Genomic DNA, 351,765 nt, shown 5'->3' with positions numbered 1-351,765 from the left:
CCATGGGCCAGAGGCCCATGGCCTTCCGTAGGCACAAGCAGTCCGCAGGGACTGCTTGTGTCCGACTCCAGTTCACCTAGCCGGCCCGCGCTGGCGATGTGCTTGCGGCTCGATGCCGCAAGCATCGCCTGCCACACGCGAGACGCGTGTGGCGTTCGAGCCGTCCAAGCTCGCGCAGGCGAGCTTGGAGCCGCGGCGCTCACTCCCCTCGGGGGCTGAGGCCGGATACATCGCGCCCAGTGGGCGGGATGTCCCTGCCGAAGAGCTGCGGCTCAAGCCACAGCGCGGTCTGCAAGACCGACCAGGCTGCCGGCGTTCAGCCGGAGCAGACTGGGCGAGGGGCTAACCAAGTTTCGCGATGACGCTTTCGGTCGTGACCGCCGAGGCGTCCGGCGGCAGCCAGGTCTTGGTCCAGAGGATGAACTGCTCCTGCGGCATGGGCTTGCAGATGTAGTAGCCCTGGCCCTCGTCGCAACCCAGGCGGGCCAGCATGGCCCAGGCCTTGATGGTCTCCAGGCCCTCGGCGACGACGGTCAGGCCGAGGTTGTGGGCCAGCTCGATGGTCGAGCGCACGATGCGCGCATCGTCGAGGTCGCGCTCCATGGCCATGACGAAGCTCTTGTCGATCTTCAGCTCGTCCACCGGCAGGCGCTTCAGATAGGCCAGCGAGGAGTAGCCGGTGCCGAAGTCGTCGATGGACAGCTTGAAACCCATGGCATGCAGATGCTCCAGCGTGGACAGGGCCCGTTCGGGGTCGTCCATGATGGTGCTCTCGGTGATCTCCAGGCACAGCGAATCGGCCGACACCTGCAGCGGTGCCAGCATGGCTTCGATCTTGGCTGGCAGGTCCTGGTCCATCAGGTCACGCGTGGACAGGTTGACGGAAATCCTCAGCGTCAGCCCGGCATCCTTGGCCTGGCGCGCGAACTTGGCTGCGCCTGAAAGCACCCAGGCGCTGAGCATGCGGATGAAGCCCGTCTGCTCGGCGAAGGGAATGAATTGCATCGGCGGCACCAGGCCGCGCGTCGGGTGCTGCCAGCGCACCAGGGCCTCGGCCCCCAGCACCTTGCCGCTCTGCAGATCGACCTTGGGCTGCAGATACAGGCGCAGTTCCTCGTTCTCGATGGCGCGGCGCAGTTCGGACAGCAGCGACAGCGACTCCTGGCTGCCAGCGTCGAGCTGGGCGTGATAGATCAGGCTGCCGCATTGCCGCGACTTGGCGGCATACATGGCCAGCTCCGCGCGACCGAGCAGCAGGTTGACCTCGTGGCCATGCTCGGGGAAGAGGGCGATGCCGATGCCGGCGCCGAGGTCGATGGTCTCGTTGTCGATCTGCAGCGGGCGCTCGAAGTCCTTCAGGATGGCCAGCGCCGCCTCGCTGGCGGCATGGGCGTCGGTATGGGCCAGCAGGATGGCGAACTCGTCGCCCGACAGTCGCGCCAGCAGCGAGTGCGCCGGCGCGCACAAGGCCTGCAACCGCTCGGCGACGCTCTGCAGCAGGCGGTCGCCGACCTCGTGGCCGAGCACGTCGTTGACGTGCTTGAAGCGGTCCAGATCCAGCATCAGCACGGCGCCCGGCGTGTCGCTGCTGACGAGATGGTGCTGCAGGAACTCGGCGAAGCGGGCGCGGTTGGGCAGCAGGGTCAGCTGGTCGACGTAGGCCAGGTTGTTGACCAGGGCGTCGCGGCGGCGGATGCCCTCGCGCATGCTCTCCAGCGCCACCGCCAGCTTGTGCACCTCGTCCAGCTTGGCGGTCGAGGGCACGGGCGTGTCGTAGTCACCGCGCTCCAGGCGCCGTGCCGAGGTCGACAGGGCCGTGATGGGATTGCTGATGCCGCGAGCCAGCAACACGCTGACCATCGCGAACACGGCCACGCCGAGCACGGTCAGCCCGAGCAGGATGAGCTGCAACTGCTGGTAGGGCGCCAGCGCCGCGTCCAGGGAGCGCAGCAGCAGCACGCCCAGCGGCCGCTCGCCGGCGATCAGCGGCACGAAGCGGGCGCGCATGCGCTCACCGGACAGCTCGACGATGCCGTCCGCCGGCGCCGCCCGACCCAGGCCCGCACGCAAGGCGGTGGATGCGTTGCCGTCCAGGTTGTCGACGATGTCCAGCCATTGCCTGGCCGGGGCCTGCAGCAGCACGACGCTCTGCAGTTCGGACAGGGCCTTGAGGTCGTCCAGCACCTCGCGGTCCAGCGCGAAGGCCATCAGCACCCAGCCGACCGGCGCCGGCGTGCGCACCTGGACGGCAACGACCTGATAGACCTGCTCGCCCTGAACGACCAGGGCCGCTCCGTCCTTGTTATGTACCAACTGGCCCAGGGCCACGCCGAAGGCGGCGGCGCCGTCGCGCGTGGCCGATACCAGCTTCTGCTGGTCGTCGAAGTAGGCGACGACCGAGGCGCCGACGCGCTCGCCCTGGTTGACGAGGGCGTCCTTGATGGTCTCGACCGTGCCCGCCTCGGCCAGCGACAGGCCGACGGTGCTGCGAAAGCCGTAGTCCTTGGCCAGCAGTTCGGCGGCGTCGCGCAGCTTGCCGGCGCGCTGGTCGAGCAGGCGGCGCATCACGCGTTCGCCGGTCTGCAGCTCGGAGGCCAGCGAGTCCTCGGCGTTGTGCGTGATGCTGGCGTGGATGGCGCTGAAGCTGATGAGCTGCACGACCAGCAGCAGCGCCAGGAAGAGGGCGACGATGCGGCCCTCGAGGCGGCGCAGATTCAGCCAGGCTGGCCAGCGCATCTTGCTGTCGTCACTCGCCCAGCGTCAGCACGCTCGTGCCGCCGGCCGCGGGCACCTCGAGCCTGACGCTTTGCAGGGTCGGCGACTTCTGGCCGGCGTGCCAGGCCTTGACCATGTGTTCGCCGGGCGGCAGGTCGAAGGCCACCTGGCCCTTGTCGTCGGTGCGCCCGAAGGTCGGGGTGTCGACAACGACGATGTGGGCGCTCATGCGGTCGTGGATGTTGCAGCCCAGCGTGGCGACCCCGGGCTTGTCGAAGACGACGGGCTCGGCCGGCGTGCCCGAGTAGAGCTTGATGTCGATGACCTTGATCGGCGAGAACGAATAGACGTGGTGCCGCACGGTGTCGAAGTTCGGGAAGTTCACGGCCGTGCCGGTCTGCACGACGAGGAGCTGGGGCGTGAACTGGCGGTCGCGCTGGCCCATCTCGGCCTTGGCCGCCGTCGTCTTGCCGATGCGGCCCTTGACCTCGACGGCGACCGCCGCGTTGGCGACCGGCTGGCCCGTGGGGCCGCGCAGTTGCACGGTGACCGGGACGGCCTGGGCCGCGAACGGGCCCAGCAGGAGAGCGAGCGGAAGGAGGTGGCGATGAGACGTCATGACGGCAGCGGCTGGCGCCCCGACGATAGCCCGAATCGCGCTCGACGCGCAGCCAGAACTGCCCCAGTTTTAACGCTTGCCCGAGAAGAAACGCTGCGGCGCGAAGGCTTCGGGCGGCTGGGCCCGGGTGGTCGCCCAGGCCGTCGCCAGCCGGGCCGTCGCGGCCGCCTGCGTCAGCCCCAGATGGCCGTGGCCGAAGGCGTAGAACAGCCTGTCGTCCGCCGGCGAGGGGCCGATGACGGGCAGGGAGTCCGGCAGCGACGGCCGGCAGCCCATCCACCGCGTGCCGCCTTCGGTGCGCAATCCCGGCAGGAAGCGCCGCGCCTTGGCCAGCATGGCGTCGGCGCGGGCGTAGTTGGGCGGCGCCTCCAGGCCGGCGAACTCCACCGCGCCACCCACGCGCACGCCGCCGCCAATCGGCGTGACGACGAAGCCATGGCCCGGGAAGGTCAATTGCCGTTGCAGCGCGAAAGCGCCGGATGGCAGCGTGGTGTTGTAGCCGCGTTCGGTCTCGAGCGGGAAGCGCTCGCCCAGGGTGGCAGCCAAGCGGTGCGACCACGGACCGGCACACACCAGCACGCGCTGGGCCAGCAGCAGCGAGCCATCTCCCAGCTGCAGCATCAGGCCGCGGGATTCGCGCAACAGCGCTTTGCCTTCGGCGCGCACCATGCATCCGCCGCGTGCGAGGAAGGCCTGGGCCAGGCTGCGGCACAGGTGCAGCGGGTCGTCGACGGTCTGCCAGTGCGGCACGAAGACGCCATGTTTCAGCGCCGGATTCAGGCCCGGCTGCAGGGCGGCCAGAGCCCCGATGCCCTCGAGATTCTGGAAGGCGATGCCATGGGCGGCCCGTTGCGCCCAGCCGGACTGGGAAGCCCGCCACTCGGCTTCGCTGTCGTAGAGGTGGAGGTTGCCGCCTTCCTTGACCTGGTCCTCGGCCCCCGCCAGGCGCAGCAGGGCAGGCCACTCGGCGGCCGACATCGCCAGCAGCGCGGCCTGGGCCTGGGTACTGGCGGCTACGCGCGCGGGCTGGCTGGCGCGCCAGAACTTCCACAGCCAGGGCAGCATGGTCGGCGCGTAGCGGGCGCGCAGGCTCAAGGGCCCGAGCGGGTCGAGCAGCCAGCGCGGTGCCTGGCGCAGGATGCCGGGCGAGGCCAGCGGCAGCACGTCGGTGAAGGCGAGGGCGCCGGCATTGCCGCGGCTGGCGCCGGCGGCCAGGTGGTCGCGCTCGATCAGCAGCACCTGCTGGCCGGCCGCCTGCAGCCGCAGCGCGCAGGCCAAGCCGACGATGCCGCCGCCGATGACCAGCGTCTGCACCGCGCTCGTGCCGCCCGCCGCCAGCGGCGGCAGGTGCTCCCATTCCTGCTTGCTCAAAGGTGCACCCCTCGCGTGTCCGCGGGCCGCCGCCGGCCGGCGATCAGGCTGCGCAACCGCATCAAAGCGCGGGCAGTTGCGGGCGTGTCGCCAGAGCCTTGTGCACGATGGCCTCGACCTGGGCGCGGCGTTCGCCGGCCAGCGGCTGGCGCGGTGCGCGCACGCGCTCGTTGGAATGGATGGCCAGGGCTTCGGCGAGCTTGATGTTCTGCACAAGATAGGTCGACACATCCAGGTCCAGCAGCGGGCGGAACCAGCGGTAGATGGCCAGGGCCTCGGCCAGGCGGCCGGCCTTGACGAGGCGGTAGACGGCGACAGTCTCGGCCGGGAAGGCCACCACCAGACCGGCCACCCAGCCCTGCACACCGGCGCACAGGGCCTCGTAGGCCAGGTTGTCGACGCCGGTGAAGACGGCGTAGCGGTCGCCCAGGCGGGTCAGGATCTCGGTGGCGCGGCGGATGTCGTCGCTGCTCTCCTTGACGGCGACGAAGCGGCGGTCGTCGGCCAGCTCCTCCAGCAGGTCGTTGGTGACGTCGACGCGGTAGGCGATGCGGTTGGAATAGATCATCACCGGCAGGTCGGCCGCGGCGGCGATGGCGCGCAGGTTGATGGCGGTCTCGCGGGCATCGGTGTGATAGATGGTGCTGGGCACCACCATCAGACCGTCGGCGCCGGCGCGGGCACCGGCCTCGGCGAGGCGGCAGGCCTCACGCGTGCCGGCCTCGGCCACGGTCAGCAGTGCGGGCCTGGAGCCGGTCACTTCCTTGGCCAGGCGGAAGACTTCGAGCCGCTCCTCGTGGCTGAGCATGGGGCCTTCGCCGAGCGAGCCGCAGGCGATCAAGCCGTCGCAGCCGGCCGCCATCTGCAGTGCGAAGCAGCGCTGCATCTCGGCGGCGTCGAGGCTGCCGTCTTCCTTGAACTTGGTGGTGACTGCGGGGATGACGCCTTTCCACATGGTCTTGCTGCTCCGGTTCGGTGGGGATGGATTGGCGTGCAGCATATTGCATATTGGATCCAATTCGCAAATTTGGATCCAATCGGCCGGGCGTCGCGGAGGTCGAGCCACAATGGTGGCCATGCCCTCAAAGCCCCTCACGCTTGCCCGCACCACGCCCGGCCCTTCGGCGTCCGATCAGGTCTACGAGGCCCTGCACCGCGCCATCATCACGGGCCAGTTCAAGGATGGCGAGCCGCTGCGCCAGGAGGAGCTGGCGCGCCAGCTGCACACCAGCCGCATTCCGGTGCGCGAGGCACTGAACCGCCTGGAGCAGCACGGCCTGGTGCAGATCAAGCGGTATCACGGCTACACGGTGGCGGGGCACAGTCGGGCGGAGGTCGAAGAGCTGTGCGCTTTTCGCGCGCTGCTGGAAGGCGAGCTGATCCTGAACGCGGTGCCGCGCCTGAGCGGCGAGGCGCTGGCCGATGCCAAGAAGCGCTGCCAGGCTTTCTCCAAGGAGAGCGACCCGGTGCGCTGGGGCGAGCTGAACCGCGACTTCCACTGCGCCCTCTATGCCGAGGCCGACATGCCGCATCACCTGCATGCCGCGGTCGCGGCGTTGGACCGCACCGAGCGCTATCTCGTCGATCAGCTGCAGCTGACCGATGGCCGCGCCCAGGCCCGAGCCGAGCACCTGGCCATCCTCGAAGCCTGCGTGGCGGGCGACGCCAAGGCCGCGGCGCGCCTCACGCGCCAGCACATCCTCGGCGCCTGCGAACGCTTCTCGGCCTATATGCAGGCGCAGGAAGCGCAGGCCGCGGCGCCGAAGCGACGCGCGCGCAAGGCTTGAGGGGGTTCAGAAACCCCAGCGCATGGGGTCGGTCGGGTCGAACACCACTCGCGCGTCCAGCGTGACGTGAGCGCGGCCGCGGATGAAGGGGTGGATGGCGCCGCCTTCGCTGGCTTCGTAGCGGGCCTCGAAGACCGAGCCGATGACCGACTCCTGGCGCCACACGGCGCCGGGTGCCAGCTCGCCATCGGCGGCCAGGCAGGCCAGCTTGGCGCTGGTGCCGGTGCCGCAGGGCGAGCGGTCATAGGCCGAGCCAGGGCAGAGCACGAAGTTGCGGCCGTGGTTGGCAGCATCGGCGGGCGGGCCCAGCAGCTCGATATGGTCAATCTTGGCACCGTCCGCGCCGGTGATGCCGGTCTGCTGTAACGCGGTGCGTACCTTCAGCGCATAGGCGGTCAGCGGCTGGGTGCGATCGGCTGCGAGAGTCTGGCCGTGGTCGCTGCAGAGAAAGAACCAGTTGCCGCCCCAGGCGATGTCGCCATGGACGGTCTGGCCGTCGTCCAGCTTGACCGCCACCTGCCGCGCCAGGCGATACGACGGCACATTGGCCACCGTCACCGCGCCGTCCTCGTGCAGCGTGGCCTGCACGGGGCCGACCGGCGTGGCAAGGCGCATCAGCCCCGGCTGGATGAGGCCGAGATGGCGCAGCGTCGCGACGACGCCGATGGTGCCGTGGCCGCACATGCCGAGATAGCCGACGTTGTTGAAGAAGATCACACCCCAGTCCTCGCCAGGCTCGCACGGCGTGCACAACCAGGCGCCCACCAGCACCTCGGAGCCGCGCGGCTCCAGGATCAGTGCGCGGCGCCAGGCGTCGTGCTCGTCGCGCAGCCTGGCCAGCCGTTGCGCCATGGAGCCGGAACCGAGGTCGGGCCCGCCGCTGACCAGAACCCGCGTGGGCTCGCCGCCGGTGTGGGAATCGATGATGCGCGCGCTGTCCGTGTTCATCCCAAGCTCGATTGGATCCAATAATTGGATCCAATATACAGGCATTGACTTGCGCGTTCCCCCAGGCCGATTCCCAGGTGAGGAAAGTGAAGCTTGCGTGGGTGCCGGGCGGCCGCCCGGTGTCGCGGTCAGCGTGAGCTGAGGACGGTGCCGCTCTTGCCGCTGGCTGTTTCGGCCAGCATCAGCGCCAGGCGGCGCAGCGCGGCCCAGGGATCGCTGGGCCAGTCGGGGTGGCGCAGGCCCTTGACGAGGCCATCGCAGATCTGCGCGGCCTGCACCAGGGCACCGGCCTGGGCGGTGTCCAGGCGCGGCGCGATGCGCTCGATGAGGCGCTCCTTGGCGCCCCAGACGCGGGCCTCGCGCATGGCCATGGGCAGCGGGCGGCCGGCGTCGAGCGCGGCGCGCACGCGGGCCAGGGCGCGGGCATCCTCGGCCAGGTTCCAGTGCACGAGGACGGCGGCCTCGCCCTCGGCCTCCAGGCCGTCGAGCATGCGCAGGATGCGCGGTACGGCGCCGGACAGCACGGCCTCGCTGAGCTTGAAGACGTCGAAGCGCGCCACGTCCAGCACGGCGGCCTCGATGTCGGCCAGGGTCAGTTCGCCCTTGGGATGCAGCAGGGCGAGCTTTTGCAGTTCCTGGTGGGCGGCCAGCAGATTGCCTTCGACGCGGTCGGCGAAGAAGGACAGGGCCTTCTGGCCGTCCTCGCCCTCGGGCACGGACTGGCCCTGGGCCTTGAGGCGCTGGGCCAACCAGGCCGGCAGCAGGCGGCGCTCGACGGGCTCGACCCGCAGCGACACGCCGTTGCCGTCCAGGGCCGTGAACCAGGCGCTTGAAAGCTGTGTTTTGTCCAGGCGCGGCAGGGTGACCAGGGTCAGCACATCGTCGGGTGCGGCCTCGGCATAACGTTGCAGCGCCTCGGAGCCATCCTTGCCGGGCTTGCCGCCGGGGATGCGGATCTCGATGAACTGGCGCTCTGAGAACAGGCTCATGGCCTGGGCCGCCGCCATCACCGGGGCCCAGTCGAAATAGGCGCCGGCGACGGTGAAGATCTGGCGTTCGCCAAAGCCCTGGGCCTTGGCCGCGGCGCGGATCTGGTCGGCCGCTTCCTGGGCGAGCAGGGGCTCGTCGCCATGGACGGTGTAGATGCGGGCCAGGCCCTTGCTCAGGTGGGCGTTGAGGCCTTCGGCGCGCAGTTGCATCAGTTCTGGAGCTTGACGGCGGCGAGGCGGCGCATGACCTGGGCGATGGCGTCGGAATGCATGGCGCCGTAGAGGTTGGCGGCTTCCTGCTCCTTGGCCAGGGCCGTGGTCTCGGTGTAGTTCATGTCACGGCTCAGGCGCAGCTCGACCTTGGGCACCAGCAGTTCGCCGGCCGCCGTGCGGATCAGGTAGTCGAACTGCAGGCGCAGCGACCATTCACGCACCTGGCCGACGCTGGTGGAGGCGACGACAGTGCGATCCCGGTATTCGCGCAGCGCCTCCAGCACGACTTGTGCGCGAGCCGGGTCCTCGACGAGCTGCACCGGCGTGCGCTTGACCTGGCGCTTCAGGCCGGCGGCCAGCGGCGACTCGGGCGGGAAGCCGGTTAGCGCCAGGGTCTGGAAGGACAGCACAGGTTCGTGGCGCAGCTCGAAGCCGCAGCCGGTGAGGGCTGCGGAGCCGAGCAGCAGCAGGTGACGGCGTTGCATCAGACGACGATGTTGACGAGGCGGCCGGGGACGATGACGACCTTCTTGGGCGCCTTGCCTTCGCTGAACTTGGCGAACTCGGGGTTGGCCAGCGCGGCGGCCTCGATGGCCGCCTTGTCGGCAGCCGCCGGCACCTTGACCGCGCCGCGCAGCTTGCCGTTGACCTGCAGCATCAGCGCGATCTCGTCCTGCACCAATGCAGCCTCGTCGACCGTCGGCCAGGGCGCATCGAGCAGGTCGCCGAGTTCGGCGGCAAAGCCGAGGTCCTGCCAGAGCTGGTGGGCGATATGCGGCGTGGCCGGGTAGAGCACGCGCAGCAGCACCGAGAAGCCGTCGCGCACGGCGGCGGCCTGGCCCTCAGCCTTGAAGCCTTCCAACGCATTCAACAGCTTCATCGCCCCGGAGACGACGGTGTTGTACTGCATGCGCTCGTAGTCATAGCTGACCTGCTTGAGCACGTTGTGCACTTCGCGGCGCAGGGCCTTGCCGTCGCCGCTCAATGCGGCGTAGTCGGTGCCGCCGGTCTTGATGGCATCGGCATGGCGCGCGCCGAAGTTCCACACGCGCTTCAGGAAGCGGTGGGCGCCTTCAACGGCCGCGTCGTTCCACTCCAGCGTCTGCTCCGGCGGCGACGCGAACATGACGAACAGGCGGGCCGTGTCGGCGCCGTACTGGTCGATGAGGGCTTGCGGGTCCACGCCGTTGTTCTTGGACTTGGACATGGTCGTCATCTCGTACTCGAGCGGCGTGCCGTCCTTCTTCAGCTTGGCGCCGGTGATGCCGCCCTTGTCGTCGTGGATGACGTCGATCTCGTGGTCCCAGTAGTAGTCCTTGCCACCGCCCTCGGGCTTGTGGAAGAAGGCGCCCTTGAGCACCATGCCCTGGGTCAGCAGCTTCTCGAAGGGCTCGCTGATCGTCACCAGGCCGAGGTCGCGCATCGCCTTGGTCCAGAAGCGCGCGTACAGCAGGTGCAGGATGGCGTGCTCGATGCCGCCGATGTACTGGTTCATGCCAACCCGACTGGGGTTGGCCTTATCAGCCCCCATCCAGTACTCGGTGCCGTCCGCGACCATGGCCTGGTCGTTGGTCGGGTCGCAATAGCGCATGAAGTACCAGGACGAATCGACGAAGGTGTCCATCGTGTCCGTCTCACGCTTGGCCGGCTTGCCGCATTTCGGGCAGCCCACGTTCAGGAAGGCGGCGTGCTTGTTCAGCGGGTTGCCGCTGCCGTCGGGGATCAGGTCGTCCGGCAGCACGACGGGCAGGTCCTTCTCGGGCACCGGCACGACGCCGCAATCGTCGCAATGGATGATGGGAATCGGCGTGCCCCAGTAGCGCTGGCGGCTGACGCCCCAGTCGCGCAGGCGCCAGGTGGTCTTCTTCTCGCCCAGGCCCTTCTCGGCCAGCAGCTCGGCGACCTTGTTGACGGCGTCGACATGGCCGAGGCCATCCAGCACGCCGGAGTTGATGCAGCGTGCCTTGGCCTTGTCGCCGTACCACTCGGCCCACTTCTTGTCGTCGTAGGCCTGGCCTTCGACGTCGATGACCTGCTTGATGGGCAGGCCGTACTTCAGCGCGAAGGCGAAGTCGCGCTCGTCATGCGCCGGCACACCCATGACGGCACCGTCGCCATAGCTCATCAGCACATAGTTGCCGACCCAGACTTCGACCTGGGCGCCGGTGATGGGGTGGGTGACGAACAGGCCCGTGGGCACGCCCTTCTTGTCCTGCGTGGCCAGCTCGGCTTCGGTCGTGCCGCCGGCCTTGCATTCCTCGATGAAGGTGGCCACCTCGGGCTTGGTCTTGGCCGCGATGGTGGCGAGCGGGTGCTCGGGGGCCACGGCGCAGAAGGTCACGCCCATGATGGTGTCGGCGCGGGTCGTGAACACCCACAGGCGGCCGCCGCCGCCTTCGATGGAATGCGGGAAGGCGAAGCGCACGCCCTGGCTCTTGCCGATCCAGTTCTCCTGCATCAGGCGCACGCGCTCGGGCCAGCCGCTCAGGTAGTTGGGGTCTTCAGGGTTGGCGACCGCCGACAGCAGCTCCTCGGCGTACTGCGTGATCTTCAGGTAGTAGCCGGGGATCTCGCGCTTCTCGACCAGGGCGCCCGAGCGCCAGCCGCGGCCGTCGATGACCTGCTCGTTGGCCAGCACGGTCTGGTCCACCGGGTCCCAGTTGACGACCTGGGTGCGGCGCTCGGCGATGCCCTTCTCCAGCATCTTCAGGAACAGCCACTGGTTCCACTTGTAGTAGCTCGGCTGGCAGGTTGCGACCTCGCGGCTCCAATCGATGGCCAGGCCCATGGCCTGCATCTGGCCCTTCATGTGGGCGATGTTGGAGTAGGTCCACTGCGCCGGCGGCACCTTGCCCTTCATGGCGGCGTTCTCGGCCGGCAGGCCGAAGGCGTCCCAGCCCATGGGCATGAGGACGTTGTACCCCTTCATGCGCAGCTGGCGGGCCAGCATGTCGTTGATCGTGTAGTTGCGCACATGGCCCATGTGCAGCTTGCCGCTGGGGTAGGGCAGCATGGAGCAGGCATAGAAGTGCGGCTTGCCCGGTACTTCAGTGACGCGGTAGGCGTCGCGCTCCGTCCAGTAGGCACGGGCGGCGGCTTCGATCTCGTTGGGGTTGTAGCTGGGCGCTTCGGTCTTGGCGTTCATACGCCAAATTGTATTGGCCGCCTCTCGGGCGACCCTTCGGTCACGGCGCGGACGCGGCGGCCTGGGCGACGAAGGCGATGCGGTTCAGGCCGGCGGCCTGCACCCAGCCGATCAGCTCGGCCACCTGGCCATAGGGCACGGCGCGGTCGGCGCGCAGCTGGACTTCCATCTGCGCATTGGCGCGGCCCAGCTCCGAGATGCGCTTCTGGAAGGCATCCGACGCCAGTTCCTCTTCGCCCAGATGCAGCTTGCCGTCGGGTGTGATGGCCACGGCGATGAAGGCGGGCGCGTCGCTGGGCGTGGCGGCCTCGCTCTTGGGCAGGTCCAGGCGCAGCGAGGCCGTCATCAGCGGCGCGGTGATCATGAAGATGACCAGCAGCACCAGCATGACGTCGATCAGCGGCGTCATGTTGATGTCGCTCATGGGCCGCGAGCCCTCGGGCTTTTCGAGGCGGCCGAACGCCATCAGTCGTGATCCAGCAACTCGCGCAGATCGTGCGCGAAACCTTCCAGGTCGGCCTCGCAGGCCGCCACCATCTTGCCGAAGACGTTGTAGGCCAGCACGGCGGGGATGGCGACCGCGAGGCCCGCGGCCGTCATGATGAGAGCCTCGCCGACCGGGCCGGAGATCTTCTCGATGGTGATGTTGCCGGCCGCCGAGATGCTGACCAGGGCGTGATAGATGCCCCAGACGGTGCCGAACAGGCCCACGAAGGGGGCGGTGGCGCCGATGGAGGCCAGCAGCACCTGGCCGAACTGCAGCCTGGCCAGCACGGCGTGCAGGGCGTCGCGCAGGCGGCGGGTCAGGCGGGATTCACGCTTGCCGGCGGCATCCAGCGTGGCGCTGCGGGTTTCGGCTGTGGCGGCGTCCAGCAGGGGCAGCAGCAGGCCTTCGGCGTCGAAGCTCTGCAGCGCATTGCGACCGTCAGGTACGCCGGCTGCGGACCAAAAGGCGGGCACGGCGCGCACCAGGCCACGGCGGGCGCGGCGCAGCAGCCAGGTCTTCCACAGGATCAGCGCCCAGGCGCTGACCGACATGGCCAGCAGCAGCAGCGCGACCGCGCGGCCGACCAGGTCGCTTTGGGCCCAGAAGTCCGCGAAGCCACCCATGTTCAGGCGAAACCCAGCACGTCGTTCATGCCGAACAGGCCGGTCTTCTTGGCCGCAACGAAGCGCGCCGAGCGCAGGCTGCCCTGGGCGTAGATGCTGCGGTTGCTGGCCTTGTGGCTGATCTCGATGCGCTCGCCGATGCCGGCGAACATGACGGTGTGGTCGCCGATGATGTCGCCGCCGCGCACGGTGGCGAAACCGATGGTCGACGGGTCGCGCGCGCCGGTGACGCCTTCGCGGCCGTAGACGGCGCATTCCTTCAGGTCGCGGCCGACGGCCTTGGCGACCACCTGGCCCATCTGCAGGGCGGTGCCGCTGGGGGCGTCGACCTTGTGGCGGTGGTGGGCCTCGACGATCTCGATGTCGAAGCCTTCGTTCATCGCGCGGGCGGCGAGGTCGAGCAGCTTGAGCACGACGTTGACGCCGACGCTCATGTTGGGCGCGAAGACGATGGCCGTGCGCTCGGCGTACTTGGCGATCTCGGCCTTCTGGGCCTCTTCGAAACCGGTGGTGCCGACGACGGCCTTGACGCCCAGGTCGGCGCAGATGGCCAGATGGGCCAGCGTCGCCTCGGGGCGGGTGAAGTCGATCATCACGTCGGCACCGGCCAGGCCGGCGCGGACGTCGTCACCCTTGTCCAGCGTGACGTGCAGGGCACAGTCGTCGGCGGCCTCGACGGCCTCGATCAGCATCTTGCCCATGCGCCCGGAGGCGCCCATGACGGCGACCTTGATCACGAACCGGACCCCGTCTTGGCGTCCAGCGGCGGGTAGGTCCGGCCCGGTGCCGGGCCTTCGGCGGCGGCCGTCGGGGCGGCGTCGGCGCTCTTCTTGGGCGGCGGCAGGGCGCCGCGCTCGGCGTCGCTCAGCTCCAGCTTGGGCTGCTTGCTGCCGGGCTTGAAGGTGTTGATGGCGGCGACGAAGTCGTTCTCGGCCGGCAGGTCGTCCGGCACCGTCAGCTCCTTGAGCTTGTCGCCGTCGAAGGTCGCGACGACCAGGCGCTGCTGGTAGGCGGTGCCCTGGCGGCGGATGGTGAAGACGTAGTCCCAGCGCGACTCGTGGAAGACGTCGGTCAGCAGCGGCGAGCCGAGCAGGTCGCGCACCTGGGCCTTGGGCATGCCGGGCTTGACGCGGGCGACCATCTCCTTGGTCAGCACATTGCCCTGCACGACTTCGACGCGATACGGCGTGACGAAGCCCAGCACCTTTTCACCGGTGACGGTGGGCAGGGAATCCCAGGTGGGGAGATAGGAGCAGCCGCCGAGCAGCGCAAGCAGCGGGAGAGAGGCAAGCAGGGGACGCATCGGGCGGCTGGCTGGAGGGCGGCAAGGGGACGGGAAGCACCGGCCGAAAGCTCGGCTGGCTATGATCGGGCGGATTCTAGCGGGGCCCTTACCGGCCTCCTTCGCCTGCCCGCCATGCCCAGCTCCTCCCCCAAGAACCAGACCAGCGACATCAAGAACAGCGGCCTCAAGGCGACGCTGCCGCGCATCAAGATCCTGGAGATCTTCCAGCGCGCCGCGCAGCGACACATGACCGCTGAAGATGTTTACAAGGCTTTGCTTGGCGAAGGCGCCGACATCGGCCTGGCGACGGTCTACCGGGTGCTGCAGCAGTTCGAGCAGGCCGGCCTCTTGAGCCGCAACCATTTCGAGACCGGCAAGGCCGTCTACGAGCTCAACGAGGGGCATCACCATGATCACCTCGTCTGCCTGAACTGCGGCAAGGTCGAGGAGTTCTTCGACGCCGGCATCGAAGAGCGCCAGCACGCCATCGCGAGCCAGCGAGGCTTCCAGCTGCAGGAGCATTCGCTGGCGCTTTACGCGACCTGTACCAAGGTCGACTGCCCGAACAAGGGCTGATCAGTCCAAAGATCCGTTGTCGATGGCGCGTTGGTGGCGCTCGACGAATTCCTTGTAGGTGTCGATACCGCGCAGCTGCAGGATGGTGTTGCGCACCGCGGCTTCCACCAGCACGGCGAGGTTGCGGCCGGCGTCCACCGCGATGACGACCTTGCGCACCGGCATGCCCAGCACGTCCTCGTACAGGGGCTCGTAAGGCAGGCGCTCGAAGTCGCGCTCCATCGTCTCCTTGCGCACCAGGTGGACGATGAGCTTCAAGCGCATCTTGCGGCGCACCGCCGTCTCGCCAAAGATGGCCTTGATGTCCAGCAGGCCGATGCCGCGCACTTCCAACAGGTTGAGCAGCAACTCGGGGCAGCGGCCCTCGATGGCGGTCTGGGCAATGCGGAAGAAGTCGACCGCGTCGTCGGCCACCAGGCCGTGGCCGCGTGAAATGAGTTCCAGGCCGAGTTCGCTCTTGCCCAGGCCCGATTCGCCGGTCAGCAGCACGCCCAGGCCCAGGATGTCCATGAAGACGCCGTGGCGGGTGGTGCGGTTGGCGAACAACTGCGACAGATAGCCGCGCACCAGGTCGATGACATGGCCGGCCGACTCGTTGGTGCGGAACAGCGGGATCTCGGCGCGGTCGCACATGGCCACCAGGCGCGGCGGCGGCACGGAGTCGTCGGCAATGATGATGACCGGCGGCTCCAGCGTGACGATGCGCGAGATGCGGCGGTCCTGGATCTCGGTGCTTTCCTGGCTCAGATAGGCCACCTCGCGGCGGCCGACGATCTGCACCCGGTAGGGATGGATGTAGTTCAGGTAGCCGACCAGGTCGGCGGCACTCTGCGCGTCGCGCACGGCGGCTTCATCGAAGCGGCGCTCGGGGTGGGCGTGGCCGGCGATCCACTCCCAGCGCAGGGCCTCGCGGTGCTCTTCAAAGAGCCTTTCCGCGCTGATCGAGGTGGGTTTCAACGGGCGAGCAAGGGTTTACGCGAAGCGTCGATGGGCTGCGTCAGGCGACGGACTTCAGCGGCTCCCAGGCCGCGATGAGCTTGTGCAGGGTGGCGGCGTCGGGTTCGGCCTTGAGCTGCTCGCGCAGTTCGCGGTCGGACAGCATCTCGGCGATCTCGGACAGGATCTCGAGATGACGCTGGGTGGCCGCCTCGGGCACCAGCAGGAAGATCAGCAGGCCGACGGGTTCGTCGTCCGGCGCATCGAAGCCGATCGGCTGGGCCAGGCGCAGCACGGCGGCCAGCGGGTTCTTCAGGCCCTTGACGCGGCCATGCGGGATGGCGACGCCATGGCCCAGGCCGGTCGAGCCCAGGCGCTCGCGGGCGAAGAGGTTGTCGGTGACCAGCGCGCGGCCCATCTGGTGATGGTTCTCGAACAGCAGACCTGCGTGTTCAAAGGCGCGTTTCTTGCTAGACGCATCCACATTCACCAACACGTTGTCGGCGGGCAGGATGGCGGCGAGACGGTTCATGGGTTGAGGCCAAGCGTCGGGGGCGCTGCATGAGCGCGGCCGCTACCGGGCGTATGGGTCAATCAGAGCTCCAGATTATGGAACCCCGCGCCGTTTTGGGGTGGGCGCTAGACCCTAGACCCGTGGAAAACGCCCCTGCATACCCATGAATGCGGGTTTTTGCGGCACTGCAGCAACAACCGTTTGCCCCGGAGCACCCTGCATTGCGCATCACAAAAACAAAAGCGGCCCGAAGGCCGCCGTGAGATGAGCCGACAGGGTCAGCGGGCGGGCACCTCGAGGCGCTTGGCCGAGGCGTGGTGATGGTCCTGCACCTTGTCCTTGTGGCGGCAGACCTGGCGGTCCAGCTTGTCCATCAGCTGGTCGATGGCGGCATACAGATCCTCGTGGGACTGTTCGACAAAGATGTCTCGGCCCTTCACGTGCAGCGTGACTTCAGCGCGCTGCCGGCGTTCCTTCTCCTTTTGCTTCTCTACGGTCAACAGGACGTTGATATCAACAACCTGGTCGAAGTGGCGAGTCACACGGTCCAGCTTGGTTAGCACGTACTCGCGCAGTGCCGGGGTGACTTCGAGATGATGGCCACTGATCGTCAGATTCATAAAGCCTCCTTTCAGAGGGATGGGACGGAAAAACGGAACCAAAAACTGAGGAAAGGGGAGGAGGGGAGGAGGGGTCTTTCGGGTAGCGGAGGTGGGTGGGAGTGGGGAAATCGACAAGCCCAGTTTGCGCGCGAAGCCGCTGCGTGACAAGGGGATGACGGTGAGCTTTTGTCGCAGGTCAGGTCTCGTTTTCGAGGCTTCTTTCACGTCTTGCACGGGTGCAATAATCCATGGATTCCCCCTACGGAGAGCTTCTTGGACTGCGATCACCCTCGGTGACCGTCCACTCCCGCCGCCGGCCTTGTTGAGGCCCGCCCGCCCGGAGTGAGACGGTTGACTGAATCCCGCCACCCCGGACGGCGACAGCCGTCGTCCCTTTTGCCAGTCTGGCCAGCGCTGCCTGGAGACGATGCATGCTGAATGTGTTCACGCTGGACAACGGGCGCCTGAAGGGTGGCCTGTTCCAGGAAGAAATCGAAACCGCCGAGGACCTGGCCCAGTCGCGTCCGGTCTGGGTTGACCTCGAGAGCCCGAGCGCCGAGGAAAAGGGCTGGATCCGCGACCGCTTCGGTCTGAACATCCCTGAAGACATCGTCGACGAAGACCTGGAAGAGTCGGCTCGCTTCTACGAGGAAGACAACGGCGAGCTGCACATCCGCTCCGACTTCCTCATCGAGGGGGACGAGGGCCCCGACGGCAAGCCGGCGCGCAACGTGCGCGTGGCCTTCATCCTCTTCAACAACGTGCTGTTCTCGGTCCACAACGAGGACCTGCCGGTATTCCGCCTGCTGCGCCTGCGCGCGCGCCGCATCCCGGCCCTGATCGAGGACGCCAAGGATGTGCTGCTCAAGCTCTACGACGCCGACGCCGAGTATTCAGCCGACGTGCTCGAGGGCATCTACGACAAGCTCGAGGCCGTCAGCGCCCGTGTGTTGAAGAGCAACGTGACCGACGCCGAGGCCGGCGACGTGCTGGGCGCCATCGCCCGCGAGGAAGACTTGAACGGCCGCATCCGCCGCAATGTGATGGACACCCGTCGCGCCGTCAGCTTCATGATGCGCAGCCGCATGCTCAACGCCGAGCAGTTCGAGGAGTCGCGCCAGATCCTGCGCGACATCGACTCGCTGGACTCGCACACGGCGTTTCTTTTCGACAAGATCAACTTCCTGATGGACGCGACGGTCGGCTTCATCAACATCAACCAGAACAAGATCATCAAGATCTTCTCGGTGGCCAGCGTGGCCCTGCTGCCGCCGACGCTGATCGCGTCCATCTACGGCATGAACTTCAAGAACATGCCGGAGCTCGAGTCCAGTTGGGGCTATCCCTTCGCGCTGGTGCTGATGCTGCTGTCCGTGGCCGCGCCCTTCATCTACTTCCGCCGCAAGGGATGGCTCAAATAGGCCACCCCTACGTGCCGACGCGCGCCCCTCAAGGGGCTGAGCCCGGACTCAAACAGTCCTGAGGGCTGTTTGTGCCTGTCGCTCGGCAAGGCACTCCGACGCCTGCGTGTGATCAAAGAAAAGGGCCTGTGTTGTGCACAGGCCCTTGGTCATAAAAGCGGTCGCTGCAACGCCTCGCAGCCAACGAGGGAGGGAGGGAGGAGGAGGAGAACGGCTTGCGAGATTGCTGCTCTGAATCTCAGAGAGGTTGAGCGACCTAAATTCCTGATTGAACGGACAGTGCGACACCGAGCGAGGATCGGGTTTTCACCGTGTGTAGCTTGAGAAGTGGGTGCCGGGCGCGGAATTCCAAGGGGCTGTACCGATTTCCTGTGACGATTGTTGTCGCCTTCAATCCTTGTACTCCGCTTCGTTCCGCCGGGCAGCCAGGATTGCAAACAGTTGCGAAAGCCTAGGCAGTGGCTGGCAGAATTTCCAGGCGTGTCAACGTTTTGTCTTGTGCAGATGCGGAGTTTCGCCATTTCCCGCTGCGGTGCTGGCGCCTTGCCCCAGCCCTGTCCAGGCCTGGCCGCCACCCCGCCATGAATGAGTTGATGGAACCCGCCAGCGGCATCGGCATCGCGGCCGTGGAGCGCGACACCGGCATCAGCAAGGAGACGCTGCGCGTCTGGGAGCGCCGCTACGGCTTTCCGGCGCCGGCGCGCGATGCGTCCGGCGAGCGCCTCTACCCGCCGGAGCAGGTGCAGCGGCTGCGCCTTGTGAAGCGGCTGCTGGACGCCGGTCACCGGCCCGGCCGCGTCGTCCCGGCCTCGCCCCAGGAGCTCTCGGCGCTGCTGCAGTCGCCCGCCGCGATGGCCATCGCCAGCGCTCCGCTGGAGGCGCCCGAGATCGCGGCCTGTGTCGCCCTGCTGCAGGGCCACGACGTCGACGGCCTGCGCCGCGCCCTGTCCCAGGTCATGCTGCGCCGCGGACTGGCGGGCGGCATCAACGACGTCTTCGCGCCCTTGACGACTCGCGTCGGCGAGCTGTGGATGAACGGGGCGCTGCAGGTCTTCGAGGAGCATCTCTACAGCGAGGCCGTCCAACTGGTGCTGCGCCAGGCCATCCAGGCATTGCCGCCGGCCCAGGGCCGCTGCCCCAAGGTGCTGCTGACCACCCTGCCGGGCGAAGGCCATGCCCTGGGCCTGCTGATGGCCGAGGCCCTGCTGAGCCTGGAAGGCGCCGTCTGCCTGTCGCTGGGGGCGCAGACGCCGCTGGCCCAGTTGCCGGCCGCCGCCGTGGCCTATCAGGCCGATGTCGTCGCGCTCAGCTTCAGTGGCCAACTGCCCCAGCGCGCCGTGCTGGACGGGCTGGCCGCCCTGCGCGAGCAGTTGCCGGAGCGGGTCGAGATCTGGGCCGGCGGCAGCAGCCGGGCGCTGCGTTTGCCGGGCGGCGCGCAAGGGGTCCGATGCCTCGACGGACTGGCCGCAATCGCCCCGGAAATGACACGCTGGCGCGAACTTTTAGAATCCCGCCTCTAGACGAGGATTTCCCATGCTTTACCCCGAACTGTTCAAGCAACTCGAAGCCGTGCGCTGGAACATGGACCGCGACATTCCCTGGGACAAGTTCGACGCTTCCATGCTGAGCGACGAACAGGCCCAGACCATCAAGATGAACGCCATCACGGAGTGGTCGGCCCTGCCCGCCACCGAGATGTTCCTGCGCGACAACCGCGAGGACAGCGATTTCTCGGCCTTCATGTCGGTCTGGTTCTTCGAGGAGCAGAAGCACAGCCTGGTGCTGATCGAATACCTCAAGCGCTTCCGCCCCGACCTCGTGCCCACTGAAGCCGAACTGCACGAGGTGCGCTTCGACTTTGACCCGGCGCCGGCGCTCGAGACCCTGATGCTGCACTTCTGCGGCGAGATTCGCCTCAACCACTGGTATCGGCGTGCCGCCGAGTGGCATACCGAGCCCGTCATCCAGGCCATCTACGAGACCCTGTCGCGCGACGAGGCCCGCCATGGCGGCGCCTATCTGCGCTACATGAAGCGCGCCATGGCCAAGTTCGGCGACGAAGCCCGTGCCGCCTTCGCCAAGGTCGGTGTGCTGATGGCCAGCGCCCGCCGCACCGCCCAGGCCCTGCACCCGACCAATCTGCACGTCAACGCCAAGCTCTTCCCGCGCGACACCATCCAGAGCCGCCTGCCCGACCCCGAGTGGCTGGAGCGCTGGCTGGACACGCAGATCCAGTTCGACTCGGTGTGGGAGAACAAGGTCGTCGAGCGCATCCTGCACAACATGAGCCTGCTGATGGACCGCAGCTTCGCCACCGTGCAGGAGCTCAACCGCTTCCGCAAGGAAATGGCGGCGCGCATCGTCAACCCGTCCTCGGGCGAAGGCCTGGCGCCCGCCTGACAACGCAGGGCGCAGCCAATGAAAACGGGGCCTCGCGGCCCCGTTTTGCTTTTGGGTGGCCAAGCGCTCAGGCGCCGCGTGCCCGCTTCATCACCACCAGCGCGAAGCCGACGGCGGCCACGGCAGCCCAGCCCAGGAACTGCAGCGAGGCCAGTTCGGCCAGCGTCTGGCCCAGGTCATGGGCCATCCAGGCCCACAGGCTGTCACCGGACGACATCAGCGCCGACTTCAGCACATGCTCGTCGCTCACCAGGGTGTGGTTGAGTCGCGCGTTCCACTCGCCCAGCACCTGCAGCGGCCAGTCGATGCTGTAGACCTTGTGCAGCACCAGGGTGACGACGAAGCCGCCGACGAAGACCAGGGGCACGCCCAGGCGCTTGAGCCAGGCCGAGGCGGCCATCAGCACGAAGATCATCGGCGCCAGCCACAGCAGCAGCGGCACGGTGCCCAGCAGGCCGCGCACCAGCAGCGGCAGGGCGGCGGAGATGACCTCGCCCCAGTTCACCGCCATGGCCTCGGCAAAGCCTTCCTTGCTGCCCAGCACCGACATCGCAATCGGCAGGCCGAACAGGGCGCCCACGAGGGCGCCGCCCAGCGGCGCCAGCCAGGCGTGGGCCAGCACCGTCGCCGCCACGCTCTCGCTCGGGCGGCCCGGCAGGGACAGCCAGAACTCGATGGAACGGTCCTGGGCATCGCGGCGTGCCAGGCCCGGCAACTGGAACAGCGCCACCAGCAGGCAGACGGCAAAGACGGCGCAGGCGCTCAGCAGCAGCATGGCCAGGGCCAGCAGTTCGCGGTGCTCGGTCGGCAGGCCCTGCACATGGCCGAAGGGCAGCATGGCCAGGAAGAGGATGGGCGGCGCGAAGGCCGCGATCAGCCAGCCGCGCTTGTGCTGCATCCATTCGCGCAGCAGCAGGGTGGGGATGTGGTTGTTCATCATGTGTCCTTCAGGCTTGCTTGCCGTTCAGCGCCGGGTTGCGGGTCAGCGCCATGAAGAGGTCGACGAGGCTGGGGCGCACGCGCTGGCCCAGGCTGGTGACGTGCTCGGGCGGTGCGCCGTCGAACAACGAGGTCGTGCGGCCCTGCTCGCGGTAGCGCAGCAGCGGGTGGGCGGCGGCCATAGCCTCGGCGGCGGCCGGGTCGTGGTTCAGGGCCACGAAGCGGCGGTCGATGTCCTCCAGGCTGATCGACAGCGCCACGCGCCCCTCGTCCAGCATGATGACGTCGCTCAGCAAGGCCTCCACCTCCTCGACCTGGTGGGTCGAGATCAGCACGCTGCGCTCGCCGTCGCACCACTCGTCGATGAGCATCTCGTAGAAGCTCTTGCGCGACACCACGTCCAGGCCCAGCGTCGGCTCGTCCAGGATCATCAGCTTGGCGTCGATGGCGGCGATCAGTGCCAGGTGGGTCTGGGCCACCATGCCCTTGGACAGGCTCTTGATCTTGTCGTTCTCCCCGACGCTGGTGCGCTTGAGCAGGGCGCGGGCGCGCTCGGCCGAGAACTTGGGTTGCAGCCGAGCCATCAGCGTGATCAGCTCGTGGACCTTGGCCCAGCGCGGCAGCACCGCCACGTCGGGGATGTAGCTCAGCTCGGTCAGCAGCTGCTGGCGGTGGTGCGTCGGCTCCAGGCCCAGCACCTTGAGTTCGCCCTGCACCGGCAGCAGGCCAACCAGGGCCTTCATCAGCGAGGTCTTGCCGGCGCCGTTGTGGCCCAGCAGGCCGACGACGCGGCCCTTGGGCACGGCGACGGACACGTCATTCAGCGCCGTCTTCTTGCCGTAGCGCAGCGTGATGTTGTTGGCTTCGATGAGGTTCATCATGTCGACTCCCAGTTCAGATCCTTGGCGCTCAGGCCCAGCCGCTTGAGCTTGGCGCGCAGGGCCGGCCAGTCCTTCTGCAGGAACTGCTCGCGCTCCTGGCGCAGCAGGCGCTCGCGGGCGCCGGTCATCACATACATGCCCAGGCCCCGGCGCGACTCGATCAACCCGTGGTCGCTGAGCGCCTGCAGGGCCCGCGTGACGGTCAGCGGGTTGATGACGTACTGGCTGGCGAGCTGGCGCACCGAGGGCAGTGCCTCGCCTTCCGAGGGGCTGCCGTCGAGCAGCTGCACCGCCAGGCGGTCGGCCAGCTGCTGGTAGATCGGCGCCTGGTCTGTCCAGGTGGGAGTCATGGGAGCTCCGGGGTGTGTTGCTGATGTAGCACACCATATCTCCACCCCCGGTTGCGACCTAGCGGGGGGCGACAGACTGCAGATTTGGGGGGATGAGCCGTATCAGTGTCTGCGCTTGACTTGGTCAGACTGGCGGCGCTCACATCTCGCCAAGAGGAATGCGAGCTGCGCCTTCGTCGGCATCCAGAAGCAGAATGAGCTCGCCAAGGTCTTTGCGCAGTCGACGAAGACTCGCCTTGTCCAGCGCCTTCAACGCTTCCGGCAAGACGCCTGAGAACGGAGCCGGTGCACGACGCAGCGCCTTGACCCCATCCGGCAGGATATGGAGCTGCACGGCCCTGCGGTCGATGCCCTCCTTGCGACCTTCCACCATGCCGCGCTCGGTCAGCAGCTTGACCAGATTGCTGGCGGTCGACGGGTTGACGTCCATCGCGCGCGCCAGCTCACCAACGCCGATGCCCGGATGTTGCTCGACCAGTGACAGCGCCCAGATCTGCGCGCCGCCCAGCCCCGACTTCTTCTCGACCTGCTGGAAGTGCGTCTTGACGGCATTCAGCACCTGCCGGAATTGCCGCAATACCTGTGCGGCATCGTCCTGTTGCTCGTCGCTCGAGACGGCGTTGAGTGTGCTGGCTGTACGTCGGATGACCATCACGGAATCATAGGGAAGGGTCTGCCGGCGACGACCCCCGAAAGCGCGCGAGTGCCGCATCCACCATGCCTTCGGGGCTGCCGCGCGCCTGGAACTGCTGGCGTAGGTGGCTGGCGTCGCTGCCCTCGTGAGTGGCGCGGTACAGGTGCTCCAGCGCTTCGCGGCTGCCCAACCGGTCGGCGTAGGGTTCCAGATGCCTCAGCGTGGCCAACATGTCTTCGCGCAGCGACAGCGTCTCGTAGCTCTTGGGGTGCACCAGCGTGCCGTCCAGGCCGAAGCGGCAGGCCTGGAAGCGGTTGTAGTTGTAGACCAGGTAGTCGTTTTCCTCGGGCGCGGGCTGGTTGCGCTCCAGCAGGAAGGCGCTCAGCGCCTGCAGGTAGCAGGCCAGCGCGGCGGCGCGCTCCACGGTGAGCGGCGTGTCACACACCCGCAGTTCGATGGTTCCGAACTCGGGCTTGGGGCGGATGTCCCAATAGAAGTCCTTCATGCTCTTGACGATGCCGGTGCGCTCCATGTGGGCGAAGTAGCCTTGGGCGAAACCGTTCCAGTCCAGCACGAAGGGCGCGCGGCCGCTCAGCGGGAAGGCGAAGACCGAGTTCAGGCGGGCCGAATTGAAGAGTGTGTCCTTGCCTTGCACGAATGGCGAGGAGGCCGACAACGCGATGAAGTGCGGCACGTAGCGGTTCAGCGCGTGCAGCAAGAACATGGCGTCGTCGCCAGAGGCGCAGCCGACGTGGACGTGCTGACCAAAGATCGTGAACTGCTTGGCCAGGTAGCCGTACAGCGCCGACACCTCCTTGAAGCGCGGCTTGGCGAAGATCTTGCGCTGGCTCCATTGCTGGAAGGGGTGGGTGCCGCCACCGCAGACGCCGACATTGAGCGTGTCGCCGGCACGCACGAGCGAATCACGCACCTGCCGCAGCTGGGCCAGCAGGCTGGTGTGATCGCGGTGCACGTCGGTGGAAATCTCGATCATGCTTTCGGTGATTTCGGGCACGACGTTGCCGGGGAAGCGCGACCTGGAAAGCAGCTCCAGCATGTCGGGGCTGGCGTCTATGAGGTCGAAGTCGCTGAGCGAGACGAGTTGCAGTTCCAGCTCGACGCCCAGCGTCAGCGCGTCGGACTTGGAGAAGTCTTCGAGTGCCATCAGTGCTCCCCGGGTTCATGGGTCTCGTGCGCCCAGATCAGGGCCCGCTGCGTCACGATGGGGCCGGCGAGTTCCAGCAGCAGCGTGGTTGCGGCGAGGGCGGCCAACTGGTCGACCAGGTCGACGCCGAGGTAGCGGGCCTGTTCCAGCAGCAGGATGACGAAGACGGAGATGGGCGTCATCGCCAGTCCGGTCAGCATGCCCTTGCGCCAGGACACGCCGCTGAGCCGCGCGAACAAGGTCACGCCAACGATCTTGGCCCCCCCGCGCACGGCGATCAAACCCAGCGCGAGGCCCAGGCCGTTGAGCACGCGGCTCCATTCCAGTGTGCTGGCGACGAACATGAAGAGCACCACGGTCAGCACGTCGCCCAGCGCGCCAAAGTTGCGCTGCGTGGCGCTGAATGCCACGCGCCGATGACGCGCAACCAGGCCGAATGTCAGCGTGGCCAGCACCGGAGACAGCTTGAGGGCATGGGTGACGGCCACCAGCAGCACGACGGCGATGGCGAATGCCACGGTCGCATCGCGGCTGAGAGTTCCCAAGCCGCGCATGACGGCCGGCACCGCGATTCCGCAAAGCGCGCCCAGCAGCGACGATGCACCGAGCACGACGACGCTGTTCAGCGCCGCCTGCAACAGGCTGCCCGAACTCTGGAAGGTCCACACGCCGACCACGACCTTGAAGGTGAACACGGCGAGCACGCAGTTGAGGCCGGTCAGATGGATCAGCCGCTCCGTCACCTGCCCGGAGCTGCGCCGCTCGTTGACGACGCGCATGACCGCGGCAGGCGAAGTGGACATGGCCAGCGAGGCCAGCAGCAGGCCCGTGACTGTCGGAAGGTCCGTGAGCATGGCCAGCGCCAGCACGCAGAAAAAGGTCAGCACCGACTCCAGCAACCCGCTGGCCGCCAGCCAGGGGTTGATGCGCAGCCAGTGGATGTTGATGCGGTAGCCGAACTCGAACAGGATGAGACCGAAGGCGATGTTGGCCAGCAGCATCATGGAACCCGTACCGGCCGCGGGCAGAAGCCCGCTCTGCGCCTGGCCCAACGCGAAGCCCACCAGGCCGTACAGGCTGATGCGTGGCAGCCCCGTCCAACGGTGACCAAACTCTCCCACGACCCACGCCAGGACGATGCCCAATGGCCATCCCAGCTCGTTGAGCATGGTGCCCATGTCGAACATGACGCCTCCTCAAGAAGTGGGCACCTTCAAGGTGCCCGAAGCTGGCTTCCCGGCCAGCGGTCCGGCAGAGTCGGCGGCCGGCTCGAGAGCCGTCGCGCCCCGCTACCTGGAGGTTCTGCGGTAGATGATGTCGGCGCGCCGGTTGTGGGCGCGCGACTCTTCATCCATGCCAGCACGGCGGGGTTTCTCCTCGCCATAGCTGACGGTCTCGATCTGCTCGTCCCTGGCACCGAGCAACTGCAGGGCCGCCTTGAGCGCCTGCGCCCGCCGCTCGCCCAGCGCGAGGTTGTATTCCCGGCCACCGCGGTCGTCCGTGTTGCCCTCCACCCGCACGCGCAGTTCGGGGTAGCGCCAGAGGTAGATGCCGTGCGACTCCACAACTGGTTGGTCCTCGGGACGCACCGTCCACTCGTCAAAGGCGAAAAAGACGCTGCGGTGCCCGTACAGCTCGCTGTCCGGGTCAAGATGGGGGGGCAACACCTTGATGCGTTGGGCGGCCACCGTTTCGGGTTGTGGCCTTGGCAATGGCGCGGACGCGGCCACGGGCAAAGGCGAGACGAGCACAGTGTTCACAGGCCCGAACACGGTGCTCGTCGCGCAGCCCGCTAGCGTAACGGCAAGCGCAGCAAGCATTGCAGTGGTACGAATGGCACGCACGCGGCAGAGAACCTTGGGTCCGGGGTTGTGACAAGCAAAGCCTAGCATATACATTTGTACAAACATTTCTTTCCACTCGCGTTGCCTCCCCCGCCCCCGCCACACAAGCACATTGAGCAGCCCGACGTCGTCGCGTCAATTCGTGGCGACCTGACGGATTGGCGGACATGGGTCGGCCGCTTCGTCGTGCTGTCGTTCGCCGTCCTCGCAGGGCTTTCTGTCGTCGGCTTTACCTGGCTCTGCGAACGTGCGCTGGCCGGCTTTGGTTGGCTGTCTGCGCAGGCCGCATGGCTGCCCTTCCTCTGGACGCCGGCCTGGCTGGCCACGTTGGTCTGGTTGACGCGGCGCCATGCACCGGGAGCGGCGGGCTCGGGGATTCCTCAGGTCATGGCGGCGCTTGAACCGGCCGTGGGCGAACACGACCGCAGCCTGTTCGTCTCCCTGCGCCTGAGCATCGCCAAGGCGCTGCTCACGGCCGGCGGCCTGCTGGGCGGGCTCGCCATGGGACGCGAAGGACCCTCGGTGCAGATCGCGGCCGGCGTCATGCACCATGCGCGTCGATACATGCCGCAGGGGGCTCCGGTCTCGACCCACGGTCTGCTCGTGGCCGGTGGTGCGGCAGGCATCGCCGCGGCGTTCAATGCGCCGCTGGCGGGCATCATGTTCGCCATCGAGGAGCTGAGCCGCCGTTTCGAGCAGCGCAGCAGCGGCCTCATCATCGCGGCCATCGTGCTGGCGGGGCTGATGGCGGTCTCGGCGTTCGGCAACGCCACCTACTTCGGCGTGATCCGCGTGCCCGCGCTGGCACCTGGCTTTGTCTTTCCCGCGCTGCTGGTGACCGTGGCCAGCGGCGCCCTGGGCGGCGTCTTCTCCCGGCTGCTGCATGCCTCGATGACCGACGTCAGGGGCCGTCTGGGGCAATGGCGGCAAGCCCGTCCGGTGCTGTTCGCTGCAGTTTGCGGGGTCGCCATTGCGCTGATCGGCTGGGTCAGCGGGGGCTCGAGCTTCGGCAGTGGCTATGAGTACACGCGGCATCTGCTGGATGGCCATATCGACCTGCCATTGCTTTACGTCACCCTGCGTTTCGTGGCCACCTGGCTCGCGGTCTGGTCGGGCGTGCCCGGCGGTGTCTTCGCACCATCGCTGGCCATCGGAGCTGGCCTGGGGGCGGACGTGGCGGTCTTCACGGGCTTCGAGGGCAGCTCCTCCGCGCTGATTGCGCTGGGCATGGCGGGCTTCCTGGCAGCCGTCACGCAGGCGCCGCTGACGGCCTTCATCATCGTCATGGAGATGGTGGACGGTCATGCCATGGTGCTGACCCTAATGGCCGCCGCGCTGGGCGCCAGCCTGGTGTCGCGCTGGATCAGCCGACCGCTCTACAGCTCGCTGATGCTCTCGCAACTGGGGCGCCTGCCCCCGCCTTCGGCATGAGCGAGGAAGCCATCCCGGACGAGGTCAGGCGCTTCATCCTGACCGCCATTCCCTCGGTGCCCTATCTCGAGGCTGTATTGCAGTTCCAGCGCCAGCCCGAAGTGCCGAGGTCTGCAGAAGACATCGGTCGCGCGCTCTATGTCTCGGTCGGAACGGCCACCGAGCTGCTGCAGGCCATGAGCGATGCCGGCGTCGTGCAGGCGCAGGGTGAACAATTCCGCTATGCGCCCGACGAAGCGCTGGGCCAGGCGCTGACGCAACTGGCCGAGGTCTACGCCCGCAATCTCATCGGGGTGTCCGGCCTGATTCACGACGCGACCCAACGAAGCGCCCAGCGGTTTGCAGAGGCTTTCCGGCTGAGAAGGAGGACGTGAGATGGCGATCCTGATATTTGGCCTTTGCCTGATGACGGCGGCTCTGTGCGCCGCGCTGCTGCTGCGCAGCTATGCCAGGACGAGGTTCGCGCTGCTGCTGTGGAGCGGGCTGTGCTTCGTCGGGCTCACGGCCAACAACGTGCTGCTGCTGCTGGACAAGACTGTCTTCGCGGACGTCGACCTGTCGCCGTGGCGTGCCGTCGTGGGGCTGGTCTCCATGCTGCTGCTCGTCGTGGGCCTGGTGACGGAGAGGGAACGATGACCGTCGCGGCCCTGACCCCGGTGCTGCATGGCGCCACCGCCGCCCTGGCGTGCGTGGCGGGGCTGTTCTTCTGGTGCTTCTGGCGCAGGACGCGAGACCGGTTCTTCATCTTCTTCGCGCTGTCGTTCTGGATCGAGTCGGCGAATCGCATGCACCTGGGCCTCAGTGCGCAGGTGGGTGAGGATGCGCCCCTGAACTATGCGGTGCGGCTCATCGCCTACGCGCTGATCCTGGTGGCCATCTGGGACAAGAACCGGCCCAGGAGCTGAACCAGCCTCAGAGCAGCAGGAAGGCCGCCGCTGCGACGATGGTCGGCCCGAGGGCGCCGAGGAACAGCGCCCCCGCCCCCACCGATTCATCGGCAAAGCCGCGCCTCAACAGGGTCAGGCCTGCCGGATTGGGAGCGTTGGCGATGACCGTCAGCCCCCCGCCGGCAACGGCGCCGGCGACGAGCATGTACTTGGCGGCGCTGGAGATGCCCTCGATCTGTGAACCCAGGTAGGTCAGTGCCGCGTTGTCGGTGATCGCCGTCAGGCCGAGGGCGCCGAAGAACAACTGCACCGGCCCCAGCGCCGACACGATGGGCTGAAGCCACCATCGCTGCAGCCCGCCCAGCACGACGAGGCCGGCCAGGAAGAAAGCCACCAGCAGGGCTTCCTTGATGAGCAGCGGGTCCTGGTGCCTGTCGTAGGCCTGAGCAAAACCGAGGAACAGCAGGAATAGTCCCAGGAAGGCGACCGGGTGGTGGGCCAGCATCACGACGCCTGCCAACAGCGCCAGATGGACCGCGATGATGCCCGGGGGGACGCCCGGCGCGTCCGCGCTGCCGCGTCTGCTGGCTGGTGCGTGCTCGATCAGTTTCCGGCGCAGGATGGCCGCAGCCACGGTGGCATTGGCGAAGACGGCGAGGGCAGCCTTCCAGCCCAGGTTCGACAGCATGAAGCCGCTGTCCCAGTTCCATGTCTGCGCCACCATCAGCACAGGCGGCGCCGCATAGGAGGTCAGCGTGCCACCAATGGAGACATTGACGAAGAGCACGCCCAGGGCCAGGTACTTGGGCGGCTCGGGCATTTCGGGGCGGAACACGACTGGCGCCAGCATCAGGGCCGCTATGGTCATTGCCGCCGGCTCGGTGACGAGGGAGCCAAGCAGCGGAACGACGGCCAGCCCCAGCCAGGCCGCGGCGACCTGTGGCGCGAGGGGCAGCAGGCGTGCGCAGGCGCCGATGAGGGTCCGCACGGCGTGCAGGATCGGCCGTGAACCCGCGATGACCATCACGACGAACACGAACAGGGGTTCGGTGTAGTTGCGCGATTCGGCGTAGTCCAGCGCCTGTCCGGCACCATTCAGCAGCGCCATGGCAAGCACGAGGACGATGGCCCAGAAGCCGAAGACCACCTCCACTTCGCCAAGCAGATGCAGTAGTCCGGCGTGGCGCGGAACTCGGTGCGCCAGTCGCTCGAACAGCTTGGCAGAGAAGGTATGAACCAGCGCGGCCGCGAAGATGAAGGCGGCGACCAGCTCGATGGGTTGGAAGGTCATGTCGGAGAAGCCCAGGCTCAAGCCCGTGAGGCGGCCCGACCTTCACGCAAACCTGTTGCGCAGACCTGCCCAACACCCATAGCCAGTGTACGAAAGGTCCCCGCGGCGTCCAGGCGCGGACAGCGGCTTCCCCCGCTAGTTCGAACTTGGTTCCCGCGTTGACGCCAAATAGGCCTCGATCAAAGGACGCATCGCCGTGCGGCGCGCGAGGCTCTCCTTGGGCCAGAACACCTCACGGTCGTAGTACTCGGCCACCGCCGGCACGCCGCTTGGCAGCAGCACCCATGGCTGCTTGGAGGCGGTGAAGATGTGGATGTCCGGCGGCAGCAGGTCCGGGTTGTCCAAGGTGCCGACACGAACGAACTTCACCACTGGTCCCGCGCCAGCGTAGTGGCTCCAGACCGCGACCTTGCACATGGGGCAGCGGGCGATCAACTGGCCGCTGCCGCTGCTGGAAGGCGTCTTGACCAGCTCGGGCTCGTGGCCCAACTGGGTTACCCGGTCGCCTTCAATCATGGCATTGAGGGCGAAGGAGGCGCCCGACTCCCGCTGGCACCAGCGGCAGTGGCAGCAGTGGACGAAGCGAGGTGCGCTTTCAAGGCGATACCTGACGGCGCGGCAATCACAACCGCCTTCCGCGGGGAACGAGGTGGACGTGTCCATCGGAATCCCTCCTGGGCCTGATTGATACTCGCGCCGCATGACGACGCCAAGGTGATGCTAGTGGGTGAAGGCCAAAGCCAGCCTTGTCGTCTTCCTCGTGCCCGTTACAGGAGAGTCTTTGAGCACGACTTCGGCAAGTGACGATCTGGTGGCCCGCGTTCGCAGCTTGCTTGCCGATGTACCCGGCATCCGAGAGAAGCGGATGTTTGGCAGCATCGGCTTCATGCTGCGGGACAACCTGTGCGTGACGGCCCGCCCCGAGCGGCTGATGTGCCGGATCGACCCCGCCCTGCACGAAGAGACGCTCAAGCGCGAGGGCGTCGAGACGGTGGTGATGCAGGGGAGACCTTACCCGGGCTATGTGTTCGTGGCGGCGGCGTCCGTGACGACGCCATCAGCGCTGCAGCATTGAATCGACCTGTGCCTCGCGCACAACGCGACGCTGCCGGCGGCCAAGGTGAGGAAGCCCGCTGCGCGAGGCAACGTCAAGGGATGACGACTGCAGGCGCCGCAAGCTTCAGGCCGCGCGCTTGCGTTTGCCGCTCGGTAGGACGGTGTCGAGCCAGGCCATGGCCTCGTCCACCTGACGATGAACCACGTCCGGATCGCGCCGCGCCTGGGCAACCACGGCGGCTCCTTGCAGGCGGGCCAGCAGATGCTCGGCGGATCGCTCGGCCTGCTTCCTGTGCATGGACCGGGCGAAGGCCTCGCACAGATACGCCTCCAGCTGCAGCAAAAGTGCCGCAGCGTTCCCATGCAGGGCCTCGTCTGTCTTGCCCAGCTCGGTAGCCAGACCGCCCACCGGGCAGCCGTGCTGGGCCAGCTCCGCTGCCGAGGACCGGACGTGTTCGAGCAGCCGGCCTATCGTCGTGCGGGCATCCTCGCCGTCCTGGGCCGGCGCCACCAGCTCGCCCCAGAGTGCTTTCGCTCGTGCATCGAGCACGGCGTCGAGCAGGCCTTGCTTTGTCTTGAAGTAGTAGGCCAGGTTGCCCTTCAGAAGGCCTGACGCTTCGGCGACGTCAGCAATCGACGTGGCGGCGAAGCCGCGCGTGGCAAAGAGATGCGACGCCGCGGCGACGACGCGGTCACGGGTGGCGGAAGGCTCGCTCATGGCCGGATTCTATCTGGACGCTCGTCCAAATTTCCGTTGAACATTGGACGATCGTCCTGATAGCATTGGACGGTCGTCCAATTGGGGAATATTCATGCCGCTTCAACAGGGGTCGACAGCGCCCGACTTTCAGGCCTCCGACATGTTCGGCCGCGCAGTCCAGCTCTCGGAGCTGAGGGGGCGGCCGGTGCTGCTCTCATTCATGCGCTACGCCTCCTGCCCGATGTGCAATCTCAGAGTCCGGGAGATGGTGCTGGCGCATGAGCGATTGGCGCGCGACGGTCTTGTCGTGCTGGCGGTCTTCCAGTCCACCGCCGAAAGCATGAGGGAGTATGTCGGCCGTCAGGACGCACCATTCGCCCTGATCCCCGATCCCGGGATGGAGCTCTACCGCCTCTTCCAGGTGGAAAGGAGCTGGGCCGGCCTGCTGGCGCCGAGCAACGCCGTGCACGCCGTCCGCGCTTTCTCCAAACGTTTCGCACCCGGTCGCGTCGAAGGGCCCTTCGACCGTTTGCCGGCCGACTTCCTCATCGGCCCCGAGGGTCGCATCGACCTCGCCTTCTACGCCAGGGTTGCGGGAGGCCATGTGCCGCTGGACGAGGTCTATTCATGGCTGCAGCGCAACCCGCCGACTGCGCCCGTCGGAGTGACGGCGTGATGGGGCTGGAAGTCGTCCGGATTTCCATCCTGCCGATGGGCCTCGTCAACGCCCATCTTGTCGTGGGCGCCAGCGGTGCCGTGCTGGTGGATGCCGGCTTGCCCGACACCGAGGATGCCGTGGCGAAGGCCTTGAATGCCCGGGGCCTGGATTGGCGCGACATCAAGCTGATCGTCATCACTCACGCGCACATCGATCACGCAGGCAATGCGGTCCGGTTGCGTGGGCTGACTGGCGCGCCGGTGTGCGCGCACCGCGGCGATCTGGATCACTACACCCAACGCCAACGCATGACGTTCTGCGCGACGGGCGTCTTCGGACGCGTCTTCTTCCGCACTGGCCTGATCCAGCGGGCCTACCAGCCCTTCGAGCCGGACATCCTGCTGGAGGGCGACCAGGCATTCGATCTGGCGCCATACGGCATCGCTGGCAAGGTGGTAGCCACGCCTGGCCACACTTGCGGCTCGTTGAGCATTGCGCTCGACAACGGTCAGGCGCTGGTTGGCGATCTGATTGCCTCCGGGGTGCTGCTTGGCGGCATTGTGCTGACGGGACGCGCCAAGCGTCCGCCGTTTGAAGACGACCCTCAGCGCGTCGCCCAGGCGCTCGAACGCCTCGCCGCAGATGGAGCGACGAAATTCTTCATGGGACACGGTGGGCCATTGCCCCAGGCCGAAGTCCTTCGTCATGCACGGCGACTTCGGGGCGGCACGAAATAAGGCAGGGGCGTGGCACCGGCCCGGCACCCAGCCAGTGCCATCCCGCCCAGGCCAGCGCCAGGGCTGTCGCGCCTGCCGCCCAACTCAAGGGCCTGCTCATGCGAGCAGGCGCGCGCAACGGCACTGCGGGTGTCGAAGGCATTGAAAGACGGGCGGCTCGACGCGGGCTTGCATGGAAGACGGTGATCGCTCGGGGGCGCCGCAATATCACGCGACGGCAGGCCCCTGCGGAAGCGGGCCGGCATGAGCCCCGTTGGAAGCTACTACGTCACGTACCGCCACGATCCCTGCATTCACCCCGCAGAAGGCCACATTTAGACTCGCGCCATTCGGAGATGCCGCCATCCGCCGGTGGCAACGAGAAAAGGGGAGCGGATCGTGCTCGAACAAAAGATCAACGAAGTCTTCGGCGACGGTGGGCCGAGTCATTTCGGCAGCGGCTGGTGGAGCGGCATCCTGTCGGCCTTCTGCGGGCTGCTGGCGCTGGGCGCCGTGGTCTGCCTGCATTTCCCGCAGCTCCTGACCTCGCCCGAACTGCGGCCGCACTACCCGATGGCCATCATGCGCGGCGTGATCCAGGGGGTCATCGTGGGCGCGCTGGTCTTCGGCGTGCTCAACGCCATCCTGCGACGCAAGAAGATCCTGGGCCTGACCGGCATCACGCTGGCCCTGCTGGCCACGCTGTGGGGCGGCGCCAGCGTGCCCATCAACGGCGAACTGCACGACGGTCCGGCCATCGGCCTGGACTGGTTCCTGCTGGACATGCTGCTGATGACCCTCATCTTCTCGCCGATCGAGGTGCTGTGGCCGGCCTATCCGAAGCAGAGCGTGTTTCGCCCCGAATGGCTGCTGGACATCAAGTACTTCCTGTCCACGCACCTGCCGATCCAGATCACGTCCTTCCTGATCCTGCTGCCCGCGACGCAGCTCACGACCTATCTGGGTGTGCCCGCCATCCTGAATGCCATGGCGGCCCTGCCGTGGATCGTGCAGTTCTTCCTGGCGATCCTGGTGGCGGACTTGTGCGAGTACGCCGTCCATCTCGCCTTCCACAAGATCCCGTTCCTCTGGCGCTTCCACGCGATCCACCATTCGTCAAAGGGCCTGGACTGGATTGCCGGCTCGCGCTCGCACCTTGTCGACGACGTCATCGTGCGTGCCTTCATGCTGGTGCCGATGATGTTCATCTTCCCGCACGACATGATCGTGGCCTACCTGTTCTTCGTGACCATCCACGCGACCTGGGCGCACTGCAACTTCGGCCCGACGGTGAAATGGCTCGAGCCCTTCCTGATCCAGCCGCGCTTCCACCATTGGCACCACACGTCGCAGAAGGAAGCGCTGGACAAGAACTTCGCCATCCACTTCCCGTGGATCGACCGGCTGTTCGGCACGCACTACCTGCCCGCGGACGGCAGCTGGCCGCATACCTACGGCCTGTACAAGGAAGAGCTGCCGGCCGGCTTCTGGGCCCAGGCGCTGTATCCGTTCCGCGCCCGGCCCAAGAAGGCGCTGAAGGCGAAGTCGCCGGCCTGACGATCTCAGCCCGCGCGGCGGGCGCGACGCCTGCCGCTTGTCCGCCTCAGAAACCCACGGCCGGCAGTGTCACGTCCTTCGGGATCTCCATGCCGGTCCGCGTGGCCTTCACCAGCCCCAGCGCCTTCATCGCTTTCGCCGCGATGAAGCCGAAGTCGTATTCGCCCTCGACGTGGCTCAGGCGCAGAAAGCCCGGCGCGTGGTGGTGGTTGTTCTGCAGGCAGGCGCTGAAGGTGATCGTGACCGGCAGCCATTCGCCGATGTTCATCGCGTTGTCGCGCTCATCGTCGTGATGCCGGTAGCCGAAGCGGCGGTCGTGCGTCCAGAAGTTCTGGACCATGTTGATCCACAGCGCGAACACCCGGAACATCGTCCACATCACCACCGCGAAGGCCCAAGAGTGGGTGAGCTGGGCAATCAGCCACAACTGGCCGGCGGTCGCCACGATGATGAACGGCCAGTTCGACACCAGGCGGAACGGCCAGGTCTTCAAGATTGCATCGTTGGCGACGTTGTCCGTGGTCGGATACGGGAACATGCACAGCCACAACGTGCGCCACAGACCGTCGGAGGCCAGCTTGTTGGGGTCACCCGGATGGTCGGAAAAGCGGTGGTGCAGCCGGTGCCGGTTGACCCAGGCCACCGGGTCGATGTAGACGAAGAACGCGTTGTTGACGACGGTGATCGCCTTCACGAACCAGGGCTTGTAGTCCAGCGCACGATGCGCGATGCCCATGTGGATCACGCAGGAGAGGTAGACGCCGCCGATGAACCACGTCACGAGGAAGTAGACCGCCGCGACTGCCAGTCCACCCCAGGGACCGAGGGCGGGCGGCGCGACCGCGACGCAGGCCAGCCCGTAGACGACGATCAGCAGATAGCCGATAACGTTATAAGACTTCATCCTCGCTCCCCAAGCGCCTATCTTGGCGGACGATTCTAGGAGCGAGGTTCTCGTGCGGCGGGTTCAGAAATTCCCGCGTATGGGGCCCGCGCCGGGCGTCGGCGGCGCCGGCGCGGCAGAGGACGAAATCCTCTTTCCTTGCAGCCAGGTTTCCAGACTCAAACTCGGGTTGACCCTGATCACGGGCCTGAAGAAAATCGTGGTCCCTTCACTGACGGCATTGCCATGACCCCAGCACCTAGTTGCTGGCCTTCGCCGTCCAGTCTGTAGCCATCGCCTTGCGGCGCGGCTGCAACCCGGGCGGTGGAGGCTCTGACGACCTTCCATTTCCCGGGACAGCAGGCTTGCTGCGTTCGGCTTTCTGCCGACCAGCCTTCTCCCCGGACACCTTCGTGCCCCTGCGGCTCCCAGAAAGCGCCGCATTCTTCCGCCGTGCGCGTGGCACGGCGGCGGGGAGATACCCGTGCAACAACTCATCCTCCGCAACGCTTTCCTGTTGTCCCGGGCCTTTGCGAACGCCCGCGACCGGCTGCCCGACACCAAGGCCTTGGCCAGGCGCCTGGGTCCCGGCCTCATCACCGGTGCCGCCGACGATGACCCGAGCGGCATCGCCACCTATTCGCAGGCCGGGTCGCAGTTCCGCTTCGGCCTGGTCTGGACCCTGCTGCTGACCACGCCGCTGATGATCGGCATCCAGATGCTGTCGGCCCGCATCGGTTGGGTCACCGGCCAGGGGCTGGCCGCCAACATCGCCAAGGTCTGCCCGCGCTGGCTGACCCTGGGCCTGGTCGCGCTGCTGGTCGTCGCCAACACCATCAACATCGCGGCCGACATCGGCGCCATGGCCGAAGCCGCCCGCATGCTGGTGGGCGGTTCGCGGGTCTTGTTCATCGTCGGGTTCGGCGCGCTTTGCGTGCTGGGCCAGGTGTGTTTCTCCTACGAGCGTTCGGTGCGCATCCTGAAGTGGCTGACGCTGGCGCTGTTCTCCTACTTCGCCGTCGTCCTGGTGGTGCAGGTGCCGTGGCGACAGGCCACGGTGGAGTCCTTGCAGCCCTGGGCCTTCTTCCCTGTGGATGCCAAGTTCAGCGACTACGCCGGCATGGTGGTGGCCGTGCTGGGGACGACCATCAGCCCCTACCTCTTCTTCTGGCAGGCGTCGCAGGAGGTCGAGGAGATCCAGACCCGGCCGCATGCGGCCGAAATGCGGCTGGTGCCGGCCTATGCACAGGAGCACCTCTTCCGCATCAAGCAGGACACCTACATCGGCATGTCCTTCTCCAACGTGATCGCGCTCTGCATCGTGCTGGCCACGGCGGTGACGCTCAACCTGCACGGCATCACCAACATCCAGACTTCAGGCCAGGCGGCCGAGGCCCTGCGACCGGTGGCGGGCGAGTTCGCGTTCGCGGTGTTTGCGCTGGGCATCGTCGGCACGGGCCTGCTGGCCGTGCCGGTGCTGGCGGGCTCGGCGGCCTATGCGGTCAGCGAGGTCTTCGGCTGGAAGGCCAGCCTGTCGCATGGCTTCCATGAGGCGCGCGGCTTCTACGCCATCATCATCGCCGCGACAGTCATTGGCGCGCTGATGAGCCTGTTCGAACTGGATCCCATCAAGGCGCTGGTCTGGAGCGCCGTCGTCAACGGCGTCATCTCGGTGCCCATCATGGTGGTGATGATGTGGATAGGCCAGTCGCCCCGCGTGATGGGCGAGCTGACGATGTCCAGCCGGCACCGTGTGTTCGGCTGGGCGGCCACCGGTGTCATGGCCGTCGCCGTCGCGGTGATGTTCATCACCGCCTGAGGCTTCTGGCGCTCTACTTCTTCGGTGCCGAGGCAGCGTCGCCGGCAGCAGGGGCATCCTTGACCCAGGTGCCCTTGGCCGCAAGGCAGGCCTTCTTGGTCTTGGCCGTGTCCATGCTGCCGTCGGCCATCTTGCAGTGGTGGTTCTGGCGGCTGCCGGCGGCGAGGGCCAGAGAGCTGCCCGTGACGAGGGCGGCGGAGACCAGCGCGATGCGCAGCAATGTCGTGGATGTCATCTTGGATCCTTGGATGTGTTGGCCAGGGGGCGAGCCACTACCGGCTCGAGAAAACTCTACTGCGGCGCATGCCGCCGATGTGTGTCGCAGTGTTGCGCAGCGAGGCTTGATCCTTGCGCCAAGCCGTCCACGCTCCAGAAGGCCCGCGCGCCTCAAGGACTGTCGATGGCGGCGTCGATGGCCTGCAGCAGGTCGCCCTGATCAAAAGGCTTGGCAACGCGGCTGAACCACGCCGCGGAATCGTCTGCGCCGGCCTGGGCTTGAGCGCTGGCGCTGATGGCAATGACGGGAATCCTCGCCGTTCGCGGGTCCTGCGAGAGCAGCTCCAGCGCCTGCCGGCCGCTGAGTTCCGGCATGCTGTTGTCCATCAGGATGACGGCCGGCTGATGCGCGATCGCCAGGGCGACGCCTTCGCGCCCGTTGGTCGCCGTGACGAGCCTGAGATCGGGCCGCCGGGCCAGCTGCGCCTGCACCAGCTCATGGCTGGGCCCATCGTCATCCACGAGCAGGACCGTGCTGTGGCCCCGCTGAACTCGCGCACGGTCTGGCGCCGACGCAACAGCATCCGCAGGCTCGAGCTCGGGCGTGCTCTCATCGAACACCAGGTCCACCCAGAAGCTGCTGCCGACCCCGGGCGAGCTGCTCACGCCCATCCGCCCTCCCATCAGGTCGACCAGCTGCCTGGCAACCACCAGGCCCAGGCCCGTGCCCTCGACGGCATGGGGGCCTTCCCGGTTCAGGCCCAGGCGGTTGAAGGGCTCGAACAGGTGGTTGATCTGGTCTTCACTGAGACCGTGCCCTGTGTCGCGTATCTGGATGCGGACATGCTCCTGATCGACCTTGCCGACCTCCACGCTCAGCTCACCATACGGCTTGTTGTACTTGACCGCGTTCGACAGCAGGTTCAGCAGCACCTGCTTCAACCTGCGCTGGTCGGCCACGACGACCAGGTTCTCGTTGAGCGTCGGAAATGCGGTCTTGAGACCCCGGGCCGCGGCTTGCGGCGCCACCATCGCCGCACACTCGGCAAGCAGGGGCTGCAGTCGCCAACGCTGCAGATCGAGCTCGACCTTGCCCGCCTCGATCCGAGCCAGGTCCAGCAGTTCGCCGATCAGGGACAGCAGGTGTTCGCCGGCCTTGTGAATATGCGTGTTGAAGACCGCCTGACGCTCCGCAGGGAGGCCGTGTGCCGGCGTCGAGAGCAGCTGCGAGAACCCGATGATGGCGTTCAGCGGCGTGCGCAGCTCATGGCTCATGCGGCTGAGGAACTCGCTCTTGGCCCGATTGGCAGCTTCGGCGGCGAGCGTGGCAAGCATCAGTTCGCGGTTGGTGGCCTGCAGCTGCTCGGTGCGCTGCGCCACCCGAAGCTCCAGCTCTTCGTTGACGCTGCGGACCATGAACTCCGCCGCCTTCTGGGCCGTCACGTCCTGCAGGGTGCTGAACCAGCGCGCGCCCCCCACGCCGGCCGCACTGCCGATGGGCTCGATGACCTGGGCCACCTGCAGGGCCTCGCCGCCGGGCCGCACGAGGCGGTATTCAGTCTCCACCTTGGTGCCGCTGCGGTAGGCCTGCGCGAGGGCGTCGCTGAACTTGCGGCGGTCCTCTTCGTGCACCAGCCTGTCCCTCCAGTCCTGGTTGCTGAGCGGCATGCTGTCGGCATCGCAGCCCGCGAGGGCCGGCAGGGTCTCCGACCAGTTCTCGAACGAGCCGTCGGCGCGCGTCACGACGTGCGCCAGCCGGGCCAGGACCTGCGCCCGGCGCAGCCCGGCCTCGCGCTCGCGCAGCGCCGCCTCGGCCAGCACCCGCTGGGTGACATCCAGCGGCGCAACGAAACGTGCGGGCCGGCCTTGGTGCAGCAATTCGTGGGAGGTGATCTCGACGTAGATCAGGCTCCCATCCCTGAGCAGATGGCGCCACACGCCGCTGTTGAAGCTTTGGGTCGGGGTGAGCTTGACGGATTGCTCCACGGCCTCGACGTCCTCCGCAGGTCGGATATCCCGGAGGGTCATCGACAGGAATTCGTCGCGCGTGTAGCCGTACTTCTGGCACGCCACCTCGTTGACATCCAGGAAGGCCAGCGTCTGGAGGTCGTAGATCCACATCGGGACGGGATTGGCCTCGAACAATTGCCGATACCAGGCGGCGTCCGAAGCATTCGTCGCCGCAGCGTCGCCCTCCGGCGCATTGGCCCCGGGCGAAGTGAACGTCGTTTTCGATCCCCCTGAGGACATGCGCGCCCTGAGCTCCTCTTGCCGCTAAAGCTGCGTCTGAGCGCAGCGCTCTGACTCTAGCCATTCCCGGCGCCGGCAGTGTGCCGGCAAGCGTAAAAGTCCGTGGCATGCGAGGCTGGATGAAGCCGCATCGGTGGGCGGATTCTCGCGAGTCATTTGGCCGCCGGCGTGCGGGCTCATCTGGTGAGCCTGCGTCCCGACACGATGGCGCCATGACAGCAGCCCTCGACCACCGCGCCCCGCCAGTACCCGCCAATGCCGACAACGGCATCCTGAGCCGGGTTCCCGGTCAATACATCGCCCTGGCCAGCAAGTCCCTGCCAGACCCGGCCTGTGCGGTCGACGATGAAATGTGCGTCGAAATAGACGCCGCCTGGGCGGGGCGCGTGCGCCTCACGTTCAGGAAGCAGCGCTACAGCAGGCCCAAGGGCAAGATTTCCTACGTCTCCTGGCTGTGCCGCCATGCCGAACATGTCGAGCCGCCCTGAAGTCGGCTGGATGCACGCACCCGGCCTGTTTTCAGTCGACGATGAACTCTTCGCTGCCCATGCGGTGGCTGCCGTGGAAGACCTGATGGCCCGGGCCACGCCGCTGGGCTTCGGTCTGGGCCTCGGCGGCATGCGCATGGAAGCTGACGAAGTCGCCCGGGATCTGCTGCTTCACGCGCAGCACCATCCAGCCCTTGACCCAGCCCGGATGCAGGGGGTCTGTCTGTCCTGTTTCCATGTCATCTCCTGGCCTGCTCCTGATGACGCCAGTTTTCGCCGACTGGAAGGCTTTGTCTGTAGGACGACGCGAGAGCGTTCAGGCCTGGCGCAGGCGCAGGCGACTGCCCTCGGTGCCGCGGGCCACCACGCTGCCGATCTCGGCAGCGGCGCCAAAGCCGTGGCGGTGGAAGACCTCCAGCACCTCGTCCACGGCGCCGGCATCGCAGGAGACCAGCAGCCCACCGCTGGTCTGGGGGTCGGTCAGCAGGGCACGGTTGACGGCGGAAAAGCCGTCGGGCAGCAGCACCTCGGCGCCGTAGCCCGCCCAGTTGCGCCCGGAGGCGCCAGTCACCATGCCGGCCTCGGCGAGTTCGCGCACGCCAGGCAGCAGGGGCACGCGGTCCCAGGCGATCTCCACGCTGGCCTGGGCGCCGCGCGCCAGCTCCAGCCCGTGGCCCGCCAGACCGAAGCCGGTGACATCGGTCATCGCATGCACGCCGGCCAGCGCGGCCAGGTCGGGCCCGGGCGTGTTGAGCTGGGTCGTCGTGGCGAGCATCTGCGCATAGCCCTCGGCCGACAGCGCCTCCTTCTTCAGCGCCGCCGACAGGATGCCCACGCCCAGCGGCTTGCCCAGCACCAGCCGGTCGCCGACGCGCGCGTCGGCATTGCGCTTGACGCGCTTGGGATGCACCACGCCCAGGGCGACCAGGCCGTAGATGGCTTCGACCGAATCGATGGTGTGGCCGCCGGCAATCGGGATGCCCGCGGCGCTGCAGACCGATTCGCCACCCTGCAGGATCTTGCCGATGACGTCGACCGGCAGCACATTGATGGGCATGCCCACCAGGGCCAGGGCCATGATGGGCGTGCCGCCCATGGCGTAGACGTCGCTGATGGCATTCGTCGCGGCGATGCGGCCGAAGTCGAAGGGGTCGTCGACGATGGGCATGAAGAAGTCCGTCGTCGCGATCAGCGCGATGTCGTCGGTCAACTGATAGACCGCGGCGTCGTCAGCGGTCTCGATGCCCACCAGCAGCTGCGGCGGCGCCGGGAAGTTGCGGGTGTTCTTCAGGATCTCGCTCAGCACGCCGGGAGCGATCTTGCAGCCGCAGCCGCCGCCGTGGGACAGCGAGGTCAGGCGGGGCACGGGCGGTGTTGTGGAGGTCATGATGCGGTCTAGGGCAGAGAAGCGATGCGGCGGGCCAGGGCCTGGATGCCGTCATCCGACAGATCCTCGCATTGCAGGCGCTGGGCGTCCGGCAGGCCGGCCAGATGCCGGCCCTGCGAGCGGGCATAGAGGGGGTCGTAGTGCTGGGCCATCAGGGCCTCGAACAGCGGGGGCAGGGCGCCTTCCAGCGCCCATGCCTGCCATTGCGCCAGCACTTCCTTGGGCAGCAGCTCGCGCAGCGTGCCCAGCTTGTCGGCCAGGCCTTGCGGGTCGTCGCCCAGCCAGGCGTAGTCGTGCAGCAGATAGGCCAGGCGCGCGGCGGGCGTGGCGGCGATCTCGACGACCGGGCTTTCGCGCAGGCGTTGCAGCAGCGGCTCCGGCACCGTGATGCGGCCGATGCGCCGGCTCTCGGCCTCGACCCAGACGCGCTGTCCCAGGTCCAGGCCGGACAGGGCCTGCATCAGCTGGGTCTCGAAGCCCTTCTGTGACGGCTGCGGCCGGCCGGGCACGGCACCCAGCACCGAGCCGCGATGCGCGGCCAGGTCTTCCAGGTCGAGGATCTGCTCGCCCTGCTCGCCCAGGGCCTGCAGCACCCGCGTCTTGGCGCTGCCGGTGGGGCCGCACAGCACGCGCAGCTGCAGCTGTGGTGCCCGCAGCGCGATCTGCTCGATGACATGGGCCCGCCAGGCCTTGTAGCCGCCCTTGAGCTGCTGGGCGTCCCAGCCCACCAGCCTCAGCCAGTTGACGAAGCTGCCGCTGCGCATGCCGCCGCGCCAGCAGTAGACGAGAGGGCGCCAGTCCCTGGACTTGTCGTGGAAGAGGCCGTCCAGGTGGCGGGCGATATTGCGCGCCACCATGGCGCCGCCGATCTTGCGCGCCTCGAAGGCCGAGGTCTGGACATAGGTGGTGCCGACGATGCGGCGCTCCTCGTCGTCCAGCACCGGGCAGTTGATGGCGCCGGGGATGTGGTCGAGGGCGTACTCGGCCGGCGAGCGCGCGTCGATGAGGACGGTGAACTCGCCCAGCTCGTTGACAGTGGTGGGCTTGTGACTCATTGCCGCTAGGTTAAGGCAACCCCACGGGGCCCCGGGATTTCGGGCGCGGCCAGAATCCCTGCAGGGCACTACAGAGGAAGTTGAATGGCCTGGATCATTCTCGTTATTGCCGGCCTGTTCGAGGTCGGCTGGGCCATCGGCCTGAAATACACCGAAGGCTTCACCAAGCCCTGGCCCAGCGCGGCGACGGCCGCCTGCATGATCGTCAGTCTGTGGCTGCTGGGCATCGCGATGAAGTCGCTGCCGGTGGGCACGGCCTATGGCGTCTGGGTCGGCGTGGGTGCGGTGGGCACGGTCATCCTGGGCATCGTGCTGCTCGGCGAGCCGGCCAATCTGGCGCGCCTGCTCAGCATCGGCCTCATCGTCGCCGGCATCGTCGGGCTGAAGCTGTCCTCGGCCGACTGACGCACCATGAAGCTCGCGGTGCACCCCCTGACACCCGAGCGCTGGCCCGACCTCGAGGCCTTGTTCGAGGCCCGCGGCTGCTCGGTGGCGCGCGGCTGCTGGTGCATGTACTACCGCGTCACCGGCAAGGGCACCTACACGCGGCCGAGCGAGTCGCAGCGCCGGCTCGCGCACGACGCGCTGAAGGCCCTCGCCTGCGAAGACCCGCCACCGGGTCTCATCGGCTACGACGGCCACGACGGAGATCGGCCGGTGGGCTGGGTGTCGCTCGGCCCGCGCGAGGACTTCGCCAAGCTGCGCCGCTCGCCGGCCATGAAGGCGGTGGACGATGAACCGGTCTGGTCCATCGTCTGCCTCGTCGTGCCGTCGCAGTACCGCAAGCAGGGTGTGGCGCGGGGCATGCTCAAGGGCGCGGTGGCCTTTGCGCGCCAACGTGGCGTTCGCCTCGTCGAGGCCTATCCGGTCGACAAGGGCGACGCGGGGGCGCCGGACGCGCCCTGGTTCGGGACGCTGGCCATGTTCGACGAGCTGGGCTTCGAGGAGGTCGCGCGGCACAAGCCGGCGCGGCCCATCGTCAGGCTGCGGGTCTGTTAACGCGACCTGGTGCCATCGCGTCAACAGACCCTAGCGCGCCAGGTTCTCGACGGCGGCCAGGTGGCCGAGTTCGTCGCGTGCCTTGTCGCGCGCCTCGGCCAGGCGGGCCGTCAGCCAGCCCACCGCGAACCAGGCGGCCGGATGGCTGGCGACGAGGGCCTGATAGCGGTCGCGGGCCACGACGAGGTCGTTGATCTCGCCCAGGGCCTGCTGGGCCGCGGCCAGGACCTGCAGATGGCGGGCCGCATGCTTTTGCGGCAGCAATGGCGCGAAGAACTCGATCGCATAGCGCTGGCGCTTGGCGTGCTTGCGCAGCGTGTGCAGGGCCGTGGGCTCGAGTTCGTCGAAGCGGAGGCAGTCCCGCGCCAGTGCCTTGTGCCAGCGGCGCAGCCGCTTGCGGGCCAGGTGCTTCAGCGGTTGCTGCGGTTCGGCGAGCGGCTGCAGGCTGGCGCGCCAGGTGATCCACGCGAGCAGCAGCCGCTGGACGGTGTCACCGCGGATCAGGGCGGCGAGGTCGGCCGCATCGCCTTCGGTGGGGAGGTCCAGCGGCGGTGCGCCGGCCTGCCGGAGTTCCTCGGCCACACCGCTGCCCAGCACATCGCTGTCGCGCGTCTTGCCCAGTTCTGCGAACAGCGCGCGCAGGCCGTCCACCAGCTCGGTCGGCGCCTCGGCCACCCAGCCGCGGAAGGCCCGCAGCGCGCTGCGCAGCCGCCGGATGCCGATGCGGGCCTGGTGCACATGCTCGGCGCGCAGCTCGGGGGCGCCCGCGGCCAGGCCGATGGCATTGCGGCTGATATGGGCCAGGCATTCGTCGAGCACCGCGCCGAAGGCCTCGAGGGCGCTGGCGTCCTTGGCATAGCGCGGCAACCTGGCCTTGCGCAGCGGCGGATGGGGCGTTCCGGCCGCGAGATGGTGGCCGCGCTCGGCCTTGTTGAGTGGGTCGTAGACGAGGCCGAAGCGGCGCCGCCAGCGCTCGACCAGGCCGAGCATGGCGACCGGCGCGCCGGAGACCAACTCGAACTCGAGCTCGCACAGCTTCTGCATCGCCGTGCCGGCGGTCACCCGGCCCTCGTCCAAGGAGATGTCGACGACGGCACCGGTCGTGCGCACGCGGCGCAGCAGGCGGCGCTGCTGGATCTGGAAGCGCAGGCCGACGTCCTGGCCTTCCGTCTTGGCGTTCTCCAGCAGTTCGATCAACTGCCGGCCACGATCCGTCTCGGCGTGCGCCTGCGGGTCGGGGTGGGCGTCCGGACGAATGACCTCGTGCTCGAAGCGCTGCAGCGCAGCGCTGCCCGCGGCCTTCAGTCCCTGCATCCAGCGCCGGCCTTCGCGGCGCATGCGCCAGGCCAGGCCGGCACGGGCGAGGCGCCGGTCGGGCGTGTCGAAATAGGCGTCGATCAGCGAAACACGCCGCGCCGTGCCTCGTCCTCCCAGCTCGGCGGCCAGGGCCGCGCGGGAGGCCGCCGGCACGAGGAACTTCAGTTCGATTTCGACGGGCGCGGTGGTCAAGGCGGTGTGGGTTCAGGCTCGGTTGGCCGCCAGCGACTTGTCCTGATCGGCCTTGCGATCGGCGACCACCTTGAGGGCATGGGGGCGTTCGCCGATCAGCTTGGCATAGGACTTCCAGTCCACGCCGGCGGCGGCCAGGAAGTCTTCGCCGTAGATGGCCTTGGTGGCCATCGCCACCAGGGGCAAGCTGACCCAGCCGGCGCAGTCGGCCAGCGTGAAGGTGTCGCCGGCCAGATAGGGGCCGAACTTGGCCAGGCGCTTGAAGGCCTGGATGTTCTCGGGCAGCACGCGGGCGACGCGTTTCTTGGTGCCGTCGCTGACCTGGCCGCCGAAGAAGGCCTCGGCATAGAGCTCGCGCACGACGAGTTCGAGATGCAGCTCCACATAGGTGATCAGCTCGCGCACCTTGGCGGCCTGGTAGGGGTCGGCGGGGATGAGCCTGGGGGTGTCCGGGTAGGCCGCTTCGAGGTATTCGACGATGGCCTGGCTCTCGCACAGCGGGCCCTGGGGCGTCTTGATGAAGGGCACCTTGCCCAGCGGCGAGCAGCTCAGCACCTCCTCGGCGTGGGAATGCGTTTTCACGTATTCCTCGGTGAAGGGAATGCCCTTTTCCAGCAGGACCAGCTTGGCCTTGTTGTAGTAGTTCGAGAGCGGGATGCCGCAGAGGGTGATCATGGGGGTCTCCTGGGTGGAAGCACGCAGTCTATGCAGGGCGGGGCGGGGCTTCTAGCGCGAGCGCGACACGGCGCAGGACCTCATTTTTGTGGATGCCGGCCGGGGTGGCGACCCTTAACGTCGCGGCCATATCAACAGTCGAGGGAGGCGGTCATGCGCCAGGGTATCCATCTCCGTCCGGTACGCTTGCCCCGGCTGCTCGTGGTGGCGGCTGCCGCGGCCAGCGTGGGGGGCTGCGCCTTCTTTGATCCCTATGTGAGCATGAAGCCGCTCAAGACCGAGGCCGCGGAACGCGACAAGGTCCCGTTTGCCGGTGGGGCGAACCAGGCCATTGAGCAGGTCGAGGCCGTGCGGCAGGACTATTTCAGCGGCATGCGGCAGATCGGCGTCACGCGGGCGACGTTCGCGACGGGGGCGACGCTCATCACAGGTTACGCGCTTTACAACGCGCTCAAGCCCAACCCTCCCGGATTGACTGACCCCACCTTCGAGACCAAGCGGACTACCGTTGCTCTCGGCGCCGTCCTGGCCACGTCGCTGGGCCTGAGCGAGTACGCACTGAACAAGGGCCAGGAGTCGGCCTACAACGTCGGATACCAGGCGCTGACATGTCTGCTGCGCCAATCGGCACCGCTGCTGATGCCGCAGTCTGCGCCAGCGGGCACCAAGCAAGCCGACAACCTCCAGGATTTGGAGCAGGCGATTGCGACGCTTTCCACGCAGATCGACAAACTGTCGCGGGACGTTGCATCGGCACGCATCGGTGTGGCCGAGGGCCAGGCCCTTGCGGCGCTGGCGCAAGCCCAGGCGGTGGCTCGACTCATTGCGGCCAACGACGCATTGCCGGACAAGCCCGGATCCGCCGTCAAGTCCGACAAGGCGAAGAAGGCCGGTCCGGCACAGGAGGGGCGCAAGAAGTTGAGCCCCGAGGAGTTGTCTGAAGAGATCGGAAGACTCAAGGTGGCGTTGCCCGAAGGCGTCCAGAACCGTCCCTATCTGCCTCGCACCATCCGCGATGTCGACAAGGCGCTCCACTATGCGCGCCGTACGCTGGAAGACGGCAAGAGTCTGCGGCAGGCGGTGGTGGGTTCCGGAGAGTCGATTCGTGATCGCGCTCACACCATCATCACGACGGTCAACGATCTGATCCGTGTGGCGCAACCCGATCTGAAGAAGGCCGATGTGTCTCTGTCCGAGGCCCAAGACGTCGTGTCTGGCTTCAAGAAGATTGGCAACGATACCGCCGAGGATCAGCCCGACGCGAATGGCGGCAGCACCACCAGCAGCTTGCCTCACGCCCTTGGTGAATCGAAGTTCGCCATGGTCGCGCCCCACGTGTCGGAGCGTTGGGCCATGCCTGGGGGTCCCGGCGTGCTGATGATGGGCAGTTCGCTTGCGGCCGTCGTGGCGGCCAACGCCGTTGCAGCCCAGCCAGCGGCGTCCGCAGCCTCGGCGCCCACCGATGCAGCGTCCGCCCCGAAACGCGCACCTGCCCCCGCCCCCAAATCGGCGCCGGTCAAGCCTCCTGCGCCGGCGTCCGCCAAGCTGACGACGGAGGAGCTTGAGAAACTGCAGGACCTGATCGAGACTACCTTGAAGCAAGCCAAGCAGCGCCAGGCCGAAGAAGCCCGGCAGAAGCTTGTCGACGGCTACAAGAGCAAGATCGAAGACTTGGCGAAACCTCGAGAGGTCTGCAGAGGTGACGCTGCGGCGCCGCGTTGCGACACCGAGTCCTTGGCCCGCCGCATCGAGGATCTTTATGCCGCGCGCCGCGCAGTGGCTGCCATGGTCTTGCATTTCAGAGCGCAAACCAAGGCAGTTCGCCGAATTGCTGGCTGTCCCAGCGATTCAGGCATCCGCGTCACGCCCAACGAGAGCTTCGCCGCCAACGCCGGAGAGACCTACAGCTTTGTCGTGACTCAACCCAATCCGGGATCTCCGGTCGCCATGCTGCAAGGGGAACTGGGCGATGACGTGGCGTCATTGACCACGACCTCCTTGGGCACCGCAGGCATGCAGGCCAAGGTGCAATTCGGCAAGAAGGCCAAGGGGCGCTACATCCTGCAGGCAACCGACTCCACCGGCGACTTCAGCGAAAGCGTGCAGATCTTCGTCAAGGCAGCCCCCAAGGCCAAGGACGATCCTGCTGACAAGCCCAAGCCAGCGGCGTCCGCCGCGGGGGATTCCTGAAACCGGGCGCCACCATCAGCGATTCACCAGCACGATGCCTACCGCCAGCGCGGCCAGCGCCGCGACCAGGCGGGCGCTGATGCCCTCGCCCAGCAGCAGGGCGCCGGCCACGAGGCCGAACAGCGGCGTGCTGAGCGTGAAGACGGCGAGCTTGGTCGCGGCGTAGTGCCTGATCAGCCAGAACCAGACCAGATAGCTGGCGAAGGTGACGACGACGGCCTGGAAGCCGAACAGACCCAGCAGGCGCGGTGACCAGTGCAACGGCAGGGGTTCACCGGCGAACAGGGCGGCAGCGCACAGCGCGAGGGCCGAGACGCCGAGCTGGTAGAGCAGGGTCTTCTCGGCCGGCGCCGAACTCAGCCGGGTGGCGCGGATGGCCAGCGTCGTGCCGCCCCACAGCACGGCGGCGGCCACACCCAGGGTGTCGCCCCACCACTGCATCGGTGTGCCCGGCGCCGAGAAGCCCTCCGCGAAGGCAAAGGCCATGGCACCGAAGGCCAGCACCAGACCGACCCATTGCCGCGCCGACAGCGCTTCGCCGCGCGCGATCCACGGCATGCCCAGAGCGACGACGAAGGGCGCCAGATAGATGAAGACCACCATGCGCGAGGCGCTGGTGTATTGCAGGCCGACGAAGATGCAGCCGAACTCGGCCGCGAACAGCAGGCCCGCGATCAGGCCGCCCCGGAGGCTGCCGTCGCGCTCGAAGAGCTTGATGCCGCGCGACATCGCCCACAGCCACACCAGCACGCCCGCGACGACGGAGCGCAGCCCTGCCTGCCACAGCGGCGTGATCTCGGTCAGCGCGGCCTTGGCGGCGACCTGGTTGATGCCCCAGAGCAGGCAGCACAGCAGCAGCAGGGCGATGGCACGGGGATCGAGGTGGGTCTGTCGGCTCATGGCCTCTATGCTGCCAGCATGTTCGAAGTGACCGTGATCGGTGGTGGCGTGATGGGCGCGGCCACCGCTTGCTTCCTGGCCCGCGACCACGCTGCCCGCGTGACCGTCGTCGAGCGCGATCCGTCCTATGCGCGGGCATCGAGCTCGTTGTCGCTGAGCTCCATCCGCCAGCAGTTCTCGCAGCCGGTCAATATGGCCCTGTCGAGATGGAGCATCGAATTCCTGCGCCGCGTGGCGGACGAATTGGCGACCAGTGACGACCGACCCGCCATCGGCCTGGTCGAGCCGGGCTATCTCTATCTGGCGACCCGGGCGGGCGAGGCGACGCTGCGCGAGGTGAATGAAGTGCAGCGCGCCGAGGGGGTCGACGTGGCGCTGTTGTCGCCTGCTGAACTCGCGGCCCGTTTTCCCTGGCTGGCCGTCGACGATCTCGCCTTGGGCTCACTCGGCCTCAGCGGCGAAGGCTGGTTCGACGGCCCGGCCCTGCATCGCGCCTTCCGGCGCAAGGCCAAGGCTTGTGGGGTTCGCTTCGTCGACGGTGAGGCGGTGGATTTCGAGACCCGGGGCGACCGCGTGACGGCGCTGCGCTGCGCGGATGGCAGGCGCATCGGCGGCGACAGCTTCCTGCTCGCCGCCGGTGCCTGGAGCGCGGCGCTGGGCGCGGCCCTCGGCTTCACGCTGCCCGTCAGCGCCAAGAAGCGCGACGTCTTCGTGCTGGAGACGCCGGCCGCGCTGCCCGGCTGTCCCCTGGTCATCGACCCCAGCGGTTTCTGGTTCCGCCCCGAGGGTTCGCTGATCCTGGCCGGCGGCCCGCCGCGTGGCGCAGACATTGATGACGCGCCGCTGCACGACATCGACCATGGCCTGTTTGAAGAGCTGCTGTGGCCGACGCTGGCGGCCCGCGTGCCGGCGTTCGAGGCTCTGCGCGTGCGATCAAGCTGGGCCGGCTACTACGAGATGAATGCCTTCGACCAGAACGGCCTGGCCGGCCGCCTGCCCGGCTATGCGAACGCCTTCACGGCCTGTGGCTTCTCGGGCCACGGCATGCAGCAGTCACCCGCGGTCGGGCACTCGATGGCGCGGCTGATCGCGGGGCTGGACGCGCCGTTGATCGAAGCGCTGTTGCCGCAACGGCTGCTGGATGGCAGGCCGCTGCTGGAAGCGAATGTGATCTAGGAGGCCGCTGGCATAAAAAAACCGGCTCCAAGGAGCCGGTTTTCTGCCGCGGCGGCGAGCTCAGTAGCGACCGCCACCGAAGCCGCCGCTGCCATAGCCGACGTCCGCACGATGGGAGGCGCGGTAGCCCGCGGCACCGCCTCGGTCGGACGAACCACTGCCGGCTTCGCGCGGGCGCGCCAGGCTCACGACGATGGAGCGGCCGTCGACCGACACGCCGTGCAGGGCCGTGATGGCGGCTTGAGCGACTTCGGCCGATGCCATTTCCACGAAGCCGAAGCCCTTGGAAGTGCCGGTGTCGCGGTCCATCATGACCCGGGCGGAGGTGACGTCGCCGAACTCGGCGAAGTTGCTTTTCAGGCTGGCATGGGTCACGGAAAAGGGCAGGTTGCCCACGTAGATCTTGGTGCTCATCGGGAGCCTTTCTTTGAAGCCGCGCACCGTCACGAGGCGGGTGACGGGCGCTTGTGTCGCAGGCGGGGGCCACCTGCGTGAGCACCGGGATGCTCGGATGGCCGCAGCTCAGCAGGCCATCAGGCGACATGAGTCGCAAAACACGGACCGGTGGCGGTCCGCCGCCCCTGAGAAGGCGTTGCCCAACGCGGGCGCGAGGCCGCTTTATACCTTATCCAGAATTTAACCTGCGGTTGATATTGGATTGGGTTCTAAAGTCGACCCTGCTGCGCCCTAGCGGTTGCGCACGCGCTTCTTGGCCGGCGGCTCGCTGCGCACATAGCGCGTCGCCGTCAGCGCGTCGGACACGGCGCTGGTCTTGTTGTCCACATAGCCCCAGCCGCGCATGGCGGTGCGCACCTCGGCGTCCGACGGGCTGGCACCTGGGCCCTTGGGGTGCACGACCCAGACCGTCTTGCAGATCATGTCGGCATGGAACTCGGCCATGCGCTCGATTTCGGACGGCTTGCTCAGCACGGCCACCAGCATGCGGGCCTCGCGCAGATTGGTGGTGATGCCGCCGGCCAGGGCCTCGGCCAGCGCCGGGTCCAGCGAACCGATGGTGGGGCCGATCAGCAGGGCTGGGTTCTCGGCGCTGACGCCGAGCTTGGCGGCCAGCGTGGGCGGCGGCGTCTGCAGCTTGGTCAGCCATTTGCCGGCTTCCTTCTCGCCCAGGGCCAAGGCAACCACCTCGTCGCCGATCTCGAAGCGCAGCTCCTCGCCTTCGACGCGCAGCTTCTGCAGCGCAGCGATCTCCCATTTGCGCTTGATGGGGCCGCGCAGCACGACGGTGGTCGATTCGAGCAGGGCGGTGACCTCTTCGGTCTCGGTGCCCACGCGGGCGGTGCAACTGGCTTCACGTCCCATGGGGCGTCCTCGGCGATCTGGATGTTGCCCGCATTGTCAGGCCCCAGGCGAGGGCGCCGGCAATGGTGCCCGTGAGATGGGCAAAGGGTGCGACAGGGAAGTCGAAGCCGGGCGTGTCGCGCAGCACCGGGCCCAGGGGGTGTTCTAGAGCCAGCTTGGCGATGAGTCCGACGACGAGGGTCGCGCCGATGTAGTGCTCGCGGCTGCGGCGCGTGAACAGCGTCAGCGCGGCGATGGCGGCGAGCGCATGCAGCTCGCCGGACAGGCCGGCGTAGTGCCGCAGCTCGGGGCGCAGCAGCAGGCCGATCTGGGTCAGCGGCAGGGCGATCAGCGCCGCGTGGGTTTCACCACGCCCGAGACCGGCGCGCCAGCCGAGCAGGGCCAGCACCGCGCAGCCGGCGAGGTTGGCGACCAGGTGAAGCGGTGTCCAGTGCACGAAGGCGGCCGTGATGGCGCGCCAGGGCTCGGACGCGACGAGGGCCGGTTGCCAGCTCAGCGCCTCACGCGGCAGCGGCCAGGCCAGCAGGGACAGCGTGGCCAGGACCGCGCAAAGGGTCAGCCAAAGACGGCTTGCCACAGCGCCAGGACAGCATCACGGTGAGGCTGCAGCGGCGCGGCAGCCTCGGCATCGAGGGCGGTCGACTGCTCGTTCAACCGGGCCTTGTGCTGCACGCGGCGCAGCTCGCGGTAGGCATTGGCGGCGTTCACGCCCACCTCGGCCGGCAGCAGCCCGGCGGACTCAGCCATGCGCAGCAGCGCGATATTGCCGAGGTCGTCCTGCAGCTGGGGGTGGGTGGCCGAATGCGCCAGCACCAGGAATTGCACGGCGAACTCGGCATCCATCATGCCGCCCTCGCTGTGCTTCACGTCGAAGAGGTCGTCCTTCACGGGACGAGCGGCACGCACCTTCTCGCGCATGGCCTGCACTTCGCGCTTGAGGGCCTCGGCGTCGCGTGGCGCCGTCAGCACCTGGCGGCGCACGCTCTCGCAGCGCTCGGCCAGGTCGGCGTTGCCGGCGCAGAAGCGCGCCCGCGTGATGGCCTGGTGTTCCCAGGTCCAGGCGGTATTGCTGCCGCGGCCTGTTTGATAGGCCTCGAAATGGGCCAGCGAGGTGACCAGCAGGCCCGAGTTGCCGTTGGGCCGCAGGGCCGTGTCGATGTCGAACAGCTCGCCGGCGGCGGTGCGCAGCGTCAGCCAGGTGATGAGGCGGCGCACGAAGGAGCCGTAGAGCTCGGCCGCGTTCTCGTCGTCGTCGTCGAAGACGAAGACCACGTCCAGGTCGCCGCCATAGCCCAGCTCCTTGCCGCCGAGCTTGCCGTAGGCGATGACGGCCAGGCGCGGCTCCGGCCTATGCGCCTTGCCGAAGCGCGCCCAGGCCCAGGTGATGGCGATCTGCAGCACCGCGTCGGCCAGCAGCGACAGGTCGTCGGCCACCTGCTCCACGGTGATGCGGCCCTCGACGTCGCGCACCAGGGTGCGGAAGACCTCGGCGTGGTGGGCGCGGCGCAGCGTGTCCAGCAGGGCCTCTTCGTCGGCCTCGCCGCTGCGCTGCCAGCCTTGCTCGCGCTCGAGCAGGTCGGCAATGAAGGCCTCGCGGTCGAAGCGGGCGGTCAGCAGCAGCGGATCGGCGAGCTCGTCGATGACGCCGGGGTGCTGCATCAGATAGCGCATCGGCCAGCGCGCCAGGCCCAGCAGTCGCAGCAGGCGCTGCTGCACGGCGGGGCGTTCGACCAGCAGGGCCAGATAGCTCTCGCGGCGCAGCAGGGGGCCGACCCAGTCGACAAAGCGCAGGGCCGCGTCCAGCGAGCATTCCTCGGCCGCCACGGCCTGCGCCGCGCGGTGGAAGAGCTTGGCCAGGCGTTGGCGCGATTCCTCGCGCAGACCCTGCACGCGCGGCGTGTCGGCCAGGGCGCGCACGGCGGTGGCCAGCTCGGGCGGCAGGCCGTTGAGGAAGTCTTCACCGTCGACGGCCGGCTTCGGGCCACCGCACTGGCCGCCCTTGCAGCCGCCCTGGGGCTTGCCGCCTTCATGCAGCAGCGAATCGAACTCGGTCGCGACCAGCTCGCGCACCTCGCCGAGCTGCTCGAACAGCTCGCAGGCTTCGCGGCTGCACTTCAGGCCGAGCGATGCGGCAATCCAGGCCAGGTCGGCGTCCCCCTGCGGCAGGCAATGGGTCTGCTGGTCGTCCAGGAACTGGATGCGGTGCTCGACGCGGCGCAGGAAGACATAGGCCTCGCTGAGCTTGGCCGCCGTCTCCGCTTTCATCAGCCCTCCGGCCGCCAGCTGGGCCAGGGCCTTGACGGTGGAGCGGGTGCGGATCTCGGGGAACTGTCCGCCGCGCACCACCTGCAGCAGCTGCACGATGAACTCGATCTCGCGGATGCCGCCGCGCGACAGCTTGACGTCGTTGGCCCGCTCGGGCCGGCCGGCCGCGCGGGCCTTGGCCTCGCTGCGGATCTTGCCGTGCAGCTGGCGCAGGCCCTCGAAGACGCCGTAGTCCAGATAGCGGCGATAGACGAAGGGCGTGACGAGGTTGCGCAGCTGCAGGGTGCGCGCATCGCTTGGGGCTCCCATGCCCGACAGCGGCGCGACGACGCGGCTCTTCAGCCAGGCAAAGCGTTCCCACTCGCGGCCCTGCACGAAGAAATATTCCTCCAGCATGCCCAGGCTGACCACCGGCGGGCCGCTCTTGCCATTGGGCCGCAGGGCCAGGTCGACGCGAAAGACCTGGCCGTCGTCGGTGACGTCGCCGATCAGTGCATAGAGCCGCTTGGCGACGCTGGAGAAATATTCATGCGCAGTGACAGGCCGTGAACCTTGCGTCTGGCCGTCATCTTCGTAAACGTAGATGAGGTCGATGTCCGACGAGACATTCAGCTCGCGCGCGCCGAGCTTGCCCATGCCCAGCACCCAGAAGGCGATGTCGCGGCCGTCGGCCGTGCGCGGTTCACCGTGGATTTCGTCCAGCTCGGCTCGCGCGGCGGCCAGGGCCTTGTCAAGCGTGACTTCGGCCAGATGCGTCATGGCCAGCGTGACATCTTCCACGCTGGCGCCTTGTTCGATGTCCAGCACCGCCAGCCGCTCCAGCACCAGGTGGCGGGCCACGCGCAGGGCGCTGGCCAGCGACCGGTCCGCGGCCAAGGTGTCGATCAACGCCGCGATGACGGCCCGGTCGGGCAGACCCGGTTGCAACTGCGTCAGCTCGCCCGCATAACGGCGGCGAACCCGTTGCACATAGCGGCTGTGCTCGGCAGATGCGGGAAACGTTTGGCTCATGACCCTGTGCTAGATTGACCGCCGGCCGACATTTCGCGTGCCCAAGACACCGTGTCTGACTTCTTCTCGGCCGCCCTCCACCGCTGCAATCGCGCCTCGCGCTGGCCTCTGCGCCTGTGCTGGCACAGCCTGCGCTGGGCGCTGCTGATCCTCGCCCTGCTGTGGGCTTTGGGGGTGACGGCTTGGGGCTTGTTGCACTGGGCCATTCTCCCGCACGCCAATGACTGGCGCCCCTGGCTGGAAAAGGAAGCCTCAAAGGCTTTGGGGGTAGAACTGCGCATCGGCCGCATCACGGTCCAATCCGGTGGCTGGATGCCGCGCATGGAGCTGGGCGACGTGCAGGTGCTGGACGCCGCCGGCCGCCCGGCCCTGCACCTGCCGCGCGTGGCGGCGGTGCTGTCGGCCCAGTCCCTGCTGGCGCTGGAGCCGCGTTTCTCGCAGCTGCTGGTCGACACCCCCGAACTCACCATCCGCCGCGACGCCCAGGGCCGCATCTTCATCGCCGGTCTGGGCCTGGACGAGGCCGAGAAGACCGACGCCGGCACCACCGAGGCCGGCATGGACTGGCTGTTCAGCCAGCCCGAACTCGCCATCGTCAACGGCCGCGTGCGCTGGATCGACGAGAAGCGCGCCGACGCCAAGCCGCTGGAGCTGTCCGAGCTGAACTTCGTCATGCGCAACGGTCTGCGCCGCCACGCGCTGCGCCTGGACGCGACGCCGCCCGCCGACTGGGGCCGGCGCTTCACGCTGCGCGGCCAGTTCACGCAAAGCCTGCTGAAGCGCCCCGGCGAGTTCCAGCACTGGAGCGGCCAGGCCTACGCCGAGCTGCCGCGCGCCGACCTGAGCCAGCTGAAGCGCCATGTCGACCTGCCCTTCCAGCTCAGCGAGGGTGACGGCGCCGTGCGCGCCTGGGCCGACATCAAGGACGGCAGCCCCATGGCTGCCACGCTGGACCTGGCCCTGCGCTCGGTGCGCCTCAAGCTGTTCGAGTCCGCCCCCGAGCTGGACCTGGACCACATCGAAGGCCGGCTGGACCTGGCCCGCGCCAAGGACCGCTTGAGCCTGCAGGCCAGGCAACTGGGCTTTGTCAGCCGGGACAGCGACGGCAGCGTCGTGGCCTGGCCGCGCTCGGACTGGGGCGTCAGCCTGCAGCTCGGCAAGGCCGATGAAGTGCTGGGCGGCGAGGTCAATGCCCAGCGCCTGGACTTCGCGCTGATGGCCCAGATCGCTCAGCGCCTGCCCCTGGGCGAGCGCGCCCACAAGCTGCTGACCGAGCTGGAGCCGCGCGGCGTGCTGACGGCCCTCAGCGGCCATTGGCAGGGTGCCCTGGACGCGCCGCGCAGCTACCGCGTCAAGGCCCAGATCGACGGCTTAGGCCTTGCCGCCAAGCCTTCCGAGCAGGAGGGTCATATCGGCCGGCCCGGCCTGCGCGGCGCCAGCCTGGAGCTGGATGCCAGCGAGCGCGGCGGCTCGGCCCGGCTGGCGGTGCACGACGGCGAGGTCGAGCTGCCGGGCCTGTTCGAGGATTCCCGCCTGCCCATCACGCGCCTGTCCACGCAGATGCTGTGGCAGCTGCCTCAGCCAGGCGGCAAGACGCCTGGCGATGTCGAGCTCAAGCTGCGCGAGCTGCAACTGCAGACGCCCGATCTGAACGGCGAGTTCGACGTGACCTGGCGGCGCCCGGCCGGCGCCACCACGCCGGGCTACCTGGACCTGAGCGGTCGCGCCCCGCGCGTGGAGGCAACGCGTGTGGCCCGCTACATCCCGGAGCGCCTGCCCGCCACGCGCAGCTATGTGTCGCGCGCCATCCTCGGCGGCGAGGCCCGCAACGTCAGCGTTCGCATCAAGGGCGAACTGGCCGATTTCCCCTTCGACGCGCCCAGGTCCCCCGGCATCTTCCGCGTCGCCACGCAGGCCCAGGGCGTGACGCTGGCCTATGTGCCGCCCAGCGACAACGGCACCAACTGGCCGGCCTTCGAGAGTGTCGATGCCGAGCTCGTCTTCGAGCGCGCCGGCATGTTCATCAAGGACGGCCGCGCCAAGGTGCTGGGCTATGAGCTCAGCGACGTCAACGGTGGCATCAAGGACCTGCATCACGGCCGCCTGCTGCAGCTTGACGGCACGGGCAAGGGCGCCGGTGCCGACCTGCTGCGCTTCGTGCGGGCCTCGCCGCTGGATGAATGGCTGGGCCATGCGCTGACCACCACGACGGCCCAGGGCCCTGTCGGCCTCAAGCTCGGCATCGCCATCCCGCTCGACGACGTGGCCCAGACCACGCTCAGGGGCCAGCTCCAGCCAACGGGTGTCGACATCAAGCTGCGGCCCGAGCTGCCGCCGCTGGGCGGCGTGCGCGGCCGCATCGACTTCGATCGCAAGGGCCTGCAGCTGGTCGGCGTGACGGCCCGGCTGCTCGGCGGCGACACCGGCATCGAAGGCGGCACCCAGCGCGACGGCGGCATGCGTTTCGCCGTGCAGGGCCAGGCCACTGCCGAAGGCCTGCGCCGCGCCACCGAGCTGGGCGCCGTCACCCGCCTGGCCCAGGCGGCCAGCGGCCAGGCGGCCTACCGTTTCCAGCTCGCCATTCCCAAGGACGGCCAGAGCGAACTCAGCGTGTCCAGCAATCTGCAGGGCCTGGCCCTGGACCTGCCGGCGCCGGGGCACAAGGAGGCCGACGCGGTGCTGCCGCTGCGTCTGCTGATGTCGCCCACCGCGGCCGGTCGCGACGAACTGCGCCTGGAAGTGGGCGCCCCCGCCGCACCGCTGCTGCAGGCCCAGCTGCAACGCGACATCTCCGGCGTCAGCTCCCAGGTGCTGCGCGGTGCGCTGGCCGTGCAGGACAAGCTGCCCGCCCTGCCCGCCAGCGGCGTGCTGCTGCAGGTCAATGTCGCGGCTCTCGACCTGGACGCCTGGCAGCAGCGCCTGGGCGGCCTGGCGGGTGGTGGCAACGGCAACGGTGCCGGCGATGCCGACGATGCCGGCCTGCTGCCCAGCCAGATCGCGCTGCGCAGCCAGGCGCTCAAGGTCGGTGGCCGCCAGCTCGGGCGCGCGTCGGCCCTGGTCGCCCGCGACGGCAGCAATTGGCGCATCAATGTCGATGCCGAGCAGATCGCCGGCCGCATCGAGTTGAAGGGCGTCAAGGGCGGCCAGATCGACGCCGTGCAGGCGCGGCTGGCGCGGCTGTCGCTGCCCCGCCAGGAAGCCGATTCGGTCAGCGAACTAATCGACCCGGGCAAGGCCGACGCGAACAGCAGCCCGCTGCCGTCGCTGGACATCGAAGTCGACGACTTCGAGCTGCGCGGCAAGCGCCTCGGCCGCCTCGAAGTGATGGCGCACGCCCCGGCCGTTGCGCGCGACTGGAAGCTGGAGAAGCTGCAGATCCAGTCGCCCGAGGCGACGCTGCACGCCAGCGGCCTGTGGGCGGCAATCAAGGGCGGCGAGCCCGGCGCCAAGCGCCGCACCCAGCTCGACTGGAAGCTCGACATCGCCGACGCCGGCAAGCTGCTGGAGCGTCTCGGCCAGGGCCAGAAGGACTCGCCCGTGTTGCGCGGTGGCAAGGGCGTGCTGGCCGGCCAGGTCGGCTGGGACGGCTCGCCGCTGGCGCCGCATTACGCCAGCATGGCCGGCGCCCTGAATGTGCAGCTCGACACCGGCACCTTCCTGAAGGCCGAGCCCGGCGTCGGGCGCTTGCTGGGCGTGCTCAGCCTGCAGTCCCTGCCGCGCCGCTTCCTGCTCGACTTCCGCGACGTCTTCGCCGAGGGCTTCACCTTCGACGGCGTGACCGGCGACGTGAAGATCGCCGCCGGCGTGGCCCGCAGCGACAACATCCGCATCCGTGGCCTGCAGGCCTCGGTGCTGGTGGACGGCAGCACCGACCTGGCGGCCGAGACGCAGAAGCTGCGCGTCGTCGTCGTGCCCGAGGTGTCGGCCGGCGGCGCGTCGCTGGCCTATGCCGCCATCAACCCGGCCATTGCGCTGGGCGCCTTCCTGGCCCAGCTCATCCTGAGCCGCCCGGTGGCCGCGGCCAATACGCGCGAGTTCCACATCACGGGCACCTGGGACGATCCCAAGGTCGAGAAGGTCGAGGCCTTGCCTGGCAAGCCGGCGGCCAGCGCAGCGAGCGCGCCTTAGTCCTTGTGCGCAGGGGCAGGGGGCTCGCCTTCCAGCGGGCGCAGCTGCAGCCTCAGCCCCGTGTAGCCGCGGAACTGGCCCAGCGCGGTCTTCAGTCCGGGCTCGGCCACGAAGAGGGCGTCGAAGCTGCCGTCGGCGGCGGCCAGCGTCAGGCCGCGCAGCAGTCTTTCGGCCAGCTGGGGCTTGTCCGGCGCGACGAAGAAATACAGCGGCTGCTTGTACTGCAGGGCCAGGCCCGGCAGCTCGGCGAAGCCCTGGCCGGCATAGCGTTGCAGCTCGTCGTCGATCTCCTCGCGGGTGCGCGGGATGAAGTCGAAGCGGCCGGCCTTCAGCATGCGGAACAGCAGGTCGGACTTGGTGGCCGTCTCGACGGCGAAGCCATTGGCCTTCAGGATCTGGGCATCGCTCCAGTAGGTGCCCGCGCCGGCCTTCAGCTTGCGCACCTGCTCCAGCGTGCGCAGCGGGCGCAGCGCAGGCAGGTCGGCGGCCCGCACGAGCAGGAAGCGCAGCTCGTTGATGCCCTTGAGCAGGTTGAAGCGCACCGCCAGCGCCTGGGCCTCGCGCTCGGGCGTGGTGGTGCTCCACATCAGGTCGAGGTGGCCGTCCTGCAGCATCTGGCGCATGCGCGGGCGCGGCAGGTCCGGCGCCGCATGGACCAGGGCGGGCAGGGGCTCGCCGTCGGCCGTCTTGCTCAGGGCCAGCTTCAGCGCCTCGATGAAGAAATTGCCATGCGCGCTGTAGGCGTTGGGATCGGGCAGGCGCAGCGTCTGCAGCGTGCCGGCGCCGCGGGCCGACGGCAGTGCGGCGGCAAGGGGCAGGGCGAGCAACTGGCGTCGCCGCAGGCGGGAGGAAATGGCCATGGCGATGCGATTCTGATGCCGCTGCCCGCCCGGCGTCTGACGCAGCTTCAGGGGCCGTGACTTATCGCCGCGCCGTCCGGAAGGTGAGGGACCAGCGCAGCGCATCCACCGGCGCCACGCTGTGCTGCCAGCCCCAGCGTGCTTCGCCCTGCAGGGCATAGATGGAGCGCGGCTCGACGTTCAGCTTGACGATGTCCGCGCGCTTCGGGCTTTCGGGCGGATAGCGCCTGAAGCGCAGCAAGGCCTCGCTGCCGAGCGACACGCCGAACACGTCCTCGAAGTCCGGCACGTCGCGATGCCAGCCCAGCGGCGTGCCGGGCGAGTAGTCGGCGACGAGGACGTGGACCAGGGCCTGGGCGTCGATGCCGGCCCAGCGCGCGACGCGTTCGCGCAGCGGGTGCAATGCATCGATCAGTGGCGCGGAAGGTCGCAGCTCATTGCTGTCGTAGTCGAACTGGCCGCCATAGCTGACGACGCGGCGGCGTGCGGTGTAGCCCTTGTACTTCGCCTCGTGCAGCGGGAGTTGCTTGACGAGGGCGATCAGCGCGGCCTCCTCGTCGGGCGACAGCCAGCCCGCTTCGTAGCGCAGGCCAGCCGGCAGGGCGGGTGGCAGGTCGTCGAACAGGCCGGACTGCATCGAACTCAGCTCAGGCCGGCTCCCAGGCTTTCAAGTCGGCATCCGTCTGTGCAGCCTCTTCGCGCAACCAGGCCGCGAAGCGCTTCACGACGGGCAGGGCGGCGGCGTCCTCGCGAATGACGAGGAGGTTGGCGCGTGGCGAGGGCAGCAGCAGCGGATGGGCCTGCACCAGCGTGCCGGCGTGCAGCCGCGGCAGTGCGAGGGACAGGCGGGTGACGGCCACGCCCAGGCCTTCCTCGGCGGCATCCAGCGTCACGCTGGCGTCGTTGAAGGCCGGCCCCTCGGGCGCCGTCGTCGTGCCGGCCGCGGCCAGCCACAGCGGCGCGTCGCCGGTCACATGGCTGAGCAGTCGGGCAGCCGGCCAGCGGGTGGCGTCGCGGCCCAGCTTCCTGGCCAGGCTTGGTGCGGCGACGGTCAGCAGGCGGTCGCCGAACAGGATCTCGCCGCCGTCCTCGGGCCGACCATGGCGCAGCGCCACCAGGGCCACGCGCGGCGGCGGGCGCACCAGGGCGTAGTCGGTCTGCACGATGAGGCGGACGGTGGGGGCTGCGGCGATGAAGCGCTCCAGCCGCGGCAGCAGCCAGGCGCGGGCCAGCGATCCGAGGGTGGCGATCTGCAGCGTCGGGTGCGCGTCTTCCGCCTCGGGGTAGACAGCTTCGTGCAGGGCCGCCAGCGGGCCACCGAGCCGGGCCAGCAGGTCGCGGCCCTCGGCCGTCAGCCGCATCTGGTTGCCGACGCGCTCGAACAGGGTCTGGCCGCACCAGTCCTCCAGCTGGCGCACCTGGCGGCTGATGGCGCCCGGCGTCAGGTGCAGCTCGGCGGCGGCACGGCTGAAGTTGCCCAGGCGGGCGGCGGCCTCGAAGGCTTGCAGGGAGAACAGGGGTGGCAGGCGCTCGCGCATGGTGTTGAGAAATCGGCACAGCCGGTGTGCAAAGACCTCGCTGGCGCGGCGCGCACCGGAGGCGGACATTGGCGCGACGTTAACGCCGGAGGTCCAAGCCATGTCCACGCAAGCCATCGTCGTCCACCAGTTCGGCGGCCCCGAGGTGCTGGAGCTGCAATCCCTGCCCACGCCGCAGGCCGCGCCCGGCCAGGCGGTGGTGCGCATCGCCCATGCCGGCATCAATTTCGTCGACCTCTACCAGCGCGAGGGCCGCTATCCCGGCATCGCGCTGCCCTGGCGGCTGGGCCTGGAGGGCGCGGGCGAGATCGTCGAAGTCGCGTCCGGTTCGGAGTTGCAGGTCGGCGACCGCGTTGCCTTCACGACGGGCGTGCAGGGCGGCTACGCCAGCCATCTGGCCGTGCCGCTGGAACACCTGGTACGCGTGCCCGACGCGCTACCCCTGCGCGACGCCGCCGCCGCGCTGGAGCATGGCATGACGGCGGCCATGCTGCTGGACGATGTCGCGCGCCTGCCGGCCGGCGCGCCGGCGCTGGTGCATGCGGCGGCGGGTGGTGTCGGCGGCTGGCTGGTGCAGTGGCTGATCGCCCGCGGCCATCCGGTCTTCGGCACCGTGTCCAGTGCGGAGAAGGCCGACTGGCTGCACAGCCTGGGCGCGACGCCGCTGCTGGCGGACAGTGACTGGGCGTCGGCCGCGCGCGGCGCCGCCGTCGTCTTCGACTCGGTGGGCCGTACGACCTTTGCCGGCAGCCTGGACACGCTGCGCATGGGCGGCCATCTCATCCTCTTCGGCGCGGCCAGCGGCCAGCCCGATCCTGTCGACGTGCTGGCCCTGATGAAGAAGAGCCTGACGCTGACACGGCCCGTGTTGCCCCACTTCCTGCCCGACGCGGCCAAGCGTCGCGCGCGGGCGGCAACGGTGTTCGATGCCGTGCTGAGCGGTGCCGTTCAGTTGCGCATCCATGCCGAATTCCCCCTGGCCGAAGCCGGCCGGGCCCATCAACTGCTCGCGTCGCGTGCGACCCAGGGCAAGCTGCTTCTCAAGCCATGAACCTCCAACAACGACTGGCCGAACTGGGCCACACCCTGCCCGAACTGGCCGCGCCGGCGGCCAACTATCTGCATTGCCGCGAAGGGCGCGGCCTGCTCGTCATCGCGGGTCAGATCGGCACGCCGGGCTTGGGCGCCCTCGATGCGCAAGCCGGGCGTGCCGAAGCCGAGATCGCGGCGCTGAAAGTGCTGGCGGTGCTGGACGCGGCCGTCGGCGGCGATCTGAGCCGCGTGCGGCAGGTGCTGCGCCTGGGCATCTTTGTCGCAGCGGCGCCCGGCTTCACCCAGCACAGCGCGGTGGCCGACGGCGCGTCCGACCTCGTCGTCGCTGCCTTGGGTGAGCAGGGTCGGCATGCCCGCGCGGCCGTCGGCGTGGCCAGCCTGCCGGCGGGCGCGGCGGTGGAGGTCGAAGCCCTGGTGGAGCTGGTGTCGTGACGGAGCGCCTGCTGCTCAACCACGCAGGCGCGTCGACCCTGTCAGCAGCGGCGCTGGCGGCCTTGCAGCAGCATCTGGCGCTGGAGGTGAGCCGCGGGCCGATGGAGGCGGGTGAGATGGTGGCGCCACGGCTGCAGCGCCTGCGCGAGGACGCCGCGCGGCTGCTCAACGCCGGCACCGACGAAGTGGCCTTTCACGGCAGCGGTTCGGCGGCCTTCGGTGCGGCGTGGTCGGCCTTCATTCACGCGAGGCCACTCCGCACCGGCGACCGCATCCTCGTCGGCCGCCAGGAATGGGGCGGCAATCTCGCCACCTACCAGCGCAGCGGTGCGACGGTGGAGGTGCTGCCTTGTCGCGCCGATGGCAGCATCGACGCCGAAGCCGCCGCGGCCATGCTCGACGAACGCGTGCGCTGGGTCTCGCTGACCTGGCTGCCCGCCAACGGGGGCCTCATCAACGACGCGGCGGCCCTGGGTCGTGTGGCGCGCGCCGCCGGCGTGCCCTATTTCATCGATGCCGGCCAGGCCGTGGGTCAGTTGCCGGTGGATGTGCAGGCCTTGGGTTGCGATGTGCTGAAGAGCGCCGGCCGCAAGCATCTGCGCGGGCCGCGCGGCACGGCCCTGCTCTATGTGCGCAAGAGCTTCCAGGACAGCCTGGAGCCGCCCTGGGTGGACGTCTCGGGCGCCCGTTTCGAGACGGCCGAGCAGCCGGTGGCGCTGCGGCTGGCCCTGCAGGTGGCCATCGCCGAGGCGCTGGAGATCGGCATCGACACCATCGCGACTCATGTGCAGGGCCTGGCCGTGCTGCTGCGCAACCGCCTGGCCGAGCTGCCCCATGTGCGCCTGCACGACCTCGGCAGCGGTACCCGCTCCGGCCTGGTCAGCTTCACTGTCGAAGGCGAAGCCGCGCCGGCGACCCGTGCCCGGTTGGCCGGCCAAGGCATCCATGTCGGCGCCAACGGCCTGCCCTACACACCGCTGGACATGCAGGCCCGAGGGCTGGACGGCATCGTCCGCGCCTCGTTTTCCTGGCTTAACAACCCAGCGGACGTCGAACGGCTAGCATCGGCCGTATGAAAGCCCCCACGCTCATTTCATTCGCTGCCCCCCGAGGGGGCGCGTCAGCGCCTACGGGCGGCCGGGCGGCGCTGCCATGAAGATCGCAGCTGTCCAGATGGTCTCCGGCCCCGACGTGGCCGCCAACCTCGCGGCCGCGCGCCGCCTGCTGGAGGACGCCGCCCGGCGCGGCGCCCAGCTGGCGGCCCTGCCCGAGTATTTCTGCCTGATGGGCATGCACGACAGCGACAAGCTGTCGCTCGCCGAGACCGAAGGCGAGGGCCCCATCCAGGCCATGCTGGCGAGTGCCGCGCGCGACCTGGGCCTGTGGATCATCGGCGGCACCCTGCCCATCAAATCGACGACGGCCGAGCGCGTGCGCAACTCGACGCTGGTGTTCTCGCCCGATGGCGAGCGCGTGGCCCGCTACGACAAGATCCACCTTTTCGCCTTCGACAACGGCCGCGAGAGCTATGACGAGGGCCGCGTGCTGGAACCCGGCAGCCAGCCGACCCGCTTCGAGGCTGGCGACATCAACGTCGGCCTGTCGGTCTGCTACGACCTGCGCTTCCCCGAGCTCTACCGCGGCTATGCCGGTGTCGACCTGCTGGCCGTGCCGGCCGCCTTCACCTACACGACCGGCCAGGCCCATTGGGAGCTGCTGTTGCGCGCGCGTGCGGTCGAGAACCAATGCTATGTCGTGGCCCCGGCCCAGGGCGGGCAGCACGAGAACGGCCGCCGCACCTGGGGTCACAGCATGATCATCGACCCCTGGGGCCAGGTGCTCAGCGTGCTGGCCGAAGGCGAGGGCGTCGTCACGGCCGACGTCGACCCCGCGCGCCTGACCCAGGTGCGCCAGCAACTGCCGGCCCTGGCGCATCGCAAGCTGTGAACGCGGACTTTCCCAAAGGGGTGGTGCCATGACTTTGACGGGCCCTAGGCAATCCTGAGGATGCCGCCCCGGGGATGACGCCCAAGAATCGCCTGCCGAGCGATTGGAGGGCGATATGAAATCCACATCAGACCATCGTGGCCAGGTCCTGACGAGCACCGTTGCGCTGTCGATGCTGCTGGCCGGTTGCGCCGGGAACCCCACTGTCAGCTGGCAGGCGCGGAGTGAATCGAGCGGTCAGCTCGACAGCATGGCGACGGCACGTGCCGATGCGGAGTCCTTGAAGCGGGCGTTGGATGACAAAGCCACGACGTTCGTCGGCACCAAGGTCGCGTTGAACGACGCCCTCTTGGGCCTGGGCGTGTTGAGCATCGGCCTTGGCGTGGGCAAGGCGCATCGCGACGCCTATGTCGGGGCAGCGGGCCTGGCCGGCACGGCCTATCTCTTCGGCACCCAGGACCTGCAGGACCCGACCCTGCAGGCTTACCAGAGTGGCATCGGGGCGGTCAACTGCGCAGTGGCTGCGGTGCGGCCCTTGCAGGTCACTGACAAGCAGATCGCGGAGGTCAAAGAGAAGGCACAGGCGTTGCAGGAGGTCTTGCCCGACCTGGCCAGGAAGCAGGCTGCGGCCGAAGCCAGCGTGGCGGCCGCGCTGCTGCCCACCGCAGCCGCGACGGTGGCGCAGCAGCAGCTCGCCGACGCGCGCGCCACTTATGCCAAGGCCGTCGGGGCCAATGCCGACGCCGCCACGCTGGAGCCGACGGTGACGCGTGCGGCAGGCGGCCTCAAGGGCTTGCTTGCCGAGATCCATGCCAGCGTCAACAAGCTGGTTAGCAAATCCGTCGTCGATCCGGCCTCTATCCCGGCCTCCCTGAGCTCGCTCGCCAAGGTGGTGTCCGGTTTTGCGCCGGGCCTCGGCGTGGATACCTTCATCTCGCAGCGGCTGGCGGCGGCCAATCTGGCACCCAAGCCTTCTGATGGCGGCTCGCAAAGCGGTCAAGGCGGCATGAAGATCAGCAGTGCCCCATCGGGCCAGGCTGAGGCTTTCGCGACTCTGGCGGCCTTGGCCGAGTCCCGTCAACAGGTAGCCAACCTGGCCGACCCGTTGGCCGCGCAGTTGGCCCTGTACAAGAACCAGGATGAGACTGCCGCATTGAAGAGCTGCGGCGTGTCCGATGCCGCATCCGTGCTGAGCGTCGATCGCCCGGACCTGGCTTTTGCGGCTGGCAGCGACGTCGATCAGTCCAAAGCCATTGCCGTGTCCGGCGGTACCAAGCCCTATTCGGCGCGCTTCCGCGACTCGCCGACGCGCGGCGTCGAGGCCGTCAATCCGCTGCCCGGTGACCGCAGCATCGACGTGCGCGTTCCCAAGGGCACGCCCGCCGGCCTTGAGTTGGGGCTGATGGTGACCGATGCATCCAGCCCTCCGCAAATCAAGCTGGTGCTGGTGCGCACCGTGGCCGCGACGGTCGTCGCGCCCCCGCCATCCGCCGACGCGGTCGGTGACGAGCTGCAGAAGGCCCAGACGGCCAAGGACGCCATGCCGATGAAGGCCGGCGACACCAAGGCCAATCGCTATGTCATCGACAAGGTCGTGGCCGACCAGGGCAACTACCTGCTGAGCCTGAGGTGCACCCAGGGCAGCGCCAAGGCCACGGACACGGCGGACGCCGTGGCGGCGCGAGTGGTGGACTGGCTGGGCAACGAGCGCAAGCTCGTCCCCAAGCCGGGCCCCGAGCTGAAGGCCAAGCTCAAGCTCGACGGCGGCGCACCATGCCTGAAGGGCTGAGCCGCGCCTCGCGGCGGCTGGAGCGCCACGCTGCCACGCCCGACGAGGCCGTCTGGAGCGCGGCGCGGCAGCGATGGCAAGCGCTGAGCTTCGGCCGCCAGCTGCAGCTGGCTCAGGTTCTGGCTGCATCACGTCGCGACGAGTTCGTGCCGCGGTATCGGCAGCTGGTGCAGATCGGTGCTGGCCTGAGGCGGCGGCGCGATGCGAAGGCGCAGGAGTTTCTTCATCGCGAGGTGTGCCTGATCTTCATCGTCCGTCGCAAGCTGGGCTCGGTGAGGCTGAGCGCGTCGCAGCGGCTGCCGCGGGAGCTTTTGACGCCGGCCTGGGTAGAAGGCCGAGATCAGCTCGTGGCCGTCCCCTGCGATGTGCAGCCGCAGGAGCGCGTGCTGGGCGGCCGGGCACAACTGGCCAGCGCGGTGGCCACCGACGATGGCGCAGGCAACAGGGACAACGGCAGCCTCGCTTGCGCGGTACGTGCGGGCGGGCGCACTTATGCCCTGTCGGCCATCCACGTGCTCAGCCCCCAACCGCTGGACGGCGGCCCTTTGCGGGCGCCGGTGGAGGTGCGGCGCTTTACGGCAGACGGCTCGGCTGTCGAGCCCAATAGCTGCGCCAGCAGCAAGGCCTTTGGCGGGCGTCTGGCGCGCTTCCCGGTGCGCAGTTTCGACGCGCAGCTGGCCGAGGTCGTTGATGGCGCTCGGTTGAAGGCTGCCTTGGCTGGCCTGATGCTGTCGGCCCAACATCCCTGGGTGACCAGCCTTGCCGACCTGGGCGACCGACTTGCAGACGGGCGTCTGCTGGAGCTGCTGGTGCCGGCCAACCACCCGGCCCGTGGCGCCAGTGGTGCCCTGTCGCTGTCGGCTTCGCTGGACATGAGCGATGAAGACCATTTGCTCGACTACGGCTTCGCCGACGGCGACGGTCAGGTACTGCAGCAGGCGCTGAAGCTTCAGCTGCGTTTCGGCGAGCAGACGCTGCCTGGCGACAGCGGCTGCCCTGTCATCGTGCGCAACGATGACGGCGAGGCGCCCAGTTTCGTGGGCATGCACATCGCCGGCAACGACGCCCAGCGGCTGTCCTTCGTGATCCCGGCCTGGCGGCTGTTCGACGTCGACAGCTACCTCGGCGTCAACGGCAATCTGCCGGATGGCAAGTTGAGGCTGCTGAACCAGGTCTGACCATCGACGCAGCCGCGCCAGCAACTGCCGGCCCTGGCGCATCGCAAGCTGGGGTAATCCTGGGGCGGTGACTTTCCTCTGGGCGAAGCGAGGCTTCTAGACTCGCTCGCCTCAGCCTCATCACCCTCCTGCCATGCGTTGTTTCAAACTCGCGGGCGCCGCCCTGGCGCTGTCGACCGCTCTGTCCGCCTTTGCCGCGCCGAGCGCGCCCCTCGGCCCCGTGACCAACCCGCTGTGGTTGCGCCAGTCCAGCATCTCGCCGGACGGCAGGCAGATCGCCTTCACCTTCCAGGGCAATCTTTACGTGGTGGCCGCGGCCGGCGGCACGGCACGCCTGCTGGTGGCCAATGGCAACCATGTGATGGCGCCGGTCTGGTCGCCGGACGGCAAGCTGCTGGCCTATGGCTCGGACGTCTACGGCAACAACGATGTCTTCCTCGTCGCGGCCGAGGGCGGCCCGTCGCGCCGCCTGACCACGCATTCGGCCTGGGAGACGCCCATCGCCTTCACGCCCGACGGCCAGGCTGTGCTGTTCTCGGCCCAGCGCCAGGATGTGCGAACCAGCATGGCCTTCCCGTCGCCGGCCCAGGGCGAGCTCTACCAGGTCGGCATCGAGGGCGGCCGCCGCCCCGAGCAGGTCTTCAGCGAACCGGCCCTGGCCGGCCGCTACAACAAGGCCGGCAGCCAGCTCGTCTACGAGGACTGGAAGGGCTATGAGAACGGCATGCGCAAGCACCATGTCTCGCCCGTGGCGCGCGACATCTGGCTGTGGGACGCCAAGACCGGCCAGCACCGCAAGCTGACCAGCACCGGCGGCGAAAACCGCAACCCGGTCTGGTCGGCCGACGAGAAGTCGGTCTACTACCTCAGCGAGAAGAGCGGTTCCTTCAACGTCTGGAAGATGCCGCTGGACAACCCCGCGGCGACCCAGCAGATCACCCGCTTCACCCAGAATCCGGTGCGCTTCCTCAGCGTCACGGCCGACGGCACGCTGAGCTTCGGCTTCGATGGCGAGCTCTACACCATGGCGGGTGACACGGCCACGCCGCAGAAGGTCGGCGTGGGCATCGCGGCCGACGCCATGCAGCCGCGCGTCGAGAACCTCAAGCTGTCCGACGGCGCCACCGACATGGCCGTCAGTCCCGACGGCAGCGAAGTGGCCGTCATCGTGCGCGGCCAGGTCTTCGTCTCGTCGGCCGAGTTCGGCAACACCCGCCGCATCACCGACGGTCCCGGCCAGAAACGCTCGGTCAGCTTCAGCCCTGATGGCCGCAAGCTGCTCTACGCCTGCGAGGTCAACGGCCAGTGGAGCCTGTGCGAGGCGGCGATTGCCGGTGACAAGAAGGCCGTGCCCAGCTTCTTCAACGCGCCGCGCGTGACGACCAAGGTGCTGCTGCAGGACGCCCACCAGAACTTCCAGCCGCGCTATTCGCCGGACGGCAAGCAGGTGGCCTATCTGCAGGACCGCGCCGCCCTGCATGTGCTGGACATCGCCAGTGGCAAGACCCACCAGGTGCTCTCCAGCGACTTCAACTACTCCTATGAAGACGGCGACCAGTGGTTCGACTGGGCGCCCGACGGCAAGAGCCTGGCGGTGCAGTTCGTCGACCGCAACCGCTGGGGCCAGGAGGTCGGCGTGGTGCCGGCCGACGGCAGCGGCAAGCTCGTCAACCTGAGCAACAGCGGCTACGAGGACGTGCGCCCGATGTTCGCGCGCCAGGGCCAGATGCTGATCTGGGCCGCCGACCGCCACGGCCTGCACGGCAATGGCGGCGGTGCGCGCACCGATGCCGACGTCTACGCGATGTTCCTGACCCGCGCCGCCTACGACCGCTACCAGCTCGACAAGGCCGAGTTCGCCCAGCTGAAGAAGCATGAGGAGGACGAGAAGAACGACGCCAAGAAGGAGGATGACAAGAAGGCGGCCGACAAGAAGGACGCCGAGAAGAAAGACGACAAGAAGGACGGCGACAAGAAGGACGCCGCCAAGAAGGAAGACAAGAAGCCCGAGCCGCCCAAGCCCGTCGTCATCGAGCACGAGGGCATCGAGAACCGCGTGGTGCGCATCACCACGACCTCGGGCGACATCAAGGACTATGCGATGACGCCGGACGGCGAGCAGCTGTTCTATGTCGTCAAGAGCGACGATGGCTTCGAGCTGTGGCAGGTACGCCTGCGCGAGAAGGAGGGCAAGCGCGTCGCCTCGCTGCCCGGCGGCAAGATCGACGCCGTCAGCCTGGTGCTGGACGCCAAGGGCGCCAACGGTTTCGTCATGACCGGCGGCAAGGTGCAGAAGTTCAAGGTGCCCGGCGACGACGGCAAGGGCGATGTGAAGACTGAAGGGCTCAGGTTCTCGGCCGAGCTGCGCATCGACCACGCCGCCGAGCGCGCGCAGATGTTCGACCACGTCTGGCGCCAGACCTACGAGAAGCTCTATGTCAGCGACATGGGCGGCGTGGACTGGGCCGGCTACCGCAAGGTCTACGAGCGCCAGCTGCCCTTCGTGGCCGATGGTGCCGACTTCGCCGAGCTGCTGAGCGAAATGTTGGGCGAGCTGAATGTCTCGCACACCGGCAGCAGCTACCGCCCCGCCTCGCGCGGCGACTCGACAGCCTCCCTGGGCCTGTTCTACGACCTGAGTCACAGGGGTGCCGGCGTCAAGGTGGGCGAGGTCATCGAGGGCGGCCCGCTGGACCTGGCCGCCAGCCGCGTCAAGCCCGGCATGGTCATCCAGTCCATCGACGGCGAAACCATCGCGGCCGGTGCCGAGTTCGACTCGGTGCTCAACCTCAAGGCCGGCAAGCAGGTCGTGCTGGAGGTGCTGGACCCGGCCACGGGCAAGCACTTCGAGCAGACGCTCAAGGCCATCAGCCTGGGCGCCGAGCGCGAGCTGCTCTACAAGCGCTGGGTGCGCAAGGAGCGTGCCCTGGTGGACAAGCTCTCGGGCGGCCGCCTGGGCTATGTGCATGTGCGCGGCATGGACGACGGCAGCTACCGCCAGACCTATTCCGAGGCTCTGGGCCGCGCCAGCGGCAAGGAAGCCCTCATCGTCGACACCCGCTTCAACGGCGGCGGCAATCTGCACGACGAGCTGGCCACGCTGCTGTCCGGCAAGAAGTACCTGGAGTTCATGCCGCGCGGCCAGAGCCTGGGCTGGGAGCCGGGCGGCAAATGGACCAAACCCTCGGCCGTGCTGATCAGCGAGAGCAACTACTCCGACGCTCACCTCTTCCCGTGGACCTACAAGCACCTCGGCATCGGCAAGCTCATCGGCATGCCGGTGGCGGGCACGGGCACGGCGGTGTGGTGGGAGACCATGCAGGACGGCGCCACCGTCTTCGGCATCCCGCAGGTGGGCTTCCGGGCCCAGAACGGCGACTTCATGGAGCGCGCCCTGGTCACGCCTGACGTCGTCGTGCCGCATGACAAGGCCAGGCTGGACGCGGGTGAAGACCTGCAACTGGAGGCGGCCGTCAAGTCGCTTCTGAGCAAGTGAGCGCCGCTGCCATGATGCCCGTGGCCCAGCCGGGCCGCACCGTGGCCTGGGTCGTGGCCGTGCTGGTGGCGATCTCGCTGTTCGGCAACTTCTACGTCTACGACTCCATCGGCCCGGTGGCCGACCTGCTGCAGCAGCAGCGCGGCTTCTCGGACTCGCAGATCGCGCTGCTGAACGCCATCTACAGCCTGCCCAACGTCGTCCTCATCCTGGTGGGCGGCGTGCTGGTGGACCGCTTCGGCGCGGCGCGCATGACGCTGGTGACGGCTGGCATCTGTGCGCTGGGCGCTGCGCTGACGGCCTTCAGCCCCGGCTTCGCCGGCATGGCCGCGGGCCGGCTGCTGTTCGGCATCGGCGCCGAGACCTTCAATATCGCGACCCTGGCCGCCGTGGCCGACTACTTCGGCGGCCGCAGCCTGGCCCTGGCCATGGGCGCCGAGCTGGCCGTCGGCCGCATGGGCTCCTATGGCGCCGACATGTCGCCGACCTGGTTCGCGGGGTCCTATGCCCAGGGCTGGCAGCCGCCCCTGGTCATCGCCGCGGCCATCGCCTTCTCAGCCTTCGTGGCGGCCCTGGCCTACTGGTGGGTGGACCGCGGCCCGCGCCGCGCCGGCCTGCTGCCCACGGGCAAGTCATCGGCCGAGAAGTTCGTCTGGCGCGACCTGCTGCACTTCGGCAATGCCTATTGGTATCTGCTGCTGCTGTGCGTGCTCTGGTACTCGGTCATCCTGGCCTTCCGCAGCACCTTCTCCATCAAGTATTTCCAGCATGTGCACGGCCTGGACCTGGCCGCGGCCGGCGAGATGAACAGCTATGTCTTCCTGGCGGCCATCTTCGCGACGCCGGCCTTCGGCTGGATGTGCGACCGGCTGAACCGCTATGCGCCCTTCCTGGCCTTCGGTGCCTTGCTGCTGCCGGTGGCCCTGGCCGTGCTGGCGCTGACGCACTGGAGCCTGTGGGTGCCAACGGCCCTGATCGGCGTCAGCTACTCCCTGGTGCCGGCCGTCATGTGGCCGCTGACCAGCCGCCTGGTCGCGCCGAATCGCTTCGGCACGGCCATCGGCCTGATGTGGGTGGTGCAGAACGCCGGCATCAGCGGCGCCAATCTGGTGGCCGGCTGGCTCAACGACCGGGCTGGCGCCAGCGCCGCCAACCCGGCGGGTTATGGCGACATGATGTGGTTCTTCGGGCTGACCAGCGTGGCCGGTTGCGTGTTCGCGCTGCTGTTGTGGGCGACAGCGGGGCGGGCGCGGCATGAGCGGGTGGCTGAGGGCCAATGACCGCGCGGCATGTTGAAAGAGAGCTGACGGCATCGGACGGGAAGCACAAGCTTCAGATCTTCCGTCGGGACAGTGGCACTTTCGGCTTCACCGTTTTGCGTTGGAGCGATGACCCGCTCGAGAGGTGCTGGTTGCCGTTCGGGCGCTTCTCAGAGTGTTTTGCCCCAGATGCAGAGGCGGCCATCGCAGAGGCAAAAAGTCGCGTCGAGTGGTGGCGGTGATGCCTGCTGCGTCGAGTCCGCAAGCAATTGGCTACGGCCTGAGCGTCACCAGATCCCGCAATAGCAAATCAATATTCGCCCGCAGCGCGCGCTCGTTGGCGATGCGCAGCCTCTCGTTGGGTGAGAGGATGGCCTCGCTGAAACTGGCCTCGTCGGTGTTGGCGATGCGGCGCTGGTAGACCGTCTTGCCGCTGGCCTTGTCGACCAGGGTGTAGCGCACGGCCGTACCCACGGTCACGCCCAGCGCGGGCACCAGGGGCTGGTCGAGCGCCTCCAGTTCGGCCTGCAGCTCGAAGCGGGGCGCCGGTTCGGGGGACAGCGGCTTCATGCCGACGGAAAACAGCGACTCGTCGAGGGCCTGCTGCAGCGCCATCGCACTGACCTTGGAACCCCACCAGCGTCCCGTCTCCTGGCCGCCCTTGACGGTGGCGACGGCGATCTGCCCCTTCAGCGCCTCCGGCACCCAGCCGCGGATCTGCAGCGCATCGGCCGCCGTGACGGCCATGGGCAAGGGCTGGCTGGGCGTGCCGCAGCCGGCCAGCAATGTGGCCAGCAGGGCGGCGGAGGTCAGGGTGAGGCGCAGCATGGGTGCCCCATGCTAGAGCGAAGGGCCAGGGCCGATAGACCTAAAAGCGGCGGCCGGACCGGCCTGTTCAGTGCTCGGGCAGCGGTTCGGGCGCACCGAGCGCGGAGATGACCTCCAGCATGCCGCGCACCTTGAAGGGCTTGAGCAGCAGGCGGCAGACGTCGAGCTGCTTGAGCTTGAGCGCCAGTTCGACGTCGCAGCTCGAGGCCGTCGCGGCCACCGGCACGCCGGCGGGGTGGGAGGACTCGCCGGCGCGCAGGCGGCGCAGCAGCTCCAGCGCCTCGCCTTCGTCGTCGATGGCGATCAGCAGCGCGTCGTAGCGGCGCTCGAACAGCAGGCGCTCGGCCACCGCGGTGCTGGTGGCCTCCTGCACATCGGCCAGGCCCATCTCACGCGCCATGGTGGACACGGTGCGGCGCAACACGAATTGCGGCTCCACGAGGAGCAGGCGGCCGCTGCGCGCGATGGCGGTCACGACTGGCTTTCCTTCTCACCCTGGCCCACCAGCTCGGCGACGACGAGGTCGCGCAGGGTGCCGAGGATGGCGCGATCCAGCATGTCGAAATGGCGCGGCTTGGTGTCGATGAGGCAGAGGGTGCCCACCGTGGCGCCGGAGGGCAGGGCCAGCGGCGCGCCGATGTAGAAGCGGATGAAGGGCGCGCCGACGACCAGGGGGTTGTCGGCGAAGCGCGGGTCCAGGGCCGCGTCCAGCACCTCGAAGAGATCGCTCTGCACGATGGCATGGCCGCAGAAGGAGATCTCGCGCGAGGTCTCGCAGGCATCCAGGCCGACGCGGGCCTTGAACCACTGGCGCTGCTCGTCGACCAGGCTGACCAGGGCGATGGGCATGTCGAACTCTTCGGCGGCGAAGCCGACGATGCGGTCGAAGCGCTCCTCGGGTGGCGTGTCGAGGATGAGCAGCTCGCGCAGCACGCGCAGACGCTCGGCGTCGTTGGCGGGGATGGGTGCGGGCGTCATGTCATGACCATGCAGTTGGCCGGAGTCTAGGCCACCAGCACCATGGTTTGGGCTTGCATCTGGCCGTCGCTGATGAGCAACTCACCCGCCGCGATGGGCAGGCGAAAGCGCCGCGGGCCGGCGCTGCCTGGGTTGACGAACAGCACGCCATCGCGATCCTCGATATGCGGCTGGTGCGAATGGCCAGTGATGATGGCAGCCAGGCCGGTCGCGTGCGGGTCGACGGCCAGCTCGGCCAGGTCGTGCAGCACATGCAGCTTCAGGCCGCCCACCAGCAACTCGGCGCTTTCCGGCAAGGCCCGGCCCCAGGGCGCGTTGTCGTTGTTGCCGCGCACCGCCGTGACGGGTGCGATGGCGGCGAGCTGTTCGAGGATGGCCGGATCGCCGATGTCGCCGGCGTGCACGATGAAGTCGCTGCCCTGCAGCCAGGCCAGGGCTTCGGGCCGCAACAGGCCGTGGGTGTCGGAGATCAGGCCAACCCGGATCACTTCACATCGAGGGTGTAGGTCACGGCCTGCGACAGGCTGGGCAGGATGCCGCCGAAGTTCAGCGTGTAGCGGCCGGCCTTCAGCGGCCCCAAGGCCACGTAATAGCCGTTGGCGGCGGCCGGTGCGTCGTCGTCGGGCGCGACCAGGAAGCAGCCCCGGGTGGCCTGGCGATGCGCCTCCAGGCCGGAGAAGCGCTTGCCGTTGAGCTCCAGCACCAGGGCGGCGGGGGCCTCGGTCTGGGTCTCGGCGCGCAGCATCAGCGACGCACAGGCCTCGCGCTCGTCGTCGGGCGGGAAGGTGATGGCGTTGACGAGGGGGAAGAACAGCGTCTTGCCGGCCGGGATGCGGCAGCTGCGCACGGTGCGGGCCGTGCCGTAGGTGCCGGCCAGGAACCAGACCGGCCCCGATTGGCCGCTGGCGCAAAGGCTGCCATCGGGGTCGGCGACGGGGCTGTCGTCTTCCTCGAAGGACATGGCCCAGTGCCACCAGCGCTTGGACCATTCCTCCTGCGTGACGCCGGCTATTGATCGGGCCGGCGGGATGAGCTGGGCCTGGGCCGGCAGCGTCGCGGCCAGCAGCAGGGTCAGGGAGAGGGTGGTTCGCATCAAGGCTCGATTCAGGATTTGCGCTTGCGTTCCATGGCCACGTCGGAGACCTGGAAGCCCAGCTTTTCATAAAAGGCCGACACGCCGTTGCGACCGGCGCGCAGCACCCAGGTCATCTCGTCGTTGCCGGCGATGGCGGCCTGGACCAGGGCGCTGCCGATGCCGCGACCGCGGTGGCTGGCGGCGACGACGACCATGGAGATATAGCCGTTGAACAGGCCGTCGGTGATGGCGCGCAGGAAGCCGACGACCTGGCCGTTGTCGACGGCCACCAGGGCGATTTGAGAACGCGAGAGTAGTTCGGCAAAGACGCCGGCATCGGCGACGCGCTTGCCCCAGTCGTTGGCGGCCAGCAGTTGGCGGGCGGTTTCGATCTCGTCGGTTTGGATGGAACGAATCTCCACCTCAGCCTCCGAACATCATGCGATGGGCGAGGGCCTTTTTGAGCGGTGTCGCCAATTCAAGTCCAGCCAAGGCCAGTCCGCGCAAGGCCGGCAGTCCGGGCAGTCGCCACGCGAAGCTGCGCGCCAAAAAATCGGTCGCGGCGATCATGGGCCAGCGGTCGGGCGCGCGCTGCCAGTCGACGCGGGCCAGCACGGTGTCCAGGTTCTGGCCGGTCTCGGCCGCCTCGCGCAGGGCGTCCACCAGGGCCTGGGCATCGCGCAGGCCGAGGTTGAGCCCCTGGCCGGCGACCGGGTGCAGGGTCTGGGCCGCGTTGCCGATGCGCAGGGCGCGGCCCTGCAGCAGCCGCGTCTCGGCGTTCAGGCCCAGCGGAAAGCATTTCAGCGCCGAGATGCCGGTCAGCGTGCCCGCCACCGCGGGCAGCTGCTGCTGGATGACGACGAGGCGCTGGGCATCGTTCAGTGAGGCGATGTCGTCCTCGGCCTGGGGCAGGCACCAGACCAGGGCCGCACGCGGCCCCTGGGCGTCGTCGGGCAAGGGCAGCAGGGCCAGCGGACCGTTGCGCGTGAAGCGCTCGATGGCCAGGCCCTGCAGGCCGGGCGCGGCCAGGCGCACCTGGCCGACCCAGGCGTTCTGGTGGTAGTCACTCTGGATGGCCTTGCGCTCCTGCTCGGCGAACACACCCCCCTCGGCGACGACGGCGAGGTCGAAGCGGTCGACGACCGGCCCTTCGCCGCAGTCCAGCTCGACGCCACTGGCGTCCGAGCGGATGGCATGCACCGGCGTGGCAAAGCGCGTGAACAGCCGCTCGCGCTGCTGTCCGGCCAGATCCAGCCAGCGCTGCTGCAGCGGCGCCACCAGGGCGCCATAGGGCAGCACGGCGCCGAGCTGGGGCAGGCCCTGCTCGGCCGCGCTGATGCGCACTTCGCCCGTGATAGGGGCGGGCGGGGCCTGGCTGACGTGCACCGTGCGGATGGCCTGGGCGCCCTCCGGCCGCCAGGCCGAGAGGCGCTCCAGCAGGCGGATGCTGCCCAGATTCAGCGCCAGCGTGCGTGCGTCGCCGCTGATGTCGCGGTCCAGGGCGCGGGTGTCGAAGAGATGGATTTCGGTGCCCGGGAGACGCTCGGCGGCGAGCAGGGCGAGGGCGAGGCCGGCAGGGCCGGCGCCGATGACAGCTAACTTCATGCCCTCAACGATAGATCATCGGTATTTGTCTGCGATGCGCGCCAGGCTGCCGTCGGCCTGCATGGCCATCAGGGCGGCATCGAGATCGGCCAGCGCGACCAGCGCATGCGGCGACAGGGCGCAGGCCGTACGCCAGTGCGCGACGACCAGCGGCGGGTGCAGGGCCAGCGGCACCTCGCCGCGGCGCAGCAGGTATTCGAAGCTGGCGCGGCCGACCAGGGCGTGGTCGACGCGCCCGAGGGCGAGCTTGCGCAGCAGGCTCTCCAGATTGGGGCCGTCGTCGCGCAGGAAGGCCGCGCCCAGCGCAGCGGCAACTTCGTTGTACTCGAAGCCGGCGATGGTGCCGATGCGCTGGCCGGCCAGCTCCGCCAGCCGCATCGGCGCCGGGTGGCGCTTGGCCGTGACGAGGAGCTCGCCGTCGTCCAGGAAAGGCCGGCTCCACTGCAGCGGCCCGGGCAGCCAGGCGGGCAGATAGGTGCAGATCAGGTCGGCGTCTTCGCCGGCCAGCATCAGCGGGCCGACGCGCCGTCGCGGAACGACGCGAAAGCGCACGGGGCGGCCCAGGCGCTGGCCCAGCTCGATGGCGATGTCGTGTTGCAGGCCGTCGACGACCTGGCCGTCGCGGATCAGGGCCTGCGGCATCTGCACGCTGCTGTCGACGAGGACGACCAGCGGCGCCGCGGCCGCGGCCGTGGTGGCCGGCGCGCCCAGGGCCAGCAGCAGGTGGCGCCGCGTCAATCTCATGCGGCGGCCCTCAGCGGAAGCGCTCGACGATGTGCGTCAGGCTGCCGTCCGCCTGCATGGCGGCGAGGGCCGCATCGAGCTGGGCCAGCGGCAGACTGCTGCGCGGCGACAGCGCGCAGGCCGTGCGCAGCCTGGCGATGACCAGGGGAGGGTGCAGTCCCAGTGGAATCTCGCTGCGGCGCTGCAGATAGTCGAAGGTGACGCGGCCGACGATGGCGTGGTCCATGCGGCCCGAGGCCAGCTTGCGCAGATTGGTGATCACATTGGGCGCGTCGTCGCGCACGAAGCCCGAGCCCAGGGCCGCCTCGGTCTCGGGATAGAGAAAGCCGGAGACCGTGCCGATGCGCTGGCCGCTGACGTCCTGCAGCTGCGTGGGGGCCGGGTGACGCGCCGCGGTGATCAGCATGTCGGCATCGTCCAGATAGGGGCGGCTCCATTGCAGCGGCCCGGGCAGCCAGCCGGGGATGTAGTTGCAGACGAGATCGGCCTCCTGGCCCTGGTCCAGCAGCTGGGCGATGCGCCGGCGTGGCACCAGGCGGAAACGCACCATGCGGCCCAGGCGCTGGCCCAGCTCCATGGCCAGCAGGTATTGCAGGCCGTCGACGGGTCGGCCGTCCTTGAACTGGACCTGCGGCATCTCCAGGCTGCCGTCGACGAGGACGTGCAGAGGCGGCTCTTCGGCGCGCGCGGCGCAGACGCCGGCCAGGCCCGCCAGCAGCAGGCCGCGCCTTGACAAGCGTCGCGGCAGCGTCATCGTTCTCCCGTCCTGCGCGCCGCCCGCAGCGCGCCTGGGGCCATTGTGGCCACGTGCCGGCAGGGCCGGACGGCGCGGCTTAAGCTGTCGCTTTTCCGCACCTCAGCCCCCAGGATCTCTCCATGCAATACCGCCGCCTCGGCCGTGCCGGCCTCCAGGTTTCCGAACTCTCCCTCGGCTCGTGGGTCACGTATCACAACCAGGTCGACACCAAGGCCGCCACCGAGATGCTGGCCGCCGCCTTCGATGCCGGCATCAACTTCTTCGACAACGCCGAGGTCTATGCCCAGGGCGAGAGCGAGGTCGTCATGGGCCGGGCCTTCAAGGCCCTGGGCTGGAACCGCCTGGACTACATCGTCTCCAGCAAGTTCTTCTGGGGTCTGTCGCGTGACGGCGTGACGACGACCAACCGCAAGGACACGCTGAACCGCAAATACCTGATGCAGGCGGTCGACGGCTCGCTCAAGCGCCTGCAGCTCGAGCACCTGGACCTGATCTACTGCCACCGCCCCGACCCGAACACGCCCATCGAGGAAACCGTCTGGGCCATGAGCGACATCATCCGCCAGGGCAAGGCGCTGTACTGGGGCACCAGCGAATGGAGTGCCAGCGACATCCGCGCCGCCTGGGAGATCGCCGAGCGCCACCATCTGCACAAGCCGGTCGTCGAGCAGCCCCAGTACCACCTCTTCCATCGCCGCAAGGTCGAGCAGGAGTACGCCCGCCTGTACGAGGACATCGGCCTGGGCCTGACGACGTGGAGCCCGCTGGCCTCGGGCCTGCTGACCGGCAAATACCGCGGCGGCATTCCGGCCGGCAGCCGTGGCGCGCTGGAGAACATGAGCTGGATGCGCGAGCAGCTGCAGGACAAGGCCAAGAACGACGCCGTGGGCAAGCTCGGCGAGATCGCCGCCGAACTGGGCTGCAACACCGCCCAGCTGGCCATCGCCTGGATCAACCGCAACCCGCGCGTGTCCACCGTCATCCTGGGCGCCAGCCGCATCGAGCAGCTGCATGACAACCTCGGCGCCCTGGCCGTCACGCCCAAGCTGACGCCCGACGTTGTCGAGCGCATCGACGCCATCGCCAAGCCCTTGGCGCAGTAATCATTCACATGATCTGAGGGCAAGACCCGGCCGGCAGGGTCTTTTCGGTGCCCGAGAATGCCGTTATGAGGGTCTTGATAACAAAAGGGTGTGCAGCCCTTCTGCTCGCCGTTGGGTTGGCTGGCGCGGCGCAGGCCGTGGTGCCGCGCTTCGAGCCCATCGGTGAGCCGGGCGCGGTCAGGGACAACGTCGTGTCGGCGTTGGCGCTGGACGCCCGCGGCCTGCTGTGGGCCGGATCGCCCGAGGGCCTGCTGCGCTTCGACGGCTACGCCTTCCGCCGCTACCCGCTGAGCGGCCCCGATGGCCAGCTGCTGCCCGAGCAGTTCGTGCGCGCCATGCTGCCCGACCCGCGCGGCTGGATGTGGGTGGCCGCCGGCAACAGCGGCCTGGTGCGCCTGGACGTGGCCACCGGCCGCTGGGACCGCTGGGCCCGCGACGGCAAGTCGGCCGACGAGACCGCCCCCGCCGCCAACACCGTGCGCACCTTTGCGCTCGAGAAGGACGGCACGCTGTGGATTGGCGGCAGCGGCGGCCTGGACCGCTTCGACGTCAAGACCCAGCGCTTCACCCACCAGCGCGGCAAGGAAGACGGCCTGCCCGACCCGCGCGTGCAGACCCTGCTCGTCGACCGCCAGGGCACGCTGTGGATAGGCACCTGGCGCGGCCTGGCCCGCAAGGCGGTCGACGGCCCCATCGAGACGCTGGATGTCGGCGTCGGCGACCAGCTCGTCACCATGATCAGCGAGTCGCTGGACGGCCGCATCATCATCGGCACGGCCCAGGGTCGGCTGCGCGCGCTGTCGCCGCAGGGCCAGCCGCTGCCCTTCAGCCCCGGCGCCCAGCCCGGCGCCACGTCCGGCGCCTGGCCCGTCATGGCCATGGCCCAGCCCGATGCCGACGAGCTCTGGTTCGGCGACGCCTCGGGCGTGTCGCGCCGGCGCGCGACCGATGGCGCCCTGATCGAACGCCTGCCCGCCACCGGCGCCGGCACCGCGCCGCGCAGCGATGTGCGCGCGCTGATGCGCGACCCCTCCGGCACCGTCTGGGCCGGCAGCTATGGCGGTGGCCTGATGCGCCATGTGCCCTCGCTGCCCGGCCTGTCCATGGTGCGCGAGGCCATCGGTTCGGTCTCCGGCGGCCTGGACGTGCGCAGCATCCTGCAGCTGGACAACGGCGAGATCTGGCTGGGCACGCTGGCCGGCGGCATCGAGCGCCGCGACCGCGACCTGATGCCGCTCGGCCTGGTGGCCCAGGGCGGCGGCGGCCTGCCGCCGGGCCGCGTCAATGCGCTCGGCCAGAGCAAGGACGGCTCGGTCTGGGTTGCCATCGACACCCAGCTGCTGCGCTTCGACACCCAGGGCCGCTGGAAGGAAACCCTGCGCAGCGGCAACGCCGTGCCGCGCCGCTTCCAGGCGACCGACGACGGCGCGCTGTGGATCGCCACGCTGGACGGCCTGATGCGCTGGACGCCCCAGCACCCGCAGATGCGCGCCATCCCGACGGCCGGCCTGGTGGGCGGCACCGGCGAGGTCAACGCCTTCGCCCTGTTGCCCGACGGCAGCCTGTGGGCGGGCGGCGCGGCCGGCCTGTTCCGCGTCGCCAAGCCGGGCGCCGACGAGCCGGTCGCCGAATGGGTCGAGCCCACGGGCCTGACGGGCCAGACCGTGCTCGGCATGGCGGTCGACCTGGCCGGCCGCCTGTGGGTGGACACCGGCACCGGCCTGCACCGCCTCATCGACAGTGACGGCAAGAAGGCGCGCTTCGAGGTCGTCGGCGCCTCCGACATCGGCGGTGCCTTCGGCGCCAACCTGCTGTTCGACAAGCAGGGCCGCGTCTGGTCGCAGCGCAATATGTACGACCCGAACAAGGGCGAACGCCGCGAGCTCGGCGCTGCCGACGGTGCCGACCTCGGCACCGGCTGGTTCCGCGCCTACGCCAAGCTGGACGATGGTCGCATGCTGTTCGGCGGCGCCCGCGGCCTGCTGGTCATCGACCCCGACCGCTTCTCGCCCTGGACCTACAAGCCGCCGCTGGTCGTTTCGGAACTGCGCGTGGACGGCGAGGAAAGGCCGCTGCCCGCCGGCGGCGCCGACATCGTGCTGGCGCCCGGCGAGCGCGGCCTGAGCCTGGCCTTCGCCTCGCTGGACTACAGCCAGCCCAGCCGCAACCGCTACCGGTATCGCCTGCAGGGCCTGGATGCCACCTGGATCGACGCCGGCCTGCTGGGCCGCACGGCGGCCTACACCAATCTCGCGCCGGGCTACTACCAGCTGCAGGTGCAGGGCAGCAACCGCGACGGTGCCTGGAGCGTCAACGAGCTCAAGATCGGCGTCAAGGTGCGCGCCGCCTGGTGGCAGACCCGCTGGGCCATGGCCGGGGCCGTCGTCGGCGCCGTGCTGCTGGTGGCCCTCATCGTGCGCATGCGCACCCGCCTGCTGCTGCGGCACCGCCGCGTGCTCGAGGCGCGCGTGCAGGAGCGCACCGTGGAGCTGGAAGCCGCCAAGGCGGCGCTGACGGCCAAGTCCTTCGAACTGGAGGAGGCCAGCCTCACCGACCCGCTGACCGGCCTGCGCAACCGCCGCTTCCTGGACCGCCAGATGCCGGCGGACGCGGCGCTGACGCTGCGCCACTTCGAGCCGCCGGGCGACCTGCCGGCGGTCCGCAACGACGGCGACAACGAGCAGGACCTGCTGTTCTTCCTGATCGACATCGACCACTTCAAGCGCATCAACGATGCCCATGGCCACATGGCGGGCGATGCCGTGCTGATGCAGATGCGCGGCCGGCTGGAGCAGGTCTTCCGCGCCACCGACTACCTGGTGCGCTGGGGCGGCGAGGAGTTCCTCATCGTCGCCCGCGGCACGCCGCGCCGTCGCGCCGCCGAGCTGGCCGAACGGGCCCGCCAGGCCGTCTCGGCCCAGCCCTTCGAGCTGACCGGCGGCCTGAGCCTGGCCATGACCTGCTCGGTCGGGTTCTCGGCCTTCCCGCTGTGCGCCAGCCTGCCGCGCGCGCTGGACTGGCATGCCGCCATCGACCTGGCCGATGCGGCCCTCTACGACGCCAAGGACACCGGCCGCAACGCCTGGGTCGGCCTGCTGGACGCCCGTGCCGGCAGCGAGGACGAACTGCGTCAGGACATCCGCCGGCCGCTGGAAAGCTGGGCGGCGAGCGGGCGGCTGACGCTGCTGCGCTCGAGTCGCGGCTGAGGTGGATCAGCCGCCGGCCTGATCCAGCGCCGGCCCCCACCCCAACGGCGCCGGCAGCGCCGCCAGGATGCGCTGGCGCAGCGGTGCGTAGGCCTCATCCACCGGCTGGCCGGCGCGTTGCGCCAGCGGGTCCTGGTGGCTGCCGAAGGCCTCGTCCAGCTCGGCCCAGTCGTCGGCGCTGAAGATGCGGGCCGCCAGCGGCAGGATCTCGGTTTCCTCGCGCTTCATGTGGCGCAGATAGCGCGCCGCGTAGACCTTGAGCTGCTGCTCGAACTTCTCGCGTCGGGGCTCGCCCATCTGCTCCCAGGCCAGCAGGCTGTGCTGCAGCTCGCGGATGGCGCGCTCACCCTGGGCATGGTCGGCATCGAGGTCGTCCAGCACGTCGCGCAGCTGCGGGGACAGCGCGCGCAGCTTGGGGAACAGCAGCTCGCTTTCCTTGGTGTGATGCAGGCGTTCCGGAAATTCGTCGACGTAGAACAGCATGGCGCGCAGCGCCGTGAAGTCGGGTGGCACGCCGGCGCGGCGCTGGGCATCGAGCAGCAGGGGCAGGGTGCGCAGCATGGCGGCCAGCGCGTCGTGCTCGGCGCGGATGACGCGCACGGCCAGGGGCATGGTCGACGAAGGCATGGTGCGAGCGTCGCGCGTTGTCGGACGGCCGACCTTGCGCTGGATCAAGCCGCCGGAGGGCCCGGCCCGGCTACCCCCGTAAAATCCCTGGTTTTTGCCCTCCCGCCCAAGAAAGCCCCGGCCATGACAGCATCGACCGCCTCCCCCACCCTCATGGCCAACGCGATCCGCGCCCTCGCGATGGATGCGGTGCAGGCGGCCAACTCCGGCCACCCGGGCGCCCCCATGGGCATGGCCGACATCGCCGTGGCGCTGTGGGCGCGTCACCTCAAGCACAACCCGGCCAACCCGCACTGGGCCGACCGCGACCGCTTCGTGCTGTCCAACGGCCACGGTTCCATGCTGATCTACGCCCTGCTGCATCTGACGGGCTATGAGCTGCCCATCGAGGAGCTGAAGGCCTTCCGCCAGCTGCACAGCAAGACCCCGGGCCACCCCGAAGTGGGCATCACCGTCGGCGTCGAGACCACGACGGGCCCGCTGGGCCAGGGCGTCACCAACGCCGTCGGCCTGGCCCTGGCCGAAAAGCTGATGGCGCGCGACTTCAACCGCGAAGGCCATGAGGTCGTCGACCACCACACCTATGTCTTCCTGGGCGACGGCTGCCTGATGGAAGGCATCTCGCACGAAGCGGCCGCCCTGGCGGCCTCGTGGAAGCTGAACAAGCTGATCGCCATCTACGACGACAACGGCATCTCCATCGACGGCCAGGTCGCGCCCTGGTTCGGCGACGACACCGCCAGGCGCTTCCAGGCCTATGGCTGGAACGTCGTCGGCCCGGTGGACGGCCATGACGTCGACGCCGTCGACGACGCCATCGGCAAGGCCAAGAAGAGCGCCGACAAGCCGACGCTGATCATCGCCAAGACCCACATCGGCAAGGGCTCGCCCAACCGCGCCAACACGGCCAAGGCCCACGGCGAGCCGCTGGGCGCCGAAGAAATCAAGCTGACCCGCGAAGCGCTGGGCTGGACGCACGAACCCTTCATCGTGCCGCCCGAGGTCTACAACGCCTGGGACCACAAGTCGGCCGGTGACCGCGTCGAGAGCGAGTGGGACCTGCGCTTCGACGCCTATGCCGAAGCCCACCCCGAACTGGCCGCCGAGTTCCAGCGCCGCATGGCCGGCGTGCTGCCCGCCGACTTCGCGCAGATCGCCGTCGACGCCGTCGTCAAGGCCCATGCCGAAGCCCAGACCGTGGCCAGCCGCAAGGCCAGCCAGCTGGCCCTGGAAGCCTTCACGCTGAAGCTGCCCGAGATGCTGGGCGGCAGCGCCGACCTGACCGGCTCCAACCTGACCAACACGTCCAGCACGCCGGCCCTGCGCATTGACGCCGACGGCACGCCCAACAACGGCCGCCACATCAACTACGGCGTGCGCGAGTTCGGCATGGCCGCCATCATGAACGGCATCGCCCTGCATGGCGGCTTCATCCCCTATGGCGGCACCTTCCTGACCTTCAGCGATTACAGCCGCAACGCCATCCGCATGGCCGCGCTGATGAAGACCCGCGTCATCCACGTGATGACCCACGACTCCATCGGTCTGGGCGAGGACGGCCCGACCCACCAGTCCATCGAGCATGTCGCCAGCCTGCGCCTGATCCCGGGCCTGGACGTCTGGCGCCCGGCCGACACGACCGAGACCGTCGTCGCCTGGACCATGGCCCTGGGCAATGCCCAGCGCCCCAGCCTGCTGGCCCTGAGCCGCCAGAACCTGGCCTACTCGCCCAAGACCAATGTCGACGAGATCGCCAAGGGCGCCTATGTGCTGGCCGAGCCTGCCAAGGGCAAGGCCCAGGCCGTCATCATCGCCACCGGCTCCGAAGTGCAGCTGGCCATGGCCGCCAAGGCCCTGCTGGCCGAACAGGGCGTCAAGGTGCGCGTCGTCTCCATGCCGTCGACCAATGTCTTCGACCGCCAGGACAAGGACTACAAGAAGAGCGTGCTGCCCAAGGGCCTGCCGCGCGTCGCCGTCGAGATGGGCGTCAGCGACTTCTGGTGGAAGTACGGCGTGGACGCCGTCGTCGGCATCGACAGCTTCGGCGAATCGGCCCCGGCCGGCGTGCTGTTCAAGCATTTCGGCTTCACGCCGGAGAACGTCGCCGCCACCGTCAAGGCGGTGCTGAAGAAGAAGTGATGCGGTTGGATGGCTGCCAGCCATCCGACAGAAGGCACCAGGCCGCATCTGCGGCCTTTTTTTCGCCGGTTCGAGGCGCGTCAGCGCCTGGCGCGGTACAAGCCGGGCCACATTCAAACAACGACAGGGAGTTTCTGATGCGCCATCTCGCCACGACCCTTGCGATGGGCCTGTTTTCCTGCATCGCGCAGGCGCAGATGCTCGAGATCGAGCAGGTTGATCAGAAGGTGTTGGCCTGCTTGGTGAACTCGACTCCGGTGCCGGGCTATCCGGCGGCAGACGAAGCGACCCAGCGTTCTGGGCTGGTGCGGCTCAGTCTGAAGTTCACGGCATCGGATCAGGCGCCGAAAGTCGAGATGTTGTTCAGCGATGGTTCTGATGCCATGTTGAGCGCCGTGGATGCCTACGCGCGAAACTATCGTCTGCCCTGTATGGCAGCAGGCGCGCCCCCCGTTCTGGCGGTCCAGGAATTCGGCTTCAAGCCTGGTTCGCCCCTTCCCGGCCTTGCGACCGCACCGCGGGCCGTTGACGCATCGGATGGGCTTGTTCCCTCGGCCAAGGAGTGCATTCGCCAACCCGAGGACAAGCTGCCCTTCCACCAGGACACCTTCAAGAAGGGCGATGTCTCCAATGCCATCTTCGAAGCGAACTTCACGGCGGTGGGGGTCGAACCGGAGGTGAAGGTGCTCTACGCGAGCGTCGGCAGGGCGCAGTTGAATGCGCTGACCTATTACATGCGCCAACATCGGTTGTCCTGCATGCCGGGCGGTGGCAAGCATGCAAGCTTGCAGCGCAGCTTCAGGTACGAGGCCGTCGAAGCGGGTAAGACAACAACCAAATTCAACTTCAAGGAAGCGGTGCCGTTGGCAGCCTTCCTGCGGGGGATCAGAAACATCCAGACCATGCGTGCCGACTTCGATTTCGGCAGCATGTCTTGCCCTTTCCAGGTGGCCTGGACCATGGGCAAGCCGGCGCTGGACAACAGGGTTGCACAAGTTGGCAAGCGCGACCTGAATCGCACCGGGTTTCTGGACTGGCTGGCGGGGCTGGAGATGAATGCGTCGAACAGCCTTTTTGAGCAACTCGTGGGCCAGACCCTCGTCATCAATGTGCCCTGTGGCCGGCTGGCCTTGGCGCCCCAGGGCGGATGACGGCAGTGAAGGCTTCGCGGCGAGCCAGCCTTCCCTCGCCGCATCGCTGACTCGCGGGACAGGGAGGGCGCTGTTTGCCGGGACAATCGAGACGCGTAATAGAGCGCAAGCGGGCGGGTGCGGCAGGCTGGTGGGTTCAAGTACGCGACGCCCCTCATACGGGTCGCCGGCGGTCCGGCGGGACTCAGCGGCTTGGACATCAAGCGTTGAAATCGCGCTGAAACCACCCGGCCGCGCGAATCGCCGAGAATCGCGCCCGCACAGAATTTTTATCCTCCTGGAGACTGTTCCATGACCATCAAGATCGGCATCAACGGCTTCGGCCGCATCGGGCGCATGGTGTTCCGTGCCGCCGTGGCGAATTTCAAGGACATCGAGGTCGTCGCGATCAACGACCTGCTCGAGCCCGACTACCTGGCCTACATGCTGAAGTACGACTCGGTGCACGGCCGTTTCGACGGCGAGGTTTCGGTGGACGGCAACACCCTCATCGTCAACGGCAAGCGCATCCGCCTGACCGCCGTCAAGGATCCGTCCGAGCTGAAGTGGGCCGAGGCCGGCGCCGACGTGGTCATCGAAGCCACCGGCATCTTCCTGGACAAGGCCGGCGGCGAGAAGCACCTGGCCGCAGGCGCCAAGAAGGTCATCTTCTCGGCCCCGTCCAAGGACGAGACGCCGATGTTCGTCTTCGGTGTCAACCACACCAAGTACGCCGGCGAAGCCATCATCTCCAACGCGTCCTGCACGACCAACTGCCTGGCCCCGCTGGCCAAGGTGCTGAACGACAAGTGGGGCATCAAGCGCGGCCTGATGACCACCGTGCACGCTGCCACCGCCACGCAGAAGACCGTGGACGGCCCGAGCAACAAGGACTGGCGCGGCGGCCGCGGCATCCTCGAGAACATCATCCCCAGCAGCACCGGCGCCGCCAAGGCCGTCGGCAAGGTCATCCCCGAGCTGAACAAGAAGCTGACGGGCATGAGCTTCCGCGTGCCGACGAGCGACGTGTCGGTCGTCGACCTGACCGTCGAGCTGCTGAAGGACGCCAGCTACGAAGAGATCTGCGCCGAGTTCAAGGCCCAGAGCGAAGGCGCGCTGAAGGGCGTGCTGGGCTACACCGAGGACAAGGTCGTCGCGACCGACTTCCGCGGCGACGCCCGCACCTCCATCTTCGACGCCGACGCCGGCATCGCCCTGGACGGCACCTTCATCAAGGTCGTGTCCTGGTACGACAACGAGTGGGGCTACTCCAACAAGGTCCTCGAGATGGTCCGTGTCGTGAACGGCTGAGCCGTCTGACCCCGGCATGAAAGCCCCACTTCGGTGGGGCTTTGGCGAACCCTGCAAAACGTCCCGTTTTGCAGGGTTTCTGCTTTCTTGCGCCCCACATTTGTTTGCGATTGCTTCCCTGACGGACCCCTAAACTGGTTGCCCGTCCCGTACGAGCTCGCCGTCATGAAGTCCCTGCGTCCGCTGTTGATCGCTCTCCTGGCCGCGCTGGCCCTCCCGGTCCTGGCCCAGGCGGCGGAACCCGAAGCCCGCGTCATCGTGCGCTTCAAGCCCCAGGCCGACAGCGTGCGCGCCAAGGCCCTCGGCGCGCGGGCGACGCGGGGCGAGGCCCGCGAGGTTGCGCAGACGCGTGCGACGGCCCTGGGCCTGCGCACCGGCCACCGCCTGGCCGCCGGCATCAGCCTGGACGAACGCACCCATGTGGTCGTCGCCAGTGGCATGACGAGTGCCCAGCTGGCCCGGAGGCTGGCGGCGGACGGCGAGGTCGAGATGGCCGTCGTGGACCAGCGCCGCAAGATCGTCAGGTTGCCCAACGACCCCCTCTTCGGTGGCGCCGACGTGAATGCCGAGTCGACGGTGGGCGGCGTGCAGGCCCGCACCATCGACCAGTGGTATCTGAAGAAGCCCAGCAGCACGCCGGGCCAGGTCGTGTCCAGCATCAACGCGCCGGCCGCCTGGGACACGACGACCGGCACGGCCACCACCATCGTGGCCGTGATCGATACCGGCGTGCGCATGGACCACCCCGACCTGGCGGGCCAGTTCGTCACCGGCTACGACATGATCGGCTTCGGCAATCCGGGCGCGGCGTCGACGGTCATCGCCAACGACGGCGGTGGTGCCGATGCCGACCCCTCCGATCCCGGCGACTGGGTCAGCCAGGCCGACATCAACGCCGGCACGATCAACGGCTGCACCAGCGACGACATCGGCAACAGCTCCTGGCATGGCACCCGCGTGTCCGGCTTGATCGCGGCGCTCGGCAACAACGGCCTGGGCATGGCCGGCGTCGGCTGGGGCCTGAAGATCATGCCGGTGCGCGTGCTGGGCAAATGCGGCGGCTTCGACAGCGACATCATGGCCGGCATGAAATGGGCCGCCGGCATCGCCGTGCCGGGCCTGCCTGCCAATGCCAACAAGGCCAAGGTGCTGAACATGAGCCTGGGCGGCGACGGCACCTGCGGCACGACGGGCACGGGCGGTCTCTACCGTGACGTCATCAACCAGGTCAATGCCGCCGGCGCCACCATCGTCATCGCGGCCGGCAACTCTGCCGGCCAGGCCGTGGGCCTGCCGGGCAACTGCCCCGGCGTCGTCACCGTGGCCGCGCTGCGCCATGTCGGCACCAAGGTCGGCTTCTCCAGCATCGGCACGGCGGTCACCATCGCGGCGCCGGGCGGCAACTGCGTCAACGACCCGGGCCTGCCCTGCCTCTACCCCATGATCAGCGCAACCAATGCCGGCACCACCTCGCCCGTCGCCTACACCGGCGATGGTGTCTACACCGGCAACGCGGCCTCGGTGGGCACCAGCTTCTCGGCCCCCATCGTCAGCGGCATCGTCGGCCTGATGGCGTCGGTGCGGCCCGGCCTGACCGCGGCCGAGGCGACCCAGATCCTCAAGAGCACGGCGCGCCCCTTCCCCACCACCGGTGGGGGCAGTGCTGCCGACGGCAACCCGCCGCAATGCGTGGCACCCACGACCACCGACCAGTACGAGTGCTATTGCACGACCTCGACCTGCGGCGCCGGCATGGTGGATGCGGCCGCCGCGGTGGCCGCCACGGTGGCGCTGAACGGTACGACGGTGACCATCACCCAGAACCCGGCCAGCGGCCTGACCGCCGGCCAGACGCTGACGCTGAGCGTGGCTGCGACCGGCCTGCCCAATGGCCGCACCATCGCGTCGACCGCCTGGGTGCTGGTGGACGGTGGCGGCGCCGTGACCGGCTTCGCCTCGGGCGCCAACACCGCCACGGCGACCCTCACGCCGACGGCGGCCGGCAGCTTCACGGTGCGTGCCGACCTGACCGACAGCGCGGGTGCCGTCTACAGCCAGTCGGCCACCATCAGCGTCGCGGCCGCGCCGGTCGTCAATCCGCCGGCCAGCAATGGCGGCGGTGGCGGCGGCGGGGCGGCGAGTGCGGCCTGGCTGGCCGGTCTGCTGCTGGCCGCCCTGGCGCTGCGGCGTTCAGCTGCTCGCGGCTGAGGCCGCTGGCGACGCGCTGCAGGCCCTGAAGCCGGCAGCCAGGGCCGCGTCCCTGGAGGCCTTGAGCCTGGCCGCCAGCAAGCCGTCGGCCTGGGCGATGACCAGGGTATGCCGGCTGGTGGGCGCCTTCAGCGCCAGCACGCGCAGGCCCTTGAGACCGCGCTTGTCGAAGCTCTCGGCCTGGGCGTTGGCCTCGGCCTGGGTGGCGTGCTTGCTCAGCACGAAGGCCGGCTGCTCGGCGGGCAGGCCTTCCAGCGGTTCGAAGTTGATGTGCAGGCCCTTGTAGGTGGCTTCCTTGCGGGCGCGGAACTCGGGGTCGGCCAGCTTGATGGTGGACACCACCCACACGCCGGCCTGCTCGCTGCTGTGCACCTGGGCCTCGGCGCCGGCCGTCTTCAGCGCGGCCTGGGCCGCCGCCAGGGCGGCATCGCCCTCCAGCGGGCCCAGCTCCAGGCAGCTGCGTTGGGCCGCCGCGACCGCGGCGCTGGCGGCCAGGGGCTGGATGCGTTCGGGATGCTGCTGGGCCGCCACGCGCTGCGGCTCGCGGCCGCCCTGGGCGGGCAGGCCGGTCACGGTGTCCAGCCAGCCGCGTGACCAGATGAAGAAGAGGGCGTTCACCGCCAGCAGCACGACCACGACGATGCGCATCACAGGCGAGTCTCCAGTCTCAGGCTCAGTTCGCCGCCGCTGATGGGCAGCAGGCCGGCAGCAGTTTCCAGCAGCAGCTCGCCGCGCTCGCTGACGCCGCGGGCGATGCCCGGCTGCTCGCCCACGCGCACGCGCTGGCCGGCTGTCAGGTCACGCCGCGCGAACGCGGGTTGCCAGGGCGCAAAGCCCAGGGAAGCAAAGTCGGCCAGCAGGGCTTGCAGGGCAGGGGCCAGCCGGTCCAGCACGATCGCGGCGCTGGCCTGCGGGTCCAGGCTCTGCAGGGCCGCATGGCCGCTGGCGAAGGCGGTCCGGTCGGCGTCGGCGGGCAGGGGCAGCAGGTTCAGGCCGATGCCGATGACGACGCCACGGCGTTCGCCTTGCAGTGGCACGGTCTCGATGAGGATGCCGCCGAGCTTGGCGCCGTCCAGGAAGAGGTCGTTGGGCCACTTCAGCCGGATGCGCTCGCCGCCGGGGTCCAGCACATCGGCCACCGTGCAGCCGACAGCCAGGGACAGGCCGGACAGGTCGAGGTTGGCCGGAAAGCTGCGGGCGATGGAGAAGGTCAGCGCGGCGTCATCGGACTGCCAGGCGCGGCCCAGGCGGCCGCGGCCGGCGGTCTGGCGGTCGGCCGAAATGATCAGCGGCCCGCCGCCGTCGCGCAGATGGGCCAGCGCCTCGGTGTTGGTCGAGCCGCATTCGGCGAGATGGCGCCGCTCCATCGGCTCAGCGCCTTTTCGGAGCGAGCATGGTGCCGCGGCAGGTGGCGGCGCCGCACCAGCAGGCGAACTGCTTCTTCAGCTTGGCCGTGTGGCGGTCTTCCAGCACCAGGCCGTAGTCGTAGAACAACTCCTCGCCGGGCTCCAGGTCGCGCAGGGCCTTGATGAAGACGCGGCCATCGACTTCGTCGGCTTCGCAGTTGGGCTCGCAGGCGTGGTTGATCCAGCGCGCGTTGTTGCCGCCGTAGAGCGCGTCGATGACGAGGCCGCCGTCGATGTGGAAATAGAAGGTGTGGTTGGGCTGGCTGGGGTCGTGAGGATGACGCTCGACGGCCTGTTCCCAGGTGATGCGCTCGCCGGTGTATTCGATGATCCGGCTGCCCGCCTCGATGGGCGCCACCGCGTAGACCCCGCGGCCGTGCACGCCGGAATCACGGACTTCGATCTTGCGGCGTGGGGTTTTGGCGGTCATCGGCGCTGTGGTACGGTGAATTCATGGGTGCGCGCGTGCGTAGGTGCGCGCGAGGGCCGGATTGTAGGCAGGGGATTTCGAGTCCCCCGCCGTTGAAAAGAGTAGGGAAGACCTAGACCGATGACCAAGACCTTGATCATTGCCGAGAAGCCCAGCGTGGCGCAGGACATCGTCCGTGCGCTGACCCCGGTGGCGGGCAAGTTCGACAAGCACGACGATCACTTCGAGAACGAGCAGTACGTCGTCAGCTCGGCCGTCGGCCACCTGGTGGAGATCGCGGCGCCCGAGGAATACGACGTCAAGCGCGGCAAATGGAGCTTCGCCCACCTGCCGGTGATCCCGCCCCACTTCGATCTGAACCCGATCGACAAGAACAAGGGCCGCCTCAACGCGCTCTCCAAGCTGATCCGCCGCAAGGACGTGACCGCCCTGATCAACGCCTGCGACGCGGGCCGCGAGGGTGAGCTGATCTTCCGCTTGATCGAGCAGTACGCCCAGCCGGCCAAGGGCAAGCTCAACAAGCCCATCCAGCGCCTGTGGCTGCAGTCCATGACGCCGGCCGCCATCCGCGAGGGTTTCGAGAAGCTGCGCTCCGACGCCCAGATGCTGCCGCTGGCCGACGCCGCGCGCTGCCGCTCCGAGGCTGACTGGCTGGTGGGCATCAACGGCACGCGGGCCATGACGGCCTTCAACTCGCGCGACGGCGGCTTCTTCCTGACCACGGTGGGCCGCGTGCAGACGCCGACGCTGTCGGTCGTCGTCGAGCGCGAGGAAAAGATCCGCAAGCACGTCGCCCGCGACTACTGGGAGCTGCGCGCCAACTTCGACGCCCAGGCCGGCCAGTACGAGGGCAAGTGGTTCGACCCCGCCTGGAAGAAGAACGACGACGCGGAGCGCCGTGCCGACCGGCTGTGGACGGCCGCCGAGGCGGAAGAAATCGCCAAGGCGGTTCTCGGCAAGCCCGCCCACGTCACCGAAGAGAGCAAGCCCAGCACCACCAGCTGCGGCGGCCTCTACGACCTGACGACGCTGCAGCGCGAGGCCAACTCGCGCTTCGGCTTCTCGGCCAAGACGACGCTGTCCATCGCCCAGGCCCTGTACGAGAAGCACAAGGTGCTGACCTACCCGCGGACGGACTCGCGCTTCCTGCCCGAGGACTACCTGGCCGTGGCCAAGGACACGGCCAAGATGCTGGCCACCGAGGACCTGCCCGGCCCGCTGGCCGCGCTGTCCCAGCATGCCGCCACGTCGCTGAAGGAAGGCTATATCAAGCCGACCAAGAAGGTCTTCGACAACGCCAAGGTGTCGGATCACTTCGCCATCATCCCGACGCTGCAGGCCCCCAAGGCCCTGACCGAGGTCGAGGCCAAGCTCTACGACATGGTCGTCAAGCGCTTCCTGGCGGTGTTCTTCCCGCCGGCCGAGTTCCTGGTCACGACCCGCATCAGCAAGGTGGACAACAAGCACCACTTCCAGACCAACGGCAAGGTGCTGGTCAAGCCGGGCTGGCTGGCCGTCTACGGCAAGGACGTGGACGACGAGGACGCCAACCTGGTGCCGGTGCAGACGGGCGAGGTCGTGCGCACCGAGAGCGTCGACGTGAAGGCCCTGCAGACCAAGCCGCCGGCCCGCTACACCGAAGCCACGCTGCTGTCCGCCATGGAAGGCGCCGGCAAGCTCATCGACGACGACGAATTGCGCGAGGCCATGGCCGAGAAGGGGCTGGGTACGCCAGCCACGCGGGCGGCCACCATCGAAGGCCTGATCAGCGAGAAATACATGCTGCGCGAGGGCCGCGAGCTGATCCCGACGGCCAAGGCCTTCCAGCTGATGACGCTGCTGCGCGGCCTGGACGTGGAAGACCTCACCAAGCCGGAACTGACCGGCGACTGGGAGTTCAAGCTCTCGGAGATGGAGAAGGGCCGCCTCAAGCGCGAGGTCTTCATGGCCGAGATCGCGGCCATGACCGAGAAGATGGTCGCCAAGGCCAAGGGCTATGACCGCGACACCATCCCCGGCGACTACGCGACGCTGAAGACGCCTTGCCCCAAGTGCGGTGGCATCGTCAAAGAGAACTACCGCCGCTTCACCTGCAACGGCAAGAGCGGCACGGGCGACGACGCCTGCGGCTTCTCCATCGGCAAGATCCCGGGCGGCCGCAGCTTCGAGCTGCACGAGGTCGAGGCCTTCCTGGCGACCAAGAAGATCGGTCCGCTGGAAGGCTTCCGCTCCAAGGCGGGCTGGCCCTTCACGGCCGAGCTGGCCCTCGTGTACGACGACGAGATCCAGAACTGGAAGCTCGAGTTCGACTTCGGCGAGGACGCCAAGAAGGCCGAGAACGACGGCGAGCCGGTCGACTTCTCCGGCCAGCAAAGCCTGGGCGCCTGCCCCAAGTGCAAGGGCCATGTCTACGAGCACGGCAGCAACTATGTCTGCGAGCACTCGGTCGGCGCCCATGTCACCTGCGACTTCAAGACCGGCAAGGTCATCCTGACCCAGCCCATCGAACCGGCCCAGGTGCACAAGCTCCTGGCCGACGGCAAGACCGACCTGCTGGAGAACTTCGTCTCCAACAAGACCCGCCGCAAGTTCAAGGCCTTCCTGGCCTATGACAAGAAGGAAGGCAAGGTCGTCTTTGAGTTCGAGCCACGCGCCGCCAAGGCGCCCGCCGCCAAGAAGGCGCCGGCGAAGAAGGCTGCCGCCAAGGCTTGAGCCGGGCGCTCTCGGGCCCCGGCGCATGGCTTGACGGCGTCGCGCGGGGCGCCCAACCGCTTATGCTCGCTGCCATGGGCCCGAACGGGCCGAATCGGGAGAGCGGGGGATGGCGTTGACGCCGATCAACCTCGGAATACAGGCACGCCTCACGGCGGGCATCGCGCTGGTCGCGAGCCTGCTGGTGCTGGCCGTGGGCTGGTACTGGACCACCCACGAGGAAGAAGAGCTGATGGCCTCGCTGCGCCAGCGCGAGGCACGCATGGCTGGCCTCATCGAGCGAGGCTTTGCCGGCCCGATCTGGAACCTCGACCATGTCGCCATCGAGAATCTGCTCGATGCCGTCATGGCCGACCCCGAGGTGCATGCCATCGAGCTCAAGGGCCTGGGCCTGCGCGGTGGCCAGGCCAAGCGCGGTCGCCCCGAGTCGGCTTCCGGGCTGGCCAGCGTGCTGCTGCGGCGCGAATTCGGCATCACCTACCAACCGGCGGCCGACACGCCCGGCACGCAGGTGGCCTCCGCCGTGCTGGTGTTCAGGCGCGACCTGGTCGACGAGCAGATCGGTCGCACCCGCGTCTTCGTCGTGGAATTGCTGGCCGTCGTGGTCGTCGGCATCGTCATTGCCAGCTCGCTGCTGGTGCACTGGCTGGTGCGCCGGCCGGTGGCGCGCCTGGGCGCCCTGGCCCAGCGTGTCGCCAAGGGCGACCTCGGCGCGCAGGAGACTGTCGAGCGCGGTGACGAGATCGGCGAGCTGACCATGCGCTTCAACGCCATGAGCCTGAAGCTGCGCAGCGCGGCCGACCAGGTCCAGCTCAGCTCGGCGGGCCTGCGCGCCAGCGAGGCCCGCTACCGCAGCCTGTTCGAGAACGCCACCGAAGGCATCTTCCAGACCGATGCCAGGGGCTGCGTGCTGAGCATGAACCGCGCCTTCACGCAGATGTTGGGCCTGGGCTCGCAAAGCCCGGTGGGGCGGCGGCTGCGTGAGTTGAGCGGCATCGACCGCGTGGAGATGCAGCGCGTCGTCGCGGTCATGAACGAGAAGGGCAAGATCCAGCAGGCCCAGTTGCTGCTGCGCGGCGCCGGCGGCAAGCCGCTGTGGGTGGAGCTGAACGCCCACTGGGTCGAGGCCGAAGGGGCCGAGGGTGGGGGCGGCCAGCGCCGCATCGAGGGCATGGTCAGCGACATCTCGCGGCGCCGCCAGGCCGAGGCCGAGCTGACCCGCCACCGCGACCACCTCGAGGAGCTCGTCAACGAGCGCACCGCCGAACTCAGCGAGGCCAAGCTGCGCGCGGAAGGCGCCAACCAGGCCAAGGGCCGCTTCCTGGCGACCATGAGCCACGAGTTCCGCACGCCGTTGAACGCCATCCTCGGCTTCACGCAGCTGATGCAGATGGACGCCGCCATCCCGGCCAACCAGCAGGCCAAGCTGCAGCTGATGCGCGACTCCGGCCTGCACCTGCTGGAGCTCATCAACGACGTGCTGGACATGGCCAGCATCGAGGCCGGCAAGGTCTCGCTCAAGCCTGCACCGGTGGACCTGCGAGCCCTGGTGGACATGGCCTGCGACAGCGTGCGGCTGCGCGCCGAGCAGAAGGGTCTGGCCTTTACCGTCGACACCGACGCCCGCCTGCCGAGCCAGGTCATCGCCGACGGCCAGCGCCTGCGCCAGGTGCTGCTCAACCTGCTGTCCAACGCCGTCAAGTTCACCGACAGCGGCGGCGTGCAGCTCACCACCCGTGCCGTCGAGCGCGAGGCCGACCACACGCGCCTGCGCTTCGAGGTGACGGACACCGGCATCGGCATGACGCCGGCCCAGCAGGCCCGCCTCTTCCAGGCCTTCGAGCAGGTCTCCGACGCCTCGCGCCATCTCGGCGGCACCGGCCTGGGCCTGTCCATCAGCCAGCAGCTGGTTCGCCTGATGGGCAGCCAGATCCTGGTGGAGAGCACGGCGGGGCAGGGCAGCAGTTTTGTCTTTGAACTCAGATTGCCGCTGGCCTGAAGTGCAAATTCAAAGGCAACCACAGAGGCACAGAGACACAGAGGCGGTGCAGACCAGCTGCTTCTCCGTGCCTCTGTGCCTCTGTGGTTGCATTTCCGCTGCGCCGCGCCACGGACGAACGGGATGACTTGGGCTATTGCTTTCAAGCTGCTGGCGATCCTTGTCGCCGTCGCCATCGGCTGGGCCGTCGGCCGCATGCGCTGGCTGGGCGGCGGCGAGGCAGGCAGTGACAGCGATCCCGCCCGCGTGCTGGCCAATGCGGCCTTCTTCATCTTCGTGCCGGCCCTGCTGTTTCGCACCACGGCGCGGCTGGACACCTCGACCCTGCCCTGGGCCTTTTTGTTCGCCTTCTTCGTGCCGGTGCTGGTCGTCGTCACGCTGATCTATCTGTTCGAACGCTGGCGCCGCAAGCCCGGCGAGGCCATCACGGCGCCCAGCGTCAAGGCCATCACGGCGGGCTTCGGCAACACGCTGCAGGTCGGCGTGCCGGTGGCGGCCGGCGTGTTCGGCGAACGCGGCCTGGCCATCCACATCGCCGTCGTCAGCCTGCATTCGCTGACCATCCTGACCCTGCTGACCAGCCTCGTCGAGCTGGACGTGGCCCGCGAGCGCCACTCGCGCACCTTCCGCGCCACGCTGATGCAGACGGTGCGCAACACCGTCATCCATCCCGTCGTGCTGCCCGTGCTGGCCGGCCTGAGCTGGAACGCGACGGGCTGGCCCATCCCCGCCGTGCTCGACGAGGTGCTGCAGAACCTCGGCACCGCCGTCGTGCCGCTGTGCCTGACGCTGATCGGCATGTCGCTGGCCTATTACGGCTGGCCCAAGTCCTGGCGCGGACTGTCCGGCCTGGTGTCGGCCAAGCTGCTGCTGATCCCCGCGGTCGTGCTGGTCATCGCCCATTGGGGCCTGGGCCTGCAGGGCCTGCCGCTGGCCGTCATCGTCATGCTGGCCGCCCTGCCCACCGGGTCCAACGCGCTGATATTTGCCCAGCGCTACCGCACCCTGGAGCCCGAGGTCACGGCCGCCACCGTGCTGTCGACCGTGCTCTACGTCGCCACCGCGCCGCTGTGGCTGGCCCTGCTGGCCTGGCTGTCCCCCTGGTAACTCCCTGGTGACCATCGACACTTCTGCGCCGCGCCTCTTGCGTCGCCCAATCTCCCTCTTGCCTCCCGAGGACCATTTCGCATGAACGCTCCCGCCCCCCGCCGTCTCGTCGCCCTGCTGGTCCTGGCTGGCGCGCTGTCGCTGCCCGCCTGGAGCGCGCCCGCGGCTTCCCAGGGTGCCGTCAGCACCGAGGCCGGCCAGCTGGCCGTGCGCCAGGAGAAGATCACCCTGGCCAACGGCTTCGAGGTCATCCTCGTCGAGGACCACCGCCTGCCCCTGGTGGCCTTCAACCTGTGGGTGCATGCCGGCCCGCGCAACGAGGCCAAGGGCCAGACCGGCTTCGCCCATCTGTTCGAGCACCTGATGTTCGCCGGCAGCCGCCATGTGCCGCGCGGCGAGTTCGACAAATTCGTCGACGCCGCCGGCGGCACCGACAGCAATGGCTCGACCAACTTCGACCGTACCAACTACTTCTTCACGCTGCCGTCCAACCAGCTCGAGCTCGGCCTCTGGCTGAAGTCCGACATGCTGGGCTGGATGATCGACGAGGTCGATTCCGTCGCCCTGGCCAACCAGCAGGACGTGGTGCGCAACGAGCGCCGCCAGAGCTTCGAGAACCGTCCCTACGGCATCGTGGAAGAGGCCATGTACCAGGCGCTGTACCCGGAAGGCCACCCCTACCGCGCCGCCGTCATCGGCTCGCATGCCGACATCCAGAGCATCCAGCTCAAGGACGTCAAGGACTTCGCGCGCACCTACTACCGGCCCAACAACGCCACGCTGGTGCTGGCCGGCGACTTCGATCCCAGGCAGGCCAAGGCCCTGGTGCAGAAGTATTTCGGTTCGCTGAAGGCCGGCGCCAAGGTGCCCGAGGTCAAGGTCGCCATGCCCGAGATCACCCAGGAGCGCCGCCTCGTCGTCACCGACCGCATCGAGCTGAGCCGCCTCAACCTGGCCTGGCACACGCCGCCCATGTTCGCGGCCGGCGATGCCGAGCTCGATGTCGCCGCCCATGTGCTGGGCGGCGGCAAGGCCAGCCGCCTCTACGGCCTGCTGGTGCGCGACAAGCAGCTCGCCCAGAGCGTGCAGGTGGGGCAGGAATCGCAGTCGCTGAGCTCGGTCTTCAACATCGAGATCGTGGCCCGCCCGGGCGCTTCTCTGGACGAGATCGAGAAGCTGGTCGATGCCGAGATCGGCAAGCTGGCCACCACGCCGCCCAGCGAATCGGAACTGAACCAGGCCCGCGCCACCATCCAGACCCAGCTGCTGCAGCGCATGGAGAAGGTCACCTCGCTGGCCGACCTCGTCAACCACTACAACCAGATGGCCGGCGACCCCGGCTTCGTCGGCAAGGACCTGGCGCGTTATGCTGGCACGACGCCGGCCGCCGTCAGCGCCACCGTCACCCAGTGGCTTCAGCGCGATCGCCGTGTCGTCGTGCTCGCCCAACCCGGCGAGCAGGTGCTGCCGCCCGAGGTGGCCACGCCGCCCGTGCCCGCCAAGGCAGCCAAGGGTGAACGTGAATCGCTGAACGCTGCCGAGGCCTGGCGCGGCAAGGCCCCCGGCGCCACCAAGGCCAAGCCGCTGACGCTGCCGGCCGCGCAGAGCTTCACCCTGGCCAACGGCCTGACCGTCATCCATTCGCCCAAGCCCGGCCTGCCCCTGGTCAGCGTCACCCTGACGGTGCGCGCCGGTCAGGGCGCCAACCCGGCGGACAAGCCCGGCCTCGCCGGCTTCGTGTCGGCCATGCTGCCCGAGGGCAGCAAGACCCGCAGCGCCCAGCAGATCGCCGAAGCTGCCGCGGCCCTGGGTGCGACGCTGACCGCCCAGGCCGGCAGCGAGGAGGCCCGCGTCGAGTTCTCCGGCCTCAAGGCCAGCGCCAAGGACGGCCTGGCCCTGCTGGCCGACGTGGTGCTCAACCCCGCCTTCGCCACGCCCGAGATCGAGCGCCAGAAGGCCCAGCGCCTGGCGGCCCTCGCGCAGACGCGCGAGCAGGCACCGCTGCTGGCCAATGCCGTCGGCAACCGCGCCGTCTACGGCGAGGGTCATCCGCTGGCCCTCAATGCGCTGGGCACCGAGGCCAGCATCAAGGCCGTGGACGAGGCCGCATTGCGCGGCTTCTGGCAGGGCCACTACCGCCCCGAGCGCGCCGCGCTGGTGGTCGCCGGTGACCTGAGCGAGGCCGAGCTGCGCGCGCTGATCGAGCCCCTGTTCGGGGCCTGGAAGGCCACGGGCGATGCTGCACCGGCCACGCCGCTGCCGGCGGCCAGGCCGATTGCCGCTCGCACGGTCGTCGTCGACAAGCCCGGTGCGCCGCAGACGGCCCTGGCCGTCGTCGCCCCCGGGCCTTTTGCGTCCACGCCGGACTGGGCGCCCGTCGAGGTCATGAACGCGGCCCTGGGCGGCCTGTTCACCTCGCGCATCAACAACCAGCTGCGCGAGGTCAAGGGCTACACCTACGGCATCTTCTCGGGCTATGCCATGGGCCGCGAGCGCGGCCAGTTCGGCATCCGCGGCAGCGTGCGCACCGACGTGACCGGCGCGGCCCTGGCCGACATGTGGAAGGAGATCGAAGCCATGCGCGCCAAGCCCATGGGCGCGGCCGAGCTGTCCCGCGTGCGCAATGCCCGCCTGCTGTCGCTGCCGGGCTCCTTCGACACCAACCAGGCCGTCGTCGGCGCCTATGCCGCCAACTGGACCGTGGGCCGCCCGCTGAGCGCCGTCACCGACGAACCCAGGAAGCTGGCCGCCGTCACGGCCGCCACGGCGCAGAAGGCCGCTCGCGACCATCTCGACCCGGCCCAGCTCATCGTCGTGGCCGTGGGCGACAAGTCCAAGGTCCTGCCTCAGCTCGAGGCCATCGGCCGCAAGGCAGAGATTCGCGACACCGAAGGCAAGCTGCTGCCCTGATTGCGCGCCGGCGCAGCCGGTGCGAGCATGCCTGCTTGGCCCCCGCCGGGCCTGGAGGACGCATGCATGCTCGTCACCGCCTTGCTTCCCGCCTGCTGCAGGCCCTGGCCATCGCTGGCCTCGTGGCCCTGGCCAGCAGTACCGACCGGGCCCATGCCTTCGACCCGCTGCTGAACAGCGTCGGCGGCGTCTGCGCGCCAACGGCGGCCGGCCAGCCGGCGCTGCTGCAGGCCCTGGTGGCCTCGGTCGCCGCCACGCCGCGCAAGTCCGAGACGGCGCCCTTCCAGCCCGCCCCCATGAAGGCCGCGCCGGGCGACGTGCCGGTCTACAAGGACCTGGGGGCCATGAGCTTCAAGCTCGACAAGGTCAGCCCCAAGGTCCAGGCCTATTTCGACCAGGGCCTGCGCCTGTCCTTCGCCTTCAACCATGCCGAGGCCCAGCGCGCCTTCCAGGCCGCGCAGAAGCTCGATCCCGGCTGCGGCCTGTGCTTCTGGGGCGAGAGCCTGGTCCTCGGTCCCAACATCAACGTGCCCATGCAGGCCGAGGCGGTTGCACCCGCCTGGGCCGCGCTGCAGCGCGCCGTGGCGCTGAAGGACAAGCTGCCACCGCGCGAGAAGGCCCTCGTCGAGGCCCTGCAAGCGCGCTTCGCCGCCGAGCAGCCGCAGGACCGCGCCCCGCTCGACGCGGCCTATGCCGACGCGATGAAGGCCGTCGCGAAGCAATACCCCGGCGAGGACCTGATGCAGGTGCTGGCCGCCGAGGCCGCCATGGACACCCAGCCCTGGGACTACTGGGAAGCCGCCGGGGCCAGGGCCAAGGGCCGCACCGCCGACATCCTGGCCGGGCTGGAGACCGTGCTCAAGCGCAACCCCAGCCATGCCGGCGCCATCCACCTCTACATCCATGCCGTCGAGGCCTCGACGACGCCCGACCGAGCCCTGGCCCCGGCGCGCCGCCTGGCCGCGCTGATGCCCGGTGCCGGCCACATCGTGCACATGCCGGCCCACATCTACTACCGCGTCGGCCTGTATCGCGAGTCGCTGGAGGCCAACCGCGTGGCCATCGCCGTCGACGAGGCCTATTTCAAGCGCTCGCCGTCCGACCCCCTCTACCGCTCGGCCTACTACCCGCACAACATCCACTTCCTGATGGTGTCGGCCCAGATGGGCGGCGCAGCGTCGACCGCCATCGAGGCGGCCGCCAAGCTCGACGCGTCGATGCCCAACGAGGTCGTCAAGGCCTTCCCCATCATGCAGCCCGTCAAGGCGGCGCCCTACACGACGCATGCCCAGTTCAGTGCGCCCGACGTCATCCTGAAGCTGCCCGCGCCGGCCGAGGACCTGGTGCTGGTGCGCGTCATGTACCACTACGCCCGCGCCGTCGCGCAGGCCGCGAGGCATGACGCCGCCGCGGCCAGGCAGGAGATCGCGGCCATCACGGCCCTGGAAGGCAGTGACTTCAGCGCCTTCGACGCCTGGGGCATTCCGGCCAAGGCCATCGCGCAGACGGCCCGCCTGGTCGCCACGGCCCGCCTGGCCGACGCCCAGGGCGACCTGACCGGCGCCGCCACCGCGCTGGAAGAGGCCGTGGCCGTCGAGGAGGGCCTGGCCTATACCGAACCGGCCTACTGGTACTACCCGGTGCGCCAGTCCCTCGGCGCCGTGCGCCTGCGCCAGGGGCGGCTGGACGAGGCCGAGAAGGCCTTGCGCGACTCCCTGGTGCGCGTGCGCAACAACGGCTGGGCGCTGGCGGCCCTGGCCGAGGTCTACAAGCGCAAGGGTGACGCCGCCGGCGAGAAGAGCGCTCGCCAGGCGTTGAGCAAGACTTGGTTCGGCACGGAGGGCGGGCCCGACCTCACGAAGATCTAGGTCGAGGGGTCTCGACGAAAATGGTGGCCATGAGCCTGACCGCCTATATGGACGACCTCGGCCGCGCCGCCCGCGCCGCCGCCACGCAGATGGCCGCTGCCTCGACGGCCGCCAAGAACACCGCGCTGCTGGCCCTGGCCCGCCGCCTGCGCGAGGCCGGCCCAGCCCTGGCCGAGGCCAATGCCCGTGACCTGGCCGGCGCCGCAGAGCTGAGCGGCCCGCTGCGCGACCGCTTGAAGCTGGACGCCAAGACCCTGGCGACGGTGGCCGAGGGCTGCGAGCAGATCGCCGCCATGCCCGACCCGGTCGGCGAGATCACCGGCGTCAAGCGCCGCCCCACCGGCATCAGCGTCGGCCAGATGCGCGTGCCGCTGGGCGTGTTTGGCATGATCTACGAGAGCCGCCCCAACGTGACCATCGAGGCCGCGTCGCTGGCCATCAAGAGCGGCAATGCCTGCATCCTGCGTGGTGGCTCCGAGGCCATCCACTCCAACCTGGCCCTGGCCGAGATCGTCGCCGCGTCACTGCAAGAAGCCGGTCTGCCACGCGCCGCCGTGCAGCTCATCAACACCACCGACCGCGCCGCCGTCGGCCTCTTGATCAGCTCGCCGCAATGGGTGGACGTCATCATCCCGCGCGGCGGCAAGGGGCTGATCGAGCGCATCAGTGCCGAGGCCAAGGTGCCCGTCATCAAGCACCTGGACGGCAACTGCCACAGCTATGTCGATGCCGAGGTCGACCTGGAGCAGGCGCTCAAGGTCGTCGACAACGCCAAGACGCAGAAGTACAGCCCCTGCAATGCGACCGAATCGCTGCTGGTGCATGCGGCCCAGGCGGCGGCTTTCCTGCCGCGCATTGCGGCCGTCTTCAAGGCCAAGGGCGTGGAGATGCGCGGCTGCCTGCGCACGCTGGCCCTGGTGCCTGGTGCGGTGGCGGCGACCGAGGAAGACTGGTCCACCGAATACCTGGCACCCATCATCAGCATCAAGGTGGTGGATTCGCTGGACGAAGCCATCGCCCACATCAACCGCCATGGCTCGCATCACACCGATGCCATCCTGACGACGAATCATCCGAACGCGATGCGCTTTCTGCGCGAGGTCGATTCGGCCAGCGTCATGGTCAATGCCAGCACGCGGTTTGCCGACGGCTTCGAGTACGGCCTGGGCGCCGAGATCGGCATCTCCACCGACAAGTTCCACGCCCGCGGCCCGGTGGGCCTGGAGGGGCTGACGTCGTTGAAGTGGGTGGTGTTGGGGCAGGGTGAGGTGAGGCAGTGACCCTGCGTGTCAGGGCGTATTTGGCCGCTGCCGCTAGCTTTGCGGTGGGCCTTCCACTCTTCGGCGTTTTGATCTTTTCGACGCTCTCCCTTCTTTGGAGATGCCCGCCGCAAAGGTCCGCCTGCGACTTGCCTGATATTGCAGCGTTTGCACTCGCATGCATGCTTGCACCCATCTGCAGCACTGCGCTTTCGGTCGTTGTGTTCAAGCAAGTAGCCAGAAATAAACAGGTCCTCTAGGAACGCTCGGTGCGGCATGGCCAAGGATGCGCGATCTATGCCCTTCTACTTCCGCCCCGCCACCGCCGAAGACGCCCCAGCCTGCGTGACCCTGCGCGGCCTTACCCGCGAGAACGCCATCTCGGTCGCGCAGTTGGAGGCCATGGGCATCACGGCCGAGTCATGGGCAAGCGCTGTCGGCAGCGGCGCGTTGCCGGGATTTGTCTGCGTCGACCAAGCCGCCATCGTCGGCTACTGCTTCGGCGACAAGGCTTCTGGCGAGGTGGTGGTGCTGGCGCTGCTGCCTCCGTACGAAGGCAGTGGCATCGGCAAGCGGCTGCTGAACCTGGTGGTGGATGCGCTCGTCGAAGCAGGGCACCAGCGCCTCTTCCTTGGCTGCTCGCCAAACCCTGCCGTGCGCTCCTACAGCTTCTATCGACAGCAGGGCTGGGTGTCGACCGGCAGCTTCGACCGGGCGGGGGATGAAGTTCTCGTGTTCATCCCCGCGGAGCACGGCAACCCAACCCGCGCAGCTCTCACCGCAACCCCGTCACCTGCGCCTCCTTCGGCGCGCTGATCACGTATTCCGCCGTGAACCGCTGACTCTGCCCCGCGGCCAGCGGCAGCTCCCACAGCACCAACCCCGGCTGCTTGCGCCAGGCTTGAGTCGTCGGTGCCGGGCTGAACTGGGTCTGCACCTTGATGTCCTCGTGCTGCGACACCGGCGCGGCCTCGACGAGTTGCAGCGTCACCGTGCCCGTCGTGTGCCGGTTCTCGACGACATAGGCGCGCGCATAGCGGTGCTCGGCGCGCGGGCCGATGAAGCCGGTGTTGCCGGCGTTGCGCTGCTCGGGCTCGACCTGCACGCGCACCGCGTCGTCGCGACCGAAGGGCAGCTCAAGCCGGTCCTCGCCGCTGGCGACGTTGAGGGTGCTGCTGCCCACCAGCGCGCCGTCGCGCACCAGTTGCACGGCGCCGCGTGGCCAGGCGCCGGCGGGCTTGGGCATGTCGGCCACGAGATAGGCCGCCGCTTCACTCTGCGGCTGCACACGGGCCAGCACCTTGGCCTGCAGCTTCTCGCTGCCCAGCGACAGGCTGGCGCGCTGCGTGCCACTGTCGATGTTGACGCGCAGTGGCAGCACAAACTCGGTGGCGTAGCTGCCCTGGAAGACACTCAGGTCGAAGCGCTCCTGCTCGGGTTCGCCCACGCGCGAGCCGGTCACCATGACGGACTGGGCGACGGGCGCGGGCGCCGGTGCAGCAAGTCTCTCCATCAGCTGGCCCTGGCGCGGCGGCGGCTGCAGGTCCAGCTTCCACGGCCATGGCGGGTTCTGGCCAACCTTCTGCTGTGCCTGCGCTGTCGACAGGCGCAGCTTGACGTTCTTCCAGTCCTCGCCGCTCTGCTGCGACACCTGGGCCAGGCGCTCCAGATTCATAGCGCCGCTGGCCGTGTCCAGCAGCGCGCGGTAGCTCGGTGCCCAGCCGGCCTGGTTCACGCGATAGCTCAGCTTCAGCTCGGCCTCGCGCGCCGTGGACAGCCGCAGGCGCAGGCTGCGCCATTGCGGGTTGGCGGCGGCGAGGCGGTCGCGCTCGGCCTTGAGCGGGGTGATCTGCTTGTCCAGGTCCTCCAGCTGGCGGCGCAGCGCGGCCTGGCGCAGCAGGCCCTCCAGCGCGGTCTTGCGGATGGTGTCGGCCGTGGGCCCGATACCGGCGGCCGGCGTGGCGCGTGCCTCGCCCGAGCCCAGCGCCCGCAGATAGCCCAGGCCGGTGTCCAGCGCGGTGGATTCGGCCACGAGGCCGTCGCGCTGGGCTTCGAGCTTGCGCACCTGCTCGTCGAGCGGGCTGTTGGCGCATTCGGGCACGCGCTCGCGTGGCAGCGTCTCGATCTGCACCGGGCCGAGGTTGACGCCGGCCGGCGCATCGATCTGCAGCGAGTCCGGGTCGAAGCGCGCAGTCAGGCAGTTCAGCACCAGTTCGCGCGCGCCGGCAGCCACCGTGGCCAGGCGCGTGACCTGGGCGCCGCCGGGGTAGACGAGGACGTCGTCGATGCGGGACTGGGCCACCGCCCCGACGGGCACCAGGACGGCGATCAGCAAGGGTGCTTTTTTCATGGTGTGTCAGCGGCAAACGGTGTTGGTGGAAGGCGAAGTTAGCATCACCGGCCACGAGCTTGGACGGGAGAGCCAGCCATGACAGTTGAACGCATCTTCACCGCGCCCCGGCCGGGCGTAGCCCAGGTCGAACACGAGTCCGTCCGTGCCGTCGCCGGCTCCGGCATCGAAGGCGACCGCTACTTCGGCCGGCATGACGAGCCCGGCCAGAACCTGACGCTGATCGAGATCGAAGAGGTCGAAGCCTTTCTGCGCGAGCAGGGGCGCCGCGACGACGTTTCCATCACCCATCGCAACCTGCTGACGCGCGGGGTGCGGCTCAACGAGCTTGTGGGTGTCGAGTTCTGCATCGGCGAGGTCAGGCTGCGGGGCGTGGAACTGTGCGAGCCCTGCCTGGGCATGGGCAATGCGCTGGCCTCGCCCGACATCACCGCCGCCGCCGTCGTGAAGCGCTTTCTGCGCCGCGGCGGCTTGCGTGCCGACGTGCTGTCGAGCGGCGTCATCGCGTGCGGCGCAGTCCTCCGTCCCCAGGGCGCGGCTTCCCCGAGTCCAGACGCGTCTCCCTAGATGGGCCCACGGGTCGGCGGGCCTGCTTCGGTAGCATCCCACCCATGACCGACTCCCGCAAAGCCCTCGTCCTTTTCTCCGGCGGCCAGGATTCCACCACCTGCCTGGCCTGGGCCCTGGACCGCTTCGCCGAGGTCGAGACCCTGGCCTTCGACTATGGCCAGCGCCACCGCATCGAGCTGGACTGCCGCAACACCGTACGCGCCCAGATCGCGGCGCAGTTTCCGGCCTGGGCCGGCAAGCTGGGCGCCGACCATCTGCTGGACCTGTCCCTGCTCGGCCAGATCAGCGACACGGCCCTGACCAGCGAGCGCGCCATCGAGCTGCAGGCCAACGGCCTGCCCAACACCTTTGTTCCCGGGCGCAACCTGCTCTTCCTGACCTTCGCCGCCACCCTGGCCTACCGCCGTGGCGCGAGCGTGCTGGTGGGCGGCATGTGCGAGACGGACTTCTCCGGCTACCCGGACTGCCGCGACAACACCATGAAGGCCTTGCAGGTGGCCCTCAGCCTGGGCCTGGACGCGCCGATGACGCTGGACACCCCGCTGATGTTCATCGACAAGGCCGCCACCTGGCGGCTGGCCGAGAGCCTGGGGGGGGAGTCCCTCGTGAAGCTCATCGTCGAGGACACCCACACCTGCTATCTCGGCGAGCGCGGCGAGCTGCACGACTGGGGCCATGGCTGCGGCCGCTGCCCGGCGTGCGAGCTGCGCGCCAGCGGTTTCGCCCGCTACAAGGCCGGCCAATGACGGCCTGGCAGTGGTTGGGCGTCGCCGCCGCGGCGCTGCTGTTCTTCTGGGGCGTGGGCGCCTACAACCGCCTGATGTCGTTGCGCAATGTCATCGGCGAGGCCTTTGTGCAGCTCGATGCCCACCTGAAGGACCGCAGCGAGGTCTGCGACAAGCTGCTGGCCGCCGTCACGCCGCGCCTGCCCAGCGAGCAGGCGACCTTCGACGCTCTGGCCAGCGCGCAAACCGAATCCCAGGCCGCGGCCGCCGCCTCGCGCGCCAAGCCCTGGGCGCCCGACCCCGTCGGCACCCTGGCCGTCGCCAGCGCCCTGCATGCGGCAGCGCTGACGCGCCTGCTGTCCCTGCTCGACCACCAGGCCGAGCTGCGCAGCGAGACCGAGATCGACGCCCTGGTCAGCGAGCTCAAGCTGCTGGAACGCCAGCGCGCCTTCGCCCGCCAAGTCTTCAACCAGGCCGTGTCCCAGTACAACGAGGCCCTGCAGCAGTTCCCGACGCGGGTGCTGGCGAATCTGTACGGGTTCAGCGAAGCCCGCTCGCTCTGAGACGCCATGGACGCGCTGGTTGCCGAGTCGACGGATACCGATCTCGGTGCCCGCATCCTCAAGGTCAACCATGCCGGTGAGAACGGCGCAGTGCACATCTACGCCGGGCAGATCCTGGCCGCGAGGCTGACGGCGCCGGGCCTTGTCGCCGAACTGCGCGAATTCCGGTCGCACGAGGAAAGGCATCGAGCCCTCTTTGCGGCTGAGCTGCAGCGCCGCGGTCGACTGCGCTGCCGCAGCTATGTGCTGTGCGCCCTGGGAGGCTATGTGCTGGGCTTCGTGACGGGCCTGTTTGGCCGCACCGCCATCGCTGCAACGACCGTGGCCGTCGAGCGCGTCGTGCTTGGCCACTTGAAGACCCAGATCGCGCAGTTGGAAACCTCGGACCCCGCAGCCGTGCGGGCCATCGAGGCCATCGTGACCGACGAGCAGCAGCATCACGACGATCTGGCTGCCCGGTTGAGCGGCGGTTTCTGGGTGCGCTTTCTGGAGCCCGTCGTGGCTGCGTCCACGGAGACTGTCATCTGGCTGGGCATGAAGCTGTAAGGCCAAGCCGGGGCGGCGCGACTGCGCCGCATGCGCCCTCTGCTCACCGCCCTCCTGTGGTTTCTCTGCCTTGCCGCCAACGCCCAGCCTGCCAGGCTGGACGGCAACACCCTGGACGGCCAGCCTTTCAGCCTGGACGCCCTGCGCGGCAAGGTCGTCATGCTGTTCTTCTGGAACACCGACTGCGCCCCCTGCATACAGAAGATGCCGGAGTTGCGCGCCAACGCCATGGGCTGGCGAGGCAAGCCCTTCGAGCTGGTGCTGATCAGCACCGACCGCGACCGCGCGGCGGCGCTGAGCTATCTGCAGACGCTCAAGCAGATAAAAAAGGGTGGCCCGGCCATGCCTTCGCTATGGGCGGGTGACCTGAAGTTCGCGGCGCCTTTGGCCGCCCCGGCTGCCGTGCCGCTGACCCTCGTCATCGATACCAAGGGCGCCGTCGTTGCGCGGCACGCCGGGCGCATCGCGCCCGAGGCCTGGGACGACGTCGCGGGCCTGATTCCTTAGCCGACGGACTTCTTGGGCATCAGCGACAGGAACTCGCGGCGCAGATTGGGGTCGGTCAGGAAGGCGCCGCGCATGACGCTGTTGGTCATGGCCGCCTCGATGTCCTTGACGCCGCGCCAGTGCATGCAGAAGTGGTCGGCTTCCATCACGACGGCCAGGCCGTCGGGCTTGACGCGGGCCTGCAGCTCGTCGGCCAGCATGGTGACGGCCTCTTCCTGGATCTGCGGGCGGCTCATGATCCAGTCGGTCAGGCGCACGTACTTGGACAGGCCGATCAGGTTGGAATGCTCGTTGGGCATGATGCCTATCCAGACCCGGCCGATGATGGGGCAGAGGTGGTGGGAGCAGGCGCTGCGCACCGTGATGGGCCCGACGATCATCAGCTCGTTGAGACGGCTGACATTGGGAAATTCGGTGACCGACGGTGCCTGGGCGTAACGGCCGGCAAAGACTTCGCGGACGAACATCTTGGCGACGCGCTTGGCCGTCTCCTGAGTGTTGTGGTCGCTGTCGGTGTCGATGACCAGGCTCTTCAGCACCTCCTGCATCCTGGCCTGCACCTCGGCCTGCAGCGCGTCCAGCTCGCCGGCTTCGATATAGGCGGCGATGTTGTCGTTGGCGTGGTGGCGGCAACCGGCCGACACGAGGCGGTAGCGGATGCGTTCGGAGACGGGGGCGTCGGCGGCAGGTGCATTCATGGGCGCGGATTCTGCGGCCAAAGGGCACTTCTACACTGGCGCCATGTCCCAAAGCCCCCACCCGGCGCCCCAGTCGGCCCCCCTGCACCGGCTGCTGTCCCAGGCCGCCGACGCCGTGCAGGGCGTGCGCGAGGGCAAGTCCCTGACCGAACTGCTGGCCCGCGTGCCGGCCGACCTGCGCCCCGGCACCCAGGCCCTGGCCTTCACGGCCCTGCGCCGCCTGGGCGCCGCCGAAGCCGCCCGCAAGCAGCTCGCGCCCAAGGCGCCGCCGCCGCGCGTCGACTCGCTGCTGCTCGTCGCCCTGGCCCTGCTCTGGCCGGAGCCCGAACCTGCCTACGCTGACCACACCCTGGTCGATCAGGCCGTCAACGCGGCCAAGAACCGCGCCCCGGCCAGCGTCGGCTTCGTCAACGCCGTGCTGCGCCGCTTCCTGCGCGAGCGCGCGGCCCTGGTGGCCGCGGCCGAGCGCGACCCGCTGGGCGCCTTCAACCACCCGGCGTGGTGGGTCGAAAAGCTGCGCCAGGACTGGCCCCAGCAATGGCAGGCCATCCTGGCCGCCAACAACCGCCCGCCGCCGATGACGCTGCGGGTGCACGCCCAGCGCAGCAGCGCGGCCGACTATGTCGAGCGCCTGGCTGCGGCCGGCATTGCCGCGCGGGCCCTCGGCGCGCCCACGCCCCAGGCCGTCGTGCTGGACAAGCCCGTGCCCGTGTCGGCCCTGCCGGGCTTTGCCGAGGGCCTGGTGTCGGTGCAGGACGCCGCCGCCCAGCTCGCCGCGCCGCTGACCCTCGGTGCGGGCCTGAAACCCGGCGCCCGCGTGCTGGATGCCTGCTCCGCTCCGGGTGGCAAGACGGCCCATCTGCTGGAACTGCAGCCCGATCTGCAGCTGACGGCCCTGGATGCCGATGCCCAGCGCCTGACGCGCGTGCAGGACAACCTGAACCGCCTGGGCCAGACGGCGACGCTGAAGGCCGCCGACGCCCGCCAGACCGCCACCTGGTGGGACGGCCAGCCCTTCGACGCCATCCTGCTCGATGCCCCCTGCAGCGCCTCGGGCATCGTGCGCCGCCACCCCGATGTGCGTTGGCTGCGCCGACCCGACGACGTCGCCGCCCTGGCCAGGATCCAGGCCGAGCTGCTGGACGCGCTGTGGCCGCTGCTGGCGCCGGGCGGTCGCTTGGTCTATGCCACCTGTTCCGTCTTCCGCGCCGAGGGCCAGGCCCAGCTCGACGCGTTTTTGCAACGCCAAGCTGACGCGAAGTCCCACGCCGTGGCCGGGTTCACGGGTCACCTGCTCCCCGTCGCCGAGAATGCCTCACAACCCTCGCCGCCCCTGGACGGCTTCTTCTACGCCCTGCTGACCAAGCCCTGATTTGTTCGCCCGGATCGCCATTGCCGCCTTCTTTGCCGCGCTGCTCGCCCTGCTTCCGGGGCAGGCGCGGGCCGAGGGCATCGAGCTGTCCCAGCTCTCCACGCGGCATGCCGACGACGGGCTGGACCTGAGCTTCACGACCCATTTCGAGCTCAGCCGCGCTGCCGAAGACGCGCTGCACAAGGGTGTCCCCCTGTATTTCGTCGTCGAGGCCACCGTGCTGCGCAACCGCTGGTACTGGCGTGACGCCCGCGTCGCCCGCGCCGAACGCACCTGGCGCCTGGCCTGGCAGCCCCTGACCCGGCAGTACCGCGTCTCCAACGGCGGCCTGCACCAGAGCTTCGCGACGCTGGAGGAAGCTCTGACCGTGCTGCGTGGCCAGAGCGCCTGGCATATCGCCGAGTCCAAGGACATCGAGGACAGCGGCAGCTACTACCTCGAGTTCAGCTACAAGCTCGACGTCACCCAGTTGCCGCGGCCCATGCAGATCGGCCTGCAGTCGGGCTTTGCCCTCAACATCGAGCAAAAGCGCAACTTTGCGCCCGACTTCAGCCTGAAGTGAAGCCCCTCGTCCAAGGAATACTTGGCCGGTCCCCCGCGGGGACGGCGATGCTTGCCGGCTCGACCGGCAAGCACATCGCCATGACGGGCCGGCTAGGGAGCGGCCCGGCGCTCGGCCCGCGAATTCGGCGCCGGAGCTACTGAGATGACCAAAGTGGCTCGATGGGGCTGGGTCATCACGCTGGTGACCCTCACCGGCGTTGCCGGTGTGCTGGCCTTCCTGCTGTCCGTCGGCACCACCTCCGAGCGCGGCTTCTTCGAGCGTCATTACCACTGGCTCTACTGGGTCAACGTGGGCGTCGCCGCGGTGCTGACCCTGGTCATCCTGACCGCCGCCGTGCGCCTGGTGCTGCGAGTGCGCAGCGGCCGCTTCGGCAGCCGCCTGCTGTTCAAGCTGGCGGCCATCTTCGCCCTCGTCGGCGTCGTGCCCGGCGTGATGATCTACGCCGTTTCCTACCAGTTCGTGAACCGCAGCATCGAGACCTGGTTCGACGTCAAGCTGGCCAGCGCGCTGGAGGCCGGCCTCAACCTCGGGCGCGGCACGCTGGACGCCCTGGTGGCCGACCTCGGCACCAAGACCCGCGACGCCGCCGATCAGCTCGCCGAGAGCAGCACGCCCCAGCTAATCGGCCTGGAGCGGGTGCGCGACAAGCTCGGCGCCCGCACCGTCGCCCTGGTGGGCGGCAATGGCCAGATCCTGCTGGAGAGCGGCGGCGACACCCGCCAGCTGACGCCCGACCGTCCCAGCGGCACCATGCTGCGCCAGGCCCGCGGCGGCGGCGTGGCCAGCCAGCTCGAGGGCCTGGAGGACGAGGCCGCGGCGGTGCAGGGCGGGGCCCAGATCCGCACCCTGGCCCTGCTGCCCAGCACCGAACTGCGCCTGGGCCTGGGCGAGCGCTACCTGATGGTCATCCAGCGCATTCCGGCCAGCATGCTGGCCAACGCCCTGGCCGTGCAGACGGCCAACAGCGAATACCAGCAGCGCTCGCTGGAGCGCGTCGGCCTGCGCCGCATGTACCTGGGCACGCTGACCCTGGTGCTCATCCTGGCCACCTTCGCGGCCCTGCTGCTGGCCGTCACCCTGGGCAACCAGCTCGCTCGCCCCCTGCTGATGCTGGCCGACGGCGTGCGCCAGGTGGCCCAGGGCGACCTCTCCGTGCGCCCGGTGCTGGCCTCGCGGGACGAACTGGGCGGCCTGACGCGCTCCTTCGCCGACATGACCGGCCAGCTCGCCGACGCCCGCGCCCAGGTGTCGCGCACGGTGGCCGAGCTCGATGCCGCCCGCACCCATCTGCAGACCATCCTCGACAACCTGACCGCCGGCGTTCTCGTCTTCGACGCCGACGGCGGCCTGGAAACCGTCAACCCCGGCGCGACGCGCATCCTGCGCCTGCCGCTGTCCGCCTACGTGGGCCGGCCGCTGGCCGACGTGCCCAGCCTGGCCGAGTTCGCCGCGTCGCTGGACCAGCGCTTCGAGCAGCACATCGGCCGCGACAGCGGCGAGCGCGACATGGACCGGGAGCTCTGGCAGGACTCCTTCGAGCTCCAGCTCGACCCCAAGCAGGACCCGCTGACCCTGCTGGTGCGCGGCGCGCCGCTGCCGCATGGTGCCCGTCTCGTCGTCTTCGACGACATCTCCGAGGTCGTGTCGGCCCAGCGCTCGGCCGCCTGGAGCGAGGTGGCGCGCCGCCTGGCCCACGAGATCAAGAACCCGCTGACGCCCATCCAGCTCTCAGCCGAGCGCATGCAGCACAAGCTCGAGGCCAAGCTCGAAGGGCCTGACCAGGCCATGCTGGTGCGCTCCGTGGCCACCATCGTCAACCAGGTGCAGGCCATGAAGCAGCTCGTCAACGAGTTCCGCGACTACGCCCGCCTGCCCTCGGCGCAACTGCACCCGCTGGACCTCAATGCCCTCATCCACGAGGTGCTCAGCCTCTACGCCGAGCCGCAGGAGAAGGGCCGCCTGACGGCCGAACTGGCGCCGCGCCTGCCCCACATCAAGGGCGATGCCAGCCAGTTGCGCCAGGTCATCCACAACCTCGTGCAGAACGCGCTGGACGCCGTCCACGAGCGCGCCGACGGCCACGTCACCGTGCGCTCCTCGCTGTCGCTGACCGAGACTGGCACGCCGCGCTCGGTGCGCCTGCACATCGTCGACAACGGCCCCGGTTTCGCCGAGAAAGTGCTCAAGCGCGCCTTCGAGCCCTATGTCACCACCAAGGCCAAGGGCACCGGCCTGGGGCTGGCCGTCGTCAAGAAAATCGCCGACGAACACGGTGCCCGCATCGCCTTGCGCAACCTGCATCCCGCTTCCGATGCGGGTTCTCCCGCTGATGGCAGTCTCGAGGCTGTCGTGATCGGGGCGCAAGTTTCGCTATCATTTTCGAATCTGGTCGCCGCCACCGAGCCCGGTGTGCAAGGCGCCAAGACCTAAGGATTCATGGCCACGATTCTTGTTGTCGACGACGAGCTGGGCATCCGTGCTCTGCTGTCCGAAATCCTCAGCGACGAGGGACACACCATTGAGCTTGCCGAGAACGCCACTCAGGCGCGGGCAGTGCGCGAGCGCATGCGCCCCGATCTCGTGCTGCTCGACATCTGGATGCCCGACGTCGACGGCGTGACGCTGCTCAAGGAATGGGGCGGCGCCGGCCTGCTCACCATGCCCGTCATCATGATGAGCGGCCACGGCACCATCGACACGGCGGTGGAAGCCACCAAGTTCGGTGCCATCGCCTTCCTCGAAAAACCCATCACGCTGCAGAAACTGCTGCGCGCCGTCGAGCAGGCCCTGGTCAAGACCGCGCCACCCCGGCCGGCGCCCGCCAGCCCCGGCATGCCCAGCTACACCCGCCCCGAGATGAGCCCCGGCCTGCAGGCGGCGCCCGTGAGCCTGGCCGGCAACAGCCACATGCCCGGCAACTCGCTGGCGTCCGAGCAGAGCTTCGAGCTCGACCGCCCTTTGCGCGAGGCGCGCGACGCCTTCGAGAAGAGCTACTTCGAGTTCCATCTCGCCAAGGAAAACGGCTCCATGACCCGTGTCGCCGAGAAGACCGGCCTGGAGCGCACCCATCTCTACCGCAAGCTCAAGCAGCTGGGCGTCGACCTCAGCCGCAACAAGCGCGGCGGGGCCGGGTGAGCTGAAAACCCTGTGCTATAGTCATGGACTTCGCTGAGCGGCGCCAGCCGTTCACGAACCAGATCAAGGCCTGGTAGCTCAGTTGGTAGAGCAGCGGATTGAAAATCCGCGTGTCGGTGGTTCGATTCCGCCCCAGGCCACCAAATGCAAAACGGCTCCCCACGGGAGCCGTTTTCATTTGGGGTGGCCTGGGGCGGATGAGAACCACCGAGTGGTTCGCTCAAGGCAGTCCAGTGGACTGCCTTGGACGTGCGCCAGCACGGGCCTGAGCGGGGCCGCTCAGGCCGAGGGATCGGTCCGACCGATCCCGAGCATTCCGCCCCTCTCGGCAGCAACCCGCCGATGTTGGCGTTTCAGGTGTCGCCCCCTGGGCACCTCTCCTTCGGCAGCGGTTCGGTGCTTGCACTGGCTCCTCTGTCCCGGCGCCCGCCGCCGGTGTTCGCCGGTCCGCCCATGGACTTTCGACAGTGCCAATCCCCGTGGGTTGTTGATCGATCAAGGACCCACCCGTGGCCGCTGCAAACACCCCCTCGCACGACGAACTGCTGGCGCTCGTCACCCAGACCCTCTGCACCCGCCCGCTGACCCGCTTTGCCGAAGAATCCCGGCTCGACGGCGAAAGCCTGAAGGACGCCGTGCAGCGCTACGAGATCGATTACGCCTGGCAGGTGCTGGGCTCCGACCGCCTGCGCAACGAGACTGTCGCGCTGCTGGAGGCCAAGCTCAAGCAGCCGGCGACCGACGCGCAGAGGACCTGCGTGGCCGAAGTCCTGAGGGCCGCCGCTGCAGGCCAGGCTTCCGACCTGCTGATGAGCTTTGACAATGATGTGCCCGAGCACTTGGCGGCCATGCTGTGCGCCCGGCATGAACGCAGCGCGGCTGCTGAAGCTGAAGCGGTGAGCTGAGTCGGCACAGGCGACCAGAAGAGCACCTGGCAAGAGCCCCGCGCAGTTCACCTGCCCGGGGCTTTTCTACGATTCGCCGCGGTGTCTGCAGATCCGCTGCACGTGCTACGTGCGGCGTGACAGGGCTTGACGAGTTCGCGAGCCGTGGGCGTCATGGGCGCCCACGCTGGGCGAAGTTCGCCAACGTAAGCTTGGAAAGGACTTCAATGTCGAGGGGCGAGGCTGGATCCAAGGCAAGGGAGCCAAGAATTGCCTTCGCCTCTGCCGCCTTGCCTTGCTGTTGAAGGGCTGTGGCCCTGTTAATCAAGAGAAAGCCTTTTGTTTCTGCGTCAGGGTCGGCCGCAAGGCCTCTGGCGATGTAGCCCAAACGCTTGTCCAGGTCCGGCTCGCCATAGGCGCGTGCCTTCCAGCCGGGCGCGAACGCGGGCACTTGGTCGACCAGGGCTTGAATGAGCTTGGCTTGCTGTTCCGGCGCCACCCATTCCAGGCTCAGATAGGCCAGATAGGTGCCCTCGGGGAGGGTTCCGTCCTTTTCCCGTTGGAGCCAATGAACGGCCGTCTTGGAGGTGAAGAAGCCTCGCGGAGCCAGTCGATCTGCCTGGCGGTAGAGATCGAGCGCCTTGACGTATTGACGTTGCAATAGATAGGTGAAGGCGGCGTCGTAGAGGGGGTAGGGCCAATCCGGGGCCGCCTTGGCTGCGCGGGAGAAGTATTCAAGAGCAGCTTCGTTCTTGCCCTGCTGGCCTGCGCGCCGTCCGAGGTCATGCAGTTCCCTGGCGGCGGACGGAACAGGCTTGCTGGACGCAATCTCCCAGTTGACCTTCCCGGTGGTGCCCTCGAGATCGCGTTTTGTCAGCACGCGTCCGCTCTTGTCCTTGAAGATGATCTCCGGCTCACCAGACAAGACAGTTGGCGTTGCGGCGAGGAGAGCAAGCGAGGCGACAAGAGGGAGGAGGTGGCGCGGCATCATGGCTGAGGTGCTTCTGCGAGTGGCCATGGTGCGCCGAGGTGTCAGCGACGCCAGAGAGGGCATGACCCTGTGCATTTGCGGAAGTGCGCCATCCTATGTGACCGGGTCTCAAGCCGAACCTCACCTCACCCGCTTCGCCTCCAACTCCCCCCTCAACTTCTCCGCCTGATCCTCGAAGCGCACCGCCGTCAGTCCCAGCACTGGGTCCTGCAGCAGCGCCGTATCCACCGCCGACTTTCCCTGCCATCGCTTCACCAGCTCCTGTCCCAGCGCATAGAGCTGATGGTTCTTGGCCTCGGCGTCGGCGAGAGCCTGGGTGCTGCGTTCCAGCAGTTGGGTGATGGCCTGGTTGGCCTGCAGGCGCGAAGCGCTTTCCTGGCGAGCGGCCAACACTTGCTGCTGCAGGGTCTGCTCTCGTTCGCCGGCCCTGGCCTCGGTCTCCTGCTGTGCCTGCCTGGCGGCCTGCAGCTGGGTGTGCAGCGTCTCGAGCTCGGCCTCGCGGGCCTTGAGCCTGGCCGCGCCACCGGCGATCTGGGCCTTGGCGCCAGCGGCTTCCTTGTGAGCCGCCGCTGCATCGGCCTCGGCCCTGGCCTTGTCGGCCTGCAGGCTGGACTGCTGCTCCTGCGCGGCGCGCAGCGCGGCCTGGGCACGGCGCAAGGCCTCGCGTTCCTTGGAGACCTTGGTGTCCTGGGCCTGGGCGCCGCAGCTCAGACCGATGGCAAGCAGGAGGAGGGCGAAGCGCTTCATCGTCAGAACCTCACGTTCAGGTCCAGCTGCAGCACATCGATGCGCAGCGGCGCGCTGCTGAGGTTGCCGCTGAGCGAGGTCGGGTCGGTCGGCACGGCCAGGAAGCGCACGCCGTCGTCCAGGTTGCGCGTGCTGGTCCAGCGCGCACCGAGCCAGAAATTGCGGTCCAGGCCGTAGTTGCCGCCGATGGACCAGCCCTTGTAGTTGGTGCCGCCCAGATGCCAGGTCGTGTCGGTGAAGCCATCGACCCAGGCATCGCGCTGCACGACGCGGAAGGCCGCGATGGCCTGCCAGTCGCCGCGGCGCGCGAGCTTCGGGCTGCCGACCTGCATGCGGCCCTGCACCGCCGTCGTCTTCTCTGCGAGTTCGGGCATGGCCACGCCGGCGCGGGCCTCGATGTCCTGGCGGTTGAAGCCGGTGTTCCTGATCCAGTCCAGCGTGAAGCCGACCGGCACGGGCAGCAGCGAGTCGAGCTGCAGGCCCATCGTCAGGTTGATGGGGCGGAAGCGCGAGGCCAGGCCCCAGGTCGGCGCGGCGGTGCTGGTCGGGTCGTTGATGTTGATCAGCGTGTTGCCCTTCAGACGCAGGCTGCTGGCGTATTGCGAGGCGAAGTAGTTGGTCGTGCCGTTGCGCGGGCCGCCGGGCGGCGGTGTGGATTCGCGCTGGCCGGCGATGTGGCGGAACTCGTAGCCAGCCAGGCCGAGCTTGAACTGCACGCCGCGGGCGAGGTCGATCTCGCCACCCAGCTGGCCGCCGAGCAGCCATTTGTCGTGGGTCGACAGGTTCAGCTCCTCGAGCGGGAAGACGCCGACGGTGGCGAACAGCGAGCGCTGCGGCGTGAAGGCGTGGCTGAGCTTGGTGGCGACGCCGTCGAAGGCGAGGTCGTCGGGCCAGGCCAGGTCGCTGCTGTAGAAAGGGTTGGGCATGCGGCCAAAGTCGGCCGACAGGCCGTTGGAGAACAGCGGCGGCTGCCAGTGGATGTAGGCGCGGTCCAGGCCGATGGTGTAGCGGTTGAAGTCGCTGCCCAGGGTCTGCGACGTGGACGTGGCGCCGTTGCCCGTGCTGCCGGTGGCCAGGCGCATGCTGGCCAGCACCTGGTCGCTGAGCTTGGCGTCGACCTCGAGGCGGCCGCGCAGCGTCAGTCGCTGGCGATCGGTCGTCGTGTTGGTGAGGTCGGGCGCCCAGGTGGGCGAGGTGGTCTGGGCGCGGTAGACCTCGGCGGGCACGTTGTGCTCGTCGAAGAACTCGCTCTGGGCGCGGGCGCGGATGTCGCCACTGACCTTCACACGGCCCACCCAGTCAGGCAGCGCGTCGGGCTGGCCCCAGCGCTCGCCCTTGGCCTGGGCCAGCACCTCGGCCTTGATCTCGTCGCGCATCTGCTGGCGCACGGTCTCGGGCACATACGGGATGCGCAGCACCTTGGGCGCTTCTGCCTGGGCCGGCTGCGGCGCGGGTACGGCGGCGCTGGCCTGGGCCTGCTTGAGGATGGCCTCGGCCTTGTCGCGGGTCAGCAGGCCCTGGGCGACCAGCGCGTCGATGAGGGCCTGGGTCGTCGCGCGCAGGCGGGCGATCTCTTCCTTGTCTGAGGTTTGCGCGCCCGCGGGCAGAGCAATGAGACTGGCAGTCAGCAGCGTGAGTAGGGGTTTCATGGCGGGAGGCAAAGGTCGGAATCAGGCTTGCGGCCGCACGCTGAGGCGAAAGCGCAGCGGCTGCGAAAGGGCGAGGGCCGGCGGGGGCGGCAGCTTGAACTGGCGGCGGGTCTCGTCGAGGGCGGCGCGCAGTGCGTTGTCGGCGGTGTCGTTGCCGCTGGGGCTGAGTTCGTAGCGCTGGATGCCGCCGTCCTTCTCCAGCCAGACGGCGAAGGTGGCGGTCAGGGCCTCGCCGTCGGACTTCAGATGCCGCTCGATCTCGCCCTGCAGCAGCTGGCGCGCGGTGTTGGCATAGAAGCGCTCCTGGGCACGGTCGGCCGCCGTGCCGGCGGGGCCGCTGGCACCGCCCGTGCTGGGCGCGCCACCGCTGTACTCCTTGCCGACGCTGCCCGCGGCGAAGGCGCTGGGGCCGTCGCCGGCTGCGCCTTCCATCTTGATGGCCTCGGCGGGCTTGGGCGCCTCGACCTGCTTGATCTGCTCCTCGCGCATCACCTGCTTGGGTTCGTCTTTCGGCGGCTCGGGCTTCTTCTCGTCCTTGGGCGGAGGTGGCGGGGGCGGTGGCGTGTCCGGCAGGATGGCGATCTTGGCGACCTGGCGCTTGGGCGTCTCGGCCTTCATGTGCTTGATGCCCCACCAGGCGGCCAGGGCCAGCAGCAGGAAGCCGGCGACGGCCAGCAGCTTGAGCTTGGACGTGCTCATGTGCCGATCCGGCTCGTCACCAGGCCCATGTTGACCTGCAGCTTGTTGCACAGGTCGATGACGGCGATGACGCTGGCGTACTGGGTGCGCGCATCGCCCTTGATGGCGACCGACATCTGCGCATCGCGCGCCTTGGCGGCGGTGAGCTGGGTTTCCAGCTCGGCCAGGCTGACGCCGACGCCGTTGAGCAGCACGCCGCCGTCGGGCATGACCTGCACGATCTTCAGCTCGTGCTTCTCCGTGCTGGGCTTGTTGCTCGGCTTGGGCATGCTGATGCTCAGGCCTTGCACCGAGGCCGTCGTCATCAGGATGAAGACGACCAGCAGCACATAGGCCAGGTCCAGCATCGGCGTCACATTGATGCTGTCGTAGGGCTTGGCGTCCTGGTTGACCTGCATGTCAGCTCCCCGCCCGCTTGGTCACCAGGCCGATCTCGGTGATGTCCAGCTTCTTGGCCACCTCCAGCACCTGCATGACCTTGTCGTACTGGGCCGCCGCATCGGCCTTCAGCACGACGGGCAGGGCCGGGTTGGCCGACTTGTACTGGGCCAGCGAGGTGCGCAGCTGCTCCATGTCCACCGGGTAGGCGTCGAGGTAGACACCGCCGTCCGCGGTGATGGTGATGGCGCGCGTCTGCGGCTTGGCCAGGTTGTTGGCCGCCTGCGTCTCGGGCGACTTCACCTTCACGCCCTGCACCGACGCGGTCGTCAGGATGATGAAGACGACGAGCAGCACATAGGCCAGGTCCAGCATCGGCGTGACGTTGATGTCGTCGTAGGGCTGGTTGTCGCCCTTTACATCACCGGCCATGACCGCCGCTCCTGCATTCGGGCCGAGCGCTGGGCCTGCCATGGGCCAGAGGCCCATGGCCTTCCGTAGGCACAGGCAGTCCGCAGGGACTGCTTGTGTCCGACTCCAGTTCCCGAGCCGGCCCGCCGTGGCGATGTGCATGCGGCTCGACGCCGCATGCATCGCCGTCCTCTCGGAGGACCGGCCAACGTCTGCGTTGGACGAGGAGCTTCATTACTGCGCCCCGTACAGTTCTGCAACGCGAGTGATGAACTCGTCGATGAAGATCTGCATGTCCGACGTCGCGTTCTTGATCTGCGACGCCAGGTAGTTGTAGCCAAACAGGGCCGGGATGGCGACGCTCAGGCCGGCCACCGTCGCCAGCAGGGCGGCGGCAATGCCCGGCGCAATCGCGTTGACGTTGACGTCGCCCGCGGCCGCGATGGCGGCGAAGGTGATCATCACGCCCACCACCGTGCCCAGCAGGCCGAGGAAGGGGCCGCCCGAGATGGCAATGGTCAGCAACACCATGCCCGAGTTCAGCTGCGCGTTCTCGCGCACATAGTCGGCATCGACCGAGGCCTTCACCGCGTCCAGCGATGCGCCCGACAAGGGCTTGGCGCCTTCCTCGCCGACCTTGCGCTTGGCCAGCTCGCGCACGCCGGCCTGGTAGAGGCGGTAGATGGGCGAGTGCGGATGCGGCGCATGCTCCTCCAGCTTCAGCAGCTCGTCATTCGCCTCGCGGAAGCGCAGCACGAAGCTGCGGTTGGCCTTGGCCACCTTGGTCACGAGCACGCCCTTGCTGACCATCACCCAGCAGGCGATGGCGAACATGATGGCCAGGATGATGATGACGGCCCAGGCGTCGGGCGTCAGGTTCTTGACCAGGATGCCCATATAGCCGTGGCTCTCGCCTTCGGCCTCGGCGGCGTCCTTGGCCTCGCGCGTGGATGCGACCAGCTTGCTTTCGGCGCCCTGCGCGCCAGCGGCGACGGCAATCCAGTCGGCGCTGCGCAGGGCCGCGGCCACCTGCACCTCGTCCATCAGGCCGCGTGCACCTTCACCCAGGCGCAGGCTGCTGCCCAGGGCCGGTGTCGCGGCGTCGCCCTGGGCCACCTGGGCGCCGTTGACGAAGAGGGTGGCCTTGCCCAGGCCCAGGCGCAGCGCGACCTGGGTCCAGCGCGCTGGCGCCACCTCGCCGCCGCTGATCTCGGCCTTGTCGGCTCGCGCGACCAGCTTGCCGCCGTTCAGGCTCAGTGTCATCCCGCCCCAGTTCAGCAGCGTCGCGCGCTGCACGTCGTCGAGCTTGACCCAGAGGCTGACCGTCAGCTGGTTGCCGGCGTCGACGACGGGCTTGTCCGACAGCGCATAGACGATGGCCTCACCGCCGAGCTTGGCGCTGGCGGCCAGCAGGCCGTTGGGCTCGGTCAGCAGCGTGCCCTGGGGCTTGACGGCGCCGAGCTGATCGGCACCCGCCGGCTTGTCGCTGAAGTGCAGGGCGATGACGGTGGCGGCATCGAAGCCGCTGGCGTCTGCTTCGGCCGCAGCCTTGGCATTGCCGCCGTAGACGTAGAAGAGGTTCTTGTCGCTGCCCGGCAGCACGCTCGGCACTTGCACCCACAGCACGGCCAGTTCGTTGACGGCATCGAAGCGCTCGATGCTGAACTTCAGCGGCGTCTTGTCGTCGCCGGCGACGACGCGCAGGTCGCTGCCGTCCTCCTTGGCCGCCGTGAAATCGAAATTGCCCGAGTGCAGGCGCACGGCGACGGCGACGCCGCTGGCGGCCTCCTTGGTCTCCAGGCCCTGGGCCGAGGTGTTCAGCGTGATCTTGGCGCGCTCGCTCCAGTCGGCGTTCCACCAGGCGTGGGCGCTGGCGGGCAGCAGGGCGGCGAGGACGAGGGCGGTGAGGGCTTTGCGCATGGGTCTGCTTTCGTGAATCACTGGCCGCTGTTGCTGGCGCTGCCGAAGCCGAGGAACTCGAGGATGAGGTTGCGGCGGCGGCGCTTCTTCTTGTTGTCTTCGCCCGTGTCGTCGGTGTTGGCCGCCACGACGGACTTGTCCAGCGTGGTGTTGCCCGGTGCCGAGATGACGGGCGCGGGCACGTCGACCTTGCCGCCGCCCGTGGTCTTGCCGCCGACCTGGATGTCGATGGCATTGACCAGGCGCTCGGCGGCGAGGAAGGCATTGCCCTTGGAGCGGATGCCGGCTTCGCCGGCATTGATGTCGCCGGTGGGGGCATAGAGGTCGAGATCGCTGCGACTGCTCAGCACCGCGATGCCCGAGCCGCTGAAGGAGCCCGAGGTGTCGTAGACCAGGCGGCCCTGGCTGTCCAGGCGCAGCACCGGCGCGGGTGCGCCGACGACGGTCTTGGCGCCGCGGCCGGCGTCGATGCTGCCGGCGCCGGAGAACAGCAGCAGATTGCCCTGGCCCAGCGTGAACACGCGGGACTGGTTGACGGCGAAGTCGTTCTTCACCAGCGCGGAGATGTCGCCGCCGTTGACGGTGACGATGCCGAGCTGGCTCGGTGACTTGGTGAGGCCGCTGGCCACCACCTCGCCCGCATTGGCGCCGCCGCCCGGTGCAAACAGGTCGATGTCGGCCTGCTGCTGGGTCTTGATCTGGCTGGCGGGCAGGACCAGGTCGCCGTTGGGGCGCTGGGCCAGTCCGTCCAGAGGGAAGACGGTGTTCACGGCCAGGTAGGCGTTGGCATAGGCCAGCCAGCGCTCATCGCCCTGCAGTGCGGCTGCCGCACGGCCGGCGTTGCGCAATTCGGCCACCAGCTGCGTGTTCAGCCACGGGACCTGACGCTCGATGGGCAGGCTCTCGAAGCGCGCCAGCGCCTCGGCATCGGAGAGCTGGGGCTGCTGCGTGACGCGGCGCACATAGTCGCCCAGCGCGTCCAGCTGCGCCGGGCTCGCGGTCGCCAGCAGCACCTGCTGGCGCGTGGCCGTGGGCAGATTGCCGAAGCGGGTCAGCAGCAGGCTGGTGACGGCACCGGTCTTCTGGGCCTCGGACAGGCCGTCGAAGGCCTGCGCGGCCTGGCTGGCGCTCAGCTCGCTCCATGCCGGCAGGGTTGTCTTGCCCACGGCCTTGGCGAAGGCCGCGACCGCAGGGTCGGACACGGGCTTGCCCAGCAGGGCGGCGATGCGCAGGGCCTGGTCGCCCGCGTCGGCGCGTGCCGGCAGACCCCGCACATAGCTGGCGATGCCGGCCTGGTAGTCGCTGGCACCGATCAGCACACGCAGGGCATCGAGCTGGCCGGGCGTCTTCAGCGCGGCGAAGCCGGGCACATTGCCGCCCACCGCCGCGTAGAGGCTGGCCAGCCGGCCCTCCCAGCCGCTCACGCCCATCAGCTGGAAGCCCTGGCGTGCGGCGAGCCGATAGTCCACATCGTCGCCGCGCAGGCCGGCAACGGCACTGATGTTGGCGGCGCGGGCCGGCAGCAGATTGCTGTTGTTGACGTTGCCCGAGGCCTCGATGCCCGACTTGCTGCCGCTGTCCAGCTGGATGTCGCGGCCGGCCAGCAGCACCAGGTCACCGGGGCCGGCGATGTTGAGGCTGAGGCCGGCAATGTCCCGTCCCGCCTTCAGCACGCTGATCTCGCTGACCGCCGCTGTGGCGGACGGATTGTCCAGGCGCTGGTCCTGCTGCTGCACGCGGATGGCGGCGGTGCTGCCGGAGAGGTTGATGTCGTGGCCGGCCTCGATGTCCAGCGGCCGCGCGGAGCCGAAGTTGTTGGTCAGCACGACGTCGCCCAGCACGGCGAGCAGGCGCACCGGGTTGCGGTCGCTGTTGTCCAGCACGGCCGGCGACGGTGCGGCCACCGGCGTGCCCGCCACGTCGGGATTGCGGGCCGGTGCCGAGTAGCTCTGCGTGGCGTTCGCCAGCACCTGCAGATAAGGCGTTCGCGCATAGGCACCGGTTGGCAGGGCCGGGCCCTGGGCGCCGATGGCCGCATTGCCGACCGTGATGTTGTTCTGCGCCAGCAGCACGGTGCGGGCCGACTGGTTGGGCATCTGGTTGAGCGACTGGTCGAACTGGATGCTGCCGTCCGGTGCGGTGACCTGCACCGAGCCGGGCAACAGCAGGTCCAGCGCGTCCGGTGCGCCGCCGTTGCGACGCCCCGCGGTGCTGCTGATGCGCACGTCGCCGCTGGCGCTTTGCACCGTCAGCGAGGCGCCCGTATCCAGTCCCCCGAGCGCCAGGCCGAGGCCCAGGGTGTTGGAGCCGGTGCTGCTGTCGGGGCGGGCCAGCGCGGCACTGCGTACCGCGCCCATGTCGATGTCCGACGCCGCCTGCACCTGCACCTGCGTGCTGCCGTACAGCAGCTGCAGGCGCGCATCTTCCGCGCTCGTCGTCGCGGCGTCGTCGCTGGCAATGCGCCGGCCCGAGCCGACCTGCAACGCACCGTCGCTGGCGAACAGGCGTCCGGCCACGATGTCGCGCCCGGCCTGCAGGCTCACGCTGCCGCCACCGCGGGTGAAGGCGCCGGTGGTGGTGTCGGCCTGGCCGGTGGGCACGCCGCGCCAGCCGTTGCTCGCGGCCGAGGCGTGGACCTGCACCGCGTCGCGGCCGGCGCTCAGCGACACGTCGCCGCCGCCGAAGGTCGCGATGCCCTGGCCGAAGAGGTCATAGCGCGACCACCAGGCCGTCGGCTGGCCGGCCCGCCACCACCATTGCGTGACGTCGCGCTGGGTGCTGCCCAGCACCGCGCCGCGCAGGTCCCGCTCGGCGCGGATCTCGATGCGCCCGCCACCCTGCAGGAAGGGCGTGCGTCCGGCCACCTGCAGATTGGCGTTGAGGGCGGCCAGGTTGAGGCCGAGCTGATCCTGCGCCAGCGGGTCGCCGGTCTGGGGCGCGGTCGGCGTGGGGGCTGGAGCAGGTGCAGGCGTGGGCGATGGGGCGGGAGAGGGCGAAGGGCTCGGCGAAGGAGTCGGGCCCTCCACGCCGGGAGCGACTGGCGGCGGGGGCGGCAGGGTGCCGTGAGTCGTGTCGTTGCCATTGCCGGTGGACGGCAGAACGGTGACGGCAGCGGCGCTCGCCAACTGCATCTGCGCATTGACCGCGGCGTTTGCCGGTTTGACCGTCGGCGGCAGCGGCGGGAGCTTGATGCGGGTGCTGTCGTTGCCGTTGCCGGCCGATGGCGATGTCGGTGCGGCAACGGGCGCCGCGGTCGGCGGCGGTGGTGGCAGCACGGGTCGGGTGGTGTCGTTGCCATTGCCGATGGACGGCGACGTGGGCGCTCCAGGCGGTGGCGGTGGGCCGTTGTTGGCGCCGGGCGGCGAAGGCGGGTTGACGGTCGACGTGTCGCTGCCGTTGCCTGTGGAGGGCATGGGTGGCAACGGGCCCGGCGGCGGCCCGGGCGGCAGCGGCACCGGTGCGGGCGCGGGCGCGGGCGCCGGTGGCGCGGGAGGCACCGGGGCGGGCGCTGGTGCGGGTGTGCCCGGCGGCAGCGGTGGATTGGTGGTCGAGGTGTCGCTGCCGTTGCCGTTGGAAGGCCCGGAGGGCAGCGGCCCTGAAGGCGGGCCCGGTGGCAGCGGCACCGGCGCAGGAGCCGGCGCGGGGGCGGGCGCAGGTGCGGGTGCGGGTGGCGGCGGTGGTGCGGGCGTACCGGGAGGCAGCGGTGGGTTGGTGTTGGCGGTGTCGCTGCCGTTGCCGGTCGACGGTTGGGTCGGCGGCGCCGGCGTTGGGAACGGCGCGGGTGTCGGGGCTGGCGAAGGCGACGGTGCGGGGCTGGGTGCTGGTGCGGGCGTGGGGGCTGGCGGCGGTGGCGGCGGTGGCGTTGCGACCGCCGGCGCTGCCGGCAGCAGCTCGGCCAGCGGGTCCTGCGACAGCACGGGCACGCCGGTGGTGTAGACCTTGGCGCCGGTATTGAGCAGCACCACGTCACCGGCTGATGCGAATCGCAGGGCTCCGGTGCTGCTGCGCACGGCCACGGTGGCGGGCGCACTGTTGGGCGTGGGCGCGCGGCCAATGGTCAGGGTGGCCGTGCTGGCGCCGGCCAGCGTGGACAGGGTGTCGGCGGCGCCGAGGTCGGCCCCGGCCACGAGGCGGATGCCGCCGGCCAACGCGCTGCTGGCCACCCAGCTGTCCGGGTTGGTGGCCGTGGTGGCGGAGCTGGCCGCAAAGCCCGTGCTGATGCCGTAGTTCAGCGTCAGCGAGCCGGCGGCTCGCAGCGTGACGGTGGTCTCGGCCGCGTGGGGCGTGGCGGTGCGGTCGGCCTGCAGCAGCAGTGGCAGATTCCACTCGGTGGCCAGCGTCAGGTCACCGCTGGAGCGGATTTCCACCGCCGGTCGTACGCGCAGATTTTCGAGGTGGCCACCGAGCAGGCGCTGCGCGATGGGTTCTGCGGCATGGGCGATGAAGTCACTGCTGTCGGCGTTGATGCTGGCGATGCCGAGTTGGCCGGGCACGGGAGCGGGCCCCGGGGCCGGTGATGGCCCGGGGCTTGGGGGCGTCGGCGTGGGAGCGGGGGCCGGCGGGCCGCCGACGCCGGGCGCCACCGGGGGCGGTGGCGGCAGTGTGCCGTGGGTGGTGTCGTTGCCATTGCCCGTCGAGGGCTGCGGAGCCGGCGTGGCGTTGGCCTGTGCGTCGGCCGCGGCCGCGATAGCCATCGTGGCCGTGGCGGGCGCCTGTGCCGGCTTGACCGTCGGCGGCGAGGGCGGCAGCGTGCCGCGCGTGGTGTTGTTGCCGTTGCCGTTGGAAGGCGTGGTCGCGGGCGGTGCTGGCGCTGCAGTCGGCGGCGGCGGCGGCAGCGTCGGGCGCGTGGTGTCGTTGCCGTTGCCCGTCGAAGGGCTGGTCGGCCCCGGCGCCGGGGCCGGCGAAGGCGCGGGACCGCCGGCTCCGGGCGGTGTGGGCGGATTGGTGTTCGAGGTGTCGGCCGGATTGCCGACCGGTGGCGTCGGCGCCGGCGCTGGTGCGGGCGACGGACTGGGAGAGGGGCTCGGAGCAGGCACCGGCGCCGGGGCGGGTGTCGGGCTCGGCGCGGGTGAGGGCGCCGGCGCAGGCGGCGGGCTGGCGACGGGCGGTGTCGTGCCGGCGGCGATGACGCTGACGCCGGCATAGGTCTTGACGGCCTGCACGTCGATCAGCGCGACATGGTTCAGGCTGGCGGCGATGGGGGCGATGCGGACGTCGGTGCCGGCGCCGCTGTTGTCGGCGCCCAGGCCGGTGCGGGCGGCGCGCAGCGTGAGGACGCCGCTGCTGTCGGCGCCGGAGCCGCCGCCCAGATCGATGATGGCGTTCCTGAGCAGGCTGACGGTGCCGGCCGTGCTGGCGAGTTCGGCGCTGCCGCCATTGCCCTGGGCATCGGCGGTGGCGAGCAGTTGCGCGCCGGCTTGCAGGGTCAGGTCGCCGCCGGCAGCCAGCAGCAGCCGGCCGGCCGGCGCGCTGCGCGTGTCCAGCAGGCTGCCGCCGGCCAGGGTCAGCCGGCCCTGGTCGCTGACGAGGCTGATGTCGTGGGCGGTCAGGGTCGTGCCGGCGGACAGTTGCTGGTCGCCCTGGCGGTTGCGAACGGTCAGCGAAGCAGTGAAGTTGTTGGCGCCGGCGAGCTGGGCGGCCAGTTGGGCGAGGTCGGTCGGCGTGGCGCTGTCCAGAAACAGGCTGGCGCTCTGGGCCGTGGGGGCGGCGCTGCCCAGCAGTTGTCCACCCATGCTGATGCTGCCCTGCGGCGCCAGCACGGCGAGGCGGCCCGCGTCGCCCTGGCCGGCGCCGGACACATCGATGACGGCGCTGGCTGCCTGTTCCAAGGAGCCCGTGTTGCTTTGCAGGACGAGCTGGCCGGCGGGCAGGTCGACGGCGGTGTCGCCGAGCTTGACGGTCTGGCCACGTACCGAGGTGGTGGAGCCCGCGGCGAGGCTGAGGTCGCCCTGGGTGGCGGTGATCTGCACCTTGCCGGCCGCGAAGTCGATGCGGCCGCCCTGGACCACGTCCGAAGCGTTGATCTGCAGCCGGCCGGCCGGCGTGAGGGGGGCAGCCGCTGCGGTCGACGCCGCCGGTGTGCCGAGCAGGCTGAAGCGGCCCGCGATGGAGAAGCTGGCATCGGCGCCGGCGCCACTGCCGAGCACCGGTGCGCTGACGGTCAGAGCGCCGCCGAAGACCAGGCTGCTGGCGCCGTCCAGGCGCACCAGATTGCCGGCCTGCCACTGCGTCAGTGCGGCGTCCACGCTCTGCGCGCCCCCGGCTGTCGACAGCAGATCGCTGGCGACGATCTTGAGGCTGCCGGCCGCAGCCGTGCTGCCAAGGACGGCAGGTGTCAGGCCGCTGCGATTGGTCAGCGTGACCTTCGCCGCGCTGACGCTGGCGCTGCCGCTCTGCGGGCCGCGCAGCAAGGGGCTGTCCAGGGTCAGCTTGCCGAGGCCGGCACCGCCGATGTCGTTGCCGGGCGCGAAGTCGATGGACTGGTAGCCGCGCAGCGTCAGGCTGGCGACGGTGTCCAGGCCGGTGAAGCTGCTCGGATCCAGCAACCAGCTGGCGCTGTCCCGCACGCCGCCCAGGCCCAGGCGGCCGGCGCCGAGGTCGACGCTGCCGGCCTTCAGGCTGAGGCCGCTGCCGACGCTGGCCTGGGCCGAGCTGTCCAGCGTGATGGCACCCGAACCGCTGTCGAGCAGCAGCTTGTTGCCGAGGCTGAGCAGCGGGTTCGAAGTGAGGGTCGGGCTGCGCAGCAGATGGACGCCGGCCTGCGTGCCGAGACGCAGGGCCGCGCCGTCGCCGTTGATGCGCAGGTCGCCCACGCTGGTGGCGCCCAGTTGCGAGGGGTCGGGGCGGGCCAGCAGCTGCGCGCCGTCGCCGACACCCAGGGCGCCGCTGGCCGCCAGCACGAGGTCGTTGGCCTGCAGCCGGGTGCCCGCCGCGACGCTCAGCGTGCCGGCGCTGACATTCAGCCCCTGCGCGTCCGGTGCGGGCGTACCTGGCACCGCGCCGAGGACCAGCAGGTTGGCGCCCAGGGCGTTCAGCTGCGCCGGGTCCAGCACCAGGGTCGAGGCGTCGGTCGATGAGCCGCCCACCTGCAGGGACGAAGCGGCGATGAACACCTGCGACCCGCGGCCCGGCAGGGCATCGCCCGAGGGCTGGGGCGTGGTGCCCGGCGCGCCTTGCAGGGTCAGGCCCAGGTTGAGGGAAGGCGCGTTGATCACCAGCCGGCCGGCATCGGTGCTCAGTGCAGGCGTGACCACGCCATCGCGCTGGGCGGCGGCGCCGAAGAAGGCGTCGACGCTGCTGGTGCGGATCTCCGAACGCTTCAGGGCCTGGCTCGAGCTCTGCACCCACCAGGTGCTGGTCAGCGCAGACTGGAAGGCAGTACCGGCGTCGGCCAGGCGCGCGCCGACATAGCTGCTGCCGTCGGCCAGCAGCTGCGAGCTGCCCAGGCCCAGGGCGGTGCCGCCGTTCACCGGTTGGACCAGGAAGGCGCCGGGCAGGATGGCGTAGCGGGCCGGCAGCAAGGTGTAGCTGCCGGCGGGGATGGGGCCGCCATCGCCCAGCGTGAGCTGCCTGCCCAGCCCTGGCGTCGACGCTGCGAGGCCCATGTCGAAAGCGCCTTGCAGCTTGAGGCTCGGGATCAGCGCGAAGGCGCCGTTGCTGCCGGTGAAGGCGTCGGTCGAGCCACCCGGGCCGGGCACGAACTGCCAGGCCAGCAGCTGACCGCCGCCGCGCAAGTCGATGACGCTGCCGGCTTGCAGATCCGTCACCGGCGCCTGCAGGCTGATGGTCTTGACCGGCGGGCTGGCCAGCGTGCCGCTGCCCTGTTGTTGGGGGCTGGACCAGCCGGCGCTGCTGAAGCCGCCAAAGAGCAGGTTCTGGCCCGCACTGCTGACCGAGATCGAGGCGCCGCCGTGCTCGCGGATGGCGCTGCTGGCGACGATGGAGATGGCACCACCCGGGGCACGCAGGCGCCCGCCGATGTCGACGGTGTCGGCCTGCAGCTTGAGAGTGCCACCGGCACTCAGCGGCGCATCGGGCACGGGCTTGTCCGTCGGGCTCTGCAGCGTGAGCTGATGGCCACTGGCGTCGACGGTGAAGACCGTGTCGGTGGCCGGGTAGATCTGGGCAGCGCTCAGCGTCGTGTCGGCGCGGGTGATGAGGCTGCCGGTGAGGGCGTTGCTGCTGTCGAAGACGCGAGACTGGAGCCGCATGTCGTTGCTGGCCGTCAGGCCCAGCGTGCCCACGCCCTGGGTGACGATGCGGTCGCTGAGCACGACATTGCCGGCCGACAGCTGCAACTGGCCGTTGCCGCCGCTGGCGTCGACGACTCGCCTGTCGTTGCCTACGAAGGACGCGGGCTGTGCGAAGCCCCATTGCAGTTGCGTGGCCGACAGCGCCGCGCGGCCGCCATCGGCCATGCGCAGATAAGGCGTGTCGATGCTGAGCAGGCGCGGCAGGGCGAGTTGGACACCGTTCTCGATGAAGAGGCCGTCCTGCAGCGAGAGGTTGAGGTCAGCCGCGCCTGAGGCCGCGATCTGGCTGGCGGAGATCGACGCCGCGGGCAGCAGGGCGCCGGGCGCGGACAGATGGTCCGGGGTCAGCGCACCGCTTGTCTGCGTGGTTTGCTGGGTGAGGGCGAACTCCACTAGCTTGGACGGGTTGCCGATGGTGTCGGTGCCGCTGGTCAGGGTGACGTTGACCTGACCGCCGGCGCTTGAGGGGCCGCCGCCCGCGGCGCGCAGGCTTCCCTCCAGGCGCATCACGCCGTTGCCGGTGAAACCGATGCTGCCGCCCGTGCTGGTCACCGTCTGGCGCAGCACGCTGACGGTGCCGGAGCCGGCGAGGGGCACATCCAGCATGCCGGCGCTGCCGCTGGCGTCGATGACGCTGCCGGTCTGCCAGATCAGGCTGGAGGACAGCGGGCTGCTCGTGGCGAGGCTGACCGTCCCGCCGTTCAATACCTGGCCGTGCAGCAGACCATCGGTGCTGGGTGTCAGCACGGTGGTGCCGGCCACGTCGATGACGCTGTTCGCGCCCAGCCACAAGTACAGGGGCACGGTATTGGCCCGGTTGGAGCTGGTGCCGCTGGCCAAGCTGACGCGACCGCCCGCAGCCTTGATCTTGCCGTCGAAGTCCAGGCTGGTGGCCGCCGACAGCGACAGGCTGGCGGTCGGCTGCAGGTCAAAGCGGCTGCCAGTCTGGACGCTGAGCCGGCCGTCGGGCTGCTCCACGCCCAGGCCGCTGGAGCGCAGGTCGAGGTTGACGACCTGGGCCATGCGGTTGCCCGGCAGGCCGGTGCCCGCAAAGCCGACGCTGCCGCTGGCGGTGGCCGCGGTCCGCGGGCCGATCAGCCAGTAGTCCGCGACCGGCGCGATGACGGTGCCGGCCTGCACGTCGAAGGCCTGGCGGCCATCGAGGGTGTAGCGGGAGAAGCCGCCCTGGTTGAAGAAGGCGCTGGACAGGCTGAGGCCACCGGCATGGCTGGCGGCGTCGCTGGTGTTGGTCGTCAGGCTGGACGCGAAGTCGCCGATGACGATGCTGGGCGCCGTCAGGCTCAGGCTGCCGCCTTGGGTGGTCGAATAGCCGCGCAGCTGGAGGCCCTCGATCAGCAACTGGCGCTGGCTGGGCGCGGGGCCGTCAACGGCGGTGGGGTTGGAGCCCGAGCTCAGCGCGATGCTGCCGGCATTGCCGCCGCGCACCGTGCCGCCCGCGTCGACGAAGGCGCCGCCCGACACGTCCAGCGTGCTGCCCGGGGCGGCAATGACGCTGCGCTGCGAATTGAGCGTGATGCTGCCGCCCGCCGTGCCGCTGGCGGAGCCGGCGCCGTCGAGCTGCGCATTGGTCCAGGCGCCCGAGACGTCCAGGGTGACCGGGTTGTCGTCGGCCTGCGACGTGCCGACCTGGATGTCGCCGTTGAACTGCGTCTGCACCGTCAGCCTGCCGCCGGGCAGGCGCAGCGAACTGCCGAGGATCACGTGGCCGTTCTGCGAGTTCAACGTCAGGCTGGCGAGGGCGGGCAGGGTCAGTGTTGCCCGAGCCGGCAGGCTGAGATCGCCGACCGTGCTGAGGGTGATGTGGCCGAAGCCGCTGCTGCCCAGTTGCTCGGTGGAGAGCCGCGATGTCAGGCCGGCCGGGCTGGCGAGCAACTGGTCCCAGTCGAGGGTGGGCGTCTTGCTGCTCAGCTTGAGCGCGCCCAGCACCGCGCCGGCATAGGCCGTGTTGCCGAAGGCGAACTGGTGGAAGCTGGTGCCGAGTTCCAGCGAGGCGGCTGTGGGCAGGGCGTCGACGCCATTGGTCTGGCGCTGGCCGCGGGTCGTCGTGCCCAGCAGCTGGCCGCCCAGCACGGTGCTGGGCGCCAGCACCGACAGCGAGCCGCCGGCGCGGCCTTCGTTGTAGCCCGATTCGATGCGGCCTTGCGGCTGGGCACCGAAGGCGACGGCGGCGCCATTGCGGTTCCAGGCATTGACGTTCTTGAGCGCATTGGCCGTGCCGACATAGGCCAGGTCCCTGGGCGCGCTGTTCAGCGAATAGTTCTGGCCGGTGGAGGACGTCAGCTGCGTCGGGCTGACCAGGGCATCGGTGTAGCTGACCTGGCCGCCGGAGACATTGATGCTGGCGCCATTGGCCATCAGCACCGCGTCACCCGCGAGCAGGCTGAGGCCGCCGCCGGCGGACAGGCGTTCGCTGGCGCTGCGCTGCAGGGCGCCGCGGTAGTTGCTCAGGTCGCCGAGGATGGGCGAGCTGCCGCGCACGTCCAGCGTGACCTTGTTCTGGTAGAGCAGGCCGCTCTTCTGCAGCGGCGCATCCTTCAGGTCGTTGCTGCCCAGCAGCTCGGTGGTGACGAAGAAGCGGCCGACGCTGGCCGTCGTGTCGCTTGTGCCCGAGACATCGATGCTCGCGCCGGCGGCGATGGTCACGCGGCCCGCGTCGGGCGTGAAGGCGTCGAGCTTGCCGGGCTGGTCGTCGTAGATCGGCTTGGTCGTGGCGCGGATGGAGGCCTGGGCGCCGGGCGCCACGATCTGCGCGCCCGACTGCAGACTCACGTTGGCGCCGTTGAGCTGCAGGCGCGAGGTGACGAAGGTGGAGTTGTCGTCGGAGGTGAGAGGCTTGCCGTCGGCGCCGTTGTTGTCGGGCAGGATTTCCGTGCGGCTGCCGGTGGCCAGCACCAGCTCGCCATTGGCCTGGGCGCGCTTGTAGCGGTCGTCGCCCGGGCCGATGCCGGTGGTGGACGCGCTGCCCTGCGCCAGCAGCAGGATGGAGCCGTTCTGCGACACGCTGGTGGTGGCGCTGAGGCGACCCGCCTGGTTGACCGCCATGCCCACCAGCGTGGTGTTGCCGCGCGGCGTGCTGATGACGCCGCTGGCCTGGTTGGCCACGCTGCCGTCACCGGCCGTGCTGAGGCCGGCATTGCCCATGTCCACGAGCAGGCCGCGCAGCGAGGGCACGGCCGGGTTGACCTCGGAGGCATAGAGGGCATCGCCGGTGGGCAGGCGCAGATAGGCCTCGGCACCCGCGCCCAGCACGACTTGGCCGCCGGGCGATGTGATGCCGCCCGCGTTGTTGACCTGCTTGGCGAACAGCAGGATGCGGCCACCCTCGCCACTGCTGATCTGGGCGCCCGGCGCCACCTGCACATAGCTGCTGCCGTACAGGCCGGCGTCGGGGGCTGGGTCGTAGTGGTAGGAGAAGGCCGGATCGGAACCCAGCACATTGGCCGAGAAACCGCTCTTGAAATCAGCGTCGCGCGGGCTCAGCGTCGTGGCGATGAGGCTGCCGACATTGACGGACGAACCGCTGCCGAACAGGATGCCGTTGCGGTTGTAGAGAATGATTTCGCCGCCGTTCTTGCCCGTGCGCAGGCTGCCGAAGATCTGGCTCGGGTTGGCGTCGTGGATGCGGTTGAGCGCGCTGCTGCCGCCTTGCGCCATGTCGAAGGTGACCGAGCTGGACTCGCCGATGTTGAAGCTGGCCCAGTTGTAGATGGCGCGCGGGTCGGACTGCTGGATGAGCATGTCCCGGCCACCCTTGGCATTGGGCGTCGCGGTCGGCAGCTGGCTCTGGCCGCTGCCATAGGTGCGCCAGCCCACCACGCTGGAACCCGCCGGCACCGGCAGAGCGGTGGGCGCGGGCTTGGCCGTCTGGGCCATGGCCTGCCATGGCAGTGCCGTCGCCAGCGCGAGCACAAGCGGCTGCAGGGCGGCATGGCCCCAGTGCGGAGCGGGCGGTGCCGGCGGCGCCGGGCGAGGGTGCGGCGGCTGGGTCAGGGGCGGGCGGAGCGAGGCGCGCGGCATGGGGGGCTCTCAGAACTTGACCGCCATGCGGGCGTGGACGCGGCGCTCGGCCCGGGCCTGGTTGGCCAGGGCCTTGTGGGCCTGGGCGAACAGCAGATCGAAGTTGATGCCGCTGCGCAGGCCCAATTGCAGTCCGCCGCCCGTGCCGAGCAGGGGCTGGCGGCGGTTCTGGCCGGCGTCAGGGTTGAGGGTTTGCAGGCTGCCGGCGTCGATGAAGGCGAGCAGGGTCAGGTCGCTGAAGTCGTCCAGCGCGGGGCCGGGATTGGCACGCCTGATACCGGGCGCCAGGTTGGGGCTGCGCAGCTCGACGGACGCGAGCAGACCGTGGTCGCCCACGGCGGCGCCTTCGACATAGCCGCGCACCGTCTCGCTGCCGCCGAGCGAGAACTGCTCTGCGCTGGTGAGCTGCTGCGAGGCGACCTGGCCCGCCAGGCGAAGCGCCACCACGGTGCCACCCAGGGTCTCGAAGCTCTGCGTATGCCGCAGGTCGACGCGCAGCGTGGCGAAGCCGCCGTCGGCGCCCTTGCGCTTGCAGCGGAACTGGTCGTCGTTGCCGAGGCTGCCGTCCTCCAGCTCGCAGCCGTCGATGCGCCGGGCCATCAGCGGCCTCAGGCCCAGGGCCAGCGTGGCATTGAGCTGGGTCAGCGTCGTCTTGCTGAACCAGCTGCCGGCGAAGCCGAGCTGCAGCGGCAGATAGCGCAGCGGCTTGGCGATGGTGGCATTGCCCAGCTTGAGCTGCTCCTGAACGTCGCGGTAGTCGGCGCCCAGGCTCAGCGTGTGGCTGCTGGCCTCGCCGGGCTCCAGCCGGGTGATGTAGCGCAGGCCGTAGGTGCTGCCCTTGCCCAGCACCTGCGTGCCACCGAGCGTGTCGACACTGCTGTTGGAATGGACGGCGGTGAACAGCAGGTTGCGGCCGCCCTCCAGCGGCACGCTGTAGTTCAGCAGGGCCACGGTCGATTGCGCGGGCGCGAGCGGCGCCGTGATCAGCGTCGCGGCGATGCTGTGACCGAGCTGCCAGAGGTTGTCGTAGTGCAGGGACGCGGTGGCGCGCATCGGCTCGGTGTTGGCGCTGCCGGTGTTGGCGAGCTCGACGCTGCCGCCCAGTGGCAGCTTGTCCTTGACCTGCAGTTCGGCCTCGACCGTGCCCGGCAGCCGGCCTTGCCGCAGCACCGGCTGCACCTGCCTCTCCTCGCCGGTGTTGACGCTGGCGAGCTGGCGCTGCACTTCGTTGAAGTTGGGCACGCTGCCGGGCGCCAGCTCGGCGACGCGCTGGCGGATCTGGCCCTGGTCGTAGTAGCGCGCACCCGTCACGGCCAGGCGTTCGATGCGGCCTTCGAGCACGGTCAGCCGCACGATGCCATCGTCCACGCGCTGCTCGGGTAGGTCGACGAAGACGGTCAGGTAGCCGGCCGCCTGGTAGGCCTTCTCCAGCGCAGCTCGCGCCGCGTCGGCGTCCTCGATCTGGCGTTGCGGTCCCATGAAGGGCATGACGGCCTTTTCCACGGCCGCGGCGCTCAGTACGGTATTGCCCTCGATCTCGAACTCGAGGATGTCGAAGCGCGGCGCCGGTGCGACTTGCGCCCCGGACAGCAGCGGCGCTAGCGCCATCGACAGTGCAATCAGTTCTCGGTTCAACACGGCGGCGCCCGTCCCGCGCAGCGGCGCAGACGGCTCTCTGGAGCAATGGGTTTCAGTGTTCCGGTTCGCGGTGAACCGGCAATGAAGTGGCGTGAGCCGAATGGATCACGCCAGCAGGTTCAGCTGCGCTTGCGTGCGCGAGCAGCGATGCCCAGCAGGCCGAGGCCGAACAGGGCCCAGCTGGCGGGCTCGGGCACGGCCGTGACGGCGCCATCGAAGTTCAGCAGCCGTGCGCTTCCGGCGCCCGAGGCAAAGTCCGTCGTGGCGACGCGTTGAATGCCAAGTGCCGTCGTGGCGCTGTTGGCGGCGGACTGGGCGGCCGCCTGCGTGAAGCTCAACTGGTAGGTGTTGCTCGACGTGAAGGCCAGTCCCCAGTAACCGTTGGACGTGAGGTTGTCGAACTCGTCCGTCACCACGCCGCCGCCGGCCGCAGCGTTGGTCACGTAGTAGAACCAGGAGGACTTGTTGACCTCGTTGGTGAGGTCGTAGAGGCCGCCGAAATAGCTGCCCTCGCTGCCCGGGTTGTTCTTGGCGTAGATGGTGCCGTTGTTGGCGAAATAGCGCGTGCTGCCTGCCGAATGCAAGGCACTGCCGTTGGCCGTGCTCGGATGGGTGTTCTTGGTCGCGTCGTCGCCACCGCCCAGCGAGTTCAGGTCGCGGTACCAGCGGCTGCCGGCGCGCTGGGTGGCGTTCAGGAACCCGTCGGCGGGCATGCCGGTCAGGTCCTGCCAGTTCGGGTTGACCGTGCCATCGCCCGGCCCCTGGCGCAGCGTCGTGTAGAGCTTGTTGTCGCCCGGCGTGCTCGAGGTTGGATTGCTCTGCACGGCCAGCACGGCCCAGCGCTCGTTGGCGATGGTCGGCGACAGCGTCTTGAACGCGGCAAAGCGCGCGTCCGAGGTCTGCAGCGTGAAGGCCGGATAGCTGTAGCCCGCGTCCTGCTGGGCATAGATCCAGAAATCGTTGGCCTTGAGGCCCAGGTCCAGCGTGTAGGCCGCGTGCGTGGACGTGTCCCAGAGCACGAAGAGCAGCTCCGCGCCGCTGTCGATGGCGACGTTCGCGTGGGCGGCCTGCGGCAGCGACAGCAGGGTCAGCGCCGAGGCGGCGAATGCGGCTGCGCGGGAGGCGGTGTGGACGAGAGGTTTGATCATCATGTCCGGCTCCTCAGGCGCCCAGTCGCCGCTGGCGGCGCACCCAGGCGCCGATCAGCGCGCCGCCCAGGGCCATCAGGGTGAGGCTCTGCGGTTCGGGCACGGCGCTGATGGAGGCGCCCACGTCGACGCCGACGAGGCGGGCGCTGCCGAAGGCGGCGGAATAGTCGGTGAACGACAGGCGGGCGCGGCCCTCGTCGGTCGACACCAGCGACTTCGGATTGCTGCCGGGCAGGGTGTAGCTGAGGATGTATTTGCTGGAATTGGGGTCCTTGATGAAGCCCCAGTAGCCGTCGTTGGTGAGGTTGTCGAATTCGTCGGCGGTGACTTTGGTCAACGAGCCGGCAGAACCACCGTTCGGATTCGGCGTCACCGCGACCTTGTAGAACCAGGACGAAATTCCGATAGGGTTTCCTACGCACACATTGCTGTTGAAAAGGCAATCACCATCGGTGGTGGTGTTGCTCCCTTGGAAACCACCCGACTTGCCGGCATAGGTTCTGGGATAGGCGCTGCCCGAGAGGCTGCTGCCAAACGTCGCGCTGCTGTTCAATGTCGACGAAATAATGTCGACGCCGACGGTGGCGGTATTCAGATATCCAATATATCCAGGGAATGTCAGGCTCGAACGGAAAGTGCCGTTTGTCAGGTTGGAAAATACTTTGTTGTAGTTTGCCGTTTGTACGCTCACCGAGCCCAGACGAGTCGTCGGGTCATAGTTGCTCAGCGTGTTGTAAAGAATACGCTGGTCCGGCGAGGTTCCCTCCGTCAGCCCGAGGACGGCCCAGCGGGTGCTGGACAGAGTGGCGGTGCTGAGAAAACTCTGCAGATTTGCATCCTTGCTGGGATCCAGAGTGAAGAATAGATAGCTGCCGGTGTCCTGTTGAGCATTGATGTAGAAATCTGCTGCCCGCACGTTCAGGTCAAGGGTGTAACTCTTTTGCGAGTTGGCCTGGTCGTACAGGGTCAGAAACAGTTCGGGATTGCCGCTGGTGTCGATGCCGGCTTGCGCGCCGCCGGAAAGGGCAGCAAGCGCAGCGATGCACGAGGCCGCGCGAACCCATCGGCTACGCAGTGGGCGGGTGGCAAGTGAAAATTGCATATCAATTCCAAACTTGTTTCAATATTGCAGCGATTGCCCGGAAGTACAGGGTTTGACCGCCTGTTGCAGGACGATCCAGAGTCTCGGCAGATAGGGCCTGTCTGCGGGTAGGGGCTGAACAGAGAAAGCCGGCAGGCGCCGGCTTGATGGATGCAGCGGTGACGAACTTCAAGTTCGCGAAGCATTCGGGCCCGGAGCAAGTGATCGGCACCTGCTCCGGAATCGAGGCTTAGAACGTGTTGTAGATCGTGCAGCTGTCGCTCACGCCATTGGACTGACCGGTATGGAGCAGGCGCGAGGCGTAGGGCTTCTGGTTGGCGCTCAGGCTCGTCCAGCTGCCGGCGATGTTGGACCACACCAGGGGCGTGGCCATCACGCCATCAGGCGAGTTGGCCGAGCTGGTGGTGGGCAGCACGCGGATGGCGTCGGGCGTGTTGGAGTTCGTCGAGATGGCTTGCAGGGCGGCCAGCAGGTTGGCGTTGCCGGCCAGGGCCATCTTGGCGGTGTTCCATTGCATGGTGCCTTCGCCGACGAAGTCGTAGCTGCCGTTCACGGCGCCGGTGGGAACCGTGCTGCCACCGTTGTCGATATAGCGGTTGGGCAGCGCGCCGTCGATGCGGACATAACGCCACTTCTTGCCGGTCTCGACGTTCTCGCGGCTGAACATGCCCAGCGCGTAGGCGGTGGAGGCATTGTCTTCAGCAGCACCCAGGCAGTTCAGCACGTCGCCCGTGGCGGAGTTCTCGATGGCGAGAACGCCGCCGGCATTGGCATCCGGGGTCGGCTTGCTGGCGCCGGCCTGGCGGATGGCTGCGAGCTTGTTGTTGGTGTCGCAGGGGTTGCTCAGGAAGTAGGCCTGGGTGGTGGCTTGCGTGCCGGAGCCCGGGTCGCGGCGGCAGATGTTGACGGTCTTGCCGTTGCCGCCGGTGCCGAGCACCAGGCCCCAGCCTTGCAGGCCGCTGGCGCTGGTGTCGACGTTGCCGGTCAGGGCGGTGCGGATCCAGTTCTTGGACAGGCTGGGACGGTTGGCGTCGGTGTCGTCCTGGACCAGGCCCTGGGCGTTCTGCAGGGCGCGATAGGCCTTCAGGTTGACGGCCACGCCGAAGATGGCTTGCCAGTACGGGGCCACGGTCAGGGTCGAGATGTCCACCGGCAGCTTGGAGCCGCTGCCGGGGTTGCCCAGCACGTTGTCGATGAGGTTGGGCGCCTGGTTCAGCAGGTTGGGTTCCAGGTCGGAGAAGCCGGCGTCGGGCGCCACGGTCTCGGTCTGCGTGCAGGTGGAGGTGGCCGTCGTGATGTTGGTGAAGGCAGCCGGGGCCGGGCAGGACGCAGCGCTGACCTTCATCATGACGGTGCTGGCGTCGTTGGTCGCCACGTTGGTCACGCCGATGATGGAGCCGCCGGTGTCGCGCTTGTGGATCAGGATGGGCGTGCCGGCCGTCCAGTTGCCCAGGGCCGTGCCCAGGGTGCAGGAGTAGGCACGGGCGCCAGAGCCGGCGCCGTCGCCGGCGGCGATCAGGTTGGCGGCGGAGAAGAAGACGTCGATGGTGCCGGCCTGGCAGATGGTCTGGATGTGGCCGGCGATAGCCAGGCGGTAGGCCGACGAACCCGTCAGGCGGATCTCGCGCAGGGTGCCGTTGGTGCGGGCGGCGTCGATGGCGGCGGGCGTCAGGGCGTGGGCCGAGCCGGCGGCGGCCAGGGCGGCCAGGGCGATGAGCTTGAGTTTCATGAAGGGACTCGCAATGTTGAGATGAGCCGAACACTCCCGCGCGAACGCAGGATCGAAATGGGGCGAGGCAGGATTGCCCGCCGGACCGTGCCGGCGGGCGGAGCAGGTTTAGACCGAGGAGCGGCGGCGGGCGATGAAGCCCACGGCGGCGAGGCCGGCCAGCAGCATGGCGTAGGAGCTGGGCTCCGGAACCGGGCTGGTGATGGTCAGCGTCGCGCCATCGAACGAAGCGGTGTAGCCGGCCATGACCGTGTTGGGCACCTTGGCCAGCGAGCTGGTGGCGTTCGGCTTCCAGTCGATCAGCGTGGAGGTCGTGCCCACGGTGTTGCCGATCTGGTTGCTGCCTTGGGCCAGGTTGAAGAACGGCGAGCCGAAGTAGCCGGCGGTGCCGACGGGGTTGTAGCTGCTGCCATTGGCCTGGCTGATGTGCGTACCGGTCGTCACGGCCGACTGGGCGACCGAACCGGTCTGGTTGAAGACCGAGCTCTTGAAGGTGCTGTTGCTGATTTGCGCCGAGCTGGCCAGGCCGGTGTTGAAGGTGGACACCAGCTCGAGCTGGCTGAAGCCGGCAGTGCCCGTGCCGTCGAACACGGCCAGGCCCCACAGCGGCGTCGTGCCGGCAGCGAAGCTGGAGAAGCCGGTCAGGGCGGTGAGGTTCTGCGAGTAGCCGGCGAAGGAAGCGCTCTTCAGCGCGTTCACGGTGATGCCGGTGTCCAGCAGGAAGGAACCCTTGTCGTTGCCGAGAACGAAGAAGAGCTCGGAAGCACCGCCGGTGAGGACCTGGATGTCGGCGAGGGCCGGGGTGGCCGAGGCGGCGGCGAGGGCCGTGACGGCGGCGATGTGACGAAGTTTCATGATCGGGACTCCACAGTGATTTCGGGTCGTTGGGGGGCCGCGGCCGTTGCAGGCCGGGGCATTTGGACAGGTCTGAATGAACACCTGGGTCGTCGGCGGCGATAGCAAGCCAAGGGGTTGGCGAGGACCGGCTACAGAAGGTTTGGGTGCTGGGGAACTTTTGACGTTCCCCCGGTTCAAAGAGCGGTTGTCCTGAGACAGCACGCACTGTCGCAACGGCCGATGACACGGTGGGGTAGCGCTTCGCCGCGAGGCAGTCCGTTCGGACTACACGGGGCTGAGAAATGCCCGCCAAGAGCCCCCTAGGTCGAATAGGAGGTTTCCCTTGATCTGCTGGCCTGGGGCGTCAGCGGCAGTAGTCGGTAGAGAGGGAAATCGCGGGCCGCAGGCGTGGCCGCCGTGGCGAAGGCAGACTCAGTCGTCGCGCTTGCTGCTGCTGAGCAGATTGAGGCTGATGGCGATGGCCACGGCCTGGGCGCGGTTGCTGGCGTTGAGCTTGCGCAGGATCTTCTGGACATGGTTCTTGACCGTCAGGGCGCTGATGCCCAGGCCTTCGCCGATGCGCGGGTTCGAGAAACCCTCGCGCAGCCAGCGCAAGATCTGGCGCTCGCGTTCCGTGATCTGGCTGGTTGCCGGGCTGCGATGGTTGCCGGGCGGCGGTAACGCCTTGAGTTCACGCTCGAAGCCCTGCACCCGTTGCCAGGTGGTGTGCAGATGGGGCATCAGCAGCTCGCAGCACAGCTTGTGGCGGGGGCCGTAGCGCTGCTGCCAGGCGAAGACGAAGAAGCTCTCGATCTCGCTGCGGCGCTGCGGTCGCGACACGCCATGCAGCAGCAGCTCCTGCAAGCCTGCGGCGCGCAGGCCCTGGCGAAGCCCTTCCATGCCTTCTCCGGGCAACTGGTCCACATCCAGCACCACGGGCTTGCAGTGACCCGCCAGCCAGTGGTTTTGCAGACGGTTCATGGCCACGCCGCCGTCATCAGCGAAGCGCCCGAACAGCGCGGAGTCGACAGGCACGGAGTTGAAGGTGTCGTACACCAGTTCATGCCGGTGGCGCAGGTAGGCACCGCAGATGGCGAGCTGGTGTGGCAGCAGCACCTGAAGGCTGCCCTGGGTCCAGACGAAGAACTGATAGCGGCGGCTCACGTCCAACGCGCTCTCGGCCGATGCGACCACGGCTTCGACATGGACGTCCTGCAGCACGGTGGCGCCGTGCGGCGCGTCGGCCATGGAGGGAGGAGCGGGTTGGGAATTCACAGATGGGTCCGGGAGCCGGGTGGAGGGAGTTTTGTCGAGTCGCTGAAAATCAAAGGGGCGGCCGCAGAGGCTATTGACCACGCATGACCCGGGTTTGAAGCTTTCTCGTCAACTTGGTCCATTCGGACTACGTCCAGACCCTGAGGCGGGCTGTTCCGCATGACTGGGACGTGAATGAAGGCACCGTGACAGTGGGGGTGGGCCGATCGGCCCATGTCATGGACGGTTCACCGCACGTCCTTAAGGTGCCGCCCCGTGAAGACACCACCCTTGACCCCACCGCCCCGTCCCGCTCCAAGCGGTCTCCGTTTCAACCGGCTCGTCGCCGCGGCAACGGTGGCCTCGGTGGCAGCCTCTGCTGTCGGCCTCGCCGCCTTGACGCGTCCCTCGATTGCCGCCCAGGCCAGCGAAGGCTCGACCTTGATCGTCAAGCTCGCCGACGAAGGTCGCGACGGCGCGCAACAGCAGGCCCTGCTGCGCCGCGTGCTGGCCGATGCCGGCCTGCCGCTGACGGCCGATCGCCCGCTGGGTGCCGGCTGGTGGCGGCTGCAGGCCGGCAGCGAGGTCGACGCCGCGGCCAAGGCTGCCTGGCTGGCCACGCTGCGCGCCGATACGCGGCTGGCTCATGCCATGTCCGACGTGCGCGAGCAGCGCGCCGCCGTGCCCAACGACCCGCTGTTCCGCAGCACGACCGACCCCACGTCCAGCCAGTGGTGGCTGGACGATCAGAACGACACGAGCAACGCCGGCGCCGCGAACTTCACCAAGGCCTGGGACACGACGACCGGTTCCGCGGCCACCGTCGTCGCCGTGCTCGACTCGGGCGTCACGGCGCATGGCGACCTGAACGCCAATCTGCTGACGGGCTACAACTTCGTCAGCAAGCCCGAGTACGCCAACAACGGCGGCACCGGCCGCAGCGCCGGTGCCAACGACCCCGGTGATGCGCTGAGTCAGGCCGAGCACGACGGCAACCTCGCGTTGTGGGACGGCTGCCTCGTCAACGCGAACAGCAGCTGGCACGGCACGCTGGTGGCCGGCCAGCTCGGCGCCGTCACCAACAACGCCGGCGGCGTGGCGGGCATCAACTGGAATGCTCGCATCCTGCCGGTGCGGGTGTCGGGCAAATGCGGCGCGTCCGTCGCCGACATGGTCGACGGCATGCGCTGGGCTGCAGGCCTGTCGGTGGCTGGCGTGCCGGCCAATGCCAATCCGGCCAAGATCCTCGTCATCGGTTTTGCCGGTGTCACCTCCTGCAGCGCGACGGACAGCAACCCCGACGTCGCTGCCGCCGCCAGGCTCTACCAGGACGCCATCGCCGAGCTGCGCGCCAAGGGCGTGCTCATCGTCGCGGCGGCCGGCAATCTGCGCAGCAGCGTGGGCCGCCCGGCCAATTGCAGCGGCGTGTTCGGCGTCGCCGCGGCCAACCGCCAGGGCTTCAAGTCCATCTATTCCAACTTCGGCCCCGAGGTGCAGTTGCTGGCACCCGGCGGCGACGCCGACTACGGCCGCAGCTGCGACACCGAACTGGCCGACAGCGGCGTCGTGTCGACCATCAATACCGGCAAGACCACGCCCCTGGTCGCGGGCTACGGCGCCGTCAGCGGCACCAGCTTTGCGGCACCGCAGGTGGCCGGCGCGGCGGCGCTGATGTGGGCGGCCAACCCGGCCCTGACGCTGGCCCAGGTCGAAGCCGGCCTCAAGGCCAGTGCGCGGCCCCATGTGACGGCCTACGCCCTGGGCTATTGCACGACCGCCAACAACAGCCGCTGCACACTGCAGGCCACCACCGGTGGCGCCGGCCTGCTGGACGCCGCCGAGGCCGTGAAGTTCGCGCTGACGCCAACGACCTATATCGCGCCGACGCGCACCTCCCTCGGTCTGCAAAGCGACAACCTCAGCCGCTGCGGCCAGATTCAGGGCAGCACGCCCATTCCGATCACGCCGCCGCCTCCTCCTCCTCCCCCGCCTCCGCCTCCGCCTCCGCCCCCACCGGCTCCCACGCCGCCGGCCCCGGCGCCTTCATCGGGCGGCGGTGGTGGCGGTGCGGCCTCGGGCTGGTGGCTGCTGGGTTTGGCGGGTGCTGCGGCCCTGCTGCGTCCGCCACGCCCCCGCGTTCGTCGCGGCGACTGAGGGCGGTAGATCGGCTCAGGCCCGGGCCGACATGGCCTCAGTGATCTCCCAACACTTGCTTCACCCCCGCTGCCTTCAACGCCTCCACGACCTGCGCATCGGCGCCGGGGTCGGTCACGAGCAGATCCACCTCCGCCGGCGGGCAGATCTGAATGCGGCTGGTCTGCCCCAGCTTGCTGGCATCAGCCAGCACGACCCGCTGGCGTGAGCGGGAGAGCATGGCGCGAGCCAGGGTGGCTTCGTTCCACAGATAGTCCATCGCACCGTTCACGGCATCGAATCCGACCGGCGAGACCAGCGCCCAGTCGACTTGCAGACGGCCGATCTCGGCGACGGTCTGTTCGCCATAGGTGGCGGGAACCTCGGTCTCCAGTTGCCCACCCAGCAGCCTGACCTCGTGGGCACCGCTGCGGGCCAGCACGGTCGCTGCGTGCAGCGAATTGGTGACGACGATCAAGCCTTCGCGCCGTGCGAGTTCCTCCGCCAGGGCCAGGGTCGTCGAGCCCGCGTCGAGAAAGCAGGCCTGGCCGGGCTGGATCAACGCAGCGGCGAGCCGGGCGATCTCACGCTTTTGCGCCAGATTCAGGCCGGTGCGTTCCGAGTAGGCCGGCTCGGGCGGCACGGCGGGCGCGGCGGTCGTCGGCGGGACTGCGCCGCCATGCACGCGCGCCAGCTGCCCGGATCGTTCGAGCTCGATCAGGTCGCGCCTGACGGTTTCCTTGGAGACGCCCAAGGCCTCGGCGAAATGTTCGGTCGTCAGCCGCTGATGGGCTTGGAGCAGGTCCAGGATGCGTTGATGTCTTTCGGCAACCCACATGTGAGGCAAGAGAAGATGGATGGAGCGCGGCCCGAGTGGGCCCGTCCTGCGTTGTGATTGTGTGAATTCGAGGTTGGATGTGGATATCCGTGGAAATCAGCCCACGGACAGCGATTTGTCGCGGAACTGTCGTGGATTTTTGTGACATTGCGGCCCGTTACGCGGCCGACCTCGGGTCTTCCCCGGGCCGGTGTCCTCAGCCTCCACACACGCGCAATGCGCCCCACATCATGCGATCTGCAGCCCACGCCCTCTCCCCCCTGGCCGCCCTGCTGGCTCTGGCCTTCACCGCCGTGCCGGCCCTGGCCCAGAGCAGCGACACCACCGAGCTCGAACGCGTCACCGTGACGCTGGGCCGCGGCCAGATCCGCTCGGTGCAAGGCCTGACCAAGGCCGACTTCGAGGCCGCCGCCGCGGCCGGCCAGAGCCCGCTGGCCACCGTGTCGCGCCTGCCCGGCGTCAACTTCCAATCCGCCGACCCTCTGGGCAACTACGAGTGGTCCACCCGCTTCACGGTGCGCGCCTTCTCGCAGAACCAGCTGGGCTTCACGCTGGACGGCGTGCCGCTGGGTGACATGAGCTACGGCAACCTCAACGGCCTGCACATCAGCCGCGCCATCTCCAGCGAGAACGTGGCCCGCGCCGACCTGTCGCAGGGCACCGGCTCGCTGGACACGCCCTCGTCCAGCAACCTCGGCGGCACGCTGCAGTTCTACTCCTCCGACCCGGCCAAGGCCTTCGGCCTGCAGGCCTCGCAGACCCTGGGCAGCGAGAGCAACAGCCGCACCTTCGTGCGCCTGGACAGCGGCCAGTCCGAGCTCGGCGCCGTCTACCTGAGCTTCACCCACCAGAACGCCGACAAGTGGAAGGGCCACGGCGAGCAGCGCCAGGACCAGTTCAACCTGAAGTACGTGAAGGACTTCGGCGAGAACCGCCTATCGGCCTTCATCAACACGTCCAACCGCCGCGAGATCGACTACCAGGACATGTCGCTGGAGATGGTCAACCGCCTGGGCTACAACTGGGACAACTTCTATCCCGACTTCACGGCCGCCGTGAAGGCCTCCAACACGCTGTGCGGCAACAACGGCAGCGTCTATGTCGCGCAGTGTGACGACGCCTACTACGCCGGCTCCGGCCTGCGCAAGGACACGCTGGCCGGTGCCACGCTGGACGCCAAGCTGGCCGACGGCCTGCGCCTGAAGACCACCGTCTACCACCACAAGAACGACGGCCGCGGCCTCTGGTTCACGCCCTACACCAAGTCTCCGGACGGCACGCCCATCGCGCTGCGCACCACCGAGTACGCCATCAAGCGCAACGGCCTGAACGCCGTGCTGGACTACGAGATCGCCGGCCACCAGCTGCGCGCCTCCTTCTGGCACGAGAACAACGACTTCGACCAGGCCCGCCGCTTCTACGCCACCAGCACCAACGCCATTCCCGACCCCTACAGCTTCCCGAGCAACCCCTTCTTCACGCAGTGGCAGTACGCCTTCACGACCAAGACCGACCAGTTCTCGCTGTCCGATACCGTCGCCCTGGCCCAGAACCTGACGCTGGGCGCCGGCTTCAAGTCGCTGCACGCCAAGATCGACGCTGACCGCCAGGTCGGCAGCGGCCCGGTGGGCAGCATCACGGCCAGCAAGGGCTTCCTGCCCCAGGTCGGCCTGAACTACCAGCTCAGCCGCAACGACGAACTCTTCACCAGCGTGTCCAAGAACATGCGCGCCTACCAGGGCGCCGCCACCGGCACCACGCCGTTCGCGACCACCCAGGTCGGCTTCGACGCCATCAAGGGTTCGCTGCGCCCCGAGACCTCGACCAACTTCGAAGCCGGCTGGCGCACCACCAGCAAGCTCTACGAAGCCGCCGTCACCGCCTACGTCGTCGACTTCAAGGACCGCCTGCTCGGCGTCACGCAGGGCTCGGGCATCCAGGGCAACCCCACGGTGCTGAGCAACGTCGGCGGCGTGCGCACCAAGGGCCTTGAGGGCGCGCTGTCGCTGCGCCTGCAGCCGGGCCTCAGCTGGTACAACAGCCTGAGCCTGAGCAACTCGACCTACCGCGACAATGTCGTCAGCAAGGACGCCAACAACCAGACGACCACCGTCGCCATCGCCGGCAAGCATGTGGTCGACGCGCCCGACACCATGCTCAAGTCCATCCTGAGCTATGACGACGGCCATTGGTTCGGCAACTTCGGCGCCGACTACATGTCCAAGCGCTACTTCAGCTACCTGAACGACGCTGCCGTGAGCGGCCGCACCCTGTTCAACGTCAGCGGCGGCCTGCGCACCAAGTCGCTGGGCTTCCTGTCCGAGGGCAGCGTTCAGGTCGGCATCACCAACCTGGGCGACCGCAAATACATCTCGACGATCGGCAGCAACGGCTTCGTCAACAGCGGCGACAGCCAGACCCTGCTGACCGGCACGCCGCGCCAGTTCTTCATCACGCTGACTGGCAAGCTCTGATGAGCACGCCCGCCCAGCTCGACCGGCGCCAGCTGATGCTGGCCGCCGGGCTGGCGGCGGTGGGCGTCGGCGCCCAGGCGGGCTCGCGCCCGCTGGCGCTGGCCGCGCCCACCGACCCGCACAAGCTCCGCATCGCCTTCGGTTCCTGCGCCAAGCAGTCCAAGCCTCAGCCCATCTGGGCCGCGGTGCGGGCCGCGCGGCCGGAGCTCTTCCTCTTCCTCGGCGACAACCTCTATGCCGACGCCAAGGACGCCGACACGCTGCGCCAGCGCTATGCCGAGTTCCGCCAGGTCGAGGCCCTGCAGTCCTTCCGCCGCGATGTGCCGCACCTCGCGATCTGGGACGACCACGACTTCGGCGACGACGACGTCGGTGGCGACTACCCACTGAAGGCGCTCTCGCAGCAGCTGTTCTGCGACGCCTGGAACGAACCCGCCGACTCCCCGCGCCGCACGCGGCCCGGCGTCTACGAGGCCTATCGCATCGAACGCGGCGGCCGCAGCGTGCAGCTGCTGATGCTGGACCTGCGCTTCAACCGCACGTCGCTGGTCGCCGACCCCGCCTTGAAGCAGGGTTATGCCGCCATGTATGCCAAGGCCAAGCTGGGCGGCGGCGCCATGAAGGGCTGGTATCTGCCCAATCTCGACCCCGCCGCCACGCTGCTGGGCGAGACGCAATGGGCCTGGCTGGCCGAGCGCCTGGCCGAGCCGGCCGACGTGCGCCTCATCGTCTCCAGCGTGCAGCTGGCCGCCGAGGGCACGGGCTGGGAGGGCTGGAGCAACTTCCCGCTGGAGCGCCAGCGCCTGGTCGACCTGATCCGCGAGAAGCGGGCCGAAGGTGTCGTCGTCATCAGCGGCGACATGCACTACGCCGACCTGTCGCGCTGGGACACCCCGGCCTGCTACCCGCTGTGGGACCTCACCTCCAGCGGCCTGACCGAGGTCTGGGACATCCCGACGCCCAATGCGCGCCGCGTCTCCGACGTCTATGCTGCGATCAACTTCGGCCTCGTCGACCTGGACTTCTCCAAGCCCGTGCCCGAGCTGACCCTCGGCATCCGCGATGTCAAGGGCGAGACGCGGCTGCAGCAGCGCCTGAGCCTCGACCAACTTCGATTCCCCAGCAAGGCATGAGCAGCTTCACCCGCCGACATCTCCTCGCCAGCCTGGCGGCTTCCGGCCTCGCGCCTTTTGCGCATTCGCAGACCCCGGCGCTGTTGGCGGCCGCTCGTGCCGAGGGCCGTGTCGCCAGCGTCGGCATGCCCGACGACTGGGCCAACTGGCGCGCCACCTGGGCCGACCTGCAGCGCCTCTACGGCCTGGCCCATGTCGACACCGACATGAGCAGCGCCGAGGAGATCGCCAAGATCGAGGCCGAACGTGCCAACGCCAGCATCGACATCGGCGACGTCGGCTTCGAGTTCGGCCCCATCGCCAAGGCTCGCGGCATCACGCGCGCCTACAAGCCCGCGACCTGGGCCCAGGTGCCCGACTGGGCCAAGGACGCCGACGGCCACTGGGCCCTGGCCTACACCGGCACCATTGCCTTCGCCGTCAACAAGCGGCTGTTGAAGGAGGTGCCGCGCAGCTGGAAGGCGCTGTTCGCGGCCCAGCCGCGCGTGATGATCGGCGCCGTCGGCCGCGCGGCCCAGGCCAATGCGGCCGTGCTGGCCGCGGCCCACGCGCTGGGCGGCGACGAGACCAGGCTGCAGCCCGCGCTGCAGGCCTTCGCCCAGCTCGCCAAGGCGCGCAAACTGCTCAGCACGGACCCCTCGCCCGCGCTGATGGAGCGTGGCGAGGCCGAGGTCTTCCTGCTCTGGGACTTCAACGCGCTGAGCTACCGCGACAAGCTGCCCAATGCCGCCGATTACGAGGTCCTCATCCCCAGCGACGGCTCCATCACCAGCGGCTACACGACGCTGCTCAACACCTACTCCAAGCGGCCCAACGCCGCCAATCTGGCGCGCGAGCACATCTTCAGCGACGCCGGCCAGCTCAACCTGGCCCGCGGCAACGCGCGGCCCATCCGCGTCGACCACCTGGTCCTGCCCGACGACGTGAAGAAGAAGCTGTTGCCTTCGGCCCAGTACCAGGCCGCCCGGGCGCTGAAGCCGCAGCTGTGGACCGAAGAAGTCAAGAAGCTGCCGCGCGCCTGGCAGCGCGAGGTTCTCGCGTGAGCCCCTCGTCCCAGGAGTACCTTGGCCGGTCTCCCGAGGGGACGACGATGCTTGCGGCATCGAGCCGCAAGCACATCGTCATGAGCGAGCCGGCTCGGGAGCGGCCCAGCGCTCGGCTCGCCAAAGACACCACATGAACAAACTTGTCCTCCTCCTCGTCGATGGCCTGCGCGCCGACACCGCCCGCGACTACATGGGCTATGTCCAGGCCTTGAACGAGGCCGGCCGTGCGCACTGGACCTCGCTGCGCTGCGAACTGCCCAGCCTGTCGCGCCCGCTCTACGCCACCGTGCTGAACGGCCGCACGCCGCTGCAGCACGGCATCCTGGGCAACGGCCAGGCCGGCCAGCGCTGCGGCGACACGCTGTTCGACGATCTCGCCGCCGCCGGCCGCAGCTCGGCCGTGGCGGCCTACCACTGGGTGTTCGAGCTGCTGACCGGCGCCGTCTTCGACCCGCTGATGCATCGCGAGACCGCCTTGCCCCAGCTCGGCATCGAGGCCGCGCGCTGGTACTGGGAAGACGACTACCCCGACTCCCATCTGCTGGCCGACGCCGAGGCCCTGCGCCAGGCGCAATTGCCCGACTTCATCCTCGTCCACCCCATGGGCCTGGACCTGGCCGGCCACCGCCACGGCGGCGAGTCCGGCGGCTACAGCATGGCCGCGCGCAAGCTGGACATGGTGCTGGCCCAGGCCTTGCCGCGCTGGCATGCCGCCGGCTACGACCTGCTGCTGACCAGCGACCATGGCATGCATGCCGACCACTGGCACGGCGGCCCGCTGCCGGTGGAGCGCGACGTGCCCCTGGTCTGGCTGCCGCACACGGGCGGCGCCGAAGCCCCCGCCGGCTGGCCCACGACGCAGACCGGCATCCGCGGCTTCGTCACGCAGCGCCTCGGATGTCGTTGACCCCGGCCCGCGCCTGGCTGGCCGCCGGCCCGCTGCTGCTGCTGATGGCCGCGGCCCTGCTGCTGCCCTTCGGCTGGCGCAGCGTGGTCATGCTGCAGGCCTGCGCAGGCGGCGCTGGCTGCGCGCTGCAGGAGCTGTGGGCCGACAGCTTCTACATCGACGCCATCACGCGCACCGTGGCGCTGTCGGCGGCTTCCACCGCCCTCGGCCTGGTGCTGGGCCTGGGCGCGGCCCTGCACCTCGTCGCTCACCCGCGCTGGGAGAAACCGGTCGCCGTGCTGGCCGGCCTGGGTGCGAACTTCGCCGGCGTGCCGCTGGCACTGGCCTTGACGCTGCTGCTCGGCAGCCAGGGCGTGCTGACGACGCTGGCCCAAAAGAGCCTCAGCCTGGCCGGCCTGCCGCTGGGCTGGGATCTGAACAGCGACGCCGGCCTGCTGCTGGCCTTCACCGCCTTCCAGGTGCCGCTGGCCGTCGTGCTGCTGATGGCACCGGTGCGCATGCTGGACCCGGCCCTTGCCGAAGCCGCCGCCACGCTGGGCGTGCGGCCGGCCACCTACTGGCGCCGCGTCGGTCTGCCGCTGCTGGCGCCCAGCCTCGTCGAGACGGCCAGCCTGCTGTTCGCCAATGCCGCCGCGGCCTACGCCACGCCCTTCGCGCTGGCCGGCACCGCCAGCCCCGTGCTGGCCGTGCGCATCGCGGCGGCCGTCAGCGGCGACATCTTTTCCCAACCCGAGCTGGCCACGGCCCTGTCCCTCGTCATGGCCGTGCTGCTGCTCGTCGTCATCGTCGGCGGCCGCTGGTGGTCCGCCCGGCTGAGGCGTCCGGCATGAGCGTCAACCGCCCCTGGCGCCTGCCCGCCTTCGCCTTCTGGGCCGCGGCCCTGCTGGTGCTGCTGCCGCCGCTGGCCGTGTTCGCCTACGCGCTCAGCGAGCGCTGGGACCAGGGCCTGCTGCCCCAGGGCGCCACGCTGCACTGGCTGGCGGGCCTGGCGGCCGACGAGCGCGTGCGCACCGCGGCGTGGAATTCGGTGTGGATCTCCGGCGCTTCGGCCGCACTGGCCGTCGTGCTCGGCGGTGCGGCCAGTCTGGCCGGCCACCTCGCATCGCCGCGGCTCAAGTCGCTGCTGGACGCGCTGGCCCTGATGCCCTATGCCATCCCGCCGGTCGTCGTCGCCATCGGCGCGCTGGACCTCTTCGTCGGCCGCTGGGGCGATGTACTGGACCTGCGCCTCGTCTACATCGGCGTGCTGGCCGCGCTGCTGTTCCCGCTGGTCCACCAGACGCTGTCGGCTGCGCTGCAGCAACTGGACGCCAAACCCCTCATCGACGCCAGCCGCACGCTGGGCGCCTCCGACGGCCTGCTGCTGCGCCGCGTGCTGCTGCCGCTGCTGCTGCCGTCGTTTGCCGCCGCCGGCCTGCTGGCCTGGACGACGGCGGCCATGGAGTTCGCCATCGCCAACCTGCTGCTGGCCGGCTCGCTGGAGCTGCTGCAACCCCTGGTCAACGGCCTGCGCGGCGCCAACGGCCACCTCGCGGCGGCGCTGATCGTCGTCAGCCTCGTCATCGTCACCCTGCTCGGCATCCTTGTGCATCTGCTCACCTCATGGCGAACCCCAGCGCGCTCCTAGTCCACCAGGCCCGGCTGGCCCTCGGCGGCCGCGACATCCTGCAAGGCATCGACCTCGACTTGGCCGCCGGCCAGGTGCTGGCCCTGCTGGGCGGTTCGGGCTGCGGCAAGACCACGCTGCTGCGCGCCATCGCCGGCCTGCAGGCGCTGGATGGCGGCAGCGTGGCCCTCGATGGTCGCGACGTGTCGGCCCTGCCCACGGCCCAGCGCGGCATCGGCGTCGTCTTCCAGCACTACGCGCTGTTCCCCAACCTCAGCGTGCAGGACAACATCGGCTTCGGCCTGCAGGCCCGCGGCGAGGGCGAGGCAGCGCAACGGGCGCGCATAGCCGAGCTGCTGTCCCTGGTGGGCTTGAGCGAACACGCTGCCAAGCGACCCGCCCAGCTGTCGGGCGGCCAGCGCCAGCGCGTGGCCCTGGCCCGGGCCCTGGCGCCGCGGCCTTCGCTGCTGCTGCTGGACGAGCCTTTCTCGGCCCTGGACGAGTCCTTCCGCATCCCGCTGCGCCGCGCCTTCCGCCAGCTGCAGCGCGACCTGGGCCAGAGCTGCGTGCTGGTCACCCACGACCGCGACGAGGCCTTCGAGCTGGCCGACCAGGTCGCCGTGATGTTCGACGGCCGCATCGAGCAGTGCAGCCCGCCGGCCGAGCTGTGGCAGCGTCCGCGCACGCTTCGCGTCGCCGACTTTTTAGGCGCCTTCAACCGGCTGGATGCACGTGGCTTGCCGGAGCCGTGGCGACGCGAGGCGGGCTGCTGGCTCGCTCCGATCACCGCGCTGAAGATCGCCGCGCCGGCTGCGCCTGCCGATGCCTGGCGTTTCAGTGCCCGCGTGCAGGCCGTCCACCCCGGGCTTCAGCACACGGCTGTCGAACTGCTGGCCTGGAACGATCAGCAACTCACGCTGCAACTGTCTTCCGGCACACCGGCGCCGACGCCGGGCATGCAGCTCGACCTGGCCCTGCCGTCCGCAGCGATGCAGTGGCTGGACGCTTGAGCGGAAGGTCTCAGGCCCAGGCCGACATCACTGTCTCGGCGCGCGAGGTCATCGAGGCGGATGCCGAGACCTCCCGGGCCGGCTGACACCGCATTGCCCTATTTGCGGGCAGCTCAAGCCTGGGCCACGCGGGACAAGGACTTGGCCGCGCTCCGCCCAAGTTATCAACAGGGTTGCCCACGGTCGCGATGGACAACGTCCAACCGCGACAGCTCGTCCTGCAAGGTGAAGAGTGCATCCCGGGCGCTCTTTTGGCGCACTTTGATCTTCAGCAGCGCGTCGTCCGGCGCGTGGGGGTAGGCGTTCAAGTCGCCCTCCAGGGTGGCGATCCAATGGACGATGCACCGATTGATGAGGTGCTGGGCCTGGGCGCGGTCGCGCTGCTCGGCGGACATGAAAACATCCAGCAACTGGTTCACCGGGTAGCCGTCCAAGGCAGGCGCAAGCCGCGCCAACTTGTCCAGCACCGACAAGCCCGCCGAGTCCATCGGCACCTGGTTTTGCGAGTCGTCCACGGTTCTTGCCCCTAGGGTGAAGACGCGGCGCGAGACCTGGCCGGCGCAGCGGACACCTCGCACCCGACCGACCGAGCTATAGGCTGCCCGTGACGGCGCTGTCAGAGGCGACGTGGCGGCGCAGCATAGGTCTGCTGGCCGCCGGGCGAGGAGCAAGACCTTGACGACAGTTGGGGCGTCATGAGAAACGACTTCCACAACCGCGCGCAAGCCGTTGAGAGGAGTCGCTTGAAGCAGCTCGGGGCCGGAGCTTCAACGCATGAGCTGTCGCTGAGGCCGCGGTCGAGCGCCAGGTGGTGCGCATCGGCGCGCGCGCCGGCGGCGGTATTACACCCAGGTACACGCCTACCATCCCCGCGCCCTCCCTCGTCGCAGGCGCGCCCTGCCGCCAACCCATGACCCACACCCCCGCCCCCCAGCGCTACGACCGTCAGCCCTATCGCCGCAGCGGGCGCAGCGGGCTGCTGCTGCCCACCTTGTCTCTCGGCCTGTGGCACAACTTCGGCGACGTCGACCGCTACGACGTCGCGCGCGAGATGGTGCTGGGCGCCTTCGACCGTGGCATCACGCACTTCGACCTGGCCAACAACTACGGGCCGCCGCCCGGGTCGGCCGAGCTGACGATGGGGCGGCTGCTGCGCGAGGACCTGCAGGCCCATCGCGACGAGCTGGTCATCTCCACCAAGGCCGGCTACCGCATGAACCCGGGGCCGTATGGCGAATGGGGTTCGCGCAAATACATGCTCGCCAGTCTGGACGCGAGCCTGAAGCGGCTGGGCCTGCCCTATGTCGACATCTTCTATTCCCACCGCCCCGACCCGCACACGCCGCTGGAGGAGACCATGGGTGCGCTGGACCACGCGGTGCGCAGCGGGCGGGCGATCTACGCCGGTCTGTCCAACTACTCGGTCGAGCAGACACGCGAAGCGAGCGCCATCCTGCGCCGGCTTGGCACGCCCTGCGTCATCCACCAGCCGCGCTACAGCATGCTGGACCGCCACATCGAGGCGGGCCTGCTGGAGACGCTGGCCGAAGAAGGCATAGGCTGCATCGCCTTCTCGCCGCTGGCCCAGGGCATCCTGACCGAGCGCTATCTGGCCTCGGCCATTCCGGCGGACTCGCGCGCCGCGCGCGGCGCCTTCCTGAAGTCGACCGACATCACGCCCGGCCGCCTGGCCGTCGTGCGTCGGCTCAAGGAGTTGGCTGATGCTCGTGGCCAGAGCCTGCCGCAGCTGGCCTTGAGCTGGGTGCTGCGGCACGCGGGCATGACTTCGGTGCTGGTCGGCGCCAGCCGGCTGGCGCAGATCGACGATGCGCTCGGCGCGGCCAACGGCGTGCCGCTGACCGACGAAGAACTGGCGATCGTGGAGCAGGCTTTGCGGCTGGAGCAGCAGGCCTAGCGATTCAAGGGACGAGGGGCGAGCGCTTCCCTCGAGGCCCTGGGCGAGGAGAGAGCCCGGCTATTTCTCGGCGAGGCCGGCCACCAGCAGGATGAGTTCGGCCACGTCGAAGGGCTTGGACAGATGGGCCTGGAAGCCCGCCATCAGCGAGCGCTTGCGGTCCTCGGGCCGCGCGAAGGCGGTCAGGGCCAGGGCCGGAACACGGGCCTCCCGCGCCTCGGTGGCGCGCAGCGCGCGGATCATCTGGTAGCCGTCCATGCCGGGCATGCCGACGTCGCTGACGATGACGGTGGGCCGCGAGCTCTGCACCGCGTCCAGCAGTTGCTGGGCCGAGGCAAAGGCGGTCGTGCGGGCGCCCTGGTCTTCCAGGATGCGGCACATCAGGCCGCGCGCATCGGGTTCGTCGTCCAGCACGAAGACATGCACGCCCTCCAGGCGCGGCAGGGCGAGGTTGTCGCTGGCCCGTCCCTCCTCGGCCGACGGGTGTTCGCCGGCGCGCTCCTCGGCCGTCTGCAGGATGGACAGTGGCAGCGTGACGAAGAAGCTGGCGCCCTGGCCCTCGCCGGCGCTCTCGGCACGGATGCGACCACCATGCAGCTCGACGAGCTGCTTGCAGATGGCCAGGCCCAGCCCCAGGCCGCCATGAGCGCGCGAGGCCGAGCCATCCTGCTGGGTGAAGCGGTCGAAGACACGCGGCAGGAAGGCGGCGGGGATGCCGATGCCGGTATCGCTGACGCTGAACTCGACGTGGGAGTTGATGCGTTGCAGCAGCACCTGCACCTTGCCGCCCGCGGGCGTGAACTTGATGGCGTTGGTGAGCAGGTTCCACACCACCTGCTGCAGCCGGCCGGCGTCGCCATTGACGCTCGCGGGCGCTGGGTCCAGCAGCGCTTGCAATTGCACGCCCTTGGTCGAGGCCGCCAGCGCCGCGGACTCGATGGCGGCCTGCATGACGTCGGTCATGGCCAGCTGCTGCAGGTCCAGGCGCAGCTTGCCGGTCATGATGCGATTGAGGTCCAGCAGGTCGTCGATGAGCTGGACCTGGGCGCGGGCATTGCGGTCGATGACTTCGATGGCGCGCGGCACGTCCAGGCGCGTGTCGCCGGGCTTGGCCCGCAGCAGCACCTGGGTCCAGCCGAGGATGGCGCTCAGCGGCGTGCGCAGCTCGTGCGACAGGGTGGCCAGGAATTCGTCCTTCATGCGCGTGGCGCGCTGGGCGGCGATGCGGGCATTGCGCTCGGCGTCGAGGATCTCCTCATGCTGCCGGTTGGCCTGTTCCATGGCCTCGATGCGCATGGACTCGGTCATGTCGCGGGTCAGCTTGGCATAGCCGACCAGTTGGCCACCCCCGTCGCGCAGGGCCGTGATGGTCACCTGGGCCCAGAAGCGGCTGCCGTCCTGGCGCAGCCGCCAGCCGGTGTCCATGAAGCGGCCGGTTTCCTGGGCCTGTTGCAGCTCGTAGTCCGGCCAGCCGCTTTCCGTGACCTCGGGCGGGTAGAAGATCGAGAAATGGCGGCCGAGGATCTCGTCGGCCGCGTAACCCTTGATGCGCTGGGCCCCCTCGTTCCAGGAGGCGACGCGGCCGTTGACGTCGAGCATGAACAGGGCATAGCCGGCCACGCCTTCGACGAGGAGACGAAAACGCTCCTCGCTGCGCTTCAGCGCTTCCTCTTGGCTGCGTCTTTGCGTCTGGTCGCGCGTGATCTTGGCGAAGCCGACGAGCTGGCCGGAGGCATCGCGCAGGGCGGTGATGACGACGTTGGCCCAGAACAGCGAGCCGTCCTTGCGCATGCGCCAGCCTTCGTCCTCGAAGGCGCCGTCGCGTCGCGCCATGGCCAGTTCGTGCGTCGGCAACCGGCGGGCCAGGGCCTGCGGTGGGTAAAAACGCGAGAAGTGACTGCCGATGACCTCGTCGGCCCGATAGCCCTGGATGCGCTCGGCGCCGATGTTCCAGGTGAGGACGTGGCCTTCGATGTCGAGCATGAAGATGGCGTAGTCCCGCACGCTGTCAACCAGCAGGCGAAAGCTTTCCTCGCCCTGGCGGTAGGTCTGGGTCGGCGTGTTCAATGGGAAGTGTTCCTCGTCATCCGGGCGCGCGGGCAAGTGGCGTGCCTGCCGTGGCATTCGGGCCGCCGGGCCGCCTTCGTGATTGTCCAGCCGGACCGCCTTGCGGAGTTCGAGGCGTGGCTCCGACAGCTTGCCGTTGCCTTGCCTGCGAGCGTCCTCGCCGCGGCCGGGCCCTAAACTCGAAGCTCCCAGCAGTTCTCCTGTCCTGCCCCGATGCGCCTGCCTGCCTTCGCCGCCTCCCTGTTGTTCCTGACCGCCTCCGGCTCCGCGCTGGCCGCGGACCGTGACGTGTTGTGGAAGATCATCGACGGCGGCTGCGTGCCCGCGGCGGCCAGCGGCGTGATGCCGCCGCCCTGCACCCGCGTCGAGATGCCGGCCGGCCGCGAATTCGGCTGGGCCGTCATGAAGGACAGGCGTGGCGTGCTGCAGTACCTGCTGCTGCCCACGGCCCGCATCAGCGGCATCGAAAGCCCGGAGCTGCTGCAGCCCGGCGCGCCCAATTTCTTCGCCCAGGCCTGGCATGCGCGCGACCTGCTCGACCAGCTCAACGGCCGCGCCCTGCCGCGCGAGGCGGTGTCGCTGACGCTGAACCCGGTGCGTCGGCGCAGCCAGGACCAGTTCCACATCCACATCTCCTGCATCCGGCCCGACCTGCAGGCGCGGCTGCAGGCCGCCGAGGCGGAACTCAAGCAGGACTGGGCGCCGCTGTCCGGTGGCTGGCAAGGCCACAGCTGGTTGGTGCGGCGTGTCGACGGCGACAGGCTGGACGCCGTCAACCCCATCACCGACATCGCCGCCCATGTGCCGGGTGCGGTGGCCGACATGGGTGCCATCGGCATCGGCGTCGTGGCAGTGAGCTTCAAGGACGGCAAGCCGGGCTTCGTGCTGATGGCCACGCGGCGCGACGACAACGACCCGACCAGCGGCATCGCCGAGCATGACGTCCAGGAGCACGACTGCGCCGTCGTGAAGGGCGCGGCGCCGGCGTCCGGCAGCTGACAGCGGCGGCTCAGTTCGCGGCGAAGCGCGCGCCCACCAAGGCGAGGACCTGCGCCGGCTGTTCGCGGTGAGGCATATGTCCGGCGCCTTCCAGCAGCGCCACCTGCACCGGCCCGCTGGCGAGCCGGCGAATCATCTCGGGATGCCGGGGCGATCCGTATTCGTCCTCGCCGCCATGCAGGGCCAGCACCGGGCCTTGCACGCGGGGCAGCACCGCCTCGAGTGACCATGCCGCGAAAGCCGGGTTCAGCCAGGTGCCCAGCCAGGCCTCCAGCACCCAGGCCGCCTTGTCGCCGTGGTAGCGGGCCAGCCTCTCCATCTGGCCCGCTTGCTTGAACTGCTCCCGCGCCGCGAGCAGGCCCTGCACGGTCCTGTCCTCGACAAAGGCCTGGGCCGACTCGGTGATCAGCGCCTCGCAGCGCCCGGACAGCTCTGCCGCGCAGTTGACCGCCATGCCGCCGCCCACGCTGTGGCCGAAGACGACGAAGCGATCAATGCCGAGCTGCTCCAGCACGACCGGGAAGAAGCTCTTGGCCTCCTCGGCGATGAAGTCCAGCGGCATGCCGCCTTCACGCCCATCGGAGCGACCGAAGCCCAGGCGGTCATAGGCGACGACGCGGCGGCTGGTGGCTTCGGCCAATGCGGCAGGGAAGTCCCGCCACAGTTCGACGCAGCCCAGCGAGTCATGCAGCAGCACGAGGGGCGCGGCATGCAACTCGCCCGCCGGCGTCCACGAGCGCGCGAACAGCCGGCCGCGGGGATGGTGGACCCAGTGCTCTTCGACGCGCATCGCTGCATCATCCCAGGCCTAGCCCTGGCGCATCGCCCGCTTGGCCGACAAAGCCATGAAGACGGCGAACACGACCACCACCACCAGGCCGGTGGCCAGCGAAGAGTGCTCGGCGACGAGGCCGATCAGCGGCGGGCCGGCCATCATGCCCAGATAGCCCACGCCCGACACGGCGGCAATGCCATGGGCCGAGGACACGCCAGGCACCTGCGAGGCCGCGCTGAACAGCACCGGCACGACATTGGACAGGCCCAGGCCCACGAGGGCAAAGCCGAGCAGCGCCACCCAGGCCGAGGGCACGGCCAGGGACAGCGTCATGCCGGCCGCGGCCAGAGCGCCGCTGGCCCGCATCAGCCGCGCCGGCGTCACGCGGGCGCGCACCCAGTCGCCGCCGAAGCGGCCGATGGCCATGGCGCCGCTGAAGCTGGCATAGGCCAGGGCCGCGGTGCTGGCCTCGCTGGCGCGCTCCTGCTTCATGAAGAGCACGCTCCAGTCGTACATGGCACCCTCGGCGATCAGGCCCATGGAGGCCAGCACGCCCAACAGCAGCAAAGGTCCGCGTGGCAGGCTGAGTGGATGCTTCTCCTCGGCCTCCTTCTCGGGCACGGGCAGCATGGCGCGGCTGCCCACCAGCACGACGGCGGCGCCGAAGCCGGTGGCGACGAGCAGATGGGCCTGGGGCGACAGGCCGAGGGCGGGCGCGACACTGCCCAGGCCCGCGCCGGCCATGCCACCGAGGCTGAACATGCCGTGGAAGCCGCTCATCAGCGGCCTGGCGGCCAGGCGCTCGATCTCGGTGGCCTCGGTGTTGATGGCCACGTCGACCAGGCTGCCGGTGATGCCGAACAGCAGCATGACGGCCAGCAGGGCGGCATAGGCCGAGCCCGCCAGCAGGCAGGCGATGGAGGCGCAGCAGGCCACGCCCATGACGGCGGAGACGGCGCGCGGCCCCCAGCGGCCGACGACGCGGCCGGCCTGGGCCAGGGCCATCAGCGCACCGACGCCACCCGCCAGCATGGCGATGGCGAGAGCCTGTTCACCCAGGCCGTAGTGGCCCTTGACCGTGGGCACGTGGACGCCCCAGGTCGCGAACATGACGCCCAGCACGAAGAACTGCGCGCGCAGGGCGCGTGACGCACCGACGACAGGGCTCACTTGGCGTTCGCGGCGATGCGGGTGAAGAAGTCGTAGACGCCCTGGTCGCCCATCTTGCGCGCGTCGGCCAGCTCGCCGCCTTCGGTGGCATAGAGCAGCTTGCCCTGGGGCGACAGCACGGCGACGGCGGGAATGCCCTTCTTCAGCGGCACGCGGTAGCCCTCGGCGATGTCGACATTGCGGTCGAAGCGGCCGACGTCGACCTTGACGACCTTGAAGTGCTGCGCGATCAACGGGGCGCTCGGGCCGTGCTTGAACGTGTTGTCCAGCATGCGGCAGTCACCGCACCAGTTGGCGCCGAAGACGACCAGGACGGGGACCTTGGCCTTCTCCGCCTCGGCCAGGGTCGCCTTGACGGCGGCCTTGGCGTCCACGCCTTCGTCGTAGATGGGCGGCGGGCCGCCGGCCGTGGCGGCGAGGCTGGTGGCGAGAAGGAGGGAAGCGGTCAGAAAACGCATGGCGACACAGTATGGGGCAGGAAATTGGAAGCGATTCCAGGCAGGGTTATCGGGAGGCCTGCTCGAAGAAGCGCCAGATCACATCGTTGGCGTCCAGGGCCTGCGAAGCCGCCTCCTTGCCCCGGCGCACGCTGGCCGCGCCGGGCCAGGAATGACCGCCGGTCTCGGTGACGCAGAGCTGCACCTGCGTGCCGCTGGCGCAGCCGCTGTAGCTTTCGCAATAGGCTCCCGCCTTCTCCAGCGTGCGTTGAGGCGACGCGGTGCAACGGTCGCGCTGCACCCAACGCGAAATGGTCTCGGGCACGGAGACGAAGTTCATGACCTTGCTCTCGTCGCGGAAGGCGCCGGGGCCGGCGCCGCCGTTGAAGAGGACGTGGTCGTCGTCCTTGGCATGGATGTGCAGCACGGCGATGGGCCGGCTCGGCGTACAACTGGCCGTCGCATCGGTGCCGGCGACCGAGGCCACGGCGCGGAAGACGTCGGCGGCCTCGCAGGCCAGGCGGTGGCTCATCATGCCGCCGTTGGACATGCCGGTGGCGAAGACGCGTGAGGCGTCGATGCTGTAGCGGCCCTTGATCGCCGTGACGGCGGCTCGGACAAAGGCCACGTCGTCCACGTTCCTGTCGCGTGCATCGCCGCAGCAGCCGCCGGCATTCCAGGTGGCGAATTTGCCGCCGGGCAGCTTGCTGTAGCCGTTCGGAAAGGCGACGACGAAGCCGGCCGCGTCGGCCTTCTTCTGCAGGCCGTATTTCTCGTCGTCGGCCATGAACTCGGCCCAGCCACCGCCGCCATGGAAGGCCAGCACCAGCGGCGCGGGCCGGGTGGCGTCATAACCTGCCGGCAGGTGGACCAGCACCTTGCGGCCCTGCACCTGCAGCTCCTGCAGGCCGGCCGGCGCCTCGCCGCCGGCGCGGCGCTGTTCCATGCGGGCCTTGATGCGGTCGCGCAGCGTGTCTTGCGCCTGCGCCGCCGGCAGCAGCGTGGCCAAAGCGAGGGCGAGCAGCAGGCCTCGCATGGTGATCAGCTCCCGCCGCCCCCGAGGGCGCGGTAAAGCGTCACGAGGTTCTGGGCGCGCTGGCTTTGCACCTGCACCAGGCTCTGCTGGGCCGTGAACAGCGAGCGCTGGGCGTCCAGCCGATCCAGGGCGCTGGAGACGCCCGCCGTGTAGCGCTGCTCGGCGGCATTCAGGCGGCGCGTCTCGGCGTCCACCTGCGCGGTCAGGGCTTCGCGCTGTTCGGCCAGCGTGGCACGGCTGCTCAGCCCGTCGGCGACCTCGCGGAAGGCGGTCTGGATGGCCTTCTCGTACTGGGCCAGGGCGATGTCGCGGCTGGCGCGCGCGCCGCTCAGGTTGGCGCGGTTGCGGCCGGCGTCGAACAGGGGCTGAACCAGCGAGGGTGCGAAGCTCCAGGCCGAGTTCTTGAACAGGTCGGACAGATGGCCGCTGGCCGTGCCGACGCTGCCGGTCAGCGTGATGCGCGGCCAGAAGGCGGCGCGGGCGGCGTCGATGTTGGCGTCCGTCGCACCCAGCTGGAATTCGGCCTGGCGGATGTCGGGTCGGCGCGCCAGCACGTCGCTGGGCAGGCCGGCGGGCAGTTCCGCAAGGGGCTCGAAGTCCGCCAGATCGCCGGTCGGCGCGGGCAGGTCGGCCGGCAGCGGGCCGCCGATCAGCAGGGCCAGCGCGTTCTCATCCAGGGCGCGCTGGCGCTGGGCCTGGGCCAGCACGGCGCGGGCCGACTGCCAGGAGGACTCGGCCGAGCGCAGGTCCAGTTCGTTGGAGACCCCACCCTCGAAGCGCTGGCGGGTCAGCGACAGCGACTGCTCGCGCGTGCCCAGGGTGTCGCGGGTGATTTTCAGCAGGGCCTCGTCGGCCTGCAGCGCGATCTCGGCATTGGCGACGGCGGCCACCAGCGCCGTGCGCACGGCCTGCTGGTTGGACTGGGCCGCCAGCACCTGGGCAGCCGCGGCGGCGCTCAGGCCGCGCAGGCGGCCGAACAGGTCCAGCTCATAGGCCGACACCTGCAGGCCAGCCTGGTAGAGGCTGTTGATGCCGCCCGCCGCCGTCGGGGTGCGCGAACCGCTGATGCCGGCGTTGACCGTCGGCCAGAGGTCGGCGTCGCGCGCCGCGGCGCTGGCGCGGGCCGTCTCTATGTTGAGGGCGGCAACGCGCAGGTCACGGTTGTTGGCCAGGGCCAGCGGGATCAGCTTCTGCAGGCGCTCGCCCTTGAAGGCCTGGGCCCAGGGCAGCGCGGCGGCGGCCGTCGCGCCGGGACCGCCGGCCTGCGGGAAGGCCTGCGGCATGGCGGCGGCGGCGGCTTCTGACGCGACCGGCCGCTTGGGTTCGGGGCCGGCGCAGGCCGCCAGCAGGGCTGCGACGGTGATCAGCGAGAGCGCAGCCTTCATGCCTGGCTCCCCGATTCTTCTTCCGCCTCGTGGGCGTCGCGCTTGCGCTGCCGCTCGCTGCCGGGGAAGAACTTGCGCACGACGACGAAGAAGACGGGCACGAAGAACACGGCCAGCATGGTGGCAGAGATCATGCCGCCCATGACGCCGGTGCCGATGGCGCGCTGGCTGGCCGAGCCGGCGCCGCTCGCCAGCACCAGCGGCAGCACGCCGAGGATGAAGGCCAGCGAGGTCATGACGATGGGGCGGAAGCGCAGGTGGGCGGCTTCGCGCACCGCTTCGTAGATGCTCTTGCCATGGGCCTGCAGGTCCTTGGCGAACTCGATGATGAGCACGGCGTTCTTGGCCGACAGGCCGATGATGGTGATCATGCCGACCTTGAAATAGACGTCGTTCTCCAGGCCGCGGAAGGTGGCACCGAGCACCACGCCCAGCACGCCCAGCGGCACGACGAGGACGACGGCCAGCGGGATGCTCCAGCTCTCGTAGAGCGCGGCCAGGCACAGGAAGACGGCCAGCAGCGAGAAGCCGAACAGGATGAAGGCGGTGGAGCCCGAGAGCTTCTCCTCGCGCGACTGGCCGGTCCACTCGTAGCCGAAGCCGTCGGGCAGCTGGGCCGCCAGCTTCTCCATCTCGGCGATGGCCACGCCGGTGGACACGCCCTTGGCCGGCTCGCCCAGGATGCGCACGGCCGCATAGCCGTTGTAGCGCACCGTCTGCATGGCGCCGGTGATCCACTTGCTGGTGGAGAAGGCGCTCAGCGGCACTGGCTGGCCGGCGCTGTTCAGCACGTTCAGGCGCGCCAGGTCCTCGGGCTGCATGCGCGCGGGTGCGTCGGCCTGCACGATGACGCGCTGCAGGCGGCCGGCGTTGGGGAAGTCGTTCACATAGCTGGAACCCAGCGACGTGCCCAGCATGGCGTTGATGGCGCCGATGTTGACGCCCAGGGCCTGGGCGCGGTCACGGTCGATGTCGAGCTGCAGCTGGGCGGCGTCTTCCAGGCCGTCGGGTCGCACCGCCGTCAGCAGCGGGTTCTTGGCGGCGGCGCCCAGCAGCTGGTTGCGCGCGGCCAGCAGTTCGGCCCGCGTGTGGCCGCTGCGGTCCTGCAGGCGGAAGGCGAAGCCGTTGGCGCGGCCCAGATCGCGGATGGGCGGCGGGCTGGTGGGGAAGATGATGGCGTCGCGCACCTTGCTCAGCGCGCCGAAGGCCCGGGCGGCCAGGCTCTGGGCCGAATGCTCGGATCCGTGGCGCTCGTCCCAGGGCTTGAGCGTGACGAAGGCCAGGCCCGCGTTCTGGCCCGCGCCCGAGAAGCTGAAGCCGACCACGCCGACCATGCTCTCCACCTCGGGCTGGGCGAGCATATAGCCCTCGACCTGCTTGACGACCTCCAGCGTGCGTGCCTGCGTGGCGCCCGGCGGCAGCTGGATGTTGACGAGGATATTGCCCTGGTCTTCATTGGGCACGAAGGAGGTGGGCAGCTTCTGGAACACCAGCACCGCCGCCGCGATGACGGCGGCGTAGACGATGGCCATGCGGGCACCGCGGTAGATGAACTTGGACACCCAGCCCTCGTAGCCCTTGGCCGTGCGCGAGAAGCCACGGTTGAACCAGCCGAAGAAGCCGCGCTTCTCCAGATGGTGGCCGGCCTCGACGGGCTTGAGCAGGGTGGCGCACAGGGCCGGCGTCAGCGACAGGGCCAGGAAGGCCGAGAAGGCGATGGCCGAGACCATGACGGCCGCGAACTGACGGTAGATGTTGCCGATGGAGCCGCTGAAGAAGGCCAGCGGCACGAACACGGAGATCAGCACCACCGTCACGCCGACGATGGCGCCGGAGATCTGGCTCATGGCCTTGCGCGTGGCCTTGAGGGGCGACAAGCCCTCCTCGCTCATGATGCGCTCGACGTTCTCCACCACGACGATGGCGTCGTCCACCACGATGCCGATGACCAGCACCATGCCGAACATGGTCAGCACATTGATGGAGAAGCCCAGGGCCAGCAGCGTGGCGAAGCTGCCCAGCAGCGCGATGGGCACGACCAGCGTCGGGATGACCGTGTAGCGGATGTTCTGCAGGAACAGGAACATCACCAGGAACACCAGGAACACGGCCTCCACCAGGGTCTCGACGACCTGGGAGATGGAGATGTCGATGAACAGCGAGCTGTCGTAGGGGATGCTGGCCTTCACGCCCTGCGGGAAGTAGGGCTCGAGCTGCTTCAGGCGCTGCTTGATGAGCTTGGCCGTCTGCAGCGCATTGGCCGACGGTGCGAGCTGCACGCCCACGCCCACCGACGGGTTGCCGTTCAGCCGCGTGGAGCGGCCGGTGTAGCTGTCGGCGCCCAGCTCGATACGGGCGACGTCCTTGAGGCGCACGCTGGAGCCGTCGGCGTTGGCGCGCAGCACGATGTTGCCGAACTGCTCCACGCTGGTGAGCTGGCCACGCACCACGACCGTGGCCGCCACCGGCTGGCCCGGCACATTGGGCAGGTCGCCGATGGAGCCGGAGCTGACCTGGGCGTTCTGGGCCTGGATGGCCGCGTTGACGTCGGCCGGCTGCAGGCGGTAGCCCACCAGCTTGGCCGGGTCCAGCCAGATGCGCATGGCGCGCTCGGTGCCGAACAGCAGGCCCTGGCCGACGCCGGGCACGCGCTGGATCTCGGGCAGCACGGTGCGCGAGGCGTAGTCGCCCAGCACGATGGGGTCGTAGGCGGGGTTGCTGCTGGACAGGATGATGAACAGCAGGAAGTTGGGGTTGGCCTTGTCCACCCGCACGCCCTGCTGGATGACCGCCTGCGGCAGGCGCGGCGCAGCGCGCGCGTAGCGGTTCTGCACATCCACCTGGGCCAGGTCGGGGTTGGTGGCGGGGTCGAAGCTCAGCGTGATGGAGCCCGTACCGTCGGCCTGGGCGACGGCCTCCATGTAGATCAGGCCGGGCGAGCCGTTCATCTCGCGCTCGATGACGCTGATGACCGAGTCCTCCAGCGTCTGCGCGGAGGCGCCGGGGTAGGACACCGACAGCACGATGGAGGGCGGTGCCACCGGCGGGTACTGGGCGATGGGCAGCTGCGTGACCGCCACCGCGCCGATGACCGTGATGAAGAGGGCGATGACCCACGCGAAGATAGGTCGGTTGATGAAGAACTGCGCCATGTCAGGATTCCCGCAGGGCCGTCCCAAGGGAAGCCAGCACCCCCGCGGGGGGCAGTGAACGAAGTGAGCGTGGGGGCATCATTTCTTCAGCCCTTGGATGCCGCAGAAGCGGGGGCAGAGGCAGGCGCCGAGCCCGCCGGCGACCACGGCACCGGCCTGGCTTTGCCGCCGGCCTTGGTCTTCTGCAGGCCATCGACGATGACCTTCTCGCCGGCCTTCAGGCCGCTGAGGATGAGGGCCTTGCCGTCCTGGGCCGGGCCGAGCTTGACGGGCCGTGCGCTGACGCTGCCGTCATCGGCCACCACCAGCACGGTCTCGCCCGTGGCGCCTCGGGCCACGGCCTGCTGGGGCAGCCAGACGGCGTCGGCCACTTCGGCCTGGGCCAGGCGCACGCGCACGTACAGGCCCGGCAGCAGCAGGCCCTTGGGATTGGGCAGTTCGGCGCGCAGCGTGATCTGGCCGGTGGCGGCGTCCACGCTGAGGTCGGAGAACAGCAGCTTGCCGGGCTGGGCGTAGACGCTGCCGTCTTCCATGAGCACCTGCACCTTGGCGGCTTCGCCGCCGCCAGCACGCTGCAGCTTGCCGTCGGCCAGGGCCTGGCGCAGGCGCATGACTTCGGCCGCCGACTGCGTGAAGTTCACATACAGCTTGTCGATCTGCTGCACGATGGCCAGCGGCGTGGCCTCGCCCTGGCCCACCAGGGCGCCTTCGGTGACGAGGGCGCGGCCGATGCGGCCGGCGATGGGGGCGGTGACGGCTGAATAGCCGAGGTTGATCTGGGCCGTCTGCACGGCGGCCTTGCCGGCGGCGACGTCGGCCTTGGCCTGCATGGCGGCGGCCTGGGCGTTCAGTGCCTCCTGCGCGCTGACGGCCTGGGTCTTGGCGAGCGGCGCGTAGCGGTCGGCCAGGGCCTGCGCCTGGGTCAGGTTGGCTTCGGCGCGGGCGAGCTGGGCCTGGGCGCTGGACAGCGTGGCGCGGTAGGGTGCCGGGTCGATCTCGAACAGGGCCTGGCCGGCCTTGACGTCACTGCCTTCGGTGAAGAAGCGCTTTTGCAGGATGCCGGCGGCGCGGGCGCGCACCTGGGCAACGCGGAAGGCTTCCAGGCGACCGGGCAGTTCGGCGGACAGGTCGGCGCGGCCGGGCGCCACGGTGACGACGCCCACTTCGGGTGGCGGCGGTGCTGCCGCGGCGGGCTTGCTGTCGCCTCCGCCGCAAGCGCTCAAGCCCAGCCCCGCGACCACTGCGGCCAAGACGCTCAACCGAGCGCCGCTACCCCATGCCAACTTCATCTTTGCGTCCTGTTCGAATGCTTCTCGAGCGCGGGCCCCGCGCCGCCGTTGGCGCACGAGGCAAAACCGCAGACTTTAGCCATGCAATCGCTTTCATGCTGGTGAAGCAACGCAAAGCCCTAACTAGAGGCCGCGTTGAGGGCGGCCAAGCGCGCACGCTGCACGGCGCGGCCGATGTCCGGCCCCTTGGCGCCGCGGGCAATGGCTGCGGCGCTGGCGGCGGCCAGGTCGACGGTCAGCGTGGCGCGCAGATCGGCCAGCAGCCGCTCGCGCTGCGGGTAGTCGCGGTCCTCCAGCCCGAGGCGGCCGCGGGCGTCGCATTCGCAGGCCCAGAGCATTTCGGCAAAGCGATCGGGCCGGCGCCAGGCGTCGCAGCGCTCGAGCAGGCGCAGCCGCGCCTCCGAGCCGAAGCTGCCACTCTGGTGCACATGGGTGTGTTCGCGGGCGACGAGCTCGGCCAGCTCGCGGCAGTCGCTCGGCACCTTCCAGCGCGCGCTGACACCGCGGGCCAGCTTCTCGCTGCGCACCTCGTGGGCGATGTGGCGCGGCAGCTCTTCCTTGCGCGTCGTGCCCTTGCCGAGGTCGTGGCAGAGGCAGGCATAGCGCACGGTCAGCGGCGCGTTCAGCAAGGCGCATTGGTCCAGCACCATCAGCAGATGGATGCCGGTGTCGATCTCGGGATGGTGGGCCTCGGGCTGGGGCACGCCGAACAGGGCCTCGACTTCGGGCAGCAGCTTCTGCAGGGCGCCGGCCTCGCGCAGCACCTCGAACATGCGCGAGGGCTTGTTCTCCATCAGGCCGCGCGACAGCTCCTGCCAGACGCGCTCGGCCACCAGGGCGTCCACCTCGCCGGCGGCCACCATGGCCCGCATCAGCTCGACGGTCTCGGGCGCCACCGTGAAGTCGGCGAAGCGCGCGGCGAGGCGGGCCAGGCGCAGGATGCGCACCGGGTCTTCGGCAAAGGCGGGCGACACATGGCGCAGCACCTGGGCCTGCAGGTCGCGCTGGCCGCCGTAGGGGTCGACGATGTGGCCGGCATCGTCCTCGGCCATGGCGTTGATGGTCAGGTCGCGGCGCGCCAGGTCCTGCTCCAGCGTGACGTCGGGCGCGGCGTGGAAGGCAAAGCCGTGATAGCCGGCGGCGGTCTTGCGCTCGGTGCGGGCCAGGGCCACTTCCTCATGCGTCTCGGGATGCAGGAAAACCGGGAAGTCCTTGCCGACGGGCTGGTAGCCGGCATCCAGCAGGTCCTGCGGCGAGGCGCCGACGACCACCCAGTCGCGGTCCTGCACCGGCAGGCCGAGCAGGCGGTCGCGCACGGCGCCGCCGACCAGATAGGTCTTGAAGGAAGAAGAGGAGGACATCGCGCCATTCTGCGGCCACACTCACGGGCATGAAGACCCTGAACGAACACCTGGCCTTCGGCGGCGTGCAGCGCTTTCATCAGCACGACTCGGTCGAGATCGGCCTGCCCATGCGCTTCGCGCTGTTCACGCCGCCCGAGCCCAAGGCGCTGCTGGTCTATCTGGCGGGCCTGACCTGCACCGAAGAGACCTTCACGATGAAGGCCGGCGCCCAGGCCGTGGCGGCCGAACTGGGCCTGGCCCTGCTGATGCCCGACACCAGCCCGCGCGGCGCCGGCGTGCCCGGCGAGAGCGAGTCCTGGGACTTCGGCGTCGGTGCCGGCTTCTATCTCGATGCGACGCGCGAGCCCTGGGCGAGACACTGGCGCATGGAGAGCTGGCTGATGAAGGAGTTGCTGCCGCTGGTGCAGCAGCAGACCGGGCTGGAGCGCGTCGGCATCTTCGGCCACTCCATGGGCGGCCATGGCGCGCTGACCCTGGCCCTGCGACACCCGGGTCGCTTCGCGTCGCTGTCGGCCTTCGCGCCCATTGCCGCGCCCCTGCAATGCCCCTGGGGGCAGAAGGCCTTCAGCGGCTATCTCGGCGAGGACCGTGCGGCCTGGGCTGAACACGACGCCAGCGAACTGATGCGCCGCCAGACGGCTGCGCCCTATCCGAAAGGCATCCTCATCGACCAGGGCCTGAACGACAAATTCCTGGCCGAGCAGTTGCATCCCGAAGTCTTCGAAGCGGCTTGCGCTGCGGTGGGCCAGCCGCTGACCCTGCGCCGCCAGGAAGGCTACGACCATGGCTATTACTTCATCGCCAGCTTCGTCGACGACCACCTGCACCACCACGCCAGCCAGTTGTTCTAGGGGGCGGTGTTGCGTGATGTGGGAAGCCACAGTCGCCAGCGGCCGTCTTCTTTTCTAAGCTGCCGCCCAAGCCGGTTCCGTTCGAAGAACCGATGGAGACAGCATGCAAGCCATACCCACGGGCCGCCCGCCCATCTACCGGTCCCTGTACGCCCAGGTCATCACGGCCATCGTCATCGGCGTTCTCGTGGGCCACTTCTTCCCGCAGACGGGCGAGGCCCTCAAGCCCCTGGGCGATGGCTTCATCAAGCTGATCAAGATGATCATCGCGCCCATCATCTTCTGCACGGTGGTGGTGGGCATCGCGGGCATGGAAGACATGAAGCGCGTCGGCAAGACCGGCGGCTATGCCCTGCTGTATTTCGAGATCGTCTCGACCATCGCCCTCATCGTCGGCCTCGTCGTCGTCAATGTGCTGCAGCCGGGCGACGGCATGCATGTCGACCCCAAGACCCTGGACACCAAGGGCATCGCCGCCTACACCGGACCGGGCAAGCTGCAGGGCACGGTGGACTTCCTGCTCGCCATCATCCCGACCACCGTGGTGGACGCCTTCGCCAAGGGCGAGATGCTGCAGGTGCTGCTGTTCGCCCTGCTGTTCGGCTTCGCCCTGCACCGCTTCGGCGGCCGCGGCACGCTGGTGTTCGACGGTATCGAGAAGACCTCGCACGTGCTGTTCGCCATCGTCGGCATGATCATGAAGCTGGCCCCCATCGGTGCCTTCGGCGCGATGGCCTTCACCATCGGCAAATACGGCGTCGGCTCGCTGCTGTCCCTGGCCAAGCTGATGGGCGCCTTCTACGCCACCTGCCTGATCTTCATCTTCATCGTGCTGGGCACCATCGCCAGGCTGCACGGCTTCTCGGCCTGGAAGTTCATCAAATACATCAAGGAAGAGCTCTTCATCGTGCTGGGCACCTCGTCCAGCGAGTCGGTGCTGCCGCGCATGATGGCCAAGCTCGAGAACCTGGGCGTGCGCAAGTCCACCGTCGGCCTCGTCATCCCGACCGGCTATTCCTTCAACCTCGACGGCACTTCCATCTACCTGACCATGGCGGCCGTCTTCATCGCCCAGGCGACCGACACGCCGATGACGCTGACCCAGCAGCTGACGTTGCTGGGCGTGCTGCTGCTGACCAGCAAGGGCGCCGCCGGCGTGACCGGCAGCGGCTTCATCGTGCTGGCGGCCACGCTGTCGGCGGTGGGCGGCGTGCCGGTGGCGGGCCTGGCCCTCATCCTCGGCATCGACCGCTTCATGTCCGAGGCGCGGGCTCTGACCAACCTGATCGGCAACGGCGTCGCCACCGTCGTCGTTGGCAAGTGGACGGGTGACGTCGACATGACGCGGCTGCAGGCCGTGCTGAACAACGAGACGCCGGCCGAGTCGGATGAACCCGAGCAAGTGCTGGACGCCAAGAACCCGCACATGGTCAATAACCCGGCGCCTCACTAAGGATTCCGCACGACCGTGCTAAATTGCTGGCATGGAAACCCGCAGCGAACGCGCCGAAACCACGCTGGCCGCCATCGTGGATGCCGCCCTGGCCATGGCCTCGGAAGGCGGGCTCGAGAGCCTCTCCATCGGTGAGGTGGCCAAGCGCCTGGGCCTGAGCAAGAGCGGCGTGTTCTCGCGCGTCGGCTCGCGCGAGCAGCTGCAGGTGGCCGTGCTGCTGGAATACGACCGACGCTTCCAGCAGGACGTCTTCGTGCCTGCCATGCGCGAAGCGCGCGGCCTGCCGCGGCTGGACCTCATCATGCGCCGCTGGCTGGCCCGCGCCACCAATACCGACCGCACGCGTTCCTGCCTCTACACGGCGGGGGCCTTCGAGTACGACGACCGCGAAGGCCCGGTGCGCGACCAGTTGCTGGACGGCGTGCTGAGGCTGCGCGTGGCCTTGCGCCGCACCGTGCTGCAGGCCATCGAGGCCGGCCATCTGCGCGCCGACCTCGATGTCGAGCAGTTCGTCTTCGAGATGGATGCCCTCTTCACCGGCCTGCTGCGCGACACGCGCTTCCTGCGCGATCCCGGCGTTCACCAGCGTGGCATCCGCGCCTGGGAACGCCTGCTGTCCAGCGCGAAAGCGCCGGCCCAAACGAGTCCCTGAATTTTTTTGCCAATTCGTCGCACGGTCGTGCGAAAAAAGGAGCCCCAGAGATGAGCACCCACAACCCCGCCGCCGCCTTCTTCGCCTCGCCGGTCGCCCGCGGTGTCGCGGCCCTGTTGCGTGGCCTGCAGCATGTCTCGCCAGCGCTGGGCACGCGCCTGGCGCTGGGCATCTTCTTTACGCCCATGCCGACCAAATGGCTGGCCCGTTCGCGCGCGGTGCCACGGCCCTGGGTCGAGCGCCGGCTGCCCTTCGAGGGAGGCCATGTCAGCGTCTGGGAGCGCAGTGACATCGAGCCCGGGCGGCCCAAGGTGCTGCTGACCCACGGCTGGGCCGGCGACGCCCAGCAGATGCGACCGCTGGCCGATACCTTGGCTGCCAACGGCTTCGAGCCCGTGCTGCTCGACCTGCCGGCCCACGGCCGCAGCAGCGGCTGGCGCAGCAATCTGCTGCAGTGGGTGAGGGCGATGTTCGCCGTGACGGCGCGCTTCGGGCCCTGGGAGGGCGTCGTGGCGCATTCCCTGGGCGCGATGGCCCTGTCGCATGCGCTGGCGCGCGGCCTGCCGGCGCGGCGTGCGGCCCTGGTGTCGCTGGCGCCGGCGCCCTGGCAGTTCCTGCGCTGGTTCGCCCAGGCCATGGGCACCAGCGAAAGCTTGGCGGCGCGCATGCGCGGGCATTTCGAGCAGCGTGAGGGCGCCTCCCTCGGTCATTTCGAACCGAGCTGGCTGGGCGTGCGCGTGCACCAGCACACGCTGCTGGTGCACGACCGCGGCGATGTGACGGCGCCCATCGCCGGCAGCGAGAGCCTGCTCGCCGGCCTGGCTGCCGGCCGCTTGCACAGGACCGAGAACCTGGGCCACCGCCGCCTGCTCAACGACGCGGCGGTCATGCAGCAGGTCGTCGCGCATCTGAGTTCAACCCCGGCGCTGCGGGCGATCTGAACCGCCGGGGGACAATCCCCCCATGGCTGTTCTTTCCCTCACCAATGCCCATCTCGCTTTCGGCCACGTGGCCCTGCTGGACGGCGCCAATTTCTCTCTCGAAACCGGCGAGCGCGTCGGCCTCATCGGCCGCAACGGCACCGGCAAGTCCTCGCTGCTGAAGATCCTCTGCGGCCTCGAGAAGCTCGACGACGGCCTGCTGCAGCAACAGCAGGGGCTCACCAACGTCTATGTGCCGCAGGAGCCCGAGCTGCGCAGCGACGCGACCATCTTTGACGTCATCAGCGAAGGCGTGGCCGAGGCCAAGGCCCTGCGCGAGCGCTACGAGCGCCACGACGAGAACGACGATCTGGCCTGGGTGCAGGAGCGCATCGAGCACATCGGCGCCTGGAACTGGGAGCAGCGCGTCGACGAGACCCTGCACCGCCTCGGCCTGGACGGCGAGCGCCTGGTGGGCAGCCTGTCCGGCGGCCTGAAGAAGCGTGTGGCCCTGGGCCGTGCACTCGTCGCCCAGCCCGACGTGCTGCTGCTGGACGAGCCCACCAACCACCTGGACCTGGACGCCATCACCTGGCTGGAAGGCCTGCTGAACGACTTCAAGGGTTCGCTGCTGCTGATCACCCACGACCGGACCTTCCTGGACAACGTGGCCAATCGCATCGTCGAACTGGACCGCGGCCAGCTGCGCGGCTACCCCGGCAACTACGCCGCCTTCCAGGCTGCCAAGGCCTACGAGCTGGAGAACGAGGCGCTGTTCAATGCCCGTTTTGACAAGCTGCTGGCTCAGGAAGAGATCTGGATCCGCAAGGGCGTCGAGGCCCGCCGCACGCGCTCGGTGGCACGCATCCAGCGCCTGGAGGCCATGCGTCTGGCGCACGCCGCACGGCGTGACGTGCAGGGCAAGGTCAGGCTGGACATCGACACGGGCAGTGCCAGCGGCAAGATCGTGGCGGAGCTGGAGGACGTGTCCAAGAGCTACGGTGAGCGCGCCATCGTGCGCGGCTTCACGTCCACCATCCTGCGGGGCGACAAGGTCGGCCTGATCGGCCCCAATGGCGCGGGCAAGACCACGCTGCTGAAGATGATCCTCGGCGAGTTGCCGCCCGACAGCGGCACGGTGCGCCTGGGCTCGCGGCTGACGGTGGCCTATTTCGACCAGATGCGCGACACGCTGAACCTGGACGCGACGCTGGCCGACACCATCAGCCCGGGCTCGGAGTGGATCGAGATCGGCTCGCAGAAAAAGCATGTGAAGAGCTATCTCGGCGACTTCCTGTTCTCGCCGGCGCGGGCGAACTCGCCGGTGCGCACGCTCAGCGGCGGCGAGCGCAACCGCCTGCTGCTGGCGCGCCTGTTCGCACGGCCGGCCAATGTGCTGGTGCTGGACGAGCCCACCAACGACCTCGACATCGAGACGCTGGAGCTGCTGGAGGAATTGCTGGCCGACTACGACGGCACCGTCTTCCTCGTCAGCCATGACCGCCGCTTCCTGGACAACGTCGTCACCTCCACCATCGTCTACGAGGGCGAGGCGCGCTGGCGCGAATACGAGGGCAGCGTGCAGGACTGGCTGACGCAGTCCAGGCGCGCCGCGGCGCTGCAGGCCAAGGCCGCACCGGCCGCCGCCGCACCTACGCCGCCGCCCGCACCCGAGCCGGCCCCGGTCGTCGCCACCAAGCGCAAGCTCAGCTACAAGGAGCAGCGCGAGCTCGACGAGATCCCCAAGCAGATCGCTGCGCTGGAGGCCGAGCAGACGCAGCTGAACGCGCTGATCGCCGGCAGCGAGCTCTACACCCAGGGCGCGAAGCGCATTGCCGAAGTGACGGACCGCGCGGCGGAGATCGACACCGAGCTGCTCGAGTTGATGGAGCGCTGGGAAATTCTGGAAGCCAAGTGATGAACGCCCTGCATCAGGAATGGCTGGCCCTGCAGACCCAGCACGAGCGCTACGAGGCCCTGGCCCTGGGCGTGAAGCTGGTGGCCTTCGCGGCCACCGTGCTGGTGCCGGACAACACCCTGGCCGTGGCGCTGCTGGCTCTGCTGTGGCTTCAGGAGGCCGTGCTCAAGACCTTCCAGGGGCGGTTGGGCGACCGGCTGCTGGTGGTGGAAGCGGGCTTGAAAGCGGGCGGCGATGCGGTCGCCATGCAGTTGCACAGCGAGTGGCTCGCCAGCCGCCCGCGCGGCATCGGGCTCGTCACGCAATACCTGAAGAGCGCGCTGCGCCCGACGGTGGCACTGCCCTATCCGCTGCTGATGCTGCTTGTTGTCGTGGTCTGAGCGTCGCGGCCGTCGCGCCTTGCTTCGGGCCGAGCGCCGGGCCGCCCCTAGCCGGCCCGTCTGGCGATGTGCTCGCGGCTTGATGCCGTGAGCATCGCCGTCCCCTCGGGGGCTGAGGCCGGACACATGGCGCCCAGTGGGCGGCATGTGCCTGCGGAAGAGCTGTGGCTCAGGCCGCAGCGCGGTCTGCGAGACCGACCAGACACGCTCGCGTTCAGCGACGCGTGACTGGGCGGGGGGCCTCGGCTTCAGCCGGGCTGAAGCTTCTCCAGCGGCACAAACCCGTTCTGGCCTTTGAGCTGCACCACCGTCTCGCCATGGCGGTGCACGACATACTGGGCCACATGGACGCCGCCTTGGTAGCGGACCTTGTCGCCCGGCTTGATGACGGGCTGGGGCGGGATGACGGGCAGCACCGGTCGCGCCGCGGGCTTGGCGCTCCGCATCGTGTCCCTCACCTGGCCATGCAGGCCGGGTGAGTTCTTGGCCAGGGCTTCCAGCGAGCGGTTCATCTCGGCCTTGAGCTGCTCGGCCGTGAAGGGCTTCTTCAGCAGGAAGTGCGCGCCGTGCGCCTCGGCCTCGAACTGGTGCTCGGGCGTGACCTCGAAGCTCAGCAGCGACAGATGCAGGGTCGGCTGCACCTCGCGCAGCCGCTGATGCAACTGGATGCCGGTCAGCGGCGCCTTGGGAAACCAGTCGGTGATCAGGAAGTGGGGCTTGAAGAGCAGGCCCTGGGCCAGCGCGGCGTCCGTGTCGGCGCAACAGAGGATGCTGTCGGCCGCGAAACCATGGCTTTGCAGCAGTTGGCGCGCAAAGGTTTGCACTCCGGCCAAAGGATCTACAACAAGGAATTTCAAGGGGTCTGTCATGGCCGAAGCGGCCGCGGAAACGATTTCGCAGCGGCAGGATTTTGCCGCCTGCGGCGTCTCGGGCCCGTGACAAACCCCCGGTCAGCGAGAACTTTTCAGCGAGAACTTTTCGTCAGCCTTGCAGGCGGCAGAAGTCGGCCCGCAGGCCCTGCGGCGTGCGCGCCAGGTACAGGGACAGGGACTCACCACCGTCGAGGGACAGCTGGCGCAAACCATCGCCCATGCCGGCGGGCAGCGGGCCCGCGAAGCTGAGGCTGAACTGCTCGCCTGGCTGATGGCTGGCCTTGCGGCTGACGGCCTGCAGCGTGACCGCATGGCCGTCGACCTCGAAGCGCTGGCCGACATGGGCCTGCCAACTCGTCGCTCCGGCCAACTCGCCGAGGCGGGGGCGCACGGCCGCGAGGCTGGCCGTCGTGCCGGCACTGGCGACGATTGCGGTCGCGCTGCCTCTCAGGAAATCGCGCTTGTTGATCATGGCAGGCACTCCTCGGGTTGGGGCTGGCGGGCCGGGACCGGCCGGTGCATGGCCTGGTGCAGGCCCTGCGGCTGGCCATCGGCGACAAAGCCCAGCCGCTCGTAGAGCCGTCGGGCGGGGTTGTGGATCTCGACCTGGATGCTCAGGCCCTGGCCTCGGGCCGCGGCCCGCTCGGCCAGTGTCTGCAGGCAGCGGGTGCCCAGGCCCTGGCCGCGCCAGGCGGGCAGCACGGTGATGTCGAGGATGTGCAGCCGGTTGCCGCGCTCGTCCAGCCAGAGCCGGCCGGCGATCTCGTCGCCCTGGACGAGGATGAGGTGGCAGACGGAGAGCGGGAAATGGCGGGTGTAGTGGACTTGCTGGGCGCGGTGCTGCTGGCGCACGAAGGCCTCGCACTGCGACGCCGGCCAGCCGGTCAGGGCCAGCTCTTCGGCGCGGGTGCTGGCGTAGATCGCCAGCTGCCAGTCCTCATCGGCCGGCGTCGCCGCGCGCAAGCGGTAGTCCATGGCCTGCGTTTTAGTTGCGCGACGGGAAGATGCCCTGCATCGCGATGCAGAACATCAGGCCGAGATAGGGCTGGCGGTTCTCGTGGGGCTGGCCGCCGCCTGACGCGCCGATGCTCTCGCCCGCCATGGGCGCCGTGGGGCCCGGAAGGTGGTAGACGCTGGCCCCGGTGCTCGGTGGTGCCATCGCCGCATTGGCCGGGCTGACGGTGAGGCCGGAGGCGCCGCCCATCAGGCCGTGGCCGTGGGCCGGCATCTCGCTGCTCTGCAGCGTGACGGCGGCCTGGCCGACGGTCTGGGCCAGATCGCGGTTGCTCAGCCCGGGGCCTTGACCGGCGTGCATGGCCATGCGGTCGCGCAGATTGGGCAGGGCGAAGTTGTTGATGCCATTGCCACCGTAGTTGGTGCCCAGCAGCGAGAAGAGGGCGGTGTTCTGGCTGATAGGCAGCAACTGGCCGTCGCAACTCGCCCAGCCGCGCGGGGCGAAGTTGTAGGGCATCACGCGGATCTCGGCGAGGAAGGGATCGGACATGTCGGGCTCCTCAATTGCGCGAGGGGAAGATGCCGAACAGCGCAATGATGTAGTTCAGCGCCATGGTCGGGGCCATGTTGTCGTGGGGCTGGGTGCCGCCGGTGTTGCTGATGGCGCCGGCCGCCATCGGCACGCCGGCGGCAGAGTTGTCATAGCTGTTGACCGAAGTCGCGCCGAGCAGGGCGCCGGCCGGCGTCGAGCCCGCGGCCGCCGTCGTGCTGGCGCGCAGCGCATGGCTGTGGGCTGGCATCTGCGTGGACAGCAGCGTGACGGTTTCGCTGCCGGACACCTCGCCGATGTCGCGCGGGCTCAGGCCTGGGCCCTGGCCCTGGTGCATGGGCACGCGGCCGCGCAGATCGGGCAGGGCGAAAGTGGTCTGGCCGTTGCCGCCGTACTGGGTGCCGAGCAGGCTGAACAGTGCTGTGTTCTGCGCAATGGACATGATCTGGCCTTCGCAGAAGGCCCAGTCGCGGGGTGCGAAGTTGCCCGCGAACAGGCGGATCTCGCCGATGAAGTAGTCGGACATGACGGTCTCCTCGGTTCAGTTGCGGCTGGGGAAGATGCCTTCCAGCGCGATCAGCCAGGACAGCACGAGATAGGGCTGCATGTTGTTGTGTGGCTGGCCGCCCCCCGTCGCTGCCACGGAGCCGGGCGCCATGACGGTGTTGCTGCCGGGCGGCGAGTAGCGGTTGATGCCGCCGCGCGGCTTGGCCGCCGGCAGGGCGCCGCCGGGGGCGCTGGCGTTGGCGAGGTCGCTGCTGCCGGCCAGCGTGTGGCTGTGCGAAGGCAGCTGGCTCGTGGTCAGCGTGACGTTCTCGACGCCGCCCTGTTCGCCCAGAGTCACGCTGCTGCCGATGTGCACCGGCACCCGGCCCCGCAGGTCGGGCAGGGCGAAGGTGGTCTGGCCGTTGCCGCCGTAGGTCGTGCCCAGCAGCGAGAACAGCGCCGTGTTCTGCGCGATGGGCAGCAACTGGCCATTGCAGAAGGCCCAGCCACGGGGCGGGAAATTGAAACCAGCGAGCTTGAGTTCGCCGAGGAAGGGAGTTGCCATGGCGGTCTCCTAGCCGAAAACGGCTTCGTAGTGCAGGCCGGCGGCGGTGCGGGCCACGGGCACAAGAAAGATGTCCATCGCCTCGAGCTGCGGATGCTCGAGCCGGTAGATGCTTTGCGGCAGCGCGGGTTCGGGCGGCGCCTCGAAGGTCAGGCTGAACGGCTGGCGGCCGCCAGCCGTTCCACCCCGGCCGGCCTGGGCCTGGATGAGCTGGGCCGGCAGCTCCGCCGCATCATCCAGCCGCAGGGTGAAGCGGCTGCCGACCAGCGGCTCGAAACTGGCCAGCGTGAGCAGGCCCTCAGGCACGACGCCGCGCCGCACGGGCGCCGAAGGCGGCGATGGCGAGCAGGGCCAGCGTGGCGGGCTCGGGCAGGTTGTTGTTGCCGCCGCCGCCGCCGCCACCGCCGCTGTCCTGCGTGATGAGGTCGATGCGGAAGTCGGCGTGCGCCGTGCTCGTGCCGGAGCCGCGGTTGACGAACAGGATGCTGTCGAGATCGATGCTGATGGTGTCGGCGTCGATGAGGTGCACAAGGCTGGCCGCGGCCGGGCTGGCCAGGCCGCTGAAGCCGCTCGTCGCATAGCCGTCGAAGGCATAGACGGTCAGGCCGACGATGGTCTTGCCGGCGATGCTGAGGCCGTCGAACTCGTAGCGCGCGTGGTCGCCGCCGCTGCCGAGATAGCCGGTCATGATGCTGCTGCCGCCGCTGCCCAGGTCGTCCCAGCCGGCGTAGCTGCGCACATGGATGGAATCGCCGTTGAAGGTGACCTCTTCACTGGCCAGCATCCAGCCGCTGCCGATGGCACCGCCATCGCCGGACTGCACGCCGGTGGTCAGGCTGCCCGAACTCACGAGTTGGGACACGCTGATCGGCGTCGCGTCGCCCTGGATGCCGCCAGGCGCGATAAGCTTGACCGTGATGTCGCTCTGGAAATCGGCGCGGGCCGACATCGAGGACAGCGCGAGCAGCGAGCCGACGATGGCGCCGGCCAGGCTGCGAGCGGGGAACAAAGCGAGGCGCATACAACCCTCCCACACGTGATCCGTGGCGGGAGTTGACTCGCCGTGCACCGGCGGCGCCAGTGCTTGCCCCGTGAATGAGGGGGACCAAAACTAGGGGGGTGTCGTCGGGCCCTGGATGTCGTCGACGGCCGCGCGCAGTGCGCGCCAGAAGGCCGGGTCCTGCGAAGTCGCCATGTTGATGCGCATCAGCGAGCCGGGTCGGCGCGTGGCGCTGAACAGGGCGCCGGGCGCGGTCAGCCAGCCGCCGTCGAGCAGCGGTTGAGCCAGCCTCTCGGTGTCGACGCCGACGTCCAGCCAGCCGAACAGGCCGTCGGGCGGCGCGGCCCATTGGAAGCCCTGCTTGCTGGCGAGCGTGGAGATGCGCTGGCGTGCCGTGGCCAGGCGCTCGCGCAGGCGCTGGGCATGGCGGCGCAGGCGACCCTGCTCCAGGCACAGGGCGACGGCGCGCTCCATCACGGCGGAGCTGGTCAGGCCGTCCAGCAGCTTGGTGTCGGTCAGCGCGTGCAGGCGCTCGGGCGCCGTGGCCAGATAGCCGACGCGCCAGGCCGGCGTCAGCACCTTGGAGAAGCCCGACACATAGGTCACGCGGCGCAGCCCGTCCAGGGCCGCCAGCCGCGGCAGATGCTCGGGGGCGAGGAAGCCGTAGCTGTCGTCCTCGACGATGAAGAAGTCATGCTCGTCGGCCAGGCGCAGCAGCTTGTGGGCGCCGGCCAGGTTGAGGCTGTGGCCGGTCGGGTTGTGCAGCACCGACACGGTCAGGTAGGCGCGCGGCGAGTGGGCGGCGGCCAGCGCGCCCAGCACGTCCAGATCGGGCCCGTTCGCGCCGCGCGGCACCGGCAGCAGGCGGATGCCAGCCTGGATCAGGCGCGCGAACATGACGGCCCAGCCGGGGTCGTCCACCAGCACGGCGTCACCGGGCTGCAACTGGGTGCGGATGATGAGGTCCAACGCATGCGTGGCGCCATTGGTGGTCAGGATCTGGGCCGGACCGGCGTGGATGCCGAGGTCGTGCAGGCGCTGGCTCAGCGCGGTGCGCAGGCGGACGTCGCCACTGGGGTCGCCATAGCTGGTCTGCACGGCCAGCGCATCGGTGGCGTTGAGGCGGCGCAGGGCCGACTGCAGCAGCGTCGGGTCCAGCCAGTCGGCCGGCAATGTGCCCAGGCCCGGCGAGCGCGCCGCATCGGCCTCGAACATGCCCCGGATCAACGCGGTCGCGTCCATGGGCGCCTGGCGCGGCATGGCGGTGGCCGGAGCGCGGGCCGGGTGGTTTCGGCTCGTGGCAGGCCGGCTTTCTCGCACGAAGAAGCCGCGCTGGCGACGGGCCTCCAGCAGACCCGCGGCTTGCAGCTGGTCGTAGGCCGCGACGACGGTGTGCGGGCTGACGCCGTTCTGGCGGGCGCAGTCGCGCACCGAGGGCAGGCGGGCGCCGGGCAGCAGCAGGCGTTCGCGGATGCGCTGGGCATAGCGTTCGGCCAATTGGCCGGCCAGCGAGGAGCTGGCGCCGCGTTGCAGTGGGGTGGATGTACCGGTCGGCATGGCAGTACAGATTCGTGGTCTGGTGGGTTGACTGTACTGGTTCTGTATCGGTTTCTTGCCTCAGACTGAATCCATGCCAGGGTTTTCCACATCCACCGCGATCTCCACCACCAGCGCCTCCGATGCGACGCGCGGCCTGCTGCTCGGCGCCGCTGGCGTGCTGATGTTTGCACTCAGCATCCCGATGACGCGCCTGGCCGGCGGCAGCGCCGCGGCGCCTCAGCTGGACCCGTTCTTCGTCGCCTTCGGCCGGGCCGTGGTGGCCGGCCTGCTGTCCCTCGTCTATCTGTGGGTCACCGGTGCGCGCCGGCCGCGCGGGACGGAATGGCGCTTGCTGGCCTTCACGGCCGCCGGCGTCGTCTTCGGCTGGCCTCTGCTGCTGGGCGTGGCCGTGCGGCATGTGGATGCCGTGCATGCTTCGGTGGTGTCCGGCGTGCTGCCGCTGGCCACGGCCGTCATCGCGGCCCTGGTGCTGCGGCAGCGGCCCAGCCTGGGTTTCTGGCTGTGTGCGCTGGCCGGCCTGGCCCTGGTGGTCGGCTTTGCGGCCTGGCGTGGTGCGGGTGGGCTGGAGATGGCGGATGCGCTGCTGCTGGGCGCCGTGGTCTGCGCGTCGGCCGGCTATGTGAGCGGTGCGAGGCTTTCGAAGGCCTTCACGGCCGAGCAGGTGATCTGCTGGGTGCTGGTCATCAGCCTGCCCATCACCGTGCCCCTGGCCGTGCTGACGCGGCCGACAGCGCCGGTCGCGCCCTCGGCCTGGTTGGGTTTCGCCTATGTTTCGCTGTTCTCGATGTGGATCGGCTTCTTCGCCTGGTATCGCGGCCTGGCCCTGGGTGGCACGCTGCGCGTCAGCCAGGTGCAGGTGCTCCAACCGTTTCTGTCCATGCTGTTTGCCGTGCCCCTGCTGGGCGAGTCTCTGGATGCGATGACCATGGTCTTCGCCGCCGCCGTGCTCGCCGTGGTGTGGCTCGGAAAGCGGCAACCGGTTCACTGAAGGAGGCAAAGCCATGAACGACAGCTTCACGACCCGACTCGCACCCGGCCAGGCCCTGACCCTGGCTGCCGCGCGCACGCCGCGCCGCCTCGTCGTCATGGGCGGCCGGATGTGGCTGACGATTTCGGGCGGCACCGACGACCACTGGCTGTGTGCTGGCGAAGGCCTGACGCTGGCCGCCGGCCAGGAAGTGGTCATTGAGGCCTGGCCCGAGGCCGAGTTCCAGTTGCTGCAGCCGGCGCCCAGGCGCAGAGTCCAGGCCAAGCCGGCACGGGGTTGGCGGATGAACCTGGCGGGTGCGGCATGAGCCGCGCCGCGCCGGGCCGCCCCAAGCAAGCGGCTGTCTCCTCGGGAGACCGGCCGATGTACCCATCGGACGAGAGGCAGACATGAAGACGCTGGGCATCCTCGGTGGCATGAGCTGGGAATCGACCCAGCATCTGTATGCCTTGATCAACCGCGGCGTCGCCGCCCGCCTGGGCGGCCTGCACAGCGCCCAGCTGGTGCTGCACAGCGTCGACTTCGCGCCGATTGCCGCCCTGCAGGCGGCCGGCGACTGGGCTTCAGCCGCGCGCGTGCTGGGCGACGCCGCCGCCGGCCTGCAACGCGCCGGCGCCGAGGCGCTGCTGATCGCGACCAACACCATGCACCTCGTCGCCACCGAGGTCGAGTGCGCCGCCGGCCTGCCGGTGCTGCATATCGTCGACGCGACGGCCGAGGCCTTGCGTGCCGCCGGCGTCAAGCGCGCCGGCCTGCTGGCCACGCGCTTCACGATGGAGCAGGGCTTCTACCGGGAGCGCATGCGGGAGCGCTTCGGCATCGAGGTCATCACGCCCGACGAGGCCGGCCGCACCGAGGTGCACCGGCTGATCTACGAGGAGCTGTGCCGCGGTCGCTTCGAGCCGGCCTCGCGCGAGGCCCTGCGCGGCCAGGTGGCGGCGCTGGCCGACCGAGGCGCGCAGGCGGCCATCCTGGGCTGCACCGAACTCGGCCTGCTGCTGCCGGCTGAAAGCGCTGCCGCGCTGCCACTCTTCGATTCCACCGATTTGCAGGCCCGCTCGGCAGTCGACTGGATGCTAGGCTGAGCGTCTTGAAATCCAACGTAACCACCATTCCCATGAGCACCGTCTGGACCCAAGCACGCCGCGCCGCGCGCATGAACCCGTCCATCATTCGCGAGATCCTCAAGGTCACCGAGAAGCCGGGCATCCTGTCCATGGCCGGCGGCCTGCCGAGCGCGGACACCTTTCCCGTCGACGCGCTGAAGGCGGCCTGCGACCGCGTGTTGAGCAAGTCGCCGCGCGAGGCCCTGCAGTACGCGGCCAGCGAGGGCTTTGCGCCGCTGCGCGAATGGGTGGCGACGCGGGTCGCCTCGCTCGGCATGACGGTCGCGCCCGACCAGGTGCTGATCACCAGCGGCTCGCAGCAGGGCCTGGACCTGGTGGGCAAGATCCTCTGCGACGCCGGTGCGCCGGTGGCCGTCGAGACGCCGACCTATCTCGGCGCCCTGCAGGCCTTCACGCCCTTCGAGCCGCTGTTCGCGAGTCTGGCCAGCGACAGCGAAGGCCCGCGTCCCGAGGCCATTGCCGCCCTGCCGCACGATGCGCCGGGCACGCGCTTCAGCTATCTGCTGCCCAACTACCAGAACCCCACCGGACGCGTGATGAGCGCCCAGCGCCGTGTCGAGGTCGTCGAGGCCTCGCGCCGTGCCGGCGTGCCCATCGTCGAGGACAACCCCTATGGCGACCTCTGGTTCGACGAGCCGCCGCCGGCCTCGCTGTCCAGCCTGTGGCCCGAGGGCTCCCTCTATCTGGGATCGTTTTCCAAGGTGCTGACGCCGGGCTTCCGCCTCGGCTATATCGTCGCCCCGACCGAGCTCTACCCGAAGCTGCTGCAGGCCAAGCAGGCCGCCGACCTGCACACGCCGGGCTTCAACCAGCGCGTCGTCCACGAGGTCATCAAGGACGGCTTCCTGGACAGCCACATCCCCTCCATCCGCGCCCGCTACAAGGCCAACCGCGACGCCATGGCCGAGGCCCTGCGCGAATTCCTGCCCGCGGGTTGTGACTACCTGTCCCCCAAGGGCGGCATGTTCTTCTGGATCCGCCTGCCCGAGGGCCTGGACGCGATGGCCCTGCTGCCGCGCGCCGTCGATGCCGGCATCGCCTTTGTTCCCGGCGCCGCGTTCTACGCCCAGCAGCCCGACCCGCGCACTCTGCGCCTGAGCTTTGTCACCCTGACGCCGGACCTGATCCGCGAAGGTGTCGAGAAGCTCGGCCGTGTGCTGCACGAAGCGCTGGAGCCGGCCGTGGAGCACGCGCCTTAATCCCCAAGCCTGACGCGTAGCTGAAGCCCCGGCCTTTACCTTTCTTCCGGGTTTCCATACTCCCAATTTGTCGCTGCTCTGGCATCGTATGCAGTCGGCCCTGGCAAAGGCGCCAGGCTTTTCGCATAACGACAGACGAGGCAACGATGAAGCAAATCTGGACGGCCGTGGCCACGGCGGTATTCGCGTGGGGCGCGCAGGCAGCAGAGCCGATCAAGATCGGCGTGGCGGGGCCCTTCACCGGCGGTTCTTCCTCGATGGGCGTCAGCATGCGGGACGGCGTGCGGCTGGCGACGGACGAGATCAACAAGGCCGGCGGCGTGATGGGCCGGCAGATCCAGCTGGTCGAGCGCGACGACGAGGCCAAGAACGAGCGCGGCGTGCAGATCGCCCAGGAGCTCATCAACAAGGAAAAGGTGGCGGCCACCGTCGGCTACATCAACACCGGCGTGGCCCTGGCCTCGCAGCGCTTCTACCAGGACGCCAAGATTCCGGTCATGAACAACGTGGCCACGGGCTCCATCGTGACCAAGCAGTTCGAGGGCCAGCCCGACAACTACATCTTCCGCAACGCGGCGCACGACTCCATCCAGGCGCCGATGATCGTGGAGGAGGCCATCACCAAGCGCGGCTTCAAGAAGGTCGCCATCCTGGCCGACAGCACCAACTACGGCCAGCTCGGCCGCGCCGACCTGGAGGCGGCGCTGAAGCTCAAGGGCATCACGCCGGTGGCCGTCGAGAAGTTCAACATCAAGGACGTCGACATGACGGCCCAGCTGCTGAAGGCCAAGGAGGCCGGCGCCGAGGCCGTGCTGACCTATGGCATCGGCCCCGAGCTGGCCCAGATCGCCAACGGCATGACCAAGCTGGGCTGGAAGGTGCCGATGGTGGGCTCCTGGACCCTGTCCATGGCCAACTACATCGACAACGCCGGCCCGGGCGGCGAGGGCGCGCGCATGCCGCAGACCTTCATCCAGGAGCCGACGACCCCGAAGCGCCAGAGCTTCATCATCAATTACCTGAAGACCTTCAACCCCAAGAACTCGCGCATCGAGTCGCCGGTGTCGGCCGCCCAGGGCTATGACTCCATCTACCTGCTGGCCGCCGCCATCAAGCAGGCCGGCTCCACCGAAGGCCCCAAGATCAAGGCCGCGCTGGAAGACCTGAAGACCCCCGTCGACGGCGTCGTGACGACCTACAACAAGCCCTTCTCCAAGGGCGACCACGAGGCCATCACGGCCAACATCCCGGTCATGGGCGAGGTCAAGGGCCAGCGCGTGGTCTACGCCTACACGGACGACTTCAAGAAGGCCTCCGATGTGCGCGTGAAGGATGTCAACGCCAAGGGCGCGCTGGAACAGAAGAAACGTCAATAAACGCGCCCACCCCCTACCGGCTTCGCCGGCCCCCTCAAGGGGGCGCCGCCAGCGGCCCGGCAAAGCCGGTTCCGCGGCGGCCGCTGGGGAAGGCACTACGCATTGGATTGACATGCAGATATTGACCCAGCTCGTGTTCAGCGGCATCGCGCTGGGCATGATCTACGCCGTCATCGCCTTCGGCTACCAGCTGACCTTCGCGACCAGCGACACCCTCAACTTCGGCCAGGGCGACGCGCTGATGCTCGGCGCCCTGGTGGGCTTGAGCCTGGTCGGCTGGGGCGTCAACTACTGGATGATGATTCCCCTGGTCTGCCTGTTCGGGGCGGTGCAGGGGGTGGTGGTGGAGCGCATCGGCGTGCGGCCCGCGCTGAAGATCAAGAGCGAATTCGGCTGGATCATGTCCACCATCGCTCTGGGCATCATCTTCAAGAACGTGGCCGAGAACGTCTGGGGCCGCGACGACCTGAAGTTCCCCTCGCCCCTGCCCGAGGCACCGATGAAGTTCCTCGGCGCCAATGTGCTGCCGATGGAAATCCTCGTCATCGTCGGCGCCATCGGCATGATGCTGGCGGTCGAAGTCTTCAACCGCAAGAGCATCTACGGCAAGGCCGTCGTCGCGACCTTCAACGACCGCGACGCTGCCAAGCTGATGGGCATCAACACCGGCCTCGTCATCACCTTCTCATATGCGCTGTCGTCGCTGACGGCGGCCTTCGCCGGCGTGCTGATCGCGCCGCTGACGCTGACCGGCGCCACCATGGGCGCGGTGCTCGGGCTCAAGGCCTTCGCCGTCGCCATCATCGGCGGACTGACCAGCGGCATGGGCATCATCGTGGGCGGCATCATTCTCGGCGTGGCCGAGACGACGACAGGCTTCTACCTGTCCACCGGCTACAAGGACGTGCCGGGCCTGGTGCTGCTGCTGATCGTGCTGGCGGTGAAGCCCGCAGGGCTGTTCGGCAAGACCGCGATCAAAAAGGTCTGACGCGCGTGAATCTCAAGAAATTGATCCTTGGCATCGCGGCCATCGCCGTGCTCGCCGTCTTCCCCCTCGCTTCCGGCAACCCGTACTACATCCACCTGGTCGAGACCATCATGATCTATGCGATCGTGCTGTTCGGCCTGGACATCGTCGTCGGCTACACCGGCCAGGTGTCGCTCGGCCATGCGGGTCTTTTCGGCATCGGCGCCTACACGGCCGGCGTGCTCATCCTCAAGCTCGACGCGCCGGTCTACGCGACGCTGCCGGCGGCCATCGCGGTGGCGGCCGTCTTCGGCGCCATGCTGGCCCTGCCGGCCCTGCGCGTGACGGGCCCCTATCTCGCGATGGTGACCCTGGCCTTCGGCACCATCATCCAGATCCTCATCAATGAGATGACCTTCCTGACCGAAGGTCCCATGGGCATCACGCTGACCAAGCCGACGTTGTTCGGCCATCAGCTCGACGAGACCGAGTACTACTGGCTGGTGATGGCGTGTTTGCTTGCGTCCCTGGTCTTCGTGCACCGTGTGCTGCACTCGCAGCTCGGCCGCGCCTTCGAGGCCCTGCGCGGCAGCCCGGTCGCGTCGGACTGCATGGGCGTCTCGGTCTACCGCTACAAGGTCTATGCCTTCGTCATCTCGGCGGCCCTGGCCGGCCTGGCGGGGTCGCTGTATGCCTATTCCGAGCAGTACATCAGCCCCAACACCTACAACTTCGAGCTGACGGTGATGTTCCTGCTGGCCATCATCATGGGCGGCCGCAAGACCCGCACCGGCGCGCTGCTGGGCGCGGCCATCATCGTCATGCTGCCCAAGCTGCTGGACGACCTGGAGGTCTTCCGCATCGGCGCCGTCGTGCTGGCCGTCATCGTCGCCGTCTCGGTCGCGGTGGGCCTCAAGCGTGGCAAGCTCAGCAAGCAGGCCGCGGCCATTCCGGTGGTGGGCAGCGTCGCGCTGGCCGCCATCTCCTTCAAGCTGCAGACGATGACCGACTGGCGCCTGTCCATCTTCGGCCTCATCACGCTGTTCGTCGTCTACTACCTGCAGGACGGCATCGTCGGCTTCGTGCGCAATGCGCTCAACCTCAAGGCCAAGGTCGACGCGGCCACCGGCGAGGCCCCGGGCACGGCACTGACGCGCGCCAGCAGCCAGGGCGAGGCGGAGCTGCTCAAGGCCAGTGGCGTGCTGATGCAGTTTGGCGGCCTGAAGGCGCTGAACAACGTCGATCTCGTCGTGCAGCGCGGCAGCATCCACGGCCTCATCGGCCCCAACGGCTCGGGCAAGAGCACGATGATGAATGTGCTGACGGGCATCTACCAGCCGACCGCCGGCACGGTGGTGTTCGCGGGCAGCACGGTCAACGGCCGCACCTCGTCGGACATCGCGCTGTCGGGCATCGCCCGCACCTTCCAGAACGTGCAGCTCTTCGGCGAAATGACGGCGCTGCAGAACGTCCTCGTCGGTCTGCACCACAGCTTCAACAGCAACCTCCTCGACGTCGCCCTGCACCTGCCGCGCTATCTGCGCGAGGACCGCGAGCAGCGCGCCCGCGCCCGCGCCCTGCTGGACTTCGTCGGCCTGGGTGCCCTGGCCGCGGAAGAAGCGCGCAACCTGCCCTATGGCAAGCAGCGCCTGCTGGAGATCGCCCGCGCCCTGGCCCTGGACCCGCAGTTGCTGCTGCTGGATGAACCCGCCGCCGGCCTGACCGCACCCGACATCAAGGAGCTGCTGGAGATCATCCGCAAGATCCGCGGCGCCGGCGTCACGGTCATCCTCATCGAGCACCACATGGACGTCGTCATGAGCCTGTGCGACCGCGTCTCGGTTCTGGACTTCGGCCAGAAGATCGCCGAGGGCCTGCCCGCCGAGGTGCAGGCCAACGAGAAGGTGATTGAAGCCTACCTGGGGGGAGGCGCCTGATGCTGACCATCAAGAATCTGCAGGCCGGCTACGGCAAGGTGCAGGTGCTGCATGGCATCTCGCTGGAGGTCGCCCAGGGCCAGGTCGTCACCCTGATCGGCTCCAACGGCGCCGGCAAGACGACGACCATGCGCGCCGTCAGCGGCATGATCGCGCCCACCGGCGGCGAGATCACGCTGAACGGCAAGCGCATCGACGGCCAGGAGAGCTACACCATCGCCCGCCAGGGTCTGGCCCACTCGCCCGAAGGCCGGCGCGTCTTCGCCACCATGACGGTCACCGACAACCTGCGCCTGGGCGCTTTCCCGCGCTACACCGGCGCGCGGCCCAAGGGCGACGTCGAGGCCGACCTCGAGAAGGCCATGGAGCTGTTCCCGCGCCTGAAGGAGAGGCGCATGCAACTGGCCGGCACGCTGTCCGGCGGCGAGCAGCAGATGCTGGCCATGGCCCGCGCCACCATGCTCAACCCCGAGGTCGTGCTGCTGGACGAACCCTCCATGGGCCTGGCGCCCATCCTCGTGGAAGAGGTCTTCCGCATCATCGAGAGCCTCAAGGCGCGCGGCGTGACCATGCTGCTGGTCGAGCAGTTCGCCGCCGCCGCTCTCAAGGTGGCCGACTACGGCTATGTGCTGGAGAACGGTCGCATCGCCGTGCATGGTCCGGCGGACAAGCTGCGCAACGACCCTGCCGTGCAGGCCGCCTATCTGGGCGGTGGGCATTGACGTGGAGAGGCCCGGTTATCGCCTCAGCTTCGCCGCCGAGGACATCGACACCGTCGCAGCCCATGCCTTCCTGACGACGGCGTACTGGAGCGAAGGCATCCCGCTGGCCACCGTGCAGCGGGCGATCGCGAACTCGCTTTGCATCGCCCTGCATGCCGACACGCAAGGCCAGGTCGGCTTCGCCCGCGTCGTCACCGACCGCACCACCTTTGCCTATCTCTGCGACGTCTACATCCTTGAAGCCCACAGGGGGCAGGGTCTTGCCGATTGGATGGTTCAATCCCTGCTCGCCCATCCCGATCTGCAAGGCCTGCGCCGCTTCATGCTGTTCACGCGAGACGCCCACCCGCTCTACGCCCGCCATGGCTTCAAGGGCCTGGCGACGCCGGATCGCGGCATGGAGGTCGTGAGGCCGGGCCTCTACCTCCAGCCGATCGGGCCGGACGCCGGGCCGTCCCAAGCCGGCCCGGCATCCCCTCGGGGGATCGGGCAACGTACTCGTTGAACGAGGGGCACCAATGACCCAGCTCCGCCGCTTTGCCCAAGTCGATGTCTTCACCGCCCGGCCCCTGAAGGGCAATCCGCTGGCTGTCGTCGTGGACGGTAAGGGCCTGAGCGACGCCGAAATGCAGGCTTTCGCGAACTGGACCAACCTCAGCGAAACCACCTTCCTGCTGCCGCCGACGGACGCCGCGGCCGACTACCGCGTGCGCATCTTCACGACGGCGCGCGAGCTGCCCTTTGCCGGTCACCCGACCCTGGGCAGCTGCCACGCCTGGCTGGCGGCCGGCGGCCGTCCCAAGGGCGAAACCGTCGTGCAGCAATGCGGCGTGGGCCTGGTGGCCGTGCGCCGCGACGGCGAGCGCCTGGCCTTCGCGGCGCCGCCACTGCTGCGCAGCGGGCCGCTCGATGAGGCCAAGCTCAGCCAGATCCGCGCCGGCCTGGGCCTGCGGCCCGAAGACATCGTCGCCCACCAGTGGGTGGACAACGGCCCCGGCTGGTGTGCCGTGATGCTGGCCTCGGCCGAACAGGTGCTGTCGCTGAAGCCGGACTGGTCGCGCATGGCCGGGTTGGAACTGGGTGTCGTCGGCCCGCACAAGGTCGGTGTCGTCGCCTCGCGGACGGACGAGCCGCAGTTCGAGGTGCGCGCCTTCATCTCGGGCGACGGCGTGCCGGAGGACCCGGTTACCGGCAGCCTGAATGCGGGCCTGGCGCAGTGGCTGATCGGCGCCGGCCTGGCGCCCGATGCCTATGTGGTGGCCCAGGGGACGGCCCTGGGGCGCGCCGGTCGCGTGCATGTGCAGCGCGCAGGCGAAGTCATCTGGATCGGTGGCGATGTGACGCCGGTCGTGCAAGGGCAGGTGACGCTGTGAGCATGGAACTCGACCACCTCGTCGTCGGCGCGGCGACGTTGGAAGAGGGTGTCGCCTGGTGCGAACGCGTGCTCGGCGTGACGCCGCTGCCGGGTGGCAAGCATGCGCTGATGGGTACGCACAACCGCCTGCTCAACATCAGCAGCGCCAGTCATCCGCGGGCTTATCTGGAAATCATCGCCGTCGATCCCGAAGCGCCGCCGCCGGGCCGGGCGCGCTGGTTCGATCTCGATCAGCCCACGCTGCGTGAAGCTCTGGCCCGAGGGCCGGGCCTGATCCACTGGGTGTCCCGCGTTCCGAATCTCGATGCGGCCCTGGCCAACTGGCGCGGCGAGGGCGTCGATGCCGGCCAAGCCATCGAGGCTTCGCGCGGTCAGCTGCGCTGGCGCATCGCCCTGCGCGAGGATGGCCGTCGCCTGCGCCGCGAGGCCCTGCCGGTGCTGATCGAATGGGGCGAGGCCCACCCAACCGACGGCATGGCCGAGTCGGGCGTGCAACTGCGGGGCTACGAGGTGCGGGATGGCTTCAAGGCGCGCCTGTCCACGCCGCGCGGCGAGGTCGAGCTGGAGGTGATGGCCTGATGAAGACCGAGGATGTTTTCCGTGAAGACGCGACGCTGCTGGGCTGCGACGCGACCGTCATCGCCCAGGGCGAGGGTGGCGTGCTGCTGGACCGCACCGTCTGCTATCCGGTCGGCGGCGGCCAGGCCGGCGACACCGGCTGGCTGATGGCCGGCGAGCAGCGTTGGCGTGTGACGGACACGCGCAAAAGCAAGGAACACCCGGCGGCCATCGTCCATCTGATCGAAGGCGAGGCGCTGCCGCCCGCTGGCACGGCTGTTCGGGTCGAGGTCGATGCCGGGCGCCGCATGGCGCATCGGCGCTTCCACACCGCCACGCATCTGCTGTGTGCGCTGCTGCCCTATCCGGTCGACGGCTGCTCCATCACCGAGACCTATGCGCGGCTGGACTTCCACACCGACGAGCCCTTCGACAAGGAGGCCATCCAGGCCGGCCTGGACCGGCTGGTGGCGGAGTCGCATCCGGTCGGCCATCGCTGGATCAGCGAGGAGGAGCTGGACGCCAATCCCGGGCTGGTGCGCTCCATGAGCGTGCAGCCGCCGCGCGGCTTGGGTCGAGTGCGGGTGCTGGAAGTTCAAGGCGTCGATCTGCAGCCTTGCGGGGGTACGCATGTGAGCAACACGGCCGAGATTGGCGCGATCGTCGTGACCAAGATTGAGAAGAAGAGCGCCAAGACCCGCAGGGTCGTGCTGGGCTTTGCACAGCCAAGCGCAGCTTGAAGCGCTCTTCTTCGGGGAGCACTCATGTTTGCTTGCGAACGTGAGTGATCACCAGAAGAAATCAGCCAAGACCCGCCGCGTGGTCTTGGGATTTGCGGCCTGAGTTCGCTGGCTAAACTGCGGCGCCTATGGCCGGTCCAGACATCCAGCTCGTCACACCCGAATCTCCTGAGGACTGGCAGGAGGCGCGACTCGTCCTGCAGGACTACGCCAACAGCCTCGATGTCGATCTGGCTTTCCAGGGTTTCGAGGAAGAACTGGCCGGCCTGCCCGGCGTCTACGCGCCGCCCGGCGGCCTGATGCTGCTGGCCACCGTCGACGGCTCAGTAGCCGGCAGCGGCGCCTTCCGGCCCCTGCCCGACGCCGACTATCCCAACGCCTGCGAGATGAAGCGCCTGTTCGTGCGCCCGGCCTTCCGCCGCTTCGGCCTGGGTCGCATCCTGGCCCAGGCGCTGATGGATCGCGCCACCGAGGCCGGCTACTCGTCCATGCTGCTCGACACCCTTGACGACATGGAAGCCGCTCGCGGCCTCTACGAGAGCCTGGGCTTCGTCGAGGTGCCGCCCTTCTATTTCAATCCCATCCCCGGCGCCCACTATCTGAAGGCCGAGCTGGGCGCTTTTCGCCCGAGTTACTTCGGATAACCGCCTAGAGTGGCAGGATGGCCTCTCAAGACATCCAAGCCCTCGGTTCCCACCGCTGCCTGCTCGGCGAATCGCCGCTCTGGCATCCCACGGAACAGCAGCTCTACGCGGTCGACATCCCCGGCCGCCAGGTGCTGCGCTGGCGCGCGGGCGTCGACACGCCCGATGTCTGGCCGCAGGATGCCGAACCCGGCTGCATCGCCGCTCGCGCCAGCGGCGGCCTGCTGGTCGCACGTCGTGATGGCCTTTGGTCGCTGGACACGACGACCGGTGCGCAGGCCCTGGTCGCCGCGCCGCCCTATGACCCGGCGCGGTTGCGTTTCAACGACGGCAAGGTCGACCCGGCGGGGCGGCTGTGGATCGGCAGTATCTCGGACGCGCGTGAGCCCGAGGCAGCGCTCTACCGCTTCGACGGCACGGCCTTCGCCGCCCAGGTGCCCGGCCTGACGACGTCCAACGGCCTGGCCTGGAGCCCCGACGGTCGCCGCGTGCATTGGTCGGACACCAAGGCCCACCGCATCTACGTCGCAGACTTCGATGTGGCGACCGGCGCCTTGTCCAATCCGCGCGTCTTTGCCGAGTTCAAGCCACGCACGCCGGGTGAAACCTATGGCGGTCGCCCCGATGGCGCGGCCATGGACGCCGACGGTTGCTACTGGTCGGCCATGTTCGAAGGCGGCTGCGTGCTGTGCATCGCGCCGACCGGCGAAGTGCTGCAGCGCATCGACCTGCCGGCGACCTGCCCGACCATGCCCACCTTCGGCGGCCCCGACGGGCGCACCCTCTTCATCACGACGGCCCGGGAAAAGCGCCCCGCCGACGAACTGGAACGCGAGCCGCTGGCCGGTGCCGTACTGCAGCTGCGCGTCGACGTGCCGGGCTTGCCCGCAACCCTGACAGGCGCCTGAACGGGGCCTGAATCCTGGCCCCGCGAGGGGGCGTATTTACCCCGGTGTAACTAGTCACCTATAATGAGTGGCTTTGTTGGATGGCGCCTGTGCGCCGTCCCGGTGCAATCGGCCCCCGGTAGTTTTGGAGGCTGAGCCGCCCACCCCAGGACCTGGCGCCATGACCGAGAACGGCCCCCGAAAGACCTGGCCCCCCGCTGTTTCGACGGCCGGCGGCTGGGACGACGACCAAGAGGAGCCGCCCGTCAAGGCCCTGAGCCCCGAGGAGGCGGCAGCGCTGAAGTCCGCGTTGCCGATGCTGTCGCCCTGGCGTGTGCTGGGATGGCAGCTGATGGCAGGTCTGCTGTGCGTGGCCGTGATCCGGCTGTGGACGGCGTCCGGCGTGGCCATGGCCTCGGCGCTCTACGGCGTTGCGGCGGTGGTGGTGCCGAACATGCTGCTGGCGCGGGGCATGACGAAGCGAGTGAACTCGGCGGTCAGTGCGGCTGCGGCGTTCATGGCCTGGGAATTTTTGAAAATCGGTGCATCGATCGCGATGCTGGTGCTGGCGCCAAAGGTGGTGCCGGGCCTGAGCTGGCCAGCCCTGCTGGTCGCCCTCGCGGTGTGCATCAAGGTGAACTGGCTGGCGCTCGCGTGGCGCGGCCGCAAATGAACTGACGAGGCAGAACTGAACATGGCAGCAGAAGGCCACGCCGAACTGGCACACGGAGCAGCGCCGACCTCCGGTGAATACATCGTTCACCACTTGCACCATGCCCAAAGCGGCACGATGAAGGGCATCGTCGACTTCTCCGTCGTCAACCTCGACTCCCTGTTCTTCAGCATCGTCATCGGCGTGCTCGGCTGCTTCTTCCTGTGGCGTGCCGCGAAGGCTGCTACATCGGGCGTCCCTGGCCGTTTTCAAGCCGCTGTCGAAATCCTCGTCGAGATCGTCGCCGACCAGGCCAAGGGCATCGTCCACAACGCCAACAGCCGCAAGCTGGTGGCGCCGATGGCCCTGACCGTCTTCGTCTGGATCTTCCTGATGAACGCGATGGACCTGCTGCCCGTCGACCTGCTGCCCTGGATCTGGCAGAACATCGTGGGCGACCACGAGGCCAAGCTGCGCGTCGTCCCGACGGCCGACTTGTCCATGGCCCTGGGCCTGTCCGTCGGCGTGCTGATCACCTGCCTGATCTACAACGTCAAGATGAAGGGCGTCGGTGGCTGGGCCCATGAACTGGTGTCGGCACCGTTCGGCGACAAGGTCGTGCTCTATCCGGTCAACTTCGCCATGCAGATGGTCGAGTTCATTGCCAAGACCGTCTCGCACGGCATGCGGCTGTTCGGCAATATGTACGCCGGCGAACTGATCTTCCTGCTGATCGCGCTGATGGGCGGCGCCTGGGCCAGCGTGGGTCCCGTGGGCGGCGTGCTGCTGGCCACCGGCCACATCATCGCCGGCTTCATCTGGGCCGCCTTCCACCTGATCATCATCACGCTGCAGGCCTTCGTCTTCATGATGCTGACGCTGGTCTACATCGGCCAGGCCCACGACGCGCACTGAGCGTCATCCCAGTTTCCCCAGCAGTTTTCCCTCAACCCTTTTCTCTAGTCCCCTAAGGAGTCATCGTGGAAGTCATTAGCTTTGTTGCCCTCGCCGCTGGTCTGATCATTGGTCTGGGCGCCTTCGGTGCTTGTATCGGTATCGGCATCATGGGCAGCAAGTACCTCGAGTCCGCCGCTCGTCAGCCCGAGCTGATGAACGAACTGCAAACCAAGATGTTCCTGCTGGCCGGCCTGATCGACGCCGCCTTCATTATTGGTCTGGGTATCGCCCTGTGGTTCGCCACGGCCAACCCCTTCCTGAGCCAGATCGCTCAAGTCGTCGCCAAGTAATCGACGTTGCCGCCCCGCCCTCGGACTCCTGGGGGCGGCTTCAAGCACTCGAAACTTTGTGAGGCACCCAGGTGTTTATTAACGCATCGCTCATCGTTCAGATGATCGTGTTCCTGCTGTTGGTCGGGTTCACGATGAAGTTTGTGTGGCCGCCGATCACCAAGGCACTCGACGAGCGCGCCGCGAAGATCCGTGACGGCCTGTCCGCCGCTGACAAGGCCAAGGCCGAGCTGGCCGGTGCCGAAGCGCAGATCGCCAAGGAGCTGGCTGCGACCAAGGCCGAATCCGGCAAGCTGATCTCGGACGCCGAGAAGCGCGCCGCTGCCATTGTCGACGCCGCCAAGGGCAAGGCCGAAGAAGAAGGCGCCAAGATCCTGGCCGCCGCCAAGGCCGACGCCGAGCAGCAGGTTTCCCGCGCTCGCGAAGTCCTGCGCGAGCAAGTCGCCGCGCTGGCCGTCAAGGGCGCCGAGCAGATCCTGCAGAAGGAAGTCAACGCCGGCGTTCACGCCGAGTTGCTGGCTCGCCTGAAGACGGAGCTGTAAATGGCTGAACTCGCCACCATCGCCCGGCCCTACGCCGAAGCCCTGTTCCAGGTTGCCAAGTCGCAAGACCTCGCCGCCTGGGGCCGTCAACTCGACGCGCTGGCCCAGGTGGCGCAGGACGCCGATCTGCGCCAGTTCGCCGATCACCCCAAGGCCCAGTCCGAGCAGGTCGTCGCGGTCATCACCGCTGCCGCCAAGCAGACCCTGGCCGCGGGCGTGCAGAACTTCCTGCAGACCGTCGTCGAAAACGGCCGCCTGGCCGCGCTGCCCGAGATCGTGGCCCAGTACCACGTGCTGGCCAACGCCGCCTCCGGTGTGTCCGACGCGCAGATCTTCAGCGCCTACGAGATCAGCGACGCCCAGCTCGCCGACCTCAAGGCTTCGCTGGAAAAGCGCTTCGGCCGCAAGCTCGACACCCATGTGCAGCTGGAGCCCGGCCTGATCGGTGGCGTTCGCGTCGTCGTCGGCGACGAGGTGCTGGACACCTCCGTCAAGGCCCGCCTGGAGCGCATGAAGGTTGCGCTGACTGCCTGATCCGCAGACCGCCACGCAAGACATTCCGATTTACCCCGCGTCTGACCCCGCCCTTGATCCGGCGAAGGTTCGGCAACCTGGGAGACCTAGCATGCAACTGAATCCCGCTGAAATTTCCGAACTGATCAAGAGCCGCATCGAGGGTCTTGGTGGCAGCACGGACATCCGCAACCAGGGCACCGTCGTGTCCGTTTCCGACGGCATCGTCCGCGTCCACGGCCTGTCCGATGTGATGCAGGGCGAAATGCTCGAATTCCCGCCGACCGCTGACGGCACGCAGACCTTCGGTCTGGCCCTGAACCTCGAGCGCGACTCCGTCGGCGCCGTGATTCTGGGTGCCTACGAGCACATCTCCGAAGGCGACACCGTGAAGTGCACGGGCCGCATCCTGGAAGTGCCGGTCGGCCCCGAGCTGATCGGTCGCGTCGTCAACGCGCTGGGTGAGCCGATCGACGGCAAGGGCCCGATCAACGCCAAGATGACCGACGTCATCGAGAAGGTCGCCCCGGGCGTGATCGCACGCAAGTCGGTCGACCAGCCCGTGCAGACCGGCCTGAAGTCCATCGACTCCATGGTGCCCGTCGGCCGCGGCCAGCGCGAACTGATCATTGGTGACCGTCAGACGGGCAAGACCGCCGTCGCCATCGACGCGATCATCAACCAGAAGGGTCAGAACATGACCTGCGTCTACGTCGCCATCGGCCAGAAGGCGTCGTCGATCAAGAACGTGGTGCGCTCGCTGGAGCAGGCCGGCGCGATGGAATACACCATCGTCGTCGCTGCCTCGGCTTCGGAATCCGCCGCCATGCAGTACGTGTCGGCCTACTCCGGCTGCACGATGGGCGAGTACTTCCGCGACCGCGGCCAGGACGCCCTGATCGTCTACGACGACCTGTCCAAGCAGGCCGTGGCCTACCGCCAGGTCTCGCTGCTGCTGCGCCGCCCGCCGGGCCGCGAAGCCTTCCCCGGCGACGTGTTCTATCTCCACAGCCGCCTGCTGGAGCGTGCGGCCCGTGTGAACGCCGACTACGTCGAAGCCTTCACCAAGGGTGAAGTCAAGGGCAAGACCGGTTCGCTGACGGCCCTGCCGATCATCGAAACGCAAGCCGGTGACGTGTCCGCCTTCGTGCCGACCAACGTGATCTCGATCACCGACGGCCAGATCTTCCTGGAAACCTCGCTGTTCAACGCCGGTATCCGCCCCGCCATCAACGCCGGTATCTCGGTGTCGCGCGTCGGCGGTGCCGCCCAGACCAAGCTGGTGAAGTCGCTGTCCGGCGGTATCCGTACCGACCTGGCCCAGTACCGTGAACTGGCTGCCTTCGCGCAGTTCGCTTCCGACCTGGACGAAGCCACCCGCAAGCAGCTGGACCGCGGTGCCCGCGTGACGGAACTGCTGAAGCAGGCCCAGTACTCGCCGCTGTCCATCTCGCTGATGGCCGCTTCGCTGTACGCCGCCAACAAGGGCTTCATGGACAGCATCGAAGTGAAGAAGGTCCTGGCCTTCGAACACGGCCTGCACCAGTACCTGAAGACCAGCCACGCCGCTCTGCTGACCAAGCTCGAGAACGACAAGGCGATGGACAAGGACGCTGAAGCCGAACTGAACGCCGCGATCGCTTCCTTCAAGAAGTCCTTCGCCTAAAGCCACGGAACACGCGGGGCACAGCCTCAAAACTAGCCCCGCACTGAACTAGGAGTTCGAATGGCTTCAAGCAAAGAAATCCGCGGCAAGATCAAGTCGGTCGAGAACACCAAGAAGATCACCAAGGCGATGGAAATGGTCGCCGCGTCCAAGATGCGCAAGGCGCAGGAGCGGATGCGGTCGGCTCGTCCCTACGCTGAAAAGATCGGCAACATCGCGGCCGAACTGGCCAAGGCCAACCCCGAGTACCGCCATCCCTTCCTCGTCAAGAACGAGGCAGCGAAGACGGTCGGCATGGTCGTCGTCACGACGGACAAGGGCCTGTGCGGTGGTCTCAACACCAACCTGCTGCGCGCGGCCACGGCCAAGCTCAAGGAGCTGGAAGGTGCGGGCCAGAAGGCCGAGGTCGTCGCCATCGGCGGCAAGGGCCTGGGCTTCATGAACCGCATCGGCGCCAAGGTCGTGGCTCACGCCACGCAGCTCGGCGACCAGCCCCACATCGAGGCCCTCATCGGCCCCGTCAAGGTGCTGCTCGACGCCTACGCCGAAGGCAAGCTGTCCGCCGTCTACCTCTGCTACACGCAGTTCATCAACACGATGAAGCAAGAGGTCAAGGTGCACCAGCTGCTGCCGCTGAAGGCCGCCGACATGGCGACCGACAAGCAAGGCCACTCGTGGGACTACCTCTACGAGCCGGACGCTGCCACGGTCATCAACGAGCTGCTCGTGCGCTACTCGGAAGCGCTGGTCTTCCAGGCCGTCGCCGAAAACATGGCCAGCGAGCAGTCCGCCCGCATGGTGGCCATGAAGGCCGCGACCGACAACGCCGGCACGCTGATCGGTGAGCTGAAGCTGGTCTACAACAAGACCCGCCAGGCAGCCATCACCAAAGAGTTGTCCGAGATCGTCAGCGGCGCGGCCGCGGTGGGCTGATAGGCCCGAACGCAAAGATTTGAATTGAAGGAACGCACAAATGTCTAACACTCAAGCAGTCGGCAAGATCGTTCAGTGCATTGGCGCCGTCGTTGACGTGGAATTCCCGCGCGACAAGATGCCCAAGGTCTACGACGCCCTGAAGATGGAAGGCGCAGCCCTGACCCTGGAAGTCCAGCAGCAGCTGGGCGACGGCGTGGTCCGCACCATTGCCCTGGGTTCGTCCGACGGCCTGCGCCGCGGCACCGAGGTCTACAACACCGGCGACACCATCCAGGTGCCGGTCGGCAAGGCCACCCTCGGCCGCATCATGGACGTGCTGGGCAACCCCATCGATGAACGTGGTCCGGTTGCCTCCAGCCTGACCGCCTCCATCCACCGCGCCGCCCCGGCCTACGACGAGCTGAGCCCGTCGCAGGACCTGCTGGAAACCGGCATCAAGGTGATCGACCTCATCTGCCCGTTCGCCAAGGGCGGCAAGGTGGGTCTGTTCGGTGGCGCCGGCGTCGGCAAGACCGTCAACATGATGGAGCTCATCAACAACATCGCCAAGGCGCACAGCGGTCTGTCCGTGTTCGCCGGCGTGGGTGAGCGCACCCGTGAGGGCAACGACTTCTATCACGAGATGTCGGACTCCGGCGTCGTCGTGCAGGAGAAGCTCGAAGACTCCAAGGTCGCCATGGTCTATGGCCAGATGAACGAGCCCCCGGGCAACCGTCTGCGCGTCGCGCTGACCGGCCTGACCATCGCCGAGTCCTTCCGCGACGAAGGCAAGGACGTGCTGTTCTTCGTGGACAACATCTACCGCTACACCCTGGCCGGCACGGAAGTGTCCGCTCTGCTGGGCCGCATGCCTTCCGCCGTGGGCTACCAGCCGACGCTGGCCGAGGAAATGGGCCGCCTGCAAGAGCGCATCACGTCGACCAAGGTCGGCTCGATCACGTCCATCCAGGCCGTCTACGTCCCTGCGGACGACCTGACCGACCCGTCGCCTGCCACGACCTTCGCCCACCTGGACGCCACCGTCGTGCTGTCGCGTGACATCGCCTCGCTGGGTATCTACCCCGCCGTGGACCCGCTGGACTCGACCAGCCGCCAGATCGACCCCAACGTCGTCGGCGAAGAGCACTACACGACGACCCGTGCCGTGCAGCAGGTGCTGCAGCGCTACAAGGAACTGCGCGACATCATCGCCATCCTGGGCATGGACGAACTGTCGCCGGAAGACAAGCTGTCGGTCGCTCGCGCCCGCAAGATCCAGCGCTTCCTGTCGCAGCCCTTCCACGTCGCCGAAGTGTTCACGGGCACCCCGGGCAAGTACGTGCCGCTGAAGGAAACCATCCGCGGCTTCAAGATGATCGTCAACGGCGAGTGCGACTCGCTGCCCGAGCAGGCTTTCTACATGGTCGGCACGATTGACGAAGCCTTCGAGAAGGCCAAGAAGATTCAATAAGACATTGCGGGACAGACCTGGCGTGCAGCGGCAGCTCTGTCCCCAACTGACTTAGCACTGAATCTTCCCAACCCTCAAGCCCAGGACGATTGATATGGCAACCCTCCACGTCGACGTGGTCTCCGCCGAAGAGCAGATCTTCTCCGGCGAGGCCAAGTTCGTCGCCCTGCCGGGCGAGAGTGGCGAGCTCGGCATCCTGCCGAAGCACACGCCGCTGATCACCCGCATCAAGCCGGGCGCCGTGCGCATCGAGCGACCCGATGGCAGCGAAGAGTTCGTCTTCGTCGCCGGCGGCATCCTCGAAGTCCAACCCAACCGCGTGACCGTGCTGGCCGACACCGCCATCCGCGGCAAGGATCTCGACGAGGCCAAGGCCACCGAGGCCATGAAGCGCGCCGAGGAAGCGAAGAAGAACGCCAAGAGCGACATCGACTTCGCCGCGGCCCAGGGCGAGTTCGCCACCATGGCCGCGCAGATCGCGGCGCTGCGCAAGTTCCGCGCCAAGCGTTAAGGGCATTCCCTGCCCGAACCGGAACCCGCCTCATGGCGGGTTTTCTACTTTCTGACCCAGCCATGATTTCGCCCACCGCCGATTCAGCCGCTGCCCCGAACGGGCCGGTCCTGCACGTCGAGCAATGGGCGGCGTGGGCACCGGGTCTGGCCACGCAGGACGACTGGCAGGCCTGGCTTCGCAATCCCCAGCCTCTGCCCGCCGATGCTCCGGCGTCGCCGCCGCTGCCGGAGATGCCGGCGATGGCGCGCCGCCGCATCGACCCCCTGGGCCGCGCTGCCCTGCAGGTGGCCTACTGGGCCCAGGCGGATGTCGACGCCGCCGCGCTGCCGGCCATGCCGCTTGTGTTCGCGTCGCGCTGGGGTGAACTGGCGCGCTCGATCGGCATGCTGCAGGAACTGGCCCGCGGCGAGGCGCTGTCGCCCACCGCCTTCAGCCATTCGGTGCACAACGCCATCGGCGCCCAGTACTCCATCCAGCGCGGCATCACGGCCAATGTCAGCGCCGTGGCTGCGGGCGAAGTCAGCGCCGCCGCCGGCTGGGCCGAAGCCCAGGCCTTGCTGGCCGCCGGCGCGCCGGCCGTGCTGCTGACGGTTTTCGACGCGCCGTTGCCCGAGCTCTATGCCTCTACCGGGCTGGACGCACCGATCGCGCCGCCCCATGCCTACGCGCTGCGGCTGCGGCGGGCTCGTGCGGGCGAGGCCGGCGTGAGTCTGTCGCGCGAGCCGGCCCTGGCGCATGCGACGCCCGACGTCCGCATCGCGCCCAATCTGCAGGTGCTGCAATGCCTGCTCGACCCCGCGGCGGAACTGCGCCAGGCCGACGGCGCCGCAGACTGGCACTGGCGCCATGTCCTTGCTCGCTAGGCTGTCCTCGGCCTGGTCGCGCGCCTGGCGCGTGCCGGCCACGGCCTTCAGCTTCGCCAGCTTCGGCATCGGCGGTCTGCTGATGGGCGTGCTGCTGTTCCCCCTCATCAACCTGCTGGTGTGGGAGCCGGTGCGCCGCATCCGCTGGTCGCGCGCCCTGGTGGGTGCCAGCTTTCGCGGCTTCATCGGCTTGATGACGCTGCTCGGCCTGGTGCGCGTGCGCTGGACGGGCGCCGGGCGCCTGCAGCGCCAGGGCCTGCTGGTGCTGGCCAACCATCCGACGCTGATCGACGTCGTGGCCCTGATTGCCCGCACGCCCAATGCCGACTGCGTCGTGCGGGGCGGCCTGGGCAACAACCCCTTCACCTGGGGACCGGTGCGGGCCTGCAACTACCTGCGCAACGACCGCGGCAGCGAGGTGTTGGCAGGTTTCAACGCCAGCCTGGCTTCGGGCAGCAATCTGGTGATTTTTCCCGAAGGTACGCGCAGCGTGCCGGGTCGTGCTTTGCAGTTGCAGCGCGGTGCGGCCCAATTGGCCCTGCGCAGCGGCGTGGCCATCACGCCGGTGCGAATCCGCTGCGAGCCGCTGGGGTTGAGCAAGGGCTGGCCGTGGTGGAAAACCCACGACCGGCCGTTACAGCTGAGTCTGGATGTGGGCGAGGACATTGCCGTTACACCCTTTCTAGAGGGGGCTCACGGAGAATTCCCGCTCGCGGCCAGGCGGCTCACGGGATACTTGCAAAGTTATTTTTCTAGGGGACAGGGCGATGGAACAGAGCCTGGAACTTGAAATCAAGACCTTGCTCATCGATGCCTTGAACCTCGAGGACATGAGCGCAGACGACATCGACGCCGAGCAGCCGCTCTTCGTCGAAGGCCTCGGCCTGGATTCCATCGACGCGCTCGAGCTGGGCCTGGCGCTGCAGAAGCGCTATGGCGTGACCATGTCGGCGGATTCGGAGGAAACCCGCCGGCATTTCCGTTCGATCCGGGCGCTGGCCGCCTTCGTGGCCAACAGCCGCAAGAGCTGAACCGCCAGGGGAGTACTTCATGACCGAACAAGACATCTACACGCGGCTGTCGGCCATCCTGGTCGAGACCTTCGACATCGAGCCCGAGCGCATCCGCCCCGAAGCCCGCCTGTACGACGACCTGGACATCGACTCCATCGACGCGGTGGACCTCATCGTCAAGCTCAAGCCCCTGGTCGGCAAGCGCCTGCAGCCCGAGGCCTTCAAGTCGGTGCGCACGCTGCAGGACGTCGTCAACGCGCTGACGGCGCTGCTGCAGCTGAGCGACGAAACCACCGGGGAAGACGAGGCCGCGCTGCAGCGCGCCGCCTGAGTCAGACTCCTCCTTCTCCCGCTCCAGCGTGCGCAACATCCTCTGGGTGGCGCTGACCGCCCTCTATCCCGTTCTCGTCTACCTGGGGCTCGCTCATGCCGAACCCCGGGTTTTGGCGCTGCTGCTGCTGGCCCTGGCCCTGGCGCGTTATCTCGCATCGCGCAGCCAGCAGGCCCTGGCTGTGGCCCTGGCCGGCCTGGTGCTGGCGGCGCTGACGGCCTGGTCCAACCAGCTGCTGCCGCTGAAGATCTATCCGGTCGCGATGAACGTGGCCATGCTGGTGCTGTTCGGCGCCAGCCTGCTCAAGGGCCAGACCGTCGTCGAGCGCCTGGCGCGCCTGCACGACCCCGAGCTGGACGCCCACGGCGTGGCCTACACCCGCCGCGTCACCATCGTCTGGTGCGGCTTCTTCATCCTCAACGGTGGCATCAGCCTGGCCACGGCCCTGTGGGGCAGCGAGCAGACCTGGGCCCTGTACAACGGCCTCATCACCTATGTGCTGATGGGCACCCTGATGGGCGGCGAGTGGCTGGTGCGCCGCCGCGTGCGAGCCGGCAAGCATGTGGCGTGAACTCCGACTCGGCCTCGCCGGTGCGCAGAGCCCGGCGCGGGCCGCCCAGCCGGTGGGCATCCGTGCCGGCCGCAGCATCCTGTCAGCAGAGTTCCTGGCCCAGGCCGCCGGCTGGTTCGCCCACTTCCAGGCCCTGGCGACCGGCGACGTCGCCCTGTATTTCGAAGACACCCTGCATGCCGCCGCCGCCCTGCTCGGTGCCTGGCATGCGCGCAAGACCGTCTGGTGGCCCGGCGATGCGCTGCCCGCCACCGCACAACGCCTGTCCGACAAGGTGGGCGCCTTTGCCGGCGACTGGCCCGGCCGTGCCGACGCCCAGGCCACGGTGGCCGACGCGCCCCTGCCCAACTGGCAGGCTTTGGACCCGCAGGCCCCCCAGCTCGTCGTCTTCACCTCCGGCAGCAGCGGCGAGCCCACCGCCATCGTCAAGCAGCTGCACCAGCTCTTCGATGAGGTGAGGGCGCTGGAGGCCGAGTTCGGCGCGCGGCTGGACGGTGCCACCATCCATGCCACCGTCAGCCACCAGCACATCTACGGCCTGCTGTTTCGCGTGCTGTGGCCGCTGGCTGCCGGCCGGCCCACGGCGGCCCAGCGCGTCGCCTATCTGGAAGACCTGCACGGCGCGCCCGGCCGCATCGCGCTGATCGCCAGCCCCGCCCATCTGAAGCGGCTGCAACTCGCCAACACCGGCGACCTGCCGCAGCGCCTGACGGCCGTGTTCAGCTCCGGCGGCCCGCTGCCGGCCGATGCCCTGGGCCCGTGTGCCGAGCGCCTGGGCCAGACGCCCATCGAGGTCTATGGCAGCAGCGAGACCGGTGGCGTCGCCTGGCGCCAGCGCCCACCCGGCGCCGGTGACGCCGAACCCTGGCGCGCCCTGCCCGGCGTCGAGTGGCAATTGAGCGACGGCCAATTGCAGCTGCGCTCCGCCCACATCGGTGGTGACGACTGGTACACCGCCGCCGACCATGCCCGCGCCGAGGGACCCGGCTTCGTGCTGCTGGGCCGTGCGGACCGCATCGTCAAGGTCGAGGAAAAGCGCGTGTCCCTCGCCGCCGTCGAACAGGCCCTGACCAGCAGCGGCCAGGTGCTTGAAGCCCGCGCCCTGCTGCTGCCGGGGTCGCGCCAGGAACTGGGCGTCGTACTGGTGCCGACGGCGGAGGCCTGGACCACCATCGAGCAAGCCGGCCGCAATGCCTGGCTGGCACCGTTGCGTGAGCGCCTCGCCGCCCAATTGGAAGCCACCGTGCGCCCGCGCCGCTGGCGCCTGGTCAGCGAGCTGCCCGCCAACACCCAAGGCAAGGCCACGCAGGCGGCCCTGCAGGCCCTGTTCGACCCCATGCGCCCGCCGGCGCGCGTGCTGCTGCGCGAGCCGCTGACAGCGCGCCTGCGCCTGGACATCGAGGCCCGCCACCCCGGCTTCGACGGCCATTTCGACAACCAGCCCGTGCTGCCCGGCGTCGTGCAGCTGGACTGGGCCGAACGCTTCGCTCGCGAGCTGTTCGCCTTGCAGCCGGACTTCAAAGGCCTGGACCAGCTGAAGTTCCAGCAGGTCATCCGCCCCGGCACGGCCGTCGACATCGAGCTGACCGTCAATGCCGACGGCAGCGAACTGCGCTTTGCGCTGACCAGCGAGCGCGGCGCCCATGCCAGCGGCAAGCTGCGCTTCGGAGCCGCGGCGTGATGAAGGTCTGCGCTGTCATCCCCGTCTACAACCATGGCGGGACCGTCGGTGCCGTCGCGGCCCGGCTGCGCGCCCAGGGCCTGCCGGTGCTGCTGGTGGACGACGGCAGCGAGGCGGCCACCGCCACCCAGCTCGATGCGCTGGCCCGGCAGGACGGCATCCAGCTGCTGCGTCTGCCGCACAACCAGGGCAAGGGCGCGGCCGTCATCGCCGGCATGCGCCTGGTGGCCGAGCAGGGCTATACCCATGGCCTGCAGATCGATGCCGACGGCCAGCATGACGCCGGCGACGCATCGCGCTTCGTCGCCGCGGCTGAAGCCAGTCCCCAGGCTCTGATCTGCGGCTGCCCCATCTACGACGAGTCGGTGCCGCGTGCTCGTCTCTATGGCCGCTACGCCACCCACATCTGGGTCTGGATCAACACGCTGAGCTTCGCCGTGCGCGACTCGATGTGCGGCTTTCGCATCTATCCGCTGGCCACCACGCTGCCTCTGCTGGCGCGGGCGTCCATGGGGCGGCGCATGGACTTCGACACCGAGATCGCGGTACGCCTGGTCTGGGCCGGCGTGCCCGTCGTCAACCAGCCCACGCGCGTGCACTACCCGGTGGGCGGCATCTCGCATTTCCGCGTCTGGCGCGACAACGTGCTGATCTCGGCCATGCACACGCGGCTGTTCTTCGGCATGCTGCTGCGCAGCCCCATCCTGCTGGCGCGCAAGCTGCGGAGCGGCGCATGACCGCACGTACTCAGCACTGGGCGTCGTTGGGTGAAACGACGTTCGTCAGCGGCATCTGGCTGCTGTACGGCGTGCACAAGCTGTTCGGCCGCCGCCTGGTGCGCTGGGCCATGTTCCCGGTCGTGCTGCTGCACTGGCTGACGCGGCCGGCGCTGCGGCGCTCATCGCTGGAATACCTGCGCCATCTGCACCGCGCCGAGCCCGGCGTGTTCAAGCGCGAGCCCGACTGGCGCGAGGGCCTGCGCCACGTCGCCTGCTTTGCCGAGACCATGCTGGACAAGCTGCTGGCCATGGCCGGCCGCTACCCGGTCGAGGCCGTGCGCGAGCAGGACTTCTCCGTGGTCGACGCCATGCTGGCCCGCGGCCAGGGCGGCATCCTGATCACCGCCCACATGGGCTGCCTGGAGCTGTGCCGCATGATCGGCAAGTCCAAGCATGGGCTCAAGCTGACGGTGCTGGTGCACACCCGCCATGCCCAGGCCTTCAACCGCATCCTGAAGCGGCTGGACCCGAACTCGGCCGTCAACCTGCTCGAGGTCACCGATTTCGGCCCCAACATGGCCCTGCAGCTCAAGGCCCTGGTGGACGGCGGTGGCTGGGTGGCCATTGCCGGCGACCGCGTGCCCATCCATTCGGCCCAGACCGTCAGCGTCGACTTCCTCGGTGCGCGGGCGCCCCTGCCCGTCGGCGCCTATGTGCTGGCCGGCGTGCTGCACTGCCCGCTGGTGCTGCTGACCTGCCTGCACAAGGACGCTGGTTACGAAATCCGTTTCGAGCTGCTGGCCGACGAGGTCAAACTGCCGCGTGCCGGCCGTCGCGAGGCTCTGGCCCAATACGCCCAAACCTACGCGCAGATCCTGCAGCGCCGCCTGCGCGAATCGCCTTATGACTGGTTCAACTTCTACGCCTTCTGGGACAGCCCCCATGCAGCCGCACCCGCCGTCTGAAATCCTCTTTGACGGCCGCTCGCTGAGCCTGGACGACATCGCTGCCATCTCCCGCCGCGAGGCCCGCGCCCGCCTGAGCGACACGCCGGAGTTCGTGCGCCACATCGACGCCGGTGCCGAGTTCATCGCCCGCCTGTTGGCCGAAGACGGCGTCGTCTACGGCGTCACCACCGGCTATGGCGACTCCTGCACCGTCAGCATCCCGCCGGCCCTCGTCGCCGAGCTGCCGCGCCATCTCTACACCTATCACGGCATCGGTGCCGGCCCCATGCTGGCGCCCGAGCAGGTGAGGGCGGTGCTGGCCGTGCGCCTGCAGTCGCTGGCGCAAGGCGTGTCGGGCGTCAGCTACGCCCTGTTGCAGCAACTGGCCGCCCTGCTCGAGCACGACATCCTGCCGCTGATCCCCAGCGAGGGTTCGGTCGGCGCGAGTGGCGACCTGACGCCGCTGAGCTATGTCGCCGCCGTGCTGTGCGGCGAGCGCGAAGTCTGGTTCCAGGGCCAGCAGATGCCGGCGGCCCAGGCCCTCGCGGCCGTCGGCCTGAAGCCGCACACGCTGCGCCCCAAGGAAGGCCTGGCCATCATGAACGGCACGGCCGTCATGACGGCCCTGGCCTGCCTGGCCTTCCAGCGTGCCGAGCGACTGTCGCTGCTGGCCACGCGCATCACCGCGGCCAATGTCGTCGCCAGCGCCGGCAATGCCCATCACTTCGACGAGCGCCTGTTCGCCGTCAAGCCGCATGCCGGCCAGCAGCGCGTCGCCGCGCGCCTGCGTGTCGACCTGGCCAGCGACCGGCCCTCGCGCAATGAACAGCGCCTGCAGGACCGCTACTCGCTGCGCTGCGCCCCCCATGTCATCGGCGTGCTGGAAGACGCGCTGCCCTGGCTGCGCCAGCTGATCGAGAACGAACTGAACAGCGCCAACGACAACCCGCTGGTCGACGCGGTGGAAGAACGCGTGCTGCACGGCGGCCATTTCTACGGCGGCCATATCGCCATGGCCATGGACACGCTGAAGACGGCCGTCGCCAACGTCGCCGACCTGCTGGACCGCCAGCTCGCCCTGCTGGTGGACACGCGCTTCAACCACGGCCTGCCGTCCAACCTGAGCGGCGCCCTGGGCGAGCGCGCCGCCATCAACCATGGTCTGAAGGCCCTGCAGATCAGCGTCTCCGCCTGGACGGCCGAGGCCCTGAAGCAGACCATGCCGGCCTCGGTCTTCAGCCGCAGCACCGAATGCCACAACCAGGACAAGGTCAGCATGGGCAGCATCGCCGCCCGTGATGCGCTGCGCGTGCTCGACCTCAGCGAACAGGTCGTCGCCGGCCTGCTCATCAGTGCCCGCCAGGGCCTGGGCCTGCGCCAGCGCCTGGGTGGCCTGCAGCTGAGCCCGTCGCTGTCGGCCTGGTATGAGCAGCTCTGCGCCCGCCTGCCGCTGATCGACGAAGACCGCGCGCTGGATGCCGAGCTGCAGATGTTGCTGCGCGAGATCCGCTTGCCCGCCGGAGCCCTGCATGCGCCTGCGTGAGGATCCCCGTCTCGCCCACGAGATCGAGATCACGCCCGCCTTCCATGATCTCGACCCGATGGAGATCGTCTGGCACGGCCGCTATGTGCAGTACCTGGAGCAGGCGCGTTGTGCCCTGCTGCAGCGCTTCAACTACGACTACCCCGAGATGCGCGCCAGCGGCTATGCCTGGCCCATCATCCATCTGCAGCTGAAGTACGTGCGCTCGGCCGAATACGGCATGCGCCTGGGCGTGCGCGCCTGCATCACCGAGTGGGAGCATCGCCTGCGCATCGACTACACGGTTCGCGACCTGGCCACCGGCGAGTGCCTGACCAAGGGCCACACGCTGATGGTGGCGGTGGACATGCGCACCAAGGAAATGCAGTTCGCCAGCCCGCCCGTCCTGTTCGAAAAACTGGGCATCCCGCAAACATGAAGCCCCCACGCTCGCTTCGCTCACTGCCCCCCGAGGGGGCGTCCAGCGCCTTCGGGCGGCCGTGCGCCGCTGGCATGAAGCGCCGCACCCTCCTCCTCGCCGCCCTGCCGCTGCCGGTTCTGGCCGACACCATCGCGCAAGTCCAGCAGCGCTTGGTCAGTGGACCTGTGCAGCGTGGTCGCTTCGAGCAGGACAAGCAACTGGCCGGCTTCGCCAAGCCGTTGAAGAGCCAGGGCGACTACCTGCTGGTGCGCGGCAAGGGCCTGATCTGGCGCACCACGGCGCCTTTCGCCAGCCAGTTGGTGCTGACGCGCGACCGCATCGCCGGCGGCGCCGGCATGCAGCTCGATGCCAGCAAGGAACCCGGTATCCGTGTCGTCACCAGCCTGATGCTGTCGCTGCTGGATGGCGATCTCGGCGCGCTGCAGCAGGCCTTCGAGGTGCAGGCCAGCCTGGTGGGCGACAAAGGCTGGCGCGCGGCGCTGAGACCGAAGGCCGCGGCCCTGGCCCAGCTCTTCAGCCGCATCGTGCTGGAAGGCGACCGCCAGCTGCGCCGCATCGTCATGACCGAAGCCCAAGGCGACACGACGACGCTGCGCTTCGACGAGCAGGCGCGCGAGCCCGCCGCCCCCAGCGCCGACGAGGCCAAACAGCTTGGTTGATCGGCCCAGCCGTCTGGCGCCCTGGCTGTGGGCGCTCGCGCTGCTGCTGATGGCCGCCGGCCTGGCGCTGGCCGCATGGAATGGCCGCGTGCGCATCAACACCGATGTGCTGGCCATGCTGCCCAAGGACGAGCGCCGGCCCGAGGTCGAGCAGGCGCTGGCGGCGCTGGCCAAGGCCGGCGAAGGCCGCGTCATCGTGCTGCTGCGCGCGCCCGACCACAGCGAGGCGGTGATGGACCGCTTCATCAGAAAGCTGCAGGCCGCGGCGCCCGGCATCAAGCTGCGCCATCAGGTGTCGGACCAGCAGCAGGCCGACTGGCTGAAGTTCTTCGCCCCGCAACGCGGCGCGCTGTTGACCGACGCCCAGCGCCAGTCCCTGCAGAACGACCCTTCGGAGGCCCTGGCCCAGCAGGCCCTGACCGGCCTGATGCAGCCCATGGGCCTGCCGCGCGTGGGCCGCTGGATCGACGATCCCTTCAACACCCTCGGCGCCTGGCTGGCCGAGCGCGCGCAGAGCAGCAAGGTGCGCGCCCTCGACGGCCGCCTGCGCCTGGCCGATGCCCAGGGCGACTGGATGCTGGCCCTGATCGACAGCGGCGCCAGCGCCTTCGCGCTGAGCGACAACGAACGCATCGCCAACGCCCTGGCCCAGGCCCGCGCCACCGTGCCCGAGGCCCAGGTGCTGGCGGCCGGCGTGCCCCTGCATGCGCATGCGGCCGCGGCGCAGGCCCAGCATGAGATGCACCTCATCGGTGTGGGCTCCCTCATCGGCGTGTTCGCGCTGAGCTGGTTTGCCTTCGCTCGCATCCGGCCGCGCCTGCTGGTGCTGCTGTCGGTCGGCAGTGGACTGCTGGTGGCCGTGGCAGCAACGCTGGCCGTGTTCGGCGAGCTGCACCTGATCACCCTGGTTTTCGGCGCCAGCCTCGTCGGCGTGGCCGAGAACTACGCCAGCAGCCACTACAGCAGCCGCATCGGCCAGCCGCCGGCGCAGCGCTTTGCGCTGATGCGCGAGCAACTGCCGACCATGGTGCTGGCCCTCAGCACCACGCTGGCCGGCTATGCCCTGCTGGCGACGACTCCCTTCCCGGGCCTGCAGCAGGTCGCGCTGTTTTCCGCCGCCGGCCTCACCGCCGCCTTCATCAGCACCTGGCTGTGGTTCCCGCATCTGGACGCCGGCTCCGTGCCCGAGCGGCCGCTGACGCGTGCTCTCGGCCGCGCCTGGCGACGCTGGCCGCAGCTGAGCTGGCGCGGCGGCCTGATCGGCGGCCTCGTCATCGCCGCGCTGCTGGCTGCAGCCGTCTGGCGCGGCCATGCCAATGACGACATCCGCCTGCTGCAGAACACGCCGCCGGCGCTGATGCAGGAGCAGATCGACATCGGCCGCCGCCTGGACCTGCCCAGCCCGGCCCAGTTCTATCTGCTCACGGCCGGCACCGAGGCCGTGCTGCTGGAACGCGAGGAAGCCCTGAAGGCCAAGCTCGCCGCCGTGCCAGGTGTGGCCGGCTGGCAGGCCGTGTCCGACTGGGTGCCGTCACCGTCCCGCCAGGCCGCCGACGCGGCCCTGGTGCAGCGCCGCTGGGCCGAGGTCTCGCTGCTGGTGGCCGAGCAACTCGGCCAGCCCCTGCCGCAGCGCGACGCCGTTGCCGCGCCGGTGCTGACGGTCGAGGCCTGGCGTGCAGCGCCCGTCAGCGAGGCGGCGCGCCATCAGTGGCTGGGCCGCGATATCGAAGGCCGCTGGCACAGTGTCGTGATGCTGCGCGGCGTGTCGCGCGAGGTGCTGCCGCAACTGGCCGCCCTGGCCGACAACGACACGGTGCGCTGGGTCGACAAGGTGGCCGACGTCTCCGAGTTGCTGGCCCGCCAGCGCATCCGCATGCTGGGCGTGCTGGTCATCGCCGTCGGCGCCGTCGCGGCCCTGCTGGCCTGGCGCCTGGGCGCGGCGTGGTGGCGGGCCCTGGTGCCGACCCTGCTGGCCGGCGGCCTGTCCCTGGCCGCCACCGCGCTGCTCGGCCAGCCCTGGCAGCTCTTCCATGTGCTGGCCCTGCTGCTGCTGCTCGGCGTGGGCGTGGACTACGGCATCTTCCTGCTCGCCCAACCCGCTCGGTCCGACCTGCGCGGCTTCGTCTCCATCACGCTGGCGGCCGCCAGCACCTGGCTGTCCTTCGGCCTGCTCGCCCTGTCCGGTACACCGGCCTTGCGAGCCTTCGGCCTGACCCTGGGCCTGGGCATTGCCCTGGCCTGGTTCCTCACCCCCTTCTTCATCACCGACCATGACTCTCGAAAAGACTGACGTCTGCATCATCGGCGCAGGCCCTGCAGGCGCCGTCGCTGCAGCCCTGCTGCGCCGCCAGGGCCTGGCCGTCACCGTGCTGGAGCGCCAGACCTTCCCGCGCTTCTCCATCGGCGAGAGCCTGCTGCCGCAGTCCATGGCCTATATCGAGAAGGCCGGCCTGCTGCAGGACGTCGTCGAGGCCGGCTTCCAGTTCAAGAACGGCGCCGCCTTCTGCCGTGGCGAGAAGCGCACCGCCTTCGACTTCCGCGACAAGTTCACCGCGGGTTGGGGCACGACCTACCAGGTGCAGCGCGCCACCTTCGACAAGGTGCTGGCCGACGGCGCCGCCAAGGCCGGCGCCGACGTGCGCTACCGCCACGAGGTGACGGCGGTGCGCGTGGGCGCTGGCCAGCGCCCGCAGCTCGATGTGCAGCCGCTGGACGGCGGCGAGGCCTACACCGTCGAGGCTGGCCATCTGCTGGATGCCAGCGGCTTCGGCCGCACCCTGCCGCGCCTGCTGGACCTGGAGACGCCGTCTGCCTTCCCGGTCCGCGCCGCCACCTTCACCCACGTGCAGGACCGCATCAGCGACCCGACGTTCGACCGCACCAAGATCCTCGTCACCGTCCACCCCGACGACGTCGACGTGTGGTTCTGGACCATCCCCTTCAGCAACGGCCGCTGCTCGCTGGGCGTCGTTGCGCGGGCCGAGTATTTCGACCGCTTCCCCGAGGACCCGACCGAACGCCTGAAGGCCGTCGTCGCCGAGACGCCGACGCTGGCCGCGCTGCTGAAGGACGCCGTCTGGGACACGCCGGCCAACCGGCTGCAGGGTTATGCCGCCAACGTGAAGTCGCTGTGGGGCCCGGGCTTTGCGCTGCTGGGCAATGCCGGCGAGTTCCTCGACCCGGTGTTCTCCAGCGGCGTGACCATCGCCGTGAAGTCGGCCGACCTGGCCGTGACGGCCCTGCTGCGCGAGCGTGCCGGCGAGACGGTGGACTGGGAGAAGGACTACGCCAAGCCGCTGCGCGCCGGCGTCGATGCCTTCCGCGCCTTTGTGGAGAGCTGGTACCGCGGTGGCTTCCAGGACGTCATCTTCCACCAGGACCAGAACCCCGACATCCGCCGCATGATCTCGTCCATCCTGGCCGGCTACGCCTGGGATCTGGCCAACCCCTATGTCGCTCAGCCCGAGCGCATGCGCACGCTGGAGCAGTTGTGCGCCCCCTGATCCTGCTCGCGGCGCTGCTGCTCGCGGCCTGCCAGACCCTGCCGCCGCCGGCCCAGCTGCCGGCGCTGCAGATCGCGCCGGCCGCCTTCGGTGCCGAGCTGTCGCTGGCCCAGCGGCTGACGGTGACCGACGCGCCGGACGACCCGAATGGCGCCGTCACCGAGCGCCAGCTCGACACCCTGCTGCAGGTCGACGCCCAGCAATTGCAACTGGCCGGTCTCGCCTTCGGCCAGCGCGTGCTGACGATGCAATGGGACGGCCGCGAACTGCAGGTCAAGCGCCACCCCATGCTGCCCGCCGCCGTCGACCCCGCGCGCGTGCTGCGCGACGTGGCCCTGGTGTTCGCGCCGCTGCCCGCGCTGCAGGCGACGCTGCCCGAAGGCTGGACGCTGATCGACGCTGGCAACGAGCGCACGCTGCGCCAGGCCGGCGAGGTGCGCCTGACGGTGCGCTACCTGGACGGCCGCAAGCGCGTCGAGATCGACAATCGCGCCGAGCACTATCAACTGCGCATTGAATCCCGCCCGCTGGAGGGCGGTTGATTGATGATGAATTTCTACCTGAACGCCCTCGGCGTCGTCTGCGCCGCCGGCCATGACGCCGCCACGCTGAGCCAGGCGCTGTGGGCCGACACGCCCAGCGGTGACGAGCCCGAAGCCTGGCGCGGCCGCAGCCTGCACCTGGGCCGCGTGCGCCAGCCTTTGCCCCTGCCCGATGCCACCGCCCAGCGCAGCCGCAACAACGCCCTGTTGCTGACGGCCCTGCAACCCATCCGCGCGGCCGTCGACGCCGCCATCGAACGCTTCGGCCCGCTGCGCGTGGCCGTCGTGCTGGGCACCAGCACCTCGGGCGTCGGCGAGAGCGAGGCGGCCTGGACCCACCACCAGGCCGAGGCCAGCCTGCCGGCCTGGCACGACGTGCGCCAGCAGGAGATCGGCTCCGGCGCGTCCTTGCTGGCTGCCGAACTCGGCGTGCTCGGCCCCGCCTATGTCATCTCCACCGCCTGCTCGTCCAGCAGCAAGGCCCTGGCCAGCGCCGCGCGCCTGCTGCAGGCCGGCATGGCCGATGCCGTCGTCTGCGGCGGCGCCGACAGCCTCTGCGACTTCACCGTCGCCGGCTTCGCTGCGCTGGAGGCCGTCAGCGATGCGCGCTGCAACCCCATGAGCGCCCAGCGCTGTGGCATCAACATCGGCGAGGCGGGTGCGCTCTTCCTGATGACGCGCGAAAAAGGCGACGGCCCGGCCGTGCGCCTGGCCGGCTGGGGCGAGACCAGCGATGCCCACCACATCTCGGCCCCGGAGCCCAGCGGCCGCGGTGCCGAGGCCGCCATGCGCGCGGCCCTGGACATGGCCGGCCTCGCGCCCGCCGACATCGGCTACCTGAACCTGCACGGCACGGCCACCCAGCACAACGACGCGATGGAGAGCGAGGCCGTGGCCCGCGTCTTCGGCCTCGACACGCCGTGCAGCTCCACCAAGCCGCTGACTGGCCACACCCTGGGCGCCGCCGGCGCGCTGGAGGCTGCCATCGGCTGGCTGACCCTGCTGGGCGATGGCGCCCTGCCGGCCCACCATTTCGATGGCGAGCGCGACGCGGCCCTGCCAGCCATCCGGCTCGTGAAGCCGGGCGAGCGCCTGGACAGCGCGCCACGCGCCGTGCTGTCCAATTCTTTCGCCTTCGGCGGCAGCAATGCCGCTCTGGTCCTCACTCGTGAAGACTGATCTCGACATCTCCGATCTCGTGCCGCACGGCGGCCCCATGAGCTGGCTCGACCGCGTCATCGAGGCCGATGCCGAGTCGCTGCTGGCCGAGGCCACGCTGCGCGCCGACCATCTGCTGGTGCGCGACGGCCAGCTCAGCGCCGCCGCGGGCGTCGAGTACATGGCCCAGGCCGCCGCCGCGTGGGCCGGCTGGCAGCGCCACCTGAAGGCAGACGACGGCGGCGCGGCCCGCATCGGCTTTTTGCTCGGCACGCGGCGCTACCAATGCGACCGCCCGGCCTTCCGCGTCGGCGACGTGCTGCGCATCCATGTGCAGCGCCTCTTCCAGGCCGACAACGGCCTGGGCCAGTTCGAGTGCGTCATCACCATCGATGGCACCGAGGCGGCCCGCGCCAGCCTGAATGTGTTCGGCCCGGACGATCCCGAGGCCTTCCTGAACGGACAGACCCCATGAGCAGTAACAACACCGTGCTGGTGACCGGCTCCAGCCGCGGCATCGGCCGCGCCATCGCGCTGCGCCTCGCGCGCGACGGCTACGACGTCGTCATCCATTGCCGCAGCCGCCGCGAAGAAGCCGAGGCCGTGGCCCAGGCTGCCCGTGAGCTGGGCCGCAACGCCCGCGTGCTGGCCTTCGACGTGGCCGACCGCGCCGCCACCGCCGCCGCGCTGGAGGCCGATGTCGAGGCCCACGGCTGCTATTACGGCGTCGTCTGCAATGCCGGCATCGCCCGCGACGGCGCCTTCCCGGCGCTCAGCGGCGAGGACTGGGACGCCGTCATCCACACCAACCTCGACGCCTTCTACAACGTGCTGCAGCCGCTGACCATGCCGCTGGTGCGCCGCCGCAAGCCCGGCCGCATCGTCACGCTGGCCTCGGTGTCGGGCCTGATGGGCAACCGTGGGCAGGTCAACTACAGTGCCGCCAAGGCCGGCATCATCGGCGCCACCAAGGCGCTGGCCGTCGAGCTGGCCAGCCGCAAGATCACGGTCAACTGCGTGGCGCCGGGCCTGATCGAGACGGACATGATCGACAACGAGGTGCTCGAGCACGCGATGAAGTTGATCCCGGCCCAGCGCGTCGGACAACCCGAAGAGGTGGCGGCGCTGGTGGCCTTTCTGATGAGTGAAGACGCGGGCTACATCACGCGTCAGGTGATTTCGGTGAACGGGGGGATGTTGTGAACAAGAGAGTCGTCATCACCGGCATCGGGGCGCTGTCGCCGCTGGGGCATGACGTCGAGACCGTCATGGACAGCCTGCGCGCCGAGACCAACAAGGTCCAGCGCATGGCCGACTGGGCCGACTACGAGGGCCTGAACACCCAGGTCGGCGTGCCCTGCGCCCCCTTCGAGCTGCCGTCCGACCGCTACAACCGCAAGACCATGCGCAGCATGGGCCGCGTGGCCCAGATGGCCACCCGCTCGGCCGAGCTGGCCCTGGAACAGGCCGGCCTGATCGGCGACCCGCTGCTGACCAGCGGCCGCATGGGTGTCAGCTACGGCAGCTCCAGCGGCACGCCCAGCGCCATCGGCGACTTCGGCCGCATGATGACGGTCAAGAGCATCGAGGGCATCAACGCCAACACCTACGTGAAGATGATGTCGCACACGGCGACCGTCAACATCGCGGTGTTCTTCGGCATCACCGGCCGCATCATCACGACCAGCAGCGCCTGCACCTCGGGCAGCCAGGGCCTGGGCTATGCCTACGAAGCCATCCAGAGCGGCCGTCAGGTCGCCATGCTGGCGGGCGGCGCCGAGGAACTGGACCCGACGCAGGCGGCCGTCTTCGACACGCTGTTCGCCACCAGCACCAAGTACAACGACCAGCCGCGCCTGACGCCGCGCCCCTTCGACGCCGACCGCGACGGCCTGGTGCTGGGCGAGGGTGCCTGCACCTTCGTGCTGGAGGAGTACGAGCACGCCAAGGCGCGCGGCGCGACCCTGCTCGGCGAGATCGTCGGCTACGGCACCAACTGCGACGGCACCCACGTCACGCAACCGCAGTCGGCCACCATGGCCCAGGCCATGCGCCTGGCGCTGGAAGACGCCGGCCTGCCGCCCGGCGTCATTCCCTACGTCAACGCCCATGGCACCAGCACCGACCAGGGCGACGTGGCCGAGAGCCAGGGCACGCACAGCGTGTTCGGTTCCGGCGTCGCCATCTCGTCGCTGAAGAGCTATATGGGCCACACCCTGGGCGCCTGTGGTGCGCTGGAGGCCTGGATGACGCTGGAGATGATGAAGGCCGACTGGTTCGCGCCCACCATCAACCTCAAGCGCGTGGACCCGCGCTGCGGCGAGCTGGACTATGTGCCGAGCGGCGGTCGCGTGCTGCAGACCGAATACGCGATGACGAACAACTTCGCCTTCGGCGGCATCAACACCTCGTTGATCCTGCGCCGTCTCTGATTTCAATCCATGCCTGGGAGGGCCACCTGATGAAGCGCAATGTCTTGGCTGTCGTGTTGATGCTGGCGGGGGCTGCGGCGCAGGCCGGGTCCACCCCCGAGCAGGAGTTGGCCGAGGGGCGCAGGCTGGCGGCTACTTTGTCGCAGGAGGGTCGTGACCTCTGTGTCTTCGACAACGGCGCGCCATCGGACATGCCGCACCAGATGCTGCAGAAGCTCAAGGTCGCCAAGGGCACCTATGGCGGCGTCAAGGAGCTGCTGCCTTCGCTGGTGCAGCAGGCCCTGGCGGCCAAGGCGGATGCCCTGGTCGACTACAACAGCTCGCAGCGCTTCGGCTTCTGGCCCTGGCGCGTCGTGCGCCCCGTCGTCACCGCGACGGCCATCCGCTGGAACGAGGCGCCGCGCAAGTCCTGCGAGGCCATGGGCGGCGTGCGCATGGAGGTCATCCTGACCACCAACCGCAGCCCCGAAGCCCTGGCGCGGAGCGCGCCACCCCAGGCGCCCGCCGCCGCCACCCCCGATCAAGCGGCCTCCGCGCCGCAGTGAACCCGCAGCCCGACCCCCTCTCAAGGAGCTTGTTGATGAAGTCTCGTCTTGTCGCCCTGGCCTTTGCCTCCCTGCTGTCCCTGCCCGCCTTCGCGCGCGACACGGTGCTGCACATCCCGCTGGCCGACGTGCTGGAACTGCCCGAAGCCAAGGAGAAGCTGGACCCGGACTTCAAGTTCTACCTCGACGGCCAGGCCACGCCGAAGCGCGTCAAGCGCCTCAGCACCGATGTCAGCAACCCCAAGACCAATGGCTTCAACAAGAGCGACGACTACGGCTGCAAATGGGCGGCACTCAGCGCCCTGATCAGCCTGCAGAACGGCGCCAAGCGTGAGGGAGCCAATGCCGTGGTCGACATCGTCAGCTACTACAAGAAGGTCGAGTACAAGAGCGCGACCGACTTTGAGTGCCATGCGGGCGCCTTCGTCATCGGTGTGGCGCTGAAGGGCACCTACGCCAAGATCGAGTGAGCCTGGCGCGCGGCCCGAGGGCGCGGTGACGCTGCTTTGCCTGCTGGCTGCCGAGCCCGAGGTGCGGGCCGGCATGCCGGCGCCGGAGGGCTGGTTGACGCCCTCGGAGCAGGCCCGGCGGCAGTCCCTGGGCACCGAGGCGCGCCGCGCCACCTTCCTGGCCGGCCGCTGGCTGGCACGTCGCGCGGTGCAGCGCTGGCTTGGCAGCGAAGGCCTGCCCGCGCTGGAGGTGGCCGACAGTGGCGCCTGCCGCGTGGCCGGCCGCGGTGATGTCTTCGTGTCCATCAGCCACAGCGGCGGCAGCGTCGCCTGCGCGACGGCCGGCGTGCCGGTTGGCGTGGACCTGGAGAGCCTCGCGCGGCCGCGCGACCACCTCGCACTGGCCGAGACCGTGCACAGCCTCACGCAACAGGCCCGTTTGGCGGCACTGCCGGTGGCGGCGCGGGCCGAGGTTTTCCTGCAAGCCTGGACAATCAAGGAGGCTTGGCTCAAGGCGCGCGAGCAGGGCCTGGACTTCGCGCTGATGCGTGCGCTGGACTTCGACGACGACCCGCAGGGCGACGTGGCGGTGGCCGGCGTGGACGGCCTGGTGCTGGCGGTCGCCTGCAATCCCCAGTTGCCGCTGCGCATCGAAGGTCCCACGAATGCAGTGTGGCGCCGCTGCAGGACGCGAACGACGCCCACCTAAACTGCGCGCCCCGAAAAGTTGTACGGAGAAATCATGGCGCGGCGATGGCGCTCCTGGATGGTGATGACAGGCCTGGCGTTGGTCGCGGCAACGCGGGTCGCGGCCGACCCCTCGCCGCTGGCCGAGCATGTGTCGGTCAGCGCGCCGGTGCCCATCCGGCTGCTGCTGAGCTTCGACGACGGCCCGAGTGCCCGCGAAGAAGACAACCCCACCGTCCAGATCCTCGACGGCCTGGCGCGCAACACCGTCCAGCCGGGCATCAAGGCCGTGTTCTTCGTGCAGACCGGCGCCCTGAATGGTGGCGCGACGCTGCGCGGCCAGGCGCTGATGAAGCGCACGATGGACGAGGGCCATGTGCTGGGCTTTCATACCGCCACGCCGGGCCATACCAGCCACACCCGGCTCAGCGACGAGGTGCTCGAGATCAGCCTGAGACAGGGCCTGGCCTCGCACATCGAGCTGACCGGCCACGCGCCGGTGCTGGTGCGGCCGCCGCACTGGGCCTATGACGCGCGCACCTTCGCGGCCTATCAGCGCCACGGGCTCAACCTCGTGATGACCGATCTGTCGGCCAACGACGGCAAGATTCCCTGGCCCAACGCCAGCCTGCGCCGCCGCTCCCACTTCGAGCACCAGCTGCGCGAACTGCGCCGCCGCGTCAACGAGCTGCCCGTGGTGGATGGCGTGCGGCCGGTGGTGGTCACCTTCCACGACGCCAATCCCTTCACCGGCAGCCATATCGACGAGTATCTGGAGATCCTCGTCACCGGCGCCAACAAGGCCGGTCTGATGCTGGCCGATCCGCCCTTCTACGCTTCCTCCGAAGCGGCCGAGGCCGCGGCGCAGGCCCGCGCGTTGACCGACCCGAGCGTGCAGATCCGCATCCCGGGCTTCTGGACCTCGCTGCTGGCCTGGATCCTGCCCGAGAAGCCGCTGGACTGAGGCGTCAGCCCGGCTTCCTCGCGACCGCGTTGAGCAGGGTCTCTTCGCGATTCTTCGGCAGGCCGAATCCCAGCCATTCGCGCGCGCCCAGGTCGCTGCGGCTCCACCACAGATAGGGCGTGCTGATGCGGTCGGCGTCGACCTGGAAGCCGGCCTCGCGCACCAAGGCCAGGAATTCCTCGGCCGTGCGCTGCACATGCATGGGGTGGCGGAACAGCAGCCGGATGATCCAGCTGTGGATATAGGCGCGGGTGCTCTCGGCCAGCAGCAGCAGGCCGCCCGGCTTCAGCACGCGGAAGACCTCGGCCAGGGCCGCGCCCTGGTCGACGATGTGGTGCAGGGTCTGGTGGCAGAGCACCATGTCCACCGAGTTGTCGGGCAGAGGGATGCGCTCGGCGTGGGCGGCATGCAGGGTGACCGGCACGGGGCAGGCCTTGACCATGTCGGCGCAGCGGGACTCGAAGTCGGGTTCGGGGTCCAGCGCATGGATCTGCGACGGCGCGAAGCGCGCCGCCATCTCGGGCAGGGAATGGCCCTGGCCGGTGCCGATGTCCAGCATGACGCCGCCACGCGGTGCGTCCGGCGCCATGCGCTGCAGGTCGCTCAGCGCGCGGCCCAGCACGTGGACACGCCAGGTGGCGGTGGACAGGAACCACAGGCCGAAACGGGTTTCCGGCACGAAGGCCAGTTTCTTGGGGGAGGGGGCGCTGGCAGTGGTCATCGCGGCTGGAGGCGGGCGCCCGTTGGCGCCCCGAAAAACAAGTCGGCGATGATAGAGCGTTGACCGCCGCGCACCTGTCCGCCCCATGAGCACCGAAGCCTCCCGCATCACCCTGCAAAGTCCCGATGGCGCCAGCGCCGAACTCAGCCTGCATGGCGGCCACCTGCTGTCCTGGAAACCGGCCGGCGCCGGCGAGCAGCTCTATCTGTCGCCGCGCAGCGAGTTCGTGCCCGGCAAGGCCATCCGCGGCGGCGTGCCGGTGTGCTTTCCGCAGTTCTCCGATCGTGGTCCCCTGCCCAAGCATGGCTTCGCACGGACGTTGCCTTGGGAATTGGTCAGCCAGGAACAGGGCAGGGACGATGCGCTGGTGGTCATGCGCCTGCGCGACAACGGCATCACGCGCGCCCTCTGGCCGCATGCCTTCGAGCTGGAGCTGAGCGTGCGCATCGGCGGCCGCACGCTGGACGTCGAGCTGGCCTGCGAGAACCTCGGCCAGCCCGGTGATGGGCCGCTGCAGTTCACCGCGGCCCTGCACACCTATCTGCGTGTGCTGGACCTGGACGCCGTCAGCGTCGAGGGCCTGGCCGGCCTGCGCTACTGGGACAGCATCAAGAAGGCCGAGGCCCTGCAGCGCATGGACCTGTTGCTGACCGGCGAGAAGGGCGTGCTCGATCTTGACCGCATCTACTTCGGCGTCAAGGAGAGGCCGCTGCTGGTCACCGAAGACCGCCGCCAGCTGGCCGTGCGCCAACTGGGCTTCGAGGACGCCGTGGTCTGGAATCCCGGCCCCGAGCGCTGTGCCCAACTGGCCGACATGCCGCCGGAGGGCTGGTCGGAGATGCTGTGCGTCGAGGCCGCCACCATCGGCCGCCCCGTCGAACTGCCGGCCGGCGAAAGCTGGGTGGGGCGGCAGAGCCTGGTGCTGCTCTGAACTCCGATAATCCCGGGATGTCTTTCGCTGCCCTCCAAAACGACAGCTTCCTGCGCGCCTGCCTGCGCCAGCCCACCGAGCACACCCCCATCTGGCTGATGCGCCAGGCCGGCCGCTACCTGCCCGAGTACCGCGCCACGCGCGAGAAGGCGGGCAGCTTCATGGGCCTGGCCACCAACACCGACTACGCCACCGAGGTCACGCTGCAGCCGCTGGAGCGCTTCCCGCTGGATGCGGCCATCCTGTTCAGCGACATCCTGACCGTGCCCGATGCGATGGGCCTGGGCCTGTCCTTCCAGCAGGGCGAGGGCCCCAAGTTCGCAAGGCAAGTTCGCGACGAGGCCGCCGTCGCGGCCCTGGAAGTGCCGGACATGGACAAGCTGCGCTATGTCTTCGACGCGGTCACGTCCATTCGCAAGGCCTTGAACGGCCGCGTGCCGCTGATCGGTTTCTCGGGCAGCCCGTGGACGCTCGCCTGCTACATGGTGGAGGGCGGCGGCTCGGACGACTACCGGCTCGTCAAGAGCCTGATGTATGCCCGCCCCGACCTGATGCACCGCATCCTGGACACCAACGCGCGCTCGGTGGCGGCCTATCTGAACGCCCAGATCGAGGCCGGCGCCCAGGCCGTCATGCTGTTCGACTCCTGGGGTGGGGTGCTGGCCGACGGCGCCTTCCAGCAGTTCAGCCTGGCCTATTCACGCCAGGTGCTCAGTGCAGTGAAGACCGAACACGCCGGCGTGCGCATTCCGCGCATCCTGTTCACCAAGGGCGGCGGCCTGTGGCTGGACGAGATCGCCGACGCCGGCGCCGATGCCATCGGCCTGGACTGGACCATGAACCTCGCCACCGCCCGCGCCCGCGTGGGCGACCGTGTCGCGCTGCAGGGCAACCTCGACCCGAATGTGCTGTTCGCGCCGCCCGAAGCCGTGCGCGCCCAGGCGCGGGCCGTGCTGGACAGTTTCGGCAAGCCGGGGGCCGGCCAGGGCCATGTCTTCAACCTCGGCCACGGCATCAGCCAGTTCACGCCGCCCGAGAGCGTCGAGGCCCTGGTGGACGAGGTTCACCAGTACTCCCGCCGCCTGCGCGCGACGGTCTGACGGGGCCGTCAAATCTGCACTTGCGCGGCGACTTATCCCCAAAAACTGGGGGGCGAGGGCGCCGGACTGTCGTTGGTGCGGCGCACCTAAGAGTTTTCCCGAATTCGTGCTAAGTGCTTGATTTTCAAGGCGACAGGCAAAACGCACCAAGGACTGAATTTGGGCAGGCCCGGCCCGTGTCGGTGCGCTCGTGGCCCGGGCAGGGCGATTTGCTCACAAACTTATCCACAGAAATTGTGGGCAACCCAAGAGCCTTTCTAAATCATGCACTTGCGGCCATTTGCTGAGCCACTGCTTCACAAGAAGCGTGGAGCTGCGCATGGCTGAAATGCCAGGCCCCATGACGGTGCGCGTCGCCGTCGACGCACCCCAGCACAGCGGGTTGAATGGCCCGCTTGACTACGCCAGTGAGCAGGCGCTCGCATCGGGCTCGCTGGTGCGGGTGCCGCTTGGCAAACGCGAGTTGCTGGGGGTGGTCTGGCCCGGCGAGGCCACGCCGGCCGAAGGGCTGGCGCTGAAGCCGGTGGCGGCGGTGTTCGATGCCCTGCCGCCCTTGGCCGCCGACTGGTGCCGCCTGCTGGACTTCGCCGCCGGTTACTACCAGCGCAGCGTCGGCGAACTGGCCAGCGCGGTGCTGCCGCCGCAACTGCGCGAACTGTCGCCCGAGCAACTGGCGGCGCGGCTGCGCAAGCTGGACCGCAAGGCCGCCAAGGCCGTCGCCGTGCCCGAGCCGGTCAAGCCCGAGCTGGCGCCCGAGCAGGCCGAGGCGGTGGCACGCATTGCCGCCCAGATCGCCGGCGGCCCGCCCAAGCCCGTGCTGCTCTTCGGCGTGACCGGCAGCGGCAAGACCGAGGTCTATCTGCGCGCCGCCGAGGCCGCGCTGGCGGCCGGCCGCCAGGTGCTGGTGCTGGTGCCCGAGATCAACCTGACGCCCCAGCTCGAGGCCCGCTTCACCGAGCGCTTCGCGGCCCTGCTGCCCGAGCCGCTGGCCATCGTCTCGTTGCACAGCGCGCTGACGCCGGCCCAGCGTCTGCAGAACTGGCTGGCTGCCCATCTCGGCCGCGCCCGTCTGGTGCTCGGCACGCGGCTGGCCGTGTTCGCCTCGCTGCCCGAGTTGGGACTCGTCGTCGTCGACGAGGAGCACGACCCTTCCTACAAGCAGCAGGACGGCGCGCGCTATTCGGCCCGCGACCTGGCCGTCTGGCGCGCCCATGACCTGCGCATCCCCGTCGTCCTCGGCTCGGCGACGCCATCGCTGGAGAGCTGGCAGCACGCCGAGAGTGGTCGTTATGAGCGCCTGACGCTGGCCGCCCGCATCGGCGGCGGCGCCCTGCCCAGGGTGCGCCTTTTCGACATGAAGGCCCTGCCACCCACGGCCGGCGTGACCACGGCCCTGACGGCGCCGCTGCTGGCCGCGCTGAAGGAAAGGCTGGAGCGCGGCGAACAGAGCCTCGTGTTCCTGAACCGCCGCGGCTATGCGCCGGTCCTGCATTGCGGCGAATGCCAGTGGAAGAGCGACTGCCCGCATTGCAGCGCCTGGCGCGTCTTCCACAAGCGCGACCGCACGCTGCGCTGCCACCACTGCGGCTTCACCGAGCGCGTGCCGAGTGCCTGCCCGAACTGCGGCAATCACGACATCGCGCCCATTGGCCGGGGCACCGAGAAGCTGGAAGAGCAGTTGAGCGAGGCCCTGCCCGGTGCGCGCGTGTTGCGCATCGACGCCGACTCGACGCGGCGCAAGGGCGAATTGGAAGCCCAGCTCAAGGCCGTGCATGACGGTGACGTCGACATCCTGGTCGGCACCCAGATGGTCACCAAGGGCCACGACTTCCGGCGCATCCGCTTCGTCGCCGCGGTGAACCCGGATGGCGCGCTGTTCAGCAGCGACTTCCGTGCTCCCGAGCGCCTGTTCGCGCTGCTGATGCAGGCCGGCGGCCGGGCCGGGCGTGACGCCGCGGGCGAAACGCCGGCCGAGATGTGGGTGCAGACCTGGCACCGCGACCATGCCCTCTACCAGGCCCTGGCGCGCCACGACTATGTGCGCTTCGCCAGCGACCAGTTGGCCGAGCGGCGCTCGGCCAGCCTGCCGCCCTTCGCCCATCTCGCCCTGCTGCGGGCCGAGGCGCGCACGGCCGAAGCCGCCAAGGCTTTCCTGGATGCGGCAGCGAATCTGTTGCAGGACGAGCAGGTGCTGGTCTATCCGCCGGTACCGCATGCCGTCGCCCGGGTGGCCGACGTGGAGCGCATGCAGATGCTGGTGGAGGCCACGCAGCGTGCGCGGCTGCAGGCCTTTCTGCGTGCCTGGGTGCCGGCCTTGATTGCGCTCAAGCGCGAGCACAAGGCGGTGCTGCGCTGGGCCGTGGACGTGGATCCTTTGGCCATCTGAGCGCCATCTGACGGCGCCAGAATGCAGAGATGGACACCCATCGCCGCCATCTGCTGCAACTGTCGCTGGCCGCCGGTCTCGCACCCGGTTTTCTGCGCCATGCGCGCGCCGACGCCGCGCCGCGCTTCGCCCTCGGCATCGCCTCCGGCCACCCGAGCGCCGACGGCATGGTGCTGTGGACGCGGCTGACCGGCACCGACCTGTCGGAGCGCGTCGAGGTGCGTTGGGAAGTGGCGGAGGACGAGGCCTTCAAGCAGCGCGTCGCCTCGGGCACCGAGACCGCTGAAGCGGGCTGTGCCCACAGCGTGCATGCCGAGCCCGCGGGACTCAGGCCGGGCCGCTGGTACTGGTACCGCTTCGAGGCCCTGGGCCAGCGCAGCGCAGTCGGCCGCACGCGCACGGCGCCGGCGGCGGAGGCGCTGGAGCCGCTGCGTTTCGCCATTGCGAGCTGCCAGCGCTGGGACCATGGCTTCTTTGCTGCCTGGCGCCATATGCTGGCCGAGGAGCTGGATCTCGTCATCTTCCTCGGCGACTACATCTACGAATACGGCGCCGCGCCCGGCCGCGTGCGCAGCGTCGAGGGCGGCGACACGGTGACGCTGGCCCAGTACCGCGCCCGCTATGCCCAGTACAAGGCCGACCCGGCCCTGCAGGCCATGCATGCCGCCGTGCCCTGGCTGTTCGTCTGGGACGACCATGAGGTCGAGAACGACTATGCCGGCCTGCGCGGCGAGAAGATCGCCCAGGACTTCCCGGCCCGCCGCACGGCCGCCTACCAGGCCTATTGGGAACACCAGCCCCTGCCCAAGGCCTGGCGTCCGCGGGGCCTGGACATGCGCATGCATGGCCGCCATGCCTGGGGGCGCCTCGCCGTCATCCATGCGCTGGACGACCGCCAGTACCGCGATCCGCAGCTCTGCACCAAGGCCGGCAAATACGGCAGCAACACGCTGCCGCTGCGCGAATGCCCCGAGTTGCTGGACCCCAAGCGAACGCTGCTGGGTGCGAACCAGGAGCGCTGGCTGTCCGAGGGTTGGGATACGACGCCGGGCCGCTGGAATCTGGTCGCGCAGCAGACGCTGATGGCGCGCATGAACTGGAGCGCCAAGGAGCCCACCTACTGGACCGACGGCTGGGATGGCTATGCGCCCGCGCGCAACCGGCTGCTGAACGTGGTGCGTGAGCGCCAGGTGCCCAATGTCGTCGTGCTGGGCGGGGATGTGCACAGCCACGTCGTGGCCGATCTGAAGGCGGACTTCGACGACGCGGATTCACCGGTCGTGGCCAGCGAGTTCTGCGGCAGCTCCATCACGAGCTGGGGTGGCAAGCAGTCGCTGGATGCGCTGCGGGCCGTGAACCCGCATCTGCACTACGCCCGCAACGACCAGCGCGGCTATATGGCCTTCAAGCTGGATGCGCGCGAGGGGCTGCAGGCCGCGGTGCGGTCCTTGGACGATGCATTGAGGCCGGACAGCGGCATCGCCACGTCAGCGCGTTTTGCCGTGGCACCGGGTCGCCCCGGTGTGCTCAAGGCTTAGTGGCGATTCAGCGTCGCCGCCAGCGCCGTGGCGCGGCGAGCCTCGGCCTTGCGGCGCAGCGAGCGCGGCAGCAGCAGGCAGCCGGCCAGCGCGGCGAAGCTCAGGGCCAGGCTGCCCGGCTCCGGCAGGCGACGCACGCTGACGTTGTCCAGGCTGCCGCCCAGGCCGTCACTGGTGCCGACGGCGGCGAAGCTCAACAGGTTGTTGCCGGCCTGGGCCGTCAGGCTGAACTTGACCTCCGTCCATTGGTTGCCGCTGGCGCCGAGGCCGCTCAGCACGGGGCCCAGCTGCACGCCGTTCCAGTAGGCCTGGATGCCATTGGTCGAGGCAGCCTGGAACTCGCGTGGCGAGTACCAGAAGCTCAGTTCGAACTGAGTGCCGGCCGTCAGATTGGCCAGGGTCTGGCCGATGGTCGTGTTGCCGTTGGTGTCGAGCTCGAGGTAGTTGCTGCCGTTCTGAGCCTGGCCCGCGACGTTGTTGCGGATCTCGAAACCGGTGCCGGGGCCGGCCAGCCAGGTCCAGCCCGGCGTGGTGGCGACGTTGACCCAGTTGCCGTTGGCCACGGCGGTGCTCTCGAAGCTGCCGTTGACGAGCAGGTTGTTGCCCACCGGGCCGGGGGCGGCCAGGGCGGAAGCGCTTAGGGCGATCAGGGCGAGCAGGGAGGCGACGCGTTTCATCGGCAGGGCAGTGGTTGGAGTGATTGGCCGCGATTCTTCGGCCTGCCCTGCCGGGCGCCGGGTGCAGAGTTCACACCTGCGAGAACACCCCCCTCAGACCGGTGTGCGGGCTGTGAAGCAATTCACTAAAACGCAGCGCCCTCGTCCAGGACATTGTTTGGACGAGACCACGCCGCGGCTGGTGCCGCGGTGTCGGAAGATCGAAGGGGGAAGCCGCTTAGGCGCGGGGGGTGTGGCCCAGGGTGCTGGCCAGCGCCGTGGCGCGGCGCTGCTGTTCCTGGCGGCGCAGGGCGCGGCTGACGGGGCGGGCGATGGCCAGGGCGAGGGCGCCGAGAACGATCAGCAGCGTGCCAGTGTCCACCTGGGCGGGCAGGACGTCGAATTCGGTGTCGGCCTGGCGGGTGGCCGGCGTCCAGTGGGCGTTGCCATTCAGCGACGTCAGGCTGGCCGAGCCCAGGCGGCCCGCGTCGGCGATCACGGTGGCCGTCGTCGTGTCGACGATGGGTTGGCGCACATCACGGCCGGCACCGGCAGGGGCGGTGGTACTCAGGGCAGCGAGGGCGGCAGCAAGGACCAGGGCTTTCATGTGCAGGCTCACCGGAAAGAAGGGCTGGATCGCATTGTTCGCAGCCTAGCGTGATGAAGTTGTGAAGACTTCACGCGCTCAGGGGGGACCCCCGCGAATGAGCGCCTCAAGCTTGAAAAATGTAGGCCACTCGTCCAGGGGTACCTGGCCGGTCCCCCTGGGGGGGCGGCGACGCTTGCGGCATCGAGCCGCAAGCACATCGCCAGCGCGGGCCTGCTCGGTGAACTGGAGTCGGACACAAGCAGTCCCTGCGGACTGCTTGTGCCTACGCAAGGCCATGGGCCTCTGGCCCATGGCAGGCCCAGCGCGCGGCCCACATCTGTGCACTACGGCCACGAACTACTGGGATGACGCCCGGGCGGCTGCCTTGGCGGCCAGTTCCTCGCGCATGCGCTTGAGCTTTTCCCGGGGATCCTCGCGGGTGATGCCCTCGTCGAGCTTCATTTCGGCCAGGAAGCGGCTCGGGATGCCCACGACGGTGTCCCGGCCTTTCTTGCGTCGGCGCAACGTTGACACGGCCAGGGTCGTGCGGGCGCGGGTGATGCCGACATACATCAGCCGCCTTTCCTCCTGGAGAGCCTCGGCCGTCATCTCTTCTTCATCGCGCTTGAAGGGCAGCAGGCCCTCGTTGACGCCGGCCAGCACCACATGGGGCCACTCCAGGCCCTTGGAGGCGTGCAGGGTGGTCAGCGTCACCTGGTCCTGCTCCTCGCCGCGCTCGGCCAGCGACAGGATGACGGAGATGGTCTGGGCCACGTCCAGCACGCTCTGCTTGGGTTCGGTGAAGCTGACGCCGTCTTCCTCGCTGTGCTGGCCGCCGCAACGCTTGGCGATCCAGTCGACGAAGTCCAGCACATTGCCCCAGCGCGCCTGGGCGACCTTCTCGTTCTCCTCGTTGTCGATGAGATGGGCTTCGTAGGCGATGTCCTTGAGCCACTCCATCAACATCGCATGCGCCGCGGTGTGGCCCTCGGTATGTTTGGCCTTGTATTGCAGCTCGTTCACATAGCGACCAAATTCGTGCAACTGAGCCAGCGCCCGGGCCGTCACGGCCGTGGCCAGGCTCTCTGAGAACAGGGCCTCGAACATGCTGCACTTCCATTGCGCCGAGAAGCTGCCCAGGGCCCCCAGCGTGGTGTGGCCGATGCCGCGCTTGGGGGTGGTCACAGCACGCAAGAAGGCCGGGTCGTCGTCTTGATTCACCAAGAGACGCAGCCAGGCGCACAGGTCCTTGATCTCGGCCTTGTCGAAGAAGCTCTGGCCGCCCGAGACCTTGTAGGGAATCTGCGCGCGGCGCAGGGCCTGCTCGAAGATGCGGGCCTGGTGGTTGGCCCGGTAGAGGATGGCGAAGTCCTTGAAGTTGGGACCCTTGCCGTCGGCGCGCAGCTGCTGGATGCGCGCGACGGCGCGCTCGGCCTCGTGCTCCTCGCCGTCTGCCTCCAGCAGCGCGATGGGCTCGCCGTCGCCGTACTCGCTCCACAGCTTCTTCTCGAACAGCTTGGGGTTGCCGGCGATGACGTTGTTGGCCGCGCGCAGGATGGAGCCCGTCGAGCGGTAGTTCTGCTCCAGCGGAATGACCTTCAGCGCCGGGTAGTCGGTCGGCAGGCGCTTGAGGTTCTCGATGGTGGCGCCGCGCCAGCCGTAGATGGACTGGTCGTCGTCGCCCACCGCCGTGAACATGCCGCGCTCGCCCACCAGGGCCTTCAGCAGCTCGTACTGCACGGCATTGGTGTCCTGGTATTCGTCCACCAGCACGTAGCGGAGCTTGTTCTGCCATTTCTCGCGCGCCTCGGCGTCGGTCGTCAGCAGCTTCAAGGGCAGGGTGATGAGGTCGTCGAAGTCGACGGCCTGGTAGGCCGCCAGGCGCTCCTGGTAGCGCACCATGACGGCGGCGGCCGAGCGCTCGTCCTCGTCCTGGGCGACCTGGGCCGCCTGGGCGGGACCGAACCCCTGGTTCTTCCACAGCGAGATGGTCCACTGCCAGCGCTGCGCCTGCTTCACGTCCGTCGTGCCGCCGGCGTCCTTCAGCACGTTGAGCACGTCGTCGCTGTCGAGGATGGAGAACTGCTCCTTCAGCCCGACGCGCGAGCCTTCCTCGCGCAGCAGGCGCACACCCAGGCTGTGGAAGGTCGAGATGGCCAGGTCCTTGGCCGCCTTCTTGCCCACCAGGGCCTTGGCGCGCTCGCGCATCTCCTGCGCGGCCTTGTTCGTGAAGGTGATGGCGGCGATCTGGCTGGGCCGGTAGCCCGACGCCAGCAGCTGGGCGATCTTGGTCGTGATGACCTTGGTCTTGCCCGAGCCGGCCCCGGCAATGACGAGGCAGGGGCCGCTCAGGTGGTGGACGGCTTCGAGCTGGGCCGGGTTGAGGCCGGCCGTGGGGGCGCCGGAAGGGGGTACTGCGGACATGACGGGGGCAAGGCGAGGCCGCGCATCATGCCACTCGGGCCACACCCTCTCCCGGCAAGGCGCGCAACCCGAGGCCGAGCAGCAGCAGCGTGAAGAAGATGAAGCCGATGCGCGGAGCGTCCAGCAGGCTGTCGAAGGCCCCGACGGCGCCGAAGCCGATCAGCGCGGCGACGATGGCCGGCGCCAGTGGGTGGTCGCGGCCGCGGCCGAAGGACAGGCGCACCAGCACCAGCAGATAGGCGCCTCCCAACAGCGCCAGGCCCACCAGGCCCTGCTCGAACAGCACGTGCAGGGCCGCGTTCTTGATGTGCCAGGGCAGGTGGTGGCGGTCGCTGGAGAAGAACCAGTGCGCCATCTCGCGGTTGAAGTCGCCGTTGACCAGCAGCTGGCGGCCTTGGGCATCCTGCATGGCGATGCGGTCGATGTCCACGCGGGCGCCGCGCGTGTCCAGCGCCATGGAGAAGGTCACGAAGCGCGGCGCCCACCAGTCGCCGCCCAGCTTCGGCACGCTGCCGAGCTGGAACTGGCTGGTCTGCCAGGTGCCCATGCCGGTGGCGGGTGCGGTCGCAGCCGTCGCGCCGGCGCTGTCTTCGACCGGCGGGGTTTCGGCGCGCAGCGGCTTCAGCGTCGGCTGGATGCTGCTGCAGTTGTCGGGGTAGATGAGGTTTTTCTCGCAGACCTGCAGCACCAGGATGGCATCCGCGGCCGTGCGATGCACCAGGGTGATGGAGACGGGCCCGGGCGCCGGCGCGGGGATGCGTTGGCTGATGCGGAACTGTTCGCCGCGGCCCAGCACGTGCTTGCCCGCAGCCAGCGCCAGATAGGACTCGTTCGGGTCGTGGCGCAGCCGGTAGTCGCCGATCTGGCTGCTGACCGGGCCGTCGTAGAAATTGCTCGGCACGAAGCGCCCGGACCCCTTGCCAAACAGCCACTGGCGGCCGCCGTGCAGCAGGTGCAGGCCGTCGCGCCAATGCGTCAGGCGGGTCTGGCCGTCTTCCTTCCAGGTCGCGACGCGATCGCGCAGATAGCCGCCGCCGCCCAGGGCGGCGACGATGGCCATGACCATCAGCAGGCCGGCCACCAGCAGGGCGCGCTTGCGCCAGCCGGCTCGGCCCTGGCTGCCCGCGCCTTGCAAGGGCCACAGGCGCTGCTCCAGCAGCATGGCCGCCCACAGGCCGCCAAGGGCCAGGCCCGCAGCGCCCGCCGTCCAGCGCCCCGAGGTGCCGCCCCAGTAGTCGGCCACGATGACCATGGTGGCCAGCAGCCAGAACCAGGCCGTCGTGACGATCAGCGCATAGATGGGGCGCACCTGCCCGGGCTCGTCGCGCCAGCGCAGCACGGCGCAGCAGAGCAGGGCGACGACATTGAGCACATAGGCCGCCTTGGGCACCGCCAGGGACAGGGCCCAGCTCGCGCCACCGAGCAGCAGGGCGAGCAGCCCGCCCATGAGGACGGCTGTCAGGCGCTGGCCGAAGCTCGGCAGCCACAGGCTGGCGGGCATGGTCAGCAGGATGACCATGGCGAAGAACAGGGCCAGCAGGCCGCGATAGCCGCCGCCGCCGAAGACCAGGGCCGCTGCCAGCGCAAAGGCCGCGGCCATGGCCAGGGCGCCGATCTTGGCCAGGCGGGGCAGCGGCGCGTCGATGGCGCCGAGGCTGCTGTCGATGCTGCTGCTCTCGGGCCCGGAGGCCACCGCGCGGCGGCGCTGGGCGTCGGCCAGCATCACCATGGGGATGAGGGCCAGCGGCAGCGCGAGATAGACGCCGCGCGAGAAGGTCGTCAGGCAGGCATAGGCCGCCAGCAGGGCGACGCCGATGCCGACGGCGAAGCGCCAGGGCGAGCGCGTGCGCAGCAGGGCCAGCAGCGCGAACGGCAGGGTCAGCACCAGGAAGCCGTCCAGAGCCGCGCCGCCGACATGCATTTCCCAGAACAGCGCCGTGGTGCGGTAGTCGGTGGAGAAGTCCAGCAGGCCGGGATAGGCCAGGCGTTCCCACAGCGCGGCGGCGCTGCCGCCGGCCAGGGCCAGCACCAGGCCCAGCAGCAGGCCGCGCGAAAAACCTCGCGGACGCGCGGTGGCCGCTGCCGTCCACAGCGGCAGCAGGGCCAGGGCCAGGAAGATGGCCTTGGCATTGCGCACCGAATTCATGGCTTCGTGATAGCCATGGAACCAGCCGAAGGCGAAACCGCCGGCGTCGGCGAAGCCGCGCCTCATGCTCCAGGCGGCGGACAGCGCCAGCGCGATCATCAGCACGATGACGACGGGCGAATAGACCAGGCCGTGCCGCCAGGCCGGGGCGCGGTCGCGCGCGTTCAGCTGCAGCGCATAGGCGAGGTAGCCGCCGCAGCCGCAGGCGGTGACCAGCAGGTCCATTTCCTCGAAAGTGATCCAGCCCGTCCAGGGCGCCAGGCCCACCAGGGGCAGGGGCGCGAACAGCAGCACGGGGGTCTTGACCCAGAACAGCGCGGCCAGCAGCACGACGACGCCCCAGGCCGCGAGCGCCAGCGGCCCCGACAGCGGGTGGTGCCAGGCCAGCTCGGCGCCGACCAGGCCCAGGCCGACGCCGGCCACCAGGGCCAGCCATTGCGTCCGGGTGGCGGGCAGCCTGAGCTGCAGTTCGCCGAAGCCCAGCAGGCCCGTGGCGATGGTGGCGGGCGCGGCCCCGACGGCGGCCATCAGCGTGCCTGCCGGTTCAGGCCGGTCGGGATAGCGACAGAAGGGGTCACGTACAACGGCGCAAGCAGCGGGCAGGTCATGGAGCCTCCGGGGAAGCGCGCATTGTTGCCGAGCACCGGCGGCTCGGCATCCCGGGCAACCCCGGCCGCCGGACCGGCTTCAGCGCCCGCGTCGCAGCAGCGCCAGCAGGCCCAGGCCGCCCAGCAGCAGGGCAGCGCCGGTGGGTTCGGGCACGGCGGAGACCTGGATGTTGTCGATGCCGACGACCTCGGTCACGCCGGCATGGAACTCGCCCTTGATCGTCAGGCTGGTGACGTTGGACAGCACGGGGGAGGACGGCAGCACGAAGCTGTAGCGATGCCACTGGCCGTCGGCCGGCGGGCTGCCGGGGGCCGCCATGTCGAACACCAGGCTGCCGCCGGTACCGGTGATGGTGACCTCACCGAAGGGCGCCCAGTCCGGGGCATCGCCGTTGACGTTCCTGGCGTCGAAGGACAGGGTGCGGCCGGCGTTGGCCGACCAGTTGCCCAGCCAGGCGACCGGCGCGTTCAGCAGGAAGTCGTCGTTGCTGCTGTCGGTGATCTGCAGCCAGCCGCCGCCGTTGCCGCCGCTGGCCATCCAGACCTGGTCGCCGCCGTTGCTGGTGGTCCAGCCTTCGGCATCGGTGTTGAAGCCGGCCGCGAGCGTGGCCGAGGCGGCCAGGGACAGGGCCGCGGCGGCGACGAAGGGCGCGAGGAGAGAACGGGCCATGAGGGCGCTCCAGGATCGGATGGGCGCGCATTGTTGGCGAAGCGATGCTGGGGGCGACATCCCTAGTCAGTCGCCCGTCAGTCGGGGTCAACCCGGGGATTGGCTCTGGGTGCCGGCCGTGGCCGCCGGGCGGTCCGCGACATGGGCGGCCATCGCCAGCAGCCCGAGGCCGGCAGCGGCACCCAGCCACAGCCAGCGCTTCCACCAGGGGGGGGGCTTGGCCTTGTCGGCCGCCTCGGCAGGCGTGGCCGCGTTGGCGGCACTGCGCGAAGGACTGAGGCCCAGCCATTCGCGCAACTCGTCGGCGAGGCTCTCGGCGCCGCGCATGCGCAGCTCCGGCGAGTCGGCCATGGCCGAGCGCAGCACCGCATCCAGCTTGATCTGCTGGGCTTCCTTCATCGCCGGCCATTGGTCGGCGGCGCTGCCGCGCAGCGGGGCCAGGCCCTTGGGGGTGTCTTCCCAGCCGCAGATGAGGACGCGGGCCAGGGCGCCGAGGCCGAAGACTTCGCTGGCCAGGGTCGGGGGTTCACCGTTGCGGCGCTCCGGCGCGACGAAGGCCGGCGAAGCGCCCAGGCTCAGGCCGCGGTCGAAAGGGTCGGTCGGGTCGGGAATCTTGGCCAGGCCCAGGCCCATCAGGCGCACATCGCCCTTGGGGTCGAGCCAGATCATGGCGGGATCGATCTCGGCCAGCAGCCAGCCCTGCTGGTGGGCCGAACGCAGGGCCTCGCAGAGCTGCACCAGCAACTCGACGCGGGCGCGCAGGGCCAGCTGATGCAGTTGCGGCAGCAGGGGCTCGCCGTGCTCGCCTTCGACGATCAGGTAGGGATGGGCATCGGGGGTCACGCCGCTGTCGCTGGGCACCGCGATGTGCATGTGCTGCAGCTTGGCGAGGTCACCGGCCTGGTCGGCGTAGCGCAGCATGACGCCGGCGCCCTGGTCGCTGCGGTCCAGCACGAGGACTGCCGACTTCTGCTCCTTGGCCATGGCGTGATGGGCGCTGTACCACTGGCCCGCATGCGCCTGCTCGCCGTCGGGCAGGGGCTTTTCCAGCCGCCACACGCCCAGGGCCTGCCCTTCGTCCAGGGGCGCGGCGGCGGCTGGGGGTGGCAGGGTGAGATTGGGCATGCGCATGGCGCGGCATATTAGGGGTGACCCCAGGGGGCTCGCCAGCCCCCGTTGTTACAAACGGCGACCGTCCGAGCATTCGCTCACGCGCGCTGATACTCGCGGGCGACCATGCTTGCCGTCCTCGCAACGACCTTTCCCTTCTTCGCCCTGGTGCTGTGCGGTTGGCTGGCCGCCGAGCGCGGCCTGCTGCCCGACAGCGCCATTCCGGGCCTGAACGGTTTCGTGCTGTTTTTCGCGCTGCCCTGCCTGCTGTTCCGCTTCGGGCGCGACACGCCGCTGCTGCAGTTGCTGAACCCGGCCCTGCTGGCCGTCTACGTCAGCTCGGCCCTGCTCATCGTCTTCTTCACGGTGGCGACGACGCTGTCCGAGCGCGTGCGCATGAAGGATGCGGCCTTCGGCGCCCTGGTCGCCGCCTTTCCCAACACCGGCTTCATGGGCGTGCCGCTGATCGTCGCGCTGCTGGGCAGCGCCGCCGGCGGGCCGGTCGTCAGCACCATCCTGGCCGACCTCTTCGTGACCAGCTCGCTGTGCATCGCCCTGGCCCAGGCCGGTGCCAGCGGCCACGCCGGCCGTGCCGCCTTCGTGCAGGCCCTGAAGGCGGCGGCCTCCAACCCGCTGCCCTGGTCGATCGCCCTGGGCGCGCTGCTGGGCGCCAGCGGCCTGGCGCTGCCGGGGCCGCTGGCCAAGGTCATCTCCATGCTGGGCGACGCCGCCTCGCCGGTGGCCCTGTTCACCATCGGTGCGGTGTTGAGCCGTTCGGGCCGGGCCAACCGCAAGGCCGGCCGGGTGACGCCGCCGGCCCTCTACCTGCCGGTGGCGGCCATCAAGCTGCTGCTGCACCCGGCCCTGGTATTCGCACTGGGCGCCGCGGCAAGGGGGCTGGGGGCGCCGCTGGCCTGGCCCCAGCTTGTCGCGCTGACGCTGGCGGCAGCCCTGCCCAGCGCCAGCAATGTGTCACTGCTGGCGGAGCGTTATGGGGCCGACAACGGCCGCGTGGCGCGCATCATCCTGGCGTCCACGGCCCTGGCTTTCCTGACGTTCAGCGGCCTGGCCACCGTCCTCATCGAGCCTGCTGCGGCAGGCTGATGACGACGCGCAGGCCGCCGCCGTCGCGATTGCTCAGCGCGATGCGGCCGTCGTGGGCCTCGGCGATCTCGCGCACCAGGGCCAGGCCCAGGCCGGTGCCGCCCTGCGAGCCGGGCTCGGAGCGCTTGGTCGAATAGAAGGGCAGCAGGGCCTGGGCCAGCACGGTCTCGCTCATGCCGGGACCGCGGTCCAGCACCTCGATGCGCAGCTCGCTGCCCGCCAGGCCCAGGCGCAGCGCGATCTCGTCCGGATCGCTGCCCGACTCGTGGGCGTTCTTGATCAGGTTCAGCAGGGCCTGCTCGATCTGGGCCGCATCGAACCAGCCCGGCTGGGCGGGCACCTCGCCATCCAGGTTGAATTCGCCCAACGTGCCCAGGCGGTTCAGGAAGGTGGCCCAGTCCACCGCGTCGCGGCGCGGCGCCGGCAGCTTGGCGAAGCTGGCATAGCCCGACAGGAAGCCATGCAGATGGGCCGCGCGCTCGCCGATGCTGGCCAGCACCTGGGGCAGGCGTTCGGTGTCGCCGCGCCGCGCCAGCTCGGCGCCGCTGTGGGCCAGCGAAGAGATGGGCGCCAACGAGTTGTTGAGCTCATGGCTGAGCACGCGGATGACGCGCTTCCAGGTCGCCACCTCGGCGCGCGACAGCTCGCGCGTCATGCGCCGCAGCAGCCGCAGCCGGTGCGGCTGGCCCTGCAGCCGGAAGGCGCGCGTGCTGTGGTGGAAAGTCTCCTCCGAGCCGTCGGGCAGCGTCACCGCGAAGAGGCGGTCGCCGTCGCCCTCCAGGGCTTCGCGCAGGGTCTCGGGCAGGTCGGCGATGACGGTGGCGAAGTCCAGGCCGGTCAGGCTGCGGCCGTCGCCCAGCAGCTGGCGCGCGGCCAGGTTGGCGATGGCGATGCGATCGCTTGGCGCCGTCAGCACCAGGGCCACGGGGGTGTTCTGCACCACGGTGTCCAGCAGCAGCTCGCGCTGGGCCAGGTGCTGGCGCTGCTCGCGCAGGGCCAGGCCGAGCTCGGCGTGCAGCTGCGTCAGCATGGCCAGCTCGGGCGGGCCGTCCGGCGCCAGATTGAGGCTGAAGTCGCCGTCGCGGTAGCTCAGCACGGCGCCTTCGAGGGCGCGCGTGAGGCGCAGCAGTGGCGAGATCCAGAACGCGGCCAGCCAGGCGATCAGCGGCAGCATCACCAGCACCGCCACGGCCAGCGCGATGCCGGCGTCCAGGCCCATGCGGCGCACGCCGAGGATGACCAGCGGTGGCACGACCGCGGCCAGGCCGAGGGCCAGCAGGGCGCGGGCGCGCAGCGAGAAATGGGCGCGCATCAATGGGCTCGTAGGCGGTACAGGAAGTTTGCGGGCCGAGCGCCGGGCCTGCCATGGGCCAGAGGCCCATGGCCTTCCGTAGGCACAAGCAGTCCGCAGGGACTGCTTGAGTCCGACTCCAGTTCCCTGGCCGGCCCGCGCTGGCGATGTGCTTGCGGCTCAACGCCGCAAGCATCGCCGTCCCCTCGGGGGCTGAGGCCGGACACATGGCGCCCGGTGGGCGGCATGTGCCTGCCGAAGGGTTGCGGCTCATGCCGCAGCGCGGTCTGCAAGACCGGCCAAGGTAGTCCTTGGACGAGGGGCCTCACGTTGCGATCCCGTAACGTTCCAAGCGGCGATAGAGCGCCTGGCGCGACAGGCCGAGCTGGCTGGCGGCGCGGCTGACGACGCCGCCGGCTGCATTCAGCGCGGCAACGACGGCCTCGCGGCTGGGCTCATCCAGGTTGCGGTAGGCGCCGCCACCGCCGTTGGCCTCTTCCAGGCCGAGCAGTGCCGGCGTGATCTCGCCCCCCTGGCAGAGCAGGGCGGCGCGCTCGACGGCGTTCTTCAGCTCGCGCACATTGCCCGGCCAGCGGTGCGCCAGCAGGGCTTCGCGTGCCGCCTCGCTCAACGGCGCGCGGCCGGCCAGGAAATGCTCGGCCAGCGGCAGCACATCGTCGCGGCGCTCGGCCAGGGCAGGGAGCTTCAGCTCGATGAGGTTGAGGCGGTAGAACAGGTCTTCGCGAAACTGACCTGACTTCACCATCGAGCGCAAGTCGGCGTTCGTGGCCGACAGCACGCGCACCTTCACCTGGCGGGTCTTGCTCGAGCCCAGGCGCTCGAACTGGCCGGTCTCCAGCACGCGCAGCAGCTTGACCTGGCCGGCCAGCGGCAGGTTGCCGATCTCGTCGAGGAAGAGGGTACCGCCGTCGGCGGCCTCGAAGCGGCCGACGCGCGCCTTGGCCGCGCCGGTGTAGGCGCCGCTGTCGCTGCCGAACAGTTCGGCCTCGATGAGATCGGCCGGCAGGGCGCCGCAGTTCAATGCGACGAAGGGCCCATCGTGCACCGTTGAATTGGCGTGCACAAAGGCCGCCACACGCTCCTTGCCGGCGCCATTGGGACCGGTGATCAGCACCGGCACCGGTGCCGCGGCGATCTGGCCGGCCAGCTCCAGCAGATTGGCCGTCGCATCCGAGCCGAACACCAGGCCCGCGAGGTCGTAGCGGCGCGCCAATGCGGCGCGCCGCTCACGCCGCGCCTCGCGCAACTGGGCGATCTCGCGATTGACCTCGTCCAGCTCCAGCAGGTTCTCGACGGTCGCGATCAGCTTGGCATCGTCCCAGGGCTTGGCGAGATAGTCGGCCGCGCCGGCTTTCACCAGCGCGACGGCGGCGTCCAGCCGCGTCCAGGCCGTCAGCAGGATGACGGGCAGGTCGGGGCGGCGTGCGCGGATGGCGCGGAAAAGCTGTTCGCCTTCCTCGCCCGAGGTCGTGTCGGCCGTGAAGTTCATGTCCTGGATGACGAGGCCGTAGGCACGCTTGTCCAGCAGTGCCAGGCCTTCCTCCGGGCTGGTGGCCACGCTGGCTTCGATGTCGTGCAGGGAGAGCAGCAGCTCCAGGGCCTGGCCCACGCCGGGGTGGTCGTCGATGATCAGAACGCGTCGCATGGCGCGGGAGGATAGGCCGGTTTGGCCGCAGGGCCCGCGGGCACGCCTTAACCCTCTGTTACCTCTGACCGGTTGGTCTAGGTGTTTACCTGGGCGGCTTTACATGTCAGCGAAATAAGTCGCACCGTATCCTGCGCCGCTTGCGCGCGAAGACGCGTGACTCCAAATGCCGCCGGGGCGCGGCCCAACAATCGTCGAAGGGAATCTCACCATGTCCTCTGTGGGAATTGATGCCGTGCCCGGTCCGGGCCGGAGTGCCGGTCTGCTCGACAAGGAGCGCACCATTGCCGGCGTTGGCTTCAACCGCTGGTTGGTGCCGCCCGCGGCCCTGGCCATCCATCTGTGCATCGGCATGGCCTATGGCTTCTCGGTGTTCTGGCTGCCGCTGTCCAAGGCCCTGGGCATCAAGGAGGCCATCAAGTGCGGCCCCGAGATCGGCTTCTTCCAGGAGCTGTTTGTTTCGACCTGCGACTGGAAGGTTTCCACGCTGGGTTGGATGTACACCCTGTTCTTCGTCTTCCTGGGTTGCGCTGCGGCCATCTGGGGCGGCTGGCTGGAACGCGCCGGTCCGCGCAAGGCCGGCGTCGTGTCGGCCCTGTGCTGGTGCGGCGGCATGCTGATCTCGGCCCTGGGCATCCATCTGCACCAGTTCTGGCTGATGATCCTGGGCAGCGGCGTCATCGGCGGCATCGGCCTGGGTCTGGGCTACATCAGCCCGGTGTCGACGCTGATCAAGTGGTTCCCGGACAAGCGCGGCATGGCCACCGGCATGGCCATCATGGGCTTCGGCGGCGGCGCCATGATCGGCTCGCCGCTGGCGGCCGAACTGATGAAGCTGTTCGCCACGCCCTCCGACGTCGGCGTGACGCAGACCTTCATCGTCATGGCCCTGGTTTATTTCGTGTTCATGATCGGCGGCGCCTTCGGCTACCGCGTGCCGCCCACGGGCTGGAAGCCGGCCGGCTGGACCGCGCCTGCCGCTCAGGCCGGCAACGCCATGATCACGCAGCGCCATGTGCACGTGAAGAAGGTCTGGGGCATCCCGCAGTTCTGGCTGGTGTGGATTGCGCTGTGCATGAACGTGTCGGCCGGCATCGGCGTCATCGGCATGGCCAGCCCCATGCTGCAGGAGATCTTCGGCGGCTCGCTGATCGGCTTGAGCGGTGACGGGGCCAAGTTCGGCGCACTCGACAAGGCCCAGCTGGCCAAGATCGCCGGCGTCGCCGCCGGCTTCACCGCCCTGCTCAGCCTGTTCAACATCGGCGGCCGTTTCTTCTGGGCCAGCCTGTCCGACAAGCTGGGCCGCAAGATGACCTATGTGGTCTTCTTCGTGCTCGGTGGCGTGCTCTACGCCAGCATCCCGGGCAGCGCCGCGGCGGGTTCCAAGCTGCTCTTCGTCGGCGCCGTCTGCATCATCCTGAGCATGTATGGCGGTGGTTTCGCCACCGTGCCGGCCTATCTGGCCGACCTGTTCGGCACGCAGATGGTGGGCGCCATCCATGGCCGCCTGCTGACCGCCTGGGCCACCGCCGGCATCCTGGGTCCGGTCGTCGTGAACTACATGCGCGACTACCAGCTGGATCTCGGCATCCCGCGCGAGCAGGTCTACAACCAGACCATGTACATCCTGGTCGGCATGCTGGTCATCGGCCTGATCGCCAACCTGATGATCAAGCCCGTGGCCGACAAGTACTTCATGACCGACGCCGAGCTGGCCGAGGAAAAGCGCCTGGCGCACGAGCGTGCGGCAGCGACCGAAGTCGGTTCGGGTTCGGGCGCGGCGGCGGCCACGTCCTCCCTGACCGTGGTGATGGCCTGGGCCCTCGTCGGCATCCCGCTGGCCTGGGGCGTGTACAAAACCCTGATCAACGTCGGCAAGTTCTTCAACTGAACCCACGACGCTGCTAGGCTGAACGGCCCCGCTGCCTGTGAAGGCGCGGGGCCTTTTTCCTGAGTCCGACATGAGCGAACAAAAGATCGAGCTGTACGACGGCCCGGCCGGCGGTTGGGGCGCGCTGAAGAGCGTCGCCAAGCATCTGAACGAGCAGGGCGTGGCCCTCAAGGGCGCCAAGACACTGCTGCACGCCAACCAGGCCGACGGCTTCGACTGCCCCGGCTGTGCCTGGCCCGACCGCGACCACCGCTCGACCTTCGAGTTCTGCGAGAACGGCGCCAAGGCCGTGGCGGCGGAAGCAACGGCGCGGCGCGCGACGCCCGAGGTGATCGGCGCGAAGACGCTGAAGGAATGGGCAGAAGCCTCGGACTTCGAGCTCGAAGCCACGGGCCGCCTCACCGAGCCGATGCTCTATGACGCCGAGGCCGACCGTTATCAACGCACGACCTGGGATGCCGCCTTCGCGCTGATCGCCCAGCAACTGCAAGGCCTGGCCAGCCCCAACGAGGCCATCTTCTACACCTCGGGCCGCACCAGCAACGAGGCCGCCTTCCTCTACCAGCTGTTCGTGCGCGAGTACGGCACCAACAACTTCCCGGACTGCTCCAACATGTGCCACGAGCCCAGCGGCTCGGGCATGCGTCCGACCATCGGCGTCGGCAAGGGCACGGTCACGCTGCACGACTTCGAGCGGGCCGACTGCATCCTCGTCTTCGGCCAGAACCCCGGCACCAACCACCCGCGCATGCTGGGCGAGCTGCGGGCGGCGCGCAAGCGCGGTGCCAGGATCGTCAGCTTCAACCCGCTGCGCGAGCGCGGGCTGGAGCGCTTTGCCGACCCCCAGAACGCGATGGAGATGGCGACGCTGGGCGACTCGCCGATCAGCAGCCACTATTTCCAGCTCAAGGTCGGCGGCGACTTCGCCCTGCTCAAGGGCATGTGCAAGCGTGTCGTCGAAACGGCCAAGCTGGACCAGGCCTTCATCGCCGAACACACGGTGGGCTTCGATGCCTTCGTCGCCGAGCTGCGCGAGCAGCCCTGGGAGCCGCTCGTCGAGGCCTCGGGCCTGACCCGCGCACAGATCGAACAGGCGGCCGACATCTACGCCAGCAGCGAGCGCGTCATCGCCTGCTGGGGCATGGGCATCACCCAGCACCGGCACTCGGTCAAGACCATCCAGATGATCGTCAACCTGCTGCTGCTGCGCGGCAACCTGGGTCGCGAAGGCGCGGGCGCCTGCCCGGTGCGCGGCCACAGCAATGTGCAGGGCGACCGCACCATGGGCATCTACGAGAAGCCCGCGCCGGCCTTCCTCGACAAACTGGGTTCCGTGTTCGGCTTCGAGCCACCGCGCGAGCACGGCTACGACACCGTGGGCGCCATCCAGGCCATGTTGGACGGCAAGGGCAAGGTCTTCATCGCCATGGGTGGCAACTTCGCCGCGGCGACGCCCGACACGGCGGCCACCTGGCGTGCGCTGCGCCAATGCGAGCTGACCGTCCATATCACCACCAAATTCAACCGCAGCCATGTCGTGCACGGCAAGAGGGCCTTGGTGCTGCCGGTGCTGGGCCGCACCGAGATCGACGTGCAGGCCAGCGGCCCGCAGGGCGTCACGGTGGAAGACTCGATGAGCATGGTGCATCTGTCCGCCGGCATGAATGCGCCGGCGTCCGAGCATCTGATTTCCGAGCCCATGCTGGTGGCACGCATGGCCGCCGCCACGTTGAAGCACAGCCGCACGCCATGGCTGGCCCTGGCCGGCGACTACGCCGCCATTCGCGACAAGATCGAGGCCGTGCTGCCCGACTTCGCCGGCTTCAACGAGAAGATCAGGCAGCCCGGGGGCTTTCGGCTGCGCAACACGGCCAGTGAACGCGTCTGGGCCACGTCCAGCGGCAAGGCCGAGTTCAGCACGCACGCCATGCCCACCGACCTGGCCGTGCAGCGCGTCGCCGACCGCCAGCGCGACGTCCGCGTCTTCACGCTGACGACGCTGCGCTCCCACGACCAGTACAACACCACCATCTATGGCCACGACGACCGCTATCGCGGCGTCTACGGCCACCGCCGCGTCGTCTTCATCAACGCCGAAGACATCAAGGACATCGGCCTGAAGGCCGGCGACTGGGTGGACATCACCAGCCTCTACGTCAGCGAGGCTGGCAGCGAGGTGCAGCAGCGCCACGCCGAGCGCTTCCTGCTCGTCGAGTACGACATCCCGCGCGGCTGCCTGGCCAGCTACTACCCCGAGACCAACCCGCTGGTGCCGCTGGAGAGTTTCTCCATCACGGCGCGCACGCCGACGTCCAAGTCCATCCCGGTCGTGCTGACGCCCCATGGAAACTCTGCTGTTGCAGACGCTCAATGAACTCGCGCCCGGTGGCGAGCCGGTCGCGCTGACGCGGCTGGCCAAACGGCTGGATCAGCGCGTCAGTGTGCTGCTGCGCGAGTTGACGGCACTCAGTGACGCCAGCTTGGGCGGCGTAGCCGGGCCCGGCCTCGTACAACTGGCTTGCGACGACGCCGGCCGCTGGACGGTGCGCCTACTCGCCTAGCCTGTCCAGCAGCTCCGCGTCGACGATGTCGATGCTGCGATAGCCCAGCTTCAATGCGCCGGCCTTGGCCAGTTCGCCCAGCTCCTTGCTGAGGGTCTGGCGCGTCAGGCCCAGCATCATGGCCAGGGCTTCCTGAGACACGGGCAGGCGCTGCCGCGGTTCGCTGGCCAGCGTCGCGTCGCCGCGCGCCAGCAGGGCCAGGCGCCGCGCCAGCCGCGCCCGTGTGGGCCGCAGCGTCGCGTCCTCCACCACGCCGAACAGCGTGCGCAACCGGCCCGCCATCAGCCTTGCCAGGGCGGTTGCAAACACCGAGTCCTGCATGAAGCGGGCGAAGGCGTCGGCTGGCACGGCAAACACGACTGTTGCGCCCACGGCGGTGGCGTCATGCACGCGCGGGCCACCGTCCAGCAGCGAGATCTCGCCGAACCAGTTGCCCGGCTCCAGCACCGCGAGGATGGACTCCGTGCCGTCGGCCGACACGCTGCTGGCCTTGATGGCGCCGCGGCAGACGGCATGCCAGTCGCCCGGCGCATCGCCCTGGCGGAACAGCACTTCGCCCGCGGCCAGCTTCTGCATCCGGCCCGCGGCCAGCACGGCATTCGCGAGCGCGGGCGGCAGGGAGGCGAACCAGGGGTTGGCGCGCAGAGGATCGGACTCGGGCATGCCCTGAATTGTCTGGTTTCAGACAGAGCGCCACGCCCCTGGCATGCCCCAATCGCGCCACAAGACAACCGGAGACTGCGATGACGACGAAGGCTGTGCGCGACCAGGTGAGCGCCGAGGAATGGAAGCTGCGCGAGGACCTGGCGGCCTGCTACCGCCTGGTGGCGCTGATGGGCTGGGACGATCTCGTCTTCACCCACGTCAGCGCCCGCGTGCCCGGCCCCGAGCATCATTTCCTGATCAATCCCTATGGCCTGATGTTCGACGAGATCACGGCCAGCAGCCTGGTCAAGGTGGATGGCGAATGCCGCAAGGTCATCGAGTCGCCCCATCCGGTCAACCCGGCGGGCTTCGTCATCCACAGCGCCGTGCATGCGGCCCGGCATGACGTGCAGTGCGTGCTGCACACCCACACCACCGCCGGCGTGGCCGTCAGCGCCCAGGCCGCAGGGGTGCTGCCGATCTCGCAGCAGTCGACCTTCGTGCTGGCGTCCCTGGGCACGCATGGCTACGAGGGCGTGGCCTTCCGCCCCGACGAGGGCCCGCGCCTGCAGGCCGACCTGGGAGCCAGCACCTTCCTGCTGCTGAAGAACCACGGCCTGTTGACAGTCGGTGCCTCGGTCGCCGATGCCTTCCTGGCCATGCACACCTTCGAGGCCAGCTGCCGCATCCAGCTGGCGGCGCAGAGCGGCGGTGGCGCGCTGACCGAGGTCGACCCCGCCATCCTGCGCGGCACCGCCGAGGCCATGCGCGTGCAGACCGGCGGGCTGGGGGGCGCCTTCGTCTGGCCGGCGCTGCTGCGCAAGCTCGATCGCCTCGGCGCGAACTACAAGGATTGAGGTCATGAGCGCCGTCGTCCTGACGAACGCGTTGCTCGTTGCGCTGGGCATCGTCATGGCGGGCCTCGGCCTGTCGTTGACGGTCGACGACTTCCGCCGCCTGCGCGAGCACCCGCTGGCGGCCGTGCTGGCCCTGGCTCTTCAGCTCATCGTGCTGCCGCTGGTCTGTATCGCCGTCATCGCCAGCTTCCGTCTGCCGCCGCTCTACGCCGTCGGCCTGATGCTGCTGGCCGCCTCGCCTGGCGGCATCACGGCCAATCTGTTCAGCCATCTGTTTGGTGGCCATGTGGCCATGAATCTGTCGCTGACGGCGCTGAACACCTTGCTGTCGCTGCTCACGCTGCCGCTGATCGCCAACGGGGCCATCGCCCATTACGCCGGTGGCGGCCAGGTCGTGCCGCTGCCTTGGCAGAAGCTGGTGGAGGTCATCGCCGTCATCGCCGTGCCGGTGCTGGTCGGCATGACGATCCGGCGCGCCCGGCCGCAGCTTGCCGCGCGGCTGGACAAGCCGGTGAAGGCGCTGTCGGCTGTGCTGTTGGTGGTGCTGACCGTGCTGGCCATTGCCAAGGAGCGCGAGGCGTTGATGAATGCCGCCGGCGAACTGGGCGCTGCGGTGCTGGTGTTCAACCTGCTGAGCCTGGGCGCCGGCTACGGCCTGGGCCGGCTGGTGAAATTGCCCCGGCCGCTTTGCATCGCCATCGGCTTCGAGGTGGGCATCCACAACTCCACGCTGGCCCTCTACCTGGCCCTGGGGGTGCTGCAGCAGTTCCCGGTCGCGCTGCCGGCGGCGCTGTACTCCGTCAGCATGTATGTGACCGGACTGCTGTTCGGGATGGGGTTGAGGCGCCTGGCCTGACACACTCGCGGCCATGAAACTCCTTGGTCGCCTCACTTCCATCAACGTCCGCAAGGTCATGTGGACCGCCGCCCAGCTCGACCTGCATCTCGAGCGCGAGGACTGGGGCGCGGGCTTCCGCTCACCGCAGGAAGCGGGCTATCTGGCCATGAATCCCAACGGCCTGATCCCCGTCCTCGTCGACGGCGACTTCACCCTGTGGGAGAGCAACACCATCTGCCGCTATCTCGCCACCCAGCGCTGCGCCACCACGCTGCTGCCCACCGAGGCGCGGGCGCGCGCCAAGGTCGAGCAGTGGATGGACTGGCAGGCCGGCGAGCTGAACAATTCCTGGCGCGTCGCCTTCATGGCCCTGGTGCGCGGCCAGCCGGCCGCGCCCGAGGCCATCGCCGCCGGCGTGGCCAGTTGGAACAGGCACATGGGCCTGCTGGACGCGCAGCTGGCGCGCACCGGCGCCCATGTCTGCGGCGACACGTTCACGCTGGCCGACGTGGTACTGGGCCTGTCGACCCAACGCTGGAAGAACGCGCCCATCGAGCGCGTGGGCCTGCCGGCCGTGGAAGCCTGGATGCAACGGCTGAGCAGCCACCCCGGCTTCGCCGAGTTCGTCGACAACGGCATGCCGTAAACCCTTCCTCAAGTCGCAGGTCAGCCCCCTTGCGGACGCTGGCCGGAAGCCTAGGATGGTCGCACAAAAGCACCATCCGAGAGGGGGATGCCATGCTGATTCCGACGGCCTTCCAGCACGACGGTCACGATCACGCCATCCTGGCGCCACGCCTGTCCCGGCGGCAGTTGTTGTGGGGCGCGGCGGGCCTGGTCGGCGCGTCTCCCGCCTTCGGCGACGACGCCTTGCGCCACGAGACCGCAGAAGACGCCCTCGGGCCCTTCTATCCCTTGAGCCTGCCCAAGGACCAGGACTACGACCTCAGCCTCATCGCCGGGCGCAAGACGCGGGCGCTGGGTCAGTTGCTCTACGTCAGCGGCCGCGTCGTCAACCCGCGCGGTGAACCGATTCCGAACGCCGTGCTGGAGATCTGGCAGGCCAACGCGGCGGGGCGCTACACGCATCCGGGCGACACCAGCGACGCGCCGCTGGACCCCAACTTCCAGGGCTATGCCCGCATCCGCAGCGGCCCCGACGGGAGTTATCTGATCAAGACCATCCAGCCCGGCAATTACGGCCCGCGCACCCGGCACATCCATTTCGACGTGCGCGGCAAGGCCACCCGGCTGATCACGCAGATGTATTTCGAGGGCGAGCCCAAGAACGAGATCGACCCGCTGCTGAAGATGCAAGGCCCCGAGGACCGCAAGACCCTGTTCTCGCGCCCCGGCACGCCGACGGCCAAGCAGGAGCACGATGCCATGGCCGTCAGCTGGGACATCGTGCTGGCCTTCGGCTGAGCCCAGGGCCCGTTGACCTTAGGGTTTGGCCCGCAGGGTCTCGATGATCTGCTGGCCGGCCGTCTTGGCGGCGGCCAGTTGCGCTGGGGTGGGCAGGGCCTTGAGGCGGATGACCTTCTGCTGCATCAGCTGCGTGACCAGGTCCTGGCCCTGCTTGCCGGTCAGCTCGCCATAGGCGAAGAGATAGCCCAGGCGCTCGGCGTCGTCCAGGCCCCAGGCGTCCGGCGCGATGACGGCGCCGAACAGGCTGCCGGAATGGCCGGAGCGGGCATCCCGGCGCAGGGTGTCCAGCACCTCCTGGCGCAGCTCCGGCGCCAGGCTGCCCGGTTGCGTCACGCCGGCGTATTTGGCCGCCGCCTCGCGCACACCGCCGCGCATGGCGCGCAGGGCGAGGTCGCCCAGCATGGCCTGATGCTCGGGCGTGACCGTCTGGCAGCGCCGGCCCTCGGCATCGGCTTCCTGCATCAGCTGGGTCATCATCTCCGGCGACACGCCCATGTTGCGCACTTGCTCGAAGCTGTTGCGCCGGTCGACATTGGAGGCGCAGAGCTGCAACCATTGCATGGCCTCCCAGGCCGCCGCCGCGTCGCCGCCGGCCATCGCGCGGTCGATGTGGGGGCCATAGCCTTCGGAGCCTATGCGCGGGGCGGCCTGCTTGGCGGCGGGCGCGGGGGCCGGCGCTACAGAGGGCTTGATCGGCGCGGCGCTCGCCACGACTGCGCTGCTGGCGACCGAGGCCGTGGCAGGCGGTGGCTTCGAGGGCAGTGCCGTCGCCGGTGAAGATGGAGGCTCAGCGACCGGCGCCTTGGCGGGCTCGCTCAGGCCGAACCACAGGGCTGCCGCGGCCGCGGTGCCGATGGCGATGAGGATGAAGACCCAGCGGATGGCGTCCATGGTGGCTCAGCTCGCGAAGTTGTAGCGTACGACGGCCAGCGTCAGCGCGAACAGATAGCCGCAGGCGAAGCGGTCGATGCGCAGCACCGGATCGCCTCGGCGGGCGCGCCAGAGGCCCATCAGCGTCATCGCGAAGCCGGCGATGACGGGCGTGACGACGAGGTTGACCAGGCGCGGCCAGCCGTCGCGCGTCAGGTGATGGGGCATCAGCCACACGCTCAGCGCGCCGACGATGCCGCCCAGCAGCAGATAGCCCAGCACGGCGACCCAGATATTGGGCTGCTTGCGAAACGGCTCGGCCAGGGAATGCAAGCCGAGTTCGACGAGCAGTTCGCCGAAGACCTGGAAGATGAGTTCGAGCAGCAGTTCAAGCAGGATCTCCAGGGGGGTCTCCGAGGGCGATGGATGGCGCGCAGCCTAGCGCAGGCCGGCGGCGGCGGCCTGGTCGCGGTGAGTTTTCACCGGCCAGCCCGCCGACAGCATCACTTGGCGGCCTGCTCGTTGCCGTAGGTTTTCACGAGGTAGTCGACGATGACCGGGATGTCTTCATCCGCGACGGGCGCCTTGAAGACGGTCTTCATGCGCTTGACCATGGCGTCCCAGTAGGGCCGCGCGGCAGTGGGCGGCTGGTACTGCATGTACTCGGCCGAATGGCAGGCCACGCACTGGGCCTGGGCCTTGGCATAGCCGGGCAGGGCGCTGGCCTTGAGCTGCACGCCGTCGGGCGGCAGCGTGATGCTCTTGGGCGCCGAGCCCGCGGGCAGGGCGAGGGCGGCGGTGAGCAGGGCGGGGGCGATGCGGAGCAGCTTCATGGCGGTCCTCCTCATGCCGCGGTGATGCGGATGGCCTCGACGACATTGCGCATATAGCCGGCCGGCTGCCACAGCGCTTCCATGGGCTGGCTCTGGCCCGAGCGGTTCCAGGCGCGCACGCGCAGGTCGTGCGCGCCGGCCGAGGGCGTGAAGCCGAAGTGGAACTCGCGGAAGGAATAGCGACCGAGGTCGGCGCCCAGCGTCGCCGCGCGCCAGCTCTGGCCGCCGTCGGTGGAGAAGGCCACCTCGCGGATGCCCTGGCCGCCGTCGAAGGCGATGCCCTTGACGGCCAGCGGCGCGCCGGCCGCCACGCGGCCGCCGTCGACCACCGAGGTGATGAAGCTGCGCACATTGAAGCGGCCTATGGGCCGTGTGGAGGCCGGCGCGGTGCCGGGTTCGATGCAGGCGCAGTCGTTGTCGGGGATGCGGTAGGCCGGCTTCATCCAGAAGCCCTCGTAGACCGAATCGACGACCTCGATCTCGCTGAGGTGCTTGACCCAGTAGGTGCCGTAATAGCCCGGCACGATGAGCTTGACCGGGAAGCCGTTCAGGAAGGGGATGTCGGCGCCGTTCATCTGCCAGGCCAGCATGACCTCGCCGTCCATGGCGTGGCCGATGTCCAGCGACTTGACGAAGTCGCCGCCGCCGAACAGGGCCTCGTCCAGGCCGTTGAAGGTGACCTGGCGCGCGGTGTTCCTGGGCTCGGCGCGGGCCAGCACCTCCTTCAGCGGCACGCCCAGCCAGCGCGCATTGCCCATGGCGCCGTTGGCCAGCTGGCCGCCGGTCACGCGCGGGTTGAAGAGGCCGCGGCCGTTGCCCGAGCACTGGTTGACGGCCGTGATCTCGACCGGCTTGAACTGGGTCTTCAGCTCGGCCATCGACAGCGTCAGCGGCTTGCCCACGGCATTGCCGAAGATCTTGATCTGGTGGGTGTCGGCATCGATGGCGGCCGGCAGGCCGGCGTTGTGATACCGCACGAAGAAGGCGTCATTGGGCGTGATGGGCCCTTCATTGAAGACCTCGAAAGGCGTCTCGAGCTGGGGCGGGCGCGAGGTCAGCACGATCAGCGGCCGCTTCTCGGGGAAGGCGACGAGACGCCGCCCGCCGTTGGCGAAGGGATGGCTGAAGCCGGGGCTCTGCGCCAGCGCCGCGGGCGCGGCAAGCAGGCCGGCACCGCCGGCGATCAGCGCGCGGCGGCGCGGGGAGTAGGGGGCGCTCATCGAGGTCTCCTCCAGGCGATGTGGCGCGCTGCATTCTCCGCAGATCGCCGCCCAGGGGAAGAGGCGCAAAAACAAAAAAGGCCCGCGGCGGTGAAGCGCGCGGGCCAGTGCCGGGTGGTGTGCGAGCCACCCGGCCGTCGATATGGAATCAGCCCAGGCGCACCGGCACGAAGATCTGCTGGCCGTCGCGCGCCACCAGCAGGGCCACCGAGGCCGGCTTGCCCTTGAGCGCGTCGCGCACCTGCTCCACGTTCTGCACCGGCTTGCCGTTCAGGGCCAGCAGCACATCGCCGGGCTGCACGCCGGCCAGTTGGGCCGGGCCGGTCACGCGCTCGATCAGCAGGCCATGGTCGAGCCCCGAGCCGCGCAGTTCCTGGCGCTCCAGCGGGCGCAGGGCCAGGCCGAGTGAGCCGCCCTGGGGCGCGGCATTGGCCTCCTGCGTGTCCTTGTCGGCACGGCCCAGGCTCACGGTCTCGCTGACGCGGCTCTTGTCGCGCCACAGCTCCAGCTTGAGCTTGTCACCGGGGCGGGCCAGGCCGACGCGACTGGACACATCGCCCGCCACGCGCACCGGCTCGCCGTCGATGGCGGTGATGACGTCACCCGCCTTCAGGCCGGCCTTGGCGGCGGCGCTGTCGGGCATGACGCTGGACACCAGAGCGCCGTCGGGCGCGCCCAGGCCGAAGGACGAGGCCAGCGGCGCCGACAGGTCCTGCAGCGAGACGCCCAGGCGGGCATGCTCGACCTTGCCGTGGGCGACGATCTGATCCTTGACCTTCAGGGCCACGTCCACCGGAATGGAGAAGGCCAGGCCCTGGAAACCGCCGCTCTGCGAATAGATCTGCGCATTGACGCCGACGACACGGCCCGAAGCGTCGAACAGCGGGCCGCCCGAGTTGCCCGGGTTGACGGCAGCGTCGGTCTGGATGAAGGGCACGACGCTGTCGCCCGGCAGCGAACGGCCCTTGGCGCTGACGATGCCCTGCGTGGCCGTCTGCTCGAAACCATAGGGTGCGCCGATGGCCAGCACATAGTCACCGACCTGCACCTGGCGCGGGTCGCCCAGCTGCACGGTGGGCAGGCCCTTGGCGTCGAGCTTGAGCACGGCGATGTCGGTGGCCGGGTCGCTGCCCAGCACCTTGGCCGAGAACTCGCGGCGGTCGCTGAGCTTGACGGTGACCTGCTTGGCTTCGCGCACCACATGGGCATTGGTCAGCACCAGGCCGTCGGCGCTGATGATGAAGCCCGAGCCCTGGCCACGGAAGGGCTGGGGCCCCTGCTGGGGCATGCGCAGGCCGGGGATGCCGCGGAAGAAGCGGAAGAAGGGGTCGCTGTCGTCGTCGCCGCGACCGCGCGCGACGGGCGCTTCATCGCCGTCGTCCTCATTGCCGACCTTGTGCAGGCCGGCCACGGTGATGCCGACCACGGCTGGCCCCTGGGTCTGCACGATGGCGCGGTAGTTGGGCAGTTGGGCGGCCGGCAGGGCCACGGCCGGCGCGGCCAGCGTGGTGGCTGCGGCGACAGTGGCTGCAGCCGTTGCGGGCGCGGCTTCACCGGCCACCGGCGCGTTGACCGGCGCCTTGCCCTGCAGCCAGGCCGGCGCCGTCCAGCCGGAGGCCGTGGTGGTGACGGTGACGCCGGCCGCCAGCAGCGCGGCGGCAGTGGCGATCAGCGTGGTCTTGGCGGTCTGGGTCATCGATGGCTCCTCAAGCGGGGCTGCGGTTGCAGCCGATGCCGGGAGTCTGGGGAGGCCAGATGAGGGCTGGGTGAGGCGAAGGTGAGGCGAAAGTTAAGGCGGGCTCAAGGCGGCCGCTGCCGGCGCAGCCGCCTGGCGGCGAGTGCCGATCTCGGCCCTCGCCTTGATGCGGCCCAGCAGAATCAATCGGGAGGCGATGCCGCCTTTGGAGCGATCATGAGACGCGGTAAGCGCGGCCAGATCGGCCCCCTCGTCAAAGGCTTCGAGAAGGCGCTGATCCTCTTCCTGCGACCAGGGCTTGCCGGCCTGGCCGGGTTGCGCCCTGGCCACTGTGCTGCGAGATCCCTCCAACGCTCGCGACGCCACGAACAGGGCGCGGATCACGGGCGGCTTCAGAAGAACGCTTTCTTCCGGGAAGAGCTCGCCGGTGTCAGGGTCCACGCCATCGGCAAGGGCATCGATGACGCGCTGGGCTTCGTGAGGAGTCATGGCTTTACTCCGGTTGATGCTGTGTATTTGTACAGTCATGCAAACCGAATAGCTAGCGGAACCCGACCGTGCCGTCCTCAAGTTAGACGATGCCCGTTGCTGGCCAGGCGATCTCCACCCTTAACCCACCGGCCGGCGAGGTGTCCAGCGTCACGCCGGCCCCCTGCCGCCGCGCCGCCGCCTGCACGATGGCCAGCCCGAGGCCGCTGCCTTCGACCGTCGAATCCTCGCCGCGCTGGAAGCGGTCGAAGACGCGCTCGCGGGCTTCGAGCGGAATGCCCGGGCCGTCGTCGTCCACGCGCAGCAACGGCGCACCACGCGGGCCCCGCAATGCGCTCACCTGCACCGTTCGGGCGCCGTACTTCACCGCGTTGTCGATGAGGTTGCGCAGCGCGCCGCGCAGGGCCTGAGGATCGCCGGCCAGCGGCAGCGGATCGGGCGCGGTCAGCGACAGGGTGACACCGGCCTTGTCGGCCAGGGGCTGGACGTCGGCCATGGCGAGGCGGGCCAGCTCGGTGAGGTCCAGCGGCAGCTCGGCCGCCGCGGCGCCGGGTTCGGCGCGGGCCAGGGCCAGCAGCTGCTCGACGAGGTGGACGGCGCGATCGATGCCACCGCGCAGGCGGGCGATGGCGTCGTCCTGCTCCTTGCCGGGCGCCGAGTCGCGCAGCAGCCCGAGCTGCAGCTTCAGCGCCGTCAACGGCGTGCGCAGCTCGTGGGCGGCGTCGGCGACAAAGCTGCGCTGGGCATCGAAGGCCGTGCCCAGACGACCAAGCAGACCGTTGAAGGCCTCCACCAGCGGCGCCACCTCACCGGGCAGGCCGGTCGTGGGCAGCGGGTCCAGCGCGTTGGCGCCGCCGGCCTGGGCCGCGCGGGTGACGCGCGCCAGCGGCGCCAGCGACACGCCGAGCAGCCACCACACCGCCGCCGCCACCAGTGGCAGCGCCACGGCGACCGGCACGACGCTGCGCAGCGCCGCGACCGCGGCCAGGCGCTGGCGCACGGCCAGGGGCTGGGCCACCTGCACGACGCGCAGCGGCGTGGCCGCGCTGAAAACGCGCCAATCCTGACCGCTCAGGTGCAGATTGGAATAGCCCAGCACCGCGCGCGGCGGCAGGGCTTCGGACATGCCTTGCGGCCGGCTGGAATAGAGCTCCAGCCCCTGCACCGACCAGATCTGCACCAGATAGTCCAGGCTGGGGTCGGCCAGGGCGGCGGCCTCGTCGGCGGCAACGCGGCCCTGGTCGCGCAGCGAGAGGGCGGTCTGGCGCAGTTGGTAGTCGAACAGCTCGTCGGCCTGAGCGCGCACGCTGACGTAGGTGGCGCCGCTGACGGCCACGGCCGTCACGGCGCCGAGCACGGCCAGCAGTGCGAACAGCCGGCCCCTCAAAGTGCCGAGCAGCTTCATGATTTTTCAGGCCCGGCGTAGTAGCCCAAGCCACGCACGGTGTGCAGCAAATCGGCGCCGAGCTTCTTGCGCAGCTGGTGCATATAGACGCTGATGGCGTTGCTCTCCAATTCCTCGCCCCAGCCGTAGAGGCGGTCCTCGAGCTGGGCGCGCGACACGATGGCGCCGGGACGCTCCAGCAGGGCTTCCAGCAGGGCGAACTCGCGCGCCGACAGCAGGATGGGCTTGCCCGCGCGCGTGACCTCGCGGGTGGCGGGGTCCAGGCGCAGGTCGGCCACGCTCAGCGCCGTGTCGGTGCGGCCGCCATGGCGGCGCGTGACGGCGCGCAGCCGCGCCAGCAGTTCGTCCAGCTCGAAGGGCTTGACGAGATAGTCGTCGGCGCCGGCGTCCAGGCCCGCGACCTTGTCGGTCAGCGCATCGCGTGCCGTCAGCACGATGACCGGCGTCGCGTCGCCGCGCGCGCGCAAGCTCTTCAGCACCTCGACGCCGCTGCGCTTGGGCAGGCCCAGGTCCAGCAGCACGGCGTCGAAGCGCTCGCCGCTGGCCAGCACCGCGTCGGCGGCCTGGCCGTCACGCACCCAGTCGGCCGCAAAACCCTGGCGGCGCAGCGCTTCGCGCAGGCTTTCGCCGATCATGGGGTCGTCTTCAACGAGCAGCAGGCGCATGGTCGTCAGCGGGCGAGCAGTGCGATGGCGGCGCCGGTGTCGATGACGCTGGCGTATTCGCCGTGCAGATTGGCCAGGGCCATCTGGTGGACCTCTTCGGCCGCATGGTGGATGCCGCGCAGGTCGGTCAGCGCGAAGGCGAAGCAGGCGTCGGCCACGACGCGGGTGGCAAAGCCCAGGTTGCCGGCGCTGCGGGCCGTGGACTCGACGGAGTTGTTGGTGCTGACGCCGCCGATGACCAGATCACGCTGGCCGCGTGCATGCAGCCAGCGCTCCAGGCCGGTGTGGGCGAAGGCATCAGGCACGTTCTTCTCCACGACATGCTCGTCGTCGCGCGGCGCCAGTGCAGCCTGGAACTCGGCGCCCGGCTGGCCGGGCCAGAAGGGGGAGCCGGGTGTGCGCGACATATGGCGCACATGGACCACGGTGGCGCCCGCGGCCCGCCAGGCGGTGAGCAGCTGCGCGATGTTCGCCTCGGCCTGCGGGTTGTTGCGCGCGTCGGCGTCGGGCCAGGTCATGCCGACCTGCATGTCAATGATCAGAAGAACGGGCATGGGCAAGCTGGAGGGGGTGTCCGCGGCAGGCGGTCGAGCCCGCGCTGCCGGTTCCGCCGCTCAGGCGGACTGCATCGTAAGACGTCCAGGCGCCCGGGCCCGGCCTGGCTGCCGATGCGCTGCAAGGAATTGCGCCCCGTCGGAAGGACGTCGAAGACAATCGACGTCCGGGCTGCGCCTGGTCGGCCCGACGGCCCGTCCCCCTCTGCAGCCGGTGCCTTCAGACCGCCCATGACCGACGCTCAATACACGACCCTGCCGCCCTGGCCCCAGGCTTATCCGGCCAGCGGCGCCAGCGCCACCCTGAAAGCCCTCAACGAGGATTTCATCGTCACCGAGCTGCCGCTGCAGCTGCCCTCCGGTGCGGGCGAACATATCTGGCTGGACGTCGAAAAGAACGGGGCCAACACCGCCTTCGTCGCCCAGCGGCTGGCCGAGGCCGCCGGCGTGCAGGAATGGGACGTGGGCTATGCCGGCCTCAAGGACCGCTACGCCATCACCCGCCAGTGGTTCAGCATCTATCTGCCCAAGGGTGAGACGCCCGACCTGACCGGGCTTCAGCACCCGGAATTCAAGGTGCTGAGTCAGAGCCGCCATGTGAAAAAGCTGCGCCCCGGGGATCTGCAGGGCAACCGGTTCCGCATCGTGCTGCGTGACGTGACCGGCGACCGCGATGCCATCGAGGCCAATCTGAAGGCCATTGCCTCGCAGGGTGTGCCCAACTATTTCGGCGCCCAGCGTTTCGGCTTCGAGGGGGGCAACGTCGAGCAGGGCCGCGCCATGCTGGCGCGCGAGATCCGCGTGCGCAATCCGAAGAAGAAGGGCATCTACCTGTCGGCGGTGCGCTCCTTCCTCTTCAATGAAGTGCTGGCGCTGCGAATCCGGCAGGGGCTCTGGGGCCAGACCCTGGCCGGTGACGTGATGGACGAAGCGGGCCGGCCCACCGGACCGCTCTGGGGCCGGGGCCGCGTGACCACCACCGATCAGGCGCAGGCCCTGGAAAACGGCGTGGCCGAACGTCACGCTCCCTTGTGCGACGGCATGGAGCACGCCGGGCTGGACCAGGAGCGCCGCGCCCTGGTGGCGAGCCCGGTGGACATGTCATGGGAATGGCCGCAAGCCAACCAGCTCGTGCTCGCGTTCGCCTTGCCCGCCGGGAATTACGCCACGTCCGTTCTGAACGAAATCCTCCTCACCACGGAGCCCGAGCGGCACGCAGAGAACGAGTCGGCGGCTGTCGAATGACGCCGAGAGCGGATGGGCGATGGAGGCGCTAGAAGGCGCTCTTGGTCGTCCCCCCGTCCACCCGCAGCGCGGCACCCGTCGTGGCCGAGGCCAGCGGGCTGGCGACATAGGCCACCATCGCCGCCACCTCCTCGGGCGTGGCGAAGCGCTTGATCAGCGAGGTGGGCCGCACCTTCTCGAAGAACTCGGTCTCGAACTCGGCGAAGCTCTTGCCCTGCGAGACCTGCTCGACGAAGTCGTTGACGCCGCGTGAGCGTGTCGGGCCGGGCAGCACGCTGTTGACGGTGATGCCGGTGCCGGCCAGGGACTCGGCCAGGCCGCGCGAGACGGCGAGCTGGGCGGTCTTGGTCATGCCGTAGTGAATCATCTCGGCCGGGATCTGCACCGCGCTCTCGCTGGAGATGAAGATGATGCGGCCCCAGTCCGCCTCCTTCATGGCCGGCAGCACCAGCCGCGCCAGGCGCACGCCGCTGAGCACGTTGACGTCGAAGAAGCGCTGCCAGTCGGCGTCGGGAATGTCCTCGAAGGGCTTGGCCTCGAAGATGCCGAGGTTGTTGACCAGGATCGCTATGCCGGGATGCTGGCGCACCAGAGCCTCGGCCACGTCGGGCTGGCTGAGGTCGCCGGCGAAGCCGAGGGCGTCCTGGCCCGTGGTGCTCTTGATCGACGTGACGGCCGCGTCGACGGCCGGCTGCGTGCGGCCATTGACGATGACGCGCGCACCCTCGGCAGCGAGTGCCTGGGCGATGGCGAAGCCGATGCCGGCGGTGCTGCCCGAGACGAGGGCGAGGCGGTTCTTCAGTTGCAGGTCCATGGCGGTCCTTTCGGTGGGGTGGCGCTGTCGTCGGTGTAGCCGATGCGGAACGCCCCGATTCGCGCTGGGGCTGTTCGGCACCGTGCTAGTGCAGCGGGCCGGGGTGCCGGCCCAGTTTTGTGCGCAGGACTTGCATACAAGCCAGATGAGCCCTGGCATGGAAGCTGCATCGAGCTGGGCATGGGCATCTCCGCCACCGACATCAGCCAGCGCATCGTCGAAGCCGTGCTCGCGCAGAAGCTCGCGCCCGGCGCTCGCCTGGGCGAGCAGCAGCTGGCGATGCTCTTCGACTGCAGCCGCACCATCGTGCGCGAGGCGCTCACAAGGCTGGCGGCGCGCGGCATCGTCACGGTCAGTGCGCGGCGCGGCTGGTATCTCATTGCCCCCTCGCAGGACGAGGTCCGCGAGGCCTTCGAGGCGCGGCGCGTCATCGAGCTGGGCCTGATCCGCGGCCAGTCCAGGCTGCCGGCCGAGGCGATCACCCGCCTGAACCAGCATCTGCAGCAGGAGCAGGCAGCCCTGCAGGGCGACGACGTCGGCGCGCGCAGCTTCCTGCTCGGCGACTTCCACGTCTGCCTGGCCGAATGCCTGGGCAACGGCCTGCTGGCCGACACGCTGCGCGACTTCACGGCGCGCACCACGCTGATCGCGATGCGCTACCAGTCATCCCACGACGCGGCCCTGTCCTGCCAGGACCATGTCGCCATCGTCGCGGCCCTGGCCGCCGGCGACAGCGCCCGTGCCGAAGCGCTGATGGCCGAGCACCTCCGCAGCGTGCAGGCCGCCCTGCGCCTGCCCGCCGATGAAGACCCGCTGCAGCAACTGCGCCAAGCCCTCGCGCCGTTGCCGACTTCCGTCACCACAGCCACCGAACCCGCCTATCTAGGAGCCCTGCTATGACCCCGACCTTCTCCCGCCGTTTTCTGCTGACCCTGGCCGCCGGCCTGTTCACCCTGGGCGCCCAGGCACAGACCGCGCTGGACGGCATCCACAAGAGCAGGACCATCAAAATAGCCATCCCGACCGACTACCCGCCCTATGGCTTCGTCGGCCCCGACATGGCCCCCCAGGGCCTGGACGTGGCCGTGGCCCAGCTCATCGCGGCCAAGCTCGGTGTCAAGGCCGAGCTGGTGCCGGTGACCAGCGCCAACCGCATCCCCTATCTGCAGACCAGGAAGGCCGACCTCGTCATCTCGACGCTGGGCAAGAACCCCGAGCGCGAGAAGGTCATCAACTTCAGCGCGGCCTATGCGCCCTTCTACCAGGCGGTGTTCGCGGCCAAGAGCCTGTCCATCAAGAGCTGGGCCGACCTGGGCGGCAAGACGGTGGCCGTCACGCGCGGCGCCATGGAAGACCAGGAACTGGCCAAGGTCGCGCCGGCCACGCTGGAATACAAGCGCTTCGAGGACAACAACGCCACCATCGCCGCTTTCGCGGCCGGCCAGACCCAGTTGCTGGCCACCAGCGCCGCCGTGGCCGGCAACCTGATGCAGCGCAACCCGGGCCTGAACACCGAATACAAGCTGCTGCTCAAGGACAGCCCCTGCTTCGTCGGCGTGGCCAAGGGCGAGGACGCGCTGCTGACCAAGGTCAACGAGATCATCGCGGCGGCCAAGGCGGCGGGGGAGCTGGAAGCCCTGTCCAAGAAGTGGCTGGGCCGCGGCACCGGTGAACTGCCGTTGTGAGCCATTGAAGTGAAGTTGCGTCGTTCGACAGGCCCGCTGAGCACAGCCACAGAGGCACGGAGGCACGGAGGAATGCAGATTCCTTTGCCTTCTTCCTTGTGTCTCTGTGCCTCTGTGGCTGTGTTCCGGTTTTCGCGCGGGAGCACGGATACATGATCACTTTCGACTTTCTGGCCGTTCTCGCCGAATGGCCGCTGCTGCTGAAGGGGCTGGCCTGGACGCTGGGGCTGACGCTGGTCGCGACGCCGCTCGGCTTGCTGATCGCCACGCTGGGCGCCTGGTCGCGTGCCAGCGGCCCGGTGTGGCTGCGGCGCTTGCTGGGTGGCTACGTCGAGCTGCTGCGCAACACGCCCTTCATCGTGCAGCTCTTCTTCATCTTCTTCGGCCTGCCGGCGGCGGGCGTGAAGCTGTCGCCGGAGGCCGCCTCGCTGATCGCGATGACCTTGAACCTTGGCGCCTACGGCACCGAGATCCTGCGTGCCGGCATCCAGGCCACGCCGCGCGGGCAGTGGGAGGCGGCGCAGAGCCTGGCGCTCAGCCCGGTGCAGGTCTTCACGCGTGTCGTGCTGCCGCCGGCCCTGCAGCGCGTCTGGCCGGCGCTGACCAGCCAGATCATCATCGTCATGCTGGGCTCGGCGGTCTGCGGCCAGATCTCCACCGAGGAGCTGAGCTATGCGGCCAACCTGATCCAGAGCCGCAATTTCCGCGCCTTCGAGGCCTTCATCATCGCCACGTTGACCTATCTGGCGCTGGCCATCCTCGCGCGCAAGCTGCTGATGTGGGCCGGCCCGCGCTTCATCTTCGGCGGGAGCCGGCGCCATGGTTGAGTTCACGCTCTGGGACATCGTCCGCAACCTGCTGCTGGCGCTGCGCTGGACGGTGGCGCTGTCGGCCATCGCCTTCATCGGCGGCGGCCTGGTGGGCGGCCTGCTGCTGACGCTGCGCATCGGCCTGGGCCGACGGACGCAGCGCCTCATCTCGCTGTATGTGCAGCTCTTCCAGGGCACGCCGCTGCTGATGCAGCTCTTCCTGGCTTACTTCGGCCTGGCCCTGCTGGGCCTGGAGGTGTCGGCCTGGACGGCCGCGGCCCTGGCGCTGACCCTCTACACCAGTGCCTACCTCGTCGAGATCTGGCGCGGCTGCGTGGAGGCCGTGCCGCGCGGCCAGTGGGAGGCGGCGCGCAGCCTGGCCCTGTCCTTCGGCGAGCAACTGCGCCACGTCATCCTGCCCCAGGCCTTGCGTCTGGCCATCGCGCCGACGGTGGGCTTTCTGGTCCAGGTCGTCAAGGGCACGGCACTGGCGTCGGTCATCGGCTTTGTCGAGCTGACCAAGGCCGGCAGCATGATCGCCAACGCCAGCTTCAAGCCCTTCCTCGTCTTCGGTTGCGTGGCCCTGCTGTATTTCGCGCTGTGCTTCCCCATCAGCCTGTTCGCTCAACATCTGGAAGGCAGAACCCATGGCCGCTGAAGCCCATGTGTCCACCAACTCACCGCCCATCGTGCGCATCACCGCGCTGCGCAAGTCCTATGGCGCCAACGAGGTGCTCAAGGGCATAGACCTGGACGTGAAGCGCGGCGAGGTCATCGCCATCATTGGCAAGAGCGGCTCGGGCAAGAGCACGCTGCTGCGCTGCGTGAACGGGCTGGAGCAGTTCCAGGACGGCGCGCTGACCGTCAACGGCAAGCCCCTGCTGCACGAAAGCGTCATGGCCATGCGCGCGCTGCGCCAGCAGGTCGGCATGATCTTCCAGGGCTTCAACCTCTTCCCGCACCTGAGCGTCGGCCGCAACGTGATGCTGGCGCCGACGCTGGTGAAGAAGCGCAGCGCCGACGAGGCGGCCCGGCAGGCGTCCCAGCTGCTGGCCCGCGTCGGCCTGGCCGAGAAGTTCGACGCCATGCCGGACCAGCTCTCCGGCGGCCAGCAGCAGCGCGTGGCCATTGCCCGGGCCCTGGCCATGGAGCCGGCCGTGCTGCTGTGCGACGAGATCACCTCGGCCCTGGACCCCGAGCTGGTGGGCGAGGTTCTGCGCGTCGTCGAGAGCCTGGCCGAGGAGGGCATGACGCTGCTGATGGTCACGCACGAGATGGGCTTTGCCCGCAAGGTGGCCGACCGCGTCATCTTCATGCACCAGGGGCGCGTGCACGAGATGGGCCCGCCGGCCGAGCTGTTCGGCGCGCCGCAGACGCCGGAGCTCAGGCAGTTCCTGTCCTCGCTGCACGACTGATCTGATCAGGTTTCAAGAAGCGGCCCCGATCGGCTGCCGTTACGCTGCGCTCACCGCAAGACAGAGAGCGACCGCCATGAGCAGCAAGACCCCTTCGACCGCCACCCCGCCCGCCTCCGCCCTCATCGACGAACGCATCGAAAGCCTGGGCGGCTGGCGCAGCGAGACCCTGGCCGCGCTGCGCGCCCTCATCCACGAGGCCGACCCCGAGGTCGTCGAGGAATGGAAGTGGAGCAACCCGGTCTGGTCGCACGACGGCATCCTCTGCACCGGCGAGGCCTACAAGAGCGCCGTGAAGATGACCTTCCCCAAGGGGGCCTCGCTGGCCGACCCCAAGGGTCTCTTCAACTCCAGCCTGGAAGGCAATGTGCGCCGCGCCATCGACTTCAAGGAAGGCGACAAGATCGACAAGGCTGGGCTGAAGGCTTTGATCAAGGCGGCCGTGAAGGCCAACCAGAAGGCCTAGGCTTTCATCGCCGCCTTGTAGATGGACTGGCGCGGCTGGGCCATCAGCCGCCTGAGCATGGGCTCGAAGAAGGCCAGCGGCAGGGCCTCGGCGGCAGGATCGAAGGCCGGGTTGTCATAGCGCTCGACGAACTCGGCCGTGCGCTCGAAATGCGGGTGGCCGCGGAACTGCTCGCGCATGTCGCGGTCCAGGCCGACGTGGTGGAAGAAGTTGTGGCCCTGGAAGATGCCGTGCTGCTGCACCATCCACAGGTTCTCCTCGGCCACGAAGGGCTTGAGGATGGCCGCGGCGATGTCGGGGTGGTTGAAGCTGCCCAGGGTGTCGCCGATGTCGTGCAGCAGGGCGCAGCAGACGTACTCCTCGTCGCGGCCGTCGCGGTGGGCCAGCGTCGCGGTCTGCAGGCAATGGGTCAGCCGGTCGACCGGGAAACCGCCGAAGTCGCCATCGAGCAGGCGCAGATGGTCCAGCACGCGGTCGGGCAGGCCGCGGGACATCTTGACGGCCTCGGGCACGATGAGGCCCCAGTCCTCTCGGGTGCTCTTGTCCATGCGGGTGAAGCCGGCGCGTGCGTTCATGACGTTCTCCATGGGGCTCGGGCGATTCTGCTTCGTCCGCCGGTGCCAGGCTGTCGCATCCGCTACGCCTCGCGCCCCGGCATACTGCCGCCGCATGAAGACCCTGGGCTTTCATGCCATCGCCAAGTCCTTTGGCCCCGTGACGGTGCTGCATGAGGTGAGCTTCGAGCTGACGGCCGGCCGCGCCGTCGGCCTGCTGGGCGAGAACGGCGCGGGCAAGAGCACGCTGATGAAGATCCTGGCCGGCTACGAGGCGCCGACCGGCGGCGAGCTGAGGCTGGACGGCACGCCGGTGCGCTTCGACGGACCGCGCGCGGCCGAGGCCAGCGGCATCGCGATGATCCACCAGGAGTTCGCGCTGGCCGAGGCCCTGACCGTGGCCCGGAACGTCTTCCTCGGCCATGAGATCCGGCGCGGCTGGCTGCTCGACGACAGTGCCATGCGCGCGGCCACCGCCCAGCTGCTGGACCAGGTGGGCCTGGACTGCTCGCCCGACATGCCGGTGCGGGCCCTGAGCCTGGCGCAGAAGCAGCGTGTCGAGATCGCCAAGGCCTTGCAGCGCCGCGCCCGCGTGCTGGTGATGGACGAGCCCACCGCCACGCTGACCCGCAAGGAGGCCGATCAGCTGTTCGCCCTGGTCGACAGTCTCAAGGCCGATGGCGTGACGCTGATCTACATCTCCCACAAGCTGGAAGAGGTGGAGCGCCTGACCGACGAGGTCGTCGTCATGCGCGACGGCCGCTTCGTGACCCGTGCGCCGACGGCCAGCCTGAGCCGGGCGCAGATGGCCAGCCTGATGGTGGGGCGCGAGCTGAGCGATCTCTTCCCGCCCAAGGCGCCACGGCCCGTCGCCGAGCCGCTGCTGAAGGTGGGCGGGTTCAGCGTGCCGGGCTGGGCCCGGGACATCAGCTTCGAGGTCGCGCCGGGCGAGATCCTCGGTTTCGCCGGCCTGGTGGGCGCCGGCCGCACCGAGCTGTTCGAGGGCCTGATCGGCTTGCGGCCGGGCGCCGCCGGCCGGGTCGAGATCGCCGGCAGCGCGGTGAGCATCGGCAGCCCGCGTGAAGCCGCCGACCTGGGCCTCGCCTATCTGAGCGAGGACCGCAAGGGCAAGGGCCTGCATCTGGACTTCGGCCTGCGCCAGAACCTGACGCTGATGGCCTTGCCGCCGTGGTTGAAGCCGGCCGACGAGATGGCGGCGCTGAAGCGGGCGGTCGACGAATTCGGCATCCGTGCCCGCTCGCTGGATGTGCCCGCCCGTTCGCTGTCCGGCGGCAACCAGCAGAAACTGGCCCTGGCCAAGGTGCTGCATCCGGGGCCGCGCATCGTCGTGCTGGACGAGCCGACACGCGGCGTCGACGTGGGTGCCAAGCGCGACCTCTACGGCCTCATCCAGCGCCTGGCTGCCGATGGGCTTGCCGTCATCGTGGTGTCGTCGGAGCTGATGGAACTCATAGGCCTGTGCCACCGCATCGCCGTCATGCGCGGCGGCCGCCTGCAAACCGTCGTCGATGCCGCCGACGCCACCGAAGACCTGCTGATCGCCCATGCCACCGGAACTCACTGACGCCCGCTCCAGCCTGCTGTCGCGCCTGCACGGCCTCGGGCCGCTGACCGGCCTGGTGCTGCTGTGCATCGTCGCCTCGCTGCTGAATTCCGAGTTCGCGACGATCGACAACGCGCTCAATGTGCTGACCCGCACCACCTTCACCGGCATCATCGCCGTGGGCATGTGCTTCGTCATCGTCGGCGGCGGCATCGACCTGTCGGTGGGCTCGATGGCGGCCCTGATCGCCGGCTGCGTCATCCTGCTGATGAACACCCTGGGCGCCCATGGCGTGACGCCGGGCGTGGCGGTGGTGGCGGGCGCCAGCGGCGCCGTGCTGCTGGGCAGCGTGCTGGGATTTGCGCATGGCTGGCTGATCACGCGCGGCCACATCGAGCCCTTCATCGTGACGCTGGGCACCCTGGGCATCTTCCGCGCCGTGCTGACCTGGTTGGCGGACGGCGGCGCCATCACCCTGGACAACGAGCTGGCCGATGCCTATGCGCCGGTCTACTACGGCACGCTGCTGGGCGTTCCCGTCCCGGTCTGGGTTTTCGCCCTTGTGGCGCTCGGCGCGGCAGCCCTGCTGCAGCGCACGGCGTACGGCCGCTACGTGCAGGCCATCGGCTCCAACGAGCAGGTGGCGCGCTATGCCGCCGTCAAGGTCGACACGGTCAAGCTCGGCAGCTATATGGTGCTGGGCGCCATGGTGGGCGTCGCCACCCTGCTCTATGTGCCGCGCCTGGGATCGGCCTCGCCCAGCACGGGTTTGCTATGGGAGCTGGAGGCCATCGCTGCCGTCATCATCGGCGGCACGGCGCTGAAGGGCGGCTCGGGCAGCATTGCCGGCACGGTGGTGGGCGCCCTGCTGCTGTCGGTCATCGGCAATGTGCTCAATCTCACCAGCTTCATCAGCATCCACCTGAATGCCGCGGTCCAGGGCATCGTCATCATCGCCGTTGCCTTCATGCAAAGACGGCAACGCTAGACAGGAGACTCAGCGCATGTTCACCCGCAGACTCGCCCTCGCGATTGCACTGGCGGCGGCCTCCACCGCCCAGGCTCAGACGCCCGTCAACCTGGGCGTGGCCATCCCCGCGGCCGACCACGGCTTCACGGCCGGCATCGTCTGGTGGGCCAACCAGGCCAAGAAGGAACTGGAGGCCGCCAACCCCGGCCTCAAGATCACCGTCAAGGCCGCGGCCTCGGCCGGCGAGCAGGCCAACCAGCTGCAGGACCTGCTGACGACGAACAAGATCAACGCCCTGGTCGTCCTGCCCCAGGAGTCGGCGGCGCTGACCAAGCCGGTCCAGCAGCTGCACAACAAGGGCGTCTATGTGACGGTGGTGGACCGCGGCCTGACCGACGCCTCGGCCCAGGACGCCTATGTGTCCGGCGACAACACCGCCTTCGGCAGCGTGCCGGGCGAGTTCATCGCCAAGCAGCTCGGCGGCAAGGGCGACATCGTGGCCCTGCGCGGCATCGCGACCACCATCGACAACGAGCGCATGGACGCCTTCAAGGCGGTGCTGGCCAGGAACCCCGGCATCAAGCTGCTCGACGCCAAGCACGGCAACTGGAACCGCGACGACGCCTTCAAGGTCATGCAGGACTTCCTGACCCGCTTCAAGCACATCGACGCCGTCTGGGCGGCTGACGACGACATGGCCTTCGGCGTGTTGAAGGCCATCGACCAGGCCAAGCGCAGCGACATCAAGCTGGTCTTCGGCGGCGCCGGCGCCAAGGGCATGGTCAAGATCCTGAAGGAGGGGGCCGACCCGCGCATCCAGGCCAATGTGTCCTACTCGCCCAAGTTCATCTATGACGCCATCAAGCTGACCGCCGAGGCGCGGCTGAAGGGCCAGAAGCTGCCGGCCAAGACCATCGTGCCCTCGGTGCTCATCACTCGAGAAAACGCCAAGGACTTCTACTTCCCCGATAGCCCGTTCTGATCATGAGACCCCTCACCCTCTTCACCGGCCAATGGACCGACCTGCCGCTGGCCGAGCTGGCGCCTCTGGCCAGGCGCATGGGCTATGACGGCCTGGAGCTGGCCTGCGGTGGCGACCATTTCAATGTGCAGCGAGCGCTGAAGGAGCCCGGCTATGCCCAAGGCCAGCGCGCCTTGCTGGCCGAGCATGGGCTCGAAGTCTTCGCCATCGGCAACCACCTGATCGGCCAGGCCGTCTGCGACCTCATCGACGCGCGCCACCAGGCCATCTTGCCGGCCCACGTGTGGGGCGACGGCGAGCCCGAGGGCGTGCGCCGGCGCGCCGCGGCCGAGCTGGCCGACACGGCGCGCGCCGCCAGGCTGCTCGGCGCCCAGCGCGTCACCGGCTTCACCGGCTCGTCCATCTGGCATGCGGCCTATGCCTTCCCGCCGACCTCGCAGGCCTATTGGGACGCCGGCTTTGTGGACTTCGCGCGCCGCTTCACGCCCATCCTCGATGTCTTCGAGGAGCAGGGCGTCAACTTCGCGCTGGAGGTGCACCCGACGGAGATTGCCTTCGACATCGCGACGTCGGAGCGCGCCATCGCCGCGCTGAACGGCCACCCGCGCTTCGGCTTCAACTTCGATCCCAGCCATCTGGCCTACCAGGGCGTGGACTATGTGCGCTTCATTCGCCAGTTCGGCCCGCGCATCTTCCATGTGCACATGAAGGACGTCTGGTGGGGGCGCGGCGACGGCACGGTGGGCACCTTCGGCGGCAACACCAGCTTCGGCGACCCGCGGCGCGGCTGGGATTTCCGCAGCGTCGGCCGCGGCATGATCGACTTCGAATCCATCATCGTCGCGCTCAACGACGTCGGCTATGCCGGACCGCTGTCGGTCGAATGGGAAGACAGCCGCATGGACCGCGTGCATGGCGCCACCGAGAGCGCTGCCTTCTGCCGCCGCCTGGACTTCCCGCCCGCCCATGGTGCCTTCGACGCGGCCTTCTCGAAAGGCATGGCGGGATGAAGCTGCGCGTTGCCATGGTGGGCGGCGGTCGCGACGCCTTCATCGGCGCCGTGCATCGCCATGCGATGGCGCTGGATGGCCGCTACGAGTTGGTGGCCGGTGCGCTGTCGTCCACGCCGGAAAAGTCCCTCGCCTCGGGCCGCGACCTCGGCCTGGCCGATGACCGCATCCACGCCGACTGGCGCGCCCTGCTGGCCGACGAGCTGCGTCGCCCGCCCGAACAGCGCGTCCATCTCGTCGTCATCGTCACGCCCAACCATCTGCACTTCGAGGTGGCGCGCGCCTTTGTCGACGCGGGCTTCCATGTCGCCTGCGACAAGCCGCTGGTGAACAGCAGCGCCCAGGCCGACGAGCTGGTGCAGCTCGTCGACAGCCGCGGCACTGCCTTCGCGGTGACCTACAACTACACCGGCTACCCCCTGGTGCGCGAGGCCCGCGAGCTGGTGCGCTCGGGTGCCATCGGCAGGGTGCGCAAGGTCGTCGTCGAGTACCACCAGGGCTGGCTGGCCGGTGCGCTGGAGAGCAGCCGCAACAAGCAGTCCGCCTGGCGCACCGACCCCGCCCGGAGCGGCCCCGGTGGCGCCCTCGGCGACATCGGCACGCACGCCGAGAACCTGCTGCACACGGTTACCGGCCTGGCCATCGAAGAACTTTGCGCCGAGCTCAGCAGCTTCGGCGCGGGCCGCCAGCTGGACGACGACGCGAGCCTACTGCTGCGCCTCTCGGGCGGCGCCCGTGGCGTGCTGCTGGCTTCGCAGATGGCCATCGGCCACGAGAACGACCTGCGCCTGCGCGTCTTTGGCGAGCGCGGCAGCCTGAGCTGGCAGCAGGAAGATCCCAATGTCCTCATCCATGCGCCGCTCGACGCCGCGCCGCGCCGCCTGACGCGTGGTTCCGCCGGCCTCAGCGAATCGGCTCGCCGCGCCTGCCGTCTGCCGCCCGGCCATCCCGAGGGCTTCATCGAGGCCTTTGCCAATCTCTACACCGAGCTCGCAGCCGACCTGCAGGCCGGCACACGCAGCGGCGACTACCCGCGCGTGACGGACGGTGCACGCGGCGTGCGCTTCGTCGAAGCCGCGGTGGCGTCGAAGGGGCAGTGGGTGACGCCGTGACGCCAGCGTTGTCGGCTTCGCGCGATCTCTACGGCTTCCTGCGCACCTCGCCCTGGGGCCGGACCCTGGCGGCGGCGGATCTCGATCTGGTGCTGTCAGGCGCTGTCGAGCGGGTCTACTTCCCGGGCGAGTCCATCGTCAGCACCGGGGCCGAGGCGAGCTACTGGGTCGGCATCATGGACGGCCTGGTCGTGCAGAAGGTGGTCAGCGAGGGCGGCGAGCAGACGGCCCTGACGGCGGCCTGTTCGGGCACCTGGTTCGGCGAGGGCACGCTGATGAAGCGAGGCCAGTGGCGATACGACGCCGTGGCGCAGAGGGAGACGCGGGTCGCCCTCATTCCGCTGCAACTCTTCCAGTGGCTGCTGGACAGCAGCCTGGCCTTCAACCAGTTCGTCGCCCGCCTGCTCAATGCCCGGCTCGGCCACTTCATGGAACTGCTGGCCATCGGTCGGCTGCCCCGCATCGACGCCCGCGTCGCCCACACCCTGGCCAGCCTTTTCGATCCCTATCTCTACCCCGGCCGTCCGGACCTGCTGTCCCTCAGCCAGGGTGAAATCGCCCTGCTGGCGGGCGTGTCGCGACAGCGGGCCAATGCGGCACTGAAGCAGCTTGAAGCCGATGGCCTCATCGAGACCCGCCGGCAAGGCGTGCGCGTCCTCGATGTGGACGGCCTCAGGAGCCGCTAGGCCTGCCAGACCCCGTAGCCCGCCTCGCGCAGGGCGATGGCCAGCTCCACCTCCATGTCGCGCGCCGCTTCGTAGGGCATGGGGTTGTAGCACTCGTAGAGCTCGGGCATCAGCCGCTCGCCGTACTTCAGCACGAAGCGGTTGGCCTGCACGCCGGCCATGTGCTTGTCGAAGCGCAGGTCGGGGTCCAGGCCCGTCATGCCGACATAGACGCAGGGCTTGAGGATGTCGTGGTCGGGGTTGGACCTGCGGAAGGCCGGCTCGTTCCAGACGCGCTCGGACAAGAGCACGACGTAGACGTGGTGGTGGGCGCGGGGCGATCGGCGCGGCATGGCGGGCGGATTGTCAGCGGCGGCGGCGCGCCGGGCGACCTCTCTAGAATTCGCCCCCTTTCCCGCAAGCGTGCTCCCGGTTTCCATGGATATCGTCGTCAACGAAGAACTCAAGGCCTATATCGAACCGCTGACGGCCGACGAACATGAGGCCCTGGAGCGCAGCATCCTGGCCGAAGGCTGCCGCGACGCGCTGGTGTTGTGGGGCAATGTGCTGGTGGATGGCCACAACCGCTACGGCATCTGCAGCAAGCACGGCCTGCCATTCCAGACGGTGCAGAACCCGCGCTTCCAGTCCATGGAGGACGTGCACCTGTGGATGATCGACCAGCACCTCGGCCGTCGCAGCCTGTCCGACTACCAGCGCGGCGAGCTGGCGTTGCGCAAGCGCGAGATCGTCGCGGAGCGGCGCGCCCGCAGTGCACCGCCGGCACAGGAGCAGCCAGTCGCTGCCGCGGCGACCCTGCCAAAGCTCCCCGACCACGAGGCGCTGCAGACACGCGAAGCCCTGGCCAAGGCGGCGCGCCTGAGCAGCAACCAGGTCGTGCTGATCGAGAAGATACAGAAGCAGGGCGCGCCGGAACTGGTGGCGGCGGTGAAGTCCGGCAAGGTCTCCATCAATGCCGCGGCGGCGGTCGCCACGCTGCCGGCGCAAGAGCAGGTCGCCGCCGCGGCGGCGGGTGCCGAGGAGATCAAGCAGGCCGCCAAGCGCGTGCGCGAAGCCAAGCGCAGGACGCCCGCGGCCGGCCCGGCTGCGGAGGCCGAAGAGCCGTCAGCCGAGCTGGATGCGCCGCCGGACACACTGGAATCGCTGCGACTGCGGGTGGCCGCACTCGAGGCCGAGAACGCTGCCCTGCGCCAGGAACTGGCGGCGCTTCGCCCCTAGACTTGGCCCATGCAGCTCAACATCGTCGTCTATTCCAAGTCCGCCTGCCCGCAGTGCGACACCGTCAAAAGCCTGCTCAAGGCCCGCAGCCTGGCCTTCGAGGAGATCCTGATCGATGACGAGGAGCAGCGCCTGGCCTTCTACGCGAAGTGCGGCCCGGCCGTGCGCCAGATGCCCCAGGTCTTCATCAACGACCAGCGCGTCGGTGGTGTGGAAGGGCTGAGGGCGGCGTTTGCGCAGCTGAAGCTCTGATCTTCGGCCGGAGCTGGCGCGACCGATGGCATCGCGGGAGCGCAAGCCCCGGGCAGAGGCGGAGCCGCCCGCGGCCGTGGCGCCGAATCCGGGCTGGCCGGTGCGGCTGCTGCCTCACGACTGGCCTTTCCTGTACAGCGTGCTTGCCAATGGCGATGTGGTGGTCAACAAGCGCCTGGCCGTCGCTGCACCAGCGACGCGAAGCCGCAAGCGCTCCGACACCGAAACGGGTGACGCGCCGATCTAGCTGGACCCGGCGCTGGCGTGGCCGCCTTCAAAGCGTCCCCGGCGAGGTGTCCCCGAACCGCGCCGCCGGCAGGGCCAGGCTGATGACGGCGCCGCCGTCCGGCCGGTTGGCGGCCCAGATGCGGCCGTCGTGGGCCTCGGCGATGCGGCGGCAGATGGCCAGGCCCAGGCCGGTGCCGCCGGCCGCGTTCTTGGTGGCGCTGGACTGCACGAAGGCCTCGAAGATGCTTTCCAGCTCGTCAGGCGGGATGCCGGGGCCGCGGTCGGCGACGTCCAGGCGCACCTCGTCGGCCGCGTCGTCCTGCCAGGCGGTCACCTCGATATGGCCGCCGACGGGCGAGAAGCGGATGGCGTTGGCGAGCAGGTTGCGCAGCAACTGCTGCAGCCGCTGCGGGTCGGCCAGCACGACGAGGTCCTCGTCGCCCAGAGCCAGCGCCAAGCCGAGCTGGCGCGCCGCCAGCAGGGGCTCGAGTTCGCGGCCGACCTCCACGGCCAGCGGCCGCAGGTCCAGGCGCTCGGGCTGCAGGGGTTCGCCGCTGCGCTCGATCTTGCTGAGGTCGAGCAGGTCGTTGACGAGGCTGAGCATGCGCTGGCCGGCGCGATGCACGTCGCTGAAGAGCTCGGCCAGGCGCGGTTCGGCGCGGGCGCGCAGCGTGCCGATCTCCGAGAAGCCGAGGATGGACTGCAGCGGCGTGCGCAATTCGTGGCTGACGTTGGCGATGAAGTCGGACTTGGCCCGCGAGGCCTGCAGGGCGGCGTCGCGGGCGGCGCGCGTGGCGCGCTCGGCCTCGCGGAACTCGCTGATGTCCATGAAGCAGACCACGATGCCCATGGGCCGGCCGTGGTCGTCGGCAAAGGTGGATTTGCTGACGTAGAGATCGCGCCGGCGGCCGTCGATGCCATGCCAGACGGACTCGTAGTTCATCTCGCCGCCGCGTGCCAGCAGTTCGGCGTCGCGGCTGTCATGCAGGGCCGCCTCATCGGGGCGGAGATAGCTGGCGGCCTTGCGCCCCAGCACCTCGCTGCGGCGCCGGCCGGTGAACTGCTCCCAGGCGCGGTTGACGTCGAGATAGCGGTTGTCGCCGTCCAGCACGGACATGGGCAGGGGGCTGCTGGACAGCAGCGAGCGCGCCAGGCCGAGCTGGGCGCGCAGCTCGGCCTGGGCGCGCACCAGGCCGCTGACGTCGGCGGCGCTGCCCACCCACTCGAGGATGCCGGCCTGGCGGCGCAGCGGCACCAGGTGGAGCTCGAAGCTGCGCGCCCTGCCGTCCGCCGCGATCCAGTCGGCGCGCAGTTCATGCGGATGCGCATCGTGGACCTCGCCGATGGCGAACAGCGTGGCCACGGCGGGCGAGCCGCCGAACAGGTCCTGCAGCGGCCGGCCCAGCACCTGGGCGACGGGAAGGCCGCTGAGGCGGGCATAGCCTTCGTTGATGAAGGTCACGTGGCCGGTGGCGTCGGTTCGGAACAGCAGGTCCTGCACGCTGCCGAAGATGGCGCTGAGCTCGCGCTCGCGCTCGGCAACCTGGCGCTGTGCCTCGTCGAGCTGCGCCAGCGAGCGCTCGCGTCCGCGCAGCGCCGCCGCGCCCACGCCGGACAGTGCCAGCAGCGCGGCGGCGATGCCGATGGCGGGCAGGCCGAGGTCGCGCAGGGTGGCCAGCCACTGCGTCTGCAGCTCGTCCTGGGGCAGCTCGACGACGACCACCAGCGGCCGGGTGCGCAGGGCGCGAAAGGCGCCGAGCTGGTCGGTGTCGCGCAGACCGGGGCCTTCCCAGCGGCCGTATTCGTCGCCGGTGCGCACGCGTGCCAGCGGGCCGGTGGGCAGTTGCAGCGAGGCCAGGCGTTCGCCGGCCAGGTGATCGGCGCCGGCTGTCACGGCAAGCAGGCGCCCGTCGAGGTCGACGAGAGCGGCCGCCGCGCGGGCATCGTTCAGCGTCAGTTCCTGGAAGTTGGCCAGCGCATCCGGGTTGAGCAGGGCCGCCAGCAGGGCCGGGCGGCCGTCGGGCAGCTTGACGCCGTGCAGCAGTGCGATGAAGCCGACACCGGGCGGCACCACCGCCGCCGAATTGCCCGGCGCGAGACCGGCCAGGCTGCGCGCGGCGACGAAGCCGCCCAGCGCGTCCTGGCCCAGGGCCGGCCAGGGGCCCAGCCGGGCTGGCACGATCTGCACGCCGTGGTCGGCGGGATCGGCGGCTGCCAGCACATGGCCGGCTTCGTCGAGCAGGGCGACGCCGCGCAGAAAACCGAGGCTCGCCTGGGTCTGGCCGAGCAGGGCCTGCAGCACCTCGTCCGGTGCGCCGCGCTCTGCCATGTCGGCCAAGCCGGCGAGCGCCAGCTGCGTGGCGTCGAGGCTGCGGCTGGCGTGGTCTTCCAGCACGCGGGCCAGCAGGGCCTGGCGGGCCGCAGTCTCGATGGTCAGCTCGCGCTTCTCGCGCCAGATGCTGTAGCCCGCGCCGGCCAGCAGCGTGGCCGCGAGCAGGACGCCGGCGCTGGCGGTGATGATGCTTGGGCGCCAGCGGCTGCGGTGAGGCATCAGCGGTCGCGGACGATGGCGCTCAAGCCGTGGCGTTTGGCGGCGGCCTGCAGGCGGCCGTCGCGCTGGATGCGGCCGACGAATTCGTCCACGGCGCTGAGCCAGGCAGCGTCGCCGGGCTTGACGGCATAGGCGTAGGGCAGCACGAAGAAGGGCGAGGGCGGCGCGACGAGGCGGGCCCAGTCGGCGTTGTCCAGCAGTCGGCGGCTGTAGGGATAGTCGGTCATGAAGGCGTCCACGCGGCCGGCCTCGAGTTCGCGCTCGCGCGTGTCGGGTGGCCGCACGACGACGAGGTTAGCCTGTTTGAGGGCAGCTGCCATCACGGGTTCCATGAAGGTGCCGGCCTGCACGGCGATGCGCACGCCGGGGCGGTCCAGGTCCTGCCATTGCTTGATGACGCGGCTGCTGCGCGTCGTCACGGCATAGATGTCGCTTTCCAGATAGGGGCGGCTGAAGCGCAGGGCCTGGGCGCGCTGCGGCGTGATGCCGACGGCGAACATGGCGATGTCGCAGCGCTCACGCAGCAGGTCGTCGACGAGGGTCGCGAACGACGAGTCGACGTAGACGGGCTTGACCTTGAGGTCGGCGGCGAAGGCGGCCGACAGGTCGATGTCCAGGCCCGACAGCTGGCCGGTGCGCGGATTGCGCAGCGAGATGCCGTAGTAGTCGGGCCAGATGCAGACGCGCAGTTCGCCGCTGTCCTGGATGCGCAGCGTGGTGGTGGAGGCCGCCAGGCCGGGCAGGGCGGCCAGCAGGCCGAGCAGGGCGGCCCCGAGCCGCTTCATGCCTCGGCTCCGGGCCGCGTCGCGTTGATGCGGTCGCGCAATGCGATCAACTCGGTGGCGTGGGCCAAAAAGGCGGCGACGACGCGGGGATCGAAGGCACTGCCGGCCTGCTCGGCCAGCATGGCCAGCGCGCGGTCGTCGGCACGGGCCGGGCGATAGCTGCGGGGCATGGTCAGGGCGTCGAAATAGTCCACGATGGCGACGATACGCCCGGACAGGGGAATGGTCTCGCCCTGCAGGCCGTCGGGATAGCCGCTGCCGTCCCAGCGCTCGCGGTGGTGCAGGGCGATCTCGGCCGCCAGCGCGAACAGCGGCAGGCTGGAGCCACTCAGCAGGGCCGCGCCGCGGCGCGGCTGGGCACGCCGGCGGTGCTGCTCCTCGTCGGCCGTCAGCGGCCAGGGAGGCTCGTTGCTGGTGTCGGCGGCATCGAGTTCGCCGATGTCGTGCAGGGGGGCGGCCAGTCGCAGCGCGCGGGCGCTGTCGTCATCCAGGCCGAGATGCCGGGCCAGGGCCTCGGCCAGATGGCCCAGGCGGACGCGGTGGGCGCTGCGTTCCGGATTGCCATCCAGGTCGGCGCCCGACAGCGGCGGGCGCGGGTCGGAGGGAGGGGAGGCGATGGGCAGCATGGCGTTTCCTTGGCAGAATGCGCATTTTCCGGCGTAATCATTTTTATCAAATAGATCCGCTCGGCATCCACGGCCGAATTCGGCAAAATATCGCGAGTGAACCCCACCGTGCCCGATACCTGCTCCACCACCGAAGCCGCCCAGCGCCTGGGCATGGCCGTGCGCTCGGTGCAACTCATGGTGGACCGGGGCGAACTGCAGGCCTGGAAGACGCCCGGCGGTCACCGCCGCATCCTGCGCAGCTCGCTGGACGCCTGGTTGGCGAGCCGTGCCGGGCCATCATCGACAGCGCTGCCGTCCGGCGAAGCCGAGCCCGGCGAGCGTCCACTGACGCTGCTGCTCATCGAGGACTCGGTGCACTTCCAGAATCTCATCAGCCTGGTCGTCAAACGCGAGCTGCCCGGGGCCGAACTGCATGTCGCCTCCGACGGCATCGCCGGCCTGGCCATGGCCGGCCGCCTCGAGCCGGATGTGCTGCTCATCGACATCCTGCTGCCGGGCATCGACGGCGCGGCCCTGATCACCAGCCTGCGCTCGCATCCGCAGTTCGCGCGCAGCCGCCTCATCGTCGTGACGGCGCTCGACGAGGCGCAGCGCGAGCCCTATGCCTTTGCGCTGGACGGCGTGCCGCTGGTTCACAAGACGGCCCTCGTCACCGAGTTGCCGCCTCTGCTGGCTGAGGCCGCGGTGGCCCAGCCGGCTTGAGCGGCGCCCGGATGGTCGCGCGCCTGCTGCTGATCGAGGATGACGTCTCGATCGCCCGCTTCGTCCAGCTGGCCCTCGAGGAATTGCCCGGCCATGACGCCGCGGCGCCGCCCGTCGAGTTGAGCGTCGTGCGCAGCGTGGCCGAGGCCCGCGCCGCCCTGGCGACCGGCGGTTGGCAACTCGTCATCAGCGACCTGATGCTGCCCGACGGCTCGACCGAGGCCCTGCTGGCCGACGGCGTGGCCCAGGTCGCCGGGGCGCCACCCTGGGTGGTGTTCAGCGCGGGCCTGCATCTCGACCTTCATGCCGCGCTGACCGCCTGGGGCGTCGCGCGCACGCTGAGCAAGCCCGTGCCCTTGGGCGAACTGCTGGGCACGGTCAGCGAGCTGCTGCGCGGGGTGGCCGCAGCGGCGGCGCCCGCCGTGGAGGTGGCCGCGGGCACCGATCCGGTGCGGCAGCATTTCGGCGGGGACAGCGCGCTGTTCGAGAGTTTCCGCGCGGGCTGCCTCGACCGCTTCGCCGACGACCTCGCGCAGGGCAATGCCGCCGTCGCCCGCGGCGACGCGGCGGCGCTGCGGCGGGTCGCCCATGGCCTGAAGGCCGTGCTGGAACTGCTTGGGCAGCCCGCCCTGGCCGGCCAGGCGCGTGCGCTGGAGGACGCCGCGGCGTCCTGGACGGCCGGGATGCCCGTGCCCGAAGGCTGGTTGCCGCTGTCGCGCGGGGTGGCCGAGCTGCGTCGCCGCGCCTAGGCGGGCGCCGACGGGAGCGTCGGGAAATATTTGGCAAATCTGCGGCGACCCCACCGGTTCGGGGGCCGGTGGTTGATCGGCTGTATTAATAGATTTGATAATCGGCGCAAACCTGTACACGCCATGCATTCATGTCCTTCACCTGCCGACGCCGCCCTGCCCGAGTTCGAACCTGGCGGCATGACGCCCGCTGCTGAAGAGGCCGGCATGACGACAAGCCAGGTTCTCTACGTCGAGGACGATCCCGTCAATGCGATGCTGATGCAGGGCATCCTCGAGCTGCATCCCGGCTGCCGCCTGCTGGTGGCCCGCAGCGGCGCCGAGGCCCGACGCCTGGTCGTGCAGGCGCGTGTCGACCTGCTGCTCTGCGATCTGCGCCTGCCCGACATCGGCGGCGACGAACTGCTGGCCCAGTTGCGCGAGGCCGGCCTGCCCGAGGGCGTGCCGGCCCTGCTGGTGACGGCGGAATCCGAGTTCGTCGCCTCGCAGCTGGCGCGCCGCCACGGCTTTGACGGCTACTGGAACAAGCCTCTCGATGTGGCGGCCACGCTGCGCAGCCTGGAGCATTGGTTGCGCGGCGCATGAATTTGCGGGCCGAGCGCCGGGCCGCTCCCTAGCCGGCCCGCCTTGGGCGATGTGCTTGCCGGTCAACCCGGCAAGCATCGCCGTCCCCTCGGGGGACCGGCCAAGGTAAACCTTGGACGAGGGGTCCCATCTCTACAAATCTTTGCGCGTCCGCCACAAGGGCTTGCGCGCCCCGCGGGATGCTTCGGTGAAAGACGGACACCGGAGACCGCCGATGAAAAACCGCCGCTTTGTGCTCAGCAGCGCCGCCGCCCTGGCGAGCGGCGTCATGCTGGCAGCGCGCCGCAGCCAGGCTGCCGTTGTGGCCGCCGGCCCCGCCCTCGGTGCCGACGAGCGCGCCCTGCACGCCCTCAATCGCCTTGGCTACGGCCCGCGCCCGGCCGATGCCGCGGCCATCGCCGCCCTCGGTGCCGACAAATGGCTGGAGCGCTTTCTCACCGAGCAACTGGAGCCGCGCCGCCTGCCGCAGCCCGAAACCCTGAGTGCCCGCCTGGCAGACCTGGACGTGCTCAAGCTCGGCCAGGCCGAGCTGATGGGCCGCTACCGTGAGGCCATCAAGGCGGCCCGCGAAGCCCGGCGCGAGAAGGCCCAGGGCATGCAGGCCGACGCCGACGCGCTGAACGCGGTGCGCGAAAAGATCCGCCCCCTGGTCGCGCAGGCTGCGACGGCGCGCCTGTCGCGCGCGCTGCAAAGCCCGGCCCAGCTCGAGGAGGTGATGACGGAGTTCTGGTTCAACCACTTCAATGTCTTCGCCGGCAAGAACGCCGTCGGCGTGCTGGTGGCCGACTACGAGCAGCGCGCCATCCGGCCCCATGTGCTGGGGCGCTTCCGCGACATGCTGGGGGCGACCGCCAGGCACCCGGCGATGCTGATCTATCTCGACAACGCCCAGAGCGTCGTCGCCGGTTATGAGCCGCCGAAGCGGGCCCGCCGCTTTCTGGCCGAGCGTCCCGAGCTCAAGGCGCGCGTGCCCGGCGGCCTCAACGAAAACTATGCCCGCGAGCTGATGGAGCTGCACACCCTGGGCGTGGACGGCGGCTACACGCAGCGCGACGTGACCGAGCTGGCGCGCATGCTGACCGGCTGGGGACTGGATTCGCGCAAGGCCCTGATTGGCGGCACGGGCGACCTGTTCGCTTTCGATGCGCGCAAGCATGACGCCGGCAGCAAGACCTGGCTCGGCCAGACCATCAAGGGCGCCGGCCAGGCCGAGGGCGAGCATGCCCTGGACGTGCTGGCCGCCCATCCCGCCACCGCCCGTCACCTGGCCTACAAGTTCGCCCAGGCCTTTGTCGCCGACGATCCGCCGCCCAGCCTGGTGCAGAGGCTGGCCGACAACTTCAAGGTCAGCGGCGGCGACCTGCGCGAGCTCACGCGCACCCTGATCAGCGCCGACGAGTTCTGGAGTCGCGAGGCCTATCAGGCCAAGTTCAAGACGCCCTACCAATACCTGCTGTCCAGCCTGCGGGCGCTGGACCTGCAGCCGGCCAACCCCCAGAACCTGCTGGGCGCGCTGGCCCAGGCCGGCCAGCCGCTCTTCGGTGCCGCCACGCCCGATGGCTACAAGAACACGGCCGCGGCCTGGCGCAACCCCGAAGCCCTGACGCAGCGGGTGCAACTCGCCACCACGCTGGGCCAGCGCAGCGGCGTCAGCGCCGAGAAGCTGACCAGCACCCTGGGTGCCTCGGTCAGCGAACCGACGCGCCGCACGCTCGCCAGCGAGCCCGCCGGCCAGCAGGTCGCCCTGCTGCTCGCCAGTCCCGATTTCATGAAGAGGTAGCCTGCCATGCTCCGCCGCCAACTGCTCCATTTCGGCGCGTTCACCCTGGGCGGCCTGCCCGTGTCCCTGGTGCAGGCCCAGGGTGCTTCCCAGAAGAAGCTCGTCGTCGTCATGCTGCGCGGCGCGGTCGACGGTCTCTCGGTCGTCGCGCCCTACGGTGAGCGCGAATACGCCGCCAGCCGGCCGCAGATCGCGCTGGCGGCGCCGGGCGCGGAGGACGGCCTCATCAAGCTCGACTCGCTGTTCGGCCTGCATCCGTCCCTGAGCCCGCTGAAGCGTCACTGGGACGGCGGCCAGCTGGCCTTCGTGCATGCCAGCGGCTCGCCCGACCCGACGCGTTCCCACTTCGATGCCCAGGACTATTTCGAGTCCGGCACGCCGGGTCGCAAGTCCACGCCCGACGGCTGGATGAACCGGCTGCTGACGGCCCTGCCCGGCGAGCCGGCGCCGACGCGGGCCATCAGCCAGGGCAGCACGCCGCCGCGCATCTTTGCCGGCACGGCCAGCGTCGCCAACCTGGGCCTGGGGCCCAATGCCATGCAGCGTCGCGCCATCGACGACCCGCAGATGCAGGCCGGCCTGGCCAAGCTCTATGCCAACGACGCCCAGCTCAGTGGCACCCTGCGCGACACCACGCAAGGTCGCGGCGAGATGAGCCGCAGCATGGCCGCCGGCGAGGGCGGCAAGTCCATGGATCCGAGCGCCGATGCCGGTGCACCGTCCGCGCGCAGCTTTGCCGCCGATGCGCGTCGCCTGGGCACGTTGATCCGCAAGGACGCCCACACCCAGCTCGCCTTCACGGCCGTGGGCGGCTGGGACACCCACGTCAACCAGGGCGCGGCGCGCGGCCAGCTGGCCAACCGCCTGGCCAGCCTGGGCGAGGGCCTGGATGCGCTGAGCGTCGGCCTGGGCGATGCGTACAAGGACACCGTCATCGTCGTCGCCAGCGAGTTCGGCCGCACCCTGCGTCAGAACGGCAACGGCGGCACCGACCATGGCCGCGGCAATGTCATCTGGCTGATGGGCGGGCCGGTGGCCGGCGGCCAGATGCTGGGCGAATGGCCGGGCCTGGACGCCAGCGCCCTGGCCGACGGTCGCGACCTGGCCGTGCGCACGGACTTCCGCCAGGTGCTGGCGCCGCTGCTGCAGCGCCATCTGGGACTGTCGGAAGCCTCACTGGCAGCAGTGTTTCCGCAAGCCCCGCAAACTTGGCGTTATGCAGACAAGCTGCTGCGCGCCTGAGGCCGGCAGCGGCAGCGTTCAATCGGATGGGAGAACGACATGATGCGAAGCGCTTCCTCCTTGTTCGGCCTGTGCCTGTGGGGCGCCGTGCTGGCCTACTGCTTCCTGGTCGTGACGGGCATGGCCTGAACGGGTAGCCTGCGGGCATGCCCATCGTTGACGTCCAGATCGTCGGTCCGTCGCTGGCCACGGCCGAGGTGCTGGCTGGCGCCATCGGCGACGCGCTCAAGATGCCGCCGGGCCGTGTCTGGCTTCGCCTGCACCCGATGGCGGAAGACCGCTACGCCGAGAACGGCGGGGCCTTGCAGGGGCCACTCCCGGTCTTCGTCGGCGTGCTGCACGCCCGCCTTCCCGCGGGCGAGGCCTTGCAGGCGGAACTGGCGGCGCTGACGCAGGCCGTCGCCTCCGCCACCGGCCGGCCCGTGGCGCGGGTCCATGTCGAGTACGCGCCGGCGGGCGCCGGCCGCATGGCCTTCGGCGGCCGCCTCGTCGAGTAGCGCTTCAGCCGAAGTAGCCGAGGTTCTTGACGCCGAAGTTGGCCAGGTGGGGAAAGATGCCGCCGAGGTCGGCCACGCCGACGCCCAACCAGCTGGCCAGCGTGGCGCTCATCTGGTCCACCGACGTCGTCGGCAGCCAGCGGCCTTCGTCGGACATGTCGTCCGGCCCGCCCAGCACCAGCTGGGGCATGCGGCCGTAGAGCCCGCCCTTGACGGCGCCGCCCATGACGAACTGGTGGTTGCCCCAGGCATGGTCGGTGCCGCCGCCCGAGGCCGGCTGCAGGGTGCGGGCGAAGTCGCTGGCGGTGAAGGTGGTCACCGCGTTGGCCACGCCGAGTTGCTGCATCGCGTCGTAGAAGGCCTTCAGCGCCGGAGCGAGGTCGGCGAAGAGCTGGTTCTGCTGGTTGAGCTGGTCGTTGTGGGTGTCGAAGCCGCCCATGCTGACGAAGAAGAGCTGGCGGTTGACGCCCAGGCCCGAGCGGCCCTCGATCATCTTGGCCACCGTCAGCAATTGCTGGGCGATGCTGCTGCCCTGGCCGCTGAAGAGGCCGGCGATGCTGCCGGTGCTGGACAGGGCCGTGTTCAGTACGTTGCTGGCCTTGATGGCCTGGTTGAGCACGCTGGCCGCGGCGTGTTCCTCGGCATTGCCGTAGGGCTGTTGCAGCAGGCTCTGGTAGAGCTGGTAGAGGGGGTTGGCGCTGGGGTTGCCACCGAAGCCCTTGATGGCGAAGCTGCTGCCGCTGCCGACCGTCAGGCCCTGGCTGGTGGCGCCGTTCATGAAGACGTTGTTGCCGCTGACCGAGAGGGCCATGGGCACGACGCCACCACCGGCCTGCAGGTCGGCGATGCGCCCGCCCCAACCGGCCGTCGACGGCAGGGTGTTGCCGCTGTAGGACTGGCCGCGCTGCCACTGGTTCTGCTGGTCGTCGTGCGAGAACAGGTTGCTCGGCCGCTGGGCTCCTGAACCGTTGAACTCCGCTTTGGTCATGGGCCTGACCAGCGGGCCGACATTGGCCTGCACCGCGAGGTGGCCCTGGTTCCAGATGTCGGCCAGCGGCGTGAGGGCCGGGTGCAGGCCCACGCCGCCGCCGTTCAGCGGCGCAAGGCTGGACTGCGGCAGCGTCAGGCCGCCGGCACCGGCCGTGCCACGCGCCCGGGCGTAGGCCGCGTAGCCGGTCGCGTCCATGGGGATGACCATGTTGTTGCCGTCGTTGCCGCCGTAGAGAAAGACGCAGACGAGGGCGCGGTAGTCGCTGCCGATCAGAGGCGCGGCCAGCGAGGGCAGGGCGCTGGCGCCGGCGAGGGCGGCGGCATGGGAGAGCAGATGGCGTCGGGACAGCATTTCAGTTCTCCACCAGGTATTCGGGCGACATCGCGGCGAGGAAGAGCGCGGCCTTGGCGCGATCCAGCGGCTTGGTGGCCGGCGCGATCTGCGCGGCGCGCAAAAGTGCGGCCTGCAGGTTGGCGCTGGCGCGGCCGGCAAAGAGCACGCGGTTGATCTCGGCGACCAGGCTGGCCGGCGTCGCCGCCAGGGCCTGCCAGCGCGTCAGGTCGATCTTGGTGCCGATGGCGCCAGCCACCGTCGCGTCGGGCGCCACGCCCTTGCCGTTCAGGGCCGTCTGCAGCACGCCGCTGAGCTTGAAGGCGGCGCTGGCATTGAAGACACCGAAGGCCGGGCCGTCCAGGGCGGGGTTGTCGGGCAGGTCGTAGTCGGGCGGGAAGAAGTTGAAGACGCTGGCGGGGCTGTAGACCGTCTGCCCCAGGCCGGCGGCCTGGCTGCGCAGCCAGACGCCGTCGCTGACGCCGCCCATGGCGCGCAGCAGATGGGTCAGCTGCAGGATGGGTTCGCGCAGCTTGCCGAAACTGGCCGGCACCTGCGGCGTCAGCGCCTCGGGGTCGGTCAGGATGGCCGTCAGCACGGCCTTCATGTCGCCGCGCTTGCTGCTCTGGCTGCCGATCATGACGCCGCCGTTGAAGGCCGTGGCCACGCGCTGCACATAGGCGGGGCTGGGATTGGCCGTGACGAGCTGCTGGATCAGCTGACGGCCGATGAAGGGACCGACATTGGGGTGGTTGAAGATGCTGTCGACGGCGGCTTCGACATCGGCCTGGGGCGTCTGGCCGGCCGGCAGCATGGTGCCGTTCAGCAGCTTCTTGGCGCCTTTGTCGTGGTGATCGTCGAAGGCGATCATGGGCGCGTCGTAGTAGCTTGGGTTGCCGAACTTGTTCTTGGTCGCGCCGGGCCGCGGCGCATAGGTCCAGCCGGTGAAGGCGTGGGCGAAACCTTCGACGGTGTCCTGGTCATAGCTCGGCACAGGCTGGCCGCTGGCGTCGAGCTTGAGGCTGCCGTCGAGGTTGAGCTGCCACAGGCCGATGGAGAACAGCTGCAGGACCTCGCGGGCGTAGTTCTCGTTGGGCTGGATGCCCTTGGCCGGGTTGGGCTTGTCGTTGTTGGCCATGTTCAGGAAACGTCCCATGGCCGGGGACAGGGTCACCTGCTTCAGCACGTCGCGGAAGTTGCCGAAGGCGTTGCGCAGGAAGATGCGCTGGTAGTTGGCCATCGCATTGGGCAGCTTGATGACATTGCCCGACACGACCAGGATCTCCGACAGGGCCAGGGCGGTGCGCTGGCGCAGCTGGTCGGGCTGGTTGATGGCGTTGGAGAAGAACTGCACCTGCACCGGGAACAGGCTGTAGTTGTCGCGCTTGCAGGTGTCCGGCGAACCGGCCGGGCAACCTTTGCTCGAGTCCGGGTCGACATAGGGCACGCCGCTGAAGTCGGAGCTGGGCAGCGCGAATTGACTCGCGAGCCAGGCTGCGCGGCCGCGTGCCATCACCTCCGTCACGCCGGCCTCGGTCGGCCCGAAGCTGGCCTGGCCGAGGAAGCGTCTTGCCTCCGACTCCGTCATCGAGGAGGGAGCGGGCGTGGTGGCGGCGAGGGCGGGCCAGCTGAGGCCGGCCAGGGCGGCCCACAGGCAGAGTCGGGCGAAGGGCATGTTGAGTCTCCGAAGCCGCGCGATGTTGGAGGCCGCCGGACGTGTCGTCTCGCCACCAGTTGTGCCGTTTGGTAAGCAAACGCTGCGGACGGTTGCGGACATTGTTCGGACTGTCCGCAAGCTGTCCGCGGACAGTCCGGTCGCCGCCAAGCCGTTGATTTGTCACGGATGACGGCCTGGCACGGTGTTTGCAAAAACTGGGGCATGAACACTCGCTTCCGCGACACCTCCGAGCAGGATCGTCCTCTGGCGCCGAGATCCCGGCGCTGGCCCCTGATGCTGGGCGGCGCCGCTGCCGTCGTCGCCGTGCTGGCCCTGCTGGGCGGCGGCCGCATCCGGCAGATGCTGTCGGCCGACTCCGCCGTCAGCGCCGCCCGCCTGTCTCTCGCCACGGTCGAGGTGGCGCCGCTGACGCGCGACGTCGCCGGCGAGGGCCGCGTCGTCGCCGCCCAGAGTCCCACGCTGTTCGCGCCCGGCGCCGGCACCGCGACCCTGGCCGTGCAGGCCGGCGATCCGGTCAAGCGCAACCAGGTGCTGGCGCGGGTCGATTCGCCCGAGCTGACCAACCGCCTGGCCCAGGAACGCAGCAATGTCGACGCGCTTCGCGCGGACCTGGCCCGCGCCGAGGTCGAGGCCCGCCAGCAGACCGCCGCGCTGCAGAGCGCCTACGAGAACGCCCGCATCGACCAGCAGACGGCCCAGAACGACCTGGCCCGCCAGACCCAGGCCTTCGAGGCTGGCGCGACGGCGCGCATGCAGGTCGAGCGCGCCCAGGACGCCCTGGCCAAGGCCAAGCTGGCCCTGGACCAGGCCCGCGACCTGCGCGGCCTGAAGACCGACAGCCTCAAGCTCGACGTGCAGGCCAAGCAGAGCGCGCTGTCGCGCCAGCAGCTGCTGGTCAGCGACCTGGAACGCCAGGTGGCCGAACTGCAGGTGCGCTCGCCGGTGGACGGCCAGGTCGGCCAGCTCTTCATCCCCGACCGCACCAACGTCGCCCGCGACGCCAAGCTGCTGTCGGTCATCGACCTGTCGGCCCTGGAAGTGCAGATGCAGGTCGCCGAGAGCTTTGCCCGCGAGCTGCAGCCCGGCATGCCCGGCGAGATCACCGGCAACGGCCAGCGCTGGGCCGGCCAGGTCAGCTCGGTCTCGCCCGAGGTCGTCAATGGCGAGGTCGCGGCGCGGCTGCGCTTTGCCGGCACCCAGCCCGACCAGCTGCGCCAGAACCAGCGCCTGTCGGTGCGCGTGCTGCTGGACAAGCGCGACAAGGTGCTGGGCGTGGCTCGTGGCAGTTTCGTCGACGAGAGCGGCGGCAGCTATGCCTATGTGGTGCGCAATGGCGTGGCCGAGAAGGTCGCCGTCAAGCTGGGCGCCCGCTCCCTGGAGCGGGTCGAAGTGATTTCGGGTCTGTCGGTGGGTGACCGGGTCGTCATCTCCGGTGCGGACAACTTCAAGGGCGCGGACCGCGTCCTCATTGCAGATTGACTGCTGATTGAGCAAAGGAAGAGACAGATGCTTCAGATGGAAAAACTGCAGAAGGTCTACCGCACCGAGATGGTCGAGACCTATGCCTTGCGCGACTTCAACCTGACCGTCAAAGAGGGCGAGTTCGTCGCCGTGACCGGCCCGTCGGGCTCGGGCAAGACGACCTTCCTGACCATCGCCGGCCTGCTGGAGGCCTTCAGCGCCGGCCGCTACATGCTCGATGGCATCGACGTCAGCCGCATGGGCGACGGCGAGCGCTCGCGCATCCGCAACCAGAAGATCGGCTTCATCTTCCAGGCCTTCAACCTGATCCCCGATCTCAGCGTGCTCGACAACATCGAGGTGCCGCTGCGCTACCGCGGCATGAGCGGCGCCGAGCGCAAGAAGCGCGCTGCCGATGCGCTGGCCCGCGTCGGCCTGTCGGCGCGTGGCCGCCACTACCCGGCCGAACTGTCCGGTGGCCAGCAGCAGCGCGTCGCCATCGCGCGCGCCCTCGCGGGTGAGCCGCGCCTGCTGCTCGCCGACGAACCGACCGGCAACCTCGACAGTGCGATGGCGCGCAGCGTCATGGAGCTGCTGGAAGAGCTGCACCGCGACGGCGCCACCATCGTCATGGTGACCCACGACCCGCAGCTGGCCGCCCGCGCCCAGCGCAATGTGCACGTCATCGACGGCCAGGTCGTGGACCTGACCGCCGAGCTCAAGGCGCCATCGCTGGCCGTGGCTTGAATCCCATGCGTCGACTGATTCCCGTCCTCGTGCTGCTGACCGCCACCGCGGTCCGCGCCGATGACCTGCTGCAGGTCTGGGCCCAGGCCCGCGCGGCCGATCCGCTGCTGCGCCAGGCGGCTGCACTCAACGGCGTGCAGGAGGCGGCCTCGCGTGAAGCACGCGCCGCCCTGCTGCCGCAATGGAATCTGCAGAGCACCGAGCAGCGTGAGAACGGCGGTGGTGGCCGCTCGCGCACGACGACGAGCAGCCTGAGCCAGCCTCTGGTCGACCTTGCCGCCCTGCGCGAATGGGACGCCAGCCGCAGCCAGGCCTCGGCCCAGTCGGCCCGCCTGGCCGCCGCCGAGCAGGCCGCGCGCGCCCGTGTCGCGGAGGCCTATTTCGGCCTGTTGTCGGCCCAGGCCCAGCTCGCCACGGCCCGCGCCAACGAGGAGGCCTTCGACCGCCAGGTCAAGGAGGCCGACACGCGCTTCAAGGCCGGCCTGTCGGCCCAGGTCGAGGCCGACCAGTCGCGCGCCTACCGCGAGCTGGCGCGCGGCAACACCCTGGCCGCCGAAGCCAATCTGGCCGACGCCCGTGAGGCCCTGGCCCAGCTGACCGGTGCCACGCCCGCCGCGCTGCAGCCGCTGCGGCGCGACCTGACGGCCCAGCCCCTGCCCGACGACGCCGAGGCCTGGGCCCAGCGCGCCCTGCAGGCCAACCCCGAGCTGCGCGCCCTGCAGCTGGACGTGCAGGCCAGCGAGCAGCGCATCTCCGCCGCACGCGCCGGCCATCTGCCGACGCTGAGCGTGGGCGTGGACACGACGCAGCGCCGCGGCGATGGGGTCTCGGCCTTCGACGCCAGCCGCACGCCGACGACGGTCGGCCTGCGCCTGACCGTGCCGCTGTTCGCCGGCGGCGCCACTGCGGCCGCCGCCGACCGCGCCGGCTTCCAGCGCGACGCCGCGCGCGAGCAGCTCGAAGCCGGCCGCCGCGCCGTGCTGCGCGAGGTGCGCGCCGACCACCTGGCCGTCAGCCAGGGCGCGTCGCAGCTGGAATCCACCCAGGTCGCCGTGCAGGCCGCCGAGCGCGCGCTGGAAGCCACCCGCACCGGCCTGACCCTGGGCACGCGCAGCACCACCGACCTGCTGCTCGCCATCCAGACCCTGGCCGGCGCGCAGAACGCCCAGACCCAGGCCCGCCACCGCCATGTGCTGTCCCTGCTGGCCCTGCACCAGGCGGCCGGCTCTCTCGGCGACACCGAACTCGCCACCGTCAACGCCCTTCTGGAGGCCCGCTGATGTTTCTTCACTACCTCGAACTGGCCTGGCGCAACACGCTGGCCGCCAAGGGTCTCTCCGCGTTGATGGTGCTGGCCCTGGCCCTGGGCATCGGCGCCTGCATGACGACGCTGACCGTCTACCACGTGCTGTCGGGCGACCCCATTCCGCACAAGAGTGCGCGGTTGTTCAACGTGCAGCTCGACGCCGGCGACATGGTGGGCTGGAAGGCCGGCGAGGAGCCGAACTTCGACCTGACGCGCTTCGACGCGACCGCCCTGCTGCGTGAAAAGAAGGCCATGCGCCAGGTCATGTCCAGCGGCTTCAACACCGCGGTCGGCCTGCCCGAAGGTCACACCAAGCCGGTCTTCTCCAGCGTGCGCATGACCTCGGCCGACTTCTTCGCGATGTTCGACGCGCCCTGGCAGCATGGCGGCGGCTGGAGCACGGCCGACGACGAGGGCGAGGCCCGCGTGGCCGTCATTTCGGCCTCGCTGAACGAGAAGCTCTTCGGTGGCGCCAACAGCGTCGGCAAGGAAGTCATCGTGCGCGGCCAGACCCTGCGCATCGTCGGCGTGCTCAAGCCCTGGAAGGTGCAGCCCCACTTCTGGGACCTGACCCTGGGCAGCTACACCGAGACCGAAGACTTCTACCTGCCCTTCTCCACCGCCATGGTGCTGAAGATGGGCCACTGGGGCAATATGGACTGCTGGGGCAAGGGCGCCAACGGCGGCAGCTCGCTGGACCTGAACGCCAGCTGCTCCTGGATGCAGTACTGGGTCGAGTTCGCCAAGCCCGAGGACGCCGCGGCCTACCGCGACTACCTCGTCGCCTACTCCGAGGCCCAGCGCAAGGCCGGCCGCTTCGAGCGCCCGACCAATGTGCGCCTGCGCAGCGTGATGGACTGGCTGGGCGCGCAGAAGGTGCTGCCCGCCGACGTGCGCCTGCAGACCTGGCTGGCCTTCGGATTCCTGGCCGTCTGCGTCGTCAACATGGTGGGCCTGCTGCTGGCCAAGACCCTGCGCCGCAGCGGCGAGATCGGCGTGCGCCGCGCTCTCGGCGCCACCCGCGGCGACATCTTCCAGCAGTTCGTCGTCGAGGCCGGCCTGCTCGGCCTGGCCGGTGCGCTGCTCGGCCTGCTGTTCGCCCAGGGCGGCCTGTGGCTGGTGCGCCAGAGCCCGAACGACTACGCCCGCCTGGCCGAACTCGACACCAGCATGCTGGCCCTGACCCTCGGCCTGGCCCTGCTGGCCAGCCTGATCGCCGGCCTGCTGCCGGCCTGGCGCGCCGCCCTCGTCACCCCCGCCCTGCAACTGAAGGTGCAATGATGTTCCAAGACCTCATGCCCATCCTGTCGACGCTGCGTCGGCACAAGATCGCTGCCGGCCTCATCGTGCTGGAGGTGGCCCTGTCCTGCGGCATCGTCACCAATGCCCTGCACCTCATCCAGACCCGCGTCGAGGCGCTGAATGCCGACAGCGGCATGGCCGAGTCCGAGATCGCCGTGCTGACCCTGCGCGGCAGCAAGCCCCAGCCGCCCGAGCGCACCGCCGCCATCGTGATGGAGGACCTGGCCCGCGTGCGCGCCGTGCCCGGCATCAAGGCCGCCACGGTGGCCAACCAGATCGTCTACGGCAACAACAGCAACAACAGCGGCGTGTCGACCGAGCCGGACAACAAGGGCCTGCGCATCGTCGCCTCCCAGTACGCGGCCGACGAGCAGATGATCCCGACCTTCGGCTACAAGGTCATCGAGGGCCGCAACTTCACGGCCGACGAGATCCTCGACGGTTTCCAGGCCTTCGCCGTCTCCGATCCCAAGGTCCCCCAGCTCATCATCAACAAGGTGATGGCCGACAAGCTCTTCGCCGGCCAGTCCGCCATCGGCAAGCAGATCTATCTCTTCGGCAACTCGCCGACGACCATCATCGGCGTCGTCGACACCATGACCCACACCCAGCTGCACCGCGCCCGTGGCGACGGCGGCGGCGCGGCCATGATCCTGCCGCTGCGCGGCGGCGGCTCCTATGTCATCCGTGCCGAGCCGGGCAAGCTCGACGCGCAGATCAAGGCGGTGACGGCCGTGCTGGAAGAGGTCGACAAGACCCGCGTCGTCACGCAGGCACGCACGCTGACCGAAATGCGCGCCGCCTTCTACGCCCAGGACCGCGCCATGGCCTGGCTGATGGGCGGCGTCTGCGTGGCCCTGCTGCTGGTGACGGCCATGGGCATCGTCGGCCTGGCCAGCTTCTGGGTGCAGCAGCGCACCCGCATGATCGGCACCCGCCGCGCCCTGGGCGCGACGGAAGGCCAGATCCTGCGCTACTTCCAGCTCGAGAACCTGCTGCTGACGACGACCGGCGTCCTCATTGGCCTGATAGGCGCCTGGGCCCTCAGCCAGCTGCTGATGCAGAGCTATGAGCTGCCGCGCCTGCCCTGGCTCTATCTGCCTGCCGGCGCACTGGCACTGTGGGTGCTGGGCCAGCTGGCGGTCTGGGTGCCGGCCCGCCGGGCCGCGCGTTTGTCCGCAGTAGCCGCGCTGCGCGCTTGAGGCCATAGTCCGCGCCGCGCGCGGTGAGGGCCGCGTCGAGGAGGGGACATGGGCAAGCTCTTCAAGTGGCTGGGCATCGCCGTCGGTCTGGCGGCGGTGGTCGTCATCGCCGTCGCCGCCACCGGCTGGCTGCAGGCGGAACGCAAGATGGGGCGCCGCGTCGACGTCAGCGTCGCGGCCCTGGTCCTGCCCACCGAGGCCGCCGCCCTCGAGCGCGGCCGTTACCTCTTCGACTCGCGCGGCTGTGCCGAATGCCATGGCGCCAACGGCGGCGGGCGCAAGGTCATCGACAGCGGCGGCCTGCTGGTCATCTCGCCCCACATCAGCCCCGGCCCCGGCTCGGCGACGGCGGCCTACCGTGTCGAGGACTGGGTGCGCGCCATCCGCCACGGCCTGAAGCCCGATGGCCGGCCGCTGATGGTCATGCCCAGCGAGGACTACAACCGCTTCACCGACGCCGACCTCGGCGCGCTGATCGCCTACGCCAGGCAGTTGCCGGCGATCAGCGGCGAGACGGCCGTCGTCCAGCTGCCGCCGCCGGTGCGCATCCTCTACGGCCTCGGGCTCATCAAGGACGCCGCCGCCAAGATCGACCACAGCCTGGCGCCGCCCGCGGCCGTGCCGGAAGGCCCGACGGTCGAGCACGGCCGCTATGTCGCCCAGATGTGCGTGGGCTGCCACGGCGAGGGCTATGGCGGCGGCAAGATTCCCGGCGGTCCGCCGGACTGGCCGGCCGCGGCCAACCTGACGCCCGGTGCCGGCAGCGCTATGGCGCCGCGCTATGCCAGCGTCGAGGCTTTCATGACCATGATGAAGAGCGGCAAGCGGCCCGACGGCACGGGCATCGCTGTGATGCCGTTCGCCTCGCTGTCGCAGATGAACGAGACCGACCTGCGCGGCCTGCATGCCTTCCTGCAGTCGCTGCCGGCCCGCGAGGCGGGCAGCCGCTGAGATTCAAGGCGTCTGCAGGCCGCGCAGCTCGGCCATCCAGTCGGCCCAGTGCTTGTGCACCTGCTGGCGCTGCGCGGCGTCCATGCCGTTGAGCAGCTTCAGCAGGCTGGCGATGATCTCCTCGCGGTAGGGCTGCTCGGCCGGCTGGACCTGCATGTCCTGCACCAGCAGCGCCGTGCCCGCGGCCAGGTCCTGGCGCGCCCAGGCGCGCAGCGCCTGCACCAGCCGTGTCTGGCGGGCGATGCGGCCCTGGGCCATGGCCGGCAGGTCGAAATGCCAGCCGCGGGCGTCGGCCGCGACCTGCCTGCGCAGCGGGCGGTCCAGGTCGCCCAGCCAGCGTTCGAGGTTGTTGGTGTAGCGCTTGGCGCGCTCGTCGGGGCCGCGCCGGCCCGTGTTCTTCTCGCGCCATTCCTCGGTCTTCTCGTCCATCTTCTTCTGCAGGTGCTGCCACTGCTCGGGCCTGAGGCCGGCCAGCAGCGGCGCGGCCAGCGGCGCGGCCTGCTGCAGGCAGCGCTCGACGCTGGCGCGCGCCTCGCGTTCCAGGGCCAGCAGCTCGTCACGCGTCACGCCGCCCTCCAGCGACGCTTCGGCCTGGCGCACCAGGGCGATCCAGCGCGGCAGCTCTTCGCGGCGATGCCAGGCCTGCCAGGTCTGCAGCTGGGCCTTGAGCAGGCTGCGCTGGTCGCTGTCGAGGTCGAGGTAGTTGTCGGCCCAGAGGCCGGCCAGCAGCGGCATCTGCCGGTAGGCCAGGGTCAGGCTGGAGCAGCCGATCAGGGCCAGCACGGCGGCCAGGGCGAGGAGGGTGGCGAGTCGCTTCAGCAGAGGCATGGAGGCGGGACGTGGCGGGTCAATTCAGGCGTCGGTAGGGAAGGGTAGCGCCGCGGCCCACCCGCACCAGGGCCAGGGCTTGCTGCACCTCCGGCAATCCACGTGCCAGGGCCTCCAATTCGGCCCCCTGCGCCTCACGCTCCACGCAGCCCTCGAAGTAGACGACCCGGCCCTGCACCGTGAACCACAGGCTGCTGGGCTTGAGGGCTGCGGCGCCCTGGAGCCGCTCGCGCAAGGCGGCCGCGATGCCGGCGTCGTAGCGGAAGGCGTTGGGCTCGCTGCATTCGCCCTTGAGCCAGCAGGTGGTGCCGCGCTCGGCGCGGTGGTGGGCCTGCACCCGCGCCTCGGCCGCGGTGATGCGCGGGCCGCGCGGCTCGGGGCAGTCGGCGATGTCGTGGGATACGGCCTCGAAGGGGTCGTTGAAGCGGTTCAACACGTCGTCATCGGTGGCACCCGCCAGCAGCAAGGCCACCAGCAAGGCCTTCATGGGCAGGCCGTGCGCAGCATGGGGAAGTCGATGCCGCGCGCCTGGCCCTTCAAGGTGCCTTCGATGCGTGCCACCAGGCGGTCGGCCGCCTCGCGGCGGTAGATGACACGCTGCGGGAAGTCGTGCGTCGGGTTTTCGAACACGGCCTCGGCCGCTTCGCCGTCCTGCTGGCGCAGCAACCCAAACTCGGTGGGCGGCCGGCCCTGGGGTTGGGCGATGAAAGTGAGCCGACCGTCCGCGTCGGCGCGGATCTGCATGAACTCGAACTCGACGACGCGGCCGTTCTTCAGCGTGCGCGCCATGCCCAGCATGACGCCGCCGGCCGGCGCCATCCACTGCTCGACCGATCCGGCCTCGCGGCCGGTCTGCATCCAGCAACCCGCCAGCCAGTCGACGGCCGCGAAAGGATGGGCCTGGGCCGAAGCACAGACCGCGAGCAGGCAGGCGGGAAACAGCTTCATGAGCCGGATTCTGATGGGCGCGGTTATCGTTGGTGCCCAAGCAAACCCTCGTCCCCGTTTCCACCCCGTGTCGAATCAGGATCTGCCCCACACCTTCAAGCTGTTGACGGTCTGGCTGCTCATGGCCGTCCTCATCTTCCTGGGCTTTCAGTACTGGGAACGTGAGCGCGAGTCCAGCCGCTTCCGGCTGGCGGGTGAAGTCGTCGTGCTGACGCGCGCCGACGATGGCCATTTCCACTGGCCCGGCCGGGTCGGCGACATCGAGGTGGATTTCCTCGTCGACACCGGCGCGACCTCGACGGCACTGCCCCAGGCCTTGGCCGAGCGCGCCGGCCTCAAGCCCCTGGGCGCCGTGCAGACGCACACCGCCGGTGGCGCCGTGCGGGGCTTTCTGGCGCGAGCCGATGTCACGCTGCAGGGCGGCGTGCGCGCCGACAAGCTGGCCGTCATGGTGCTGCCCAACCTGGAGGCGCCGCTGCTCGGCATGGACGTGCTCGGCCGCCTGCATTTCTCGCAAAAGCCCGGCGAACTCCGCATCGAACCGAAATCATGATCCGCACCCTGGTCCTGCTGTTCTGCGCTCTCGTGGGCCCCGCCCACGCCGCCTGCCCGCCCGTGCCGGCCCTGCCCAGCGCCGAACAGGCCGCCGCCTGGGCCGCCAAGGCGCCCGACCGTGGCCTGCTGTGGCGCATCAGCCGCGACGGCCACAGCAGCTATCTCTTCGGCAGCCTGCACGTCGGCAAGGCCGACTGGGCCTATCCCGGCCCGGCCCTGCGCGCGGCCTGGGCGGTCACCGAGGTGCTGGCGGTGGAACTGGACCCGGCCGACGTCGGCGCCGTGCTGGCCGAGTTGCCCAAGACGCAAGCGCTGTCGCCGGCCCTGACGCGCCGCCTGGACGACCAGGCCCGCGTCGCCTGCCTGCCGCCGGGAGCGCTGAGCGCCCTGCCGGCCGTGCTGCAGCTCAGCACCCTGAGCCTGCTCGAAGCGCGCCGCGACGGCTTCGACGCCGGCTTTGGCCAGGACGTGATGCTGCTGGCCTGGGCCAAGACCGACGCGCGGCCGGTGCAGTCGCTGGAAAGCGTGCAGGAGCAGCTGCAGGCGCTGGAGCCCTCGGCGGCCGAGCTGCCCGCCATCGTCGACGGCAGCTTGCGCCAGCTCAGCAAGGGCCAGATGCGCGAGCCGCTGCGCAAGCTCGCGGCCAGCTGGTCGCGCGGCGACCTCGCCACGCTGGCCCACTACGAGCGCTGGTGCGCCTGCGCCGACAGCCCGGCCGAGCGGGCCTGGATGAGGCGCGTCAACGACGACCGCAACGGCCCGCTGGCCGCGCGCATTGCCGCCCTGCATGGCGCCGGCCAGAGCCTGCTGGTGGCGGTGGGGGCCCTGCACATGAGCGGGCCCCAGGCCCTGCCCCGGTTGCTGGCCGACCAGGGTTTTACCGTCGAAGCCCTGCTGCCCAGCAAGTAGGATCGTTCCAGGCGGCACCACAGGAGACAAGCCATGACCGACAACAGCTTCACCAAGTTCGTGCCCGGTTTCGAGTTCCTGCAGGGCCTCGTCAAGAACGCCGGATCGGCCCTGCCCGGCATCGGCCAGTGGGTGGCACCGACGCTCAACCCCGAGGAGCTCTCCAAACGCATCGAGGAGCTGCGCACCGTGCAGTTCTGGCTGGAGCAGAACGCGCGCATGCTGGCCGCCACCATCCAGGCCCTGGAGGTGCAGCGCATGACGCTGTCGACGCTGCAGACCATGAACGTGCCGCTGAACCAGTTGCGCGACAGCCTCAAGCTGCCGGAGTCCGCGCCCTGGCCGGCCATTCCGCCGGAGATCATGGCCGCTGCGGCGCCGGTGGCGCAGGCCGCTGCCAAGACCGCGGCCAAGACGGCTGCCAAGGTGGCGACCAAGACCGTGAAGACCGCGGGCGATGCCGCCAAGGCGGTCGCGGCCAATCCGGCCGCCGCCGTCGACCCGACGCAGTGGTGGACGGCCCTGAGCCAGCAGTTCACCCAGCTGGCCACCTCGGCCATGAAGGACACGGCCACCGATGCGGCCAAGAACCTCGCCGGCAGCCTGGTCAAGCAGAGCTTCGACGCCGCCAGCGACACGCTGCGCCGCGCCGCCAGCGTGCCGAGTTCGGTGGTGGGCAGTGTCGCCAAGGGCTTCGCTGCGGGCGCCACGCCCAAGCCCGCGCCCAAGCCCGCGGCCAAGCCGGCCGCCCGTCCTGCGGCCAAGGGGCGGCGCAAGCCTTGAGACGTCGCCCGCTGCTGCTGGTCCTGGCTGGCGGCGCGGCAGTGGCGGCGGCGGCCGAGCGCGTTGTCTACCCGCTGCACGATCCCGACCGCGTCCCGGCCTGGCACTACCTGACCGACGTGCTGAAGCTCGCCATCGAGCGCAGCGGCATGCGCTATGAATTGATCGAGTCGCGCCGCCCCATGGTGCAGGGGCGCGTCATGCGCGAGCTCGCCGAGGGCCTGGGCGACCCCGACCTGGCCTGGTCGATGACCAGCGTCGAGCGCGAGGCCCAGCTGCTGCCCATCCGCGTGCCGGTGGACCGGGGGCTGATCGGCTTTCGCCTGGCCTTCGTGCGGGGCAGCGATACGCAGCGCTGGCGCGACGCGCGCAGCCTGGCCGACATCGCCCACGACGTGGCCGGCCAGGGCCACGACTGGCCGGACACCGAGATCCTGCGGGCCAACGGCCTGCAGGTGCAGACCTCCAGCCGCTACGAGACCCTGTTCGAGATGCTGCGCCTGGGCCGCATCGACTACTTCCCGCGCTCGGTCATCGAGATCGACGACGAAGCGGCCACGCCGATGGCGCGCGACCTCGCCATCGAGCCGCATCTGCTGCTGCGCTACCCGGCCGCCTCCTATCTCTTCGTGCGGCCCAACCGGCCCCGGCTGGCCGTCGATCTGGAGCGAGGCCTGGAGGCGGCTGTGGCGGATGGCAGCTTCCAGCGCCTGTTCCAGCAGCATCACGGGGGGTTGATTGCCCGCCATCGCCTCACGCAGCGCCGCGTCCTGCAGATGAGCAACCCGCTGCTGCCGCCGGCCACGCCGCTGCAGCGGCCGGCACTCTGGCTGGTGCTGGGCGGCTAGAGTCGCGGGCACCATGGCAGCGCCGCGCATCCCGCCCATCCAGTGCCTGCAGGCCTTCGAGGCCGTGGCGCGGCTGCGCAGCGTCAGCGGCGCCGCGGAGGCGCTGGCCGTCACGCCAAGCGCGGTCAGCCATCGCATCCGCCAGCTGGAGTCGCAGCTGGGCTTCAAGCTCTTCGGGCGCGATTTCGCGCTCAGCGACGAGGGGCGCACCTACCTGCCCTCGGTGCGCCAGGGGCTCGCCGCGTTGCAGAAGATTCCCGGCGCCGACGGCGTGCGGCCGCAGGAGGTGCGCCTGCGCCTGGCCGTCACGCCGACGTTTTCGCGCCAGATCTTGCTGCCGCGGCTGGCCTTGTTCCGCCATGCCAATCCGGAGGTCGAACTCGTCATGCAGGTGGCCATCCCGCTGGCAGACATGAAGTCCGAGGATGCCGACCTCGAGATCCGCTTCGGCAGCGGCGAATACCCGGGCCTGGAGAGCCGCCGTGTGCTGTCTGACGAGCTGAGCCCCGTCTGCAGCCCCGACTATCTGCATGAGCATGGCCCCTTCGACGGTTTCGCGACCGAGGCCGACGTGAGCCGCGTGCACCTGATCCGCAGCCCGCTGGCTCCCTGGAGCAGCTGGTTCGAAGCCCACGGCCTGCACCTGGACGAGCCCCGCGTCGGCGCCCAGTTCAACGACCTGGGCCTGGTGCTGGACGCCGCAGCGGCGGGCTTCGGCGTCGCGCTGATGCGCATGAAGCTGGGCGCCTCGTGGCTGGACTCCGGCCGCCTCGTGCGGCTGTCGCCGCGCACGGTGCCGTCCAACTTCCACCACTACATCTGCTGGAAGCCCGGGACGCTGGAGCGCTGGGAATGCGCCGCCTTCGTCGAATGGCTGCTGCGCGCGCTCGCGTGAATCGGCGCCGCGCCTGACCGGCGCCTGACGGCCCCCGCGGCTGCACGTCCGGGCCAACCCTGTGTCCGCACACGGCCTGAAATTTCTTCACGCCGCCGCTCAGGAGGATTCACGCGCTGCCGCAGCGGCGCCACCACCATCGCGCCCCATCAGCCCGAGCGCATCGACCCGGGCCACGCATTTCAAAAACTGGAGACGACGATGGTCTGGCAACAGGTCTACAACCCCTTCAACAACATGCTGCTCAGCACCCTCGTGGCCGCCGTGCCCGTGGTGGTCATGCTGCTCGGCCTGGGCGTGTTCCACCTCAAGGCCCACGTGGCCGCGGCAGCGGGCCTGCTGAGTGCCTTCCTGATCGCGGTGTTCGCCTTCGGCATGCCGGCCGGCATGGCCGGGCGGGCGGCGCTGCTGGGCGGGCTGACGGGCCTGCTGCCCATCGGCTGGATCGTGCTGAACATCATCTTCCTGCACCAGCTCACCGAGAAGAACGGCAGCTTCCAGGTGCTGCAGGACTCGATCGCCGGCATCACCCAGGACCGCCGGCTGCAGCTGCTGCTGATCGCCTTCGCCTTCGGCGCCTTCTTCGAGGGGGCGGCGGGCTTCGGCACGCCGGTGGCCGTCACGGCGGCCATCCTGATCGGCCTGGGCTTCTCGCCGCTGGCCGCTTCGGGGCTCTCGCTGATCGCCAACACGGCGCCGGTGGCCTACGGAGCGCTGGGCACGCCCGTCATCACGCTGGCCAAGGTGCATGGCTACGACCTGATGGCGGTGTCCGGCATGATCGGCCGCCAGTTGCCCTTCTTCTCGCTGCTGGTGCCGTTCTGGCTGATCTGGGCCTTCGCCGGCCGCAAGGCGATGTGGGAGATCTGGCCGGCCATCCTCGTCACTGGCCTGTCCTTCGCCATCCCGCAATACCTCGTCAGCAACTTCATCGGCCCCGAGCTGGTGGACGTGATCGCCGCGATGTGCTCGATGGTGGCGCTGGTGGGCTTCCTGCGCATCTGGCAGCCGCGTCGCATCTGGACCTCGGTGTCGCTGCGCGGCCACGAGCACGACGGCGGCGAGGCCAAGCCCGCGCTGGCGCCGACCGTGCATTCGCGCGCGGCCGTCGTGAAGGCCTGGACGCCCTGGGTCATCCTGACCGTCTTCGTCTTCATCTGGGGCCTGCCCGCCACCAAGGCGGCGCTGAACGGCATCTTCGCGCCCAAGTTCGCCATCGACGGCCTGCACAAGCTGGTGGAGAAGGTCGCGCCCGTCGTGCCCAAGCCCACCGCCGAAGCCGCCGAATATGTCTTCGGCCTGCTGTCGGCCACCGGCACCGGCATCCTGCTGGCAGCCGTCGTCGGCGGCCTGGTGATGGGCTACCGCTTCGGCGGCCTGGTGCGCTGCTTCGGCCAGACGGTCTGGCTGGTGCGCACCTCGCTGCTGACCATCGTGCTGATGCTGGCCCTGGGCACGCTGACGCGCTTCAGCGGCCTGGACACCACCCTCGGCCTGGCCTTCGCCAACACCGGTGTGCTCTACCCCTTCTTCGGCACGCTGATGGGCTGGCTGGGCGTGGCCATGACGGGCTCCGACACCGCCAGCAACGTGCTCTTCGGCGGCATGCAGAAGGTGGCGGCCGAGCAGCTGGGCCTGAACCCCAACCTGATGGGCGCGGCCAACAGCTCGGGCGGCGTGATGGGCAAGATGATCGACGCGCAGTCCATCGTCGTCGCCTCCACCGCGACGCGCTGGGAGAACGGTGAAGGCCCCATCCTGCGCTATGTGTTCTTCCACTCCATCGCGCTGGCCTGCCTGGTGGGCGTCTTCATCACGCTGCAAGCCTATGTGCCGCCGTTCAGCTGGCTGGTGCGTTGAGCGGGCTACAGTAGCCCGGCATTGAACGAGACCTCGAACCGGCCGCGATGAACGCTCCCGTCCAAGACCCCGCCATCGACCGCCAGGCGCGCCTGAAGCAGTTGGTGGCGGCCCTGGCGCCGCTGCTGCCGGCGCATGCGCTGCTGTACCAGGCCGAGCAGACCACGCCCTATGAGTGCGACGGCCTGACCGCCTACCGCCAGCGGCCGCTGGCGGTGGCCCTGCCCGAGACCGAGGGCCAGGTGGGCGGCGTGCTGAAAGCCTGCCACGCGCTGGGCGTGCCCGTCGTCGCCCGTGGCGCCGGCACCGGCCTGAGCGGCGGCGCCATGCCGCATGCTGCCGGCCTCACCCTGGCCCTGGCCAAGTTCAACAAGATCCTGTCCATTGACCCGCTGTCGCGCACGGCCCGCGTGCAATGCGGCGTGCGCAACCTCGCCATCAGCGAGGCCGCGGCGGCCCACGGCCTGTACTACGCGCCCGATCCCAGCAGCCAGATCGCCTGCACCATCGGCGGCAACGTCGCCGAGAACAGCGGCGGCGTGCACTGCCTGAAGTACGGGCTGACGCTGCACAACGTGCTGCGGGTGCGCGGCTTCACGGTCGGAGGCGAAGCGGTCGAGTTCGGCAGCGAGGCCCTGGACGCGCCGGGCCTGGACCTGCTGGCCCTGGTCGTCGGCAGTGAAGGCATGCTGGCCGTCGTCACCGAGGTCACCGTCAAGCTGGTGCCCAAGCCGCAACTGGCGCGCTGCGTGATGGCCAGCTTCGACGACGTGCGCAAGGCGGGCGACGCCGTCGCGGCCATCATCGCGGCCGGCATCATCCCGGCGGGCCTGGAGATGATGGACAAGCCCATGACGGCTGCCGTCGAGGACTTCGTGCATGCCGGCTACGACCTCGAGGCCGAGGCCATCCTGCTGTGCGAGAGCGACGGCACCCCCGAGGAGGTGGCCGAGGAGGTGGCCCGCATGGAGGCGGTGCTGCAGGCCAGTGGCGCCACGCGCTGCCAGGTCAGCGCCGACGAGGCCCAGCGCCTGAAGTTCTGGAGCGGCCGCAAGAACGCCTTCCCGGCGTCGGGCCGCATCAGCCCCGACTACATGTGCATGGACTCCACCATCCCGCGCAAGCACCTGGCCACCATCCTGCTCGACATCCAGCAGATGGAGAAGAAGTACGGCCTGCGCTGCGCCAATGTCTTCCATGCCGGCGACGGCAATCTGCATCCGCTGATCCTTTTCGATGCCAACGACCCCGACCAGTTGCATCGCTGCGAGCTTTTCGGCGCCGAGATCCTGGAGCGCAGCGTGGCCCTGGGCGGCACGGTGACGGGCGAGCATGGCGTCGGCGTCGAGAAGCTGAACTCCATGTGCGTGCAGTTCAGCGCCGAGGAGCTCGAGCAGATGCTGACGCTGAAGGCGGCGTTTGACCCTGCCGGCACCTTGAACCCGGGCAAGCAGATCCCGACCCTGAACCGCTGCGCCGAGTACGGCCGCATGCATGTCAAGCGCGGCCTGCTGGCCTTTCCGGAACTGGAGCGGTTTTGAGCCAGAGTTCAAGTTTCAGCGACCTGCAAACCCGCTTGCGCGATGCGCGCCAGCCGCTGCGCATCCAGGGCCACGGCAGCAAGGACTTCTACGGCGAGGCGCCGCAGGGCGAGTTGCTGTCGACGCTGGAGATGACGGGCATCACCGCCTACGAGCCCAGCGAGCTCTTCATCAGCGCCCTGGCCGGCACGCCGATCGCGGAGGTCGAGGCCATGCTGGCCCGCCAGCAACAGCGCCTGGCCTTCGAGCCGCCGCGCTTCGGCGGCAGGGGCACGGTGGGCGGCATGGTGGCCACCGGCCTGTCCGGGCCGACGCGCGCGGCCCTGGGCTCGGTGCGCGACCATCTGCTGGGGGCCGTGATGATCAATGGCCAGGGCGAGCTGCTGAGCTTCGGCGGCACGGTCATGAAGAACGTCGCCGGCTTCGACGTCAGCCGCGCGCTGGCGGGTTCGATGGGCCAGCTCGGCCTCATCACCGAGGTCACGCTGAAGGTGCTGCCGCTGCCGGCGGCGACGGCAACGCTGCGCTTCGAGTTCGACCAGACCGCCGCACTGACGGCCCTGAACCGCTGGGGCGGCCAGCCCCTGCCCATCGAGGCCAGCGCCTGGTGGGATGGCGCCCTGCTGCTGCGCCTGGCCGGCGCGAATGCGGCGGTCGAGTCGGCGGCCGGCAAGCTCGGCGGCGACCTGCTGCCCGCCGACCTGGTCGCGCCGTTCTGGACCGGCCTGCGCGACCACAGCGACGAATTCTTCATCGGCGCCGAACGCGCCGTGGCGGGCGGCGCCCGTTTGTGGCGGCTCAGCCTGCCAAGCACCGCGCCCGAATTGAAGCTGCATGGCGAGCAGCTCATCGAATGGGGTGGTGCCCAGCGCTGGGTCGTCACGCCCATGGAGCCGGCCGCCGTGCGCGAGGCGGCCGCGGCCGTCGGCGGGCATGCGACGCTGTTCCGCGCGCTGGACAAGCGCTGCGGCGCCTTCGCACCGCTCTCCGCACCGCTGGCGGCCATCCACAAGCGCCTCAAGGCCTCCTTCGATACCCATGGCGTGATCAACCCGGGCCGCCTGTATGCGGAGCTGCGATGAGCCAGCCCATCCATGACGCGGCCCGGCAGGGCTATACCAGCGCCTCCGACAGCTATCAGCGCGGCCGGCCGGAATACCCGCAGGCCCTGGCCGACTGGCTGGCTGCGACCCTCGGTGTGCGTGAAGGTGCTCACGTCGTCGATGTGGGGGCGGGCACCGGCAAGTTCACCAAGCTGCTGACCCGCAGCGGCGCAGCGGTGACGGCGGTCGAGCCCGTCGACGCCATGCGCCAGAAGCTGTCGGAAAGCCAGCTCGGCGTGCGCGCCCTGGCCGGCACCGCCGAAGCCATGCCGCTGGCCGACGGCGAAGCCGATGTCTTGATCTGCGCCCAGGCCTTCCACTGGTTCGCCAACGCCCAGGCCCTGCGCGAGATGCACCGCGTGCTGCGGCCCGGCGGCCGGCTCGGCCTGGTCTGGAATGTGCGTGACGAGTCCTGCGACTGGGTCGCGGCCATCACCGAGATCATCACGCGCTATGAAGGCGACGCGCCGCGCCACTACACCGGCCAGTGGAAACGTCCCTTTGAAAGTCAATCGCTGTTCGCGCCGCTGCAGCTCACGGAGTTCCCGCACGGCCATCAGGGCTCCTTCGAGCAGGTTGTCATCGACCGCATCGCCTCGGTGAGCTTCATCGCGGCCCTGCCTCAGCCGGAGCGCGAGGTCGTGCTGGCAAGGCTGCGGGCCCTGCCGCAGCGCTTCGCGGCCCTGCGCGAGTCCCTCATCACCTTTCCCTATGTGACGCAGGCCTGGCACGCCGAGCGCCTGGCCGGCACCTGACCTCATGCAGACGACGCTTGCTCCCGAATTCGCCGGCACCCACGACGGCAGCGAGGCCGAGGCCATCCTGCGGCGCTGCGTGCATTGCGGCTTCTGCACGGCCACCTGTCCGACCTACCAGCTGCTCGGCGACGAGCTCGACGGCCCGCGCGGCCGCATCTACCTGATCAAGCAGGTGCTGGAAGGCGCCGAGCCGACGCGTGAGACCCAGCTGCATCTGGACCGCTGCCTGACCTGCCGCAACTGCGAGACCACCTGCCCCTCGGGCGTCGAGTACGGCCGCCTGGTCGACATCGGCCGACGTGTCGTCGATGCCAAGGTCGAACGGCCGGCTGCCGAGCGACGCGTGCGCTGGCTGCTGAAGGAGGGCCTGACCTCGCCGCTGTTCAAGCCGGCGATGAAGCTGGGCCAGGTCTTCCGGCCGCTCGTCCCCGCGTCACTGAAGGACAAGGTGCCGGCCAAGCCGCCGGCCACGGCGCACGACTGGCCGACGCGCCAGCTCAATCGCAAGGTCGCCCTGCTGCTGGGCTGCGTGCAGCCCGCCATGCTGCCCAACATCAACAGCGCGACGGCCCGCGTGCTGGACGCCGCCGGCATCCAGACCGTGGTGGCCGACGGCGCCGGCTGCTGCGGCGCCATCCGCGAGCACCTGGGCGACCACGAGGCCGCGCTGAACGACATGCGCCGCAATATCGACGCCTGGTGGCCGCTGGTGTCGGGCCGCGGCGAGCGCGTCGAGGCCCTGGTGATGAACGCCTCGGGCTGCGGCGCGACGGTCAAGGAGTATGCGCACGCGCTGGCTCACGACCCCGCCTATGCCGACAAGGCCGCGCGCATCAGCGAGGTGACCAAGGACCTCAGCGAACTGCTGCCCGAGCTGGTGCCGGCGCTGAAGTCCCGCCTGAAGGCCAAGCCGGGTTCGCTGGCCTATCACGCGCCCTGCACGCTGCAGCATGGTCAGAAGCTCAAGGGCGGCGTGGAAAGCGCGCTGCGCGAGCTGGGTTTTCGCATCGACTGCGCGCCCCACGACAGCCATCTCTGCTGCGGCTCGGCGGGCACCTATTCCGTGCTGCAGCCCGAGCTGTCCAAGCAATTGCGCGACCGCAAGCTGGCGGCCCTGGCACCGCTGCAGGCCGAGCAGATCGTGTCGGCCAACATCGGCTGCATCCAGCATCTGCAAAGCGGCACCACCCACCCGGTCAGGCATTGGGTGGAGGTGCTGGATGACGCCTTGCGCGGCGTCAGCGCCTAGGGCCTTCGAGCGGCGACTCGAGCAAAGCATCGCGGCTCACGGCGAGGAACTCGTCGGCCAGGGGTGAATCGTCCGGGCAGGCCCGCGACATGATGAGAGCCCCCACCGCGTGCGCCAGCACGTCCATGATCCTGGCTCGAGCCTGCGCCGCGGCAGGCGCATCGGCGTCGCCCTGCTGCGGGCTCAGTGCCGTCACCAGCTGCTCGATGCCCTCCGCAAACGCGATCCGCACCGACTCCGGCTGTCGTGCGGCGTCCCCGCCGAGCGCAGCCATCGTGCAGCCGGTGGAACGGCTGTCCCGGTGCTCGCGAGACAGGTAGTGCCGGATGAAGGTCGGCGCATCCACCCCTTCGGACAGTGCCAGGGTCTGCGCCAGGCCGCAGGCCGTCGACTCCGCCATCAGGTCGGCCTTGGAGCCGAAGTGCTTGTAGAAGCCGCCATGGGTGAAGCCCGCTGCCGCCATCAAGTCGGCCACGCCTATCCCGTCGAAGCCGCGCTCCCGAAACAGCTGGGAGGCCGTCGCAACGATTTGAGCTCGATTGGCTTGCGCCTGCGCCTTGGTGACTTTCATCTCGACCCGCTGTGGATTTGCTCGATAGCTGGAGTCTTGACTATACATTGATGACGTTCATCATCAAAGTCTTGACTTCTAAGATGATGAACATCATCATTGAGGCATCCGACCTCGCCGCGTTCTGGCGAGAAGCCCATCCCGAACCGATGCGAGCCTCATGAAAGCACTCACCTTCAAACGCTATGGAAAATCGCCCGAGATCGGGTTCTCCGAGCTTCCGCGCCCCACGCTGAAGGCCGACGAGCTGCTGGTCCAGGTCCACGCGGCGAGCGTGAACCCGATCGACAACATGATTCCGACCGGGCTGTTCAAGGCGGTCGTCAAGTTCCAGCTGCCGGCCACCTTGGGCAGCGATCTGGCCGGCGTGGTGACCGAGGTCGGCAGCCGGGTGACCCGCTTCAAGCCGGGCGATGCGGTCTTCGCCAACATCTTTGACCAGGGCACCGGCTCGATCGCCGAGTTCGCGGTGGTGCCCGAGAGCGCCGCGGCGCTGAAGCCGGCCAACCTGGACTTCGTGCAGGCCGCGTCCATCCCGATGGTCGGGCTGACCTCCTGGCAGGCCCTGAAGGAGAGCGTCGATCTGCGGGCAGGGCAGAAGGTGTTCATTCCGGCCGGCTCGGGCGGCATCGGCACCTTCGCCATCCAGCTCGCCAAGTGGCTGGGTGCCAAGGTGGGCACGACCACCAGCACCGGCAATGTCGACCTGGTGCGCAGCCTGGGCGCCGACGAGGTGATCGACTACAAGAAGCACGAGTTCGAGACCGTGCTGCGCGGCTATGACGCGGTGCTGGGCACCGTCAGGGGTGACTCGCTCGAGAAGGCCGTCGGCATCCTGAAGGCGCGCGGCAAGATCGTCTCGCTGGTGGGGCCGCTGGACGTCGCATTCGCTCGCGCCCGCGGGCTCAATTTCGTCCTGAAGATCGTGTTCGCGCTGATGAGCCGCAAGATCAAGCGTCTGGCCAGCAGGCAGGGCGTCGACTACGCCTTCCTCTTTGCCCGCCCCGATGGCGATCAACTCGCCCGGATCGGCGAGCTGCTGGAAACGCAGCGCATCCGCCCCGTGATCGACAGGGTGTTTCCCTTCGATCAGGCCAAGCAGGCGCTGGACTACCTCGCCCTGGGGCGCGCCAAGGGCAAGGTCGTCGTGCAGATGCGCTAGCCGCAACCACCTTCCCTTCCACCGATTTGGAGAATGCAATGAAGATCGAGAACGCCGTGGTCCTCGTCACGGGCGCGAACCGGGGCATCGGCCTCGCCTTTGCCAACGAACTGCTCGCCCGCGGTGCCCGCAAGGTCTACGCGGCCGCACGCGACCCCGCCACCATCACCCAGCCGGGGGTGGAGGCGCTGCGCCTGGACGTCAACAAGCCGGAAGAGGTCGCCGCCGCCGCGGCGCTGGCATCGGATGTGACGCTGGTGATCAACAACGCCGGCATCGCGCAGCCCGGCGGCTTCCTGGCCGCCGACAGCGAAGAGGTCGCGCGACGCCTCTTCGAGACCAACTTCTTCGGCATGTTGCGGGTCAGCCAGGCGTTTGCGCCCACCCTCAAGAGCCACGGCGGCGGCGGCATCCTCAACGTCCTGTCGGTCGCCTCCTGGGTGAGCGGCGGCGGGTTGGCCGCCTACTCGGCGAGCAAATCCGCCGCCTGGTCGCTCACCAATGCGCTGCGCATCGAACTGGCAGAGCAGGCGACCCAGGTGCTGGCGCTGCACATGGGCTATGTCGACACCGATCTGACGCGTGGCTTCGACGTGCCGAAGTCCAGCCCCGAGGCCATCGTCAAGCGGGCACTCGACGGACTCGAGGCGGGCCTCGACGAGGTGCTGGCCGACGACATCACCGAGCAGGTCAAGCGCGGGTTGACCGCGGTGCGGCCCAGCTACATGCCCCCGCAGGCGTGAACCTGCCCAGCGGAGCCAGCATGCGCAATTTCATCCATCGAGCCGGCCTGGCCCTGGCCTTGGCCTCCACGCTCATTTCAGCGTCGGCGCAGACCCCTGACGCAGCGATGCGTTGGACCGAGGTGACGACCCAAACCCTGTCGGCGGGCGGCATCGCCTTCGCCTACCGGGAGCTCGGCAGGCAACACGGCGGCCCGCCCGTCATCTTCCTCAACCACCTGGCCGCCGTGCTGGACAACTGGGATCCTCGCGTCGTTGACGGCATCGCGGCAAGGCGCCATGTGATCGTGTTCGACAACCGGGGCGTCGGCGCGTCCACTGGAACGCCGTCGAACTCGATGGAGCAGATGGCGGACGATGCCATCGCCTTCATCAAGGCGGCGGGCTTCAGCCAGGTCGACCTTTTCGGCTTCTCGATGGGGGGCATGGTCGCGCAGGAGATCGTGCTGAAGGAACCGCTGCTGGTGCGCCGCATGATCCTGGCCGGCACGGGCCCGGCGGGCGGAGAAGGCATCAGCGCCGTGGCCGGTGTGGCGAACTACGACCTGCTGCGGGGCCTGTTCACGGGCCAGGATCCCAAACAGTACCTCTTCTTCACCCGCACACCCAACGGCATCCAGGCGGGCCAGGCTTTCCTGGCGCGATTGAAAGAGCGTTCGCAGGACCGCGACCGGGAGATCGCCGTGGGCGCCTACGTGGCCCAGCTGCAGGCGCTCAATGCCTGGGGCCAGAAGAAACCCGCCGACCTCTCCGTCGTCACGCAGCCGGTCCTGGTCGTCAACGGCGACAACGACAGGATGGTCCCGACGCCCAACTCCCACGATCTCGCGCGTCGGCTGCCCAACAGCACGCTGGTCATCTACCCCGATGCCGGCCACGGCGGCGTGTTCCAGCACCACGCCGATTTCGTGCCCAGAGCGCTCGAATTCCTCGCGCCCCAGGGTTCCTGAACCGACCCTAGACGCGGAAGGTCGATACCAGCTTCACGAGTTCGTCGGCCTGCTGCTTCAGGCTTTCCGCCGCCGCCGCGCTTTCCTCGACCAGGGCGGCGTTCTGCTGCGTGGTCTGGTCCATCTGCGTGATGGCCTGGCCTACCTGGGCGACGCCGGTGCTCTGCTCGCGGCTGGCCGAGCTGATCTCGCGCACGATCATGGCGACGCGTCCGATGGAGGTGACGACCTGGCCCATGGTCTCCCCGGCGCGGTTGACCAGCTGGGCGCCCTGTTCGACCCGCTCGACGCTGTCGCCGATCAGGGTCTTGATCTGCTTGGCGGCGTCGGCGCTGCGCTGGGCCAGCATGCGCACCTCGCTGGCGACGACGGCGAAGCCACGGCCCTGCTCGCCCGCGCGCGCGGCCTCGACGGCGGCATTCAGGGCCAGGATGTTGGTCTGGAAGGCGATGGCGTCGATGGTGCCGATGATGTCGCCGATCTTGCGTGAGCTCTCCTCGATGCCGCGCATGCGCTGCACCGCCTCGCCGACGACCTCGCCGCCCTGGCGCGCGACCTCGCTGGCGTTGTGGGCGAGCTGGTCGGCCTCGCCGGCATTGTCGGCATTGAGCCTGACCGTGGCGGACAGCTCCTCCATCGATGCGGCCGTCTGCTGGATGGCGCTGGCTTGCTGCTCGGTGCGGGCCGACAGATCGTTGCTGCCCATCGAGATTTCGCTGCTGGCCGTGGCCACGCCGCTGGCGTTCTCGCGCACCGAGCCGACGACATGGCGCAGGGACTGCTGCATCTGGGCCAGGGCCTGGGTCAGCTGCGCCGTCTCGTCGCTGCCGACGCTGTGGATCTCGCGTGACAGGTCGCCGCGGCCGACCTCTTCGGCTTCGTGGATGGCAGTGCGCAAGGGCCCGACGACGGAGCGCGTGATCAGCCACGCGGCCGCCACACCCAGGCTGAGGCAGGCGATGGCGATGGCCAGCATCAGCATCTGCGTCCTGCGCGCTTCTTCCATGACCTGCTGGGTCTCGCTGCGCACGCGTTCGCCCTGGTAGTCGGCCATGCGGCTGAGGGCCGCGACATAGGACTCGGAGGCGGGGCGCATCTTGCCCTCCAGCGTCTGCAGTGCCGCCTCGGCTTCACCGGCCTTGAGCTGGGCGAAGACCTGGTTGCGGATGTCCACGTAGGCCTTGCGGGCGCTGCCGATCTCGGTGAGCAGGGTCTTGCCGCGCTCGGTGTCCTCGAGCTTGGTCAGGCCCTCCTGCAGCTCGGTGATCTTGGCGCTGGTGTTCTTGATGACCGGTGCGAAGAACTCGGCTACCGGGCCTGCGCCCCCCGCGCGGGCGACCGCATCGGTGCGCGTGACATTGAGCTGGGTCTGGGTGCGCCAGTCCTGGGCCATGTCCTGGCGGCGCTGCAACTCCACCAGCAGGTCGATGTGCGGGCCGACCGAGCCGATCTGGCGGTAGCTCAGGCCCAGGGCCACCGCGAGCAACAGCAGCACGAGGCCGAAGCCCAGGCCCAAACGGGTGCCGATTCGCAGGGACTGCATCTTCATCACCACCTCCAGGGTTGTCGGAGCGGCGGGCGCGGGCGAGCGCACCCTGCCGGTGCACTGACTCTACATGTCGGCGCAATGGCAGGCCTAAAGAAAAACACCGCCTGGATGGGCGGTGTTGCGGGGAGGCTGCCGCCTTGTGGTCTTCGCTCACGTCGCAAGCGACATGAGCTTCGCCCCAAGGCTCAGGTTTGCTGGCGCAAACGCCGGGCTTTACAGCCCGGCCGCTGCACGCAGCGCTTGAGCCTTGTCCGTCTTCTCCCAAGTGAACTCGGGCTCTTCACGGCCGAAGTGGCCGTAGGCGGCCGTCTTGGAATAGATCGGGCGCAGCAGGTCCAGCATCTGGATGATGCCCTTGGGGCGCAGGTCGAAGTGCTCGTTGACGAGCTTGGCGATCTGGTCGTCGGGGATGACGCCGGTGCCCTCGGTATAGACGGTCACGTTCATCGGACGGGCCACGCCGATCGCGTAGGCGACCTGGATCTGGCACTGGCGGGCCAGGCCGGCCGCGACGATGTTCTTGGCGACGTAGCGCGCGGCATAGGCGGCCGAGCGGTCGACCTTGGACGGGTCCTTGCCCGAGAAGGCGCCACCGCCGTGGGGGCAGGCGCCGCCATAGGTGTCGACGATGATCTTGCGGCCGGTCAGGCCGCAGTCGCCCTGCGGGCCGCCGACGACGAAGCGGCCGGTCGGGTTGATCAGGTACTTGGTGTCGGCGTTGATCCACTCCTTGGGCAGCACCGGCTTGATCAGCTCTTCACGGATGGCTTCGTAGAACTCGTCCGTCATGCGGTCGCCCAGCGAGTACTCGGGCGCATGCTGGGTGGACAGCACGACGGTGTCGATGCTGTGGGGCTTGCCGTCCACATAGCGCATCGTGACCTGGCTCTTGGCGTCGGGGCGCAGGAAGGGCAGGCGGCCGTCCTTGCGCAGCTGGGCCTGGCGCTCCACGAGGCGGTGGGCGTAGTAGATCGGCGCGGGCATCAGCTCGGGCGTCTCGTCGCAGGCGTAGCCGAACATCAGGCCCTGGTCGCCGGCGCCGATGTTGAGGTGGTCGTCGCTGGCGTGGTCCACGCCCTGGGCGATGTCGTTGGACTGCTTGTCGTAGGCGACGAGGACGGCGCAACCCTTGTAGTCGATGCCGTACTCGGTGTTGTCGTAGCCGATGCGCTTGATGGTGTCGCGCGCGACCTGGATGTAGTCGACGTGGGCGTTGGTCGTGATCTCGCCGGCCAGGACCACCAGGCCGGTGTTGCACAGCGTCTCGGCGGCCACGCGGCTGCGTGGGTCCTGCTCGAAGATCGCGTCCAGGATGGCGTCGGAGATCTGATCGGCCACCTTGTCCGGGTGACCTTCAGAGACGGATTCAGACGTGAAGAGGAAATCGTTCGCCACTTTTAAACTCCAGTTGCTTGGTTGACGGCGTCGCCGTTGCTCCAGGAGGATGCGGCGAACGCTTTAGCGGGATTTATGGATCGCCCCGCAAGTAGTTCAGTAACTCGGCGATTCGCGAATTATAAGAAACATGGGCCTGGTCTTTCGCTTGCTGTCCCGATTGCCCCTGGCGCTTTTGCACGCTTTGGGGGCGCTGCTGGGCTGGATCGTCTATGTCGCCTCGGGCACCTACCGGCGCCGCTTCCAGGCCAATGTGGCCCAGGCGGGGGTGGCCTGGCGGGAGGCGCGCCCGGCCATCGGCGCCGCCGGGCGCATGGCGGCCGAGCTGCCCTGGCTCTGGGTCGGCACCCGCAGAAAGCCCCTGGGCGACAAGCTGAAGTGGGACGGCGGCGAGCTGATCGCGGCCGCGCTGGAACAGAAGCGCGGCCTGGTCATGCTGACGCCGCACATGGGCTGCTTCGAGATCTGCGCCCAGGCGATTGCCGAGCGCTTCACGACGGCCGAGTCGCCCATCACCGTGCTCTACCGGCCGGCGCGCCAGGCCTCGCTGCGCGAAGTCATGGCCGGCTCCCGCGAGCGACCCGGCCTGGCCACGGCGCCGGCGTCGCTGGCCGGCGTGCGCCAGATGATCCGGGCCCTGCGCAAGGGCGAGGTCATCGGCCTGCTGCCCGACCAGGTGCCGCCCGACGGCCTGGGCGTCTGGGCGCCCTTCTTCGGCAAGCCGGCCTACACCATGACGCTGGCCGCCCGCCTGGTGCAGCAGACCGGCGCGGCCCTGCTGCTGATCTGGGGCGAGCGCTTGGCCCACGGCCAGGGCTTTGTCGTGCATGTGCTGCCGGCGCCGGAGATCGCCAAGGACGCGCCGGCCGAAGCCGCCGCCACGACGATCAATGCCGCCATGGAAAGCGTAATCCGCCGGGCGCCGGGGCAGTACATGTGGGGCTACCACCGCTACAAGCAGCCACGTGGCCTGGATATCGGCGCGGCGCCCGATAATCCCTCCCCATGAGATTGCGCTTCACCAAGATGCACGGCGCGGGCAATGACTTCGTCGTCATCGACGCGACGAAGCAGCCCTTGGCGCTGACCCCCGAGCAGATGCGTCTGCTGGGCGACCGGCGCTTTGGCGTCGGCTGCGACCAGATCCTCGTCATCGAGCCCAGCCAGGATGCCGGCGCGGACTTCCGCTACCGCATCTTCAACAACACCGGCGACGAGGTGGAGCATTGCGGCAATGGCTCGCGCTGCTTCGTGCGCTATGTCGTCGACGCCGGCCTGACAGCGAAGCGCGAGATCCAGGTCGACACCATGAACCGACGCCTGCGGCTGTTGCTGCAGGACGACGGCCGCGTGACGGTCAACATGGGTGCGCCGGTCTTCGACCATGCCGCCCTGCCTTTCGATGCCAGCGGTCTCCAGCCCCGCCTCGTCAACGGCTTCGAGTTCTGGCCCATCGAGGGCGCCGAGGTGGGCGTGCTGTCCATGGGCAACCCGCATGCGGTGCAGCGCGTCGACGATGTCGAGACGGCGCCGGTGCTGGCCCAGGGCCCGCTGATCGAACACAACCCCCACTTCCCGCGGCGCGTCAACGCCGGCTTCCTGCAGGTGCTGAGCCGCGACCGCGTCAAGCTGCGCGTCTTCGAACGCGATGCCGGCGAGACCCTGGCCTGCGGCACGGGCGCCTGCGCGGCCGTCGTGACCGGCATCCGTGCCGGCTGGCTGGACGCGGCCGTGGAAGTGCAGACCCGCGGCGGCCTGCTGCGCATCGAATGGGCGGGCGGTCAGAGCCCTGTGCTGATGACCGGCCCCGCAGTGAAAGTTTTTGACGGAGAGATTGAGCTGTGAGTTCCAACCCGGCCGCTGACGCGGTGCAAGGCATCACCGAAACCGACATCGCCAACTACCTGGCGGCCACGCCCGGCTTCTTCGAGCGCCACGCGGCGCTGCTGGCCAGCGTGCAGTTGCAGCACCCGCACGGCGCCCGCGCCGTGTCGCTGCAGGAGCGCCAGGCCGAGATGTTGCGCGACAAGATCAAGGGCCTGGAGATGCGCATCATCGACATGATCCGCAATGGCCAGGACAACGTCGCCATCGCCGACCGCCTGCATCGCTGGACGCTGGCCGTCATGCGCGCCGCAGGCACGCCGGCCGAGCTGCCCAAGGTGCTGCTGAGCGAGCTGCGCCACCAGTTCATGATTCCCCAGGCCAGCCTGCGCCTGTGGGGCGTGGCGCCCGAGCACGAGGCCCTGGAGTTCGCCGCCGCGGTCAGCACCGACGTGCGCAGCTTCGCCTCCAGCCTCAGCCAGCCCTATTGCGGCGTCAACTCCGGCTTCGAGGCGGCGCGCTGGCTGGGTCTCTCCGAGAGCGGCGGCACGGCGACCTCGCTGGCGTTGATCCCGCTGCACCAGCCGGGTGTCGACGGCGACAAGCCCTTCGGCCTGCTGGTGCTGGGCTCGCCCGACCCGACGCGCTACACGGCCGAGATGGGCACGGACTTCCTGACCCGCGTCGGTGAGATCGCCAGCGCCGGGCTGGCGGGGCTGTTGGCCGCGGCATGACGGAGCTTTGCGCGGACTATCAGGAGTTCCTGCAGCACGCCCGCGTGCAGCAACGCCTGAGCCCGCGCACGCTGTGCATCTACACCGACGGCCTGGAGCGCCTGCAGGCCATGCTGGCTTCAGGCCCCATCGACGCGCGCCAACTCAAGCTGGCCCAGGCCCGGCGCCTGGCGGCCCTGCTGCATCGCGAGGGCCTGGCACCCAAGTCCATCGCGCTGCTGCTGTCGGTCTGGCGCAGTGCCTACCGCTGGCTGGGCCTGCAGGGCCGGGTCGCGTTGAACCCGTTTGATGGCCTGCGCGCCCCCAAGGCGCCCAAGCCCCTGCCCAAGGCCCTGGGCGTGGACGATGCCGTGCAATTGGCGAGCTACACACCCGAGGCCGCGGCCGACCCCGTGCTGGAGGCGCGCGACCGCGCCATGGTCGAACTGCTTTATGGCGCCGGCCTGCGCGCTTCCGAGCTGACCAGCCTGGACGTGCAGGCCAGCGGCCAGGCTGACGGCTGGGTCGACCTGCAATCCTCTGAGGTGCACGTGCTCGGCAAGGGTGGCAAGCGCCGCAGCACGCCATTGGGCAAGGCCGCGGCCGAGGCGCTGCGGGCCTGGCTGGCGGTGCGCGGCCAGGTGGCGGCGCCGGGCGAGGTGGCCCTGTTCGTCGGCGCCCGGGGCCATCGCGTCGCCGGTTCCACGCTGCGCGCCATGCTCAGCGCCCGCGCCGTGGCGGCCGGCTCGCCGGCTCATGTGCATCCTCACATGCTGCGCCACAGCTTTGCCTCGCATCTGCTGCAGTCCAGCGGCGACCTGCGCGCCGTGCAGGAACTGCTGGGCCACGCCCACATCACGACGACGCAGGTCTACACCCAGCTCGATCATCAACATCTGGCGCGCATCTACGACGCCGCACATCCCAGGGCCAAGAAATGACCCGTCGAATCGCCACGCTGTTGGCGCTGCTGCCGGCCTGTGCGCTGGCAACCCCTGACGAAACGCCGTTCGTGAGCGTCCAGACCCTGCGCCCCGCGGCTGTCGAGGCCAACTGGACGCGCATGAAGATGCCCGATGGCGGCCGCACGGCCTTCGCATCGATCAGCTATCTGATGGCCCTGGACGACGACTGGGGCTTCGGGCCCGGCGTCTATGGCGCGGCCCAGGGCCACTACGGCGGCATCTTCACCGTCGGCTTCACCGGCCAGCGGCGCTGGCGCCTGAGCGGCAACACCCATCTGGCGGCCAGCCTTTACGTGGGCGCGGGCGGCGGCCTGTCCAGCCAGCAGCTGCGCTTTGGCGGCGGCTTGATGCTCAGACCCGAGCTGTCGCTGCGCACCGAGGCCAACGGCTGGTACACCGGCGTGGGCCTGTCGCAGATCCGCTTCCCCAGCGGCAATGTGAAGAGCGGCGTGGGCCTGAGCCTTTCCGTCGGCCGCAGCCTCGGCATGGCGAGCTTCTCGCCCGACGACGCCGGCCGCCCCGGTCGCGCCAGCCAGCGCACCGGGCTGGGCTTCGACGAGATCTCGTTGACGGGGGGCTACGAGAGCCCGCGTTCCATCAGCCTCGATCGCAACGGCGAGCGGCGCACCCGGCGCGTGGGCAAGGCCGGCGCCGAACTGCGCCAGTACATCGCCGACGGCAGCTGGTGGGGCATCGAGGCCGCGGGCGCCGCCCAGGGCGGTGCCGACGGCTATATGGAAGTGCTGGGCCAGGTCGGCCAGGACTGGGCCCTGGGCTCGCCCAGCATTCGTGTCGGCGGCCAGGTCGGCGCTGGCCTGGCGGGTGGCGGCAACCTGGACACCGGCAGCGGCCTGCTGCTGCGCGCCGGTCCGACGTTGCGCTGGATCACGCCCTGGGGGCCCAGCCTGCGCCTGGACGCCGGCCTGACCCACGCACCGCGCGGCAACTACAGCGCGCGCTTCGTGCGCGCCGTCATCTCCATGCCGCTGGACCAGGCCCCCGTGCTGCTGGCCGAGGACAACGGCGGCATCGTGCGTGTGCAGCAGCTCGGCGCCAGCGTCCTGTACCTGCCGCATATGCGCTTCAAGGACGGGCGCCGCGAGGCGGTCACGCATCTGGCGGTCACCATGTCGCGCGAGTTCACGTCCGGCATCTATGGCACGGCACAGGCCGGTAGCGCTGCCGCCGGTCATGCGGGGGCCTACTCCTTCGGCCTGATCGGCCTGGGCGTGCAGACCCGGCCGCTGTGGAGCGGCGTGCGCCTGGGCGCGGAATGGCTGGTCGGCGCGGCCGGCGGCGGCGGCGTGCAGGTGGGCGGCGGGGCCGTGACCCAGGCCGAACTGTGGGCGCAGTGGCAGGTCGGCGAGAGGCTGCGTCTGCGCACCGGCCTGGGCGAGTTCCGCACCATGCGCGGCCACAACCAGTCCACGCCCGTGGCCCACGTCGGGCTGAACTACGCTTTCGGTACGCTGGCGCGATGAAGAAAATCACGCTGCGCGCCGGCAAGGAGCGCTCGCTGCTGAAGCGACACCCCTGGGTGTTCGAAAGCTCCATCGCGCGCGGCGGCGCCGATTCCGGCGAGACGGTGCGCGTCGAGTCGGTCGATGGCGCCTTCCTGTGCTGGGCGGCCTTCAGCCCCAAGTCGCAGATCCGCCTGCGGGCCTGGAGCTTCGTGGAAGCCGAGCGCATCGACGCGGCCTTCTTCAAGCGGCGCATCGAACAGGCCATCGCCATGCGCGGCCGGCTCGCGATCGCGTCGGACGCCTGGCGCCTGGTGCATGGCGAGGCCGACGGCCTGCCCGGCCTGGTCGTGGACCGCTATGGCGACACCCTGGTGGCCCAGTTCGGCAGCGCCGGCGCCGAGCGCTGGAAGGCGGCAATCGCAGATGCCCTGCTGGCCGTGACCGGCCTCACGCGCCTCTACGAGCGTTCCGACGCCCAGGCCCGCGAATGGGAAGGCCTGCCCGTGCAGACGGGCTGGCTGCGCGGCGAAGGTGAGACGGCGCTGACCATCCGCGAGCACGACTGGCGCTTGACGCTGGACGTGGCCGAGGGCCACAAGACCGGCTACTACCTCGACCAGCGCGACAGCCGCCGCCGCTTTGCCGACGCGGTCAAGCAATACGGCTGCAAGAGCGTGCTGAACTGCTTCAGCTACACCGGCGGCTTCTCGGTCGCGGCGCTGGCGGGCGGCGCGAGCGAAGTCGTCAGCGTGGACTCTTCCGGCCCGGCGCTGGAGCGCGCCCAGGCCCATGTGGCGCTGAACGGCTTCGATGCCGGCCGCCACCAGGCCTGGGATGCCGACGTCAATGCGACGCTGCGGCGCTGCCTGGCCGAGGGCCGGCGCTTCGACGCCATCGTGCTCGATCCGCCCAAGTTCGCGCCCACGGCGGCCCATGCCGAGCGGGCCTCGCGGGCCTACAAGGACATCAACCGCCTGGCCTTCATGCTGCTGAACGACGGCGGCCTGCTCTACACCTTCTCCTGCTCGGGCGGCATCTCGCCCGACCTCTTCCACAAGATCGTGGCCGGCGCCGGCCTGGACGCCGGCGTGGATGGCTATATCGTCGAGAGGCTCTGCGCCGCGGCCGACCATCCGCAGACGGTGTGCTTCCCCGAAGGCGACTATCTGAAGGGCCTGGGGCTGCTCAAGCGCTGAGGCGCCGCCCAACGCAAAAGCGGCCCCACGGGGCCGCTTTGCATGGAGGGATCGAACTCAGTCGCGCTTGCGGCGGCGCGCCATGCCGATGGCGGCCAGGCCGGCCAGCAGCAGGGCGTATTGGCTGGGTTCCGGCACGGCCGCGGCCAGGTCCCAACCGATGGCGTCGAAGGCCATCAGGTCGCTGGCGGTGGCGTCATAGGACTGGCCCGCCACGACGAAGGGTCGCATCAGCGTGATGACACTGGTGCCGAAGTGACTGGCCTGCTCGCCATTGCCATGCGCGCTGCCGGTCGAGAAGGACTGGATGGAGGTCTGGCCCCCGTCCACCGAGAAGTACGGCGAGCCGCCCACCGTCAGATCGCGCTTGCCGGCAGCCGAATAGCGGAACATGTCCAGCGGTGAGTAGACGGCGGAGTCCTCGAACTCGTTGGGCAGGCCCGACAGACCGCATTGCGCGGCACGGCTGACGCAGTCGTCGACGGTGTCCACGCCGGACACGAAGCCGAGCGCATGGCCGATCTCATGCTCGGCCACCGTGGTGAAGTCGATCTTGCCCGCCGGGACGTGGCCGTTGACGCGGGTGTAGGCGAATTGGCCGGCAAATGCATTGGCGAAGCTGATGGTGGCATCCAGGGCGCCGAGGTTGGGGCCGAGGTTCAGGCCGATGGCCTTGGCATTCGCCGTGTTGATGATCAGCGAGCGGTTGTTGGCCGAGCCGTCGTTGTCGAAACGGTTCGTCAGATCGCCCTGGGTGGCCCAGAAACTCGCGGCCGTGCCGGCCGGCAGGCTGGCCACCGCGGCGGCGTCGAGACCTGATTTGGCATCTGTCGACAGATGGCTGCGCAGACTGCTGTAGCTGACGACAGTCTGCTCGGATCGCGTCGATCCCAGGACGTTGCTGCCCAGGTCGCTGAAGGAGATGTTGAGGTAGACGGTGACGTTGTCGGTCAGCGTGCCCGACCAGTAACTGGCGGCCGTCTGGAAGGCGCCGAGTTGCTCTGCGGACATCTTGGTCGCGCCGATGTCGGTCAGCACGATATTGAGAGCCTGGGCCGTGGGGGCCACGCCGGTGAGGCCCAGGGCCAGCGCGAACGCGGCGGGGCGAAGGGACTTGCGGGACAGCATGGGGGGCTCCGGTCTCTGGGGCGGGGAACCGGAGATTCTGTCGGGTGCAGGCCCGCCCTTTGGCCCCCGGGCTCGCGGGGGAGAGCCAAGAGTTAGGGGGATGGCAGCCCGATCCGCGTGTCGAACTTGGCTCGCTTCACGCCGAAGAAGGCCTTGATGTTGCGCACATTGGCGTCCTGGGTCAGCAGGCGCTGGGTGAAGGCCTGGTAGGCGGGCATGTCGGCCACCTGCACCACCAGCACGAAGTCCGGGCCCGGCGACACGCGCCAGCATTGCTGCACGGCTGCTTCCTGCACCGCGCGGGCCTCGAAGGCGTCCAGGTGCTCGGCGCCCTGGCGGTCCAGCGTGATCTCCAGGATGGCCGACAGGCCGGCGCCCAGCCTGTCGGGAGACAGCAGCGCCACCCGGCGCTCGATGATGCCCGCCTCGACCAAGCGCTTGACCCGCCGCAGGCAGGTGGCCGGCGACACGGCGACGCGGGCGGCCAGGTCCTGGTTGCTCAGCGAGGCATCGGTCTGCAAGGCGTCCAGCAGCCGAAGATCAATGGAATCAAATTCATTCAAATATGTTCTCCAAATGAATGAAAATTTCATCAGCTCGCTGTTGAGAAATTTTCGTTCATATTTGCGTGGATTTTGCACCCATATGCCGTGCGAGCCTGCCTACGATTTCGCCATTCCCAAACGGAGACCCATCCATGTGCGGCATCGTCGGCGCGGTCAGTCAGCGCAATATCGTTCCCATCCTCGTTGAAGGCCTGAAGCGCCTCGAGTACCGCGGCTACGACTCCTGCGGCGTGGCCGTGCACCAGGACGGCGGACTGCGCCGTGCGCGCTCCACCTCCCGCGTCGCCGAACTGCAGACTCAGGCCGACCAGGACGGCATCAGTGCCGGCACCGGCATCGCCCACACCCGCTGGGCCACCCACGGCGCACCGGCCGTGCACAACGCCCACCCGCACTTCTCGCCCGGCCCGAATGCATCGGCCGATGGCGTGGGCCGCATCGCCCTGGTCCACAACGGCATCATCGAGAACCACGACGAGCTGCGCGCCGAACTGAAGGCGCGCGGCTATCAGTTCACCAGCCAGACCGACACCGAGGTCATTGCCCACCTGATCGACCACCTCTACAGCGGCGACCTGCTGGACGCCGTGCAGCAGGCCCTGCCGCGCCTCAAGGGCGCCTATGCCGTGGCCGTGTTCTGCCGTGACGAACCGCATCGCGTCGTGGCCGCCCGCGAGGGTTCGCCGCTGGTGCTGGGCGTGGGCGAGCAGGAGAACTTCGTCGCCTCCGACGCCATGGCCCTGGCCGGCGTGACCGACCAGATCGTCTATCTGGAAGAGGGCGACGTCGTCGACCTGCAGCTGGGCCGCTACTGGCTCAGCCGCCTGGACACGACGACCGGCCGCTACGGCGCCGTGCAGCGCGAAGTGAAGACCGTGCACGCCCACAGCGGCGCGGCCGAGCTCGGCCCCTACCGCCACTACATGCAGAAGGAAATCTTCGAGCAGCCGGTGGCCATCGCCAACACGCTGGACGCGGTGACCAGCATCAGCCCCGAACTCTTCGGCGACGGTGCCTATCGCATCTTCAAGGAGGTCGACAACGTCCTCATCCTGGCCTGCGGCACCAGCTACTACTCGGGCTCCACGGCCAAGTACTGGCTGGAGAGCATCGCCAAGATCCCGACCAGCGTCGAGATCGCCAGCGAATACCGTTACCGCGACAGCGTGCCCAATCCGCGCACCCTGGTCGTCACCATCAGCCAGAGTGGCGAGACGGCCGACACCATCGCCGCGCTCAAGCATGCCCGCTCGCTCGGCATGAAGCACACGCTGACCATCTGCAACGTGTCCACCAGCGCCATGGTGCGCGAGTGCGAGCTGGCCTACATCACCCGGGCCGGCGCCGAGATCGGCGTGGCCTCCACCAAGGCCTTCACGACCCAGCTCGTCGGCCTCTTCCTGCTGACCCTGGCGCTGGCCCAGACGCGTGGGCACCTCAGCGAAGCCGATGAAGCCGAGCATCTGAAGGATCTGCGCCACCTGCCCGTCGCCGTGCAGGCCGTGCTGGCCCTGGAGCCCCAGGTCATCGCCTGGAGCGAGGAGTTCGCCCGCAAGGAGAACGCGCTCTTCCTGGGTCGCGGTCTGCACTACCCGATCGCGCTGGAAGGCGCGCTCAAGCTCAAGGAAATCAGCTACATCCACGCCGAGGCCTATCCGGCCGGCGAACTCAAGCATGGCCCGCTGGCCCTGGTGACGGCCGAGATGCCCGTCGTCACCGTCGCGCCCAACGACGCGCTGCTGGAAAAGCTCAAGAGCAATATGCAGGAAGTCCGCGCCCGCGGCGGCCAGCTCTACGTCTTCGCCGACGGCGACACCGCCATCGAGAGCGAAGCCGGCCTGCACGTCATCCGCATGCCCGAACACTACGGCGCGCTGAGCCCCATCCTGCACGTCGTGCCGCTGCAGCTGCTGGCCTATCACACCGCCTGTGCACGAGGGACGGATGTGGACAAGCCCCGCAATCTGGCGAAGTCGGTCACTGTCGAATGACAGGAGTCGGCTGCGTGACTCCTGTGACTCCAGCAAATAAAGACCGTCGGGCTCAAATAAAGACCGTCGGATGTTTTCCACACTGTGAGAGTGTAGAAATCATCTTTAACGAGCCAGGGGTGAGCCGAATGAAGGTCTTCGGCTCATCGTTCCAGCCCTAAGCGGCGCCGGCGGCCGCTGGGCCCCTCTGGAGGTCATGCAGCCCGCGCAGCGCCACGGCCGCGGCTAGAGCAGCAAGCGTGGCCTGAGAGATCTCTGATCTGTCCATTGCCTTGATCAAGTCAGGCACCGCATAGCAGAGGTGTTGCTCGCCTCGCCCAGCACGACGATCGACTGTGCCTTGGCGGGCTGATCGGTCTGGCGCACGGTTTCGACATCTCCGCTCTCGGTCTCGAACCAAAGCGTCCTGGGGCGTTCGAGCCGGCCTATCGGCGCCTTGAGGCTGAACAGGGGGGCGTAGACGAAGCTCAACAATCTTGGCGCGTCGTGGAGATCTGGTCCGCCCGCCGGGGGAGAAGCCTGAGCTACCCGGCGCGGCGCACTGGCTCATGCGGGCCAACATCGAGTTCAAGGTGGACCCGGACGGGCACTTCGTGATCGAGACCGGGACCGAGGTGGTCGACTACTGGCCGGAACGGCAGAGCTGGAAGGTGCGTGGCGAGCTGCTGGCCGACGAGCAAGAGGGCCTGAACGAGCTGATCATGTTCTGCCGCAGAAGAGAGTAGGCGCTTACAGAGAATCTAGGTCGCGGCTTGCCTGCGGCTACGTGTGTTCCTGAAAGTTCTGCGATTTCAATAATTTTCCATAATGGGGGTGGGCGATGCTGTCCTGGAACATAGGCGTGGAGGGGCGAAAGTGGAACGCCAAAGAAGTGAGGGCGCGGGCAGTGCTCATACCGCCTCGCATCGAGGTGATCGATGGAATGATGCTCTGGTCCGACGAGGAGCGCATGCAGCTGTTGGCGATGCTGCTTGAGAACGTCGGCACGCAGGCTGCAGTCAAACTGGGCAGTCCAGAGATCTGGAAACAGGCGCTGGATCGGGTCGCTCAGTCCTAGAACACCACCTCCGATGACATCCACCGAACGCAACCGCTGCAGCCAAGCCGAATTCGACGCCCGAGCTGATGCCGCGTGGACGCGGTTTCAGCAGACCGGTTTTGGCGTACCGGCCCAGGAGGTTGTCGCCAAACTGCGTGCGCAGTTGGAGGCACGCCGCCGGGAGCTGCAGGGCAAACATCGTCCTGCCGACCCAACAGCTCCAGCGCGTCCTCGCTGAGACATCCATCAAAGCATCGGAGTTCGAATGACATCGCAGCGGAAGCAACGAGGCAAGGTCAATCGCCTGATGAGTAAGCGTAGTGTGGGCGCTAGGCTTGAAGATCGGCGGTGGGATTGCATGCCTCCTGTCGGCCGTGAGTTCGGGAGCCCAGACTTCGAGCGGCTGATGGAAGAGGACCATCGCCTCGGGGTTGGGGTTTTTGATCCCGCGCTTCGCGAGGCCCTCGCAGCCAAGGTTAGGCCCAAAACCAAAGACTAGCGCGCCGACGCCACGAGGCCGCAGCTAGGTCAATTGTTGCGATGACTCCCACCAGATAGCTGCTTCACCCACTGAACGTGGCGCCCAGGCCCTGGCATTGGCGGTGCTCTCAGCGGTACGGCGCGAGTCTTCCGCGCCCTACTCTGGATCTTCACCAGTCACTTGGCGGACGATTTGCTTCACAGTGTTCCATTCAGCCGGGCCCAGGCCATCACGCAGTCCGGCATAGATTTGTTGAATCAGCTCGGACCGCGCCTTACTGACCTCTGCAGCACAGTCTCCGTCTCTGGGCCGGACAACAGCGATACGGCTTAGGTCGGACCTAAGCACGCCCAGTCGTGTTGCCAGGTCGTAGATAGCTTTGCTTTCCTCATCACTCGCGACGCTTGACGCCTTCGTGAGCCTGCGGTGAATTTCCTTTGCAGCCTCCGCGATGGGGGCAACCCTCTCCCAGTCTGCGGTGGCGTCTTTCGCAAGGCTCTTGGAGCTCGCTTCCATCTCTGTGAGACGAGCGTTGAGCGTTGGCAAAGAGATTTGCTCTTCCGCCGAGACCCTGTAGGCCAGGCGACCATACTTCTGCCCCAGGAGGCCCAGCTCCCGCCGAACTGCTACCCAGTTGTCGTCTTCTTCGAATCCGTCGCGACGGGCGTTTGGCACAGCGGCGCCCGGTTCGATGAAGATCTCTCCCACGTACCACTCGGCGAAGCGAGCGTACGAGAGGCGCGGCTGGTCGCCCTCATACGTATTCGCGAAGATGTCGCGCATGATGTCTGTGCCATCAATCTGGATGTTGCGCGCACGGATGCGAACACCTTGCGTATTGACGTCTTTGATCGCGCCGCTGATGCGTTTCCGGCCTACCCAACCCCACCATTTGCCGGTCGGGGATGTGACCCAGTCAATGTCGGTGAGCGGAGCCTGTACCTTCTTGACGGAGTAGGTGGGACCATATGGCTTGAACAGCTCTTCGAACGGGTCTGTGCCTGACCGGAGGAAGAGCCGGATGACTTCAATCTCTTTGCCCTGCCTGGTGGCTTGCTCAAGGATTTCCTTCTTGTGCGGAAACGCCTCGGAGTACGGCAAGGGCGAGACTTGGGTCAGGAAGCTCTTCAGCGCCTTGACGTCGAGGCACTCCTTCGGTGGCTGATGAAAGCCGGTCAAGCGCACCTCGAAGAAATGTCCTTGGATCTCTGTGCTCGGCGTGACATAGGCTTTGACGCAGCGAGAGAGAGTCTTGGATGCATCATCGTGGTTGTTCTCTGGCTCCAAGAGTGCGCGAAGCTTCTTTGCGTCAAATTCAACGGTGGTCGTGACGTCATCACCTCTGGCCTTGGTCTTGAACGTGACGGTGTCGCAAAAGACGATGCCAGCCAGCCTTCCAATGCCACGGAAGCCAGCGTTCTTGCGGAAGTCCTTTCTCGAAGCGCCGATCGAAACCAGCACCTCCACCGCGCTGGTCGACTTGAGGCCGCTGCCGTTGTCATGAATCACCAACTCTCGGCCCGGTACGTCCAGCGTTACTTCAACACGCATCTCCTCAGGCTGAATGATCTGGTCACGGACGGCCTGCCTCAGAGAGTCAAAGCTGTTTTGCACGTACTCTCGAATTGCATTCCGTGACTCACCGTACATGCCCATGGTGAGCGTCTCAAGGATGAAGGCGCCGAAATGGGGCAGAACCGGCCTGCTCTCCACGTTGTTATTCATCCGAGTCCTCACTTAAGAATTCCTGCATTTCGAGCTCGTCTTCGTCCGGTAGGTTCGCGGCATCGACGTCCATGTTTTCAATTGCTGCGTCAGTCGGCATGTCTTCGGCATCTTCAACGCTCTTTGAGTCCCTCACGCCGATGAATCCCCGGCTCGGAGAGATCGTGGTCAGGTCTTGGCGGCCAACGCCCTGGAGGTCCAGCAGGCCCTCGGGCAGCCCGTAGCGGTCAACCACATGGCGCAGGAGATCGTCGATGCTGACGGTCTCTTGGCTGAACACGAGGCTCAGGTTGCCTGGAAAGGCCGGCCCCATCGCTGCCATCAGGTTGTGCTCGCCCACAGCAATCTGTTGCACCGCCAATGGCGTCACTGCCTGGCGCAAGTCGAACGTGACGCGAACAGGCAGCTTTGCTGGCTTGGCGGTGGGTAAGAACAGGGCGGGGCTGTCTGCTCTGGTCAGGCACTCGTGCATGGCTTCGGAGACGCCGTCGAACACCTCATCAGCCATGAGATCAAATAGTTCTTGCAACTGCCATGCGCGGGGCACCTCTCTTGCGGCAACTTCATCGAAATAGGCAGATGCCAGCATCCCTGCATAAACCGCAGCAGCTTTGTCTGCAGGCATCGTCCGCAAGAGCGCAAGAAGCTTTTCAACCATCTTGCGTGACAGGTGCATCTGCTCTTGCAGTGCCGCGTCAGAAACAAGCCTGGCGAGCACGGCGGCATCCTGAAACTTGCCTGGCAACTCATCATGCTGGAACCGTTCGATGAACTCTTCGCCTGCTGGCACCGGGCCGTTCAGGGAAGCGAGGATGGGGGTGATGGAAGCAGGCAGGGCTGTCGGGTCCGGAGGCATAGACGCAGTCGCGCAAACTGCGCGTGCGTTTCTCTTGCTCAGCGGTTGACTGCTTGCCCTGCCGCCTTCAGGTGCGAGCTGAACTGCTGTCGCGACATAGGGCCTGGGACCGATACCGAGGGCATAAGCGATGAGCCGGCTGTGGGTGACGCTACCAGCCTGATGCAGGGTCGCGCCGAAATAGAGGCTATCCAACAAGACTAGATGGTCTGCCTGGGTACGCTCGCGCAACTCCATCACCAGCGTCGGATGCGGTGCAGGAACCGGGTTCCAGCGCTCCTTCCCGGTCACTCGACGAAGGTCGCCGTCGATAGCCGCCTGGTCGGCCTTGGCGAACCAGTCGTCCTTGCGGTCGCGTGTCAGCAAGACGACCGTCTTCACGTTGGCGGTGCCTGCGACGTGAGCGAGCATTTCTTCCCAAAGGATGAGGTCGCCGAACTTGTTGCTGCCCTTCTTTTCAGTGTCCTTCTTGATGCGATCCCGATAGCCGGGTGGCAAATCCTGCGTGTAGCGCGTCTCGCCGACATGACCCAGTCGGTCCATCAAGTCGAACACGACAGAAGAACGACAGAGCCGTCCTGCCATCCAGTCACTGATTTGCTTCGCCGCCTTCGTGTAGTTCCAGCCGGCCGCCTTGTTGGTGACCTCCATGACCTTCTTGACGACGTCGTCGAGTTCTCTGTGAAACGCCCCCGCTGAGAAGTTTGCCTCGAAGGGGTCATCCGCGTACTGGCGGGCCAGTGAGGTGTAGCGGCTGACAGCCTCGACAAGTTTGGTTCGTTCCTCAGCCAGCTCGGCGCGCAACGTGTCGTGGTTGTGATGCCGGTAGTACTCGTGATAAGTCCATAGCGGCACATGGATGCGGTCTCCGAAGGTCGCTGCCCATGCGATGAACTGTTGTCTCGAGTCGTCGCCGCCCTTGGTCAGCCACATCACGAAGGAAGTGTCGACGTACACCACCGTTTCGGGGTCGCGAAGGACCTCGGCTGATTGGCGAAGGAAGGTGTTGGCGTCCCAGCCTTGACCGTCGACGGGATAGCTCAGCGGCGGTCGGTTTCGCTTCCCCGCAGAAGCCACGGTGACATCGGAATCACCGACGGCTTTGCCCGGTGTGGGAGTGTCAGCGGTTGCCGAGGCATCGGATGCGGTCGGTGAACCTGCGGACATGCCTCTGGCGGTCCCTGCGGGCATCGACTTGCGTCGCCCCCGCTGCCCAGATCTCTTGTTATTGCCCATGGCGCTCATTAGAAAAGCCAGCGTCGATGACAGTCCTGCCTCCTAGAGGCGGGCGCTGGCGCGGGCATGGTAGCCGAGCACACCCCGCGCTGCGAGGGCGCCCGGCCCAGTCGGCGCCCTGGCGTCTGGCCTGGGCGTCCGGCAAAAGATCCGCTGCGTAAAATGCAGTCTGTCGCTGCAAAACTACATGGCCGAAAGGGATAAACCCCACCGGTCGGTTGGGGATCGCGTTAAAAGCGATTTTCTGGCTAAATCGCTGCCGCAGCCGAGCCTCAAAGATTTGCACTAACCGGCTGCAAGGTAGAAGTGGGTGACGACGCTACGTTTCGAAGGTCAGATTGGTTTCTGCGGACACAGAAGGGTCTTCACCGGCTTTGCTGCTGCTGGTGACCTCGTCCGGGCGAGCTATGTAGACACGCTGGACGATCAGGGGCGCGGTTACCAGCGCCGGATGTCTCGCGACCACAGCTTGGAGTTCAAGCGCTATATCCAGCAAGAGGGGGCGACGTCCATCCCTCTGACCTTCAACCTCCGGCAGGAGCTGGCGGCGCAATGGCAGCTGCTTGAAGCGCCGGGGGCGCGCAGCGCGACCCTGGTTCTTGAGTTGGGCACGGGGCCGGTGCTGAGTCAGGTCGACGGTCAGCACCGTCTGGGCTTTATGCAGGACAGCCCCATCCAGTTCGCGTTCATGACCTACTTGGGTCTATCCGAGGCTGAAGAGCGGGATGTCTTTGCTGTGATCAACGGCAAGGCGAAGGGGTTGAGCAGCAGCTTGCTCGACTTCATCAGCGCGAAATCGTTGGGTAGCGAACTGGGCAAGATTTCTCCCGCGCTGTTCATCGCGCTTGGGCTGAACAACGATCCCTCTTCGCCGTGGTGCGGAAAGCTGGACTTGGGCGGTGACCGCACCGTTGGTACCAAGCGCATTGCTTCGCTGCGAACGATGCACCAGGCGGCATCACGCTTGATCAAGGAGGCCAAAGCGTCCGACAGCGCGTCAGCAGAAGAGCTGTTGGCGCACGCGGTCTCATTCTGGCGGGCCGTGGTGATGACGCTCCCCACGCAGTGGGCCAATGACCGACGCCACATGCTGACCAAGGGTATCGGCGTCTACGCGCTCATGAGCCTGGCTGGCCTTTTCATCCGTGAGTGCGTTGGCCAGCCCATCACTGTCGACTACTTCGTCGCCAAGCTCTCAGATTTCGTGGACCAGGTCGACTGGTCCAACCATGGGCCCCTAGAAGGATTCGGGGGGGCCAAGGGCGCCGACATGGCGTTCAAGATGATCCTGGAAGTTCGCAAGGACGCGCTCAAGCGCGTCGGTCAATATGCCTAATAGAAACATCCTGCTCATCGAGCCAGGGTACAAAAACAAGTACCCGCCGCTGGGCCTCATGAAAATCGCCGCGTACCACGGCCCCTACGGCAAGCGTGACAACGTCGTCTTCGTCAAAGGCGATAGCGATTCGCGCGTGCATGAACGCCGGTGGGACCGGGTCTACATCACGACGCTCTTCTCCTTCGAGTGGAAGGAGATTTCGAAGTCCATCGACTACGCGCTGCACATCGCTGGCAACCCCAAAAAGGTGTTTGTCGGGGGCATCGCGGCTTCCCTGATGCATGAACAGTTCATGCAAGAGGTCCGCTGGCGTGGCGTCCGTTTCATCAAGGGTTTGCTGAGTGATCCGCCGGCGGTGAGCCTGCAGCTCGATGAATTCGAGGAAGAGCTGTACTCGGATGACCTCACGGGCCCACCGATTGAAGACCTGGTCCCCGACTATTCCATCCTTGACCAGATCAAGCCGCAGTATCAGTACCCCGTCCACGATGCCTACTTTGCGTATGCGTCTCGTGGATGCGTTCGCAAATGCCACTTCTGCGGCGTGCCCAAGCTGGAAGGCGCTCAGCGTGACGCGCAGTCCCTAACCGCGCTGGTCAAGGCCATTGACGAGCGGTACGGTCCGCGTCGGGACCTGATGCTGATGGACAACAACGTCGCAGCCTCGGCCAACTACAAGAACATCATTGCGGAAATTCGCGACCTGGGCTTTGTGCGCGGCGCCAAGCTCTCGCGTCCCGGCAAGGTGCCGGTGCAGCGTCGCGTCGACTTCAACCAGGGCGTCGACGCGCGCATCCTGTCCAAGGACATCATGTATTTGGAGCAGATGGCCACCATTTGCCTCAAGCCTCTGCGAATCGCGTTCGACCACATCGGCGTACGCAAGCCTTACGAGACGTCCATCCGGATGGCTCACTCTGTGGGGTTGAATGAGCTGTCCAACTACATGCTCTACAACTTCCACGACACGCCTGCCGACCTGTACCAGCGCATGCGGCTGAACATCGATCTCAACCTGGAGCTTGGCTGCCGCATCTTCTCGTTCCCGATGCGCTATCAGCCGACGGACATGAAGACCAGGTCGCATATTGGTGAGCACTGGAACCGGTACTACCTGAGGTCCATGCAGATCATCCTGCAGGCCACGCATGGCATCGTCAGCGGCTCGCCCAAATATTTCCAAGAAGCCTTTGGCGGCAGCGAGGCGGAGTTCGATGACTTGTTGCTGCGCCCGCAGCACATGCTCTTCAACCGCTTCTGGTATCAGACTCATGGAGGCCGTGCCGAGTTCGACGAGTTCCTCAAGGCCTTCAACGTGTTGACCGAGTCAGACAAGGCCGACCTTGCCAAACTGCTCAGCAACTCCGAGCCGCGGCTTTACGGTTCTCTGGCGTCGGAGACCACCAACTCGAACCTGAAGAGAGTGTTGCCGTTCTACGGTATCCCGTCGAAGACCGAAGAGGCGGAGATCTGGGCCAAGATGAAGCTGATTGCAAAGAACAAGGACGACGCGCCCGAGATTCCGGAAGACGAGCGCGTTGAGGATGCAGGCCTGCAGGAGGCAGCGTAATGAATGAAATGACCACCCCCATCAGCGTTACTGGCCTGAAGCGCGCACCGGAGCGGATTGCCGAAGAAGTCGTCGTCGGCAAGGACGTGATCGAGTTGCTCGCGGGGGCGATGTATGCAGACCCGTTGACCGTCTATCGTGAGTACGTGCAGAACGCGGCCGATGCTATCGATCAGGCGCGCGAGCAGAAGCTTCCGTTTCCCGAAGGCCCGAACGTTTCGATCCGCTTTGACCATCAAGAGCGTACGGTGCGCATCCGTGACGTGGGTGTCGGACTGTCCGGCGCAGACTTCACTCGTCGGCTCTCATCGATTGGCGCCAGCAAGAAGCGTGGTGAAAGCCTGAGGGGGTTTCGCGGTGTCGGGCGCCTGTCTGGACTGGGATATTGCCAGGAGCTGGTGTTTCGCAGCCGCACGGAGAAGAACACCAAGATCAAGGAGTTGCGGTGGGACAGCCGGGTGCTGCGCGAGAAGCTCCGTGACCCTGAGTACAGCGGCAGCCTCACCGACCTTGTGAAGGAGGTTGCGACGGTGACATACGTCGCGGACGGCACCGACTACCCGGACCGGTTCTTCGAAGTTGAGATGCGCAAGGTCATCCGCATCAACAACGATTTGTTGATGAACGAGGACGAGATTCGCCGTTATCTGTCCGAGGTCGCTCCTCTGCCGTTCTCGCCGGATTTCACCTTTGGCCCGCGCATCAGAACTTGGCTGGCGGAGAGGGGCATCGGCGAGCCGATCACCGTAGAGCTCAACGATGGCAAGGGGCAGGTTTATCACCGTGCTGTGAACGAGATCTTGGTTTCCAAGGTTGGCATCACGACTTTCAACGATGTCGAGCTGCACGAGATCAAGAACTCGGCTGGCGACTTGCTGGCGGTAGGTTGGATGCTCGACCACGGCTACATCGGGGCGATTCCTCGGTCCAGCCGGATGGCCGGCATCCGGCTTCGTGTTCGCGATGTCCAGGTGGGTGACGAACGCATCCTGGCTGACCAGTTCACGGAAACCCGATTCGCCATGTGGGCGGCCGGGGAGTTCCACGTCGTCCATCCTCGCATCGTGCCCAACGGTCGCCGCGATGAGTTTGAGCAATCGGTGGCGTACAACGAACTGCATGACGAGTTGAAAGCGTTCACGAAACGCATCGGCCAAACTATCCGAAGCCGCTCGGACAGCCGGATGAGAAAGCGGCGGGCGCGGCTGGCGCTGGTTTACGCACAAGCGTGGCTTCAGGTCGCCAATTCCGAGCACCATGACACCATTCGACAGGTGGCAGCCGGCGAGGCTGAAGGCCAGCTCAAGCAGATCGACAAAGAGGGAGCGCGCATCGAGCTGGAAGCCGATCTCCTGAAAGAGGCGACCAAGGCAAAGGGCGTCGTCAAGAAGCTTCTTGATGGTTTTGAGAACGACAAGCCCAAGGGTCGGCCCCCCATTGGCAAATCCAAGGGCGCCTTCGCAGCGGTCACGGCCATCTTGTCGTCAACCACCCAGATCAAGAAGGCGCTGCCCATGGCGGAGCGGGTGCTTGCTGCGATGGAAGGAACGGTCAAGTAGGACCGTCTTGAAACGAGCTCTCAGTCCCGGTTTGCGCCGATGAGGGCTCGCAGCAACTCAGGCTTTCGCAGCTGCAGGTCGGCCTCGTCGATCTGATTGGAGTCCGACTGCGCGTAGCGAGCGAGTCGGTGCTTTTGCTCCAGCGAGAAGTCGATGAACTCATCGACAGTGTGGCTGGCGATCAGCAGCACGATCTCGCAATCCTGCGTCTGCGAGATGCGGTGGATGCGGTCTTGAGACTGCAGGTAGTCGACAAGGTTGAAGGTTCTGTCGATGTAGATCGCGACGTTCGCCTCCGTCAACGTCAGCCCCTCACGAGCCGCCGCGGGATTCGCGAAGAGCAGTCGTGTCTCGCCATCTGCCTTGAAGGCACGCACCGCGGCATCTCGCTCATCGTTGGTCACTTCGCCGTGGATCACCACGGGATTCCAGCGCGCATACCGTTCGCGCAGGGCATCGATGTTGCCCACGAACGAGGACCAGACGATGACCTTTTGCTTGGGGTCTTTGGCGAGGTATCTGTCGAGCAGGTCGTCCAAGACCTGAAACTTGCCTGGCGTCTCGAGGTAGCTCGTGTCGAGCAAACCGGGATTGGAAGCCAGTTGTGCGAGACGGACCATCCGCGCCAGGATGGCGTCTCCCCGCTGGATCACTTGTTCGCCATCAAGCGAGCGCACCATGAGCTCCAGTTCTTCACGCATGGCGTCGTACATCCTGCGTTGCGCACCTTTCAGGTCCACGACGATGCGGCTGTAGCGCTTCGGCGGTAGATCCAGTGAGGTGGCCTTGGTCCTGCGAAGGCTCTTGGAGGACACGCGCTCGCGCAACTGGTCCACGTTCTTGTAGCCGTCGGCGCCAGACCGGTATGCCGCCTGGAACTCTTCAAACGATGTGCCCAGACTCTCGCCATCGTCCAGAAACAACATCTGGCTCCACAGATCCTCCGGTCGGTTGGCCACGGGTGTACCGGTCAGGATGTAGCGCCGGGCTGCATGCGCACGAAGGGCAAGGATCGCCTTCGTCGTCTTTGCCTCCGGGGTCTTGATGCGGTGGCTTTCATCAAGCACGAGGGCGATGGGCTTGAACTTCAGAAGCGCCTTCAATGAGGCAAGCTCGCCATTCACCGCTTCGTAGTTGATGATGTAGAACGCGGCCTTGAGACTGCGAAACGCCATCCGGCGAGCGTTGTGCCCTGAGCCGAACACGGCGTATGGGAGCGAGGAGAACTTCTCGACCTCCTGGGCCCAGTTCGTTTTGAGCCCATTTGGACAGACGATGAGGCCAGCGCTGAGATGCCCGGCTGCGATCTCGCCCGCCAGCGCGTCGATCAGTTGCTTGCTCTTGCCCAGGCCCTGTTCGTCAAAAAGGGCCGCTCGTTCGTTGTCCCGCAGGAAACGCGTGCCCTCTTCCTGATGGGACAACGCCAGGGGAATCGGCTTGGAAGCGGACATGTCTAGTGCAGAAGCAGGGTGTCAGGCACATGGATACGGCGCACGTGCTTGCGTCCAATCAAGCCCACGTCGATGAGCACGCGGTCCAAGGCGTAGGCACAAGACCTGGGCACAGCCAGGTACAGCGGGCAAATGACTGATCCCTCGCGCATGCGGGCGTGTCCCAGGACGCGAAGCTGTGCACGGGTATGAGCGTTGTCGATATCCGTCGCCGTCTTGGCTTCGGCGAAGCCGACAAGGCCTTGCATCTCGTGAACGCCGCAAGCGTCAGGGCGCACACCCCTGATCTCAAACGGCGGTGGAAGGTCGGACCAATCGCCTGCCTGCTCGATGCGTCCGTCGAATCCAGTCAATCGGAAACCGTCTGCAGTCATCTTGCGGGCGCACCACAAGAGCAGCGACTGATGGGCGTGACTAGGCATGCAAGGCCTGCGATGTGGAAGTCGCTGCAGACCGCCGCCTGGCAAAGTGCTCGGCGTTCTCCAGCACCGCCTCCAGTTGCTCTTGCAGCGAACGCACCACCTGCAGTCTTTCGGCGCTCGCGGCCAGCTCCGTGAGCTCCACCATGGTGATCTGCTGCAGCCGCGCCCTGGCTTTCTCCAGGGTCAAGTAGAGCTCATGCTCCTTCGGGTCCGTTTTTGCGAGCAACTCCTCAGCCGCATCGAAGCCCTCGATCTGCAAGAGCTGCAGCGTGTCATCGCGCTCGAGCACTTTGGGCAGCTTGCGTACCTTGGCACCCGTGTTGATCTGACCGTCGCGAACCCACGCGGAAAAGCGCTCGGGAAGGTCCTTGATGACTTCGGTCTGCTTGCGCAGACGCGTGCTGCGCAGGAACTCTAAAAAGTAGGAGAACTTGGACCGGTGCTCGGCATCCGTCGGGTCCCGCGTGATGGGAAAGTAGAGACGGTCCATCATCTCGGCCGCCTCGACGTGCTGCCGAACTTCCATCGGTGTCATGCGATAGCGTTCTGCGACTTCTTCGTGGATAAGGCCGGTCGCTAGAAGCGAGCGCATCTGCAGCGCCTTCTCGTAGGGCGCCCAACCCCTCACCGAGCCCAGGTGAATCTCGTTGAGCAGATCCTGGATCACGTTCTCCGGCGTGCCTTGGGGGATCAACCAGGCGGGCAGGCGCTGGAACTTGGAATCACCGGGGTGATCTTCCTTGGCCGCACGCATGGCAACCACACGTCGGTTCCCCTCAGCCACGGTCATGTCATGACGCAAGTAGATGGGCTCCTGCACACCGCCGGAGAGCACGATCGACCTCTTGAGGCCTTCGGTGTCTTCCTGGCTGGTGAGGAGCAGCGTACACGCCGGATCGCTGCGCTCGTCGGCGTCCAACTGGCGCATCGAGAAACCGACGCGCGGGTTGGTGACATCGAGTTTGACGTTGTCAGGATCCACCTCGATCAGAGAAAGCACGACCGAGGTGCCTTGGATGTTGCGTGTGTAGCTGGCAGTCATGGTGTTTCTTCAAATGCCGTCGCACAAGTCGACGAAGCGGTCCAATGAATCCTTGAGGTCGCGCACGATCCTCTTGGCGCTCCCTACTTTGTCCTTGCGCACGCGCTGGATGTCGTCAAGTCGTGCGCCATCGAGGGCGTCGCTCATCTCGCGCATGAGCTTGAACAGCGGCGACGTGAGCTCGGGCTGAGCGAGATTGAGCACTTGCCGAGCCGCCTCAGCACCTTGGGCCCGAAGCGCCGCCAGTGCGTCCTTGTTCTTGACGAAATCGACCAGCTCCCGGACATCGGCGCCTTTGGTGATTCGCTCGGTGCCGACCCATTGAACAAAATCATCAAGAGCGCGGTGATCGTTGGCGACCCAGTCGCGCAGCTCGGGCTTCTTGAAAAGTTCGACGAAATGGCTGAACTTGTGAACCGCCCCTGGACTCGGATACTGAGGCAGATAGCTGTTCTTCATCGCCCCGAAGGCGCGCATGCTTTGATTGACCGCGGTCTTGGATGTCTTCAGCAGCTTGGCAATTTCGTCCTGGGTCAGGCCGAAGCTGTGGGCCAGCTTGTAGATGTGACCTGCCTTCTCAAACGCCGACCATTTGTTCTTTCCTCCGACATGTAGCTCCCCAAGCAAGATCGCGACCTGTTTCTCGGTGACGTCTTCGGGAAGTACCCTCGCTGGAATGGACAACCACGTTGGGTCTTTGAGGTTCTCGGCGAGCTTTCTATAGACAACGGTACGGCAGTTGCCTTCGGCGACCACGCCATCGTGTTTGACGATGATGCGTTCAACCAGTCCGTTGTTGGCCAGGACCGCCTGATACAGAGCGCGCACGCCAGGATCGCTCCAAAGGAGATCTGTGAGGCCTCGCTGCAGCTTCTCGCCTTGACCATACGAGCTGATGGAGACGGTGTTGGCGACGCGCGGGTTGGTGGGATCGAGTTTGACGTCCGCCAGCGGCAGATCGATGCAGCGGACAGTGACTCGCTGCTTGTCCAGCGTGATCTCGTCGATCAGCTCGACGTTTTCTTTTCGCACAAGCGCCTGCTTCGGGTTGGACTTAGGCGGCATCTCGCCTCCTTGGTCGCGTCGTCGCGATCTCGGCGATCGCCTCGGCAGCGGCGATCAGATCCATCAGTGCTTTTCTCGCCTTTGACTCAGTCTGGAACAAGCCAATGGCCTTCTGGTCAACAGCTGACAAGGCCTGCGTGGTCTTCTCAATGCTCTTGAGCAAGGTCGAGCCGACTGTCGGGTCGGCCTTCTTCAAGGTCTCGACCGCAGGTTTGAAGCCCTCTTTGGTCAGGACCGCTTTGGCCTTGGGGTTGCTCAGCAGCGAGGGCAGATCCTTCATCTCTTTGCCCTGGATCTTGTCTTCAGCGATCAGCGATGCGATCTGTTGCCGATCCTGTGGGCTGTCGCGGTAGGGCTGCAGGTTCCGGCGCTGCATCAACTGAAGGGCATGGCTGAACTTGCTTTCGAGCACCGCCTCACGGTCGACCGGGCCATCGTCCTTGATCAGCGGAACCACCTCGTCTACAAGGAACCGATAGGCGTCACGGTATTGCTGAATCTGCTTCGCAGTCATGCGCGTCGCGTCCATCACCTGTTCCTCGGTGGCACCCTCCTCATCCAGGAGGCGATGGATGTCGTCTGCCTTCGCGGCGGGCCGCCAGGTCGTCTTGCCTGCAATGTGGTATTCGGCCATCAGCAACTGCACCGTCACCTCCGGCACGCTCTTGGAGAGGCGCATGACCGGAACCGTGGACCACGGCGCCTTGTCTTGGTCGGCTTTAGCCAAAAAACTCACCGCCGCGAACCGCGTGTTGCCCTCTACGATGCGACCGTCATGGCGAACAATCAGGGGGTCGTGCAAACCTCTTTGCTTTCGGATTTGCTTCTGAAGGCCGGGATAGCCGGCTTGAGCGCGGACGACCTCAAACAGCTCTTCAGCGCTCTTCAGCGCTCTTCGGCTTTTTGCGAACGCCATGGACGAACAAGAAGCGAATGCGAGGGTTATCGGGGTCAAGGCGTAGCTTCGAGATGGGCACGCTCTCGAACGTCACGGGGACTTGGACGCCAGCGATCGTCAGGCTCGGCATGTCTTCATTCGACTTCTTGACCATTTGAGTACCTTCCGGTATCAGAAATTTAGCCGATACTGCGCCTTGGATTGGATACTGTCAAGCGTCTTGGTGCGCCGAACCCACATCCACGATGTGGCCGGGCTCGTCGAGCGGCAAGCGGCAGGCGGCGGGCTCTACACGGCGGCACCCCTGGAGGCGACGTTCGCTGTCGCTCGACCAACCGCCGCAAAGATGGCGGCTCGTGTGAGCGGCAGGCGGTCGAGCTTCGACACCTTGGCCTTCAACTCGGGGATCCGCTGGCAAAGGTGATGGAGCCTGATGCGTTGAGCACTCTCCCGTTCGACCAGTTGAAGTGCGATGCTGCGGACCTGGTCCGCCAACTGCCGATCCCGAGCATCCCAGTCCACCCGTATCTTCGGCACACGCACCGCGCGGGCCATGTTGGCAACCATCTCGTCCAGCCAGTCTCGATCGTTTCGGTACAGCCAGGCGTAGACGGCGGGCTCGGCCATCCGTGCCGCCTTCACACCGGATAGCGGGTTGGCTGAAGCGATGCGTTCCCATCGCCGCCGGTTGTATCGCCGTGCGCTCTCGAAACCAGCTTGCTTCCAGGCGACATGAAGGCCGACCTCCGTTCTCAGGAGCGTCGTCACCGTTTGGACCGATACCTCCGCGTGCGACGCGGCTTCGGCCTTTGAAACACCCTTGCGAAGCAGAGCGATCAGGCGCGTTCGCGCGTCGCCCTTGAGAGACTTGGGCCGTCTGGGCGTCGCGATGCCGGCCGCCGCCGCCCATGCCATGCCTGTGGCCGTGTCGATGCCTGTCTCTTTCGCCGCCGCCGACGTAGATCTTCCAGCGGCGAGCAGCGCGAGAAAACCATCGCGACGTGGGTCAAGCGCGGCATGGTCAGCGGGCGATGGGGATCTGCCGACTCGTTTGGGCGGTTCGCTGACCAACGCGATCTCCGCCAGCAGCTCGTCCAGATCCTTGAACAGCCAAGCCGCCAGCGCCAGTCGCCTGATTGGATGCATGCGGTAGGGCTCACCGGCGATCTGCTTTGCAATCTCGGCGCTGGCTTTTTCGCTGGAGCCGGGAAGGCCGCTGAGTTGCTCAACCTCCAGCAGAGGCGCCGTGAACGAGGCGTAGGCATCGCCAGAAGCTGTGTGCCGAAGTCTCTGGGTCGGACCCGTGAGCAAGCCCTTCCTGGCGAGTGCTGCCCGAAACGCCGCAGGCATTGCCGGTACGGCCAGCGCCACGCCGGGTTCACCGACTGCGCCGGCAACCATGTCAGCAAGCTTCCTGACGCTGCTCGCCGGTTCGGCCGCCGGCGGCAGTTCAAGCTGATCGAACGACGGCAAGACCCAGTGGAATCTCGATGTGCCTGTGGCCTTGAGGTCCGAAGCTTGCAGCCACCCTCCATGGCGCCGGCAAACCCAGATGCCAGGCAGCTGATGCTCGCGATGCCAGTACGGCGTGGCGTGATTCTGCGCGTCCTCGACCATGCAGTCGCGGCATGCCTTGAGCGGGTGATTCGCTCTGAACCGGCTCGTGAGAAGGCCGAGCTGGAACTTCAACCCGCCAGAAGATCCTTGGGCGGCCGCGCTGAGGGCCGCGTCGATCAAGTTCTGGCTCGCGAATCGAAGATACAGCGGTAGAACCGTTCGTTGCTCGACGATGCTGTCCGCGCTGCCGAGCGCATCTCCAGCGACCGACAGCAAGTAGTCGAGGCGCGCCGGAAAGTCGTGGGCGCATCCCTGGCGCGGGTGACCGAAGAGCAGGCGGCACGTCGTCGATGACAGGCGATTCCCACTGGCGCGGTGGTATCGACTGCAAAGGCTGAATAGGGTCTCGTCCGGCAACCAGGACTCCGGCAGGCCGAGCTGCAGGGAGGCCAGCGTCGACACGGCGCCGTCGAGCACGCGCAGCTACGGCAACGGCCGCAAGTGCGTGCCTTCCTTGGCTGATTTCTTTCGCCTGGCGATGTCACTCAATTCCTGCGCGCGCCGCAGTGCCATAGACGCTCGGTGGATGTGGAAGGCACCGATGCAGATCAAGGCAACGGAAAACCCGACCCACATGACGAGGTCGATTCGGTCCTTGCCGGGGATCGGCGCGATGGCAACGCAAATGCAGAACGCCGCCAGTACCAGCATGCTGAAGCCGAACTGCCGCTGCCGGCGGCCAATGACGTGCGACGGCTCTGCCATGAACTGATCCAGCGAATCTTGGGCGTCGCTCGCGATGCGCCCCTGGTGGTCACCCAGGTCAGCCTTACAAGCGCTGTCAATCAACCAGCCGCCCGCTAGGAGCAGCGCGATCGAACTTGCGCCGAGCGCCAACGTCCCCGATGAAATTCGCTGGGGGGGCAGGGCAGCAATCGCGAGCATGCATGCGCAGGCGAGCGCCAACAGTAGGGTGCCAGCGGCTCGCCGGCGACCGATGCTCGTCAGAGCGTGCGATTTGGGCTCGACCACCAGGTCATGCAGGAGTTCATCCAGCATCGCCGCCACTGAAGAAGCTCCGTCCGGCGGTGTCTTGCTGTCCACGGCTCAGGCCACCATCTGCAGAGTTTCGGTCAGCACCGACACGTCGATTTGCTCACGCGCAGCGAACTGCAGGTACAGATGCTTGACGAGCAGAGGCTTCTTCTCGGGTCGAATCTTGATGCCACGGGTGAGCGCCCATTCGTCCACCTCAGCAGAAATCTTGAGGGCCAGCTCCCAATTCAGCATCCGTGCAGCTGCAGTCTGGCCGGGCTCATCGGTCAAAACTTTGAGCACGTCGAAGCCGTGTGCCCCGAGCTCTAGCAAGCGCTCGGCTCCCAACGCCGTTTGGTCCGTCTCGATCATGGCGATGACCGCACGGCTCACATTCAGCTTCTCAGCGACTTCTCGCTGGCTGAGCTTCAGCCGCTTGCGTTCCGCAGCGAGGCGATTTCCGAACATGTTTGATGCTCCTTGCAGATCCGGCCCGTCAAAGGGAGATGATCTACAGAGTATCAAACATTCTTACGCTGGTCAGCATTATTGACACATGCCGCAAAAGAGTCGACGATCCAGGCATGCCCACCATCAGAACGCCGGATGAAGCGCGGGCCTGGCTTTCCAGGCATGGCGTGACCATTGCCGAATGGGCGCGTGTGTACGGGTTCAAACCTTCGGTGGTTGCGGCGCTTTTGGCTGGCCGCTCGCAAGGCTGCTGGGGTGAAGCGCACAACGCTGCTGTCGCATTGGGACTCAGGCCGCCTCCAGATGCAGAGGAAGAGCACCCACTCGCTGCGGCGTTCCCACGCCCCGAGCCCCTGCCTCATCGAGGAGCTAAATCATGACATAAGCCCACGTCAGAAAAATTCGTGGGACACAAGCACCACGCCCCGGGAACCTCGTCAAAGGCGCCCGGGGCGTGTTTGGGATGTGCGAGCAGACTTTGTCCAAGTGGCCTGACTCGACTTTCCACCAAAGCGCCTCTTCTGTCAATCCGGCCCGAGGGCCGGACGGGGCTGCTGTGCTGTGCCTTCTTCGATCACCCGGCGTCAAACGGATGCACGGAGACAGCGATGGAAAAGTACAAGCTCAGCGAGCCGCGCTTCAGGGAAATCTTGCGCCGCCAGCTGAACCCGGCCTTTGGCGCGGGCTATGAAGCATCGATCAGGGCGTGCCGTGAAGAGGCGCCCTCAAAAAGCAGTCCTGCCACAGTCTGGTCCGACCTGATCGGGCGCGACATCCACACCCTTTCGGAGCCCGAGCGCAACGTCCTGGCCGTCCTGCTCTACTTCCCTGGGCTTGTCGACATTCAAGAGCAGCGGATGCTGCCGTTCCTCCCGGCTGCGCATCCCCTCACGGGGCACCCTCGCGCCATCGGCCTGAAGCTGAAGGAGTTCAGGGGCACCTTGGCGGTCGCTGCGGAGTTACACCGCATGGAGTGGCACCCCGTGGTCCAGTGGGTCACCGAGGAGAAGGAAAAGCGCGAGATGCCGGGCTGCTTCATCGGCGACTTCCTGGCGTTTCTGCAGGACCGCGACGGCATTTATTGCGTCAACTTCAACGTCAAACAGACTCGCGCAGAGTTCACGGCGCCTGCGGTGGGCGTCACCGTGAAGACGAACATGAACCGTGCGATCGTGAGGGAGACGGCGCGCCACGAAGTCGAGAGACAGGTTTACGCGGACATAGACATTCCCACCATCGAGGTGGCAGCTGAAGAGCTTCCCACGATCTTGACCGCCAACCTGCGATGGGCAATGGGCTGGCAGAGTCGCGGGCACGGCCTTTCGCTCGATCAAGAGCAACTCGTCCTGGACGCGCTCAACCATGGTCTTGAGCAGTCCATCTCTGCACTGGATGTGATGGTTGCCGTGGAGCTGTCTCACGGCATCCGCATGGAGCCCCAGAAGATCGTCCTCGCGCGAGGCATCTTGACCAGGAAAGTTCGCGTCGATCTCATCGGGAGCTACTTCTTCGTCAACAACCCGATGCTGCCGGAGCGGCAGGATGTTTTGAAGGAGTTCGGGCACTGGTTCAAGAGGTCAGCATGAGCATCAAGGCTGGCACTGAGATCACGGCACCGACGGGCTTCCACGAGCTTGCTCCTGGGCGGACCTACTACTTCCTTCGCAGCAGCCCTCGTACAAGGCTGGTCAGGCTGTTGGAGTTCGTGGAGCGTCCTGCAAAGCTTGTAGTCCTCAAACCATCCAAGAAGAACGATGGTGAGGATGCAACGCGGGATAAGAGCAAGAAGAAGCGCATGAAGCGCACGGTCGCGCAGTTGCCGCTCCCTATCTCCATAATTTTGCCGCGCGACGTTTGGGAGAGCGGTCTAGATCGCCTCTTGGTCGTGCCCGGCGAGGCCAAGACGATGCCTCCTTGGTTGCACGGTCTTGAAAGCTTGGATCTGGTCGAAGTCGACCTGCAGCGCACCAAGGCGAAGAAGTCTCACCAGGACAGGATCGACGAAAAGCTGTTCAGCTTCGCGGCACTCCTGGAGAAAGCTCCGGACATCCTCGACGACGAGGATCTTGACAAGACCATCAACGCTCATGCGCGCGGATTGATGCCCGCTCAAAACGAGACGCGCGTCAGACTGTGGTTCTTTGTCTACCTGGTATTCGGTCAGAACAGGTACGCATTGCACTACCCCATACAGCGCATCGGGCACTGGGATCGAATGACGCCGGACCGCGCGACGGACGCGAAGCGCGGCGCTCCGGGTCGCAAGGGCGGCTACAACACGACGGCCGAAATGCGCCAGAAGATCATTGAGTCCTACCCGCGCCGTGCGGGCATTGGAGTCAGCGACGAGCAGGTCTACAGCGAGGCGATGAGCAAGGATTTCGGCTGCAAGGCGCGCCTAGTTAGTCGCGGTCACGAAAAGCTGTTTGAGCTGTATCACCCTCAGGGAAACTCGTTCCCCTTGTTCGGGACTTACTTTTACTACGTCAATCAAGAGTTCAGGCCTCACCTTGTGCGAGAGACTAGGCTCGGTAGCAAGCGCGCGCGATCAAAGTTCAAGCCGACGCTGGGCAACTTTACCGAGTGCGCCTGGAACCTGATGCAGAAGGTCGAACTGGACGCATATCGCGTCTACGACCTGCCCAGGGGCTACATCGAGGGCAGCGATCTGCCGCCCTTGGTTGTCGTCGTAATTCGCGACACCGCCAGTGGCAAGAAGGCGGGGGTCGGCTTTTCCCAGGGCAGCGAGACCGCTGCGGCGTATCGCATGGCTCAGTTCTGCGCAGCCATCGGTTTCGAAGTGTTCGGGGCGCTCCTCGGAATGAAGATCAATGACAGCGCTAAAGGCGTATCTCCGCACATGGTCACGGATCGTGGGCCTGGTGCGACCGCTGGCGGTATCGCGCGTGACGCCGCGCTGCTCCCGATCGTCCGTCAGATCACGCCCTCCTATTCTGGGGTGTCAAAAGCCATCGTCGAGACCTCGAATCCGAAGACCGCTTCCGACGATGAGGGGCCTTCGTTCCGGCGCTCTGACATGACGACCGTCGCACTCGCCCGGCGAGAGCTCGGCAACGCGGTGGCCTACAACGAGATGACGCTGGTCGCGAATCGAGTCGACCCTGAGCTCGAGCATCGCGTCACGCGACTCAGCCCCAACGGCGTATGGGAAGCGATGGACTCGGTCGGCCGCAACGATGCCGTTTCAGTGACGTTTGAAGCCGCCGTGCGCGGCTACCTGGATGTCGTGGACGCTGTACTGAAGGATGACGGTCTGGAGATGGCGGGGCGTCGCTACTACTCGAAGTCGGAGGCCTTCATGGAGGCTCTGTCTGCGGTGAAGGGCGGCGGCCAGCAGATCAAGGTGAAGGTCTACGTTTTGAACTGCTGCGTTCGGCACGTTTGGTTCGAATGGAACAACCGGCTCGTTCAGCTTGACGTCCGGTACCGTTCGCCCGTGTCCAACGAGGTGATGGACATGTCGTTCGCCGAGGCCATCGAATACGACGAGCATCTGCAACGACGCGTCCATGATCACCAGGAGCAGAAGCGCGCCGCCAAGGTCTTCTTCCAACAGGACTTCAAGGATCAGACGGGTGACGAACTGGTGTCGGGTGTTCGCGTCGCCGGCAGGGCAAAGCGCGGTAGCGCCACTGCCCGACAGGAGGCCAAGGAGTCCAGGCAGAGCTCCGAAGGGCGGAAAGCAGCATGACCGAGTTGGATGCCACCATTTGGGCCAAGCGCTATGAAGATGCGTTGGCGCCTGGCGTCATCAAGTTGCGAGGGGAGAGCCGCGGCCAGACGCTCCAATCCCTCCTGGCCTTGGACGTCGAGGCGGCTTGCATTGCGCTGAAGGAGGGGTTGGAGGAGGTTGTCCTGGTCACGGTCCAGGTCGAGAGGATTGTTACGACGCTGATTCAGCGGGCACTGGCACACGCACGGGCCGTCTACAGAGATCCGCAGGTGGTGCTAGCGGCCGCATACAACGGTGTGGCGACAGATGCCTTCTTGATGCCGATGCTCCTCACGGGCCTGGCCGGCGCTGGCAAGTCTTGCGTTCGCACTGTGCTTCGACGAGTTCTGGCGGGACGGACAACGATCCGGATCGATGCGTCGCATGCTGCGGTTCCTCTTATCGATTTCATCGACGGCAATATCGGGCGGAAAGCCAGTTCATCGGCGGTCATCAGAGGGCTGGTGGAGGACATCTCCGGGGGAAGTGGCTGGAGTGGCAAGGGAGGCCCCGTCGAAGAGGCCGCACGCTTGATCCGCCTCTGCGGTGCGTGCTTGCTCGGCGCAGACGAAACGCAATTCATGGCGCAGTCCGCCACCGCCACGACGTTGATCACCCGCACCTTGCTATGTCTTGGAGAGTTGCAAGTGCCCTGGGTGGTGATCGCCAACTATTCCTTGGGTTGGAAGCTGCGCAAGCGCCCCCCCGAGGCGATGCAGCGCCTGTTGGGTGACCCCGTGGTCATGCTGCCTGATCAGCCGGACTCACAAGATTGGGAAGACCTGCTGACGGCGTATCAGGTGGTGCTCAAGGACGTGATGGATTTTCAGTTGGTGGACCATCGCGTCGAGCTCTGGAATCTTTGCGCCGGCTTGAAGCGCGAGTTGGTCAAGTTGCTGGTTCTCAGTTACCGAGTTGCGCGAGTAGGGGCCGCTTCTAAAGTGTCTTGGAACCATGTGCGTCAGGCGTTCGCATCGGTGCAGTTCAGCGTCTCGCGCGACGACGTCAACACACTGATCGCGCATGCTGGACAAGGCGGCAAACTCAGGAAGGATCTGTTGTGTCCCTTCGACGGGCCAGAGATCAGCGAGGGCGTCAACGCCTACTCGGCGAAGCTTCTTGAAGCACGGGCTGAAAAGCTCGCGCTGGCCACCGTCAGGGAGTCTATGAACCGGCGCGAGCGCGAGGCAATCGACAACATCGAAAAAGCGGCGGCGCCGATACCCGTGCAGCCAGCGCAAGTCATCGATATGCCAAAGCGTCGTGCACCTCGCACACTCGAAAACCTGCAGGCCGCTGCGCAGGATTTCTTGGCCTCGCTGGGGAAGCCGTCCAACGAGCCGTAACGCCGTTGGCTCTGTCGAGCGGGAGGCCAACCGACCATGCCGAGGCTTTACGCACGTCTCGGCTACCTATTCGCCACCGAAAAAGTGGGGCCTAGGGCTAGCCCGCATGCAGTCGTCAAAGGCTAGCTGAGGGTCGTCGTAGAGGAGGCTCAGCACTAACACGAGTGCGTTTGCGCTCAGCTCAACTGGGCCAAGCAGGCCCTGTTCGCTGGAAATAGGTGGCGCCTGAATCTCTCTGATCAAACTAGGCACTAGTTTTGCCAAGAATGCGCTTGGAAAAGTATCGAAGGCCAATTTTGCAATACAACCTTCGATGCTCTGCTCATATCGGGTCGTCAAACCAGTGGTTAAAGCTCTGAGCCTTATTCGAGCAGAGATCGTGGTCCAGCGTTGATTGCTCGCTAGGAGTGCTGTGGCCATTCGATGCATTTTGGAGATTGCTTCGTTTTCGCCCCAGTCAGCCCGGCGTTTGTGACTCCAGTCCTTGGATTGATAAACGTCTAATGGATCGCGTGCGCCCGAATTTTCACGATCGACAGCCTTCGATAGGAGTGCGCCATGCACATCGCAATGAATTGCCGTTGGGAGTTGATGGATGCGGTGCCAAATGGCGTAACCACGTTGTGCGTGCTCATCGCGAGCACACAAATGGCAAAAGAATAGCCCTCTAAGCGGCGTTGCAAATGCTTCGTATCCGGCAAGCGACGGCGAGGCAAATTCCTTCAAACGATCGCTATCGAATGGTTCGTCCACGCCAATGCTCGAGTAAGCGAGCATGGAATGCCTAGAGAGGTACTCATCGACCGGCAGATGACATTCGGAAGAAATTGCCTGCAGAAGGTCAACTCGACGAGGTGAAGCTCGATGCCGAAGCATTCGCTGCGTATCAGCTCTCGTTCGCCCCCCAAGCCACCGATGCAGTCTTCCGAAATGCCCTGGGAGCAATTCGCCACTCCATGGTAGTGGTAACTGCATCATCGGCTGCGCCGGTGTAGCCGAAAGCATCAAGGCGCTTGCGTGAGATGTTCTTCAACAGCGCGCATGAGGGCGGTCGGACTGCACCCAAGTGCCGTTGCAATCTTGAGCATCACACCCAATGACGGTTGGCGCGTGCCGCGCTCAAGGTGGCCGAGAAAGCCGCGGTCGACCCCAGCAGACAGTGCAAGCGCCTCTTGGGCCAAGCCGCTTGCTGTCCTCAGAGCAAGCACTGCGCGCCCAAAAGCTCGGGCGGAAATTGGGTCGAAGGATGTTGACCCGCGTGGGCGACCCCCTAGACGCGGCGTTGGCGGTGGCATGCCGCCATGCTTGGCCTCGGGCTAGAATCAGACCACTGTTTATAAACACCAAAGTCAGCGGTGCGTGCCGGTTGAGCTTGGGTGTCTTTGGAGCGACAGGGCCCTATGTCGACGCTTGAAGAGAGGTTGCGTTCGTTGCACCAGGCGCGCGAGCTGATGCAGACCGCTCTCGACGGAGCGCACCTTTCGGCGTTGTGTCGTGCAGATGCTGCTCGAGCGCTATCCGCTTACCCCACGCAAGACGACATCGACCGCCTTATGGAAGGTGTTGACCCGGCGACGCTCAGCAAATGGGGCGAGTCGCTGGCAACGACCCGGTCCGTGCTCAAAGCGTGTTGCCGGATCCCTGAGTGCCGCAGTTGGGCGCTGGGGGTCGAACGCCACTTTCCGGAGGCCTCCTTCCTTCCCGAGATAGGTCAGCTAGAGCCGTGGATCCCTGCTTTCTTAGATCCACTGCGGCCACTTCGGTCAATACAGGGGCCGCTTGTCGGAAAGGGCCAGGAGGCTAATTCTGGTCAATGAAATTACAACAAACCTCGGGCCTGTGAATTCAATGTGGCGCCGTAGAACGCCAGCCAGACCATCCGATTGTTGCTAAACGGGATATGGTGCACATGAAGTCGAAGCGTTTCGTCGGAGCGGCGATATCTATATTCTCAATCGGTTCGGTTGCGTTCGCTGATCCGCCGCCACCGGCAGGGCTGATAGGCGACCTCAAGTGGGGAGACGACATCCTGGCTATAAGGAAAAAACTCCCGCAGCTGGTAGAGGTTAAGGATTGCGACGACGAGAGGATCCGGAAGTTTTGGAGCTATCGTGGAAACTCCTGCAGCTACTGGGAGGCGTTTCAATATCGGATAGGCTCAGATGACTACCGTGTGAGGGTTCGGCTCACTGAGGGGGCAAACGCCAGCCTCGCAGTAGTTTCATTTGAACAGCTTGAGCTGCTTGAGCGATGGCCGAGGGAAGAGCAAATTGGTCGCACATCAAAGAAGTGCGCACAGACAAAGGCGAAGCTCGAGAAATTGCACGGCCCAGCAATCATAAATAGTGAGTCAAATGACACGGGCAAATTGTGGCTATCCTATCGTTGGGAAATGAAGCCACAGAGTGTGCTCTACCTAAATTGCGAAAGTGAACGGTCTGGTAAATCGCTTGTCGCTTTTAGCTATGAAAGAAACAGCAGCTGAGGGCGGAAAAGCGCGTGCACAAGCTGGCCATATGTGTCAGCTCTCCCTGAATATTTGCTGCTTTCGAGCGGCGTATGTCTGTACCGCGGCGATCCCAGTGGCGCTTGTGCGCAGTTGATGCCTGGCTCGGGCAAGAGCATCAGCTTCTCGCTGAGACGGGAAGCCATGACCCGCTGTCTGGCGGGGCGAGACCCGGACGAATGAGCGAGCCTGCCTTCCCATCCTGATGGCGTGAGTGCCCAGTTGCGTTGGTCTGCGATGTGCCTCTGCGAGCGAGCTTCTCGTGCGTCCCGCTGCGTCGCAGGGTCTAGCGGGATCTACAGCGAGGTAATGGCGGCGCGAGCTCAACGCATCTGAAATGCTTGAGCCATCACCAACTTGAACCATCGCAGTGCATAACCGCGCTGTGGGATGGGCGAGCGTGAGTCCTGCGCGCCCTCCGGGCATCCTCTAGCGGTTGGGACTACGTCTTGAATTGGCATCACATCGCCGCGGGCTCACTTTGGGCCTGTCGAGCGCTGCCAGAATCGCTGCCAGCGGCGTGCGTATAAAGCGTCGCACCATGGAGGAGCGAAGTTATGCAGAGCTCAGATGCGGCAGCGAAAGCTGGGACGTTGAAGTTACCAAAGCTCATGCTGGCCGACGGCAGGTACGTGACACGTGGCAAGCCTCTCAGCGGCGGTCTGGCTCAGGTGTACCGAGCATCGGACACAGAGACCGGTGAAACCGTCGCTGTGAAGGTTTTCCGCGTCACGGGTGAGCCGGACGACATCGTCGAAGAGTCGTTCCGACGAGAGGTCCAGGCGCTCTCGGAGCTGAAGCACCCCGGAATCATCCGCATTCTGGATTCTGGGCGCGATGACGACGAGGAAGTGCACTACCTCGTGATGGACTGGGTGGACCAGGACCTCAAGGCGAAGTATTTGGAGGCGCCTTCGTCCCAGCCTGCATTCGCCGACTGGGATAGCTACTACCAAGCGATTGGGCGTGCTGTGCTGGAGGCGCTGTCGTTTGCCCACTCTCGCGGGGTGTCGCATCGAGATGTCAAGCCAAGCAACATCCTGCTGACAGCAGAGGGTCAGGTCCGACTCTGCGACTTCGGCATCTCGAAAATCCGGAACTTTCTTGCGCCTGGTGTCACGCTCGCCCAGTTCGCCTCCGAACCGTTTTCTCCGCCAGAGCCAGACGACGGCAGCTACAGCTACAGCCGAGACGTCTTCGGCTTCGCCGTCCTGAGTTTGACTCTGCTCAGCTCGTCGCCGGTCAAAACCGCGGCGGACGTGCAGCGCGTCGTGGAGGAGGTCGACGTTCCTGCCGGCGTTCGGCAGTTGCTACGTCGATGTCTCTCGACGGACAGCCCAGCGGACCGACCTGCGATGGCTGCAGTGCTGATTGCTGAGCTGGCACAAGCTGCTCCGCAGGCCTTGCCGATGAGGCCGGTGGCGCTATTCGTGCTCACGCACAAGGTGCGTGCAACGCTCGAACACGACATGGCTATCACCGGCGCCGATGCTGAGCGATTTGTGACCGCAGACCTTGCCATGGCAGTCGGTGAGCAGATGCCTGAAGATGCTGAGCGTCCGGGCTGGAGCATGTACCTTTACGGGGCGAAGTACGGCTACATCGCGCGACCCGATGAGACCGGCAGCAAGCTGGCCCTGGTGAGCGCCCGGGATTACTCGGCATCCGAGCTAGAGCGACGCACCAAGCAGGCGTTCAATCTTGGCGTGCGTTTTGACAGCACTGGCACTGCCCCAGGGGCGTCAACCGCTGCGCTAGCTGCGATGCGCGAGGTGCTCGCCGAAGCGCACGAGGAACGCAAGCACCAGAAGCTGGAAGAGCGTGAGCGCAAGCTGTTCTACACGTGGCTGGACTTGCTATCTGCAAAGGCCGCCATGGAGAAGCAGCGGCAGACCTACCTGTTGTACGAGAAGAAGGAAGAGTTCCAAGAGTTCCTCAAGCTGAGCCTTTCGCCCAATCAGACAGCCAACATGCTGTTGGACCAACAGGTTTCCATCGATGCGGGGTTGCGGGACGTCTTCCAAGGGCTTGTGGTGAGAGCGCACGGCAACGCCCTGCTCATTCGACCAAGCGAGCGCAACAGGCTCAGCCTCGCCGCTCTGCCCGATTCCGGGCGGGTCGAGACGGACTCGACCCGAACTGAGATGGCACTGGACCGACAACGAGCGGCTGTGGAGGCTGTCAGGTACGGTCGCTCCGTGAATCCGGAGCTCGGAAAACTAATCGCGAGCCCGGAGAAGGCCTACGTCCCTCCGCCTCAGGACGTCGAGTTCATCCAGACCAAGATTGATGACGACAAGAAGGCTGCGGTGCTTGCTGCCTACGCTGGACCTGACCTGCTGGTTGTGGAGGGGCCACCTGGCACTGGCAAAACCACTTTCATCACCGAGCTCGTCCTGCAAACATTGCGGCGCGAGCCGAACGCGCGAGTGCTGCTGACCTCGCAAACGCACGTGGCGCTGGACAACTCCCTGGAACGAATCGTCTTGCAGTCGGGCGGCAAAGTCGAAGCCATCCGGATTGGTCAGCGAGAGGATGACCGCATCGCGCAAAGCACGCGCGAGCTGCTGCTCGACGAGCAGTTGCCAGTGCTCCGCAAGCGGGCCCTGGCCTCCGGTGCGGCGTTCTTGGAAGAGCGTGCCGCCGCACTGGGCGTCCCCCTGGAGCAAGTCCGCCGCTCCATGGCGCTGGACAAGCTTTGCAGCTTGAAGACACGCCTGGAGCAGGTCACATCGCGAATCCAAGCTATTGCGAAGCTGCTCGAAGAGCACAAGGTGAAACCGCTGCTGCCCGAGTTCCTGCGGCAAAAGAAGGACGAGCTCACCGGCTTGGCCGCCGAACAGGAGGAGCTTGATAGGAGCGCGACCGCAGCCCAGTCCGAGCTTGCGAAGTACGTGTCAAAGGAAGACTTCGCCGAGTTCACCCAGTGTCCGCTCGAAGAGTTGCGAATCTGGGTTGATGAGTACAACGACCGCTCGGCTGGAGGGGCTCAGCTCAAGGACCTGCTGCATATTCACGCCGACTGGTCAGCGGAGTTCGGACGCAGCGTCGAGTTCAAGGCCGCCGTGGTGGCCTCAGCTCAGGTGGTCGCCGGCACATGCCTTGGGGTGGCCAGCGTCCCCGGCAAGCACGACTTGACCTACGATCTGTGCATCGTCGATGAGGCATCGATTGCCACACCGACCGAGGTCCTGGTCCCCATGTCTCGCTCGCATCGGACCGTGCTCGTGGGCGATAACAAGCAGCTTTCGCCGTTTCAGGACCGCGAGCTGGGCAATGCAGGCCTTCTCGAGAAGTTCGGGCTGGTTCCTGCGGACCAGAAGCTGACGCTGTTCCAGCGACTGACCGAGGGACTGCCCGCAGACCTACGCAAGACGCTGACGACCCAGCATCGGATGTTGCCGGCACTGGGAAATCTTGTCTCTGAGTGCTTCTACAACGGGCAGCTGAAAAGCATAGAACGTGCGCCGGCCGAGCACTTGGCAGGCGTCTGGGACAGACCGGTGATGTGGTTCTCCACGTCGCGGCTGCCCAGGCACCGCTCCCAGAAAGTGGGTACGTCGTACTACAACGATGTCGAGGTCGAGGAGATCTTGAAGCAAATCGGCTTGTTGGACTTCAAGATGAAGAACGGCAAGTTTCCGGCCAAGAAGGTCAGCGTCGCGTTGCTGACGGGTTATGGCGAGCAGCGACAGCGCCTTGACCAGAGCGTCCAGTCCAGACGACATGAGTGGAAGAGTTTCAGTGACATCTACGTCAACGTCGTCGATGCCTTCCAGGGCCGCGAGGCTGACGTGGTGCTGTTCTCCGTCACCCGCTCTGAGGTTGAGAACCTCGGCTTCTTGAAGGAGATGGAGCGCATCAACGTTGCGCTTTCACGAGGCAAGGAACTGCTCGGCATCGTCGGCGACCACTACTACTGCCAGACCGTCAAGGGCGATGTGAATCCGCTCAAGGACGTGATTGAGCACATACGACGCAACCCGGCTGACTGCCAGATTCAGGAGTTGCAGCCGTGACGCTTCAGACGATGTTGAACGAGGCGGCTGTCAGCCGCCCTGGCCTGCAACTCACGTGCTTCAAAGAAGCGGGGCTGCCGATTTACGTGCTCAACGTGCGCGTTCTCGTCAAAGAAGTCAGGGCACTTCCGCCCATAGAGACTGCGGTGCTTCGCGCGGTGCGAGCTGGACTCACCCAGCCGCACGAGATCTATCGTTTCCTCGGCCTGCCTGAGCGCTCTCTCATGCCAGTGCTGGCGGAATTGGGAAAGAAGGAATATCTGCAGTACAGCAGACCCATTGGCAGTGCTGATGCAATGGTCAAGTTGACGGCGCCGGGCCGACTAGCCGTCGCGGAGGCCTGCTCCGTTCTGCCGGTCGAGCGAACGGTTCAGATTTGCTGGGACGCGCTGACCCGAAAGGTTGTGAACATCAGTCCAGAGCAGCTCACGAAGCCCCGAGACATGACGGAGCAGGGGCGCTTCGAAGTGCCCGGCGCAAGCGCCCGCGAGCTTCGACCTGCAGACATTTCGTTGGAATTCTTCGATGCCATCCTCGAGAGGAACAAGTCGGCTCTGGCCCTGAAGCAAGAACTCATCGCCATCCAGAGCATCGACCGCCGTGAGCTTCGCTATCTCGAATGCCTGATGTTGTTTTACCGGAGGACGAAAGAGCCTGCGGTTATCGATGTTGGCTTTTGGAGAGAGGACGGGGCGTCACTTCCCCACGAGCAGGCTTTCCGCGAGATTGGCGGTCCTGAGCGAGTCGGCGCGCGGCTGCTTGCAGAGTCTGCCAGCACTAGGCCGGAGTCTGTCATGCAAAACGGACGGGAGGCACAAGTGGTGGCGGGAGTCGCGGGCCGACCTGCCACTCCTGTCGAGCCAGAGGACCTCGATGGCAGTACGCTGCAATCGCTGCTCTGCCACCAGCATCCTCAGGTCTTGCGGGATGCACTCAAGAACGCCAAGTCGAGACTGTTGATCATCTCGCCCTGGATTCGGCACCAGGTTGTAGACCGATTCTTCCTCGGGGACCTTGAGGCAGCCCTCCGTCGTCGGGTGAAGGTACACATCGGATACGGCATCGATGAGGGCGATCGTCAGGGACAACCTGCGGCGCCAGCGGCCGCCGGCGTCAAGCCAGCAATCACAGAGCAGGCAAAGCGAGCACTGGACGCGCTGGCAAAGCGCTACCCAAATTTCAGGTTTGTCTACATAGGCAACACCCACCGGAAAATGCTCGTGTGCGACAACGAATTTTCAGTGACCACGAGCTTCAATTGGCTTTCCTTCAGGGGCAGCCCGCGCGACAAGCCGAGGGACGAGTATGGGCAGCTGGTTCGAAAGCGGCACTACATCGACCAGCACTACGACGAGGGAATTCATCTCATTGAGCAGGGCTACCAAGGGGGCTAATCCAGCTTCTCGGCCACGGCCTCGCCAATGCGTTGCATGGCCTGCCCGCAGCCGCAGCGGTGGACCCTGCAGGGTGAGATTTGGCGGACGCGTAGGTTGCTGCGTGGCTTCTCGCTCCAGTACTTGTCTGGTGCACTTTCCCTGAGCTACCATTCTTGCCGGCTGCCCAAGCCTGCCGTGCACCCGCGCTACCGCGGAAGGTAAACCAGGGCCCATGACTTCCTCCCGCTTGGTACCTCGTGAACTGGGCGCGGCAAGGTGCACACCGCAATGCCCACTTCTACTCGAGGTATTGCATGACTTCCCCAATTTTTGAGAACCTCCCTGCTAGCCGCTGGGATGAAATGTGCCATCGACTCAAGCCGCTGCTTGGTGACGTCAAGGGTGCTTTGGGGCCCCAGTGGCATGAGAAGGCAGAAGCGTTTTTCACTGAAGCTGACTTCCTGGTGGCTGAAGCCATCTTGAGTGGATCCAAGTCCCTACCCGACTGGTTCCTCATCCGCTACGCGCCTGCCGGACGACATCTGGATGATGAAGACAACAGCGTTAGTTGCGCGCCATCATGGTCTGATGGACTGGCTGTTCTGCTTCGTGCCTGCGAGAGCAATCGCTTCCTGCCAAGCCGCGTGGAGTGTGATGGTGCTGCGCGCACGCTGCGTCTATTCGTCGGCGAGGAACTTCTGGCAACCTTGATGCCACTGCCCCGTGTCTATCTAGCGCCTGAACTCCGCCAGCGTTCCTTGAATACCGTTTGCGGACTCAGGAGGTCAGCCGACGCGGATGCCGAACTGCTCAAGCGAGCGCGCAGGTGGCCCGGCCTGTCTGCTCTTCAAACGGTTGAGTCTCGTGCCAACCATGAGATGCAGGAACTCCGTGACCGTATGGCTCACCATCCGATCCCGCAAGAATGGCTGCAATCTGCACGCATGCTTTGCGCCGCGTGTTCGAAGGACAACGTCGACACGGCGACAGTTCAGGCGGTGGCCGCAGTGGCCTTGGGTGCCCAGAGTTGGAATCACCTTGCTGCTCCGCACGGAGACCTCAGTGCGCGCCTGCTGCAGCCATGGTTTATCAGCAAGGACGACGAGATTTGCGGGTTTCACGCCGACGCCTTCGACGCGGTGGCTGACTTGTTCACGCGCGCCTCTCGTGTGTGCACAACAGAGTGGCAAGGCGTGGTTCTCGAGAGTCGCTACAGCTTCTCGGCGCCCGACTACGTACCCCGCTATTCGTTGAGCGAACGTTGTCCGGACATGCCCAGCCCATCGCTCGATGTGCGGCAGCTGGCGGTCTATCCCGTGGCGCGTTCCGAATCCAGGGTCGAGGTTCTCGAGCGGGTGCTCGGCGTGGGACCGATGGCGACCGAGACGATTGCCGCACTGTTCGGTATTGGCTTGCCGGTAGACGTCAAGGCGAAGATGCTCGACGAGCGATCTGAGGAAACCCTGATCGTGCAGGACGGTCCTTGGCGGTTCACGAGGATCGGTGAACCGGTCACCACAGGGGCGTTAGTTCGAGTTCACCGCGTAGGCGTTGACGGCAACTGCGTCTGGTCCGCTGGAGTGCCTGCCTACAAGGGTCTGTTGCAGACGCATCGTGAATCCGGTTTCCATGTCTTCTGCGCCGACTATGACGGCGCCCATCCGGTTGCAGTCATCGACGGGCTGAGTCCGGCTGCTGTCGCTCAGGTTCGCGCGAACTTGCCTGACACCTCGGAGGATCGTCTGGAGTTCAAAGAGGAGAGCAGACGAGAACGCGACAAGAATGACTTTAGGAAGCTGTTGGCCCGCGCGTTGACCAGGCGCTCGCTTGCTTGAGCACGTTGTTTGTCCAACGCTGCATAGCTTGCTGCCTTCACTTGTTTGCGATCGATGCCGACGCTGTCGTAGCGAGCGCGGCCCGCACGTTGGAGCTCGCAGACGAGAGATTCTGAGCTCAACCTGAAGTTTTCGGCTGCGGAGCTTGAGTCTGGACACTGCCTCGCAGGTCCCGACGGTCTTTATTTGTAGGGCACGTCGACAACCGTAGCTTTGGATGACTTCCGACGGTCTTTGCTTGGTTGCGCGGTGCTTGCAAAATCAAGGACTTAGAGGGCTCGTTTCCGACGGTCTTTATTTGTTGGAGTCACCTGACTCCAACAAATAATGTCCGTCGGGCCCGAATAAAGTCCGTCGGGCGTTTTCCGCACTGCGGGATTTCGAGTCCCGGGACGGCTTCCCCCGGCCGCGGTCCTCGCGCGCGTCGCTGCGCTGGATCCCGTTCGTAGGTGATGGAGGGGGCGCCGGAAGCAAGCGACGTTCGGCGGAGCGACGTGGCGCGTTCAGCAGATCAGACACCAAAGTCTTGTATTCAGTTTCCACGACTTGACTGGCGAGCGCGCTGTTCGCCGGCGGCCCATTGGCGGCGCCTGCGAAGAGAGTGGCGTGAGCGTCCAGTCTGGCCATCTTGAAGATCGGCAAGGAGCATAGGAGCCTAGTCCCCATTAGCAACTCTTGGTGGA

General features: G+C 68.3%; 325 protein-coding genes and 1 tRNA gene. 188 read left to right on the top strand and 138 right to left on the bottom strand.

All coding sequences use genetic code 11. The features are described 5' to 3' along the window. Nucleotides 1–342 precede the first annotated feature (342 nt). From AC3WOE_RS14135 to AC3WOE_RS14120, 4 genes are all read right to left on the bottom strand, one after another. Nucleotides 343–2,736, bottom strand: coding sequence for a putative bifunctional diguanylate cyclase/phosphodiesterase (locus AC3WOE_RS14135; protein WP_492691287.1), 2,394 nt, complete (start codon nucleotides 2,734–2,736; stop codon nucleotides 343–345). A 10-nt stretch (nucleotides 2,737–2,746) separates the two neighbouring features. After that, on the bottom strand, nucleotides 2,747–3,334 hold the full coding sequence (locus tag AC3WOE_RS14130) for a methylamine utilization protein (protein WP_492691286.1): 588 nt from the start codon (nucleotides 3,332–3,334) through the stop codon (nucleotides 2,747–2,749). Nucleotides 3,335–3,403: 69 nt separating this feature from the next. Next, a complete protein-coding gene (locus AC3WOE_RS14125; protein ID WP_492691285.1) occupies nucleotides 3,404–4,705 on the bottom strand; it encodes an NAD(P)/FAD-dependent oxidoreductase in 1,302 nt (433 codons plus the stop codon). A gap of 61 nt (nucleotides 4,706–4,766) precedes the next feature. Continuing rightward, nucleotides 4,767–5,660 carry a dihydrodipicolinate synthase family protein gene (locus tag AC3WOE_RS14120; protein WP_492691284.1) on the bottom strand — a complete coding sequence of 298 codons (894 nt, stop codon included), beginning with the start codon at nucleotides 5,658–5,660 and terminating at the stop codon, nucleotides 4,767–4,769. A 121-nt stretch (nucleotides 5,661–5,781) separates the two neighbouring features. On the opposite strand from AC3WOE_RS14120, the gene AC3WOE_RS14115 reads away from it, so the two are divergent. Further along, on the top strand, nucleotides 5,782–6,492 hold the full coding sequence (locus AC3WOE_RS14115; protein ID WP_492691283.1) for a GntR family transcriptional regulator: 711 nt from the start codon (nucleotides 5,782–5,784) through the stop codon (nucleotides 6,490–6,492). 6 nt (nucleotides 6,493–6,498) lie between these two features. On the opposite strand, the gene AC3WOE_RS14110 is transcribed toward AC3WOE_RS14115, so the two are convergent. The 8 genes from AC3WOE_RS14110 to AC3WOE_RS14075 form a co-directional block, all read right to left on the bottom strand. After that, nucleotides 6,499–7,440, bottom strand: coding sequence for a 4-hydroxyproline epimerase (locus tag AC3WOE_RS14110; RefSeq protein WP_492691282.1), 942 nt, complete (start codon nucleotides 7,438–7,440; stop codon nucleotides 6,499–6,501). Between the two features lie 128 nt (nucleotides 7,441–7,568). Next, nucleotides 7,569–8,639 carry a DNA polymerase III subunit delta gene (gene holA, locus AC3WOE_RS14105; protein ID WP_492691281.1) on the bottom strand — a complete coding sequence of 357 codons (1,071 nt, stop codon included), beginning with the start codon at nucleotides 8,637–8,639 and terminating at the stop codon, nucleotides 7,569–7,571. Beyond that, nucleotides 8,639–9,127 (bottom strand): LPS-assembly lipoprotein LptE, encoded by a 489-nt coding sequence (locus AC3WOE_RS14100; RefSeq protein ID WP_492691280.1) that lies wholly within the window; start codon nucleotides 9,125–9,127, stop codon nucleotides 8,639–8,641. The genes holA and AC3WOE_RS14100 overlap by 1 nt, the downstream gene beginning before the upstream one ends. Continuing rightward, nucleotides 9,127–11,787 carry a leucine--tRNA ligase gene (gene leuS, locus AC3WOE_RS14095; protein ID WP_492691279.1) on the bottom strand — a complete coding sequence of 887 codons (2,661 nt, stop codon included), beginning with the start codon at nucleotides 11,785–11,787 and terminating at the stop codon, nucleotides 9,127–9,129. Before leuS ends, AC3WOE_RS14100 begins: the two co-directional genes overlap by 1 nt. A gap of 40 nt (nucleotides 11,788–11,827) precedes the next feature. Then, nucleotides 11,828–12,253 (bottom strand): ExbD/TolR family protein, encoded by a 426-nt coding sequence (locus tag AC3WOE_RS14090; protein ID WP_492691277.1) that lies wholly within the window; start codon nucleotides 12,251–12,253, stop codon nucleotides 11,828–11,830. Then, nucleotides 12,253–12,897, bottom strand: a complete 645-nt coding sequence (locus AC3WOE_RS14085; protein WP_492691276.1) for a MotA/TolQ/ExbB proton channel family protein — start codon at nucleotides 12,895–12,897, stop codon at nucleotides 12,253–12,255. The genes AC3WOE_RS14090 and AC3WOE_RS14085 overlap by 1 nt, the downstream gene beginning before the upstream one ends. A gap of 2 nt (nucleotides 12,898–12,899) precedes the next feature. Further along, nucleotides 12,900–13,634 carry a 4-hydroxy-tetrahydrodipicolinate reductase gene (gene dapB, locus AC3WOE_RS14080; protein WP_492691274.1) on the bottom strand — a complete coding sequence of 245 codons (735 nt, stop codon included), beginning with the start codon at nucleotides 13,632–13,634 and terminating at the stop codon, nucleotides 12,900–12,902. After that, a complete protein-coding gene (locus AC3WOE_RS14075) occupies nucleotides 13,631–14,200 on the bottom strand; it encodes an outer membrane protein assembly factor BamE (protein WP_492691273.1) in 570 nt (189 codons plus the stop codon). Before AC3WOE_RS14075 ends, dapB begins: the two co-directional genes overlap by 4 nt. Before the next feature lie 114 nt (nucleotides 14,201–14,314). Between AC3WOE_RS14075 and fur the strand changes: the two genes are divergently transcribed. Further along, nucleotides 14,315–14,758, top strand: coding sequence for a ferric iron uptake transcriptional regulator (fur, locus tag AC3WOE_RS14070; protein WP_492691271.1), 444 nt, complete (start codon nucleotides 14,315–14,317; stop codon nucleotides 14,756–14,758). Here the strand turns inward: fur and hprK are convergent, their stop codons facing one another. The 3 genes from hprK to hpf all read right to left on the bottom strand — a co-directional run bounded on the left by hprK (nucleotide 14,759) and on the right by hpf (nucleotide 16,828). Further along, on the bottom strand, nucleotides 14,759–15,715 hold the full coding sequence (gene hprK, locus AC3WOE_RS14065) for an HPr(Ser) kinase/phosphatase (RefSeq protein ID WP_492691270.1): 957 nt from the start codon (nucleotides 15,713–15,715) through the stop codon (nucleotides 14,759–14,761). Between the two features lie 40 nt (nucleotides 15,716–15,755). Next, nucleotides 15,756–16,226, bottom strand: coding sequence for a PTS sugar transporter subunit IIA (locus tag AC3WOE_RS14060; RefSeq protein WP_056200063.1), 471 nt, complete (start codon nucleotides 16,224–16,226; stop codon nucleotides 15,756–15,758). A gap of 260 nt (nucleotides 16,227–16,486) precedes the next feature. Further along, nucleotides 16,487–16,828, bottom strand: coding sequence for a ribosome hibernation-promoting factor, HPF/YfiA family (gene hpf / locus AC3WOE_RS14055; protein WP_056200061.1), 342 nt, complete (start codon nucleotides 16,826–16,828; stop codon nucleotides 16,487–16,489). A gap of 413 nt (nucleotides 16,829–17,241) precedes the next feature. Between hpf and corA the strand changes: the two genes are divergently transcribed. From corA to AC3WOE_RS14040, 3 genes are all read left to right on the top strand, one after another. Next, a complete protein-coding gene (gene corA, locus AC3WOE_RS14050) occupies nucleotides 17,242–18,231 on the top strand; it encodes a magnesium/cobalt transporter CorA (protein WP_492691268.1) in 990 nt (329 codons plus the stop codon). A gap of 593 nt (nucleotides 18,232–18,824) precedes the next feature. After that, nucleotides 18,825–19,751, top strand: a complete 927-nt coding sequence (locus AC3WOE_RS14045) for a MerR family transcriptional regulator (protein ID WP_492691267.1) — start codon at nucleotides 18,825–18,827, stop codon at nucleotides 19,749–19,751. Between the two features lie 13 nt (nucleotides 19,752–19,764). Next, nucleotides 19,765–20,631, top strand: a complete 867-nt coding sequence (locus AC3WOE_RS14040; RefSeq protein ID WP_492691266.1) for a ferritin family protein — start codon at nucleotides 19,765–19,767, stop codon at nucleotides 20,629–20,631. 67 nt (nucleotides 20,632–20,698) lie between these two features. On the opposite strand, the gene AC3WOE_RS14035 is transcribed toward AC3WOE_RS14040, so the two are convergent. The 7 genes from AC3WOE_RS14035 to AC3WOE_RS14005 form a co-directional block, all read right to left on the bottom strand. Next, entirely contained in the window at nucleotides 20,699–21,571 is an 873-nt protein-coding gene (locus tag AC3WOE_RS14035; RefSeq protein WP_492691264.1) for a hypothetical protein, read from the bottom strand. A 7-nt stretch (nucleotides 21,572–21,578) separates the two neighbouring features. Further along, nucleotides 21,579–22,451, bottom strand: a complete 873-nt coding sequence (locus AC3WOE_RS14030; protein ID WP_492691262.1) for an ABC transporter ATP-binding protein — start codon at nucleotides 22,449–22,451, stop codon at nucleotides 21,579–21,581. After that, nucleotides 22,448–22,801 carry a GntR family transcriptional regulator gene (locus AC3WOE_RS14025; RefSeq protein WP_492691260.1) on the bottom strand — a complete coding sequence of 118 codons (354 nt, stop codon included), beginning with the start codon at nucleotides 22,799–22,801 and terminating at the stop codon, nucleotides 22,448–22,450. Before AC3WOE_RS14025 ends, AC3WOE_RS14030 begins: the two co-directional genes overlap by 4 nt. 139 nt (nucleotides 22,802–22,940) lie before the next feature. Beyond that, a complete protein-coding gene (locus tag AC3WOE_RS14020; RefSeq protein ID WP_492691258.1) occupies nucleotides 22,941–23,453 on the bottom strand; it encodes a MarR family winged helix-turn-helix transcriptional regulator in 513 nt (170 codons plus the stop codon). A 7-nt stretch (nucleotides 23,454–23,460) separates the two neighbouring features. Then, nucleotides 23,461–24,600 (bottom strand): YbdK family carboxylate-amine ligase, encoded by a 1,140-nt coding sequence (locus tag AC3WOE_RS14015; protein ID WP_492691257.1) that lies wholly within the window; start codon nucleotides 24,598–24,600, stop codon nucleotides 23,461–23,463. After that, nucleotides 24,600–25,787 carry a cation:proton antiporter gene (locus AC3WOE_RS14010; protein WP_492691256.1) on the bottom strand — a complete coding sequence of 396 codons (1,188 nt, stop codon included), beginning with the start codon at nucleotides 25,785–25,787 and terminating at the stop codon, nucleotides 24,600–24,602. Before AC3WOE_RS14010 ends, AC3WOE_RS14015 begins: the two co-directional genes overlap by 1 nt. 102 nt (nucleotides 25,788–25,889) lie before the next feature. Then, complete coding sequence (locus AC3WOE_RS14005; protein WP_492691255.1) at nucleotides 25,890–26,288, bottom strand: OmpA family protein; 399 nt, start codon at nucleotides 26,286–26,288, stop codon at nucleotides 25,890–25,892. Between the two features lie 237 nt (nucleotides 26,289–26,525). Between AC3WOE_RS14005 and AC3WOE_RS14000 the strand changes: the two genes are divergently transcribed. The 4 genes from AC3WOE_RS14000 to AC3WOE_RS13985 are packed head-to-tail and all read left to right on the top strand — an operon-like array spanning nucleotide 26,526 to nucleotide 28,780. Further along, the gene (locus AC3WOE_RS14000; protein WP_492691253.1) at nucleotides 26,526–27,875 is read left to right on the top strand and encodes a chloride channel protein; all 1,350 of its coding nucleotides are present in this window, start codon (nucleotides 26,526–26,528) and stop codon (nucleotides 27,873–27,875) included. Continuing rightward, nucleotides 27,872–28,249 carry a hypothetical protein gene (locus AC3WOE_RS13995; RefSeq protein ID WP_492691252.1) on the top strand — a complete coding sequence of 126 codons (378 nt, stop codon included), beginning with the start codon at nucleotides 27,872–27,874 and terminating at the stop codon, nucleotides 28,247–28,249. The genes AC3WOE_RS14000 and AC3WOE_RS13995 overlap by 4 nt, the downstream gene beginning before the upstream one ends. Before the next feature lies 1 nt (nucleotide 28,250). Further along, nucleotides 28,251–28,511: a DUF5985 family protein gene (locus AC3WOE_RS13990; RefSeq protein WP_492691250.1), complete on the top strand. Its 261-nt coding sequence runs from the start codon at nucleotides 28,251–28,253 to the stop codon at nucleotides 28,509–28,511. Beyond that, nucleotides 28,508–28,780, top strand: coding sequence for a DUF5985 family protein (locus AC3WOE_RS13985; protein WP_492691249.1), 273 nt, complete (start codon nucleotides 28,508–28,510; stop codon nucleotides 28,778–28,780). Before AC3WOE_RS13990 ends, AC3WOE_RS13985 begins: the two co-directional genes overlap by 4 nt. A gap of 7 nt (nucleotides 28,781–28,787) precedes the next feature. Here the strand turns inward: AC3WOE_RS13985 and AC3WOE_RS13980 are convergent, their stop codons facing one another. Together AC3WOE_RS13980 and AC3WOE_RS13975 are read right to left on the bottom strand one after the other, a co-directional pair. Continuing rightward, a complete protein-coding gene (locus AC3WOE_RS13980; RefSeq protein ID WP_492691247.1) occupies nucleotides 28,788–30,053 on the bottom strand; it encodes a putative Na+/H+ antiporter in 1,266 nt (421 codons plus the stop codon). Nucleotides 30,054–30,188: 135 nt separating this feature from the next. Next, nucleotides 30,189–30,716: a GFA family protein gene (locus AC3WOE_RS13975; protein WP_492691246.1), complete on the bottom strand. Its 528-nt coding sequence runs from the start codon at nucleotides 30,714–30,716 to the stop codon at nucleotides 30,189–30,191. Nucleotides 30,717–30,834: 118 nt separating this feature from the next. Here AC3WOE_RS13975 and AC3WOE_RS13970 point away from each other — a divergent pair, with 118 nt between their 5' ends. Continuing rightward, nucleotides 30,835–31,128 (top strand): TfoX/Sxy family protein, encoded by a 294-nt coding sequence (locus AC3WOE_RS13970; protein ID WP_492691245.1) that lies wholly within the window; start codon nucleotides 30,835–30,837, stop codon nucleotides 31,126–31,128. Between the two features lie 105 nt (nucleotides 31,129–31,233). Here AC3WOE_RS13970 and AC3WOE_RS13965 read toward each other — a convergent pair whose 3' ends face one another. Then, nucleotides 31,234–31,827 (bottom strand): TetR/AcrR family transcriptional regulator, encoded by a 594-nt coding sequence (locus tag AC3WOE_RS13965; RefSeq protein ID WP_492691244.1) that lies wholly within the window; start codon nucleotides 31,825–31,827, stop codon nucleotides 31,234–31,236. A gap of 94 nt (nucleotides 31,828–31,921) precedes the next feature. On the opposite strand from AC3WOE_RS13965, the gene AC3WOE_RS13960 reads away from it, so the two are divergent. The 3 genes from AC3WOE_RS13960 (at nucleotide 31,922) to AC3WOE_RS13950 (ending at nucleotide 34,740) form a co-directional block, all read left to right on the top strand. Continuing rightward, nucleotides 31,922–32,485: a peroxiredoxin family protein gene (locus AC3WOE_RS13960; RefSeq protein WP_492691243.1), complete on the top strand. Its 564-nt coding sequence runs from the start codon at nucleotides 31,922–31,924 to the stop codon at nucleotides 32,483–32,485. Continuing rightward, entirely contained in the window at nucleotides 32,437–33,204 is a 768-nt protein-coding gene (locus tag AC3WOE_RS13955; protein WP_492691242.1) for an MBL fold metallo-hydrolase, read from the top strand. Before AC3WOE_RS13960 ends, AC3WOE_RS13955 begins: the two co-directional genes overlap by 49 nt. A 378-nt stretch (nucleotides 33,205–33,582) precedes the next feature. After that, nucleotides 33,583–34,740, top strand: coding sequence for a sterol desaturase family protein (locus AC3WOE_RS13950; RefSeq protein WP_492691241.1), 1,158 nt, complete (start codon nucleotides 33,583–33,585; stop codon nucleotides 34,738–34,740). Nucleotides 34,741–34,786: 46 nt separating this feature from the next. Here AC3WOE_RS13950 and AC3WOE_RS13945 read toward each other — a convergent pair whose 3' ends face one another. Further along, nucleotides 34,787–35,644 carry a hypothetical protein gene (locus AC3WOE_RS13945; protein ID WP_492691239.1) on the bottom strand — a complete coding sequence of 286 codons (858 nt, stop codon included), beginning with the start codon at nucleotides 35,642–35,644 and terminating at the stop codon, nucleotides 34,787–34,789. A gap of 463 nt (nucleotides 35,645–36,107) precedes the next feature. Between AC3WOE_RS13945 and AC3WOE_RS13940 the strand changes: the two genes are divergently transcribed. Beyond that, nucleotides 36,108–37,442 (top strand): NRAMP family divalent metal transporter, encoded by a 1,335-nt coding sequence (locus tag AC3WOE_RS13940; RefSeq protein WP_492691238.1) that lies wholly within the window; start codon nucleotides 36,108–36,110, stop codon nucleotides 37,440–37,442. A 13-nt stretch (nucleotides 37,443–37,455) separates the two neighbouring features. On the opposite strand, the gene AC3WOE_RS13935 is transcribed toward AC3WOE_RS13940, so the two are convergent. Together AC3WOE_RS13935 and AC3WOE_RS13930 are read right to left on the bottom strand one after the other, a co-directional pair. After that, the gene (locus AC3WOE_RS13935; protein ID WP_492691237.1) at nucleotides 37,456–37,677 is read right to left on the bottom strand and encodes a hypothetical protein; all 222 of its coding nucleotides are present in this window, start codon (nucleotides 37,675–37,677) and stop codon (nucleotides 37,456–37,458) included. A 152-nt stretch (nucleotides 37,678–37,829) separates the two neighbouring features. After that, nucleotides 37,830–39,908: an ATP-binding protein gene (locus tag AC3WOE_RS13930; protein ID WP_492691236.1), complete on the bottom strand. Its 2,079-nt coding sequence runs from the start codon at nucleotides 39,906–39,908 to the stop codon at nucleotides 37,830–37,832. A gap of 212 nt (nucleotides 39,909–40,120) precedes the next feature. On the opposite strand from AC3WOE_RS13930, the gene AC3WOE_RS13925 reads away from it, so the two are divergent. Next, nucleotides 40,121–40,396 (top strand): hypothetical protein, encoded by a 276-nt coding sequence (locus AC3WOE_RS13925; protein WP_492691234.1) that lies wholly within the window; start codon nucleotides 40,121–40,123, stop codon nucleotides 40,394–40,396. A gap of 31 nt (nucleotides 40,397–40,427) precedes the next feature. Here the strand turns inward: AC3WOE_RS13925 and AC3WOE_RS13920 are convergent, their stop codons facing one another. The 3 genes from AC3WOE_RS13920 to mnmH form a co-directional block, all read right to left on the bottom strand. After that, nucleotides 40,428–40,634, bottom strand: coding sequence for a hypothetical protein (locus tag AC3WOE_RS13920; RefSeq protein ID WP_492691233.1), 207 nt, complete (start codon nucleotides 40,632–40,634; stop codon nucleotides 40,428–40,430). A 78-nt stretch (nucleotides 40,635–40,712) separates the two neighbouring features. Continuing rightward, complete coding sequence (selD, locus tag AC3WOE_RS13915) at nucleotides 40,713–41,783, bottom strand: selenide, water dikinase SelD (RefSeq protein ID WP_492691232.1); 1,071 nt, start codon at nucleotides 41,781–41,783, stop codon at nucleotides 40,713–40,715. A gap of 8 nt (nucleotides 41,784–41,791) precedes the next feature. Continuing rightward, nucleotides 41,792–42,838 carry a tRNA 2-selenouridine(34) synthase MnmH gene (gene mnmH, locus AC3WOE_RS13910; RefSeq protein ID WP_492691230.1) on the bottom strand — a complete coding sequence of 349 codons (1,047 nt, stop codon included), beginning with the start codon at nucleotides 42,836–42,838 and terminating at the stop codon, nucleotides 41,792–41,794. Nucleotides 42,839–42,922: 84 nt separating this feature from the next. Here mnmH and sugE point away from each other — a divergent pair, with 84 nt between their 5' ends. Both sugE and AC3WOE_RS13900 read left to right on the top strand, forming a co-directional pair. After that, the gene (sugE, locus tag AC3WOE_RS13905; protein ID WP_492691229.1) at nucleotides 42,923–43,243 is read left to right on the top strand and encodes a quaternary ammonium compound efflux SMR transporter SugE; all 321 of its coding nucleotides are present in this window, start codon (nucleotides 42,923–42,925) and stop codon (nucleotides 43,241–43,243) included. A 6-nt stretch (nucleotides 43,244–43,249) separates the two neighbouring features. Further along, nucleotides 43,250–43,837 (top strand): GNAT family N-acetyltransferase, encoded by a 588-nt coding sequence (locus tag AC3WOE_RS13900; protein WP_492691228.1) that lies wholly within the window; start codon nucleotides 43,250–43,252, stop codon nucleotides 43,835–43,837. 30 nt (nucleotides 43,838–43,867) lie between these two features. Here the strand turns inward: AC3WOE_RS13900 and AC3WOE_RS13895 are convergent, their stop codons facing one another. Next, complete coding sequence (locus AC3WOE_RS13895) at nucleotides 43,868–45,346, bottom strand: CYTH and CHAD domain-containing protein (RefSeq protein WP_492691226.1); 1,479 nt, start codon at nucleotides 45,344–45,346, stop codon at nucleotides 43,868–43,870. A 12-nt stretch (nucleotides 45,347–45,358) separates the two neighbouring features. Continuing rightward, complete coding sequence (locus AC3WOE_RS13890; RefSeq protein WP_492691224.1) at nucleotides 45,359–46,021, bottom strand: glutathione S-transferase; 663 nt, start codon at nucleotides 46,019–46,021, stop codon at nucleotides 45,359–45,361. 153 nt (nucleotides 46,022–46,174) lie between these two features. Between AC3WOE_RS13890 and AC3WOE_RS13885 the strand changes: the two genes are divergently transcribed. Then, nucleotides 46,175–48,211: a hypothetical protein gene (locus AC3WOE_RS13885; protein ID WP_492691222.1), complete on the top strand. Its 2,037-nt coding sequence runs from the start codon at nucleotides 46,175–46,177 to the stop codon at nucleotides 48,209–48,211. A 15-nt stretch (nucleotides 48,212–48,226) separates the two neighbouring features. On the opposite strand, the gene AC3WOE_RS13880 is transcribed toward AC3WOE_RS13885, so the two are convergent. Further along, the gene (locus tag AC3WOE_RS13880; protein ID WP_492691220.1) at nucleotides 48,227–49,111 is read right to left on the bottom strand and encodes a DMT family transporter; all 885 of its coding nucleotides are present in this window, start codon (nucleotides 49,109–49,111) and stop codon (nucleotides 48,227–48,229) included. An 18-nt stretch (nucleotides 49,112–49,129) separates the two neighbouring features. Here AC3WOE_RS13880 and AC3WOE_RS13875 point away from each other — a divergent pair, with 18 nt between their 5' ends. Further along, on the top strand, nucleotides 49,130–50,287 hold the full coding sequence (locus AC3WOE_RS13875; RefSeq protein WP_492691218.1) for an NAD(P)/FAD-dependent oxidoreductase: 1,158 nt from the start codon (nucleotides 49,130–49,132) through the stop codon (nucleotides 50,285–50,287). 60 nt (nucleotides 50,288–50,347) lie between these two features. On the opposite strand, the gene rbp is transcribed toward AC3WOE_RS13875, so the two are convergent. The 4 genes from rbp to glnE form a co-directional block, all read right to left on the bottom strand. Continuing rightward, nucleotides 50,348–50,701, bottom strand: a complete 354-nt coding sequence (gene rbp / locus AC3WOE_RS13870; protein ID WP_492691216.1) for an RNA-binding regulator — start codon at nucleotides 50,699–50,701, stop codon at nucleotides 50,348–50,350. Between the two features lie 273 nt (nucleotides 50,702–50,974). Further along, the gene (locus AC3WOE_RS13865; protein WP_492691215.1) at nucleotides 50,975–51,607 is read right to left on the bottom strand and encodes a hypothetical protein; all 633 of its coding nucleotides are present in this window, start codon (nucleotides 51,605–51,607) and stop codon (nucleotides 50,975–50,977) included. Beyond that, nucleotides 51,597–52,184: a rhombosortase gene (gene rrtA, locus AC3WOE_RS13860; RefSeq protein ID WP_492691213.1), complete on the bottom strand. Its 588-nt coding sequence runs from the start codon at nucleotides 52,182–52,184 to the stop codon at nucleotides 51,597–51,599. Before rrtA ends, AC3WOE_RS13865 begins: the two co-directional genes overlap by 11 nt. After that, nucleotides 52,163–54,883 carry a bifunctional [glutamate--ammonia ligase]-adenylyl-L-tyrosine phosphorylase/[glutamate--ammonia-ligase] adenylyltransferase gene (gene glnE / locus AC3WOE_RS13855; RefSeq protein ID WP_492691212.1) on the bottom strand — a complete coding sequence of 907 codons (2,721 nt, stop codon included), beginning with the start codon at nucleotides 54,881–54,883 and terminating at the stop codon, nucleotides 52,163–52,165. The genes rrtA and glnE overlap by 22 nt, the downstream gene beginning before the upstream one ends. Nucleotides 54,884–54,934: 51 nt before the next feature. Here glnE and AC3WOE_RS13850 point away from each other — a divergent pair, with 51 nt between their 5' ends. Next, a complete protein-coding gene (locus AC3WOE_RS13850; RefSeq protein ID WP_492691210.1) occupies nucleotides 54,935–59,011 on the top strand; it encodes a YhdP family protein in 4,077 nt (1,358 codons plus the stop codon). On the opposite strand, the gene AC3WOE_RS13845 is transcribed toward AC3WOE_RS13850, so the two are convergent. The 3 genes from AC3WOE_RS13845 to AC3WOE_RS13835 all read right to left on the bottom strand — a co-directional run bounded on the left by AC3WOE_RS13845 (nucleotide 59,008) and on the right by AC3WOE_RS13835 (nucleotide 61,478). After that, the gene (locus AC3WOE_RS13845) at nucleotides 59,008–59,871 is read right to left on the bottom strand and encodes a substrate-binding periplasmic protein (RefSeq protein ID WP_492691208.1); all 864 of its coding nucleotides are present in this window, start codon (nucleotides 59,869–59,871) and stop codon (nucleotides 59,008–59,010) included. The genes AC3WOE_RS13850 and AC3WOE_RS13845 overlap by 4 nt on opposite strands. Before the next feature lie 61 nt (nucleotides 59,872–59,932). Continuing rightward, nucleotides 59,933–60,508 carry an alpha-ketoglutarate-dependent dioxygenase AlkB gene (locus tag AC3WOE_RS13840; RefSeq protein WP_492691207.1) on the bottom strand — a complete coding sequence of 192 codons (576 nt, stop codon included), beginning with the start codon at nucleotides 60,506–60,508 and terminating at the stop codon, nucleotides 59,933–59,935. A 10-nt stretch (nucleotides 60,509–60,518) separates the two neighbouring features. Further along, complete coding sequence (locus tag AC3WOE_RS13835; RefSeq protein WP_492691205.1) at nucleotides 60,519–61,478, bottom strand: LysR family transcriptional regulator; 960 nt, start codon at nucleotides 61,476–61,478, stop codon at nucleotides 60,519–60,521. A gap of 31 nt (nucleotides 61,479–61,509) precedes the next feature. On the opposite strand from AC3WOE_RS13835, the gene AC3WOE_RS13830 reads away from it, so the two are divergent. The 8 genes from AC3WOE_RS13830 (at nucleotide 61,510) to AC3WOE_RS13795 (ending at nucleotide 72,584) form a co-directional block, all read left to right on the top strand. Beyond that, complete coding sequence (locus AC3WOE_RS13830) at nucleotides 61,510–62,460, top strand: quinone oxidoreductase family protein (protein WP_492691204.1); 951 nt, start codon at nucleotides 61,510–61,512, stop codon at nucleotides 62,458–62,460. After that, complete coding sequence (locus tag AC3WOE_RS13825; RefSeq protein ID WP_492691203.1) at nucleotides 62,457–62,894, top strand: RidA family protein; 438 nt, start codon at nucleotides 62,457–62,459, stop codon at nucleotides 62,892–62,894. Before AC3WOE_RS13830 ends, AC3WOE_RS13825 begins: the two co-directional genes overlap by 4 nt. Continuing rightward, nucleotides 62,891–63,970 carry an aminotransferase class V-fold PLP-dependent enzyme gene (locus AC3WOE_RS13820; RefSeq protein WP_492691202.1) on the top strand — a complete coding sequence of 360 codons (1,080 nt, stop codon included), beginning with the start codon at nucleotides 62,891–62,893 and terminating at the stop codon, nucleotides 63,968–63,970. The genes AC3WOE_RS13825 and AC3WOE_RS13820 overlap by 4 nt, the downstream gene beginning before the upstream one ends. A gap of 76 nt (nucleotides 63,971–64,046) precedes the next feature. After that, entirely contained in the window at nucleotides 64,047–64,841 is a 795-nt protein-coding gene (locus tag AC3WOE_RS13815) for a carbon-nitrogen hydrolase family protein (RefSeq protein WP_492691201.1), read from the top strand. A 115-nt stretch (nucleotides 64,842–64,956) separates the two neighbouring features. Then, nucleotides 64,957–66,630 carry a hypothetical protein gene (locus AC3WOE_RS13810; RefSeq protein WP_492691200.1) on the top strand — a complete coding sequence of 558 codons (1,674 nt, stop codon included), beginning with the start codon at nucleotides 64,957–64,959 and terminating at the stop codon, nucleotides 66,628–66,630. Beyond that, entirely contained in the window at nucleotides 66,615–67,808 is a 1,194-nt protein-coding gene (locus AC3WOE_RS13805) for a hypothetical protein (protein WP_492691199.1), read from the top strand. The genes AC3WOE_RS13810 and AC3WOE_RS13805 overlap by 16 nt, the downstream gene beginning before the upstream one ends. A gap of 133 nt (nucleotides 67,809–67,941) precedes the next feature. After that, a complete protein-coding gene (locus AC3WOE_RS13800) occupies nucleotides 67,942–71,304 on the top strand; it encodes a S41 family peptidase (protein ID WP_492691197.1) in 3,363 nt (1,120 codons plus the stop codon). Beyond that, on the top strand, nucleotides 71,301–72,584 hold the full coding sequence (locus tag AC3WOE_RS13795; protein WP_492691195.1) for an MFS transporter: 1,284 nt from the start codon (nucleotides 71,301–71,303) through the stop codon (nucleotides 72,582–72,584). Before AC3WOE_RS13800 ends, AC3WOE_RS13795 begins: the two co-directional genes overlap by 4 nt. Nucleotides 72,585–72,836: 252 nt before the next feature. Here the strand turns inward: AC3WOE_RS13795 and AC3WOE_RS13790 are convergent, their stop codons facing one another. The 9 genes from AC3WOE_RS13790 to AC3WOE_RS13750 all read right to left on the bottom strand — a co-directional run bounded on the left by AC3WOE_RS13790 (nucleotide 72,837) and on the right by AC3WOE_RS13750 (nucleotide 78,547). After that, on the bottom strand, nucleotides 72,837–73,391 hold the full coding sequence (locus tag AC3WOE_RS13790; RefSeq protein ID WP_492691194.1) for a hypothetical protein: 555 nt from the start codon (nucleotides 73,389–73,391) through the stop codon (nucleotides 72,837–72,839). Nucleotides 73,392–73,458: 67 nt separating this feature from the next. Continuing rightward, the gene (locus tag AC3WOE_RS13785; protein ID WP_492691193.1) at nucleotides 73,459–73,866 is read right to left on the bottom strand and encodes a response regulator; all 408 of its coding nucleotides are present in this window, start codon (nucleotides 73,864–73,866) and stop codon (nucleotides 73,459–73,461) included. Further along, nucleotides 73,863–74,369, bottom strand: a complete 507-nt coding sequence (locus tag AC3WOE_RS13780; RefSeq protein WP_492691192.1) for a GAF domain-containing protein — start codon at nucleotides 74,367–74,369, stop codon at nucleotides 73,863–73,865. The genes AC3WOE_RS13785 and AC3WOE_RS13780 overlap by 4 nt, the downstream gene beginning before the upstream one ends. A gap of 26 nt (nucleotides 74,370–74,395) precedes the next feature. After that, nucleotides 74,396–74,857, bottom strand: coding sequence for a metallophosphoesterase family protein (locus tag AC3WOE_RS13775; protein ID WP_492691190.1), 462 nt, complete (start codon nucleotides 74,855–74,857; stop codon nucleotides 74,396–74,398). Then, nucleotides 74,854–75,462: a hypothetical protein gene (locus AC3WOE_RS13770; protein WP_492691189.1), complete on the bottom strand. Its 609-nt coding sequence runs from the start codon at nucleotides 75,460–75,462 to the stop codon at nucleotides 74,854–74,856. The genes AC3WOE_RS13775 and AC3WOE_RS13770 overlap by 4 nt, the downstream gene beginning before the upstream one ends. A gap of 11 nt (nucleotides 75,463–75,473) precedes the next feature. After that, on the bottom strand, nucleotides 75,474–75,866 hold the full coding sequence (locus AC3WOE_RS13765; protein WP_492691188.1) for a GNAT family N-acetyltransferase: 393 nt from the start codon (nucleotides 75,864–75,866) through the stop codon (nucleotides 75,474–75,476). Between the two features lies 1 nt (nucleotide 75,867). Next, the gene (locus tag AC3WOE_RS13760; RefSeq protein WP_492691186.1) at nucleotides 75,868–77,049 is read right to left on the bottom strand and encodes an FAD-dependent monooxygenase; all 1,182 of its coding nucleotides are present in this window, start codon (nucleotides 77,047–77,049) and stop codon (nucleotides 75,868–75,870) included. Nucleotides 77,050–77,064: 15 nt separating this feature from the next. Further along, the gene (locus tag AC3WOE_RS13755; RefSeq protein ID WP_492691185.1) at nucleotides 77,065–77,793 is read right to left on the bottom strand and encodes a substrate-binding periplasmic protein; all 729 of its coding nucleotides are present in this window, start codon (nucleotides 77,791–77,793) and stop codon (nucleotides 77,065–77,067) included. 10 nt (nucleotides 77,794–77,803) lie between these two features. After that, nucleotides 77,804–78,547 carry a substrate-binding periplasmic protein gene (locus tag AC3WOE_RS13750; RefSeq protein WP_492691183.1) on the bottom strand — a complete coding sequence of 248 codons (744 nt, stop codon included), beginning with the start codon at nucleotides 78,545–78,547 and terminating at the stop codon, nucleotides 77,804–77,806. A gap of 122 nt (nucleotides 78,548–78,669) precedes the next feature. Here AC3WOE_RS13750 and AC3WOE_RS13745 point away from each other — a divergent pair, with 122 nt between their 5' ends. Then, a complete protein-coding gene (locus AC3WOE_RS13745) occupies nucleotides 78,670–79,653 on the top strand; it encodes a potassium channel beta subunit family protein (protein WP_492691181.1) in 984 nt (327 codons plus the stop codon). A gap of 65 nt (nucleotides 79,654–79,718) precedes the next feature. Beyond that, nucleotides 79,719–82,859 carry a diguanylate cyclase gene (locus AC3WOE_RS13740; RefSeq protein ID WP_492691179.1) on the top strand — a complete coding sequence of 1,047 codons (3,141 nt, stop codon included), beginning with the start codon at nucleotides 79,719–79,721 and terminating at the stop codon, nucleotides 82,857–82,859. A gap of 6 nt (nucleotides 82,860–82,865) precedes the next feature. Here the strand turns inward: AC3WOE_RS13740 and AC3WOE_RS13735 are convergent, their stop codons facing one another. Next, on the bottom strand, nucleotides 82,866–83,486 hold the full coding sequence (locus tag AC3WOE_RS13735) for a hemerythrin domain-containing protein (protein ID WP_492691177.1): 621 nt from the start codon (nucleotides 83,484–83,486) through the stop codon (nucleotides 82,866–82,868). 123 nt (nucleotides 83,487–83,609) lie between these two features. Here AC3WOE_RS13735 and tkt point away from each other — a divergent pair, with 123 nt between their 5' ends. The 4 genes from tkt to AC3WOE_RS13715 all read left to right on the top strand — a co-directional run bounded on the left by tkt (nucleotide 83,610) and on the right by AC3WOE_RS13715 (nucleotide 90,274). Then, the gene (gene tkt / locus AC3WOE_RS13730) at nucleotides 83,610–85,625 is read left to right on the top strand and encodes a transketolase (protein ID WP_492691176.1); all 2,016 of its coding nucleotides are present in this window, start codon (nucleotides 83,610–83,612) and stop codon (nucleotides 85,623–85,625) included. 137 nt (nucleotides 85,626–85,762) lie between these two features. Continuing rightward, on the top strand, nucleotides 85,763–86,776 hold the full coding sequence (locus AC3WOE_RS13725; protein ID WP_492691175.1) for a hypothetical protein: 1,014 nt from the start codon (nucleotides 85,763–85,765) through the stop codon (nucleotides 86,774–86,776). Nucleotides 86,777–87,067: 291 nt separating this feature from the next. After that, nucleotides 87,068–88,066: a type I glyceraldehyde-3-phosphate dehydrogenase gene (gene gap, locus AC3WOE_RS13720; protein WP_492691174.1), complete on the top strand. Its 999-nt coding sequence runs from the start codon at nucleotides 87,068–87,070 to the stop codon at nucleotides 88,064–88,066. 165 nt (nucleotides 88,067–88,231) lie between these two features. Continuing rightward, on the top strand, nucleotides 88,232–90,274 hold the full coding sequence (locus AC3WOE_RS13715; RefSeq protein WP_492691172.1) for a S8 family serine peptidase: 2,043 nt from the start codon (nucleotides 88,232–88,234) through the stop codon (nucleotides 90,272–90,274). On the opposite strand, the gene AC3WOE_RS13710 is transcribed toward AC3WOE_RS13715, so the two are convergent. The 3 genes from AC3WOE_RS13710 to AC3WOE_RS13700 are packed head-to-tail and all read right to left on the bottom strand — an operon-like array spanning nucleotide 90,257 to nucleotide 92,110. Then, on the bottom strand, nucleotides 90,257–90,922 hold the full coding sequence (locus tag AC3WOE_RS13710; RefSeq protein WP_492691171.1) for a hypothetical protein: 666 nt from the start codon (nucleotides 90,920–90,922) through the stop codon (nucleotides 90,257–90,259). The genes AC3WOE_RS13715 and AC3WOE_RS13710 overlap by 18 nt on opposite strands. Further along, entirely contained in the window at nucleotides 90,922–91,641 is a 720-nt protein-coding gene (locus AC3WOE_RS13705) for a biotin--[acetyl-CoA-carboxylase] ligase (RefSeq protein WP_492691170.1), read from the bottom strand. The genes AC3WOE_RS13710 and AC3WOE_RS13705 overlap by 1 nt, the downstream gene beginning before the upstream one ends. A 4-nt stretch (nucleotides 91,642–91,645) precedes the next feature. Continuing rightward, entirely contained in the window at nucleotides 91,646–92,110 is a 465-nt protein-coding gene (locus tag AC3WOE_RS13700) for an SET domain-containing protein (protein WP_492691169.1), read from the bottom strand. A gap of 120 nt (nucleotides 92,111–92,230) precedes the next feature. Here AC3WOE_RS13700 and AC3WOE_RS13695 point away from each other — a divergent pair, with 120 nt between their 5' ends. The 7 genes from AC3WOE_RS13695 to AC3WOE_RS13665 all read left to right on the top strand — a co-directional run bounded on the left by AC3WOE_RS13695 (nucleotide 92,231) and on the right by AC3WOE_RS13665 (nucleotide 104,781). Next, on the top strand, nucleotides 92,231–94,822 hold the full coding sequence (locus AC3WOE_RS13695) for a DNA topoisomerase III (protein WP_492691168.1): 2,592 nt from the start codon (nucleotides 92,231–92,233) through the stop codon (nucleotides 94,820–94,822). Nucleotides 94,823–94,931: 109 nt separating this feature from the next. After that, nucleotides 94,932–96,821, top strand: a complete 1,890-nt coding sequence (locus AC3WOE_RS13690) for an ATP-binding protein (RefSeq protein ID WP_492691167.1) — start codon at nucleotides 94,932–94,934, stop codon at nucleotides 96,819–96,821. A 123-nt stretch (nucleotides 96,822–96,944) separates the two neighbouring features. Next, entirely contained in the window at nucleotides 96,945–97,928 is a 984-nt protein-coding gene (locus AC3WOE_RS13685) for an AEC family transporter (RefSeq protein WP_492691166.1), read from the top strand. 81 nt (nucleotides 97,929–98,009) lie between these two features. Next, nucleotides 98,010–100,838, top strand: coding sequence for a M16 family metallopeptidase (locus AC3WOE_RS13680; RefSeq protein ID WP_492691165.1), 2,829 nt, complete (start codon nucleotides 98,010–98,012; stop codon nucleotides 100,836–100,838). Nucleotides 100,839–100,900: 62 nt separating this feature from the next. Further along, entirely contained in the window at nucleotides 100,901–102,706 is a 1,806-nt protein-coding gene (locus AC3WOE_RS13675) for a tetratricopeptide repeat protein (protein ID WP_492691164.1), read from the top strand. A 20-nt stretch (nucleotides 102,707–102,726) separates the two neighbouring features. Further along, the gene (locus AC3WOE_RS13670; RefSeq protein ID WP_492691163.1) at nucleotides 102,727–103,986 is read left to right on the top strand and encodes a glutamate-5-semialdehyde dehydrogenase; all 1,260 of its coding nucleotides are present in this window, start codon (nucleotides 102,727–102,729) and stop codon (nucleotides 103,984–103,986) included. A gap of 276 nt (nucleotides 103,987–104,262) precedes the next feature. Further along, nucleotides 104,263–104,781: a GNAT family N-acetyltransferase gene (locus tag AC3WOE_RS13665; RefSeq protein ID WP_492691162.1), complete on the top strand. Its 519-nt coding sequence runs from the start codon at nucleotides 104,263–104,265 to the stop codon at nucleotides 104,779–104,781. On the opposite strand, the gene AC3WOE_RS13660 is transcribed toward AC3WOE_RS13665, so the two are convergent. Beyond that, nucleotides 104,741–106,315 (bottom strand): DUF4139 domain-containing protein, encoded by a 1,575-nt coding sequence (locus AC3WOE_RS13660; RefSeq protein WP_492691161.1) that lies wholly within the window; start codon nucleotides 106,313–106,315, stop codon nucleotides 104,741–104,743. The genes AC3WOE_RS13665 and AC3WOE_RS13660 overlap by 41 nt on opposite strands. Before the next feature lie 78 nt (nucleotides 106,316–106,393). Here AC3WOE_RS13660 and AC3WOE_RS13655 point away from each other — a divergent pair, with 78 nt between their 5' ends. The 5 genes from AC3WOE_RS13655 to AC3WOE_RS13635 are packed head-to-tail and all read left to right on the top strand — an operon-like array spanning nucleotide 106,394 to nucleotide 109,226. Next, nucleotides 106,394–106,882, top strand: a complete 489-nt coding sequence (locus AC3WOE_RS13655; protein WP_492691160.1) for an MOSC domain-containing protein — start codon at nucleotides 106,394–106,396, stop codon at nucleotides 106,880–106,882. A 44-nt stretch (nucleotides 106,883–106,926) separates the two neighbouring features. Beyond that, a complete protein-coding gene (gene queC / locus AC3WOE_RS13650; protein WP_492691159.1) occupies nucleotides 106,927–107,631 on the top strand; it encodes a 7-cyano-7-deazaguanine synthase QueC in 705 nt (234 codons plus the stop codon). Next, nucleotides 107,628–108,173, top strand: coding sequence for a LemA family protein (locus AC3WOE_RS13645; RefSeq protein WP_492691158.1), 546 nt, complete (start codon nucleotides 107,628–107,630; stop codon nucleotides 108,171–108,173). Before queC ends, AC3WOE_RS13645 begins: the two co-directional genes overlap by 4 nt. Nucleotides 108,174–108,179: 6 nt before the next feature. Then, nucleotides 108,180–108,719: a demethoxyubiquinone hydroxylase family protein gene (locus tag AC3WOE_RS13640; protein ID WP_492691157.1), complete on the top strand. Its 540-nt coding sequence runs from the start codon at nucleotides 108,180–108,182 to the stop codon at nucleotides 108,717–108,719. A 30-nt stretch (nucleotides 108,720–108,749) separates the two neighbouring features. Then, the gene (locus AC3WOE_RS13635; RefSeq protein ID WP_492691156.1) at nucleotides 108,750–109,226 is read left to right on the top strand and encodes a TlpA family protein disulfide reductase; all 477 of its coding nucleotides are present in this window, start codon (nucleotides 108,750–108,752) and stop codon (nucleotides 109,224–109,226) included. Here AC3WOE_RS13635 and folE read toward each other — a convergent pair. Beyond that, a complete protein-coding gene (gene folE / locus AC3WOE_RS13630; RefSeq protein WP_492691155.1) occupies nucleotides 109,223–109,924 on the bottom strand; it encodes a GTP cyclohydrolase I in 702 nt (233 codons plus the stop codon). The genes AC3WOE_RS13635 and folE overlap by 4 nt on opposite strands. Nucleotides 109,925–109,967: 43 nt before the next feature. Here folE and rsmB point away from each other — a divergent pair, with 43 nt between their 5' ends. From rsmB to AC3WOE_RS13600, 6 genes are all read left to right on the top strand, one after another. Further along, on the top strand, nucleotides 109,968–111,296 hold the full coding sequence (gene rsmB, locus AC3WOE_RS13625; RefSeq protein WP_492691154.1) for a 16S rRNA (cytosine(967)-C(5))-methyltransferase RsmB: 1,329 nt from the start codon (nucleotides 109,968–109,970) through the stop codon (nucleotides 111,294–111,296). A gap of 1 nt (nucleotide 111,297) precedes the next feature. Further along, entirely contained in the window at nucleotides 111,298–111,858 is a 561-nt protein-coding gene (locus AC3WOE_RS13620) for a DUF4390 domain-containing protein (protein ID WP_492691153.1), read from the top strand. 144 nt (nucleotides 111,859–112,002) lie between these two features. Further along, nucleotides 112,003–114,291, top strand: a complete 2,289-nt coding sequence (locus tag AC3WOE_RS13615) for a sensor histidine kinase (RefSeq protein WP_492691152.1) — start codon at nucleotides 112,003–112,005, stop codon at nucleotides 114,289–114,291. A gap of 6 nt (nucleotides 114,292–114,297) precedes the next feature. Further along, nucleotides 114,298–114,996, top strand: a complete 699-nt coding sequence (locus tag AC3WOE_RS13610) for a response regulator (RefSeq protein ID WP_492691151.1) — start codon at nucleotides 114,298–114,300, stop codon at nucleotides 114,994–114,996. A 67-nt stretch (nucleotides 114,997–115,063) separates the two neighbouring features. Continuing rightward, nucleotides 115,064–115,139 (top strand) — tRNA-Phe (locus tag AC3WOE_RS13605). A 366-nt stretch (nucleotides 115,140–115,505) separates the two neighbouring features. Then, nucleotides 115,506–115,901: a hypothetical protein gene (locus AC3WOE_RS13600; protein ID WP_492691150.1), complete on the top strand. Its 396-nt coding sequence runs from the start codon at nucleotides 115,506–115,508 to the stop codon at nucleotides 115,899–115,901. A gap of 151 nt (nucleotides 115,902–116,052) precedes the next feature. On the opposite strand, the gene AC3WOE_RS13595 is transcribed toward AC3WOE_RS13600, so the two are convergent. From AC3WOE_RS13595 to AC3WOE_RS13530, 14 genes are all read right to left on the bottom strand, one after another. Beyond that, entirely contained in the window at nucleotides 116,053–116,871 is an 819-nt protein-coding gene (locus tag AC3WOE_RS13595) for a hypothetical protein (RefSeq protein WP_492691149.1), read from the bottom strand. 120 nt (nucleotides 116,872–116,991) lie between these two features. Further along, on the bottom strand, nucleotides 116,992–117,618 hold the full coding sequence (locus AC3WOE_RS13590) for a hypothetical protein (RefSeq protein WP_492691148.1): 627 nt from the start codon (nucleotides 117,616–117,618) through the stop codon (nucleotides 116,992–116,994). 2 nt (nucleotides 117,619–117,620) lie between these two features. After that, on the bottom strand, nucleotides 117,621–119,267 hold the full coding sequence (locus AC3WOE_RS13585; RefSeq protein WP_492691147.1) for a putative porin: 1,647 nt from the start codon (nucleotides 119,265–119,267) through the stop codon (nucleotides 117,621–117,623). A 21-nt stretch (nucleotides 119,268–119,288) separates the two neighbouring features. Continuing rightward, nucleotides 119,289–119,966: a TonB C-terminal domain-containing protein gene (locus tag AC3WOE_RS13580; RefSeq protein ID WP_492691146.1), complete on the bottom strand. Its 678-nt coding sequence runs from the start codon at nucleotides 119,964–119,966 to the stop codon at nucleotides 119,289–119,291. Further along, nucleotides 119,963–120,364, bottom strand: a complete 402-nt coding sequence (locus AC3WOE_RS13575; RefSeq protein WP_492691145.1) for an ExbD/TolR family protein — start codon at nucleotides 120,362–120,364, stop codon at nucleotides 119,963–119,965. Before AC3WOE_RS13575 ends, AC3WOE_RS13580 begins: the two co-directional genes overlap by 4 nt. A gap of 1 nt (nucleotide 120,365) precedes the next feature. Beyond that, on the bottom strand, nucleotides 120,366–120,776 hold the full coding sequence (locus tag AC3WOE_RS13570) for an ExbD/TolR family protein (RefSeq protein WP_492691144.1): 411 nt from the start codon (nucleotides 120,774–120,776) through the stop codon (nucleotides 120,366–120,368). 213 nt (nucleotides 120,777–120,989) lie between these two features. After that, nucleotides 120,990–122,675: a DUF2341 domain-containing protein gene (locus tag AC3WOE_RS13565; RefSeq protein WP_492691143.1), complete on the bottom strand. Its 1,686-nt coding sequence runs from the start codon at nucleotides 122,673–122,675 to the stop codon at nucleotides 120,990–120,992. A 17-nt stretch (nucleotides 122,676–122,692) separates the two neighbouring features. Beyond that, complete coding sequence (locus AC3WOE_RS13560) at nucleotides 122,693–134,965, bottom strand: filamentous hemagglutinin family protein (protein ID WP_492691142.1); 12,273 nt, start codon at nucleotides 134,963–134,965, stop codon at nucleotides 122,693–122,695. A 9-nt stretch (nucleotides 134,966–134,974) separates the two neighbouring features. Further along, nucleotides 134,975–136,600: a ShlB/FhaC/HecB family hemolysin secretion/activation protein gene (locus AC3WOE_RS13555; RefSeq protein WP_492691141.1), complete on the bottom strand. Its 1,626-nt coding sequence runs from the start codon at nucleotides 136,598–136,600 to the stop codon at nucleotides 134,975–134,977. A 122-nt stretch (nucleotides 136,601–136,722) separates the two neighbouring features. Beyond that, nucleotides 136,723–137,754, bottom strand: coding sequence for a PEP-CTERM sorting domain-containing protein (locus AC3WOE_RS13550; protein WP_492691140.1), 1,032 nt, complete (start codon nucleotides 137,752–137,754; stop codon nucleotides 136,723–136,725). A 10-nt stretch (nucleotides 137,755–137,764) separates the two neighbouring features. After that, nucleotides 137,765–138,853 (bottom strand): PEP-CTERM sorting domain-containing protein, encoded by a 1,089-nt coding sequence (locus tag AC3WOE_RS13545; RefSeq protein WP_492691139.1) that lies wholly within the window; start codon nucleotides 138,851–138,853, stop codon nucleotides 137,765–137,767. 229 nt (nucleotides 138,854–139,082) lie between these two features. Beyond that, nucleotides 139,083–140,582, bottom strand: coding sequence for a hypothetical protein (locus AC3WOE_RS13540; protein WP_492691138.1), 1,500 nt, complete (start codon nucleotides 140,580–140,582; stop codon nucleotides 139,083–139,085). 108 nt (nucleotides 140,583–140,690) lie between these two features. Beyond that, complete coding sequence (locus AC3WOE_RS13535; RefSeq protein ID WP_492691137.1) at nucleotides 140,691–141,437, bottom strand: PEP-CTERM sorting domain-containing protein; 747 nt, start codon at nucleotides 141,435–141,437, stop codon at nucleotides 140,691–140,693. A 414-nt stretch (nucleotides 141,438–141,851) separates the two neighbouring features. After that, a complete protein-coding gene (locus AC3WOE_RS13530) occupies nucleotides 141,852–142,667 on the bottom strand; it encodes a helix-turn-helix transcriptional regulator (protein WP_492691136.1) in 816 nt (271 codons plus the stop codon). A 372-nt stretch (nucleotides 142,668–143,039) separates the two neighbouring features. Between AC3WOE_RS13530 and AC3WOE_RS13525 the strand changes: the two genes are divergently transcribed. Beyond that, nucleotides 143,040–144,827: a S8 family serine peptidase gene (locus tag AC3WOE_RS13525; protein WP_492691135.1), complete on the top strand. Its 1,788-nt coding sequence runs from the start codon at nucleotides 143,040–143,042 to the stop codon at nucleotides 144,825–144,827. A gap of 37 nt (nucleotides 144,828–144,864) precedes the next feature. On the opposite strand, the gene AC3WOE_RS13520 is transcribed toward AC3WOE_RS13525, so the two are convergent. Then, entirely contained in the window at nucleotides 144,865–145,644 is a 780-nt protein-coding gene (locus AC3WOE_RS13520) for a DeoR/GlpR family DNA-binding transcription regulator (protein ID WP_492691134.1), read from the bottom strand. Nucleotides 145,645–145,874: 230 nt separating this feature from the next. Between AC3WOE_RS13520 and AC3WOE_RS13515 the strand changes: the two genes are divergently transcribed. From AC3WOE_RS13515 to AC3WOE_RS13485, 7 genes are all read left to right on the top strand, one after another. Further along, entirely contained in the window at nucleotides 145,875–148,118 is a 2,244-nt protein-coding gene (locus AC3WOE_RS13515; RefSeq protein WP_492691133.1) for a TonB-dependent receptor, read from the top strand. Further along, nucleotides 148,118–149,251, top strand: a complete 1,134-nt coding sequence (locus AC3WOE_RS13510; protein WP_492691132.1) for an alkaline phosphatase D family protein — start codon at nucleotides 148,118–148,120, stop codon at nucleotides 149,249–149,251. The genes AC3WOE_RS13515 and AC3WOE_RS13510 overlap by 1 nt, the downstream gene beginning before the upstream one ends. Then, on the top strand, nucleotides 149,248–150,294 hold the full coding sequence (locus AC3WOE_RS13505) for an ABC transporter substrate-binding protein (RefSeq protein WP_492691131.1): 1,047 nt from the start codon (nucleotides 149,248–149,250) through the stop codon (nucleotides 150,292–150,294). The genes AC3WOE_RS13510 and AC3WOE_RS13505 overlap by 4 nt, the downstream gene beginning before the upstream one ends. A 133-nt stretch (nucleotides 150,295–150,427) precedes the next feature. Further along, nucleotides 150,428–151,204, top strand: a complete 777-nt coding sequence (locus tag AC3WOE_RS13500; protein ID WP_492691130.1) for an alkaline phosphatase family protein — start codon at nucleotides 150,428–150,430, stop codon at nucleotides 151,202–151,204. Next, nucleotides 151,195–152,034 carry a hypothetical protein gene (locus AC3WOE_RS13495; RefSeq protein ID WP_492691129.1) on the top strand — a complete coding sequence of 280 codons (840 nt, stop codon included), beginning with the start codon at nucleotides 151,195–151,197 and terminating at the stop codon, nucleotides 152,032–152,034. The genes AC3WOE_RS13500 and AC3WOE_RS13495 overlap by 10 nt, the downstream gene beginning before the upstream one ends. Then, nucleotides 152,031–152,831, top strand: a complete 801-nt coding sequence (locus AC3WOE_RS13490; protein WP_492691128.1) for an ABC transporter permease — start codon at nucleotides 152,031–152,033, stop codon at nucleotides 152,829–152,831. Before AC3WOE_RS13495 ends, AC3WOE_RS13490 begins: the two co-directional genes overlap by 4 nt. Beyond that, a complete protein-coding gene (locus AC3WOE_RS13485; RefSeq protein WP_492691127.1) occupies nucleotides 152,807–153,820 on the top strand; it encodes an ABC transporter ATP-binding protein in 1,014 nt (337 codons plus the stop codon). The genes AC3WOE_RS13490 and AC3WOE_RS13485 overlap by 25 nt, the downstream gene beginning before the upstream one ends. 164 nt (nucleotides 153,821–153,984) lie before the next feature. Here AC3WOE_RS13485 and AC3WOE_RS13480 read toward each other — a convergent pair whose 3' ends face one another. Beyond that, nucleotides 153,985–154,335, bottom strand: coding sequence for a hypothetical protein (locus AC3WOE_RS13480; RefSeq protein WP_492691126.1), 351 nt, complete (start codon nucleotides 154,333–154,335; stop codon nucleotides 153,985–153,987). Between the two features lie 395 nt (nucleotides 154,336–154,730). On the opposite strand from AC3WOE_RS13480, the gene AC3WOE_RS13475 reads away from it, so the two are divergent. Beyond that, entirely contained in the window at nucleotides 154,731–155,735 is a 1,005-nt protein-coding gene (locus AC3WOE_RS13475) for an aldo/keto reductase (RefSeq protein ID WP_492691125.1), read from the top strand. 60 nt (nucleotides 155,736–155,795) lie between these two features. On the opposite strand, the gene AC3WOE_RS13470 is transcribed toward AC3WOE_RS13475, so the two are convergent. After that, nucleotides 155,796–157,859 (bottom strand): PAS domain-containing hybrid sensor histidine kinase/response regulator, encoded by a 2,064-nt coding sequence (locus AC3WOE_RS13470; protein ID WP_492691124.1) that lies wholly within the window; start codon nucleotides 157,857–157,859, stop codon nucleotides 155,796–155,798. A 156-nt stretch (nucleotides 157,860–158,015) separates the two neighbouring features. Between AC3WOE_RS13470 and AC3WOE_RS13465 the strand changes: the two genes are divergently transcribed. Further along, the gene (locus AC3WOE_RS13465) at nucleotides 158,016–158,801 is read left to right on the top strand and encodes a CDP-diacylglycerol diphosphatase (protein ID WP_492691123.1); all 786 of its coding nucleotides are present in this window, start codon (nucleotides 158,016–158,018) and stop codon (nucleotides 158,799–158,801) included. A 10-nt stretch (nucleotides 158,802–158,811) separates the two neighbouring features. Here the strand turns inward: AC3WOE_RS13465 and AC3WOE_RS13460 are convergent, their stop codons facing one another. From AC3WOE_RS13460 to AC3WOE_RS13425, 8 genes are all read right to left on the bottom strand, one after another. Continuing rightward, entirely contained in the window at nucleotides 158,812–159,591 is a 780-nt protein-coding gene (locus AC3WOE_RS13460) for an alpha/beta fold hydrolase (RefSeq protein WP_492691122.1), read from the bottom strand. A gap of 18 nt (nucleotides 159,592–159,609) precedes the next feature. Then, entirely contained in the window at nucleotides 159,610–160,746 is a 1,137-nt protein-coding gene (locus tag AC3WOE_RS13455) for an MFS transporter (protein WP_492691121.1), read from the bottom strand. Continuing rightward, entirely contained in the window at nucleotides 160,743–161,204 is a 462-nt protein-coding gene (locus tag AC3WOE_RS13450; protein WP_492691120.1) for a thioredoxin family protein, read from the bottom strand. Before AC3WOE_RS13450 ends, AC3WOE_RS13455 begins: the two co-directional genes overlap by 4 nt. A gap of 46 nt (nucleotides 161,205–161,250) precedes the next feature. Further along, complete coding sequence (locus tag AC3WOE_RS13445; protein WP_492691119.1) at nucleotides 161,251–162,219, bottom strand: extracellular catalytic domain type 1 short-chain-length polyhydroxyalkanoate depolymerase; 969 nt, start codon at nucleotides 162,217–162,219, stop codon at nucleotides 161,251–161,253. Nucleotides 162,220–162,224: 5 nt separating this feature from the next. After that, complete coding sequence (locus AC3WOE_RS13440) at nucleotides 162,225–163,604, bottom strand: efflux transporter outer membrane subunit (RefSeq protein WP_492691118.1); 1,380 nt, start codon at nucleotides 163,602–163,604, stop codon at nucleotides 162,225–162,227. Beyond that, nucleotides 163,601–166,756, bottom strand: coding sequence for an efflux RND transporter permease subunit (locus AC3WOE_RS13435; protein WP_492691117.1), 3,156 nt, complete (start codon nucleotides 166,754–166,756; stop codon nucleotides 163,601–163,603). The genes AC3WOE_RS13440 and AC3WOE_RS13435 overlap by 4 nt, the downstream gene beginning before the upstream one ends. 86 nt (nucleotides 166,757–166,842) lie before the next feature. Further along, nucleotides 166,843–168,045 carry an efflux RND transporter periplasmic adaptor subunit gene (locus AC3WOE_RS13430; RefSeq protein ID WP_492691116.1) on the bottom strand — a complete coding sequence of 401 codons (1,203 nt, stop codon included), beginning with the start codon at nucleotides 168,043–168,045 and terminating at the stop codon, nucleotides 166,843–166,845. Between the two features lie 119 nt (nucleotides 168,046–168,164). After that, nucleotides 168,165–169,406 (bottom strand): multifunctional CCA addition/repair protein, encoded by a 1,242-nt coding sequence (locus tag AC3WOE_RS13425; protein WP_492691115.1) that lies wholly within the window; start codon nucleotides 169,404–169,406, stop codon nucleotides 168,165–168,167. Nucleotides 169,407–169,435: 29 nt separating this feature from the next. Here AC3WOE_RS13425 and fghA point away from each other — a divergent pair, with 29 nt between their 5' ends. The 6 genes from fghA to AC3WOE_RS13395 all read left to right on the top strand — a co-directional run bounded on the left by fghA (nucleotide 169,436) and on the right by AC3WOE_RS13395 (nucleotide 175,583). Continuing rightward, the gene (fghA, locus tag AC3WOE_RS13420; protein WP_492691114.1) at nucleotides 169,436–170,260 is read left to right on the top strand and encodes an S-formylglutathione hydrolase; all 825 of its coding nucleotides are present in this window, start codon (nucleotides 169,436–169,438) and stop codon (nucleotides 170,258–170,260) included. 103 nt (nucleotides 170,261–170,363) lie between these two features. Further along, a complete protein-coding gene (locus AC3WOE_RS13415) occupies nucleotides 170,364–171,713 on the top strand; it encodes a dicarboxylate/amino acid:cation symporter (protein ID WP_492691113.1) in 1,350 nt (449 codons plus the stop codon). A gap of 31 nt (nucleotides 171,714–171,744) precedes the next feature. Then, nucleotides 171,745–172,365 (top strand): TetR/AcrR family transcriptional regulator, encoded by a 621-nt coding sequence (locus AC3WOE_RS13410; RefSeq protein WP_492691112.1) that lies wholly within the window; start codon nucleotides 171,745–171,747, stop codon nucleotides 172,363–172,365. Nucleotides 172,366–172,415: 50 nt separating this feature from the next. Further along, the gene (locus AC3WOE_RS13405; protein WP_492691111.1) at nucleotides 172,416–173,306 is read left to right on the top strand and encodes an alpha/beta fold hydrolase; all 891 of its coding nucleotides are present in this window, start codon (nucleotides 172,416–172,418) and stop codon (nucleotides 173,304–173,306) included. A gap of 22 nt (nucleotides 173,307–173,328) precedes the next feature. Further along, nucleotides 173,329–175,203 carry an ATP-binding cassette domain-containing protein gene (locus tag AC3WOE_RS13400; protein WP_492691110.1) on the top strand — a complete coding sequence of 625 codons (1,875 nt, stop codon included), beginning with the start codon at nucleotides 173,329–173,331 and terminating at the stop codon, nucleotides 175,201–175,203. Beyond that, the gene (locus AC3WOE_RS13395) at nucleotides 175,203–175,583 is read left to right on the top strand and encodes a hypothetical protein (RefSeq protein WP_492691108.1); all 381 of its coding nucleotides are present in this window, start codon (nucleotides 175,203–175,205) and stop codon (nucleotides 175,581–175,583) included. The genes AC3WOE_RS13400 and AC3WOE_RS13395 overlap by 1 nt, the downstream gene beginning before the upstream one ends. A gap of 248 nt (nucleotides 175,584–175,831) precedes the next feature. On the opposite strand, the gene AC3WOE_RS13390 is transcribed toward AC3WOE_RS13395, so the two are convergent. From AC3WOE_RS13390 to AC3WOE_RS13350, 9 genes are all read right to left on the bottom strand, one after another. Next, nucleotides 175,832–176,407 carry a hypothetical protein gene (locus AC3WOE_RS13390; protein ID WP_492691106.1) on the bottom strand — a complete coding sequence of 192 codons (576 nt, stop codon included), beginning with the start codon at nucleotides 176,405–176,407 and terminating at the stop codon, nucleotides 175,832–175,834. Between the two features lie 157 nt (nucleotides 176,408–176,564). Beyond that, a complete protein-coding gene (locus AC3WOE_RS13385; RefSeq protein WP_492691105.1) occupies nucleotides 176,565–176,927 on the bottom strand; it encodes a DUF6916 family protein in 363 nt (120 codons plus the stop codon). Next, complete coding sequence (locus AC3WOE_RS13380; RefSeq protein ID WP_492691103.1) at nucleotides 176,924–177,430, bottom strand: GNAT family N-acetyltransferase; 507 nt, start codon at nucleotides 177,428–177,430, stop codon at nucleotides 176,924–176,926. Before AC3WOE_RS13380 ends, AC3WOE_RS13385 begins: the two co-directional genes overlap by 4 nt. A gap of 10 nt (nucleotides 177,431–177,440) precedes the next feature. Next, nucleotides 177,441–177,959 carry a phage tail protein gene (locus AC3WOE_RS13375; RefSeq protein WP_492691101.1) on the bottom strand — a complete coding sequence of 173 codons (519 nt, stop codon included), beginning with the start codon at nucleotides 177,957–177,959 and terminating at the stop codon, nucleotides 177,441–177,443. Nucleotides 177,960–177,969: 10 nt separating this feature from the next. Next, a complete protein-coding gene (locus AC3WOE_RS13370) occupies nucleotides 177,970–178,485 on the bottom strand; it encodes a phage tail protein (protein ID WP_492691100.1) in 516 nt (171 codons plus the stop codon). 15 nt (nucleotides 178,486–178,500) lie between these two features. Continuing rightward, a complete protein-coding gene (locus AC3WOE_RS13365) occupies nucleotides 178,501–179,010 on the bottom strand; it encodes a phage tail protein (protein ID WP_492691098.1) in 510 nt (169 codons plus the stop codon). A 9-nt stretch (nucleotides 179,011–179,019) separates the two neighbouring features. Further along, nucleotides 179,020–179,316 carry a DUF6916 family protein gene (locus AC3WOE_RS13360; RefSeq protein ID WP_492691097.1) on the bottom strand — a complete coding sequence of 99 codons (297 nt, stop codon included), beginning with the start codon at nucleotides 179,314–179,316 and terminating at the stop codon, nucleotides 179,020–179,022. Then, nucleotides 179,309–180,031 carry a PEP-CTERM sorting domain-containing protein gene (locus AC3WOE_RS13355; RefSeq protein ID WP_492691095.1) on the bottom strand — a complete coding sequence of 241 codons (723 nt, stop codon included), beginning with the start codon at nucleotides 180,029–180,031 and terminating at the stop codon, nucleotides 179,309–179,311. The genes AC3WOE_RS13360 and AC3WOE_RS13355 overlap by 8 nt, the downstream gene beginning before the upstream one ends. A gap of 90 nt (nucleotides 180,032–180,121) precedes the next feature. Then, on the bottom strand, nucleotides 180,122–181,567 hold the full coding sequence (locus AC3WOE_RS13350) for an aminotransferase-like domain-containing protein (RefSeq protein WP_492691093.1): 1,446 nt from the start codon (nucleotides 181,565–181,567) through the stop codon (nucleotides 180,122–180,124). 73 nt (nucleotides 181,568–181,640) lie between these two features. Here AC3WOE_RS13350 and AC3WOE_RS13345 point away from each other — a divergent pair, with 73 nt between their 5' ends. The 45 genes from AC3WOE_RS13345 (at nucleotide 181,641) to AC3WOE_RS13125 (ending at nucleotide 220,638) form a co-directional block, all read left to right on the top strand. Next, the gene (locus AC3WOE_RS13345) at nucleotides 181,641–182,558 is read left to right on the top strand and encodes a DMT family transporter (protein WP_492691091.1); all 918 of its coding nucleotides are present in this window, start codon (nucleotides 181,641–181,643) and stop codon (nucleotides 182,556–182,558) included. A gap of 13 nt (nucleotides 182,559–182,571) precedes the next feature. Beyond that, a complete protein-coding gene (locus tag AC3WOE_RS13340; RefSeq protein WP_492691090.1) occupies nucleotides 182,572–182,865 on the top strand; it encodes a DUF2917 domain-containing protein in 294 nt (97 codons plus the stop codon). Nucleotides 182,866–182,947: 82 nt separating this feature from the next. Next, entirely contained in the window at nucleotides 182,948–183,643 is a 696-nt protein-coding gene (locus tag AC3WOE_RS13335; RefSeq protein ID WP_492691089.1) for an aspartate/glutamate racemase family protein, read from the top strand. Between the two features lie 32 nt (nucleotides 183,644–183,675). Further along, nucleotides 183,676–184,884 (top strand): aminotransferase-like domain-containing protein, encoded by a 1,209-nt coding sequence (locus tag AC3WOE_RS13330; RefSeq protein WP_492691087.1) that lies wholly within the window; start codon nucleotides 183,676–183,678, stop codon nucleotides 184,882–184,884. A 146-nt stretch (nucleotides 184,885–185,030) separates the two neighbouring features. Then, complete coding sequence (locus AC3WOE_RS13325) at nucleotides 185,031–186,260, top strand: ABC transporter substrate-binding protein (RefSeq protein WP_492691085.1); 1,230 nt, start codon at nucleotides 185,031–185,033, stop codon at nucleotides 186,258–186,260. Between the two features lie 112 nt (nucleotides 186,261–186,372). Further along, a complete protein-coding gene (locus tag AC3WOE_RS13320; protein WP_492691083.1) occupies nucleotides 186,373–187,248 on the top strand; it encodes a branched-chain amino acid ABC transporter permease in 876 nt (291 codons plus the stop codon). 5 nt (nucleotides 187,249–187,253) lie between these two features. Next, entirely contained in the window at nucleotides 187,254–189,164 is a 1,911-nt protein-coding gene (locus AC3WOE_RS13315; RefSeq protein WP_492691082.1) for a branched-chain amino acid ABC transporter ATP-binding protein/permease, read from the top strand. Further along, nucleotides 189,164–189,886: an ABC transporter ATP-binding protein gene (locus tag AC3WOE_RS13310; RefSeq protein WP_492691081.1), complete on the top strand. Its 723-nt coding sequence runs from the start codon at nucleotides 189,164–189,166 to the stop codon at nucleotides 189,884–189,886. Before AC3WOE_RS13315 ends, AC3WOE_RS13310 begins: the two co-directional genes overlap by 1 nt. After that, nucleotides 189,876–190,391, top strand: coding sequence for a GNAT family N-acetyltransferase (locus tag AC3WOE_RS13305; RefSeq protein WP_492691080.1), 516 nt, complete (start codon nucleotides 189,876–189,878; stop codon nucleotides 190,389–190,391). Before AC3WOE_RS13310 ends, AC3WOE_RS13305 begins: the two co-directional genes overlap by 11 nt. A gap of 13 nt (nucleotides 190,392–190,404) precedes the next feature. Further along, nucleotides 190,405–191,259: a PhzF family phenazine biosynthesis protein gene (locus AC3WOE_RS13300; protein ID WP_492691079.1), complete on the top strand. Its 855-nt coding sequence runs from the start codon at nucleotides 190,405–190,407 to the stop codon at nucleotides 191,257–191,259. A 2-nt stretch (nucleotides 191,260–191,261) separates the two neighbouring features. Beyond that, nucleotides 191,262–191,840: a VOC family protein gene (locus tag AC3WOE_RS13295; protein ID WP_492691078.1), complete on the top strand. Its 579-nt coding sequence runs from the start codon at nucleotides 191,262–191,264 to the stop codon at nucleotides 191,838–191,840. Next, the gene (locus AC3WOE_RS13290) at nucleotides 191,840–192,559 is read left to right on the top strand and encodes an alanyl-tRNA editing protein (protein ID WP_492691076.1); all 720 of its coding nucleotides are present in this window, start codon (nucleotides 191,840–191,842) and stop codon (nucleotides 192,557–192,559) included. The genes AC3WOE_RS13295 and AC3WOE_RS13290 overlap by 1 nt, the downstream gene beginning before the upstream one ends. Nucleotides 192,560–192,687: 128 nt before the next feature. Beyond that, nucleotides 192,688–193,203 (top strand): GNAT family N-acetyltransferase, encoded by a 516-nt coding sequence (locus AC3WOE_RS13285; protein ID WP_492691075.1) that lies wholly within the window; start codon nucleotides 192,688–192,690, stop codon nucleotides 193,201–193,203. A 17-nt stretch (nucleotides 193,204–193,220) separates the two neighbouring features. Next, on the top strand, nucleotides 193,221–194,111 hold the full coding sequence (locus AC3WOE_RS13280; RefSeq protein ID WP_492691074.1) for an SMP-30/gluconolactonase/LRE family protein: 891 nt from the start codon (nucleotides 193,221–193,223) through the stop codon (nucleotides 194,109–194,111). A 160-nt stretch (nucleotides 194,112–194,271) separates the two neighbouring features. Beyond that, nucleotides 194,272–194,763 carry an ATP synthase subunit I gene (locus AC3WOE_RS13275; RefSeq protein WP_492691073.1) on the top strand — a complete coding sequence of 164 codons (492 nt, stop codon included), beginning with the start codon at nucleotides 194,272–194,274 and terminating at the stop codon, nucleotides 194,761–194,763. A gap of 21 nt (nucleotides 194,764–194,784) precedes the next feature. Next, a complete protein-coding gene (gene atpB / locus AC3WOE_RS13270; protein WP_492691071.1) occupies nucleotides 194,785–195,657 on the top strand; it encodes a F0F1 ATP synthase subunit A in 873 nt (290 codons plus the stop codon). A 65-nt stretch (nucleotides 195,658–195,722) separates the two neighbouring features. Then, nucleotides 195,723–195,989: a F0F1 ATP synthase subunit C gene (gene atpE, locus AC3WOE_RS13265; protein ID WP_394416090.1), complete on the top strand. Its 267-nt coding sequence runs from the start codon at nucleotides 195,723–195,725 to the stop codon at nucleotides 195,987–195,989. 71 nt (nucleotides 195,990–196,060) lie between these two features. Continuing rightward, on the top strand, nucleotides 196,061–196,531 hold the full coding sequence (locus AC3WOE_RS13260; protein WP_492691070.1) for a F0F1 ATP synthase subunit B: 471 nt from the start codon (nucleotides 196,061–196,063) through the stop codon (nucleotides 196,529–196,531). After that, nucleotides 196,532–197,065: a F0F1 ATP synthase subunit delta gene (locus tag AC3WOE_RS13255; RefSeq protein ID WP_492691068.1), complete on the top strand. Its 534-nt coding sequence runs from the start codon at nucleotides 196,532–196,534 to the stop codon at nucleotides 197,063–197,065. A gap of 91 nt (nucleotides 197,066–197,156) precedes the next feature. After that, nucleotides 197,157–198,710 (top strand): F0F1 ATP synthase subunit alpha, encoded by a 1,554-nt coding sequence (atpA, locus tag AC3WOE_RS13250; protein WP_492691067.1) that lies wholly within the window; start codon nucleotides 197,157–197,159, stop codon nucleotides 198,708–198,710. A 60-nt stretch (nucleotides 198,711–198,770) separates the two neighbouring features. After that, a complete protein-coding gene (atpG, locus tag AC3WOE_RS13245) occupies nucleotides 198,771–199,643 on the top strand; it encodes a F0F1 ATP synthase subunit gamma (protein WP_492691065.1) in 873 nt (290 codons plus the stop codon). 40 nt (nucleotides 199,644–199,683) lie between these two features. Beyond that, complete coding sequence (atpD, locus tag AC3WOE_RS13240) at nucleotides 199,684–201,096, top strand: F0F1 ATP synthase subunit beta (RefSeq protein WP_492691064.1); 1,413 nt, start codon at nucleotides 199,684–199,686, stop codon at nucleotides 201,094–201,096. 94 nt (nucleotides 201,097–201,190) lie between these two features. Then, nucleotides 201,191–201,607 carry a F0F1 ATP synthase subunit epsilon gene (locus AC3WOE_RS13235; RefSeq protein ID WP_492691062.1) on the top strand — a complete coding sequence of 139 codons (417 nt, stop codon included), beginning with the start codon at nucleotides 201,191–201,193 and terminating at the stop codon, nucleotides 201,605–201,607. A 62-nt stretch (nucleotides 201,608–201,669) separates the two neighbouring features. Beyond that, nucleotides 201,670–202,473, top strand: coding sequence for a beta-ketoacyl synthase chain length factor (locus tag AC3WOE_RS13230; protein WP_492691061.1), 804 nt, complete (start codon nucleotides 201,670–201,672; stop codon nucleotides 202,471–202,473). Continuing rightward, complete coding sequence (locus AC3WOE_RS13225; protein ID WP_492691060.1) at nucleotides 202,457–203,263, top strand: lysophospholipid acyltransferase family protein; 807 nt, start codon at nucleotides 202,457–202,459, stop codon at nucleotides 203,261–203,263. The genes AC3WOE_RS13230 and AC3WOE_RS13225 overlap by 17 nt, the downstream gene beginning before the upstream one ends. Further along, complete coding sequence (locus tag AC3WOE_RS13220; RefSeq protein ID WP_492691059.1) at nucleotides 203,241–203,504, top strand: phosphopantetheine-binding protein; 264 nt, start codon at nucleotides 203,241–203,243, stop codon at nucleotides 203,502–203,504. The genes AC3WOE_RS13225 and AC3WOE_RS13220 overlap by 23 nt, the downstream gene beginning before the upstream one ends. Nucleotides 203,505–203,523: 19 nt before the next feature. Beyond that, nucleotides 203,524–203,817, top strand: coding sequence for an acyl carrier protein (locus AC3WOE_RS13215; protein WP_492691058.1), 294 nt, complete (start codon nucleotides 203,524–203,526; stop codon nucleotides 203,815–203,817). 28 nt (nucleotides 203,818–203,845) lie between these two features. After that, nucleotides 203,846–204,388: a COG4648 family protein gene (locus tag AC3WOE_RS13210; protein ID WP_478011010.1), complete on the top strand. Its 543-nt coding sequence runs from the start codon at nucleotides 203,846–203,848 to the stop codon at nucleotides 204,386–204,388. Next, the gene (locus AC3WOE_RS13205) at nucleotides 204,378–206,069 is read left to right on the top strand and encodes an ApeI family dehydratase (protein WP_492691056.1); all 1,692 of its coding nucleotides are present in this window, start codon (nucleotides 204,378–204,380) and stop codon (nucleotides 206,067–206,069) included. The genes AC3WOE_RS13210 and AC3WOE_RS13205 overlap by 11 nt, the downstream gene beginning before the upstream one ends. Continuing rightward, complete coding sequence (locus AC3WOE_RS13200) at nucleotides 206,069–206,806, top strand: glycosyltransferase family 2 protein (protein ID WP_492691054.1); 738 nt, start codon at nucleotides 206,069–206,071, stop codon at nucleotides 206,804–206,806. The genes AC3WOE_RS13205 and AC3WOE_RS13200 overlap by 1 nt, the downstream gene beginning before the upstream one ends. After that, entirely contained in the window at nucleotides 206,803–207,753 is a 951-nt protein-coding gene (locus tag AC3WOE_RS13195) for a lysophospholipid acyltransferase family protein (RefSeq protein ID WP_492691052.1), read from the top strand. The genes AC3WOE_RS13200 and AC3WOE_RS13195 overlap by 4 nt, the downstream gene beginning before the upstream one ends. After that, nucleotides 207,731–209,278 (top strand): HAL/PAL/TAL family ammonia-lyase, encoded by a 1,548-nt coding sequence (locus AC3WOE_RS13190; RefSeq protein WP_492691050.1) that lies wholly within the window; start codon nucleotides 207,731–207,733, stop codon nucleotides 209,276–209,278. The genes AC3WOE_RS13195 and AC3WOE_RS13190 overlap by 23 nt, the downstream gene beginning before the upstream one ends. Beyond that, on the top strand, nucleotides 209,265–209,696 hold the full coding sequence (locus AC3WOE_RS13185) for an acyl-CoA thioesterase (protein WP_492691049.1): 432 nt from the start codon (nucleotides 209,265–209,267) through the stop codon (nucleotides 209,694–209,696). Before AC3WOE_RS13190 ends, AC3WOE_RS13185 begins: the two co-directional genes overlap by 14 nt. Before the next feature lie 74 nt (nucleotides 209,697–209,770). After that, nucleotides 209,771–210,358: an outer membrane lipoprotein carrier protein LolA gene (locus AC3WOE_RS13180; protein ID WP_492691047.1), complete on the top strand. Its 588-nt coding sequence runs from the start codon at nucleotides 209,771–209,773 to the stop codon at nucleotides 210,356–210,358. Further along, nucleotides 210,351–212,648, top strand: a complete 2,298-nt coding sequence (locus AC3WOE_RS13175) for an MMPL family transporter (RefSeq protein ID WP_492691045.1) — start codon at nucleotides 210,351–210,353, stop codon at nucleotides 212,646–212,648. The genes AC3WOE_RS13180 and AC3WOE_RS13175 overlap by 8 nt, the downstream gene beginning before the upstream one ends. Then, nucleotides 212,629–213,861 carry an NAD(P)/FAD-dependent oxidoreductase gene (locus AC3WOE_RS13170; RefSeq protein WP_492691044.1) on the top strand — a complete coding sequence of 411 codons (1,233 nt, stop codon included), beginning with the start codon at nucleotides 212,629–212,631 and terminating at the stop codon, nucleotides 213,859–213,861. Before AC3WOE_RS13175 ends, AC3WOE_RS13170 begins: the two co-directional genes overlap by 20 nt. Next, a complete protein-coding gene (locus tag AC3WOE_RS13165; RefSeq protein WP_492691043.1) occupies nucleotides 213,849–214,403 on the top strand; it encodes a DUF3261 domain-containing protein in 555 nt (184 codons plus the stop codon). The genes AC3WOE_RS13170 and AC3WOE_RS13165 overlap by 13 nt, the downstream gene beginning before the upstream one ends. Nucleotides 214,404–214,406: 3 nt before the next feature. Beyond that, a complete protein-coding gene (locus AC3WOE_RS13160) occupies nucleotides 214,407–215,582 on the top strand; it encodes a beta-ketoacyl-ACP synthase (protein WP_492691042.1) in 1,176 nt (391 codons plus the stop codon). Beyond that, entirely contained in the window at nucleotides 215,572–216,036 is a 465-nt protein-coding gene (locus AC3WOE_RS13155; RefSeq protein WP_492691041.1) for a hotdog family protein, read from the top strand. Before AC3WOE_RS13160 ends, AC3WOE_RS13155 begins: the two co-directional genes overlap by 11 nt. Then, complete coding sequence (locus AC3WOE_RS13150; protein WP_492691040.1) at nucleotides 216,033–216,764, top strand: 3-ketoacyl-ACP reductase FabG2; 732 nt, start codon at nucleotides 216,033–216,035, stop codon at nucleotides 216,762–216,764. Before AC3WOE_RS13155 ends, AC3WOE_RS13150 begins: the two co-directional genes overlap by 4 nt. Then, a complete protein-coding gene (locus AC3WOE_RS13145) occupies nucleotides 216,761–217,993 on the top strand; it encodes a beta-ketoacyl-ACP synthase (RefSeq protein WP_492691039.1) in 1,233 nt (410 codons plus the stop codon). The genes AC3WOE_RS13150 and AC3WOE_RS13145 overlap by 4 nt, the downstream gene beginning before the upstream one ends. A 29-nt stretch (nucleotides 217,994–218,022) precedes the next feature. Continuing rightward, nucleotides 218,023–218,538 (top strand): hypothetical protein, encoded by a 516-nt coding sequence (locus tag AC3WOE_RS13140; RefSeq protein ID WP_492691038.1) that lies wholly within the window; start codon nucleotides 218,023–218,025, stop codon nucleotides 218,536–218,538. Nucleotides 218,539–218,573: 35 nt separating this feature from the next. Continuing rightward, entirely contained in the window at nucleotides 218,574–219,008 is a 435-nt protein-coding gene (locus tag AC3WOE_RS13135) for an excinuclease ATPase subunit (RefSeq protein ID WP_492691036.1), read from the top strand. A 25-nt stretch (nucleotides 219,009–219,033) separates the two neighbouring features. Next, complete coding sequence (locus tag AC3WOE_RS13130) at nucleotides 219,034–219,696, top strand: 4'-phosphopantetheinyl transferase family protein (protein WP_492691035.1); 663 nt, start codon at nucleotides 219,034–219,036, stop codon at nucleotides 219,694–219,696. Nucleotides 219,697–219,729: 33 nt separating this feature from the next. Next, on the top strand, nucleotides 219,730–220,638 hold the full coding sequence (locus AC3WOE_RS13125; protein WP_492691034.1) for a polysaccharide deacetylase family protein: 909 nt from the start codon (nucleotides 219,730–219,732) through the stop codon (nucleotides 220,636–220,638). Nucleotides 220,639–220,642: 4 nt separating this feature from the next. Here AC3WOE_RS13125 and AC3WOE_RS13120 read toward each other — a convergent pair whose 3' ends face one another. Then, on the bottom strand, nucleotides 220,643–221,359 hold the full coding sequence (locus AC3WOE_RS13120; protein WP_492691032.1) for a class I SAM-dependent methyltransferase: 717 nt from the start codon (nucleotides 221,357–221,359) through the stop codon (nucleotides 220,643–220,645). Between the two features lie 85 nt (nucleotides 221,360–221,444). Here AC3WOE_RS13120 and AC3WOE_RS13115 point away from each other — a divergent pair, with 85 nt between their 5' ends. From AC3WOE_RS13115 to AC3WOE_RS13100, 4 genes are all read left to right on the top strand, one after another. Beyond that, nucleotides 221,445–222,290, top strand: coding sequence for a D-hexose-6-phosphate mutarotase (locus AC3WOE_RS13115; RefSeq protein ID WP_492691031.1), 846 nt, complete (start codon nucleotides 221,445–221,447; stop codon nucleotides 222,288–222,290). 17 nt (nucleotides 222,291–222,307) lie between these two features. Next, nucleotides 222,308–223,390, top strand: a complete 1,083-nt coding sequence (gene hemE, locus AC3WOE_RS13110; protein ID WP_492691030.1) for a uroporphyrinogen decarboxylase — start codon at nucleotides 222,308–222,310, stop codon at nucleotides 223,388–223,390. A 328-nt stretch (nucleotides 223,391–223,718) separates the two neighbouring features. Then, complete coding sequence (locus tag AC3WOE_RS13105) at nucleotides 223,719–225,776, top strand: primosomal protein N' (protein WP_492691290.1); 2,058 nt, start codon at nucleotides 223,719–223,721, stop codon at nucleotides 225,774–225,776. Nucleotides 225,777–225,805: 29 nt separating this feature from the next. Next, nucleotides 225,806–227,314 (top strand): alkaline phosphatase D family protein, encoded by a 1,509-nt coding sequence (locus AC3WOE_RS13100; protein WP_492691029.1) that lies wholly within the window; start codon nucleotides 225,806–225,808, stop codon nucleotides 227,312–227,314. Here the strand turns inward: AC3WOE_RS13100 and AC3WOE_RS13095 are convergent. The 6 genes from AC3WOE_RS13095 to AC3WOE_RS13070 all read right to left on the bottom strand — a co-directional run bounded on the left by AC3WOE_RS13095 (nucleotide 227,311) and on the right by AC3WOE_RS13070 (nucleotide 235,532). Further along, a complete protein-coding gene (locus AC3WOE_RS13095) occupies nucleotides 227,311–227,991 on the bottom strand; it encodes a hypothetical protein (protein WP_492691027.1) in 681 nt (226 codons plus the stop codon). The two genes, AC3WOE_RS13100 and AC3WOE_RS13095, sit on opposite strands and share 4 nt — an antisense overlap. A 217-nt stretch (nucleotides 227,992–228,208) precedes the next feature. Further along, nucleotides 228,209–228,577, bottom strand: coding sequence for a hypothetical protein (locus tag AC3WOE_RS13090; protein ID WP_492691025.1), 369 nt, complete (start codon nucleotides 228,575–228,577; stop codon nucleotides 228,209–228,211). Nucleotides 228,578–228,916: 339 nt separating this feature from the next. Further along, the gene (locus tag AC3WOE_RS13085; protein ID WP_492691023.1) at nucleotides 228,917–230,983 is read right to left on the bottom strand and encodes an ATP-dependent helicase; all 2,067 of its coding nucleotides are present in this window, start codon (nucleotides 230,981–230,983) and stop codon (nucleotides 228,917–228,919) included. Between the two features lie 25 nt (nucleotides 230,984–231,008). Further along, nucleotides 231,009–233,657, bottom strand: coding sequence for a hypothetical protein (locus tag AC3WOE_RS13080; protein WP_492691021.1), 2,649 nt, complete (start codon nucleotides 233,655–233,657; stop codon nucleotides 231,009–231,011). Between the two features lie 159 nt (nucleotides 233,658–233,816). Beyond that, nucleotides 233,817–234,407: a PEP-CTERM sorting domain-containing protein gene (locus AC3WOE_RS13075; protein WP_492691020.1), complete on the bottom strand. Its 591-nt coding sequence runs from the start codon at nucleotides 234,405–234,407 to the stop codon at nucleotides 233,817–233,819. A gap of 87 nt (nucleotides 234,408–234,494) precedes the next feature. Then, entirely contained in the window at nucleotides 234,495–235,532 is a 1,038-nt protein-coding gene (locus tag AC3WOE_RS13070) for a protein kinase family protein (RefSeq protein ID WP_492691018.1), read from the bottom strand. A gap of 111 nt (nucleotides 235,533–235,643) precedes the next feature. Between AC3WOE_RS13070 and AC3WOE_RS13065 the strand changes: the two genes are divergently transcribed. Then, nucleotides 235,644–236,621 carry an AEC family transporter gene (locus AC3WOE_RS13065; protein ID WP_492691017.1) on the top strand — a complete coding sequence of 326 codons (978 nt, stop codon included), beginning with the start codon at nucleotides 235,644–235,646 and terminating at the stop codon, nucleotides 236,619–236,621. Here AC3WOE_RS13065 and AC3WOE_RS13060 read toward each other — a convergent pair. Next, nucleotides 236,596–237,933 (bottom strand): sensor histidine kinase, encoded by a 1,338-nt coding sequence (locus AC3WOE_RS13060; RefSeq protein WP_492691015.1) that lies wholly within the window; start codon nucleotides 237,931–237,933, stop codon nucleotides 236,596–236,598. The two genes, AC3WOE_RS13065 and AC3WOE_RS13060, sit on opposite strands and share 26 nt — an antisense overlap. A 304-nt stretch (nucleotides 237,934–238,237) precedes the next feature. After that, complete coding sequence (locus AC3WOE_RS13055; RefSeq protein WP_492691014.1) at nucleotides 238,238–239,578, bottom strand: sigma-54-dependent transcriptional regulator; 1,341 nt, start codon at nucleotides 239,576–239,578, stop codon at nucleotides 238,238–238,240. Between the two features lie 211 nt (nucleotides 239,579–239,789). Here AC3WOE_RS13055 and AC3WOE_RS13050 point away from each other — a divergent pair, with 211 nt between their 5' ends. The 3 genes from AC3WOE_RS13050 (at nucleotide 239,790) to AC3WOE_RS13040 (ending at nucleotide 244,030) form a co-directional block, all read left to right on the top strand. Beyond that, nucleotides 239,790–241,469 carry an OFA family MFS transporter gene (locus AC3WOE_RS13050; protein ID WP_492691012.1) on the top strand — a complete coding sequence of 560 codons (1,680 nt, stop codon included), beginning with the start codon at nucleotides 239,790–239,792 and terminating at the stop codon, nucleotides 241,467–241,469. Nucleotides 241,470–241,539: 70 nt separating this feature from the next. After that, nucleotides 241,540–243,843, top strand: a complete 2,304-nt coding sequence (locus AC3WOE_RS13045) for an FdhF/YdeP family oxidoreductase (RefSeq protein WP_492691011.1) — start codon at nucleotides 241,540–241,542, stop codon at nucleotides 243,841–243,843. Continuing rightward, complete coding sequence (locus tag AC3WOE_RS13040) at nucleotides 243,812–244,030, top strand: hypothetical protein (RefSeq protein ID WP_492691010.1); 219 nt, start codon at nucleotides 243,812–243,814, stop codon at nucleotides 244,028–244,030. Before AC3WOE_RS13045 ends, AC3WOE_RS13040 begins: the two co-directional genes overlap by 32 nt. On the opposite strand, the gene AC3WOE_RS13035 is transcribed toward AC3WOE_RS13040, so the two are convergent. Further along, entirely contained in the window at nucleotides 244,019–244,693 is a 675-nt protein-coding gene (locus tag AC3WOE_RS13035; protein WP_492691009.1) for a Crp/Fnr family transcriptional regulator, read from the bottom strand. The two genes, AC3WOE_RS13040 and AC3WOE_RS13035, sit on opposite strands and share 12 nt — an antisense overlap. Before the next feature lie 80 nt (nucleotides 244,694–244,773). Between AC3WOE_RS13035 and AC3WOE_RS13030 the strand changes: the two genes are divergently transcribed. The 4 genes from AC3WOE_RS13030 (at nucleotide 244,774) to AC3WOE_RS13015 (ending at nucleotide 247,795) form a co-directional block, all read left to right on the top strand. Further along, entirely contained in the window at nucleotides 244,774–245,532 is a 759-nt protein-coding gene (locus tag AC3WOE_RS13030) for a class II aldolase/adducin family protein (RefSeq protein WP_492691007.1), read from the top strand. 4 nt (nucleotides 245,533–245,536) lie between these two features. Next, entirely contained in the window at nucleotides 245,537–246,388 is an 852-nt protein-coding gene (locus AC3WOE_RS13025; RefSeq protein ID WP_492691005.1) for a bile acid:sodium symporter family protein, read from the top strand. A 13-nt stretch (nucleotides 246,389–246,401) separates the two neighbouring features. After that, entirely contained in the window at nucleotides 246,402–247,016 is a 615-nt protein-coding gene (locus AC3WOE_RS13020; protein ID WP_492691003.1) for a glutathione S-transferase family protein, read from the top strand. Nucleotides 247,017–247,108: 92 nt separating this feature from the next. Further along, entirely contained in the window at nucleotides 247,109–247,795 is a 687-nt protein-coding gene (locus AC3WOE_RS13015) for a dioxygenase family protein (RefSeq protein ID WP_492691001.1), read from the top strand. Nucleotides 247,796–247,813: 18 nt separating this feature from the next. On the opposite strand, the gene AC3WOE_RS13010 is transcribed toward AC3WOE_RS13015, so the two are convergent. Together AC3WOE_RS13010 and AC3WOE_RS13005 are read right to left on the bottom strand one after the other, a co-directional pair. Further along, nucleotides 247,814–248,689 carry a hypothetical protein gene (locus AC3WOE_RS13010; RefSeq protein ID WP_492690999.1) on the bottom strand — a complete coding sequence of 292 codons (876 nt, stop codon included), beginning with the start codon at nucleotides 248,687–248,689 and terminating at the stop codon, nucleotides 247,814–247,816. A 6-nt stretch (nucleotides 248,690–248,695) separates the two neighbouring features. Next, nucleotides 248,696–249,001, bottom strand: a complete 306-nt coding sequence (locus AC3WOE_RS13005) for a hypothetical protein (RefSeq protein ID WP_492690997.1) — start codon at nucleotides 248,999–249,001, stop codon at nucleotides 248,696–248,698. Between AC3WOE_RS13005 and AC3WOE_RS13000 the strand changes: the two genes are divergently transcribed. Next, nucleotides 248,996–249,199 (top strand): hypothetical protein, encoded by a 204-nt coding sequence (locus tag AC3WOE_RS13000; RefSeq protein WP_492690996.1) that lies wholly within the window; start codon nucleotides 248,996–248,998, stop codon nucleotides 249,197–249,199. The genes AC3WOE_RS13005 and AC3WOE_RS13000 overlap by 6 nt on opposite strands. On the opposite strand, the gene sorB is transcribed toward AC3WOE_RS13000, so the two are convergent. From sorB to AC3WOE_RS12965, 7 genes are all read right to left on the bottom strand, one after another. Then, the gene (gene sorB / locus AC3WOE_RS12995; RefSeq protein WP_492690994.1) at nucleotides 249,172–249,501 is read right to left on the bottom strand and encodes a SorB family sulfite dehydrogenase c-type cytochrome subunit; all 330 of its coding nucleotides are present in this window, start codon (nucleotides 249,499–249,501) and stop codon (nucleotides 249,172–249,174) included. The genes AC3WOE_RS13000 and sorB overlap by 28 nt on opposite strands. Nucleotides 249,502–249,512: 11 nt before the next feature. Next, entirely contained in the window at nucleotides 249,513–250,721 is a 1,209-nt protein-coding gene (sorA, locus tag AC3WOE_RS12990) for a SorA family sulfite dehydrogenase catalytic subunit (protein WP_492690993.1), read from the bottom strand. Nucleotides 250,722–250,869: 148 nt separating this feature from the next. Next, nucleotides 250,870–252,417 carry a Do family serine endopeptidase gene (locus AC3WOE_RS12985; protein ID WP_492690992.1) on the bottom strand — a complete coding sequence of 516 codons (1,548 nt, stop codon included), beginning with the start codon at nucleotides 252,415–252,417 and terminating at the stop codon, nucleotides 250,870–250,872. A 93-nt stretch (nucleotides 252,418–252,510) separates the two neighbouring features. Continuing rightward, nucleotides 252,511–252,906, bottom strand: coding sequence for a hypothetical protein (locus tag AC3WOE_RS12980; protein WP_492690990.1), 396 nt, complete (start codon nucleotides 252,904–252,906; stop codon nucleotides 252,511–252,513). Nucleotides 252,907–252,988: 82 nt separating this feature from the next. Continuing rightward, nucleotides 252,989–254,311 carry an ATP-binding protein gene (locus AC3WOE_RS12975; protein ID WP_492690989.1) on the bottom strand — a complete coding sequence of 441 codons (1,323 nt, stop codon included), beginning with the start codon at nucleotides 254,309–254,311 and terminating at the stop codon, nucleotides 252,989–252,991. Further along, nucleotides 254,308–254,976 carry a response regulator gene (locus tag AC3WOE_RS12970; protein WP_492690987.1) on the bottom strand — a complete coding sequence of 223 codons (669 nt, stop codon included), beginning with the start codon at nucleotides 254,974–254,976 and terminating at the stop codon, nucleotides 254,308–254,310. The genes AC3WOE_RS12975 and AC3WOE_RS12970 overlap by 4 nt, the downstream gene beginning before the upstream one ends. Nucleotides 254,977–254,981: 5 nt before the next feature. Next, nucleotides 254,982–255,530 (bottom strand): cysteine hydrolase family protein, encoded by a 549-nt coding sequence (locus tag AC3WOE_RS12965; protein WP_492690986.1) that lies wholly within the window; start codon nucleotides 255,528–255,530, stop codon nucleotides 254,982–254,984. A gap of 231 nt (nucleotides 255,531–255,761) precedes the next feature. Here AC3WOE_RS12965 and truD point away from each other — a divergent pair, with 231 nt between their 5' ends. Beyond that, complete coding sequence (truD, locus tag AC3WOE_RS12960) at nucleotides 255,762–256,775, top strand: tRNA pseudouridine(13) synthase TruD (RefSeq protein ID WP_492690985.1); 1,014 nt, start codon at nucleotides 255,762–255,764, stop codon at nucleotides 256,773–256,775. 28 nt (nucleotides 256,776–256,803) lie between these two features. On the opposite strand, the gene AC3WOE_RS12955 is transcribed toward truD, so the two are convergent. Then, complete coding sequence (locus AC3WOE_RS12955; protein WP_492690983.1) at nucleotides 256,804–257,589, bottom strand: SDR family NAD(P)-dependent oxidoreductase; 786 nt, start codon at nucleotides 257,587–257,589, stop codon at nucleotides 256,804–256,806. 180 nt (nucleotides 257,590–257,769) lie between these two features. On the opposite strand from AC3WOE_RS12955, the gene AC3WOE_RS12950 reads away from it, so the two are divergent. From AC3WOE_RS12950 to AC3WOE_RS12925, 6 genes are all read left to right on the top strand, one after another. Continuing rightward, complete coding sequence (locus tag AC3WOE_RS12950; RefSeq protein WP_492690982.1) at nucleotides 257,770–258,489, top strand: GntR family transcriptional regulator; 720 nt, start codon at nucleotides 257,770–257,772, stop codon at nucleotides 258,487–258,489. Next, on the top strand, nucleotides 258,486–259,274 hold the full coding sequence (locus tag AC3WOE_RS12945; RefSeq protein WP_492690980.1) for a transporter substrate-binding domain-containing protein: 789 nt from the start codon (nucleotides 258,486–258,488) through the stop codon (nucleotides 259,272–259,274). Before AC3WOE_RS12950 ends, AC3WOE_RS12945 begins: the two co-directional genes overlap by 4 nt. Before the next feature lie 152 nt (nucleotides 259,275–259,426). After that, entirely contained in the window at nucleotides 259,427–260,101 is a 675-nt protein-coding gene (locus tag AC3WOE_RS12940) for an amino acid ABC transporter permease (RefSeq protein ID WP_492690978.1), read from the top strand. Next, the gene (locus AC3WOE_RS12935) at nucleotides 260,094–260,741 is read left to right on the top strand and encodes an amino acid ABC transporter permease (protein ID WP_492690976.1); all 648 of its coding nucleotides are present in this window, start codon (nucleotides 260,094–260,096) and stop codon (nucleotides 260,739–260,741) included. The genes AC3WOE_RS12940 and AC3WOE_RS12935 overlap by 8 nt, the downstream gene beginning before the upstream one ends. Then, the gene (locus AC3WOE_RS12930; protein WP_492690975.1) at nucleotides 260,731–261,498 is read left to right on the top strand and encodes an amino acid ABC transporter ATP-binding protein; all 768 of its coding nucleotides are present in this window, start codon (nucleotides 260,731–260,733) and stop codon (nucleotides 261,496–261,498) included. Before AC3WOE_RS12935 ends, AC3WOE_RS12930 begins: the two co-directional genes overlap by 11 nt. 76 nt (nucleotides 261,499–261,574) lie before the next feature. After that, entirely contained in the window at nucleotides 261,575–261,964 is a 390-nt protein-coding gene (locus AC3WOE_RS12925; RefSeq protein WP_492690973.1) for a DUF1801 domain-containing protein, read from the top strand. Here the strand turns inward: AC3WOE_RS12925 and AC3WOE_RS12920 are convergent. Beyond that, the gene (locus tag AC3WOE_RS12920; RefSeq protein ID WP_492690971.1) at nucleotides 261,961–262,539 is read right to left on the bottom strand and encodes an HD domain-containing protein; all 579 of its coding nucleotides are present in this window, start codon (nucleotides 262,537–262,539) and stop codon (nucleotides 261,961–261,963) included. The two genes, AC3WOE_RS12925 and AC3WOE_RS12920, sit on opposite strands and share 4 nt — an antisense overlap. A 94-nt stretch (nucleotides 262,540–262,633) precedes the next feature. Between AC3WOE_RS12920 and AC3WOE_RS12915 the strand changes: the two genes are divergently transcribed. From AC3WOE_RS12915 to AC3WOE_RS12890, 6 genes are read left to right on the top strand one after another with little or no spacing between them, the layout of a single operon-like run. After that, nucleotides 262,634–264,103, top strand: coding sequence for a sugar ABC transporter ATP-binding protein (locus tag AC3WOE_RS12915; protein ID WP_492690969.1), 1,470 nt, complete (start codon nucleotides 262,634–262,636; stop codon nucleotides 264,101–264,103). After that, entirely contained in the window at nucleotides 264,084–265,070 is a 987-nt protein-coding gene (locus AC3WOE_RS12910) for an ABC transporter permease (RefSeq protein ID WP_492690968.1), read from the top strand. The genes AC3WOE_RS12915 and AC3WOE_RS12910 overlap by 20 nt, the downstream gene beginning before the upstream one ends. Before the next feature lie 16 nt (nucleotides 265,071–265,086). After that, complete coding sequence (locus AC3WOE_RS12905) at nucleotides 265,087–266,034, top strand: substrate-binding domain-containing protein (protein ID WP_492690966.1); 948 nt, start codon at nucleotides 265,087–265,089, stop codon at nucleotides 266,032–266,034. 2 nt (nucleotides 266,035–266,036) lie between these two features. Beyond that, nucleotides 266,037–267,044 carry a sugar phosphate isomerase/epimerase family protein gene (locus tag AC3WOE_RS12900; protein ID WP_492690965.1) on the top strand — a complete coding sequence of 336 codons (1,008 nt, stop codon included), beginning with the start codon at nucleotides 266,037–266,039 and terminating at the stop codon, nucleotides 267,042–267,044. Further along, complete coding sequence (locus AC3WOE_RS12895; protein WP_492690963.1) at nucleotides 267,041–268,156, top strand: Gfo/Idh/MocA family protein; 1,116 nt, start codon at nucleotides 267,041–267,043, stop codon at nucleotides 268,154–268,156. The genes AC3WOE_RS12900 and AC3WOE_RS12895 overlap by 4 nt, the downstream gene beginning before the upstream one ends. Beyond that, on the top strand, nucleotides 268,153–268,842 hold the full coding sequence (locus tag AC3WOE_RS12890) for a Crp/Fnr family transcriptional regulator (RefSeq protein ID WP_492690961.1): 690 nt from the start codon (nucleotides 268,153–268,155) through the stop codon (nucleotides 268,840–268,842). Before AC3WOE_RS12895 ends, AC3WOE_RS12890 begins: the two co-directional genes overlap by 4 nt. On the opposite strand, the gene AC3WOE_RS12885 is transcribed toward AC3WOE_RS12890, so the two are convergent. Next, on the bottom strand, nucleotides 268,839–269,174 hold the full coding sequence (locus tag AC3WOE_RS12885) for a hypothetical protein (RefSeq protein WP_492690960.1): 336 nt from the start codon (nucleotides 269,172–269,174) through the stop codon (nucleotides 268,839–268,841). The two genes, AC3WOE_RS12890 and AC3WOE_RS12885, sit on opposite strands and share 4 nt — an antisense overlap. An 85-nt stretch (nucleotides 269,175–269,259) precedes the next feature. Here AC3WOE_RS12885 and AC3WOE_RS12880 point away from each other — a divergent pair, with 85 nt between their 5' ends. Genes AC3WOE_RS12880 through AC3WOE_RS12870 form a run of 3 tightly spaced genes read left to right on the top strand, consistent with a single transcriptional unit; the run spans nucleotide 269,260 to nucleotide 270,559 of the window. Then, nucleotides 269,260–270,060 (top strand): ParB N-terminal domain-containing protein, encoded by an 801-nt coding sequence (locus AC3WOE_RS12880; RefSeq protein ID WP_492690959.1) that lies wholly within the window; start codon nucleotides 269,260–269,262, stop codon nucleotides 270,058–270,060. A gap of 9 nt (nucleotides 270,061–270,069) precedes the next feature. Next, nucleotides 270,070–270,312, top strand: a complete 243-nt coding sequence (locus AC3WOE_RS12875) for a glutaredoxin family protein (RefSeq protein WP_492690958.1) — start codon at nucleotides 270,070–270,072, stop codon at nucleotides 270,310–270,312. Nucleotides 270,313–270,337: 25 nt separating this feature from the next. Continuing rightward, complete coding sequence (locus AC3WOE_RS12870; RefSeq protein WP_492690957.1) at nucleotides 270,338–270,559, top strand: hypothetical protein; 222 nt, start codon at nucleotides 270,338–270,340, stop codon at nucleotides 270,557–270,559. A 27-nt stretch (nucleotides 270,560–270,586) separates the two neighbouring features. Here the strand turns inward: AC3WOE_RS12870 and AC3WOE_RS12865 are convergent, their stop codons facing one another. The 3 genes from AC3WOE_RS12865 to AC3WOE_RS12855 are packed head-to-tail and all read right to left on the bottom strand — an operon-like array spanning nucleotide 270,587 to nucleotide 274,502. After that, nucleotides 270,587–273,091, bottom strand: a complete 2,505-nt coding sequence (locus tag AC3WOE_RS12865) for an ATP-binding protein (protein ID WP_492690955.1) — start codon at nucleotides 273,089–273,091, stop codon at nucleotides 270,587–270,589. After that, nucleotides 273,091–273,876, bottom strand: coding sequence for an ABC transporter substrate-binding protein (locus AC3WOE_RS12860; RefSeq protein WP_492690954.1), 786 nt, complete (start codon nucleotides 273,874–273,876; stop codon nucleotides 273,091–273,093). Before AC3WOE_RS12860 ends, AC3WOE_RS12865 begins: the two co-directional genes overlap by 1 nt. Then, the gene (locus tag AC3WOE_RS12855; protein WP_492690953.1) at nucleotides 273,873–274,502 is read right to left on the bottom strand and encodes an HD-GYP domain-containing protein; all 630 of its coding nucleotides are present in this window, start codon (nucleotides 274,500–274,502) and stop codon (nucleotides 273,873–273,875) included. The genes AC3WOE_RS12860 and AC3WOE_RS12855 overlap by 4 nt, the downstream gene beginning before the upstream one ends. 153 nt (nucleotides 274,503–274,655) lie before the next feature. On the opposite strand from AC3WOE_RS12855, the gene AC3WOE_RS12850 reads away from it, so the two are divergent. From AC3WOE_RS12850 to AC3WOE_RS12825, 6 genes are all read left to right on the top strand, one after another. Beyond that, nucleotides 274,656–275,207, top strand: coding sequence for a response regulator (locus AC3WOE_RS12850; RefSeq protein ID WP_492691289.1), 552 nt, complete (start codon nucleotides 274,656–274,658; stop codon nucleotides 275,205–275,207). Nucleotides 275,208–275,218: 11 nt separating this feature from the next. Continuing rightward, entirely contained in the window at nucleotides 275,219–275,956 is a 738-nt protein-coding gene (locus tag AC3WOE_RS12845; protein ID WP_492690951.1) for an Hpt domain-containing protein, read from the top strand. Nucleotides 275,957–276,079: 123 nt separating this feature from the next. Then, entirely contained in the window at nucleotides 276,080–276,541 is a 462-nt protein-coding gene (locus tag AC3WOE_RS12840; protein WP_492690949.1) for a response regulator, read from the top strand. Nucleotides 276,542–276,755: 214 nt separating this feature from the next. Further along, a complete protein-coding gene (locus AC3WOE_RS12835; protein ID WP_492690948.1) occupies nucleotides 276,756–278,321 on the top strand; it encodes a DUF1800 domain-containing protein in 1,566 nt (521 codons plus the stop codon). Nucleotides 278,322–278,327: 6 nt separating this feature from the next. Further along, nucleotides 278,328–279,563 (top strand): DUF1501 domain-containing protein, encoded by a 1,236-nt coding sequence (locus AC3WOE_RS12830; RefSeq protein WP_492690946.1) that lies wholly within the window; start codon nucleotides 278,328–278,330, stop codon nucleotides 279,561–279,563. Between the two features lie 146 nt (nucleotides 279,564–279,709). Then, nucleotides 279,710–280,060 (top strand): tautomerase family protein, encoded by a 351-nt coding sequence (locus AC3WOE_RS12825; RefSeq protein ID WP_492690944.1) that lies wholly within the window; start codon nucleotides 279,710–279,712, stop codon nucleotides 280,058–280,060. A gap of 4 nt (nucleotides 280,061–280,064) precedes the next feature. Here the strand turns inward: AC3WOE_RS12825 and AC3WOE_RS12820 are convergent, their stop codons facing one another. Together AC3WOE_RS12820 and AC3WOE_RS12815 are read right to left on the bottom strand one after the other, a co-directional pair. After that, nucleotides 280,065–281,402: a DUF1501 domain-containing protein gene (locus AC3WOE_RS12820; RefSeq protein WP_492690943.1), complete on the bottom strand. Its 1,338-nt coding sequence runs from the start codon at nucleotides 281,400–281,402 to the stop codon at nucleotides 280,065–280,067. A 1-nt stretch (nucleotide 281,403) separates the two neighbouring features. Continuing rightward, the gene (locus tag AC3WOE_RS12815; RefSeq protein ID WP_492690941.1) at nucleotides 281,404–283,056 is read right to left on the bottom strand and encodes a DUF1800 domain-containing protein; all 1,653 of its coding nucleotides are present in this window, start codon (nucleotides 283,054–283,056) and stop codon (nucleotides 281,404–281,406) included. Nucleotides 283,057–283,260: 204 nt separating this feature from the next. Here AC3WOE_RS12815 and AC3WOE_RS12810 point away from each other — a divergent pair, with 204 nt between their 5' ends. Genes AC3WOE_RS12810 through AC3WOE_RS12785 form a run of 6 tightly spaced genes read left to right on the top strand, consistent with a single transcriptional unit; the run spans nucleotide 283,261 to nucleotide 290,028 of the window. Next, nucleotides 283,261–284,538, top strand: coding sequence for an efflux RND transporter periplasmic adaptor subunit (locus AC3WOE_RS12810; protein WP_492690940.1), 1,278 nt, complete (start codon nucleotides 283,261–283,263; stop codon nucleotides 284,536–284,538). A gap of 27 nt (nucleotides 284,539–284,565) precedes the next feature. Then, nucleotides 284,566–285,267, top strand: a complete 702-nt coding sequence (locus AC3WOE_RS12805) for an ABC transporter ATP-binding protein (RefSeq protein ID WP_492690938.1) — start codon at nucleotides 284,566–284,568, stop codon at nucleotides 285,265–285,267. 5 nt (nucleotides 285,268–285,272) lie between these two features. Next, the gene (locus AC3WOE_RS12800; protein ID WP_492690936.1) at nucleotides 285,273–286,547 is read left to right on the top strand and encodes a TolC family outer membrane protein; all 1,275 of its coding nucleotides are present in this window, start codon (nucleotides 285,273–285,275) and stop codon (nucleotides 286,545–286,547) included. After that, nucleotides 286,547–287,854, top strand: a complete 1,308-nt coding sequence (locus AC3WOE_RS12795) for an ABC transporter permease (protein WP_492690935.1) — start codon at nucleotides 286,547–286,549, stop codon at nucleotides 287,852–287,854. Before AC3WOE_RS12800 ends, AC3WOE_RS12795 begins: the two co-directional genes overlap by 1 nt. After that, nucleotides 287,854–289,077, top strand: a complete 1,224-nt coding sequence (locus AC3WOE_RS12790; RefSeq protein ID WP_492690934.1) for an ABC transporter permease — start codon at nucleotides 287,854–287,856, stop codon at nucleotides 289,075–289,077. The genes AC3WOE_RS12795 and AC3WOE_RS12790 overlap by 1 nt, the downstream gene beginning before the upstream one ends. A gap of 48 nt (nucleotides 289,078–289,125) precedes the next feature. After that, nucleotides 289,126–290,028, top strand: a complete 903-nt coding sequence (locus tag AC3WOE_RS12785) for a c-type cytochrome (RefSeq protein ID WP_492690933.1) — start codon at nucleotides 289,126–289,128, stop codon at nucleotides 290,026–290,028. 3 nt (nucleotides 290,029–290,031) lie between these two features. Here the strand turns inward: AC3WOE_RS12785 and AC3WOE_RS12780 are convergent, their stop codons facing one another. Genes AC3WOE_RS12780 through AC3WOE_RS12770 form a run of 3 tightly spaced genes read right to left on the bottom strand, consistent with a single transcriptional unit; the run spans nucleotide 290,032 to nucleotide 291,804 of the window. Then, a complete protein-coding gene (locus AC3WOE_RS12780; protein ID WP_492690931.1) occupies nucleotides 290,032–290,856 on the bottom strand; it encodes a DUF6279 family lipoprotein in 825 nt (274 codons plus the stop codon). 19 nt (nucleotides 290,857–290,875) lie between these two features. Further along, nucleotides 290,876–291,343, bottom strand: coding sequence for a BON domain-containing protein (locus AC3WOE_RS12775; protein WP_492690930.1), 468 nt, complete (start codon nucleotides 291,341–291,343; stop codon nucleotides 290,876–290,878). Further along, nucleotides 291,340–291,804, bottom strand: a complete 465-nt coding sequence (locus tag AC3WOE_RS12770; RefSeq protein WP_492690929.1) for a DUF6265 family protein — start codon at nucleotides 291,802–291,804, stop codon at nucleotides 291,340–291,342. Before AC3WOE_RS12770 ends, AC3WOE_RS12775 begins: the two co-directional genes overlap by 4 nt. A gap of 67 nt (nucleotides 291,805–291,871) precedes the next feature. Between AC3WOE_RS12770 and AC3WOE_RS12765 the strand changes: the two genes are divergently transcribed. From AC3WOE_RS12765 to glcF, 10 genes are all read left to right on the top strand, one after another. After that, complete coding sequence (locus AC3WOE_RS12765; protein ID WP_492690927.1) at nucleotides 291,872–292,357, top strand: retropepsin-like aspartic protease family protein; 486 nt, start codon at nucleotides 291,872–291,874, stop codon at nucleotides 292,355–292,357. Further along, a complete protein-coding gene (locus tag AC3WOE_RS12760; RefSeq protein ID WP_492690926.1) occupies nucleotides 292,354–293,268 on the top strand; it encodes a TraB/GumN family protein in 915 nt (304 codons plus the stop codon). The genes AC3WOE_RS12765 and AC3WOE_RS12760 overlap by 4 nt, the downstream gene beginning before the upstream one ends. Nucleotides 293,269–293,301: 33 nt before the next feature. Continuing rightward, nucleotides 293,302–294,051 carry a PhaM family polyhydroxyalkanoate granule multifunctional regulatory protein gene (locus tag AC3WOE_RS12755; protein ID WP_492690925.1) on the top strand — a complete coding sequence of 250 codons (750 nt, stop codon included), beginning with the start codon at nucleotides 293,302–293,304 and terminating at the stop codon, nucleotides 294,049–294,051. Further along, complete coding sequence (locus AC3WOE_RS12750; protein ID WP_492690924.1) at nucleotides 294,048–294,899, top strand: hypothetical protein; 852 nt, start codon at nucleotides 294,048–294,050, stop codon at nucleotides 294,897–294,899. Before AC3WOE_RS12755 ends, AC3WOE_RS12750 begins: the two co-directional genes overlap by 4 nt. A 13-nt stretch (nucleotides 294,900–294,912) precedes the next feature. Then, entirely contained in the window at nucleotides 294,913–295,794 is an 882-nt protein-coding gene (locus tag AC3WOE_RS12745; protein ID WP_492690923.1) for a LysR substrate-binding domain-containing protein, read from the top strand. Nucleotides 295,795–295,995: 201 nt separating this feature from the next. Then, on the top strand, nucleotides 295,996–297,654 hold the full coding sequence (locus AC3WOE_RS12740) for an L-lactate permease (RefSeq protein WP_492690922.1): 1,659 nt from the start codon (nucleotides 295,996–295,998) through the stop codon (nucleotides 297,652–297,654). Between the two features lie 47 nt (nucleotides 297,655–297,701). Further along, nucleotides 297,702–299,195 (top strand): FAD-linked oxidase C-terminal domain-containing protein, encoded by a 1,494-nt coding sequence (locus AC3WOE_RS12735; RefSeq protein ID WP_492690921.1) that lies wholly within the window; start codon nucleotides 297,702–297,704, stop codon nucleotides 299,193–299,195. Further along, a complete protein-coding gene (gene glcE, locus AC3WOE_RS12730) occupies nucleotides 299,192–300,277 on the top strand; it encodes a glycolate oxidase subunit GlcE (RefSeq protein ID WP_492690919.1) in 1,086 nt (361 codons plus the stop codon). The genes AC3WOE_RS12735 and glcE overlap by 4 nt, the downstream gene beginning before the upstream one ends. Next, nucleotides 300,274–301,053 carry a class I SAM-dependent methyltransferase gene (locus AC3WOE_RS12725; protein WP_492690918.1) on the top strand — a complete coding sequence of 260 codons (780 nt, stop codon included), beginning with the start codon at nucleotides 300,274–300,276 and terminating at the stop codon, nucleotides 301,051–301,053. The genes glcE and AC3WOE_RS12725 overlap by 4 nt, the downstream gene beginning before the upstream one ends. Nucleotides 301,054–301,057: 4 nt before the next feature. After that, nucleotides 301,058–302,305 carry a glycolate oxidase subunit GlcF gene (gene glcF / locus AC3WOE_RS12720; RefSeq protein WP_492690916.1) on the top strand — a complete coding sequence of 416 codons (1,248 nt, stop codon included), beginning with the start codon at nucleotides 301,058–301,060 and terminating at the stop codon, nucleotides 302,303–302,305. Here the strand turns inward: glcF and AC3WOE_RS12715 are convergent. Further along, complete coding sequence (locus AC3WOE_RS12715) at nucleotides 302,295–302,876, bottom strand: TetR/AcrR family transcriptional regulator (protein ID WP_492690915.1); 582 nt, start codon at nucleotides 302,874–302,876, stop codon at nucleotides 302,295–302,297. The two genes, glcF and AC3WOE_RS12715, sit on opposite strands and share 11 nt — an antisense overlap. Before the next feature lie 160 nt (nucleotides 302,877–303,036). On the opposite strand from AC3WOE_RS12715, the gene AC3WOE_RS12710 reads away from it, so the two are divergent. From AC3WOE_RS12710 to AC3WOE_RS12700, 3 genes are all read left to right on the top strand, one after another. Further along, nucleotides 303,037–304,038: an NADP-dependent oxidoreductase gene (locus tag AC3WOE_RS12710; RefSeq protein ID WP_492690913.1), complete on the top strand. Its 1,002-nt coding sequence runs from the start codon at nucleotides 303,037–303,039 to the stop codon at nucleotides 304,036–304,038. Nucleotides 304,039–304,076: 38 nt separating this feature from the next. Beyond that, complete coding sequence (locus AC3WOE_RS12705) at nucleotides 304,077–304,781, top strand: SDR family oxidoreductase (RefSeq protein ID WP_492690912.1); 705 nt, start codon at nucleotides 304,077–304,079, stop codon at nucleotides 304,779–304,781. A gap of 107 nt (nucleotides 304,782–304,888) precedes the next feature. After that, nucleotides 304,889–305,731 carry an alpha/beta fold hydrolase gene (locus AC3WOE_RS12700; protein WP_492691288.1) on the top strand — a complete coding sequence of 281 codons (843 nt, stop codon included), beginning with the start codon at nucleotides 304,889–304,891 and terminating at the stop codon, nucleotides 305,729–305,731. Between the two features lie 7 nt (nucleotides 305,732–305,738). Here AC3WOE_RS12700 and AC3WOE_RS12695 read toward each other — a convergent pair whose 3' ends face one another. Next, the gene (locus AC3WOE_RS12695; protein ID WP_492690911.1) at nucleotides 305,739–307,280 is read right to left on the bottom strand and encodes a methyl-accepting chemotaxis protein; all 1,542 of its coding nucleotides are present in this window, start codon (nucleotides 307,278–307,280) and stop codon (nucleotides 305,739–305,741) included. Nucleotides 307,281–307,493: 213 nt separating this feature from the next. Beyond that, entirely contained in the window at nucleotides 307,494–308,675 is a 1,182-nt protein-coding gene (gene metK / locus AC3WOE_RS12690) for a methionine adenosyltransferase (protein WP_492690909.1), read from the bottom strand. A gap of 130 nt (nucleotides 308,676–308,805) precedes the next feature. On the opposite strand from metK, the gene AC3WOE_RS12685 reads away from it, so the two are divergent. From AC3WOE_RS12685 to AC3WOE_RS12660, 6 genes are read left to right on the top strand one after another with little or no spacing between them, the layout of a single operon-like run. Then, entirely contained in the window at nucleotides 308,806–309,684 is an 879-nt protein-coding gene (locus AC3WOE_RS12685; protein WP_492690907.1) for a lysophospholipid acyltransferase family protein, read from the top strand. Beyond that, complete coding sequence (dapF, locus tag AC3WOE_RS12680) at nucleotides 309,681–310,520, top strand: diaminopimelate epimerase (protein ID WP_492690905.1); 840 nt, start codon at nucleotides 309,681–309,683, stop codon at nucleotides 310,518–310,520. The genes AC3WOE_RS12685 and dapF overlap by 4 nt, the downstream gene beginning before the upstream one ends. Then, nucleotides 310,517–311,233 (top strand): DUF484 family protein, encoded by a 717-nt coding sequence (locus AC3WOE_RS12675; protein ID WP_492690903.1) that lies wholly within the window; start codon nucleotides 310,517–310,519, stop codon nucleotides 311,231–311,233. The genes dapF and AC3WOE_RS12675 overlap by 4 nt, the downstream gene beginning before the upstream one ends. Continuing rightward, on the top strand, nucleotides 311,230–312,153 hold the full coding sequence (locus tag AC3WOE_RS12670) for a tyrosine-type recombinase/integrase (protein ID WP_492690901.1): 924 nt from the start codon (nucleotides 311,230–311,232) through the stop codon (nucleotides 312,151–312,153). The genes AC3WOE_RS12675 and AC3WOE_RS12670 overlap by 4 nt, the downstream gene beginning before the upstream one ends. After that, nucleotides 312,150–313,658, top strand: a complete 1,509-nt coding sequence (locus AC3WOE_RS12665) for a hypothetical protein (protein ID WP_492690900.1) — start codon at nucleotides 312,150–312,152, stop codon at nucleotides 313,656–313,658. Before AC3WOE_RS12670 ends, AC3WOE_RS12665 begins: the two co-directional genes overlap by 4 nt. Continuing rightward, nucleotides 313,655–314,836, top strand: coding sequence for a class I SAM-dependent rRNA methyltransferase (locus AC3WOE_RS12660; protein WP_492690898.1), 1,182 nt, complete (start codon nucleotides 313,655–313,657; stop codon nucleotides 314,834–314,836). Before AC3WOE_RS12665 ends, AC3WOE_RS12660 begins: the two co-directional genes overlap by 4 nt. A 57-nt stretch (nucleotides 314,837–314,893) precedes the next feature. Here AC3WOE_RS12660 and AC3WOE_RS12655 read toward each other — a convergent pair whose 3' ends face one another. Further along, a complete protein-coding gene (locus AC3WOE_RS12655; protein ID WP_492690896.1) occupies nucleotides 314,894–315,964 on the bottom strand; it encodes an NF038122 family metalloprotease in 1,071 nt (356 codons plus the stop codon). Nucleotides 315,965–316,056: 92 nt separating this feature from the next. Beyond that, nucleotides 316,057–316,527 (bottom strand): Lrp/AsnC family transcriptional regulator, encoded by a 471-nt coding sequence (locus AC3WOE_RS12650; RefSeq protein WP_492690894.1) that lies wholly within the window; start codon nucleotides 316,525–316,527, stop codon nucleotides 316,057–316,059. Between the two features lie 134 nt (nucleotides 316,528–316,661). On the opposite strand from AC3WOE_RS12650, the gene glmS reads away from it, so the two are divergent. Then, on the top strand, nucleotides 316,662–318,521 hold the full coding sequence (gene glmS, locus AC3WOE_RS12645) for a glutamine--fructose-6-phosphate transaminase (isomerizing) (protein WP_492690892.1): 1,860 nt from the start codon (nucleotides 316,662–316,664) through the stop codon (nucleotides 318,519–318,521). Nucleotides 318,522–318,797: 276 nt separating this feature from the next. On the opposite strand, the gene AC3WOE_RS12640 is transcribed toward glmS, so the two are convergent. Beyond that, nucleotides 318,798–318,992 (bottom strand): hypothetical protein, encoded by a 195-nt coding sequence (locus AC3WOE_RS12640; protein WP_492690890.1) that lies wholly within the window; start codon nucleotides 318,990–318,992, stop codon nucleotides 318,798–318,800. A gap of 77 nt (nucleotides 318,993–319,069) precedes the next feature. Between AC3WOE_RS12640 and AC3WOE_RS12635 the strand changes: the two genes are divergently transcribed. Then, entirely contained in the window at nucleotides 319,070–319,246 is a 177-nt protein-coding gene (locus AC3WOE_RS12635) for a hypothetical protein (protein WP_492690888.1), read from the top strand. A gap of 95 nt (nucleotides 319,247–319,341) precedes the next feature. Continuing rightward, a complete protein-coding gene (locus AC3WOE_RS12630) occupies nucleotides 319,342–319,578 on the top strand; it encodes a hypothetical protein (RefSeq protein WP_492690887.1) in 237 nt (78 codons plus the stop codon). 619 nt (nucleotides 319,579–320,197) lie between these two features. Here the strand turns inward: AC3WOE_RS12630 and AC3WOE_RS12625 are convergent. After that, complete coding sequence (locus tag AC3WOE_RS12625) at nucleotides 320,198–321,766, bottom strand: ATP-binding protein (RefSeq protein ID WP_492690886.1); 1,569 nt, start codon at nucleotides 321,764–321,766, stop codon at nucleotides 320,198–320,200. Then, nucleotides 321,759–323,858 carry a PIN-like domain-containing protein gene (locus tag AC3WOE_RS12620; RefSeq protein WP_492690885.1) on the bottom strand — a complete coding sequence of 700 codons (2,100 nt, stop codon included), beginning with the start codon at nucleotides 323,856–323,858 and terminating at the stop codon, nucleotides 321,759–321,761. Before AC3WOE_RS12620 ends, AC3WOE_RS12625 begins: the two co-directional genes overlap by 8 nt. A 310-nt stretch (nucleotides 323,859–324,168) precedes the next feature. Between AC3WOE_RS12620 and AC3WOE_RS12615 the strand changes: the two genes are divergently transcribed. Genes AC3WOE_RS12615 through AC3WOE_RS12605 form a run of 3 tightly spaced genes read left to right on the top strand, consistent with a single transcriptional unit; the run spans nucleotide 324,169 to nucleotide 328,326 of the window. Continuing rightward, nucleotides 324,169–325,194, top strand: coding sequence for a DGQHR domain-containing protein (locus AC3WOE_RS12615; protein ID WP_492690884.1), 1,026 nt, complete (start codon nucleotides 324,169–324,171; stop codon nucleotides 325,192–325,194). Nucleotides 325,195–325,252: 58 nt separating this feature from the next. Next, the gene (locus AC3WOE_RS12610) at nucleotides 325,253–326,767 is read left to right on the top strand and encodes a radical SAM protein (protein ID WP_492690883.1); all 1,515 of its coding nucleotides are present in this window, start codon (nucleotides 325,253–325,255) and stop codon (nucleotides 326,765–326,767) included. Then, nucleotides 326,767–328,326 carry an ATP-binding protein gene (locus AC3WOE_RS12605; protein ID WP_492690881.1) on the top strand — a complete coding sequence of 520 codons (1,560 nt, stop codon included), beginning with the start codon at nucleotides 326,767–326,769 and terminating at the stop codon, nucleotides 328,324–328,326. The genes AC3WOE_RS12610 and AC3WOE_RS12605 overlap by 1 nt, the downstream gene beginning before the upstream one ends. 20 nt (nucleotides 328,327–328,346) lie before the next feature. Here AC3WOE_RS12605 and AC3WOE_RS12600 read toward each other — a convergent pair whose 3' ends face one another. From AC3WOE_RS12600 to AC3WOE_RS12565, 8 genes are all read right to left on the bottom strand, one after another. Then, nucleotides 328,347–329,777 (bottom strand): DEAD/DEAH box helicase, encoded by a 1,431-nt coding sequence (locus tag AC3WOE_RS12600; RefSeq protein ID WP_492690880.1) that lies wholly within the window; start codon nucleotides 329,775–329,777, stop codon nucleotides 328,347–328,349. Nucleotides 329,778–329,779: 2 nt separating this feature from the next. Further along, nucleotides 329,780–330,199 carry a hypothetical protein gene (locus AC3WOE_RS12595; RefSeq protein WP_492690879.1) on the bottom strand — a complete coding sequence of 140 codons (420 nt, stop codon included), beginning with the start codon at nucleotides 330,197–330,199 and terminating at the stop codon, nucleotides 329,780–329,782. Further along, on the bottom strand, nucleotides 330,192–331,241 hold the full coding sequence (locus AC3WOE_RS12590) for a hypothetical protein (protein WP_492690877.1): 1,050 nt from the start codon (nucleotides 331,239–331,241) through the stop codon (nucleotides 330,192–330,194). The genes AC3WOE_RS12595 and AC3WOE_RS12590 overlap by 8 nt, the downstream gene beginning before the upstream one ends. A 9-nt stretch (nucleotides 331,242–331,250) precedes the next feature. After that, nucleotides 331,251–332,306: a hypothetical protein gene (locus tag AC3WOE_RS12585; RefSeq protein WP_492690876.1), complete on the bottom strand. Its 1,056-nt coding sequence runs from the start codon at nucleotides 332,304–332,306 to the stop codon at nucleotides 331,251–331,253. Then, nucleotides 332,296–333,222 (bottom strand): ParB N-terminal domain-containing protein, encoded by a 927-nt coding sequence (locus AC3WOE_RS12580; protein ID WP_492690874.1) that lies wholly within the window; start codon nucleotides 333,220–333,222, stop codon nucleotides 332,296–332,298. Before AC3WOE_RS12580 ends, AC3WOE_RS12585 begins: the two co-directional genes overlap by 11 nt. 270 nt (nucleotides 333,223–333,492) lie before the next feature. Then, entirely contained in the window at nucleotides 333,493–335,238 is a 1,746-nt protein-coding gene (locus AC3WOE_RS12575; protein WP_492690872.1) for a TnsD family Tn7-like transposition protein, read from the bottom strand. A gap of 6 nt (nucleotides 335,239–335,244) precedes the next feature. Further along, complete coding sequence (locus AC3WOE_RS12570) at nucleotides 335,245–335,865, bottom strand: hypothetical protein (RefSeq protein ID WP_492690871.1); 621 nt, start codon at nucleotides 335,863–335,865, stop codon at nucleotides 335,245–335,247. Nucleotides 335,866–335,868: 3 nt separating this feature from the next. Beyond that, complete coding sequence (locus AC3WOE_RS12565; RefSeq protein ID WP_492690869.1) at nucleotides 335,869–336,264, bottom strand: helix-turn-helix domain-containing protein; 396 nt, start codon at nucleotides 336,262–336,264, stop codon at nucleotides 335,869–335,871. Between the two features lie 5 nt (nucleotides 336,265–336,269). Between AC3WOE_RS12565 and AC3WOE_RS12560 the strand changes: the two genes are divergently transcribed. The 4 genes from AC3WOE_RS12560 (at nucleotide 336,270) to AC3WOE_RS12545 (ending at nucleotide 341,346) form a co-directional block, all read left to right on the top strand. Next, nucleotides 336,270–336,647, top strand: a complete 378-nt coding sequence (locus AC3WOE_RS12560) for a DNA-binding protein (RefSeq protein WP_492690867.1) — start codon at nucleotides 336,270–336,272, stop codon at nucleotides 336,645–336,647. A gap of 228 nt (nucleotides 336,648–336,875) precedes the next feature. Further along, nucleotides 336,876–337,853 (top strand): PDDEXK family nuclease, encoded by a 978-nt coding sequence (locus tag AC3WOE_RS12555; RefSeq protein ID WP_492690865.1) that lies wholly within the window; start codon nucleotides 336,876–336,878, stop codon nucleotides 337,851–337,853. Then, nucleotides 337,850–339,979, top strand: a complete 2,130-nt coding sequence (locus tag AC3WOE_RS12550) for a hypothetical protein (protein ID WP_492690864.1) — start codon at nucleotides 337,850–337,852, stop codon at nucleotides 339,977–339,979. Before AC3WOE_RS12555 ends, AC3WOE_RS12550 begins: the two co-directional genes overlap by 4 nt. Then, nucleotides 339,976–341,346, top strand: coding sequence for a hypothetical protein (locus tag AC3WOE_RS12545; RefSeq protein WP_492690862.1), 1,371 nt, complete (start codon nucleotides 339,976–339,978; stop codon nucleotides 341,344–341,346). Before AC3WOE_RS12550 ends, AC3WOE_RS12545 begins: the two co-directional genes overlap by 4 nt. A gap of 66 nt (nucleotides 341,347–341,412) precedes the next feature. Here the strand turns inward: AC3WOE_RS12545 and AC3WOE_RS12540 are convergent, their stop codons facing one another. After that, complete coding sequence (locus AC3WOE_RS12540; protein WP_492690860.1) at nucleotides 341,413–342,099, bottom strand: hypothetical protein; 687 nt, start codon at nucleotides 342,097–342,099, stop codon at nucleotides 341,413–341,415. A gap of 251 nt (nucleotides 342,100–342,350) precedes the next feature. Further along, the gene (locus AC3WOE_RS12535) at nucleotides 342,351–342,641 is read right to left on the bottom strand and encodes a helix-turn-helix domain-containing protein (RefSeq protein ID WP_492690858.1); all 291 of its coding nucleotides are present in this window, start codon (nucleotides 342,639–342,641) and stop codon (nucleotides 342,351–342,353) included. A 105-nt stretch (nucleotides 342,642–342,746) separates the two neighbouring features. On the opposite strand from AC3WOE_RS12535, the gene AC3WOE_RS12530 reads away from it, so the two are divergent. The 5 genes from AC3WOE_RS12530 to AC3WOE_RS12510 all read left to right on the top strand — a co-directional run bounded on the left by AC3WOE_RS12530 (nucleotide 342,747) and on the right by AC3WOE_RS12510 (nucleotide 351,082). Next, nucleotides 342,747–343,163, top strand: coding sequence for a BPSL0761 family protein (locus AC3WOE_RS12530; RefSeq protein WP_492690856.1), 417 nt, complete (start codon nucleotides 342,747–342,749; stop codon nucleotides 343,161–343,163). Nucleotides 343,164–343,255: 92 nt separating this feature from the next. Further along, complete coding sequence (locus AC3WOE_RS12525) at nucleotides 343,256–343,831, top strand: hypothetical protein (protein WP_492690854.1); 576 nt, start codon at nucleotides 343,256–343,258, stop codon at nucleotides 343,829–343,831. A 632-nt stretch (nucleotides 343,832–344,463) separates the two neighbouring features. Beyond that, entirely contained in the window at nucleotides 344,464–347,871 is a 3,408-nt protein-coding gene (locus AC3WOE_RS12520) for a serine/threonine-protein kinase (RefSeq protein ID WP_492690852.1), read from the top strand. Continuing rightward, the gene (locus AC3WOE_RS12515) at nucleotides 347,868–349,265 is read left to right on the top strand and encodes a phospholipase D-like domain-containing protein (RefSeq protein ID WP_492690850.1); all 1,398 of its coding nucleotides are present in this window, start codon (nucleotides 347,868–347,870) and stop codon (nucleotides 349,263–349,265) included. Before AC3WOE_RS12520 ends, AC3WOE_RS12515 begins: the two co-directional genes overlap by 4 nt. A 296-nt stretch (nucleotides 349,266–349,561) precedes the next feature. Beyond that, entirely contained in the window at nucleotides 349,562–351,082 is a 1,521-nt protein-coding gene (locus AC3WOE_RS12510) for a hypothetical protein (RefSeq protein ID WP_492690848.1), read from the top strand. Nucleotides 351,083–351,765 lie beyond the last annotated feature (683 nt).

The sequence above is a fragment of the Roseateles sp. FW305-36 genome (assembly GCF_058787015.1).
This window is presented reverse-complemented; position numbering and strand designations above follow the sequence as displayed.

Coding starts and splice junctions, on each gene's coding strand:
- AC3WOE_RS14135 (WP_492691287.1), bottom strand. CDS start 2,736: ATGCGCTGGCCAGCCTGGCTGAATCTGCGCCGCCTCGAGGGCCGCATC.
- AC3WOE_RS14130 (WP_492691286.1), bottom strand. CDS start 3,334: ATGACGTCTCATCGCCACCTCCTTCCGCTCGCTCTCCTGCTGGGCCCG.
- AC3WOE_RS14120 (WP_492691284.1), bottom strand. CDS start 5,660: ATGTGGAAAGGCGTCATCCCCGCAGTCACCACCAAGTTCAAGGAAGAC.
- AC3WOE_RS14115 (WP_492691283.1), top strand. CDS start 5,782: ATGCCCTCAAAGCCCCTCACGCTTGCCCGCACCACGCCCGGCCCTTCG.
- AC3WOE_RS14110 (WP_492691282.1), bottom strand. CDS start 7,440: ATGAACACGGACAGCGCGCGCATCATCGATTCCCACACCGGCGGCGAG.
- holA (WP_492691281.1), bottom strand. CDS start 8,639: ATGCAACTGCGCGCCGAAGGCCTCAACGCCCACCTGAGCAAGGGCCTG.
- AC3WOE_RS14100 (WP_492691280.1), bottom strand. CDS start 9,127: ATGCAACGCCGTCACCTGCTGCTGCTCGGCTCCGCAGCCCTCACCGGC.
- leuS (WP_492691279.1), bottom strand. CDS start 11,787: ATGAACGCCAAGACCGAAGCGCCCAGCTACAACCCCAACGAGATCGAA.
- AC3WOE_RS14090 (WP_492691277.1), bottom strand. CDS start 12,253: ATGGCGTTCGGCCGCCTCGAAAAGCCCGAGGGCTCGCGGCCCATGAGC.
- AC3WOE_RS14085 (WP_492691276.1), bottom strand. CDS start 12,897: ATGGGTGGCTTCGCGGACTTCTGGGCCCAAAGCGACCTGGTCGGCCGC.
- AC3WOE_RS14075 (WP_492691273.1), bottom strand. CDS start 14,200: ATGCGTCCCCTGCTTGCCTCTCTCCCGCTGCTTGCGCTGCTCGGCGGC.
- fur (WP_492691271.1), top strand. CDS start 14,315: ATGCCCAGCTCCTCCCCCAAGAACCAGACCAGCGACATCAAGAACAGC.
- AC3WOE_RS14060 (WP_056200063.1), bottom strand. CDS start 16,226: ATGAACCGTCTCGCCGCCATCCTGCCCGCCGACAACGTGTTGGTGAAT.
- hpf (WP_056200061.1), bottom strand. CDS start 16,828: ATGAATCTGACGATCAGTGGCCATCATCTCGAAGTCACCCCGGCACTG.
- corA (WP_492691268.1), top strand. CDS start 17,242: ATGCTGAATGTGTTCACGCTGGACAACGGGCGCCTGAAGGGTGGCCTG.
- AC3WOE_RS14045 (WP_492691267.1), top strand. CDS start 18,825: ATGGAACCCGCCAGCGGCATCGGCATCGCGGCCGTGGAGCGCGACACC.
- AC3WOE_RS14040 (WP_492691266.1), top strand. CDS start 19,765: ATGCTTTACCCCGAACTGTTCAAGCAACTCGAAGCCGTGCGCTGGAAC.
- AC3WOE_RS14035 (WP_492691264.1), bottom strand. CDS start 21,571: ATGATGAACAACCACATCCCCACCCTGCTGCTGCGCGAATGGATGCAG.
- AC3WOE_RS14030 (WP_492691262.1), bottom strand. CDS start 22,451: ATGATGAACCTCATCGAAGCCAACAACATCACGCTGCGCTACGGCAAG.
- AC3WOE_RS14025 (WP_492691260.1), bottom strand. CDS start 22,801: ATGACTCCCACCTGGACAGACCAGGCGCCGATCTACCAGCAGCTGGCC.
- AC3WOE_RS14020 (WP_492691258.1), bottom strand. CDS start 23,453: ATGGTCATCCGACGTACAGCCAGCACACTCAACGCCGTCTCGAGCGAC.
- AC3WOE_RS14015 (WP_492691257.1), bottom strand. CDS start 24,600: ATGGCACTCGAAGACTTCTCCAAGTCCGACGCGCTGACGCTGGGCGTC.
- AC3WOE_RS14010 (WP_492691256.1), bottom strand. CDS start 25,787: ATGTTCGACATGGGCACCATGCTCAACGAGCTGGGATGGCCATTGGGC.
- AC3WOE_RS13995 (WP_492691252.1), top strand. CDS start 27,872: ATGAGCGAGGAAGCCATCCCGGACGAGGTCAGGCGCTTCATCCTGACC.
- AC3WOE_RS13990 (WP_492691250.1), top strand. CDS start 28,251: ATGGCGATCCTGATATTTGGCCTTTGCCTGATGACGGCGGCTCTGTGC.
- AC3WOE_RS13985 (WP_492691249.1), top strand. CDS start 28,508: ATGACCGTCGCGGCCCTGACCCCGGTGCTGCATGGCGCCACCGCCGCC.
- AC3WOE_RS13980 (WP_492691247.1), bottom strand. CDS start 30,053: ATGACCTTCCAACCCATCGAGCTGGTCGCCGCCTTCATCTTCGCGGCC.
- AC3WOE_RS13975 (WP_492691246.1), bottom strand. CDS start 30,716: ATGGACACGTCCACCTCGTTCCCCGCGGAAGGCGGTTGTGATTGCCGC.
- AC3WOE_RS13965 (WP_492691244.1), bottom strand. CDS start 31,827: ATGAGCGAGCCTTCCGCCACCCGTGACCGCGTCGTCGCCGCGGCGTCG.
- AC3WOE_RS13960 (WP_492691243.1), top strand. CDS start 31,922: ATGCCGCTTCAACAGGGGTCGACAGCGCCCGACTTTCAGGCCTCCGAC.
- AC3WOE_RS13955 (WP_492691242.1), top strand. CDS start 32,437: ATGGCTGCAGCGCAACCCGCCGACTGCGCCCGTCGGAGTGACGGCGTG.
- AC3WOE_RS13945 (WP_492691239.1), bottom strand. CDS start 35,644: ATGAAGTCTTATAACGTTATCGGCTATCTGCTGATCGTCGTCTACGGG.
- AC3WOE_RS13935 (WP_492691237.1), bottom strand. CDS start 37,677: ATGACATCCACGACATTGCTGCGCATCGCGCTGGTCTCCGCCGCCCTC.
- AC3WOE_RS13930 (WP_492691236.1), bottom strand. CDS start 39,908: ATGTCCTCAGGGGGATCGAAAACGACGTTCACTTCGCCCGGGGCCAAT.
- AC3WOE_RS13925 (WP_492691234.1), top strand. CDS start 40,121: ATGACAGCAGCCCTCGACCACCGCGCCCCGCCAGTACCCGCCAATGCC.
- AC3WOE_RS13920 (WP_492691233.1), bottom strand. CDS start 40,634: ATGGAAACAGGACAGACAGACCCCCTGCATCCGGGCTGGGTCAAGGGC.
- selD (WP_492691232.1), bottom strand. CDS start 41,783: ATGACCTCCACAACACCGCCCGTGCCCCGCCTGACCTCGCTGTCCCAC.
- mnmH (WP_492691230.1), bottom strand. CDS start 42,838: ATGAGTCACAAGCCCACCACTGTCAACGAGCTGGGCGAGTTCACCGTC.
- sugE (WP_492691229.1), top strand. CDS start 42,923: ATGGCCTGGATCATTCTCGTTATTGCCGGCCTGTTCGAGGTCGGCTGG.
- AC3WOE_RS13900 (WP_492691228.1), top strand. CDS start 43,250: ATGAAGCTCGCGGTGCACCCCCTGACACCCGAGCGCTGGCCCGACCTC.
- AC3WOE_RS13890 (WP_492691224.1), bottom strand. CDS start 46,021: ATGATCACCCTCTGCGGCATCCCGCTCTCGAACTACTACAACAAGGCC.
- AC3WOE_RS13885 (WP_492691222.1), top strand. CDS start 46,175: ATGCGCCAGGGTATCCATCTCCGTCCGGTACGCTTGCCCCGGCTGCTC.
- AC3WOE_RS13880 (WP_492691220.1), bottom strand. CDS start 49,111: ATGAGCCGACAGACCCACCTCGATCCCCGTGCCATCGCCCTGCTGCTG.
- AC3WOE_RS13875 (WP_492691218.1), top strand. CDS start 49,130: ATGTTCGAAGTGACCGTGATCGGTGGTGGCGTGATGGGCGCGGCCACC.
- rbp (WP_492691216.1), bottom strand. CDS start 50,701: ATGAGCACCAAGATCTACGTGGGCAACCTGCCCTTTTCCGTGACCCAT.
- AC3WOE_RS13865 (WP_492691215.1), bottom strand. CDS start 51,607: ATGGGACGTGAAGCCAGTTGCACCGCCCGCGTGGGCACCGAGACCGAA.
- glnE (WP_492691212.1), bottom strand. CDS start 54,883: ATGAGCCAAACGTTTCCCGCATCTGCCGAGCACAGCCGCTATGTGCAA.
- AC3WOE_RS13845 (WP_492691208.1), bottom strand. CDS start 59,871: ATGGCCATTTCCTCCCGCCTGCGGCGACGCCAGTTGCTCGCCCTGCCC.
- AC3WOE_RS13840 (WP_492691207.1), bottom strand. CDS start 60,508: ATGCAGTCCGGCCTGTTCGACGACCTGCCACCCGCCCTGCCGGCTGGC.
- AC3WOE_RS13835 (WP_492691205.1), bottom strand. CDS start 61,478: ATGTCCGCCTCCGGTGCGCGCCGCGCCAGCGAGGTCTTTGCACACCGG.
- AC3WOE_RS13830 (WP_492691204.1), top strand. CDS start 61,510: ATGTCCACGCAAGCCATCGTCGTCCACCAGTTCGGCGGCCCCGAGGTG.
- AC3WOE_RS13825 (WP_492691203.1), top strand. CDS start 62,457: ATGAACCTCCAACAACGACTGGCCGAACTGGGCCACACCCTGCCCGAA.
- AC3WOE_RS13815 (WP_492691201.1), top strand. CDS start 64,047: ATGAAGATCGCAGCTGTCCAGATGGTCTCCGGCCCCGACGTGGCCGCC.
- AC3WOE_RS13810 (WP_492691200.1), top strand. CDS start 64,957: ATGAAATCCACATCAGACCATCGTGGCCAGGTCCTGACGAGCACCGTT.
- AC3WOE_RS13805 (WP_492691199.1), top strand. CDS start 66,615: ATGCCTGAAGGGCTGAGCCGCGCCTCGCGGCGGCTGGAGCGCCACGCT.
- AC3WOE_RS13800 (WP_492691197.1), top strand. CDS start 67,942: ATGCGTTGTTTCAAACTCGCGGGCGCCGCCCTGGCGCTGTCGACCGCT.
- AC3WOE_RS13790 (WP_492691194.1), bottom strand. CDS start 73,391: ATGCTGCGCCTCACCCTGACCTCCGCCGCCCTGCTGGCCACATTGCTG.
- AC3WOE_RS13780 (WP_492691192.1), bottom strand. CDS start 74,369: ATGACGCCCGCACCCATCCCCGCCAACGACGCCGAGCGTCTGCGCGTG.
- AC3WOE_RS13770 (WP_492691189.1), bottom strand. CDS start 75,462: ATGCGAACCACCCTCTCCCTGACCCTGCTGCTGGCCGCGACGCTGCCG.
- AC3WOE_RS13760 (WP_492691186.1), bottom strand. CDS start 77,049: ATGAAGTTAGCTGTCATCGGCGCCGGCCCTGCCGGCCTCGCCCTCGCC.
- AC3WOE_RS13755 (WP_492691185.1), bottom strand. CDS start 77,793: ATGAGATTGACGCGGCGCCACCTGCTGCTGGCCCTGGGCGCGCCGGCC.
- AC3WOE_RS13750 (WP_492691183.1), bottom strand. CDS start 78,547: ATGACGCTGCCGCGACGCTTGTCAAGGCGCGGCCTGCTGCTGGCGGGC.
- AC3WOE_RS13745 (WP_492691181.1), top strand. CDS start 78,670: ATGCAATACCGCCGCCTCGGCCGTGCCGGCCTCCAGGTTTCCGAACTC.
- AC3WOE_RS13740 (WP_492691179.1), top strand. CDS start 79,719: ATGAGGGTCTTGATAACAAAAGGGTGTGCAGCCCTTCTGCTCGCCGTT.
- AC3WOE_RS13735 (WP_492691177.1), bottom strand. CDS start 83,486: ATGCCTTCGTCGACCATGCCCCTGGCCGTGCGCGTCATCCGCGCCGAG.
- tkt (WP_492691176.1), top strand. CDS start 83,610: ATGACAGCATCGACCGCCTCCCCCACCCTCATGGCCAACGCGATCCGC.
- AC3WOE_RS13725 (WP_492691175.1), top strand. CDS start 85,763: ATGCGCCATCTCGCCACGACCCTTGCGATGGGCCTGTTTTCCTGCATC.
- gap (WP_492691174.1), top strand. CDS start 87,068: ATGACCATCAAGATCGGCATCAACGGCTTCGGCCGCATCGGGCGCATG.
- AC3WOE_RS13715 (WP_492691172.1), top strand. CDS start 88,232: ATGAAGTCCCTGCGTCCGCTGTTGATCGCTCTCCTGGCCGCGCTGGCC.
- AC3WOE_RS13710 (WP_492691171.1), bottom strand. CDS start 90,922: ATGCGCATCGTCGTGGTCGTGCTGCTGGCGGTGAACGCCCTCTTCTTC.
- AC3WOE_RS13705 (WP_492691170.1), bottom strand. CDS start 91,641: ATGGAGCGGCGCCATCTCGCCGAATGCGGCTCGACCAACACCGAGGCG.
- AC3WOE_RS13700 (WP_492691169.1), bottom strand. CDS start 92,110: ATGACCGCCAAAACCCCACGCCGCAAGATCGAAGTCCGTGATTCCGGC.
- AC3WOE_RS13695 (WP_492691168.1), top strand. CDS start 92,231: ATGACCAAGACCTTGATCATTGCCGAGAAGCCCAGCGTGGCGCAGGAC.
- AC3WOE_RS13690 (WP_492691167.1), top strand. CDS start 94,932: ATGGCGTTGACGCCGATCAACCTCGGAATACAGGCACGCCTCACGGCG.
- AC3WOE_RS13685 (WP_492691166.1), top strand. CDS start 96,945: ATGACTTGGGCTATTGCTTTCAAGCTGCTGGCGATCCTTGTCGCCGTC.
- AC3WOE_RS13680 (WP_492691165.1), top strand. CDS start 98,010: ATGAACGCTCCCGCCCCCCGCCGTCTCGTCGCCCTGCTGGTCCTGGCT.
- AC3WOE_RS13675 (WP_492691164.1), top strand. CDS start 100,901: ATGCATGCTCGTCACCGCCTTGCTTCCCGCCTGCTGCAGGCCCTGGCC.
- AC3WOE_RS13670 (WP_492691163.1), top strand. CDS start 102,727: ATGGTGGCCATGAGCCTGACCGCCTATATGGACGACCTCGGCCGCGCC.
- AC3WOE_RS13665 (WP_492691162.1), top strand. CDS start 104,263: ATGCCCTTCTACTTCCGCCCCGCCACCGCCGAAGACGCCCCAGCCTGC.
- AC3WOE_RS13660 (WP_492691161.1), bottom strand. CDS start 106,315: ATGAAAAAAGCACCCTTGCTGATCGCCGTCCTGGTGCCCGTCGGGGCG.
- AC3WOE_RS13655 (WP_492691160.1), top strand. CDS start 106,394: ATGACAGTTGAACGCATCTTCACCGCGCCCCGGCCGGGCGTAGCCCAG.
- queC (WP_492691159.1), top strand. CDS start 106,927: ATGACCGACTCCCGCAAAGCCCTCGTCCTTTTCTCCGGCGGCCAGGAT.
- AC3WOE_RS13645 (WP_492691158.1), top strand. CDS start 107,628: ATGACGGCCTGGCAGTGGTTGGGCGTCGCCGCCGCGGCGCTGCTGTTC.
- AC3WOE_RS13640 (WP_492691157.1), top strand. CDS start 108,180: ATGGACGCGCTGGTTGCCGAGTCGACGGATACCGATCTCGGTGCCCGC.
- AC3WOE_RS13635 (WP_492691156.1), top strand. CDS start 108,750: ATGCGCCCTCTGCTCACCGCCCTCCTGTGGTTTCTCTGCCTTGCCGCC.
- folE (WP_492691155.1), bottom strand. CDS start 109,924: ATGAATGCACCTGCCGCCGACGCCCCCGTCTCCGAACGCATCCGCTAC.
- rsmB (WP_492691154.1), top strand. CDS start 109,968: ATGTCCCAAAGCCCCCACCCGGCGCCCCAGTCGGCCCCCCTGCACCGG.
- AC3WOE_RS13615 (WP_492691152.1), top strand. CDS start 112,003: ATGACCAAAGTGGCTCGATGGGGCTGGGTCATCACGCTGGTGACCCTC.
- AC3WOE_RS13610 (WP_492691151.1), top strand. CDS start 114,298: ATGGCCACGATTCTTGTTGTCGACGACGAGCTGGGCATCCGTGCTCTG.
- AC3WOE_RS13595 (WP_492691149.1), bottom strand. CDS start 116,871: ATGATGCCGCGCCACCTCCTCCCTCTTGTCGCCTCGCTTGCTCTCCTC.
- AC3WOE_RS13590 (WP_492691148.1), bottom strand. CDS start 117,618: ATGAAGCGCTTCGCCCTCCTCCTGCTTGCCATCGGTCTGAGCTGCGGC.
- AC3WOE_RS13585 (WP_492691147.1), bottom strand. CDS start 119,267: ATGAAACCCCTACTCACGCTGCTGACTGCCAGTCTCATTGCTCTGCCC.
- AC3WOE_RS13580 (WP_492691146.1), bottom strand. CDS start 119,966: ATGAGCACGTCCAAGCTCAAGCTGCTGGCCGTCGCCGGCTTCCTGCTG.
- AC3WOE_RS13575 (WP_492691145.1), bottom strand. CDS start 120,364: ATGCAGGTCAACCAGGACGCCAAGCCCTACGACAGCATCAATGTGACG.
- AC3WOE_RS13570 (WP_492691144.1), bottom strand. CDS start 120,776: ATGGCCGGTGATGTAAAGGGCGACAACCAGCCCTACGACGACATCAAC.
- AC3WOE_RS13565 (WP_492691143.1), bottom strand. CDS start 122,675: ATGCGCAAAGCCCTCACCGCCCTCGTCCTCGCCGCCCTGCTGCCCGCC.
- AC3WOE_RS13560 (WP_492691142.1), bottom strand. CDS start 134,965: ATGCCGCGCGCCTCGCTCCGCCCGCCCCTGACCCAGCCGCCGCACCCT.
- AC3WOE_RS13550 (WP_492691140.1), bottom strand. CDS start 137,754: ATGATGATCAAACCTCTCGTCCACACCGCCTCCCGCGCAGCCGCATTC.
- AC3WOE_RS13545 (WP_492691139.1), bottom strand. CDS start 138,853: ATGCAATTTTCACTTGCCACCCGCCCACTGCGTAGCCGATGGGTTCGC.
- AC3WOE_RS13540 (WP_492691138.1), bottom strand. CDS start 140,582: ATGAAACTCAAGCTCATCGCCCTGGCCGCCCTGGCCGCCGCCGGCTCG.
- AC3WOE_RS13535 (WP_492691137.1), bottom strand. CDS start 141,437: ATGAAACTTCGTCACATCGCCGCCGTCACGGCCCTCGCCGCCGCCTCG.
- AC3WOE_RS13530 (WP_492691136.1), bottom strand. CDS start 142,667: ATGGCCGACGCGCCGCACGGCGCCACCGTGCTGCAGGACGTCCATGTC.
- AC3WOE_RS13520 (WP_492691134.1), bottom strand. CDS start 145,644: ATGTGGGTTGCCGAAAGACATCAACGCATCCTGGACCTGCTCCAAGCC.
- AC3WOE_RS13515 (WP_492691133.1), top strand. CDS start 145,875: ATGCGATCTGCAGCCCACGCCCTCTCCCCCCTGGCCGCCCTGCTGGCT.
- AC3WOE_RS13510 (WP_492691132.1), top strand. CDS start 148,118: ATGAGCACGCCCGCCCAGCTCGACCGGCGCCAGCTGATGCTGGCCGCC.
- AC3WOE_RS13505 (WP_492691131.1), top strand. CDS start 149,248: ATGAGCAGCTTCACCCGCCGACATCTCCTCGCCAGCCTGGCGGCTTCC.
- AC3WOE_RS13500 (WP_492691130.1), top strand. CDS start 150,428: ATGAACAAACTTGTCCTCCTCCTCGTCGATGGCCTGCGCGCCGACACC.
- AC3WOE_RS13495 (WP_492691129.1), top strand. CDS start 151,195: ATGTCGTTGACCCCGGCCCGCGCCTGGCTGGCCGCCGGCCCGCTGCTG.
- AC3WOE_RS13490 (WP_492691128.1), top strand. CDS start 152,031: ATGAGCGTCAACCGCCCCTGGCGCCTGCCCGCCTTCGCCTTCTGGGCC.
- AC3WOE_RS13485 (WP_492691127.1), top strand. CDS start 152,807: ATGGCGAACCCCAGCGCGCTCCTAGTCCACCAGGCCCGGCTGGCCCTC.
- AC3WOE_RS13475 (WP_492691125.1), top strand. CDS start 154,731: ATGACCCACACCCCCGCCCCCCAGCGCTACGACCGTCAGCCCTATCGC.
- AC3WOE_RS13470 (WP_492691124.1), bottom strand. CDS start 157,859: ATGCCACGGCAGGCACGCCACTTGCCCGCGCGCCCGGATGACGAGGAA.
- AC3WOE_RS13465 (WP_492691123.1), top strand. CDS start 158,016: ATGCGCCTGCCTGCCTTCGCCGCCTCCCTGTTGTTCCTGACCGCCTCC.
- AC3WOE_RS13460 (WP_492691122.1), bottom strand. CDS start 159,591: ATGCGCGTCGAAGAGCACTGGGTCCACCATCCCCGCGGCCGGCTGTTC.
- AC3WOE_RS13450 (WP_492691120.1), bottom strand. CDS start 161,204: ATGCGTTTTCTGACCGCTTCCCTCCTTCTCGCCACCAGCCTCGCCGCC.
- AC3WOE_RS13445 (WP_492691119.1), bottom strand. CDS start 162,219: ATGCGAGGCCTGCTGCTCGCCCTCGCTTTGGCCACGCTGCTGCCGGCG.
- AC3WOE_RS13440 (WP_492691118.1), bottom strand. CDS start 163,604: ATGAAGGCTGCGCTCTCGCTGATCACCGTCGCAGCCCTGCTGGCGGCC.
- AC3WOE_RS13435 (WP_492691117.1), bottom strand. CDS start 166,756: ATGGCGCAGTTCTTCATCAACCGACCTATCTTCGCGTGGGTCATCGCC.
- AC3WOE_RS13430 (WP_492691116.1), bottom strand. CDS start 168,045: ATGAAGTTGGCATGGGGTAGCGGCGCTCGGTTGAGCGTCTTGGCCGCA.
- AC3WOE_RS13425 (WP_492691115.1), bottom strand. CDS start 169,406: ATGTCCTCCTCTTCTTCCTTCAAGACCTATCTGGTCGGCGGCGCCGTG.
- fghA (WP_492691114.1), top strand. CDS start 169,436: ATGAAGACCCTGAACGAACACCTGGCCTTCGGCGGCGTGCAGCGCTTT.
- AC3WOE_RS13415 (WP_492691113.1), top strand. CDS start 170,364: ATGCAAGCCATACCCACGGGCCGCCCGCCCATCTACCGGTCCCTGTAC.
- AC3WOE_RS13410 (WP_492691112.1), top strand. CDS start 171,745: ATGGAAACCCGCAGCGAACGCGCCGAAACCACGCTGGCCGCCATCGTG.
- AC3WOE_RS13405 (WP_492691111.1), top strand. CDS start 172,416: ATGAGCACCCACAACCCCGCCGCCGCCTTCTTCGCCTCGCCGGTCGCC.
- AC3WOE_RS13400 (WP_492691110.1), top strand. CDS start 173,329: ATGGCTGTTCTTTCCCTCACCAATGCCCATCTCGCTTTCGGCCACGTG.
- AC3WOE_RS13395 (WP_492691108.1), top strand. CDS start 175,203: ATGAACGCCCTGCATCAGGAATGGCTGGCCCTGCAGACCCAGCACGAG.
- AC3WOE_RS13385 (WP_492691105.1), bottom strand. CDS start 176,927: ATGATCAACAAGCGCGATTTCCTGAGAGGCAGCGCGACCGCAATCGTC.
- AC3WOE_RS13380 (WP_492691103.1), bottom strand. CDS start 177,430: ATGGACTACCGCTTGCGCGCGGCGACGCCGGCCGATGAGGACTGGCAG.
- AC3WOE_RS13375 (WP_492691101.1), bottom strand. CDS start 177,959: ATGTCCGATCCCTTCCTCGCCGAGATCCGCGTGATGCCCTACAACTTC.
- AC3WOE_RS13370 (WP_492691100.1), bottom strand. CDS start 178,485: ATGTCCGACTACTTCATCGGCGAGATCCGCCTGTTCGCGGGCAACTTC.
- AC3WOE_RS13365 (WP_492691098.1), bottom strand. CDS start 179,010: ATGGCAACTCCCTTCCTCGGCGAACTCAAGCTCGCTGGTTTCAATTTC.
- AC3WOE_RS13355 (WP_492691095.1), bottom strand. CDS start 180,031: ATGCGCCTCGCTTTGTTCCCCGCTCGCAGCCTGGCCGGCGCCATCGTC.
- AC3WOE_RS13350 (WP_492691093.1), bottom strand. CDS start 181,567: ATGCCGACCGGTACATCCACCCCACTGCAACGCGGCGCCAGCTCCTCG.
- AC3WOE_RS13345 (WP_492691091.1), top strand. CDS start 181,641: ATGCCAGGGTTTTCCACATCCACCGCGATCTCCACCACCAGCGCCTCC.
- AC3WOE_RS13340 (WP_492691090.1), top strand. CDS start 182,572: ATGAACGACAGCTTCACGACCCGACTCGCACCCGGCCAGGCCCTGACC.
- AC3WOE_RS13335 (WP_492691089.1), top strand. CDS start 182,948: ATGAAGACGCTGGGCATCCTCGGTGGCATGAGCTGGGAATCGACCCAG.
- AC3WOE_RS13330 (WP_492691087.1), top strand. CDS start 183,676: ATGAGCACCGTCTGGACCCAAGCACGCCGCGCCGCGCGCATGAACCCG.
- AC3WOE_RS13325 (WP_492691085.1), top strand. CDS start 185,031: ATGAAGCAAATCTGGACGGCCGTGGCCACGGCGGTATTCGCGTGGGGC.
- AC3WOE_RS13320 (WP_492691083.1), top strand. CDS start 186,373: ATGCAGATATTGACCCAGCTCGTGTTCAGCGGCATCGCGCTGGGCATG.
- AC3WOE_RS13310 (WP_492691081.1), top strand. CDS start 189,164: ATGCTGACCATCAAGAATCTGCAGGCCGGCTACGGCAAGGTGCAGGTG.
- AC3WOE_RS13300 (WP_492691079.1), top strand. CDS start 190,405: ATGACCCAGCTCCGCCGCTTTGCCCAAGTCGATGTCTTCACCGCCCGG.
- AC3WOE_RS13295 (WP_492691078.1), top strand. CDS start 191,262: ATGGAACTCGACCACCTCGTCGTCGGCGCGGCGACGTTGGAAGAGGGT.
- AC3WOE_RS13290 (WP_492691076.1), top strand. CDS start 191,840: ATGAAGACCGAGGATGTTTTCCGTGAAGACGCGACGCTGCTGGGCTGC.
- AC3WOE_RS13285 (WP_492691075.1), top strand. CDS start 192,688: ATGGCCGGTCCAGACATCCAGCTCGTCACACCCGAATCTCCTGAGGAC.
- AC3WOE_RS13280 (WP_492691074.1), top strand. CDS start 193,221: ATGGCCTCTCAAGACATCCAAGCCCTCGGTTCCCACCGCTGCCTGCTC.
- AC3WOE_RS13275 (WP_492691073.1), top strand. CDS start 194,272: ATGACCGAGAACGGCCCCCGAAAGACCTGGCCCCCCGCTGTTTCGACG.
- atpB (WP_492691071.1), top strand. CDS start 194,785: ATGGCAGCAGAAGGCCACGCCGAACTGGCACACGGAGCAGCGCCGACC.
- AC3WOE_RS13255 (WP_492691068.1), top strand. CDS start 196,532: ATGGCTGAACTCGCCACCATCGCCCGGCCCTACGCCGAAGCCCTGTTC.
- atpA (WP_492691067.1), top strand. CDS start 197,157: ATGCAACTGAATCCCGCTGAAATTTCCGAACTGATCAAGAGCCGCATC.
- atpG (WP_492691065.1), top strand. CDS start 198,771: ATGGCTTCAAGCAAAGAAATCCGCGGCAAGATCAAGTCGGTCGAGAAC.
- atpD (WP_492691064.1), top strand. CDS start 199,684: ATGTCTAACACTCAAGCAGTCGGCAAGATCGTTCAGTGCATTGGCGCC.
- AC3WOE_RS13235 (WP_492691062.1), top strand. CDS start 201,191: ATGGCAACCCTCCACGTCGACGTGGTCTCCGCCGAAGAGCAGATCTTC.
- AC3WOE_RS13230 (WP_492691061.1), top strand. CDS start 201,670: ATGATTTCGCCCACCGCCGATTCAGCCGCTGCCCCGAACGGGCCGGTC.
- AC3WOE_RS13225 (WP_492691060.1), top strand. CDS start 202,457: ATGTCCTTGCTCGCTAGGCTGTCCTCGGCCTGGTCGCGCGCCTGGCGC.
- AC3WOE_RS13220 (WP_492691059.1), top strand. CDS start 203,241: ATGGAACAGAGCCTGGAACTTGAAATCAAGACCTTGCTCATCGATGCC.
- AC3WOE_RS13215 (WP_492691058.1), top strand. CDS start 203,524: ATGACCGAACAAGACATCTACACGCGGCTGTCGGCCATCCTGGTCGAG.
- AC3WOE_RS13205 (WP_492691056.1), top strand. CDS start 204,378: ATGTGGCGTGAACTCCGACTCGGCCTCGCCGGTGCGCAGAGCCCGGCG.
- AC3WOE_RS13200 (WP_492691054.1), top strand. CDS start 206,069: ATGAAGGTCTGCGCTGTCATCCCCGTCTACAACCATGGCGGGACCGTC.
- AC3WOE_RS13195 (WP_492691052.1), top strand. CDS start 206,803: ATGACCGCACGTACTCAGCACTGGGCGTCGTTGGGTGAAACGACGTTC.
- AC3WOE_RS13190 (WP_492691050.1), top strand. CDS start 207,731: ATGCAGCCGCACCCGCCGTCTGAAATCCTCTTTGACGGCCGCTCGCTG.
- AC3WOE_RS13185 (WP_492691049.1), top strand. CDS start 209,265: ATGCGCCTGCGTGAGGATCCCCGTCTCGCCCACGAGATCGAGATCACG.
- AC3WOE_RS13180 (WP_492691047.1), top strand. CDS start 209,771: ATGAAGCGCCGCACCCTCCTCCTCGCCGCCCTGCCGCTGCCGGTTCTG.
- AC3WOE_RS13170 (WP_492691044.1), top strand. CDS start 212,629: ATGACTCTCGAAAAGACTGACGTCTGCATCATCGGCGCAGGCCCTGCA.
- AC3WOE_RS13160 (WP_492691042.1), top strand. CDS start 214,407: ATGATGAATTTCTACCTGAACGCCCTCGGCGTCGTCTGCGCCGCCGGC.
- AC3WOE_RS13150 (WP_492691040.1), top strand. CDS start 216,033: ATGAGCAGTAACAACACCGTGCTGGTGACCGGCTCCAGCCGCGGCATC.
- AC3WOE_RS13140 (WP_492691038.1), top strand. CDS start 218,023: ATGAAGCGCAATGTCTTGGCTGTCGTGTTGATGCTGGCGGGGGCTGCG.
- AC3WOE_RS13135 (WP_492691036.1), top strand. CDS start 218,574: ATGAAGTCTCGTCTTGTCGCCCTGGCCTTTGCCTCCCTGCTGTCCCTG.
- AC3WOE_RS13125 (WP_492691034.1), top strand. CDS start 219,730: ATGGCGCGGCGATGGCGCTCCTGGATGGTGATGACAGGCCTGGCGTTG.
- AC3WOE_RS13120 (WP_492691032.1), bottom strand. CDS start 221,359: ATGACCACTGCCAGCGCCCCCTCCCCCAAGAAACTGGCCTTCGTGCCG.
- AC3WOE_RS13115 (WP_492691031.1), top strand. CDS start 221,445: ATGAGCACCGAAGCCTCCCGCATCACCCTGCAAAGTCCCGATGGCGCC.
- hemE (WP_492691030.1), top strand. CDS start 222,308: ATGTCTTTCGCTGCCCTCCAAAACGACAGCTTCCTGCGCGCCTGCCTG.
- AC3WOE_RS13105 (WP_492691290.1), top strand. CDS start 223,719: ATGCCAGGCCCCATGACGGTGCGCGTCGCCGTCGACGCACCCCAGCAC.
- AC3WOE_RS13100 (WP_492691029.1), top strand. CDS start 225,806: ATGGACACCCATCGCCGCCATCTGCTGCAACTGTCGCTGGCCGCCGGT.
- AC3WOE_RS13095 (WP_492691027.1), bottom strand. CDS start 227,991: ATGAAACGCGTCGCCTCCCTGCTCGCCCTGATCGCCCTAAGCGCTTCC.
- AC3WOE_RS13090 (WP_492691025.1), bottom strand. CDS start 228,577: ATGAAAGCCCTGGTCCTTGCTGCCGCCCTCGCTGCCCTGAGTACCACC.
- AC3WOE_RS13085 (WP_492691023.1), bottom strand. CDS start 230,983: ATGTCCGCAGTACCCCCTTCCGGCGCCCCCACGGCCGGCCTCAACCCG.
- AC3WOE_RS13080 (WP_492691021.1), bottom strand. CDS start 233,657: ATGGCCGCCGTCGGGGCCGCGCCCGCCACCATCGCCACGGGCCTGCTG.
- AC3WOE_RS13075 (WP_492691020.1), bottom strand. CDS start 234,407: ATGGCCCGTTCTCTCCTCGCGCCCTTCGTCGCCGCCGCGGCCCTGTCC.
- AC3WOE_RS13070 (WP_492691018.1), bottom strand. CDS start 235,532: ATGCCCAATCTCACCCTGCCACCCCCAGCCGCCGCCGCGCCCCTGGAC.
- AC3WOE_RS13065 (WP_492691017.1), top strand. CDS start 235,644: ATGCTTGCCGTCCTCGCAACGACCTTTCCCTTCTTCGCCCTGGTGCTG.
- AC3WOE_RS13060 (WP_492691015.1), bottom strand. CDS start 237,933: ATGCGCGCCCATTTCTCGCTGCGCGCCCGCGCCCTGCTGGCCCTCGGC.
- AC3WOE_RS13055 (WP_492691014.1), bottom strand. CDS start 239,578: ATGCGACGCGTTCTGATCATCGACGACCACCCCGGCGTGGGCCAGGCC.
- AC3WOE_RS13050 (WP_492691012.1), top strand. CDS start 239,790: ATGTCCTCTGTGGGAATTGATGCCGTGCCCGGTCCGGGCCGGAGTGCC.
- AC3WOE_RS13045 (WP_492691011.1), top strand. CDS start 241,540: ATGAGCGAACAAAAGATCGAGCTGTACGACGGCCCGGCCGGCGGTTGG.
- AC3WOE_RS13040 (WP_492691010.1), top strand. CDS start 243,812: ATGGAAACTCTGCTGTTGCAGACGCTCAATGAACTCGCGCCCGGTGGC.
- AC3WOE_RS13035 (WP_492691009.1), bottom strand. CDS start 244,693: ATGCCCGAGTCCGATCCTCTGCGCGCCAACCCCTGGTTCGCCTCCCTG.
- AC3WOE_RS13030 (WP_492691007.1), top strand. CDS start 244,774: ATGACGACGAAGGCTGTGCGCGACCAGGTGAGCGCCGAGGAATGGAAG.
- AC3WOE_RS13025 (WP_492691005.1), top strand. CDS start 245,537: ATGAGCGCCGTCGTCCTGACGAACGCGTTGCTCGTTGCGCTGGGCATC.
- AC3WOE_RS13020 (WP_492691003.1), top strand. CDS start 246,402: ATGAAACTCCTTGGTCGCCTCACTTCCATCAACGTCCGCAAGGTCATG.
- AC3WOE_RS13015 (WP_492691001.1), top strand. CDS start 247,109: ATGCTGATTCCGACGGCCTTCCAGCACGACGGTCACGATCACGCCATC.
- AC3WOE_RS13010 (WP_492690999.1), bottom strand. CDS start 248,689: ATGGACGCCATCCGCTGGGTCTTCATCCTCATCGCCATCGGCACCGCG.
- AC3WOE_RS13000 (WP_492690996.1), top strand. CDS start 248,996: ATGCAAGCCGAGTTCGACGAGCAGTTCGCCGAAGACCTGGAAGATGAG.
- sorB (WP_492690994.1), bottom strand. CDS start 249,501: ATGAAGCTGCTCCGCATCGCCCCCGCCCTGCTCACCGCCGCCCTCGCC.
- sorA (WP_492690993.1), bottom strand. CDS start 250,721: ATGAGCGCCCCCTACTCCCCGCGCCGCCGCGCGCTGATCGCCGGCGGT.
- AC3WOE_RS12985 (WP_492690992.1), bottom strand. CDS start 252,417: ATGACCCAGACCGCCAAGACCACGCTGATCGCCACTGCCGCCGCGCTG.
- AC3WOE_RS12980 (WP_492690990.1), bottom strand. CDS start 252,906: ATGACTCCTCACGAAGCCCAGCGCGTCATCGATGCCCTTGCCGATGGC.
- AC3WOE_RS12975 (WP_492690989.1), bottom strand. CDS start 254,311: ATGAAGCTGCTCGGCACTTTGAGGGGCCGGCTGTTCGCACTGCTGGCC.
- AC3WOE_RS12970 (WP_492690987.1), bottom strand. CDS start 254,976: ATGCGCCTGCTGCTCGTTGAAGACGACCCCATGATCGGCGAAAGCCTG.
- AC3WOE_RS12965 (WP_492690986.1), bottom strand. CDS start 255,530: ATGCCCGTTCTTCTGATCATTGACATGCAGGTCGGCATGACCTGGCCC.
- truD (WP_492690985.1), top strand. CDS start 255,762: ATGACCGACGCTCAATACACGACCCTGCCGCCCTGGCCCCAGGCTTAT.
- AC3WOE_RS12955 (WP_492690983.1), bottom strand. CDS start 257,589: ATGGACCTGCAACTGAAGAACCGCCTCGCCCTCGTCTCGGGCAGCACC.
- AC3WOE_RS12950 (WP_492690982.1), top strand. CDS start 257,770: ATGGGCATCTCCGCCACCGACATCAGCCAGCGCATCGTCGAAGCCGTG.
- AC3WOE_RS12945 (WP_492690980.1), top strand. CDS start 258,486: ATGACCCCGACCTTCTCCCGCCGTTTTCTGCTGACCCTGGCCGCCGGC.
- AC3WOE_RS12940 (WP_492690978.1), top strand. CDS start 259,427: ATGATCACTTTCGACTTTCTGGCCGTTCTCGCCGAATGGCCGCTGCTG.
- AC3WOE_RS12935 (WP_492690976.1), top strand. CDS start 260,094: ATGGTTGAGTTCACGCTCTGGGACATCGTCCGCAACCTGCTGCTGGCG.
- AC3WOE_RS12930 (WP_492690975.1), top strand. CDS start 260,731: ATGGCCGCTGAAGCCCATGTGTCCACCAACTCACCGCCCATCGTGCGC.
- AC3WOE_RS12925 (WP_492690973.1), top strand. CDS start 261,575: ATGAGCAGCAAGACCCCTTCGACCGCCACCCCGCCCGCCTCCGCCCTC.
- AC3WOE_RS12920 (WP_492690971.1), bottom strand. CDS start 262,539: ATGAACGCACGCGCCGGCTTCACCCGCATGGACAAGAGCACCCGAGAG.
- AC3WOE_RS12915 (WP_492690969.1), top strand. CDS start 262,634: ATGAAGACCCTGGGCTTTCATGCCATCGCCAAGTCCTTTGGCCCCGTG.
- AC3WOE_RS12910 (WP_492690968.1), top strand. CDS start 264,084: ATGCCACCGGAACTCACTGACGCCCGCTCCAGCCTGCTGTCGCGCCTG.
- AC3WOE_RS12905 (WP_492690966.1), top strand. CDS start 265,087: ATGTTCACCCGCAGACTCGCCCTCGCGATTGCACTGGCGGCGGCCTCC.
- AC3WOE_RS12900 (WP_492690965.1), top strand. CDS start 266,037: ATGAGACCCCTCACCCTCTTCACCGGCCAATGGACCGACCTGCCGCTG.
- AC3WOE_RS12895 (WP_492690963.1), top strand. CDS start 267,041: ATGAAGCTGCGCGTTGCCATGGTGGGCGGCGGTCGCGACGCCTTCATC.
- AC3WOE_RS12885 (WP_492690960.1), bottom strand. CDS start 269,174: ATGCCGCGCCGATCGCCCCGCGCCCACCACCACGTCTACGTCGTGCTC.
- AC3WOE_RS12880 (WP_492690959.1), top strand. CDS start 269,260: ATGGATATCGTCGTCAACGAAGAACTCAAGGCCTATATCGAACCGCTG.
- AC3WOE_RS12875 (WP_492690958.1), top strand. CDS start 270,070: ATGCAGCTCAACATCGTCGTCTATTCCAAGTCCGCCTGCCCGCAGTGC.
- AC3WOE_RS12870 (WP_492690957.1), top strand. CDS start 270,338: ATGGCATCGCGGGAGCGCAAGCCCCGGGCAGAGGCGGAGCCGCCCGCG.
- AC3WOE_RS12865 (WP_492690955.1), bottom strand. CDS start 273,091: ATGCCTCACCGCAGCCGCTGGCGCCCAAGCATCATCACCGCCAGCGCC.
- AC3WOE_RS12860 (WP_492690954.1), bottom strand. CDS start 273,876: ATGAAGCGGCTCGGGGCCGCCCTGCTCGGCCTGCTGGCCGCCCTGCCC.
- AC3WOE_RS12855 (WP_492690953.1), bottom strand. CDS start 274,502: ATGCTGCCCATCGCCTCCCCTCCCTCCGACCCGCGCCCGCCGCTGTCG.
- AC3WOE_RS12850 (WP_492691289.1), top strand. CDS start 274,656: ATGGCCGTGCGCTCGGTGCAACTCATGGTGGACCGGGGCGAACTGCAG.
- AC3WOE_RS12845 (WP_492690951.1), top strand. CDS start 275,219: ATGGTCGCGCGCCTGCTGCTGATCGAGGATGACGTCTCGATCGCCCGC.
- AC3WOE_RS12840 (WP_492690949.1), top strand. CDS start 276,080: ATGCATTCATGTCCTTCACCTGCCGACGCCGCCCTGCCCGAGTTCGAA.
- AC3WOE_RS12835 (WP_492690948.1), top strand. CDS start 276,756: ATGAAAAACCGCCGCTTTGTGCTCAGCAGCGCCGCCGCCCTGGCGAGC.
- AC3WOE_RS12830 (WP_492690946.1), top strand. CDS start 278,328: ATGCTCCGCCGCCAACTGCTCCATTTCGGCGCGTTCACCCTGGGCGGC.
- AC3WOE_RS12825 (WP_492690944.1), top strand. CDS start 279,710: ATGCCCATCGTTGACGTCCAGATCGTCGGTCCGTCGCTGGCCACGGCC.
- AC3WOE_RS12820 (WP_492690943.1), bottom strand. CDS start 281,402: ATGCTGTCCCGACGCCATCTGCTCTCCCATGCCGCCGCCCTCGCCGGC.
- AC3WOE_RS12815 (WP_492690941.1), bottom strand. CDS start 283,056: ATGCCCTTCGCCCGACTCTGCCTGTGGGCCGCCCTGGCCGGCCTCAGC.
- AC3WOE_RS12810 (WP_492690940.1), top strand. CDS start 283,261: ATGAACACTCGCTTCCGCGACACCTCCGAGCAGGATCGTCCTCTGGCG.
- AC3WOE_RS12805 (WP_492690938.1), top strand. CDS start 284,566: ATGCTTCAGATGGAAAAACTGCAGAAGGTCTACCGCACCGAGATGGTC.
- AC3WOE_RS12800 (WP_492690936.1), top strand. CDS start 285,273: ATGCGTCGACTGATTCCCGTCCTCGTGCTGCTGACCGCCACCGCGGTC.
- AC3WOE_RS12795 (WP_492690935.1), top strand. CDS start 286,547: ATGTTTCTTCACTACCTCGAACTGGCCTGGCGCAACACGCTGGCCGCC.
- AC3WOE_RS12790 (WP_492690934.1), top strand. CDS start 287,854: ATGTTCCAAGACCTCATGCCCATCCTGTCGACGCTGCGTCGGCACAAG.
- AC3WOE_RS12785 (WP_492690933.1), top strand. CDS start 289,126: ATGGGCAAGCTCTTCAAGTGGCTGGGCATCGCCGTCGGTCTGGCGGCG.
- AC3WOE_RS12780 (WP_492690931.1), bottom strand. CDS start 290,856: ATGCCTCTGCTGAAGCGACTCGCCACCCTCCTCGCCCTGGCCGCCGTG.
- AC3WOE_RS12775 (WP_492690930.1), bottom strand. CDS start 291,343: ATGAAGGCCTTGCTGGTGGCCTTGCTGCTGGCGGGTGCCACCGATGAC.
- AC3WOE_RS12770 (WP_492690929.1), bottom strand. CDS start 291,804: ATGAAGCTGTTTCCCGCCTGCCTGCTCGCGGTCTGTGCTTCGGCCCAG.
- AC3WOE_RS12760 (WP_492690926.1), top strand. CDS start 292,354: ATGATCCGCACCCTGGTCCTGCTGTTCTGCGCTCTCGTGGGCCCCGCC.
- AC3WOE_RS12755 (WP_492690925.1), top strand. CDS start 293,302: ATGACCGACAACAGCTTCACCAAGTTCGTGCCCGGTTTCGAGTTCCTG.
- AC3WOE_RS12745 (WP_492690923.1), top strand. CDS start 294,913: ATGGCAGCGCCGCGCATCCCGCCCATCCAGTGCCTGCAGGCCTTCGAG.
- AC3WOE_RS12740 (WP_492690922.1), top strand. CDS start 295,996: ATGGTCTGGCAACAGGTCTACAACCCCTTCAACAACATGCTGCTCAGC.
- AC3WOE_RS12735 (WP_492690921.1), top strand. CDS start 297,702: ATGAACGCTCCCGTCCAAGACCCCGCCATCGACCGCCAGGCGCGCCTG.
- AC3WOE_RS12725 (WP_492690918.1), top strand. CDS start 300,274: ATGAGCCAGCCCATCCATGACGCGGCCCGGCAGGGCTATACCAGCGCC.
- glcF (WP_492690916.1), top strand. CDS start 301,058: ATGCAGACGACGCTTGCTCCCGAATTCGCCGGCACCCACGACGGCAGC.
- AC3WOE_RS12715 (WP_492690915.1), bottom strand. CDS start 302,876: ATGAAAGTCACCAAGGCGCAGGCGCAAGCCAATCGAGCTCAAATCGTT.
- AC3WOE_RS12710 (WP_492690913.1), top strand. CDS start 303,037: ATGAAAGCACTCACCTTCAAACGCTATGGAAAATCGCCCGAGATCGGG.
- AC3WOE_RS12705 (WP_492690912.1), top strand. CDS start 304,077: ATGAAGATCGAGAACGCCGTGGTCCTCGTCACGGGCGCGAACCGGGGC.
- AC3WOE_RS12700 (WP_492691288.1), top strand. CDS start 304,889: ATGCGTTGGACCGAGGTGACGACCCAAACCCTGTCGGCGGGCGGCATC.
- AC3WOE_RS12695 (WP_492690911.1), bottom strand. CDS start 307,280: ATGAAGATGCAGTCCCTGCGAATCGGCACCCGTTTGGGCCTGGGCTTC.
- AC3WOE_RS12685 (WP_492690907.1), top strand. CDS start 308,806: ATGGGCCTGGTCTTTCGCTTGCTGTCCCGATTGCCCCTGGCGCTTTTG.
- dapF (WP_492690905.1), top strand. CDS start 309,681: ATGAGATTGCGCTTCACCAAGATGCACGGCGCGGGCAATGACTTCGTC.
- AC3WOE_RS12670 (WP_492690901.1), top strand. CDS start 311,230: ATGACGGAGCTTTGCGCGGACTATCAGGAGTTCCTGCAGCACGCCCGC.
- AC3WOE_RS12665 (WP_492690900.1), top strand. CDS start 312,150: ATGACCCGTCGAATCGCCACGCTGTTGGCGCTGCTGCCGGCCTGTGCG.
- AC3WOE_RS12660 (WP_492690898.1), top strand. CDS start 313,655: ATGAAGAAAATCACGCTGCGCGCCGGCAAGGAGCGCTCGCTGCTGAAG.
- AC3WOE_RS12655 (WP_492690896.1), bottom strand. CDS start 315,964: ATGCTGTCCCGCAAGTCCCTTCGCCCCGCCGCGTTCGCGCTGGCCCTG.
- glmS (WP_492690892.1), top strand. CDS start 316,662: ATGTGCGGCATCGTCGGCGCGGTCAGTCAGCGCAATATCGTTCCCATC.
- AC3WOE_RS12635 (WP_492690888.1), top strand. CDS start 319,070: ATGCGGGCCAACATCGAGTTCAAGGTGGACCCGGACGGGCACTTCGTG.
- AC3WOE_RS12630 (WP_492690887.1), top strand. CDS start 319,342: ATGCTGTCCTGGAACATAGGCGTGGAGGGGCGAAAGTGGAACGCCAAA.
- AC3WOE_RS12625 (WP_492690886.1), bottom strand. CDS start 321,766: ATGAATAACAACGTGGAGAGCAGGCCGGTTCTGCCCCATTTCGGCGCC.
- AC3WOE_RS12620 (WP_492690885.1), bottom strand. CDS start 323,858: ATGGGCAATAACAAGAGATCTGGGCAGCGGGGGCGACGCAAGTCGATG.
- AC3WOE_RS12610 (WP_492690883.1), top strand. CDS start 325,253: ATGAAAATCGCCGCGTACCACGGCCCCTACGGCAAGCGTGACAACGTC.
- AC3WOE_RS12605 (WP_492690881.1), top strand. CDS start 326,767: ATGAATGAAATGACCACCCCCATCAGCGTTACTGGCCTGAAGCGCGCA.
- AC3WOE_RS12600 (WP_492690880.1), bottom strand. CDS start 329,777: ATGTCCGCTTCCAAGCCGATTCCCCTGGCGTTGTCCCATCAGGAAGAG.
- AC3WOE_RS12595 (WP_492690879.1), bottom strand. CDS start 330,199: ATGCCTAGTCACGCCCATCAGTCGCTGCTCTTGTGGTGCGCCCGCAAG.
- AC3WOE_RS12590 (WP_492690877.1), bottom strand. CDS start 331,241: ATGACTGCCAGCTACACACGCAACATCCAAGGCACCTCGGTCGTGCTT.
- AC3WOE_RS12585 (WP_492690876.1), bottom strand. CDS start 332,306: ATGCCGCCTAAGTCCAACCCGAAGCAGGCGCTTGTGCGAAAAGAAAAC.
- AC3WOE_RS12580 (WP_492690874.1), bottom strand. CDS start 333,222: ATGGCGTTCGCAAAAAGCCGAAGAGCGCTGAAGAGCGCTGAAGAGCTG.
- AC3WOE_RS12565 (WP_492690869.1), bottom strand. CDS start 336,264: ATGTTCGGAAATCGCCTCGCTGCGGAACGCAAGCGGCTGAAGCTCAGC.
- AC3WOE_RS12560 (WP_492690867.1), top strand. CDS start 336,270: ATGCTCCTTGCAGATCCGGCCCGTCAAAGGGAGATGATCTACAGAGTA.
- AC3WOE_RS12555 (WP_492690865.1), top strand. CDS start 336,876: ATGGAAAAGTACAAGCTCAGCGAGCCGCGCTTCAGGGAAATCTTGCGC.
- AC3WOE_RS12550 (WP_492690864.1), top strand. CDS start 337,850: ATGAGCATCAAGGCTGGCACTGAGATCACGGCACCGACGGGCTTCCAC.
- AC3WOE_RS12545 (WP_492690862.1), top strand. CDS start 339,976: ATGACCGAGTTGGATGCCACCATTTGGGCCAAGCGCTATGAAGATGCG.
- AC3WOE_RS12535 (WP_492690858.1), bottom strand. CDS start 342,641: ATGCCACCGCCAACGCCGCGTCTAGGGGGTCGCCCACGCGGGTCAACA.
- AC3WOE_RS12530 (WP_492690856.1), top strand. CDS start 342,747: ATGTCGACGCTTGAAGAGAGGTTGCGTTCGTTGCACCAGGCGCGCGAG.
- AC3WOE_RS12525 (WP_492690854.1), top strand. CDS start 343,256: ATGAAGTCGAAGCGTTTCGTCGGAGCGGCGATATCTATATTCTCAATC.
- AC3WOE_RS12520 (WP_492690852.1), top strand. CDS start 344,464: ATGCTGGCCGACGGCAGGTACGTGACACGTGGCAAGCCTCTCAGCGGC.
- AC3WOE_RS12510 (WP_492690848.1), top strand. CDS start 349,562: ATGACTTCCCCAATTTTTGAGAACCTCCCTGCTAGCCGCTGGGATGAA.